448 protein-coding genes, 2 tRNA genes and 3 pseudogenes (2 of these 453 running past the window's edge) are annotated in these 455,905 nt (G+C 68.5%); 221 read left to right on the top strand and 232 right to left on the bottom strand.

Features of this window, described 5'->3' with window-relative positions; all coding sequences use genetic code 11:
• The 7 genes from EV648_RS14490 to ald form a co-directional block, all read right to left on the bottom strand.
• Positions 1-93, bottom strand: partial view of a ScpA family protein gene (locus EV648_RS14490; protein ID WP_132290465.1) — the beginning only. 942 nt of this gene lie to the left of the window's left edge; the window shows 93 of its 1,035 coding nt (coding positions 1-93); it begins with the start codon at positions 91-93; its stop codon lies beyond the left edge, outside the window.
• Between the two features lie 7 nt (positions 94-100).
• Positions 101-499: a hypothetical protein gene (locus EV648_RS14485; RefSeq protein WP_199234598.1), complete on the bottom strand. Its 399-nt coding sequence runs from the start codon at positions 497-499 to the stop codon at positions 101-103.
• Entirely contained in the window at positions 484-1,539 is a 1,056-nt protein-coding gene (locus EV648_RS14480; RefSeq protein ID WP_305000053.1) for a ParA family protein, read from the bottom strand. The genes EV648_RS14485 and EV648_RS14480 overlap by 16 nt, the downstream gene beginning before the upstream one ends.
• 227 nt (positions 1,540-1,766) lie before the next feature.
• Complete coding sequence (locus tag EV648_RS14475) at positions 1,767-2,513, bottom strand: alpha/beta fold hydrolase (protein ID WP_132290462.1); 747 nt, start codon at positions 2,511-2,513, stop codon at positions 1,767-1,769.
• A gap of 3 nt (positions 2,514-2,516) precedes the next feature.
• Positions 2,517-2,708, bottom strand: coding sequence for a hypothetical protein (locus EV648_RS14470; protein WP_132290459.1), 192 nt, complete (start codon positions 2,706-2,708; stop codon positions 2,517-2,519).
• A 13-nt stretch (positions 2,709-2,721) separates the two neighbouring features.
• On the bottom strand, positions 2,722-3,660 hold the full coding sequence (xerD, locus tag EV648_RS14465) for a site-specific tyrosine recombinase XerD (protein ID WP_132290456.1): 939 nt from the start codon (positions 3,658-3,660) through the stop codon (positions 2,722-2,724).
• Entirely contained in the window at positions 3,657-4,772 is a 1,116-nt protein-coding gene (gene ald, locus EV648_RS14460) for an alanine dehydrogenase (protein ID WP_132290453.1), read from the bottom strand. Before ald ends, xerD begins: the two co-directional genes overlap by 4 nt.
• 414 nt (positions 4,773-5,186) lie before the next feature.
• Here ald and EV648_RS14455 point away from each other — a divergent pair, with 414 nt between their 5' ends.
• Together EV648_RS14455 and EV648_RS14450 are read left to right on the top strand one after the other, a co-directional pair.
• Complete coding sequence (locus tag EV648_RS14455) at positions 5,187-5,927, top strand: phosphotransferase (RefSeq protein ID WP_132290450.1); 741 nt, start codon at positions 5,187-5,189, stop codon at positions 5,925-5,927.
• A 195-nt stretch (positions 5,928-6,122) separates the two neighbouring features.
• Positions 6,123-6,953 (top strand): LLM class F420-dependent oxidoreductase, encoded by an 831-nt coding sequence (locus tag EV648_RS14450; protein ID WP_132290447.1) that lies wholly within the window; start codon positions 6,123-6,125, stop codon positions 6,951-6,953.
• 8 nt (positions 6,954-6,961) lie between these two features.
• On the opposite strand, the gene EV648_RS14445 is transcribed toward EV648_RS14450, so the two are convergent.
• Positions 6,962-7,411, bottom strand: coding sequence for a cupin domain-containing protein (locus tag EV648_RS14445; protein ID WP_132290444.1), 450 nt, complete (start codon positions 7,409-7,411; stop codon positions 6,962-6,964).
• A 55-nt stretch (positions 7,412-7,466) separates the two neighbouring features.
• On the opposite strand from EV648_RS14445, the gene EV648_RS14440 reads away from it, so the two are divergent.
• The 4 genes from EV648_RS14440 to EV648_RS14425 all read left to right on the top strand — a co-directional run bounded on the left by EV648_RS14440 (position 7,467) and on the right by EV648_RS14425 (position 10,602).
• Complete coding sequence (locus EV648_RS14440) at positions 7,467-8,078, top strand: hypothetical protein (protein WP_132290441.1); 612 nt, start codon at positions 7,467-7,469, stop codon at positions 8,076-8,078.
• Positions 8,079-8,105: 27 nt separating this feature from the next.
• Positions 8,106-8,456 carry a VOC family protein gene (locus EV648_RS14435; protein WP_132290438.1) on the top strand — a complete coding sequence of 117 codons (351 nt, stop codon included), beginning with the start codon at positions 8,106-8,108 and terminating at the stop codon, positions 8,454-8,456.
• 223 nt (positions 8,457-8,679) lie between these two features.
• Positions 8,680-9,441, top strand: a complete 762-nt coding sequence (locus EV648_RS14430) for a peptidylprolyl isomerase (RefSeq protein ID WP_132290435.1) — start codon at positions 8,680-8,682, stop codon at positions 9,439-9,441.
• 84 nt (positions 9,442-9,525) lie between these two features.
• Positions 9,526-10,602: a serine/threonine-protein kinase gene (locus EV648_RS14425; RefSeq protein ID WP_241995148.1), complete on the top strand. Its 1,077-nt coding sequence runs from the start codon at positions 9,526-9,528 to the stop codon at positions 10,600-10,602.
• A gap of 47 nt (positions 10,603-10,649) precedes the next feature.
• On the opposite strand, the gene EV648_RS14420 is transcribed toward EV648_RS14425, so the two are convergent.
• Positions 10,650-12,728 carry a VWA domain-containing protein gene (locus EV648_RS14420; protein ID WP_241995146.1) on the bottom strand — a complete coding sequence of 693 codons (2,079 nt, stop codon included), beginning with the start codon at positions 12,726-12,728 and terminating at the stop codon, positions 10,650-10,652.
• Between the two features lie 145 nt (positions 12,729-12,873).
• Between EV648_RS14420 and EV648_RS14415 the strand changes: the two genes are divergently transcribed.
• The 6 genes from EV648_RS14415 (at position 12,874) to EV648_RS14390 (ending at position 18,612) form a co-directional block, all read left to right on the top strand.
• The gene (locus tag EV648_RS14415; RefSeq protein WP_132290429.1) at positions 12,874-13,395 is read left to right on the top strand and encodes a DNA-binding protein; all 522 of its coding nucleotides are present in this window, start codon (positions 12,874-12,876) and stop codon (positions 13,393-13,395) included.
• Positions 13,396-13,575: 180 nt separating this feature from the next.
• Positions 13,576-14,448, top strand: coding sequence for an ABC transporter substrate-binding protein (locus EV648_RS14410; RefSeq protein WP_132290426.1), 873 nt, complete (start codon positions 13,576-13,578; stop codon positions 14,446-14,448).
• Positions 14,448-15,200, top strand: a complete 753-nt coding sequence (locus EV648_RS14405; RefSeq protein ID WP_132290423.1) for an amino acid ABC transporter permease — start codon at positions 14,448-14,450, stop codon at positions 15,198-15,200. The genes EV648_RS14410 and EV648_RS14405 overlap by 1 nt, the downstream gene beginning before the upstream one ends.
• Positions 15,184-15,951, top strand: coding sequence for an amino acid ABC transporter ATP-binding protein (locus tag EV648_RS14400; protein ID WP_132290420.1), 768 nt, complete (start codon positions 15,184-15,186; stop codon positions 15,949-15,951). The genes EV648_RS14405 and EV648_RS14400 overlap by 17 nt, the downstream gene beginning before the upstream one ends.
• A gap of 137 nt (positions 15,952-16,088) precedes the next feature.
• A complete protein-coding gene (locus EV648_RS14395; protein ID WP_132290417.1) occupies positions 16,089-16,832 on the top strand; it encodes a polysaccharide deacetylase family protein in 744 nt (247 codons plus the stop codon).
• A 160-nt stretch (positions 16,833-16,992) separates the two neighbouring features.
• On the top strand, positions 16,993-18,612 hold the full coding sequence (locus tag EV648_RS14390) for a DUF222 domain-containing protein (RefSeq protein WP_132290414.1): 1,620 nt from the start codon (positions 16,993-16,995) through the stop codon (positions 18,610-18,612).
• Between the two features lie 13 nt (positions 18,613-18,625).
• On the opposite strand, the gene EV648_RS14385 is transcribed toward EV648_RS14390, so the two are convergent.
• The 8 genes from EV648_RS14385 to EV648_RS14350 form a co-directional block, all read right to left on the bottom strand.
• Positions 18,626-19,417 carry an HAD-IIA family hydrolase gene (locus EV648_RS14385; RefSeq protein ID WP_132290411.1) on the bottom strand — a complete coding sequence of 264 codons (792 nt, stop codon included), beginning with the start codon at positions 19,415-19,417 and terminating at the stop codon, positions 18,626-18,628.
• Positions 19,418-19,497: 80 nt separating this feature from the next.
• On the bottom strand, positions 19,498-20,160 hold the full coding sequence (rpe, locus tag EV648_RS14380; protein ID WP_132290408.1) for a ribulose-phosphate 3-epimerase: 663 nt from the start codon (positions 20,158-20,160) through the stop codon (positions 19,498-19,500).
• 13 nt (positions 20,161-20,173) lie between these two features.
• Positions 20,174-20,905 carry a cobalt-precorrin-6A reductase gene (locus tag EV648_RS14375; RefSeq protein ID WP_132290405.1) on the bottom strand — a complete coding sequence of 244 codons (732 nt, stop codon included), beginning with the start codon at positions 20,903-20,905 and terminating at the stop codon, positions 20,174-20,176.
• Position 20,906: 1 nt separating this feature from the next.
• A complete protein-coding gene (cobM, locus tag EV648_RS14370; RefSeq protein WP_132290402.1) occupies positions 20,907-21,647 on the bottom strand; it encodes a precorrin-4 C(11)-methyltransferase in 741 nt (246 codons plus the stop codon).
• Positions 21,644-22,897 (bottom strand): precorrin-6y C5,15-methyltransferase (decarboxylating) subunit CbiE, encoded by a 1,254-nt coding sequence (cbiE, locus tag EV648_RS14365; protein ID WP_132290399.1) that lies wholly within the window; start codon positions 22,895-22,897, stop codon positions 21,644-21,646. The genes cobM and cbiE overlap by 4 nt, the downstream gene beginning before the upstream one ends.
• A complete protein-coding gene (locus EV648_RS14360; protein ID WP_132290396.1) occupies positions 22,890-23,291 on the bottom strand; it encodes a TIGR03618 family F420-dependent PPOX class oxidoreductase in 402 nt (133 codons plus the stop codon). Before EV648_RS14360 ends, cbiE begins: the two co-directional genes overlap by 8 nt.
• A gap of 114 nt (positions 23,292-23,405) precedes the next feature.
• Positions 23,406-25,004 carry an ABC transporter permease gene (locus EV648_RS14355; RefSeq protein ID WP_132290393.1) on the bottom strand — a complete coding sequence of 533 codons (1,599 nt, stop codon included), beginning with the start codon at positions 25,002-25,004 and terminating at the stop codon, positions 23,406-23,408.
• Complete coding sequence (locus EV648_RS14350) at positions 25,001-25,918, bottom strand: ABC transporter ATP-binding protein (protein WP_132290390.1); 918 nt, start codon at positions 25,916-25,918, stop codon at positions 25,001-25,003. Before EV648_RS14350 ends, EV648_RS14355 begins: the two co-directional genes overlap by 4 nt.
• Before the next feature lie 97 nt (positions 25,919-26,015).
• Between EV648_RS14350 and EV648_RS14345 the strand changes: the two genes are divergently transcribed.
• On the top strand, positions 26,016-26,531 hold the full coding sequence (locus tag EV648_RS14345; protein ID WP_132290387.1) for a GbsR/MarR family transcriptional regulator: 516 nt from the start codon (positions 26,016-26,018) through the stop codon (positions 26,529-26,531).
• A 28-nt stretch (positions 26,532-26,559) separates the two neighbouring features.
• On the opposite strand, the gene EV648_RS14340 is transcribed toward EV648_RS14345, so the two are convergent.
• On the bottom strand, positions 26,560-28,428 hold the full coding sequence (locus EV648_RS14340; protein WP_132290384.1) for an alpha/beta fold hydrolase: 1,869 nt from the start codon (positions 28,426-28,428) through the stop codon (positions 26,560-26,562).
• Positions 28,429-28,531: 103 nt separating this feature from the next.
• On the bottom strand, positions 28,532-29,224 hold the full coding sequence (locus EV648_RS14335) for an NBR1-Ig-like domain-containing protein (RefSeq protein ID WP_132290381.1): 693 nt from the start codon (positions 29,222-29,224) through the stop codon (positions 28,532-28,534).
• A 158-nt stretch (positions 29,225-29,382) separates the two neighbouring features.
• Here EV648_RS14335 and EV648_RS14330 point away from each other — a divergent pair, with 158 nt between their 5' ends.
• Positions 29,383-30,078 (top strand): CHAP domain-containing protein, encoded by a 696-nt coding sequence (locus tag EV648_RS14330; RefSeq protein WP_132290378.1) that lies wholly within the window; start codon positions 29,383-29,385, stop codon positions 30,076-30,078.
• Between the two features lie 62 nt (positions 30,079-30,140).
• On the opposite strand, the gene EV648_RS14325 is transcribed toward EV648_RS14330, so the two are convergent.
• Together EV648_RS14325 and EV648_RS14320 are read right to left on the bottom strand one after the other, a co-directional pair.
• A complete protein-coding gene (locus tag EV648_RS14325) occupies positions 30,141-30,905 on the bottom strand; it encodes an alpha/beta fold hydrolase (RefSeq protein WP_132290375.1) in 765 nt (254 codons plus the stop codon).
• A 14-nt stretch (positions 30,906-30,919) separates the two neighbouring features.
• On the bottom strand, positions 30,920-31,981 hold the full coding sequence (locus tag EV648_RS14320) for a LacI family DNA-binding transcriptional regulator (RefSeq protein WP_241995144.1): 1,062 nt from the start codon (positions 31,979-31,981) through the stop codon (positions 30,920-30,922).
• Between the two features lie 78 nt (positions 31,982-32,059).
• Here EV648_RS14320 and EV648_RS14315 point away from each other — a divergent pair, with 78 nt between their 5' ends.
• Genes EV648_RS14315 through EV648_RS14305 form a run of 3 tightly spaced genes read left to right on the top strand, consistent with a single transcriptional unit; the run spans position 32,060 to position 35,235 of the window.
• On the top strand, positions 32,060-32,995 hold the full coding sequence (locus EV648_RS14315; RefSeq protein WP_199234597.1) for a carbohydrate ABC transporter permease: 936 nt from the start codon (positions 32,060-32,062) through the stop codon (positions 32,993-32,995).
• The gene (locus EV648_RS14310; protein WP_241995142.1) at positions 32,976-33,914 is read left to right on the top strand and encodes a carbohydrate ABC transporter permease; all 939 of its coding nucleotides are present in this window, start codon (positions 32,976-32,978) and stop codon (positions 33,912-33,914) included. The genes EV648_RS14315 and EV648_RS14310 overlap by 20 nt, the downstream gene beginning before the upstream one ends.
• Before the next feature lie 25 nt (positions 33,915-33,939).
• Positions 33,940-35,235: an ABC transporter substrate-binding protein gene (locus EV648_RS14305; protein WP_132290372.1), complete on the top strand. Its 1,296-nt coding sequence runs from the start codon at positions 33,940-33,942 to the stop codon at positions 35,233-35,235.
• A 125-nt stretch (positions 35,236-35,360) separates the two neighbouring features.
• Here EV648_RS14305 and egtD read toward each other — a convergent pair whose 3' ends face one another.
• From egtD to EV648_RS14285, 4 genes are read right to left on the bottom strand one after another with little or no spacing between them, the layout of a single operon-like run.
• A complete protein-coding gene (gene egtD, locus EV648_RS14300; protein WP_241995140.1) occupies positions 35,361-36,338 on the bottom strand; it encodes an L-histidine N(alpha)-methyltransferase in 978 nt (325 codons plus the stop codon).
• Positions 36,335-37,111, bottom strand: a complete 777-nt coding sequence (egtC, locus tag EV648_RS14295) for an ergothioneine biosynthesis protein EgtC (RefSeq protein WP_132290369.1) — start codon at positions 37,109-37,111, stop codon at positions 36,335-36,337. The genes egtD and egtC overlap by 4 nt, the downstream gene beginning before the upstream one ends.
• Positions 37,111-38,445, bottom strand: coding sequence for an ergothioneine biosynthesis protein EgtB (gene egtB, locus EV648_RS14290; RefSeq protein WP_132290366.1), 1,335 nt, complete (start codon positions 38,443-38,445; stop codon positions 37,111-37,113). The genes egtC and egtB overlap by 1 nt, the downstream gene beginning before the upstream one ends.
• Positions 38,442-39,698 (bottom strand): glutamate-cysteine ligase family protein, encoded by a 1,257-nt coding sequence (locus EV648_RS14285; protein ID WP_132290363.1) that lies wholly within the window; start codon positions 39,696-39,698, stop codon positions 38,442-38,444. Before EV648_RS14285 ends, egtB begins: the two co-directional genes overlap by 4 nt.
• A 301-nt stretch (positions 39,699-39,999) precedes the next feature.
• Between EV648_RS14285 and EV648_RS14280 the strand changes: the two genes are divergently transcribed.
• Positions 40,000-41,103 carry an FAD-dependent oxidoreductase gene (locus EV648_RS14280; protein ID WP_132290361.1) on the top strand — a complete coding sequence of 368 codons (1,104 nt, stop codon included), beginning with the start codon at positions 40,000-40,002 and terminating at the stop codon, positions 41,101-41,103.
• Here the strand turns inward: EV648_RS14280 and EV648_RS14275 are convergent.
• Positions 41,046-41,765, bottom strand: coding sequence for a (2Fe-2S)-binding protein (locus tag EV648_RS14275; protein ID WP_132290358.1), 720 nt, complete (start codon positions 41,763-41,765; stop codon positions 41,046-41,048). The genes EV648_RS14280 and EV648_RS14275 overlap by 58 nt on opposite strands.
• 63 nt (positions 41,766-41,828) lie before the next feature.
• On the opposite strand from EV648_RS14275, the gene EV648_RS14270 reads away from it, so the two are divergent.
• On the top strand, positions 41,829-42,485 hold the full coding sequence (locus tag EV648_RS14270; protein WP_132290355.1) for a hypothetical protein: 657 nt from the start codon (positions 41,829-41,831) through the stop codon (positions 42,483-42,485).
• On the opposite strand, the gene EV648_RS14265 is transcribed toward EV648_RS14270, so the two are convergent.
• Genes EV648_RS14265 through folP form a run of 3 tightly spaced genes read right to left on the bottom strand, consistent with a single transcriptional unit; the run spans position 42,482 to position 44,735 of the window.
• Positions 42,482-43,171: a class III extradiol dioxygenase subunit B-like domain-containing protein gene (locus tag EV648_RS14265; protein ID WP_132290352.1), complete on the bottom strand. Its 690-nt coding sequence runs from the start codon at positions 43,169-43,171 to the stop codon at positions 42,482-42,484. The two genes, EV648_RS14270 and EV648_RS14265, sit on opposite strands and share 4 nt — an antisense overlap.
• A 23-nt stretch (positions 43,172-43,194) precedes the next feature.
• Positions 43,195-43,926, bottom strand: a complete 732-nt coding sequence (locus EV648_RS14260; RefSeq protein ID WP_132290349.1) for a pyrimidine reductase family protein — start codon at positions 43,924-43,926, stop codon at positions 43,195-43,197.
• The gene (gene folP, locus EV648_RS14255; protein ID WP_132290658.1) at positions 43,923-44,735 is read right to left on the bottom strand and encodes a dihydropteroate synthase; all 813 of its coding nucleotides are present in this window, start codon (positions 44,733-44,735) and stop codon (positions 43,923-43,925) included. Before folP ends, EV648_RS14260 begins: the two co-directional genes overlap by 4 nt.
• Positions 44,736-44,985: 250 nt before the next feature.
• Between folP and EV648_RS14250 the strand changes: the two genes are divergently transcribed.
• From EV648_RS14250 to EV648_RS14240, 3 genes are read left to right on the top strand one after another with little or no spacing between them, the layout of a single operon-like run.
• Positions 44,986-46,305 carry an L-fuconate dehydratase gene (locus EV648_RS14250; RefSeq protein ID WP_132290346.1) on the top strand — a complete coding sequence of 440 codons (1,320 nt, stop codon included), beginning with the start codon at positions 44,986-44,988 and terminating at the stop codon, positions 46,303-46,305.
• Positions 46,302-47,054 (top strand): SDR family NAD(P)-dependent oxidoreductase, encoded by a 753-nt coding sequence (locus EV648_RS14245; RefSeq protein WP_132290343.1) that lies wholly within the window; start codon positions 46,302-46,304, stop codon positions 47,052-47,054. Before EV648_RS14250 ends, EV648_RS14245 begins: the two co-directional genes overlap by 4 nt.
• The gene (locus EV648_RS14240; RefSeq protein WP_132290340.1) at positions 47,051-48,016 is read left to right on the top strand and encodes an aldo/keto reductase; all 966 of its coding nucleotides are present in this window, start codon (positions 47,051-47,053) and stop codon (positions 48,014-48,016) included. Before EV648_RS14245 ends, EV648_RS14240 begins: the two co-directional genes overlap by 4 nt.
• Positions 48,017-48,491: 475 nt before the next feature.
• Here the strand turns inward: EV648_RS14240 and EV648_RS14235 are convergent, their stop codons facing one another.
• The 5 genes from EV648_RS14235 to EV648_RS14215 form a co-directional block, all read right to left on the bottom strand.
• The gene (locus EV648_RS14235) at positions 48,492-49,169 is read right to left on the bottom strand and encodes an SDR family NAD(P)-dependent oxidoreductase (RefSeq protein WP_132290337.1); all 678 of its coding nucleotides are present in this window, start codon (positions 49,167-49,169) and stop codon (positions 48,492-48,494) included.
• A 356-nt stretch (positions 49,170-49,525) separates the two neighbouring features.
• The gene (locus EV648_RS14230) at positions 49,526-51,106 is read right to left on the bottom strand and encodes an ABC-F family ATP-binding cassette domain-containing protein (protein ID WP_132290334.1); all 1,581 of its coding nucleotides are present in this window, start codon (positions 51,104-51,106) and stop codon (positions 49,526-49,528) included.
• A gap of 167 nt (positions 51,107-51,273) precedes the next feature.
• Positions 51,274-51,504, bottom strand: a complete 231-nt coding sequence (locus tag EV648_RS14225) for a DUF6343 family protein (protein WP_132290331.1) — start codon at positions 51,502-51,504, stop codon at positions 51,274-51,276.
• 24 nt (positions 51,505-51,528) lie between these two features.
• Positions 51,529-52,200 (bottom strand): FadR/GntR family transcriptional regulator, encoded by a 672-nt coding sequence (locus EV648_RS14220; RefSeq protein WP_132290328.1) that lies wholly within the window; start codon positions 52,198-52,200, stop codon positions 51,529-51,531.
• Between the two features lie 125 nt (positions 52,201-52,325).
• A complete protein-coding gene (locus EV648_RS14215; RefSeq protein ID WP_199234594.1) occupies positions 52,326-53,990 on the bottom strand; it encodes a tannase/feruloyl esterase family alpha/beta hydrolase in 1,665 nt (554 codons plus the stop codon).
• 87 nt (positions 53,991-54,077) lie between these two features.
• Between EV648_RS14215 and EV648_RS14210 the strand changes: the two genes are divergently transcribed.
• The 4 genes from EV648_RS14210 (at position 54,078) to EV648_RS14200 (ending at position 59,663) form a co-directional block, all read left to right on the top strand.
• Entirely contained in the window at positions 54,078-54,482 is a 405-nt protein-coding gene (locus EV648_RS14210) for a DUF3052 domain-containing protein (protein WP_132290325.1), read from the top strand.
• Between the two features lie 424 nt (positions 54,483-54,906).
• Complete coding sequence (locus tag EV648_RS14205) at positions 54,907-58,743, top strand: multifunctional oxoglutarate decarboxylase/oxoglutarate dehydrogenase thiamine pyrophosphate-binding subunit/dihydrolipoyllysine-residue succinyltransferase subunit (protein ID WP_199234593.1); 3,837 nt, start codon at positions 54,907-54,909, stop codon at positions 58,741-58,743.
• A gap of 1 nt (position 58,744) precedes the next feature.
• Positions 58,745-58,921, top strand: a complete 177-nt coding sequence (locus EV648_RS43215; protein WP_199234592.1) for a DUF6104 family protein — start codon at positions 58,745-58,747, stop codon at positions 58,919-58,921.
• 25 nt (positions 58,922-58,946) lie between these two features.
• Complete coding sequence (locus EV648_RS14200) at positions 58,947-59,663, top strand: AAA family ATPase (protein ID WP_132290318.1); 717 nt, start codon at positions 58,947-58,949, stop codon at positions 59,661-59,663.
• An 84-nt stretch (positions 59,664-59,747) separates the two neighbouring features.
• Here the strand turns inward: EV648_RS14200 and EV648_RS14195 are convergent, their stop codons facing one another.
• Complete coding sequence (locus tag EV648_RS14195) at positions 59,748-60,110, bottom strand: helix-turn-helix transcriptional regulator (protein ID WP_132290315.1); 363 nt, start codon at positions 60,108-60,110, stop codon at positions 59,748-59,750.
• Positions 60,111-60,226: 116 nt separating this feature from the next.
• On the opposite strand from EV648_RS14195, the gene EV648_RS14190 reads away from it, so the two are divergent.
• Positions 60,227-61,456, top strand: coding sequence for a sodium:proton exchanger (locus tag EV648_RS14190; RefSeq protein ID WP_241995139.1), 1,230 nt, complete (start codon positions 60,227-60,229; stop codon positions 61,454-61,456).
• Positions 61,457-61,552: 96 nt separating this feature from the next.
• Here EV648_RS14190 and EV648_RS14185 read toward each other — a convergent pair whose 3' ends face one another.
• The 5 genes from EV648_RS14185 to EV648_RS14165 form a co-directional block, all read right to left on the bottom strand.
• Entirely contained in the window at positions 61,553-61,849 is a 297-nt protein-coding gene (locus EV648_RS14185) for a WhiB family transcriptional regulator (protein WP_132290312.1), read from the bottom strand.
• Between the two features lie 160 nt (positions 61,850-62,009).
• Positions 62,010-62,522, bottom strand: coding sequence for a GNAT family N-acetyltransferase (locus EV648_RS14180; RefSeq protein ID WP_132290309.1), 513 nt, complete (start codon positions 62,520-62,522; stop codon positions 62,010-62,012).
• 8 nt (positions 62,523-62,530) lie between these two features.
• Positions 62,531-63,499, bottom strand: coding sequence for a zinc-binding dehydrogenase (locus EV648_RS14175; protein ID WP_132290306.1), 969 nt, complete (start codon positions 63,497-63,499; stop codon positions 62,531-62,533).
• A gap of 24 nt (positions 63,500-63,523) precedes the next feature.
• Positions 63,524-64,117, bottom strand: a complete 594-nt coding sequence (locus EV648_RS14170) for a DUF1349 domain-containing protein (RefSeq protein ID WP_132290303.1) — start codon at positions 64,115-64,117, stop codon at positions 63,524-63,526.
• 908 nt (positions 64,118-65,025) lie between these two features.
• Positions 65,026-66,240 carry an NADP-dependent malic enzyme gene (locus EV648_RS14165; protein WP_132290300.1) on the bottom strand — a complete coding sequence of 405 codons (1,215 nt, stop codon included), beginning with the start codon at positions 66,238-66,240 and terminating at the stop codon, positions 65,026-65,028.
• A 357-nt stretch (positions 66,241-66,597) separates the two neighbouring features.
• Here EV648_RS14165 and EV648_RS14160 point away from each other — a divergent pair, with 357 nt between their 5' ends.
• The 5 genes from EV648_RS14160 to EV648_RS14140 all read left to right on the top strand — a co-directional run bounded on the left by EV648_RS14160 (position 66,598) and on the right by EV648_RS14140 (position 70,348).
• On the top strand, positions 66,598-67,446 hold the full coding sequence (locus EV648_RS14160) for an ABC transporter substrate-binding protein (RefSeq protein ID WP_132290297.1): 849 nt from the start codon (positions 66,598-66,600) through the stop codon (positions 67,444-67,446).
• On the top strand, positions 67,443-68,264 hold the full coding sequence (locus tag EV648_RS14155) for an amino acid ABC transporter permease (protein WP_199234591.1): 822 nt from the start codon (positions 67,443-67,445) through the stop codon (positions 68,262-68,264). The genes EV648_RS14160 and EV648_RS14155 overlap by 4 nt, the downstream gene beginning before the upstream one ends.
• On the top strand, positions 68,264-69,016 hold the full coding sequence (locus EV648_RS14150; RefSeq protein WP_132290294.1) for an amino acid ABC transporter ATP-binding protein: 753 nt from the start codon (positions 68,264-68,266) through the stop codon (positions 69,014-69,016). Before EV648_RS14155 ends, EV648_RS14150 begins: the two co-directional genes overlap by 1 nt.
• A 151-nt stretch (positions 69,017-69,167) precedes the next feature.
• Positions 69,168-69,560, top strand: coding sequence for an anti-sigma regulatory factor (locus EV648_RS14145; protein WP_132290291.1), 393 nt, complete (start codon positions 69,168-69,170; stop codon positions 69,558-69,560).
• Positions 69,561-69,631: 71 nt separating this feature from the next.
• The gene (locus EV648_RS14140) at positions 69,632-70,348 is read left to right on the top strand and encodes an RNA polymerase sigma factor SigF (RefSeq protein WP_370452715.1); all 717 of its coding nucleotides are present in this window, start codon (positions 69,632-69,634) and stop codon (positions 70,346-70,348) included.
• A 4-nt stretch (positions 70,349-70,352) separates the two neighbouring features.
• Here the strand turns inward: EV648_RS14140 and EV648_RS14135 are convergent, their stop codons facing one another.
• Entirely contained in the window at positions 70,353-70,763 is a 411-nt protein-coding gene (locus EV648_RS14135; RefSeq protein WP_132290285.1) for a hypothetical protein, read from the bottom strand.
• 506 nt (positions 70,764-71,269) lie between these two features.
• On the opposite strand from EV648_RS14135, the gene EV648_RS14130 reads away from it, so the two are divergent.
• Positions 71,270-71,521 carry a WhiB family transcriptional regulator gene (locus EV648_RS14130; RefSeq protein ID WP_012922773.1) on the top strand — a complete coding sequence of 84 codons (252 nt, stop codon included), beginning with the start codon at positions 71,270-71,272 and terminating at the stop codon, positions 71,519-71,521.
• A gap of 127 nt (positions 71,522-71,648) precedes the next feature.
• Here the strand turns inward: EV648_RS14130 and EV648_RS14125 are convergent, their stop codons facing one another.
• Positions 71,649-73,124 (bottom strand): sensor histidine kinase, encoded by a 1,476-nt coding sequence (locus EV648_RS14125; protein WP_132290282.1) that lies wholly within the window; start codon positions 73,122-73,124, stop codon positions 71,649-71,651.
• 103 nt (positions 73,125-73,227) lie between these two features.
• Here EV648_RS14125 and EV648_RS14120 point away from each other — a divergent pair, with 103 nt between their 5' ends.
• Positions 73,228-74,133 carry a DUF2785 domain-containing protein gene (locus tag EV648_RS14120; RefSeq protein WP_132290279.1) on the top strand — a complete coding sequence of 302 codons (906 nt, stop codon included), beginning with the start codon at positions 73,228-73,230 and terminating at the stop codon, positions 74,131-74,133.
• Positions 74,134-74,142: 9 nt separating this feature from the next.
• On the opposite strand, the gene EV648_RS14115 is transcribed toward EV648_RS14120, so the two are convergent.
• Entirely contained in the window at positions 74,143-75,174 is a 1,032-nt protein-coding gene (locus tag EV648_RS14115) for an endonuclease/exonuclease/phosphatase family protein (RefSeq protein ID WP_132290276.1), read from the bottom strand.
• 95 nt (positions 75,175-75,269) lie between these two features.
• Here EV648_RS14115 and EV648_RS14110 point away from each other — a divergent pair, with 95 nt between their 5' ends.
• The 3 genes from EV648_RS14110 (at position 75,270) to EV648_RS14100 (ending at position 77,923) form a co-directional block, all read left to right on the top strand.
• A complete protein-coding gene (locus EV648_RS14110; RefSeq protein WP_132290273.1) occupies positions 75,270-75,539 on the top strand; it encodes a DUF3311 domain-containing protein in 270 nt (89 codons plus the stop codon).
• Complete coding sequence (gene mctP / locus EV648_RS14105) at positions 75,536-77,188, top strand: monocarboxylate uptake permease MctP (RefSeq protein ID WP_132290270.1); 1,653 nt, start codon at positions 75,536-75,538, stop codon at positions 77,186-77,188. Before EV648_RS14110 ends, mctP begins: the two co-directional genes overlap by 4 nt.
• A 153-nt stretch (positions 77,189-77,341) precedes the next feature.
• A complete protein-coding gene (locus EV648_RS14100; RefSeq protein WP_132290267.1) occupies positions 77,342-77,923 on the top strand; it encodes a DUF5317 family protein in 582 nt (193 codons plus the stop codon).
• On the opposite strand, the gene EV648_RS14095 is transcribed toward EV648_RS14100, so the two are convergent.
• Positions 77,885-79,162 (bottom strand): HD-GYP domain-containing protein, encoded by a 1,278-nt coding sequence (locus tag EV648_RS14095; RefSeq protein ID WP_132290264.1) that lies wholly within the window; start codon positions 79,160-79,162, stop codon positions 77,885-77,887. The genes EV648_RS14100 and EV648_RS14095 overlap by 39 nt on opposite strands.
• Entirely contained in the window at positions 79,162-80,625 is a 1,464-nt protein-coding gene (locus tag EV648_RS14090) for an HD-GYP domain-containing protein (protein WP_241995137.1), read from the bottom strand. The genes EV648_RS14095 and EV648_RS14090 overlap by 1 nt, the downstream gene beginning before the upstream one ends.
• Before the next feature lie 159 nt (positions 80,626-80,784).
• Between EV648_RS14090 and EV648_RS45185 the strand changes: the two genes are divergently transcribed.
• Positions 80,785-80,859 carry a 50S ribosomal protein bL37 gene (locus tag EV648_RS45185; RefSeq protein WP_369759046.1) on the top strand — a complete coding sequence of 25 codons (75 nt, stop codon included), beginning with the start codon at positions 80,785-80,787 and terminating at the stop codon, positions 80,857-80,859.
• A gap of 337 nt (positions 80,860-81,196) precedes the next feature.
• The gene (locus EV648_RS14085) at positions 81,197-83,644 is read left to right on the top strand and encodes a tetratricopeptide repeat protein (protein WP_132290258.1); all 2,448 of its coding nucleotides are present in this window, start codon (positions 81,197-81,199) and stop codon (positions 83,642-83,644) included.
• 307 nt (positions 83,645-83,951) lie between these two features.
• Here EV648_RS14085 and rsrA read toward each other — a convergent pair whose 3' ends face one another.
• The 5 genes from rsrA to EV648_RS14060 all read right to left on the bottom strand — a co-directional run bounded on the left by rsrA (position 83,952) and on the right by EV648_RS14060 (position 87,498).
• Positions 83,952-84,224 (bottom strand): mycothiol system anti-sigma-R factor, encoded by a 273-nt coding sequence (gene rsrA / locus EV648_RS14080; RefSeq protein ID WP_132290255.1) that lies wholly within the window; start codon positions 84,222-84,224, stop codon positions 83,952-83,954.
• Positions 84,221-84,868 carry a sigma-70 family RNA polymerase sigma factor gene (locus EV648_RS14075; protein WP_132290252.1) on the bottom strand — a complete coding sequence of 216 codons (648 nt, stop codon included), beginning with the start codon at positions 84,866-84,868 and terminating at the stop codon, positions 84,221-84,223. Before EV648_RS14075 ends, rsrA begins: the two co-directional genes overlap by 4 nt.
• Before the next feature lie 139 nt (positions 84,869-85,007).
• The gene (locus tag EV648_RS14070; RefSeq protein WP_132290249.1) at positions 85,008-85,649 is read right to left on the bottom strand and encodes an alpha/beta family hydrolase; all 642 of its coding nucleotides are present in this window, start codon (positions 85,647-85,649) and stop codon (positions 85,008-85,010) included.
• Positions 85,650-85,700: 51 nt separating this feature from the next.
• The gene (locus EV648_RS14065; RefSeq protein ID WP_132290246.1) at positions 85,701-86,501 is read right to left on the bottom strand and encodes an SOS response-associated peptidase; all 801 of its coding nucleotides are present in this window, start codon (positions 86,499-86,501) and stop codon (positions 85,701-85,703) included.
• Positions 86,502-86,682: 181 nt separating this feature from the next.
• On the bottom strand, positions 86,683-87,498 hold the full coding sequence (locus EV648_RS14060; RefSeq protein WP_132290243.1) for a hypothetical protein: 816 nt from the start codon (positions 87,496-87,498) through the stop codon (positions 86,683-86,685).
• A gap of 213 nt (positions 87,499-87,711) precedes the next feature.
• Between EV648_RS14060 and EV648_RS44935 the strand changes: the two genes are divergently transcribed.
• The 10 genes from EV648_RS44935 (at position 87,712) to rsgA (ending at position 101,259) form a co-directional block, all read left to right on the top strand.
• On the top strand, positions 87,712-90,021 hold the full coding sequence (locus tag EV648_RS44935) for a sigma-70 family RNA polymerase sigma factor (RefSeq protein WP_132290240.1): 2,310 nt from the start codon (positions 87,712-87,714) through the stop codon (positions 90,019-90,021).
• A gap of 335 nt (positions 90,022-90,356) precedes the next feature.
• Positions 90,357-91,646, top strand: coding sequence for an aspartate--tRNA(Asn) ligase (aspS, locus tag EV648_RS14050; protein ID WP_132290237.1), 1,290 nt, complete (start codon positions 90,357-90,359; stop codon positions 91,644-91,646).
• Between the two features lie 107 nt (positions 91,647-91,753).
• Positions 91,754-93,013, top strand: a complete 1,260-nt coding sequence (locus tag EV648_RS14045; RefSeq protein WP_132290234.1) for an ArgE/DapE family deacylase — start codon at positions 91,754-91,756, stop codon at positions 93,011-93,013.
• Between the two features lie 60 nt (positions 93,014-93,073).
• On the top strand, positions 93,074-95,692 hold the full coding sequence (locus EV648_RS14040; RefSeq protein WP_132290231.1) for an AAA family ATPase: 2,619 nt from the start codon (positions 93,074-93,076) through the stop codon (positions 95,690-95,692).
• Between the two features lie 153 nt (positions 95,693-95,845).
• Positions 95,846-96,571: an alpha/beta fold hydrolase gene (locus EV648_RS14035; protein WP_132290228.1), complete on the top strand. Its 726-nt coding sequence runs from the start codon at positions 95,846-95,848 to the stop codon at positions 96,569-96,571.
• A complete protein-coding gene (locus tag EV648_RS14030; protein ID WP_132290225.1) occupies positions 96,568-97,368 on the top strand; it encodes an alpha/beta fold hydrolase in 801 nt (266 codons plus the stop codon). Before EV648_RS14035 ends, EV648_RS14030 begins: the two co-directional genes overlap by 4 nt.
• 131 nt (positions 97,369-97,499) lie before the next feature.
• Complete coding sequence (locus EV648_RS14025; protein ID WP_132290222.1) at positions 97,500-98,225, top strand: DsbA family protein; 726 nt, start codon at positions 97,500-97,502, stop codon at positions 98,223-98,225.
• A 115-nt stretch (positions 98,226-98,340) separates the two neighbouring features.
• Positions 98,341-98,931: a DoxX family protein gene (locus EV648_RS14020; RefSeq protein ID WP_132290219.1), complete on the top strand. Its 591-nt coding sequence runs from the start codon at positions 98,341-98,343 to the stop codon at positions 98,929-98,931.
• A 64-nt stretch (positions 98,932-98,995) separates the two neighbouring features.
• Positions 98,996-100,267, top strand: a complete 1,272-nt coding sequence (gene aroA, locus EV648_RS14015) for a 3-phosphoshikimate 1-carboxyvinyltransferase (RefSeq protein ID WP_132290216.1) — start codon at positions 98,996-98,998, stop codon at positions 100,265-100,267.
• The gene (gene rsgA / locus EV648_RS14010; protein WP_132193117.1) at positions 100,267-101,259 is read left to right on the top strand and encodes a ribosome small subunit-dependent GTPase A; all 993 of its coding nucleotides are present in this window, start codon (positions 100,267-100,269) and stop codon (positions 101,257-101,259) included. Before aroA ends, rsgA begins: the two co-directional genes overlap by 1 nt.
• 78 nt (positions 101,260-101,337) lie before the next feature.
• On the opposite strand, the gene EV648_RS14005 is transcribed toward rsgA, so the two are convergent.
• Positions 101,338-101,832 (bottom strand): DUF2231 domain-containing protein, encoded by a 495-nt coding sequence (locus tag EV648_RS14005; protein WP_132290213.1) that lies wholly within the window; start codon positions 101,830-101,832, stop codon positions 101,338-101,340.
• Between the two features lie 306 nt (positions 101,833-102,138).
• Here EV648_RS14005 and hisN point away from each other — a divergent pair, with 306 nt between their 5' ends.
• Complete coding sequence (gene hisN, locus EV648_RS14000; protein ID WP_132290210.1) at positions 102,139-102,918, top strand: histidinol-phosphatase; 780 nt, start codon at positions 102,139-102,141, stop codon at positions 102,916-102,918.
• Positions 102,919-103,011: 93 nt separating this feature from the next.
• Here the strand turns inward: hisN and EV648_RS13995 are convergent, their stop codons facing one another.
• On the bottom strand, positions 103,012-103,740 hold the full coding sequence (locus EV648_RS13995) for a hypothetical protein (RefSeq protein WP_132290207.1): 729 nt from the start codon (positions 103,738-103,740) through the stop codon (positions 103,012-103,014).
• Positions 103,741-103,914: 174 nt separating this feature from the next.
• Here EV648_RS13995 and EV648_RS13990 point away from each other — a divergent pair, with 174 nt between their 5' ends.
• A complete protein-coding gene (locus EV648_RS13990; protein ID WP_132290204.1) occupies positions 103,915-104,739 on the top strand; it encodes an SAM-dependent methyltransferase in 825 nt (274 codons plus the stop codon).
• A 183-nt stretch (positions 104,740-104,922) separates the two neighbouring features.
• Here the strand turns inward: EV648_RS13990 and EV648_RS13985 are convergent, their stop codons facing one another.
• The 3 genes from EV648_RS13985 to EV648_RS13975 all read right to left on the bottom strand — a co-directional run bounded on the left by EV648_RS13985 (position 104,923) and on the right by EV648_RS13975 (position 107,583).
• On the bottom strand, positions 104,923-105,132 hold the full coding sequence (locus EV648_RS13985; protein ID WP_132290201.1) for a hypothetical protein: 210 nt from the start codon (positions 105,130-105,132) through the stop codon (positions 104,923-104,925).
• 26 nt (positions 105,133-105,158) lie between these two features.
• Complete coding sequence (gene gap / locus EV648_RS13980) at positions 105,159-106,169, bottom strand: type I glyceraldehyde-3-phosphate dehydrogenase (protein ID WP_132290198.1); 1,011 nt, start codon at positions 106,167-106,169, stop codon at positions 105,159-105,161.
• Positions 106,170-106,368: 199 nt separating this feature from the next.
• On the bottom strand, positions 106,369-107,583 hold the full coding sequence (locus EV648_RS13975) for an MFS transporter (RefSeq protein WP_132290194.1): 1,215 nt from the start codon (positions 107,581-107,583) through the stop codon (positions 106,369-106,371).
• 146 nt (positions 107,584-107,729) lie between these two features.
• Between EV648_RS13975 and EV648_RS13970 the strand changes: the two genes are divergently transcribed.
• Positions 107,730-108,155 carry a CBS domain-containing protein gene (locus tag EV648_RS13970; protein ID WP_132290191.1) on the top strand — a complete coding sequence of 142 codons (426 nt, stop codon included), beginning with the start codon at positions 107,730-107,732 and terminating at the stop codon, positions 108,153-108,155.
• 89 nt (positions 108,156-108,244) lie between these two features.
• Complete coding sequence (locus tag EV648_RS13965; protein ID WP_132290188.1) at positions 108,245-109,126, top strand: DUF4190 domain-containing protein; 882 nt, start codon at positions 108,245-108,247, stop codon at positions 109,124-109,126.
• Between the two features lie 124 nt (positions 109,127-109,250).
• Here the strand turns inward: EV648_RS13965 and EV648_RS13960 are convergent, their stop codons facing one another.
• The 7 genes from EV648_RS13960 to EV648_RS13930 form a co-directional block, all read right to left on the bottom strand.
• Positions 109,251-110,978, bottom strand: a complete 1,728-nt coding sequence (locus tag EV648_RS13960) for a S8 family serine peptidase (RefSeq protein ID WP_199234590.1) — start codon at positions 110,976-110,978, stop codon at positions 109,251-109,253.
• 223 nt (positions 110,979-111,201) lie between these two features.
• Entirely contained in the window at positions 111,202-112,554 is a 1,353-nt protein-coding gene (locus EV648_RS13955) for a pitrilysin family protein (RefSeq protein ID WP_132290185.1), read from the bottom strand.
• The gene (locus tag EV648_RS13950) at positions 112,551-113,915 is read right to left on the bottom strand and encodes a pitrilysin family protein (protein WP_132290182.1); all 1,365 of its coding nucleotides are present in this window, start codon (positions 113,913-113,915) and stop codon (positions 112,551-112,553) included. The genes EV648_RS13955 and EV648_RS13950 overlap by 4 nt, the downstream gene beginning before the upstream one ends.
• An 802-nt stretch (positions 113,916-114,717) precedes the next feature.
• Positions 114,718-115,545: a carbohydrate ABC transporter permease gene (locus EV648_RS13945; RefSeq protein ID WP_132290179.1), complete on the bottom strand. Its 828-nt coding sequence runs from the start codon at positions 115,543-115,545 to the stop codon at positions 114,718-114,720.
• The gene (locus EV648_RS13940; protein WP_241995135.1) at positions 115,542-116,474 is read right to left on the bottom strand and encodes a carbohydrate ABC transporter permease; all 933 of its coding nucleotides are present in this window, start codon (positions 116,472-116,474) and stop codon (positions 115,542-115,544) included. The genes EV648_RS13945 and EV648_RS13940 overlap by 4 nt, the downstream gene beginning before the upstream one ends.
• Before the next feature lie 25 nt (positions 116,475-116,499).
• The gene (locus tag EV648_RS13935) at positions 116,500-117,903 is read right to left on the bottom strand and encodes an extracellular solute-binding protein (protein ID WP_241995133.1); all 1,404 of its coding nucleotides are present in this window, start codon (positions 117,901-117,903) and stop codon (positions 116,500-116,502) included.
• Between the two features lie 180 nt (positions 117,904-118,083).
• Complete coding sequence (locus EV648_RS13930) at positions 118,084-119,097, bottom strand: hypothetical protein (RefSeq protein ID WP_132290173.1); 1,014 nt, start codon at positions 119,095-119,097, stop codon at positions 118,084-118,086.
• 105 nt (positions 119,098-119,202) lie between these two features.
• Between EV648_RS13930 and EV648_RS13925 the strand changes: the two genes are divergently transcribed.
• The 5 genes from EV648_RS13925 to EV648_RS13905 all read left to right on the top strand — a co-directional run bounded on the left by EV648_RS13925 (position 119,203) and on the right by EV648_RS13905 (position 124,384).
• Positions 119,203-119,799, top strand: a complete 597-nt coding sequence (locus EV648_RS13925) for a TetR/AcrR family transcriptional regulator (protein WP_132290170.1) — start codon at positions 119,203-119,205, stop codon at positions 119,797-119,799.
• A gap of 61 nt (positions 119,800-119,860) precedes the next feature.
• Positions 119,861-120,088: a hypothetical protein gene (locus EV648_RS13920; protein ID WP_241995132.1), complete on the top strand. Its 228-nt coding sequence runs from the start codon at positions 119,861-119,863 to the stop codon at positions 120,086-120,088.
• Entirely contained in the window at positions 120,088-120,990 is a 903-nt protein-coding gene (locus EV648_RS13915) for a phosphotransferase family protein (protein ID WP_132290167.1), read from the top strand. Before EV648_RS13920 ends, EV648_RS13915 begins: the two co-directional genes overlap by 1 nt.
• A gap of 92 nt (positions 120,991-121,082) precedes the next feature.
• On the top strand, positions 121,083-121,880 hold the full coding sequence (locus EV648_RS13910; RefSeq protein WP_132290164.1) for an ABC transporter ATP-binding protein: 798 nt from the start codon (positions 121,083-121,085) through the stop codon (positions 121,878-121,880).
• Complete coding sequence (locus EV648_RS13905) at positions 121,877-124,384, top strand: FtsX-like permease family protein (RefSeq protein WP_199234589.1); 2,508 nt, start codon at positions 121,877-121,879, stop codon at positions 124,382-124,384. Before EV648_RS13910 ends, EV648_RS13905 begins: the two co-directional genes overlap by 4 nt.
• Before the next feature lie 110 nt (positions 124,385-124,494).
• On the opposite strand, the gene EV648_RS13900 is transcribed toward EV648_RS13905, so the two are convergent.
• The 3 genes from EV648_RS13900 to EV648_RS13890 form a co-directional block, all read right to left on the bottom strand.
• Entirely contained in the window at positions 124,495-125,520 is a 1,026-nt protein-coding gene (locus EV648_RS13900; protein WP_132290161.1) for an ANTAR domain-containing protein, read from the bottom strand.
• Positions 125,521-125,748: 228 nt separating this feature from the next.
• Positions 125,749-126,363: an NADPH-dependent FMN reductase gene (locus EV648_RS13895; RefSeq protein WP_132290158.1), complete on the bottom strand. Its 615-nt coding sequence runs from the start codon at positions 126,361-126,363 to the stop codon at positions 125,749-125,751.
• 59 nt (positions 126,364-126,422) lie between these two features.
• A complete protein-coding gene (locus EV648_RS13890; protein ID WP_132290155.1) occupies positions 126,423-127,103 on the bottom strand; it encodes a DedA family protein in 681 nt (226 codons plus the stop codon).
• Between the two features lie 132 nt (positions 127,104-127,235).
• On the opposite strand from EV648_RS13890, the gene EV648_RS13885 reads away from it, so the two are divergent.
• Entirely contained in the window at positions 127,236-128,459 is a 1,224-nt protein-coding gene (locus EV648_RS13885; protein WP_132290152.1) for a sensor histidine kinase, read from the top strand.
• A gap of 25 nt (positions 128,460-128,484) precedes the next feature.
• A pseudogene (locus EV648_RS13880) lies at positions 128,485-129,141 on the top strand (LuxR C-terminal-related transcriptional regulator).
• A gap of 25 nt (positions 129,142-129,166) precedes the next feature.
• On the opposite strand, the gene EV648_RS13875 reads toward EV648_RS13880, so the two are convergent.
• On the bottom strand, positions 129,167-129,811 hold the full coding sequence (locus EV648_RS13875; protein ID WP_241995131.1) for a maleylpyruvate isomerase family mycothiol-dependent enzyme: 645 nt from the start codon (positions 129,809-129,811) through the stop codon (positions 129,167-129,169).
• A gap of 82 nt (positions 129,812-129,893) precedes the next feature.
• On the opposite strand from EV648_RS13875, the gene EV648_RS13870 reads away from it, so the two are divergent.
• From EV648_RS13870 to EV648_RS13860, 3 genes are read left to right on the top strand one after another with little or no spacing between them, the layout of a single operon-like run.
• A complete protein-coding gene (locus tag EV648_RS13870; protein WP_132290149.1) occupies positions 129,894-130,328 on the top strand; it encodes a MarR family winged helix-turn-helix transcriptional regulator in 435 nt (144 codons plus the stop codon).
• A gap of 55 nt (positions 130,329-130,383) precedes the next feature.
• Positions 130,384-130,698: a helix-turn-helix transcriptional regulator gene (locus EV648_RS13865; protein ID WP_132290146.1), complete on the top strand. Its 315-nt coding sequence runs from the start codon at positions 130,384-130,386 to the stop codon at positions 130,696-130,698.
• The gene (locus EV648_RS13860) at positions 130,695-131,447 is read left to right on the top strand and encodes a hypothetical protein (protein WP_132290143.1); all 753 of its coding nucleotides are present in this window, start codon (positions 130,695-130,697) and stop codon (positions 131,445-131,447) included. The genes EV648_RS13865 and EV648_RS13860 overlap by 4 nt, the downstream gene beginning before the upstream one ends.
• A 59-nt stretch (positions 131,448-131,506) precedes the next feature.
• Here EV648_RS13860 and EV648_RS13855 read toward each other — a convergent pair whose 3' ends face one another.
• The 3 genes from EV648_RS13855 to EV648_RS13845 all read right to left on the bottom strand — a co-directional run bounded on the left by EV648_RS13855 (position 131,507) and on the right by EV648_RS13845 (position 134,782).
• Positions 131,507-131,857, bottom strand: coding sequence for a VOC family protein (locus tag EV648_RS13855; RefSeq protein WP_132290140.1), 351 nt, complete (start codon positions 131,855-131,857; stop codon positions 131,507-131,509).
• 6 nt (positions 131,858-131,863) lie between these two features.
• Positions 131,864-132,685: a MerR family transcriptional regulator gene (locus EV648_RS13850; RefSeq protein WP_132290137.1), complete on the bottom strand. Its 822-nt coding sequence runs from the start codon at positions 132,683-132,685 to the stop codon at positions 131,864-131,866.
• A 192-nt stretch (positions 132,686-132,877) separates the two neighbouring features.
• Positions 132,878-134,782, bottom strand: coding sequence for a ricin-type beta-trefoil lectin domain protein (locus EV648_RS13845; RefSeq protein WP_132290134.1), 1,905 nt, complete (start codon positions 134,780-134,782; stop codon positions 132,878-132,880).
• Between the two features lie 287 nt (positions 134,783-135,069).
• Here EV648_RS13845 and EV648_RS13840 point away from each other — a divergent pair, with 287 nt between their 5' ends.
• Entirely contained in the window at positions 135,070-136,353 is a 1,284-nt protein-coding gene (locus EV648_RS13840; RefSeq protein WP_132290131.1) for a glycoside hydrolase family 16 protein, read from the top strand.
• Between the two features lie 142 nt (positions 136,354-136,495).
• On the opposite strand, the gene EV648_RS13835 is transcribed toward EV648_RS13840, so the two are convergent.
• Both EV648_RS13835 and EV648_RS13830 read right to left on the bottom strand, forming a co-directional pair.
• Positions 136,496-137,839 carry a GH1 family beta-glucosidase gene (locus tag EV648_RS13835; RefSeq protein WP_132290128.1) on the bottom strand — a complete coding sequence of 448 codons (1,344 nt, stop codon included), beginning with the start codon at positions 137,837-137,839 and terminating at the stop codon, positions 136,496-136,498.
• 112 nt (positions 137,840-137,951) lie between these two features.
• Complete coding sequence (locus EV648_RS13830; RefSeq protein WP_132290125.1) at positions 137,952-139,184, bottom strand: ROK family protein; 1,233 nt, start codon at positions 139,182-139,184, stop codon at positions 137,952-137,954.
• A 300-nt stretch (positions 139,185-139,484) separates the two neighbouring features.
• Here EV648_RS13830 and EV648_RS13825 point away from each other — a divergent pair, with 300 nt between their 5' ends.
• The 8 genes from EV648_RS13825 to EV648_RS13790 all read left to right on the top strand — a co-directional run bounded on the left by EV648_RS13825 (position 139,485) and on the right by EV648_RS13790 (position 149,068).
• Positions 139,485-140,510, top strand: a complete 1,026-nt coding sequence (locus EV648_RS13825; RefSeq protein ID WP_132290122.1) for a LacI family DNA-binding transcriptional regulator — start codon at positions 139,485-139,487, stop codon at positions 140,508-140,510.
• Between the two features lie 197 nt (positions 140,511-140,707).
• Entirely contained in the window at positions 140,708-142,387 is a 1,680-nt protein-coding gene (locus EV648_RS13820; protein WP_132290119.1) for an ABC transporter substrate-binding protein, read from the top strand.
• Between the two features lie 78 nt (positions 142,388-142,465).
• Positions 142,466-143,533, top strand: coding sequence for an ABC transporter ATP-binding protein (locus EV648_RS13815; protein WP_132290116.1), 1,068 nt, complete (start codon positions 142,466-142,468; stop codon positions 143,531-143,533).
• A complete protein-coding gene (locus EV648_RS13810) occupies positions 143,530-144,510 on the top strand; it encodes an ABC transporter permease (protein ID WP_132290113.1) in 981 nt (326 codons plus the stop codon). The genes EV648_RS13815 and EV648_RS13810 overlap by 4 nt, the downstream gene beginning before the upstream one ends.
• A 3-nt stretch (positions 144,511-144,513) precedes the next feature.
• Positions 144,514-145,560, top strand: coding sequence for an ABC transporter permease (locus tag EV648_RS13805; protein WP_132290110.1), 1,047 nt, complete (start codon positions 144,514-144,516; stop codon positions 145,558-145,560).
• Complete coding sequence (locus EV648_RS13800; RefSeq protein ID WP_132290107.1) at positions 145,560-146,582, top strand: ABC transporter ATP-binding protein; 1,023 nt, start codon at positions 145,560-145,562, stop codon at positions 146,580-146,582. Before EV648_RS13805 ends, EV648_RS13800 begins: the two co-directional genes overlap by 1 nt.
• Before the next feature lie 90 nt (positions 146,583-146,672).
• Positions 146,673-148,103, top strand: a complete 1,431-nt coding sequence (locus tag EV648_RS13795; RefSeq protein WP_132290104.1) for a GH1 family beta-glucosidase — start codon at positions 146,673-146,675, stop codon at positions 148,101-148,103.
• A 770-nt stretch (positions 148,104-148,873) separates the two neighbouring features.
• Positions 148,874-149,068 carry a hypothetical protein gene (locus EV648_RS13790; RefSeq protein ID WP_199234588.1) on the top strand — a complete coding sequence of 65 codons (195 nt, stop codon included), beginning with the start codon at positions 148,874-148,876 and terminating at the stop codon, positions 149,066-149,068.
• A gap of 15 nt (positions 149,069-149,083) precedes the next feature.
• Here the strand turns inward: EV648_RS13790 and EV648_RS13785 are convergent, their stop codons facing one another.
• Both EV648_RS13785 and EV648_RS13780 read right to left on the bottom strand, forming a co-directional pair.
• Complete coding sequence (locus EV648_RS13785) at positions 149,084-150,409, bottom strand: FAD-binding oxidoreductase (RefSeq protein WP_132290101.1); 1,326 nt, start codon at positions 150,407-150,409, stop codon at positions 149,084-149,086.
• A gap of 1 nt (position 150,410) precedes the next feature.
• Complete coding sequence (locus EV648_RS13780; protein WP_132290098.1) at positions 150,411-150,827, bottom strand: DoxX family protein; 417 nt, start codon at positions 150,825-150,827, stop codon at positions 150,411-150,413.
• Between the two features lie 123 nt (positions 150,828-150,950).
• Between EV648_RS13780 and EV648_RS13775 the strand changes: the two genes are divergently transcribed.
• Positions 150,951-153,845, top strand: a complete 2,895-nt coding sequence (locus EV648_RS13775) for a LuxR C-terminal-related transcriptional regulator (RefSeq protein WP_132290095.1) — start codon at positions 150,951-150,953, stop codon at positions 153,843-153,845.
• Positions 153,846-153,882: 37 nt separating this feature from the next.
• Positions 153,883-154,653, top strand: a complete 771-nt coding sequence (locus EV648_RS13770; RefSeq protein ID WP_132290092.1) for an alpha/beta fold hydrolase — start codon at positions 153,883-153,885, stop codon at positions 154,651-154,653.
• A 46-nt stretch (positions 154,654-154,699) separates the two neighbouring features.
• On the opposite strand, the gene EV648_RS13765 is transcribed toward EV648_RS13770, so the two are convergent.
• Together EV648_RS13765 and EV648_RS13760 are read right to left on the bottom strand one after the other, a co-directional pair.
• The gene (locus EV648_RS13765) at positions 154,700-155,017 is read right to left on the bottom strand and encodes an AzlD domain-containing protein (protein WP_132290089.1); all 318 of its coding nucleotides are present in this window, start codon (positions 155,015-155,017) and stop codon (positions 154,700-154,702) included.
• Complete coding sequence (locus EV648_RS13760; protein ID WP_158293985.1) at positions 155,014-155,697, bottom strand: AzlC family ABC transporter permease; 684 nt, start codon at positions 155,695-155,697, stop codon at positions 155,014-155,016. Before EV648_RS13760 ends, EV648_RS13765 begins: the two co-directional genes overlap by 4 nt.
• A 159-nt stretch (positions 155,698-155,856) precedes the next feature.
• Between EV648_RS13760 and EV648_RS13755 the strand changes: the two genes are divergently transcribed.
• Both EV648_RS13755 and EV648_RS13750 read left to right on the top strand, forming a co-directional pair.
• Entirely contained in the window at positions 155,857-157,023 is a 1,167-nt protein-coding gene (locus tag EV648_RS13755; RefSeq protein WP_158293984.1) for an NAD(P)/FAD-dependent oxidoreductase, read from the top strand.
• 13 nt (positions 157,024-157,036) lie between these two features.
• A complete protein-coding gene (locus EV648_RS13750; RefSeq protein WP_132193207.1) occupies positions 157,037-157,606 on the top strand; it encodes an OsmC family protein in 570 nt (189 codons plus the stop codon).
• Positions 157,607-157,650: 44 nt separating this feature from the next.
• Here EV648_RS13750 and EV648_RS13745 read toward each other — a convergent pair whose 3' ends face one another.
• Together EV648_RS13745 and EV648_RS43210 are read right to left on the bottom strand one after the other, a co-directional pair.
• Positions 157,651-159,192 carry an alpha/beta fold hydrolase gene (locus EV648_RS13745; RefSeq protein WP_132290080.1) on the bottom strand — a complete coding sequence of 514 codons (1,542 nt, stop codon included), beginning with the start codon at positions 159,190-159,192 and terminating at the stop codon, positions 157,651-157,653.
• Positions 159,193-159,216: 24 nt separating this feature from the next.
• Complete coding sequence (locus EV648_RS43210; protein WP_199234587.1) at positions 159,217-159,432, bottom strand: hypothetical protein; 216 nt, start codon at positions 159,430-159,432, stop codon at positions 159,217-159,219.
• A 591-nt stretch (positions 159,433-160,023) separates the two neighbouring features.
• Here EV648_RS43210 and dgoD point away from each other — a divergent pair.
• From dgoD to EV648_RS13720, 4 genes are all read left to right on the top strand, one after another.
• Positions 160,024-160,830: a galactonate dehydratase gene (dgoD, locus tag EV648_RS13735; RefSeq protein ID WP_241995130.1), complete on the top strand. Its 807-nt coding sequence runs from the start codon at positions 160,024-160,026 to the stop codon at positions 160,828-160,830.
• Complete coding sequence (locus EV648_RS13730; protein WP_132290077.1) at positions 160,830-161,672, top strand: hypothetical protein; 843 nt, start codon at positions 160,830-160,832, stop codon at positions 161,670-161,672. The genes dgoD and EV648_RS13730 overlap by 1 nt, the downstream gene beginning before the upstream one ends.
• Before the next feature lie 122 nt (positions 161,673-161,794).
• Positions 161,795-162,418: a bifunctional 4-hydroxy-2-oxoglutarate aldolase/2-dehydro-3-deoxy-phosphogluconate aldolase gene (locus EV648_RS13725; RefSeq protein ID WP_132290074.1), complete on the top strand. Its 624-nt coding sequence runs from the start codon at positions 161,795-161,797 to the stop codon at positions 162,416-162,418.
• On the top strand, positions 162,411-163,358 hold the full coding sequence (locus EV648_RS13720) for a sugar kinase (RefSeq protein WP_132290071.1): 948 nt from the start codon (positions 162,411-162,413) through the stop codon (positions 163,356-163,358). Before EV648_RS13725 ends, EV648_RS13720 begins: the two co-directional genes overlap by 8 nt.
• A 100-nt stretch (positions 163,359-163,458) precedes the next feature.
• On the opposite strand, the gene EV648_RS13715 is transcribed toward EV648_RS13720, so the two are convergent.
• Both EV648_RS13715 and EV648_RS13710 read right to left on the bottom strand, forming a co-directional pair.
• Complete coding sequence (locus EV648_RS13715; protein ID WP_132290068.1) at positions 163,459-164,913, bottom strand: ATP-binding protein; 1,455 nt, start codon at positions 164,911-164,913, stop codon at positions 163,459-163,461.
• Positions 164,913-166,574: an FAD-dependent oxidoreductase gene (locus tag EV648_RS13710; protein WP_132290065.1), complete on the bottom strand. Its 1,662-nt coding sequence runs from the start codon at positions 166,572-166,574 to the stop codon at positions 164,913-164,915. Before EV648_RS13710 ends, EV648_RS13715 begins: the two co-directional genes overlap by 1 nt.
• A 468-nt stretch (positions 166,575-167,042) precedes the next feature.
• On the opposite strand from EV648_RS13710, the gene EV648_RS13700 reads away from it, so the two are divergent.
• A complete protein-coding gene (locus tag EV648_RS13700; RefSeq protein ID WP_199234586.1) occupies positions 167,043-170,036 on the top strand; it encodes a S8 family peptidase in 2,994 nt (997 codons plus the stop codon).
• Between the two features lie 50 nt (positions 170,037-170,086).
• Here EV648_RS13700 and EV648_RS13695 read toward each other — a convergent pair whose 3' ends face one another.
• Both EV648_RS13695 and EV648_RS43205 read right to left on the bottom strand, forming a co-directional pair.
• A complete protein-coding gene (locus EV648_RS13695; protein ID WP_132290059.1) occupies positions 170,087-170,914 on the bottom strand; it encodes a helix-turn-helix transcriptional regulator in 828 nt (275 codons plus the stop codon).
• 71 nt (positions 170,915-170,985) lie between these two features.
• A complete protein-coding gene (locus tag EV648_RS43205; protein WP_199234585.1) occupies positions 170,986-171,441 on the bottom strand; it encodes a hypothetical protein in 456 nt (151 codons plus the stop codon).
• 229 nt (positions 171,442-171,670) lie between these two features.
• Between EV648_RS43205 and EV648_RS13690 the strand changes: the two genes are divergently transcribed.
• The 3 genes from EV648_RS13690 to ligD (EV648_RS13680) all read left to right on the top strand — a co-directional run bounded on the left by EV648_RS13690 (position 171,671) and on the right by ligD (EV648_RS13680) (position 175,203).
• A complete protein-coding gene (locus EV648_RS13690; RefSeq protein WP_132290056.1) occupies positions 171,671-172,939 on the top strand; it encodes a helix-turn-helix transcriptional regulator in 1,269 nt (422 codons plus the stop codon).
• Between the two features lies 1 nt (position 172,940).
• Positions 172,941-174,086 carry a branched-chain amino acid aminotransferase gene (locus EV648_RS13685; protein WP_132290053.1) on the top strand — a complete coding sequence of 382 codons (1,146 nt, stop codon included), beginning with the start codon at positions 172,941-172,943 and terminating at the stop codon, positions 174,084-174,086.
• Positions 174,087-174,222: 136 nt separating this feature from the next.
• Positions 174,223-175,203 carry a non-homologous end-joining DNA ligase gene (gene ligD / locus EV648_RS13680; RefSeq protein WP_132290050.1) on the top strand — a complete coding sequence of 327 codons (981 nt, stop codon included), beginning with the start codon at positions 174,223-174,225 and terminating at the stop codon, positions 175,201-175,203.
• Between the two features lie 68 nt (positions 175,204-175,271).
• On the opposite strand, the gene EV648_RS13675 is transcribed toward ligD (EV648_RS13680), so the two are convergent.
• Positions 175,272-175,871: a TetR/AcrR family transcriptional regulator gene (locus EV648_RS13675; protein WP_199234584.1), complete on the bottom strand. Its 600-nt coding sequence runs from the start codon at positions 175,869-175,871 to the stop codon at positions 175,272-175,274.
• 87 nt (positions 175,872-175,958) lie between these two features.
• Here EV648_RS13675 and EV648_RS13670 point away from each other — a divergent pair, with 87 nt between their 5' ends.
• On the top strand, positions 175,959-177,332 hold the full coding sequence (locus EV648_RS13670; protein ID WP_132290044.1) for an FAD-dependent monooxygenase: 1,374 nt from the start codon (positions 175,959-175,961) through the stop codon (positions 177,330-177,332).
• A gap of 38 nt (positions 177,333-177,370) precedes the next feature.
• Positions 177,371-178,000 (top strand): nucleoside/nucleotide kinase family protein, encoded by a 630-nt coding sequence (locus tag EV648_RS13665; protein WP_132290042.1) that lies wholly within the window; start codon positions 177,371-177,373, stop codon positions 177,998-178,000.
• Here EV648_RS13665 and EV648_RS13660 read toward each other — a convergent pair.
• Positions 177,997-178,743, bottom strand: a complete 747-nt coding sequence (locus tag EV648_RS13660; RefSeq protein ID WP_132290631.1) for a TetR/AcrR family transcriptional regulator — start codon at positions 178,741-178,743, stop codon at positions 177,997-177,999. The genes EV648_RS13665 and EV648_RS13660 overlap by 4 nt on opposite strands.
• 81 nt (positions 178,744-178,824) lie before the next feature.
• On the opposite strand from EV648_RS13660, the gene EV648_RS13655 reads away from it, so the two are divergent.
• From EV648_RS13655 to EV648_RS13645, 3 genes are all read left to right on the top strand, one after another.
• Positions 178,825-179,724, top strand: coding sequence for an ATP-binding cassette domain-containing protein (locus EV648_RS13655; protein WP_132290039.1), 900 nt, complete (start codon positions 178,825-178,827; stop codon positions 179,722-179,724).
• A gap of 8 nt (positions 179,725-179,732) precedes the next feature.
• The gene (locus EV648_RS13650) at positions 179,733-180,506 is read left to right on the top strand and encodes an ABC transporter permease (RefSeq protein ID WP_132290036.1); all 774 of its coding nucleotides are present in this window, start codon (positions 179,733-179,735) and stop codon (positions 180,504-180,506) included.
• Between the two features lie 302 nt (positions 180,507-180,808).
• On the top strand, positions 180,809-181,003 hold the full coding sequence (locus EV648_RS13645) for a hypothetical protein (protein WP_132290033.1): 195 nt from the start codon (positions 180,809-180,811) through the stop codon (positions 181,001-181,003).
• Between the two features lie 100 nt (positions 181,004-181,103).
• Here the strand turns inward: EV648_RS13645 and EV648_RS13640 are convergent, their stop codons facing one another.
• Entirely contained in the window at positions 181,104-181,919 is an 816-nt protein-coding gene (locus EV648_RS13640; RefSeq protein ID WP_132290030.1) for an alpha/beta hydrolase, read from the bottom strand.
• Positions 181,920-182,031: 112 nt separating this feature from the next.
• Here EV648_RS13640 and EV648_RS13635 point away from each other — a divergent pair, with 112 nt between their 5' ends.
• From EV648_RS13635 to EV648_RS13620, 4 genes are all read left to right on the top strand, one after another.
• Positions 182,032-182,919, top strand: a complete 888-nt coding sequence (locus tag EV648_RS13635; RefSeq protein WP_132290027.1) for a MurR/RpiR family transcriptional regulator — start codon at positions 182,032-182,034, stop codon at positions 182,917-182,919.
• A gap of 78 nt (positions 182,920-182,997) precedes the next feature.
• Positions 182,998-183,822, top strand: a complete 825-nt coding sequence (gene proC, locus EV648_RS13630; protein WP_132290024.1) for a pyrroline-5-carboxylate reductase — start codon at positions 182,998-183,000, stop codon at positions 183,820-183,822.
• The gene (locus EV648_RS13625) at positions 183,822-184,838 is read left to right on the top strand and encodes a proline racemase family protein (RefSeq protein WP_132290021.1); all 1,017 of its coding nucleotides are present in this window, start codon (positions 183,822-183,824) and stop codon (positions 184,836-184,838) included. Before proC ends, EV648_RS13625 begins: the two co-directional genes overlap by 1 nt.
• Positions 184,839-184,966: 128 nt before the next feature.
• On the top strand, positions 184,967-185,293 hold the full coding sequence (locus EV648_RS13620; RefSeq protein WP_132290018.1) for a putative quinol monooxygenase: 327 nt from the start codon (positions 184,967-184,969) through the stop codon (positions 185,291-185,293).
• A 2-nt stretch (positions 185,294-185,295) separates the two neighbouring features.
• On the opposite strand, the gene EV648_RS13615 is transcribed toward EV648_RS13620, so the two are convergent.
• Both EV648_RS13615 and EV648_RS13610 read right to left on the bottom strand, forming a co-directional pair.
• On the bottom strand, positions 185,296-185,715 hold the full coding sequence (locus EV648_RS13615) for an SgcJ/EcaC family oxidoreductase (protein ID WP_241995129.1): 420 nt from the start codon (positions 185,713-185,715) through the stop codon (positions 185,296-185,298).
• A gap of 62 nt (positions 185,716-185,777) precedes the next feature.
• On the bottom strand, positions 185,778-186,572 hold the full coding sequence (locus tag EV648_RS13610) for an NAD(P)-dependent oxidoreductase (RefSeq protein WP_132290015.1): 795 nt from the start codon (positions 186,570-186,572) through the stop codon (positions 185,778-185,780).
• Between the two features lie 57 nt (positions 186,573-186,629).
• Here EV648_RS13610 and EV648_RS13605 point away from each other — a divergent pair, with 57 nt between their 5' ends.
• The 3 genes from EV648_RS13605 (at position 186,630) to EV648_RS13595 (ending at position 188,870) form a co-directional block, all read left to right on the top strand.
• A complete protein-coding gene (locus tag EV648_RS13605) occupies positions 186,630-187,526 on the top strand; it encodes a LysR family transcriptional regulator (RefSeq protein ID WP_199234583.1) in 897 nt (298 codons plus the stop codon).
• A gap of 45 nt (positions 187,527-187,571) precedes the next feature.
• Positions 187,572-187,946, top strand: a complete 375-nt coding sequence (locus tag EV648_RS13600; protein ID WP_132290010.1) for a DUF1304 family protein — start codon at positions 187,572-187,574, stop codon at positions 187,944-187,946.
• Between the two features lie 69 nt (positions 187,947-188,015).
• Positions 188,016-188,870, top strand: coding sequence for a hypothetical protein (locus EV648_RS13595; RefSeq protein WP_132290007.1), 855 nt, complete (start codon positions 188,016-188,018; stop codon positions 188,868-188,870).
• A 96-nt stretch (positions 188,871-188,966) separates the two neighbouring features.
• Here the strand turns inward: EV648_RS13595 and EV648_RS43200 are convergent, their stop codons facing one another.
• The gene (locus EV648_RS43200) at positions 188,967-189,140 is read right to left on the bottom strand and encodes a hypothetical protein (protein ID WP_199234582.1); all 174 of its coding nucleotides are present in this window, start codon (positions 189,138-189,140) and stop codon (positions 188,967-188,969) included.
• A 288-nt stretch (positions 189,141-189,428) separates the two neighbouring features.
• The gene (locus EV648_RS13590; RefSeq protein WP_132290004.1) at positions 189,429-191,744 is read right to left on the bottom strand and encodes a carbohydrate-binding protein; all 2,316 of its coding nucleotides are present in this window, start codon (positions 191,742-191,744) and stop codon (positions 189,429-189,431) included.
• A gap of 443 nt (positions 191,745-192,187) precedes the next feature.
• On the opposite strand from EV648_RS13590, the gene EV648_RS13585 reads away from it, so the two are divergent.
• The 4 genes from EV648_RS13585 (at position 192,188) to EV648_RS13570 (ending at position 195,360) form a co-directional block, all read left to right on the top strand.
• Positions 192,188-192,652 carry a pyridoxamine 5'-phosphate oxidase family protein gene (locus EV648_RS13585; RefSeq protein WP_132290001.1) on the top strand — a complete coding sequence of 155 codons (465 nt, stop codon included), beginning with the start codon at positions 192,188-192,190 and terminating at the stop codon, positions 192,650-192,652.
• 159 nt (positions 192,653-192,811) lie between these two features.
• The gene (locus tag EV648_RS13580) at positions 192,812-193,243 is read left to right on the top strand and encodes a hypothetical protein (RefSeq protein WP_132289998.1); all 432 of its coding nucleotides are present in this window, start codon (positions 192,812-192,814) and stop codon (positions 193,241-193,243) included.
• A 19-nt stretch (positions 193,244-193,262) separates the two neighbouring features.
• On the top strand, positions 193,263-194,000 hold the full coding sequence (locus tag EV648_RS13575; RefSeq protein ID WP_132289995.1) for a hypothetical protein: 738 nt from the start codon (positions 193,263-193,265) through the stop codon (positions 193,998-194,000).
• A complete protein-coding gene (locus EV648_RS13570) occupies positions 193,984-195,360 on the top strand; it encodes a glutamate decarboxylase (protein ID WP_132289992.1) in 1,377 nt (458 codons plus the stop codon). The genes EV648_RS13575 and EV648_RS13570 overlap by 17 nt, the downstream gene beginning before the upstream one ends.
• 200 nt (positions 195,361-195,560) lie before the next feature.
• Here EV648_RS13570 and EV648_RS13565 read toward each other — a convergent pair whose 3' ends face one another.
• The 3 genes from EV648_RS13565 to EV648_RS43690 form a co-directional block, all read right to left on the bottom strand.
• Positions 195,561-197,354 (bottom strand): ABC transporter ATP-binding protein, encoded by a 1,794-nt coding sequence (locus EV648_RS13565; protein WP_132289989.1) that lies wholly within the window; start codon positions 197,352-197,354, stop codon positions 195,561-195,563.
• Positions 197,351-199,096, bottom strand: a complete 1,746-nt coding sequence (locus EV648_RS13560) for an ABC transporter ATP-binding protein (protein ID WP_132289986.1) — start codon at positions 199,094-199,096, stop codon at positions 197,351-197,353. The genes EV648_RS13565 and EV648_RS13560 overlap by 4 nt, the downstream gene beginning before the upstream one ends.
• 277 nt (positions 199,097-199,373) lie before the next feature.
• Positions 199,374-199,574 (bottom strand): hypothetical protein, encoded by a 201-nt coding sequence (locus EV648_RS43690; RefSeq protein ID WP_206751940.1) that lies wholly within the window; start codon positions 199,572-199,574, stop codon positions 199,374-199,376.
• A 55-nt stretch (positions 199,575-199,629) separates the two neighbouring features.
• Here EV648_RS43690 and EV648_RS13555 point away from each other — a divergent pair, with 55 nt between their 5' ends.
• The gene (locus EV648_RS13555; protein WP_370452714.1) at positions 199,630-200,649 is read left to right on the top strand and encodes an alpha/beta fold hydrolase; all 1,020 of its coding nucleotides are present in this window, start codon (positions 199,630-199,632) and stop codon (positions 200,647-200,649) included.
• A gap of 350 nt (positions 200,650-200,999) precedes the next feature.
• Here the strand turns inward: EV648_RS13555 and EV648_RS13550 are convergent.
• Positions 201,000-201,076 (bottom strand) — tRNA-Met (locus EV648_RS13550).
• A gap of 115 nt (positions 201,077-201,191) precedes the next feature.
• Between EV648_RS13550 and EV648_RS13545 the strand changes: the two genes are divergently transcribed.
• Entirely contained in the window at positions 201,192-202,157 is a 966-nt protein-coding gene (locus EV648_RS13545) for a GNAT family N-acetyltransferase (RefSeq protein ID WP_241995128.1), read from the top strand.
• Positions 202,158-202,516: 359 nt separating this feature from the next.
• Positions 202,517-202,921, top strand: a complete 405-nt coding sequence (locus tag EV648_RS13540) for a hypothetical protein (RefSeq protein ID WP_241995127.1) — start codon at positions 202,517-202,519, stop codon at positions 202,919-202,921.
• A gap of 278 nt (positions 202,922-203,199) precedes the next feature.
• Here EV648_RS13540 and EV648_RS13535 read toward each other — a convergent pair whose 3' ends face one another.
• From EV648_RS13535 to EV648_RS13515, 5 genes are read right to left on the bottom strand one after another with little or no spacing between them, the layout of a single operon-like run.
• On the bottom strand, positions 203,200-206,169 hold the full coding sequence (locus EV648_RS13535; protein ID WP_132289976.1) for a UPF0182 family protein: 2,970 nt from the start codon (positions 206,167-206,169) through the stop codon (positions 203,200-203,202).
• Positions 206,166-206,834: a PPA1309 family protein gene (locus EV648_RS13530; protein WP_199234580.1), complete on the bottom strand. Its 669-nt coding sequence runs from the start codon at positions 206,832-206,834 to the stop codon at positions 206,166-206,168. Before EV648_RS13530 ends, EV648_RS13535 begins: the two co-directional genes overlap by 4 nt.
• Positions 206,822-207,859 carry a PDZ domain-containing protein gene (locus EV648_RS13525; RefSeq protein WP_132289973.1) on the bottom strand — a complete coding sequence of 346 codons (1,038 nt, stop codon included), beginning with the start codon at positions 207,857-207,859 and terminating at the stop codon, positions 206,822-206,824. The genes EV648_RS13530 and EV648_RS13525 overlap by 13 nt, the downstream gene beginning before the upstream one ends.
• A complete protein-coding gene (locus EV648_RS13520) occupies positions 207,856-208,095 on the bottom strand; it encodes a hypothetical protein (protein WP_132289970.1) in 240 nt (79 codons plus the stop codon). The genes EV648_RS13525 and EV648_RS13520 overlap by 4 nt, the downstream gene beginning before the upstream one ends.
• A gap of 30 nt (positions 208,096-208,125) precedes the next feature.
• Positions 208,126-208,551, bottom strand: coding sequence for a molybdenum cofactor biosynthesis protein MoaE (locus EV648_RS13515; RefSeq protein ID WP_132289967.1), 426 nt, complete (start codon positions 208,549-208,551; stop codon positions 208,126-208,128).
• A 334-nt stretch (positions 208,552-208,885) separates the two neighbouring features.
• Here EV648_RS13515 and EV648_RS13510 point away from each other — a divergent pair, with 334 nt between their 5' ends.
• The 3 genes from EV648_RS13510 (at position 208,886) to EV648_RS13500 (ending at position 211,645) form a co-directional block, all read left to right on the top strand.
• A complete protein-coding gene (locus EV648_RS13510; protein ID WP_241995126.1) occupies positions 208,886-210,220 on the top strand; it encodes a zinc-dependent metalloprotease in 1,335 nt (444 codons plus the stop codon).
• Complete coding sequence (locus tag EV648_RS13505; protein WP_132289964.1) at positions 210,217-210,759, top strand: NUDIX hydrolase; 543 nt, start codon at positions 210,217-210,219, stop codon at positions 210,757-210,759. Before EV648_RS13510 ends, EV648_RS13505 begins: the two co-directional genes overlap by 4 nt.
• Before the next feature lie 88 nt (positions 210,760-210,847).
• Positions 210,848-211,645 (top strand): ferritin-like domain-containing protein, encoded by a 798-nt coding sequence (locus EV648_RS13500; protein ID WP_132289961.1) that lies wholly within the window; start codon positions 210,848-210,850, stop codon positions 211,643-211,645.
• 397 nt (positions 211,646-212,042) lie between these two features.
• Here the strand turns inward: EV648_RS13500 and EV648_RS13495 are convergent, their stop codons facing one another.
• The 5 genes from EV648_RS13495 to EV648_RS13475 all read right to left on the bottom strand — a co-directional run bounded on the left by EV648_RS13495 (position 212,043) and on the right by EV648_RS13475 (position 216,961).
• Positions 212,043-212,654 carry a DUF2064 domain-containing protein gene (locus tag EV648_RS13495; protein ID WP_199234579.1) on the bottom strand — a complete coding sequence of 204 codons (612 nt, stop codon included), beginning with the start codon at positions 212,652-212,654 and terminating at the stop codon, positions 212,043-212,045.
• A 66-nt stretch (positions 212,655-212,720) separates the two neighbouring features.
• Positions 212,721-212,837 carry a response regulator transcription factor gene (locus EV648_RS44930; protein ID WP_199234578.1) on the bottom strand — a complete coding sequence of 39 codons (117 nt, stop codon included), beginning with the start codon at positions 212,835-212,837 and terminating at the stop codon, positions 212,721-212,723.
• A 181-nt stretch (positions 212,838-213,018) separates the two neighbouring features.
• Positions 213,019-214,800 (bottom strand): helix-turn-helix domain-containing protein, encoded by a 1,782-nt coding sequence (locus EV648_RS13485; RefSeq protein ID WP_132289958.1) that lies wholly within the window; start codon positions 214,798-214,800, stop codon positions 213,019-213,021.
• Positions 214,801-214,894: 94 nt separating this feature from the next.
• The gene (locus tag EV648_RS13480) at positions 214,895-216,199 is read right to left on the bottom strand and encodes an MFS transporter (RefSeq protein WP_132289955.1); all 1,305 of its coding nucleotides are present in this window, start codon (positions 216,197-216,199) and stop codon (positions 214,895-214,897) included.
• A gap of 21 nt (positions 216,200-216,220) precedes the next feature.
• A complete protein-coding gene (locus EV648_RS13475; RefSeq protein ID WP_132289952.1) occupies positions 216,221-216,961 on the bottom strand; it encodes an SDR family NAD(P)-dependent oxidoreductase in 741 nt (246 codons plus the stop codon).
• A 286-nt stretch (positions 216,962-217,247) separates the two neighbouring features.
• Here EV648_RS13475 and EV648_RS13470 point away from each other — a divergent pair, with 286 nt between their 5' ends.
• Positions 217,248-219,503 carry an FdhF/YdeP family oxidoreductase gene (locus tag EV648_RS13470; RefSeq protein WP_132289949.1) on the top strand — a complete coding sequence of 752 codons (2,256 nt, stop codon included), beginning with the start codon at positions 217,248-217,250 and terminating at the stop codon, positions 219,501-219,503.
• Here EV648_RS13470 and EV648_RS13465 read toward each other — a convergent pair.
• Positions 219,496-220,677, bottom strand: a complete 1,182-nt coding sequence (locus EV648_RS13465; RefSeq protein WP_132289946.1) for an MFS transporter — start codon at positions 220,675-220,677, stop codon at positions 219,496-219,498. The two genes, EV648_RS13470 and EV648_RS13465, sit on opposite strands and share 8 nt — an antisense overlap.
• A gap of 88 nt (positions 220,678-220,765) precedes the next feature.
• Between EV648_RS13465 and EV648_RS13460 the strand changes: the two genes are divergently transcribed.
• Positions 220,766-221,344: a CGNR zinc finger domain-containing protein gene (locus EV648_RS13460; protein ID WP_241995124.1), complete on the top strand. Its 579-nt coding sequence runs from the start codon at positions 220,766-220,768 to the stop codon at positions 221,342-221,344.
• A 56-nt stretch (positions 221,345-221,400) separates the two neighbouring features.
• Here EV648_RS13460 and EV648_RS13455 read toward each other — a convergent pair whose 3' ends face one another.
• A complete protein-coding gene (locus EV648_RS13455) occupies positions 221,401-223,587 on the bottom strand; it encodes an MMPL family transporter (protein WP_132289941.1) in 2,187 nt (728 codons plus the stop codon).
• Between the two features lie 351 nt (positions 223,588-223,938).
• Positions 223,939-224,475: a M48 family metallopeptidase gene (locus EV648_RS13450; RefSeq protein ID WP_132289939.1), complete on the bottom strand. Its 537-nt coding sequence runs from the start codon at positions 224,473-224,475 to the stop codon at positions 223,939-223,941.
• Between the two features lie 510 nt (positions 224,476-224,985).
• Between EV648_RS13450 and EV648_RS43190 the strand changes: the two genes are divergently transcribed.
• Positions 224,986-225,144, top strand: coding sequence for a DUF5679 domain-containing protein (locus EV648_RS43190; protein ID WP_012922897.1), 159 nt, complete (start codon positions 224,986-224,988; stop codon positions 225,142-225,144).
• A 118-nt stretch (positions 225,145-225,262) separates the two neighbouring features.
• On the top strand, positions 225,263-226,588 hold the full coding sequence (locus tag EV648_RS13445; RefSeq protein ID WP_199234577.1) for an AarF/ABC1/UbiB kinase family protein: 1,326 nt from the start codon (positions 225,263-225,265) through the stop codon (positions 226,586-226,588).
• 45 nt (positions 226,589-226,633) lie between these two features.
• On the opposite strand, the gene EV648_RS43185 is transcribed toward EV648_RS13445, so the two are convergent.
• The 4 genes from EV648_RS43185 to EV648_RS13430 form a co-directional block, all read right to left on the bottom strand.
• A complete protein-coding gene (locus EV648_RS43185) occupies positions 226,634-226,801 on the bottom strand; it encodes a hypothetical protein (protein WP_199234576.1) in 168 nt (55 codons plus the stop codon).
• Positions 226,802-226,847: 46 nt separating this feature from the next.
• Positions 226,848-228,350, bottom strand: coding sequence for an MFS transporter (locus EV648_RS13440; protein ID WP_132289935.1), 1,503 nt, complete (start codon positions 228,348-228,350; stop codon positions 226,848-226,850).
• A 1,765-nt stretch (positions 228,351-230,115) separates the two neighbouring features.
• Entirely contained in the window at positions 230,116-230,334 is a 219-nt protein-coding gene (locus EV648_RS13435; RefSeq protein ID WP_241995121.1) for a hypothetical protein, read from the bottom strand.
• A gap of 41 nt (positions 230,335-230,375) precedes the next feature.
• The gene (locus EV648_RS13430; RefSeq protein WP_132193680.1) at positions 230,376-230,663 is read right to left on the bottom strand and encodes a WhiB family transcriptional regulator; all 288 of its coding nucleotides are present in this window, start codon (positions 230,661-230,663) and stop codon (positions 230,376-230,378) included.
• 238 nt (positions 230,664-230,901) lie between these two features.
• Between EV648_RS13430 and EV648_RS42575 the strand changes: the two genes are divergently transcribed.
• Positions 230,902-231,039 carry a hypothetical protein gene (locus tag EV648_RS42575; RefSeq protein WP_158292993.1) on the top strand — a complete coding sequence of 46 codons (138 nt, stop codon included), beginning with the start codon at positions 230,902-230,904 and terminating at the stop codon, positions 231,037-231,039.
• 424 nt (positions 231,040-231,463) lie between these two features.
• Here the strand turns inward: EV648_RS42575 and EV648_RS13420 are convergent, their stop codons facing one another.
• Positions 231,464-233,590, bottom strand: coding sequence for an ATP-dependent DNA helicase UvrD2 (locus tag EV648_RS13420; RefSeq protein WP_132289933.1), 2,127 nt, complete (start codon positions 233,588-233,590; stop codon positions 231,464-231,466).
• A 112-nt stretch (positions 233,591-233,702) separates the two neighbouring features.
• Here EV648_RS13420 and EV648_RS13415 point away from each other — a divergent pair, with 112 nt between their 5' ends.
• Positions 233,703-233,942, top strand: coding sequence for a mycoredoxin (locus EV648_RS13415; RefSeq protein ID WP_132289931.1), 240 nt, complete (start codon positions 233,703-233,705; stop codon positions 233,940-233,942).
• Between the two features lie 66 nt (positions 233,943-234,008).
• On the opposite strand, the gene nudC is transcribed toward EV648_RS13415, so the two are convergent.
• On the bottom strand, positions 234,009-234,932 hold the full coding sequence (gene nudC, locus EV648_RS13410; protein WP_132289929.1) for an NAD(+) diphosphatase: 924 nt from the start codon (positions 234,930-234,932) through the stop codon (positions 234,009-234,011).
• An 80-nt stretch (positions 234,933-235,012) separates the two neighbouring features.
• Between nudC and deoD the strand changes: the two genes are divergently transcribed.
• Complete coding sequence (deoD, locus tag EV648_RS13405) at positions 235,013-235,726, top strand: purine-nucleoside phosphorylase (RefSeq protein ID WP_132289927.1); 714 nt, start codon at positions 235,013-235,015, stop codon at positions 235,724-235,726.
• 20 nt (positions 235,727-235,746) lie between these two features.
• The gene (locus EV648_RS13400; protein WP_132289924.1) at positions 235,747-236,292 is read left to right on the top strand and encodes a hypothetical protein; all 546 of its coding nucleotides are present in this window, start codon (positions 235,747-235,749) and stop codon (positions 236,290-236,292) included.
• 37 nt (positions 236,293-236,329) lie between these two features.
• Here EV648_RS13400 and EV648_RS13395 read toward each other — a convergent pair whose 3' ends face one another.
• Positions 236,330-237,010, bottom strand: a complete 681-nt coding sequence (locus EV648_RS13395; protein WP_132289921.1) for a GPP34 family phosphoprotein — start codon at positions 237,008-237,010, stop codon at positions 236,330-236,332.
• 79 nt (positions 237,011-237,089) lie between these two features.
• Positions 237,090-238,019 (bottom strand): sigma-70 family RNA polymerase sigma factor, encoded by a 930-nt coding sequence (locus EV648_RS13390; RefSeq protein ID WP_158293983.1) that lies wholly within the window; start codon positions 238,017-238,019, stop codon positions 237,090-237,092.
• Positions 238,020-238,164: 145 nt separating this feature from the next.
• Between EV648_RS13390 and EV648_RS13385 the strand changes: the two genes are divergently transcribed.
• From EV648_RS13385 to EV648_RS13370, 4 genes are all read left to right on the top strand, one after another.
• Positions 238,165-238,770, top strand: a complete 606-nt coding sequence (locus tag EV648_RS13385; protein WP_132289915.1) for a GNAT family N-acetyltransferase — start codon at positions 238,165-238,167, stop codon at positions 238,768-238,770.
• Between the two features lie 2 nt (positions 238,771-238,772).
• Positions 238,773-240,530: an IucA/IucC family siderophore biosynthesis protein gene (locus EV648_RS13380; RefSeq protein WP_305000052.1), complete on the top strand. Its 1,758-nt coding sequence runs from the start codon at positions 238,773-238,775 to the stop codon at positions 240,528-240,530.
• A 293-nt stretch (positions 240,531-240,823) separates the two neighbouring features.
• Positions 240,824-241,384 carry a Uma2 family endonuclease gene (locus EV648_RS13375; protein ID WP_241995119.1) on the top strand — a complete coding sequence of 187 codons (561 nt, stop codon included), beginning with the start codon at positions 240,824-240,826 and terminating at the stop codon, positions 241,382-241,384.
• A 76-nt stretch (positions 241,385-241,460) separates the two neighbouring features.
• The gene (locus EV648_RS13370) at positions 241,461-242,018 is read left to right on the top strand and encodes a Uma2 family endonuclease (protein ID WP_241995117.1); all 558 of its coding nucleotides are present in this window, start codon (positions 241,461-241,463) and stop codon (positions 242,016-242,018) included.
• On the opposite strand, the gene EV648_RS13365 is transcribed toward EV648_RS13370, so the two are convergent.
• From EV648_RS13365 to EV648_RS13325, 9 genes are all read right to left on the bottom strand, one after another.
• Positions 242,015-245,236, bottom strand: a complete 3,222-nt coding sequence (locus EV648_RS13365; RefSeq protein WP_132289906.1) for an ATP-dependent DNA helicase — start codon at positions 245,234-245,236, stop codon at positions 242,015-242,017. The genes EV648_RS13370 and EV648_RS13365 overlap by 4 nt on opposite strands.
• 67 nt (positions 245,237-245,303) lie before the next feature.
• Positions 245,304-248,453: an ATP-dependent DNA helicase gene (locus EV648_RS13360; RefSeq protein WP_241995115.1), complete on the bottom strand. Its 3,150-nt coding sequence runs from the start codon at positions 248,451-248,453 to the stop codon at positions 245,304-245,306.
• A 209-nt stretch (positions 248,454-248,662) separates the two neighbouring features.
• On the bottom strand, positions 248,663-249,163 hold the full coding sequence (locus tag EV648_RS13355; protein ID WP_132289900.1) for a GNAT family N-acetyltransferase: 501 nt from the start codon (positions 249,161-249,163) through the stop codon (positions 248,663-248,665).
• A gap of 28 nt (positions 249,164-249,191) precedes the next feature.
• Positions 249,192-249,497: an MGMT family protein gene (locus EV648_RS13350; protein WP_132289897.1), complete on the bottom strand. Its 306-nt coding sequence runs from the start codon at positions 249,495-249,497 to the stop codon at positions 249,192-249,194.
• Between the two features lie 60 nt (positions 249,498-249,557).
• Positions 249,558-250,397, bottom strand: coding sequence for a TIGR03560 family F420-dependent LLM class oxidoreductase (locus tag EV648_RS13345; protein WP_132289894.1), 840 nt, complete (start codon positions 250,395-250,397; stop codon positions 249,558-249,560).
• Positions 250,398-250,465: 68 nt separating this feature from the next.
• A complete protein-coding gene (locus EV648_RS13340) occupies positions 250,466-250,792 on the bottom strand; it encodes a hypothetical protein (RefSeq protein WP_132289891.1) in 327 nt (108 codons plus the stop codon).
• A gap of 13 nt (positions 250,793-250,805) precedes the next feature.
• Complete coding sequence (locus tag EV648_RS13335) at positions 250,806-251,072, bottom strand: DUF2277 domain-containing protein (RefSeq protein ID WP_132193617.1); 267 nt, start codon at positions 251,070-251,072, stop codon at positions 250,806-250,808.
• 243 nt (positions 251,073-251,315) lie between these two features.
• Positions 251,316-252,506 (bottom strand): adenylyltransferase/sulfurtransferase MoeZ, encoded by a 1,191-nt coding sequence (moeZ, locus tag EV648_RS13330; RefSeq protein ID WP_132289888.1) that lies wholly within the window; start codon positions 252,504-252,506, stop codon positions 251,316-251,318.
• 609 nt (positions 252,507-253,115) lie between these two features.
• Entirely contained in the window at positions 253,116-254,069 is a 954-nt protein-coding gene (locus tag EV648_RS13325) for an alpha/beta fold hydrolase (protein ID WP_132289885.1), read from the bottom strand.
• 18 nt (positions 254,070-254,087) lie between these two features.
• Between EV648_RS13325 and ligD (EV648_RS13320) the strand changes: the two genes are divergently transcribed.
• From ligD (EV648_RS13320) to EV648_RS13300, 5 genes are all read left to right on the top strand, one after another.
• Positions 254,088-255,014: a non-homologous end-joining DNA ligase gene (gene ligD, locus EV648_RS13320; protein ID WP_132289882.1), complete on the top strand. Its 927-nt coding sequence runs from the start codon at positions 254,088-254,090 to the stop codon at positions 255,012-255,014.
• 47 nt (positions 255,015-255,061) lie between these two features.
• A complete protein-coding gene (locus tag EV648_RS13315) occupies positions 255,062-255,250 on the top strand; it encodes a hypothetical protein (RefSeq protein ID WP_132289879.1) in 189 nt (62 codons plus the stop codon).
• Positions 255,251-255,314: 64 nt separating this feature from the next.
• Positions 255,315-255,944, top strand: a complete 630-nt coding sequence (locus EV648_RS13310) for a TetR/AcrR family transcriptional regulator (RefSeq protein ID WP_132193605.1) — start codon at positions 255,315-255,317, stop codon at positions 255,942-255,944.
• A 112-nt stretch (positions 255,945-256,056) separates the two neighbouring features.
• A complete protein-coding gene (locus tag EV648_RS13305; protein ID WP_132193603.1) occupies positions 256,057-256,284 on the top strand; it encodes a DUF3107 domain-containing protein in 228 nt (75 codons plus the stop codon).
• Positions 256,285-256,448: 164 nt separating this feature from the next.
• Positions 256,449-256,724: a GlsB/YeaQ/YmgE family stress response membrane protein gene (locus EV648_RS13300; protein WP_241995113.1), complete on the top strand. Its 276-nt coding sequence runs from the start codon at positions 256,449-256,451 to the stop codon at positions 256,722-256,724.
• A 112-nt stretch (positions 256,725-256,836) separates the two neighbouring features.
• Here EV648_RS13300 and EV648_RS13295 read toward each other — a convergent pair whose 3' ends face one another.
• Entirely contained in the window at positions 256,837-257,520 is a 684-nt protein-coding gene (locus tag EV648_RS13295; protein ID WP_132193601.1) for a ferritin-like fold-containing protein, read from the bottom strand.
• Between the two features lie 311 nt (positions 257,521-257,831).
• Here EV648_RS13295 and EV648_RS13290 point away from each other — a divergent pair, with 311 nt between their 5' ends.
• Both EV648_RS13290 and EV648_RS13285 read left to right on the top strand, forming a co-directional pair.
• Entirely contained in the window at positions 257,832-259,604 is a 1,773-nt protein-coding gene (locus EV648_RS13290; RefSeq protein WP_241995109.1) for a DEAD/DEAH box helicase, read from the top strand.
• 161 nt (positions 259,605-259,765) lie between these two features.
• Positions 259,766-260,665 carry a DUF4349 domain-containing protein gene (locus tag EV648_RS13285; protein WP_132289876.1) on the top strand — a complete coding sequence of 300 codons (900 nt, stop codon included), beginning with the start codon at positions 259,766-259,768 and terminating at the stop codon, positions 260,663-260,665.
• Position 260,666: 1 nt separating this feature from the next.
• Here EV648_RS13285 and EV648_RS13280 read toward each other — a convergent pair whose 3' ends face one another.
• Complete coding sequence (locus EV648_RS13280) at positions 260,667-261,425, bottom strand: ParA family protein (RefSeq protein ID WP_132289873.1); 759 nt, start codon at positions 261,423-261,425, stop codon at positions 260,667-260,669.
• Positions 261,426-261,502: 77 nt separating this feature from the next.
• Between EV648_RS13280 and EV648_RS13275 the strand changes: the two genes are divergently transcribed.
• From EV648_RS13275 to EV648_RS13270, 3 genes are read left to right on the top strand one after another with little or no spacing between them, the layout of a single operon-like run.
• The gene (locus EV648_RS13275; protein ID WP_241995107.1) at positions 261,503-262,213 is read left to right on the top strand and encodes an MFS transporter; all 711 of its coding nucleotides are present in this window, start codon (positions 261,503-261,505) and stop codon (positions 262,211-262,213) included.
• Positions 262,210-262,464, top strand: a complete 255-nt coding sequence (locus EV648_RS44045) for a hypothetical protein (protein WP_241995106.1) — start codon at positions 262,210-262,212, stop codon at positions 262,462-262,464. Before EV648_RS13275 ends, EV648_RS44045 begins: the two co-directional genes overlap by 4 nt.
• Positions 262,461-263,318 (top strand): alpha/beta fold hydrolase, encoded by an 858-nt coding sequence (locus EV648_RS13270; RefSeq protein WP_132289870.1) that lies wholly within the window; start codon positions 262,461-262,463, stop codon positions 263,316-263,318. Before EV648_RS44045 ends, EV648_RS13270 begins: the two co-directional genes overlap by 4 nt.
• Before the next feature lie 56 nt (positions 263,319-263,374).
• Here EV648_RS13270 and EV648_RS13265 read toward each other — a convergent pair whose 3' ends face one another.
• Together EV648_RS13265 and EV648_RS13260 are read right to left on the bottom strand one after the other, a co-directional pair.
• Positions 263,375-264,424 carry a hypothetical protein gene (locus tag EV648_RS13265; protein ID WP_132289867.1) on the bottom strand — a complete coding sequence of 350 codons (1,050 nt, stop codon included), beginning with the start codon at positions 264,422-264,424 and terminating at the stop codon, positions 263,375-263,377.
• The gene (locus EV648_RS13260) at positions 264,421-264,936 is read right to left on the bottom strand and encodes an RNA polymerase sigma factor (protein ID WP_132289864.1); all 516 of its coding nucleotides are present in this window, start codon (positions 264,934-264,936) and stop codon (positions 264,421-264,423) included. Before EV648_RS13260 ends, EV648_RS13265 begins: the two co-directional genes overlap by 4 nt.
• A gap of 203 nt (positions 264,937-265,139) precedes the next feature.
• On the opposite strand from EV648_RS13260, the gene EV648_RS13255 reads away from it, so the two are divergent.
• The 3 genes from EV648_RS13255 to EV648_RS13245 are packed head-to-tail and all read left to right on the top strand — an operon-like array spanning position 265,140 to position 267,897.
• Positions 265,140-265,958, top strand: coding sequence for a hypothetical protein (locus EV648_RS13255; protein ID WP_132289861.1), 819 nt, complete (start codon positions 265,140-265,142; stop codon positions 265,956-265,958).
• Positions 265,955-266,266 (top strand): hypothetical protein, encoded by a 312-nt coding sequence (locus EV648_RS13250; protein WP_132289858.1) that lies wholly within the window; start codon positions 265,955-265,957, stop codon positions 266,264-266,266. The genes EV648_RS13255 and EV648_RS13250 overlap by 4 nt, the downstream gene beginning before the upstream one ends.
• A gap of 26 nt (positions 266,267-266,292) precedes the next feature.
• A complete protein-coding gene (locus EV648_RS13245; protein WP_132289855.1) occupies positions 266,293-267,897 on the top strand; it encodes a hypothetical protein in 1,605 nt (534 codons plus the stop codon).
• Between the two features lie 23 nt (positions 267,898-267,920).
• Here the strand turns inward: EV648_RS13245 and EV648_RS13240 are convergent, their stop codons facing one another.
• From EV648_RS13240 to EV648_RS13210, 7 genes are all read right to left on the bottom strand, one after another.
• On the bottom strand, positions 267,921-268,883 hold the full coding sequence (locus tag EV648_RS13240; RefSeq protein ID WP_132289852.1) for an ATP-binding cassette domain-containing protein: 963 nt from the start codon (positions 268,881-268,883) through the stop codon (positions 267,921-267,923).
• A 4-nt stretch (positions 268,884-268,887) separates the two neighbouring features.
• Positions 268,888-269,718, bottom strand: coding sequence for an ABC transporter permease (locus tag EV648_RS13235; protein WP_241995105.1), 831 nt, complete (start codon positions 269,716-269,718; stop codon positions 268,888-268,890).
• On the bottom strand, positions 269,711-270,508 hold the full coding sequence (locus tag EV648_RS13230) for an ABC-2 family transporter protein (protein ID WP_199234574.1): 798 nt from the start codon (positions 270,506-270,508) through the stop codon (positions 269,711-269,713). The genes EV648_RS13235 and EV648_RS13230 overlap by 8 nt, the downstream gene beginning before the upstream one ends.
• A 218-nt stretch (positions 270,509-270,726) precedes the next feature.
• On the bottom strand, positions 270,727-271,566 hold the full coding sequence (locus tag EV648_RS13225; RefSeq protein WP_132289849.1) for an alpha/beta fold hydrolase: 840 nt from the start codon (positions 271,564-271,566) through the stop codon (positions 270,727-270,729).
• Positions 271,567-271,655: 89 nt separating this feature from the next.
• The gene (locus EV648_RS13220; protein ID WP_132289846.1) at positions 271,656-272,552 is read right to left on the bottom strand and encodes a PD-(D/E)XK nuclease family protein; all 897 of its coding nucleotides are present in this window, start codon (positions 272,550-272,552) and stop codon (positions 271,656-271,658) included.
• 2 nt (positions 272,553-272,554) lie between these two features.
• Positions 272,555-273,172, bottom strand: a complete 618-nt coding sequence (locus EV648_RS13215; protein ID WP_132289843.1) for a MarC family protein — start codon at positions 273,170-273,172, stop codon at positions 272,555-272,557.
• Positions 273,169-274,050: a PHP domain-containing protein gene (locus tag EV648_RS13210; protein ID WP_132289840.1), complete on the bottom strand. Its 882-nt coding sequence runs from the start codon at positions 274,048-274,050 to the stop codon at positions 273,169-273,171. Before EV648_RS13210 ends, EV648_RS13215 begins: the two co-directional genes overlap by 4 nt.
• Before the next feature lie 80 nt (positions 274,051-274,130).
• Between EV648_RS13210 and EV648_RS13205 the strand changes: the two genes are divergently transcribed.
• Positions 274,131-274,535: an NUDIX domain-containing protein gene (locus EV648_RS13205; RefSeq protein WP_132289837.1), complete on the top strand. Its 405-nt coding sequence runs from the start codon at positions 274,131-274,133 to the stop codon at positions 274,533-274,535.
• Between the two features lie 88 nt (positions 274,536-274,623).
• On the top strand, positions 274,624-275,427 hold the full coding sequence (locus EV648_RS13200) for a GNAT family N-acetyltransferase (RefSeq protein ID WP_132289834.1): 804 nt from the start codon (positions 274,624-274,626) through the stop codon (positions 275,425-275,427).
• On the opposite strand, the gene EV648_RS13195 is transcribed toward EV648_RS13200, so the two are convergent.
• Positions 275,397-275,849: a DUF4267 domain-containing protein gene (locus EV648_RS13195; protein ID WP_132289831.1), complete on the bottom strand. Its 453-nt coding sequence runs from the start codon at positions 275,847-275,849 to the stop codon at positions 275,397-275,399. The two genes, EV648_RS13200 and EV648_RS13195, sit on opposite strands and share 31 nt — an antisense overlap.
• A gap of 89 nt (positions 275,850-275,938) precedes the next feature.
• Between EV648_RS13195 and EV648_RS13190 the strand changes: the two genes are divergently transcribed.
• Positions 275,939-276,538 (top strand): TetR/AcrR family transcriptional regulator, encoded by a 600-nt coding sequence (locus tag EV648_RS13190; RefSeq protein ID WP_132289828.1) that lies wholly within the window; start codon positions 275,939-275,941, stop codon positions 276,536-276,538.
• A gap of 83 nt (positions 276,539-276,621) precedes the next feature.
• Here the strand turns inward: EV648_RS13190 and EV648_RS13185 are convergent, their stop codons facing one another.
• Entirely contained in the window at positions 276,622-277,209 is a 588-nt protein-coding gene (locus EV648_RS13185) for a histidine phosphatase family protein (protein WP_241995104.1), read from the bottom strand.
• A 114-nt stretch (positions 277,210-277,323) separates the two neighbouring features.
• Here EV648_RS13185 and EV648_RS13180 point away from each other — a divergent pair, with 114 nt between their 5' ends.
• Genes EV648_RS13180 through EV648_RS13150 form a run of 7 tightly spaced genes read left to right on the top strand, consistent with a single transcriptional unit; the run spans position 277,324 to position 285,813 of the window.
• Positions 277,324-278,382, top strand: coding sequence for a LacI family DNA-binding transcriptional regulator (locus tag EV648_RS13180; protein WP_132289822.1), 1,059 nt, complete (start codon positions 277,324-277,326; stop codon positions 278,380-278,382).
• Between the two features lie 9 nt (positions 278,383-278,391).
• On the top strand, positions 278,392-279,687 hold the full coding sequence (locus EV648_RS13175; RefSeq protein WP_132289819.1) for a sugar ABC transporter substrate-binding protein: 1,296 nt from the start codon (positions 278,392-278,394) through the stop codon (positions 279,685-279,687).
• 6 nt (positions 279,688-279,693) lie between these two features.
• Positions 279,694-280,644 (top strand): carbohydrate ABC transporter permease, encoded by a 951-nt coding sequence (locus EV648_RS13170; RefSeq protein ID WP_241995103.1) that lies wholly within the window; start codon positions 279,694-279,696, stop codon positions 280,642-280,644.
• Positions 280,644-281,456 (top strand): carbohydrate ABC transporter permease, encoded by an 813-nt coding sequence (locus EV648_RS13165; protein ID WP_132289816.1) that lies wholly within the window; start codon positions 280,644-280,646, stop codon positions 281,454-281,456. Before EV648_RS13170 ends, EV648_RS13165 begins: the two co-directional genes overlap by 1 nt.
• Positions 281,457-281,492: 36 nt before the next feature.
• A complete protein-coding gene (locus EV648_RS13160) occupies positions 281,493-283,085 on the top strand; it encodes a glucoamylase family protein (RefSeq protein WP_132289813.1) in 1,593 nt (530 codons plus the stop codon).
• 41 nt (positions 283,086-283,126) lie between these two features.
• Positions 283,127-284,956, top strand: coding sequence for a xylan 1,4-beta-xylosidase (locus EV648_RS13155; protein ID WP_132289809.1), 1,830 nt, complete (start codon positions 283,127-283,129; stop codon positions 284,954-284,956).
• Positions 284,957-284,994: 38 nt separating this feature from the next.
• Complete coding sequence (locus tag EV648_RS13150; protein WP_132289806.1) at positions 284,995-285,813, top strand: methyltransferase domain-containing protein; 819 nt, start codon at positions 284,995-284,997, stop codon at positions 285,811-285,813.
• Here the strand turns inward: EV648_RS13150 and EV648_RS13145 are convergent, their stop codons facing one another.
• Both EV648_RS13145 and EV648_RS13140 read right to left on the bottom strand, forming a co-directional pair.
• Positions 285,814-286,326 (bottom strand): MaoC family dehydratase, encoded by a 513-nt coding sequence (locus tag EV648_RS13145; protein ID WP_132289803.1) that lies wholly within the window; start codon positions 286,324-286,326, stop codon positions 285,814-285,816.
• Between the two features lie 181 nt (positions 286,327-286,507).
• Positions 286,508-287,023 (bottom strand): general stress protein, encoded by a 516-nt coding sequence (locus EV648_RS13140; RefSeq protein WP_132193545.1) that lies wholly within the window; start codon positions 287,021-287,023, stop codon positions 286,508-286,510.
• Between the two features lie 75 nt (positions 287,024-287,098).
• Between EV648_RS13140 and EV648_RS13135 the strand changes: the two genes are divergently transcribed.
• Entirely contained in the window at positions 287,099-288,208 is a 1,110-nt protein-coding gene (locus EV648_RS13135; RefSeq protein WP_132289800.1) for a magnesium and cobalt transport protein CorA, read from the top strand.
• Between the two features lie 162 nt (positions 288,209-288,370).
• Here EV648_RS13135 and EV648_RS13130 read toward each other — a convergent pair whose 3' ends face one another.
• Together EV648_RS13130 and EV648_RS13125 are read right to left on the bottom strand one after the other, a co-directional pair.
• Complete coding sequence (locus EV648_RS13130) at positions 288,371-289,564, bottom strand: acyl-CoA dehydrogenase family protein (RefSeq protein ID WP_132193541.1); 1,194 nt, start codon at positions 289,562-289,564, stop codon at positions 288,371-288,373.
• Positions 289,565-289,769: 205 nt separating this feature from the next.
• Positions 289,770-291,332 (bottom strand): serine/threonine-protein kinase, encoded by a 1,563-nt coding sequence (locus EV648_RS13125; protein WP_132289797.1) that lies wholly within the window; start codon positions 291,330-291,332, stop codon positions 289,770-289,772.
• 229 nt (positions 291,333-291,561) lie between these two features.
• On the opposite strand from EV648_RS13125, the gene EV648_RS13120 reads away from it, so the two are divergent.
• From EV648_RS13120 to EV648_RS13110, 3 genes are all read left to right on the top strand, one after another.
• Positions 291,562-292,239, top strand: a complete 678-nt coding sequence (locus tag EV648_RS13120; protein WP_132289794.1) for a peptidylprolyl isomerase — start codon at positions 291,562-291,564, stop codon at positions 292,237-292,239.
• A gap of 33 nt (positions 292,240-292,272) precedes the next feature.
• Entirely contained in the window at positions 292,273-292,890 is a 618-nt protein-coding gene (cpt, locus tag EV648_RS13115) for a chloramphenicol phosphotransferase CPT (RefSeq protein ID WP_132289791.1), read from the top strand.
• 63 nt (positions 292,891-292,953) lie between these two features.
• The gene (locus EV648_RS13110; RefSeq protein ID WP_132289788.1) at positions 292,954-293,598 is read left to right on the top strand and encodes a VOC family protein; all 645 of its coding nucleotides are present in this window, start codon (positions 292,954-292,956) and stop codon (positions 293,596-293,598) included.
• A gap of 63 nt (positions 293,599-293,661) precedes the next feature.
• On the opposite strand, the gene EV648_RS13105 is transcribed toward EV648_RS13110, so the two are convergent.
• On the bottom strand, positions 293,662-294,639 hold the full coding sequence (locus tag EV648_RS13105) for a CoA ester lyase (protein WP_132289785.1): 978 nt from the start codon (positions 294,637-294,639) through the stop codon (positions 293,662-293,664).
• 133 nt (positions 294,640-294,772) lie between these two features.
• Here EV648_RS13105 and EV648_RS13100 point away from each other — a divergent pair, with 133 nt between their 5' ends.
• The 5 genes from EV648_RS13100 (at position 294,773) to EV648_RS13080 (ending at position 299,556) form a co-directional block, all read left to right on the top strand.
• Positions 294,773-295,318, top strand: coding sequence for a hypothetical protein (locus EV648_RS13100; protein ID WP_241995102.1), 546 nt, complete (start codon positions 294,773-294,775; stop codon positions 295,316-295,318).
• 85 nt (positions 295,319-295,403) lie between these two features.
• On the top strand, positions 295,404-296,666 hold the full coding sequence (locus EV648_RS13095) for a magnesium transporter MgtE N-terminal domain-containing protein (RefSeq protein WP_132289782.1): 1,263 nt from the start codon (positions 295,404-295,406) through the stop codon (positions 296,664-296,666).
• Complete coding sequence (locus EV648_RS13090; RefSeq protein WP_132289779.1) at positions 296,656-297,189, top strand: DUF1003 domain-containing protein; 534 nt, start codon at positions 296,656-296,658, stop codon at positions 297,187-297,189. The genes EV648_RS13095 and EV648_RS13090 overlap by 11 nt, the downstream gene beginning before the upstream one ends.
• A gap of 87 nt (positions 297,190-297,276) precedes the next feature.
• Positions 297,277-298,422: an Mrp/NBP35 family ATP-binding protein gene (locus tag EV648_RS13085; protein ID WP_132289777.1), complete on the top strand. Its 1,146-nt coding sequence runs from the start codon at positions 297,277-297,279 to the stop codon at positions 298,420-298,422.
• 51 nt (positions 298,423-298,473) lie between these two features.
• Positions 298,474-299,556, top strand: coding sequence for a GNAT family N-acetyltransferase (locus tag EV648_RS13080; protein ID WP_241995101.1), 1,083 nt, complete (start codon positions 298,474-298,476; stop codon positions 299,554-299,556).
• Here the strand turns inward: EV648_RS13080 and EV648_RS13075 are convergent.
• The 9 genes from EV648_RS13075 to EV648_RS13035 all read right to left on the bottom strand — a co-directional run bounded on the left by EV648_RS13075 (position 299,553) and on the right by EV648_RS13035 (position 308,702).
• A complete protein-coding gene (locus EV648_RS13075; RefSeq protein WP_132289774.1) occupies positions 299,553-301,352 on the bottom strand; it encodes an ABC transporter ATP-binding protein in 1,800 nt (599 codons plus the stop codon). The genes EV648_RS13080 and EV648_RS13075 overlap by 4 nt on opposite strands.
• Positions 301,339-303,135 carry an ABC transporter ATP-binding protein gene (locus EV648_RS13070; protein ID WP_132289770.1) on the bottom strand — a complete coding sequence of 599 codons (1,797 nt, stop codon included), beginning with the start codon at positions 303,133-303,135 and terminating at the stop codon, positions 301,339-301,341. Before EV648_RS13070 ends, EV648_RS13075 begins: the two co-directional genes overlap by 14 nt.
• A gap of 80 nt (positions 303,136-303,215) precedes the next feature.
• Positions 303,216-303,563, bottom strand: coding sequence for a sec-independent translocase (locus EV648_RS13065; protein WP_132289767.1), 348 nt, complete (start codon positions 303,561-303,563; stop codon positions 303,216-303,218).
• A gap of 96 nt (positions 303,564-303,659) precedes the next feature.
• Positions 303,660-305,243, bottom strand: a complete 1,584-nt coding sequence (locus EV648_RS13060; RefSeq protein WP_132289764.1) for a S1C family serine protease — start codon at positions 305,241-305,243, stop codon at positions 303,660-303,662.
• A 78-nt stretch (positions 305,244-305,321) separates the two neighbouring features.
• Entirely contained in the window at positions 305,322-306,395 is a 1,074-nt protein-coding gene (locus EV648_RS13055) for a sigma-E factor regulatory protein RseB domain-containing protein (protein ID WP_132289761.1), read from the bottom strand.
• Between the two features lie 3 nt (positions 306,396-306,398).
• Complete coding sequence (locus EV648_RS13050; RefSeq protein ID WP_132289758.1) at positions 306,399-307,010, bottom strand: anti-sigma factor; 612 nt, start codon at positions 307,008-307,010, stop codon at positions 306,399-306,401.
• Positions 307,007-307,741, bottom strand: coding sequence for an RNA polymerase sigma factor SigE (sigE, locus tag EV648_RS13045; RefSeq protein WP_132290598.1), 735 nt, complete (start codon positions 307,739-307,741; stop codon positions 307,007-307,009). Before sigE ends, EV648_RS13050 begins: the two co-directional genes overlap by 4 nt.
• Positions 307,742-307,900: 159 nt before the next feature.
• Complete coding sequence (locus EV648_RS13040) at positions 307,901-308,122, bottom strand: biotin/lipoyl-binding carrier protein (protein WP_112244158.1); 222 nt, start codon at positions 308,120-308,122, stop codon at positions 307,901-307,903.
• 25 nt (positions 308,123-308,147) lie between these two features.
• On the bottom strand, positions 308,148-308,702 hold the full coding sequence (locus EV648_RS13035) for an ABATE domain-containing protein (protein ID WP_132289755.1): 555 nt from the start codon (positions 308,700-308,702) through the stop codon (positions 308,148-308,150).
• 86 nt (positions 308,703-308,788) lie between these two features.
• Here EV648_RS13035 and EV648_RS13030 point away from each other — a divergent pair, with 86 nt between their 5' ends.
• Positions 308,789-309,982: an MFS transporter gene (locus EV648_RS13030; RefSeq protein WP_241995099.1), complete on the top strand. Its 1,194-nt coding sequence runs from the start codon at positions 308,789-308,791 to the stop codon at positions 309,980-309,982.
• Between the two features lie 36 nt (positions 309,983-310,018).
• Here the strand turns inward: EV648_RS13030 and EV648_RS13025 are convergent, their stop codons facing one another.
• The gene (locus tag EV648_RS13025) at positions 310,019-310,900 is read right to left on the bottom strand and encodes an SIS domain-containing protein (protein ID WP_132289752.1); all 882 of its coding nucleotides are present in this window, start codon (positions 310,898-310,900) and stop codon (positions 310,019-310,021) included.
• A 101-nt stretch (positions 310,901-311,001) separates the two neighbouring features.
• Here EV648_RS13025 and EV648_RS13020 point away from each other — a divergent pair, with 101 nt between their 5' ends.
• The 3 genes from EV648_RS13020 (at position 311,002) to EV648_RS13010 (ending at position 313,824) form a co-directional block, all read left to right on the top strand.
• A complete protein-coding gene (locus EV648_RS13020) occupies positions 311,002-311,784 on the top strand; it encodes a DeoR/GlpR family DNA-binding transcription regulator (protein WP_112244167.1) in 783 nt (260 codons plus the stop codon).
• Between the two features lie 144 nt (positions 311,785-311,928).
• Entirely contained in the window at positions 311,929-312,603 is a 675-nt protein-coding gene (locus EV648_RS13015; protein ID WP_132289749.1) for an O-methyltransferase, read from the top strand.
• Between the two features lie 201 nt (positions 312,604-312,804).
• The gene (locus EV648_RS13010; RefSeq protein WP_199234573.1) at positions 312,805-313,824 is read left to right on the top strand and encodes a Fic family protein; all 1,020 of its coding nucleotides are present in this window, start codon (positions 312,805-312,807) and stop codon (positions 313,822-313,824) included.
• Positions 313,825-313,848: 24 nt separating this feature from the next.
• Here EV648_RS13010 and EV648_RS13005 read toward each other — a convergent pair whose 3' ends face one another.
• The 8 genes from EV648_RS13005 to glgC are packed head-to-tail and all read right to left on the bottom strand — an operon-like array spanning position 313,849 to position 321,923.
• A complete protein-coding gene (locus EV648_RS13005; RefSeq protein WP_132289743.1) occupies positions 313,849-314,571 on the bottom strand; it encodes a S9 family peptidase in 723 nt (240 codons plus the stop codon).
• Complete coding sequence (locus EV648_RS13000; protein ID WP_132289740.1) at positions 314,564-315,571, bottom strand: amidohydrolase family protein; 1,008 nt, start codon at positions 315,569-315,571, stop codon at positions 314,564-314,566. The genes EV648_RS13005 and EV648_RS13000 overlap by 8 nt, the downstream gene beginning before the upstream one ends.
• Positions 315,572-315,626: 55 nt before the next feature.
• Entirely contained in the window at positions 315,627-316,145 is a 519-nt protein-coding gene (locus EV648_RS12995; protein WP_132289737.1) for a 3-hydroxyanthranilate 3,4-dioxygenase, read from the bottom strand.
• 4 nt (positions 316,146-316,149) lie between these two features.
• Entirely contained in the window at positions 316,150-316,599 is a 450-nt protein-coding gene (locus EV648_RS12990; protein ID WP_132289734.1) for a RidA family protein, read from the bottom strand.
• Complete coding sequence (locus tag EV648_RS12985) at positions 316,596-318,104, bottom strand: 2-hydroxymuconic semialdehyde dehydrogenase (RefSeq protein ID WP_132289731.1); 1,509 nt, start codon at positions 318,102-318,104, stop codon at positions 316,596-316,598. Before EV648_RS12985 ends, EV648_RS12990 begins: the two co-directional genes overlap by 4 nt.
• The gene (locus tag EV648_RS12980; RefSeq protein ID WP_132289728.1) at positions 318,101-319,411 is read right to left on the bottom strand and encodes an NAD(P)/FAD-dependent oxidoreductase; all 1,311 of its coding nucleotides are present in this window, start codon (positions 319,409-319,411) and stop codon (positions 318,101-318,103) included. The genes EV648_RS12985 and EV648_RS12980 overlap by 4 nt, the downstream gene beginning before the upstream one ends.
• Positions 319,408-320,700 carry a kynureninase gene (gene kynU, locus EV648_RS12975; RefSeq protein ID WP_132289725.1) on the bottom strand — a complete coding sequence of 431 codons (1,293 nt, stop codon included), beginning with the start codon at positions 320,698-320,700 and terminating at the stop codon, positions 319,408-319,410. The genes EV648_RS12980 and kynU overlap by 4 nt, the downstream gene beginning before the upstream one ends.
• Positions 320,697-321,923, bottom strand: coding sequence for a glucose-1-phosphate adenylyltransferase (glgC, locus tag EV648_RS12970; protein WP_132289722.1), 1,227 nt, complete (start codon positions 321,921-321,923; stop codon positions 320,697-320,699). Before glgC ends, kynU begins: the two co-directional genes overlap by 4 nt.
• Positions 321,924-321,988: 65 nt before the next feature.
• On the opposite strand from glgC, the gene EV648_RS12965 reads away from it, so the two are divergent.
• Positions 321,989-322,525 (top strand): GNAT family N-acetyltransferase, encoded by a 537-nt coding sequence (locus EV648_RS12965; protein WP_132289719.1) that lies wholly within the window; start codon positions 321,989-321,991, stop codon positions 322,523-322,525.
• Positions 322,526-322,542: 17 nt separating this feature from the next.
• On the top strand, positions 322,543-323,700 hold the full coding sequence (glgA, locus tag EV648_RS12960) for a glycogen synthase (protein WP_199234572.1): 1,158 nt from the start codon (positions 322,543-322,545) through the stop codon (positions 323,698-323,700).
• A 61-nt stretch (positions 323,701-323,761) separates the two neighbouring features.
• Here the strand turns inward: glgA and EV648_RS12955 are convergent, their stop codons facing one another.
• The 3 genes from EV648_RS12955 to EV648_RS12945 form a co-directional block, all read right to left on the bottom strand.
• A complete protein-coding gene (locus tag EV648_RS12955; RefSeq protein WP_132289716.1) occupies positions 323,762-324,709 on the bottom strand; it encodes a YncE family protein in 948 nt (315 codons plus the stop codon).
• A 139-nt stretch (positions 324,710-324,848) separates the two neighbouring features.
• Entirely contained in the window at positions 324,849-326,369 is a 1,521-nt protein-coding gene (locus EV648_RS12950) for a M17 family metallopeptidase (RefSeq protein ID WP_132289713.1), read from the bottom strand.
• A gap of 133 nt (positions 326,370-326,502) precedes the next feature.
• A complete protein-coding gene (locus tag EV648_RS12945) occupies positions 326,503-326,670 on the bottom strand; it encodes a DUF3117 domain-containing protein (RefSeq protein ID WP_012923066.1) in 168 nt (55 codons plus the stop codon).
• Between the two features lie 178 nt (positions 326,671-326,848).
• Here EV648_RS12945 and EV648_RS12940 point away from each other — a divergent pair, with 178 nt between their 5' ends.
• Both EV648_RS12940 and EV648_RS12935 read left to right on the top strand, forming a co-directional pair.
• The gene (locus EV648_RS12940; RefSeq protein WP_132289710.1) at positions 326,849-327,646 is read left to right on the top strand and encodes a PaaX family transcriptional regulator C-terminal domain-containing protein; all 798 of its coding nucleotides are present in this window, start codon (positions 326,849-326,851) and stop codon (positions 327,644-327,646) included.
• A 33-nt stretch (positions 327,647-327,679) separates the two neighbouring features.
• Positions 327,680-328,471, top strand: a complete 792-nt coding sequence (locus EV648_RS12935; RefSeq protein WP_132289707.1) for an enoyl-CoA hydratase/isomerase family protein — start codon at positions 327,680-327,682, stop codon at positions 328,469-328,471.
• Between the two features lie 333 nt (positions 328,472-328,804).
• Here EV648_RS12935 and EV648_RS12925 read toward each other — a convergent pair whose 3' ends face one another.
• From EV648_RS12925 to EV648_RS12895, 7 genes are all read right to left on the bottom strand, one after another.
• On the bottom strand, positions 328,805-329,365 hold the full coding sequence (locus EV648_RS12925) for a DNA-3-methyladenine glycosylase I (RefSeq protein WP_132289704.1): 561 nt from the start codon (positions 329,363-329,365) through the stop codon (positions 328,805-328,807).
• Positions 329,362-329,814, bottom strand: coding sequence for an SRPBCC family protein (locus EV648_RS12920; RefSeq protein WP_132289701.1), 453 nt, complete (start codon positions 329,812-329,814; stop codon positions 329,362-329,364). Before EV648_RS12920 ends, EV648_RS12925 begins: the two co-directional genes overlap by 4 nt.
• Positions 329,814-331,154, bottom strand: a complete 1,341-nt coding sequence (locus tag EV648_RS43180; RefSeq protein WP_199234608.1) for a DivIVA domain-containing protein — start codon at positions 331,152-331,154, stop codon at positions 329,814-329,816. Before EV648_RS43180 ends, EV648_RS12920 begins: the two co-directional genes overlap by 1 nt.
• Positions 331,155-331,208: 54 nt before the next feature.
• Positions 331,209-332,078 (bottom strand): TIGR00730 family Rossman fold protein, encoded by an 870-nt coding sequence (locus EV648_RS12910; RefSeq protein WP_132289698.1) that lies wholly within the window; start codon positions 332,076-332,078, stop codon positions 331,209-331,211.
• Between the two features lie 53 nt (positions 332,079-332,131).
• Positions 332,132-333,193 (bottom strand): succinyl-diaminopimelate desuccinylase, encoded by a 1,062-nt coding sequence (gene dapE / locus EV648_RS12905; RefSeq protein ID WP_132289695.1) that lies wholly within the window; start codon positions 333,191-333,193, stop codon positions 332,132-332,134.
• Positions 333,193-333,828, bottom strand: a complete 636-nt coding sequence (locus tag EV648_RS12900) for a VOC family protein (RefSeq protein ID WP_241995096.1) — start codon at positions 333,826-333,828, stop codon at positions 333,193-333,195. Before EV648_RS12900 ends, dapE begins: the two co-directional genes overlap by 1 nt.
• A 346-nt stretch (positions 333,829-334,174) precedes the next feature.
• The gene (locus EV648_RS12895) at positions 334,175-334,774 is read right to left on the bottom strand and encodes an ABATE domain-containing protein (RefSeq protein ID WP_132289689.1); all 600 of its coding nucleotides are present in this window, start codon (positions 334,772-334,774) and stop codon (positions 334,175-334,177) included.
• A 95-nt stretch (positions 334,775-334,869) separates the two neighbouring features.
• Here EV648_RS12895 and EV648_RS12890 point away from each other — a divergent pair, with 95 nt between their 5' ends.
• From EV648_RS12890 to EV648_RS12880, 3 genes are all read left to right on the top strand, one after another.
• Positions 334,870-335,544: a maleylpyruvate isomerase family mycothiol-dependent enzyme gene (locus tag EV648_RS12890; RefSeq protein WP_132289686.1), complete on the top strand. Its 675-nt coding sequence runs from the start codon at positions 334,870-334,872 to the stop codon at positions 335,542-335,544.
• A 130-nt stretch (positions 335,545-335,674) separates the two neighbouring features.
• A complete protein-coding gene (locus tag EV648_RS12885; protein ID WP_158293982.1) occupies positions 335,675-336,646 on the top strand; it encodes an ABC transporter ATP-binding protein in 972 nt (323 codons plus the stop codon).
• Positions 336,643-337,368 (top strand): ABC transporter permease, encoded by a 726-nt coding sequence (locus tag EV648_RS12880; RefSeq protein ID WP_132289680.1) that lies wholly within the window; start codon positions 336,643-336,645, stop codon positions 337,366-337,368. Before EV648_RS12885 ends, EV648_RS12880 begins: the two co-directional genes overlap by 4 nt.
• Positions 337,369-337,408: 40 nt before the next feature.
• Here the strand turns inward: EV648_RS12880 and EV648_RS12875 are convergent, their stop codons facing one another.
• The 4 genes from EV648_RS12875 to EV648_RS12860 all read right to left on the bottom strand — a co-directional run bounded on the left by EV648_RS12875 (position 337,409) and on the right by EV648_RS12860 (position 342,604).
• Positions 337,409-339,481, bottom strand: a complete 2,073-nt coding sequence (locus EV648_RS12875) for a DUF4185 domain-containing protein (protein WP_132289677.1) — start codon at positions 339,479-339,481, stop codon at positions 337,409-337,411.
• 15 nt (positions 339,482-339,496) lie between these two features.
• Positions 339,497-340,294 (bottom strand): carbohydrate ABC transporter permease, encoded by a 798-nt coding sequence (locus EV648_RS12870; RefSeq protein WP_132289674.1) that lies wholly within the window; start codon positions 340,292-340,294, stop codon positions 339,497-339,499.
• Positions 340,284-341,171, bottom strand: coding sequence for a carbohydrate ABC transporter permease (locus EV648_RS12865; protein WP_132289671.1), 888 nt, complete (start codon positions 341,169-341,171; stop codon positions 340,284-340,286). The genes EV648_RS12870 and EV648_RS12865 overlap by 11 nt, the downstream gene beginning before the upstream one ends.
• A 68-nt stretch (positions 341,172-341,239) precedes the next feature.
• A complete protein-coding gene (locus EV648_RS12860; protein ID WP_132289668.1) occupies positions 341,240-342,604 on the bottom strand; it encodes a sugar ABC transporter substrate-binding protein in 1,365 nt (454 codons plus the stop codon).
• 247 nt (positions 342,605-342,851) lie between these two features.
• Here EV648_RS12860 and EV648_RS12855 point away from each other — a divergent pair, with 247 nt between their 5' ends.
• The 3 genes from EV648_RS12855 to EV648_RS12845 all read left to right on the top strand — a co-directional run bounded on the left by EV648_RS12855 (position 342,852) and on the right by EV648_RS12845 (position 345,613).
• On the top strand, positions 342,852-343,511 hold the full coding sequence (locus tag EV648_RS12855) for an SIS domain-containing protein (protein ID WP_132289665.1): 660 nt from the start codon (positions 342,852-342,854) through the stop codon (positions 343,509-343,511).
• 76 nt (positions 343,512-343,587) lie between these two features.
• Entirely contained in the window at positions 343,588-344,562 is a 975-nt protein-coding gene (locus EV648_RS12850) for a ribokinase (RefSeq protein ID WP_132289662.1), read from the top strand.
• A gap of 49 nt (positions 344,563-344,611) precedes the next feature.
• Positions 344,612-345,613 (top strand): LacI family DNA-binding transcriptional regulator, encoded by a 1,002-nt coding sequence (locus EV648_RS12845; RefSeq protein ID WP_132289659.1) that lies wholly within the window; start codon positions 344,612-344,614, stop codon positions 345,611-345,613.
• A gap of 414 nt (positions 345,614-346,027) precedes the next feature.
• On the opposite strand, the gene EV648_RS12840 is transcribed toward EV648_RS12845, so the two are convergent.
• The 5 genes from EV648_RS12840 to EV648_RS12820 all read right to left on the bottom strand — a co-directional run bounded on the left by EV648_RS12840 (position 346,028) and on the right by EV648_RS12820 (position 350,658).
• Positions 346,028-347,230 (bottom strand): MFS transporter, encoded by a 1,203-nt coding sequence (locus EV648_RS12840; protein WP_241995094.1) that lies wholly within the window; start codon positions 347,228-347,230, stop codon positions 346,028-346,030.
• A 103-nt stretch (positions 347,231-347,333) separates the two neighbouring features.
• The gene (locus tag EV648_RS12835) at positions 347,334-348,128 is read right to left on the bottom strand and encodes a TipAS antibiotic-recognition domain-containing protein (RefSeq protein WP_199234571.1); all 795 of its coding nucleotides are present in this window, start codon (positions 348,126-348,128) and stop codon (positions 347,334-347,336) included.
• A gap of 43 nt (positions 348,129-348,171) precedes the next feature.
• Complete coding sequence (locus EV648_RS12830) at positions 348,172-349,068, bottom strand: NAD-dependent dehydratase (RefSeq protein WP_132289653.1); 897 nt, start codon at positions 349,066-349,068, stop codon at positions 348,172-348,174.
• Complete coding sequence (locus EV648_RS12825) at positions 349,065-349,967, bottom strand: phosphotransferase (RefSeq protein WP_132289650.1); 903 nt, start codon at positions 349,965-349,967, stop codon at positions 349,065-349,067. Before EV648_RS12825 ends, EV648_RS12830 begins: the two co-directional genes overlap by 4 nt.
• A 28-nt stretch (positions 349,968-349,995) precedes the next feature.
• A complete protein-coding gene (locus EV648_RS12820; RefSeq protein ID WP_241995160.1) occupies positions 349,996-350,658 on the bottom strand; it encodes a nucleoside hydrolase in 663 nt (220 codons plus the stop codon).
• Between the two features lie 99 nt (positions 350,659-350,757).
• Between EV648_RS12820 and dapD the strand changes: the two genes are divergently transcribed.
• On the top strand, positions 350,758-351,696 hold the full coding sequence (gene dapD / locus EV648_RS12815) for a 2,3,4,5-tetrahydropyridine-2,6-dicarboxylate N-succinyltransferase (protein ID WP_132289644.1): 939 nt from the start codon (positions 350,758-350,760) through the stop codon (positions 351,694-351,696).
• 124 nt (positions 351,697-351,820) lie between these two features.
• A complete protein-coding gene (locus tag EV648_RS12810) occupies positions 351,821-352,798 on the top strand; it encodes a hypothetical protein (protein ID WP_132289641.1) in 978 nt (325 codons plus the stop codon).
• Positions 352,799-352,998: 200 nt separating this feature from the next.
• Here EV648_RS12810 and fdxA read toward each other — a convergent pair whose 3' ends face one another.
• On the bottom strand, positions 352,999-353,325 hold the full coding sequence (gene fdxA, locus EV648_RS12805; protein ID WP_012923087.1) for a ferredoxin: 327 nt from the start codon (positions 353,323-353,325) through the stop codon (positions 352,999-353,001).
• A gap of 130 nt (positions 353,326-353,455) precedes the next feature.
• Entirely contained in the window at positions 353,456-353,599 is a 144-nt protein-coding gene (locus EV648_RS44035) for a hypothetical protein (RefSeq protein WP_241995092.1), read from the bottom strand.
• 21 nt (positions 353,600-353,620) lie between these two features.
• Between EV648_RS44035 and EV648_RS12800 the strand changes: the two genes are divergently transcribed.
• On the top strand, positions 353,621-354,400 hold the full coding sequence (locus EV648_RS12800; RefSeq protein WP_241995090.1) for a GNAT family N-acetyltransferase: 780 nt from the start codon (positions 353,621-353,623) through the stop codon (positions 354,398-354,400).
• Here the strand turns inward: EV648_RS12800 and EV648_RS12795 are convergent.
• Entirely contained in the window at positions 354,368-355,774 is a 1,407-nt protein-coding gene (locus EV648_RS12795; RefSeq protein WP_241995088.1) for an MFS transporter, read from the bottom strand. The two genes, EV648_RS12800 and EV648_RS12795, sit on opposite strands and share 33 nt — an antisense overlap.
• 59 nt (positions 355,775-355,833) lie before the next feature.
• Here EV648_RS12795 and EV648_RS12790 point away from each other — a divergent pair, with 59 nt between their 5' ends.
• Positions 355,834-356,265, top strand: coding sequence for a type II toxin-antitoxin system PemK/MazF family toxin (locus EV648_RS12790; protein WP_132289638.1), 432 nt, complete (start codon positions 355,834-355,836; stop codon positions 356,263-356,265).
• 55 nt (positions 356,266-356,320) lie between these two features.
• Here the strand turns inward: EV648_RS12790 and EV648_RS12785 are convergent, their stop codons facing one another.
• From EV648_RS12785 to EV648_RS12770, 4 genes are all read right to left on the bottom strand, one after another.
• Positions 356,321-358,087: a VanW family protein gene (locus EV648_RS12785; protein WP_132289635.1), complete on the bottom strand. Its 1,767-nt coding sequence runs from the start codon at positions 358,085-358,087 to the stop codon at positions 356,321-356,323.
• 64 nt (positions 358,088-358,151) lie between these two features.
• Positions 358,152-358,667, bottom strand: a complete 516-nt coding sequence (locus EV648_RS12780) for a flavin reductase family protein (protein WP_132289632.1) — start codon at positions 358,665-358,667, stop codon at positions 358,152-358,154.
• A gap of 142 nt (positions 358,668-358,809) precedes the next feature.
• Positions 358,810-359,721: an N-acetyl-1-D-myo-inositol-2-amino-2-deoxy-alpha-D-glucopyranoside deacetylase gene (gene mshB / locus EV648_RS12775; RefSeq protein WP_132289629.1), complete on the bottom strand. Its 912-nt coding sequence runs from the start codon at positions 359,719-359,721 to the stop codon at positions 358,810-358,812.
• A gap of 35 nt (positions 359,722-359,756) precedes the next feature.
• On the bottom strand, positions 359,757-360,053 hold the full coding sequence (locus EV648_RS12770) for a response regulator transcription factor (RefSeq protein ID WP_241995086.1): 297 nt from the start codon (positions 360,051-360,053) through the stop codon (positions 359,757-359,759).
• A gap of 119 nt (positions 360,054-360,172) precedes the next feature.
• Between EV648_RS12770 and EV648_RS12765 the strand changes: the two genes are divergently transcribed.
• Positions 360,173-362,542 carry a tetratricopeptide repeat protein gene (locus EV648_RS12765; protein ID WP_132289623.1) on the top strand — a complete coding sequence of 790 codons (2,370 nt, stop codon included), beginning with the start codon at positions 360,173-360,175 and terminating at the stop codon, positions 362,540-362,542.
• A gap of 130 nt (positions 362,543-362,672) precedes the next feature.
• On the opposite strand, the gene EV648_RS12760 is transcribed toward EV648_RS12765, so the two are convergent.
• From EV648_RS12760 to EV648_RS12735, 6 genes are all read right to left on the bottom strand, one after another.
• Entirely contained in the window at positions 362,673-364,379 is a 1,707-nt protein-coding gene (locus tag EV648_RS12760) for an ABC transporter substrate-binding protein (protein WP_158293981.1), read from the bottom strand.
• Between the two features lie 185 nt (positions 364,380-364,564).
• Positions 364,565-365,605, bottom strand: coding sequence for an ABC transporter ATP-binding protein (locus tag EV648_RS12755; protein ID WP_132290580.1), 1,041 nt, complete (start codon positions 365,603-365,605; stop codon positions 364,565-364,567).
• A 34-nt stretch (positions 365,606-365,639) separates the two neighbouring features.
• On the bottom strand, positions 365,640-366,710 hold the full coding sequence (locus tag EV648_RS12750; RefSeq protein ID WP_132289617.1) for an ABC transporter ATP-binding protein: 1,071 nt from the start codon (positions 366,708-366,710) through the stop codon (positions 365,640-365,642).
• A gap of 16 nt (positions 366,711-366,726) precedes the next feature.
• Complete coding sequence (locus EV648_RS12745) at positions 366,727-367,731, bottom strand: ABC transporter permease (protein ID WP_132289614.1); 1,005 nt, start codon at positions 367,729-367,731, stop codon at positions 366,727-366,729.
• Positions 367,732-367,735: 4 nt separating this feature from the next.
• Positions 367,736-368,782, bottom strand: coding sequence for an ABC transporter permease (locus tag EV648_RS12740; protein WP_132289611.1), 1,047 nt, complete (start codon positions 368,780-368,782; stop codon positions 367,736-367,738).
• 127 nt (positions 368,783-368,909) lie between these two features.
• Positions 368,910-369,299 carry a (deoxy)nucleoside triphosphate pyrophosphohydrolase gene (locus EV648_RS12735; RefSeq protein WP_132289608.1) on the bottom strand — a complete coding sequence of 130 codons (390 nt, stop codon included), beginning with the start codon at positions 369,297-369,299 and terminating at the stop codon, positions 368,910-368,912.
• A 61-nt stretch (positions 369,300-369,360) separates the two neighbouring features.
• On the opposite strand from EV648_RS12735, the gene EV648_RS12730 reads away from it, so the two are divergent.
• The 8 genes from EV648_RS12730 to EV648_RS12695 all read left to right on the top strand — a co-directional run bounded on the left by EV648_RS12730 (position 369,361) and on the right by EV648_RS12695 (position 378,609).
• The gene (locus EV648_RS12730) at positions 369,361-370,002 is read left to right on the top strand and encodes a hypothetical protein (protein ID WP_132289605.1); all 642 of its coding nucleotides are present in this window, start codon (positions 369,361-369,363) and stop codon (positions 370,000-370,002) included.
• A 107-nt stretch (positions 370,003-370,109) separates the two neighbouring features.
• Positions 370,110-370,403, top strand: coding sequence for a hypothetical protein (locus tag EV648_RS12725; protein WP_132289602.1), 294 nt, complete (start codon positions 370,110-370,112; stop codon positions 370,401-370,403).
• Positions 370,403-371,203 (top strand): hypothetical protein, encoded by an 801-nt coding sequence (locus tag EV648_RS12720; RefSeq protein WP_132289599.1) that lies wholly within the window; start codon positions 370,403-370,405, stop codon positions 371,201-371,203. The genes EV648_RS12725 and EV648_RS12720 overlap by 1 nt, the downstream gene beginning before the upstream one ends.
• A 30-nt stretch (positions 371,204-371,233) precedes the next feature.
• Complete coding sequence (locus EV648_RS12715) at positions 371,234-373,111, top strand: fumarate reductase/succinate dehydrogenase flavoprotein subunit (RefSeq protein ID WP_132289596.1); 1,878 nt, start codon at positions 371,234-371,236, stop codon at positions 373,109-373,111.
• Entirely contained in the window at positions 373,108-373,860 is a 753-nt protein-coding gene (locus EV648_RS12710; protein ID WP_132289593.1) for a succinate dehydrogenase/fumarate reductase iron-sulfur subunit, read from the top strand. Before EV648_RS12715 ends, EV648_RS12710 begins: the two co-directional genes overlap by 4 nt.
• A 721-nt stretch (positions 373,861-374,581) precedes the next feature.
• Positions 374,582-376,558 carry an AarF/ABC1/UbiB kinase family protein gene (locus EV648_RS12705; RefSeq protein WP_132289590.1) on the top strand — a complete coding sequence of 659 codons (1,977 nt, stop codon included), beginning with the start codon at positions 374,582-374,584 and terminating at the stop codon, positions 376,556-376,558.
• A gap of 304 nt (positions 376,559-376,862) precedes the next feature.
• Positions 376,863-378,254, top strand: coding sequence for an MFS transporter (locus EV648_RS12700; RefSeq protein WP_132289587.1), 1,392 nt, complete (start codon positions 376,863-376,865; stop codon positions 378,252-378,254).
• A 67-nt stretch (positions 378,255-378,321) separates the two neighbouring features.
• A complete protein-coding gene (locus tag EV648_RS12695; RefSeq protein WP_132193403.1) occupies positions 378,322-378,609 on the top strand; it encodes a 4a-hydroxytetrahydrobiopterin dehydratase in 288 nt (95 codons plus the stop codon).
• 48 nt (positions 378,610-378,657) lie between these two features.
• Here the strand turns inward: EV648_RS12695 and EV648_RS12690 are convergent, their stop codons facing one another.
• Complete coding sequence (locus tag EV648_RS12690; RefSeq protein WP_158293980.1) at positions 378,658-379,002, bottom strand: VOC family protein; 345 nt, start codon at positions 379,000-379,002, stop codon at positions 378,658-378,660.
• Between the two features lie 37 nt (positions 379,003-379,039).
• Complete coding sequence (locus EV648_RS12685; RefSeq protein ID WP_132289581.1) at positions 379,040-379,882, bottom strand: AraC family transcriptional regulator; 843 nt, start codon at positions 379,880-379,882, stop codon at positions 379,040-379,042.
• 101 nt (positions 379,883-379,983) lie between these two features.
• Here EV648_RS12685 and EV648_RS12680 point away from each other — a divergent pair, with 101 nt between their 5' ends.
• The 3 genes from EV648_RS12680 to EV648_RS12670 all read left to right on the top strand — a co-directional run bounded on the left by EV648_RS12680 (position 379,984) and on the right by EV648_RS12670 (position 382,698).
• Positions 379,984-381,069 (top strand): hypothetical protein, encoded by a 1,086-nt coding sequence (locus EV648_RS12680; protein ID WP_132289578.1) that lies wholly within the window; start codon positions 379,984-379,986, stop codon positions 381,067-381,069.
• 65 nt (positions 381,070-381,134) lie between these two features.
• Positions 381,135-381,959: an acyltransferase domain-containing protein gene (locus tag EV648_RS12675; RefSeq protein WP_132289575.1), complete on the top strand. Its 825-nt coding sequence runs from the start codon at positions 381,135-381,137 to the stop codon at positions 381,957-381,959.
• Positions 381,960-382,002: 43 nt separating this feature from the next.
• Complete coding sequence (locus EV648_RS12670; protein ID WP_132289572.1) at positions 382,003-382,698, top strand: SDR family oxidoreductase; 696 nt, start codon at positions 382,003-382,005, stop codon at positions 382,696-382,698.
• Between the two features lie 55 nt (positions 382,699-382,753).
• On the opposite strand, the gene EV648_RS12665 is transcribed toward EV648_RS12670, so the two are convergent.
• The 4 genes from EV648_RS12665 to EV648_RS12650 form a co-directional block, all read right to left on the bottom strand.
• Positions 382,754-383,383, bottom strand: coding sequence for a DedA family protein (locus EV648_RS12665; protein ID WP_132289569.1), 630 nt, complete (start codon positions 383,381-383,383; stop codon positions 382,754-382,756).
• Positions 383,384-383,445: 62 nt separating this feature from the next.
• Positions 383,446-384,474 (bottom strand): phosphotransferase, encoded by a 1,029-nt coding sequence (locus EV648_RS12660; RefSeq protein WP_199234569.1) that lies wholly within the window; start codon positions 384,472-384,474, stop codon positions 383,446-383,448.
• Positions 384,471-385,652 (bottom strand): cytochrome P450, encoded by a 1,182-nt coding sequence (locus EV648_RS12655; RefSeq protein WP_132289566.1) that lies wholly within the window; start codon positions 385,650-385,652, stop codon positions 384,471-384,473. The genes EV648_RS12660 and EV648_RS12655 overlap by 4 nt, the downstream gene beginning before the upstream one ends.
• Positions 385,653-385,662: 10 nt before the next feature.
• The gene (locus EV648_RS12650; RefSeq protein ID WP_132289563.1) at positions 385,663-388,407 is read right to left on the bottom strand and encodes an AAA family ATPase; all 2,745 of its coding nucleotides are present in this window, start codon (positions 388,405-388,407) and stop codon (positions 385,663-385,665) included.
• Between the two features lie 106 nt (positions 388,408-388,513).
• Between EV648_RS12650 and EV648_RS12645 the strand changes: the two genes are divergently transcribed.
• From EV648_RS12645 to EV648_RS12630, 4 genes are all read left to right on the top strand, one after another.
• A complete protein-coding gene (locus EV648_RS12645; protein WP_132289560.1) occupies positions 388,514-389,581 on the top strand; it encodes a class I SAM-dependent methyltransferase in 1,068 nt (355 codons plus the stop codon).
• A gap of 33 nt (positions 389,582-389,614) precedes the next feature.
• Positions 389,615-391,723: an alpha/beta hydrolase gene (locus tag EV648_RS12640; protein WP_132289557.1), complete on the top strand. Its 2,109-nt coding sequence runs from the start codon at positions 389,615-389,617 to the stop codon at positions 391,721-391,723.
• Positions 391,724-391,790: 67 nt separating this feature from the next.
• The gene (locus EV648_RS12635) at positions 391,791-392,108 is read left to right on the top strand and encodes a helix-turn-helix transcriptional regulator (RefSeq protein ID WP_132289554.1); all 318 of its coding nucleotides are present in this window, start codon (positions 391,791-391,793) and stop codon (positions 392,106-392,108) included.
• The gene (locus tag EV648_RS12630) at positions 392,098-392,502 is read left to right on the top strand and encodes an SRPBCC domain-containing protein (RefSeq protein WP_132289551.1); all 405 of its coding nucleotides are present in this window, start codon (positions 392,098-392,100) and stop codon (positions 392,500-392,502) included. Before EV648_RS12635 ends, EV648_RS12630 begins: the two co-directional genes overlap by 11 nt.
• 184 nt (positions 392,503-392,686) lie before the next feature.
• On the opposite strand, the gene EV648_RS12625 is transcribed toward EV648_RS12630, so the two are convergent.
• On the bottom strand, positions 392,687-392,866 hold the full coding sequence (locus EV648_RS12625; RefSeq protein ID WP_132193375.1) for a DUF5302 domain-containing protein: 180 nt from the start codon (positions 392,864-392,866) through the stop codon (positions 392,687-392,689).
• A gap of 229 nt (positions 392,867-393,095) precedes the next feature.
• Here EV648_RS12625 and EV648_RS12620 point away from each other — a divergent pair, with 229 nt between their 5' ends.
• Complete coding sequence (locus EV648_RS12620; RefSeq protein ID WP_132289548.1) at positions 393,096-393,740, top strand: LysE family translocator; 645 nt, start codon at positions 393,096-393,098, stop codon at positions 393,738-393,740.
• A 395-nt stretch (positions 393,741-394,135) separates the two neighbouring features.
• Positions 394,136-395,170, top strand: a complete 1,035-nt coding sequence (locus EV648_RS12615; protein WP_132289545.1) for a serine hydrolase — start codon at positions 394,136-394,138, stop codon at positions 395,168-395,170.
• On the opposite strand, the gene EV648_RS12610 is transcribed toward EV648_RS12615, so the two are convergent.
• From EV648_RS12610 to EV648_RS12600, 4 genes and pseudogenes are all read right to left on the bottom strand, one after another.
• A complete protein-coding gene (locus tag EV648_RS12610; RefSeq protein ID WP_132289542.1) occupies positions 395,108-395,884 on the bottom strand; it encodes a bifunctional 2-polyprenyl-6-hydroxyphenol methylase/3-demethylubiquinol 3-O-methyltransferase UbiG in 777 nt (258 codons plus the stop codon). The two genes, EV648_RS12615 and EV648_RS12610, sit on opposite strands and share 63 nt — an antisense overlap.
• Positions 395,885-396,058: 174 nt before the next feature.
• Positions 396,059-396,352: a hypothetical protein gene (locus tag EV648_RS44030; RefSeq protein WP_241995084.1), complete on the bottom strand. Its 294-nt coding sequence runs from the start codon at positions 396,350-396,352 to the stop codon at positions 396,059-396,061.
• A 353-nt stretch (positions 396,353-396,705) separates the two neighbouring features.
• A pseudogene (locus EV648_RS45180) lies at positions 396,706-396,924 on the bottom strand (MBL fold metallo-hydrolase); the annotation flags it as partial.
• A gap of 405 nt (positions 396,925-397,329) precedes the next feature.
• The gene (locus EV648_RS12600) at positions 397,330-398,316 is read right to left on the bottom strand and encodes a hypothetical protein (protein ID WP_132289537.1); all 987 of its coding nucleotides are present in this window, start codon (positions 398,314-398,316) and stop codon (positions 397,330-397,332) included.
• Positions 398,317-398,469: 153 nt separating this feature from the next.
• Between EV648_RS12600 and EV648_RS12595 the strand changes: the two genes are divergently transcribed.
• Positions 398,470-398,748 carry a hypothetical protein gene (locus tag EV648_RS12595; protein ID WP_132289534.1) on the top strand — a complete coding sequence of 93 codons (279 nt, stop codon included), beginning with the start codon at positions 398,470-398,472 and terminating at the stop codon, positions 398,746-398,748.
• Between the two features lie 80 nt (positions 398,749-398,828).
• Positions 398,829-399,227, top strand: coding sequence for a hypothetical protein (locus EV648_RS12590; RefSeq protein WP_132289531.1), 399 nt, complete (start codon positions 398,829-398,831; stop codon positions 399,225-399,227).
• A 1,106-nt stretch (positions 399,228-400,333) separates the two neighbouring features.
• On the opposite strand, the gene EV648_RS12585 is transcribed toward EV648_RS12590, so the two are convergent.
• The 4 genes from EV648_RS12585 to EV648_RS12570 all read right to left on the bottom strand — a co-directional run bounded on the left by EV648_RS12585 (position 400,334) and on the right by EV648_RS12570 (position 403,321).
• Complete coding sequence (locus tag EV648_RS12585) at positions 400,334-400,663, bottom strand: hypothetical protein (protein ID WP_132289528.1); 330 nt, start codon at positions 400,661-400,663, stop codon at positions 400,334-400,336.
• A gap of 113 nt (positions 400,664-400,776) precedes the next feature.
• On the bottom strand, positions 400,777-401,394 hold the full coding sequence (locus EV648_RS12580) for a GNAT family N-acetyltransferase (protein ID WP_199234567.1): 618 nt from the start codon (positions 401,392-401,394) through the stop codon (positions 400,777-400,779).
• A gap of 352 nt (positions 401,395-401,746) precedes the next feature.
• Positions 401,747-402,403, bottom strand: a complete 657-nt coding sequence (locus tag EV648_RS12575; RefSeq protein ID WP_132289525.1) for a hypothetical protein — start codon at positions 402,401-402,403, stop codon at positions 401,747-401,749.
• A 327-nt stretch (positions 402,404-402,730) separates the two neighbouring features.
• A complete protein-coding gene (locus EV648_RS12570; RefSeq protein ID WP_132289522.1) occupies positions 402,731-403,321 on the bottom strand; it encodes a maleylpyruvate isomerase N-terminal domain-containing protein in 591 nt (196 codons plus the stop codon).
• A gap of 230 nt (positions 403,322-403,551) precedes the next feature.
• On the opposite strand from EV648_RS12570, the gene EV648_RS12565 reads away from it, so the two are divergent.
• Entirely contained in the window at positions 403,552-403,779 is a 228-nt protein-coding gene (locus tag EV648_RS12565; RefSeq protein ID WP_132289519.1) for a hypothetical protein, read from the top strand.
• Between the two features lie 15 nt (positions 403,780-403,794).
• On the opposite strand, the gene EV648_RS12560 is transcribed toward EV648_RS12565, so the two are convergent.
• A complete protein-coding gene (locus EV648_RS12560) occupies positions 403,795-404,199 on the bottom strand; it encodes an Imm7 family immunity protein (protein WP_132289516.1) in 405 nt (134 codons plus the stop codon).
• A gap of 124 nt (positions 404,200-404,323) precedes the next feature.
• On the opposite strand from EV648_RS12560, the gene EV648_RS12555 reads away from it, so the two are divergent.
• Positions 404,324-404,659 carry a hypothetical protein gene (locus EV648_RS12555; protein WP_132289514.1) on the top strand — a complete coding sequence of 112 codons (336 nt, stop codon included), beginning with the start codon at positions 404,324-404,326 and terminating at the stop codon, positions 404,657-404,659.
• Positions 404,660-404,907: 248 nt separating this feature from the next.
• Here EV648_RS12555 and EV648_RS42570 read toward each other — a convergent pair whose 3' ends face one another.
• Positions 404,908-405,222: a YciI family protein gene (locus EV648_RS42570; protein ID WP_158293978.1), complete on the bottom strand. Its 315-nt coding sequence runs from the start codon at positions 405,220-405,222 to the stop codon at positions 404,908-404,910.
• Positions 405,223-405,315: 93 nt separating this feature from the next.
• On the opposite strand from EV648_RS42570, the gene EV648_RS12550 reads away from it, so the two are divergent.
• Entirely contained in the window at positions 405,316-406,260 is a 945-nt protein-coding gene (locus EV648_RS12550) for an AraC family transcriptional regulator (RefSeq protein ID WP_158293977.1), read from the top strand.
• Positions 406,261-406,266: 6 nt separating this feature from the next.
• Here EV648_RS12550 and ychF read toward each other — a convergent pair whose 3' ends face one another.
• Positions 406,267-407,343: a redox-regulated ATPase YchF gene (gene ychF, locus EV648_RS12545; protein ID WP_132289508.1), complete on the bottom strand. Its 1,077-nt coding sequence runs from the start codon at positions 407,341-407,343 to the stop codon at positions 406,267-406,269.
• 177 nt (positions 407,344-407,520) lie between these two features.
• Positions 407,521-408,048, bottom strand: coding sequence for a GNAT family N-acetyltransferase (locus EV648_RS12540; RefSeq protein ID WP_132289505.1), 528 nt, complete (start codon positions 408,046-408,048; stop codon positions 407,521-407,523).
• A 109-nt stretch (positions 408,049-408,157) separates the two neighbouring features.
• On the opposite strand from EV648_RS12540, the pseudogene EV648_RS12535 reads away from it, so the two are divergent.
• Positions 408,158-409,036 (top strand): annotated as a pseudogene (locus tag EV648_RS12535) (DUF817 domain-containing protein).
• Between the two features lie 57 nt (positions 409,037-409,093).
• Positions 409,094-409,882, top strand: a complete 789-nt coding sequence (locus EV648_RS12530) for a polysaccharide deacetylase family protein (protein WP_132289502.1) — start codon at positions 409,094-409,096, stop codon at positions 409,880-409,882.
• Positions 409,883-409,934: 52 nt separating this feature from the next.
• Here the strand turns inward: EV648_RS12530 and EV648_RS12525 are convergent, their stop codons facing one another.
• A complete protein-coding gene (locus EV648_RS12525) occupies positions 409,935-410,231 on the bottom strand; it encodes a hypothetical protein (RefSeq protein WP_132289499.1) in 297 nt (98 codons plus the stop codon).
• A 130-nt stretch (positions 410,232-410,361) separates the two neighbouring features.
• On the opposite strand from EV648_RS12525, the gene EV648_RS12520 reads away from it, so the two are divergent.
• From EV648_RS12520 to EV648_RS12500, 5 genes are all read left to right on the top strand, one after another.
• Positions 410,362-411,582 carry a DNA recombination protein RmuC gene (locus tag EV648_RS12520; protein ID WP_132289496.1) on the top strand — a complete coding sequence of 407 codons (1,221 nt, stop codon included), beginning with the start codon at positions 410,362-410,364 and terminating at the stop codon, positions 411,580-411,582.
• A 450-nt stretch (positions 411,583-412,032) separates the two neighbouring features.
• Positions 412,033-413,223 (top strand): glycoside hydrolase family 64 protein, encoded by a 1,191-nt coding sequence (locus EV648_RS12515; RefSeq protein WP_132289493.1) that lies wholly within the window; start codon positions 412,033-412,035, stop codon positions 413,221-413,223.
• A 150-nt stretch (positions 413,224-413,373) separates the two neighbouring features.
• On the top strand, positions 413,374-413,814 hold the full coding sequence (locus EV648_RS12510) for a helix-turn-helix transcriptional regulator (protein WP_199234566.1): 441 nt from the start codon (positions 413,374-413,376) through the stop codon (positions 413,812-413,814).
• Positions 413,811-414,260, top strand: coding sequence for an SRPBCC family protein (locus EV648_RS12505; RefSeq protein ID WP_132289487.1), 450 nt, complete (start codon positions 413,811-413,813; stop codon positions 414,258-414,260). Before EV648_RS12510 ends, EV648_RS12505 begins: the two co-directional genes overlap by 4 nt.
• A 7-nt stretch (positions 414,261-414,267) precedes the next feature.
• Positions 414,268-415,383 (top strand): SRPBCC family protein, encoded by a 1,116-nt coding sequence (locus tag EV648_RS12500; protein ID WP_132289484.1) that lies wholly within the window; start codon positions 414,268-414,270, stop codon positions 415,381-415,383.
• A 149-nt stretch (positions 415,384-415,532) separates the two neighbouring features.
• Here EV648_RS12500 and EV648_RS12490 read toward each other — a convergent pair whose 3' ends face one another.
• Together EV648_RS12490 and EV648_RS12485 are read right to left on the bottom strand one after the other, a co-directional pair.
• Positions 415,533-416,564: a 4-hydroxy-3-methylbut-2-enyl diphosphate reductase gene (locus tag EV648_RS12490; protein ID WP_132289478.1), complete on the bottom strand. Its 1,032-nt coding sequence runs from the start codon at positions 416,562-416,564 to the stop codon at positions 415,533-415,535.
• Between the two features lie 165 nt (positions 416,565-416,729).
• A tRNA-Met gene (locus EV648_RS12485) sits at positions 416,730-416,803 on the bottom strand.
• Positions 416,804-416,934: 131 nt separating this feature from the next.
• Between EV648_RS12485 and EV648_RS12480 the strand changes: the two genes are divergently transcribed.
• The 4 genes from EV648_RS12480 (at position 416,935) to EV648_RS12465 (ending at position 419,316) form a co-directional block, all read left to right on the top strand.
• Complete coding sequence (locus EV648_RS12480) at positions 416,935-417,126, top strand: hypothetical protein (protein ID WP_132289475.1); 192 nt, start codon at positions 416,935-416,937, stop codon at positions 417,124-417,126.
• 119 nt (positions 417,127-417,245) lie between these two features.
• Entirely contained in the window at positions 417,246-418,472 is a 1,227-nt protein-coding gene (gene xseA / locus EV648_RS12475) for an exodeoxyribonuclease VII large subunit (RefSeq protein WP_132289472.1), read from the top strand.
• Entirely contained in the window at positions 418,469-418,684 is a 216-nt protein-coding gene (locus EV648_RS12470) for an exodeoxyribonuclease VII small subunit (protein WP_132289469.1), read from the top strand. Before xseA ends, EV648_RS12470 begins: the two co-directional genes overlap by 4 nt.
• Before the next feature lie 2 nt (positions 418,685-418,686).
• Positions 418,687-419,316: a GNAT family N-acetyltransferase gene (locus EV648_RS12465; RefSeq protein ID WP_132289466.1), complete on the top strand. Its 630-nt coding sequence runs from the start codon at positions 418,687-418,689 to the stop codon at positions 419,314-419,316.
• On the opposite strand, the gene EV648_RS12460 is transcribed toward EV648_RS12465, so the two are convergent.
• Positions 419,257-419,901, bottom strand: coding sequence for a TetR/AcrR family transcriptional regulator (locus EV648_RS12460; protein WP_132289463.1), 645 nt, complete (start codon positions 419,899-419,901; stop codon positions 419,257-419,259). The genes EV648_RS12465 and EV648_RS12460 overlap by 60 nt on opposite strands.
• Before the next feature lie 59 nt (positions 419,902-419,960).
• On the opposite strand from EV648_RS12460, the gene EV648_RS12455 reads away from it, so the two are divergent.
• Together EV648_RS12455 and EV648_RS12450 are read left to right on the top strand one after the other, a co-directional pair.
• Positions 419,961-420,560, top strand: a complete 600-nt coding sequence (locus EV648_RS12455; protein WP_132289460.1) for a flavodoxin family protein — start codon at positions 419,961-419,963, stop codon at positions 420,558-420,560.
• Positions 420,560-420,880, top strand: coding sequence for a multidrug efflux SMR transporter (locus tag EV648_RS12450; protein ID WP_132289457.1), 321 nt, complete (start codon positions 420,560-420,562; stop codon positions 420,878-420,880). The genes EV648_RS12455 and EV648_RS12450 overlap by 1 nt, the downstream gene beginning before the upstream one ends.
• A 4-nt stretch (positions 420,881-420,884) precedes the next feature.
• Here EV648_RS12450 and EV648_RS12445 read toward each other — a convergent pair whose 3' ends face one another.
• Positions 420,885-421,439 carry a TetR/AcrR family transcriptional regulator gene (locus tag EV648_RS12445; RefSeq protein WP_158293976.1) on the bottom strand — a complete coding sequence of 185 codons (555 nt, stop codon included), beginning with the start codon at positions 421,437-421,439 and terminating at the stop codon, positions 420,885-420,887.
• 81 nt (positions 421,440-421,520) lie between these two features.
• Between EV648_RS12445 and EV648_RS12440 the strand changes: the two genes are divergently transcribed.
• Entirely contained in the window at positions 421,521-422,615 is a 1,095-nt protein-coding gene (locus EV648_RS12440) for an alpha/beta hydrolase-fold protein (RefSeq protein WP_132289451.1), read from the top strand.
• A 127-nt stretch (positions 422,616-422,742) separates the two neighbouring features.
• Here the strand turns inward: EV648_RS12440 and EV648_RS12435 are convergent, their stop codons facing one another.
• Both EV648_RS12435 and EV648_RS12430 read right to left on the bottom strand, forming a co-directional pair.
• Positions 422,743-423,417 carry an NTP transferase domain-containing protein gene (locus tag EV648_RS12435; RefSeq protein WP_132289447.1) on the bottom strand — a complete coding sequence of 225 codons (675 nt, stop codon included), beginning with the start codon at positions 423,415-423,417 and terminating at the stop codon, positions 422,743-422,745.
• 119 nt (positions 423,418-423,536) lie between these two features.
• On the bottom strand, positions 423,537-424,121 hold the full coding sequence (locus EV648_RS12430; RefSeq protein ID WP_132289444.1) for a DUF4245 domain-containing protein: 585 nt from the start codon (positions 424,119-424,121) through the stop codon (positions 423,537-423,539).
• A gap of 62 nt (positions 424,122-424,183) precedes the next feature.
• Here EV648_RS12430 and glpX point away from each other — a divergent pair, with 62 nt between their 5' ends.
• The 4 genes from glpX (at position 424,184) to EV648_RS12410 (ending at position 427,230) form a co-directional block, all read left to right on the top strand.
• Positions 424,184-425,218, top strand: a complete 1,035-nt coding sequence (glpX, locus tag EV648_RS12425) for a class II fructose-bisphosphatase (protein ID WP_132289441.1) — start codon at positions 424,184-424,186, stop codon at positions 425,216-425,218.
• On the top strand, positions 425,215-426,174 hold the full coding sequence (locus EV648_RS12420) for a carbohydrate kinase (RefSeq protein WP_132289438.1): 960 nt from the start codon (positions 425,215-425,217) through the stop codon (positions 426,172-426,174). The genes glpX and EV648_RS12420 overlap by 4 nt, the downstream gene beginning before the upstream one ends.
• Before the next feature lie 2 nt (positions 426,175-426,176).
• Positions 426,177-426,677, top strand: coding sequence for a hypothetical protein (locus EV648_RS12415; protein WP_132289435.1), 501 nt, complete (start codon positions 426,177-426,179; stop codon positions 426,675-426,677).
• 112 nt (positions 426,678-426,789) lie between these two features.
• Positions 426,790-427,230 (top strand): hypothetical protein, encoded by a 441-nt coding sequence (locus tag EV648_RS12410; RefSeq protein ID WP_132289432.1) that lies wholly within the window; start codon positions 426,790-426,792, stop codon positions 427,228-427,230.
• Between the two features lie 37 nt (positions 427,231-427,267).
• Here EV648_RS12410 and EV648_RS12405 read toward each other — a convergent pair whose 3' ends face one another.
• Positions 427,268-427,966 carry a DUF1707 domain-containing protein gene (locus EV648_RS12405; RefSeq protein WP_132289429.1) on the bottom strand — a complete coding sequence of 233 codons (699 nt, stop codon included), beginning with the start codon at positions 427,964-427,966 and terminating at the stop codon, positions 427,268-427,270.
• A gap of 193 nt (positions 427,967-428,159) precedes the next feature.
• On the opposite strand from EV648_RS12405, the gene EV648_RS12400 reads away from it, so the two are divergent.
• Together EV648_RS12400 and EV648_RS12395 are read left to right on the top strand one after the other, a co-directional pair.
• Positions 428,160-429,830, top strand: a complete 1,671-nt coding sequence (locus EV648_RS12400; protein WP_132289426.1) for a fumarate hydratase — start codon at positions 428,160-428,162, stop codon at positions 429,828-429,830.
• A gap of 134 nt (positions 429,831-429,964) precedes the next feature.
• Positions 429,965-430,390 (top strand): nitroreductase/quinone reductase family protein, encoded by a 426-nt coding sequence (locus EV648_RS12395; RefSeq protein ID WP_132289423.1) that lies wholly within the window; start codon positions 429,965-429,967, stop codon positions 430,388-430,390.
• A gap of 74 nt (positions 430,391-430,464) precedes the next feature.
• Here EV648_RS12395 and EV648_RS42565 read toward each other — a convergent pair whose 3' ends face one another.
• The 4 genes from EV648_RS42565 to EV648_RS12380 all read right to left on the bottom strand — a co-directional run bounded on the left by EV648_RS42565 (position 430,465) and on the right by EV648_RS12380 (position 433,018).
• Positions 430,465-430,626, bottom strand: coding sequence for a hypothetical protein (locus EV648_RS42565; RefSeq protein ID WP_158293975.1), 162 nt, complete (start codon positions 430,624-430,626; stop codon positions 430,465-430,467).
• 74 nt (positions 430,627-430,700) lie between these two features.
• The gene (locus EV648_RS12390) at positions 430,701-430,907 is read right to left on the bottom strand and encodes a hypothetical protein (protein WP_132289420.1); all 207 of its coding nucleotides are present in this window, start codon (positions 430,905-430,907) and stop codon (positions 430,701-430,703) included.
• 18 nt (positions 430,908-430,925) lie between these two features.
• Positions 430,926-431,618 (bottom strand): DUF402 domain-containing protein, encoded by a 693-nt coding sequence (locus EV648_RS12385; protein ID WP_132289417.1) that lies wholly within the window; start codon positions 431,616-431,618, stop codon positions 430,926-430,928.
• Positions 431,615-433,018, bottom strand: a complete 1,404-nt coding sequence (locus EV648_RS12380; RefSeq protein ID WP_132289414.1) for an aspartate ammonia-lyase — start codon at positions 433,016-433,018, stop codon at positions 431,615-431,617. Before EV648_RS12380 ends, EV648_RS12385 begins: the two co-directional genes overlap by 4 nt.
• 103 nt (positions 433,019-433,121) lie before the next feature.
• Here EV648_RS12380 and EV648_RS12375 point away from each other — a divergent pair, with 103 nt between their 5' ends.
• Positions 433,122-433,514 (top strand): DUF3224 domain-containing protein, encoded by a 393-nt coding sequence (locus tag EV648_RS12375; RefSeq protein WP_132289411.1) that lies wholly within the window; start codon positions 433,122-433,124, stop codon positions 433,512-433,514.
• On the opposite strand, the gene EV648_RS12370 is transcribed toward EV648_RS12375, so the two are convergent.
• The gene (locus EV648_RS12370; protein ID WP_132289408.1) at positions 433,499-434,182 is read right to left on the bottom strand and encodes a hypothetical protein; all 684 of its coding nucleotides are present in this window, start codon (positions 434,180-434,182) and stop codon (positions 433,499-433,501) included. The genes EV648_RS12375 and EV648_RS12370 overlap by 16 nt on opposite strands.
• A 142-nt stretch (positions 434,183-434,324) precedes the next feature.
• On the opposite strand from EV648_RS12370, the gene EV648_RS12365 reads away from it, so the two are divergent.
• Entirely contained in the window at positions 434,325-434,600 is a 276-nt protein-coding gene (locus tag EV648_RS12365) for a hypothetical protein (protein WP_132289405.1), read from the top strand.
• A 32-nt stretch (positions 434,601-434,632) separates the two neighbouring features.
• Here EV648_RS12365 and EV648_RS12360 read toward each other — a convergent pair whose 3' ends face one another.
• The 3 genes from EV648_RS12360 to EV648_RS12345 all read right to left on the bottom strand — a co-directional run bounded on the left by EV648_RS12360 (position 434,633) and on the right by EV648_RS12345 (position 439,062).
• A complete protein-coding gene (locus EV648_RS12360) occupies positions 434,633-435,331 on the bottom strand; it encodes a hypothetical protein (protein WP_132289402.1) in 699 nt (232 codons plus the stop codon).
• A gap of 170 nt (positions 435,332-435,501) precedes the next feature.
• Positions 435,502-436,836: a PhoH family protein gene (locus tag EV648_RS12355; protein WP_132289399.1), complete on the bottom strand. Its 1,335-nt coding sequence runs from the start codon at positions 436,834-436,836 to the stop codon at positions 435,502-435,504.
• Positions 436,837-438,282: 1,446 nt separating this feature from the next.
• Positions 438,283-439,062, bottom strand: a complete 780-nt coding sequence (locus EV648_RS12345) for an isoprenyl transferase (RefSeq protein ID WP_132194519.1) — start codon at positions 439,060-439,062, stop codon at positions 438,283-438,285.
• 215 nt (positions 439,063-439,277) lie between these two features.
• Here EV648_RS12345 and EV648_RS12340 point away from each other — a divergent pair, with 215 nt between their 5' ends.
• Complete coding sequence (locus EV648_RS12340; protein ID WP_199234565.1) at positions 439,278-439,982, top strand: hemolysin III family protein; 705 nt, start codon at positions 439,278-439,280, stop codon at positions 439,980-439,982.
• Between the two features lie 23 nt (positions 439,983-440,005).
• Here the strand turns inward: EV648_RS12340 and EV648_RS12335 are convergent, their stop codons facing one another.
• Positions 440,006-440,491 carry a MarR family winged helix-turn-helix transcriptional regulator gene (locus tag EV648_RS12335; protein ID WP_132289396.1) on the bottom strand — a complete coding sequence of 162 codons (486 nt, stop codon included), beginning with the start codon at positions 440,489-440,491 and terminating at the stop codon, positions 440,006-440,008.
• 139 nt (positions 440,492-440,630) lie between these two features.
• On the opposite strand from EV648_RS12335, the gene EV648_RS12330 reads away from it, so the two are divergent.
• Positions 440,631-441,815 (top strand): phosphotransferase, encoded by a 1,185-nt coding sequence (locus tag EV648_RS12330; protein ID WP_241995080.1) that lies wholly within the window; start codon positions 440,631-440,633, stop codon positions 441,813-441,815.
• Here the strand turns inward: EV648_RS12330 and EV648_RS12325 are convergent.
• Complete coding sequence (locus tag EV648_RS12325) at positions 441,808-442,278, bottom strand: nitroreductase/quinone reductase family protein (protein ID WP_132289393.1); 471 nt, start codon at positions 442,276-442,278, stop codon at positions 441,808-441,810. The genes EV648_RS12330 and EV648_RS12325 overlap by 8 nt on opposite strands.
• Positions 442,279-442,322: 44 nt before the next feature.
• Here EV648_RS12325 and EV648_RS12320 point away from each other — a divergent pair, with 44 nt between their 5' ends.
• On the top strand, positions 442,323-442,838 hold the full coding sequence (locus EV648_RS12320; protein ID WP_241995078.1) for a hypothetical protein: 516 nt from the start codon (positions 442,323-442,325) through the stop codon (positions 442,836-442,838).
• 197 nt (positions 442,839-443,035) lie between these two features.
• Here the strand turns inward: EV648_RS12320 and EV648_RS12315 are convergent, their stop codons facing one another.
• Both EV648_RS12315 and EV648_RS12310 read right to left on the bottom strand, forming a co-directional pair.
• On the bottom strand, positions 443,036-445,108 hold the full coding sequence (locus tag EV648_RS12315) for a M4 family metallopeptidase (RefSeq protein WP_241995076.1): 2,073 nt from the start codon (positions 445,106-445,108) through the stop codon (positions 443,036-443,038).
• Positions 445,109-445,332: 224 nt separating this feature from the next.
• Positions 445,333-447,306: a thioredoxin domain-containing protein gene (locus tag EV648_RS12310; RefSeq protein ID WP_132289390.1), complete on the bottom strand. Its 1,974-nt coding sequence runs from the start codon at positions 447,304-447,306 to the stop codon at positions 445,333-445,335.
• A 185-nt stretch (positions 447,307-447,491) separates the two neighbouring features.
• Here EV648_RS12310 and EV648_RS12305 point away from each other — a divergent pair, with 185 nt between their 5' ends.
• The 5 genes from EV648_RS12305 to EV648_RS12285 all read left to right on the top strand — a co-directional run bounded on the left by EV648_RS12305 (position 447,492) and on the right by EV648_RS12285 (position 453,418).
• A complete protein-coding gene (locus EV648_RS12305) occupies positions 447,492-448,628 on the top strand; it encodes an aminopeptidase P family protein (protein WP_132289387.1) in 1,137 nt (378 codons plus the stop codon).
• Positions 448,629-448,636: 8 nt separating this feature from the next.
• A complete protein-coding gene (locus tag EV648_RS12300; RefSeq protein WP_199234562.1) occupies positions 448,637-449,941 on the top strand; it encodes an APC family permease in 1,305 nt (434 codons plus the stop codon).
• Positions 449,942-450,143: 202 nt separating this feature from the next.
• Positions 450,144-451,607 carry an APC family permease gene (locus EV648_RS12295; RefSeq protein ID WP_132289384.1) on the top strand — a complete coding sequence of 488 codons (1,464 nt, stop codon included), beginning with the start codon at positions 450,144-450,146 and terminating at the stop codon, positions 451,605-451,607.
• Entirely contained in the window at positions 451,604-452,047 is a 444-nt protein-coding gene (locus tag EV648_RS12290) for a hypothetical protein (protein WP_132289381.1), read from the top strand. Before EV648_RS12295 ends, EV648_RS12290 begins: the two co-directional genes overlap by 4 nt.
• Before the next feature lie 6 nt (positions 452,048-452,053).
• Complete coding sequence (locus EV648_RS12285) at positions 452,054-453,418, top strand: dipeptidase (RefSeq protein WP_132289378.1); 1,365 nt, start codon at positions 452,054-452,056, stop codon at positions 453,416-453,418.
• Positions 453,419-453,447: 29 nt separating this feature from the next.
• Here EV648_RS12285 and EV648_RS12280 read toward each other — a convergent pair whose 3' ends face one another.
• The 3 genes from EV648_RS12280 to mca form a co-directional block, all read right to left on the bottom strand.
• Positions 453,448-454,476, bottom strand: a complete 1,029-nt coding sequence (locus EV648_RS12280; RefSeq protein ID WP_132289375.1) for a copper resistance D family protein — start codon at positions 454,474-454,476, stop codon at positions 453,448-453,450.
• 178 nt (positions 454,477-454,654) lie between these two features.
• The gene (locus EV648_RS42560; RefSeq protein ID WP_158293974.1) at positions 454,655-455,029 is read right to left on the bottom strand and encodes a hypothetical protein; all 375 of its coding nucleotides are present in this window, start codon (positions 455,027-455,029) and stop codon (positions 454,655-454,657) included.
• 31 nt (positions 455,030-455,060) lie between these two features.
• Positions 455,061-455,905 carry the 3' portion of a mycothiol conjugate amidase Mca gene (mca, locus tag EV648_RS12270; RefSeq protein WP_132289369.1) on the bottom strand. The gene runs 19 nt beyond the window's last position, so 845 of the gene's 864 nt are visible here — the last part of the coding sequence; its start codon lies off the right edge, out of view — the gene reads right to left on this strand; the stop codon is at positions 455,061-455,063.

Here is a 455,905-nt window from a genome sequence, read left to right as displayed (position 1 = left end):
GCTGAAGCCCTTGCTCTCGGTCGCCACCGGCGACTGCGGGTCAGCGGCGCCCGGCAGGTCGATCGGCAGATCCGAGGTGGGGGCATCGCTCATGGCGAGGTCACTCCGCGGCCCGGAGCCGTTGCACCAGGACCGAGTCCGGCCCGTGGTCGACGAAGTCGGCCAGGAGCACGTCGATCGCCTCGCGGACGATCCGGCCGCGGTCCGCGGTCAGGCCGTGCTCGGCCCGCAACGCGAGTCTCGTCTGTTCCAGTCCGAGCAGCTCTTCCTCCGTCACGTACACGGTGATCTTCGTGTCGTGGCGGATCCGTCCACTGGACTTGCGGTCCTCGACGACGGCCGTGCGCGACCGCCCGTTGGTACCGGGCCGGTCGGCGCTCAGAGCAGTTTTACTCCGGGCCGATCCGTCAGTGGCTGTGCTTGTCTCGGGTCTGGTCTGCTTCGGTGCCGCACCCCCGAACAGCTCGCTGGCACCTGGCAGGCTCACCCGGCGGGACAACGCGCCAGCACCTCCTTGGCAAGGTCGCGGTACTGGGTAGCCGCTTGGGACGATGGCGCGTACGTCGTGATCGGCTCGCCGACGACCGTGGTCTCGGGGAACTTGACGGTACGCCGGATGACGGTGTGGAAGACGCGCTCGTCGAAGGCCTGGACGACCCGGTCGAGCACCTCCCGGGCGTGCGTGGTACGCCCGTCGAACATGGTGCCGAGGATGCCGACGATCTCCAGCTTCGGGTTCAGCCGGTCCTGCACCTTGCCGATCGTGTCGGTCAGCATCGCCAGGCCGCGCAGCGCGAAGAACTCGCACTCCAGCGGTACGACGATGCCGTTCGACGCGGTCAGGGCGTTCACGGTCAGCAGGCCGAGCGACGGCGCGCAGTCGATCAGGATCACGTCGTACAGCGGGATGATCGGCTCCAGCACCCGCTGCAGGGTGTACTCGCGGGCGACCTCCTGGACCAGCTGGACCTCGGCCGCGGACAGGTCGATGTTGGCCGGCAGCAGGTCGAGGTTCTCGACCCGGGTCGCCTGGATCACCTCGGCGGGCGTGATGTCGCGCTGCATCAGCAGGTTGTAGACCGACAGCTCGAGGTCGTGCGGCTGCACCCCCAGGCCGATCGACGCCGAACCCTGCGGGTCGAAGTCGATCAGCAGCACCTTGCGCCCGGTCTCGGCGATCGCGGCGCCCAGGTTGATGGTCGTCGTGGTCTTGCCGACGCCACCCTTCTGGTTGCACATGGCGATCACCTGGGCCGGCCCACGACGGGTGGGCGGCTTCACCTCCGGCAGATCGGGAAGCGGCCGTCCGGTCGGCCCGATCTTGTTCCTCGGGCCGTGCGGGTCATTCACAGGCGCGATGTCCTCCGCGGTCAGCTTGGCCGTCGGCCTCGGCATCTCCGCATAGTTGCTGGGTGGGGTGACGGCCCGTGCTGGTGCGGGGGCAGTCGGGGGCGTGGCGGGCGCCGTTTCAGGTGTCGACGACATCGGTTCCGTCGACGACGACAGGTGCTGGGTGCCCGGGAATGTCGACTCGTTCATGACTCGTCAAACCTTTCAACCGATACGGGCGATCCCAGCGACTGTAAGCGTGCATTCAAGCACTCTCAACCAGCCACTCCGCAGCGGGGTCGGGTGGTTTGTGGTCGGCGTTCCGGACGGGGCCGATCACCCCGCCAGAGTGACCGACCGTGACCAAATGATCGCACACAGCACCCGTCCTGCGCTCCGCCGGGTCCAGCGTGTCACCGGCCAAGGAGAACCCGGCCTCAATGATCCTCCAACCAGTCGAGCAACAGCGGAAGGAACACCCCGGAAGCTTCGTGGTGCACGTCATGACCGACGGCCGGCACCTCGACGAACCGGCCCCGCGGGATCGCCTCAGCAAGCTCCCGGACCACCGGCGCCGGGCAGAACGGATCGGTCGCGCCGGCGATCAGCAGCGCAGGGCAGGCGATCGCTCCGGCTCGCGAGCGGCTGATGTCTCCGCCGTCGAGGACGATCTGCCGCAGAGCCGACGCCCAACTCCGGACCATCGCGCGGGCGTTGTCCGGTCCGTACGCCTCAGCAAGGTAGGCAGCCAACGGCAGCAGCAGCGGAGTCGGCTCGTCCAGCAGGCGCTCCAGCGGACCAAAACCGCCGGCCGGCGCGACCACCTGGCCGGCGACTCCCCAGGTGACCACTGACAGAGCGCGGGCGGGCGCAAGGGCAGCCATCAGCAAGGCTGTCTCGCCGCCATCACTGAAGCCGACCAGGTGGGCCGACTCGATGCCGAGGTGGTCGAGCAATCTCAGGAACGTGCGAGCGTCGTCGGCATAGAAGTCGGCCGTGTAAGAACGAGGCTGAGGCTGCGAACGACCGCAGCCCGGCAGGTCCGCGGCGATCACCCGGAAGCCGGACGCGAGCTCGCCGCGCAGACGATCCAGGTCGGTGATGCTCCCCGCCCACCCGGGCAGCAGCAGGACGGCGTCGCCTTGGCCGTGGTCCTCGTAATAGAGGCCCTGGAGAAAGGGCATGCCTCAGACCATCGCAGGCTCGGGACGCCTGGCGCGTTCGACGAGCCGGTCGTAGGTGGAGAACCAGCCCAGGATCACCCAGGCGAGCAGCGCTCGCGCGGCAGACAGGGCCGCCGCGGCCACCCCAGTCAGGTCGAAGAACAGCTCCAGCCAACTCGCGTGCCGCTCTTCCGCACTCCCCGCTCCATCCGCCACGGGAGCACAGTAGCTAGCCCGACAGCGCTCGCGGGTGAGAAGTCGCGTAGACCTCGCGGAGTTTGTCGACCGTCACCAAGGTGTAGACCTGGGTCGTCGTGACGGAGGCGTGGCCGAGGAGTTCCTGGACCACGCGGACGTCGGCGCCGCCGTCCAGCAGGTGAGTGGCGAACGAGTGGCGCAACGTGTGCGGTGAGATCTCCTTGGCGACTCCCGCACGCTCGGCGGCGCGTCGCAGTACGGTCCAGGCGCTCTGGCGCGACAGGCGTCCGCCGCGAGCGTTGAGGAAAAGGGCCGGAGTACCGCGTCCCCGGCCAACGAGGTCGGGCCGGCCCCGCACCTGGTACGCCGAGATCGCGTCGCGGGCGTAGGAGCCGACGGGCACGACTCTTTCCTTGCTGCCCTTGCCGCGGAGCAGGACGGTCCCCGTCTCGAGGTCGACCTCGTCCACGTCCAGCCCGACGGCCTCAGAGATCCGCGCACCCGTGCCGTAGAGGAACTCCAGCAGCGCGGCATCCCGGGTCGCCAGTACTGCGGGCTCCGCCTCGGCGCCGGCCGCCGCCGACAGAATCCGGGTCACCTCGTCCACGGAAAGGGCCTTCGGCAAGCGTTGCGGCGGCGCGGGTGGTTTCACCGCGGCCGCGGGATCGACCGCCGTCAGGCCTTCGCGCAGCAGGAACTTGTGGAACCCGCGGACCGCGACCACCGTGCGTCCCGCGCTCGACGCGGTCAGTGGCGGGTGGTCCGGATCCCCTTCGCGCAGGCGCATCAGGAAGTCGCTCACCACGGCCTCGGAGATCCGGCCGAGGCTCTGGATGTCCGCCTCGGCCAGGAAGGCGTCGTACCGGCGCAGGTCGCGGCGGTACGACGCCAGGGTGTTGGCGGCCAGCCCTCGCTCGACCGTGAGGTGGTCGAGGTACGAGCTGACCGCCCGACTGATCTCCGTGCTCAGACCAGTACCTCGTCGAGCTTCAGCTGCTGCAGGTCGTGCGCGTCCGCGACCGGGCCGTAGGTGATGTGGCCGTCGTGCGTGTTCAGGCCGAGCGCAAGACTGTGGTCCTGCTTCATCGCCTCACGCCAGCCCAGGTTCGCCAGCTCCACGGCGTACGGCAGCGTCACGTTGGTGAGCGCGTAGGTCGAGGTGTTCGGCACCGCGCCCGGCATGTTCGCGACGCAGTAGAACAGCGAGTTGTGCACCCGGTACACCGGGTCAGCGTGGGTGGTCGGACGCGAGTCCTCGAAGCAGCCGCCCTGGTCGATCGCGATGTCGACGAGCACGCTGCCCGGCCTCATCCGCGAGACGAGCTCGTTGCTGACCAGCTTCGGGGCCTTCGCCCCGGTGACCAGGACCGCACCGATCACCAGATCGGCCTCGAGCACCGCGCGCTCGATCTCGTAGGCGTTCGACGCGACCGTGCGCAGGTGTCCCTGGTAGGTCCGGTCGGCGTCGCGGAGGCGGGCGATGTTGCGGTCGAACAGCTGCACCTCGGCCTGCATGCCGAGCGCGATCGCCGCGGCGTTCATGCCGGCCACGCCGGCGCCGAGCACGACCACCCGGGCCGCGTGCACGCCGGAGACGCCGCCCATCAGGACGCCGCGGCCGCCGCCGTTGGCCATCAGGTGGTAGGAGCCGGCCTGGGGAGCCAGCCGGCCCGCGACCTCGCTCATCGGGGCGAGCAGTGGCAGCGAACCGTCCGGCAGCTGCACCGTCTCGTAGGCGATGGCGGTGATGCCGGACTTGAGCAGCGCGGTCGTGCAGTCGCGGCTGGCCGCGAGGTGCAGGTAGGTGAACAGCACCTGCTCCTTGCGCATCCGGTGGTACTCCTCCTCCACCGGCTCCTTGACCTTCAGCACCAGCTCGGCGTCGGCCCAGACGTCGTCGGCCATGGGGAGAATGCGGGCGCCCGCGGCGACGAACTCGTCATCAGGGAGCAGCGAGCCCGCGCCGGCCCCTTGCTCGATCAGAACCTCGTGCCCGTTGCGCACGAACTCGTGCACGCCGGCCGGGGTGATGGCCACCCGGTACTCGTGGTTCTTGACTTCCTTCGGAACTCCGACCTTCACAACTTGCCCTTCTTCCGTTTCCAGGTGACGACCCCGGACCGGTTGCGTCCGAGTCGCCGGCGGCTCACGTCGTTGTGGTCCGCGGCCCGGGCGTTTCGAGGGGTTGGGAACGCCTGGTCGCTGCCGAGTGTAAGCCCGCCAGGTTCATACCACCCGACTGGATGGTCTTGTCCGGTCCCGACACTCGGAACCGTCCCCTGCGGTACGGTTACACTGTTCGTACGACGCCGTGGCGCCCCGTGAGGTTGGCTCCGCGAAGGCTTGCCCGGCTCGTTCTCCGCAATCTTTGCGCAATCTTTTCCTCCCCCTTCACGCAATCTTTTCGTTCGCGCGATCGGGCACACTTCTGCGCAGCTCGCGCCCTACTCCCAGCTTGCCTGCAGCCCTCAAAAAACCGTCCTGAAAGGTTGAGCAATGAACGAGATCGCCCTCCCCGGAGGCCACGTCGGCGGCGCTGTCCGCGTGGGCGACACGGTGCGCCGCGGGACCGGACCGTGGACCCCGGCTGTGCACGGGCTGCTGAACCACCTGGCCGCCGAGGGCCTGCCCGGCGTACCGCGGGTGCTCGGGTTCGACGACCGGGACCGGGAGATCCTCGACTACCTGCCGGGCGAGGTGTACGGGCCGGAAGTGCCGGACGACGTGCTCGTCGACGCGATGCGCTGGCTGCGCCGGTACCACCAGGTCGTCGCGGCGTACCGGCCCGAGGGTCACCTGGTCTGGCGGACCAGCCAGGGTGAGCTCGGACCGGACGAGATCATCTGCATGCACGACTTCGGCTACTACAACTGGATCGGCACCGACACCGGGTTCAGCGGGGTGATCGACTGGGACATGGCCGGGCCGGGAGTCCCGCTCGACGACATCGCCTTCACCGCGTGGAACACGGCCCCGCTCGCGATGCCCGGCGACCCGGCGTACCAGGCGCGGCGGGTGACACTGATGGCCGAGGCGTACGACGGCGGCATCACGCCGCTGCAGATCCTCGAAGGCGCGCCCCTGCGGGCACTGCGGTCGGCCCGGGTGATCCGCGCCGGCCAGGAGGCGGGCGATCCCGGCATGCTCAACCTCGCCAAGGTCGGCGAACCACAGAACAGCATCACCCGCTCAGCCGACCTCCACCGCCGCATCCCGGAAATCGCCGCCCATCTCTGACCGTCCAGCCCGAGCTGCTTGCGGGCCTGGCAGGGAGGCGGGTTCACTACTTGTCTCCGCAACGATCGTTGACGCCGCGGCATGGGCGTCAGCGATGCTTGCTCCTGTCGCCCGTCCCGGCCGCCCCGGCAGGAATGGGAGGCACTCCGCCCGCAGTTGCCATTTGGTGAGTGGAATCGAGGAGAGGAGTACGACGTGGCGGTCGATCTGGGACGGTTCGGTGTCTGGCACCAGGCGCACAAATGGGGTCCTGAGCTCGCCGCGGGGGTCGAGCAGGCCGGGTACGGCGCGATCTGGCTGGGCGCCTCCCCGACGGCTGACCTGCGCGATGCCGAGGTGCTGCTCGCGTCGACGACCTCGGCCGTGGTCGGCACGAGCATCGTGAACATGTGGAAGGACGACGCGACCGCCGTGGCCGAGTCGTATCATCGGCTGGAGTCGGAGCACCCCGGGCGGTTCGTGCTCGGCGTCGGCATCGGGCACCCCGAACGTAACCGCGAGTACAAGTCGCCGTACGAGACGATCGTCGACTACCTGGACGTGCTCGACGAGGCGAAGGTCCCGACCGATCGGCGGATGCTGGCGGCGCTCGGCCCGCGGGTGCTGAAGTTGTCGGCTGCCCGGACAGCCGGCGCGCTACCGTACCTGACCACCCCGGAGCACACGCGGCAGGCGCGGGAGACGCTGGGTTCGGGTGTGCTGCTCGCGCCGGAGCAGAAGGTGGTGCTCGAGACCGACGAGGAGATCGCCCGCTCGGTGGCGCGCGACTACCTCGCGTCGTACCTGCAGCTGAGCAACTACACGAGCAACCTGAAGCGCCTCGGGTACAGCGACCACGACATCGCGGACGGCGGGAGCGACGACCTGGTCGACGCGCTCGTGCTGCACGGGACCGCGGTCGAGATCGCCGAGGGGCTGAACGCGCACCTCGAGGCCGGCGCCGACCAGGTCGTCATCCAGCAACTCGGCAAGGAAGGGCCGGATCTCCTGCCCGGCTACGAGGCTCTCGCCACGGTCCTCGGCTAGGGCCTCACCTACTGCAAGGTGAAGTCGGCGAAGTCGAAGCCGGGCGAGACGATGCAGGAGACCAGCACCGGCTGATCACCTGCCGGTCGCGCCGCCTGCCAAGCACCCGCCGGTACTACGGCCTGCGGGTGCTGGCCGGCTTCGACGTCCGGCCCGAGGGTGATCGGTTCGGCCTCGTCCGGGTCGTCGCCGGTGCCGCCGAGGTCGAGCGTCAACGGACCACCCGAGTGCCACAGCCAGATCTCGGCCGAGCGCACCCGGTGCCAGCGCGACTCCTCCCCCGGCGCCAGCAGGAAGTAGATCGCCGTCGCGCTCGCCCGCGGTCCGTCGTACCCCTCCGGCTGGAAGCTGACCGGCGACCGCCAGGTCTCGCGGAACCAGCCGCCCTCGGGATGCGGCGCCAGGTCCAGGGCCTGTGCCAGCTTCGGTCGTTCCAACTCGCCTACCGGGTCGCTCATGCCACAAACGGTAATGGCCGTGACAGCGGCCGATCGCATTGGGCAGAGTTCGTGCATGAGCGAACCCGAGAGGCCGTCCGAGTACCACCGCAGACTCCCGTACGGCGAACGCGTGTCAGCCGAGCCTTTGCTGGGCGGGCCGTTCTTCCCCTTCGAGGGCGACCTGCAGGTGGTCCCCCTGGACGAGCCTGTGCTTCCCGAACCGCCGCGTGCCGGTGAGCCCGGCGGCAAACCGTGCTTCACCTGCACCAACCCTGAACTGGACGCGATCTGGGGCGACGACCAGTGGCTGCTGAAGGCCGGCTTCCAGCAGAACGGCCTGCCGATGGTCGCCCTGCTGGTCCCCCGCGAGCACTACCGGCTGGACAATCTCCCGCCCGAACTGACCGCCACCCTCGGCCCGATGATCCAGCGCGTCGCCGGCGCGATCCGCCAGATCGAGGGCGTCGGCCGCACCCACTTCAACCGCTGGGGCGACGGCAGCGAGCACTTCCACGTCTGGTTCCTCGCCCGCCCCCTCGGAATGATGCAACTCCGCGGCGCCATGATCGCCGCCTGGGACGACCTCCTCCCACCCGTCCCGCCCGAAGAGTTCCAAGCCAACGCCCGCACCGTCGCCACCGCCCTCTCGGCACAAGGCGGTGTCGCGCTCGGCCTGGGGAAGTGATCGATCCACCGCCGTTACAGTCGGTGGATGATCAACGGAGCGCACGTCATCATCTACAGCCGGGATGCCGAGGCGGACCGGGCGTTCTTCCGCGACGTGCTGGGCTATCCGCACGTCGACGCCGGCCGCGGCTGGCTGACCTTCAAGCTCCCGCCGGCTGAGGTTGCGGTGCATCCGGTGGGCGAGCGGGAGTCGCACGAGCTGTTCCTGATGTGCGACGACCTGGAGCAGACCGTCGCCGACCTGACCTCGCGTGGCGTCGAGTTCGTCCGCTCGCCCGAGGATCAGGGGTGGGGCATCCTCACGTCGATCCGTCTTCCCGGCGGGGGCGAACTCGGCCTCTACCAGCCGCGGCACCAGACGGCGTACGACCTCTGATGCCCTGACCTCGACCGTCGCCCTGCGGAATCCGCAGCCGGGCCCACCTCGGGCGGCACTGCGACCAAGGAGGGCCTGACGTTCACCTGGCCCGGCGTACCGGCCGGCGCCGTTCGCCTTCCCGGCGGGCAAGACACCCGTTAGCGTGACGCTGCCGAAGAACCGTGACCTGCGGATCTTCGCGCTGGCCCCGGCTGATCCCGAACGCCCCAGAAGGAGAATCATGAGAGCCACTAGCGTCATCGCCTGCGCGACACTGACCGTCGCAGGCCTGCTCGCGACGACCGGTACCGCGCTCGCCCAGCCGACGGCGGATTCGTCGACGGTGGAGTCGTCGACGGTGGAGTCGTCGGCCACCACCAGCGGTCCGTGCGGGTACACCGCGACGCCGGACGACCCGTCGCCGCGCCCGGTCTCGCTGCCGCCCGACCCGACCCCGACGCCGAGCAAGGGCATCGTGAAGGTCATGGTCGCCACGAACCAGGGACCGATGCTGCTGTCGCTGGACCGGGCCAAGGCGCCCTGCACGGTGCAGAGCTTCCTGCACCTGGCGAAGAGCCGCTTCTACGACTTCACCACCTGCCACCGGCTGACGCTCTACCCGACGCTGAAGGTGCTGCAGTGCGGTGACCCGACCGGTACGGGCGAGCGCGGCCCGGGCTACTCGTACAAAGACGAACTGCCGACCGATCTGCCGAACTGGCCGACCGACCCGACCGGCGCGAGCAAGGTCTACGCCCGCGGCACCCTGGCGATGGCCAACGCCGGCCCGGATACCAACGGCAGCCAGTTCTTCCTGGTCTTCGGCGACTCCCGGCTCCGTCCCGACTACACCATCTTCGGCAGTGTGGACCGCCTCGGCCTCAAGGTCCTGGACCGCGTGGCCGCCGCCGGCATCATCCCGACCGCCGACGACCCGGCCCCCGTGGACGGCACCCCGAAGCGCACCACCAACATCCTCATCGCCCGCGCCCTGGGCCACTAGCTCTGTCGAGAACCGCCTGTACTCCGCTGTGCGGGGTGCAGGCGGTTTCTCGTGATGGGACCGCGGGACGGTAGTTTCTGGGCGGTGGAGGCGTTTGCGGGGCGGTACCAGCTGATCGACCTGGTCGGCACCGGTGGCATGGGCTCGGTCTGGCGCGCCTGGGATCTGCGGCGGAAGGCGTACGTCGCCGCCAAGGTCCTCGGGCAGCACGACGCGGCGACGTTGCTGCGGTTCGTCCGGGAGCAATCGCTGCGGATCGACCATCCACACGTGGTCGCGCCGCACGGGTGGGCCGCGGACGACGACAAGGTCGTGTTCGCGATGGACCTCGTGCGCGGCGGCTCCGTCGCCACCCTGCTCGGCGACCACGGTCCACTGCCCGAGTCGTTCGTCGCGGTCCTGCTCGACCAGGTCCTGCACGGGCTGTCCGCGGTACACGCCGCCGGCATCGTGCACCGCGACCTGAAGCCGGCCAACCTGTTGCTCGACGCCACTGGTACCGGGCGGCCGCACCTCCGCCTCTCCGACTTCGGCGTCGCCGGCCTGCTCGACGAGCCACGCATGACCCGTCACAGCTCGGTCCTCGGCACCCCCGGCTACATCGCCCCCGAACAGCTCGCTGGCGCCGACCCCGACCCCCGCCAGGACCTCTACACCGTCGGTGCCGTCGCCGCCGAACTCCTCACTGGAGTACGTCCGGACCTCAACGGGACCCTCCCCACCGGCGAAGGCGCCCTGTGGGATCTCATCCGCACCCTCACCGATCCCTCGCCCACGGCCCGCCCGACCTCCGCCGCCGAAGCCGGCCGCCTCCTCGCCCAAACCACGCTTCTCCCACCCCCGGGTGCGGCCCCCTGGGCCCACCACCCCGATCCCCCCGAGGTCTTCGACCAACTCCCGCCTCTCCCACCCGCCTGGACCCCCACCGGTCCAGCCCCCAAGGCCCCCGCCCCCTCACAGCCACGCCCATCGCAGCCGTCGTCACCGCCATCGCGGCCGTCGTCCCCGCAGCCACTGGCCGGCTCATCCACCGCCCTGGCGACCGCAACCAGCAGCAACCCCAGCCCCAGCCGGAGCAAGCCCCTCCTCTGGACCGCAGTCGGCAGCCTCACCGGCGCCGTCGCGCTCCTTGCTACCGCCACCTGGCTCTTCCTACGCTGACCCGACAACAGCAGGCCCGGACCGCTCAAGGCGATCCGGGCCCTTACTCAACGCGGGGCTGGGCCTTGCTGCGGGTTCTGCGGTGGTCCCTGGTTCGGATAGTTGGGCTGGTTGGGGTGGTTCGGCTGGTTGGGGTGCTGCCATCCGGGCTGCTGGGGGTACGGGCCCGGCTGGGGGTACGAGGCCGGGTGGGCTGTGGCCACGGCTTTCTTGTTCCGAAGGCGGAGGACCGCCCAGGCGCCGAGCAGGGCCAAGAGGACGCCACCGCCGCCAAGACCGGCGATCAGGCCGACGGGAGTGCCATCATCGGAGGAACTGCTGCCGCTGTCCTGAACCGGACCGCCCGCCTCGGTCTTGTCCCCGGAGGGCTTGTCGGACGGCTCGTCGGTCGGAGTCGCACTCGGGGTCACCGAGTCACCCGAGACCGGCGTCGCGCCATCGACGTACTCCGGCTTGCCAGCGCCGGCCGTCCCCTGCAGTCCAACGGTCAGCGTCATCGGCATGGCGAAGGGCTGCGGCGCCTGCGTCTTCTTGCTGAGCGAGACCAGCACGTAGTACTCACCGGGCTGCGACGTCCCCGTGTTGTAGCTGTTGGCGCCGGTGCGGTTGAGGTAGCGGATCTCCTTGCTGACGACTCCGTGGACTGTGCCCCTGCTGGTCAGCGCGACCTTCTTGTACGCGCCGCCGGGCGCGCCCTTCGCGAAGGTCGCGAACACCTCGTCACCGGTCGGCGAGATCAGATTGACGTCGAGGTAACGGATACCGTCGAAGGCCTTCCCCAGTGCCGCCCCCATCTGCGGCACGCTGACCTGGGCCTGCAGTCGCTGCCCCCAGTCGACCTTCACCTTGTAGAGCTGTACCTCGCCAGGCATCAGGGTCGTCCGGTAGCTGCCCGGGCTCAGCAGCGGCGCATCGGGAAAGCTCGAACCAGGCACGATCTCGCGAGGTGTCGAACCCGGCATCGACTTCCAGGTCGGCTCCTCGGCCTCGTCGGGCAGACCGGTCGTGGTGCTGACCGGCGGCTCCTCGTCGATCCGCAGCTCGAACGGTGTGGCCACCAGTTGCTTGTCGCCATGGGACACGGTCAGCACGAGCTGGTCCGCCGTGGCGCACTCGTCCTGCGTCTCCTTCCAGCTCGAAGCCACCCCGGTCGCGAGCCCCTCGTCACTGCCGTAGTTGTGCGGATAGCTCCAGCCACAGTCGTCGCCCTCGATCGTCGAAAGCTGGGTCTTGGACTCGACCACATCGCTACCACCGGCAGGATTCCGGAAGCTGACACCGGCACGCAGGGTCGAGCCGGCGATCGTCCGCTTGACCAGGTAGTACTTCGCGACCTTCTCGGCGCCGAACTTGTCGGAGTAGAGGCCCGGGGCAAGCACCGGGGCACCCTCCTGCTGCGGCCCGCCCTCGACCGGAGTACCGGAGAGGCGGAAGGGGCGGAAGGCGCGGGTGGACAGCCGGTCCAGGCCGGCCTCGAGGTCGATCGTGGAGTCGGCGTCGTAGTAGTCGCCGCGGCCCTCCCGGGCAACGCACTGCAACTGACTACGGGCCTTGGCGCCGACGCGGAATCCGACGACGTCGATCTTCAGGTCGATGCCCTGCTTGGCGATCGACCGGGCCACCTCGCAGGGCTCGGGCGCGCAGGTCGCCTCACCATCGGAGACCAGCACGATGGTGCGCTGGCCGCTCGGACCGAGATCCTTGGCGGCCTGCTGCAGGGAGTATCCGATCGGAGTCTCGCCGTACGGCTTGTACTTGGAGATCGCCGACAGCAACTGCGGGCGGTTGCCGGTACCGATCGGCACGGTCAACTGGGTGTCCGTGCAGGCGCCGGGCTGGCTGCGCTTGAAGACGGTCGCGCCGTAGACGCGGAGACCGACCTGGGAGGCCTCCGGCAACTTGTTCACCACGCGGGTCAGCGCCGTACGGGCCGCGACGATCTTGGTCTGACCGTCACCGGCCGGCTCCTTCATCGACCCGGACGAGTCCAGCACCATCACCAGCTTGCCGTTGTCCCCCGGCTCGGGATCGGCCTGCGCGGGGCCGATCGACAGACCGGCCAGCAGCACGGCGGCAAGCAGCGTCAGGGCCGCGGGGCGGCGGTACCCCTGCGTTCGGATCATCATTTCCTCCAGTGGATTCGCTATCGCAACCTTTGCAGTTTGCTATCGCGAATGTCAAGCAGGTTCGGAGCTGGAATTTGCGGTTCGCACCTGCGAAGATGATCGAGCGGGCGCCGAGGGGGAGCCTGCCACAAGGAGGGTGGCAACCGTGGACCAGACCGAGCACAACCTGCAGCAGCAAACCGAGCTGTACGGCGAGCCGCTGGGGGTCCTGATGCGGCGGATCGGCGGCACCCTGGGGCTGACCCAGGCCCGGCTCGCGGAGGCGATCGGCCTGTCCGCGCCGATGCTGTCGCAACTGATGAGCGCGCAGCGGGTGAAGATCGGCAACCCCGCGGTCGTGCAGCGTCTGCACTCGCTCGACGAACTGGTCGCCCGGGTGGTCGAGGAGGGCCTGGAGGATCTCCAGATCGCCGCCGAGCTCGACGAGATCCGCGGCAGCACCGGCGCCTTCACCAAGTCGGTGCCGACGGCAAGCATCACCCGGCCGGCCGCGCGCGCCGTGGTACGGGAGATCCAGGATCTGTTCCGGTCGGTCGCGTCGGCGGACGAGATCCAGCGGGCCGCGAACCTGATCGTTGCCGACTCCCCCGGTCTGGCCGAGCTGCTGCTCGCTTACGGTGCGGGACGGACCGACGACGCCGTGGCACATTACGAACGCCACCACTGAACCGGGCGTGATCTGAAGCACACAAGGGCATTCGGGCTCTTATATACCACGCTGCGAGTGGACATTGCGGTCTCGTCTCATCCCGCGTGACAGCGGAATGAGCCGCCGCACGACGGCGTTAGCGTCCTCGGGTGGGTCAACCCCACAGCCCCGACATCCCCTGTTCTGAAGGAGACACCCGTGCGCGCCATCAGCGCCTTCCGCCGGTTCGCCGCTCTCGGTACGGCCGTCACCCTGGCCGTCGCCCTCGCGGCCTGCGGCAGCGACGACAAGTCCGCTGCCTCGGGACCCGACCTGGGCCTGATGCAGTCCGGCACCCTGCGGATCGGCACGCTCACCGACGCGCCGCCGAACGTCTACGTCAAGGACGGCAAGTTCACCGGCTTCGACAACGACCTGATCACCGCGGTCGCCGCGAAGCTGAACCTCAAGCCGGAGTTCGTCGGCACCGACTTCTCCGCCCTGCTCTCGCAGGTGAACGGCGGTCAGTACGACCTCGGCAGCTCCTCCATCACCGTCACCGAGGCGCGCAAGAAGACCGTTGCGTTCAGCAACGGCTACGACTTCGGCTACCTCGGTCTGAACACCACCAAGACCTCCGGCATCGCCTCCTTCGACCAGCTGAACGGCAAGCGGGTCGTCGTGGTGCAGGGCACCGTGCAGGACGACTACGCCACCCAGAAGAACCTCGACCCGGTGCGGGTGCCGAACTACAACGCCGCGCTCGGCCAGCTCAAGGCCGGTACCGCGGACGCGTGGGTCTCACCCGCCGAGATCGGCGAGAAGATGGCCAAGGAGCAGGGCGGTGGCACAGTGATCCTGGCCGCCAAGGAGCTCAGCGACGCCCCGATGGCCTTCGCCGTGGCCAAGAACAACGACAAGCTCCGCGAGGCCGTGAACAAGGCGCTCGACGACGTGATCGCCGACGGCACCTGGACCAAGCTGGTCGAGCAGTACTACCCGGGCCGCGCGGTACCGGCGAACTTCAAGCCCGGTAGCGGCTCCGTGAAGTTCACCACCCCGACGGCCCCGGCCACTCCCGCGGCTGGCTGATGGACATCTGGTCCACCCTCTCGGACACCTTTCTCGACTGGGAGTCGATGAAGGCGGTCCTGCCGGAGATGCTCAAGGTAGGACTGGTCAACACCCTCATCCTCGCCGCCGCCTCGGTCGTCCTGGGCACCGTGCTCGGCATGGTCGTGGCGGTGATGGGGCTGTCCCGCCGCCGCTGGCTGCGCTGGCCGGCGAAGATCTACACCGACATCTTCCGCGGCCTGCCGGCGATCCTGACGATCCTCCTGATCGGCCAGGGCCTGTCGCCGATCACCCGGCACTGGTGGGGTCCGAACCCGTACCCGTTGGGCATCCTGGCGCTGTCCCTGATCGCGGCCGCCTACATCGGCGAGATCTTCCGCTCCGGCATCCAGAGCGTGGAGAAGGGCCAGTTGGAGGCCGCGCGGGCACTCGGCTTCACCTACACCTCCGGCATGTGGCTGATCGTCATCCCGCAGGGCGTACGGCGAGTCCTGCCCGCGCTGGTGAATCAATTCATCGCGCTGGTGAAGGAGTCGAGCCTGGTCTACTTCCTCGGGCTGCTCGCCAGCCAGCGGGAGCTGTTCCGGATCGGCCAGGACGCGGCGGCGACGAACGGCAACCTCTCGCCGTTGCTGCTGGCCGGGATCTTCTACCTGATCATCACGGTGCCACTGACGCACCTGGTCAACTACTTCGACAAGCGGCTCCGCGAGGGTCGTCCCACCGCCGAACTCGAGGTCGAGGAGCTCGTCCATGCCGACCATCGCTGACACCGCGCCCGCCGACACCACCTTCCGGGCGGCGAGCCTGGAGCTGTCCGGGATCGAGCTCGCCTTCGGGACCAACAAGGTACTGCGGGGCGTGGACCTCGTCGTACCGGCGGGGAGGACAGCATGCGTGATCGGGCCGTCCGGGTCCGGCAAGTCGACGTTGCTCCGCGCCACCAACCGGCTCCTCGAACCCGACGCGGGCGACATCCGGCTCGGTGGCGAGTCGGTACTGCGAAGCAACCCGGACGAGCTGCGCCGGCGGATCGGCATGGTGTTCCAGCACTTCAACCTGTTCCCGCACAAGACCGTGCTCGAGAACATCACGCTGCCGCTGCGCAAGATCAAGAAGCTGACTCCCGAGGGTGCGGTCGCGGCGGCCCGGATCCAGCTCGAGCTGGTCGGACTCCGCGAGAAGGAGTCGGCGCGGCCCGGCAACCTTTCCGGGGGCCAGCAGCAACGGGTCGCGATCGCCCGGGCGCTGGCGATGAAGCCCGAGGTGATGCTGTTCGACGAGGCCACCTCAGCACTCGACCCCGAACTGGTGAAGGGGGTGCTCAGCCTGATGGCCGATCTCGCCTCCGCCGGGATGACGATGATCGTGGTCACGCACGAGATGGGCTTCGCCCGGCAGGTCGCCGACCAGGTCGCCTTCATGGACCGCGGCGTGGTCGTCGAGGCCGGTGCCCCGGACAAGCTGTTCACCGCCGCCGAGTCCCCGCGGCTCCAGCAGTTCCTCTCCCAGGTGCTGTAGTCCGTCGGAGCTTCGGGGATACCGCTCGTGTCCGGTATCCGAAGTTGTTGACGCGACAGCGGCGCGCTCTCTGGCGTTCGACGTACTTCGCGGCGGATGGTGGGAGGTAGTGAGGTCACCTACGTCCGGGGGGACGCATGGTTCGTCGTTCGCCTGCCCGGGGCCGCCTGCCCGCCCGCCCACTCACCCGGCCGACCGTCCGCCCGACTGTTGCCACCACCGTTCTCGGCCTGATCGCGCTGCTGGGGATCTCCGCGTCCTGCACCCCGCAGACCACGGCCAGCCCGGCGCACGCCGCACCCCAAGCGGCGGCGCCGACGAAGTACGTGCTGCTCACCTTCGATGACGGACCTGATGCGAAGTACACCCCGCAGATCCTCGAGATCCTCAAGTCGTACGACGCCAAGGCGACCTTCTTCGAGGTCGGCCAGAACGTGGTGAAGCACCCCGACCTGACCAAGCAGATCCACGAGCAGGGCCACAGCGTGCAGAACCACACCTGGTCGCACCCGGACCTGCGCAAACTCTCCTCGGCGAGCCTGAGGAATCAGGTGGCGAAGACCGACCAGGCGATCCGCGCCCAGACGGGCTACACCCCACGCTGCCTGCGACCTCCGTACGGCGGGGTGAACAAGGTAGTCACCCAACGCACCGACAGCCTCGACAAGGTGATCCGCCTGTGGACCGTCGACTCGCACGACTGGGAACGACCCGGTACGTCGGTGATCGTGAAGCGGGTGCTCGCCGGGGCGAAGGACGGCTCGATAGTCCTGATGCACGACGGCGGCGGCAACCGCACGCAGACCGTCGCCGCGTTACCGATCATCCTCAAGACCTTGCAGGCGAAGGGCTACGGCTTCGCCGCCACCTGGTGCCGCTAGCCGCTTCCACACGGCATTCCATCCCGTGCTGACTGACTACTGATCGTCAGGCATATCCGTTCTCGGCGGACATCGCCTGTGACGTTTCCCGTTGTGGATAAGGGATTTCGGCACTTTCTCGGTTTGCGTGGGTCTCGTCAATAACGGTACTATCGAACGCATGTTCGCCTGTGATGTGACCGAGCTCAGTGCGGCCGAGACGCTCGCCTCGGCCGCACGGCTGCACGAGCAGCGCAACCGAACCGACGTCGAACTACTCGAACTGGCCCTGCACTTCGCCGACCTGCACCCCGACCCCGCCACCGTCCCCGGCCACGAAACCGTCCCCGGGGGCGAGCGAGGCGTCGTCTATGGCGGACCGGGCTGCCCGGCGGTGGCCGAGTTCGCCGTCGCCGAGTTCGGCGCCGTGATCGGCCGCTCCACCGCCTCGGCGGCCGCGTACCTCGGCCAGGCCCTCGCGCTGCGCCACCGGCTCCCCCGGATCCTCGCCCAGGTCCGCTCCGGGCACGCCACCGCCTGGAAAGCATGCACCATCGCCACCGCCTGCCTCACCCTGTCCGAACAAGCCGCCGCGATCGTCGATCACGAACTCGCCGGCATCGTCGACACCGTCACCCCCCACCGGATCGCCAACATCGTCCGCGCCGCCGTCTGGCGAGCCGACCCCGAAGCCGCCCAGGCCGCAGCCGAAACCAACGCCAAACAACGCGGCGTCTGGCCCGGCCGCACCGACGAACACGGCACCACCACCCTCTACATCAAAGCCGCCACCGGCGACATCATCCGCCTCAACACCACCCTCACCCAACTCGCCGACGCCCTCGCCGACCTCGGCGACACCGACCCCCTCGACCAACGCCGCGCCAAAGCCATCGGCCTCCTCACCGACCCAGACCTGACCCGCGAACTCCTCGCCATAGCCCAACACCTCACCGAACCCCCCACCCCGACACCTCAACCCACGGCCCCTGACCAGGTCTCGCCAGACGAGCCGGGCGCGGACGACGAAGCAGACCGTGACGGGCCGCACCCCAGCGAGCCCGCCTTCGACCTGCTCACCGAACCACCACCAGCGCCCGCCCACCGACCCAACAGCAACACCAACCACCACCACACCGGCCCGGGCGAAGCGCCCAGCGCGGGCGAGGCACCCGGCGCGGGGATGGACGCTGCCGCACGCCGCGAACTCGCCCAGAAACTGGCCGCGCTCAAACAACACGCCCACAGCAACCACACCACCGGCGGCACCGGCACCGGCAGCAGGCCGGCCCGGACGACGCTCTACGTGCACATCACCGACCAGACCCTGCTCACCGGCGGCGGCATCACCCGCGTCGAACGCTTCGGCCCCGTCTACGCCGCCCGACTCCAAGAACTCCTCGGCCACGACCAGATCACCCTCAAGCCCGTCATCGACCTGAACAACAAGATCAGCGTCGACGCCTACGAAATCCCCCGCCGCATCCGCGAACACATCAAACTCACCCACCCCGTCGAACAATTCCCCTACGGCACCGCAGAAACCACCCACAACACCGACCTCGACCACATCCAGCCCTACACCTTCAACACCACCGGACCACCAGACCAAACCAGCACCACCAACCTCACCCCGCTACGGCGCTACAGCCACCGGGTCAAAACCCACGGCCACTGGACCGTCGACCGCCTCAACGACGGCGCACTCCAATGGACCACCAAGCACGGCTACAAATTCCGCGTCGACCACACCGGCACCCACCCATCACCAACCAGCCCTGACGATCTGGAGGTTCGGTGAAATGGTGGTGCGATCAGGTCAGAGTGGTGATCAGGGGGACGACGTCGGCGATGGATTCGACGATCCGGGTCGGGCGGTAGGGGAAGCGCTCGACCTCGTGTTCGCCAGTCGAGCCCGAGAGCACCAGCACAGTGCGCAGGCCCGCCTCGAGGCCGCTGATGATGTCGGTGTCCATCCTGTCGCCGATCATCACGCTGGTCTCGGAGTGTGCCTCGATCCGGTTCAGCGCGCTGCGCATCATCAGCGGGTTCGGCTTGCCCACGAAGTACGGCGCGACCCCGGTGGCGCGGGTGATCAGCGCCGCCACGGATCCGGTGGCCGGCAGTGGTCCCTCGGCGGACGGGCCGGTCGGGTCCGGGTTCGTCGCGAGGAACCGCGCGCCGTCCGTGATCAGCCGGATCGCCTTGGTGATCGCCTCGAACGAGTACGTCCGGGTCTCCCCCAGCACCACGTAGTCCGGGTCCCGCTCGGTCAGCACGTACCCGACCTCGTGCAGCGCTGTGGTCAGACCTGCCTCGCCGATCACGTACGCCGTACCGCCGGGGCGCTGATCGTCGAGGAACTGAGCGGTCGCGAGCGCGGAAGTCCAGATCACCTGCTCCGGCACATCGATGCCCCCGGCAAGCAATCTGGCGCGGAGGTCCCGCGGCGTGAAGATCGAGTTGTTCGTCAGCACCAGGAACTTCTTCCCCGACGTCTGCAGCGTTCCGATGAACTCACTGGCCCCAGGAATAGCCCGCTCCTCGTGCACCAGCACGCCATCCATATCCGTCAGCCAGCTCTCAACCCGCTTGTGCTCGCTCATCACCACAACCCCTCGTCGCCGGGCAGTCCCCTAGATCTTGTCAGACCCTCACCCACCACCCCGGCAGAGGCGCAAGAGGGCTACTTGCCGGCGTTGGTGGCTAGGGTGCGGAGGTTTTCGACCATCGTGTTGGGGTCGTCGGCGTTGTAGACCGCCGAGCCGGCGACGAAGACGTTGGCGCCGGCTTCGGCGCACTGCTCGATGGTGTCGGCGGAGATGCCGCCGTCGATCTCGATCCAGATGTCGAGGCCGTGCTTGGCGACGAGGTCGCGGGTGCGGCGGATCTTGGGGACGCAGACGTCGAGGAACTTCTGGCCGCCGAAGCCCGGCTCGACCGTCATGATCAACACCATGTCGAGCTCGGACAGGATGTCCTCGTAGGGCTCGATCGGGGTGGCCGGCTTGAGCGCCATCGCGGCGCGGGCACCCTTGGCGCGGATCTCGCGGGCGGTGCGGATCGGGGCGCGGCATGCCTCGATGTGGAAGGTGACGCTGCTCGCGCCGGCCTCGACGTATCCGGGGGCCCAGCGGTCCGGGTCCTCGATCATCAGGTGGCAGTCGAGCGGCTGGGCGGCGGCCTTGGCGAGCGACTCGACCACCGGCAGGCCGAGCGTCAGGTTCGGCACGAAGTGGTTGTCCATCACGTCGACGTGCAACCAGTCGGCGTTCGAGACCGCTGCCGCGTCCTCGGCCAGCCTGGCGAAATCGGCGGACAGGATGCTGGGTGCGATCTGGATTCCCATAAGGCCTGGGATTCTACCGATGGTCCCGCAGCCACCCGACGACCTGGTCGGCCGACGCCACCATGCGGACCCCTTCCGGCACCGACGGCCGCCTGATCACCACGACCGGGATCCCGACCTCCCGCGCGGCTTCGAGCTTCGCGGCGGTCAGGTCGCCACCACTGTCCTTGGTCACCAGTACGTCGATCCGGTGTCGCCGCAGCAGGTCCAGCTCACCGGCAAGCTCGTACGGCCCGCGGTCGAGGATCAACTCGCACCAGGCGGGCTCTGGCGTCGGTGCATCCACACAGCGCGCGAGCATCCACACCCCTGCGTCGGCGAATGACCCCAGACCCTGCCGCCCGATCGTAAGGAAGGCCCGAGCGCCAAGGGAACGCAGTACGGCGGCAGCCTCCGCAGCCGAGTCCACCCACACCCAGCGGTCGCCCGGCTGCTCACGCCAACCCGGGCGCCGCAGTACGAGCAGTGGAAGGCCGACAGAAGCAGCAGCAGCTACCGCGTGAGCGGTCATCGTTGCAGCGAACGGGTGAGTCGCGTCGACCACCGCGTCCACTGACTCCGCCCGCAGCCAGTCCACCAGCCCAGGGACGCCACCGAAGCCGCCCTTCCGCACAGCACCCTCAGGTAACTGCGCCTCGAGCGTGCGGCCGGCAAGCGACGACACCACCTCGACACCCGGCTCGGCCACCAGCACCGCGGCCACCTGCCGAGCCTCCGCAGTACCGCCAAGCAGCAGAACCTTCATGTCACCTGGAGCGGGTTGTGGAGTACAGGTGGCTGTCCCGGAAGTTCTCGGCGGCCAGCACCTTGCCGACGATGACTACTGCGGTCCGGAGGATGCCGGCCTCGCGAACCTGGGCAGCGATGTCGGCCAGCGTGCCGCGCAGGATCACCTCGTCGTCACGGCTGGCGCGAGCGACTACCGCCACGGGGCAGTCGGCGCCGTAGTTCGGGGTGAGCTCGTCGACGAGCCGTTCGATGTGCTGGACCGCCAGGTGCAGGACGATCGTGCCGCGGCTCGCGCCGAGCGTCGCCAGGTCCTCCCCCGGCGGCATCGCGGTCGCCTGGGCCGCGATGCGCGTGAGGATCACCGTCTGCCCGACCTCCGGCACGGTCAACTCCCGCTTGAGCGAGGCCGCCGCGGCAGCAAACGCCGGTACTCCGGGCGTGACGTCGTAGGGGATCTCCAGCGCATCCAGGCGCCGCATCTGTTCGGCCATGGCGCTGAACACCGCGGGATCGCCCGAATGCAGTCGCGCGACGTCCAGTCCGGCCTCGGTCGCTTTGACCAGTTCGGCCAGGATCTCGTCCAAGTCCAGCCGAGCGGTGTCGACCTTGCGAGCATCCGGTGGGCAGTGCTCGAGGAGTTCCACCGGCACCAGCGCCCCGGCGTACAGGCAGACCGCCGAAGCGGCGATCAGGTCGCGGCCGCGCACCGTGATGAGGTCGGCCGCGCCGGGTCCCGCGCCGATGAAGTGGACGGTCATTTGGTCACGCTCCAGATCGTCACGGGCATGGCGGGACGCCACCCGGTCATACCGCCGACGGGCGACGCGCGCTGCACCGACAGCCGGACCAGATCGCCGCCGAGCTCGGCGTACCACCGGGCGATCAGGGCTTCGGTCTCCAGGGTCACGCCGTTGACGACCAGCCGTCCGCCGGGCTTGAGCGCTTCCCAACAGGTCTCGATCACGCCCGGGATGGTCGCGCCGCCACCGACGAAGACCGCATCCGGCGCTTCGAGGCCGGCGAGCTCAGCCGGCGCAGCGCCGACGACCGTCCGGACTGAGACGCCGAGCGTGGCCGCGTTCCGATCGAGGCGTTTGGCGCGATCCGGGTCGCGCTCGATCGCGACCGCGCGGCAACTGGGGTGATGCCGCAACCATTCGATCGCGATGCTGCCCGCCCCGCCACCGACGTCCCACAGCAACTGCCCAGGCACCGGCGCCAACCTCGACAGCGTCACCGCCCGTACTTCGCGCTTGGTCAACTGACCGTCGTTCTCGTACGCCGAATCGGGCAACCCGGGCGAGGTGGGCAGCAAGGGCGCGCCCGGATCCGCCTTGCAGAGCACGCCGATCACGTTCAACGCGTCGACCTCGTGGTCCCACTCGTCAGCCCGAGTTCTCCGCACCCGCTGCTGCACCGACCCGAGTTGCTCGAGCACGGTGAACTCGCTCGCGCCATACCCCCGAGCCTTCAGCAACCCAGCCACCTCGCCGGGCGTGTGAGCACCCCAGCTCAGTACTACGAGCCGCCGGCCCGGCTGGATGTGCGGATGGACGAGTTCGAGGGGATGCCCGACCAGGCTGATCACCGCGACCTGGTCCTGCGGCCATCCGAGCCGCGCACACGCCAGCGAGACGCTCGACGGATGCGGAATCACCCGCACAGCATGAGCCCCGAGCAACCGCGTCAACGTGGTCCCGATCCCGTGGAAGGTCGGGTCACCGCTCGCGAGCACACAGATCTGCCGACCCCGATGGGTGGCCAGCAATCCCGGCAACGACTCCGACAACGGAGACGGCCAAGCCACCCGCTCGGCATCGATCTCGGGCATCAGGGCGAGCTGCCGGGCACTCCCCATCAAGACCTCAGCCGACTCCACAACAGCTCGAGCCGCCGGCGCCAACCCGCTCCACCCATCGGCCCCGACGCCCACCACCGTCAGTACCTCGGCAGGCTCGATCTCGGCCTGCGATCCGGAGCCCGGGAGGACGTCTGGGGATTCAGGCATTGCCGAGCACCTTGGTGACGGTGATCTCGATGACCACGCGCTCGGGGTTCTCCCTCGGCTGGCGGTAGCGGTCGGCGTACCGGCGTACTGCGTCGGCCACTCGATCCGGGTTGTCGCTCACCACGGCGCGGCCCTCGAGCGTGGACCACTTCGGGCCGTCGGTCTGGCTGACGGCGACCGCCGCGCCCTCGGCCCCGGCATCGCGGATCTGCCGGGCCTTGTGTGAGTTCCCCGAGCAGATCACCCGCGCGACCCCAGCCGCGAAGTCCACCGTCGCCCCGACCATGACGACGTGCACCGAGCCGTCCTTCCGTACCGTGCTGAGCAGGCACAGATGCCGCTCGGTCCAGAACTGGACGAACTCGCCGGACCGGTCCTTCAGAGGCTGCTGCACCCGACGATGGTAGTCAGCGACCCGCCCGGTGAGATGCCGGGCGGGTCGCTTGGTGGTGTGTCCCGAACCACCACCATGGCGCCGGACCCCTCAGACCGGCGACCGTCAGGATGGTCAGCCGACGTCTCGGCGCCGGAAGCCGGTGAAGCCGGCGGCCAGCAGCAGCGCGGCGATCGCGGAGACCAAGATCACCGGCGTGGCCGAGAAGTCGCCGCCGGGGAGGCGCGGAGTGTGGGCGTACGGCGAGACGTTCATCAACCCCTGCGGGAGGTCGAAGATCGGGCCGAACTGGCCGATCAGGAGGAACGCGCCGAACAGGACCCAGGCGGCGGTGACCAGCTTCGGGGCGAAGCCGAAGAGGATGACCACGAGTCCCGTCACGACCCAGATCGCGGGCAGTTGCACGGCGGCCGCCGCCAGCATGCGCGGCACCTGCCGACCCATGTTGCCGAGCGACGCACCGCTCGAGATGCCTGAGCCGAGACCACCGACGAGCACCAGGACCGCAGTACCGAGGAGCGCCATCAGCACGTGGCTCGCCATCCACTGGACTCGCGTGACACCTGTCGCCAGCAGTGGTTCGGCTCGCAGCGCGGTCTCCTCGGAGCGGAGCCGCAGCGCCGCCTGGATGCCGAAGGCGGAGGCGAGCAGGCCGAGCATCCCCATCTCCGCGGACAGGAACGCGTCGGTGATGCCGTTCACGCCGCCGAGCTTCTCCACCAGTTCCTTGGCGCTGTCGCTGCTGACGAATCCGTCGACGTTACTGGCGATGTTGCCCACGATGAAGCCGAGCAGCAGGAACGCGAATCCCCAGGCATACAGCGATCCCCGCTGCAGCCGCCAAGCCAGCGCGAGCGGCGAGCGCAGCGAGGGCGAAGCCGTGGCAGGACCCGGACGCGGCCGCACGAGACCGGCGCCGACATCCCGCCGCCGCACCAACGCGAAGGCCGCGGCAACGAGAACCACCATCAGCGCAAGCGGAAGCAGTGCCACGATCCAGCGGTCCCCGGCGAACGGGCGGATCTGCTGGGCCCACCCGATCGGCGACAACCACGAGATCCAGCGCGCACCGCCGTCGGACGCGGAGTCACCCAGCGCCCGCAGTACATAGGACACACCGAGCACGACGGCGGTCAGGCCGTTCGCGGTCCGGGCACCCTCGGTGAGCTGGGCGGTCACCGCGCCCACGCCGGCGAAGGTGAGACCGGCCGCGGCCCAGGTCAGACCGAAGGCGAAGGATCCGGAGGCCGGCAGGCCGGTCCCGATCAGGCTCAACGCGGTCAGCAGACCCATCACGATCACCGTGCCGGCCGACACGATCAGCGCGGCGGTCAGCGAGGCGTAGCGGCCGAGCACGCCGGCGCTGAGCAGTTCCAGCCGTCCCGACTCCTCCTCACCGCGGGTGTGGCGGACCACCACGATCGCGGCGAGCAGAGCCACCAGCAGCGCACCGAACGAGGTCAGCTTGAACAGCGAAACCTCACCGAGCGAGGTGGGATCGAAGATCCGGCCATAGAGGGAGACCAGCGCGGGCGACGAGTTCGTCGTGTTGGCGGCCTCCACCCGAGACGCCACGTCCGGGTAGAGGTCGATCGACGCCTTCGCGGAGCCTGCCGCCATCGAGACGAACACAACGATCCATACGGGCAGCATGATCCGGTCGCGGCGCAACGCGAGCCGCACCAGGGTCGCAGTACCGGCGAAGTCCTTCATCGGGTCGCCGCCAGAGGCTCTGCTGCGACCGTGTCGTCCTCGTAGTGCCGCAGGAACAGTTCCTCGAGCGTCGGGGGCTGCGCCACCAGGCTCTTGATGCCGCTGGCGGCCAACTGCTTCATCAGCGCGTCCAGCTGGGCCGTGTCGACCTCGCACCGCACCCGGTTGCCTTCGATTTCGAGGCTGTGGACACCCGGCAGGTTGGCGATGCCGTTCGGAGCAGCGGCGAGCTCGGCCTGAATCGAAGTCCGGGTCAGGTGCCGCAGGTCGGCCAGGGTCCCGGTCTCGACCACCTTGCCGCGACGGATGATGCTGATCCGGTCGCAGAGGGCCTCGACCTCGGACAGGATGTGGCTCGACAACAGCACCGTGCGGTCGCGGTGCCGCTCCTCCTCGATGAACTGCCGGAACACCTCCTCCATCAACGGGTCCAGGCCGGAGGTCGGCTCGTCCAGGATCAGCAGTTCCACATCGGAGGCGAGCGCCGCGACCAGGGCGACCTTCTGCCGGTTGCCCTTGGAGTAGGTGCGGCCCTTCTTCGTCGGGTCGAGGTCGAAGCGACGCAGCAGGTCGTCCCGCTTCTTCGGGTCCAGCCCGCCGCGGAGCCGGCCGAGCAGGTCGATCACCTCGCCGCCGGTCAGATTCGGCCACAGGTTCACGTCACCGGGGACATAGGCCAGCCGGCGGTGCAGCTTGGCCGCGTCCTGCCACGGGTCGCCGCCGAGCAGCGACGCTTCGCCCTCGTCCGCCTTCAGCAGACCGAGCAGGACCCGGATGGTCGTGGACTTCCCGGCACCGTTCGGACCGAGGAATCCGTGCACCTCACCGGTCGCGACCTCCAGGTCGAGACCGTCGAGGGCGTGCGTACTGCCGTACGACTTGTGCAGTCCAGAGACCACGATGGCTGATGTCATGATTCATAACGTACACTTCATTCAGAAGATTGTGAATCTTGCTAACACGATTCTCACACCGCAGGTTTTTCGCTGACGCAGAGGAGATGATGGGGCGGTGAGCGCACCCGGACAACGAGACGACGAGGCGGTCCAGCGGTATGCCGAGCAGTTCGGCAACGTGCTGGCCGAGACCGGCTGGCCGCGGATGTCCGCCCGAGCCTTCGCCGCCATCCTGGCCAGCGAGGAAGGCCGTCTCACCGCCGCCGAGCTCTCCGAGCGGCTGAAGGCCAGCCCGGCCGCCATCTCCGGCGCGGTCAACTACCTGATGCAGCTACGGCTGGCCACCCGGGAACGCGAGCCGGGCAGCCGGCGCGACGTCTACGTGGTGCAGGAGGACTTCTGGCACGAGTCCATGATGAGCCAGGACCGGGGCCTGTCCCGCTGGGAGGACATCCTCCAGCAGATGCTGCTGGTGACCCGCCCCGGTACCGCGTCGGACCGCCGGATCCGGGCCACGATCGGCTTCATCGAGTTCATCCAGGAAGAGGTCGAGGGCCTGAGCGAGCGCTGGGTGAAGCGCAAGGCCGAGATCGACGCCCGGCTGGACGAGGAGGACAGCCGAAGGGCCTGATGGCCCCCCGACTGTCGAGTGGAACTAACTAGCGCAGCGAGGTGGCCGCGACCGTGTCCAGCGCCTGCTGGAGCATCGGGTTCGTCCTGGCGCTGCCCGCCTTGGACTTCGGCAGCGGCACCGCCTTGCCGTCCACCGGGCCCTTGACCGGGTAGACCGACAGTTCCTCCGGCAGCGGCGTGGTCCCGCAGACCTGGTCCTTGCCCGGCAGCTCACCGGTGAAGACGAACCTGTCACCGATCGCCTCGGCGCACGACGACGCCGAGCCGACGTACTGGCCGTGCTGGCCCTCGTCGTCGATCGCGACGAACCGGGTGGCCTGCTTGGTGTCGTTGTGAGTCCGCAGCGATCCCTCGTACGCCGTGGCCGGGTCGAGCTCGCCCTGGATGATCAGCATCCGCGGCGATCCCTTCAGATCCAGCTTCCGGTCCTGCGGGGCGTAGTTCCAGAACGCACACATCGGGACGCCGTTCATGTAGCCGAAGAAGCTGTACTTCTTGGCCATCCGGTCGGCTTCGTCGAGGTAGAAGTTGGGGTCCTTGTTCCAGGCGGTGTCGTTGCAGCGGACCGTGGTACCGATCGCGCCCAGGTTCACCGGCTGGTCGCCCGAGGTGGCCGTGGCCGCCTCGGCCCGGGCATCCGCCATCACGTCCTTCAGCGAGTCCACCTTCGCCGCGGCGACAGTGGCCGGCGACGGGGCAGGCGACGCGGCCGCCGAGACGCCGTACCGGGCGCGCAGCGCGGCCAGCGTGTCGTACGCCTGCAGGTTCGGGGCGAGCCGCGCCCAGGCCCGGTCGACGTGCGCGAGCTCGACCTCGCCCGAGTCCGACGGGTCCTTGGTGAACTCGTCGTGCACCAGGATGTCGAGCGTCGCCCGGATGAACCGGGTGTTGCCGTAGATCGCGCTGTAGATCAGGCCGTCGAGGTTGTCACCGCGGACCGAGCTCTCGCCGGCCTTGACCAGCGTGGTCAGCGACGCGCGGATGCCGTTGTAGCGCGCGGTCACCTGGGCCGGCGTCCCGCCGAGACCGGTGATCTGGTCGGCGTGCCGGGCGATCCAGGGGAACAGTTGGGTGTCGCGGCGGCGCTGGCCGGAGAACGGGTCGAAGTTCACGTTGTCCCACTGGGTGTGGGTCCAGTCCATGTTCGAGTCGAGCACGAACCGGCCGACCTTCGACGGGTAGGTGTCGGCGTACCAGCCGCCGAGCCAGGTGCCGTAGCTGTAGCCGATGAAGTTCAGCTGACGGGCCTTGAAGAGGGCCCGGATGAAGTCCATGTCGTACACGGTCTGCTGGCTGCTGACGAACTGGCCGAACTCGGTCGCGGCGCAGGCGTCGGCCTGCAGCTTGGCCTCGGCCACCTCGACCTTGTGGGTCAGCTTGGTCCGCTCCTTGTAGTCCGGCGTCACCGGCAGCGCGTTGAGCGCCTCGGCGGTGGTGATGCACTGCAGCGGGGTACTGGCGCCGAAACCGCGTGGGTCGAAGCCCACCAGGTCGAAGTCGCTGAACAGCTGCGGCTTGTCCACGGCCAGTGCGGCCGAGAGCGAGAGGCCTGCGCCACCCGGGCCACCCGGGTTGGTGGTCATCAGGCCCTTGGAGGTGCCGGTGGCCTGGCTGTAGGCGATGGCGACCTGGACGTCCGGATGCGCGTCCGGGTTGGCCCAGTCCATCGGCACCTTGACCTTGGCGCAGTTGGTGGTGGGCGCCTGTGGGTAGAGCCGCTTGACCGCGGCATCGAACGAGCAGACCGACCAGGTGATCGGCTGGTCGAGGTACCGCTGCGGGATGGAGGGCGTCGGCGGATCCTTCGGAGCGGCCGCCGAGGCCGTGGTGGCGGCCAGCAAGGGAACTACCAAGGCGAGGGCGGCTGCCATCGCGAGCATGCGAGGTTTCGTCACAGTGCAACCCCTGTGTCATTGCAGGCGGACAGGATGCTGCAACCTATGACGCCGGAAGGATCGGCTTCCAGGCCTCAGGCCGACGTCAAGGGCAAACCCGCGACTACAACTCGTAAACAGTGAAGATGGTGCAGTAGACCGGAGGGGACTCCAGTCCCGGGTAATAGAGCCGCCCCGCGTCGTCAGTGATCTTGAAATAGGCGGTCGAGGCCCCTACCTGGGGCGGCGCCTGCAGCCTCATCCGGACCGTCACCACCTCGCCCGGTACGGCGTCCGGAATCCTCGCGCGAGCCGGCGATCGCAACCAGCCGGGGGCACCGGCCGCGCCCTGCCGGGTCAGCCACCGGCCGTGCCAGGGGCGTTCGCCGCTGTTGCGGAGCTCCCAGGTCTTCTCGAACTCCTGGTCCCGGCACACCTGGGTCCCGTCGGGCATGGTCTCCCCCGCGAGCTCGGCCCGGTCCTCCGGATGGTGGTCTGCCGGCACCGACCCGCCCAGCAGGACGGGGTGATGCACCGGATCCCTCCGGCGCAGGTCGCGCATCGACATGTCCTTGCCCGCTCGCACGGCCGCGTCGAGCTCCACCAGTTGGTTGACCAGGGCACTGCCCGCGCCGAAGGAGTCGTCGTACCACTCGATCAGTTCGCGGCTGGGCTTCGTGTGGCCTCGTTCGACCCGGGACAGATGGCCCTTGTCCCAGCCGGACAGGGCCGCCGCGCGGGTCAGCGGCACCCCCGCAGCCTCGCGTAACTCCCGCATCCGGCAGCCGATCACGTACCGCGCCTGTGCTGGCCTCACGGCGAACTCCCCAGCGTTACTCGTTCACTGAGACTACCTGCTGATGGTTACTCGCTTTCGTTGCCCACTGCGACAACACGATGACCCTCTGATTCTCTGGCGAGTAGTGCCAGATCGCCAAGGACCCGCCCCTCTCCGAGCGAAAAGGAACAGACATCATGCGGACCGCCCTTCTCCGTACCGTCGCCAGACTCACCGCCACCACCCTGCTCGGCGGCCTCGCCGTGGCCGGCGGCGCGGCCCTGCCCGCACACGCCGCCACCGGCACCGTCGTCACCGACAGCGGACTCGGAGTGACCATTCGCTCCGGCAACGCGACCAGTTTCAGCGCCGTCGGCACCCAGCCGAACGGCCCCGTCGAGATCGACTGCCAGCTCTACGGCGAACCCGTCACCGGCAAGTACGGCCGCAGCCTGATCTGGGACCACGTGCCCGGCAAGGGCTTCATCTCCGACTCCTACGTCAACACCGGCAGCAGCGGCCTGGTCGCGCCGCTCTGCACCTCCAACCCGCGCGCCGACAAGGCCATCGCCTGGTACGCCGCCCGCAACGGGTCCACCGCGTTCCAGGGCTACTGCGAGATGGCGGCCGAGAACTCCTACGGCAAGACCGCCATCTGGCCCTCGGCCAAAGCGGACTGGAACGACGCCGTGGCCCGCGGGGTCGCCCACCGCGGCGACCTCAACCCGCCCAAGGGAGCCCTCGTCTTCTGGGACCTCGCCGCGCCGTACGGGCACGTCGGGGTCGCCCGTGGTGACGGCTACTTCTGGGCCACCAGCGTCGGCGGCAAGATCGGCCTGGCCAAACTCCCGTACTTCTCCAGCTACCTCGGCTGGGCCTGGCCGAACTTCTGATCCCCATCAGCCCTAGGCACGGGGGCTGATGAACACAGAAAGCACCCGGGTGCGACCGCCCCTCAAGCGCCCGGGTGCTTTGCCAGCTCCTCCATCCGGTCGAGCCAGTCGGACACCAAGGCCCGATAGAGCGTGTCGTTCTGGATCGGCAGGTCGTGGTCGGCCCGATCCAGTACTGCGTACGTGGCCCGCGGGTAGTCGTCGAGCAGCGGCCACGCATCGGCGTAGCCCGTGATGGTGTCCTGCCGACCGGTAACGATCAGCGTCGGGGCTTCCAACCGCGCGGACGGCTCGACACTCAAGGCATAACCGTTGCGCTGGATCGCGCCGAGGAAGTCGAGGTCGGCCTGTTCCTCGGCCGGCAGGTAGTACCTCTCCTGCTTCTCCCGATGCGCCTCGACAAAGCCATCAGGCATCGGCCTGTACTCCGGAAGCGTGCGCCGATCTCGATCCACGATGACACCGGGCACTCGCAGGAGTAGGCCCAGGATGCGCGACGGGTCGCGGTGGATGATGCCGCGGGCGTGGAGTCCACCGGCCGAAGTACCGGCGAGCGCGAAGGGTTCACCGCCGACCAGGTCGTCGACCACCCGGGCTAGGACGCCGAGCATGTCGTCCTGGTTCTTGATCCGGTCGTGCGAAGGGGTGTTGCCGGTGCCCGGTGGGTCGACGTAGATCCGCCGCCAGTCGGGGTGTGTCTCGAAGACCGGCTCGTGGACGTCGCGTCCTTCGCCGTTCGCGTTCCCCCAGCCGGGCAGGAAGACGATCGGACGGCCTTCGCCGTACGACTCGTAGTACACCGGGAGGTCATCGACGAGGCTGATCACCTGGCCGACGCTACCTACTCCCCCGCCGGCTCAGCTTTGATTCTCTTCCCAGCAGAAGGCGGGCGCTCTCCCGAGCCTCGCTGGATCAGCGCGCACGGAAGCACGATGCGCTGCGGCGGCCGGGTGTCGGTGCCGGAGGTCCGGTCAAGCAGCAGGCGGGCCGCGGTCCGGCCGAGCTCGGCGATGTCGGAGGCAACGACCGTCACCGGGGTCGGGAGCATGTCGGCCAGCCGGAAGTCGTCGAACCCGACCACCGCCGGCTCTGCGTCCACCTCGCGCAGGGCACGCAGTACGCCCTCGGTGAGAAAGTTGGTCGAGGCAAAGAACGCGGTCGGCGGATCGGGGCGGTGCATCAGCTCGCGAGTCGCCTTCTCGGCAGCCTCGGCGTTACCTTCCGGCAGCTGAACGACGAGGCTCTCGTCCACGTCGAGTCCGGCCGAGCGATAAGCCCGGCGATAGCCGCGCAACCGCCGGCCGGTGGTGTAGTACGACGGGGCGAGCAGGATCGCGATGCGCTCATGTCCCTGCTGGAGAAGGTGTTCCGCGGCGAGCCGACCACCGCCTTCGTTGTCGACCATCACGATGTCGGCATCGATCCCGTGCGCGGGCCGGTCCACGAAGACCACCGGCACCCCGGCGCTCGCGAGGAACGAATGGTCCCCCTGGTCCGGCACGATCATCAGGCCGGCCACCTGCCGGCCGACCAGTTCCTGGATCGCGCGCTTCTCCCCTTCGGGATCCTCGTCAACGCTGCCGAGCACCACCGCGAAGCCGACCTGACCGGCCACCTCGAGCGACGACTTCGCGATCGTCGCGAAGAACGGGTTGGTCAGGTCGCCGAGCACCAGCGCCAGGCTGGACGACTTCTTCCCGGGCCGGAGCGCGCGGGCGACCTCGTTGCGCTGGAAGCCCAGCGCGTCGATCGCGGCGCGCACCCGGCTCGCGGTCTCGTCCCGCACACCCGCGCCGCCGTTGACCACCCGGGACACCGTGCCGAGTCCCACTCCGGCGCGCTTGGCCACGTCGATCATCGTCGGGCGGCTGGGCTCCGGCTGTCTTGGAAACGTTTCGGACACAGGGTTGACTTCTCTCTCCCGACACGGCATCGTCACACAACAATAACCCGTTGGAAACGTTACCATCCGGGAGGCAGGATGAATCGTGACGGACCCAGAGGTGGCCGTGGGCTGAGCCGGAACGCGGGCTCGGACGTGAAGGCGGCGTACCTGTTCATCGCGCCCGCGATCATCGGCTTCACGGTGTTCGTGGTGTATCCGCTGATCCGCTCGTTCTACCTCGCGCTGACCAAGTACAACGGCCTGACCGATCCGGTCTTCGTCGGCCTGGCCAACTTCCGCCGGTTGTTCACCGTCGACCCCGCGTTCTGGCCGTCGTTGCGCGCGACCGGGTACCTCGTGGTGCTCTACGTCCCGCTCTCGCTCGCGATCGGACTGGCGCTCGCGATGTTCTGCAACCAGCGCTTCGCCGGCGTCCGGATCGTCAGGACGCTGGCCTACCTGCCGGTGGTGCTGCCCGCGGTCGCGACCATCACGCTCTGGAAGTTCATCCTCAATCCCCAGGTGGGATTGCTGAACACGATCCTGGAGAAGCTGCACCTGCCGACCAGCAACTGGCTGCAGAGTCCGGCGATGTCGATGCCCTCGATCGTGATCGTGATGCTGTGGGGCGTCGGCGGCACGATGATCATCTTCCTGGCCGCGCTGCAGGCCGTGCCGACCGAGCTCTACGAGGCCGCCCGGGTCGACGGCGCGGGGCCGTCCTCGGTGTTCTTCCGGATCACCCTGCCGATGATCAGCCCGATCATGCTGCTGCAGGTGATCCTGCAGACGACGGCCGCGCTGCAGACGTTCAACCAGCCGAAGATCCTCACCAACGGCGGACCCGGTTTCAGCACCAGCGTGCTGATGCTGTCGATCTACAACAACGGATTCTCCAACCTCGGCAGGGTTCCCCAGCTCGGGTACGCCTCCGCCCAGGTGTGGGTGCTGTTCATCCTGATCATCGCCGTGATCGCCCTGACCGCGAAGTTCTCCTCGCTCTGGACCTACAGTGACAACACTCCCGACTGAAACCGCGGAAGCGCCCCGAGCGGCCGAGGCCGCCGCACTCACCGAGACCAGTACCAAGAGCCCGGCTCCCCCGGGCCGGCGACGACCCGTCGGTACGGCGTCGTGGTACGTGATCGCGCTCTTCATCAGTTCGGTGATGGTCGTCCCGCTGCTGTGGATGATCACCATCGGCCTGAAGAGCGGGACCGCGGTGTTCGAGGTGCCGCCGAGGTTGCTGCCGCACGAGTTCAAGTGGAGCAACTTCGTCAACGGCCCGCAGGCGATCCACTTCCCGCGGCTGCTGCTGAACTCCACCATCATCACGGTGCTCAGCGTGCTAGGCGGCGTGATGACCGCGATGATGGCAGGCTACGCGCTCGCCCGGTTGCGGTTCCCCGGCCGCAAGCTCTGGTTCTACCTGTTCGTCGGCAGCATGCTGCTGCCCGGCGTGGTCGGCCTGATCCCGCTGTTCCAGCTGTACAAGAGCATCGGCTGGTACGACACCTGGCTGCCGCTGATCGTGCCGGCCTTCTTCGGCGGCAACCCGCTGTTCATCTTCCTGGCCCGGCAGTACTTCCTGGCCATCCCGTACTCGATCGACGAGGCGGCCAAGATCGACGGCGCCGGGCACTTCCGGATCTTCACCAGCGTGATGCTGCCGCTGACCCGGCCGGCCTGGATCACGATGGCGATCCTGGCGTTCCAGGCGTCCTGGAACGACTTCCTGAATCCGCTGGTCTACCTGTACTCCTCGGAGAAGTGGCCGCTGTCGGTCGGGATGGCGTCGTTCATCTCGCCGTTCGCCGGGCAGACGCCGAACTGGAGCTACTACATGGCCACCAACCTGCTCTACATGCTGCCGCCGCTGATCATCTTCTTCGCCGCGCAGCGCTACTTCATCCAGGGCCTCGGCTCACTGGGCAGCACCACTCAGAAGTAACCCCGACCCCCTGAGGAGCACAGCTGTGAAGAGGATCATCGGTACCACCCTGGCGTGCGCCGGGTTGCTGACGGCAACGGCCTGCGGCGGATCGGACAGCGGCGGCGACGCCGACGGACCGGTCACCGTGACCGTGATGACGTGGGAGTCGCCGGAGACCAACGCCGCCATCAAGAAGGCGCTGGAAGGGTTCAAGGACGACAAGATCACCGTGCAGCTGATCGACACCCCGAGCGGCGGGTACGGCGACAAGCTCGCGTCGCTGACCCAGGCGAAGAAGCTGCCGGACCTGTTCTGGTGCGGCAACGACACCGAGCAGCAGTACACCTCGCAGGGCCTGCTGGTGGACTGGTCGAAGCGGATCGCCGACGGCGACGGCGACTTCAAGGCCGACAAGTTCGTCGCCTCCGCGATGGAGAACTGGAAGACGGCCGACGGTCAGATGGGCGGCCTGCCGTCGCTGATGAACACCTACGGCGTCTGGTACAACGTCGACGCCTTCAAGGCTGCCGGCATCCCCGAGCCCAAGGCCGGCTGGACCTGGGACGACATGTACGCCGCCGCCGGCAAGCTCGCCAACAAGGGCGGCGCGAAGTACGGGCTGGTCGCGGACCAGCTCACCTCCGCCGACGCTCCCTTCACGATGAGCCTGTACTCCGTCTCCGCGGGCGGCGCGCCGTTCACCGACAACGTGAACCACCCGACCAAGGCCGAGGCGGACGACAAGTACACCGAGGGCGTCACCAAGCTCGCCGAGGCGATCAAGTCCGGCGCTGTCGCCCCGCCCGGGTACGACGCGTCGAACGTGCCGGCGCTGTTCTCGGGCGGCAAGGTGCCGATGATGTTCGGCGGCCAGTGGCTCGCGGCCGGCTTCCAGACGGACAAGCCGAAGATCAAGTACGGCTTCGCGCCGTTCCCGCAGGTGACCACCCCGACGACTTTGTACGACTCGGTCGGCATCTGCACCCCGCAGTACACGGCGAACGAGGACTCGACGTACAAGGTGCTGCAGTACCTGAACACCAAGGTGTGGGACGCCGTGCTGCCGGCCGCGCCGGTCGCTCCCCCGGCGTACACCCCGGCGCAGGAGAGCTACTTCAGCGCGCTGACGAAGTCGGACCAGACGACGGTGGTCGACACGGTGAAGGCCGACCTGGCCGCCGAGAAGACCGTCGGCGTCCGCTTCACCACTCAGTGGTCCTCGCAGGTGGGCGACCTGACCACCGCGATGTACCAGCCGATCCTGAGCGGCAAGAAGCCGGTCAGCGACCTGCAGGCCTACGTCGGCAAGATCAACGACCTGATCAAGTCGCAGGGATAGTTGCCGCGGGCGTGATTCTGGTGCGCGGGTCGGCGGACGGTGTCCGCCGGCCCGTGCCGTCTTGGTCGGACAGATGTGCGCTGAAGACTTTACAAGGTTAAGAAAGTCGTCGGATCCTGGGCATTCTAGACGGCCTGCCAGAGGGAGAGGGCGAAGCGGTCCTGCGAGTCGGTCCACCAGGCGCCGGAGGTGAAGCCGGCCTTGTCGAGTTCGGCCTCGACGCCGTGCCGGTGGAACTTCGCGGACACCTCGGTGCTGAGCTCCTCGCCCTCGGCGAAGTCCACCTCGAGCCGGATCTCCGGGATCAGCACCCGCATCGCCCGGTCGGCGCGCAGGTGCATCTCGATCCACTCGTTGTCGGCGTCCCAGATCGCCACGTGGCTGAACGCATCCACGTCGAAGTCCGCGCCGAGCTGCCGGTTCAGCACCCGCAGCACGTTCCGGTTGAACTCGGCCGTCACGCCCGCGCTGTCGTCGTACGCCGCGACCAGGGTGGCCGGGTCCTTCACCAGGTCGGTGCCGAGCAGCAACCACTCCCCCGGCTCCAGCACCTCGCGGACCGACTCGAAGAAGTCGCCGCGCTCATCGGGCAGCAGGTTCCCGATCGTGCCGCCGAGGAACGCGACGATCCGGGGAGCCTCGCCCGGCAGCTTGTCCAGGTGCGCCGTGAAGTCGCCGACCACACCGTGCACGACAACGCTCGGGTAGTCCGCGGTGATCGCCGCGGCCGCGTCTCGCAGCGCCGACTCGGAGACGTCCAGCGGTACGAAGGTGGTCAGCGTGCCGTGGTCCCGCAGGCCGTCGAGCAGCAGCCGGGTCTTCTCCGACGAGCCGGAGCCGAGCTCGACCAGGGTGTGCGCGCCGGTCAGCTCGGCGATCTCGTGCGACCGGGTCTGCAGGATCTCCCGCTCGGCCCGGGTCGGGTAGTACTCCGGCAGCCGGGTGATCTGCTCGAACAGCTCACTGCCGCGGGCGTCGTAGAACCACTTGGGCGCAAGCCACTTCGGCTCCGCGGTCAACCCGGCCCGGGCATCCGCCCGCAGCGCGCGAGCGGCGTAGTCCGGGGTCAGGTGAATATCGATCTCGGGGTCGATCAGGGTCACTGTCGTCCTTCCATCGGAGGCTGCTCCGGTCCGGGAGCGAGAGGTGTGATGGCAACGGTCGTTGCTGTTGCCAAGAGCAATGAATAGTCCGGTACTTGTTCCCAGCCTTCGGTTGTCCAGGGCTCTGAGCTGACTGCTACGGAATCCGTCGTGCGCCGAATCCAGAGTGAGTGTGTCCAAGTAGTGGCCACGAGTTGCTCGCCGTCGGTCAGCAGCACGTTCAGGCGCGAATCGGGCGCGGCCGCGGCGACCTCGCGGACCACCGACGCGACCGCCTCCGCCGCGGGCGATCCGGAGTACAGGCGGTCCTGGATCAGGGCCCAGAGCAACGCCGAGTCCATCAGGGCGTCGAGGGTGAGCAGTTCGGACACGGGCAGTGCCTCGGCGAGCTTGGAGATCGACCCGGGCCAGCCGCTGATCAGCCCGTTGTGGCTGAACAACCACTGGTCCCGCACGAACGGCGCCACCGCCGACTCGGTCAGCGGCGACCCCACCGTCCCGTTCCGTACCGCGGCCAGCACCGCGCCCGACTGGATCGACCGAGCCAGCCCCGGCAACGACTCGTCCGCCCAGATCGGCACCCTCCGCCGATACCGCACAGGAGGAGCAGCCCCGTCGCCGTACCAGCCAAGGCCGAAACCGTCGGCGTTGACCGAGCCGCCGCCGCGCATGTCGGACGGGGCCCAGCTCTGGCGGTAGAGCGAGTGCGGCGCCTCCACCACGAGTGAAGCCAGCGACACCGGCGGGCCGAGGTAGGCCAGGTGACGGCACATCAGGTCAGCTCCTCCGGCCGGGGATCCCGGGCGCAGCGGAAGCCGGCGAAGATCTGCCGGCGGATCGGGTAGTCCCAGTTACGGAAGGTGCCGCGGGCAACCACCTCATCGGTGCCGAAGGATCCGCCGCGCAGCATCTTGTAGTCGCTCCCGAAGAAGACCAGCGAGTACTCGTCGTACGGGAACGCGCGGAACCCCGGGTACGGCTTGAAGTCGCTGCTGGTCCACTCCCAGACGTCACCGATCAGCTGCTCGACACCGAGCGGCGAGGCTCCTGCCGGGTAGGCCCCGATCGGTGCCGGACGGAGATGACGCTGACCGAGGTTCGCGTGCTGCGGGCCCGGGCTCTCGTCGCCCCAGGGGAAGCGCCGCGTCCGTCCGGTCGCCGGGTCGAACCGCGCGGCCATCTCCCACTCCTCCTCGGTCGGCAGCCGCTTACCAGTCCAGCGCGCATACGCCTCGGCCTCGTAGAAGCAGACGTGCATCACTGGCTCGTCGAGCGGCAGCAGCTCGCGATGGCCGAAGCGGGTCCGCAGCCAGTTGCCGTCGACGAGTTCCCAGAAGCGCGGCGCGACCAGCGAGGCCTTCTGCACATGCGCCCAGCCGGCCTCGGACCACCACTGCGCGTCCTGGTAGCCACCGCCGGTCACGAACTTCAGGTAGTCCCCGTTACTCACCGGCGCCGTGTCGATCAGGTATGGAGCGACGTGCACCGCATGCGCGGGTCGCTCGTTGTCGAGCGCCCACGGCTCGATCGACGTGCCCATCTCGAACACCCCGCCCGGCACCAGCACCTCGGACCGGGCCAGCCGTCGCCCGGCGGGTGGAGCCGGAGCGTCGAGCACCGGGGCGCCGGTGCGGAGCTGGTGCGTGGCGAGCATGGTCTCGTCGTGCTGCTGCTCGTGCTGCACGATCATGCCGAACGCGAAGGCGTTGTCGACCAGCTCGCGACCGCCACTGAACTTCACGTGGTCGAGCACGTCGAGCACCTTGTCGCGGACCTCGACGACGTAATCGCGGGTCTCGGTGGGACCGAGCAACGGCAGCGACGGCCGGTCAGCCCGGGCGTGCATGAACGCGTCGTACAGCTCGTCGATGTCCTGGCGGACCGGTTCGCGGCCGCCGACGTCACGGACCAGCCAGAGCTCTTCCTGGTTGCCGATGTGCGCGTAGTCCCAGACCAGCGGCGACATCAGCCGGGAGTGCTGCCGGACCAGGTCGTCGGTGTCGACCGCGTCGGTCAGCTGGACAGTCCGGCCGCGCGAGCGTCCCAGCTGCTCGGCGACGAACGAGCGCAGCTCCTCGGCGGTCAGGTCGGACAACTGGTGGTTCATGATGCTCGCCTTCTGTGGGTGTCGTCGACGATGCAGTGCAGTCGGGTGCCGACCTCGGTGATCAGGTCCTGATCCACGCCGGTGCGGCTCAAAGCCTCGGTCCCCAGCTCGACCACGTCGCGCGCGGTCTGCAGGACCAACTTGTCGTCCAGCCCTTCCCGGGCGGCCGGGAACCAGCGCCCGGCCGACGGCTCGGCCACGGCCAGTGCCTGGTCGATCAGCGCGGGGTCGGACATCAACGCGGTCAGTAGCAGCGTGGGCGCGATCCACCCGTCCCCCTGCTGCGCGTCCAGGTAGCGCACCTCGAGATACCCGCGCGGCCGGACCGGCGGGAACAAGGTGGACAGGTGATACACGAGATCGTCGTACGTCGGTCTGCCGCCGGCCGGATCTCCGACGGCCAGGTCACTGCCGACCAGAGCGCCATCCGCCCAGGCCCCGAAGGTGAGACCGGCAGGGGCGTCCCAGGTGTCGCCACGGCGTAGGCAGAGCACGGGCGCATCCATCGCGGTCCGGGCCCACGCCTCGGCCGGGTCGCCGTCGAGCGGAGGTGGCTCCGTGAAAGGGGCACACGTGCCGAAGGTCGCCTCGGTCCGCGCAGACGCCCAGCCTGTGTCGGAGCCCGCCCGGAGCCGGGAGTTCGCGAACAGAGCGACCAGCGCCGGGCCGAGGTTGTGCAATGCCCGCCAGCGGAGTGCGGTCTGGTGCTTCTCGCCGGCGTCGAGGCAGACCTGCAGGCCGGCCGTGCTGCACATCATCCGCGGGCCGTGCGGGCCGACCTGCTCGAAGGCACGCTCCATCGCGGCATAGCGCGGGACGGTGAGGATGCGACGGGGCGGGCGGAAGGCGTCGAGACCGTGGGCGCCGGGCACCAGGTCTTCGGTGGCGAGAAGGGAGAAGAGTTCCGCGGCATCTGCGGCGGTGTTCTCGATCAGCCTGGGCACGGAGGCCGAGGCGGGGCCGGAGATCTCTACCTGGCCACCCGGCTCCACCGTGACCAGAGCACCCCGGCTCAGTGGCAGCTGCGGGCTGCCCCGGACCAGGGTGGCGGGCGCGTGCACGCCCAGGGCCTTGCTGAGTTGTCCGGCGTCGAGCGGCCGGTGCGGATCGTCCGCATGGTGCACCGTCCACTCCAGCTCGACGCCGTGCAACTGGGGAGGTCCGTGCTTGAAACACACCATCGCGACGTAACCCTCCGCCTCCACGCGGGAGCCGATCGGAGTCGTCGCCGGGAAATCGCCGGGCGCGGTCACGTCAGCGAACCTAACCGCGGCCCTGGGCACGGACAACCGATAGCGGGTTACCCCTCGATGACGTCAGCCACCGGGCGGCGCCCGTCCAACACTGTGTCGAAGTCATGGTCGACATAGTGCCGCCGCCCACCGACAATATTCCGCGCCCGATCTCCTCGGCCGATCCCAGCGGGGTCCGTCCTCAGCGCGGCCCCGGCGGCTGACACGCTCGCCGCCCGGTCGTGCTTTCCGCTCTCAGCGAAATACCGCGCCGAGCCGGCGCCGGTGGCCGGTATCCGGAGCGGCCAGGTAGGAATGACGGATGCAGACCTATGACGTCGTCGTGATCGGCGCCGGGGCGATGGGCTCCGCGGCCGCCCGCGCTCTCGCCGCGGCCGACCGGGAGGTGCTGGTCCTCGAGCAGTACGAGCTCGGGCACAACCGTGGCGGTTCGCACGGTGGCACCAGACTCTTCCGGCTGGCGATCGACGACGAGGCCGAGCTCCTCCGGGCCGAGCAGTCACGAGCCTTGTGGGAGGAGCTGGAGAGCGAGACCGGCGTCCGGATGCTCGATCTCGTCGGCGGCGTCGACCATGGTGTGGACGAGCACCAGGTCCGGGAGTTCGAGGAGCAGTTCAGGCGGCACGGCATCGACCACGAGGTGCTCGATCCTGCGGAGGCGACCGAGCGCTGGCCCGGGATGCGGTTCGAGACGAAGGTGCTCTACCAGCCGAAGTCGGGACGCGCCCTGGCCGACCAGGCGCTGACCGCGATCCGGGAGTCGGCCCGGAACCTCGGAGTGGAGTTCCGCCCGAGCTGCCCGGTCACCGGGCTCAAGCTGGCGGGTGCGGCCGACGGTCTAGTGGACCTGGAGACGCCCGCGGGCCCAGTACGAGCTCGTCAGGTGGTGGTGACTGCCGGGCCGTGGGCGCCGCGGATTCTCGGTGGGCACCTCGAGTTGCCGGCGATCACCGTGTCGCAGGAACAGCCGCGCTTCTTCGCGCCGCTCGACCCGGACAGCGCGTGGCCGGTCTTCGTGCACCGGCGCCGCGGCGGTGGTCCCCTCGACGCGGCCACGGTCTATGGAGTGTTCGAGGAGGGCCATGGGGTGAAGGTCGGCATGCACGCGACCGGCGCGGTGATCGAGCTGGACCAGCGGGACTTCACGGTCGAACCCAAGCGAGACGCCGCGCTGATCGCGTACGTCCGCGACTGGTTCCCCGGAGTGGATGTGACCAGGTCGGAGGCGATCAGCTGCCTCTACGACAACACCGAGCGCGGCGACTTCGTGATCGATCGCCGCGGACCGATCAGCGTGGCGACCGGGTTCCACGGCGAGGGGTTCAAGTTCGTGCCGCTCGTCGCCCGCTATCTCTCGGCGCTGGTCACCGGAACGGGTTCCCCGCCGACCGCCTTCGCACTCTGAGTACTGCGAACCCGGGGGCAACCGGCGCAAGGGTTCACGTTGGGAAGGGCATAGACGAAGCAGCAGGACGTGCGGATCTGCTGGTCGAGCCTGATGTGGAACGCCTCCGCGGCAGCCGCCGCCAGCAGCGATTCCTCGGGCACCCGCATCGCGCCCCGAAGCTCGTCCTCGACAGCACCGAGTCGCTGCCGCGAGCTGAGCTTCACCCCCGGCCGATAGCTATCGGTGAAAGCTCTGGTGTGCGAGTCCACCTGCTCGACCGCCTTGGCCAACGACACAACCTCAGGCGACAGCAGAGCTACGTCTGTCGGGTAGTGGGCGGTCGGGTGCCGCCGGAACGCCAGGGACTCCGGTGACACGTCCGGCGAGACCCCGGTGAGCGCAGTCGACAGACCGGCCACGATGGACGGCACTGAGACGTACCACATCAGCACGAACATGGCGGCCACCTGGACCGGCGCCTCGATGTCGTACTCGCGCCCGTAGTCGTCCTCCAGCGCCTTGCGCCACCCGTACGTCGGGTCGCCGCCGTTCTGCTGGTCCGCGAGGAGCTCGGCGCAGGAGATCCAGTCGGGCCCCGGTAGCGCGGATGCAGTACGGACGGACAGCCAGGACACCTCCCCGTCCAGCATGTCCGCGAGGCGCCCCGCGGTGTACGTCATACGGTCAGCCTACGGTCGGGCCGGCAGGCAACCACCACTGAGCCGCCTGGGTAGGGTCGGGGTATGACGGCTTTGGAGCGCTGGCACGTCGGGCCCTGGACGACGCGTGGGACGCTGCCGGGTGAGCCGCTGGAGCCGGGGCGGAAGCGGACGCCGGACGAGCTGAGCTTCGATGTCGTCGGGCTGGCGCGCATCCTCGGCCGTCGGCTGTCCGGACGCGAGGAGCTCCAGGTCCGCCTCTGGCAGAACGAACTCCGCCCGACCCACACCCGCCGCTGCGGTGTCCACACGCTCGCGGATCCCGACAGCTCGCGCCTGCTCGCCGAGACCGCCCAGGAGGCACTCGCCTGGCTGGCCTCGCGAGCACCTGAGGGCTACGAGTTCACCCTCACTGACGCGGTCTATCTGCGCCCGCTGACGGAGCTGACCGCCGAGACCGTCACGGTCGACGCGATCGTCCAACTCGCCGCCGAGCGCGGAGACGCCCTCCCGGCCGACCGCCTGGCCGCTTCCCACGTACGTCGTTCCTCGGCGGGCGAGTGGTTCGCCGGCGACGCGGTCTGCAACTGGTCCGGCCCGTACCCGACCGCGGAAGAAGCAGCCGACGCGATCCGGGCCGCTCGAGTAGAACTGACCAACCAGTTGACCCAGGTTGGCCACTCCGACCTCGCGGCAACCTTCCCCCGCTGGTCAGACGTTCACGTCGAACCTGCCGCCTAGGTCCAGCTCGCGACGAAGTAGCCGACGCCGTATGGCGCGGTGTGGTGGGTGAGGTTGCCCTGGAGCGGGGTGGTCGCGGTAGCACCGGCCAGGACTTGCCAGGGAGCTCGGCCAACGGCCTGGAGAGTCGTGGCCAGGTCTGGGTCCAGCGCGGACAAGGTGGTGGTGTCGGCCAGGTCCAGGGCGGCGGCGACGGTCGTGTCGAAGATCTCGGCACGAGGGTGAAGGTGGACCGGGGAGTGTTCGCTGCGGCGGGCCGAGCCGTCTCCCATCACCAGCAGGGCCACCCGTTCATTGCCATGGGCAAGCTCTTGTCCCAGCTCCAGACAGGCGGCCGGAGTCTCGTCGGCGGCGACCGTGATCAAGAGCCGCGGAAGACCCGCCGCCTTGCTCTGGTTGACGAGCCACGCGCCCATCGTGAGCGAGAGCGGCAGCACAGGTTCCCCGGAGCCCACCTGTACACCGGGAGCGCCGTACGGGCCGAACGTGCCGCCGGCGGACGCGTCGTACCGGGCGCCGGTGGTGGTCCCGGATCCGACGATCACGAGGGTGTCGGCGTCGGCGAGCTGGTCGATCGCGGCAAGGCAGGCTGCGCGCAGGTCGTCGAGCTCGGCGGCGGCTCCACCGGCGATCTCGGGAACCAGGAGCGGCGGATGCGGGCAGACCGCGGCGCTGACGATGGGCACGACGTCAACCGTAGTCGAGGCGCTCAGTGGGCCCGGAGGTAGCGCATGAAGAGGTACCCGTCGTCCGAGCCGAGCACCGACCTCAACTCCAGCCGCCGGGCGATCGTCGACATGGGGCCGGCCGTGATGCGACCCGCGCCCGGGCCGGCCAGCAGGGGCGCCAGCGACAGGCACATTTCGTCCACCAGGTCCGCGTCGGTGAGCGCACCCAGCAGATGCGGCCCACCTTCCGACAGGATCTGCGGCAGCCCCCGCTCAGCAAGGGCGGCCACAGCCGTCGGGAGATCGACCGACGTCTCGCCACAGACCAGTACGTCGGCCACCTCGGCGAGCGCTTCGTGGCGGTCGGGCGGCGCCGCGGCGTGCGTGATCACGACCGTCCGGATCGGCGCCTGCGCGAACACCGGGTTGATCGGGTTCAGGTCGAGCCGTGACGAGACGATCGCCAGGGTCGGGTTCTCCGGCAGGCCGTTCGCCTGCCGCCACTCCCGACGCTTGGCGCCGAGCCGGAGCGGGTTGTACCCCTCGGCCCGGACGGTCCCGGCTCCGACCAGGATCACGTCGCTGAGCATCCGGAGCTTGCCGAACAACTCCTGGTCCGCCTGGTTCGACAGCGACTTCGACTGCCCGTCGATCTCCACCGCGCCGTCGATGCTGCAGACGAAGTTGCTCCGCAGATGGGGCACCGAGCGATCGTCGACCTGGTACGCCGCGATCACCTCGTCCTCGGTCAGATCGGCCAACTGACGAATCAAGCCAGACTCCTTCGGGTTCCAGCGGGCTGCGCGGCACCCCGCAGTACTGCGACCAGGTCCAGCGCCTGCTGGGCCGCAGGGACATCGTGCACCCGGAAGACCCGAGCGCCCAGCCAGGCGGAGACCGTCAGCGCGGCGAGTGTCCCGGAGCCACGCTGCCCCGGCGGCAGGTCGAGGGTCTCGCCGATGAAATCCTTGTTCGAGACCGCCACCAGCACCGGCCAGCCGGTCGCCGCGAGCTCGTCCAGCCGGCGGGTCAGCTCGAGCGACTGCAGCGTGTTCTTGCCGAAGTCGTGGGTCGGGTCGATGAGGATCCCGTCCCGCCTGACTCCCGCGGCGACGGCCCGTTCGGCGAGGGCCGTGGTCGTGCGAATCACGTCAGCCACCACGTCGTCGTACGCCATCCGGTGCGGGTCGGTCCGCGGGGTTAGCCCGCCGACGTGACTGCACACGAGCCCGGTCCCGTACTCCGCGGCGGCGGCCGGGATCTCGGGATCGGCGCCGGCCCAGGTGTCGTTGATCAGGTCCGCCCCGGCTGCTCCGACCCGGCGGGCGACTCCGCTGCGATAGGTGTCGACGCTGATCACGAGCTCCGGGTGGCGCTCGCGGATTCCCGCCACGAAGTCGACCGTGCGCCGGAGTTCCTCGTCCTCGCTGACGGGCTCGCCGTACCCGGCCTTGACCCCGCCGATGTCGACCAGGTCCGCGCCGTCGGCGACCGCCTGATCGATCGCCTCGTACGCCGCTTCGGTGGCGAAGGTGGCGCCGCGGTCGAAGAAGGAGTCCGGCGTCCGGTTCACGATCGCCATCAGCGCGAACTCCGCCGGTCCGAACGACCGCCGCCCCAACCGCAGTACTCCGGGCTCGTCAGCGTCCTGGTGGTCGGGCACGGTTCGACTCTATCCAGCGGCTCTCGCCCGGTCGGCCCGGGCCGCGTGAACCCGGCGCGGACTTTGTTCCTTGAGCGGATGAACTAACTCGCCGGAGCACTGCCCGAATGACCCCCATATCCTATAGGATCCGGTCTGCCAGATCGGAACACTGCCAGAACGGGTCTTCATGCCACGCTTCACCGAGTTCGAGACGTATGACGTCCGCTTCCCCACCTCGCTGGACCTGGACGGCTCCGACGCGATGAACGCCGACCCGGACTACTCCGCGGCGTACCTGATCCTGCGCACCGACGCCGGCGACGGGCTCGAAGGGCACGGCTTCGCCTTCACCATCGGCCGCGGCAACGACGTCCAGACGGCCGCGATCGAGGCGCTCCGCGACCATGTGATCGGCCTGGACGTGGACGAGACCCTGAACGACCTGGGCGGCTTCTGGAAGTCCCTGGTACACGACTCGCAACTGCGCTGGCTCGGCCCGGAGAAGGGCGTCATGCACATGGCGATCGGGGCGGTGGTGAACGCCGTGTGGGACCTGGCCGCCAAGCGCGCCGGAGTACCGCTGTGGAAGCTGCTGGCCGACCTCTCCCCCGAGCAGATCGTCGACCTGGTCGACTTCCGGTACCTATCGGACGCGCTCACCCGCGAGGAGGCGTTGGAGATCCTGTACGCAGCTGTGCCGGGTCGCGCCGAGCGGGAGAAGTCGCTGCGCGAGCAGGGTTACCCGGCGTACACGACCACGCCCGGTTGGCTCGGGTACGACGACGCCAAACTGGTGCGACTCTGCCACGAGGCGGTGGCCGAGGGGTTCACCCAGATCAAGCTGAAGGTCGGCGCGAACCTCGACGACGACATCCGCCGGATGCGGCTGGCCCGCGAGTCGGTCGGCCCGGACATCCGGATCGCGATCGACGCGAACCAGCGCTGGGACGTGGCCGAGGCGATCTCCTGGATCGAGGCGCTGAAGCCGTACGACGTGTGGTGGGTCGAGGAGCCGACCAGCCCCGACGACATCCTCGGCCACGCGGCGATCGCCCAGGCCGTCGCGCCGGTCCGGGTGGCCACCGGCGAGCACGTGCAGAACCGGGTGGTCTTCAAGCAGATGCTGCAGGCCGGGTCCCTGTCGTTCCTGCAGATCGACTCGGCCCGGGTCGCCGGGGTGAACGAGAACATCGCGATCCTGCTGCTGGCGGCGAAGTTCGGCGTACCGGTGTGTCCGCACGCGGGCGGGGTCGGGCTGTGCGAGCTGGTGCAGCACCTGTCGATGTTCGACCTGGTCGCGGTCAGCGGTTCGACCGAGAACCGGGTGATCGAGTATGTCGACCACCTGCACGAGCACTTCCTGGAACCGGTCGCGATCAAGGACGGGCACTACGTCACACCGACGCAGCCGGGCTTCAGCGCCGAGATGGATGCCGAGACGCTGTGTGACTTCCGGTACCCGACTGGCAAGATCTGGACTGACCTGACGAAGGAGAGCGTGAAGTGACGGATTTCGCCGGCCTGCGGGCCGTGGTGACCGGAGGAGCCTCGGGGATCGGTCTGGCGGCCGCCTCGCTGCTGGCCGCGCGAGGTGCCCAGGTGGTCGTCTTCGATCTGAAGCCGGACGTGCCCGCGCCGCTGACCGGCATCGCCGCGGACGTGAGCGACGACAGCTCCGTCCGGGACGCGGTCTCCGCGGCCGCGCTGCAGCTCGGCGGGATCGACATCCTCGTGAACAATGCCGGGATCGGCGCCCAGGGCACCGTGGCGGGCAACGACGACGAGGAGTGGCACCGCGTCCTCGACGTGAACGTCGTAGGCATCGCGCGCGTCACCCGGGCGACCTTGCCCTACCTGCGTCGCTCGTCAGCAGCCGCGATCGTCAACACCTGCTCGATCGCCGCCGTCGCCGGCCTCCCGAACCGTGCGCTCTACAGCGCCAGCAAGGGCGCAGTACTGGCGCTGACCATGGCGATGGCCGCTGACCACGTCCGCGAAGGCATCCGGGTCAACTGCGTGAATCCGGGAACCGCCGACACCCCCTGGGTCGGCCGGCTGCTCGACGTGGCGTCCGACCCGGCCGCCGAGCGCGCCGCCCTGGAAGCCCGGCAGCCGATGGGCCGGCTCGTCACTGCCCAGGAAGTCGCGGCCGCGATCGTCTACTTGGCAAGCCCGCTATCCGCCTCGACCACCGGTACTGCGCTCGCGGTCGACGGAGGCATGCAGAACCTGCGACTGCCGGCAGCCCGGTCATGAAGCTGTTCTCGGAGGACTCGCGAGTCGGGCTCGGCGGTGCTCCGCTGGCCGGGTTGTTCACGCCGGTCGCTGATGCCGAGGCTGCCGCGACCGTACAGGCCGCGTGGGACGAGGGCTGGCGGTACTTCGACACGGCACCGCACTACGGCCTCGGTCTGGCTGAGGAGCGACTGGGTGCTGGACTCGCCGGGAAGCCCCGCGACGAGTACGTGCTGTCCAGCAAGGTCGGCCGGATCATCTACGAAGCGGACTCCGACGCCACCGACGACGAAGGCTTCGCCGTCACCTCCCGCCGACGCCGCCGCTGGGACTTCAGCCGCGACGGCGTCCTGCAGAGCATCGAGGACTCCCTGCGCCGCATCGGCACCGACCGCCTCGACGTCGTCTTCGTCCACGACCCCGACGACCACTACGCGGAAGCCGTCGCCACCGCCTTCCCGACCCTGATCGAACTCCGCGACCAAGGCGTCATCGGCGCGATCGGCTCCGGCATGAACCAGACCGCGATGCTCACCCGCTTCGTCCGCGAGGTAGACATCGACGCCATCATGCTGGCCGGCCGCTACACCCTCCTGGACCCCGACGGTCTGGACGACGTGATGCCCGCCTGCGTCGAGAACAACGTCCAGGTAGTTGCCGTAGGCATCTTCAACTCCGGTCTGCTGTCCCAACCCCGTCCGGCTGCGGACGCCACCTTCAACTACGCTCCTGCGCCTGCTCCCTTGGTGGACAAGGCCAACCAACTCGCCGACATCTGCGAGTCCCACGGCGTAACCCTGCCGGCGGTCGCCCTCAACTTCCCACTCCACCACCCCGCCGTAGCCGGCATCGCAGTCGGCTGCCGCACCCCCTCCGAAGTCCACACCAACGCGGCCCTCGCACGGGTGGAAATCCCAGACGCCGTCTGGACAGACCTAAAAACCACCGGCCTACTCCGCCCCGACGCCCCAACCCCCACCTAGGACTCCGCCCCACGCCGCTCCTCCGTCGCTCGCCCCCACCGCAGGCCGGTTCGGCGCTCCTGCGTCGCCGCTCAGCGAATGCCAGGTGGTCGCGTTGGAGAGGAGCTGATCGCCGGACGTGCTCGGCGTGGTTATCAGGCCACCGCGGGTTCTCCAGGCCGCTGCGGGTTTGTCGGGCCGACAATTCGAGCCTGCCTGACAAGACACCCCATCCCGGGCTGGTGGTCGGGCACGGCTGTTCCGAACGACAGGTAGATGTCCCTCGCGAGGGCAACCTCCCGACGTACCGAGGGTCTTGATGGGCCGAGAGCAGGCAGTACCTCCTGTCGATCCGTACGCCGCTCGGACCCGCAACTAGGCTTCCGGCGACTTCCCCCACTCCCCCGCCCACAGCGCATTCACCGAGCGGCGACCTAGCGGGTTGGAGCAGGCGACGGAGAACTGCGGGACCGGAGTAGCGCGGCGGAGTACCGGCTTAGTAGGTGGCGCGGCCGCCGCTGATGTCGTAGACGGCGCCGGTGGAGAAGCTGCATTTGTCGGAGGTGAGCCAGGCGACTAGTTCGGCTACTTCTTCGGGGCGGCCGATGCGGTGCATGGGGATCAGGCTGGTGAGGCGGGCCAGTACGTCTGGCGCGGTGGCGGCGTTCATGGGAGTGTCGATCACAGCTGGGGCGATGACGTTGACCAGGACGCCGCTGGTGGCGAGTTCCTTGCCGAGGGACTTGGTCATCGCGATGACGGCTGCCTTGGAGGCGGAGTACGCGGAGAGATTCGCGTTTCCGTCCTTGCCGGCCATGCTTGCGAAGTTCACGATCCGTCCCCAGCCGCGTTCCCGCATGCCGGGGATGACAGCCCGGCACAGCTGGAAGGTGCCGCGGACATTTACTGCGAACGTTTGATCCCAGTCGGCGGTCGAGATCTCCCAGAGCGGCTGGTTCGGGCCAACAATCCCGGCAGAGTTCACCAAGATGTCGATCACGCCCAACTCAGTAACCGCCGACGCGACGGCGACCTCATCGGTGATGTCCAGGACCACATCAGCACCTGCTGTGCGATCGAGGGTGACGACCTCGATCCCATCCGCCCGCAACCGCTCAGCAGTCGCCAGACCGAGCCCACTCACTCCGCCGGTCACGAGCGCACGTCGAGTCACAGCTACCCCTGTCTCGATGGTGGGCTCTCAGTATGTCGGACCCCGGCGACAGGATCCGTCTGCCGCCGGCGCCCCTGGCGACATGCTGACGGCGACCTTGGGCATCAGTTGAGCAGGTCCTCCGCCCGAGAACATTCAACTGGTGCACAAGGTCGGGGCCTCGGACACACCAGGCTGGGACCTAGGACACCAAGCCGGGACCTAGGACACGAAATAGCCTGTCCGCGGCCCCCAGATGGTGTCCGAGGTACCCAGGCCATCCAGCCAACCCGCCAACCACCTGGGGATCACCGACCTGCAACAGAGGAGCGCGCCGAACAACCGGTGGTGGGAGCAAAGCGGCGAACGTCGAAGTACTACAGCGGGTCGATTTCGTGGAGTTCGTTGTCTTCCATGGACAGCCAGCGGGTGATGCCGATCTCGCGGAGGAACGGGAGGTCGTGGCTGGCGACTACCAGGGCTCCGTTGTAGGAGGCCAGGGCTTCTCGGAGTTGGGTGACGCTGGAGAGGTCCAGGTTGTTGGTTGGTTCGTCGAGCATCAGCAACTGGGGCGGGGGTTCGGCCAGGAGCAGAGCGGCGAGGGTTGCTCGGAAGCGTTCGCCGCCGGACAGGGTGCTGACGGGCTGGTCGGCCGCGCGGCCTCGGAAGAGGAAGCGGGCCAGGCGGGCTCGGCGTTCCTGGTTCTCCGCGCTGGGGGCGAGGAGGGCCAGGTTCTCCACCACCGACAGGTCGTCCTGCAGGAGGTCGAGGCGCTGCGGGAGCAACCTCCAAGGGACCAGCGGTGCGTTGTCGGCGGCAACAGCGTGGAGCAGGGTGCTCTTGCCTGCGCCGTTCGGGCCGGTCAGAGCGATGCGTTCGGGGCCGCGGATCTCCAGGTCGGCGTGCAGGCCGGTACGGAGTACGTAGTCCTCCAGGCGCAGCACGATCCGTCCGGCCGGTACGGCGGTCTTCGGCAGGTCGACGCGGATGCTGTCGTCGTCGTGGACCTTCTCCTCCGCCTCGGCCAGCGCGTCCTGGGCGGCGTCAAAGCGGTCGCTGTGCATGCCGAGGTGCTTGCCCGCCGACACCTGCGCTGAGCGTTTGAGGCCGCCGGCAATGATCTTCGGGATGCCGCCCTGCTCGAACGCCCGCTGACCGGCGGCCCGGCGGCGGTCCATCTTCATCCGCGCCTCGATCAGTTCGCGTTTCTGCCGCTTCAGGTCGGACTCGGCCGCGCGGACCATCCGCTCGGCCGCCTCCTGCTCGACCGCGACGGCTTCCTCGTACGCCGTGAGGTTGCCGCCGTACCAGGTGACCTCGCCCTTGCGCAGGTCGCCGATCTGGTCGACCCGGTCGAGCAGTTCGCGGTCGTGGCTGACGATCAGCAGGGCTCCGCGGAATCCCTCGACCGCGTCGTACAGGTGCCGGCGGGCGCGCAGGTCCAGGTTGTTCGTCGGCTCGTCGAGCAGCAGCACGTCGGGCCGGCGGAGCAGTTCGGCGGCCAGGCCGAGCAGGATCGTCTCGCCGCCGGAGAGTTCGCCGACGCTGCGGTCCAGGCCGATCGAGCCGAGGCCGAGCTTGCCGAGCATCGCCTCGGCCCGCTCCTCCACGTCCCAGCCGTCGCCGACGGCCGCGAAGTTGGCGTCCGAGGCGTCGCCCTGCTCGATCGCGGTGATCGCTGCACGGATCTCGGCGATGCCCAGGGCCTGGTCGACGCGCAGGGCGGTGTCGAGGGTGAGGTCCTGCGGCAGGTAGCCGAGTTCGCCGTTGACCCGGATCGACCCGCGTTGCGGTGCGAGTCGTCCGGCGATCAGCCGCAGCAGCGTGGACTTGCCCACGCCGTTGCGGCCGACCAGCCCGGAGCGGACCGGGCCGGCCACGAAGGTCAGCCCGTCGAACAGCACGTCACCGTCGGGCCAGGCGAAGAAGAGGTCGGTACAACTCAGGGAATTACTCATGCGCACACTCCAAAGAGGTCTCTGCCAGACCGCTCGACCGGAACGGGAGCGATCAACTGCTCAGAAGAAAGACCTCGGAGTTACAACGCGGACCCCTGACGCCGGGAATGTGACTGGTCCAGAGTAGACGACCGCCCGACCGGCATCAACCAGATTCCGGACCGGCATCAGTCGGACTTTCCGCGGGAGCGCTGCCGGTTCACCCACTTCCGCCGGCCGATCACGAGCAGATCGAGCGCCGCGACGACCGCGAAGAACTCGGCCGCGATCGCCCACCCGGCCGGCACATCGTTGACGACGAACAGCACCGCGGCCGCGCCGCAGACCACCAGCCCGAAGGAGGCCAGCACGATCCTGAGCGTCAACGCGCTCCGCGGCGGAGGTGGTTCCTGACTCATTCCGATGCCCTCCACATCAACGGTTCAGCGGGCCTTGCGCAACCAATTCTCGACCCCCGCGATGTGCCCGGTCATCCAGGCGCGCGCCGCCTCCGCGTCGCCGATCTCGATGGCGTCCAGGATCGCGCTGTGCTCGGCCAGGGTCCGCTCGACCGCTCCGGCCTGGGTGACCCCGCGCCAGATCCGCGCGCGCTGCGTCGCCCCGGAGACTCCGTCGAGCAATGAGCAGACGACCGCGTTGCCACTCGCCTCGGCGATCCCGCGGTGGAACTTGAGGTCGTTCGCGACGAGGTCGTCCACCCCGGCGCCTGCGGCCAGATCGCTCGTCAGCAAGCGCAACTCGGACAACTGCTCGGTCGTACGCCGGTTCGCCGCCAGCGCGGCAACCCCGGGTTCGAGCAGACGTCGTACCTCGAAGAACTGGAGCACGGAATCGTCCTGATGCAGGTCGACCATGAAGCTCAGCGCGTCGAGCAGATGCGCGGAGTCGAGGCTGGTCACGTAGGTCCCGTCGCCATGCCGCACGTCCAGCACGTTGACCAGCGTCAGCGCCTTCACGGCCTCCCGCAGCGAGTTCCGCGACAGCCCGAGCCGCGCCGCGAGATCAGCCTCCTTGGGCAGCCGGTCTCCCGGCCGCAACTCCCCCGAGGTGATCATCCCTTTGATCTTGACGATCGCCTCATCCGTCAACGCCATCCCGTCAGTATGCCGCCGCAGGCCCCTCCCCGCGCCTTGCCGAACCGAAGACACCCCCGGTACGTCGCAGTCCCCCGCCCCGGAGGAGAGCGAGGGACTGCGAGTCAGCCCTGCAAGGGAGGTGGCTACCCGTGCCGAATGCAGCGGTAGCTGCCGGCAGCGGCCGGATCGCCGTGGCCGAGGTACTGGGAGACCTGGGGGTAGCGGCACAGATTGCTGGTGACGACCTGCCCGTCGGCCCGGGTCATCGAGGCAGGGAGGGTGGCAGGTGCCTTCCCCTCCTCGACCCACTTCACCAGCGCGGCCAGCGGATCGGTCGGCGCCGGCCCGATGCCCGACTGGCAATGCGCGACGCCAGGCGCCAGGAACAGCCGGTAGAAGTCGTCCACCCGCTCGGTCCCACCGAGAACGCGGTCCACGCGCTGCCGGTAGTTGATCGTGCCCTGCGGGAAGATCAGCTGATCGGCGAGCCCGTGCCACGAGAGCAGCTTGCCGCCGGCCTTCCGGAAGCCCGACAGATCCGGGTCGTCAGAGCCGATCAGCGCGGTGTACTCCGCCTCCGACTGCCGGAACAGCTTGGCGAACTCGCTGTAGGTGATCTTCGAGGTGTCGAACGCCGGCTGCTCCTTCAGGAACGTCTGGATCCAGGTGTTCGAGATCGGGAAGGTATAGGCCACGCTGCTCCCGTCCGGCCCGGGAAGGGTGGCGGCCAGACCGCCGAAGTCCGATCCCCTGGTCAGTCCGTACCAGAGCTTCTGACCCGACGGGCTGACCGGACCCTGCCAGATCCTGCGGACGACCGTGGCGTCGGCCGTGGAGATGGTGAGCTCCTTGCCGTCGCAGACGATCTTCTTGCCGATCAGCCGGGCCGGATCCCAGGTGCAGTCCAGCGGGCGCCCGATGATGCCGTCGGCAACACCGTCCAACCGGTCACACGCCTCGACCGCCGCGGCGTTGAAGGCATCGAACTCACACTTGCTGAGAACGTTGTGCTCCTGGTTCATCACGACGTTCGGCCACTGCGCCGCGACCGCCCACTTGGACCAGTTCACGGCCGGTGCGGCGGCCAGGATCCCGTCGAAGTCATCCGGGTAGCGCTGCGCCTCCAGGTATCCCTGCCGGCCGCCCGTGGAGCACCCATTCCAGTACGAATAGGACGCGGCGCGACCGTAGTACGCCTTGGTGACCGCCTTGCCGACAACCGCGAGGTCGTGCACGGATCGGGAGGCGAAGTTCTCGAGCAGTGGCTGGTTGACCCTGCCGTCGGGAGTCAGCGCCCACGCGCTCACGTCGATGAAGGACAAGGTGACCCCGGCGTCGGTCGACCCGACCGCGTAGCCCTTCTTGACGCCCTCGGCCAGCGGGACGCCGAAGTCGCCCGCGGAATAGCCGCTGCCGCCGGCTCCCTGGAAGCGGCCGTTCCAGCCCTCCACCGGAGCCCAGACCTTGACCCGCGCGTGATCGTCCACACCCGGGTGGTTCAGCGTCACCGTGATCTCGCAGTACGCCGGTACGCCGGTGACGGGTGGCGGCGCCGGCAGGGGTGGCTGCGCCGGGAAGGTGAGGGTGCCGCCGGACTGCTGGACCGCTGTCACCGACTCCACCCGCGCACCCGGCGGAGCGGTGATCGGGAGGGTCTGGGAACACGCCGACGGACCGGAGAACCCGGCCGCCGATGCCGCGTTCGCCGAGGAGGCTGCGCCGGACGATGCTGTTGACAGCGGCACCAGAGCGGCCAAGGGCACCGCCGCCGCGAGGAAGAGGACTAGTCGTCTGATTGATCGTTGCACGGCCGCGACGCTAATGAGCCCGGCCGCGTCGCCGCGCCCGTCAGATGACGCAACCCGTGTACGTCATGACCCGCCTACGATCGCTGCATGAGCTCCGGATACTCGGGCAAGCCGCTGGCCGCCAAGCTAGGCATCAAGCCCGAGCACGCCGTCGTCGTCGAGAACGCGCCGGCCGGGTTCGTGATCGAGGGGCTCCCGGACGGGCTCAAGGTGATCAGCCGGCCCGGGCGGGCGGAGTACGACGTGATCCTGACCTTCTGCCCGGATCGGGCGCGGCTGGCGAAGAGGTTGCCGGTCCTGCTCGGGAAGACGGCGAAGGCCGGGATGATCTGGATCGCCTGGCCGAAGCGGTCGTCGGGGCTGGCGACCGACCTGGACGAGAACGGCGTCCGCGACGTGGCCCTGCCGCTCGGGGTGGTGGACGTGAAAGTCTGCGCGGTCGACGACACCTGGTCCGGGCTGAAACTTGTCCGCCGACTGGTCAACCGGTGAGCCACTTCTCGCGAACTGGACTGATCCGGTGCGTGACCTTCACCACACGATTGCGCGGAGCTGACTATCACGGGCTGCAAGTGCGCAGCTGCATACAGTGGCCACTCAGGCGTTCAAGGGGGTCCGCACACCCCTTCCCGCAGGCCCGGAAACCCACCTCTGCAACGGGTCCCGCAGTTCCTCCGGCCGATGGCCGCGTCACCGGGCCCAGGACCGGCCCGCAAATCGCTGGAACACCTGCCATCACGGTGTTTCAGGGGTCGATCGATCAAGGGCCGACGCGCCAACCACTGGATCGACTGGTCCGATGATCCCGGGCTGTAGAAGTGGTGGCCGTGCTATTAGCCTTGCCTCGGGAAGCACCCCATAACTCCAGTGCGCATAACACAGGTATCTGACCCGATCGGAAGAGGCGAACTGCCAAGTGGCCACCGAGCCATCAGAAACTAATCCCCTTGCAGCCTTCGGTGCGAACGAATGGCTGGTCGACGAGATGTACGAGAACTACCTCCAGGACCCCAAGTCTGTGGATCCGGCGTGGTGGGACTTCTTCAAGGGTTACAGCCCGGGTGATGCGAAGCAGGCGAAGCCGGCCGACGCTCCCCGGCCCGATGCGGTGTCAGACAACAAGACCCCCGAGGCGCCGAGCCGCGGTACCGCCGCCGCCGCGCCGTCGTCCAGCCAGCCGGCCGCCCAGGCCGCGGCTGCCGCACCGGCTCCGGCCGCGCCCGCTCCGGCCGCGCCCGCTCCGGCAGCTCCGGCAGCTCCGGCCAAGCAAGCGCAGACAGCAGCATCCACAGCGAAAGCAGCGCCCGCGGCGAGCGGTGCCCCGACCGGAGGCACGGTGAACCAGCCGCCCAAGGCGCAACCCAAGCCCGCACCGGCGACCAGCACGGACGCGAACCGGGTCATCCTGCGCGGAGCACCCGCACGGACCGCGCAGAACATGGAGACCAGCCTCGGGGTCCCCACTGCGACCAGCGTGCGCCAGGTGCCGGTCAAGCTGCTGATCGACAACCGGATCGTCATCAACAACCACCTCAAGCGCGCCCGCGGCGGCAAGATCTCCTTCACCCACCTGGTCGGCTGGGCCCTGGTGAAGGCGCTGAAGACGCTGCCGGAGATGAACGCCTCGTTCGACGAGACCGAGGGCAAGCCGACGCTGGTCCAGCCGGAGCACATCAACCTCGGCCTGGCCATCGACATGCAGAAGCCGGACGGCACCCGGCAGTTGCTGGTGCCGTCGATCAAGGCGACCGAGTCGATGACGTTCGCCGAGTTCTGGATGGCCTACGAGGACATCGTCCGGCGGGCCCGGGACAACAAGCTCGCGCTGCCCGACTTCCAGGGCACCACGATCAGCCTGACCAACCCCGGCACCATCGGCACCCAGCACTCGGTGCCGCGGCTGATGAGCGGCCAGGGCTGCATCATCGGCGTCGGCGCGATGGAGTACCCGACGGAGTACCAGGGTGCGGCCGAGGAGACGATGGCCAAGCTCGCGGTCAGCAAGGTGATGACGCTGACCTCGACCTACGACCACCGGATCATCCAGGGCGCCCAGTCGGGTGAGTTCCTGCGCCGGCTGCACAAGCTGCTGCTCGGCGAGGAGGGCTTCTACGACGAGATCTTCCAGTCGTTGCGGATCCCCTACGAGCCGATCCGCTGGGCCGCCGACCTCCCGCACAGCCACGAGGAGGACATCAGCAAGCAGGCCCGCATCCTCGAGCTGATCCACGCCTACCGGGTGCGCGGCCACATCATGGCCGACACCGACCCGCTGGAGTACAAGCAGCGCAGCCACCCTGACCTCGACGTCGCCACCCACGGCCTGACCCTGTGGGATCTGGACCGCGAGTTCGCGACCGGCTCGTTCGGCGCCCAGGCCGACCGCAAGTTCATGAAGCTGCGGGAGATCCTCGGCATCCTGCGCGACTCGTACTGCCGCACGGTCGGCGTCGAGTACATGCACATCCAGGACCCCGAGCAGCGCAAGTGGCTGCAGGAGCGGATCGAGCGGCCGCACACCAAGCCGCCGCGCGAGGAGCAGCTGCGGATCCTGGCCAAGCTGAACGAGGCCGAGGCCTTCGAGACCTTCCTGCAGACCAAGTACGTCGGCCAGAAGCGGTTCTCCCTCGAGGGCGCGGAGACCACCATCCCGCTGCTCGACGAGATCTGCGAGGAGGCCGCCGGCGCCGGGCTGGACGAGGTCACCATCGGTATGGCGCACCGCGGCCGGCTGAACGTGCTGGCCAACATCGTCGGCAAGTCGTACAGCCAGATCTTCCGCGAGTTCGACGGCAACATCGACCCGCGGACGGTCCAGGGCTCCGGTGACGTGAAGTACCACCTGGGTGCCGAGGGCGAGTTCGTCTCGGAGTTCGGCGACAAGATCAAGGTGTCGGTGGCGGCGAACCCGTCCCACCTGGAGACCGTCGACCCGGTGCTCGAGGGCATCGTCCGGGCCAAGCAGGACCTCCTCGACCGCGGCGCCGCGTTCCCGGTGCTGCCGCTGCTCGTCCACGGCGACGCGGCCTTCGCCGGCCAGGGCGTGGTGGCCGAGACGCTGAACCTGTCCCAGCTGCGCGGCTACCGGACCGGCGGCACGATCCACGTGATCGTGAACAACCAGGTCGGCTTCACCACCTCGCCGGCCTCGTCCCGCTCGTCGATGTACAGCACCGACGTCGCCCGGATGGTGCAGGCGCCGATCTTCCACGTGAACGGCGACGACCCCGAGGCCTGCATCCGGGTCGCGGACCTGGCCTTCGAGTACCGCCAGGCGTTCAACAAGGACGTCGTCATCGACCTGGTCTGCTACCGCCGCCGCGGTCACAACGAGGGCGACGACCCGAGCTTCACCCAGCCGCTGATGTACGACCTGATCGAGCAGAAGCGGTCCGTGCGCAAGCTCTACACCGAGGCCCTGATCGGCCGTGGCGACATCACGGTGGAAGAGGCCGAGCAGGCGATGCGCGACTTCCAGCAACGGCTGGAGCGGGTGTTCACCGAGGTCCGCGAGGCGAAGAGCCAGCCGGACACGCCGGCGCCGTACGTGACCGTCCCGGTCTACCCGGACAAGCCGGACGGGCCGGACGCCACGGCGACCACCCCCGAGGTGCTGAAGAAGATCGCGGACGCGTACACGACGCTGCCGGAGGGCTTCACCGCGCACCCGAAGGTGATGCCGCAGCTGCAGCGCCGGGCTGCTGCGATCACCCAGGGCCCGGTCGACTGGGCCAGCGCGGAGATCACCGCGTTCGGCTCGCTGCTGCTGGCCGGGCGTCCGGTCCGGCTGGCCGGCCAGGACAGCCGCCGCGGCACCTTCGTGCAGCGGTTCGCCGCCGTCATCGACCGGATCAACGGGCAGGACCACGTCCCACTGCAGCACCTGGACGAGGAGCAGGCGAACTTCTACGTCTACGACTCGCTGCTGAGCGAGTACGCCGCACTCGGCTTCGAGTACGGGTACTCCGTGGCGCGGCCGGAGGCGCTGGTCCTCTGGGAGGCCCAGTTCGGCGACTTCGTCAACGGCGCCCAGTCGATCATCGACGAGTACATCTCGGCCGGTGAGGCGAAGTGGGGCCAGAAGTCCGGTGTCGTGCTGCTGCTGCCGCACGGCTACGAAGGGCAGGGCCCGGACCACTCGTCGGCCCGGATCGAGCGGTTCATGCAGCTGTGCGCCGAGAACGCGATGACGGTGGCGCAGCCGTCGACGCCCGCGTCGTACTTCCACCTGCTGCGGCGGCACACGCTGCAGGAGGAGCACAACCCGCTGATCGTCTTCACCCCGAAGCAGCTGCTCCGGCTGAAGGCGGCGGTGTCGCAGCCCGAGGAGCTGACCAGCGGCACGTTCCGCCCGGTCCTGAACGACCCGGAGGCCGAGCAGAACACCGCCGCCGTAGAGCGGGTCATCCTGGCCTCCGGCCGGATCAGCTACGACCTGCTGGCCGAGCGCAAGAAGGCGGAGCCGGACAAGATCAGCACCGTGATCCTGCGGGTCGAGCAGCTCTACCCGCTGCCCGCCGAGGAGATCAAGGCCGAGCTGGCCAAGTACCCGAACCTGCAGGAGATCCGCTGGGTGCAGGACGAGCCGGCGAACCAGGGTCCGTGGCCGTTCATGGCGCTGAACCTGACCGAGCACCTGGGCGGCAAGCCGTTCTACCGGGTGTCCCGGCCGGCCATGTCCGCGCCGTCGGTCGGCTCGCACAACGTGCACGTCACCGAGCTGGCGACGCTGATGAAGCAGGCCTTCAGCTGACGTGTACTTCACCGACCGAGGGATCGAGGAGCTCGAGGGCCGGCGTGGCGAGGAAGACGTCACGCTGGCCTGGATGGCCGAGCGGCTGCGCGAGTTCGTCGACCTGAACCCCGAGTTCGAGACCCCGATCGAGCGCTTCGCCACCTGGCTGGCGCGGCTGGACGACGAGGACGACTGAGCTCGTCCTCGTCTAGCCTGACGAGATGCCCTTCGCCGACCACCCCGTACGCCGGGTTGCCGCGGCGGAGGGCATTCGTCCGTCCGGGACCTGGCCGCACACCATTCCCGCGATCCGCCAACTCCTGACCGACGGCCTGGACCTCGACCCCGGCGTCACCTTCCTGGTCGGCGAGAACGGCACCGGCAAGTCCACCCTGGTCGAGGCGATCGCGATCGCTTTCGGCATGTCACCCGAGGGCGGTTCCACCGGCGCCCGGCTGACCACCCGCGCCTCCGAGTCGCCGTTGTCCGGCGAGCTCCTGTTGACCCGCGGAGCCGGTGCCTCCCGCTGGGGATTCTTCCTGCGCGCCGAGACGATGCACGGCTACTACACGTACCTGGAGAACAACCCAGGACCCTACGACCCGAAGTTCCACGAGCTCAGCCACGGCGAAGGGTTCCTGGAGGTGCTGAGGAGCCGGTTCGACAGCCCCGGGTTGTACTGCCTGGACGAGCCCGAGTCAGCCTTGTCGTTCTCGTCGAGCCTCGCCCTGGTCGGCGTACTGAACGAACTGGCGGCCGGCGGTGCTCAGGTGCTCTGCGCGACCCACTCCCCCGTCGTCTGCTCGCTGCCCGGCGCCGCCATCATCGAGATCGGCGAGTGGGGCATCCGCCCTACCACCTGGGCGGAGCTCGAGCTCGTCCAGAACTGGCAGGCCTACCTGGCAGCCCCCGAGCGCTACCTCCGCCACATCCTCTAACCGGCACAAGTCTCTAGCCGGCCAGCGGTCGGCGCGAGGTCGGCCGGGTGAGGTACAGGGGCCCGGCGACAGGCGGCCGGGTGGCTACTCAGCGCGGGGCGGGCGGCGGCGGAGAGGTGGGTCGGGGGCTAGTGAGCCGTCGGGGGCGATGTGCTCGAAGATCTGGTCGACCAGGTTGAGCACGTGCGGGTCGTCGACGGTGTAGATGTGCCGGCGGCCCTCGCGGCGGGCCGTGATGATGCCGGCCAGTCGCAGCTTGCCGAGGTGCTGGCTCGCGGTGGCGATGCTGACGCCGACCCGCTCGGCCAGCGTGCCCACGTCGTACTCCCCTTGTGCCGCCAGGGAGACGAGGTGCAGGCGGACAGGCGCCGAGAGCATGGCGAACGTGCCGGCGGCGGACACCAGCTGCGCTTTCGTCGGCTCGCGTTCAGGGCGTGACGTGGTCATGGGTGGAGTCATTGTGACGCCTCCGGCGGTCAGCAGGCACGCGGCTGGCCGGAGGCGAGCACGGTCTCATACTTGCGCAATTGCGAAAGTATCAAAATGGTGGCAACCTTGACGGCGTGATCAGAGCTCTCCGCCCCGTGCTTCTCTGCCTCCTCGCGGCAGTGCCGGCCGTCGCCCTGCGACTGGCCGGCGTCGAACTGTCCGCCCCACTCGGCATCGTCGTCTTCGGGCTCGGGGTGGTCGCGGCATCGTTCGTACTGGCCTGGGCCGCCGAGGCCGCCGAGGTCGACATCTCCGGCGGCCTGGCGATCGCGCTGCTGGCGGTCATCGCCGTGCTCCCCGAGTACGCCGTGGACCTCTACTTCGCGCACACCGCCGGCAGCCAGCCTGAGTATGTCGCCTACGCCGCCGCCAACATGACCGGATCCAACCGGCTCCTGCTCGGACTCGGCTGGTCCAGCGTCGTACTGATCAGCCTGTACGTCGCCGGCAAGCGCAGCGGGAAGACCGTGAAGGCGCTGGTGCTGGAGTCTGGGTACCGCCGTGAGCTCGGCTTCCTGGCGGTCGCCAGCGTGGTCGCGTTCATCATCCCGATCACCGGCGAGATCCACCTGCTGCTCGGCATCGCCCTGCTGGCCTTCTTCGCCTACTACCTCTGGCGAGCGGCCGCCTCCGAGCACGACGAGGAGCCCGACCTGGTCGGGCCCGCCAAGCGGATCGGCGGACTCGCGAAGGTCCAGCGGCGGACTGCCGTCATCTCCATGTTCCTGGTCTCGGCCGGGGTGATCCTGCTGTCGGCCGAGCCGTTCGCGGACTCGCTGGTCGAGGGCGGGCACACGCTGGGGATCGACCAGTTCCTGCTGGTGCAGTGGCTGGCTCCGCTGGCCTCCGAGGCGCCCGAGTTCATCGTGGCGATCCTGTTCGCCTGGCGGGGCAAGGGCGCTGCCGCGCTCGGCCTGCTGATCTCCGCCAAGGTGAACCAGTGGACGCTGCTGATCGGAAGCCTGCCGATCGCCTACGGGCTCGGCGGCGGTCCGGCCGCCCTGCAACTCGACGGACGGCAGGTCGAGGAGTTCCTGCTGACGGCGACCCAGACGCTGCTCGGTATCGCGGTGCTGCTGACACTGCGCTTCCCGCGCTGGGCGGCCTGGACGCTGCTCGGGTTGTTCATGGTGCAGTTCGCGATCCCGGGCCAGACCGGACGGTACGTCCTCTCCGGCATCTACCTGGCGCTGGCGATCGTCGCCTTCACCCGCAACCGCCAGTACGTGCTGGCGACCATCACCTCCCCCTTCCGCCGGACCGTGAAGGTCGAGGAGCGGACGGACGAGCTGGTCGGGGTCTGACGTCCACGGTCACGGTCAGCAGACGCCAGCCAGCCTCCCGCAGTACGGAAACTGCCCCCACCAGCTTGGCCGGTGGGGGCAGTTCGCGTCTGGTGACTAGCTGGCCTGCTGCTCCTCGATCGCGGCGGGGCGGCGGCGTTCCTGGGGTCCGGGGCGGCCCCGGCGACGGCCGGAGAGGAACTTCTCGCCGGCGGCGGTACCGGTGAACTTGGTCCGGCGGGCCCACTCGCGGCACTCCTCGATCACCGGGCACGCGGTCAGGCAGATCGCCTGGGCCTTGCGCTGCTCCCACTGGGTGGCGGTCTCGTCGTACGCCGGCGCCTGGCCGATACACGCGGCCCGCATCATCCAACGGTCGGCGGGGTCGGCGATCACCGTCAAGGTCGGCCTCATGGGCACTCCTGCTCCCTCATCGATCGGGCGGATCGAAACCGTGGGGGTTTCCCGCGGTAGGACCAGACTGCGCCAGCCTCGTTGCCCCGGTGCGACGGCAATGTTTCAGCCATGAAACGTCACGCCGGTCCACTGTCACATCAGTGCCGCTGTCACCGGCTCACGGTACGGCGGGCCGGACCATCCTGATCTCCGGTACGCCGAAGAACGGCTCGTCCACCCGTACGCCGTCCTCCGCGAAACCCTGGCGGCGGTAGAACGCCCGGGCCCGCTGGTTGCCCTCCAGCACCCACAGGCTGGCGGGTTCCTTGCCGATGGCAACGTCGAGCAGCCGGTACCCGAGCCCGCTGCCCCACCACTTCTCCCGGACATAGATCGCGTACAGCTCCAGCGGCGTCGGCGCATCCTCATCTCGTGAGGGGCCAGGCGACGAGAACCCGATCACCCGGTCCTCGACCGGGACCGAAGGATCAGGGTCGAGCGCGATCCACCGGACCAGGCCGGCCTCGATCGCCCCGGCCCACTTCTCCGTCCGGCGCCCGACGTCACCTGTCTTCTCGGCCAGCACCGCGGGCTCGACCAGTCCGCCGTACGTCTCGCGCCAGCACAGCAGGTGGCACCACGCGCCGGCCTCGGCGTCGGCCACCTCGGCGCGGCGGATCACAGGTTCCATCGGCGGTGTCAGACCGTGAAGACGATCTTGCCGAACACGTCGCCCTCGTGCATCTTGGCGAATCCCTTGCGGGCGTCGGCCAGCGCCAGCGTGGTGTCGATGTGCGGCTTGATCCCGGCGTTCGCCATGAACCGCACCAACTCCGCGAGCTCGGTCCGGGTGCCCATTGTGGAGCCCTGCACCCGCAGTTGCAGGAAGAAGATCCGGTTGAGCTCGGCCGACTTCGGCGCCTGCCCGCTGGTCGCGCCGGAGATCACCAGCGTGCCGCCCTGCTTGAGCGACTTCAGCGAGTGCGACCAGGTCGCCTGGCCGACGGTCTCCATCACAGCGTCGACGCGCTCGGGCAGCCGCGCCCCGGACTCGAACGCCTCGTGCGCGCCGATCTCGACGGCCTTCGCCCGCTTGCCCTCGTCCCGGCTCGTCGCCCAGACCCGGATGCCCGCGGCCCGGGCCAGCGTGATCAGCGAGGTCGCGACGCCGCCACCGGCACCCTGCACCAGCACGGTGTCACCCGGCTTCAGCCCCGATTGGGTGAACAACATCCGGTACGCCGTGAGCCAGGCCGTCGGCAGGCACGCGGCCTCCTCGAAGCTCAGCCCGGCCGGCTTCGGTACGACGTTGCCGGCGGGCACCACGACCTTCTCGGCCAGCGTGCCCTGGTACCGCTCGCTCAGCAGCGACCGCTTCGGGTCGAGCGTCTCGTCGCCCTTCCACGCCGGGTCCGAGATCACCGCGTGCACGACCACCTCGTTGCCGTCCGGGTCGATCCCCGCGGCGTCGCAGCCCAGGATCATCGGCAGGCTCTTCTCCGCCAGCCCGACGCCCTTCAGCGACCACAGGTCGTGGTGATTCAGCGCGGTCGCCTTGACGTCGATGGTCACCCACCCGTCCGGCGCCACCGGCTCCGGCCGCACCCCCACCTCCAGCGCGGAGACAGGATCCTCGGCGTCGAACCCGGCAACGTAGGCAGCAAGCATGCCCTCCACCCTAGTGCCCTGGGCTCAGTCGAGATGGAGGGCTTCGTCGGGAGTGGTGACGACGAAGGAGGTGAAGCGGACCGTCAGGCCGTGCCGGGTGGGCGCGCAGGTGAACGGTCCGGCGGCAGCCGTCGCCGCGGGATCGAGCGGCGCCACCCGGAACAGTTGCCAGGGTTCGTCCTCGCAGCGCGCCCGCATCGTCAGGGCGTCGCCCGACCGGCTCACCCGGATGGTCACCTCCCGGCCCGCCCAGTCGGCCACCGGCGCGAGTGACCAGTCGGAGCGGCCGTGCGTGACGACGGAGCCGAGGTGCGGAACCCCGTCGGTGAACTCGATCCCGGCCTTGACCCAGGTCTCCTCGTCCACCCGGACCAGCAGCCCGGCCTGGTCGTACAACTCGTCGAACGCGACCACGAACCCGACCTCGAGCGCCGACTCCGGCGGGAAGTCCGTCAGCAGCGCATGCCCGTCGTCGTGCACGAACCCGTAACTGGTGGTCCGCCAGAAGTCGCTGCCCTTCCGCGCCGTGACCAGCAGATTGGTCCCATCGGCCAGCACCGCCTCCGGCGGGTTCAGCCAAGCCGCCTCAGACCACTCGATCGCACGCCTGCTCTCCATCCCCCAGACGCTAGGCGACCCGACGCCCGCAACACCAGTAGGCCGGTACGCCGGTACGCCGGTCACGAGTCGCGCGTATCGGCAGAGGTGCTGGCCGGCCAACAGCAGAGGAGTTCCGCCAGTGGGGCGGAGGTGGTTGCGTCCCCGGGCTGCGTGACCGTGCTGGTCGGGCCGGTGTGCGTCAAGAGCGCTTCGCGTCCCTTCGGGATCGGAACAAGTTCCGACTCTTGACCCACACCACCCCGACCAGGGAAGGAACGCAGCTATCCCGGAGCCGCTGGGAGGTGTGGCGACAACGGCCGGGGAGCTCCTCCACCCAGACGCTCGGGGAGTTGCTTGCCCAGACGTTCGGGGAGCTGCCTCGCCCGGAAGGTCGGGGTGTTCCTTTGCCCGGAGGGGAAGCGGGACCCCCGAAACCGGCACCTTGTGCACCAGCTGAGCAGATCCCCGCGACCCGCACACTCAACCGGCGCACAAAGTGGGTCCCCGGGGCACTCGATAGCAGGTTGTTCGGCCACTGACGCCCAACAAGTCGCCAGCGGTCGTAGAACCCGCCACTGGCACTCGCCGCATCCCACCGCCGCTCACCCAACCCACATCCCGCGCGATTCGAGAGGGTTACCCACTCGTGTTGTGGGTTACCCCTCGAACGCCCGGGGGCACAACCCACAACCCCCGCGGTGAGCCCCCTCGGGCCGGACGGCAGCAGATCGCCGGCGTTTGAGGGGACCACCCCTCAAACGCAGGGTTGCCCGCCCAGAATCTCGGGGGGCTACCCCCACTCCCAGGGGTCAACCCTCGAGGGGCGGCGGGTCCGAGCGCGGGGTTGGTCGGAAGGCGGAGACCAGTACGCCGGTACGTCGGGCGCAGGGGACGCGGCGTACCGGGCGTACTGGTTGCTCTGCGGGTCAGCCGCGGGCTACGCCGTCCTGGCGGGCGGCATCGGCGACGGCGGCGGCCACGGCCGGGGCGACCCGGGGGTCGAACGGCGAGGGGATGACGTAGTCCGGGCGGAGGTCGTCGTCGGAGATCAGCGCGGCGAGGGCTTCGGCGGCGGCGAGCTTCATGCCTTCGGTGATGCGGGAGGCGTTCACGTCGAAGGCGCCGCGGAAGATGCCCGGGAACGCGAGCACGTTGTTGATCTGGTTCGGGAAGTCGGAACGACCGGTGGCGACCACCGCGGCGTGCCGGTGGGCGATGTCCGGGTGGACCTCAGGGTTCGGGTTCGCCAGCGCGAAGATCATCGCCCCGGGCGCCATCCGCGCGACGGCCTCCTCGGGCACTGTGCCGCCGGAGACGCCGAGGAACACATCGGCGCCGTCGAGCGCGTCCACCAGTCGGCCGGACAGACCGCCCGTGTTCGTGTCCTTGGCCAGCGACAGCTTCACCGGGTTGAGATCGGCCCGGTCCTCCGACAGAACACCCTTGCTGTCGACAACGGCCAGGTCGCCGACGCCTGCCTGCAAGAGGATCCGCGCACACGCCACCCCGGCCGCACCCGCGCCCGAGATGACCACCCGGATGTCCTCGATGGCCCTGCTAATTCCATTCTGTCCGGTGAGTCGGAGGGCGTTGCGAAGCGCCGCCAGTACGACGACCGCCGTACCGTGCTGGTCGTCGTGGAAGACCGGGATGTCGAGGCGTTCCTTCAGCTTGCGCTCGATCTCGAAGCAGCGCGGCGCCGAGATGTCCTCCAGGTTGATGCCGCCGAAGGTCGGGGCCAGCCGGACGACGGTCTCGACGAACTCGTCCACGTCGGTGCAGTCCAGCGCGATCGGCACCGAGTCGACGCCGCCGAACTCCTTGAAGAGAAGGGCTTTGCCCTCCATCACCGGCAACGACGCGGCCGGCCCGATGTCGCCGAGTCCGAGTACCGCGGTGCCGTCGGTGACGACGGCGACCACGTTGGACTTCCAGGTGTACTTGCGGACCAGCGACGGGTCCTCGGCGATCGCGGTACAGACCCGGGCGACGCCGGGGGTGTAGGCCATCGACAACTCGTCGGCGTTGGTGACGTGCACCGCCGAGGTGACCTCGATCTTGCCACCGACGTGCAGGTCGAACACCGGATCACCGGCGTACGGGTCGGAGACGGAGTCGGACGGGAAGGCTTCGGCAACCATGGTGACCCTTCGATGAACAGCGGAGCGGAGACAAAAGCAGAGCGGCCCACCACGAAGGGTGGGCAAGCGGTTACAGGGAAGTGGGGGCTGGGGCGGTTCGATCGGGTGCGTCGAGCACCGCCATTGCCACTCGGGGGTCACCCGTGGCTACGAGTAAACCACAGGCGGCACTGGTCTGCTCTGTGAGCACCCCCACAAGGTCTTCACAGGGCCCGCGGATGCGGCGGGACGGTGACGATCGAGTCTCGGCGACCGTTACCAGCCGACAGGCACCTGCCTGCTGTGTCAGGATGCGGTCATTCCGGGCCGGTAACGTCTGGACCGGAGTTCCAGTACAAGTGTCGAGGAGTCCTAGCGATGAACATCGTCCCCACCCTCCGCAAGAGTAAGGTCATGGCCGCCGCCGCGTCGGTCGCCGTGTTCGCTCTCGTCCTTTCCGCGTGCGGCAGCGACGAATCGAGCAGTGGCGGAGGAGGCGAGGACAAGGCCGCGGCGGCCGGCATCACGCTGGTCAAGTCCGGCAAGCTCACCGTCTGCACGCACCTGCCGTACAAGCCGTTCCAGTACAAGGACGGCAACAAGGTCGTCGGCTTCGACGTGGACCTGCTCGACCTGCTCGCCAAGGACCTCGGCCTGGAGCAGGAGGTCGTCAACATCGAGTGGGCCCAGGTCACCTCGGGCGCCGCCTTCCAGGCGAAGAAGTGCGACATGGGCATGGGCGCGATGACGATCACGCCGGCCCGGCAGGCCGCGATCAGCATCACCGCGCCGTACATGGACGCCACCCAGGTGCTGCTGGTGAAGAAGGACGCCCCCTACAAGTCGCTCGAGGACCTGAAGGGCAAGAAGGTCGGGGTCCAGGCCGACACCACCGGTAAGGACTTCGCCGACGAGCAGGCCAAGAAGATCGGCTTCACGGTCGTCGTCTTCAACGACCTCGCGCTGCAGGAGAACAACGTCAAGTCGGGTCGCGTCGACGCCGGCATCAACGACAACGGCGTGCTCTACGACTTCGTCAAGGAGAACCCGGACACCGCCGTCGCGGCCGAGTTCAACACCGGCGAGCAGTACGGCTTCGGCGCGCTCAAGGACGGCAGCGGCCCGAAGTTGGTGGAGAAGTTCAACACGCTGCTCACCTCGGCCCAGTCCGACGGCAAGTACAACGAGATCTACAAGAAGTGGTTCGGGGTTGAGCCTAAGAAGTGAGCGCACCGATCGACACCGTTGAGCGGAAGGGGCTGAGCCCGCGGCAGCGGGCTCAGCGCTCCCGCTGGATCCAGTACGCGATCCTGATTGCACTAGTCCTGGTGGCGGCCTTCACGGCCGACTGGGCTCAGATCGTCAGCGTCTTCTTCAAGCCGCAGTACATCAAGGCCGCCTTCGAGGACGGTCTGATGCAGGCCCTGGTGAAGACGCTGGAGTACACCGCCGGCGCTTTCGTGATCGGCCTGCTCGGCGGCACCCTGCTGGCGCTGATGCGGCTGTCCAGCGTCGGCCCGTACCGGTGGATCGCGACCGCCTACATCGAGTTCTTCCGAGGCCTGCCGGCCATCGTGGTGTTCATCGCGTTCAGCCTGCTGCCGCTGGCGTTCGAGGGTCTGACGATCCCGCTCGACCCGTACGGCGTGGTCTGGCTCGCGCTGGGCATCGTCGCCGCGGCGTACATGGCCGAGGTGATCCGGGCCGGCATCCAGGCGGTTCCGAAGGGGCAGATCGAGGCGGCCCGCTCGCTCGGCATGCCGTTCGGCCTGGCGACCCGGAAGATCGTGCTGCCACAGGCGTTCCGGATCGTGCTGCCGCCGTTGACGAACGACCTGATCCTGCTGGTGAAGGACTCGTCGCTGGTGTTCATCATCGGCACCAGCGCCGAGGCGTACGAGCTGACCGGGTTCGGCCGGGACCTGGCGAACACCTACGCCAACCTGACCCCGCTGGTCACCGCCGGCTTCTGCTACCTGATCATCACCCTGCCGCTGGGCATCCTGGTCCGCCGGCTCGAGGCGAAGGCTGCGAGGGCGCGCTGATGGCACTGGTGGAGATCAAGAACCTGCACAAGTCGTTCGGCACCAACCACGTCCTGCGCGGTATCGACTTCACCGTCGAGCAGCGCGAGGTGGTCTGCGTGATCGGGCCGTCCGGCTCGGGCAAGTCCACGCTGCTGCGCTGCGTCAATCTGCTGGAGGTCCCGGAGGAGGGCCAGGTGATCGTCCGCGGCGAGGACATCACCGACCGGGACTGTCACCTGGACGCCGCCCGCTCCCAGATCGGCATGGTGTTCCAGCAGTTCAACCTGTTCCCACACCTCAACGTGCTGGCCAACTGCACGGTCGCCCAGACGACGGTGCTGAAGCGTGGCTCGGCCGAGGCCGAGAAGATCGCCCGGGCCAATCTGGACCGGGTCGGCCTGAACGACAAGGTGCTCGCCTACCCGATGCAGTTGTCCGGCGGACAGCAGCAGCGGGTCGCGATCGCCCGGGCGCTGTCGATGGACCCGCAGCTGATGCTGTTCGACGAGCCGACCTCGGCGCTCGACCCCGAACTCGTCGGCGATGTCCTGACGGTGATGCGCAAGCTCGCCCTGGACGGGATGACGATGCTCGTGGTCACCCACGAGATGGCCTTCGCCCGCGAGGTCGCGGACCGGGTCGTCTTCATGGACGCCGGCGTCATCGTCGAGCAGGGCCCGCCGGCCGAGGTGATCGGCAACCCGCAGCACAACCGCACCCGCAACTTCCTCGCCCGGGTGCTCAACCCGACCCACGTCGAACCGACGTAGGACGGGCGATTCCTCGAATCCGGGGCCGGTTCCGCTGGGCGGGACCGGCCCCAGCCGTTGTGACTGTGCAGAGAACGGCCGCACGGTGGAAGATGTAGGCGGTGGGCCGACCACAGCCCAGGAGATCAGCCCGCCAGGGAGGCACAGCACTGTGAGCAGCACCGGACGACCCGCCGAGGTTCACCTCAGCATTCCCGCGGACAGCGCCTACATCGCGGTCCCGCGGTCGGTGGTCGGCAATCTCGCGGCCCGCAACGACTTCACCGTGGACGCGATCGACGATCTGCGGATCGCGGTGGACGAGGCTTGCGCGCTGCTGCTCCCGCAGGCCGCCGACGGCGTGCTCGAACTGGTCTTCGCGATCGACCCGCCGCAGCTGACCGTCCGTACGTCGGCCGTCGTGCCGAACGGGTGGAAGCCGGACACCACGTCCTTCGGCTGGACCGTGCTGACCGCACTGGTGGAGTCCGTCGCGGCCGAGACCGTCGACGGGCGGCTCACGATCACCGTGTCGGCGTCCGCCACCGCCTCGGAGAAGGCGTGACCGACGAACGACCCCTGGCCGAGCCCCAGGAACCTGACCTACGCACCCGCACTGCCACACTCTTCCAAGCCATGGCGTCCGCGACCCAGGGCGATCCCGCGCACATCCTGGCCCGCGACGGCCTGGTCTCGCTGCACATGCCGCTGGTGGAACACCTGGCCCGCCGCTTCCGCAACCGCGGCGAGCCGTACGACGACCTCGTCCAGGTCGCCACGATCGGCCTGATCAAGGCGGTCGACCGGTTCGACTCCGACCGCGGGGTGGAGTTCTCCACCTACGCGACCCCGACGATCCTCGGTGAGATCAAGCGGTACTTCCGGGACAAGGGCTGGGCGATCCGGGTCCCCCGCCGGCTGCAGGAGCTCCGGCTCTCGCTGACCGCGGCGACCGCGGAGCTGACCCAGGAACGCGGCCGGGCACCCACCGTCGCCGAGCTGTCCGACCGGCTGGGCCTGTCCCCCGACCTGGTGATCGAGGGCCTGGAGTCCGCGAACGCCTACAACACGCTGTCGCTGGACGCACCGGACCAGAACGAGGCGGACGCCACCACCGTGCTGGACGGGCTCGGCGGCGAGGACGAGGCGCTGGAGAGCGTGGAGTACCGCGAGTCGCTCAAACCCTTGCTTGCCCAGCTGGACACCCGGGAGAAGCGCATCCTGACGCTGCGGTTCTTCCGCGGCATGACGCAGTCCCAGATCGCCGACGAGATCGGCATCTCGCAGATGCACGTGTCCCGCCTGCTCGCCCGCACCCTCACCGAGCTCCGCGCGGGTCTGCTGAAGGAGTAGTCCCTTAGAGGACGGGGTGGTCCTTGGTCGGATCGTCGACCAGGGCCTCCATCGACACCTTCTGGAACAGCGCCACCAGTACGACGACCGCAGCGATCCCAAGTACGACGGAGACGGCGGTGGTGGAACCGCCCCAGAAGCTCCAGGCGACGCCCAGCTGGATCAGCTGGGCGAACACGGCCGGCCCACGGCTCCAGGTGGACGTCCGGAACAGCCCACGAGCCACCAGCAGCAGCGCCCCGCCGTACAGGAGGAGGAAGACGGCGGTGGTCAGTCCGAGAGTGAGCCTCTCGTCGCTGATCGTTATACCTTCGACAATTCCGAGAACGGCGACCACGAGCCCTTCCCCAGCGACCACAGCCGAGGCTAGCTTGAGCGGGCGCGGAGCGGTGGACGGCGTGGATTCGGTCGGCACAACCGCAAGCCTAGTGTCCTGCTCCAGGTATCCGTGCGGGTACCTGGAGCAGGACACGAGCAGTAAGCCGTCCTGGCTGGGTGGGCTCCTTCTCCCCTTGTGTTGAGGGCCATCGGCAGTGGACGGTGGGCGCATGGGGACGACGACCTCTGCCCCCGGCACCCATCAGGGTCGGAGAACTTCAGCCCCACAGGGATTCGAGGTTTTGCGTAACCCCAGGGCCGTTCGATCGGTTACTTGCAGTGAACTGGTGATAGCTGGAAGGTCAGCCCGTCCGTATTGCGGACGCGGTGAACCGCTGTGCACCGGTTCGTAGTGTTAAGGAAGTGTTGTGATCGGATCGACAAGTCCAGAACCCTTGTTTCGCTAACCCGAGATTGGGAACATGGAGACGTTCGTGAAAACGTTCACAACGCTTCGCACCACCCCCGTGCGAGTACAGGCGCGCTGATTGGGCACAGACCACCATCAGCGCAGACAAACTACTGAGAGAGATGGGATCCGCCATGGATTGGCGCCACCGGGCCGTTTGCCTCGATGAGGACCCGGAACTGTTCTTCCCCATCGGTAACACCGGGCCCGCGATCATGCAGATCGAGGAGGCCAAGCAGGTGTGCCGTCGCTGCGACGTGCGTGAGCAGTGCCTTGCCTGGGCACTGGAAGCCGGCCAGGACCACGGTGTCTGGGGTGGCCTGAGCGAGGACGAGCGACGCGCTCTCAAGCGCCGCAACGCCCGCGCTCGCATCCGTACCGCCTGAGCTGACCACGACGCAGGCCCCGCGGGATCCGCGGGGCCTTTCGATTGCCAGTTCGACCCCGGGCACCGCGTTGTATCTGAAGAACTGTGGACAAGGACCCACGGCTGTTCAGGGATAACGACCCGGCTCACTCCTTCACCGGAACGTCGAGCACGACCGTCGTTCCGGGCCCGTCGTGGCGTGGGTGGAACTCCAGCACCCCGTCGAGCTCACCGATCACCAGGGTGCGCACGATCGACAGGCCGAGGTTGCCGGACGTCTCGGAGTCGAAGTTCTCCGGAAGCCCCTTGCCGTCATCGGTGACCACCACCCGCAACCGCCCGACCGAGCGTTGGGCGGCCAGTTCGATCTTGCCCGACGCGTCTCCACCTGCCCGCGTGCTGAACGCGTGCTCGACGGAGTTCTGCATCAGCTCGGTCAGCACCATCGCGAGCGGGGTCGCCACTTCGGAGTCCAGTACGCCGAAGCTGCCGGTCCGGCGGATCTCCACCTGGGTGGACACCGTCGACACGTCGGCCACCATCGCCGCCACCCGGTCCGCCACGTCGTCGAAGTCCACGTGCTCGTCGAAGGACTCGGACAGGGTCTCGTGCACGATGGCGATCGACCCGACCCGGCGGACGGCCTCGGCCAGCGCGGCCTGGGCTTCCGGCACGGTGATCCTCCGGCCCTGCATCCGGAGTAACGCGGCGACGGTCTGCAAGTTGTTCTTGACGCGATGATGAATCTCCCGGATGGTCGCCTCCTTGGTGACCAGTTCCCGCTCCCGGCTCCGCAGCTCCGTCACGTCGCGGAGCAGGATCAGCGCGCCCACGTGTTCGCCGTCGGCCCGCAGCGGGATCGCCCGCAGGAACAAGGTGGCCTCGGGATTCTCGATCTCGAGCTCCTTGGCCGCCCGGCCGGTGAGCACCGAGGCGAGCACGTCGTCCACCTTGCGGCCGCTGTGGATCAGCTCGGCGGTGATCTCCTTCAGCCGGCTGCCGACCAGGTCGGTGACGAGCCCCATCCGGCGGTACGCGGACAGCGCGTTCGGGCTGGCGAACGTCACCATGCCGTGCCGATCGACCCGGATGCAGCCGTCCCCCACCCGGGGAGTCGTCGACAGCAGGCGTTCGCCGCCGTACGGGAAGATGCCGTCGGTGATCATCCGGGCCAGGTCGGTGGCGCTCTGCAGGTAGGCGATCTCGAGCCGGGACGGGGTCCGGACCCCCAGCAGGTTGGTGTTCCTGGCGATCACGGCGATCACCCGGGTGCCCCGGCGTACCGGGATCGTCTCGACCCGGACCGGGACGTCGTCGCGCCACTCGGGGTCGCCCTCGCGGCAGATCCTGCCGCCGTCGTACGCCTGGTCCAGCAGCGGCCGGCGGTCGCGCGGGATGAAGCTGCCGACGATGTCGTCCAGGTACGCCGTGGGTCCCGTGGTCGGGCGCATCTGCGCCCCGGCCCAGAACCCGAGCCCCTCGGTGTCGGGCAACCAGAGCACCAGGTCGGCGAAGGACAGATCGGCCAGCATCTGCCAGTCGGACACCAGCAGTTGCAGCCGGTCCAGGTCTGCCTGGTCCAGCGTCGTGTGGTTCCGCGCCACATCGGTCAAGGACGGCACGAGGTCGAGCCTAGGGCACAGGGCGAGCCCGGTCCGGGCAGCAGGCTCGACAGATCTCGCGGATGGGTGTTGATTGAGCAGGTCCAAGTGAAAGGATGCATCGGTGGAGTCGACGTACTGGCAGGACGTGATGGCCGCGGACTACGCGGTACCGCGCGACCGTGCGCTGACCGACCTCACCGAGGAGCTTGTCCGTGGCCTGGCCAGTACGAACCCGCAGGTGCGGGACGCGCTGGCCTATCCGACGCTCGCCACCTGGCTCGAGCGCGGGATCTACGACGACCTGCTGCCCGGTTTCGGTGACGGTCTCTGCGCCGGACTCGCCTACGGGCTCGGGGAGGACGGCACCGACACGGTGTTCCGCCGCTCCTTCACCGCGCTCACGCTCGCGGAGGTGATCCACCGCGACAACGCCGAGTTCCTGGTGCACGACGAGGTGGTGATGCGCTGGGGCGACCGGCTGGCCACCTGGCTGCTGCGCGAACGCGACCTGCGGGGCTACGTCGCGGACTGCGGCTGGGCCCATGCCGTGGCGCATGGCGCGGACGCGATCGGCGCGCTGGCTCGCTCCCGTCACTGTGATGCCGGCGTACTGCGGGCGCTGCTGGACGTGCTCGCCGACCGGATCGTGAAGGACACGCAGTACCGCTGGGTGCACGAGGAGCACGACCGGGTCGCGCACGCGGTGATGACGATCCTGCACCGCAACATGCTGACAAGCGACGAGCTCGAGCGCTGGCTGAAGCCGATCGCGGCGACCGCGGCGCAGCAGCCGCTGATGCACGAGACGCTGCCGGAGTGGCCGACCCCGTCGGTCTTCAACGCCCGCGGTGTCCTGCACGTGCTGCTGAGCCAGCTCGCGATCGGGGTGAAGGGCTTCCCGATCCCCGGCGACGACGAGCTGTTCGGCCGGCCGATCGAGGCCCGCGCCGACATGCTGCTGATGCTCACCGAGGCCGTCCGGTCCTCCCAGCCGTACATCTACCGCCCGGCGGCCAACCAGACCTAGATCTGTGGGTCACTCGTCCTTGGGCACGGCAACGTTGGCGACCGCGGCCCGGTGGTCGCTGCCCTCGATCTCGTACGTCTTGAACCTGCCCGGGGTGATCCCGTCCGTGACGAGCACGTGGTCGATCTGGGTCCGGAACAACGCCGGGCGATCCGCCGGCCAGGTCCCCTGCAGACCGGCTCCCACCGACGGCGCCACGCTCTTGCAGTCGGCCCCGAGCGCGCTACGGAAGTCTGCGTGATCGGTGGTCGCGTTGAAGTCGCCGGCCACGATCGTCGGCTGACCCGCGGCACACCAGCGCTTCACCACCTGCAGGTCCTGCTTCCAGGTGGTCACCTCGGACGGCAGCGGCGGGTAGCCGTGGTACGCGATCAGCCGGAGCTTGCCGAGACTGCCGCCGCTGACGATCACGTGGCCGAACTGGGTGGTCGTCTGCGCGGTGTCCGTCGTACCGGGCTGCTGCGCGCTGACCCTGCTGGGGTCGAGCGTCTCGGACCGGAACTCGACGTCGCCGAGCGAGTCCGACACCAGCACGCTGGTCGCGCTCTCCACCGCGGAGTTCGCCTGCTGGGTGTAGCCGCGGTAGTGCAGGCCCTGCAGGTGTGACTCGATCTCCTGCCGTACGTCGGCCTGTGCCTCGGGCAACGACACCAGGTCGGGCTGCCGGAGCCGGATGATCTTCGCGACCTCACCGGCATCCGCTCCCCCGCCGAGCACGTTCGCCACCATGATCGTCAGCTCCCGGGTCCCCGGCGGTGGCGGCTTCGGGTCGGAGAGGTTCCTCGGCGCGGTCAGTACTGCACCGGTGACGGCCAGCAGGATGGTCAGCACGGCGGCGATCCGCCAGTTCCAGCGCAACAGCATCCCCAGCCCGACCAGCAGGACGAGCACCAGCACCTGCGGCCGGAATGCGACCAGCTGGGTGAACGGGGTGACCTCGTCCAGCCCGTAGAGCTCGGGATAGAGCGGCAGAGCAACGACCAGCAGGAACAGGACGGATAGGACGACTCGCCGGACTTGCCATGCTCCTGCTGTGTCCATGGCCCACCCTGAAGTTCTAGTCGACGGAGGTCTAGTCGCTGTGCGTGGCTGAGCGGTAGCGTTCACCGTTGCGCCTGTGTCCCGAGGAGGTTGCTGTGTCCAAGCTGTCCGCGGTCAAGCCCGCGTACTGGATAGCCGGTGTTCTGCTGGCGTTGTCGATCGTCGTACCACTTCTAGTCTCCACCTACGCCAAGGACGAACCCCGATTGTGGGGGTTTCCCTTCTTCTACTGGTACCAGCTGTTCTGGGTGTTCATCTCCGCTGCGACGGTGAGCATCTCGTACCGGCTGGTGATGAGCGTGGAACGGAAACGCCGGGCGGCCCAGGGGCTCGACGGCGCTGCGGACAAGGAGGCTGAGCTGTGAACGACGTCGACTGGGTTCAGCTGATCATCGTCATCGTCATCTTCGCCGCGGTCACGGTGATGGGCTTCATGGCCGCTCGCTGGCGCCGCACCGGTGAGCTCGACAGCCTCGACGAGTGGGGTCTGGGTGGCCGGGGCTTCGGCACCTTCGTCACCTGGTTCCTGCTGGGTGGCGACCTCTACACGGCGTACACGTTCGTCGCGGTGCCGGCAGCGATGTACGCAACCGGCGCGATCAGCGGCTTCTTCGCGGTGCCGTACACGATCGTGGTCTACCCGATCATCTTCATCTTCATGTCCCGGCTCTGGTCGGTCTCGCACCGCAACGGCTACGTGACCCCGGCGGACTTCGTCGGCGGCCGTTACGGCAGCCGCGGGCTCTCGCTGGCGGTCGCGGTGACCGGCATCCTGGCGACGATGCCGTACATCGCGCTGCAGCTGGTCGGCATGCAGGCCGTCTTCGAGACGATGGGCCTCGGTGGCGACAACACCCTGGCCAAGGACCTGCCGCTGCTGATCGCGTTCGCCGTCCTGGCGGCGTACACGTACTCGTCCGGTCTGCGCGCGCCCGCGATGATCGCCTTCGTCAAGGACGGGCTGATCTACCTCGTCATCGCGGCCGCGATCCTCTACCTGCCGGGCCAGCTCGGCGGCTGGGACAGCATCTTCGACGCCGCGAAGACGAAGATGGAGACGACCAACCCGGCCACCGGGAAGCCCACCGGGTCGTTCATCCCGGGCGAGGCGGGCTACTCGGCGTACTGGACGCTGGCGCTCGGTTCCGCGCTGGCGCTGTTCATGTACCCGCACTCCGTCACCGCCGTGCTCTCGACGAAGAACCGCAACGTCGTACGGCGGAACGCCGCGATCCTGCCGGCGTACTCGTTGCTGCTCGGGTTGCTCGCGCTGCTCGGCTTCATGGCGATCAAGGCGAACGTCAACGTGAAGGGCCTGGACGGACTGGCGAACCCGCAGCTGGCGATCCCGCGGCTGTTCGACCAGGAGTTCCCGGCCTGGTTCGCCGGCATCGCCTTCGCCGCGATCGCGGTGGGCGCGCTGGTCCCGGCCGCGATCATGTCGATCGCCGCGGCGAACCTGTTCACCCGCAACATCTACCGCGACTTCCTGAAGAAGGACGCCACTCCGGCACAGGAGGCCAAGGTCTCGAAGCTCGCGTCGCTGCTGGTGAAGTTCGGTGCGCTCGTCTTCGTGCTCGGGATGGACAAGACGATCTCGCTCAACCTGCAACTGCTGGGCGGCATCTGGATCCTGCAGACGTTCCCGGCGATCGTGGTCGGTCTGTTCACCCGGTGGTTCCACCGCTGGGCGCTGCTGGCCGGCTGGGCGGTGGCGATGGTGTTCGGCACGATCTCGGCGTACAACGTGATCAACCCGGCGACCAAGAAGCACTTCGGTGGGTCGCTGGCGAACATCCCGTTCACCGAGACCCAGGTCTACATCGGCCTGACCGCGTTCGGGATCAACCTGATCGTGACGATCGTGCTGACGCTGATCCTGCGGGCGCTCAACGTGCCCTCTGGAGAGGATGCGACGCACTCGACGGACTACCTGGCCGACGCGGGCGATCCGGGCGTCAAGGACCTCTCCGAGCTCCTCGACGAGGGTGGTGCGGCTCCGGCCAAGTCCTGACCGCACGGCTTCTCGCGGCCCCTCCCTCCGGTACGCCGGGGAGAGGGGCCGCGGTGCTTTGTCGATCTGCCGCTACGGATTGCGGTTATGTCGACACGCTGGGGAGTTTCGGGATTCGGGGGATGCGGCGATCGGCGCGGCAGAATCGCCAAGATGTTGCTGGTCTTCCTCGTCATGCTGCTCGCCGCCGTCGCGGCGCTGCTGACTGGTGGCCGCTTCACCCGCCTGGCAGCCAACACCCTCACCGGAGTCCACTGGCTCGCCGCGGCCGCCACAGGGCAGCTCCTCGGCTCTGTGACGGGCGGAATCGCCTACCCCGTCGGGCTGCTCGGGTCAGCCCTCTGCATCGGTGTCTTCCTCCGACTCAACATGTTGCGTCCCGGCGTCACGCTGCTGGCCGTGGGCTTCGGCGCCAACGCGCTGGTCGTCGCCCTGAACGGCGCGATGCCCGTGTCGGTAGCGGCTCTGGAACGCGCCGGCCTCGACGGCCTCGTGGAAGACCCGCGCCACGAGCTGTCCGGAGTACAGACCCTGCTCCCCTGGCTCGGCGACGTAGTACCGGTCGTGCTGCCGGGAATCGGTCAGGCGGTCAGCCCGGGCGACGTACTGATCGCCGCGGGCGCCGGCCTGCTCCTCTACGCCGGCATGGGCGGCACCGGCCGGGTCCCGGTGGAAGAACCACCCACCTGGTCCGCCCTAGAAGCGAAAACCGCGCCCGACAACGCGCCGCAGTGACTCGACCACCACAGGGTCGTACTCCGCCCCGATCCCCAGCCCGATGCTCTCCATCGCCTTCCCCGCGCTCTGCCCGCCACCTTCACCGACAAGCTGCTCATACGCCAGCGCCACATTGACGATCCCGCTTTCCACCGGGATGTCGGAGTTGTTGGCCCGGCCCTGCCGGTACGGATCGTTCGAGTGCCGCACGATCTCCGCGACGTGGTCCAGCACCCCGGACCGCTCGATGATCGAGGCCCCTATCTCGGCCGCCTGCTGCCGCTCCTCCCTGTTCCGCAACAGGGAGGCCCCACCAGGACTGGGATCCGCCAACGCCAACTGCCCCACCCCGGACAGCAAGGCCGCATACTCCAACGCCTCCATCCGCGCCGGCGTCAGTCCCAGATCGTTGCCTATGGCAATGGCCAGCTGAGCCGTCCGCGCGTTCTGCCCCGGACTGCTGAACCCGGCGATCTCCGTACTGCGGGCCATCGACCGCACGGTGGCCCGGTAGGTCCGCTGCGCCGACGCGAACCGGCGGAACGCGAACTGCGTCAGCAACAACGGCACAATGATCAGCGGCGGCGCCCACAGGCCGAGCAGCGAGGTGCAAGAGGCCAGCAGCACCCCGCTGATACCCATGCCCAGCCCGATCCGGGCCAGCACCACCAGCTCATCGCGCAGAGCGGCCGGAAATGGTCTGTTGAAAGCCTCGGTCGCCTGCCCCGCGCCGACCAGCGCATCGCTGATCCCGGCGGTGAGCACAGCCAGGAACATCGCGGCGGTGAGCGGCAGCGCGTGGGACCACGTGCCGTCCCACTCCATGTCGTTCGGAATCACCGCGGAGAAGGCGGCTGTGGCGGCGGCCACCGACAGAACCCGGCGGGCCGAGATCACCACCTCCCAGCGAAGTCCCGCCACCACACGAGGAACGAGGCCGGCGATGGTGGCAATGGCGACAACGGCAACCACCTGCGCGACATCGGGCGGTACGCCGACCTCGGGCCCCCGCAGCATCGCGTAGCCGAGCGCGGCGCTGGTGGCGATCGGAGCTCGGTTGCGACTCCGGTCCACCCTGAACTGGACCATCTCGCCGACGGCGATCAGGACGCCGAACGTGATCGCGAAAGACCAGCCGGTGAGGCCGCGCTCGATCGTCAGGATCAGTGCGGCCAGGCCGAGGGTGGCCGCGGCGAGAACGATGGCAACACCGCTACCCGAGACCCTGACCTGGTAGCTCTGGCTGGATTCGTTCATCAAGCGATCGGACCCGCCGCTGAACCAGAGGCGCCGCCACCACTGCCGAGGCTCAGGTCGTCGTGATCGACGTTGGCCTGCACGTTGCCGTCCGGTGCCGGCTGATCGACGGCGGCCTTCCAGCCCTTGGCCCGGATCACCTGCACGAACGCGTCGACCAGCTCAGGATCGAAGTGGGTGTAGCGGTCCTGGACCAGGATCGCCAGGGTCTCGTCCACCTCCCGGGCGGGCCGGTACGAACGGGTCGAGGTCAGACAGTCGAAGGCGTCGACAATGCCGATGATGCGGGCGAAGTACGGGATGTTCTTGCCGGCCAGACCGGCCGGATAGCCAGTGCCGTCGTACTTCTCGTGGTGGTGCAGCACCGCCGACTTCACTTCCTCGAGGAAGGGAATGTTGCCGATCAGCTCGACGCCTCGTGCGGGGTGCAGCCGGATCGCGTCCATCTCCGCGTCGTCCAGGCGCCCCGGCTTGCGGATGATGCTGGTCGGCACGCCCACCTTGCCGACGTCGTGCAGCAGGCCGGCATGCTCGAGCGCGCTCTGCCGCTCGTCGCTGAGCTGGAGCTGGCGGCCCAGCATTCCGACTCCTTCACTGACCCGCTCGGAATGACCGCGGGTGTAAAGATCCTTGGTCTCGATCACCTGGATGAAAGCTCGCATGGTCGCGGCCTGCGCGGTCTTCTCCGCCTCGTACTGCGACAGTGCCCACCGGGCGAGGACCAGCGGGCCGAGGATCAGCACACCCGCGAAGATGTTCAGGCCGCCGAGCCACACCACAGCCATCGACAGGCCCAGCAGACCGTAGCCCAGGACCGGGATCGCGGTGGTGCGCACCACGTGCCGGAAGAACTCCCCGACACCGCCCGGCCCGCGTTCGAGGATGAGGACCATCGATACCAGCAGTGCGTTGACCATCTGCAGCACGATGCTGGCCGCGGTGGTCGCGATGAGCGCGTCGGGTACCCGGTCGAAGACCTCTGTCCCCACCGGGCCGTCCAGCGCCGCATAGGCGACCGCAGCACCGGCAGCGGACAGGACGCGCTGGGCGCTGTTGAAGATGAGTTTGATCTTGGGCGCCGGCGCCTGAATCAGGGAGGCGACTGCCGCGACGATGACGGCTGCCGCCGGGCCCGCGATCACGTACACGGCGACAAGGACCACCGAGACGAGTTCGATCTGTCGCTGGGTGTGGACCGAGCGCAACGAACTCGCGATCAGAGCAACCAGACACAGTCCCGCCACCACGAGACCGTTCTGGACCTCAAACAGGGCGAAGACCAACGTGGCGATGGCAAGGGCTGCTGTCAACGCGACAACAAGCCATAGGGCCCTGGCACGTGGGCGCCACGTCATGTCATGCCCCTCCATGCCAGAAGGATCACCAGTCCCAGACGTCACCGAACATAGTACGTCACCTCCGATCAGCGGTCGCGGTCTTGTGTCCGCCAGGGAAGCGGGCACAGGGGGGCAGACAGCACATCGCTGACTAGAACTAATTTTGCTCATCAGGACTGCGCCGAAACACTGTAAGCCAGACCGTGACTCGCCGCACGATGCTCACGACCCCGTTGTGGTATGAGAGACTGTGACTCTTTGCAGTTGTTACAAGGAGGCTTTCAAATGGGCAAGACCGGCCGCAAGCGTCGCGCACGCAAGAAGAAGGGCGCGAACCACGGCAAGCGCCCCAACGCCTGAGTCAGGCGGCTACGTACAGCGAGGACCCCGGGTAAAAACCGGGGTCCTTGCAATTTGGTCACATGTCACAACAAGGCCAATAATCCTACTGGTTCGTATACCCAGTGCATCAGACTGAGCACTCACCGCTAATCCGTCGAAACGCAATTCGTCAGCGACCGAACACGGATCGACATGAATTGTTCCGCCGGTCTTGTCCCCCGCGGTCCGGCCTTCCAGAGATCCCGCCTGTGGACAACCGCCGCCCGGACCGGGCCTTCGTCCGTACAGTTAGCCGGTGGGATGGGTCTCTGGCTACTGGATCCATCGTCGAGCAGGCAGGACCGGAGGTGAGTCGATGTCGGTGTCGTTCGGTGAGTTGCTGCGCAGCCACCGACGCTCGGCCGGTCTGACCCAAGCCGGGCTGGCTGAACTGGCGAACCTCAGTGAGCAGGCCATCAGCCTCCTCGAGCGCGGCACCCGACGCCGGCCACGGACCGAAACGATTCAGGCACTGGCCGACGCGCTCGGCCTCGATGATCATGCGGTCAGCCTGTTCACCCGTGCTGCGCAGGCCGGCCGCAAGACTCTGGAGCGAGCATCGGGCGCATCGATCCAGGCGCCCAGCTCCGGCGTCATACGCCAACTTCCGCCCGCGTTGTCCGACTTCACCGGTCGTGGCCGGGAGGTCGACCTTCTCGTCCGGACGCTGACCGTCGTCGACGAGCGGCCGGGGACGGTTCAGATGGCCGCGGTGACAGGGATGGGCGGGGTCGGCAAGACGTCGCTGGCGGTGTACGCCGCCCACCTCGCCGCCGACAACTTCCCGGACGGCCAGATCTACCTGGATCTCCGGGGCTACGGCCCGGGTGCTCCGCTCAGGCCCGGGGAGGCGCTCATCCAGTTGCTGCGATCGCTGGGCGTCGACGACAGGACTGTTCCTGAAGGCACCAACGAGGCCGCGGCCGTCTACCGGTCACACCTGGCCGGCCGGCGGCTCCTGATCCTGCTCGACAACGCCAACAGGGCGGGGCAGGTCATCCCGCTGCTTCCAGGCGCGCCGGGCTCGGCGGTCATCGTCACCAGTCGTCGTGCGCTGACGACGCTGCCCGGCTTTCGGCAGGTCAGTCTCTCGCCCCTTTCCGACGCGGATTCTGTTGAACTGCTGTCGAAGATCGCCGGGGATGCGCGGGTCGCAGCCGAAGGTGCCGCGGCCCGCTCCATCGCCGAACTGACCGGCCGGCTGCCACTCGCCGTCCGCCTCATCGGTGCGCGGCTCGCCGCCCGTCCGACCTGGCCGATCGAGCACATGGTGGGCCAACTGCAGGACGAACACCGGCGACTCGACGAGTTCGGCACCGGAGAATCCGGAGTCCGCGCGAACATCGCCGGCTCGGTCGAGTTTCTGGCCGGCAGCGATGAGGATCTGGACATCCGGGCCGCGGCGGCACTTGAGCTGCTCGGCCTGCCGAACGGATCCGACCTGACCACGATCACAGCCGCCCAGCTGCTCGACAGCTCCGAAGCCGCCGCCGAGCGAGTGCTGGAGAGGCTCGTCGACCTCAACCTGCTCGAGTCCGTTGCTCCTGGCCGTTACCGGCTCCACGACCTGATCCGAGCCTATGCGCGCGAACGGGCGAGTCAACACCTCTCCGAGGGCGCGAGGGAGGACGCGTTGGCGCGGGTACTGAAGCTCTACACCGGCGTGGCCTGGCGATGTCAGGAGCTGACCCACCCCGACAGCCGAAGACTCGCCATGGCAGGCAAGCCGAGCCGCTCACTGCCGGCGCTACCCGAGGCCTCGATTGCCCTGACCTGGCTGGACAACGAGCGATCCAACCTTCTCGGTGCGTTCCACCAGGCGCGCCGGTCACCCGGGCTGCGCGGCTATGTTCCGGAGCTCGCCCTGGCCCTGTTCGGCTACTTCATCGTCAATCTGCGTTGGTCCGAGATGCGCGCGATCGACCAGGTGGGCCGAGAAGTGGCGGCCGAGCTCGGCTATCACCGGCTCGCCGCATGGCTCGAGCACGACCTCGCGATTCCTGACGTCGAGCGAGGCGACCTCGGGCCTTCGCAGGCCCACTTCCTCCGAAGCCTGGAACTCTTCCAGGCCATCTCGGACCTGGCCGGCCAGGCACGCTGCTGTACCTCCTTGAGCCACGTCACGGAGCTGATGGGGCGACTCGACGAGGCTGTCGAGTGGGGCGAACGAGCGCTCGCGCTCAGTCTGCGGATCGGCGATCAGAGCGTCGAGGGAATCAGCTACATGGCACTGGGGACTCTGCACGTGCGCCGGGGAGAGCATGAAATGGCCGAGCAGAGATTCGATCTGAGCATCGCGTTGGCCGAGAAGGCAGGAAATCTCCGCTCTCTGTCAAGGCGATACCAATACGTCGGCCAGGCCTATCTGCGCGGTGGCCTGAACGCCCTTGCAGAGCAGGCACTCCTCAAGAGCCTCGAGGTCCTGGTCGAGCTGGACGACCAGAACGCAGCAGCGGAGACGTTGCAACATCTCGCGACCAACCACCTGGCCGTCGGGGATCACACGGCCGCAACCGAACGCGCCCAAGCCGGCCTGCAGGTGGCTCGTACCAATGGCAACAAGCTGCGCGAGGGCCGCCTGCTTATCGTGCTGGGCAAGATCCGTGCCGCCAAGGACGACCTGCCGGCGGCTCGTTCGCTCTGGCAGCAGGCCGCGGATGTACTTCGTCCCCTGTCCCCCAATGACGAGGCCGCCGCCCTCCAACTCCTCACCGACCATGAAGACGGTCGGCGGTACAAACCCTCGGCCTCCGCGGAGAACTGAGGTCAGTCGGTGGTGGCTCTTTCGGATCGGACCTGGCAAGGTCGGCACCAGCGACAACTAGTACAACTACCCGTACAAACAGTCTGTTGAGGAAGAGTCCACGTCCCTTGTGGGAGGGGACCAGGGGGCCACGCCGCTCGGGCGGAGTTAGGCGTGGATCGAATCGCGCACGTCCAACCGGGCCACCTCACAATCGCGCGCAACGCAGCACTGCGTCCCTTGGCGCACGGAGGTCGGGCCTCCGGTTCTTCCTGACATCAGTCCGGCGGCGAAACAGTCCGACCCGCTCCCCGAGGCGGGATGGGTCCTAGTCGGTGGTGGTCATCTCGGCTCGGACCTGGGTGATGCGGAGGAGGATCTTCTGGCGGAGGGCCTCGGGGGCGTGTTCGTCGCCGCAGGACCTGTGGACCAGTTTCTTGACGCAGCGCTCCAGGTCGTACTGGTCGAGGCAGGGTGCGCACTCTTCCAGGTGCTGACGGATCTCGTCATTGCTGGCGTCTTCGAGCTCGTTGTCGATGAAGACGTAAACACGCTGCAGGATCTCGCTGCAGTCCACGTCGTGGTGCTCGCCGCAACTCACGACTCCTCCTCCTCAGCGGTCGCCGCGGACTCGGTCGCGGCTTGGTTGTCCTCGTCCGAGGCGGGGATCAGGCCCCGCTCGCGGGCGTAGTCGGCCAGCAGCTCGCGCAACTGACGCCGGCCGCGGTGCAACCGGGACATCACGGTGCCTACCGGCGTGCCCATGATCTCCGCGATCTCCTTGTAGGCGAAGCCCTCGACATCGGCCAGGTAGACGGCCAGCCGGAAGTCCTCCGGGATCGACTGCAGAGCCGACTTCACGTCGGAGTCCGGCAGGTGCTCGAGAGCCACCGCCTCGGCCGACTTCAGTCCACCGGGAGTGTGCGACTCGGCGGCGGTGAGCTGCCAGTCCTCGATCTCCTCGGTGGGCGACTGCGTGGGCTGACGCTGCCGCTTCCGGTATCCGTTGATGAAGGTGTTCGTCAGGATCCGGTACAGCCACGCCTTCAGGTTGGTGCCAGGCGTGAACTGGTGGAAGGAGCTGTACGCCTTCGCGAACGTGTCCTGGACGAGGTCCTCGGCGTCGGACGGGTTGCGCGTCATCCGCATGGCGGCGGCGTACATCTGGTCAAGGAAAGGCAGGGCCTCGCGCTCGAAGCGCTCGGTCCGCTGCTCGGGTGTCTCGGTGGTCGTCGGAGTCGGCATCGTGATCGAGAATACCGGTGTCTTCCCAGTAGTCCGCGCGGGAGCCACACTCGTTGCCATCATGTTCGTCACAACAAGCTGCCCGGCGGGGTCATTCCCCGTCCCGTGAGCCCATCCGGTCTAGCTCGGTTGGACCGGTTCAGCCGGACACTTCCCGGGTCACCCACTCGAAAACAGCCTCGACCAGCAGCTCGAAGCTCTCGTCCTGGGTGAGCTCCGCCCGCTTCGGCACCTTGAACGAGTGGTCGGCATCCGGGACGACAGCCATCTCCGTGAGCGGCGGGAACTCCTCGGGTGAGCCGAACGGGTCCTTCTCCCCCTGCACGACCAGCGTCGGCAGCCGCGCCGCCTGGAGCTCGTCGACCCGCGTCTTTTCCGGCTTGCCCGGCGGATGCAGCGGGAACGACAGAGCCAGTACGCCGGACGCTCCCAGACCGGCGGCGGTCCGGCAGGCCACCCGGGCTCCGGCGCTCCGTCCTCCCAGCACCAAGGGGGTCCTGATCCGGAGCTGGCCGATGATCGCGATCCAGGCCTCGTCGAGGATCTTCGGCGCCGGCGCGAGCTTCTTCCCGGCGCGGCGCCAGGGCTGCTCGATGAGGAACACGTTCACGTCCTGCTTCGGCAGCCGCGCGGCCAGCGCGGCCAGGTCGCCGGCCTCGATCCCACCCCCGGCCCCGTGACCGAGTGCGAGCGTCGCCACCGGTCGCCGGGCGCGGTATGCCACGATCCGGGCCTCACCGTGCGGCGTCGCCACAATCCGTTCATCGGTCACGGGCCCCATCCTGTCATTCCGGGGCTACCGATCACGTCGCCACGACCACGTGTCCGGCCCTCAGAAGAGGGTGATCTCCTCCGGCTCGTCCGGCTTGTCGATCGGGTCGACACCGTCGGGCGGCAACGGGTCCACCAGATGGGGGCCGTTGTTCTTCACCGAGCTGACTGCCTTGGACACTGCGTAGGCCTCCAGCCGGCCGGGCGCGGCGGGCACCAGCAGGTCGAGCAATTCATCCGGATCCGAGCTGAGGGGATCCAGCCACGCGTTGTAGCGCTCCGGCTCCACCAGTAGCGGCATCCGGTCGTGGATCCGGCCGAGGTCGTCGGTCGCGGTGGTGGTCAGCACGGTGCAGGTCCACAGCCAGGCCTCGTCCAGCTCCGGGTCCGCCACTGCTTTGTTGCGCCAGATCTCGTAGAGCCCGGCCATCGCGAGCACGCCACCGTCGGCCGGGCGGATGAAGTACGGCTGCTTCACGGGCTTGCCGTTGACCTTCTGCTCCGAGGCGTACCACTCGTAGTACCCGTCGGCCGGCAGGATGCAGCGCCGTACCGCGAAGGCCTTCTTGAAGGCCGGCTTCTCGGCGACGGTCTCCATCCGCGCGTTGATCAGCCGGCTGCCGATCGAGACGTCCTTCGCCCAGGACGGCACCAGGCCCCACTTCACCGTGGTGAGCTTGCGGACCACCTCTTCCGGCTGGTCCCGGTTCTTCCGCTCGACGACGGCGATCACCTCGTCGGTGGGCGCGACGTTGTAGTTGTCCGGCAGCTCCTGCACGGACTCCTTCACGTTGCCCGCCTCGATCTCGAACTCGACCACCAGATCGGCCGGATCCCGGCTGGACGCGTATCTGCCACACATAGCTCGCAGCCTAGTGCCCTGCGCCGCCGACAAATTCCCGTACTCCGTGGGCGCCCGGTGGGTCCGCGAGCAAGAGCCAAGGAGAAGGACGGCGACGGCGGATCGCCTACCCCGTGATAGGCGATCCGCCGCCGGTTCGCTGCGCCCGGTCGCCCCCCTGTAGACGGCCGGACGCAAGTCCTCAGGCGGGGCGTGCCAGTTCGTCCAGCACGCGGCCGGCCCACTGCTCGGAGGCCGGCAGGCCCTCGATCCAGATCCGGGCCAGCTGTGGTTCATCGGTGTCCAGCCGCCACTGGGTGATCAGGGCTCGGACCGTCTCGACCTGCTCCGGCAGGTTCGGGTCGCGATCGACGAGCGCCGCCGCGCGGTGTGAGCCGACGCGCCCCAGTACGTCACCGCCGCAGAAGACGATGCGCAGGCACTCCGCGACATCGATGAGCCGGAGCTCGCGGTCCACGGCCGACGTACCCGCCGGATTGAGCGGTTCGACCACCACCAGTGCGTGGGTCGCCGGTACGGAAGTTCCCCGGAGCTCTGCCTCCCGGTAGATCTCGCCGAGCCGGGACCGCAGGTGCGCCAGGCTGGACAGCCCGGTCAGCGGGTCCTCGCAGGACAGCGAGTGCAGATAGATGAGTGACGCCTCGGCCCAGCTGGAACTGAGTGCGCGTACCGCCGCGAAAGCCGGCTCGCCCCCGGCGATCGAGCGGTACAACGCACCCAGCCCATCAAGTGCCTCGAGCAACGAGATCCCGTCTTCCGCCAAACGGCGGCCGACCTCGTCACTCGCAGGCACGACATCGGCACCGTCACGCAGGGCCTCGGCGATCGCGAGATAGGCACTGCGGTCGGTACCAGCTGTGCCGTGCGGCTCCCTCCTTCCGCACGGTTGTTCAGCTGACGACGCTTCCGGCCGGTACCGGGCGAGCGACCCCGCCAGGTTCAGGGACCGGATGGGGCGCAGGTCGAGCCGTCGGCGGATGTCCGCGAACAGCGACATGTGCCCTCCTCAGGTGGTCCCTTCGTCTCCCGACCGGGTGGCCGGAAGCGTCGTTCTGGGAGAGAGACAGCGCCGTGACGCGTTCATGACGCGGATTTCAGGAACTTTTTTCGCGTAACCTCGGCACCGTCGCTGTCGTCATGAAAGGTGCGCGGAAGCGTCCCTCATGGGAACCTTGATCCCGGCAACCAAGTGACAGATGGTGACGACGTAGTGACAGACGCAGGGGGCAGCGCGATGGAGACGCCGGAAGGACCGAGCGACGCGGAACTGATCGCGCGCGTCCGCAACGGCGACCTCGAGGCATACGGCGAGCTCTTCGGCCGCCACCACCACGCCGCCGAGCGGATGGCGCGCCAGCTCGTCCCGCCGAACGACGCCGACGACCTGGCCGGCGACGCCTTCGCCAAGGTGCTCGAGGCCCTGCGCAACGGCGGCGGCCCGGACATCTCCTTCCGGGCGTACCTGCTCACCACCGTCCGCCGGGTCCACGTCGACCGGATCCGCGCGGGCAAGAAGGTCCAGACGACGGACGACATCGCGGCGTACGAGCGGGAGCCGGAGACATTCGACGACCCGACGGTGACCGGGTTCGAGAGCGGTGCCGCAGCCAAGGCGTTCGCCTCGCTGCCGGAGCGCTGGCAGGCCGTTCTCTGGCACACCGAGGTGGAAGGCGAGAAACCGGCGGCCATCGCGCCGATGCTCGGCCTGACCGCCAACGGAGTCTCTGCGCTGGCCTACCGAGCCCGTGAGGGTCTGCGACAGGCCTACCTGCAGCAGCACCTGGCCGATGTCGCAGGGGACCGCTGCCGCTGGACCACCGAGCGTCTGGGTGCCTACGTCCGCGGCGGCCTCACCAAGCGCGAGAACCGTAACGTCCGCGAGCACCTGGACGACTGTGCCAAGTGCACCGCGGTCTACTTGGAGCTCGTCGAGGTCAACAGCGCGCTGCCGGCGCTGCTCGCCCCGGCCCTGCTCGGTACTGCGGGTCTCGGGTACCTGGCCGCCGCCTCCGGCGCCAAGGTCGGCTTCGCCGGATTTCTGGTCGCCGGTTGGAGGAAGGCCACCGAGAACAGCACCCGTACTGCGGTCGGCGCCGGCGCGGTCGTCGTCGTGGCCGTGGCTGCCGTGCTCGCGGCGATGGCGCTTACCGGCAACGAGACTCCGCTGGCGGCGATCGACAAGCCGCAGACCCAGCAGCCAACCCAACCGCCCGGGAACCCGCCCACGGCCAATCCGCCGACAGCCAAGCCACCGACGGTGAAGCCGCCGGTGGTCCCGCCGACACAGCCGGAACCGGAGCCGGAGCCGACTCAAACGACTGAGCCGACCACGGCGCCGTCGACCACCGCGCCCACGAGTGAACCGCCGACGCCGACACCGACACCGACACCGGTTGAGCCGACAACGCCGATCTTCGACGAAGGGTTGCTGACGATCAGCGCGCCGCGTGGAGGTGGAGCACCCGGCGGTGCCGCGCCGGGTGACCGGTCCGTGGGTGCCCGGTCCGTGATGGTGGAATCCGCGGCGGCCGCGCAGTGGCTGATCACCATCAAGGTCCCGGCAAACAACACGAAGCCGGTGACCATCGGGATCAAGTACGGCGGTTTCCTGAGCTGGCCGGTCAGCGGTAACCCGGCCGGGTGGACCTGCGCTCGCGCCGCCGACGGCAGGAGCGGCAAGTGCACGGCGCTGAATCCGAGTGCGCCGGCCACGATGCAGCTGAGCTTCACCGACCCGACCGGAGGATCGGTGGCAGACCGGACGTTCACCGTCTCGGCCAAGGCGGGGCGGCTCTTCGACGACGACTCCGAGACGGTGACGGCACCGGCTCGGACGGACGAGAACCTGCTGACCATCGGCGTCCGCAAGACCGACCCGGATGTTTACTACCGCACCCTCACGGTTGCCCCCGGCACCGACCGGACCGCTGTCACGCTGAAGGTCCAGTACGGCGCGGCATTGTCGTGGCCGATCAAGGGCACCCCGGCCGGCTGGAAGTGCAGCCCGTCGGCGAAGACCTGTACTGCGCTCAACCCGGCGCGCCCGGCTCCCCTGTACGCCGAGTTCGCCGTACCGGACGGGTCTGCCGCGGCGCGCACGTACTCGGTGAGCGCGACGGCCGGGCTGGTCAGCGACACAGATTCCGAGACCCTGCCCGGGATCCGCGCTGACGAGTCCCTGCTGCAGATCGTCACGCCGAGCCCGAAGGAAGACCCGAACCCGTTCGTCTACAACCGCTTCCTGAAGATCAACGGAACCACCGGCCCGGTCACCCTGGAGATCTCCTGGGGCCGCAACCTGAGCATGCTCTCGTCCCTCCACCGAAGCTGGACCTGCTCCCGCTCGATCGACATCCGCCGAGCCACCTGCACCACAGATCACTACACGAAGTCCCTCAACACAGAATGGGCCTCCTGGCCAGGCAGCGGCCCCGCCAACACCGTCACCGTCAAGGCCACCACCCCCTCCCGCTACGACACCGACACCGCCCCCATCCCCCCAGCGTCGTCCCGCCGCTGACCGCTCGGCCCTGACCCCGGGTGGCACAGGCCCGCCAGCAACGCCAAGGGGCGCGGCCTCAGCGCAGTACCGAGAAAGCGTTTTGCTTGGAAAGACGACCACGCCTACCCTGGTGATCGTTCGTGGTGATGGAACCGAGTAGCACCGTTCACCCGTGCAAGAGAGAGTCGCCGGTAGCTGGGAAGGCGACGCACGGACCGGTCGTGAAGACACTCCTGAGCGAATGAAACGCAAGAGGCCGGACCACCAGGTCCGGTGAAGGTGTGGTGGCACCGCGAGATTCCCCTTCGCCCACACCTCCGGGGTTCGAGATGACCAACGGAGGTGAAACAGCGATGCGCATTCTCAACCACGAGATCCCCTCAGCAGTAGGCCAGACCGTCACGGTGGCCGGCTGGATCCATCGAAGACGACGGCTGGCTGCCGTCAGCTTCCTGGTACTGCGGGACCGCTCCGGCCTGAGCCAGATCGTCGTCAAGACGCCGGAGACCCAGGCCCAGCTGGACGAACTCGGCGAGGAGACCGTCGTCCAGGTGACCGGTACGGTCGCCGCCAACCCACAGGCACCGGGTGGAGCCGAGATCGTCGACCCGGTGATCGAGCCGCTCACCGAACCGGCCGAGACCCCGCCGATCGAGCTGTGGCGCCCGACCGTCGGAGCCGGCCTGCCGGTCGTGCTCGACAACGCCCCGGTCGCCCTGCGCCACCCGGCGATCCGGGCGGGCTGGGAGGTCGGCGCGGCCGCCCTGCACGGGTACCGCAAGACGCTCGACGGCCTCGGGTTCACGGAGATCCAGACGCCGAAGATCGTCGGTACCGCGACCGAGTCCGGCGCGAACGTGTTCGCCCTGGACTACTTCGGCGGCCCGGCGTACCTGGCGCAGTCGCCGCAGTTCTACAAGCAGACGATGGTCGGCGTGTTCGAACGCGTCTATGAGGTCGGCCCAGTCTTCCGGGCGGAGCCGCACGACACCGTCCGGCACCTGGCGGAGTACGTCTCGCTCGACGCGGAGTTCGGCTTCATCCAGGACCACCGCGACGTGCTCGCAGTACTGCGGGACGTCATCGCCGGCATGCTCGCAGCAGTGGGCGAGCGTGCTCCGGCCGCGCTGGAGCGGCTGCAGGTGGAGCTGCCGGAGATCCCCACGGAGGTGCCGGTACTGCACTTCAGCGAGGCGCTCAAGCTGGCCGGGGCGGACCCGGACGAGCCGGACCTGTCCCCCGCCGATGAGCGGGCGATCGGCGAGTGGGCGCTGCGCGAGCACGGCAGCGCGCTCGTGGCGGTCGAGGGGTACCCGATGGTGAAGCGGCCGTTCTACACGCATCCGCAGCCGTCGGACCCGCGCTGGTCCAACTCGTTCGACCTGTTGTTCCGCGGCATGGAACTGGTCACGGGTGGGCAGCGGCTGCACCGGTACAGCGACTACGTGGCGGCGCTCGAGGCTCGCGGCGAGTCCCCGGATGCCCCGGCGTACAGCTCGTACCTGCAGGCGTTCAAGCACGGGATGCCGCCACACGGCGGCTTCGCGATCGGCCTCGAGCGCTTCGTCGCCCGGCTCACCGGGGCGGAGAACGTCCGCGAGGTCACGCTGTTCCCGCGCGACCTCCACCGCCTGACGCCGTAGTACAGGCTGCGGTTGTGGTTCCTCCTCGGCGATGATCCTCGCCGAGGAGGAACCAGACGAGCGGCGCCCGTCCGGCAACTCACCGACACAGCAGGGATGATGTGGGCATGCTGAGTGAGTTGGAGGGCGCCGTCCTGGCGGCGGTTGACGACGGCAAGGTCGTGGACGAGCTGCGCGGGTTGGTACAGATCCAGAGCGTGGACGGCACCGCGGGTGAGTCTGTGGCACAGGTTTGGTGCGCTGAGCGGTTGCGCGGGCTGGGGATGGAGGTCGATCACTGGGAGATCGATCTGCCGACCGTCACCGCTGACGCCGACTTCCCCGGGATGGAGGTCGAGCGGACCGAGGCGTGGGGCTGCGTCGGCGTCCTGGGTGGGACCGCCACCCCAGGGCTGGTGCTCAACGGCCACGTGGACGTCGTACCACCCGGCGACCTGGCGCTCTGGCCGGACGGGGATCCGTACTCGGCGCGAGTGAGTGACGGGATCATGTGGGGACGCGGGACCTGCGACATGAAGGGTGGCGTCGCCGCGATCATCGGCGCGGTGGCCGCGATCGTTGCCGCAGGCATCACGTTGCGCAAGCCGCTCGCGGTGCACACGGTGGTCGGCGAGGAGGACGGTGGCGTCGGGGCGTTCGCGACCCTGCAGCGCGGTCACACCGGCGAGGCGTGCCTGATCGCCGAGCCGACGGCCGGACGAATCATCCCCGCCAACGCCGGCTCGCTGACCTTCCGGTTGGAGATCCCTGGGCTCGCGACCCACGGCTCGACCAGGACTCGTGGAGTCAGCGCGATCGAGAAGTTCGAGCTCGTCAACCGGGCACTCGCGGACCTCGAGACCGAGCGCAACCGCGACCCCCATCCTCTGCTCGAGCACCTCGATCTGGCGAACCCACTCTCCGTCGGCACGATCCACGCGGGCGACTGGGCCAGCACCGTCCCCGATCTCCTGATCGCCGAGGGCCGGTACGGCGTACGCCTGGGCGAGCCGGTCTCCGCCGCCCGGCAGGAGTTCGAGCGGGCGATCGCCGACGCGTGCGCCAAGGACGACTGGCTGCGCGATCACCCGGTCAAGGTCACCTGGCCCGGCGGAGTGTTCGCGTCCGGCCTGCTCCCCGAGGGCGATCCGCTGCTCGAGGACACCCTGCGGGCAGCCACCGACGCCGGAGCGAACGCAGATCCGGAGGTGAAGGGTGGGCCGTACGGGTCGGATCTACGCCAGTACGCCGCTGCCGGGGTCCCCACGGTGCAGTACGGCCCAGGTGACGTCCGATACGCCCATGCCACCGACGAACACGTCGTACTCGCCGAAGTCCTCCACTGCGCCCGCGCCTACGCCCTACTAGCCGTACGCCGCTGCGCCTGACCAGCCCGAGCCGCACCCGGAGCGAGGGCTGCCCGAGACCCCCGGTGGTAGAAAGTGCGCATGAATCCGCTGCGTGGGCGTTCGGCCGAGCTGGGCCGGCTCCTGGACGCTCTACGAGCGGCGGAGCATGGGGAAGCGTCCGTGACCGTGGTCACTGGTGAGCCCGGCATCGGCAAGTCCGCGCTCCTCCGGGCGGCCACTGAACAGGCCGGGCGCCACGGCACCCTCGTGGCCACAGCAGCAGCTCACCAGACCGACGACATCAGCCCCCTGGCCTCCCTCGCCCCGGCCCTCCGTGCCGGCCCTGACCCGCTGATCAGCACCGCGCACTTTCTGGAACTGGCTGCCCTCAACGGCCAGCCCCTCTGGCTCGCCGAGCGCCTCGCGGATCTCATCGGCCGTCGCCTCGACGGTGAAGCCGCACTGATCGTCCTGGACGACGCGCAGTGGTCCGACCCCCTCACCGGCTTCGTACTGCGCATCGTCATCGCCCGGCTGGCCAGCGCCAAGATGATGTGGTTGCTGGCGACCCGCCCTGTCCCCGGCGGTATGACCGACCAGCTCATCGACGCCGTCCAGGACCAGGTCCCGGTCCACGCGCTCCACCTGGCTCCCCTCAGCAACGAGGCCGTCCTGGAGCTAGCGGCAGACCGTCTCGACGGTCCGCTCGACCCCGCGCTCTCGGTACGCCTCAGCGGAGTCCAAGGAGTCCCCTTCCTCGCCGAGCAGCTAGTGGCCGGCCTCTACCTGTCAGACCTCCCCGACGGACTCGTCGAAGGCGTCCGCCGCAGAACAGCCAGTACTACGGACCTGTGCCGGGCTCTCCTCAGGACAGCGGCAGTCTTCGGCAGCGAGTTCCGCCTGGAGGATGTCGCCGAGCTCATGGGCGAGCCGATCGCCAAGCTGTCCCCTCCCCTGGACGAGGCGATCCGTGCTGGTCTTCTGGCTGACGGCGGTTCCACCCTCACGTTCCGGCACGAGCTGCTCCGGTCCGCAGTACTGGCCGATGTGCCGCCGTCTGCTCAGCGGGCGCTCCACAGGTCGATAGCCGACCAGCTACTGGCCGGCGGGCGTGGTCCGGCCGCCGCGGCACCCCACATCCTCGCAGTGGCCGCCAGTGGTGATGCCGCAGCCATCAGCACGCTCCGGCAGGCGGCCGAGGAGCTCCTGGCGACCATGTCCATCACCGCCGTCTCGGTGATCCAGCAGGCCTTCGAGCTGACTCCGGTCGACAGCCCTCTACGTGGAGACGTCGGTGAGGACGTTGTGATGGTGCTGCTGGTAGCTCGCCGCTTCGACGACGCCCAGGCCTTCGCCGACGACCTGCTCGGCGAGACCGCCCTGTACCGCGGCCCGGTGACCCCGGACCTCAGGGCCTCGATCCTGCTCCGGCTGGCTCCGCACCAGTGGGCAACCGGTCGGCTCGACCCGAAGGACCTGGCCGTCGAAGGTGCGGCGTCCCACCTGAGCGAGCGGCTCGCGGCGTACCGCGTGCTGGCCGGAGTACAGGAGCCGTTCGAGACGGATGACCCCGTCGCCAATGGTGTCCAACTACTCGCGGCTGGGGAACGGGCGCAGGCGGAGGGCCGGTACGGCGACGCCAGCGGCCTCTACGCGAAGGCGAGAACCGCGACACTGGACGAGGTGGGTAGCCACCCGGCGATCCGGATCGAACTGGCCGAGCTGTTCTGCCTGGCTCGCACAGACGGGCTCGAGGAAGCACGCAACCGGCTGCAGGGGTTGCTGAGCGCGGGCGACTCCTGGGTGGCGCCACAGCTCTCGGTACTGCGAGCCGAGCTCGAACTCGCCGCGGGCAATCTGACCGCTGCAGCCGAAGCCGCGACGACGGGTCTCCGGTGGATGGCTGAAGTCCACGACCACTCCTCGGAGCCGATCGCCCGGCAGGTGCTCGCCCTGGTGGCACTGCAGAAGGGCCACCTCTCGGAAGCCCGTGAGCAGGCGGCAGGCGACGAGCAGATCCGGGCACTCCTGGCGATCGCGGACGGCGATCCGGCAGCCGCCACTCGACTCCTGGACACTCCGCAAGACTTCCCCGAACGGCACGAACAGCTCATCCACGCGGCCACTGCCGCCAAGGATCCCCGAACCGCCCAGAAAGCAGCGACGCTCCTTGGCGAGCAGGCCGCCGCCACGCCTTCGACACACTTCCGAGCGGCCGCGCAGTTGGTTGCCGCTCACAACGAAGCCGATCGCGCAGGTCTGTCGCAGGCCGTCGAGTTGCTGCGCGAAGCGCCCCGGCCGTTGCTGCTGGCAAAGGCCGAGGAGCTCTACGGTCTGGCCGAACTCGAGGACGGAGACCGCGCCACCGCAGTCGCCGCCTTGGAGCACGCGCTCGACTCCTTCACCGAACTCGGCGCGACCGCGCAGGCCGCCCGGGTCCAGGCTGTGCTGCAGGCGGCCGGAGTACGGCGACGTCGCTGGGCCGCCGTGCAAGCTCGGCCCGAGACCGGATGGGAAGCTCTGACCCCGATGGAGCGCCGCGTCGCTCTCCTGGTCGCGGAGGGGCATACGAATCGCTCGGCCGCCGAGGAGCTGGTCGTATCGGCCAGCACGGTCGGCACGCATCTGAGGGCCGCCTTCGGCAAGCTCGGGGTCAACTCCCGCGTCCAGCTCACCCGGCTGGTGCTCGAACGGTTCGCGTCTCCCCCGAACGCATGAGATTTGGGTGCACCTGGCCGGCCGGTCGGCTCTGAGGCAGGTCACAAGATCCGCTGTTCGGTCGATCTGCGCACACACCCTTCCGAGGTCTTCTTGCGGTGTTGAAAAACCGGCACCAAGAACCGGCACCACCAAGAGAACCGAGGAAGAACGATGAGTGAGACAACCCCGACCGTCGTGCTGGTCCACGGCGCGTTCGCCGACGCGTCGAGCTGGTCCGGCGTGATCTCGGATCTGAGGAGCCGCGGCATCCCGGCCATCGCGGTCGCGAACGAGTTGCGCGGACCCGGCCTCGACGGCGCCTGGGTCGCCGCCCAGGTGCGGGAGATCGACGGCCCGGTCGTCCTGGTCGGACACTCGTACGGCGGCGCGATGATCACCGCCGCGGCCAACGAGGCCGACAACGTCACCGGCCTGGTCTTCGTCGCGGCCTTCTCCCCCGACGAAGGGGAGAGCCTGCAGGACCTGCTCGGCAGCTTCCCCGCGAACGACTTCGCCTCCGGCCTGGCTCCGCACGTCCTGCCGACCGGTGACGGTGGCGAAGAGGTCTTCCTGGGCCTCAAACTCGACCTCTTCCACCAGCTGTTCGCCGCCGATGTGACCGCCGAGCAGGCGGAGATCATGGGTCGCACGCAGCGCCCGATCGCGGCGGCCGCGTTCGAGGAGAAGTCCGGTACCGCCAGCTGGAAGCGGCTCCCGTCCTACACGCTGGTCGCAACCGGTGACGAGGCGATCCACCCCGACGTGCAGCGCAAGATGGCCGCCCGCGCCAACGCCACCACGATCGAGGTCGACGGCTCCCACGCGGTCGCCGTCTCCCAGCCGAAGGCCGTCGCCGCCTTCATCGCGAGCGCAGTCGAGGGTGGCGCGACCCGATGAGCACCCGTCGATCCACCCGTAGACACCTCCTTGCCGCGGCCGCCGGCATCGTCCTGCTGGCTACCGGCGCGACCACTGCCACTGCCGCTGTCCAGAACCACAACCACCCGAAGCCGACCGTCGTCCTTGTCCACGGCGCCTTCGCCGACGGCTCCAGCTGGTCCGACGTGACCAGCCGCCTGCAGCGCGACGGGTACAAGGTCGTCGTCCCGGCGGTCCCGCTCCGGGGTATCGCCAGCGACGCGTCGTACCTGTCCGGAGTACTGGCCGGCATCAGCGGACCGAAGGTGCTGGTCGGTCACTCGTATGGCGGTGCGGAGATCACGCAGCTCGCGGACACCACGGGCGTGAACGCGCTCGTCTACGTCAACGCCTTCATCCCGCAGGCCGGCGAGACGCTGGGCGCGCTGAACTCCCAGTTCCCGGGCAGCCAGATCGGACCCGACACGACCGACACCATCACGTACTCCGGTGGCGCCGACCTGGTGATGAAGCCGGATTCGTTCCCCGGGGTGTTCGCCGCGGATCTGCCCGCCAAGGAGGCTGCCTCGCTGGCCGCCTCGCAGCGACCGGTCGCCGCCGCGGTGTTCGGCGAGCCGATCCGGAAGAGCGCGCCCGCCTCGATCCCGAAGTACGCGCTGGTCAGCAGCGGTGACAAGGCGATTCCGCCTGCGGCCGAGCGGTTCATGGCGAAGCGCGCCGGGGCCACCATCGTCGAGGTCAAGGCCTCACACCTGGCGATGCTCTCCGAGCCGGGCACGGTCACCAAGCTGATCGAGAAGGCGGCCGACCGCTGACCGTCTGAAGCCTTCGAGAAGCACCACACGCCGCGCAGTCCCGTACCCCGGGCTGCGCGGCGTGGTGCTGTCCGGAAGTGAGGCGTAGCACTTCGGGAATAAATGCTGCGCGACAGATAGTTGCATTTCGCATGCGTATTGACATCTGGTCCGATGTGGTCTGCCCCTGGTGCTACATCGGCAAGCGACGCCTCGAGCAGGCGCTGGCGGAGTCCGGCGAGCAGGCCGAGATCACCTGGCACAGTTTCCAGCTCGACCCGTCATCGACCAACGACGACCCGCGGGACCTGGCCGAGCGACTCGGTGCGAAGTACGGGCGTGGCCGTGAGTGGGCCGTGCAGGCGAACGAGCACGTGACCTCGGTGGCCGCGGAGGTCGGGCTGGAGTTCAACCTGCAGGACGCGAAGGCGGCCAACACCGTCGACGCGCACCGGTTGATCCACCTGGCTCGCGAGCTGGCGGAGTCCGGGGAGAAGGACCTTCACGGGCTGCTGAAGGAGCGGCTGCTGAAGGCCTACTTCACCGACGGCCTCCCGGTCGGCGACCACGCGACGCTCACCCGCCTCGCGGTCGAGGTCGGCCTGCCAGAGGACCGCGTCACCGAGGTGCTCGCCGGTACGACGTACGAGGCTGAGGTGGCCGCCGACCAGGCGCAGGCCCTCGCGTACGGCGCGAACGGGGTGCCGTTCTTCGTGATCGACGACAAGTACGGCGTCAGCGGCGCCCAGCCGGTCGAGGTGTTCCAGGAGGCCCTCCGCCGGGCCAACGCCGACCGGAAGCCGGTGACCCTGATCACCGCGCCCGGCGCCACGGACCCCTCCGACGCCGCCTGCGGCCCCGACGGCTGCCCGATCTGACCGCCTGTCCGCCCGCCCGGCCGTGGTGTTCCCGAGGGCCGGTTCAGGAGTGGGTACAAGACACACGGGGCACTTGGTGACCCCAAGGCATTGTCGGACCAGGTAAGAAGGAGACATGACTGTCGTGCGCGCACTGGCCAGGCCGTTGTTGTCCGCCATCTTCGTCGTCCAGGGCGCCCAGGCGATCCGGGACCCGGAGCCGCATGTGGCGAAGGCGAAACCCGTCGCGGACCGCCTCGTACCGATGATGAAGAAGGTCGCTCCGGCACAGGTCGGGGACCGTATCCCCGAGAGCACGGTGAACCTGGTCCGCCTGAATGGCGCCGCCCAGGTTCTCGGCGGTCTCGCGCTGGCGAGCGGCAAGGGCCGCCGCGTCGGGGCGGTACTGCTGGCGGGTTCGCTGGTGCCGACCACGCTCGCCGGGCACTCGTTCTGGCAGGAGCCCGACAAGCCCGCACGGGCGGCGCAGAGGATCCAGTTCCTGAAGAACCTCGGCTTGATGGGCGGTCTGCTGCTCGCCGCCGTCGACACCGAGGGTCAGCCTGGCATCGCCTGGCGCGCCACGCACGGCGCGAAGGCGGTGAAGCGGGAGACCAAGCGCAGCGCGAAGCTCGCCAAGCGCGAGACCAAGCGGTTCGCCAAGGCCGCCCGCCGCGAGGCCAAGCTGGCCGCAGCCAGCGCGAAGGCCGAGCTCCCCTTCACCTGACCGGCGCCGCGGGCGTTCCCGCTAGGCTCAGGGCAGAAGTTCGCCCAACGAGCCGAGGAGTGGGATGGGAACGCAGCAGGGCTGGCCGGCACCGCGAGCCGAAGGACCGGTCACCGGCCGGGTCACCGTGCCCGGGTCGAAGTCGATCAGTAACCGTGCGCTCATCCTCGCCGCGATCGCGGACGGCCCGTCGACGCTGACCGGCCTGCTCGCGGCCCGTGACACGTCGCTGATGCGGTCCGCACTGGTCTCCCTCGGCGTCGGCATCACCGAGAAGGACGGCTTGGTCACCGTCACCCCCGGCTCTCTCAAGGGCCTGGCGAGCGTTGACTGTGGACTCGCCGGCACCGTGATGCGGTTCGTGCCCCCGGTCGCCGCGCTGGCCGACGGCGAGGTCGCCTTCGACGGCGATCCGTACGCCCGCGAGCGCCCGATGAACGTGATCCTCGGCGCCCTGCGCACCCTCGGAGTACAGATCGAGGACCAGGGCACCGGACGGATGCCGTACTCCGTGAGCGGGTCCGGCGCGGTCCGCGGCGGCAAGGTGACCCTGGACGCGTCCGGGTCGAGCCAGTTCGTGTCGGCCCTGCTGCTCGCCGGAGCGCGGTACGACGAGGGCGTGGACATCCGCCACGACGGCAAGCCGGTCCCCTCCCAGCCACACCTCGACATGTCGGTCGGGATGCTCCGCGAGCGGGGCGTCCAGGTGGACGACAGCGAGCCGAACCGATGGGTCGTTGCCCCCGGCCCCATCCGGGCCCTGGACACCGCGATCGAGCCGGACCTGTCCAACGCGGCCCCGTTCCTCGCCGCCGCGGTGATCACCGGCGGCTCGGTGACCGTGACCGGCTGGCCGACCGAGACCACCCAGCCGGGCGATCACCTCCGCGAGATCTTCGCCCGGTTCGGCGCCGAGGTGTCCCTGTCCGCGGACGGACTGACCGTGCGAGGGACCGGGCGGATCCAGGGGGTCGACCTGGACCTGAGCCAGGTGGGTGAGCTCTCGCCGGTCATCGCCGCGGTCGCCGCCCTCGCCGACCGCCCGTCGTACCTGCGGGGCATCGCGCATCTGCGCAACCACGAGACCGACCGGCTGGCCGCGCTCGAGACCGAGATCAACGCGCTCGGCGGCGACGTCACGCAGACCGCCGACGGGCTGGAGATCCGGCCGAAACCCTTGCACAGCGGGCTTTTCGGCACGTACCACGACCACCGGATGGCGCACGCCGCCGCCGTACTCGGATTGGCTGTAGACGGCGTCGAGATCGAGAACATCGGAACCACGGCGAAGACCATGCCGGAGTTCCCCGACCTCTGGACGGCGCTGGTCGGCTGATGTCGCGGTACGACGAGGAAGCGAAGTACGACCGGCCGAAGCGCCGGACCCGGCCGCGGACGAAGGACCGGCCGGCGTACGACGATGCTGTCACCGGGTTCGTGATCACCCGGGACCGTGGGCGCTACACCTGCTGGGTCGGCGAGTCGGATCGCGTCGTGACGGCGATGAAGGCCCGGCAGCTCGGCCGCAAGGGTGTGATCGTCGGCGACCTGGTCAAGCTCGACGGCGACGCCACCGGGGACGAGGGGACGCTGGCCCGGATCGTCGAGGTACTCCCCCGCAAGACTCTGCTGCGCCGGTCCGCCGATGACGACGACCCGATCGAGCGGCCGCTGGTGGCCAACGCGGACCAGCTGGTGATCGTGGTCGCGGTGGCGAACCCGGAACCGCGGACCCGGCTGATCGACCGCTTCCTGGTCGCCGCGTACGACGCGGGCATGCGCCCCTTGCTGTGTCTGACGAAGACCGATCTCGCGGATCCGGATCCGCTGCTGTCGATCTACCGGCCGCTCGGGGTGGAGTCCGTCGCCACCCAGCGCGACGGGGATCTCAGCGAACTGGCCGAGCAACTCCGGGACCGGACCAGCGTGATGGTCGGACATTCCGGCGTCGGCAAGTCGACGCTGGTGAACGCGCTGGTGCCGGGCACGAACCGGGCGATCGGGGTGGTGAACGACAACACCGGCCGCGGTCGCCATACCTCGGTCAGCGCGTTGCTGCTGCGGTTGCCCGACGGCGGATGGATCGTCGACACGCCGGGGATCCGGTCGTTCGGGCTGGCGCATGTCCAGCCGGATCAGCTGATCAACGCCTTCGGCGACCTGGCGGACGAGACGCGGGACTGCCCGCGCGGCTGCACCCACTCGGAGAGCGAGCCGAACTGCGCCCTCGACGTAGCGGTCGCCGAGGGCCGGGTCGACGCCGAACGCGTCGCCTCCTTCCGGCGTCTCCTGGCCAGCCGCGAAGGCCGCGACCTGGAAACCACCTGATTCTGGACGAGCCTGGCGCCTTGATCAGTTGCCCAGGTCCCGGATCCGGCGGGTTGCCGTGGGCCCGGACTTCCGGGGTTACTTCTTCGGGAGCTGGCCGTTCCAGACAGCCCTGGCGCCGGCGTCACCGGTGCGGATGGTCTGCCAGATGACCAGGACGCTGATCACGACCAGCGCCGCACTGACGACGAGCTCCAGCGGCCTGCTCTTGGTTGCCTTGGCACCCTTACCGCTGGCCAGCGAGGAGGGACCTCCGAGCACCAGGAACGCCACGACCGCGACCACCGCGAAGATCAGGCAGTACCAGAACAACAGCTTGCCTCGGTTCTCGTGCAGCTGGACGATCGGCTGCAGCTCAGGGCGCGCCGCGAGGAACGCCAGGCCACTCTGGCGAGCGACGTACGCGAGCACCACTGAGCCCAGCCCGAGCAACAGCGTCGGCCAGCGCAGCAACCACCGCCACTTGGGCACAACCGCGAAGACGATCGCGGTCAGCGCGCTGACCGGTAGCACCACTACTGCCGCGTGGATGACCAGCACGTGCAGCGGCAGATCTCCGAAGCGCTCGAACATGAGGCCTCCTGCAGTCGTAGTTGTCTGACACTAACTGCACGTTCAACCACTACCGATGGTTCAACCGCAGCCCGTGACCGACCCGCAACCTTCACCACTTCTACACCACCCGCACCTCGTGTACACCACCCGCGGCCCGGCAGTTCCCCGGCGGTGCCGCGGATCCCCATCACTCATCAACCTCGCACAGAAGCCGTCCGCCGCGGCGATCCACGCCGGACGCCTCGAGCATGCGGCGGGTTGGTGAGTGGTGGCGGTCCGTGGTCCCGGCTCCTCAGCGGGCGGGCGGCAGGTTAGCCTTCCGGCATGCCCTCGCATACCGACGACTTGCGGCTCGCGCACATCCTTGCCGACGACGCCGACTCCACCACCATGGACCGCTACAAGGCGCTCGACCTCCACGTCGCGACCAAGCCGGACCTCAGCCCGGTGAGCGAGTCCGACCGCAAGGTCGAGGACGTGATGCGCAAGACGCTGGCCCGGGCCCGCCCGCGGGACGCGTTCGTCGGCGAGGAGGAGGGCACCACCGGCTGGGGCATCCGCCGCTGGGTGGTCGACCCGATCGACGGCACCAAGAACTACATCCGCGGCGTCCCCGTCTGGGCCACCCTGATCAGCCTGATGATCGAGGACCAGGTCGTCGTCGGCGTCGTCTCCGCCCCCGCGCTCGGCCGCCGCTGGTGGGCGTCGTACGGCGACGGCGCGTGGACCGGCCGCGCCCTGATGTCCGCCCAGCCCTGCCGGGTCAGCGACGTCTCCGACATCGGCGACGCCTCGCTGTCCTACTCGTCCCTCAAAGGCTGGGAGAAGCTCGGCAAGAAGGACCAGTTCGCCGGCCTGATGGACTCGGCCTGGCGCACCCGCGCGTACGGCGACTTCTGGTCCTACATGCTCGTCGCCGAAGGAGCCGTCGACATCGCCGCCGAGCCCGAGCTCAACCTGTACGACATGGCCGCCCTCGCGATCATCGTCGACGAAGCCGGCGGCAAGTTCACCTCCCTCGACGGCACCCCCGGCCCCAACGGCCCCAACGCCGTAGCCACGAACGGGCGGCTCCACGACGAGGTGCTCGAGCGGCTCAGGTAGGCGAACCTCCACGCCATCAAACGCACGCTCTTCCCCGCGCGTCACGCCTGGGCCATCCCACCGCGAAGGTCGATTGATGGCGTGGAGGTTCGCCTACAGCGGAGGTTCCTTATCCATGTGCGCCTCCACCGCCATCTCGAAGTCCCGGCGAGCGGCGGGGAGCGAGTTGTACCAGCCGGCGGAGAGTTGGAGTAGCTGCCAGAGTTCGTGGAGCTCGTTCGGGGTTGTCGTGTAGGGGAACTGGACGTGCTGGAAGGGTGGCATGCGGAGGGCGAAGCGGCCGACTGCCAGCAGTTCGGCGGATTCGCCGTAGAGGCGGACCTGGCCACGGCCTCCCTTGCGGCCGAGCGTAACCACGAAGTCCTGGACGTCGATCGTGGTGACATCCCGATAGCCCTCGAAGCGCATGGGGTCGCTCGGGGCGTCGTACACGAACAGCGCGAGGATGAAGACCGGGTACGTCGGCAGGGACCGGTACGCCGCGACCGCGAGGGACTCGTCAGCGGCGACCGCTCTCGCGAGTTCGGCGCCCTCGGCGTGGGACATGCCGGCGAGTTTCACCAGCATCGTCGGCTCGTCCTCGACCGCGAGCACGAACGGTGTCATCGGCGCGATCGACGGCGCGATGTGCTCGTCGCAGGCGGTGTACGTCCGCACGGTCATCCGCTCGGCCACCACCCGGATCTCCGGCGTCACCTCGACCCGCGGCAGCTCGATCGTGCCGAGATCGAAGTCACCGGTCGCATCCCCGCCGGGGGGCTCGGCGCTCACGGGCTCGGCACCGGGTTTGGCGTTGCGGCGTTTCCTCGAGAACAGTCCCATCCCCCGATCCAACCCCATCGGGGTGAACGGAGTCGCCAGGTTGCACCTTCAGGACACCGTCGTTCCAAGGTGCGGCGAGCGGCGGAACGCAGTACCGACAGGTCGGGTGACCTACAGAACCCCTGATCGCCTAAAGTGACCACTGGCCTACCCCCGATCGGAAGGACTGTCGCGATGGTCGACGGAGGCGCTCAGAGCAGTGGAGACACCGCGGTTCCCGGGGTGGACACCAGCAAGCCGAGCATCGCCCGGACCTACGACTACCTGCTCGGCGGCAAGGACAACTACGCCGTCGACCGTGCGCTCGGCGACAAGTTCATCAACGACCTGCCCGGGTCCCGCGCGATCGCCTTCGACAACCGCGGCGCCCTCACCCGGGCGGTCCGCGAGATCGTGACGAACACGCCGGTCCGGCAGTTCGTCGACCTCGGCAGCGGCCTGCCGACCGCGGACAACGTGCACCAGGTCGCCCAGCGGTACGCGGTCGGCTCGAAGGTCGTCTACGTCGACAACGACCCGGTCGTGCTCGCCCACGGCCGCGCGCTGCTAGCCGAGAACGAGAACACCACCGTCTTCCAGGCCGACCTCCGCGATCCCGAGGCGATCTACGAGAGCAAGGAGACCCGCGCCCTGATCGACTTCGACCAGCCGGTCGCGGTCATCCTCAGCGCGGTCCTGCACCACCTCAACGACGACGAGGACCCGGCCGCGATCGTCCGCTTCTGGCACGAGCGGATCCCCTCCGGCAGCTACGTCTTCATCAGCCACTTCCGCAGCGAGAACGACCCCCGCAGCGCCCACATGCAGGAACTCCTCCAAGGCTCCCTCGGCCGCGGCCGCTGGCGCACCGACGAAGAGATCCTCGCCCTCTTCGGCGACGGCTTCGACGTCCTCCCCCCAGGCCTGGTCCCCGCCGCAGAATGGCGCCCCACCGAACCAGTCGACGACCTGACCGACTGGGAACGCCTGATCGCGGCGGCCCTAGCTGTAAAACCCTGACCCAGTACTCCGACGCCGCGATCCCCCGGCAACCACCTCAGGCCGCTCCACCCAACTCCCTTACGTCAGCGTCGGAAACTCCGGGAGGCCCAGCACCAGGGGATGAAGATCCCGAAGTACATCCTGGCCGCACTCGAGAACGCGATCGCGGCTAGTCGGGCTCGAGCGTGTCGAGGCGGCCGGTCAGGTAGCGCTGCACCGTCGGCGCCATGTCCGCGACTGACGAAGCAAGACCTCTTTGAGGCGCGCCGCCGCCGTCTCGTAGGTCACGGCGGATCGAAGCAGGATCGGGCGCGCGTCGTACTTCGCCTTGCCCTCCCACAGGCCGAGGAAGTGCCGCAGCAGCGCCATCCAGGTGCGATCGGACTTCTTCAGACAAGCTTCGACCGGCACGAAGGATGTTGTGTCAGCCTGAGCCTCTATTCCATGCTCTGGGCAACCAGTTCGGCCACGTCCAGCAGACGGCTGGTGTAGCCCCATTCGTTGTCGTACCAGCCGAAGACCTTGATGATGTTGCCGTTCGCCTGGGTGAGCGGTGCGTCGAAGATGCAGGACGCAGGGTCGCCGACGATGTCGTGCGACACGATCGGATCCTCGTTGTACCGCAGCAGCCCTTTCAGATGGCTCGAAGCCGCCTCGGCGAAGGCCTGGTTGACCTGCGCCACGGTGACAGGTCTGGCCAGCTCGACGACCAGATCCGTGAGCGAACCACACTCGACCGGGACCCGCACCGCGACACCGTCGATCTTGCCGGCCAGCTCCGGGATCACCAGGCCGACCGCCTTGGCCGCGCCCGTGCTCGTCGGGATCAGGTTCACCGCGCCCGAACGTCCACGGCGCAGGTCCTTGTGCGGCGAGTCCAGGAGCACCTGGTCGTTGGTATAGCTGTGGATCGTGGTCATCAGGCCACGCTCGATCCCGAACGCCCGGTGCAGCACGGACACCATCGGCGCGACGCAGTTCGTCGTACAGGAGGCGTTCGAGACGATGTGATGCTCGGCCGGGTCATAGGTCTCGTCGTTCACTCCGAGCACGAGGGTCGCGTCGACGCCCTTGCCGGGCGCGGACAGCAGCACCTTGCGGGCCCCACCGGTCAGGTGCGCGGCGGCAGCCTCCCGGGTGGCGAAGCGGCCCGTCGACTCGATCACGAGGCCGACGCCGGCAGCACGCCAGTCCAGAGCAGCGGGGTCGCGCTGAGCCGTCACCCGGATCGTTGTGCCACCGATCGCGATGCCGTCATCCGTGTGACTCACTCGCTCCCGCAACGGCCCGTACGTCGAGTCGTACTGCAACAGGTTCGCCAGCGTGGCGGTGTCCGTGATGTCGTTGATCGACACCACCTCGATCGTCTCGGTCCCCCGCTCGAGCGCACCCCGCAGGAAGTTCCGCCCGATCCGTCCGAACCCGTTGATCCCTACTCTCACAGTCATCTTTCCCTCCTCAGCAGCGAATTGGGCATTGACGCCCGGGCGTACTACTCCGTTCGCCTACGTCACTCTCCAAACAAAGACCGAGTACGCACCTGGTTTGTGACCCGCGCACTTGCCCTTCAGGACCTAGATCCCGGCGAAGTACTCGGGGTCGCCGCTCGGCGCCACGGCCCGGAGAACGGGCGGCGTGGGCGGAGTACTAGTTGGTGGTGTGGCGTTGGAGGAGCCAGACGGAGGGGACGGCGAGGGTTGCCAGCACAATCAGGATGTGGATGGTGGCGCCGTAGAGTTCGACCGCTGTGATGCTGAGGACTGCCGCGAGGTAGCCGACGGCCAGTTGGCCGATCGGGCTGGCGATGAAGGAGCCGAGCATGTCGTACGACGCGACGCGGGAGATCTTGTCCAGCGGGATGTGCTGACCGAGGGCGGTCTCCCAGCCGATGCCGAACAGCTCGAAGCCGAGGCCGACCAGGAACGCCGCCGCGGCGATCGTCAGCGTGTGCGGCGCCAGTGCCAGGCAGACGAACATCGGTGCCGACACGAGCATGCCGGCCATGCCCAGGCGGAGCGGGTGGCGCGGTTTGAGCCGGATCATCAAGATGCCCCCGGCAATCAATCCGGCGCCGAAGCTGGCACTGACCACGCCCCAGCCGACCCGGCCGAAGGTGTCGTCCGCGATGACCGGGCCGAGTGTGCTGTAGCACGCGGTGAAGATCATGTTCAGGAAGAGGAACGACAGCACGACGACCCAGACCCACTGCCGGGAGATGAACTCCGTCCAGCCCTCTCGCAGGTCGGACAGCATCGACGTCGTCACCCGCTCGATCCGCGGCAGCCTGAGCCGCGCCAGCAGAGCCGCCGCGAGGAGGAAGGTGACCGCGTCCACCAGCAGCCCGGCCGCGGGCCCGGTGAATCCAACGATGACGCCGGCCACCGCACCGCCGCCGATCATCGCGACCGATCGCGCGAACCCGGACACCGCGTTGGCCTGCGGCAGTTCGGCCCGGTCCACGATCGACGGCAGGATCCCGACCATCGCCGGCATCACGAACGCGGCGGCGATCCCGTTCACCGCCTCGATCGCGGCCAGCTGCCAGATCTGCGCGTGCCCGGACAGGATCAGGCCGGCGGCGAGCGCCTGGGTCAGGCCGCTGACGGTGTTCGCTACCACCAGCACCAGACGACGCGGCAGCCGGTCGGCGATGACGCCGCCGATCAGCAGGAACACCACGTTCGGGATGCTCCGGGCCGCCAGCACGATGCCGACCGCGGTCGCCTCGTCCGACACGTCCAGGACGGCGAACACCAGCGCGATCGGGGCGATCGAGGAGCCGAGCAGCGAGACGAACCGGGCGCTGAGGAAGATTCGGACGTCGCGGTGACGCAGTACTGCGAGGTCCTCGCGCCAGGTCAACCAGTCACCGGACGTGACGGGACCGAGCCGTGGCTGCGGCGGGCGGGGCGGGCAACGGTCACCATCCGCATTCTGCCAGACCTGCCGTTCACGGCCGGATCTCGCTACATTTGGGTATTGGGCTCCGTCGAACAGCAGGAGGCTCCGTGAAGATCAACGACGTATTGCGCGGTAAAGGCAACCAGGTCGTCACCATCTCCCCAGAAGCCACCGTCACCGAACTCCTCGCGCTGCTCGCCGAGCACAACGTCGGTGCGGTGGTGGTCAGTCCGGACGGTACGTCCCTGGCGGGCATCGTCTCCGAGCGCGACGTGGTGCGGCTGATGAACGGTACTCCGGACGCGGGCGAGGTCCGGGTCAGCGCGATCATGACCTCCGAGGTGCACACCTGCGGCCCGGACGATCACATCGACAACCTGATGCGGCTGATGACGGACCGTCGGATCCGGCACGTCCCGGTCGTCGTCGACGGCTCCCTGACCGGCATCGTCAGCATCGGCGACGTGGTCAAGACCCGGATCGGCGAGCTCGAGTTCGAGCGCGAGCAACTCTCGAACTACATCTCAGGCTGACCTCACCGCCTTCCATCGGTACGGCGACAACTCGGCCGCGGCCGGGTTGTCCGGCCTGCCGTGCTCCCGGCCGGGTCTAGATTTCCGGCATGGAGCCGACACCACCGCCGACCGGACCGATCGGACCGCCGCCCGGGTCACAAGGCCCGGGCCACCCCGGACCGCCGCAAGGCAGTGGCCCGCCCTACCCGCCCGCCGACCCGAACCAGCCCGCCCAGAGCTACCCACCCCCGGGCCAGAGCTACCCACCGCCGCCCCAGGGCTATCCACCACCCCAGGGCTATCCACCACCCGGCCAGGGCGGCTACGGGCAGGGTGGCTATCCGTCTGGGCCAGGCGGGTACGGGCAGGGTGGTTACCCGCCTGGGCAGGGCTTCCAGCCGTACCCGGGCGGTAACCAGCCGGGGCAGCGGCGCGGTACCAGCACGTTGGCGATCCTGACCTTCATCTTCGGGTTGCTCGCCGCCGTGCCGGTCGCGATCGTGCTCGGCATCATCGCGCTGACGAAGATCGCCAAGACGGGCGAGAAGGGCCGGGGCCTCGCGATCGCCGGTATGACGTTCGCCGGTCTCTGGGTGGCGGGCTTCATCGCCGCGGCCGCCCTGGCCGGTCCGTCCGAGCCGGACCGGGACGCCTCCGGCCAGGTCACCACCACGCAGAACGTGTCGTCGAACAAGCTCCGCGTCGGCGACTGCGTGACGGAGATCAAGGAGGGCGAGGTCCGCGACATCAAGGTGCAGCCTTGCAACCAGCCGAACGGTGGCAAGGTGTACGCGGTGTTCAACCTGCCCGCCGGCAAGTGGCCCGGGCTCACCCAGGTCCAGGCGGCGGCCGAGAAGGGCTGCACCGACCGGTTCAAGACGCTCAAGCAGCCGGCCAACCAGCCGTCGGACATCTGGTACCTGCACCCCACCGAGGACAGTTGGAGCCTCGGCGACCACGGCACAACCTGCCTGGTCGCCCCCAAGTAGCACCGAGCGCCGCGTCCCGCAGTACTACGGGTCGCGGCGCCGGCGTACTGCGAAGCGCGGGTACTGCGAAGGGCGGGGTGCTGCCGGGTCCGGCGTTGCGGGACCGGGCCCGGCAGCACTTCGGTTAGTACCTGGTCACTGCGGCGTAGGCATCGACGATGCCGTTGCCGTAGAACCCGTTGAAGCTCCGGGTGCCCTCACAGAGCGCGTTGAACTCGTCAGGCCGCCCCTCGTTGGTGTAGGTCTGCAGTGGCGGGGTCGGGCAGGGCCGCTCGGCCGCAGTACCGAGCAGGATCTTCGCCACTCGGTCAGGAGCCAGCCCGAACGAGTTGTGCCGTCCCTTCTTGCCGTACTCGCTGACGATCAGCGCGGCGACACCCGTCGTGTGCGGCGACGCCATCGATGTCCCCTGCAGCACGTAGTAGTACCCACAGCGGGTGAAGTCGGTGACCCCGCGCGGGCACTGCTTCTGCGCTCCGGCCGCAAGACCGGTGGCGGTGATGTTGCCGGCCGCGTCGACGAAACCGGCCACTTGCAGCGCGTTGAGCGGATACGTCGACAGGATCAGGTTCGCGTTCGTCCGGTGTGCCGGCGTACCGAAGAAGTCGCGGAACCAGCCACCCGGTGCCGACACCTCGATCTGCTCGAGACCGTAGTTCGAGTAGTCCGCCTTCTTGCCGGACGGCCCGAGCGCGGAGACGCCGATCACGTGCGGCCCCTCGACCGGCAGGTCAACGCAGGTCGCGTTGTCGATCGGCCGCGGGTAGGCGGTCCCGACCGGGAAGTCCGGGCTGCTGATGTCGGTCCGTGGCTTGCCCAGATCCTCGTGGTTGTTGCCGAGCGAGCCGACCAGCGTGACGCCCTTGTTGTGCGCGTAGTTCAGAGCGCGGCGCATGATCTGGATGATGGCCCGCTGTTCCGCCTGGGCTTCCGGACTGTCGGCCGGGTTGCTCACACAGTTGTAGAGCCACGGGTCGACGTAGAAGGACATGTTCACCACGTCCAGGCCGACGTCACCCGCGTAGGTGAGCGCCTCGGTCACCGGGCCGAGGAACACGAACCCGCTGTCCTGCCCGCCGCGGATCTCCACCAGCGTCACGCCGGGCGCGACACCGGAGACACCGGTCCCGTTGGCGGCGGCGCCGATCGTGCCGGCCACGTGCGTGCCGTGACCGCTGTCGTCCCAGCCGACCGGGTCGACACAGCCGCGGAACTCACAGACTCCGTCGATCTCGGGCAGGTCGGGCGCGAAGTTGCGGGACAGCTTCCAGTCGAAGTTCGGCGCGATGTCGGGGTTCCGCGCGTCGATCCCGGAGTCGAGGACGCCCACCTTGACCGCCTTCTTGCCCGGCTGGACCTTGCGGGCCAGATCCGAGCGCACCATCTTCAGGCCCCAGAGCTGCGTGTCCAGCGGATCGAGCTGCCGGCCGTTGTTCTTCTTGGCCGAAGCCTTGCCCTTGGCAGCAGAACTCCTGCCCTTGGCAACCGCACCGAGGTGCTCCTGCTCGACCAGGTTCGGCCGGGCCTGCGGCAGTTTCCCGATCGGACGGCTCCGGGCGGCTCCCTGGATCGCCGACGAGGCCGACACCTGGCCGACGAAGCCGGACGCGGCGGCCCGGACCGTCATCGTTCCGAGGTTGGCGTTCTCCTTCACGACCTGGCCACCCGCCGCCTTGACGGCAGCCAGCGCCTGGGCGTGGTTCGCCCCGGCCTCGAGCAGAACCAGGTACTCGGTGTTGCCCCCAGCCACCGACGTCGTACCGGCTCCGGCGGTGACCGGAACTGCCAGCGTCGCGGCCAGCAGCGCGGTGGCTGCCGCAGCTGCGCACAACGATCTACGGACGTCTCTCACGAGCGGATCCCCTCCCTGAAGTGAGTGTGACCCGCACAAACTAAGCCCGCGCGGCGCGGTCCACCAGGGTCCGGAAAGGGGCCGACGTTGTCAGGATCCGGCAATCAAACGGCTGACCGGATCGGACCGGCTCAGGTCCGCTACGGGTCGGGCTCAGACCTGGCTGAAGGCGAACAGGATGCCCGCGAACAGCCCCCGACCCTGAGCAGAAGGTAGTCAGCCGTCAGCTCAGCTCGGTGATATCGCCCATTCCCAGCCCGGTGAGCTGGTCGCGGACGTCCTTGGCCTCCCCCACGACGACCACCAGCAGCCCGTCGGTTCCGACGTACCGGCGGTAGGCCTCGGTGGCCGTCTCCGCGGTGGTCGCGGCGATCTGGGCGAGGTACGTGTCCGCGAAGTCGAGCGGAACGCCCGCGGCGATGTTGCTGCCGACCTGCTGGGCGATGGAGTCCGCCTGCTCGTACCGCAAGGGCGCGGTACGGATCAGGCTGTCCTGGGCTTCCCGGACCTCGCGCTCGGTGAGGCCGTCGCGGGCCTCGCGCAGGATCCGCAGCGCGTCGGTGATCGCCGCGCCGGTCACCTCCGTACGGACCGAGCCGCCAAGGCTGAAGGTGCCACCCTTGCGCGGCGCGGTGAAGCTGGTCCGCGTGCCGTAGGTGTAACCCTTCTCCTCGCGCAGCACGGTGTCGACGCGGGAGGTGATGGTCCCGCCGACGACGTGGTTCGCGACCGCGGCCGCTCCCCAGATGTCCTCGCGGCGGTCCGGTCCCGGGCAGCCGATCAGCAACTGGCTCTGCACCGAACCCGGCCGGTCCACCAGCACGAGCCGGTCTCCGGTGAGGAACAGCGGCTCAGGAGTCTCGATCGCCGAGGCTGCCTCGGACGTCCACGAGCCGAACGCATCGTCGATGATGCCGGCCACGTCGACGCCGGTGGCGTCACCCGCGAACAGGATCTGCGCTCGCGCCGGACCGATGTTCTCCCGGTAGAACCGGGCCACCTCGACGTTGGTGAGCGGCCGGATGGTGTCCGGAGTACCGGCGGTCGGGCGGGAGCGGCGCGTCTGCGCGTCGAACAGGTGCGCGGAGAACGCCTCGCGCGCCCGGTACCCCGCGTTGGCTCGCTCCTGGTTGATCTCGCCCAGCCGGATCGTCACGTGCCGTCCGACGTCGGCCTGGTTGAAGGCAGGCCGGGTGATCGCCTCGGCGAGCAGCTTCACGGCCGGCGCCAGCTGGGACACCGGCACGGAGATCTCCACGTGCAGCGCGTCCGAGCTGACATCCACCCCGTACGCCGCGCCGTGGCGCTCCAGGGCGGCGGCGAACTCGTTGGCGGACTTCAGCTCGGTGCCCTCGTCGAGCGTGCGCGACATGATCGTCGCGACCCCCTCGAGCTCACGCGGCTCCGCCACCAGCGGCATGGCGATCGTGACCCGCACGGTGGCGACGTACTGCCCCGGCCGGTCGAACACGTGGACCGGCGTCCCGGCCGCGGTCGCCGTACTGGTCGCTGCCGGGAACTTCCACGGCCGCGGCGGCGCGACAGCGGGCGGTGTGGTCAAGGCCTGGCTCGTCATTCCTGCTCCCCTGCTTCCCCGGCACTCGCCGGTACTCCGGCGGTCTCCGGTGCTTCGGCGCTCGCCTGGTCTCCGGCGGTCTCCTGGCCTGCGGTCTCCGGGCGGCGGTAGGTCACCTGGGCGCGGCCGGCGGCGCGGATCCACTGCTGCGCGGCCGCCTGGACCTGCTCGGTGGTCACCGCGCGGATCTGGTCGATCCGAGTGTTGATCCGGTTCGCGTCGCCGAACAGCAACGCGTGGTGCGAGATCTCGTCGGCGCGTCCCGCGCAGGTGGCCAACTGCTCTAGCCAGTCACGCTCCGCCTGGGCCTGCACGGTGAGCAGTTCGTCGGCGGTGATCCCGCCCTCGGCGAGCTTCTCGACCTCCTCGACCAGCGCGTCCTCGACCTTCTGCAGGTCGATGCCGTCCGACGCGATGCCGGTCAGCGTGCCGAACGAGACGCCGCCGATCAACGGCAGCGCACCACCCGACACCGACTGCGCGATCTGCTCGTCGCGGACCAGGCGGCGGTTCAGCCGGCCGCTCTGACCGCCGGCGAGCACGTCGAGCGCGAGCGCCGCCGCGTCCAGCTCTTGCGAGCCGTCCACCGGCAGCCGGAACATCATCGTGATCAGGTCCGACGGGACGTCCTCGACCACGTCGTCGCGGAACACCCCTTCGATCGGGCCGACCGTCCCGTCCGGAGCGGCCGGCGGCTGCGGGATCGCCGGCAGCTGACCGAAGTACCGCTTGGCCGCGTCGAACGCGTCCTCCTCGGACACGTCGCCCACGATCGTCAGGACCGCGTTGTTCGGCCCGTAGTGCCGGCGGAAGAACGCCTGCACGTCCTCCAGGCTCGCGGCGTTCAGGTCCTCCATCGAGCCGATCGTCATGTGCGCGTACGGGTGGCCGTCAGGGAAGGCGAGCCGGACCAGCCGCTCGTACGAGTCGCCGTACGGCCGGTTGTCGTAGCTCTGCCGCTTCTCCTCCTTCACCACGTCGCGCTGGTTGTCGAGGTTCTCCTGGTTCACCGCGTCGAGCAGGTAACCCATCCGGTCGGCCTCGAGCCACAACGCCAGATCAAGCCCGCCGCTGGGCAGCGACTCGAAGTAGTTGGTGCGGTCGAAGAAGGTGCTCGCGTTGAGGCTGGCGCCGGCGTTCTCCAGCAGGCTGAAGTGCTGCCCGGACTCGACGTTGCGCGATCCCTGGAACATCAGATGCTCGAAGAGGTGCGCGAACCCGGTCAGACCCGGCGGCTCGTGGCGCGACCCCACGTCGTACCAGAGATTCACAGCGACGATCGGCACAGCCCGGTCAGAGCTGACGACAACGCGCAACCCGTTGTCCAACGTCTGCTCGGCAAGGGGGTAAGTCAGCGGCATATCGCCACCCTACGTGCTCCCCCACCCCCACCCCCCGACCGTTCGCCACCAGCGCACACCACCCCGGCACCGCGCCACCTGCTCTTCACGGCGGGGGCGCGACCTGCGGCAGCCCGCCACTCGGACTTTGTGATGTCGAGCTGGGCAGGCAGCGCACAGCTCGACTAGCCGCCTCGCCCTGAATCGCGTGGATAGTGAGCCGCGCGTCCAGTAGCCAGATCAAGTCGCGACAGCTCTGCCCCCAATCTCCTGATACTGCGGTTGTACCCACATTTGGGCACACTCGCAGTATCGAGTGTCAGGCGCCCGGAGCTCCGCTTTGATGCGGAGGAGTCTCAATGTCTGTGCCAAGCCGTGGGGTGGGCATGTCCCTGGGTGAGTGGTGCGGTGTTTGAAAGCCGGCGCGCGTGCCTGGCAACTTCCGAGGATGGGTGAGCGGCGTACGAGGGGAAAGGAGGTACTGCGTTCTTTCTGCGCCTCGACCGCCCCGGCACGCGTGGAGGTTGGCGTCGCGAGCGACCACGTCCTGTCGTTCGGTACAGCCCGAGCCGCAGCCTCGCGGTGGATGTCTCGTCAGACGAGCCGGGCCGCGCGACCCCGGGTGGATGGGAGCGGGCGACGTAGGAGCTGCCTGGGCGACTGGTGTCCGAAGCCTGGTGCCTGCGCATCCTGCACGCAGAGTGCCGCGCTGGCTTGGAGCCAGCGCGGCACCAGACCACCCGTTGTTGCTGAGCGGCGACGGAGGAACTGCGGCCCCGGAGGGCGGGAGCAAGGCGACGTAGGAGCCGCGTGGGCCGGAGTACTAGCCCTTGATGGCACCGCCGAGCGCGAAGGCGCCGCCGAGCTTCCTGCTCAGGAGGAGGTAGAGGACCAGGACGGGGAAGGTGTAGATGAGGGAGTAGGCGGCGAGTTGGCCGTAGTTGGGTTCGCCGTACTGGCCGAAGAAGGTGAAGATGCTGACTGAGGCGGGGAGGCGCTCAGGGGAGAGCAGGAGCATGAAGGGGACGAAGAAGTTTCCCCACATGCCGATGAAGGTGAAGATCAGCACGACCGCGATCCCGGGCCACATCAGCGGCAGGACGATGCGGTAGAGGGCCTGCATGCTGCCGGCACCGTCGACCCAGGCTGCTTCCTCGAGCGAGATCGGTACGCCGTCCATGAACGTCTTGGTCAGCCAGATCGCGAACGGGAGCGAGGCTGTCGCCATGAACATGATCGTGCCACCGAGGGTGTCGATCAGGTTCAGCTGGACGAACAGCCCGTACACCGGCACCATCACCGCGGTGATCGGCAGCCCGGTGCAGAACAGCACGGTCAGCAGGAACGGCCGGTTGAACTTCGTCTTGAACCGCGACAGCGGGTAGGCCGCGAGCACCGCGCAGATCATCGTGAGCAGCGCGGCACCGCCACACAGCACGATGCCGTTGAAGACCGGCCGGTACGTCGTGTCGGTGTTCAGCACAGCGCGGAAGTTCTCGAAGGTCGGGCTGGTCGGGAGTTCGACCCGCAGTCCCGCCGTCCGGTTGATCGATGCGAACAGCACCCACAGCAGCGGCAGGACGAACAGCACCCCGATCCCCAGCAGGATCAGGTTCGCGGTCAGCTTGCTGACACGGTCGCGGGCGATCATGCGGCCTCCGAGTTCAGTCCACGTAGGTAGATGAGCGAGAACACCGCGCCGATCGCCAGCATCACCAGCGCGATCGCGGTGCCGTAGCCGATCTGCGAGAAGCTGAACGCCTGTTCGTACATGTAGAGCGGCAGGGTCTGGCTCTTGGTCCCGGGTCCACCGCGTGTCATCGCGTAGATCAGGCCGAAGACGCTCAGCGTCTGGAGCGTGATCAGCATCAGGTTGGTCATGATCGCGCGGGAGATCATCGGCAGCGTCACCCAGAGCAGCCGCCGCCCACCGGAGGCTCCGTCCATCTCGGCGGACTCCTCGATCTCCTTCGGTACCTCGCTCAGCGCCGCGGAGTACACCAGCATCGAGAACGCCGTACCGCGCCAGATGTTCGCCAGCGAGACGGCGATGATCGGTGCCGCGTACAACCAGTCCTGGCCGGGTAGCCCGACCTTGTGCAGGATCACGTTCAGGGTGCCGTCGTCGTTGAAGAACGCGCTGAGCAGGTACGCCGCGACCACCTCGGGCAGCACCCAGGCGCCGATCACCGCGGTACCGACGAAGTTGCGCACCAGCTTCGTCGACCGGCGCATCAGCAGGGAGAGTCCGAGCCCGAGGGTGTTCTGGCCGATGATCGCCGAGACCAGCGTGAAGACCAGGGTGAGCCAGATCGAGTTGGTGAAGGCCGAACTGCCGAAGGCCTTGCGGAAGTTGTCCAGCCCGACGAACCTCACGTTCGCCGCGCCGGTGCCGGTCAGCGCCATGTTCGTGAACGCGGCGTAGATGCAGTACAGGATCGGGCCGGCCAGGAAGACCAGCATCAGCCCGATGGCCGGTGCCAACGGCAACATCTTGACGGTCTTGGCGAAGCGCGGCGGACCGCTCCGTCCGGCTTTCTCGCCGGACGGAACGGACACCGCGGTAGCAGACGTCGTCACAGGGGAATCCCTTCGAAGGCTCTGCTTACTGGCTCTGGCTCTCTGTGGTCGTCTTGTCCTTGCCGACGATGCCTTCGACCGCCTCGTCATAGTTCTTGGCGGCTTCCTCCGGCGACGACTGGCCGGTCATCACGGCCTCCATCGCGGTGATGATCTCGTTGGAGACCTTCGGGTACTCCGGCAGCGCGGGCCGGTACACGGTCACGCCGACCAGGTCGGTGAAGAACTGGGTGCTCTTCGCGGACGACTTGTAGCCGGCGTCGGAGGCGACGTCCTTGCGGACCGCGATCTGCGCGCCGTCGGTGGCGTACTTGGTCGCGTTCTTCTGCGTCTGCAGGGTCTTGATGAAGTTCCACGCGGCGTCCGGGGCCTTCGACTTCGCCGGGATCGCCCAGGTCCAACCACCGGAGAGGCTGACCTTGCCCTTGCCCTCGCCGCCCTGGGTCGGCATCGCGGTCTGGCCGAGGACCTCGGTCCACTGCGGCCACGGCTTGGCGCCGGTCTTCTGCCAGTTGTTGTAGAGCCAGGAGCCGTCGAGCGCGATCGCCAGCTTGCTGTTCGGCAGCAGGTCGCTGCCGACCTTGTTGCCCCAGTTCGGGTCGAGCGACTGCTTCGGCTGCGGGGCCAGGCCTTCGCTGAAGACGGTCTTGACGAAGTTCAGCGAGTCCTTGAAGCCCTGGCTGCCGACGACCCACTTGGACTGGTCGAAGTTGTAGAGGGTGTCCTTGGTGCCGTAGAGCAGCATCTCGAAGCCCTGCATCGCGGACGCCTCACCCATCGGCTTGCCGGAGTAGACGTTCAGCGGGATCACGCCGGGCACCTTGGACTTGATCGTCCGGGCGGTGGTGAGCACGTCGTCCCAGGTCTTCGGCTGCCAGTCGGCCGGCAGCCCGGCCTTGGCGAACAGCTGCTTGTTGTACCACAGCGCCCGCGTGTCGGTGCCGTCCGGTACGCCGTACGTCTTGCCGTCCTGGCCCTTCGCGGCACCCTTCGCGGTGTCCTCGAACTGGGACCAGTCCGACCAGCCCTTGATGTAGTCGTCCAGCGGCTTCAGATACCCCGCGGTGATGTCGGAGTTGATCAGGAAGGTGTCCTCGTAGACGATGTCCGGCGCCGTGTTCGGCGACCGCATCATCAGCTGGAGCTTGGTGTAGTAGTCGTTCTCACTCGCCACGATCGGCAGGATCTCGACCTTCGAGCCGGGGTTGGCGGCCTCGTACTCGGCCTTCGCGCCGGTGAGGAAGTTCTTCATCACCGTGCCGGGCCCCCATTGCTGGTAGGCGATCTTGATGTTCGCCGGACCGGCGCTCTGTGAGCTGCCCGCCTCCGGTGTCTTGGTCGTCGATCCCTGGCTGCAGGCCGAGACCCCCAGCAGGAGCGCGCCGACGGCGAGTACACCCGCCCGCTTGAAACCGTTCTTCATGGCCATTACATCCACCTTCGGGCAATCGTTGTCATCCCGGTCCGACAGCCCGATCTAGCGGGCTTTCCCGTGACGGTAGGAGTCCCAGACCAGTGAAGTCAATGGTTGACAGACAACGTTGTCCCCGTTCAGGCGCTGCTGCGCGGTGACCGGGTCGTAACGATCCGGTCACCGCGCAGTCATCTGTCAGACGGTAACGGGTGACGCCTCGTGACGAGCAGGTACGACGCGCCGGGTGCGGCTGCGCATCGCGCCGAGGCCGCAGAGCACCAGTCCGGCGACGAACCAGCAGGTGAGGACCAGGAACGGCCCGGCGGACCCGGCCCCGTCGAAGAAGCTCACGGAGCGCAACGCAGTACCGGCTGCTCCGGGCGGCAGAAGTTGCCCGAGCGCACCCCAACCGCTCGGAAGCATCTCCGGTGCGCTGGTCAGACCTGAGAGCGGGTTACCGAGCAGCATCATCGTCGCGGCGCCCACGGCCAGACCCACTCGGCCGAACAGCCACTCGAGGCCCAGCAGGGTGAGGCTGATCGCTCCGATCGAGAGCGCGATCACACTCGCGTTGACCCAGTAGTTCCCCTCGAGCGAGCCCAGCCAGTACTGCAGCACGGCGGTCAGCGCCAGTCCCCCCGTGACCGCGAACGTGACCGCTCCGGCCATCCGGCGGCTTCCACCCTTGACCAATTGGGTCAGCCCCGCGGCGGCGATGATGCCGCCGAGCACGAGCGGCAACGCCCCGGCCGCCAGACCGGCACCCCGCGGATCGTCCTGCGGCAGCGGTACGACGTCGGTCACCTTGGGTGCGGCCTCCTGGTTCTGAGCGGCCATCCGCGACGACAGCTGAGTGAGGATCTGCGCGACCGCGGGCCCACCGGCCGAGGCGGTGAGCACCTCGGGGCTCTGCGGGTCGAGCACGACCGCGCCGTACACGTCGCGGTTCTCGATCGCCTTGACGGCGGCAGCGCGATCCTGCACGGCGGTCACCTCGAAACCACCGGGCATCGCCTGCTCCAGCCCGCCCTGCATCTGCGCGACTGCCTGCTGCGGTCCTGCCACGGCGATCGGCAGGTCGCGCGGTTCCGAGCGCGCGGCCGGCCAGGCGAACGCGATCAACAGCACCGTGAGCAGCGCGGTGAGCAGGGTGACGACGGCCACCACCGGGGGCCGGCGGCTCTCCTCGGCGACGGTTGGCTCGGACATCTCGGTCAGCTCCTCAAACAAAAGGAATGAACGTTCTTTATTGGTTCGAGCCTGACGCCGTTCAGCTGACTTGTCAAGAACGGACATTCGTTTTATGTTTTAGCCATGCCCAAGGTCTCCGACGAGCACCGTCTCGCGCGCCGTCAGCAGATCGTCGCCGCGGCCCGGACCTGCGTCGCCGAGCAGGGGTTCCACAAGACGACGATGGCCGACGTGATCCGCGAGTCCGGCCTGTCCGCGGGCGCCGTCTACGGCTACTTCAAGAGCAAGGACGAGATCGTCGCCGCGATCGCCGACGACGCGCTGAGCTCGGTGGACCGGCTGTTCGAGGAGATCCTGGCCCGGGAGGAGCCGCTGACCCCGCTCGCTGCCCTGGAGGCGGCTGTCGAGCACGTCGCCTTCGTCGCCGGTCAAGCGGGTGGCGATGTGACGAAGGTCGGGATCCAGGCCTGGGCGGAGGCGCTGCACAACGAAGCGATCAAGGCGATCGCCAGCGAGAAGTACCGGATGCTCCGCGGCCATTTCGTCGAGGTCGCCCGGCGCGCGCAGGCCGACGGCACGGTCGACCCGGACACCGACCCGGAGTACATCGCCCAGGTCCTCTTCGGGCTGATCCCCGGCTTCATCCTGCAGCGGCTGATCCTGGGCGATGTGACCCCGCAGAGCTACACCGCCGGCCTTGCCGCCCTTCTCCCCCGCTGATCCCCATCATCAACCGGAGCGGGAACACCAGAGCGGCGACAGACGTCGTCCCCCGTAGGAGGTGGGACCGATCGACGGTATCTGGATGCTCTTCGCGGCTCTGGCGGTGGTCGCCGGGTTCCTGGTCCTGCTCGCCCGGGCCGCCGTCCGCGCCCGGCGCCGCGGCATCAGCGGCTCGATGATGGGGCCGTTCGACGAGATGTGGCGGCCCACTGCCGCAGAGTCCCAGGTCGAACTGCAGATCCAGTCCGAACGTAAGAAACCCCTTCCCTCCCCCGAGGACCTTTGATGAGCAACAAGCGGCAACTGGATCGTGCGGGCCTCGACGAACTGCTGGCGGAAGCCGGCGTGGGTCCCGCAGCCTCCTCCGAAGAGCTGACCGAAGGAACCTTCAACACGGTCTACCGGATCGGCCGACCCGACGGAGACCTGATCCTCAAGCTCTCTCCCGACCCGGACGCGCCAGGGCTCACCTACGAGCAGGACCTGATCCACACCGAGGCCGAGTTCTACCGCGCGGCGCTCGGCCAAGCCCCGGTCCCCGAGGTCGTGCACGAAGGCGAGGATTACCTGCTGATGACCGCCCTCCCCGGTACGACGTTGCAGAGCGCGGGGGCGGACGCCGGAGTACGGGGTGAGCTCGGCGGGATCGTGGCGAGCCTGCACGAGGTGACTGGCACCGGCTTCGGCTATCCGCAGAAGGGCCTCGTGCAGCGGTGGAGCGAGGCCTTCCTGTCGATGGTGGACGACGTTCTCGGTGACGCCGAGCGGTACGCCGTACGGCTGCCACGCCCGGCCGAGCAGATCTGGCAGGCGGCCCTCGATCGCAAGGACCTGCTGGACGACGTACGGACGCCGCGGTTGATCCACTTCGATCTGTGGGACGGCAACGTTCTCGTCGAGGACGGGCGGATCACCGGGCTCGTCGACGGTGAGCGGGCGTTCTGGGGCGACCCGGTGGCCGAATTCGTCTCGCTGTCGCTGCTCAGCAGCCTCGACGAGGAGTTGCTGGCCGGCTACGGCTCGGATGTCGACCGAGAGAAGCTCTCGCTGTACCGCGTCTACCTCTACCTGATCATGCTCGTCGAGGGGACGCCCCGCGGTTACACCGGTGCTCGGCACGAGGGCCTGGTGAAGCTGGTCGAGAACCACCTGCTGACCGAGCTGGGCGCCCTCGAACAGGGGAGTTAGCACTACCCCGATCGGCTGCCCAGCTCCCTGGGGAGGCTGCTCGCGCGTCCGTAGCGTCGTGCTCGTCAGTCGGAGCACACAAGGGGTTGGCCATGAGGCGCAAGCAGCGAACCATCAGCAGGACAGGCGATTCGGTCGTTCTGCACGACGTACGCCGGGTCTACGGCCGGGGCAACAACGCCGTCGTCGCGCTCGACGGGACCAGCATCAGCTTCGCCCGCGGCACCTTCACCGCGGTGATGGGACCCTCGGGTTCCGGCAAGAGCACCTTCCTGCACTGCGCCGCGGGGCTGGACCGGCCGACCTCCGGCACGGTGACGATCGACGACCAGCCGCTCGCCGGGCTCAACGAGAAGCAGTTGACCGAGCTCCGCCGCGAGCGGATCGGCTTCGTCTTCCAGTCGTTCAACCTGCTGCCGGCCCTCACGGTCTGGCAGAACGTCACGCTGCCGCAGGAGCTCGACGGCCGCCGTCCGAACCGCGCCGGCGTCCGCGACGTGCTGGAACGCGTCGGCCTCGGCGACAAGCAGAAGAAGCGTCCGGGCGAACTGTCCGGTGGACAGCAGCAGCGCGTCGCGATCGCCCGCGCACTGGTCGCCCGGCCCGCGGTGATCTTCGCCGACGAGCCGACCGGCGCACTGGACACCCAGACCGCGGCCGACGTCCTCGAACTGCTCCGTGAGCCCGTTCGCAGCCAGGGACAGACCGTGGTGATGGTGACGCACGACCCGGTCGCCGCGTCGTACGCCGACCAGGTGGTCTTCCTGGCCGACGGCATGCTCGCGGGCAGCCTGATCGCGCCGACGGCCGAGCAGGTCGCCGACCGGATGACCCACCTCGGCGCCCGCGCCGCCTCGGTCGCATCGCTGGCCAGGGCGGCCGGCCGATGATCCGCCTCGCGCTGCGCACCCTGCGCTACCGCAAGGGCGGTTTCATCGCGACCTTCGTCGCCGTCGTGTTCGGCACCGCGATCGTGCTGGCCTGCGGCGGCCTGATGGAGACCGGCATCCGGTCGAACGTTCCGCCGGAGCGGCTGGCCGGCGCTCCGATCGTTGTCTCTGGCAAGCAAAGCCATCTGCGTCCAGGCGCCGAGGACGCCACTCCGCTGGTCGAGCAGGTCGGCGTCCCCGCGGCTCTCGTGGAAAAGGTCCGCGGGCTCGACGGAGTCACCGACGTGATCGGCGATCTGACCTTCCCTGCACCTGTACTGCGGGGTCCGTCGCCGATGCCGTCCGAGGGTCACAACTGGGACTCCGCCCGGCTCGCGCCCTACACCCTGCAGTCCGGTACTGCGCCCCGCGCGGGCGAGGTGGTTCTCGATGCCACCACCGCCCGGCAGCTCGGTACGCGGGTCGGCGGAAAGGCCCAACTCCTTGCCCAAGGCAAACCAACTTCCTTCAGGGTCAGTGGAATCGCCGCTGGACCGGCGGGTAACACGTTCTTCTCCACGGCCGACGCGACCCGCATCGCCGAGCGTCCGGGCCAGTACTCCGCGCTCGGTGTACTGGTTGCTCCGGGCACCGATCTGAAGGCGCTCCGGAAGAACATCGAGAAGGCCGACGGCAGCGTCTCCGCCCTGTCCGGGATCGATCGCGGACTGGTCGAGCACCCGGACGCCTCTCAGGCCAAGGAGACCCTGATCGCGGTCGCGGGCTCGTTCGGTGGGATCGCGGCGATGACGATGATGTTCGTAGTCGCGTCGACGCTGGCGCTGTCCGCCCAGCACCGGCAACGCGAGTTCGCCCTGCTGCGTGGGATCGGGACCACGCCGGGCCAGGTGCGCCGGATGATCCTGGGCGAGGCGATGGTGGTCTCGCTGCCTGCAGTACTGGTGGGTTGCGTACCTGGTGTGCTGCTCGGGCGGTTCCTGTTCGACCGGCTGGCCGCGAACGGCGTGGCCTCCCCCGAAGTCACCTTCTATCAAGGGCTCATCCCCTTCGCGGCGGGCGCCGGGGCCGCAGTACTGGCTGCTGTCGGCGCGGCGCTGATCGCCGGACGCCGGTCGGCCAAGATCCGCCCGGTCGAGGCGCTGGTCGAGGCTTCGCTGCAACGGAAGTGGTTCAGCTGGGTGCGGTTGCTCTTCGGTCTGCTGTTCCTGGCCGGTGGACTTGCCCTGGTGATCGTCACCGGCGCCGTGATGAGCGGGCCCTTGGCGGGTGCCACTGCGGGACCTGCGGTGCTGTGCTGGGCGATCGGCGTCGCCCTGCTCGGTCCGGTCGCCACGAAGGCCGTCCTCGCCATACTGCGCTGGCCGCTGTACGCGGTGAGCCGGGTGAACGGGCGGCTCGCGATCCTCAACGTGACAGCGCGATCCGTAGCGATGTCGGCCGCGGTGATGCCGGTCATGCTGGCGGTCGGAATCGCCACCGCGAACATCTACATGCAGACCACGCAGGTGGATGCGGCCTCGAAGGCGTTCACCAAGGACCTCCGGGCCGACGCGGTACTCGCCTCCACTGGAGCCGGGCTGTCACCTTCGCTGCTGACCGAGGTGCAGGGCCTGCCTGGCGTGGCCAGCGCGTCCGCCTATGTCACCAGCGTCGGCGTGATCGACGAGCCGCGGAACGCGCCCTTCGACGAGGAAGGCGCCCCACTGCAAGGCATCAGCGCCCAAGGGCCCGATGGTACTGCGCCGGTGCGGCTGACCTCGGGTTCTCTGGCCGGCCTGACCGGCTCGACCGTGGCCTTGCCGGATCGCGTCGCCCTGAAGATCGACCGAGGAGTCGGTACGTCGATCAAGATGACGCTGGGCGACGGTGCCTCCGTGGACTTGCGGGTGGTCGCGACTTTCGCGGCTGAGCGTGGCTACGAGAGTGTCGTACTGCCGGCCGAACTCGTCGCCGCGCACACCACCGACAAGCTGGCGAAGCAGATCCTGATCCGGACCGAACCGGGTACCGACGTGAACGCCTCGCTGGCCAAGCTGGCAGCGACGAATCCGGGTGTGCAGGTGGCCGACCGGGACGCGTTGATCGACGGGAACAACCAGGATCTGCAGACGCAGGCGTGGGTGAATTACCTGCTGGTCGGAATGCTGATCGCGTACACCGCGGTCTCGGTCGTCAACACGATGGTGTCGGCCACGGTCCGTCGGCGCCGGGAGTTCGGTCTGCAGCGGCTCACCGGATCCACCCGCGGCCAGGTCCTCCGCATGCTGACCACTGAAGGTGTCCTGGTCGCCTTGGCCGGAATCACCCTCGGCACCCTGGTAGCTCTAGCCAGCTTGCTTCCCTTCGCCGCCGCGGTCTCGTCCTCGGCGTTCCCGAGCGGCCCGATCTGGATCTACCTGATCATCATCGGCACGGCCTTCTTCCTGACCCTCTTCTCCACCCTCCTCCCAGCCACCACGACCCTTCGAACCCGCCCCGCCGAAGCCGCTGCCCGAACCGACTAACCACCCGACCCCCAGCGCGGGCCGGCACCCCCGGCCCGCGCTCCCCCCTGTCCCGGGCGGCCTCTTGCAGCTGACCTCCTGCTCGGCGTACCGCGTCGGCGTACCGGCTGTCAGAGGTCCAGGTCGCGGTAGAGGCTGCGGTAGTAGTCGGCGACGCGGACGAGGTACTTGCCACGGTCGCCGCGGCAGGGATCCGACGGAGGCGCGGCCTTGATCTCAGCGAGGCTGCAGTCGAGCTGGACGCGGTGTTCGTAGTGGTCGACGTACTGCACGGTCCCGACCGGCAGCGCGATCCGCTGCGCCACCACCCAGGCACTGGTATCGACGATCAGCGCCTGCAGCCCGGCGAACGCCAGGAACCCGTCCACCTCGCCGACCTCGCTCTCAGTGGCCAGAACCGAATAGCCGATCAGCCTCGTCGGCTCGCCGCAACCAACACCCAGCCGGAACTCCCAAGGCTCGAACGGACTCCTCGTCCCAGCTTCCGTTCTCGCGGCATCATGCATCATCCGGTCGATCGTGCGGCGGATCCCGGACGCCGTGACCGTGGCGTTCTTCAGCCGCAGTACGAGCCGCTCGGCGACCAGGTTCAGTTGCATGTTGTACTGCTCGGCGTACCACCTGAGTAGCGCGACCGCGGCGTCCGCGCTCATGCCGTACGCGAGCATCAGCGCACCCTTCGCCTGCTCGATCGCCGCCCGGTTCTCCAGCTCAGCCTGTAGGACCTCGGTCCCGACCGGGAGCGCCTGCGACGGCTGGGCGTCGGTGAGGTCGATCGCGTATCCCTCGACCCTGCTCACCGTCTCCGCGGCGTCACGCGCGGTGGTGCCGATCACCACGATGTTGCGGCTCCGCCCGGACGTGTCGACGATGCGGTGCGGGAAACAGAACGGCTCGCCCTCGCTCAGCACCTTCTCCAGCACCTCGCGCGGCGGGATCAGGTCATCCGGATGCTTGAACGCCAGCAACATCTCGGTAGTGACCCGGGATCCGGCCGGCAGCCCGTGCATGGCGCAGGTCGCCGGCGACAGCCACCAGGTGTCCTCTGCCACCAGATAGCTGAAGGTTCCAACCTGTTCGGCCCCCGTGATCACGCCTCCGGCAAGGGAGGGTGTGCCGGGTTCGATACCGGACATCCCTCAGGCTTACCCCACCCACTCGCCCGAGGGAACCGCCGACCGATCCCCAACCCCCCATCCGTCCGCTCAGCGTTCGCCCGCCACCACGACGCCCCACTCCGCCCGCGCGGCTTCTGCCATTTGGCTGGGACCACTCCCCAGCCGCGTGAACTCTCGCAACCGGACCGGGACCACCTCCAACCACCAGCCGAGGCGTGCTCTTGCCAACAGGGCGGGTCAGCTCGGCTACTGGGCTGGGGTGGGTTCTGCTACTGGCTGGAGGGCGATGGTTGTTGCCTGGACCAGGCCGGCGTTGTTGCGGATCCAGGCCGAGACCGGCAGTTGCAGATCCTCGAAGTCACGCTCCTCCAGCGCCACGGCCGGCGTCGGCACACTCGCACCGAGCTCCGCGAGCACCGGGCGCAGGTGCAGATCCGCGAGCAACTTGTGGCTCGGCGCGGCCGACACAGTCACCGGCACCACGACCGACCCCGCCAGCGCCTGCGGCGGCAGCACATCCAGGAAGCTCTTGAGCAACCCGGTGTAGCTTCCCTTGTACACAGGCGTCGCAAGCACCAGCACCGACGCGGACGACGCCAGTTCGATCGCGCTGTCCAACGCCTCCCGGTTCTCCTCCGAAGCGGCTTCCCCCTGGAAGAACGCCGGCGCGAACGTGACCAGGTCCACCAACTCGTCGATCCGGTACGGCGTACCGAGCTCGGAGGCGAGTAGTTCCGCGACGGCGGCGGCCGCGGCGGCGGTCCGCGACGCCGCTTTGGGGTTTCCCACCACGGTGACGACGGACTGCGGCCAGACGGGCGGGTCCGGCACGATCCGTGGCTCGAAGGCGACTGAGGGCATCGGGACGCATCTCCCAGGGTTCGGCAGTGAGGTCTCGAGCCTAACCAAAGTCGAGCGGGCTACTGGACATTCTCAGATGGTGAACGCCTGGCCCTGAGCTTGACCACGATGAACCACACCACCGCCAGCACAGCCGCCGCCAGGACGACCCACTGCAGCATCCCGACGTAGGACTCGACCACGTTCCACTTCTCGCCCAGCAGGTAGCCGGCGATGATGAGCGCCGAGTTCCACACCAGGCTGCCGATCGCGGTCAACGCCAGGAAGAGCGACAACCGCATCCGCTCCACCCCAGCCGGCACGGAGATGAGGCTGCGCACCACTGGCACCATCCGGCCGATCAGCACCGCCTTCGCGCCGTGCCGGGCGAACCAGGCCTCGGCCTTGTCGACGTCCTCCAGTTTCATCAGTGGGATGCGCGCTGCCAGCGCCCTCGTCCGGTCGCGGCCGAGGATCGCGCCCACGCCGTACAGGGCGAGCGCTCCGACCACAGAACCGAGAGTGGTGAAGATGATGGCACTGACGAGCCCGAGGTCGCCGCGGTTGGCGGCGAAACCGGCCAGCGGCAGGATCACCTCGCTGGGCAGCGGCGGGAACAGGTTCTCCAGCGCCACCGCGAGGCCGGCGCCCGGGGCTCCCAGCCTGTCCATCAGGTCGACAGCCCAGCCGGCCACTCCACCGGTCGGTTCCTGCGTCGCTTGCGCCAGCGCGGTCATCATCACCTGGTTCGTCGAGATCATGGCGTCGACGCTAGGTCTGCGAGCACCGCTCGCACCCTGCGGTCGACCGTAAGATTTCCTCGGCTTTTCCACAGTACAGAACTGTGGAGAACCACAGTCCGCTCTCCATCGGTGCCCACTAACCTTGCCGACATGCGAGAACGGGGAGCACCGCTGCGGCAGAGCCTGAACACCTTGGCGGGTGTCGCGCTCGGTTCCGTACTGGCGATCGCCGAGCTCGCCTTCCTGCTGGTGGCCGGTCTCGGCCTGCTCCCGATCGTTGCCGCGCCTCGCTCACGTGACCGCGTCGTCGGCTACGTCCATCGTTGCTCGCGGCAACTCACCGCCCTCGGGCAACGGCGGCTGGCCCGCTTCCACCAGGTCCGCGACCTCGGCCCGTACTCCGACCGCAGCGCCTTCCGCTATGTCGCCAGGCACTGGCCGGTCGGCATTCTCGGCGGACTCGTGGTGCTGCTGCTCCTTTTCGGCCTGATCGTGGCCGGCTCCATGCTGACCGCCTGGGTCTTCGGCGGCGAGTGGGCCTTCATCGAGGAGGACGGCAACCGGGTGAGCTCCGCGACCGTGCTGGTGGCCGCATTGCCCGGCGCACTGCTGCTCTACCTCAACGTGATGGGCATCGTCGGCGTCGCCGGCCTGGACGAGCGGCTGGCCCGCCGGCACCTCACCCCGTCCGCCGAGGAGGTGCTCTCACGCCGAGTCTCCGAACTGACCCTGAGCCGCGCCGAAGTGGTTCAGGTGGTCAACGACGAGCGTCGCCGGATCGAGCGGGACCTGCACGACGGGGTTCAGCAGCGACTGGTTGCTCTTGGCCTGCTGCTCAGCCGGGCACGCCGTACCGACGACCCCGAGCGCGCCGCCGCGCTGGTCCGGCAGGCGCACGAGGAGTCCGAGCAGGCGCTCGACGATCTCCGCCAGGTCGCCTGGCGGGTCTACCCGACGGTGCTGGACCAATACGGTCTGCGCGACGTCATCGCCGTCCTGGCCGAGCGGTCCAGCATCCCGGTCACCTTGCAGTACGACCTACCGACCCGGCCACCGACCGTGATCGAGACGGTCGCGTACTTCGTTGTCTCCGAGGCGGTCACCAACGCCGCGAAACACTCCAACGCCACCCAGATCGCCATCACTCTCACGCCAACCTCCGAGGCGCCCCTTTCCTCCGGAACCGCCGCGGCGCCGGTCGCCGTGCCTGGTGTGACGGTCACGGTGACGGACGACGGACGAGGTGGAGCGGACCCGACCGGTCGCGGACTCAGCGGCCTGGCGAGTCGAGTCGCGGCCGGCGACGGGACATTCAGCGTCCACAGCCCGATCGGCGGGCCCACCACCATCCGAGCGGAACTGCCGTGCGGATGATCCGGAACCAGAGAGCGGAGTTGCTGTGCGGGTGATCCTGGCCGAGGACTCGACCCTTTTGCGCGTGGGCCTTGCCCGGCTGCTTGTCGAGGAGAACCACGAGGTGCTCGCGGCGGTCGGCGATGGCGATTCCCTGGTGCAGGCTGTCGAATCCGCCGCCGAAGCGGACCTGCCCGACGTCATCGTGGTCGACGTACGGATGCCGCCGACGCACACCGACGAAGGCATCCGCGCCGCGTTGACGATCCGTTCCCGCTGGCCGTCGGTGGGCGTTCTCGTGTTGTCGCAGTACGTCGAGAAGGCGTACGCGACCGAGCTGATCACCTCGGAGCAGGACGGCGTCGGCTATCTGCTGAAGGACCGGGTGATGCGGGTCGAGGAGTTCCTCGCCGCGCTGGAACGCGTCGGCGCGGGTGGTGTCGCCTTCGACCCGGACATGGTCCGCCAACTGCTCGCGCGCACCACTCACACCGATCCGCTCAGCCAGCTCACCAAGCGAGAGCAGGAGGTCCTCGCCGCGATGGCCGAGGGCCACACCAACCCGAGCATCGCCGAGCAACTCTTCATCTCGTAGAGCGCCGTCGAGAAACACATCAACTCGATCTTCGACAAGTTCGCCCTCAACCACGTCACCGGGTACAGCCGCCGAGTCCTGGCCATCCTCCGCTACCTCGGCACCTGACTCCCAACGCCTGACGAAGGCCGGGTCAGGAGTAGGTGGTGGGGTGGAGGGTTGGGAGGCCGGGGCCGGAGAGGTGGGGGTGGGCTGGGGTGGGGCGGTTGGACAGGAGCAGGAGCACGGCGGAGATGGGGCCGCGGATTTCGGGGCCCTGGCCGGCGGTCCAGGGGATGTCGGTGGCGACCAGGCGGACCCCGGCCAGGCGTTTGCGGGCTTTGAAGGGGAAGGACTTTGTCCAGATCCGGTCTGCCGCGGCTCGGGCTGCCTCGGGTGGCATCTCGCGGCGGTAGCCGAGGGGGATGGTTATGTCCTGGCCGTGGATCAGTACGTCGAGCAGGGGATCCGCCGGCGTCGTACCGAGTGGATGGCGGCGCGATCCCGCGTACTGGTGGTACTGCGCGATGATCTGCTCGGGTGAGTGCGTCGCGGCCGCGCGGTGGCCTTCCTCGAGGATGAGCCGGTTGAAGTCGCCCCGGTACCGGATCAGGCCGGCCACCACGGGCCAGGCCCGGGCTTGGGGCGAGGAGATCACGTGCGCGGCGACCGCCTGGACGGTCCAGCCCGAGCACAGGGAGGGCGTCGTCCACTCGGCGGCGCTCAGCCCCGACAGGAATTCGGCGAGACTCGCGCGCTCGGAGTCGACGTACCGCCAGATCTGCTCAACTTCCATCATGGCCCCCGGACATCCGCAACGATCTAGTAAGCCTCTCTGACCATATTAGACAGCTTCTCTGACTACCGGTCAAGATGGGGAGGTGCCGGACGACCTGAATCTCGGATTGCTGCTCTTCATCCCGTACCGCGCGCTGGAGAACCGGGTGTTCGATGCCCTCGCGGCGGCCGGGTTCGACGACTTCACCCCCGCACAGGCGCGGATCTTCCAGCGGATCGGACCAAATGGCACTCGGCTGACCGAGCTCGCCGAACAGGCCCGGGTAACCAAACAGACGGCCGGTTTCCTCGTCGACCAACTCGAGCGCTCCGGCTACGTCCGCCGCGTCCCGGACCCGACCGACGCCCGGGCCCGCCTGGTCCAGATCGCTGAGCGAGGACACCGGACGATGCCCGTCGCCGACGCGGTCGTCGCCGAGGTCGAAGCCGAATGGACCGCCCACCTCGGTACCGCCCAAGCCGCCCAGCTCCGCAAAGCCCTGACCTCCTTGCGAGAGATCACAGACCCGTACGCCTAGGGCGTGTCTGACAGTCCCTGCAGTCGCGAGGAGCTCAGGCGGTTATATTCCTGGTATGGCAACTACGTTCGAGGTGCTCGCCGAGCCGCGGCGGCGGGAGATCCTCGACCTGCTGCGCGGAGGTGAGCGGCCGGTCGGGGAACTGGTCGAGCAACTCCCGCTCAGTCAGCCGGCCGTCTCCAAGCACTTGAAGGTACTGCGCGACGCCGGGCTGGTCGACGTACGCCAGGACGCCCAGCGCCGGTGGTATCGCCTCCGGCCGGCGCCTCTCGTCGAGATCGACGCCTGGCTGGAGCCGTACCGCGACCTGTGGCGCGACCGCCTGGACGCGCTGGAGTCCCACCTCGACCGGATGAGCGACGACCGGTGACTCCTGAAGAACAGCGCGCCCGCCGATGGTGGGTGCGGGGCGGCCGGGTCGGCTCGGTGCAGCGAGCCGGCAAGTTCGTGGAGGACGTCGGCTTCGCGCTGCTCTTCCCGGCACCGCGGCCGATCGGCCCGTCCTTGTGGGAGGCCGTCGCCGGGGAGGACGACGAGCCGTTCGGCACCGGCATGGGCGAGAACGAGCAGAAGGTCTGGGGCTGGAAGGACGAACTCCCCCGCCGCGGACTGGCCTGGTACGGCGCTTACCTCGGCGGGCGTGGCTCATTCCTCTCCCCCGCACTCCTGGCCGTCCTCTATCCAGGAGCGGGTGAACTCGACGACCACGAGGAACTCGAGTTGTCACCGGCAGCGCACGAGATCGCCGAGGCGCTGGCGGTAAAGCCGCTCTCGAGTGCTGCCCTGCGCTCCCTGCTCGGCGACCGCAACAGGTACCAACGAGCGATTGCTGAACTGCAGCGCAACCTGCTGGTCACCACGGCAGGCGTCGAGGAGTCGAGCAACGGGTGGCCCGCCGCGCTCCTGACGTTGACCTGCGAGCAGTTCGACGTCGGCGGCCGCCGCGATCACAGCCAGGCGGCCGCGCAGTACCTCGACACGATGCTCGACACCTCCCCCGCCGAACTGGCCCGGGCCTTCCGCTGGTCCACACCCCAGGCCCGCGAGCTCCTCGACGAACTGGTCGACACCGACCGCGCGACCACCGACGGCCGCCGTTACCAACCGCGCACCGCCTGACGCGCCGGGCCGGAGTGGGGAGCCCGGCGCGTCAGGGAATCAACGGATCGTCAACGGAGTCAGCGGATCTCGGCGAGGTCGAAGACGTTGCCTTCCGGATCGGCGAGGGTGACCCAGTGCGCGCCGTACTCGTCGTACTCACCGACCCGCTTGGCGCCCAGCCCGACGATCCGGTCCACCTCGGCGGCCCAGTCGGCGGTCGCGAGGTCGAGGTGCAGCCGGTTCTTGCCGGCCCGCTCCTCCGGCACCTGGATGAACATCAGCGCCGGCCCGTCGCCCGCCTTGTTCACGGTGGCGAAGAACTCGTTGCCGTCAGCATCGACCTGCTGAGACAGCACCTGGGCCCAGAAGCCGGCCAGTGCGGCGGCGTCGGCGCAGTCGAAGGTGACGTGCTCGAGGGTGATGGGCATGGGGAATCAACCTTTCAGAGTGGGGATCCGCTGGATCGGCCAGCAGATCTCGGTACGGAAGTCGTCGGGGCCGGCGTTGTCGCCCGGGCCCACGACGTACAGCTCGCGGATCGGCCCAGGCGCGATCTCGCAGTACTCCGCGACGTGGCTGCCGAGTGCGCCATAGGTGCGGTCGAAGTCGGTGAACGGCCCTTCGTGCACGGTCACCGCGAAGAACGAGGCCGGCAGGTCGATCAGCCCGACCCGCTCGATCGCCGGGGAGTCCGGCGCCACCGGCAGGAACCCGACCACCTCGCCGACATCCTCGGTGAAGAACTCGTCGCTGTACGTCGCTCCCGCGGTGGCCGTGATCCCGTGCGTGCCGGCGATTTCGCCGAGCAGGCCGAAGGTGGTCTCGCACCACTGGTCGATCCGCGTTCTCTCCACCCGCGCGGACATCGAGTACGCGCGGAAGGCGGGCACGAACCGGTACTCGACGGTGAAGTCCGAGATCGGCAGGGTGAGCATTGACCGGAGCGAGGCGACCACCTCGCGGGTGCGAACGAGTTCCTGCTCCATCTGGTCCAGGTGCTGCCGCAGCGCCTGGTCCCGGGACGCGACGTCCGGCGCCTCGACCACCGAGCGGACCTGGGCCAGCGGCATCTGCAGATCCCGGAGCCGGCGGATCAGCTGCGCGGTCGGGACCTGGGTGGTCTCGTACCGCCGATACCCGGAGGACGGGTCGATCCGGGCCGGCGCGAGCAGGCCGATCTCGTGATAGTGGTGCAGCGTTTTCACGCTCAGATGCGTGAGCCGGGAGAACTCACCGATGGTCACCGACGCGGTCATGACCAAAGCTTCCACCCTCCGGCGACCGGAGGGTCAAACCCCACCCGAAAAGATCCCGCGAGCCCGGAGCACGAACACCCGCGCCCAGCCGCCGTTCGCCGTACCAGGGGTAGAAACGGATCGACCGCCACCGGGGGCGCGGTGACGGTCGATCCGGAGGTGTCCCCGTGCGGACACCCGGTCAGTGGGTGGTCAGGCGTTCCACTTCTGGTTCGCAGCTCCCGTGCAGGACCAGATCTGCAGCGGTGTGCCGTTTGCGGAGTTGTTGCCGGTGACATCGAGACACTTGTTCGCCTGCGGGTTCACCAGATCCCATCCACTCGTATAGGTCCATTGCTGGGCAGCGCTGCCGTTGCACGAATACAGCTGTACCTTGGCGCCGTCGGCGGTCGAACCAGCGCTGACGTCGAGGCACTTGCCGAGCGCGCGGACCGTGCCGTCACCGGGCCGGGTCCACTGCTGGGCCGCAGTACCGTTGCAGTCGTACAGGTCGACCACGGTGCCGTCGGCGGTGTTCGCTCCGGCGACGTCGACGCACTTGCCGGCCAGACCGGTGATCTGGCCCCCGCCGCCTCCGCCGCCACCGCTCTGGGTGCCGGACCAGGTGAAGGTCGCCGAGGTCTTGGTGGGCAGCGTGTAGACGAAGGACTGGTTGCCCCAGTTCACCCGCACCGACTGCGAACCACCGGTGGTGTTGTAGGCGATCAGCGCCTTCGACCCGTCCGGGTTCTTCCAGGCCACGTTCTTCACCGAGTTGTTCGCGTCGGACTGGATCCGCGCCGCACCCGGCTTCACGAACTTGGTCAGGTGTCCCATCGTGTAATACTCGACGGTCTTGTCGACCTGTCCGGCCCGGGCCCCACCGCGCTGGATGGTGACGAGGCCGGTGCACACGTTGCACCCGGCACCGACGTACGGAAGCATGTTCTGGTCCTGGCCGAGGCTCCACTTGACCCAGGACTTGCTCCAGTTCCGGGTGTAGTCGATCAGGTTGTTCATGTCCTCAGTCTGCTGGTTCGCGATCCAGGTGCCGCCGGAGTGCTCGGTCATGTAGTGGTTCACGGCCGGGTACTGGTTGTGCACCGTCGTCTGCAGGTTCACGTCACCGCCGTACCCGTGCCAGGCGATACCGCCGAACAGCGGGTCGTTGCGCAGCCCGGCATCCGCCAGCGGGACAGCGCCGAGGTCGTTGTAGTTGCCCCAGTTGTAGTCGAGGATCAGCACCTTCGTGGTGATGCCGGCCGCCCGGAACGCCGGGATCAGGTGGTTCTTGGTGAAGTTCAGCAGCCCGGCGCCGTTCCAGTTCATCGACGCGTAGCCAGTGTCATCGGTACCGCAGCAGGTCGGCTCGTTCTGCACCGACACGTAGTCGATCTTCAGTCCCTGCGCCGCGTTCTGCTGGACGTACTTCACGAAGTACTGCGCGTAGAGCGGGTAGTACTCCGCCTTGAGCCAGCCGCGGTTGGTGAACTTGTTGTTGTCCTTCATCCAGGCCGGCGCGCTCCACGGCGCGCCCTTGACCTTGAGCGCCGGATTCAACTGCTTCGCCTGCTTGGTCAGCGGGACCACGTCCGCCAGGTCATGGTTGATGCTGAAGTCGTTCAGGTCGCAGCAGGTGTCGTCGTAGGAGTAGTTGAACCGGGCCAGGTCCGAGGCGCCCATCGGGTTGCGGGTGAAGGCCAGGCCGATGCCGTTCACCGGGTCGAACAGGTCCTTCATCACCTGGTCGCGGGTCGCCGCGGTGATCGTGTTGCTGCTGTTCAGCAGCCAGGCGGCGCTGTCGGTGAAGGACGCGCCACCACCCTCGAACGTCTGGTACGTCGTGTTCTCGTTGACGTTGACGGTCTGGTTCGCGCTGCCACCGGCCGGGCCGAAGTTGACCGGCGTCTGCTGCTGCAGCCCGCGCGTCACGTTCCGGCCGCCGGCGTCGTTCGTGGTGGTCAGCCAGACGTTCACCTGCTCACCCGCGGCGTGCGCGGGCTGCGAGGTGCCGATGCTCAGACCGGTCGCGGTCACGCACAGGGTGGCGAGCCCTGCCAGGGCAGGAAGAAGGCGTCGGCGGCGAGTACCGCGGTATGAGGTCCCGTTCGGGGGCATAGCGGAATCTCCCTTTTGCTCAAGGGCTTTCACAGGGCGGATGGGACCCCCGGGTGTCGGCGTCTGCCCGCGCCGCAACAGGTGGTCACCATGAGGTAACCATCGGTACAGGGCGGTGTCAACGCCACGGCGAGACTTTTTTCACGACTTATATTTATGCCTGGTCTTGACGTGGGAGCGTTCTCACACCAAGCTGCGTCCCAGCGATTCCCTGTCTCGTTCCAGTCCCGCCCCCGCCCCCACGGCCGGACTATCGACCGTCCGGCCGAACGAGAAATGAGGCACGCATGAGGTTCCAGCGTCCCCGATTCCGAACCACAGCCCTGCTCGCGGCCGGCGCCGCACTGCTCGGCACCGCTCTGCTCCAATCCTCCGCCACCGCCGGTACCACGGCCCTCGGTACTACGGCCGCCAAATCCGCTCCCGCGGGTGTTCCGATGGCCGCCGCGGCGGTGGGTCCGACCATCTGGGAGGACAACTTCGACGGCCCGTCCGGCCAGGCGCCCGACTCCAGCAAGTGGCGCTACGACATCGGTGGCTCCGGTTGGGGCAACGACGAGCGGCAGTACTACACCAACAGCACCCGCAACGCCGCCAAGGACGGCGCCGGAAACCTGGTGATCACGGCGCGCCAGGAGAGCGGCGGCTTCACCTGCCACTACGGCCCCTGCCAGTACACGTCGGCCCGGTTGCTCACCGCCCAGACCTTCACCCAGACGTACGGACGCTTCGAGGCCCGGATGAAGATCCCCGGGACCCAAGGGGTCTGGCCCGCCTTCTGGATGCTCGGCGGCGGCAACTGGCCGAACGACGGCGAGATCGACATCATGGAGAACATCGGCAGGGAGCCGAACATCGTGCACGGCACCATCCACGGCCCGGGGTACTCCGGCGCCGGCGGGATCGGCGCGGCGTACAACTCGCCCAACGGACAGCCGTTCAGGAACGGGTTCCATACCTACACGGTCGACTGGGAGCCGAACTCGATCACCTGGTACGTCGACGGAGTCCAGTACCAGCGGCGCACTCCGGCCGACCTCGGCGGCAAGACCTGGGTCTACAACCACCCGTTCTTCATGATCATGAACGTGGCGGTGGGCGGCTACTGGCCGGGCTACCCCGACGGCAGCACGCAGATGCCGCAGACGATGACGGTCGACTACGTCCGGGTCAGCAGCCTCAGCGGAGGCGGTGGTGGTGGCGGCCAGATCACGGCGCTCGGCAAGTGCATGGATGTCGCCGCGGCGAACTCGGCCGACGGCACGCCGGTCCAGCTGTACGACTGCAATGGCTCCGGCGCCCAGCAGTGGACCCGTCCGGGTGACGGCACGATCCGCGCCCTCGGCAAGTGCCTGGACGTCGCCGGAGGCGGAACCGCCGACGGCACCAAGCTCCAGATAGCCACCTGCAGTGGCAACCCCGCCCAGCAATGGACCTACACCGGCGCCCACGACCTGGTGAACCCACAGGCGAACAAGTGCCTGGACGTCCCGTCCGGCAACGCCGCCAACGGCAACCGCCTACAGATCTGGACCTGCAACGGCACCCCTGCCCAGAAGTGGACCATCTAGCCCTTCCAACACCCCAACCCGCTCGCCCTCCTCGCGGGGGTTAACCCCTGCGAGGAGGGGTTGCCCCATCAGATTCTGGTGGGGCAACCCGCCCTCTGAGGGGTTGACCCTTCAGAGGGCGGGAGGGCGGGAGGATAGTGGGTCAGGGGGTGCGGTGGCTCTCGATGAGCTTGGTGTAGGTCTTGCCGCTGGTCTTCATGACGCGCTTGCCGGTGGGGTAGTCGACGTACGCGAGGCCGAAGCGGGGCTCGTAACCGTAGGCCCACTCGAAGTTGTCCATCAGGGACCAGGCGAAGTAGCCGGCCAGCGGGGCGCCCTGCTCGACGGCGCGGACGCAGGCGGCCAGGTGGCCTTCCAGGTAGGCTGTCCGATTCGGGTCGTCGACGTTGAAGGACGCGTCGGGTGAGTCGACCCAGGCGGAGCCGTTCTCGGTGATGTAGATCTTCTCGGCGCCGTACTCCTTGGCCAGCCGGAGGATCAGCTCCTCGAGACCGGCCGGGTGGACCTCCCAGTCGAGCATCGTGTGCTCGGGGTTCGGGCCCCCGACCTGGCTGAATCCGAGCACAGGAACGGATTCGTCGGCCTTGATGAGCTGGCGGAAGTAGTAGTTCAGCCCGACGAAGTCCGTCGGCGACGCGATGATCTCCGCGTCACCCGGCTGCTCGGGGAGCTCCACGCCGTACACCTCGGTCATGTCCGCCGGGAAGCCGCGGCCGAACAGCGGGTCGAGCCACCAGCGGTTGATGTGCCCGTCGGCGATCTGCGACGCGCGGATGTCGGCGGCACTGGCGCTGGCCGGCTCGCACGGGCTGAGGTTCACTACGAGCCCGACCGACGGCGGCTCCGGCGCGGACTCGCGCAGCGCGGCGACCCCGAGACCGTGCGCCAGCATCAGGTTGTACGACGCGCGCACCGCGATCGCGGGGTCCTTGATGCCCGGTGCCATCCGCCCTTCCCAGTGGCCGATCCAGGCCGAGCACAACGGCTCGTTCAGGGTCACCCAGTCGTGGACCCGGTCGCCGAGCTTCGCGCCGACGACCCCTGCGTACTCCGCGAACCGGTACGCCGTGTCGCGGTTCTCCCAGCCGCCGAGATCCTGCAGCGCCTGCGGCAGATCCCAGTGGTACAAGGTGACGAAGGGTTTGATGCCCTCGGCAAGCAAATCGTCGACCATCCGGTCGTAGTAGTCCAGGCCGGGCGCGTTCACGGCGCCGGAGCCGGTGGGGATCACCCGCGGCCAGGCGATCGAGAAGCGGTACGCGTCCACCCCGAGCTGCTTCAGCAGGGCGAGATCCTCCGGCCAGCGGTGGTACGAGTCGCACGCGACGTCACCGGTGTCGCCGTTTTCGATCGCGCCGGGCACCCGGCAGAACGTGTCCCAGATCGACGGCAACCGGCCATCGGCGTCGATCGCGCCTTCGATCTGGTACGCCGAGGTGGCGGTACCCCAGACGAAGTCCTGCCGGAGCGGGGAGAGCTCGACCATCGGTGACCCCCATGGGGTAGAGGTAGGTTTTTTCAAAGGATAGTTGAAGTCCTGAACCCGCAGAAGCAGACGGCCGCGTTCCGGAACGAAGCGGCCGTCTTGAGCGGTGGCGTCAGCGGGCTCGGGCGACGAGACCCGGTTCGCGTGGGGTGGCGCCGCCTTCGCGGAGGAGGCGGAGTACCGGCAGGGTGGCGGCGCCCATCGCCACGGCGTCGCGGCCGAGCTCGCACAGCTCGATGGAGACCTGGGCGTACGGCTGGCGAAGCGCGTGCTTGCCGACGGCCTCGCGGAGTTGCGGGAGGTACCGCTCACCCAGCAACAGCCCGGACCAGCCGCCGAGCACGATCCGCTCCGGGTTGAAGAGGTTCACCAGGTTGGCGAAACCCGCGCCGAGGTACCCGATGGTGTCTTCGACGACCTTGGCCGCCACCTCCGACGTACCGACCGAGTCGAGCACGCCGATGAAGGCTGCCTCCTCGTCACCACCCGGTGCGGGCTGTCCGCCGTTGGCGAGCTGGAACCGCTCGAGCACGCCCTCGGCGCCGACGTACGCCTCGAGGCATCCTTCGGCGCCGCACCTGCACTTGCGACCGCCGTACACGATCGTCGTGTGACCCCACTCGCCGGCGCTGCTGCGGGTGCCGCGGTAGCTGGATCCACCGGTGACAAGGGCCGCGCCGACGCCGGAGCCGACCAGCGCCACCACGGCATCGGTCGCACCGCGGCCGGCACCGAACCACATCTCGGCCTGGCCGAGGGTGTTCGCGCCGTTGTCGACCTGGATCGGGATGTCGGTCCCGGCGGCGAGCATCGCGCCCAGCGGTACGGCATCCCAGCCGAGCGTCTGCGCGTGGACGATCGCATCAGCGGGCCCTTCGACAACACCTGCGACGGCGACACCCATGCCGAGGACCTGCCCAGGCGATATCCCGACCTCGCCGATCACCGCGTTGAGGCCTTGCAGCACGTACTTCACGGCCAACTCGGGAGCAGGCTTCGCCGTTTCGATCGGGTAGACCGCGGTCGCGAGCACCTTCATCGCAAGGTCGAAAAGCTCAACCCGGACGCGGGTCTCCCCCACCTCCGCACCGACGACATACCCGAAGGTCGGGGCGACGCGCAGCAGCACGCGCGGCCGGCCGCCGTCGGACTCGACCGACCCGGCCTCCTCGACGACACCCTCGTCCAGCAGTTCGCCGACCAGGTTGCTCACGCTCGCGGCGCTCAATGAGGTCTGGTGGCCCAGCTCGTAGCGGCTGAGCGGGCCGTCGCGGTAGATGCTGGTCAGGATCACGGAGCGGTTGGACCGGCGCATGTCGCGCACAGTGGTCCGACGTACATCCATCTCGTGTGACCCCGCCCTTGAAAGTGCCGCCGACAGCTCGTGCGGACCGCTGAAATCGATCCCGCATCCCGAAGTCCATCATGCACCAGGACCGGACCGGAAGGGCTGGAGCACACCCGCGCGGCGGACTTCCTACAAATCGTGAACTTAGGTCTGTTTCGTTATCTCGCCGTGATTGACGTGACCTGACTCACTCCGCTTCACTCTACGGAACCGCTTCCGAAACCGGTTCCGAACCTCCCGTTCACACACCGGCAACAGAAGTCCCGCCCACGCCCCGACCGCCCGAGGGGAGCTGAAGTGTCGATCACCATCGCCGACGTCGCGGCCCGAGCCGGCGTCAGTAAGACCACCGTCTCGCGCGTCCTCAACGGCAAGGGCGAGCTCGACCTGCGCACCGCCGAGCGGGTCCGCCAGGTGATCGCGGAGCTCGGCTACGTGCCCAGCGCCCGCGCCGTCGGCCTGGCTCGTGGCCGGACGCGGATCGTCGGGATGCTGGTCCCCTCGCTCACCTGGCCCTGGATGGGCGAGGTGCTGCAAGGCGCGGTGGACGTGGTCGAGTCCGAGGGCTACGGCCTGCTGCTGTTCACCTGCAACCGGGGTGAGGAATCCATGCAGCAGTTCGCCTCCCAGGTCTCGGCCCAGTCCTTCGACGGCCTGCTGGTGATCGAGCCGGAAGGCACGCTCGCCTACATCGAACAACTGCACTCCCGCGGCTTGCCCGTCGTACTGATCGACGACCGGGCCAAGCAGCCCCTGTTCCCGTCCGTCGCCACCACCAACCGCGCCGGCGGCGCGGCCGCAGCCCAGCATCTGCTGGAGCTCGGCCGGCACCGGCCGCTGGCGATCACCGGCGTGGGCTGGTTCGGCTGCACCCACGAACGCCTGGACGGTTTCCGCGACACCTATTCGGCGGCCGGCATCGAGCTGGACCCACGGCTCGTCTTCGAAGGCGACTTCACCCACGACTGCGGCCGCCGAGGCGTCCAGCAGGCACTCGACGCAGGCCTGAAGTTCGACTCGATCTTCGCGCACAACGACCTGTCCGCCGGCGGCGCCATCCAGGCCGTCCGCGAGACCGGCCGGAACGTGCCGAACGACGTGTCGGTGGTCGGCTTCGACGACATCCCCTACGCCCAGCACACCGAACCGCCGTTGACCACGGTGCATCAGCCGATGCGCCAGATGGGTCAGGCCGCGGCCCGGATGCTGATGGGCTACTTCGGGGGCCAGCCGCTGCCCGAGGAGCCCAGAGTGCTGCCCACGACGCTGATCGTCCGCAGCTCGACCGCCCCCGCGCCCGCCCGCCCAGCCCAGCACACCTAGGACCCCGGCGGCGGGGTAGCTGCCCCTGCCCCGCCGCTCGGACCAAAGACACCGATACCGATCTGTTAGCGCCGTCGATATTCCCATGAGAGCGCTTTCACGGCACCATGCGAAGGCCCCCCAGGCTCCACCCGACAGTCATCCGACAGTCATCCGACAGTCACCGCCAACCAGTTGGACGAAACACAGGAGGAACGATGCGAGCTCGACGCTCAGTCGCGCTAGCCCTCACGGGCCTGCTCGCGGCAGTCACACTTGCTGCCTGCAGCAACGGGGATGGAAACAACGAAACCGCCGGCTCCGCCAGCACCACCACGGTGCTGAACGTGGGCATGCCAAACGGCCCGCAGACGGAGAACCACAACCCGTTCCTCAACTCGTCGTCGGGCGCGTCGCTGGGCTACCGCTGGATGATCTACGAACCGCTGGTGATGATCAACGGCATCAAGCCCGCCGAGGCCGGCAAGCCGTGGCTGGCCACCGAGTGGAAGTGGGCCGACAACTTCACCAAGCTCTCGCTCACCATCCGCGACGGCGTCAAGTTCTCCGACGGTACGCCGATGACCGCCGACGACGTCGCGTACTCGTTCCAGCTCCGCAAGGACAACGAGGGCCTGAACGGTGACGCGATCCCCTACGGCACCATCACCGCGTCCGGCAACAAGGTGGACCTGACCTTCACCCGGTCGCAGTTCGTGAACCAGAACAAGGTGCTCACCGTCTTCGTGGTGCCGAAGGCCCAGTGGTCCACGCTCAAGGACCCGACCCAGGACACCATCAAGAACCCGATCGGCACCGGGCCGTACAAGCTGAAGTCGTTCACCCCGCAGACCACCACGCTGGAGGTCCGCGACTCGTATTGGCAGGAGCTCCCGAAGGTCAAGGAGCTGCGGTACACGTCGTACAACGACAACAACGCGCAGACCACCGCGCTGGCCAACGGCGCCTCGGAGTGGAGCTTCGTCTTCGTCCCGAACGTCAAGGCCGTGTACCAGGACAAGGACCCGGCGCACCACAAGCTCTGGTTCCCGGCGAACCTCGGTATCCACGGTCTGTGGATCAACACCACCAAGAAGCCCTTCGACAACCCCGCTCTGCGGCGTGCGATGGACAAGGTGATCAACCGCGACGACATCTTCATGCAGGGTGAGGCCGGCTACTTCTACCCGAAGGTCGAGTCCGTCACCGGTATCCCGACCCCGGCCGGTGAGTCCTTCATCGCCCCGGAGTTCAAAGAGAAGAAGCACTCGGTGGACGTGGACGGGGCCAAGGCCGAGCTCGCCTCCGCCGGCTTCAAGCTCGAGGGCGACGTGCTGAAGGACCCGTCCGGCAAGCCGGTCACGATCACGCTGACCGACCCGGCCGGCTGGTCCGACTACGTCACCGACCTCGAGATCATCAAGGACAACCTGTCCACGATCGGGATCAAGGCCACCGTCGACAAGGCGAACCAGGACGCCTGGTTCAAGGCCATCGACGAGGGCAACTTCGACGCCGCGATGCACTGGACCAACGGTGGCTCGACGCCGTACGACATCTACCAGAACATCATGGACGGCAAGATCCTGAAGCCCGTCGGCACCGGCAAGGTCAGCGGCAACTACGGCCGGTTCAGCAACGCCGAGGCGACGAAGGCGCTGGACGAGTACGCCAACGCCACCGACGACTCGGCTCGCACCACCGCGCTGAACACGCTGCAGAAGATCATGGTCGACCAGATGCCCGTCATCCCGACCTCGGCGTCCAACGTCGGCGGCCTCTACAGCACCAAGAACTGGGAAGGCTGGCCGGACGAGCAGAACCAGTACGCTCCGGCCCAGCCGACGCAGCAGAACGCACTCCAGATCGTCCTGAACCTGAAGCCCGCAGGCGCCTAAAGGTCAATCGCGGCCGGGACCCCTCCACCTGGGGGTCCCGGCCGCGGTGCCGCGATCAAGCTAGGAGTTCCGAACGTCATGACGGCGACCCAGACAGACCCGGTGACCACCGGGGACGTGGTACTCGAGGCCGAGGGCCTCACCAAACACTTCCCCGTACGGCGGGGCCTGCGCGACCTGTTCACCAAGGAGCGCAAAGCGGTGCACGCGGTGGACGACATCCGGCTGACGCTCCGCCGGGGCCGGGTCACCGCGCTCGTCGGCGAGTCCGGCTCGGGCAAGTCCACCGTCGCGCGGTTGCTGGCGCAGCTGTACCCCCGCACCGACGGCGACATCCGGCTGCACGGCAAGTCGGTCACCGTGCACGGCGGCCGCAAGTTCCGCGCGTACTGCCGCCAGGTGCAGATGATCTTCCAGGACCCGTTCGCCTCGCTGAACCCGGTCCACACGGTGCGCTACCACCTGACCCGGTCGCTCAAGATCCACGGCCGCGCGGGCAAGACGTCCGCCGAGCTGGAACAGAACCTCAACGACCTGCTGTTGCGCGTGCAGCTCACCCCGCCCGAGCGCTACCTGGACAAGTTCCCGCACGAACTGTCCGGCGGCCAGCGCCAGCGGGTGTCGATCGCCCGCGCGCTCGGCGCCGACCCCGAGGCGCTGCTGGCCGACGAGCCGGTATCGATGCTGGACGTGTCGATCCGCCTCGGCGTGCTGAACCTGCTGCGGGACCTGAAGGAACGGCTCAACCTCGCCATCCTCTACATCACCCACGACATCGCGTCCGCGCGCTACTTCGCCGACGAGACGATGGTGATGTACGCCGGCCGGATGGTCGAGGGCGGCGACTCCGAGACGGTCACGCAGAACCCCGCCCACCCGTACACCCGGCTGCTGATCGAGAGCGCGCCCGATCCCGACCGCTTGGACCGCGTCGGGGATCCGAAGAACGCACCCGAGGACGAGGCTGGTGGTGAGCCGCCGAGCCTGATAGCGCCGCCGACCGGCTGCCGGTTCCACCCGCGCTGCGTGCACGCGATGCCGAAGTGCTCCACCGACCTGCCACCACGCTTCGAGCTCCCGGTGGTCGACTCCGGTACCGCGCACTGGGCGGCCTGCTGGCTCTACGAGGAAGGAGCGGCGAAGTGAAGTTCCTGCTGCAGCGGATCGTGTTCTACCTGTTCACCGCGTGGGCCGCGATCACGATCAACTTCTTCATCCCGCGGATGATCCCGGGTGACCCGGTCACCTCGCTGATCAACAAGTTCCAGGGCCAGATGAGCACCGAGGCGATCAACTCGCTCTACGTGCTCTTCGGCCTGGACGAGAACGCCAGCCTGTGGAGCCAGTACGTCGACTACTGGGGTCAGATCTTCCACGGCGACCTCGGGTTGTCGTTCACCTTCTTCCCCACGCCGGTCTCGGAGATCCTCAAGCAGAGCCTGCCGTGGACGATCGCGCTGGTCGGCATCACCACCTTCGCCAGCTTCATGATCGGTACGTCGCTCGGCGTGCTGGCCGGCTGGCGGCGTGGTTCCTGGCTGGACGGGTTGTTGCCAGTGACAACGTTCCTGTCGTCCATCCCGTACTTCTGGCTCGGGCTGCTCGCCATCACCCTGTTCGCCGGCCCCGACAGCTTCTTCCCGTCCTCGGGCGGTTACGAGCCCGGGCTGGTGCCGTCCTGGGACCGCGAGTTCATCGCCAGCGCGATCCAGCACAGCCTGCTGCCGGCGATCACCATCCTGATCTCCTCGGTCAGCGGCTGGATCCTCAGCATGCGGAACATGATGGTCACGGTGGCATCAGAGGACTACATCACCGTCGCGCACGCCAAGGGCCTGAGCGAGCGCCGGGTGATGGTCAGCTACGCGGCCCGCAACGCGCTGCTGCCGAACGTGTCCGGCTTCGCTCTGTCGCTCGGCTTCATCGTCGGCGGCACCCTGCTGGTCGAGATCGTCTTCTCCTACCCCGGCATCGGCTACAACCTCTTCCAGGCCGTCGGATCCAAGGACTACCCGCTGATGCAGGGCGTCTTCCTGGTCATCACGATGTCGGTCCTGATGGCCAACCTGGTGGCGGATGTCGCGTATCTGCTGCTCGATCCCCGCACTCGCAAGGAGGGCTGACCGATGTCCGCACCAGCCACCACCATCGTCGCGGCCACGCCCGAGGGCCAGGTCGACGCGGCCGCCGCGGCCAAGCGCCGGCGGCTGCGGTTCGTCGCCAACCCGAAGGCCGCGACCGGCCTCGTAGTACTCGGCTTCTTCTGCCTGATCGCGATCATCGGCCCGTGGATCGCGCCGTTCGACCCGTCCGCCCGCAGCAGCGACCTGATCCAGGGGCCGTCGGGCAAGCACTGGTTCGGCACCACCCACCTGGGCCAGGACGTCTTCAGCCAGGTCCTGGTCGGCACCCGCGGGGTGATGTTCGTCGGCCTGCTGGCCGGCGTGATCGCGACCGCGCTGTCGGTCCTGATCGGGGTCAGCTCCGGCTTCCTCGGCGGTGCTGCCGACGAAAGTCTGTCAGCGCTGTCGAACGTCTTCCTGGTGATCCCGGCGCTGCCCCTGATCATCATCGTGGCCTCCACCATCCCCGGCGCCGGTGACCTGATGGTTGCCCTCGTCATCGGCCTGACGTCGTGGGCCTGGGGAGCACGAATCCTGCGAGCCCAGACGCTGTCGCTGCGACGGCGGGACTATGTCGAGGCGGCTCGGGCCACCGGTGAGAGCACCTGGCGGATCATCACCGTCGAGATCCTGCCGAACCTGACCGCGATCATCGCGTCGGGCTTCGTCGGCACGGTGATCTTCGCGGTGATGTCCGAGATCACCCTGGCCTTCATCGGGATCTCGACCATCTCCGAGTGGAACTGGGGCACCATCCTCTTCTGGGCGCAGAGCCAGCAGGCCCTCGCCCAGGGAGCCTGGTGGTGGTTCGTCCCGGCCGGGCTGGCGATCGCGTTCCTCGGCACCGCGCTGTCACTGATCAACTTCGGCATCGACGAGTTCGTCAGCCCGCGGCTGCGCAGCAACGGGCACACCAAGGTGAAGACCACGGACGGCCACACCGTCAAGATGCGGGTCGGCTTCACCCCGGTGCTGAACACCGCCGGCAAGGACGCCCCGGTGACCCCGGTCGTGCGCAAGGCCTCCGAGAAAGCGAAGGGTGCCGCCTGATGCAGACTTCAACTCGAGTCAAGGCTCCTGTCCTGGAGATCAAGAACTTCAACGTGGACTACGGCCTCGGCGACGAGGCGGTCCAGGCGGTCCGTGACGTCACCCTGACCCTGCACCGCGGTGAGGTGCTCGGGCTGGCCGGCGAGTCCGGCAGCGGCAAGTCGACCCTCGCGTACGGCGTCACCCGGCTGCTCCCGCCGCCCGGCGTGATCAGCGGAGGAAGCGTCGTCTACCATCCGCCGACCGGCGATTCGTACGACGTGATGGGGCTGACCAACGCCGAACTGCGCGCGTTCCGCTGGGCCGAGACCTCGATCGTGTTCCAGGGGGCGATGAACTCGCTGAACCCGGTACACAAGGTCTCCACCCAGATGCTCGACGTGATCCGCGCGCACGAGCCGCAACTGAGCCAGGAGGCGCGGGTCGCCCGGGCCAAGGAGATGCTCAAGCTGGTCGGTATCTCGGCGGACCGGATGGACGCCTACCCGCACCAACTGTCCGGCGGTATGCGCCAGCGGGTGATGATCGGGATGGCGCTCGTGCTCGAGCCGCAGGTCGTGATCATGGACGAGCCGACCACGGCGCTCGACGTGGTGATGCAGCGCCAGATCCTGGCCCAGCTGGTCGAACTGCGCGAGCGGCTCGGATTCTCGGTGCTGTTCATCACCCACGACCTGTCACTGCTCGTCGAGTTCTCCGACCGGATCGCGATCATGTACGGCGGTCGCATCGTCGAGGAGGCCCGGTCGGCGGACCTCTACAAGGACTCCCTGCACCCGTACAGCGAGGGGCTGCTCAAGTCCTTCCCCGCCCTGCGTGGCCCGCGCCGGGACCTGTCCGGGATCCCCGGGTCGCCGCCCGACCTGCGCGGCATGCCCAGCGGCTGCGCCTTCCATCCTCGCTGCCCCCATGCTTTCGACCGCTGCTCCACGGAGATTCCCGTCCTCGGTGTTCCCGAGGCCAGGAACGACCCGGACCGCTCGGTGGCCTGCTGGCTGCCCGGTCGCGTCCCGGTCGCCTGACCCTCGTTCTCGCCTCCCCGCCCCTCTGTAGCACCGTCCCGAAGGGAGCCAGTACGGCGTACGCCCACCGGCGCGCGCCGTACGTTCACCATGAACACAACAGCTGTCCCCACCACTTCAACTGTCGCGTTCACCGCACCGACGGCCGAGCAGGAGCTGATCGCCGGCCTGCCGTCGGACTTCCGCTGGGGCGTCGCCACCTCCGCCTACCAGATCGAGGGAGCCGTCGACGTGGACGGCCGGACGCCGTCGATCTGGGACACGTTCTGCCGGGTCCCCGGCGCGATCGACAACGGCGACACCGGAGACATCGCCTGCGAGCACTACACCCGGATGCCTGAGGACGTTGCCCTGATCAAGGACCTCGGCATGGACACGTACCGGTTCTCGGTGTCCTGGCCGCGGGTCCAGCCGCACGGCAAGGGCCTGGCCAACCCGGCCGGCCTCGCCTTCTACGACCGGCTGGTCGATGAACTCCTTGCCCAGGGCATCGACCCGTGGGTGACGCTCTACCACTGGGACCTGCCGCAGGAGCTCGAGGACGCCGGTGGTTGGCCGGCGCGCGACACGGCGTACCGGTTCGCTGACTACTCGATGCTGGTGTTCGACGCACTGAGCGATCGGGTGAACACCTGGACCACGCTGAACGAGCCGTGGTGCTCGGCGATGCTCGGTTACGCGTACGGCGCGCACGCCCCCGGGCGGAAGGAGTACCCCGCGGCCGTGGCGGCGGTACACCACCTGCTGCTCGGGCACGGCCTGGCCACCGAGCGGATGCGCGAGGCGGCTCCGCGCGCGATCGACATCGGGATCACCCTGAACGCGGCGACGGCGTACCCGGCCAGCGACGCCCAGCCCGACCTCGAGGCAGCGCGGCGCGCGGATGGGATGGGCGCACGGCTCTACCTGGACCCGCTGGTGCACGGGCGCTACCCGGCCGACGTGATCGCCGACCTGGCGGCCGAAGGTGTGGAGATCCCTGTGCAGGGAGGGGATCTGGCGACGATCTCCGCGCCGATCGACGTACTCGGGGTCAACTACTACTTCAGCCAGAAGTTCACCGGGTTCGACGAGAACGGCCGCACGGTCGGTGACGACGGGCTCCCGATCAGCCGGACCGTGCCACTCGACAAGCCGCGCACGGCGATGGACTGGGAGATCGTTCCGGAAGGCTTCACCGACCTGCTGGTCCGGATCAGCCGCGACTACCCCGGCCTCCCGATGGTCGTCACCGAGAACGGCGCCGCCTTCGACGACATCCCCGACGCGGCTGGCTATGTGGTCGACGATGGGCGCACGGCCTACTTCTCCTCCCACCTCGCCGCAGTAGCGGCCGCGATCAACCAAGGTGCCGACATCCGCGGCTACCTCGCCTGGTCTCTCCTCGACAACTTCGAATGGGCCTACGGCTACGAGAAGCGCTTCGGCATCGTCCGAGTCGACTACGAAACCCAAGCCCGTATCCCCAAGCAGAGCGCCCTCTACCTAAGAGACGTAGCCCAACAACACCGCAACCGCTAGTCGGCTTGTTCGGCTGCCTGTGGCTCGTGTCCGGGCCTGCTGGCGGGCTGTTCGGCTGCCTGTGGCTCGTGTCCGGGCCCGCTGGCGGGCTGTTCGGCTGCCTGTGGCTCGTGTCCGGGTCCGCTGGCGGGCTGTTCGGCTGCCTGTGGCTCGTGTCCGGGCCCGCTGGCGGGCTGTTCGGCTGCCTGTGGCTCGTGTCCGGGTCCGCTGGCGGGTTGGTCGTCGGCTGGCGGCTTGTTCGGCGCCAGTGGCCGAACAACCCGTCATCGGGACGCCGATCGCCGGCCTGGACCCGGCGGCGTGTGGTGGTGGGGAACGCGGACACCTTGTTGGGGCTGTGGCCGCCGGTGGCGGTGTTGTTGTGGGGACCTGGGACACCTTGTGAGGGGCTGGGACACCTGGTGGGGACGGGGGACAGGTCGTGTGGTGTCCGAGGTCCCGGCTTGGTGTCCGAGGCCCCACCTTGTGCACCAGCTGAGTGTCCGGGGCGCCGGGATCTGCTCGGGTGGTGCACAAAGTGCCGGTCTCGGGGTTCGACTGGCCGCTCCCGCCAAGGCAACTGCCCGAACGATCGGGCGCAGGAACTTCTCGGGCCTTGTCGCCACACCTCTGAGCGGCTCCGGGATACTGCCGTTGCCCACGCGGAGCCCGCTCCCATCCACCCGTGACGCGGGCTCCTGCGTGAGGTGTGGGGTCCTTGAACACCAAACGGAGACCGTGAACAAGCTATTTCGTGTCCGACGTCCCGCTTAGGTGTTCAAGCCCCCACCTTGTGCACCCCTCTCGACTTCCTGGCTGCCAGGCTCGTCGACCACCACCTGCACACCGTGGTGGTCCCGATCCCGCTCGGCCGAGGCGTACGCCGCTGGGACGGGCTGGAGGGCCCCGAGAAGGACTACCAGGTCGAGGCCACCTCCTCGCCCAGTGGAGTCACGCACGTGACGTTCAGCCATGCGGGTGCCTGAAAACCGCCGACGGCATCACGGGTGGATGTTGTGGGTTCGGTGGAAGACGTTGGTGGGGTCGTACTGGCGTTTGACGGTGGTGAGTCGGGTGAGGTCGGGGGTGGAGTAGACGCGGCGGAGGGCATCGGTGCCGTCCTCCGCCAGGGTGTTGACGTAGGTGCCGCTGGCAAATGGTTCGAGGCCGGCGGCGTAGCGGCGGGTGGTCTCGATCCTGGTTTCGTCCTCGGTCGGGTCCGTCCAGCCGGCCGAGGTGGTGAACTCGACCAGTGCGTCGCGGTGGCTGTACGCCGATGCTCCGGGCGGGACGTCCGCGATCGCGCCGAGGTTCATGGCCAGCCGGGCGCCTACTTCGTTGCCCGGAGCAAGGAAGGCGTCGATCGCGGCGTCGGGGAGTTCGCGCAGGTAGTGGCCCTTGCAGTAACGGCGGATGGCGTGCTGCTCGATCTCGTCGTCGCCCATCTGCAGGTCCAGGTAGCTGAGTTCACTGACCTGCTGGGCGACCGGCCGGCCGATTCCGGAGTACGTCGCCAGCAGCTGCCTGCCCTCGTCCGGGTCTCCCACCCAGACGAAGCCGATGCTTGCCATCCGGCGTCCGCCGAACTCTTCCCAGGAGCCGACCCGCGCCATCGGCGTCGCGCGGCGCGGAGTGTCCGGGAGCAGGTCGCGCCAGCCGCGGAGGACCGCCTGCGCCTCTTCCATTTCGTAGTACAGGTCCGCGACGAGAGCCTGAGTACCGACCGGGTGCAGCCGGAACTCGAACTCGGTCACGACCCCGAAGTTCCCGCCTCCACCGCGCAGCGCCCAGAACAGGTCCGGGTGCCCGTTCGCGTCGACCCGCAGTACGTCGCCGTCGGCGGTCACGAGCTGGTACGCGGCGACGTTGTCGCAGGTCAGACCGTGCAACCGGGCCAGCCAGCCGGTCCCGCCGCCGAGGGTCAGCCCGCCGACTCCGGTGTGGGACACGTTGCCGGCCGTCGTCGCCAGTCCGTACCGCTGGGCCGCGAGGTCGAGCGCGCCGAGCAGGGCGCCTCCTCCGACCCAGGCCCGGCGGCTGCCTGGGTCGACCCGGACCGTCGACAATCCCGCCAGGTCGATCAGCAGACCGTCGTCGACGACCGGAAGACCGAGGATGTTGTGACCGCCTCCGCGGACGCCGATCTCCAGCCCGGCCTCTCGCCCGTACCGGAGGGCCGCGACCACGTCGGCTGTGCTCTCGCACCGCGCGATCATCGCGGGCCGCCGGTCGACAACCGCGTTCCAGACGGCCCGGAGGGCGTCGTACCCCTCGTCCTCCGGGCGTACCAGCGCGCCTTCGAAGCCGCGCATCATGAGCTCGGTCATCTCAGCTCGCCACCCGGAGCCGAGACCCGACCAGCTGCCGGATCGCTGCCCGACGGAACCAGGCGATCACCGCGGCCAGGAGCAGGAAGGCGAGCGCGATCACCGGGGAGTATCCGAGGACGAACACGTTGGTGATCACGGCGCCGGTCATGAGTGCCGCCAGGCCGAGCCCGGCCAGACCGCACAGTCGCGGGATCAGCAGGCCGAGTGCCCCGGCGACCTCGAGCGCGCCGACCAGGAACCGTAGCCACTGGCCGGCTCCGATCTCGGTGAACATGTCGACCATCAGCTGGTTGCCGGACAGTTTCATGAGCCCGGCGCTCGCGAACTGGAACGCCAGGAAGAACTGCAGGAGCCACAGAACGGTCGTCCCGGGCCGTACCTTCCACGTCCTTGCCGTCGTACCGATGCTGCTCATCGCAACCTCCTCAGTAGGTTCAGTACGACGACGATCCGCCCGCGGGGGTGAGGTCGGCATCCGTGCTGAGCACGGATCCACCACGGAAAGAGCCACCGAAAGGGCCACCGAAAAGACCCACGGATGGACGATCATGGGCGGATGGTCCCCGGTGGTGAGGTGGAGATCTCGGCCCGCGAGGCCGAGGTGCTGGGCGCGATCGCCGACCACCGATCGAACGCCCAGATCGCCGCCGCCTTCCACATCTCGGTCCGGACTGTCGAGAGCCATGTCTCCTCCCTGCTCCGCAAGTACGGAGTCGCCGACCGCAGGGAACTCGCCGACCTGGTAGCCGAGCCGAAGCCGAGTGCAGCGGGGGGAAAGAGCACAGCCACAGGCGCAGGCGCAGGCGCGGGTACGGGTGCGGGTGTCAGCGGATTGCCGGTGAGCCGGACTACCTTCGTCGGGCGCGAAGCCGAGGCGGGGGCGCTGCGCGACGCGCTGCGGGAAGCCGGGCTGGTGACCCTGCTCGGTCCCGGCGGGATGGGCAAGACCCGGCTGGCTGCCGTGATCGCCGCGGAGTCCCCCGATCCGGGCGCCTTCATCGACCTGGTACCAGTGCGGAGCGGATTGGTACTGCGGGTCGTGGCGGCCGCCCTCGGAGTGACGGAGCGACCACCCCAGCCGCTGGATCAGGCGTTGGTGGAACGGCTACTCCCGGGCCGTTCGCTCCTAGTACTGGACAACTGCGAGCACCTGATCGCGGAAGTCGCCGAACTGGTCGAGCGACTGCTCGCGGCCTGCCCCGACGTGACCGTACTCGCGACCAGCCGCGAGCGCCTCGGCGTACCAGGTGAACGTGTCGTGCAACTGCCACCGCTCCCCTCCGACTCCGACGGCGTCCAGCTGTTCCTGGATCGCGCACAAGCCGTCGACGCCGCCTTCGCTGCCTCCCCCGCCGACGTTTCCCAGCTGTGCGAGCGCCTGGACGGCATGCCCCTCGCGATCGAACTGGCCGCGGCTCGGACCGGCTCTCTCGGTCTGGACGGCCTGCTGGCCCTCGACAATCAGCTGCGGCTGCTCGCCGGTGGGCGCGGATCCGACCCTCGGCATCGCTCACTGAGCGCAGTCATCGGCTGGAGCCATGATCTCCTCGACGACGATGAGCGGCTACTCTTCCGCCGGCTCGGGATCTACGTGGGCGGCGCCGACCTGGACGCCGCCTGCGCCACCAGTCCGGAGTACACGCGTGGTGAGGTCGCCGACCTGATCGGCCGCCTCACCGACAAGAGCCTGCTGGTACGACGTGGCGCCCGCTGGCGTCAGCTGGAAACGGTCCGAGCGTTCGCCCTCGAACAACTGGAAGCCGCAGGAGAGATCGGACCGGCCCGAGAGCGCCATCTCCGTTGGGCCGTTGCCACGGCCGCCAACTTGGAGGCGGCGATCGACGCCGACCAGGAATGGTCACCTGAGCTCGGTGGTAGGGCGTTGGGCGACGGCGGCCGGGCGGCAGACGAGGATGGCTGGCGATCGGTGTCCGGTGAGGTGGTGGACGATCTGCGGGTCGCGCTCGGTGGGACCGCGGCGGCGGCGGATGCGACGGCGCATCGGCTGGCTCGGTCGTTGGGACATCTGGCGTTCGCGAGTCAGGGCTTCGTCGAGTCGGTCGACCACTATCGAGCGGCGGCGGCGCGGGCGGAGGACGGGGTGACCGCGGCCCGCGATCTGCGCTCCGCTGCCGACGCCTCGCTCATCCTCTCCGACGGGCCGGCCACCGTCCGGTTCTTGCTCGAGGCCGCCGACCTGGCAGTTGCCGACGGCAATGTCCGGGCCGCGATGCTCGCGTCGGCGGTGATCGCGATCAACCGCTACCCCGCCGGATCGATGTACGCGCTCCCCCGCGAGCAGAGCGCCGCTCTGCTCGCCGACGCGCAATCGTCCAGTGACGCTTCCGCCGACGACCCGCACGTGGCGGCACTGCTGGCCACGGCCAAGGCCTGGGAGTTCGGCTCTCGACGGATCGGCGCGGACACCGAGCTCGCGAAAGACGCCGTGGGCATCGCCCGGCGTTCCGGCGACCCCGTGCTGATCGCCGGTGCTCTGGATGGACTAACTGTTGCCTTGGGCAACGCTGGACGGTTGCGCGAGGCGCGGAAGTGCGCCCTGGAACGCCTCCAGCTGGTCGCCCCACTGCCCCGTCACGAGCCGTATGCGGCTGCCGAGATCGTCGATGCGTACCACGTGGCCGCCACCACCGCCGTCGCCACCGGTGCGCTGCCGGCGGCGATGCCCGAGTACCAGCAGGTCCCCACGCTGGTAGCCGGCGCCGGACAGGCGGCCGGGGACCTGGTGGCTGGCGACGGTTCGTACCTCTGGCTCCCCCGGCTGATCCGTCTCAGCGGACTGACCGGTCGCTTCGACGAATGCGTTGCGGCGGCCGACACGCTCTGGGCCAGGTGGGAGCGGGCGGGGTCACCGCCGCAGGAATGGATGGCATCTGCTCTTGCCGTGGCGGCGATGGCCCACGGCCTGCGGCGCGACGGCACCTTCGACACCTGGCAGCACCGCGCGATCGAACTCGCCCGCGCCGGACGCACCACCGAAGCACCGGTGTTGAGCGCGGCAGCCGCCTTCGCCGACGCCCGGGTCGCCGTACACAACGGGAAACTGTCCAGGGAACTGGTCGAGAAGGCCTTCGCGGGATTCGCCGAACTCTGGTGGGCGCCGTACGCCCACGCGGCCGGGGCTGAGCTCGCAGTCGTCGCAGATCTGCCCGATGCCGAGAACTGGCTGGCGGCCGCTGCGCCGACCGCCGCCGAGAACGACTGGGCCGAGGCCTGCCTGACTCGCACCGCCGCGCGTTTGTCAGGTGATATCGCCGCCCTGCGCGAGGCCGCCGAAGGGTTCGCCCGGATCGGTGCTCGGTTCGAACACGCCTGCACCCTGCTGCTGATCCCCGACCGCGTCGACGAAGGCCTGGCTGTCTTCTCGGAGCTGCGCGTCCCGCCGGAGCTACTAGCTGAGCCCGGCTTCGGGTAGCTTCCGCCCTAGTACCGTCAACGAGGGGGCGCGGGTCATGGGCGAGTACGTACAGCTGGGGGCCGTGAAGACCTGGTACGCCGAGCACGGCGAAGGTGAGCCGCTGGTGCTGATGCACGGCGGGCTGCTGGACGCGCGGTCCTTCGACGCGAACGTGCCCGCGCTCGCCGAGCACTTCCACGTGTACACGCCGGAGCGCCGCGGTCAGGGGCACACGCCAGACGTCGACGGCCCGATCAGCTACCAGGTGATGGCCGACGACACGATCGCGTTCCTGGAGACCGTGATCGGCGGGCCGGCCGATCTGGTCGGGCACAGCGACGGCGCCATGGTCGCGATGCTGGTGGCGATGCAACGGCCCGACCTGGTGAACCGGTTCGTGTCGATCGGCGGCGGCTTCAACAAGTCCGGCGAGGCGGATCCCGAGTTCGTCTGGGACATTCCGTCGCTGACACAGTTCCTCGGCCCGGCGTACGGCGAGGTCTCGCCCGACGGCGAGGACCACTTCCCGGTGGTGGCGGCCAAGATCGGCGAGATGTTCGCCAAGGAACCCGACCTGCAGGCGTCCGAGCTGTCCGCGATCACCGCCCGGACCCTGATCCTGGTCGCCGACGACGACATCATGACGCTGGCGCACTCGGTCGAGATGTACGACAGCATCCCGAACTCCGAGTTCGCCGTTGTCCCCGGCACCTCGCACTTCCTCACCCAGGAGAAGCCCGGGCTCGTGAATCAGATCGTCGTCGACTTCCTGACCCACGAGCCCGTTGCGACGACGGCGCCGATTCGCCGCGCGCCGGCTAGCTGACCTGAAGCATCCGGGTGAGGGGCGCTGCGGGTGATGACACGCAAGCTCACGCGGTCAGGTAGTGCAGGGCCAGGACGGTGCAGAGGCCTAGCGCGCAGGCGATGGTGACGTTGCGGGTGTGGTAGGCGACTGCGGTGATGATGGCGGCGGCTGCCAGGAGAGCGGTGGCTTGGGTAGGCGAGGCACCGCGGAGCAAGGTCACTAGTTCTACGGCCACGATGGACGCCAGTACGGCGGGCGCGAGGTGGTCGAGGGCGATCTGGAAGCGGGTCGGTAGCCGCTCGGCGGGCAGCAGGGTGATGAAGGCGATGCGGAATAACCAGGAGACCGCGCCGAGGATGAGCATCGACAGTAGTGCGGTCATCGTCGTACTGCCGATCCAGCTATGACGCCTGCGATGGCTCCGCCGACGATGCCGAGTTCCGGGCGGACGAGGCCGATGACGGCGGCCGCCAGTCCTCCCGTGACTGCGGCCACGACGGCCGGGCGGTTCGTCAGGCGGGGCGCCAGCATGCCCAGGAACATGGCGGTGCCGACGAATACGAGGTGAGGCAACTCCGGCAGCGCGGGGCCGGCGACGATGCCGACGGCAATCGACGATGACCAGAGCACCAGGATGAGGAAGCCGAGCCAGCCCCAGTACCGCCGGAACGTGCGCGGGTCGAGATCGGGACGGGCGTTCGACAGCAGGTACGTCTGGTCGATGACGAAGTGCGGGGCCAGCCAGCGGAACCAGGTCGGCTGGTCCCTGAACCGCCGCGACATCGACGCGCCGTACAGCAGCAAGCGCGAGTTCACGATGGCGGCCGACGCGACGACGACTGCGAACGCGGCGCCTTGATGGACGAGCGTCACCGCGGTGAGTTGTGCGCTTCCGCCGTACACCACACCCGCACCGACCAGACCCGGCAAGGTGCCGAAGCCGAGCGCGGAGATCGTCACGCCCAGCGTCATGCCGAACGCGGCCAGGCCCGGTGCGACCGAAGCAACGTCGCGCAGGGCCAACGCTTGGGGCGGCGCTGTCTTGCCGAGAAGGGACCTCATGACGCAACCGTCCTGCTGATCGCGTACGACGGCTTGGCGGCCAGGCGGTGGAAATGTGGAGAAACCGTGGCGACTGGTCCTCCACCCCGTCTCCATGTCGTCTCCAAGCTTCCGACGGCGACCCCGCCGCAGAGTCGTCGAGACGAAATGGGGCGGGAAATGAGCATGTACGACGTTGTGGTGGTCGGAGCACGGTGTGCTGGAGCCGCGACCGCGATGTTGCTGGCCGAGCTGGGCCACAACGTCGTAATGGTGGACAAAGCGCGACTGCCGAGCGACACGCTGTCGACACACGGGATCGCTCGAGGCGGTGTCGTCCAGCTCGCGCGGTGGGGACTGCTCGATCGGATCGGCGCACCGCCGGTCAGGAATGTGGTCTTCGACGTCGAGGGCAACGCGATAACCCGCCCGATCAAGCACCGTGCGGGCGTCGACGCCCTGATCGCCCCGAGACGCCACCTGCTCGACAGCGTCCTCGCTGACGCCGCACAGCAATCCGGCGCCGGCCTTGTCACGGGTCTGACGGCGACCGGCGTACTGCGGTCGAGCGAGGGCAGGGTCACCGGCATCACCGCCCACACCTCGAAGGGCGACCGCCTGGAATTGCCCGCGCGGTTCGTGGTCGGTGCGGACGGACGCCAGTCGCGAATGACCGGTTTCGTGGGCGCCGAGACGCTGGAGCAGTTCACCCCAACCTGCTCGACCTATTACACCTATGTGGCCGGTCTCGGATCGGACAGCTTCGAGTTCCATGTCGCGCCCGGTGCCTACGCCGGGGTCTTCCCGACCCACGACGACCTGGCCTGCGTCTGGCTGATCCAGCCGACCGATGCGCTGGATTCGGTGCGTACGGCGGGTTCCGCGCGCATCCCGGCGTTCCTCCGGGCACTCGAACAGCTGGTGCCCGGCCTCGGGCGTCGCGTGCGCGCCGGTCGGGTGACCGCGCCGGTCCGCGGTGCTGTCGAGCTGCCGAACTACCTTCGCCGACCCTATGGCCCAGGGTGGGCGCTGGTCGGTGACGCCGGCTACCACCGCGACCCGATCACCGGACATGGCATCACCGACGCGTTCCGTGACGCGGAGTTGCTGGCGACCGCCCTCGATCACAGCCTGCGCGACCCCACGGTCGAGCGGGCCGCCATGGCGTCGTACCAGGACGTCCGGGACGCGATGCTGCGCGAGGTCTTCGACCTGACCCGCGCCCTGACCGCCTTCCCACCGATGGACCGCTTCGTCGAGCTGCAGATCCAGCTCGGCGTGGCACTCGACCGCGAGGCCGAACAACTGGCCGGATTCCCCGGCCGCAACCACCTGATCGCTTGTTGAAGGGAACAGAACCATGACCACCACTACGACCGACAACCGCCGCAACGGCGTCGACACCGCGACACTCTTCGCGACGCTCGACGCAGTCAAGGCACAGCCCGAGATCGCCCGGTTCCAGTTCCGCGCCACCAACAGGTGGATCAGCGGCACGCACAACCGCGGCGTGATCAACGGGTACTACGGGGCTGGGCAGGAGAACACCCGCCCGGCGGACTTCACCTTCGACGCCGACCACCCGCCGGTGCTGGTTGGCGGCGACAACGGTCCGACGCCGGCTGAGCACCTGCTGCATGCCTTGGCCGCCTGCCTCACCAGCGGTCTGGCCAACATCGCCGCCGCCCGCGGGATCCACCTCGAGGAGGTCTCGTCGACAGTCGAGGGCGACATCAACCTGCTCGGCATCCTCGGGCTCGACCCGGAGGTTCGCAACGGGTACGAGGGGATCCGCGTCGTCTTCCACGTCAAGGGCGACGCCGACGCCGAGAAGCTGGCGGGCCTGGTCGAGCAGTCCCGTCGGCGCTCAGCGGTGTACGACGTGATCACGCACGGCGTGCCGGTGACGATCGACGTCGCGACCGCCTGATCACCCCCACAGGCCGGTCTGCCCTTCCCCTGGCAGGCCGGCCTTCAGTGCGCGGCGACCGCCAGGAAAGCCTCGAAGCCATCAAGAGGTTCGGTCACGACGCCCGAACCGGCGATCAGATCACACACCGCCGGAGAGAGCCACAACGATCCCGGCGTCGCCAGATCGGCCAGCGTGATCGCGAGCTGAACGCCGTGCGCGTCGAGCTTGGTCTCGTCCCGCGGTACCTCCGCGATCGCGACTCCGAGCTTGTCGCCGCCGCGCAGCTGGGCGAGCCCGGCTCGCACCGCGGTAGCGGGACCATCGAACAGCACCACCTCACGATCCCCGGGACCCCAGCATCGGCGACCGCCGGCCGCGACCAGCCCCGACGTCAGATCGCCGGCCCGCGGTCCAGCCGGCGCAGCCGCCGCAGCGAGCGCTAGTGGGCGGTCCACCGGACCCGGCAGGTCTCGCACGAACCGCTCCATCGCGTCGATGATCTGGTCAGGATTCCCCGACACGAAGTGGTCGTCACCATCGAGCAAGTCCAGCCGTGCGCCGGGAATGCGCTCGGCGATGAACTGCGCACCCCCGACCTCGACGAGAGCATCGCCGACCCGGTGCACCACCAGCGTCGGAACCCGTACCGCGGGCAACGCATCCCGGACATCCACCAGCGAGTTCATGTCCAACAGCGCTCGCACGGTCGACGGCGTCGCGGACGCTCGCATGCGCTGCGCCCACCACCGCTGCATCTGTACGTCAGCCGACGGGCACCGCATCCGCATGTCGGCCTCCCAGTCCCAGCCGTTGACGAGTTGGTCCGTGTAGGCCTCGCGGTCCTTCTGTGTCCGCGCCCACGGGTAGTCCTCGGACCAGACGCGCTTGGCGTAGGTGCCGTACAGCACCAGACCCGCAACCCGCTCCGGATGAGCCGCCGCGCACAGGATCGCCATCGGCCCGCCCTCCGAGTACCCGACGAGTACGGCTCGGCGGGAGCCGACGGCGTCCATGACGGCCAGTACGTCGTGCATCCGCGTCTCGAGATCCGGCAGGCCGGACGGCCGGTCCGACATCCCAGTGCCACGCTTGTCGAACCGGATCAGGCGCCCGTACGACGCCAATCGGTGCAGGAAATGCGCGTGGCGTGGATCCGCCCAGTCCAGCTCTAGGTGCGACAAAAACCCTGAGATCAGCAAGATGTCGAGGTCGCCGCCGCCGGTCACCTGGTATGCGATGTGGAGACCGTCGCTGACGGTGTAACGGATCGGCTCGATCGACCTCAGCTCGGCCCGCGCCTCGACCGGCGCGACGAACCGGTAGCCCCGGCCGTGCAGCGTCCGGATCATCCGCTGACTGTGACCGTCGTCGCCGAGTGCTCGGCGTACCTGCTTGATCCGGCTGGTGACGGCCGTCTCGCTGACGAAACGGCCGCCCCAGACCGCATCCATCAGTTCCTCTTTCGGAACCACCCGATCACGGTGCGAGACGAGATAGGCCAGCACATCGAAGGCCTGCGGCTCCAACGGCACCGCAATCCCACCCCGCCGCACCTCGAACAAGACCGGGTCGAACTCCACATCCCCACCGAACCCAAGCACCACACCTCGACTATGCGCCTTCGATCCTCACGAGGCGAGCGGGCCAGCCTTCTGAGACACCCGAGTGAGGGGTGCGGGCGTCAGCGTCTGGTGGGTCCGGAGGTAGGCGGCGAAGGTTTCGTGGTCGGTGTTGTTGCGGACGGGGTTCGTGTAGCTCTTGAAGGCTGGGTAGCCGTCCGCTCCGATCACCGTGTAGGCCAGCGCGGACCGGGTTGCCGTAGCCGTACGCGTCCCACGACTCACCGAGCAGCACCCGGCCGTCGGTGTCTCCCGGCTTGTTGCTGTTGGCAACCAGGAGGTCGCCGCGCAACGCCGTACTGCCCGTCGCTGGTTTGGCGGCGATGATGCCGAGGTCGGCGGGGCCGTTCTGCCGGGCGGTCCACAGGGCGGTGAGGACTGCGAGCGCTCTGGGGCGGATCAACTGCGCATAAGTGTCTCCTCCCCTCAGCAGCTTTGGTAAGCACTTTCCGACACAAAGGGGGGCGTGCAGGATGGCGCGGATGTCACTACCAAACGGCGAGTCGGCAAACTCGGTAGGAATTTGTCGCGGGGAGCGCTGTGCCCAAAGAGTTGAAGATCTGATCAAATAGACGAAGTGGTGGTCGGTGTTCCCGCGAAGTCACCGACCACCACCTCTAGCCCACCCCCCCCCCCCGCCGCAACTCAGCGCCGGCTGCAGGGACCTTGAACACCAAGCGGGGACCTGGGACAAGGTATTTCCTATCCGAGGTCCCCGCTCGGTGTTCAAGGTCCCGACTAGTCAGAAGCCCGCCAAAGTGTCAGCAGGTGGCCGTCGGTGCGGCCCAGTCGGCGCGGTCGTTGTAGCGGGATCGGGTGCAGGTCTACGCGTGGGTCGGCGGGGATGAGCCGGCCGAGATCGCGGACCAGGTCGCCGCACAGCTCGACGCCGAGATGACCGCCGTGAAGATGAACGCGAGCGGCCGGATCCAGCCCTCGCCATCGCTTGCCGAGATCAACGAGATCGTCTCTCGTCTTGCCGCTGCTCGTTCTGTGCTTGGTGATTCCCGGGATGTGGCGATCGATCTGCACGGCCGAGTCGGGGTTGCCGCGGCTCGGCGGATTTTGCACAGCGTCGAGGAGTTGCACCCGCTGTTCGTCGAGGAGCCGGTGCTGCCGGAGCATCTGCATCACCTGCCTGAGGTGATCAGTAGTTCCACCGTGCCCGTTGCCTTGGGCGAGCGGTTGTACAACCGGTCGGAGTTCGTTCCCGCGTTGGACGCAGGCGTTGCTGTGGTTCAACCCGACGTGTCGCACGCCGGTGGGATCTCGGAGTTACGGCGGATCGCAGTACTGGCCGAGACGCATGGGGCGTTGCTTGCTCCGCATTGTCCGTTGGGGCCGATCTCACTGGCCGCCAGCTTGCAGGTGTCCTTCGCGACGCCGAACTTCCTGATCCAGGAGCAGAGCCGCGGGCTGCATTACAACGGCGAGAGCGACCTGATCTCGTACGTGGCGGACTCGACACCCTTCACCTGGGTGAACGGGCATGCCGAGTGGAATCCCCTTCCTGGGTTGGGAATCACCGTCGACGAGGACGCCGTACGCGCGGCCGACCAGAAGGGGCACAGCTGGCGCAACCCGGTCTGGACCCACGACGACGGGTCGTTCGCCGAATGGTGATGAACCTGCCCGAGAACGAGGTCGTGCTGGACCTCGAGGACGGCGGCCGGTGGACGTCGTTGCGGATGGCCGGCCGGGAGTGGTTGTGGCAAGGCCCCGAACTCACCTCGGGATCTCGCGAGGGCATGACGTCGTACGTCGATGTCGGTGGCCTCGACGAGTGCTTCCCCACCGTGCGGGGTACGCCCGATCACGGCGGTCTGTGGAACCAGCCGTGGTCGCCCGTGGAGGATGACGAGGACTGGGACGCTGTTCAGTACGAGGATGCCGTGCTGCTTCGCCGCTTCAACGGCGGGGACGTGCCGGACAGTACGGAGACGCACACGATCTGGGCGGACTACCGGCTGATCGCCCCGCCCGGCTTTCGCTTCGTCTGGGCAGCTCACGCCCTGCTCGACTGCTCGGTCGGCGCTTTCCTGGACGTCCCGGACGGCACAACTTGTCGCCTGTACCCGGAGGCCGCTTCGCTGCTGGACTGGCCTGAGGGAGCTCCCTGGGTTGAGGCGAGCTGGCCATCGCCTGCCGGGATTGACTTGGCCACCTACGGGCCCTCCGACGGGACCGCCGTCGGGGCTGTGCTGGTGGACTGTCCGACTGCTTCCGTGGTGGACGGCGCTCTTGAGCTCACCTTGTCGTTGAGTTGCCCTGGGCAACCGGTGTCCACCGCGCTGTGGCGGAACCTCGGTGGCTACCCGGCCGACTCGCCGTACCGGAGTCTGGGTGTGGAGCCGATGCTGGGTCGGGTGTTCGACCTGGCCGAGGCAGGACCTGGCGACGCGGCGGTGGTGCCGGAGTCGGGTGAGCTGACCTGGCGGCTCGTGGTGTCCGCCAGAACAGTTTGAGCTGATGCCCCGATTGCCTCGCGCCCTCGGCCAGAACCCCGTCCTATCTCATCGGTCGAGCACCTCCGCGGGGTCGTCCGCGCGCGGTGCAATACGGTGAACCCGTCTCTGAAGGAGTGCACATGGACCTGCTTGCCGACCTCAGCCAGCGCAAGGTGCTCGCGATCATCCGCGCCGACGGACCGGACCGCGCCTTGGAGTGCATCCGCACGCTGGTGACCGCCGGAATCACCATTCTCGAGGTGTCCCTCACGACGCCCGGCGGCGCGGAGGCGATCGCGAAGGCCCGCTCGGAGTTCGAGCCGTCGGTGCTCCTCGGCGCCGGGACCGTCGTCAGTGCGGCCCAGGCCGACGAGGTCGCCGCAGCGGGAGCGGGCTTCGTCGTAACTCCGGCCATCACCCGCGGCGCCCACCGCAGCGTCGAACTCGGCCTCCCACTGCTGTGCGGCGCGCTCACCCCGACCGAGGTCATCGGCGCCCTCGACCTCGGCGCAATCGCGGTCAAGATCTTCCCGGCCAAGTTGTACGGCCCAGGCTACTTCCGCGAACTGCGCGCTCCCCTGCCGAACGCCCCGCTGATCGCCGTCGGCGGGGTCGACGCCGCGTCGGCCCCGGAGTACCTCGCCGCCGGTGCCTTCGCCGTCGGCATCGGCTCTCCCCTCCTCGGTGACGCCGGCACCGGTGGCTCGCAGTCCGCCCTCGCGGCTCGCGCGGGCGACTTCCTCACGGCGGTTGCCGATGCCTGACGTTCTCACCTTCGGCGAGGCGATGGTCTCGATCCGCACCAGGGCACCCATGCGGCTGGGCGGTGAGGCGCACTTGTCGGTGGCCGGTTCGGAGAGCAACGTGGCGATCGGCCTGGCCCGACTCCGCCACCACCCCGCCTGGATTGGTGCTGTTGGCAACGACGAGCCCGGTCGCCTGATCCAGCGGACCCTCCGCGCGGAAGGCGTCGACACCAGCTACCTCCGTTTCTCCGACGACTCCTTCACCGGCTTCATCGCCTTCGACCAGCCGGCCCACGACATCACCCGAGTCAGCTACCACCGCCGCGGCTCGGCCGCCTCCACCCTGACCGCCGACGAATGCGTCATCGCGATCACGGCAACTCCTGGCCAGGCGGCTCCGCGGCTGCTGCACGTCACCGGGATCACGCCGGCCATCTCGGAGTCAGCTCGTGCCGCGACGCTGGCCGCAGTACAGGCTGGCGCTAAGGCCGGGCTTGGGGTGTCTCTGGACGTCAACTACCGCGCTCGGCTGTGGTCTCGCGCGGAAGCAGCCGCCGCGTTGCGTGACCTACTTCCCTACGTGACAACAGTCTTCGCCTCGGACGACGAGCTCGACATCCTCACCGACGCCACCGAGCCGATCGCCGATCTGCTCTCGCGCGGCATCGCGGAGGTCGTCGTGACAGCCGGCGGCAAGGGCGCCTGGTCGCACTCCATCGACGGCGTCATCCACCGCCCAGCACTTCCCGTCACCGTGGTGGACTCCATCGGAGCAGGCGACGCGTTCGTCTCCGGCTACCTCTCCGCCACCCTCGACAACCTCGCCACCGAAGCCCGCCTGGACCGCGCCACCTCCTCCGGCGCCTTCTGCGTAGGAGCCCACGGCGACTGGGAATCCCTCCCCACCCGCGAAGACCTGACCCTCCTCACCCACACCGACGGCACCGCCCTCCGCTGACCGGAACGCGCCGGCAACAGGACAGCGCAGCACGTCGACCCAGCCGTCATCGACGACATCGCCGACTGGGTCGGATGAGGCCGGCTTACTGCAGGTCGGTCTACAGCAGGTCGCCCTGGGCGGCGACCTCGGATTCTGGGTCGATGGGCAGCACGATCTTGAAGCGGGTGTCGCCTGGCTTCGAGTCCACCCGGAGGTCGCCGTGGTGCTTCTTCACCACGATGCGCCAGGAGATGTCGAGGCCCAGGCCGGTGCCTTCGCCGATCGGCTTGGTGGTGAAGAACGGCTCGAATATCCGGTTGCGGATCTCGTCGGGGATGCCCGGTCCGTTGTCGCCGATCTCGACCACGGCATAGGCGCCGTCGCGCTTGGTGCGCAGCGTGAGGGTGCCGGAGCCGCTCATCGCGCCGACCGCGTTGTCGATGATGTTGGTCCAGACCTGGTTCAGCTCGGCCGCGTACGCCGGGATCGGGGGCAGCTCGGGATCGAAGTCCTTCACCACCGTGATGCCGTCCAGCTTGCTCGACATCATCACCAGCGTCGACTTCAGCAGCTCGCGCAGATCCACCACCTGGAAGGGCGCACGGTCGATCTGCGAGTACTGCTTGGCCGCGCCGACCAGGGTGGAGATCCGGGTCACCGAGTCGTCGATCTCGTTCATCAGCGACTCGGTGTCGATCGTGTACATCAGCCAGCGGACCGCACCCTCCAGGTACTCCGGTCCGACGGCGGTCAGCACCTCCTCCATCCACGGCACGTCCAGGCCGACCGCGGCCAGCACCGGCGCGACGTCCCAGCTGTTGCGCACGTCGTGGTCTTCCAGCCAGTCGGTCAGGGAGTCCTCGGCGTCGCTGAGCTCCATCGGGGAGAGCTCCCGCGCCTTCGCCACCCGCTCGACCGCTTCCTCCTGGATCGCGACGAGCTGGTGCAGCTTCGTTGTATCAAGGGTGCCGTCGGCAAGCATCGCCAGCTTGCTGCGCATCCCGGCGACCCGTTGGCGCAAGGTCGCGGCAGCGCGTACGGCGGCAGCGGCAGGGTTGTTGAGCTCGTGCGTGAGTCCGGCCGACAACGAGCCGAGGGCGAGCAACCGCTCGCGCTGCCCCATCGTCTCGTTGGTCCGGCGCATCCCCATCACGAAGCCCTCGATCAGGTGCACCGCCATCGGGAACCAGGTGTTCATCATCGTCGCCATCGTGCCGGCGTCGATCACGAAGAACTCCGACAGCTCGAGCACGTACATCGACGCCGTGTAGGCCTTGCGGTCGTCGGCGCCGAAGAATGCGTTGAACGCACCGGCGTACACGCCGCGCTGAGCGGTCCGGTTGATCTCCACCTCTTCGCCCTGGAGCAGCTTGCACAGCCGGATCGAGCCGGACGTCATGACGTAGCAGCAGGTGGCCTCGTCGCCCTCACGGAACACCCGTCCCTCGTCGACCTTGATGACGTATCCCTCGCGGGCCAGCCAGTCGAGCTGGTCGTCGTTCAGGTGCTCGAACAGGAACAGCGTGCGCAGCTCGTCGCGACTCATCCGGACGGTGTCATCGGTCGTCGTCATCAGAGCATCTCCAGGTATCGGTGTACCAAGGTCACTGCCATCGCGCCGTCGCCCACCGCGGAGGCGACCCGCTTCACCGACTCGGCCCGGACGTCACCGGCCGCGAAGACTCCCGGCATGCTCGTCTCCAGGTGGTACGGATCGCGGTCCAGACTCCAGCCCGGCGGCCGGCCCCGCAGGTCCGGCCCGGTCAGGACGAAGCCCCGGTCGTCGCGCAGCAGGTCACCCGGCAGCCAGTCGGTCCGTGGCGCCGCTCCGATGAACACGAACATCCACTCCGTGTCCACCTCCCGGCTCTCGCCCGTCGCGCTGTTGGTCAGCGTCACCCGCTCCAGGTGGTCGGACCCCTTGCAGGAGACCACCTGGGTGCAGGTGTGCACCTCGATGTTGTCGATGCCGTCGATCTGATCGATCAGGTACGACGACATGGTCGCCTCGAGTGAGGGACCTCTTACCAGCATATGCACGCGTTTCGCGTGTTTCGAGAAATAGACCGCGGCCTGCCCGGCGGAGTTCGCGCCGCCGATGATGTAGACCTCCTGGCCGGCGCAGCTCGGGCCCTCGGTGGTCGCCGAGCCGTAGTAGATCCCACGGCCGCAGAGGTCGTCCACGCCGGGAGCATCCAGGGTCCGGTAGGAGACGCCGGTCGCCAGGATCACCGAGTGCGCGGAGATCTCGCTGCCGTCGGAGAACTCCAGCCGCCGGGCCGACCCGATCGTCTCCAGCCCGACCACCTGCCGGGCCGTGAGCAACTCGGCCCCGAAGCGGATCGCCTGCCGCCGGGCGCGATCGGTCAGCTGAGCCCCCGACACCCCGTCGGGGAATCCGAGGTAGTTCTCGATCCGGCTCGACTGGCCGGCCTGGCCACCGGTCGCGACGGACTCCACCAGTACCGTGCGGAGCCCCTCGCTCGCGCCGTACACCGCGGCTCCGAGCCCGGCAGGACCGCCGCCGACCACGACCAGGTCGTAGAACTCCTCGGCGGGATGGGTCGACAGCCCGACCTTGTCAGCGAGCTCGGCCTCGCTCGGGCGGATCAGCACGGTGCCGTCCGGGGTGATCACCACGGGCAGGGTCGCGCCGTCCACTCCGGCCGCCTCGAGCAGGCGCTTGCTCTCGTCGTCGTCGACGCCCATCCAGCGGTAGGGCACCGCATTGCGGGCCAGGAAGTCCCTCGCCTCGAACGACGGAGCCGACCAGCGGTGACCGATCACCCGGGTCTCGTCGGTGGGCAACTCCGGGGTCGAACGCCAGAGCTCCAGCATCGAGTCGACCACCGGGTAGAGCTTCTCCTCCGGCGGGTTCCACGGCTTCAGCAGGTAGTGGTCGAGGTCGACGACGTTGATCGCCTGGATGGCCGCATCGGTGTCCGCGTACGCCGTGAGGAGGACCCGGCGGGCGAGCGGGAACAGGTCCATCGCGGCCTCGAGGAAGTCGATCCCGGACATCCCGGGCATCCGGTAGTCCGCGAGCAGCAGGGCCACCGGCTCACCCCGCAGCTTGAGCTCGCGGAGGGCCTCGATGGCCTGGTCCGGCGCTTCCGCCCGGACGATCCGGTTCTCCTCGCCGTACCGGCGGCGCAGGTCGCGGGCGATCGAGCGGGAGACCCCCGGGTCGTCGTCCACGGTCAGGATCACCGGGCGGGCAGATGACGTAGGCATGCTCCTTTCATACCAGCGCGGGGCGAATTCCGGAGCACGTTAATCCACAGGCGTAAGCCAACTCCCCGGCAACCGGACGTCACGGCAGCGCCGCGAGGTACGGCGCGTGGCTGTTCCGGAACTCCCAGTTGTAGTACCTGTCCTAGTTGATCGACCACGTCATCAGCCCCCCGGAACGACGGGGAGGCGCCGCCGCGGAGGGTGTAGCCACCGCAGTTCTGGCCCTTCACCGGACAGTCGAGCGCCTGGTGAACGGCTGCGGGGGCGGAAGCCGCCGCGGGCTGGTGGCAGTTTTTCGCCAGCGGCTAGTTGAAGCCAAAAAGGTGAACAAGCGGTTACTTGTGCGGGACGCTCTGAGACGTCCGGGCTCGGGGGCGGGCGACCGGGGCGACAGCCGCGGTCAGGACACGAGGGACGCACATCCGCCCGTCCCTCCAGCACTGGAGGAATCGCGTGAACCATCTGTCCTTGCGTCGGAGGACCGCGTTGATCGCGGCCGCCGTCCTCAGCACCGCCGCCTTCGCGGCACCGGCCGGGAACGCGGTACTGCCCGCGGCTTCGCCGGGCTCTCCGCCACCTGACGACCTCAGCACCTCGATGCGGCTGCCCAAGTTCGCGCCCGGCAAGTACGTCGTGACGCTGGCCGACCAGCCGCTCGCCACTTACACGGGTGGCGTCGCCGGGCTGAAGGCCACCAAGCCCGCCAAGGGCCGCAAGGTCGACACCGCCAGCGCCGACTCGAAGGCCTACCGCGGCTTCCTCGACGGCCGCCACAACCAGGTCGCGGCGAACGTCGGCGCCAAGGCGACCCGGCACTACTCCACGGCGATCAACGCGTTCGCAGCGAACCTGACGAGCACCCAGGTCAGCCGGCTGAGCAAGACGCCGGGTGTCGTCGCGGTGACGCCGGACCAGTTGCACAAGGCCCTGGACGACAAGAATCCCGCGGACTTCCTCAAACTGTCCGGCAAGTCCGGCGTCTGGTCCGCCCTGGGCGGCAACGCCGAGGCCGGCAAGGGCGTCGTCGTCGGCGTCGTGGACACCGGCATCTGGCCGGAGAGCGCGTCGCTGTCGGGCCCGAAGCTCGGGACGACGCCGACCGCGGCGGACCCCTACAAGCCGTACCGCTCCGGTGACACCATCGTCATGCACAAGGCCGACGGGGACGACTTCACCGGCGCCTGCCAGGCCGGCGAGGACTTCACCGCCGACCTGTGCAACACCAAGCTGATCAGCGCCAAGTTCTTCGGCGACGCGTGGCTCGGCGCGACCCCGCCCGAGGCCCGGGAAGACTGGGCCTCGCCGCGTGACGGTGGCGGCCACGGCACGCACACCGCGACGACCGCGGCCGGCCGGGCCGGGGTGGACGTCGCAGAGGGCGGCATCAACTTCGGCACCATCTCCGGCATCGCCCCGGCGGCCAAGATCGCCGTCTACAAGGCGCTGTGGACCGGCAAGAACGACGTCGGCTCGGGCGGCTACACGTCCGACATCCTCGCGGCGATCGACCAGGCCGTCGCGGACGGCGTCGACGTGATCAACTACTCCGTCGGCTCGATCTTCGAGTCCTCGCATACGGACCCGGTCCAGCTCGCCTTCCTGTCCGCCGCTTCGGCCGGCATCTTCGTCTCGGCCGCAGGTGGAAACTCGGGCCCGTACGAATCCACGCTGGACAACACCTCCCCCTGGGTCACCACCGTCGCCGCGAGCACCGTCGCGCCGTACGAGTCGACTGTTGTCCTGGGCAACGGTGAGAAGTACGCCGGCCTCAGCACCAGCGTCGCCAGCTCGGTCAGCAGCAAGCCGCTGGTCACCGGCGCGGCCGCCAGGACCGCCGCCAGCACCGAGTACGACGGCTCCCAGTGCCTGCCGAACACCCTTGACCCGGCCCAGGCGACCGGGAAGATCGTGGTCTGCGACCGCGGCGTCGGCGCTCGCGTCGACAAGTCCGCCGAGGTCAAGCGCGTGGGCGGCGTCGGCATGGTCCTGCTCAACCTCACCGACCAGGACATGGTGGCCGACTCGCACTCCGTCCCGACGGTGCACCTGAACACGCCGGGCTCCCTGTCCGTCAAGACCTACGCCGGTACTGCGGGCGCCACGGCGCAACTGGTTCCGGGCAACCTGACGAGCAAGACCACGCCGTACCCGCAGATCGCGGACTTCTCCTCGCGTGGTCCGTCCCTGTCCAGCAACGGTGACCTGCTCAAGCCGGACCTGGCCGCACCGGGTGTGAACGTCCTGGCCGCGGTCGCGCCGCCGAGCAACGACGGCCACAGCTTCGCCTTCTACTCGGGCACCTCGATGGCGGCTCCGCACATCGCCGGTCTGGCCGCGCTCTACCTGAGCAAGCACCCCGACTGGACTCCGATGATGGTCAAGTCCGCGCTCATGACGACCACCAGCGACGTCAAGACCGCGACCGGTGCTGTCAACGACGACCCGTTCGCTCGCGGGGCCGGCGAGGTCCAGCCGTCGAAGATGCTCACCCCTGGGCTCGTCTACGACTCCGGTGACGCCGACTGGCTCGGCTACCTGGAAGGTACCGGCGTCAACACCGGTACCGGCGTACCGGCGATCGACCCGAGCAACTACAACACCCCGTCGATCGCGATCGGCCAATTGGTCGGCACGCAGACGATCACCCGCCGGGTGACCGCCGTGACCGCGGGGCGCTACCGGGCGACCGTATCCGTGCCCGGGATGAAGGCCGTCGTCACCCCGTCGATCCTGAACCTCCAGGCGGGTCAGACGAAGTCCTTCACCGTCAAGCTCACCCTGGACACCGGGTTGTCCAACGTGAGCACCACCGGTTGGCTGACCTGGCAGGGCGCCGACACGTCGGTCCGCAGCCCGATCGTGGTCAAACCGACCTCCGTGGTCGCACCGACCGCGGTCTCGGGTTCCGGGGCTACCGGTAGCGCTTCCTTCGAGGTCACCGCGGGCAAGGCCGGCGTACCGATCCGGGCGAACGGCGTCGTCTCGGCGCCGCTGGTTCCGGGCTCGGTCCCCGCTGGTGCGGCGGATGCCGACCTGCCGAACTACCCCGTCACCGTGACTGCCTCGACGAAGGCCGTCCAGTGGAACATCAAGACGGTGGACCCGGCGGGCAGCATCTGGCTCGTGCTCTACAAGGTGGTCAACGGTCAGATGCAGGCGCTGTCCTTCGAGGGCGACGGCTCGAACCAGGCATCCGCGACCTTGGCCGCGCCCGAACCCGGCGTCTGGGGTGTCCTCGCGATCACCCTCTCGAACCCGCCGGGCGCCGACACCACGCAGTACACGATGCAGACCAACGTGGTGACCGGTGGCAGCGGGCTGACGGTGACGCCGTCGGTCACGCCCGCGGCAGGCAAGCCCTTCCAGGTCACGGCCTCGTGGTCCGGGCTGCCGACGAACCAGCGCTCCACCGGCTTCGTCGAGTTCCCGAACCGGGCCGGCACGGTCGTGACGATCAACTAGCCGATCAACAAGCACCGCGGAGCTGAACCGCCCTTGGGGCAAAGGGCGGTTCAGATCCAGCGGCGGCGGGCAGCTTGCACGCCGGCCTGGAACCGGGTCTGCGCGCCGAGGGATTCCATCAGCGCGCGGACCCGGCGCTGGGTGGTCCGGGGGCTGATCCGCAGGTGCCGGCTGATCTTGTCGTCGGTCGCTCCGCCGGCGAGCAGGAGCAGGATGTCGCGATCGGCGGGCCGCAGACTCGTGAGGTCGCCACTGAACGGCAGGGCCGGCATCGGGATCGAGAGCGCCCACAGCATCTCGAAGGTCGCGATCAATCCGTCGAGCAAACCCGATGACCGGATTAGCAGGTGGTAGTCGCCGACGGCCCGCTTGGTCAGCCCGATCAAGGCCGTGTCGTCATCACCAACAGCCATCTTCATCGGCACCTGGGCGAGGACGCGGCTCACCTCTCCCGCCGACTGCAACTCCGGCAGCACCCCCATGATGTCCTGGCTCTCGAAGACCTCGGTGCCGTAGATCGCCCGGTAGCAGACCCCGGCCCGCAACCGATCCAGCTCCAACTGCTGCTGGTTCGACGGCGGAGTCACGTACGGCGGCCGATCGAGCACCCGTACTTCGCGCTTCGCCTCCTCCTGCAGCCGCTCGTACGCCCGGAGCAGGGTCGGGCCGTCCTCGATCAGCTCGACCTGGTTCCCGGTCAGCACCGCCTTGCCGCGGGACCCTCGCAGCTCATCCGCCACGCTGCGCAATCTCGACAACTGCGCATCGAGCTCGTCCAGCGGATCCGCGAGAGTCTCTTCGTCCTCCACTACGCGTTCATCCTGCGTCGCCTGGTCGTCGTACACCGCCGGCCTCTTCGTCCGCTCGCCATCACCCACAGAGGGTCAGAGTAGACCGCCTCATGGTGACCTGACACCGTTGTCTCAGCGGGCATGCAGCCCGATCGCCCCTACGGCCCGCAGCTGAGGCACGGCCAGACCCGCCCGCACCGGACGCACAACCCGTCCGCGCCGGCCGCCGGAATCCACAGGGCTCCCTGCGCCGGGACCTGTCGCACGGTCTTTCCGGCGGCAGGAGGAGCAGGAGCGCTGCTGGCGGTCGGGGCTGGGCTTGGGGCCGTGGGTGGGGTTGGGGTTGGGGTTGGGGTTGGGAGCCAGCGGATCGTGGTGTCGCCGGCCCGGCCGTGAGCAGCCAGCACTGCGGTGACACCACCACTCCACACCGACACCGCCGGCCACTGCCCCAGCCACCGCAGCGTCACCGCCCCGTCCGCCCACTCGACCCCCTCAGCCACCGCCTCGAGCACCAGCCCACCTGCGCCGTCTGCTGCAACCCCAGGACCTGGAGCAGGGCGGAGCAGCTGGAAGAGTCTCGGCTCCCGCTGCGGCGTGGTCTGCTGGTTCACCTCTGCAGGCTGACCGGTGCGGGGGCGTGGTCACCAGGTGTGAGCTGTGGGCTGTTCGGACCGCCCACAGGCCGCCACAAGTGCTTGTGGGCTTGCGATGCCGGGCCGGACGCCGCTGCATCGTGTTCTGTCGGTAGGCCCTTGTAGCGTTCCCGGTACGCACCGCAACCACCAGGCGTGACCAGTGGGCCGGCCAGCCCGGCCCGCAGCTCGAGCGGGGGAGGATCCTGTGGCTGAGGCAGCGTTCGGCGTGCAGTTGAGGCGGTCCCGGCAGGCGGCCGCTCTGAGCTTGCGGCAGCTTGCGACCCGGGTGGGCTACGACCACAGCTACCTGTCCCAGGTGGAGCGCGGGCAGCGGCCGGGGTCGGCCCACCTGGCCCGGCTCTGCGACCGTGAGCTGGGAACGGGCGACACCTTGGCGACCGCCTACACACTGGCCCGCCCACTCCCCCAGCCGGCCGGTCCACCGTCGCCTGCCCTGCTCAAGACCCAGACGGCCGGAGTCGACGTGCTGGATACCGTACGGCGCGGCCTGGCCGGCTCGGTGGGCAAGGTGCTCCAGGCCGACGAGTGGAGCGCGGTGACCACAGACCACGCGCGGGACTTCCCGGTGACTCCGCTGGCCGAGCTCCTCCCCGAGCTCACGGGGGACCTCCAGCTCCTCCGCGCCGAAGCAGCGGAGAGGTCGGCTGCGGACGGGTGGACCCCCTCGGAGCTCGCGGTCCCGGCTGCCGAGCTGAGTGTGCTGATCGCGCTGACCCTGACAGGAATCGGCCGGCTCCAGGCGGCGGGGAGATGGTGGCGGACCGCCCGCGCCGCGGCTGACAGCTCCGCCGAGCCGCGAGTGACGAGCCTGGCGCGCGGATGGGAGGCGATCAGCGGACTGTCCGAGCGCCGCCCACTCGCCGACCTCCGGGAGCTGGCCGAGGACGCGCTGACTCTCGCCGACCGCCCCAGCTGCACCGCCCGTGCGCTAGCGGCCCGCGCCCAGATCCTGGCGCAGCTCGACCGGCCAGACGATGCCCGGCGAACCCTCCAGGACCTCCTGGCGGTGACGGACGATCTGCCGGCCAGGCCCGGCGGAGCCACCTCACTGTTCGACTGGTCGGAGTACAAGACTTCTTGGGTGGAGGGTCTCGTGCAGGCGGCGCTTGGCGAGACGGACCCGGCCTATCTGGCGCTGGACCGCGCGCTGGCGTTATGCCCGGCCGGGAGTCTGCGCGAGCGAGCCGAGCTCGAGTTGGTGCTCGCGCGCTGCCTGGTCCTGGACGGCGAGGTTGCTGCCGGGCTGGCTGTGGCGATGCGCGTACTGGTCGAACTGCCGGACCAGTGGCACACCCACTACTTGTACGAGGCCGCCGGGCGTGTGCTGTCCGTAGTACAAGGCAAGGACCTTGGCCGGGCTGCGGTGCGGGACTATCGCGAGCTACTGGTGCGCAGGCCGTACCACAACCGGAGTGTGGGCAGCGGGTCGAGCTCTGGCTGGCCGCAGGGGTAGCGTGCCGAGAGTGACAGTCGAAAATCGGGCAGCGACGGTGTCAGACGCGTGGGACTTCGAGGTCGAGTTGCGGTGCGACCCGGCGACGACGGAGGCGCGTACCGCAGTACTGGACAAGCCGGGCTTCGGCCAGGCCTTCACCGACCACATGGTGCTCGCGTCGTGGACCAGCGACCTCGGCTGGCACGACCAGAAGGTGACGGCCTACGCGCCGCTGCGAGTCAGCCCGGCCGCCGCGGTGCTGCACTACGCGCAGGAGATCTTCGAGGGTCTGAAGGTGTTCCGGCACGTGGACGGCTCGGTCTGGGCGTTCCGGCCCGAGGTGAACGCCGCGCGGTTCAGCAGGAGCGCCCAGCGACTCGCACTGCCTGAGGTGCCGCAGGAGGACTTCGTCGCGGCACTGCGTGCTCTGGTGACCGTCGACGAGGTCTGGGTGCCGCCGGCCGGCAGCGGCGAGACCAGCCTCTACCTCCGGCCCTACATGATCGCCACCGAGGCCGCACTGAGCGTCCGGCCGGCTCGTGAGGTCCTGTTCGGTGTCATCGCGTCACCTGCCGGCCCGTACTTCAACACGGGCCCGAAGCCGGTCTCCATCTGGCTGTCGACGACCTCGATCCGGGCGACGCCGGGTGGCACGGGTGCAGCCAAGTGCGGCGGCAACTACGCCGCCAGCCTCGCCGCGCTGGCCGAGGCAGTAGCCAACGGCTGCGACCAGGTCGTCTACCTCGACGCGGTGGAGCGCCGCTGGATCGAGGAGAGCGGCAGCATGAACGTCTTCTTCGTGTACTCCGACGGCCGGATCGTCACGCCCGAGTTGTCCGGTTCGATCCTGGAGGGCGTTACCCGCGCCTCCGTGCTCGAGTTGGCGGAGGACCTCGGCCACAAGGTCGAGGAGCGCCGCATCTCCGCGGACGAGTGGCGCGACGGGGTGCGCAGCGGCGAGATCACCGAGGCGTTCGCCTCCGGCACGGCCGCGGTGATCACCCCGATCGGCCGGCTCGCCTGGGCCGAGGGCGACCTGACCATCGGCGACCACTCCGTCGACCACGGCGTCGGCCCGGTCACCGCCTCGCTCCGCGCCTCCCTCCTCGACCTCCAGTACGGCCGCGTCCCCGACCCCCGAGGTTGGCTCACCCGCCTCGCCTAGGCGCGGACCTCCAGCACTCACCAACCCCACGTTCGGTGCTCGGTTGCGGCTGAACTGAGCGCGCGCCGTGCGGTTGGTGAGTGCTGCGCGTCCGCGGTTGCTGCCGGATGTCGGCCGGGACGGTTAGGTTGGCGGCATGGCAGAGTCCAAGGCGGCCAAGAAGAAGACGCCGGCGATCGAGATCCAGGTCGGGGAACGCACGGTCCGGATCTCCAATCCCGACCGGGTCTACTTCCCTGCTCGTGGCGAGACGAAGCTCGATCTCGTCAACTACTACCTGTCCGTCGGCGACGGGATCGTCCGCGCGCTGCGCGAGCGCCCGTGCATGATGCACCGGTTCCCCGAGGGCGTCGCCGGGGAGAAGGTGCACCAGAAACGCCTGCCGCACGGCGCACCGCCGTGGATGGAGACGGTGCGCGTGCACTTCCCGCGGTACAACCGGACCGCCGACGAGTTGTGCGTCACCGAACTCGCCCATGTCGCCTGGGCCGTGCAGATGTCCACGGTCGAGTTCCACCCCTGGAACTCCCGCCGCGACGACACCGAGAAGCCCGACGAGTGGCGGATCGACCTCGACCCGATGCCCGACTGCCCCTTCGACCGGGTCCGCCGGGTCGCCCACGTGGCCAGGGAGGTCCTCGACGACCTGGGCGCCACCGGATACCCGAAGACCTCGGGTGGTTCCGGCATCCACATCTACGTGCGGATCAAGCCCGAGCACGGCTTCTCCGACGTACGCCGGGCGGCGCTGGCCTTCGCGCGCGAGGTGGAGCGCCGCGCGCCCGAGGATGTCACCACGACCTGGTGGCGCAAGGACCGCGACCCGAAGAAGTTGTTCGTGGACTACAACCAGAACGCGCGGGACCACACGATCGCCAGCGCGTACTCGGTCCGCGGCAACCCCGAGGGGACGGTGTCGACGCCGATCCACTGGGACGAGATCGACGATGTCGACCCGAAGGCGTTCACCATCGCCACGGTCCCCGCCCGCTTCGCCGAGCTGGGCGACCTGCACTCCACCATCGACGACACCGCCTACTCCCTCGACACCCTGCTCGAGTGGGCCGCCCGCGACGAACGCGAAGGCGCCGAAGAACCCCCACCCCCGGACGAGTGACCCGCCTGTCGCCTTGAACTCCCGCCGCCCCCGGAGCCCGATTTTCACCAGACCGGGTAGCCATTGTCTTAGCGGCCGGTGAAGCCGTGGTGGAGGAGGTTGGTGAGCAGGGAAATGGCTTCGTCGTCGGGGATGGTCTGGCCGGCGGCCGGGTTCACCACCAGCCAGGTGTAGGCGAAGCCCTCCATCAAGGAGTTCATGGCCGAGATCTGTAGCAGCGGATCGGGCTGCGGGCCGGGCAGGTTGGAGAGGTGCTGGACCATGTGGGCTTCGTCGTCGACCATGATCTGCTGGAGTCGGCGGCCCAGCTCGGGGTTGACCATCGCCGCTTGCTTCAGCGCGACCATCTCCGGGATGTGCGCCTGGTAGAACCGCCAGAACGCGGCGACATGCCAGCGGATCGACTCGATCTTGCTGAAGTCCGCGTCATGCGTGGCGTCGACGTGGACGGCCTCGTCGGCTTCGGCGAGCATGTCCTTCAGCAGCGCTTCGAGGATCTCCTCCTTGCCGGCGAAGTGGTTGTAGAACGACCCTGTCGCCCGGCCCGCCGCCGCGGTGATGTCGGTGATCTTGGTGTTCACGTAACCGCGCTCGGCGAACACCTCCCGGGCAGCCTGCTTCAGCGCCGCCTCGGTCCCGGCCGCCTGCTCCCTGCGAGTGGTCGTCACAGCACCTCCTCCTTGACAGAGCACCCTAGCGAGGTTCATCCTGAATTTAGATTCAGTGAATTAAGATTCAGCCAAGAGGAGAACCAGATGAAGGTGCTGATCGCGGGAGCCGGACCGACCGGCCTGACGCTGGCCATCGACCTGGCCCGGCGCGGCGTCGGAGTACGGCTGATCGAGAAGGCGGCCGACTACTTCATCGGCTCGCGAGGTGACGGACTCCAACCGCGCACGCTGGAGGTGTTCGACGACCTCGGCGTGATCGACCAGGTGCTCGAGCAGGGCATGCCGATGCCGGTGATGCGGATCTCGATCGGCGGGAAGTTCGTCGGCGAGCGCCGGATGAGCGAGCCCGCCGACCCGACGCCGGATGTGCCGTACCCGAACGCCTGGATGCTCGGCCAGTCACGCACCGAGGCGATCCTCCGCGCCCGGCTCGAGGAGTTCGGCGTCAAGGTCGAGCTCAACACCGAACTCACCAGCTTCACCCAGACCGACGACGGCGTGACCGCGGGACTCTCCACCGGGGAGACGATCGAGGTCGACTACCTCGTCGGCGCCGACGGCGGCCGCAGCTTTGTCCGCAAGACCCTCGGCATCGCCTTCGAGGGCACCACCGACGAGACGATCCGGATGCTGCTGGGCGACGTCTCCGCCGACGGACTCGACCACGACTACGGCCACTGGTTCGCCGGCCCGGACAACCCGATGGCCGGGATCGCGATGACCCCGCTGTCCGGCGGCGACCAGTTCCAGTTCGGTACGCCGCTCGACGACGACCAGGTGGATCCTTCGCTGGCAACGCTGCAGGAACTCGTCGACCGCTTCGCCGGCGAGGGAGTCGCCAAGCTGCGCAACCTCACCTGGTCCACGATCTGGCGACCCAACGTCCGCCTGGCCGAGCGGTTCCGGGTGGGGCGGGTCTTCATCGCGGGCGACGCCGCGCACGTCCATCCGCCGACGGGTGGCCAGGGCCTCAACACGGGAGTCCAGGACGGCTACAACCTCGGCTGGAAACTCACGGACGGACGCGAGGAGATTCTCGCGACCTATGAGAGCGAGCGCCGCGCCAACGCCGCCCGGGTCCTCGGTATCAGCGAAGACCTGATGCAGAAGCACCGCGACGGGGACGAGCGAGCCATGGAACGCGGCGAACAGACTCGCCAGCTCGACGTCAGCTACCGCGCGGCCGGCGACACCGCCCCGCTTGCCTCCGGCGACCGGGCTCCGGACTCCCCGCTGATCGATGCCCAGGGCAAGCACCTGCGCCTCTTCGACCTGTTCCGCGGCCCGTCGGAAACCCTGCTGCGGTTCTCCCCCAGCACCCCGACGGCCCACCCGCACGCGGTGGCCGTAGTACGCAGTACTCAACCGGCCTCCTACACGTCGCCTGAAGCCTTCGAGTTCTACTGCGCCTCAGCTGGCGACGAGATCCTGATCCGCCCGGACGGCTATCTCGCCTGATCAAGCCGACCTTGCGCAGGCCTGACAAAATCTCCGGGGTGCAGCTGAATCGAGAGACCGCACTGACTCGCGCCGTGGCGCTGGCCACCAGTGGCCACCGCGCGATCCTCGGTATCACCGGCGCACCCGCGGCCGGCAAGTCGACGTACGCCGAACAGCTCACGGCCGACCTGGTTGCCCGAGGCCACCAGGTCGCGCTGGTTCCGATGGACGGGTACCACCTGGCGCAGGCGGCGCTGGAATCACTCGGGCTCGCCCCGGTCAAAGGCGCGCCGCAGACCTTCGACGGGTACGGGTTCGTCGCCCTGCTCAAGCGGCTGAAGGAGGCAGCCGACGAGACGATCTGGGCGCCACGGTTCGATCGCGAGCTCGAGGATTCCATTGCCGCCAGCATCGCCATCCCGCCGGAGGTATCGTTGGTGCTTACCGAGGGCAACTACCTTTTGTTCGACGAGGCCCCCTGGGCAACAGGTCGCGCGCTGCTGGACGAATGCTGGTACATCGATCTCGACGCGGACATCAGGCATGAACGCCTGCAGGCCCGGCACATGCGCTACGGCCGATCCGCCGAGGAGGCCCGGGCGAAAACCTACGGAAGCGATGAGGCGAACGCGTTGCTGATCGCGGCGACGGCCCCCGCCGCGGACGCGATCCTGAAACTCTCCTAGCCGGCGAACCGCGCGATGAAGCCGGCCACCCCGTCCAGGTAGAGCTGCAGCCCGAAATCGAAGTCCGCGTCGGCGTCATCGGTGAACGACGACGCCGAATCGTCGAACACCCCGGCCGCGAGCACAGCGGCGAGTGCCGGAAGCTGGCGCGGATCGACCACCCGCGCCAACGTCGCGCCGTACCGGCTGAAGGCGTCGGGGTTGCCGGCGTACCCGGCGGCGAGGTCCGAGCTGAGGCGCATCTCCCCCTGCACGTACGTCATCAGGCCCATCACCACGCCGACCTTGCCCTCCTCGGTCAGTCCGGTGTCCTTCAGCGCGCCGAGTGCCGAGTCGAACCAGGCGAGGTTGTTCGGCCCGGCGGGCGGCCCGGAGATCGGGAGTTGCGCGTACCAGCGGTGGGCCCGCACCGCGGTCATCACCCCGTGCGACCAGAAGACCAGCCCGGTCCGCCAGTCGATCCCGTCCGGCAGCGGCTGGGGACGCTCGAGCGCGGCATCGGACATCAGCACCAGCAACTCGTCCTTGCTCTTCACGTGCCGGTAGAGCGCCATCGTCGAGTTGCCGAGCCGCTCCGCCACCCGCGCCATCGAGACCGCGCTCAACCCCTCGGCGTCGGCGATCCCGATCGCGGCCCGGGTGATGTTCTCGACCGACAGCGACGGCTTGGGGCCGCGCTTGGTGACGGCCTGCAGCCCCCACATCAGGGCGACATCGGCCGGCAGGTCGGGCTGCTCCTTCATCTCCACCGCCTCAGTCTAGGAACCTGTACTGCGTACCTGCTACGCTAATTAGCGTACCTAATACGCAATGCGGAGGAGAACATGATCGTCGAAGCGGTGGGGCTGCGGAAATCGTTCGGGCCGACCTCGGTCCTGGAGGGCGTCGACCTCGCCGTGCCCGAGGGGTCGGTGCTCGCCCTGCTCGGGCCGAACGGCGCGGGCAAGACCACCATCGTCCGCATCCTGACGACGCTGGCCAGGCCGGACGAAGGGCACGCGACGATCGCCGGGTACGACGTGGTCCGCGAGCCGGCCAAGGTCCGCGGGGTGATCAGCCTGACGGGTCAGCACGCGGCGGTCGACGACAACCAGACCGGCCTCGAGAACCTCGTCATGGTCGGCCGGCTGATGCACCTCGGCCATGGCAGGGCCCGGCAGCGCGCGCAGGAACTGCTCGAACAGTTCGCTCTCACGGGCGCTATGAACCGGCGCGCCAAGACCTATTCGGGCGGGATGAGCCGGCGCCTCGACCTGGCGATGAGCCTGGTCGCGCGCCCGCGGGTGATCTTCCTCGACGAGCCGACCACCGGCCTCGATCCGGCCAGTCGGCTGACCATGTGGGACGCGATCGGCGACCTCGTCCGCGACGGCACCACGATCCTGCTCACCACCCAGTACCTCGAGGAGGCCGACCGCCTGGCCGACCGGATCGTGCTGCTCGACAAGGGCCGGATCACCGCGTCCGGAACAGCCGACGCGCTGAAGACCCAGATCGGCGGCGAACGGATCGAGTTGTACTTCGCCGACGAGGTGGTGGCCCGCAAAGCGGCCGGGCTCCTCGGCGGTCTGGCCGACGGGCCACTACTCAACCTGCCGTCCGACGGGACCGCCGCGCATCTCCACCACGTGCTCGATCAACTTCGCGACGAGGGACTGCTCCCGAGCCGCGTCTCGTCACACCGCCCGACACTCGACGACGTGTTCCTCACCCTCACTGCCTAGGAGTAGCGATGACCCACGACGGATTCGGCGCCGCGGTGAGCGACACGGCGACCATGATCGACCGCAGCATCCGGCTGACCCGGCGCAACGTCGACACCTTGTTCGTGTCGATCCTGCTGCCGCTGCTGATGATGGCGTTGTTCGTCTACGTCTTCGGCGGCGCGATCAGCACCGGGACGGAGTACATCAATTATGTTGTTCCCGGCATCTTGTTGCTGACCACCGGGTACGGCGCCTCGAACACCGCGATGGCGGTCGCCGACGACATGACGACCGGGATGATCGACCGGTTGCGGTCGCTCCCGATCCGCAGCTTCGCCGTCCTCACCGGACACGTGACGGCGAGCGTCGCGCGCAACGCGATCTCCACCGCGATCGTCCTGCTCGCGTCGCTGGCGATGGGCTTCCGCCCGAACGCCGGCCCGCTGGACTGGCTGGGGGCGATCGGCCTGCTGGTACTGTACGTCGTCGCGCTCTCCTGGCTGGCGGCAGCGCTCGGGGTGATCGCCAAGTCGGTCGAGTCGGCGAGCACGCTGAGCTTCTTCATGCTGTTCGTGCCCTACCTGAGCAGCGCCTTCGTCCAGGTCGAGACGATGCCCGCGTTCCTGCGACCGATCAGCCAGCACCAACCGATCACGCCGGTCATCGAGACCGTGCGCGGCTTCCTGACCGGGACTGGTCTGAACGGCACCGGGTGGGTCGCCCTGGCCTGGTGCACTGGTTTATTCCTGTTCTCGTTCACGTTGGCGACAGTCCTCTTCCGGCGTCGCGCAAGGGGCTGAGCGACCATCGGGGCAGGCTTCGAACCGCTCAGCGGACACATTGGTGAGAATCGCCGGTCTCGTTCCGTGCTGACCCTGGCGTAGAGATAAATTTGAGGTCCCCCCACGTGTAGTGGTCCCACTCCCCCCGGGACCCGCACGGGCGAGTGCCCCGGTCATCGACCGGGGCATTCGTTTGCCCGGACCTCATCGGCCGAACGCGCGAGCCGCCAAAAAATCCCAGAAATCTTCGCGACCCGTGTCCAATTCGGTCGACCTGATCCGACGTACCAGTAAGAGCACAACCAAGGGAGAGGGTCAGGATGTTCGAGAACAGCACCAACCAGATGATCGTCACCATGCTGGCCGAGGGGAACCCCGTCTGGTTCGTCGCCGCGATGGTGAACATGCGCAGTCATGACGTCTACATGATCGGCAGAGCCGCCGGCTATCCCGACAAAGCCAAACTCCGCCGAGCCGTCTGGGCCAGCCGCAACCGCACCCGCGTAGCCGCTTGATCCATCGCTTCCGGCTACCTGAACCGCATCGCCTCTCCCTTGGCCCCGGCCAACTGCGGACTTCCAATTCCGCAGCCAGCCGGGGTCGCGGACGTAGTAGCTAGGCCGAGGTGTCGATCAGGCCGGCGAAGTAGCGGGCGACCACCGGGGTGACGGAGCGGCCGGAGTGGGCCACGCCCTCGGCGACATCGAAGGTGACGTCCAGACCGTGGGAGAGGTAGTTGCGCTCCAGCGTCCGCAACCGCTCGATCCGGGTGGTGCCGGTCTTCTCGGCGCCGTCCATCCAGTTCGACTCACCGCGATTCATGATCTCCCAGGTCTCGGTGTCCTCACTGCCGACGACCATCTGGATCGGCACCTTGCGCAGCGCCGGGACATCGATCGACTGGCCGAACCTCTGCTCGAACCCCTTGGTACCGAGCCACCAGTCCAGGCTGTCGTCCAGTTCGGTGATCCGGCCCGGCGCGCCGATCGACAGCCCGGCCAGCCGCTCGGGGTGCAGGTAGAAGAACCGGTGGACGAACTGCCCGCCGCCGGAGAACCCGTGCAGGTAGAACTGCGCGGACTCGACCGGGTACCGCTCGGCTACCTCGTCGATGATCGCGAGCAGCATGTGGTCGAACCGGATGCCCTCGTACTCGATGAACTTGAAGTTGTGCAGGTCGGCCGGGTCCACCAGCCCCGCCGGGAAGATCGGGGTCAGGATGACGACCCCGTGGTCCTCGGAGAACTGCTTCCACTCGTCGCGGTACTTCGTCGCCGATCGGGCGGTGCCGTGCTGGATCACGACCAACGGCGCCTTGTCCTCCGGGGCCACGTTCGCCGGCACGTACAGGCAGTAGTGCAGTCGCGGATCGGCCTGCGACGCGAAGATCGGGGTCGAACCACGCTGGTAGAACGTCGAGGTGTGGGTCATCAATGTCCTTCGGTGAGTGCGGGGGACATACCATCTAGTGCAGAAGTTCCTACTACAGAACTACGAGCCTTGAACTGTTCGTTACAGCTCGATGGGATCGGATGATACACAGATGATCGATGACGTAACAGGGGTTACCAAGAATGCGGCGATCGTCGAGCTGCGATCCCGGATCCGGGAGCACTGGGACGCCTTCACCCCGGCCGCACGTTCGGTGTGCCGGTCCCTTTCGGAGATCTCGCCCGAGCGGCTGCTCTACCTGTCCGCCCAGGACCTCGGCGTGGAGAGCAAGACGAGCAACGCGACCGTGATCCGGACGCTGCAACTACTGGGTTACGCCGGGCTGGCCGAGCTGAAGGACATGGTCGCGGCGCCGTTCACCCAGGCTCATCGCGAGGAGCGCCTGCGCAACCGGATGGAGATGACCGGCGGCGATCCCAAGCACGTCTGGGACAGGGTGATCAGAGAGGCGATCGAGCGGATCGAGTTCCTGGACGAGCACCTGGCGATGGACTCGTACAAGGAAGCGGTCCGGCTGATGCTCGAGGCTCGCGAGATCACCACGTACGGCTTCGGCGCCAACTACGTCGCCGCCGAGCACCTGACGCTGAAGCTCCGCCGACTCGGCCGGCGCAGCCGCTGCATCCAGACCGCGGGCTTCCGGCTGGCCGACGATCTGCTCGCGATCGAGCGCGGCGACGTCGTCATCGTGATCGCGCCGGGCCGCCTGATCATCGACGCCCAGACGGTGATCGACCGGGCCCGCGCCGTCGGCGCCGGCATCATCCTGCTCAGCGAGCAACTGGTCGCCGAGAAGCTGGCGGACGACGTCACCGTCGCCATCCATGTGCCGAACACGGTCACCGGCATCACCCCCGAGGTCCTCACCACCATCGTCGTGACCGACGCCCTCGCCCAGGCTGTCGCCGCGGCCGACACCGAACAGACCCTGGAGTCCGCCCACACCCTGGAGACCATCCGCCAGCAGCTCGGCTTCTGAGTCTCTTGTAGCGTTGAATACGGATCCCCGTAACGGTGTAGTATTCACTACAACCACGCTCTGAGAGGGGACTCCCCGATGGTCTCTGACATCTCGACCACCCTGGCGTTGATCGGCGGAGGCAACATGGGCTCCGCGATGCTCGCGGGCCTCCTGGGCGGCGAGTCTCCGCCGTACACCCCGGACCGGATCCTGGTGGTCGAGGCCTCGCCCGAGCGAGCGGAGTACCTGACCAGCACCTTCGGCGTCGCGACCACCACGCTCGACGAGGCCCCACTGCGGGCGGGGACCATCCTCATCGTCGTCAAGCCGTACCACGTGGCCGGCGTACTCGCCGAGCTCTCCGCGAACCTCACCGACGACCACCTGATCATCTCGGCCGCGGGGGCGATCGGCATCGCGCAGATCGAGGAGTCGCTGGGCGGCAAGAACCCCGTGGTCCGCTGCATGCCGAACACCGCGGCCTCTGTCGGCGAGGGCATGATCGCCATCAGTGCCGGCACTCATGCTCAGCCGGCCGACTTGGACAAAGTCCAGAGCCTGCTGGAATGCGTCGGGCGCGTCGTCCGGGTCCCCGAGAGCCAACTGGACGCGGTCACCGCGCTCTCGGGCAGCGGCCCGGCGTACTTCTTCTACCTGGCCGAAGCGCTGATCGACGCCGGTGTCCTGCTCGGGCTGTCGCGGCCGCTCGCCGTCGAACTGGTGAACCAGACGGCTGTCGGCGCCGGCCTCATGCTGCGGGAAGCGGGCGACGAGGCGGTCCGGCTGCGTGCGGAAGTCAGCAGTCCGGGCGGTATGACTATCGCGGCCATCCGCGCCCTCGAGAGCGGTGCTGTCCGGGCGGCCGTGATGTCAGCCGCGGAGGCAGCTCGCGACCGGTCCGTCGAACAGAGGAGTGCGTGATGCCGGAGCCCGTGACCGTCACCGACTACCACACCGCCGGCGAGCCCTTCCGGATCGTCACCGAGGGCTTCGGGGAGATCTCCGGCTCGACCGTTCCCGAGCGGCGTGAGTTCGCCCGGTCCTCCGCCGAGGTCGATGCGGTCCGGCAGCTACTCGTGAACGAACCCCGCGGGCATGCCGACATGTACGGCGGATTCGTTGTCCCCGGCAACGATGACGGCGCCGACTTCGGCGTGCTCTTCTGGCACAAGGACGGCTACTCGACCGCCTGCGGACACGGCACGATCGCGCTCGGCACCTGGGCGGTGGAGACGGGGCGAGTCCCCGCGTCGGCCGACGGCGACACCGAGGTCGTCGTCGACGTACCCTCCGGCCGGGTCGTTGCCCGGGTCACCTGTTCCGGCGGCCTGGTACAACGCGTTGCCTTCCGCAACATCCCCTCGTACGTCGTAACTCGCGCGGCGAAGGTGATGACGCGATGGGGACTCGTCCTGGCCGACATCAGCTTCGGTGGCGCGTTCTACGCATCGGTCCAGGCTTCATCGGTCGGCCTCGCGGTGACACCCGAGAACTACGCCGACCTGATCGCGCTCGGCCGCGAGGTGAAGTGGGCGCTGAACGAAACCCCTTGGGCTCGCCATCCGAGCGACAGCCGCCTGGACGGCATCTACGGCACCCTCCTGTACGACGACCTGGGCTCCTCTGACGATGGTGGTCCGCACCAACGCAACGTCGCGATCTTCGCCGACGGGGAGGTGGACCGGTCGCCCTGCGGCTCGGGTACCTCCGCCCGGATCGCGCTGCTCGCCGACGAGGGGCGGCTCGGGCCGGGTCAGGTGCTCCGGCACGACTCCATCGTCGGCACCACCTTCCTCGGTCGCGTGGTCGAGGAGGTCGTCGCGGAGGACCGTGCCGCGGTGATCACCGAGGTCGAAGGCAGCGCGTACCGCACCGGCACGGCCACCTTCACCCTCGACCCCAGGGACCCCCTCGGCACTGGTTTCACCCTGCGCTGAGCAGTTCCGGCGTACTGCGGCCGCGTCCGGCGTACCGGAGTACAGAGATGTCTCGAAATGACACATCCGGGGCCTGGAGGACCTCGATAGCATCGCCCTGTCGTGTCCTCGTTCCTGGGAGTCCAGTCATGATCTTCATCACCGCCAAGTTCCGGGTCCTGCCCGAGCACGCCGACAAGTGGCCGGAGATCACGGCCGACTTCACCGCCGCGACCCGGAGCGAGGCGGGCTGCCTGTGGTTCGACTGGTCCCGCAGCCTCGACGACCCGACGGAGTATGTCCTGGTCGAAGCCTTCCGCGACGACGAGGCCGCCGGCGCCCACGTCAACTCCCCCCACTTCAAGGCCGCCCAGCAGTCCCTCCCACCCCACCTCACCGAAACCCCCCGAATCGTCAACTTCAAACTCCCCCAGAACGACTGGTCCGAACTAGGCGAGCTGGCCGTCAACCGCTGACCTCAGTCCGGTACTACGACGGTGTTCTGGGCGGCGGCTATCTGCCAGTGGGCGCCGTCCTTGGCCAGGAAGTAGACCGGGCTGCCATGGTCGTCGGGGGTTTGGCCGTCGCGGTGGAGGTAGGTCTGGTTGACGTTGACCACCGCGATGTCGGGGCGAACGAAGAGCAGGTGGTCCGGTGTGTAGGTCGCGTAGGAGTCCTTGGTCGCACCCGGAAGGACGCGGCGGGTGAACTCGTGGATGGTGTCGCGGCCGTAGAGCCGCTTGCCATGTCCCGTCACCCAGAGCGCGTCCTTCCTGAAGAGCGCGATGAACCCGTCGACGTCCTCCGTCTGCTGCGCCACCTCGACCGCGGCAACCAACGCCAGAATCGCCTCAACGTCACCCTGACTGGGAACCTGTCCCGAGATCTCGATATCCATGCCCGAGATCCTCCAGCCTGAAGCTCACTTGAGGTCAAGCATCTTCGCTGTCGGGAGGGTGCTCAGCTTCTGAAGTACTTGACGATCTGGCCGACGTCCTCGTTGGTGGCGTCGGGGTAGGCGGTGAGGCGGTCGTGGATCGTGCTTGCTATCGGCAACTTGGCTGCCGCTGCCGCAAGCGCAACGTCCTTGGCTGCAAGACGAACCGGGAAGAAGGAGCCCTCGGCAAATGCTCGACCGGCGATGCCCGCCAGCGGTGACGTCGCCATCGCGCGCTTCACCTGCTCCTCCGGCAGCCCGAACGAATCCGCGAGCGCCATCGCCTCCCCGATCAGCGCCACTCCGTTGACGATCCCGTTGATCAGGACGAGCTTCATCGCCGCCCCGGTCCCGGCCGCTCCGGTCCGATTCACCGTGCCGAAGATCTCCAGCAACGGCATCACCTCGTCGGCATCGCCACCGACCATCAGCGACAGCTCGCCGTTCGCCGCCCGGTCGACGCTACCCATCACCGGGGCATCGACGACGTTGACGCCGTCCGGAATCAGCGCGGTCACCTCGGCCAGCGCCGCCGGCCCGATCGTCGAGGCCTCGATCAGCGTCGCGCCCGGCTTGAGCTCAGCGGCCAACGCGCTCACCACGTCGCGAACGGCCGCTGGATCAGCCAGCATCGTCACCACGATATCCGCATCCCGAACCGCCTCCCCCGGCGACGCGGCAACCTTCTCGAATCCCTCCGCCCGTCCGGCCGAGCGGTTCCACACAGTCAACGGATAGCCGGCATCAGCTACTCGCCGCGCCATCGGCGCACCCATCGACCCCAGCCCCAGAAACGCAATCTTGGTGTTCTTGTCCATGCCTCCACGCTAGGCACGCCTGAGCAATGTGAGTAGCGAATGTCTAGCATGGGACCCATGACTGCTCAGCATGACTTCTCGACCTCACTCCTACGGGTCTTCGTCGAGGTCGCCAGGCTCGGCTCCTTCACCGCAGCCGCGCCCGCACTGGGCTACACGCAGTCCGCCGTCTCCCGCCAGATCTCAACCCTGGAAGACGAAGCCGGTACCGCGCTGTTCGACCGCCTACCGCGGGGAGTCCGCCTGACTGAGCCCGGCCGGCGCCTCCTCATTCATGCAGAAGCGGTGCTCGACCGACTCGACGCCGCCCGGCGAGAACTGACCGATCTCCGCGAACTCGCCACCGGCCGCGTCCGAGTAGCCGCCTTCGCCACAGCCGACGCCGCCCTGATCCCCCAAGCCATCGCGACCTTCCAGCACCGCCATCCCGATGTCACCGTGACGCTTCGTGAGGGGTTCACCCCAGACCTGCTGGAACTACTCGGCGCGGGCGATGCGGACGTGGCAGTGGTGAGCTACCCGACGGTCCAGCATCTCGACGGATTCGACCTCCGCAAGATCTGCGACGACTTCATGTACGTCGCTCTGCCGCCCGGCCACCGCCTCGCAGGCAAGCGCCAGCTCCGCCTGACGGACCTTCAGGACGAGGAGTGGATCGCCGGCAGCTCGCGCCCCGAGGACACCCTGATCAGCGCCTGCCTGCGGACCGGGTTCCAGCCGCGGATCGGATTCGTCGCCCGCGACTGGATCGCCAAGCAGGGCTTCGTTGCCGCCGGCATCGGAATCACCCTGATCCCCTCGCTCGCCGTCGACGCCGTACGCCGAGACGTCAGGCTCGCGCTGATCCACCCGGACGACATCCCACCCCGGCAGGTGTACTCGGCCACCACCCGCGGGATCTCCGCCTCCCCCGCCACCCGCGCGTTCCTCGAGGTACTGCACGATCGGGCTTGAAATAGTCAGAGCCTCGTACCATATTGAGAACCCGGGGGTGACCACATGAACACGACAGTCCAGGTACTCGCGGTCATCATCGGCGTGGTCCTCACCGTGGTGTGGGCGCTGGAGATCTTCTTCTACCGCCACCCGCGGCTCTACTTCATGTTCCTGATCAAGCCGGCCGACTACGACGCCGTTCGCCTCTGGCGCATCTCCATCGCCTACTACAACCTCACTACCGCCGCCGCCCTCTTCATCGGCGCCTACCTCGCCGACTCCCACCCCGACGCCGCCACCGCCCTCATCCTCTTCACCGCCTGCCAACACATCTTCCTGGCCGTCGTCATGCTCATAACCCAACCCAAACTCTGGCTGAACAGCATCATGGAAGCCCTCCCCAACCTGATCCTGCTGGTCGTGTACGCCGTGACCTGACCGCCGGGAGGATTCAGCTGCAGGCGGAGGAATCTTCAATTGAGGGGTGACAGACGTACTGTCGGGGGTGTGCCCAACTTTGGAGTCGTTACGCGTGACCATGTCATCAGCACTCTCGACGAGTACGACGAGCGTGGGGCGGACGATTTCCTGAGCGGGTACGGATTCGGGGAGGGGCGGGAGCAGGTGCTCCGGCACGAGGGGCGGAGCTACGACTCGAAGGCGATCCTGGGGGTAGCTCACAGGTACGCGACCGGAACCGTCGCCTCGGATTCGGCGTTCACGGACGGGACCGAGGACGCGGAGAAGATCCTGAGTGCGCTGGGGTTCGACGTGGCCTCCGTGCAGCCCGCGGAGGTTGTCGACCGCCCTGCGACTGGTGAGTGGCGTGAGTCCGCCGAGGTCGGGGTGAGCGAGACACAGGCTGCCTGGGCGACCGCGGCGCGCGAAGTACTGCTGGATGCCGCCAGCCGTTTTCAGGGCGTCGTCACCTACAAGGACCTCTCCCAGGAGGTGCAGTACCGCGCGGGTATCCGTACCAAGCAGCCGATGCGCCACTGGATCGGCGGCGTGCTCGACTTGGTCACCGCAGACTCCGCCAAGCGCGAAGAGCCGCTCCTCTCCTCCCTCTGCGTCAACATCGAAGGCAGTGTCGGTGAGGGGTACGCCGCCGCCGTGGCCGCCGCCACTGGTGAGTCACCCAGCGACCCCGATGCCCACGCCGCCGGTGAACGCCTGGCTTGCTACCGCCACTTCGAGGCCACCGACATCCCGCGGGGCGGCGGCGCCCCCACCCTGATGCCGAAGCTGGCCGCGGCGCGCGAACGAGCCCGCAAGGCCGCCATCGCCGAACGCCCCATCACCAAGTGCCCCAAGTGCAACCTCCAGGTCCCCACCAGCGGCGCCTGCGACTACTGCGACTGATCGCGAATCACCAACCCCGCTTGACGAAGGCCCGGACCATCATGGTCCGGGCCTTGGTCTTGCGAGCGGCATGCACGGCGGCCCGTGCGTCGGTGGTTACCGGCGGCCTCGCCACTTGGTGGAGGCGCCGATACCGGCGAGGTGGAGGGCGATGCAGAGCAGGCCCGCCATCAGCAGGGTCTGGGGTGTGAACGCGTCGCTGACCGTGGCATCCGCCCAATCCAGAATGAGCGCCAACCCAAAGATCACTGCGGCGATGATCGCGAACATCAACATCTCCTATCGGAGTACGGGGAGCGCTCATCTAACTCCCGCCACCCCCACCGCACAAGATCTCACCACCCCTGACCTCCACCGAACTTGAAGGACCCACAGATGCAGCAGGATGCTCAGGTGGCGACACCACCTTCGCCACTCAGACCGAGTGGAAGTCCTACGTCGCCAAGGTCCAAGCCGCAGCCGACCACTTCGCCTGACCTGCGCGACGAACTGGTGGCGACCGAGTAGGCGCGAAGCGGCCGGGGACAGTGGAGTCCCCGGCCGCGGCGCGTGTGCTGACTAGCGGATCGGTTTCCAAGGTCCGTTCGGCGCGCCCGGGGCCTGGTTGCGGGTGTACCACTTGGCCTCGTAGACGTGGCCCTGATAGGTCACTCGGTCGCCGGAGTTGTACACCGTCGAGGGCGTCCAGGCTGCCGGGCTGTTGTCCGGAGGCGTCGGAGCCTGCTCCTCCCACGGACCGTTCGGGTCACCGGGAGCCTGGTTGCGGGTGTACCACTGAGCGCGGAACGTCTTGTCCTTGTACCGGACGATGTCGCCATTGTTGAAGATCCGCGACGCCGTCCAGAGGGTGGCGCCGTCCTCCGTCATGGCCAGCTCCTGCCAAGCGCCAGTCGGATCGCCCGGCTTCTGGTTCTTGCTCGCCCAGGCAGCCAGGTACGGCTTGCCGTTGTAGCTGACCTTGACGCCGGCCTTGTACAGCGGCGCCGAACTCCACGCCGGCGGCAGGTTCACCGTCACCGTGACACTGCCCTGGCCTGCCTCGAGGAGGTCGCTGCCGGAGTACGACGCGGTCAGCGTGTGGCTGCCGGCCGCAAGTCCTACCGGAAGCGAGAGCGTCGCACTACCGCCAGACAGTGTGGTAGAGCCACGGACCGTAGTGCCTTCACGCAACTCGACAGTGCCCGACACCGGTACTGCGCCCGCCGCGACCTTCACAGTCACCTTCGCCGCAGTGCCCCAGTCCACCGGTGCCGAGGTCACGCTCACGGTCGGCTGACCCATGGGAGTGCGGAACACGGCCGGCTGCGCCACCGCAGTACCGTCGTCAGCGCTCTTCGCCGAGACGATCCACGCGTATGACGTGGCCGGTGCGAGGCCGGACCACGTCACCGTGGCCGTGCCGTTCGCCGTCACGCTGTCCGTCCCGATCACACCAGTCGGCACGTACGCCGCCAGCGAATCGGTCGAGAACGACGTCTTTCGCGTGGTGAGGTCGACCGGCAGGGTCAGGTTGTCCTCCGAGCCGTTGTACCGCGGTTTGGACTGACTACCGTCCTGGCGTACGTCGTACTCGGTGGCCCCGAAGTTGCCGAGGAACGGGGAGTACGTGTCGATGTGCATCTCGGCGCGGTCGACGTCGAACTGCAGCAGCCGCAGGAAGCTCGCACCGAACTGCAGTCGGTCGGTGGACTTGTGGTCCGGCGTACCGTCGCCGTTGACGTCGATGTTGCCTTGGGCATCGACCAGCTTGGGCCAGAGCTCGCCGGCGGGCACCGTGTAGAACTGGTAGTCCGCGAGCAGCTCGACGACGTCGTGGGCGACCGTGACGCCGATCTTCGTCTTCAGGTTGGTGCCGACGCCGTGCTCGTGACCGGCCAGGACCAGGAAGACGTTCGGGTTGTTCTCCACGACCTGCTTGTACAGCGGCGAGCCGTCCGGTGCGGAGAAGCCCGCGTCCCGGCCGTCGGGGTTGGCCGACGGCTTGAGGTAGTCATGGGACAGCAGGATCCCGTTGCGGTCCTTGTACCGCTTGAAGATCGAGTCGGCCCACTTGGCCTCCTCCGGCGTCACGCCGTAGGAGAGGCCGACCGCGACGAAGTCCAGACCGCCGGCGGAGTACAGGACGTAGTTGTTCTGGTTGTCCTTGCCCGGCGTCACGCTGCCGTCGGCGTTGGTCCGCTCGTCCCACGCGTGGTACTCGGTACCGGCCGGCCACGACGTAGCCAGCTGGTGGTAGCGGTCGGCACTGAACATCTTGCTGAACCGGGAGTCCGGGCCGGTCTCGGCGCCCAGCTGGTTGTCGTGGTTGCCGGCGATGACCTGGTTCACCACGCCGTTCTTGTCCAGGATCTCCTGGTAGCTCGACGCCAGCGCGAGCTCCTTGTCGACCTCGGCGTTGAGGCCGGGCCGCTGCAGCGAGCCGTCCGGGTTCTTGGCCAGCGGGTCGTAGTAGTCGTTCTCGATGATGTCGCCGGTGTGTGCGGCGTACGCGATCTTGCGGCCCGCCGCGTTGTCGGCGATCCACTGCATCTCGTTGCGGTACGCCGCGGCCCAGATCGCCTGCTCCTCGGCGGTCTCGACGTCCGACGGCTCGTCCTTGCCGTCCCAGTCGTTGTACGTGCCGCCGGCCGCGCCCTCGGTGAGGTACTGCGTGTCGGTGAAGTGCGCGATCGAGAAGTCGTACGAGTTCGGGTCCTCGAAGCGGTCCTTGTCGTTCTGCGCGGACGAGTCGCGCGGCGACAGGTCGTCGGCGAACGGATCCTCGCCGGTGACAAGGACGTGGACGGTGTTGCCGTCGCGGTACTGCGCGTCCAGTGTGCGGTGAGCACGGTGCTGTGCCCGGCCTCGCCGCGGGAACTGGTGAGCGCGACCCACTTCTGTCCGGCCTTGTCCCAGACGCGCAGAGCCACGACCCGAGCCGGGTCGATGCTGCCCTCCCAGCGCAAGGTCGGAGTCTGCGCGGTGGTGCCCAGGCTCAGGTCGTACCGCTGGAAGACCACATCCCGCCCGGACGGCGTATCGATGGTCTTGCCGTCAAGCGGACGCAGCGAGTCGACCACGACCGACGCATCGTGCGCGACGTCAAGCGTGGTCGGTACTGCGCTCGCCTGGCCCTGGTAGCCCGCGGACGCCACTCCGAGAACACCCAGGCTCACCCCAGTGATCGCCAGGAAACGCCCACGTGAACGATTAACTGCACCGCCAACTACCTCCGTGACCTGTCACCGCCGTCGCCGAGCGGTCGCCGGGTAGCACCCCGCGGCGTAACGTGACGAGAGGAGAGGGCGGGCCCTTCGGGTCCGCTTGGGGAGGCAGTCATGAGCACAGCACAAGGGGACGTCGCGCTTCTGCAAGATCCGGTCGCACAAGAGCTCCTCGGATCACGTCAACCGGCGCGACTCGCGTACACGTGGACCGACGGGACCCCACGGGTCGTGCCGATCTGGTTCACCTGGACCGGGCAGGAGATCGTGTTCGGCAGCCCACCGAGAGCACCGAAGCTGAAGGCACTGGCCGCCAACGGCGCCTCCGCGGTCACCATCGACGACGCTTCGGCCTGGCCGTACAAGGCGCTGCTGGTGCGCGGGCACGCCACAGTCGAGTTCCTCGATGACGTCTGCCCGGAATACGCCCAGGCCGCCACCCGCTACTTCGGCTCCGAGCAGGGCAACGCCTGGGTCTCACAACTACGCGGCCAACCAATGGCCCGAGTAGCGCTCCACCCAACCTGGGCAGCCGTCCTGGACTTCGAAACCCGCTACCCCAGCGCCCTGTCCCTCTAATTCACCACCGCGCCTGCGCGCGAGCGGACGTGGATCTCATCCGCAGAGGTTGATGCCGTTCCGCGTCTGACGGCTGACGCTTGAGCTGCTGTAGGTCAGCCGGCCGGCGCCGAACCGCGCTCCGTCCGGTCAGGAAGCAAGCACAAGGAGTGAACGACAGTGACCGATCAGGCAGCATCAGAGTATCGAGCCGCCGGCGAGGCGCAGGAAACCAGCGGCTGGGCGGTCGGATTTATCTTGTTCGCCGGCGTAGTGATGGTCACAGCCGGCATCTTCCAGGCCTTCGACGGCCTGGTGGCGCTGTTCAATGACGAGTTCTTCGTCGCGACCCGCAACTACTTCTTCCAGTTCGACATCACCGCGTGGGGCTGGATCCACCTGCTGATGGGCGTGCTGGTCATGCTGGCAGGCTTCGGGGTGATCGCGGGTCAGACCTGGGCCCGGGTGGTCGGCATCACCATGGCGGTGCTGAGCGCCCTCGCCAACTTCGCTTTCATCCCCTACTACCCGTTCTGGGCACTGACGATCATCGCGCTGGACGTCTTCGTCATCTGGGCCCTGGCCGCTCATGGTCGTGACGTCAGGGTCTGAGGACTGAGGCCGGAGCGCAATGCATCGGGAGTCGGAGGGTTCGCGCGACGGGGCGGTGGCCCGCTCGCTGCTCCACATCAATCTCGTTGCCGCTGTGGCCTTCATGCTTGGCGGCTCCTTCTTCGCTCTGGGCGCCGCCTTCGCCCAGCTCGCGGTCGGCAGCCGGGAAACGGTCAACATCACCTACCTGATCGGAGGCTTCTTCTTCAGTCTCGGCGGATATACGTCGATCCTGCTCGTCGTCAACCTGACCAACCTCGAGCGGGGGGCGACCAGAGCCACTCGGACGCGATGGTGGACTCACCAGCCCCATCAGCTCGGCTGGTCGAGTGCAGTCGTGTTGTTCGTCGGGACACTCCTGTTCGCCATCAGCCTGGTGGCTGCCTTCGCCGCAGGCCTGACGCCGCGCCAGTCGAATGGGTGGGTCTGGCTGCCAGACATCCTCGGATGCGTCTGCTTCCTCGTCTCGGGACACCTCGCAATGCTCGATGTCTGCGGCGGCCACATCGGAATACGTGTCCACAACCTCGGCTGGTGGGTGGTCGCGGTCAACCAGATCGGGTCCATCCTGTTCTTCCTCGCGGGACTCGCGGCGTTCACGCGTCCGGCGACCTCCCGTTCCCTGGACATCGCCCTGGTCAACTGGGGGACCTTTGCGGGTGCTGTCTGTTTCGCGATCGGTGGAGGCCTGCAGATGTTCGACAAGCCCGAGCCGCAAGGAGAGAGGTTCAATGCAATCCATGACGAAGCTCAATGAGGCAGAAGCCGCAACGCTGTTCGGCAACCGGTTCCTGACCGAGATGGCCCCTTCGGCCACGTTCCCCGAGGGCGGGATGCGGTCCCTCGATGCCCTGCGGTTGGTTGGCGAGGAACTCAACATGGAAGGAGATCCGCAGCGTAATCTGGCCACCTTCGTGACGACCTGGATGGAGCCCGAGGCCCAGCGGATCATCGCCGAGAACCTCCACCGCAACTTCATCGACCATGCCGAGTACCCGATCTCGGCAGAGATCGAGCAGCGCTGCGTGCGGATGCTGGCCGACCTGTTCAACGCACCCGGCGAGACCACAGGCTGTCGCACCCAGGGCTCGTCCGAGGCGATCATGCTCGGCGCCCTTTCCTTGAAGTGGAAGTGGAAGGAGCGACGCCAGGCGGAGAAACTCTCGGCTGACAGACCCAACCTCGTGTTCGGCGGAGACGTCCACGTGGTGTGGGAGAAGTTCTGTCGCTACTTCGACGTCGAACCACGGATCGTCCCGCTCTCGGAGAACAAGTACACGATCGGGCCAGAGGACGTGGCGCCGCACCTCGACGAGAACACGATCGGCGTCGCGGCCGTCCTCGGCACCACGTTTACCGGACACATGGACGACATCGTCGGGATCAACGAACTCCTTCTGGACGTCAAGAAGCAACGCGGCCTGGACATCCCGCTCCACGTCGACGGCGCCAGTGGTGGGTTCGTGTGGCCGTTCCTCTATCCCGACTCCAAGTGGGACTTCCGGCTCGAGCAGGTTCGCTCGATCAACGTATCGGGCCACAAGTACGGGCTCGTCTATCCGGGAATCGGCTGGCTGATCTTCCGCGAGACGGACGACCTCGCCAAGGATCTCGTCTTCTATGAGAACTACCTCGGCAAAACCGACGCGACGTTCACGCTGAACTTCTCGACGGGCGCGGCGATGGTGCTCGCGCAGTACTACAACTTCGTCCGGCTCGGACGCGCAGGCTATACCTACGTGATGAGCCAGCTGCAGGAGAATTCCCGGGCGCTCGCGGCCAACCTGCGCGAGAGCGGCCGGTTCGAGGTGATCGGTGACGAACTCGAGCAGCTTCCGCTGGTGGCGTTCCGACTCTCGGGCAAGAACAACGCGTACGACGAGTCCGACATCGCTTGGCAGCTGTCGGCGGAGCGGGGCTGGATGGTGCCGGCGTACACACTTCCCCCCAACGCCGAGAAGGTGAAGATCATGCGCGCGCTGGTCAAGGAGACCATGAATCGCGAACAGGTCGAACGGCTGACGCAGGATATTGCCGACGCCTGCAAGACACTCGACCACAAGGGCGGGGCGACGCAGACCGAGCGCGAGAAGGCGAAGACGGGAACCGGATACTGACGACTAGGTGCTCATCGACCTGACGAACCAGTGCGAAGCAGCTCACGGTCGCCAGGATGAGGAGATCCCTTGCAGACAAGCCCGCAGGTCAGACCGCCAGCTGACAAAACGAAGGCCCGGACCTGTTGGTCCGGGCCTTCTTTGGTAGCGGGGGCAGGATTTGAACCTGCGACCTCTGGGTTATGAGTAGCCGACCAGCGTCATTGTGCTGCTCGGCGGGCCGCGCCCGGCTGTCGTCTCTGGTCCTGTTCGTCGTACCCACCGTGCCAGGAGGCCCACAGACTGGCATAGGGGCCGCCCGCACAGACGAGTTGGTCGTGGGTGCCCAGCTCGACCAATTCGCCTGCCTCGAGCACCGCCACTCGGTCGGCGTCGTGCGCGGTCTGCAGCCGGTGGGCAATTGCGATGACGGTGCGCCCGCGCAGGACCGCCGCCAGCGACTGCTCCGTCTCCCGCGCGGTCGTCGGGTCGAGCAGCGCCGTTGCCTCGTCCAGGATCAGCGTGTGCGGGTCCGCAAGCACGACCCGCGCCAGCGACAGCTGCTGGGCACGCGCACCATCGAGGCTGATAACGGCGCCGACCTCCGTATTCAGGCCCTGCGGCAAGTCGTCGATCCAGCGCGCGCCCAGAGCCTCCAGCGCGCCGCGCAGTTCCTCGTCGGTGGCGTTCGGTTTCACCACCCGCAGGTTGTCGCGCACCGTGTCGTGAAAGACGTGGTGGTCCTGGGTGACCAGCACTACCTGTTCGCGCAGCCGGTCCGGCGGGAGGTCCGCCACCGGCGTCCCTCCCACGGTCACCGACCCGGTGCGGGGTCGGTCGAGGCCCGCCAGCAGCCGGGCCAGCGTGGACTTCCCCGCCCCTGAGGTGCCAATGATGGCCAGCCGCTCGCCGGGCCGCACCACCAGGTCGACTCCACGCAGCACGTCCCGACCGCCGTCGTAGGCGTAGCGGACGCCAGACACCTCGATGCGGTCGTCTGCCGGGGACGCAGCAGGCCTGGGCTCCTCGCGCGGTACCTCCGCAAGCCCCTCGATCCGCGCATAGGACGCGATCGCGCCCTGCAACTGCTCCACCCACAGCGTCAGCGTGTCCAATGGACCCACCAACTGCCGCATGTACACCGTCGCGGCCACCACCACGCCGACGCTGACCAGACCGTTCGCGTGCAGCGCCCCACCCACCAGCAGAACACCGACGGCTGGCAGCGCGCACGAGACGTCGAACGACGGGAACAGCACCGTCCGCAGCCACAGTGTCCGCAGCCGGGCGGCCCTTGCGTGGGCGACTGCTCCGTCCGCGGCCTCTGCGCGTCGGCCTTCCAGTGCGAGCGCCTCAATCGTGCGGGCGCCCTTCGCGGTGCTCGTGACGACGTCGGCGAGCCGCGCGCCAGTGGCCGCCTCGGTCAGGTAGGCCGGACGGGCACGCGGCAGGTACCAGCGCAGCGCGGCGCCCACGCCGAGGAGGCACACCAGCCCGCACAACCCGAGCAGCGGGTTCAGCACAAGCACTACGGCGATCAGGAACACAGCCTGGACTAGGGCCACGAGGACCTCGGGCACCGCCCGCCGCAGCGTCAGCGCCACCACGGAGGCGTCCGTACTACCGCGGGCGATCAGGTCGCCGGCGGGCACATGCTCCGCGACAGACGGCGGCAGCGCGAGGGCACGCGCCAGGAACCGCTCGCGAACCCGACCGGCCGTGCGCTCGCCGAACCGGTAGCCGACTGCGAGCGCCCACCGCCCGAGCAGCATCTGCGCGACGGTGAACACCAGCACGCCGAGCGCCAGGCGATCCACGGTGCCGAGCACGTCGCCGGAGCCCGCCCGGACTGCGTCGACGATCCGGCCGAGCAGCAAGGGCCCGACCAGGCCCGCCGCAGAGGCCATGCCGTTGAGCAGCAGGAGGCCGACTACCGCGCCGCGGTCCGCGCGTAGGTCGCCCCACGCCGCGGCCCGAACCAGGGTTGCCCCTGCCACAGGCAGCGTCGCGCTCATGAGCCCTCCTGCCCATCCTGCACGCGGGAGACCAGGTCCCGATAGGCAGCGTTGTCGCGCAGCAGCTCCTCATGCGTGCCGGACGCCGCGGCGCGGCTGTGGGCCAGGAAGATGACCTCGTCGGCCTGGTCGAGTACCAGCGGCGACGTCGTAGTGACCACCGTCGTGAGGCCGCGCCTGGCTACGCGTAACCGGTCGACCACGGCGGCCTCGGTGAGCGCGTCGACCGCGGAGGTCGGCTCGACAGCCAGCAACACGTCCGGTGCGGCATAGAGGGCGCGCGCCAGGCGGAGCCGCTGCCGCTGCCCACCTGACAATGTGCTGCCGCCCCACGTGACGTGCGCGTCCAGACCGCCGGGCAGCGCCTCCACGACGTCCTCTGCCACGGCGGTCTGCACTGCCGCATGGACCCGCTTGTCGTCGGGCTCGAACCGACCCGCGACGGCGGCGCGTACCGTACCTGCGAACAGCTCGGCGTTGTTGTCAGCGACGACCAACCGCTCCCGCAACTGGTCGGCCGCTACCGCGTCGACCCGCACCCCTGCCCACATCGCGTCGGTGCGGGTGAACCGGCCCAACCTCTCCACCACTGCGATCGCTTCCTCGGGACGCGCGCTCACCAGCGCTGTCAACAGACCGGGCCGCACCAGGACGCCGGACTCCGGGTCGGCCAGCGGCCCGCAGCCGGCTGGGAGGTCGATCACGGCATGGAGGCTGTCGCGCTCGGGCCGCAGATTGAGCAGGTCGACGATGCGCCGGGCGGCTACCCGCGCGCGGGCGATTTCGCCACCACTCTCAATGAAGGACGACACCGGTACAACAAGTACGGCGACGTAGCCGTAGACCGCGACGAGGTCTCCGATGGTGATTTCGCCCTGCGCGGTCATTCGCGCCGCCAGCCACACCACTGCGGCCAGAAACAGCGCGGGCAGCCCGCTCGCCAGAGCGCTCACCCAGCTCGCCGGGCTGCCGACGCGGTAGCCACGCTCCACCAGTTCCCGGGACTGGCGTCGGTAGCGCTCGGCCGCAAACTCCTTGCCTCCGAGGCCATTAAGCACACGCAGACCGCCCAGGATGTCCACCAGCCGCGTGGTCAGCAGGCCCACGTCCACCCGGTAATCGCCGCCGGTGCGCTCGATGCGCCGCAGTAGCGGCCCGACAGTGGCAGCCAGCAGCGGTACCCCGGCAAGCACGACGAAGGCCAGAAGCGGCGACATGGTGAACAGCACCACAGCGACCACCGCGTACGCCACGACCGCGCCGAACCCCGGACCCGTCACGGTCAACGACTGCGCGACGATCTGTACGTCGGTGATACCGATCGTCACCACCTCACCCGTGCCGATCCGCCGGGACAGCGCGGAGCCCAATCGGGCGGTGTGCCGCACGACCGTGCGCACTGTGCGGAACGATGCGTCCATGCGGATCTTCGTCATGGTTCGGTGCCGGGAGATCGCCAGCACGGCGATGAGCACGCTCACCACGACCAGCACCACAGACCATGTGACCAGGGCTGCAGTGTCTCCAGCGACGAGACCATCGTCGACCGCGTGGGACAGCACCCACGGCGGCACGGCCAGGCCGACCATCCAGGAACTCCCCAGCGCCGCGCCTGCCGCGACGCGCCGCGCCTGCGACCGGGCGAGCCAGAGCAGGAAGCGGAAGGGGCCACTCGTGTCGCGGGGCGCGGGAGGGACCCATTCTTCGGCCAACCGATCCGCGGACGCGTGGCTGTTCGGCATCAGGCAACCCTAGCGGTGACGTGCGCATCGGCCCCGCCCGCGGCGAACGCGGCCGGCGCGGACACATGAAGGTGCACGCGATCTGGACACCTCAGCAACTGGGGGCATTCCTGCGGGTCGCGTTCCAAGATCGCTACAGCGGCGTGTGGGTGCTTGCGGCAACTACAGGAATGCGGCGATCCGAGCTGGCCGGCGTCGAGCGCAACGGGGCTGGCCCAGGACGGGGGGCACAACATCAAGACTCTCAGCGAGCGGATCGGCCACGCCGACGTCACGGTCACCGACAAGATCTACACGCACAAGTCGCGGGGTTACGGACCGCGGTTTGGCGCAGGTAGCGGGGCGGCGGGGCCCGGCGAGGGGTACGGATCACCGGGCCGGAGAGGCCGAGCAAGGTGGCCAGTTCCTCGCTGGTCATGCCGTGTTCGCGGGCGCAGGTGAGCAACTGGTTGCCGTAGCCGGCGGCAGGGTCGTTCATCGTGAGGGGGCGAGTTCGGCGAGGGCGGACAGCTCGAGCCCGCGTTGCCGCATCCATGGGGTGGCGTGTCCGCGCTGGTAGGCGCGGCTACGTCGGTATCCCACGTCGGGGATCGGGACGGGGTCGACCGGGTGCAGCACGGCGCCGGACCATCGGTAAATGTCGGCGTTCGGCAGCAGGTAGCCGCTACCGTGCCTCCATGTTGGATGCACACGAGCGATTTGTGGCCTCCGGGCCGCTGCGGATTTGGACTGACCGGGTCGGGGATCCTGGGCTTCCCGCTGTTTTGATGGTTATGGGGTCGGCTGCTCAGGGGGTCCTTTGCCCTGATGCGCTGGTTGGTCGGCTTGTGGAGCGTGGGGTTCAGGTGATCCGGTTCGATCATCGAGACACCGGTCGGTCCAGCGTTGTCGACTTCGACGCTCACCCGTACACGATCGGGGACATGGCTCGCGACTGTCTGGCCGTGCTGGACGGTTATGGATTGGGATCCGCCCATGTGGCTGGGACTTCCCTGGGCGGCATGATCGCGCAGTGGCTGGGTGTGCACGCGCCGGACCGGGTCCGGTCTTTGACGCTGATGTCCAGCTCGCCGATGGGTCATGATCCGAGTCCGGCGTGGGCACGGGCGCAGGCCGGGGAGCCGGCCGACCCGGATGATCTGCCGCCACCGTCGCCGGCGTTTCTCGCGCATCTGGCCGCCGGGCTGCCGCCAGGCGTGGAGTCCGACGTGGCCTTGTTCCGGGTCTTCAACGGGCCGGTTCGGCCGTTCGACGAGCAGGCCGCCCGGTCGATGCTGGAGCTGGCGCTGTCGCGGGCTACCGACCCGGCGGCCGCGGCCAACCACGGCCGGGCCGTGTGGATGGACGCCCCTGACCTGCTCGCCCCGCTGTCGTCGATCACCGCGCCGACCTCGATCGTGCACGGCGATCAGGATCCGGTCTATCCGCTCGGTCACGGGGAGGCCCTGGCGGCCGCGATTCCGGGCGCGGTACTGCACGTCGTGCCCGGGATGGGCCATGTCATGACGTCACCCGGCCTGCCCGAGGAGGTCGCCGACCTGATCCGGCTGTGACCCGCCTTGCGGGGGCGGCGCCGCGCCGATGAAACAGCCGCGCGGTGAACCGCCACTCGATGGTGGCGAGACCTGAGGATCGAGCGGCGGCAGCTCCGCGCGGCTGGCGTTCCTGACTCCGCTGCGGGCGGCTGGCAGAATCGGTCCATCGCCAAATTCCTCGGCGTCAGCCCTGGCACCCTACGGACCCGCTGGTCACAGAGCGCGTCGAAACGGACCCCGATGACGGCGACCCACGATTCGCAGTCGTCGGCTGAAGCTGGCCGCTGATCCGAGCAGTCACGGACAACGCGAAGGTCGGACCCCATATGGCAAAACGAAGGCCCGGACCGTATGGTCCGGGCCTTCTTTGGTAGCGGGGGCAGGATTTGAACCTGCGACCTCTGGGTTATGAGCCCAGCGAGCTACCGAGCTGCTCCACCCCGCGCCGTTGTGTCTTTAGTTTAGAGGATCCGGGCCGTGCAACCAAATCGGCTCCCGGGTGTGGCTGTGGCCGGCGTAAATCCGTGTCACGGGCGGGCTGTCCGGCGTACCGTCCGGGTATGTCTCGCGTCGTCATCCGGCCGTTCGAGACGGCCGATCTGCCCGCTGCCAGCCGGTTGCTTGCCGAGCGGCATGCGCGTCACCGCCTGAAGCATCCGCTGCTGCCGGCGGAGTACGAGGACCCGAAGCTCGCGCTGGTCGAGGTCACTGCCGCCTGGGAGTCCGAGGGCGCGTCTGGTTCGGTGCTGGTCGATGGCGACGAGGTCACCGGCTACTTGCTGGGAGCCCCTAAGTCGTCACCGGTCTGGGGTCCGAACATCTGGGTGGAGCAGGCCGGCCAGGCGGTGCGGGTGCCGGAGTACATGAGGGACCTGTATGGCGCCGCCGCGACCAAGTGGGTGGCGGACGGCCGCACAGCGCAGTACGTGCTGGTGCCGGATGATGCTGAGCTGGTCGACGCTTGGTTCCGGCTGGGCTTCGGCTCGCAGCACGCCCACGCAATAAGGCCTGTACCGGCCGAGCCGCTTGCTGCCCGCCCAGACCTGACCGTACGACGTGCTGGGCGCGGCGACATCGCAGTACTGGCTGAGCTGGATCTGGTGCTGCCGCGGCACCAGGGGTTGTCTCCCGTGTTCTCGGCCGGGGAACTGCCGACGCTGGAGGAGGCGTTGGCTGACTGGGAGGAGTCGATCGACGACCGGGAGTACGCGACTTTCGTTGCCGAGTACAACGGGCAGGTGATCGGCTCGTCCATCGGCTGCTCGATCGAGAAGTCCAGTGCGCACGGCGGGCTCGCACAGCCGGACAACGCGGGCTTCCTCGCCTACGCGGCGGTGCTGCCCGAGTCGCGCGGACTCGGTGCCGGCCGGGCCTTGGGCGAAGCCGTGCTGAACTGGGCCGTCGAAGTGGGCTACACCAGTGTGGTGACGGACTGGCGGGTCACGAACCTGCTGTCTTCGCGGGCTTGGCCGCGGCTTGGCTTCGTCCAGACCTTCCACCGGCTGCATCGGCTCATCGGGTACTGAACTCTGCGCATCCGCGCGATCACTCCTAGCAGATCCGCGTCGTCCACAGGCAGAGAATTCGTCGCCGCGAAAGCGAGGAACCGGTGCAACTTCTCTGGCAAGGAAACAGACGCCTGCAGCAGGGCAGGCGATGCGGATCCGCTCTGGAGGCAGCCATGTCGTGTTCTTCTTCTTGGTCCACCGTCGCGCCGGCGACTCGACGTATCGTGATCGGCAGCGCGATCGGCGTCACCGCGCTGGCCGCCCTGGTGGCGACACCGGCGTCAGCGGTGACGGCATCATCGGCGGCAGGACTCGCTGCGGAGCCGCGGTCCGGGAATCACCGGACTCCCCCATCGACCCAGCAGAGGGCGTGCATCTTGGACGGATTCGTCATCGAGAAACTGCCCGGCGGCATCGGTTCGCCGAGCGACTTCGAGTACGAGTGGGAGGACGTTGTCTTCCACAGCAGGGTCTGGGAGACCGGGCCGGATCCGGAGGGCGCCACCAAGGTGGACCTCACGGTCAAGACGGTCCGGGGCGAGAAGCTGATCGACCTGGAGTCACTGCGCACCTTCCTGACCGAGTACCACGAGAAGGATCCCGAGACGTGGGAGCTCACCGCTGTCGACGTCGGTGGGTACGGCGGCTATGCCGCGGAGGACCAGGTCTTCTTCTTCATCTCACCGGGGATCGCCGCGGAAGTGTCGATCGACCGCAGCCGCTTCACGGAGGAAGACCTGATGACCACAGCCGCAGGCTTCCACCCGGAGGGCTCCGCCTGATCGGCGCCCGCGACCCGAACCCACCTCACCTGTACTGCGCACGGCTGGTCGCCGCGCGCAGGTAGTCCGGCCCGGGGCGCGATAGGTGCTCTGGGCAAGCGAACCGCCGATTGCTCGGCGTGGAGCGGGCTTGGTGGGTGCCACCTGGTCGGCGGTTACTGGGGTATCGCCGATGGTTGGTGCGGTGGCGGGCGCGGGCGAGTGGTGCCCGGGGCGGAATGGCGAACGGGCGGCGACGCCGAGGCTGGTCGGAGTCGCCGCCCGTTCTGTTCAGCCGGTCAGCCTGTTGGTGAGCTGGGTGGGCTCGAGGGTGGTGCGGCCGGTGTCGATGGTGTGCCGGACGGGGTCGGCGTCGGCGTCGGGGTTGCCGCGCCTGCCTTGACGGCCCGGTCGATCGCCGCCTTCATCTTGTTCACCGCGGCCTGGTAGCCGGCGAGGTCGCCACGTTGCAAGGCGGCTTGGGCGTCGCCGTAGGCCGTCTGTGCCTCGGCGAGCGCCTGCTTGATCGTCTGGTTCGCCGGTGGAGTCGTCGGCTTGCTGCCGGGTGGCTCCTCGCCGGTATCGACGTCGGTGTTGAAGACCTTGTTCAGGGCTTCCTGGAGGGTCGCGCCGAAGGCCACACGATCACCAAAACCGACCAGCACGTACCGGAGGACCGGGTAGCTACCTGGACCACTGGTGCGGACCGAGTAGACCGGCTGGACGTAGAGCAGACCACCACCGAGCGGCAGCGTCAGCAGGTTCCCGTACTGCGCTCTGGCGCCGCTGCTGGGCTGGTTGATCGGGAGCAGCGCCGCCCGGATCGCATCATCGGTCTGGAACTTGTTGGCGACTTGTCCCGGACCTGGGATCTGCACGTTGCCGGGCAGTCGAAGAATCCGGAACTGGCCGTAATCCGGTGAGGATGCCTCGGAATCGACGGCCATGAACGCGGTCAGGTTCTCCCGCTCCGCGTTCGGGACGTAGACGGAAGTGAGCGAGAACTTCGGGTCCTGCTGGTCAGGCATCCGCAGCGACAAGTAGAACGGAGGCTGGTTGATGACCGAGGAGTCCGCGTTGGCCGCACCCTGCGTCGGGTCGGCCGGCACCCGCCACAGGTCGCTGTTCTGGTACCAGGTGGTCGAGTCCGTCACGTGGTACTTCGCGAGCAGGTCGCGCTGCACCTTGAACATGTCCTCGGGGTACCGGAGGTGAGACATCAGCGCGGGCGAGATGTCCGAGCGCGGCTTCACCGTGTTCGGGAACGCCTTCATCCAGGTCTTCAGCAGCGGGTCGCTCTCGTCCCACGCGTACAGCTCGACCGAGCCGTCGTAGGCGTTGACGACCGCCTTGACGGAGTTGCGGATGTAGTTGATCTGCTCACTCGGCTGCTGGGCGATGGTGCCCCGGCCCGTGGTGGTGTCGCGGGTGCTGTCGTCGAGCGCGACCTTCTCGGAGTACGGGTAGTTCGCCGAGGTGGTGTAACCGTCGACGATCCAGACGACCTGTCCGTCGACGACCGCCGGATACGGGTCGCCGTCGGGGGTCAGCCACGGGGCGGCCTTCTCGACGCGCTCGCGTGGGTTGCGGTCGTACAGGATCTTCGACTCGTTGTTCACCCGGCTCGAGAGCAGGATGTTCGCGTCGCGGAACTTGGTGGCGTAGAGCAGCCGGTTGCCGAACGAGCCGACCGGGACGCCGCCCTTGCCGGTGTAGGTGTTCAGCGTCGGGTCGCCGCCGTTCTTGCCCTCCGGGGTGTCCAGCTCGACCGCCGAGCCGCCCTTCGGTCCACCGACGATCGAGTAGTCCGGCGACTGCTCGCCGAAGTAGATCCGCGGCTCGTAGTCGCCGAGCTCACCGGTCGGCGGCAGGTCCTTCTCGGACCACACCGGCGAACCGTCCGCGGCACGCTGGTTGCCGTTCGCGGCGACGACTCCGTAGCCGTGGGTGTAGACGGTGTGGTCGTTGTTCCAGTTGCGCTGGCCGGCCGGCAACCGGTCGATCTCGACCTCGCGGACCGCGATCACGGTGTCCTTGACCTGGTCGCCGATCTTGTAGCGGTCGACGTCCAGGTCGGTCGGGAAGGAGTAGAAGCCCCGGACCTGCTGCAACTGCTCGAAGGTCGGGCCGACCACGCTCGGGTCGATCAGCCGGATACCCGGCAGCACCTCGGCGTCCGCCGACAGCTGCCCCGGCGAGGCGGTCGTCTTCGCCTCGTAGTTGATGATCTTCGTCTTCTCCAGACCGTAGGCCTGGCGGGTCGCCTCGATGTTCTTGGTGATGTACGAGGCTTCCTTCACCGGCTCGCTCGGGCGTACCCGGAGCTGCTGGAGGGCCGCCGGCCAGAGCGCGCCGAGGAGGATCGCCGAAAGGACCAGGACGACCGTGCCGACACCCGGCAGCAGCCAGGTCTTGCGGACGACGTTCGCGAAGAAGAGCACGGCACAGAGCACTGCTATGACAGCCAGGATCTCCTTGCTGGGCAGGACTGCGTTGTCGCCCGTATAGGAGATACCGGTGAACAGACGACTGTCAGAGGTGGTCAGCCCGAAGCGATCGAGCCAGTAGCTGAACGCCTTGAGCAGAACGAGCAGACCCAGCAGAACGGAGAACTGCACCTGGGCCGCTCCGGAGGCCTTCTGACCCTTCGCGGACGGGCGGAAGCCGCCGTACAGGTAGTGGGTGATGATTGCGGCGACCAGCGACAGCAGGACGATCGAGTAGCCGAAGCCGAGCAGGACGCGCAGCCACGGATAGTCGAAGACGAAGAACGAGATGTCCTTGTTGAAGTGCTTGTCGGTGACGCCGAACGAAGTGCGGTTCCGCCAGGCGAGGAAGACCTTCCACTCCCCCGACGCGGCCGAACCACCGAAGACCAGCATCAGGCCGGCCAGCACGCCGATGGCGATCTTGCCGCGCTGCTTGAGGAGCTCGCCGTACCGCTCGAAGCCGGGGCTCGGCGACGGTGCGAGCGCGACCCGCGGCCTGGTGCGGAACGCGATGATCACGTTCGCGACCACGGCGCCCGCCATCAGCAGGCCGACCACGAAGAAGAGCAGCACCCGGGTGCCGAGCACGGTGCTGAAGACCGAGCCGAGGTCGACCGAGCGGTACCAGAGCCGTTGGGTCCAGACGTCGGTGAAGACGCTGAACAAGATGAGCAGCACGATCAGGGTGGCGATCGTGGGGAGCAGGGCCCGCGGGCGCTGCCCGGGCGTTCGCCGGGGCCGCCGCGGCTCCTCCGGCATGTCGTAGACGCCGTCGCTCATGGTCGCTTCTCCTTGTTGTCACTCATACCGCGCACTGGGCCGTCATCGAGTGGCCTGTCGTCGAGAGGCCCGTCGTCGAGACCCCGGCCGACGGTGGCTCCGTCGGCTGAAGGCTCGAATGTCAAAGACAGTACTTGGCAGAGGGTAGGGACCAAGTCGATGCCGGTGAGCACCGCGCTGTCCTCGTCGTGGGTCCGCAGCCGGACAGCGCCGAACTGGCCGCCCTCACGGAGTACGCCGGCGACCATCCGGACCTCGTGCCGGCGCGGGTCGCTGCCCGCCATCCGGGCCAGTTCCGCGTCGGAGTCGGCGTCGGACAGACCCGCCTCGGCCGAGGCCGGCAGCACGATCCGCTCGACCGCGACCGCACAGCCGCTCACGCCGTCCGGCCACTCGATCTGGGCCAGCGCGTCGGCCAGGTTCTCGTCGTCCAGGCCGCCGGGCAGCTCGCTCTGCGCGACCGGAGTCAGCGGCTGCGACGCGTCCTCGGCGCCGAGCTCGGCGGCCAGCTGTGGTTCGGCACGAAGCAGGTCCTCGGTCGGGACCAGCGCGAACAACTGCGCGGGCTGGTCCCAGCCCGCGCTGCTGACGTGCCGCTCGATCTCGATCACCGCCTGGCTCAGCGCGTCGGCGGGCGGGGTGCTGTCAGGTCCTACTTGGTGCATGCCGGGACGTCTCCAGTTCCACTGGCCAGTGCGGTCAGTGCGCCGATCGCCTCGTGCAGGGTGGTGATCTTCACCAGGCGGATGTCCTTGACCCCTGAGTGCAGGGCCGCTTCACAGTTCGGTGCCGGAACCAGGAAGACGGTGGCGCCGCTCTCCTTGGCTCCCGCGATCTTCTGCTGGATGCCGCCGATCGCGCCGACCTGGCCGAGGGCGTCGATGGTTCCGGTGCCGGCGACGTGCTTGCCGTCCAGCAACGGCCCAGGCGTCAGCTTGTCGTAGATGGCCAGCGCGAACGCGGTACCGGCGCTCGGGCCGCCGATGTCCTGGCCGAGGTTCACGCTCACCTTGACCGGCGAGTCGACCCCGACGCTGATGCCGACCATCGGGCGGGTCTCCTCGCCGGGCGTCGCCGCGGTCTTCAGTACGACTGTCTGCTCGGTGCCGCCGCGACGGATCACGAAGGTGACGTCGTCGCCGACCTTGTGCTTGCGGACCAGTTCGCCGACCTGCGTGACCTGGGTGGTGGCGACGCCGTCGACCTCGAGGATCACGTCACCGGCCTTGAGCTTGCCGTCGGCCGGGCTGCCCTTGGCGACCATCGAAACCTTCGGGCTGAACGGGACCTTCGCCTCCTGCAGGGCCGCGGCGACCGCGCTGTCCTGCGAGCCGGTCATCTCCGCGCTGTTCTGCTGCTCCACCTCGTCCGCGCTCTGCTCCGGCGGATAGATGATGTCGCGCGGGAACAGGTCGTGGTGCGGGTCGAGCCAGTTCCGCATCGCCTGGGGCAACGTGAGGTCGCGGTCCGGCGAGGTGACCGAGACCGTCGTCAGGTCCAGTTCACCGGTCGTCGGGTACGTCTGGTGGCCGGTGATCTCGATGACCGGCTTGGACTTCGACTCGCCGAGGGTGTTCTTCACCGGCCCCGGGCTGAAGGAGACGAACGGCACCGGGAAGACGGTGACCAGTCCGAGCGAGATGACGAGCACGACGATCGAGGTGACCAGCGTGGCGGTACGACGTGTCACGAACCCTGCCCTGCGATCTTGAGTTTCCGGACGAGACCGCGCAGACCTCCGCGCGGCTCAGGGGAGGACCGGGGACCGGGCGCGGCCATCGCCTCGTTGAAGCGACGGAAGTCCTCCACCGACGCGAAGGCGCCACCGGACCGGCGTGGACCGCGGTTCCGCCCGCGCCAAGCCGCCCAGCACATCGCCAGGGCGGTGGCGACCAGCGGGAACGCCAGCCACGCCAAGACCTTCATCCAGCCACCTTCATGCGCCCAGCGTACGTGTCAACAAGCGCCGACCCACTCGCTCGCACCGTCGGTGAAGTGCTGGTGTTTCCAAATCGGGACCTCCGCCTTGAGGTCGTCGATCAACTGGCGGCACGCGGCGAAGGCCACATCGCGGTGCGCGGCGGCCACGGCGACGATCACGGCGGCGTCGCCGATCTCCAGCACGCCGGTGCGGTGCACCGCGGCGAGGGCGATCACAGCGGGGTTCTCGCACACCCGCTCGGCGACCTTGCGGAGGTGCTGGAGGGCGTCCGGGTGGGCCTCGTAGCTCAGTTCGTCGACCGGGCGGTCGTGGTCGTGGTTGCGCACGGTGCCGATGAACAACGCGGTACCACCGGCCGCCGGGTCGGTGATCGCGGCCAGCACCTCGTCGCTGGACAGCGCGGAATCGCGAATGTCCAGCAGCCTGATCGCCTCAGTCATGCTCATCCCTCGCTCTACCCCGGACCATCCCATTACGGAATACCCCACCACACCACACAAGGTGAAGTCTCCCTAGTCTCCCCGCTCGCTCGTCACCCACCGCACCCACCCCGCTCCACCCGAACCTGACGCCCCGCTCACGCCCGGGTCGTCAGTCATCAGAAACCTCTTCAACATTCAGTCGCCAGGCGCTGAGTTGGTTGGGCAGTCAGGGTGAAGTTAGGGGCTTGCCGGGGATGTCACAGGGGGGTCAGGGATTCGCTGGGGGCGGATTGGGGGCCTGGAACCAGTACGTTGGAGTTGTACGCCCCACCGCACAGGAAGGCCCCCTCCGATGAGCGACGAACCGGACAACCCGTTCAAGGGAACTCCGTTCGAGGCCATGTTCCAGCAGTTCTCCGGTGCGGCCGGCGCGGGCGGCGCCCCCGACCTGAACGCGATCTTCGCGCAGGTCCAGCAGCTGCTCAGCGGTTCGACCGACGGTAAGCCGGTGAACTGGGACCTGGCCAAGGACATCGCCCGCAAGACCGTCTCCGCCGCCGGGGACCGGTCCATCACGCCGACCGACACCGACCGGGTCGCCGACGCGGTCCGGCTCGCGGAGCACTGGCTGGACCCGGTCACGACGTTGCCCGAGGCCTCCACCACTTCAGCGGCCTGGAGCCGGGCGGAATGGGTGGAGAACACCCTGCCGGTCTGGCAGACGGTCGTGGACCCGGTCGCCGAGCACGTGGCCGGCGCGATGGGCAGTGCGCTGCCCGCCGAGGCGCAGCAGCTCGCCGGACCGATGGCCGGGATGCTCCGCCAGCTCGGTGGCTCGATCTTCGGCGCCCAGGTCGGCCAGGCGCTCGGTGAGCTCGCAGGCGAGGTCGTGAGCTCGTCCGACATCGGCCTGCCGCTCGGCCCGGCCGGGCAGGCAGTGCTCGTCCCTGACAACGTGGCGAAGTTCGCGGAGGGCCTCGGCCTGACCGACGAGGATGTCCGGCTGTACCTCGCGCTGCGCGAGTGCGCTCACCAGCGGCTGTTCGCGGGGGTGCCGTGGCTGCGGCAGCACCTGTTCGCCGCGGTGGGCGACTACGCGGCCGGCATCGAGGTCGACACCGGCAAGATCGAGCGCGCCATGTCCGACGTGGACATGCAGAACCCCGAGGCGATGCAGGCGGCTCTGGCCGAGGGCCTGTTCGAGCCGGAGGATTCCGAGCAGCAGAAGGCCGCCCTCGTCCGCCTGGAGACCGCGCTCGCGCTGGTCGAGGGCTGGGTCGACGACGTCGTCCGCGAGGCCACGAAGGACCGGATGCCGGCTGCCGTCCAACTGGCCGAGACCGTACGCCGTCGCCGCGCCGCGGGTGGTCCCGCGGAGCAGACGTTCGCCACCCTGGTCGGACTCCATCTGCGCCCCCGGCGACTCCGGGACGCGGCGAACCTCTGGGCCGCAGTACGGGACGCGCGGGGGGTCGAGGGACGCGACGAGCTGTGGTCGCACCCGGACTTGTTGCCGAACGCCACCGATCTGGACGACCCGATCGGGTTCGCCCAGCACTCCGGCGAGCTGGCCGACATCGACATCACCGACTTCCTGACCGACGAGACCGGCGCCCAGGGCGAGTCCCAGGGTGAGCCGGGCGGACAAGATGACGAGGGCAACGAAAAGGGCACCGACGACAAGTGACGCTGCATGCCGACGCCACTGCCACGCTGACCAACTGGAACCCGCCGGACGCCGAACAGGCGGAGCTCCGCGATCACTATCTCGGCTACCTCGCCACGCATGAGGACGCGATGTGGCGCGGCAGTCGGCCGGAACATCTCACGGCGAGTGCTCTGCTCCTGGACTCCTCCGGGAGCAGCGCACTGCTGACCCTGCACAAGCTCGTCAACACCTGGCTGCAGCTGGGCGGGCACTGTGAGACGGGCGACACCACCCTGGCCGGCGCGGCGCTGCGGGAGGCGACCGAGGAGTCCGGGCTCACCGAACTGACGATCGAGGCGAGCCCGCTCCAGCTGTCCCGGCACAAGATCCTCGCCGGTGGCTGCAAGGACGCGTACCACCTCGACGTTCAGTTCCTGGTCACGGCCACGGCGGGAACGGAGTACGTGGTGAGCGAGGAGTCGCACGATCTGGCCTGGTTCCGGCTGGACGCGCCGCCGGACGACCTCGACGGGACCGTACGGGCTCTGGTGAAGAGGGTGTACCGACCGGTCACTTGATGGCGAAGTGTCGGTGCGAAGCCGTACGCTCGTTGTCATTTGTCGGATCGCGACCCATCCGGTCGCCTGAGTGTGCCGAAGGATCTCCGTGAGCTTCGACATCGATCACTACGCCCAGACTTCGACCCGAATCCGCTGGGACGACCTCGACATGTCCTCGTTCGAGACCAACCCGCTGTCCGAGGACGCACTCCGGTGCCTCAGCTACATGAGTGACGTCGAGACCCACACGGTCTGCTACCTGCGCGACCTGCTCGTCACGCCCTCCCACGCCGACCCCGAGGTCACCGTCTTCCTGACGATGTGGAACCTCGAGGAGTACTGGCACGGCGAGGTGCTCGACGAGGTGCTCGAGCGGCACGGCGTTCCCACCGGACCCGAACACACCCGCGCGGTCCGCACCCGGCTCGGCTGGAAGGACCGGATCGCGCCGATCCGGCAGTCGCTGCTGGCCAACATCATCGGCGAGGACTTCATCGCCACCCACATGGCGTGGGGCGCGATCAACGAGTGGTGCGCGCACTCGGCGTACACCCGGCTGATCGAGGCCGAGAGCCATCCCGTCCTGACGGAGATCCTGAAGCGGATCGCCAAGCAGGAGACCCGGCATGTCGCGTTCTACAACAGCCAGGCGCGCGATCGGCTCGAGCGGAGCCGGAAGGCGCAGAAGATCGCGCGGTTCGCACTGGGCAAGGCCTGGGGGATCGTGGGGTCGACGATCATGCCGGCGCCGGAAGTGAAGCACATGCTCACCTATTTGTACGGCGGGGAGCAGGGGCTGGCCGAGGTGCGGAGGATCGACGCGAAGATCGACGCTCTGCCGGGGCAGCGGGGGCTGCATCTGGTGGAGAAGGAACTGGTGAAGTACGGGGTTATTGCTGCTTGATCGGTTGGTACTTCGGTAGTGGGGGCTGGGGTTGGTGGGGCGCTCTACGTAGCTTCCGTTCGGTACTTTTCGCCCTCGTGCGGGTCGCGAGTCACTGACCGCTGCCTGACGGGCGAAGAGCACCGACCGAAAGGAGAACCCCTTGGGCTCGCGTCGCCGAACAGGTGCCGGTCGGCGCTGGCGGTCTTGGCTTGCCCCGGCGGGCGGCCTCGCCGAGTAGGTGGCGGGTGGCCCGGCTGGCGCCATCGGGTGGGCTCGGGGCGTCGTCGCATCCCCTTGGCTGGGTGTCGGTAGTCGCCCCTGAACGGTACCGGCAGGCCAGTTGCGACGACGACCCGAGTGGTCCCCGTAAAGCCCCGCTGCCTGTGAAACGAGCCGGGATCAAGAAGGTGACGGCTCAAGCACCTCGGAGTATGGATCGGGTGGCGTCCCAGCCCTCGAGGCCTGGATCCAGTCGCGCTATGTCAGCAGGTGAACGCAATCTGTGCCAGCCGGGGCCGATCGCGACCGCGTGGCGGCGGGGCTTGGCGGCCTCCAATGAAGCCAGTGGGGTGTCGAAGGTGGGTGACGCGTCGGCGACCCAAGGAGCGACGGGCAGGCTGACACCGATAGCAGCTAGGGAGCCGTCTTCGGCGGGGCAGACTGCGATATCCGCCGAGGCGAGAGCGCGGAACAGCTTGCCGATCAGTAGGCCGGGCAAGTCGGGCACATCGTGGCTGACGGCGACTACGGCCGCCGCCGGGCCTACCGCAGCGACGGCATCAAGCGCGGAGGACACGGAGTACACCGGCGTCCCGGGCCAAGTAAGGGCGCCAACCTCTCCCAAGGCTGCCTCGTCGCCGTCGACGACCGCCACTGCGACGTCGACGCGATCCAGCGATGCCAGTACTTCGTACGTGTCCTCTGCCAGCGCCAACCGCCAGGCCGAGGGCTCGCGGCCGGGCGGTGCCCAAGTGCCGACGGCCGGAACCACCAGTACTACGACCCGCCGGTCCAGGTGATCATTCACCGGTCGGACACTCCCAAGGACTCGAGATTCGCGAACTCCAGCAGAGAGTAGCCCTCCCGCCCAGAGCTAGGAGAGCAGCTCCAGCTTCAAGGCCGTCATGATCGCCTGGGCGCGGTTGGAGGCGCCCAGCTTCTCGTACAGCCGGGCCACGTACGCCTTGTGGCGGTCGACACGCTCACGCACAGGGAGGTGGCGATCGCCCGGACGGACACCCCCTGCCCGAGCAGTGCCAGCACCTCGGCCTCCCGCGGGCACAAAGCACGAATCACCACACCGGCTCGCAGCGCGGGCGTCGCACCCGCCTCCAACCGACGCGACTGGCCGGTCGGCCGACATTTGTCGGCCAAATGACCGACAAGCTGGGTCAGTCCCTGAGCGTCTGCAGCAGCCTGAGTGCGACCTGTACGTCGAGCGCGTGCTCGGGTTGCTGCCACCCGTCGCCCAGCAACGCGGTGATCCGGTCCAGCCTCTGCTGCACGGTGTTCGGGTGGATGTGCATGGCCTTGGCCGCTCTCGTCGGACTCTGACCGGCCGCGAAGTACTCCTGGAGCGTGCCGATCAGGTCAGTACCGCGCTTTGCGTCGTAGCTGACGACGGCACCGAGTACGTGGTCCACGTGAGCGCGGATGTCGACCTCTGCAGCGCCGACGAGTCCCGCGACGCCCAGGTCGTCCGGAGCGGCCGACTGACCCGCGCGTCCCAGCCGCAGCATCGTGGTGACCAAGCGGGCGGCCTGCTGGTGAGCCTCGACCAGTGCCTGTCCCCAGCAGGCGGGGCCTGTCACTGCGATCGTCACCCGGGTCTGGCGGGCAACCTCGGCCAGAGCTCGTGCACCCGACGCCGCATCAGGCAGAGCCAGCAGCAGCACGAGGTCCCCGGCGTACGGGCCTGCTAGCTGAAGCCGGTCCTCCACCGGAGCCGACAACCGAGCCAGTACTCCGCTGTGGTCGCCGCGGCAGACGGCGACCAGCAGTTGGCCGGGTAGTTCCTTCTGCCGCTTGAGCAGGCGGACTCGATCAGCCAGGGCTCTGGGGTCTGAGTTGCCGCTCAGGGCGTCGGCGAGGATGTCAGCCTGCGCTCGCTGGGACTGCTCGGCTGCCTGGCGGCGGAACAGCAGCACCAACGCCGTGACCACCGCGGCGCGTTCCACGATGCGCTGGTCCGCGCCGGACAGATCCTCGGCGCCACCGATCACGAGTGCGCCGAGCCGCTCACCCTTGGCCGTGGCGGCGACCACCCAGCAGTCGCCCTCGCGAACGAGCCGCCCGGATGCCGAGGACGATCCGGCCGCCTGGGCGATCTGGGTGCGGTCGACCTTGCCGGCCGCGGCAAGCTCGTTGCCAAGAGCATCGACCAGGATGACCCAAACCTCGAGCAGCTCGGCAAGAGCCGCGGCGATGGCGTCCACATCCCCACCGGACAAGACGATCTCGGCGAACCGGTCGTGCGCAGCGGCCGCGTGCTCGACCCCCGCATGTGCCGCCGACAACTGGTCGAGCGCCGCCGCGGTCTCCGCTGCCGCCCGCACCTGCACGATCGTGACCGCGGCCAGCGCCGCCAGCGACCCGAGCAGCGACACCTCCTCACGGCTGAACGGCCTGCGGGTCCGGTTGGAGGCGAACAGCACCCCGACGAACGCGCCGTCCACGATCAACGGCGTACCGCAGATCGCGACCAGGCCTTCCTCGCCGACCGCGCTGTCGATCGGCGAGGTGTGCCGGAACCGGCGGTCGCCGGGATAGTCCGCGGTCCAGTAGGGCTTGTGCGTCTCGGCGACCAGTCCCCCGAGGCCCGCGCCGAGCGGCAGGCGCAACTGCTGGAAGGCGGCCGAGACGGACCCGTCGGTGGCGCGCATGAACGTGTCACCCCGCGCCGCGTCGTACAGGGTCAGGTAGGCGACGTCGGTGCCGATCAGGGTGCGGGCGCGGTGCACGATCGTGTCGAGCACGCCGCCGGGATCGCGGGCGGAGGCGAGTTCACGGGCCACGTCGACGAGGGCGGACAACTCCGCCTCGCGCTTCTTGCTGGCGTCCATCCCGGCCCGGATCCGCAGCGCGAGATCCCGCGCGGCCTGGTCGGACCCGGCCGCCCGGGCCAGTTCGCCACCCGGCGCGTCTTCCGCCAGCAGCCTCAGCAACTCCTCCATCAACTCCACCTCCCTTGCTCGGTCAAAGCCTTGCGTCCGAAGAACCTTGGTCTATAGCCCAAGGTTCTTCGGACGCAAGTGGGGAGGGCGGAGGTCAGAGGGTGGCGAGGTCGCGCTGGCGGGTCTCGCCGTAGCTGGTGACGGCGACGATCGAGATCAGCGAGCAGACCGCGACGTAGATCGAGATGGCGTAGCCGGAGTCGTAGGCCTTCAGCAGCGCGACCGCGATGAACGGAGCCAGGCCGCCCGCGATGATCGAGGCCAACTGGTAGCCGACCGAGACACCGGAGTACCGCACCCTGGTGCCGAACAACTCGGTGAAGAAGGATGCCTGCGGCCCGTACATCGCGCCGTGCAGGATCAGTCCGACGGTGACGGCGAACGCGGCCAGCGCGAAGTTCTTCGTGTCCACCAGCGCGATGAAGACGAAGGCCCAGATGCCGACGCCGATCGCGCCGAGCAGGTAGACCGGTTTGCGGCCGACCCGGTCGGACAGTGCGCCCCACAGGGGGATCGCGCAGAAGTGGATCGCCGCGCCGATCAGTACCGCGTTCAGCGCGAACGACTTGTCCAGCTTGAGGTGTTCCTTGGCGTAGGTGGCGATCACGATGGTGAAGATGTAGTAGCTGACGTTTTCCGCCATTCGCGCGCCCATCGCCGTCAGCACCTCACGCGGGTACTTCGTGATCACCTCGACGAACGGCAGCTTGTCCGTCGGCTCCTGCTTGGCCCGGGCCTGCCGGAACAGCGGCGACTCCTCGATCCGCAGCCGCACCCAGAGCCCGACGAGCACCAGGACCGCCGACAGCAGGAACGGGATCCGCCAGCCCCAGCTGTTGAAGTCCTCGTCGCTCTGGAAGGCGGCCAGGCCGGCCAGTACACCGTTCGCGATCAGCTGACCCGCCGGAGCACCAGCCTGCGGCCAGGACGACCAGAACCCGCGCCGGGCGGGATCACCATGCTCCGACACAATCAGTACTGCGCCACCCCACTCGCCGCCGAGCGCGAAGCCCTGGATAAGCCGCAACACCGTCAGCAGCACCGGGGCGAGCGCACCGACTTGTGCGTAGGTCGGCAGCAACCCGATGGCGAAGGTGGCCAGGCCCATCATCAGCAGGGACAGCACCAGCAGGTTCTTGCGGCCCAGCCGGTCGCCGAAGTGGCCGAACACCACCCCGCCGATCGGCCGGGCGAAGAACCCGACCGCGAAGGTGGCGAAGCTGAGCAGGGTGCCGGTGAGCTCCTCCCCCTTCGGGAAGAAGAGCTCCCCGAACACGACGGACGCGGCGACGCCGTACAGGAAGAAGTCGTACCACTCGACGGTGGTGCCGATCAGGCTGGCCCCGACCACCCTCGCGATCGGGGTCCTGGTCGTGGTCGGCTCTGTTGATGTTGCCATGGGGGGGCTCCTTCTAGGGACTTAGTGGGCGGTCCAGCCGCCGTCGAGGACGAGTGAGCTCCCCGTGAGCGAGGCCGAGGCGGGGCCGCAGAGTAGCGCGACCAGTTCGGCCACCTCGGCCGGTTCGATCAGCCGCTTCACCGCGACCGGTTCGAGCAGCACCTTGTCCAGCACTTCCGCCTCGGTCAGGCCGTGGGTGGCCGCCTGGTCGGCGAGCTGCGCGGTGACGAGCGGGGTCCGGACGTACGCCGGGTTCACGCAATTGCTGGTGACTCCGTGCGCCGCACCTTCGAGCGCGACCACCTTGCTGAGCCCTTCCAGCCCGTGCTTGGCCGCGACGTACGCCGCCTTGAACGGGCTGGCCCGCAGACCGTGCACCGAGGAGATGCTAACCACCCGGCCCCAGCCGCGGCTGTACATGTACGGCAGGGTCTGGCGGATCAGCCGGAACGGCGACTCCAGCATCAGCCGGAGAATGTAGCCGAAGCGCTCCGGCGGGAACTGCTCGATCGGCGCCACCTGCTGCACACCGGCGTTGTTCACCAGGATGTCGACGTCGGACGGCAGGGCGGTGAGCCCGTCAAGGTCGGCGAGGTCCGCGACGACCGGCTCGACATTCTCCAGGCCGTCCAGTACCCGCAGGCCGTCGGCGTCGTAGTCGACCGCGACCACGTGAACGCCGTCCCCGGCGAGCCGCCGGGTGCAGGCCTCGCCGATCCCCGATGCGGCGCCGGTGACGAGGGCGCGACGTGGTGTGGTCATGGCGGAGACCTTAGGAAGCGTCTAACCCCACAAACCATGGGTTGGCGGCACATACTCGTGCCACCAGTCCTGTGGTCTCAGCTCATGTCAGCGCACCAGGGGTACCTTCGCCCAGTCGAGGTCCGAGAGCCAGGTAGAACCCGGTGTACGAGGGCTGGTTGTACGTCGCGTCCTGCCGGGCCAGGTGTCGAGGGATCTGTCCGCAACTGGCCGCCTTCACGTGACTGACACAGAGGTGACGCCTATCAAACCTGCCGGTGCTGATAGCAAGATTTACAGTTGAACCATGGTCGACATCGAACAGCCGAAGAAGAAGGCCGCCGGCGTTCCCGCCGTGCTCTCGTCGTTCAAGTTCGGTTTCCGCGAGATGGGACCGGCCCGGACCGGCAAGGTCTTCCTCAAGATGAACCAGGACGGGGGCTTCGACTGCCCGTCCTGCGCCTGGCCCGATCCGGACAGCAAACGCAAGCACGCCGCGGAGTTCTGCGAGAACGGCGCCAAGGCCGTCGCCTGGGAGGCCACCCGCAAGCGGGTGCCGCGGGAGTTCTTCGCCGGGCACTCGATCGACGAGCTGAACGAGATCTCCGAGTTCGAGCTCGGCAAGCTCGGCCGGATCACCGAGCCGATGCTGCTCCGGGCCGGCAGCGACCACTACGAGCCTGTCGGCTGGGAAGAGGCGTTCCAGGTCGTCGCGCGTCATCTGAAAGCCCTCGTCGATCCGAACGATGCGGTGTTCTACACCTCCGGCCGGACCAGCAACGAGGCCGCCTTCCTCTACCAACTCTTCGTCCGCGCCTACGGCACGAACAACCTGCCCGACTGCTCGAACATGTGCCACGAGTCCTCCGGTACTGCGCTGTCGCGGGTGATCGGCAGCGGCAAGGGCGCGGTGACGCTGGAGATGCTCGAGGAGGCCGAGCTGATCGTCGTCGTCGGCCAGAACCCGGGCACCAACGCGCCCCGGATGCTCAGCCACCTGGAGATCGCGAAGAAGCACGGCGCGGACATCGTCTCGGTGAACCCGCTGCCCGAGCCCGGCCTGATGAACTTCAAGAACCCGCAGCGCCCGTCCGGCTGGGTCGGCAAGGGCACCGCACTGGCAGACCAGCACCTGCAGATCCGGATCGGCGGCGACCAGGCGCTCTTCCTTGCCGTCGGCCACTTGTTGCTGGAGGCCGAGGCGGCCGCGCCCGGCACCGTGCTGGACAAGAGGTTCATCGAGCAGCACACCAGCGGGTACGAGCTCTACTCCAAGCACAACGCCGAGCTGGACTGGCCGGCCGTCGAGCAGGCGTCCGGGCTGACTCGGGCCGAGATCGAGGAGTTCACCCAGCGCTTCATCAAGTCCAAGGCGACGGTGATCTGCTGGGCGATGGGGCTGACGCAACACCGCGAGGCTGTTGCCACCATCACCGAGATCGTAAACGTCCTGCTGCTGCAGGGAAACATCGGCAAGCCCGGCGCCGGACCGTGCCCGGTGCGCGGCCACTCGAACGTGCAGGGCGACCGCAGCATGGGCATCTGGGAGAAGATGCCGGCCGCGTTCCTGGACAGGCTGGACGCGGAGTTCGCCTTCACCTCGCCTCGCGAACACGGCATCGACGCGGCCGAGACGGTGCAGCGACTGCAGCGCGGTGAGGTCCGGGTGTTCTTCGCGATGGGCGGCAACTTCGCGATGGCGACGCCGGACACCGCCGTTGTGCACAAGGGTTTGCGGGAGTGCGACCTGACCGTGCACATCTCGACCAAGCTGAACCGGTCCCACACGGTGACCGGGCGGGAGGCGCTGATCCTGCCGACCTTGGGTCGCACGGACCACGATCAGACCGCCAACGGCCCGCAGTCGGTGACGGTTGAGGACTCCCAGGGCGCTGTGCACCTGTCGACCGGGAACCTGATGCCCCCGGCACCGGAGATCAAGTCGGAGATCGGCATCGTCTGCGGCCTGGCGGCGCTCGTGGTGCCCGAGGTGGGCGAGATCCCCTGGGCCGACTTCGCCGACGACTACAGCCTGATCCGGCATCGGATCGGGCGGGTCGCCGACGGGTACGAGAACATGGAGAACCGCCTTCGGGTCAAGGGCGGCTTCCTGCTCGCGCATGCCGCGCGGGACAAGCGCGAGTTCAAGACCTCCGACGCGAAGGCGCAGTTCAGCGCGAACGACCTGTCCTGGCTGCCGACTTCCGCCGGCCGACTGCTGCTGCAGACGATGCGGAGCCACGATCAGTTCAACACCACGATCTACGGGCTGGAGGACCGGTACCGCGGGGTGCACGGCACGCGCGAGGTTGTCTTCGTGAACCCGGACGACCTGGCCGAGCTCGGACTGAAGGACGGGCAGTACGTCGACATCGTCAGCGAGTTCGCGGGGGTCGAGCGGCGAGCCTCGAAGTTCCGGCTCGTCTCCTATCCGACCGCGCGGGGCTGCGTCGCGGCGTACTACCCGGAGACCAATGTCCTGATGGCTGCCGACGACGTCGCCAAGGGCAGCAACACCCCAGTGGCCAAGGGGTTGACGGTCCGCCTGGAGCCCGTCAGCTGAGCTGGCGGCGGATGGTGGGCTGGAGAGCAGCCAGTACTACGGCCGCCAGCGCGGCGGTCGTCCACAGACCTGCCGGGCCGGTGGTGTCGAGGAGCTGGGTGACGGTCAGCGGCGCCACGGTGGATGCGATACCCCAGCTGATTCCGAAGACGGCAAGGTACCGGCCGCGTGCGTGGTCCGGGGCAATCGCCGAGACGATCGTGTAGTAGCGACCGAGGAGGAGCAGGTCGCCGAGGCTCCAGATGACCGTGGCTGCGAGGAAAACAGGCAGGTTGTGGGCGTGGCCGTTGGCGAACAGGCCGATCGCGAGCAGGACGTAGCCGATCGTCATACAGGTGAAGTCGTCGAGGGTGCGAAGTCTGGTCGTGTGCAGGAGTCTTTGGCCGGCGATGAGGGTCAGGGCCGAGACGGTCAGCAGGATGCCGATGCTCGCCGTCGGCAGGTTGCGCTCGATGAGGGTGAGCGGCAAGCCGAGGATGAGTTGCATGTAGAGGGCAGCGAAGACCGTTCCGCTGAGCAGCAGGATGAGTAGTCGCCGGTCGCGCCAGGCTGCAGTACGCGTCGCCGGTTCTTCGTTGCCTGCGGCCCTTGTGTCAGTGGGGAGGGCGCAGCCGATGAGGATTGCGCAGGCCAGGCAGGTGACGGCGTCGATGGCGAAGAGCCAGCGCAGGTTCCAGTGGCTGAGTGCCGCGGCCAGGACACCGGCGACGACCGCGGCGGCGGCCATTGCCGAGCCGAGCAAGCCGTAGGCGGCTGGGCGATCGGCGGGCTGGGTGACGTCGGCGATCGTCGCCTGGCTCGGTGGCTCGTAGATCTCGAAGACCAGACCTAGCAGGGTGACCGCGAGGACTGCCGACCACAGGCTGCTCGAGAGCGCGATCCAGGTCTGGGCGAGGGCACAGCCGATCAGGCCGAAGACGATCGTGCTTCTGCGTCCCAGCCGGTCGGCGAGGTGACCGCCGAAGATCCGGGACGGGATCGTGGCAAGGCCGAAGAGGGTGAGGATCAGGCCGGTCTGGGCGAGGGTCGCGCCGAGTTCGACGGTCAGGACCACGCCGAGGAAGGGCAGGGTGAAGGCGCCGAGCCGGTTGACGGCGCGGGCTGCCACCAGGATCCAGACCGTCGACGGTAGACCTCGCCAGGGAGAGGTCCGGGACTCCGGCGCGATCGTCATGCGTCTCCCCTTCGCTCGCCGTGACTATCGAAAGCGGTATGGTCAGTCACGTTGGAGGACACTACGGAGAGATGGAGTGACTAGTCAAGTGACGTTTGATAGTCATGTCCTCAGCGTGCTGACGACGTCGGTGGCGCTGGTGAACCGGCTGACCGGGGGCTACTTCGGTGGTGCTCCGCTGGGGGCTCCTCAGGGTGCTTTGCAGGTCGAGGCGACCGCCGAGGCGCTGAGTGCCGATGGTCGGCCGCGCCCCGAGGTGCAGCCGTCGGACGCCGAGCACCTGGCCGCGATGGCGGCGCGGATGAGGGTTGTATTCGAGGCTGCGCACGCCGGTGAGATCGACCGAGCCGCGACCGAGGTCAACGCGATGCTGCTCGATACGCATGCACGGCCGCAATTGGACGGCGGCGGCGACAAGGGTTGGAGTCTGCACTTCCATGCGGCCGACGACACCCTGGCTCACGGGTGGGCCGCTGGATGCGCCGCCGGTCTGGCTCTCGCGCTCGGCAGCGACCTAGCTGGCCGCCTCGGAGTCTGCGCGGCCCCCCAGTGCGACCGCGTCTTCCTCGACACCTCCCGCAACACCAAACGCCGCTTTTGTTCCCCCCAGTGCCAGAGCCGGGTCAAAGCCGCCGCCCATCGAGCCCGCCAACACCCAACCACCTGACCAACCACAGCGCCCCGCCCAGGGATTCCCCGGGCGGGGCGCTGCGTAGTACGGGATCAGCCGACGGGGGTGAGCTCGCGCTCGTCCTCGGGGGCCGCGGTCGGAGCGGCGTGCTTCGGGGTCTTGCCGCGGAGCCACTTCGGGGCCCACCAGTTGGCGTCGCCGAGCAGGGTCATCACGCTGGGCAGGACGACCGCCCGGATGATGGTGGCGTCGATCAGGATCGCCACCGCCAGGCCGACACCCAACTGCTTCATGTCCAGCGTGCTCAGGGTGGCGAACACCGCGAACACGCCGATCATCACGGCGGCCGCGCTCGTCACCACACCGGCCGAACCAGTGATGCCCTCGGCCACGGCCTGCTTGGTCGGCACCCCGCGCAGTACGGCCTCGCGGATCCGACTGACCACGAACACGTGGTAGTCCATCGACAGCCCGAACAGCACCACGAAGAGGAAGAGCGGCAACCAGGAGACGACCGCCCCGTTCGACCGGAAGTCGAGCAGCCCCTCGGCCCAGGTGTTCTGGAACACCGCCGTCACCACTCCGTACGCCGCGCCGGCGCTGAGCAGGTTCAGCCCGATCGCGGTGATCGCGACGACCACGGACCGGAAGGTCACCATCATCACGATCATCGTCAGCAGCAGCACGAACCCGATCACCAGCGGCAACTTCGCCCGGGTGTGGGCGGCGTAGTCCACATCGGCCGCGACGAACCCGCCGACGGCGTACTCCACGCCCGGCACCTTGCCGACCGTCTGGGGCATCAGTTCGTTGCGCAGCTTGGTCAGGGAGTCGCGAGCCTGCTGGCTGCCACCCTCGTACGGCGTGGCGACCTCGAGCACGGTCACTGTGCCGTCCTTGGAGACCTTCGGCTCCTCCAGACCGTCCTGCGCGAACAGGTTGTCGGACTGGGTCCGCTTGACCAGGTCCGCCAGCGCGGCCTGAACCGCGGCCTGCTGATCGGCCGGAGCCCGTACTGCGACCTCGTGGCTGGTGCCGGTGCTCGGGAAGGCCGCCGTCAACCGGTCGTACGCCTTCATCACCGCGGTGTCGCGCGGCAGGTCCTCGGTCCCGGGGAACTTCAGCGTCATGCCCAGTGCGGGGGATGCCACCGCGAGCAACGCGGTCACGGAGACCAGCAGCGTGGCGACCGGGTGCTTCAGCGCGGGCTTCAGCATGGCCGGCCAGAAGCGCGGCTTCGACTTGTTCGCGGTCAGCCGCCACAGCAGCGGGATCCGCGGGCGGTCCACCCAGCGGCCGAGCTTGGCCAGCAGCGCCGGCAGCACGGTCAGCGAGCCCACGACGGCAACTGCGACGACCAGGATCGAGCCGACCGCGAAGGACGAGAACACCGCGTCCCGGGCCAGGAACAGCCCTGCCATCGAGATGATCACCGCTATGCCGGAGACCACGACCGCGTGGCCTGAAGTGGCCGCGGCGATCTCGACCGCGTCGACGTGACCGCGACCCTTCGCCCGTTCCTCACGTTCACGGCGGAGGTAGAAGAGCGAGTAGTCGACGCCTACCGCCATACCGATCAGCAGGATCACGCTGTTCACCGCGTCGACCGCGGGGATCAGTTGTGAAGCTGCGGCCGAGAGCCCGATCGCTGCAGCGACGGCCGACAGCGCCAGCACCAGCGGCACGGCCGCGGCGATCAGAGCGCCGAACGCGATCAAGAGGATCGCCAGCGTCACCGGCAGGCTGAACATCTCCGCCCGCTTGAAGTCCTTGCCCAGGGTCTCGTTCAGCGCCTTCTCGATCGACTGCCCGCCGACCTCCTCGATCCGCAGGCCCGGGTAGTCCTGCTGGACCTTCGCGGTCGTGTCGAGCAGCGGCTGGATCCGCTCGCGGCCGCCGTCCTTCAACGTGACCCGGACGATCAGCGCGTCCTTCTTCGGCGACAGGATGGGCTGGGCGACCTCCGCGACCCCACCGAGGGCGCGCATCCGCTCAGTCACCACACCGGCGACCTTGTTGGCCTCTGGCTGGTCGAGAGCCCCCGAGTGCGGCGTGATCAGCACGCTCTCGACGTCCGGGTCCTCGAAGTTTCCGGACTTGACGATGTTGTCGGCCCGGGTCACCTCGCCGATGTCACCCTCGTTGGTGGACTCCTTCGTTCCCGTCATCGAACCGAGCGCGAAGCATGCGACGACGACAGCCACCCACATCGCGATCGCCCGCCACGGATGGGTGGCGCTCCAGCGTGCCATCCGCACCGTGAGTTGTCCCCTGGCCATGACTCCTACCCCTCTGCGCCGCCTCTGGCGCACCTCCCCAGCCGGCCCGACGCCGTTCGCTGGCTACGGGTAACAGCCTTCGGGAAGTACCCCGTCCGCCACCATGCAGGAAGCCACCGAGTTCACCCTGGTGCCAGCCCCACCCCACCCTGGGGATTGCCACAGGTTCCCCCTGCGATCTCCCACACCCCACCCACTTCCCGTACTCCGTACGACGTACTGAGCGTGGTCGTCCGTGTTCGCTGAGGTGGGGTGAGTGCAGCAGCTCCCCTCGCGCCCGGCTCAGTGGCCGCCGAGTCGATCCTGAGATCCGGCTGAGGGCGACTCCGGGAAACTCTCAGGGTGAGTGACTCAGAAGTCTTCGAGGTCGAGGGAGGCGGCGGCGGAGACGCCCTCCAGATAGCCCTCGGCGCGCTCGGCTCTGGGGTAGCGGTGGACCAGCTTCCAGAACGCTGCGTTGTGGGACGGTTCCACCAGGTGAGCGAGTTCGTGGACCAGGACGTAGTCCACCACCCAGGCCGGCATCGACTGCAGACGGGTGCTCAGGCGGATCGAGCGGTCCGCCGGAGTGCACGATCCCCACCGTCGATTCTGGTTCGAAACCCACCTGACCGACGCAGGTTCGGGCACTTCAGGCAGGTGACGACACGCGAGATCGTGTGCTCTGGCCAACAATTTTTCGTCCGACACGCGGGATTTGCTGCGCTGCTTCTCGAGCCGCTGGAGCATCGTTTCGACCCACCGCGCTTCCTCGGCGGCGGACAGCCGGTCCGGCATCAGCACGACGACGCGCTCGCCGTCGCGGTAGGCGCTGACGGTCCGCTTGCGCCGCTTGCTGCGGCGGATATCCACGTACGACGGGATCGGGCGCGGTGGAGAGTCGGCCATGGGTCAGACCGTACCCCCCAAATCCCCCAACTTTCTTCTGTCCACATCCTGTGTATAGGCGTTTTCCCAGGTCAGAGGGCGGTTCTTGCGGTCGTGCTCACGGGTTGTTCACATCCTGTTCCCCCGCTCGTCCACAGCATCGCCCGGCGCGCCCCACAGCTTGCACACAGGTTTATCCACAGGGGTGGACAACGTGGACTTGTCACCAGGCCGGCCGGCTCCTAGCGTCGTCAGCAGCAGGCTCCCGGACCGCCTCCGGGGCCGCTCGGAGGGGAAGCCGAGCGGTTCCTGAGGCGGATCACCGGGAGCCTGTTCCGTGTCGCCGGGAACTTCGGAAAGGGGTTTCCAGGCGGCGCGCTGACCGGGAGTTGCGCTTGAGCCGCTCCCAGCCTGCCGTAGGGTGAATCCCGACTGGGCCGAACGGCCTACGGCAGGAAGGTCTGCCGTTAGCATCCACGACGGCCGGGGTTATATGCCTCGGCTGGTATTCAAAGCAAGGAGAGGGCCCTCATGGCAGAGACCTGGAGCGGCGAGTTCTACTGCGTCAAGTGCAAGGCCAAGCGCACCGCCGACGGCGAGGTCAAGGTCAACGACAAGGGCACGCGCATGGCCAAGGCCAAGTGCCCCGAGTGCGGTACGAACCTGAACCGGATCCTCGGCAAGGCCTGACGCACCAAGTCGTAGGGGCGGCGGTGCGACCCACCCGGGTCCGCCGCCGCCCCTCCGTCGTTTCTTAACCCGACGCGCGGATGCCCCGGCGAGGCTCCGGCTTGGGTGACCCGACAGAATGGGAAACGTGTCCGACCTCCCCCGCAAGGCGCTCAGCCGCACCGCGAAACTGGCGAGCTTGCCACTAGGTGCCGCCGGGCGTGCGACCGTCGGACTGGGCAAGCGGATCGGCGGTGCTCCGGCCGAGACCGTGATGGCCGAGTTCCAGCGCCGGACCGCCGACCAGCTCTTCTCCGTCCTGGGTGAGCTCAAGGGCGGAGCGATGAAGTTCGGCCAGATGCTGAGTCTGATGGAATCGGCGATGCCCGAGGAGCTCGCAGCGCCGTACCGGGCGACGCTGACCAAGCTGCAGGACTCCGCGCCACCGATGCCGGCCTCGACCGTGGACACGATCCTGTCGCGGGAGCTCGGCAAGCGCTGGCGGGACCGGTTCGAGGAGTTCGACGACCTGCCTGCCGCGGCCGCGTCGATCGGCCAGGTGCATCGCGGCATCCTGAAGGACGGCCGCGAGGTCGCGGTGAAACTCCAGTACCCCGGCGCCGCCGAGGCGTTGCGGGCCGACCTCAAGCAGCTCGGGCGCTTCGCCCGGACCTTCGGGGCGCTCGTTCCCGGCGTGGACATGAAGCCGCTGGTCGCGGAGCTGCAGGAGCGCATCGGCGAGGAGCTCGACTACGACCGCGAGGCGCAGGCGCAGCAGCAGTACGCCGACGCCTTCAAGGGCCACCCCGAGTTCGTCGTGCCCCGGGTGATCAAGCACTCCCCGTCGGTCATCGTGTCCGAGTGGATCGAGGGCAAGCCGCTGTCCGGTGTGATCACCAGCGGCACCAAGACCGAGCGGGACGAGATCGGGCTGAAGTACGTCCGGTTCATGTTCAGCGGACCCAAGCTCGCCGGGCTGCTGCACTCCGACCCGCATCCCGGCAACTTCCGGGTGATGCCGGACGGCCGCCTCGGCGTGGTCGACTTCGGCCTGTGCGCCCGGCTGCCCGACGGTCTGCCGCCCGCGATCGGCCGGCTGCTGAGGATCTCGCTCACCGGCGACGGGGTGGCGGTGCGCGACGGTCTCCGCGCTGAGGGCTTCATCAAGCCGCGGATGGACATCGACCCGGACCAGTTGATGGACTACCTGGCGCCGTTCGCGGAGCCCGCCCGGGCGGAGACGTTCCAGTTCAGCCGGGCCTGGATGCGCGAGCAGGCGAACCGGACCGGCGACTTCCGGTCCCCGAACGCGTCGATGGCGCTCAAGATCAACCTGCCTCCGTCGTACCTGCTCATCCACCGCGTGTGGATCGGCGGCATCGCCGTGCTCTCGCAACTGGAGGCCGAGGCCCCTTTCCGCGCCACCCTGGAGGAGTTCCTCCCCGGCTTCGCCGAGGAGGACTGACCTCAGCCGCCGCGGCTCACCGCCAGTGGCGGCCGACCGCCGGGCTCACCACCAGGCGCTGTCGAGCTTGCTCTCGATGCTGCGGACGTTCTCGCGGGCACAGCGGTCGCAGTACACGAGTCGCCGGCCGTTCTCCATCGACGTCACCCAGGTGAGCGGCAGGTCCTCGCTCTCGGCTTGCTGACCGCACAGCGCACAGGTCGGATTCACCATGGCACCAGTCTGCTGCACCTGGCATCGGTGCCACCTCCGGGGTCGCCTACTGCCCGGCGGCGTTCACCTCGGCCTCGGCGTCGGCAGCCTCGGCGTGACCGCCGAGGACCGGCAGGGGCCGCAGTACGACGGCCAGCAGCACGGCCATGCCGGTGATCACCACAGCGGCGATGGCGGCCGCCACGTGCAACCCACTCGTGAACGCATCCCGCGCCTGATCCAGTACTGCGGACGGCAGGCCGCCGGCAACCGCCGCGGCCAGCGAGTCCCCCGCCTCGGTCGGGGCACCGTGGCGGTAGACCGCGATCACGACGCTGCCGAGTAGTGCGATGCCCAGGGCGTAGCCGAATTCGTTGCCGGTCTGAGCTAGTGCGGCTGCCGAGCCGGCCTTCTCCGGCGGCGCAGACCCGATCACCAGGTTGGTCCCCAGCACTACGAGCGGCGCGACCCCGAGGCACTCCACCGCGAAGGCGATCGCGAGGGTCGTCGCGTTGTCGGCCATGGCCGTCACCACCAGGCCGGCCACGGTGAACAGCAGCGCGCCGGAGATCAGCCGGCCCGGGCGGATCCACCGAGCCAGCAGCGGCGCCACCTGGAAGCTGATGGTCGAGGTGACCATGCCTGGCACGAGCGCGAGTCCGGCCTCCAGAGGCGACAGCCCCTCGACCAGCTGGAAGTACTGCGCGATGAACACCATCACCCCGCCGGAGAGCAGCGAGTACGTCATCATGCTGCCGAGCGTCACGGTGAAGGTCCGCTTGCGGAACAGCGACAGGTCCAGCAGCGGATCAGCGAGAGCCCGCTGCCGCCGCAAGAAGAACCAGCCGACTACGAGCCCGAAGACGACCAGGCACGCCGGTACTGCGGACCACCCGGAGGCGGCGAACTGCTTCAGTCCCTGGATCACCGGCAGGATCGCCGCCAGCGACAGCGCGATGCTCGGCAGATCGATCCGCCCGGCCGCGGGGTCGCGGTACTCGGGGAGCAAGATCGGCCCCGCGATCAACAGCAGCACCATCGCCGGGACGCCGATCAGGAACACCGAGCCCCACCAGAAGTGGTCCAGCAGGACGCCACCGACGACCGGGCCGATCACGGCGCCGACGGTGAAGCAGCCGCCCCAGATGCCGATCGCCGAGGCTTGCTGGCGTGGGTCGCGGAAGAGGTTCATCACCAGGGAGAGCGTGCACGGAGTGATCGCGGCTCCGGCGATGCCCAGGAGCGCGCGGGCGCCGATCAGCATGCCCGGGGTGGTCGAGTAGGCGGCCAGGACGGAGGCCGCGCCGAACACCACAGCCGCGATGAGCAGCAGGCGCCGCCGCCCGATCCGGTCTCCGAGCGACCCCATGGTGATCATGAAGCCGGCCACCATGAATCCGTAGACGTCCATGATCCACAGCTGCTGATTGCTGCTCGCGCCCAGTCCGGCAGCCACCGGTGGGAGTGCCAGCAGCATCACAAAGGTGTCCAGCGACACCAGCAGCGTCGGCAACGCCAGTACTGCGAGCCCGATCCACTCCCGGCGTCCTGCCTTCGGCCCGACGTTCATACTCGATTCCTTCCATCGACCTGCCTTGCCTGATACCCGTGCGTCGTACGGGCCGGCGGCGGATCGACAGGCGGTGTGGGATCTGGTGCGTCGTAGGGTCCTGGGCATGCGTTGGGAGATTCACGGTGAGCGGGAGGTCTGGAGCAGTCCGTGGTCGACGGCGTCGCAAGCCTCGTACTGCGGTGAGCGTTCGCAATCTGGACGTCGAACAGCCGGACGGTGAGCGGGTCAACTACCACGCCGTCCGGTTGGCGGACCTGGCAGCGGCCGTGGTGATGGACGTGGTGACGGATGCCGAGGCGCGGGTGCTGCTCATGTCCCAGCCGCCCGGACGCTCACCTGGTGCCCGAAGCGGGACCTCGGACACCAAGCCGCGACCTCGGACACGCAACAGCATGTCCCTGGCCCCCACAAGGTGTCCTAGGTCCCCGCAACCGCAACGTCCACCGGCACCTCACGCCCCAGAACCTGTCCCCCGGTCCCCCACGACCGCGCACCATCTGCTCCGGGTCCGCCGATCGGCCACCCGATGACGGGTGCCGAGCCCGGACGAGGAGCCGACGCTGATCGACGTACCGGTCGAGCAGCCGCCGGCACTGCGCCCCGCAGTACGGGGTGTTGGTTTACGGCCGCTGCCGCCTTGCACAAGCCGCCATCCGGCCAATAACCCGCCAGCGCCCCCACCGTCTCGGGGCGATCGGCCGCCTGATGGCGGGGTATTCGGCGGCTGGCGGCGTGCAGAGGGCCAGCCGGCGAACAACCTGCCAGCCCCAAGCCCGAGCGCCCCGGAGCTCGGCGCGATCAGCACTCACCCCGGCGAAACCCACCCCCACGGGGACCGTGTTGCGTACCGAAGGACAGATAGTCGTCGCCGAACGGACCACCCCGGCGGACCGCCCGCGCCCGGCGCCTCGGGGATCGGAGCGGTACTGCCTGTCGCTCGGCACACGCCGGCCCTTGAAACCCCGGCGGACCGCCCGCGCCCGGCGCCTCGGGGATCGGAGCGGTACTGCCTGTCGCTCGGTACACGCCGGCCCTTGAAACTCCACCGGACCCGGCTCAGACCTCCCCGCGGGATCCGCGTAGCTGCGTCCTTCCCTGGTCGGGATGGGGTGGGTCAAGAGTCGAAACTTGTTTCGATCCCGAAGGGACGCGGAGCGCTCTTGACGCACACCAGCACGACTAGCACCATCACGCAGCGGAGACCGCGAACCACCCGCACCCCACGCCAAGGCACGACCCGTCCGGGCTACCGGCCTACCGCCGAGGCTTCGGCGTTGGCGGAACCCCCGGCTTGGGCGATGGCGGATCACCCCGCCAAGCCCCCGGATGGCGGGGTGATCGCGGCTCACGCCGGACCGGATCGGGGCTGAGCAGGTTGGTGGCCCAGCGCCGGATGCCGCGGGCAGGGTTGGCGAGCGCGGGCGGCGCCAGTCGGGGCCGGACCGTGCCGAGGCGCGGACCGTGCCGAGGGGCGGACCGTGCCGAGGGCGGACCGTGCCGAGGGGCGGAGCGTGCCGAGGGGCGGCATCCGGTGGATGCCGCCCCCCGGGGGCAGCTTCGGCCAGGTTGTGCGGTCCCCTGATCCGCACTCCATGGTCGGGCTGGGCCGCGGCCGAGCGGGAGGGTTAGGTCCCGTGGTGCTCGGTCGCGGAGTTGTAGCTGCTTGCGGCGTCTGGAGATCGGCTCCTACCGCGGCAGCTGGTGTTTCTGGCTCAAGCCGGCCGGACCGTGCGGTCCGGCCGGTGGCTGAGAGCCGGGTGGATCAGACCAGGCGCGCGAGGGTGAGGCGCGCTTTTGCGCTGGCCCTCTCCGCACGTGCCGTGGCCCGCTCGGCGTGCTTCTGCGCCCGGGCCATCTTGGCCGCGAGGTGGAAGCGCCGGTTCTGCTCTGCGTCCTTCAATTTAGAACGACAATGAGCACGGGCGAGATCTTCTTGAAGTAAATGCATTTCAACTCTCCTGGGTGAAGTCTGGGTCGTCATGGTTTGTAGTCTCGATTCGGGATTCGGTTCGTCGGATCAGTTCAGGCTGCGGTCACGGTGTCGCACTTACGTGGACGCCCTCGGGGCCGCTTGCGCGGAACCACAACACCCTGGACGAACAGTTCGCCTCCCCACACTCCCCACGGCTCGGAACGCTCTAGCGCTCCGGCCAGGCACTCGGCCTTCAGCGGGCAGGTGGTGCAAAGAGACTTGGCATACTCGACGTCCGCCGGCGATTCGGCGAAGAAGAGTTCCGGTGCGTAGGACCGACAGGGCAGGTCCTGCGCAGTTGCCACCTCGGTGAATGCATCGAGGAAGCTAACGCTCATTCCGGTCACCTCCTGAGTGACTGTCTTGCTCTGTTGTCGCGGCGCCGGCCACCCGGTTGGTGACCGGCAAAACTGTGTCGGACAAACAAAAGGGCCGCGGGACCCTTTTCGGGTTCCGCGGCCTTGGAGGTGCCGGCTGACTTTGAGTCAGACCGGTGGACTCCATGCTCGAGAACCCTGACCGCCGTACTTCGCATCGCCGACAGCTGCGCCCCGGAACTGGGCAGAGCTGACAGCCATGAGCACAACGGTCGCGCCGTGCAGACGCGGCGAGGCACCCTGGATCGGGGCGCACGGCAGCGCGCTGACGCCAAACGGCTTCTTCGTGATGTTCGTGATCATGTCCAAGGCACCTCCTCTCGTTGTGGCGAAGTGAGCAGCTAGCTCATCGCTGTGGTTTGAAGTTTTCGGCCAGCCTTCAGCCGCAGAAAGAACAGTACGCCGACCTCGTCGAGGCCTGCAAACTATTTATCGCAAGATTCTGAAGTTGGCCGGAAGTTGCCGCCGGGTGGGCGGAACTTGCTGCCAAACCAGGCTGTTCAGCACGCTCCGACGCGCTTCCGGCACCCTCCGAGATCGTTGCCTAGGTCAACTGATTGTCCCTGGCAAGGACCCGGTGTCTGCCACCAGCAGAATCCTGTCCTTCGAGTGTGCCTCTCGCTCCGCCAACCCTGCAACGGTTTTATCGGCAGTACGCCTCACGCGGTCGTTCGGTTCATGCGGCCGTTCGGTTCATGCGTCCGTTCGGTTCACGCCCAGCCCGAGCCCCTGCAAGCGATACGACCACTCCGGAAGCAGGGTCAGCGGGTGCAGATGGTGATCACGGGCTCGCCGTACTTGCTGACCTTGATGCGGCCGATGCCGGGGATCCGGAGCAGTTCGCGCTCGTCGGCCGGGCGCGTCTCGGCGATCGCGGTGAGCGTTGCATCGGTGAAGATGACGAATGCCGGCAACGACTCCTCAGCGGCCCGCTCGGCCCGCCAGGCGAACAGCGCGTCGTACAGATCCTGGTCCATCGAGGACGGGCAGTCCTCGCAGCGGCCGAGCTTGCGGGCGGCCGGCTCGGTCAGGCCGCGACCGCAGACCCGGCACTTCGGGATCGGCTTGTCCGAGCGCTCCGCCCGCCCGGCTCCGCGCGTCCGCGACGAGGGCTCCCACTCGCTGGTCCGCGAGGTACGGACGCCGATCGGGTCCAGGAAGCGCGTCGGCCCCCTGGTACCCCGGCCGCCTGGCGAGCGCGAGGTCGACCAGCTGATCGAGAGCTGGTCCTTCGCCCGGGTCACCCCGACGTAGAACAGCCGTCGCTCCTCCTCCACCTGCGCGGGCGTCTGGGCGTAGCTGATCGGCAGGGTGCCCTCGTGGGCGCCGACGATGAACACGCAGCCCCACTCCAGGCCCTTCGCCGCGTGCAGCGTGGCCAGCGTGACGCCCTCGGCCAGTGGGGCGTGCTGGATCGAGGCGCGCCGGTCGAGCTCGGCCATCAGGGCGACGATCCCCGCCTCCGGGTTGGCCGCGGCGAAGTCGGACGCCATCGTGACGAGCGCGCTGAGCGACTCCCACCGGTCCCGGACCGCTCCGGTGCCGGCCGGCGGGTCCTCTGTCCACCCGGCGCCGGCCAGGATCCCCTTGATCGTGTCGAGCAGGTCGACGCCCTCGGTGTCGCCCGCCTTGGCCTGCCCCCGGAGCAGTACTGCGGCCTGCCGGATCTCCGCACGCTCGAAGAACCGCTCGGCGCCCTTCAGCATGGCCGGGATCTTCCGCTCGGCCAGAGCCTGCTCGAAGTTCTCGGACTGCGCGTTGGTGCGGAACAGCACGGCGATGTCGCGCAGCGCGGTACCGGAGTCGCGGAGGCGGGCGATCGCGCGGGCGACGGCGTCGGCCTCGGCCACCTCGTCGGAGTACTCGCGGTAGACCGGGGCCGGCCCCGCCTCCCGCTGGGAGCGCAGGGTGACGCGGCCCGGCAGCCCGGACGAGCCCGCGGCGTCGAGGACCTTGTTGGCGACGTCGACGATCTGCGGGGTCGAGCGGTAGTCGCGGACCAGCTTGATCACCGCCGCCGTCGGGTGGCGCTGGGCGAAGCGGACCAGGTTCTCCGGGTCGGCGCCGGCCCACGAGTAGATGGTCTGGGCCGGGTCGCCGACCACGCAGACGTCCTCGCGGCCGCCGAGCCACAGGTCGAGCAGGCTCTGCTGCAGCGGGCTGACGTCCTGGTACTCGTCCACCACGAAGGTCCGGTACTGCCGCCGGATCTCGGCCGCGACCCGCTCGTCCTCGGCGAGCAGGGCGACAGCGCAGAGCAGCACGTCCTCCAGGTCGATCCGGCCGCGCTCCAGCTTCACGTCCTCGTACGCCGCGAAGACGCGGGCGATCGTGGCCGGGTCGAAGGCTGCCAGCGCCCGGGCGGACTGCGGGGCGACGCGCGCGTAGTCGTCGGGGCGGACGTTGCTCACCTTCGCCCACTCGACCTCGCCGGCCAGGTCGCGCAGCGCGGGCGTGTCCACCCGCACCCGGCAGCGCGACGCCGCCTCGGTCAGCAGCGGGAACTTCCGGTCGATGATCGGCGGCAGCTCACCGCCGAACACCTTCGGCCAGAACCACTTGGCCTGGCGCAGCGCCGCGGAGTGGAAGGTCCGGGCCTGGACCCCGTTCGCGCCGAGCTGGGCGAGGCGGCCGCGCATCTCCCCGGCCGCCCGCTGGGTGAAGGTCACCGCGAGCACCCGGGCCGGGTCGTACGTGCCGGTGCGCACGCCGTACGCGATCCGGTGGGTGATGGCGCGGGTCTTGCCGGTGCCCGCGCCGGCCATCACGACGACCGGGCCGTGCAGCGCGGTCGCGACTGCTCGCTGCTCGGGGTCGAGTGCCTCGAGCAGTGCGTCGGCGGACCGGCCGGAAACGGCCTGTGTGATGTCGCTCACGGACTGAGACATGCGGGAACAGCACTCCGACCGACGAGGTTCCAGTACAAGGTAGAGCCACCCTAGACGGGTCGCCGGACAGTTTCCGAGCGCCCGCCCCTGAGCAGAGACGGAGCGAGCCACGATGGCGGCATTCACGATGTACTCGACACCTTGGTGCGGTTACTGCCACCGGTTGAAGGGGCAGTTGAAGCGTGCCGGGATCGAGTTCGCCGAGGTCGACATCGAGCAGGTCCCGGACGCGGCGAAGATCGTCGAGAAGGTCAACAACGGCAACCAGACCGTCCCGACCATCGTCTTCCCCGACGGCACCGCGATGACGAACCCGTCGCTCGCCCAGGTCGCCGAGAAGCTGGCCGCCTGACACCCAGTACTACGAGACGCGGCGCCGCGCCCCTCAGGGCCGGCGCCGCGTCCTGCTGTTCTGGGACTACCAGCTACTGGTCAGTTCTTGGCCGTACCAACCTTCGATCAGGCGGCGGGAGATCGAGATGTTGCCGGGGAGGGCCATGGAGCCGGACTCGATGAGGGCTCGGAGGTCGTCTCGGCTGAACCAGCGGGCGTCGACGATCTCGTCCTGGTCGACGGTGATGTCGTAGCCGGTGGCGGTGGCGTAGAAGCCGAGCATCAGGCTGGAAGGCAGCGGCCACGGCTGGCTGCCGGCGTACTGGATGTCGTCGCCGATCACGACACCCGTCTCCTCGAACACTTCCCGGCGTACTGCGGCCTCCAGTGACTCCCCCGGCTCCACGAAGCCCGCGAGGGTCGAGTAGCGCCCTTCCGGCCAGGCCTCGTTCCGGCCGAGCAGTGCGCGGTCCTGGTCGTCGGTGACGAGCACGATGATCGCCGGGTCGCTCCGGGGGAAGTGGCTGGTCCCGCACACCGGGCAGCGCCGTACGTGGCCCGCGTCGATCACCTCGCTGTGGGCGCCGCAGTTGGCGCAGTGGGTGTGCACGCGATGCCAGTTGGCCAGGCCGACCACGTTGACCGCGATCCCGGCCTCCCTGTCGTTCAGGACGCCACCGATCTCCCGCAGCCCGGCGTACGACTCGTCCGGCTCCTCATCGAGCAGTACTGCGAACACGGCCCGCCCGTCGGCGGTCTGGCCGGCTCCGGCTTCGTGGTCGATCCCCAGGAAGATGCGCAGGCCGTCAGGCGCGGCAGAGGGCGACACCAGCCGCAGGGACGTGCGGTCGGGCTCCACCCCGAGCTTGTCGCCGGCCACGAGCGCGACCTGCGTGTCCGGAGCGGCCCACGCCTTCTCCAGCCACTCCTCGTCCCGCCGTCGGTCGGCGGCTCGGTCGAGAACAGAACGGGACAGTGAAAGGGAACCTGGGGTGATGGAGTAGGCCACGTCCTCAACGTATCTCGATCGGCCGCACGCCCGCACCGGCGTCCCGCGCCCGGCCCACCCCTCGTGAGAGCATCCCGTCCATGAGTATTCACATCGCCGCCGAGAAGGGGCAGATCGCGCCGCGCGTGCTGTTCCCCGGGGATCCGCTGAGGGCCAAGTGGATCGCCGAGACGTACCTGACCGACGTGAGCCTCTACAACGAGGTCCGGAACATGTACGGGTTCACCGGCACCTACAAGGGTGAGCGGGTCTCCGTGCAGGGCTCCGGCATGGGTCAGCCGTCGGCCTCGATCTACGCGAACGAACTGTTCGCTGAGTACGACGTACAGACGCTGATCCGGGTGGGGACCTGCGGGGCGCTGACCGAGAAGGTGAAGCTCCGCGACGTGATCGTGGCGATGTCGGCGAGCACGGACTCGCAGATGAACCGGCTGCGCTTCCACGGCATCGACTATGCGCCCACCGCGGACTACCAGTTGCTCCGCGCGGCTGTGGACAACGCGGAGGCCGCCGGGCTGAACGTGCACGTCGGCCAGGTGTTCTCCGGCGACCTGTTCTACAACGACCGCCCGGACCTGGTGGCGCGGACAGCGGAGTACGGCGTGCTGGGGATCGAGATGGAGGCGTCGGCGCTCTACACGCTGGCTGCGAAGTTCGGCCGCCGCGCGCTCGGCATCATGACCGTGTCGGACCACCTGATCACCAAGGAGGAGACGACCGCCGAGGAGCGGCAGACCACCTTCTCGGAGATGATCACGATCGCCCTGGACGCGGCGATCGAGGTACCGGTCTGAACCGCGTCGCCGTAGCACTGGTGAGCACTGCCCTGCTTGTCGGCTCCACGGCCTGTTCCAGCTCCGACGACAAGTCCGGCGAGACGCCGGCCCCGGCTGGAGGCAGCCCCGCGGCCACGAGCTCGTCAGGTCAACCGACCGACCAGCCGACAGAAGAACTGCTCGCGGACCTCACCGCCGCGAACGTCGTCAAGGCGATGGCCGGCGCGGGTTACCAGTGCGCCAACGACGGCGTCTACGCCATTTGCACCCAGGGGCCGGTGGCGGTCTGGGTACTCACTGGGGACCATGAGCGGCCTCCGGTCGTCTCGCTGCACTCCACCGGCCCGGCAGCGGCCGCGACGGCCAACATCTCCACCGCACTGCCGGCCGTGCTGGAGTACGCGCACATCAACCCGCGCAGGCCGATCACCGAGTGGATGAAGCAGCAGGAAGGCAAGACGACCGGCCAGACGGCGGCCGGTGACTGGCAGGTCGAGTTGTCCGTCGAGGTGGACACCGACGAGCCGGGCGCCCACCTGACCCTGATGGACAAGCTCTGCAAGGCGAACTGCCAGGCGGAATGACGCTGTGACCTGGGGGACCCGTCGATGGGTCCCCAGGTCATGAGCCGCCCGCGGTGGCTGCAGTCGAGCTGGCGACGATGGCGGCGGTGACCGCGGCCTGCATCTCCTGGACCGCCCTGCGGACCGCTTCGGCTGCCCAGTCGGACTCGGAGATCTCCTTGGCCCGGCGCTTCAGCGCCCTCTTGTCGACGGCATCCGTGACCACCTTCGGTACTACGTTCAGCGCGTTGAGCAGTGCGACCAGCGAGGCTGTGCGCTCGTCGGGCTGAGTGCCGAGCTTCAGCACGTTCTCCAGCGCCGCACGGACCTGCGCCTCGTGCTGCGCGTCCTTGGCCGGCCAGCGCGTCACCGGGAACAACCCGAGCACCCTGCCCTTGTCCGCCTCGAGGACACCACGCTCGGCCAACCGCGCGAGCAACTCGTCGCGCAGCTTCTTCGACAGTTTGCCCATCAGGTTCTTCGGCTTCTGCCCGGCCTTGTCCGCGAGCAGGGCCAGCCGTCCGTCGAGCAGCGGGTCCCCGGTCGGCGAGGTGTCGAGCACCTTCAGCCGACCCTGCTTGGTCGCCTCCCCCGCACCGGCGATGTCCACCTTGCCGAGCAGCGTCAACTCGATCAGCGCGGCCCCGGCCAGCCCGTAATCCAGCCCAGGCGACCCGGTGATGGGCTTCCCGCTCTCGTCGTCGTACAGGAGCAACAAGAGATCCTCTGCGATCAACATGCTCTCAACGTAGGACCGCCCGGCCTACGCGTGCATCCGCCTCACGGGCTATCTCCCGCATCCTTCGCAAGACTGTTGCTCAGTAGTGGTGGCCGTTGGTCAGGACCGGTTCGCCAAGGGTGTCGGCCAGTTCGGTGAGGAAGTTCGGGGAGAAGAAGTACCAGCGGATCGAGCGGATCCTGCCGCCCTCCGTGGTGAGGCGCATGAGGTCGTTCACAGCCGAGTTGCCGTCCTGGACCCGGCGGATGACGAGCACTGGCTCGTCCCAGACGGTCTGGACCTGCGCTGTGTAGCGGTACGTCGTGGCCGGGTCGAGGGTGTGCTCGATGGAACCACGGCGGATCTGGTCGGCGCCGTACTCCGTGAGCATGCCGAGGATCTCGCTGTCCGCGTCCTCCAGCAGAAGCGCGGTCAGCCGCGGTACGTCGTACGCGGTGAAGGCGTCGGCGACAGCGTCGAGCAAGCGCCGGTCGGGCTCGGGCCGCGCCGCGAGCAACCTCGCGCGATCCTCGGACTCGAGGCGGCCCCGACCCCGGTGCAGTGCGGCCTTCACCGCGCCGGTGGTGGTCCGCAGTACTTCGGCCACCTCGGCGAGGGTGAACCCGAACAGGTCCTTCAGCGCGAGCGCAGCACGCTCCTGTGGGGGTAGCAGCGTCACCAACTCCCTCCAGGCATCCCGCACCTCCGCCGGATCGGCTGCGGCCGGAGCAGTCTGGTCCGGAAGTTCCGCGGGCACCGGGTGCTGCCGGCGGTAGCTGTCGACGTACGCGTTCGCGGCGACGCGGAACAGCCAGGCCCGGGGGTTCTCGATCGGGCTGTGTGCCTGGGCAGCCTGGTTGAAGGCGCGGGCGAGAGACTCCTGCACCAGGTCCTCGGCGTCGAAGGCGTTGCCGGTCAGCCGGCGGCAGTAGGCGTACAGGTCCTTCCGGAGCGGCTCGAGCCTGTCCAGGAACTCCGTCCGCGCCTGCCGGGCCGCTCTGATCGCGGGCAGATCCAGTGGTTCCGTCACGACTACATCCTGAAGCGTCATACCCGTTCCGACGGGCAGGGACGTCCCCGAGATACGGACCGGACTCGGTGCAGGGTCAGCTATCTACTAAGGTAAGCCTTAGCTAACAGACCTGCCCGACTGTGCAGCCACTGGAGAGTCCGCCATGACCCGTGCACTGCCCGAGCCGAGTTTCCGGCGTTTCGCCGCCGGGGTCGGCACCCTCAGCCTCCGCCCGTTCGACCTGTCCCTGGACGTGACTACCCTGCACAACTGGGTCACCCAGCCGTACGCGCAGTACTGGGGCATGCTGACCGCCTCGCTCGCCGACGTGCGCGCGGAGTACGAGCGGATACTGCAGACCGGCCACCACCAGGCCTTCCTCGGCGAGCACGACGGCCGCCCAGCGTTCCTGATGGAGCGCTACGACCCGGCGTTCGACGCGGTGGGCGGCACCTACACGCCGGCGCCGGGTGACATCGGCATGCACGTCCTGGTCGGCCCTCCCGAACCCGGCCAGCGCGTGCCCGGGTTCACCGGCGCGGTGTTCGAGACGATCCTCGACTACCTGTTCAGTGACCCGCTGGTGGGTCGGGTGGTGGTCGAGCCGGACATCCGCAACACCAAGATCCAGGCCCTGAACGAGCGGATGGGCTTCCGCAAGCACAGCATCGTCGACCTGCCGGGCAAGCAGGCCTGGCTGAGCTTCTGCACCCGCGACCAGTACTCCGACGCCGTCTACGCGACCGTCCCGATGACCGAGGCAGGGTGACCATGACCGACCTGACCGCACATCTCCACCCGGCCGGCTGGGCCGTCGCCAACCGCGCGCTGGTCCGCAAGGCGCTCGCCGAGTTCACCCACGAACGACTCCTCGAGCCAGTTGCCTCGGGCAAGGGCTATCGGGTCGCGGCCGGCCCGAGCGAGTACTACTTCGAGGCCAGGCTCTACCCGCTGAACCACTGGGAGGTAGACGCGGCGAGCATCACCCGCACCGTCGAGGGTGTTGCCGCGGCCGTGGATGCGCTGGACTTCATCACGGAGTTCCACGAGCAGCTGCGCATCGGTGCGGAGATGCTGCCGGTGTACCTCGAGGAGATCAGCAGCACGCTGGCAAGTACGGCGTACAAGCTGTCCAAGCCGGACCTGACCGCCGACGACCTGGCCGGGGCCGACTTCCAGACGATCGAGTCCGCGATGACCGAGGGACACCCGTGCTTCGTCGCGAACAACGGGCGGCTCGGGTTCGGCGTGACGGACTACCGCGCCTTCGCGCCCGAGGCGGGACAACCCGTCTGGCTGGCGTGGCTCGCAGTACGGAAGGACCGCGCGACGGTCTCCCACAGCGAGACGATCACGTACGAGGGCATGCTCCGCGACGAGCTCGGGGCGACGGTGCTGCAGCGCTTCGCCGAGCGGATCCGGGCCGCCGGCGCGGAGCCCGCCGGCTACCACCTGATGCCCGTGCATCCGTGGCAGTGGGAGAACAAGACCTCGATCACGTTCGCCGCGGACATCGCGCAGCGGCACATCATCTACCTCGGCACCAGTGACGACGACTACCGAGCGCAGCAGTCGATCCGGACCTTCTTCAACCGGTCGCACCCGGAGCGGAACTACGTGAAGACCGCACTGTCGGTGCTCAACATGGGCTTCATGCGCGGCCTGTCGCCGACGTACATGGAGAAGACGCCGGCGATCAACGACTGGGTGCACGGCCTGGTAGAGAACGACGTGGTGCTCAAGCGGTACGGGTTCTCGATACTCCGGGAGATCGCCGCCGTCGGCTACCACAACCTGTACTACGAAGCCGCGACGCCCAAGACCTCGCCGTACCGGAAGATGCTCTCGGCGTTGTGGCGAGAGAGCCCGGTGCCTGCGCTCGATGAGGGTGAGCGGCTGGCGACGATGGCCAGTCTCCTGCACGTCGATCGTCACGGGAAGTCGCTCGCCGCCGCGCTGATCCGGTCGTCGGGGTTGGTGCCGGCTGACTGGCTGCGGTTCTACCTCGATGCGTATCTGGTCCCGTTGCTGCACTGCTTCTACGCGTACGAACTGGCGTTCATGCCGCACGGCGAGAACCTGATCCTCGTACTGCGGGACGGCGTGCCGGTGCGGGTGATCATGAAGGACATCGCCGAGGAGACCGCCGTGATGAGCGCGGCGACCGAGATCCCGGAAGACGCGGCGCGGGTGCGGTTTGCCGACGTCCCAGACGACGAGAAGCTGCTGTGCGTCTTCACCGACGTGTTCGACTGCATGTTCCGGTTCCTCTCGCCGCTGCTGGATGCGGAGGGACTGCTGACCGCTTCGGAGTTCTGGTCCGTGGTGGGTTCGGCGGTGCGGGACTACCAGGAGGCGACGCCCGAACTGGCGGAGGCGTTCGCGAAGTACGACATGTTCGCCCCGGAGTTCGCCCTGTCCTGCCTGAACCGCCTCCAACTCCGCAACAACCAGAACATGGTCGACCTCACCGACGTCTCCAACTCCCTCCAGTTCGTCGGCACCCTACAGAACCCGATCGCCGGCTGAACGGTCGCGCACGTGGTGCACCACAGCCCCCGGGCACGAGAAGTTAGGGCGAGCCAGACCTCCCGCGCCACGGGGTGACGGGTGTGCTTCTTGCCCGGGACGCAAGCGTGCACATGTAGGCGACGGGTCTAGCGCAAGAAGTATCAGCCGGCACCTACCTGCATACGCGCACCTACGATCAGCCGGCCCGCAAGGGTTGATCCACAGCAATTGAACCTACGTGCGCCAACCACAACCCTGTCACCTGTGGATAACCTCCGCGGCCCGACGGCCGTTTCCGCGATGCTGGTCAGGTGATCGAAGGACTGATGAACCTCGAGGCCGTGCGGGTGCCGGCAGGTGGTGGGCGTCTGCCGGCAGGTGGTGGGCGGCGACCGGACGGGCGGCGGTACGAGGTGGTTGATGGGCGACTGCTGGTGACAGGGGTCCAGCCGCCTGCGCATCAGGCGGCTGTGGTCGGGTTGATGGTGCGGTTGAAGGAGGCGTGCCCGGCGGACCAGTTGGTTGCCGTCGGCTCCCTCGACTTCCGCCCGACCCGGCGGTTGTCCCTGCGCCCCGACCTCCTCGTCTGCCGCCTCGCCGACGCGGGCCCGCAGTACGTGCAACACGCCTCACTCGCCGTCGAGGTGCTGTCCCCCACCACCCGGATCACCGACGTGGTCCTGAAACGCGACCTCTACGAACAGTCCGGCGTCCCGTCCTACTGGCTCCTCGACCCCACCCACCAAGAACTCACCATCCTCCACCTAACCCCCACCGGCTACACCTGCGAGGCCGTTGTCCAGAGCGACGATGCCTTCACGACAACCCACCCCTTCCCCGTCCGTCTCTGCCCGGCTGAACTGACGGGCTGAATGTCCAAGAGGGGCGGCCAGGGGCAGACACAGATCTGGCCTGGGCCTTCACGAGGACCTACGAAAGCCTTGCCTGGTGAGGACTTGGCAGCAGTACCTTCAGCGGATCGAGACGAACGAGTTCACGCCGGCGGATGTTGATTCCCTTTCGGGCCTAGGGATGCAGTTCGAGCTGATAGATGGCGTGCTGATGGTGACGCCGCCACGCGGACCGGTCCACCACGCGACATCAGCTGCTTGCCTGCGCCTACTCATTCGCAACTGCCCGAGTGAGCACTGGGTCATGGCCGGCTCCTGCGACTACAGACCCTCAGGGCGGCTGTGCCTCCAGCCGGATGGGCTGGTCTGTCGGCGTGAAGACATCGGACCGAATGTCATCGAGCATCCGCTGCTCTTAGCCGTCGAGGTGCTGTCGCCCGCCACTCGAGTGAAAGATCTCGTGCTGAAACGCGCGCTCTACGAGCAGACCGGCGTGGCTTCGTGCTGGATGCTCGAGCCGGACGAAGCCGTGCTGACGGTCCTCGAGCTGGTCGACGGGCGGTACGTCGAGCGGGTAGTCGTTCGAGGTGACGAGGTGTTCGAGGCAAAGCTTCCCTTCCCGGTTCGGGTTGTCCCCTCCGAGTTGGTGGGTTAGCCGTTCAGGAGGGTGATCAACTGTTGGCGGTTGGGGAGGTTTTCGGGGTGGATGATGTCGCCGGTGCGGACGTAGTAGAAGGCGGCGCCTACCTGGTCGACGGGGATGCCCAGGAGTTCGGCCCAGGCGACTCGGTAGATGGCCAGCTGGAGGGGGTCGGCGGTTTCGGAGCGGCTGGTCTTCCAGTCGATCACGTCGTAGCCACGGGAACCGTCGGGGCGGATCACCTTGTAGACGGCGTCGATCCGGCCGCGGACCACCCGGCCGCCGATCGCGAGGGCGAAGGGCGCCTCGATCTCATGCGGTATCTTCTCGCCGTACGGGCCGACCCGGAACGCGTCCATCAGCTCGGTCAGGTCGGTGTCGTCGACGATGCCCTCGTCGGCCGCGCCCGGCAGGTCGTCGGGATCGATCAGGAACTGCTGCCCGAAGTAACTCTCCACCCAGGCGTGGAACCGGGTGCCGAAACGCGCCGCCCGGTTGGGTTTGCGCGGCATCGGTCGGGCCAGGTCGGCCGCCAGCCCGTCCGGGTCCTTCGCCAGCCGCATCACCTGGGTCGCGGACAGCGCGGCCGGCAGCTCGACGTCGTACGCCTTCCGGCTCCGGCTTTCCCTTGCCTCTGACAACAATCGTTCGAGCTCCGAGTCCCAGCGCGCCACCGTCGCCAGTTCGTCCATCAGCAACGACTCCTCGGCCTCGAGCGACGGCCCTTCGGCGCGCGCCTGCTGCACGAGCGCGACCGACTCGAGCCGCCGCTGGTACGCCGCCTGGTCGTACGGCGCGGGCCACGGCGCCAGGGTCTGCTCCGCGAGCTCGGGGTTCTCCTCGTTCAGCTCGGGCTGCGGCGCCCAGTCGATCACCCGGTCACCGGCGTGCTTCTTCAGCACCTCCAGGTACGCCGAGGGGCCGCGCGGACGTTTCTGCGTCGGGCCCCACCAGTGGCCGGTGGCGACCAGGATCTCCTTCGCCCGAGTGAACGCGACGTATCCGAGCCGGCGTTCCTCCAGCGCGTTCACGTCCTTGCACTCGTCGGCGAACGCCTTGAGCCCGGCGTTCGACAGGTCGTGGAAGTCCGGCAGCGTGTCCGCGTCGCCCCGCAACGGCCAGGGCAGCACCTTCGCGTTGGTGGTCCACTTGTCCCGGCCGCGATCCGACGGGAACACCTTGTTCACCAGGGTCGGCACGAACACGACCGGCCACTCCAGGCCCTTCGACCGGTGGGTAGTGAGCAGCTTCACCGAGTCCGCCTCACTCGGTACGGCGAGGTCGAGGCCGGCCGCGTACTCCTCCTCGGCCGCCAAGTACGCCAGCAACCCGTCGAGCGATCCGTCCGACTCGGTGGAGACGAAGTTGCCGACGGCATCCAGGAAAGCAGCAAGGTGATCGCGCCGGCCGGAGTCGACGTGATCCGGTGTCGCCGTGAGCTCCACGTCGAGGCCGATCGTGCTGATCACCCGGCGTACCAGGTCCAACAGGGGCTCCCCCGCATGGGTGCGCAAGTCCCGCAGTTCGGTGGACAGCTCCTTGAACCGCTCGAGCGCCTCGGGCGAGTAACCCCACCCGGCAGGACCCGGATCGTCGACCGCTTCGGCGAGTGAGATCACCTCGGTGGAGTCCATGCCGGCGACGGCCGCGTCCAGCGCCGCGACCAGGTCATCGGCTGCCGGGCGATCACCGGCGTCGGCCAGGATGCGGGAGCGGTTGGCCAGCAGGGCCAGGTCGCGGTGACCGATCCGGTAGCGCGGGCCGGTCAGGATCCGCAGCATCGCCGCGTTCGCGGTCAGGTCGTTGACCGCCTGCAGCGTCGCCACCACGTCGACCACTTCGGGCAGCGCGAGCAGGCCGCCGAGGCCGACCACCTCGACCGGGACCTTACGGGCGATCAGCGCCTCGTGCACCGCGCTGAGGTCGACGTTCGTCCGCATCAGGATGCCGATGTCCTTCCACCGGCGGTTCGGGGTCTTGTGGGCGGCGACGATCGCGTCCGCGACCCACTCGATCTCCTTCGTGCGCGTCTCGAACAACCCGACGGTGATCGCTCCCTCAGGCGCCTCGGGCGGCGCCTCCAGCGGGATCACGCCCGGGTGCTGCTCGTACAACTCGGCGGCGTGCTGGTTCGCCGCGGCCAGGATCTTGCTGCCGCAGCGACGGTTCACGCTCAGCACGTACCGCGTGGCCGGCGTACCGTCCGCGTTCTTGAAGTGCTCGGGGAACTCGTCCAGGTTCGCGACGGACGCGCCGCGCCAGCCGTAGATCGCCTGGCACGGGTCGCCCACCGCGGTGACCGGATGGCCGTGCTCGCCGAAGAGCGCCGTGAGCATCCGTCGCTGCGACACGGAGGTGTCCTGGTACTCGTCGAGCAGGACGACCTTGTATCGCGCGCGCTCGATCACCGGGACCTCGGGACACTCCTCCGCCAACCGCGCGCCGAGCGCCATCTGGTCCGCGAAGTCGACGACGCCACGCTCGGTCTTGTAAGCCTGGTACTCCTCGACCAACTGCAGGATCTCGCCCCGCTTGAGCGCGGTTTCGGCGAGCTTCCTCACCTCCACGGTCTGCTTCCGCGCCGCGGCCACCTCAGCTCGCACGGCCTCGTCATGAGCCCGTACTTCGTCCGCCCTGAGCAGGTGGTCCGCGAGCTCACCGTCCAGCGAGAGCAGGGAGTTCACCAGGGTGGGCACGTGGTGCGACGCGAACCGGATCGGCCCGTTGGACCGCCGTACGACGCGGCCGGCGAGCTGGAACCTGGTGGCGTCGGCGAGCACGCGCACGTCCGGTTCGAGGCCGAGGCGGAGTCCGTGCTCGGCGATCAAGGTGCCGGCGAACGCGTGGTACGTCGAGACGACGGGCTCGCCTGGTTCCTCGGGCTCCCAGTTCGGGATGTTGCTGCGCAGGTGGGCCGCCAGGATCGGGTGCTGGTCGCGCGGCAAGGTGGAACCGAGCACGCCCGCCTTGGTGAGGTCGTCGCGGATCCGGACGTCGAGCTCGTTCGCCGCCTTCTTGGTGAAGGTGAGTCCGAGCACCTCCTCCGGCTGCACCTGTCCCGTGCAGATCAGCCAGACCACCCGCGCGGCCATAGCCGTCGTCTTGCCTGACCCGGCGCCCGCCACGATGACTCCAGGCGCCAACGGAGCCGTGATCGCCTGCAGTTGCTGGTCGCTGAACGGGATCTCCAGCAACTCACACAGCTCAGCCGTGGTAGTCAGCTGCGCCCGCATCAGACGACCCTCCTGGAAGCTGAGGGTCGTCGGTGGAGATCGCTGGGGATGGTTGCGGTGGTGGGCATCAGACGATTTCCCGGCCTTCGGGTTGGATGGGGCACAGGCCACGGACGTCGCAGCGGTCACAGCCGGAGTTGCGTTTGGCGACGAACTCCTCGGAGCGGACCATGGCCTCGGCGTCCTCGACGGCCTCGTCCAGCCAGGTACGGCCTTCCTCGTCGGCTTCGAGGGGTGCCTGGCCCTGGACCTTGGGGAGGCCGGAGTCGTCGTGGCGGAGCTGGACCAGCTCGGCGCCACCGCTGCGGGGATCGTCGCCGAGCTTCTTCATCTGGCGGGACTCGATCGCCCGTTGGTAGATCGCCAACTGGACGTGCCGCTCGAGCGCGGGCTTGGTCGGCACCGTGCGGCCGGTCTTCAGGTCGACCACCCGGACCGCGCCGTCGCCGTCCTGCTCGAGCCGGTCCATCCTGCCCTTGACCCGCACTCCGGGCTTGTCCGTGTCGGGCAGCAGTACGTCGAACTCCAGCTCGGTGCCGAGCAACGTGCGATCCGGGCGGCCCTTGTGCCAGGCGACGAACCGGCGCAGCGCCTGCTCCGCCTCGACCCGCTCGCGGTCGGAAATCCACGACGACTCGAACTCGAGCTGCGTCCACACCTTGTCGAGCCACCCGTTCAGCTCGTCCGTGTCCGGCGGCAGCGTGCCGGTGGCAACCGCGTCCGCCAACGTGTGAAGAACCATGCCGAACCCGATGGCCGACGTACTGGGTGTCTCGCCGCCGGCGCGACGTTGCAGGAACCAGCGCAGCGGGCAGTCCACGATCGTCGTCAGCGCGCTCCCCGACAACGGCACCGGCAGATCCGGGTCCGTGACCGGGCGCTCCGACTTCGTACGCTCCCGGACACCCCACCAACGCTGGGGATCCGCGGTCGGGACCAACGGATACTCGCGATCGTCGACGGCGTCCGCGAGCTGCGCCAGCCGATCGGCGGCGACCCGCTTCAGCGCCGGTGAGGATGCGGGATCGGCAAGTACACACCGAAGATCGGCGACCAGGCCGTGCAACGACAGGGGGCGTCGCGGCCGTCCGGCCACCAGTTTCAAAGGAATGTCGAGCTCGGCCAGCAACCGCGACGGCTGATCTCCGTCAGCCTCCGGCGCCTGCACCGCTGTCACGATCAACCGCTCTCGCGCTCTTGTGATCGCCACATAGAAAAGACGTCTCTCCTCCGCCAGCAACGCACCCGCCGACAGTGGATCCACCAGACCATCCGGTCCGAGCCGGTCGGGCTCGAGCAACGACCCCCGGCGCCGGAGATCCGGCCATTGGCCTTCCTGGACGCTCGCCACGACAACCAGCCGCCACTGCAGACCCTTGGACCGGTGCGCGGTCATCAGCTGAACCCCGGCCTCGCGGTACGTCCCGTCGAACCGGTTGTCGCCGGCGATGTCCAACTGCTCCAGCTCGCTGAGGAAGGCGGACACGCCCTTGAAGCCGACCTGCTCCTCGGCCCGGCTCGCCGCGTCGAACAACGCGCACAGGGAATCAAGATCACGATTCGCTGTGCGCGCCACCTCGCCGCCGCTGTTCGCCTGGCCGCGGAGTCTCCGCAACCACGGCGATTCGGACCACAGCGACCACATCACCTCGTCCGGCGCCGCCCCGGCGGTCACGATGTTTCTTGCCTTGAGCAACCTCTCGCCGAGCGCCACGAACCGCGCCTCCGCCGGGGAAGCCTGTTCGTCGAGGAGCAACGGGTTCATCAGCGCTTCGCGGAGCAACTCGTCGGACGAGCGCGGCAGCCGCTGACCACCCGCGGCCTCGCGATCGCGCTTCCGCAGTACGCGGGCCAGGCGGCGCAGCTGCCCGGCGTCCATCGCACCCAACGGGGACAACGCCAGCGCCTTGACCACCTCGACCGTCAGCGTGACCGGATCCGCGACCGCCCGCAGCGCAAGCAACATCGGCCGCACCGCGGGTTCGCGGGACAGCGGGAGCTCGTCGCCGGCCACGTCGACCGGGATGCCCGCGGCCGCGAGAGCACGGCGCAAGGGCGGGATCGACCTACTGCCGGATCGGACCAGCACCGCCATCTCTTGCCAGCCGACGCCGTCCTGGACGTGGGCGCGTCGGAGAAGGTCCGCGATGTGCTCGAGCTCGGCTCCGCTGGTGGAGTAGAGGTTCGCCTCGACCTTGCCGTTGCCGTAGACGCAGGAGCTTGCGTCGGGATTGCGGAACCGCTCGAAGGTGTCGCGGTCGAGCGTTCCTGGCACGCCCAGGCGGTTCACCACGTTCCGGGAGACGCGCTGCAGCGTGGTACCGAATCGGCGGGTCGTCGCGAGGGCGATCTGCGCGGCCTCGGCGCCGTCCGCGGAACGGAACTCGTCGGTGAAGCGCAGCAGGCCGCGCACGTCGGCGCCGCGGAACGTGTAGATCGACTGGTCCGGGTCTCCGACCACGACGAGGTCGCGGCCGTCGCCGGCGATCGCCTGAAGCAGCTTGGTCTGACCGGGATCGGTGTCCTGGTACTCGTCGACGAAGACGACCTTGAACTCCTCGCGGAGCTTGGCCTGGACGTGCGGCTGCTGGGCGAGGATGACCGCGCGGTGGATCAGCTCGGAGTAGTCCAGCACCTGCTCGTGGTCGAGGATCTGCAGGTACTCCTCGAAGAAGTCGCCGACCGCGACCCACTCGGCCCGGCTGGCGGAATGCCCGATCGCGGATAGGTCCTCTGGGTCCAGCCCGAGCTGGCGCGCCTTGCCGATCACGGCCTGCACCTCGTCGGTGAACCCGCGCGTCTTCAGAGCGGGATGCAGGCTGCCGGGCCAGTGCACGACGCCGACCTCGCGACTCCCGGCGAGCGCCTCGCTCAACCGCACCGACTGCTCGGGTCCGGAAGGCAACCGCAGCGGTACGTCGAACGCGTCGGCCGGGGTGAACCTCCGCAGCAACGCATAACAGAACGAGTGGAACGTCATCGACGGCATCACGCGCGTCGTCCGGCCGAGGCGTGCGGTGATCCGGTCCCGGAGCTCGGTCGCCGCCTTCCGTCCGAAGGTCAGCACGAGCACCTCGTCGGGGCTCAACCCACGGTTGGCGACCCGATCGACGACGGCCTCGACCAGCGTCGTCGTCTTCCCCGTCCCCGGCCCGGCGAGCACGAGCAGAGGCCCGCCCGGGTGATCCACCACAGCCTGCTGATCAGCATCCAGCACCGGTGCCTGAGTGACCCTGGCTTCCCGCTCGTCACCCCGCACCAACCGATACCTGGACCCTGTTCGACTGACCACCGCCACATCCCATCAGACCCCACCGACAATCCCCTCCCGCACTCGCCGCAACCCCCGAACCGCCCGCACTGCGGACACCCCGAACGCCAACTGACAAAGACCTTTGAGCTCAAGGTCTGTCGGCGTGGGCGGGATCACACGAGGGGTTTGGAGTACCAGATCTCGGCGTACTTGTCTTGTTTGTAGGCGGGGATCTCGTGGTAGCCGGTCCTGGTGTAGAGGGTTCGGGCTTCGGTGAGGTCCAGGCGGGTGTCGAGGATGATGCGGGTGGCGCCGAGGTTGCGGGCTGTCTGGTCGACGGCGGCCAGGAGCGCACGGCCGCCGCCCGTACCGCGGAAGGCCGGGCGGACGAAGACGCGGGTGAGTTCGACCGTGCGGTTCTCCTCGAGCCGTAGGCCGGCGCACCCCGCGAGCTGGGCGTCGTGCCAACCGAGAAGGAAGACGCCTGTCGGTGGCGCGAGGTCGGCACTGGGGGAATCAACGAGCGCGGTCTCGATCTCCTCGGTAGTCGCCCGGCGGCCGTCGTGCAGCAGGAAGTACCGGTCGGCGACGTCGACGAAGTACTCCCGCAGGAGTCCGAGGGCTTCCGGGGAGTTCACCGAAGCGAGCTCAACGGTCCACTGGTCGCTGGTCACATCCGGCAGTCTGTCAACCAACGCGCACCTAGTCCCCTGGATTTTCGGGATCCCAGCGCACCACGCGCAGATCCACCTTGCCGTTCGTGACCCGGACGCCGTCGCCGCGCAACAGCTGGAGTTGCTCGTCGCCGACCTCGTCCGCGGGCACTCCGCTGGCCCGGATCACCCGCCACCACGGCACTCCCCCGCCGTACTCGCGCATGATCGCACCGACCTGCCGCGGCCCGCCCTGCCCGACGTACGCCGCGATGTCCCCGTACGTCGCGACGCTGCCCGGCGGGATCGACTCGACCGCCAGCAACACGGCCTCGACATACTCCTCCCGATCCACGGCGCTCACGCTATCCGCCCGCGCCGACAGTTCTCCGACGGGATCAGTGCCTCGACGGGATCAGGCGAGCGGCGCCAAAGCCTTCGCCAGGGGTTCGAGGACGGAGGGCGGGGCGTCGAGGGGGAGGTTCATGATGGCGAGGTCGACGCCTGCTTCGCTGTACGCCGCGGCGTTGGCGACGGCCTGGTCCAGCGGCTGGTCCGGGTCGATGCGGACGTTGACCGAGCAGGTGATCTCGGCCGGGTCGCGGCCGAGGTCCTCGCAGTGGCCGACCAGGATCTCCTTGAGCGGCTTCCACTCCTCGGGGCTCTGCACGATCACGTTCCACTGCTGCGCCCAGCGCGCCACCGCTCGCAGAGTGCGCTTGGGGCCCTTGCCGCCGATGGTGATCGGCGGGTGCGGGGTCTGCACGCCCTTCGGCTCGCAGTACGCGTCGGTGAGCTTGACGTACTGGCCGTCGAAGTTCGCGACCGGCTCGGTGAGCAGCGCGATCATCGCCTGCATGCCCTCGTCGAAGCGGTCGAAGCGCTCCTTCAGCGGCGGCAGGTCGATGCCGTACGCGTCGCACTCCATCTGGTTCCAGCCGGCGCCGACGCCGAGTTCGAGCCGGCCGCCGGAGATGATGTCGGTGGTCGCCGCCATGTTCGCGAGCACGGCCGGGTGGCGATAGATCATCCCCGTCACCTGGCAGCCGACCCGGATCCGCTTGGTCGCCTGCGCGAGCGCCGCCAGCGACGTCCAGGCCTCCAGGTTCGGGCCGGTCATGTCGCCGCTCAACGGGTAGAAGTGGTCCCAGTGCCAGGCGGACTCGAAGATCTCGAACTCGTCCGCCGCGATCCAGACGTCGCGCAACTGCTGCCAAGTGGTGTGCTCGGGCCGGGTCTTGATCGCGAACCGCATTCTCCGCCTCCTCGGTAAGGGTTTTCCACCTGGCAACCTACCGCCCCGACTCCCCGCTGCCCAGCGTTTCAGCCGCAGTCGGGGCGGGCTTCGAGGATCGCCGTGATCAGCACGAAGACCTCGAAGACGACGCCGGCCGCGGCAGTGATGAAGAGAACCACGGCGATCGCGTGCGGACCACGGGTGAACCAGCGGGCGAGCAGCACGAGAGCGACCAGGCCGATGAGCAGGGCGATGACGCCGACCACGTAGGTGGCCGGCGGCAGCACGGCGGCGCACTCGTCCGCGCGGCGGCGGACCGTGTTCACGCACAGCAGCGCGAGGATCATGCCGGCGATCATCAGGGCGAAGACGAACCCCTGGCGTCGCCGGTCGTCCACCACGATGTGCCTCACATCAGGCAGTCTGTCAGTCCAGACCGAGACGAGCCCGTACTTCGGGCCGGCGCAGCGGTGGCACCGTCTGCGGCGGCACCCGTCGCTCCGGCATCTCCTCGAGCAATGCCTCGGTGATCCGGGCGACCTCGGCGGCCGCTCGCTCGATCGGGCCACGGGTGGTCGCGCTGAGCGAGCCGACGCCCGTCACCTTGCGCACGTACTGCAAGGCCGCCGCATAGATCTCTTCCGAGGTCGCCGACGGCTCCAGTCCCCGGAGAACGGTGATGTTTCTGCACATGCTCCGACAGTACGTGCCCGAGGGGACAACGGCCGGATCACCGGACAACACAGCGGGACCTCGGACACCACAGCGGGACCTCGCACAAGGAATAGCCTGTCCGAGGTCCCGATGAAGTGTCCCCACCCACCAGAGTCACCGCTGCCACTGCGCCCGCGGCGAGCATCTCCGGGTCCGGGGCCATGCCTTGAAGACGACAGCCCCGCCGCGTACCGGAGTACGGGCGGGGCTGTTGTCGGGTGATCAGTAGGAGGGCTGCGACGGGTCGATCTGGTCGACCCAGGCGACTACTCCGCCGCCCACGTGGACGGCGTCGGAGAAGCCGGCGCCCTTGGCGATGGCGAGGACCTCGGCGGAGCGGACGCCGGACTTGCAGTGGAAGACCAGCTGCTTGTCCTGCGGGAGCTTCTCCAGGGCGACGCCGGTCTGGAAGTCGGCCTTCGGGATCAGCACCGAGCCCGGGATCCTGTTGATCTCGTACTCGTTGGGCTCGCGGACGTCGATCAGCACGAAGTCCTTCTCGCCGTTGTCCTTCAGCTTGATCCACTCGCTCAGCTGCTTCACCGAGATGGTGGAACCAACGGCCGCGTCGGCCGCCTCCTCGGTGATCGCGCCGCAGAAGCTCTCGTAGTCGATCAGCTCGGTGACGGTCGGGTTCTCACCGCAGATCGCGCAGTTCGGGTCCTTGCGGACCTTCAGCGCGCGCCAGTTCAAGTCGAGCGCCTCGTAGATGTTCAGCCGGCCCAGCGACGGGTCGCCAATCCCGGTGAGCAGCTTGATCGCCTCGGTCACCTGCGCGGCGCCGATCGACGCGCACAGCACACCGAGCACACCACCCTCGGCGCAGGACGGGACCATGCCGGGCGGCGGCGGCTCGGGGTACAGGCAGCGGTAGCACGGGCCGTGCTCGGCCCAGAAGACGCTGACCTGGCCGTCGAAGCGGAAGATCGAGCCCCAGACGTACGGCTTGCCGAGCAGCACCGCGGCGTCGTTCACCAGGTACCGGGTGGCGAAGTTGTCGGTGCCGTCGACGATCAGGTCGTACTGCTCGAAGATCTCGAACACGTTGTCGTTGTCCAGCCGGGTCTCGTGCAGGACGACGTTCGTGTACGGGTTCGCCTCGAGGATCGACTCCTTGGCCGACTGGGCCTTGGACTTCCCGATGTCGGACTGGCCGTGGATGATCTGGCGCTGCAGGTTCGACTCGTCGACGGTGTCGAACTCGACGATGCCGAGGGTGCCGACACCGGCCGCGGCCAGGTAGAGCAGCGCGGGGCTGCCGAGGCCGCCGGCGCCGATCACCAGCACCTTGGCGTTCTTCAGCCGCTTCTGACCGGCCATCCCGACCTCGGGGATGATCAGGTGCCGTGAATACCGGCGGACCTCGTCGATGGTCAGCTCGTCGGCCGGTTCGACCAGCGGGGGCAGTGACACTTGTCGCTCCTCGTCAGCGGGAAAATGGCGGATCTCCGGGTTTCAACCATCCATCCGCTCTCCATGTTCCCGCACCACACCAGCCCGACCCCGCCAGGTCCGCATCCCGGGACGTTCGTCTCACTTGTACGGCGCCGGGTCGGCGCCCCTGGAGGTGTGTCTCACGACTGGCCGCGGTGCCTGGCGCCGGCAGAGATAAGACCAGGCCGCCTCGGATGCAGCCGGGGGCGCCTGGTGTCTGGGGGTGGTCAGTCGTTGTCGTGGATGGTGGCTGTGAGGGTGACGGGGAGCTTCAGGAGGGCGCCGTCCAGGTGCTGGATCTCGGCGGTGAAGGTCGAGTGTCAGCCGGTAGCCCCCGGCCACCGGTCCCACCCGCCAATCCTTGCCTTTGGCAACTGGCTGGTCCGTGAGCGCGGCCTGCGCCTGTCCCGCGGACCAGAGCAGTCACCGAGCAGCGCGACCACCAGCCCCAGTCTTCCGAATACCCGCACAGTGGTCCTTTCGTCAGCAGACAGATCATCCGTCTGACTCCAGAGACACGCAGGTGGTTGTCGGGTCAACGAATCCGGCGCAGGATCATCCCGGAGATGACACCGCGCCCGGCGACTGCTACCGAAGTCGGGTACCGCGTTCCTCCTGCCGCTGCTGGCGAATCAGCTGACGGAACGCCTGCTCGACTTCCTGCGGGTGTTCCATCTGGGCCACGTGGCCGGAGTTCGGCAGGTAGAGCAGGCGCGCATCGGGGAAGGTGCTCTGCGCCTTGGTGCGGATCCTGGCGTCGACCAGCCGGTCGCGACCGCCGTACACCAACAGGACGGGGCAACGAACCTGCGCCGCCGCAGCCCACAACGACCTGCGCGGCGGGGTGAGGTACGCCCGCAGGATGCTGCGCGCGCCTTCCACCGTCGCCTGCGGGTACCAGGCCTCGGCGTCGCGCCGGCGCAGTTCGGCGGCGTGGGCTTCGAGCGTCTCCGGCGCCAGAGCTGCCGGATCGCCGTAGACCATCATCAGCGACGCCCGGAGCCGTCGGTCGAACGGGAGCCGCCGCGACCGGTCCAGCACGACCTCACCCAGGCGCGGGGTCGCGAGCGCGAGGAACCACAGCGCGACGGCGGAGGCGCGCGGGTGCGGCAGCGCGGGAGAGATCAGGGTCAGCGACTTCACCCGGTCCGGCCGGCGCGCGGCGAAGGCGACCGCGGCGGCTCCACCCATCGAGTTGCCGAACAGATGCACCGGTTCGTCGATCTCGCGGTCCATCAACTCATCGAGGACGTCCACCTGGCGGGTGAGACCCCCGAGGCCGGGCAAGGGCGGCGTACGCCCGAAGCCGGGCAGGTCGGGCGCGATACCGCGCACGGTGTCGCTCAGGAGCAGCCCGATCGTCGTCCAGTTCAGCGACGACCCGCCCAGCCCGTGCACGAACAGCGCAGGCGGCAGGTCCTTGCTCGCTCCAGGCACGTCCCTCACCAGCAGGTCGACACCCGAGACCGGCACGGTCCGGGCCGGCCATTCCTGCGCCCCCAACGGCACCGAAGCGCCGGTTACTGCCCCGTAACTCTCCACTAGGCCATGCTAGGTGGCATGGCAGCGGGACCGAAGCAGCTGACGACTGAAGTTGATGGGCAGACGATGAAGCTCACCAACCTCGGCAAGGTGCTCTATCCAGAGGTGGGCTTCACCAAGGCCGAGGTGATCGACTACTACCTGCAGGTCGCTCCGCAGTTGCTGCCGCACCTGTCCGACCGGCCGCTCACCCGCAAGCGGTGGCCCGACGGCACCGGCGCGGCGTACTTCTTCGAGAAGAACGCACCCCGCGGTACGCCGGACTGGGTGCGCACGGTGACCCTGCCGACGCCGGGGAGCTCCACCGGCCGGGACGAGGCGGACTTCGTGATCGCCGACGACATCCAAACGATCGTATGGCTCGCCAACCTCGCTGCGCTGGAACTGCACGTCCCGCAGTGGCGGATCGGGCTGTCCGACACCGGGAAGACCCCTCACGCCGACCTCGTCGTGTTCGACCTGGACCCGGGGCCGGGAGCCACCGTCGTGGACTGCTGCGACGTCGCCCTCGCCCTGCGGGAGTTGCTGAGCCACTATGGGATGGAGGGCTGGCCGAAGACCTCCGGCAACAAAGGCATGCACCTCTACGTGCCGATCGAGCCGGCCCCGTCCCGCGACGCCAGTGCCTTCGCCAAGCAGCTGGCCGAGCAACTGGCCGAGGCGTTGCCGGAGAACGTCACGGCGAACATGACGAAGGCGCTCCGCCCCGGCAAGGTCTTCATCGACTGGAGCCAGAACGCCAGCGCCAAGACCACCCTGGCGCCGTACTCGCTGCGGGGAGCGGAGGAGCCCAGGGTGTCCACACCGATCGACTGGGACGAGGTGGCCGCCGCCACCGATCCCGCCGAGCTGACCTTCCTGCCCGCCGACGTGCTCGCCCGGATCGAGGAGTACGGCGACGTGCTGGAGGGGCTGTATGACGACCCGAAACCGCTGCCTTCATAACCGCCACGACTCTGGGTACCGGAGGGTGGCCGCCCGAGAGGAGCGCGATGACCAGCAACGTGGAACTGCCCGACGAGGCCCCCGAGGCCGACGTGGTGGACCAGCGCCTGCATTCGGCTGGCTACGACCCCGAGCCGGACGACGAGAGCCCGGACGTACCGCTCGAAGCCGACCCCGCCGATGTCGGGGAGCAGCGCCGCGCGGTCGGCGGGTCCGACGAGGATGACTACCGCTAGGTAGGATTCGGTTCAACTACCGCCTGCCACAGGCAGCCGGTGCCGCACCACCGAAGGAGCCGACGTGTCGACGACACCGGAGACTGCGCCCAAGCGCGGCAGCCGCCTGCCGCGTCTGGCCCGCCGCGCGCAACTGCTCGAGGCGGCCCAGGAGGTCTTCGTCGCGAACGGCTACCACGCCGCCGCGATGGACGACATCGCCGATCGCGCCGGCGTCTCGAAGCCCGTGCTCTACCAGCACTTCCCGGGCAAGCTCGAGCTGTACCTCGCGCTGCTGGACACCTCCTGCGAGGCGATCGTGGCGTCGGTGCGGGACGCGCTGCGCTCGACCGAGGACAACAAGGAGCGGGTCGGAGCGACAATCCACGCCTTCTACGAGTACGTGGCGAACGCCCAGGGCGCCTTCCGGCTGGTGTTCGAGTCGGACCTGACCAACGAGCCGGCCGTCCGCGAGCGGGTCGACCGGGTCACCCACGCGTGCGCCGAGGCCTGTTCCGAGGTGATCAGCGCGGACGCCGGGCTGAGCAAGGAGCAGTCGATGGTGCTCGCGGTCAGCCTGGTCGGGATGGCCCAGGTGAGCGCGCGGTACTGGCTCAGCTCGGAGAACTCCTCCCTCGAGCAGCAGCAGGCCGCCGACCTGGTCGCGAGCCTCGCCTGGCGTGGCATCCGCGGCTTCCCCCGCACCGAGAGCTGAGCACCGGAGGTTCTGCTGTGGGCGGACGGGTGAGAACCCCGGGCCCGCAACGGATAGGCTCGAATCGGGTACCGGCGAGAGCCGCCGGTCGGAACGTGCCCGGGAGGGTTTCGTGGAGGTCAAGATCGGCGTACAGCACGCCAATCGCGAGTTGGTGCTCGAGAGCGAGCAGAGCCCCGAAGAGGTCGAGCAGGCCGTCGCGGACGCTCTCGCCGGCAAGTCCGGTCTGTTGCAGCTGACGGACGAGAAGGGCCGCAAGGTGCTCGTCCCGGCCGACCGGCTCGCCTACGTGGAGATCGGTGAGGTCTCGATCCGCAAGGTCGGTTTCGGCGCCATCTGACCCGGTTTCCGGGCTGGGTCGAGCATCGGTCCGGCAACTGTCGCGTGTCCTGGTTGCGGAGTGCGACGAAGCGAGGACCATGAGGGATAGACCTGCATGTTCGGTGGTCTGTTCGACGCTGGGCACCAGATCGCCGCAGGTCAGTCATCCCTCAAGGAGGAATCGTGGGTTTCTGGATCTGGATGATCATCGTCAGCCTCATCGCCGGAGTCATCTTCGGGCCGCTGGCCCGGCTGGTGCTCCCGGGCAAGCAGAACATCAGCCTCGGCTGGACCATCCTGGGCGGTGGCATCGGTGCCTTCCTCGGTGGCCTGATCGCCTACTTCCTGGGCGTCAAGGACACGTCAGGCCCGGACTGGATCCAGTACCTGATCCAGATCATCTGCGCCGCGATCGTGGTCGGGTTCATCTCCTCGCGCAACAGCAAGGCAAAAGTCTGAGCAGCACCACCACAGCGGCCGCCACCCCGATCGGGGCAGGCGGCCGCTCTGCTTTCCTCAACGTCCGAAGAACCGCGGTGACGCCTCTCGGGTTCTTCGAACGCAAGGTTTTTCAGGCCTGCAGGCCGAGGGCGTTCATCCGGGCGGTGTGAGCCTCGGTCAGGCGGGTGAACATCCGGCCGATCGCGGCCAGGTCGAGGCCGGGGCGGTCCACACTGCCGGCCAGCAGCGCCGCCAGTGGATCGCGGTCCGCGGCGATCCGCTGTGCCTGGCTGAGCGCCTCGCCGACCAGCCGGCGGCCCCACAGCGCGAGCCGGCCACCGAGCTTCGGGTCTTCCTCGATCGCGGCCCGGACCCGGTCCACCACGAACTCGGCCTGGCCGGAATCCGCGAACACCTCGAGCACCAGGGCCCGGGTCTCCGCGTCGACGTACGCCGCGACCTCGCGGTAGAAGTCGTTCGCCAATCCGTCGCCCACGTACGCCTTCACCAGACCTTCTAGCCAGTCCGACGGCGCGGTGTGGTCGTGGAACGCGTCCAGCGGAGTGACGAACGGCTGCATCGCGTCCATCGGGTCCACCCCGAGCGCGACCAGGCGGTCCCGCAACTGCACGAAATGGCCGAACTCGGTGGTCGCGAGCTGGGCCAGCTGGGCCTTGTCATCGAGGGTCGGGGCGAGCTTGGCGTCCTCGGCGATCCGCTCGAACGCGGTCAGTTCGCCGTACGCGAGAACTCCCAGCAGATCCACCGCCGCGGCCCGGTAGGCGGGGTCGTCGAAGGCCGTTGTCTCCGTCATGGAGCGCACACTATCTGCACCGGGAAGCCAGGGGCCGAATGCGACGAGGCGGTCGTGGCGCACGTTCCGGCTACACTGGACGGTGTTTCGCCGGTGACGCGCCCAGATGGGCAGCTGGTGCGAGCCGCTTGCACAGTGTCCCGCGCCGTGAAAAGTAGGGCAGCCACGCCCACCCGGCCACTGTTGCAACTGTCCGCACAAGCATGTGAGAGGCGATCAGCCTGACCACCTTCCGAGAGCTCGGGGTCCTGCCCGAGATCTGCGACGCGCTCGATCGCGTCAACATCATCGAGCCTTTCCCGATCCAGGAGATGACGCTTCCCGTCGCGCTGATGGGGACCGACCTGATCGGCCAGGCCCGTACCGGTACCGGTAAGACCCTCGGGTTCGGTATCCCGCTGCTGCAGCGCACCATCTCCCCCGGCGAGGCCGACTACGAGGAGCTGGCCGCGCCCGGCAAGCCGCAAGCCCTGGTCGTCACCCCGACCCGCGAGCTCACCATCCAGGTCGCCAAGGACCTCGAGACCGCCTCCACCGTGCGCACCGTGCGGATCCTGACCATCTACGGCGGGGTCGCCTACGAGCCGCAGCTCGACGCCCTCAAGACCGGTGTCGACGTCGTCGTCGGTACGCCGGGCCGGCTGCTGGACCTGGCCAACCGCGGCGTGCTCGACCTCAGCCACATCAAGGTGCTGGTGCTCGACGAGGCCGACGAGATGCTGGACCTCGGCTTCCTGCCCGACGTCGAGCGGATCCTGCGCAAGACGCCCGAGCTGCGCCAGACCATGTTGTTCTCGGCAACCATGCCGTCGGCCGTGATCGGCCTGGCCCGCACCCACATGCGGCACCCGCTGAACATCCGGGCGGAGTCCCACGAGGACACCGAGATGGTGCCGACGACGGCGCAGTTCGTCTACCGGGCACACGATCTGGACAAGCCCGAGGTGGTGGCCCGGATCCTGCAGGCCGACGACCGCGGCCGGGTGATGATCTTCTGCCGCACCAAGCGGGAGGCGTCCCGGCTCACCGACGACCTGATCGACCGGGGCTTCAAGGCCGCCGCGATCCACGGCGACCTGAACCAGCAGGCCCGCGAGCGGGCGCTGACCCGGTTCCGCGGCGACAAGATCGACGTGCTGATCTGTACCGACGTGGCCGCCCGCGGCATCGACGTCGAGGGTGTCACGCACGTCATCAACAACACCTGCCCTGAGGACGAGAAGGCCTACATCCACCGGATCGGCCGGACCGGCCGCGCGGGTGCGAGCGGCATCGCCGTCACCTTCGTCGACTGGCCGGACCTGGTCCGCTGGAAGACGATCAACAAGGCGCTCGACCTGCCCTACGACGAGCCGCAGGAGATCTACTCGACCTCCCCCGAGCTCTATCACGACCTCGGCATCCCGACCGGCGCGAAGGGCCGGATCAAGCCGGCCCGCGAGCCGGAGGACAAGCCCGCCCGCGACAGGCCGGCCCGGCGTACCCGGTCCGGCGAAGGCGAGGCCAAGTCCACCACCGGAACCACTGCCGGGTCCGACGGCGAGTCCGGTGAGCGCAGCGAGCGTCCGGCCCGGAAGCGGCCCAACCGCAGCCGGCGGCGGCTGCGGGCCGGCCAGCCGGTCGAGGGCGGCAGCGAGTCAGGCGAGGGCGGTGGGACGGTCGAGCAGAAGTCCGACGCCGACGTGACCGCCAAGACCGCGGTACCGCCGACGGCCGAGTCGTCGACCGAGGCAGCGGAGGCACCGGCGGAGCGCAAGCCTCGGCAGCGCACCCGTCGCCGCCGCACCGAGGGCACCACGGAGCAGCAGACGGACGTGTCCGTCAGCCAGCCCGCCGAGGCCCCGGTGGTTGAGAAGTCAGCCGAGCCGACGGCCGCCGTCGAGACGGCGACCGAGGAGAAGGCGCCGGCGAAGCGGCCGGCCCGCAAGCGGACGTCGAGGGCGAAGGCTTCGGAAGAGGCCGCACCGCAGTCCGCGGAGAAGGCTGACGAGAAGACCGCAGCGAAGGCCGCTGAGCAGGCCGCGAGCAACGAGCCGCAGCAGGCTCCGAGCGCGGTCATGCCGACGTTCACCGCGCCGGAATGAACGGCGCGTAGCCGGCGCGTCACCGTCCGGGAGCTCCACGGATGGGCGAGACCAGTTCGTCGCCCGTCCGTGCCTCAACGGTGACCGTCGGCCCGCAACACCCACCACCGCCGACCCGTCCTAGCCACGACGAAAACCATCGTGGAGGGAAGGGTGTGGCGATGACGACGAAACGTATCTCGGCCGCGGCAGCAGGAGTGATCCTGGCCGCGGCCGTTCTGCTGTCCGGCTGCAGCGGTTCCGGCAGCAGCGGCGAGTCCAGTACTGCGGCCGACGGCGCGGCGGCCCCTCGGCAGGCCGACTCGGGCGGGTCCGAGGGCTCCGCCGACAAGGACAGCAAGGCAGCACCCGCGGCGCAGCCGACGGTCACCCGCGCGATCATCAAAACGGGCTCCCTCAGCGTCGAGGCCGAGGACGTGAACTCCACCCGGCAGAAGGCGATCGGCATCATCACCGGCCTGCGCGGCCAGGTGGCTTCCGAGGACACCGGCAGCAACTCCGAAGGCCGGATCACCCAGGCGAACCTCGTCCTCAAGGTGCCCACCGCGTCGTACGAGACCGCCATCGACAGGTTGTCCGGTCTGGGGACGCGGACCGCGATCCACCAGGAGTCGAGCGACGTCACCGAGCAGGTGGTGGACGTCGAAAGCCGCATCTCCTCGCAGCGGGCGAGCCTGGAACGGATGCGGACGCTGCTGGCCAAGGCGAACACGATCGGCGAGGTCGTCTCGGTGGAAACCGAACTGACCCGGCGCGAGGCCGATCTCGAGTCGCTGCTGGCGAAGCAGAAGAACCTGTCGCTACAGACCGAACTCGCGACGCTGAGCCTGACTGTGGCAGAGAAGGGCAAGACTCCCGTGGTGGAGAAGGAGGATCGCGGCTTCCTGGCCGGTCTGCGCGGCGGGTGGGACGCCTTCACCGCGACGTTCTTCGCGCTGTCTGCCGTGCTGGGCGCCCTGCTGCCCTTCCTGATCGTGCTCGCGCTGATCGGCATCCCACTGTGGAAGTTCCGCGGCCGCCTCCGCCGTACGCCGGCCGCCGTGCCGCCCGACCAGGGGTGAGTCAGCGCGTTTCGAGGAGGCCCGCAGCCAACGCGCGGTAGGCGTTGGCTCCGGTCGAACGGGGTGCCGTGCTCAGGATGGTCTGCCCGATCGCGGGGGCCTCGGCGAACCGGATGGACTTCGGGATCGCCGGGGCGAGCACGGTCAGCGCGTAGGTGTCGGCGATCGTCTCGAGCACCGCCCGCGCGTGGTTGGTGCGCCCGTCGTACAGGGTCGGGAGGACGCCGAGCACCTCCAGTCCGGGGTTGGTCAGGCGCTGGACATCGTGGATGGTGTCCAGCAACTGACCGACGCCGCGGTGCGCGAGAGTCTCGCACTGCAAGGGAATCAGGACCTCCGAGGCCGCCGACAACCCGTTCACCGTGAGCAGCCCCAGGGTGGGCGGGCAGTCGATCAGGATCCAGTCGTACTGCGACGCCACCGGCCGCAGGGCGCTTCGGACCAGATGCTCGGGACCACTCTCGGCCGCGAGGTTGACCTCCGCGGTGGACAGGTCGATGGTGGCCGGCACCAGGTCGGGGCCCTCCTCGGACGGCACGATCACGTCCTGCACCTTCACCCCGCCGAGCAGCACGTGGTGGATCGACTTGTCGAGGTCTTCGGGGTCGATGCCGACGGAGAAGGTCAGGCACGCCTGTGGGTCCAGGTCGACCAGCAGCACCCGCTGACCGAGCTCGACCAGGGCAGCGCCGAGCGAGGCAACCGTGGTCGTCTTGGCCACGCCGCCCTTCTGGTTGGCAACCGCGAGTGTGCGAGGCACGAGCACATTGTGCCGCACCGCGGCACAATGACCCCACCGGGGCGAGCTTTGACTTCAAGTGTCGTTGAAGTTGGAGGATGTCCGGCAAGGACACCGACGCACAGCTCCCGCCACCGCGGGCAGGCCGCCGCGAGTGGCTCGGCCTGGCGGTGCTGGCCCTGCCGACCATCCTGCTCGGACTCGACATGACCGTGCTGCACCTGGCAGCACCGGTGCTCAGCGCCGATCTGGCGCCGAGCAGCTCGCAGCTGCTCTGGATCGTCGACGTCTACGGCTTCGTGGTCGCGGGTCTGCTGATCACGATGGGCACGGTCGGCGACCGGATCGGCCGCCGGCGGCTGCTGATGATCGGCGCCACCGGGTTCGCGCTGGCCTCGGTGCTCGCCGCGTTCTCGACCAGCCCGGAGCTGCTGATCGCGGCCCGGGTGCTGCTCGGCATGGCCGGTCCGCTGATCGGCGGCGTGCTGCTCGAGCACTTCTGGTGGGGATCGGTCTTCCTGATCGGCGTTCCGCCGTTGCTGATCCTGCTGGCGACCGCCCGCGCGCTGCTGCCCGAGTTCCGCACCCCCGGCGCCGGGCGGATCGACCTGGCCAGCGTCGCACTGTCGACCGGCGCGATCGTGGCCGTCGTCTACGGCCTGAAGGAGATCGCCAAGGACGGCCCGCACCACCGCCTGAGCGTGCCGGTGTCGCTTCGGGCATGGGCGAGACCGGTACGGAGCTCGGGATGGCGTTGGGAGTCGCAGTGGCGGGCAGCCTGGTCACTGCGATCTACCGCGGCCAGGTGACCGAGCAGAGCCTGCCCGCCGGTGTCCCAGGTGAGGCCCGGGACACGCTGGGCAGTGCGGTCGCCGTCGCCGAGCACCTGCCCGGTCCCCTCGCGCGGGAGCTGCTGGAACTCACTCGTGGCGCGTACACGGACGGAGTACAGGCTGCTGCTCTGGTCAGTGCTGCGATCCTTGCGGTGCTGGCTGTGACCACCGCAACGCTGCTCCGGAACCCGAAGCGGGCCGAGGTACCCGTTACCGTGGACTCGTGAGTACGCCGCGCACGTTGACGCTGCCAGACGGGGTCCACCCCGTGACACTCGAGACCGATCGTGGCTCCTTCGCCACCCTGCAGGCCAAGCCGGACATCGGTACGCCGCTGGGCACGGTCCTGCTGGTCCCGGGCTGGACCGGCAGCAAGGAGGACTTCACCCCGCTGGTGGACCACCTCGCGCGGTACGGCTGGATCGCCGTCGCGGTGGACCAGCGGGGCCAGTACGAGACGCCCGGCCCGGCCGACCCCGCGGCGTACACGCTGCCGGAGCTCGCGTCGGACGTGGTGGCGATGAGTAAGGCGCTCGGCGGCTACAGCCAGCTGGTCGGGCACTCGTTCGGCGGGCTGGTCGCGCGCGAGGCGGTGCTGGCCGACCCGGGCGTGTTCTCCACCATCACCTTGATGTGCTCGGGACCCGGCGCCTTCAGCGACGAGGCGAAGCGGCAGGGTCTGCAGATGCTCGCCTTCGGGCTGGACAACCTGCCGATCGAGCAGGTGTACGACCTCAAGCTCGAGCACGACAGCAAGGAACCCCGGTACGTCGCGCCGGCCGAGGACATCGCCGCCTTCCTGCGCAAGCGGTTCACCGGGAACGTACCGGCCGGCCTGGCCGCGATCACCCGGCGGCTGATGGACGCCGAGGACCGCACCGAACACCTGGCCAAGTCGGGCGTGCGGGCCCAGGTGATGTACGGCGAGACCGACGACGGCTGGCCGATCCCGATCCAGGACAAGATGGCGGACATCCTCGGCGTGAACGCCCAGATGGTCGCCGACGCGGGCCACTCCCCCGCGATCGACCAGCCCGCCGCGACCGCCCGGATGCTGGTCGACTTCTTCCACGACCGCTGAGCTTGCGTCCGAGGAACCGAGCGCTATAGCCCTCAGTTCTTCGGACGTTCGGGCAGTCAGCGCAGGGGTTTGACGGCCGGGTTGAGGGCGAGCTTGTCCAGGCCGACCGGGGCGAGGGCGGCGCGGGTCTTCTCGTCGAGCACCAGCAGGCTCACGTGGACCTTGTCGCCGCCTTCCAGACCCGGGCCGGAGGAACCGGTGATGCCGAGCTTCTGCTGGTGCAGCGGCGAGAGCGCGTTCTGGATGTTCTCGACGTCCTTCTGGCTGAACGTCGCCCGCACCACGCAGAGGTTGCCCTCGTACACCTTCTCGAACTCCCGCCGGAACTTCTCCACGTCGCCGTGCGCGACGCCGATCCTGACCACCATCGGCTTCGTCCGGCTGGCTCCCTCCGGATACAGCAGTGCCGGATTGTCGATCTGGTCGGCCCGGGCCGCGAGCCACTGGCTCACCTCCGGGCGGTCGATGTTGCTCGCGATCAACGGCCAGCCGCCGGACGGCGTCGGACACGGCACCGCGTCCTTGCGCGGGCTCGGCGTCACCGTCACCACCGTCGGGGCGGTCTGCTCCTGGACGGTGACGGTCCGGTCCTGCCAGATGCCGACCAGCCGGGCCTGTCCGCTCCGCACTCCCTTGATCGTCGACGCGTCGGTGAGCCGGTCGAGGTCGACACCGATCAGCTTGACCGAGATGTCGGCCGAGCAGGTCGGCGCCGGTTCCTTGCCCGGTGGATAGCCGATCGCGACTTCCGCGTGCGGGGCGCAGTAGATCGGCGACTTCCCCGGCGCCGCGATCACCTCACCGGACATCTCCACCCGGTCGCCGTTGCGGACCAGCAGCGAGTCCGGGTCACTGCCGTTGCCTTGGGCAACGGATGGCTTCTCGGTGGACGGCGCCACCGAGGGCTCGCTGCCGCCCGGCAGCACGGTCAGTGCCGCCGTGGCGATCGCGGCGACACTCGCGGCCGCCAGTGCCGGTACCCACCGGCGGGGCCTGTTGTGGTGCAGCATCCGGTCGAGATCCGGCTCCGGCGCGGACGGCTGGTCCGCGCGCCACTGCGCGCCGGCCTTCACCAGCAGGTCGTCGACCTTGTCGGTCGGGTTCATTCGCTGACCTCCAGCAAGGAGCGCAGGCGGGCCCGCGCATCGGAAAGAGTTGACTTGACGGTGCCCTCGGAGCAGCCCATCACCGCCGCGGTGTCGGCGATCGACAGGTCGGCGAAGTAGTAGCAGTCCACCGCGAGCCGCTGCCGCGCCGACAACGCGGTGAGCGCCTGATCCACGTCCACCCGGGCCTCGACGTCGGACCGGGCGTCCGCGGCGTCGTGCTCGTCCAGCTCGGCGACCGGCCGCAACCGCCTGGTCGCCTTCCGGGCCTGATCCGCGGTGATCGCCAGCAGCCACGCGGACGCCGTACCGCGTTTGCCGTCGTACTGGCGGCGCTTCATCCAGGCGCGCACGAGGGACTCCTGCACGACATCGTCCCGGTCGACCCCGACCGCGAGCCGCGCCGCCAACCGGGCCATCGCCGGCAAGTGCGGTCGCACCCACTCCACGAAACCCGCCCCGTCACCGGGCGGCGCCGTCGCAGGCATCGGCTCCCCGATCATCGTCGACATACCTTGTCTACCCTCCGAACGCCCATCCGGTTGGCCCCTTCCCGCGACTCAACGACCTCAACCCCCCGACGTCACACCCCCACCACCCCCACAATCCGGTCACAATCCCGTGGCCCCCACTTATCCACAGATCCACCAAACCGACCCCACGACCCCCACTCCCCTGACTACGGTCGAAGAACCCAACGCCCCAGGGGGACCGCATGCCACCGCCCGACCAAGAGCAGCTGCCCGCCCCCTCCGAGCTGCACGCCCGCTTCTCGACCCGGTATGCGCCGGTCCACTGGGAGCGGCTGCCCTCCGCCGCTGAGATCGCCCAGCTGTACGGCGCCAAAGCCACCGCAAGGGGTCTGCGACTGCTCGAGCGGACGATCAGCACCGAGCCAAGGATCACTGCCCAGTTCCTGGCGGCGATGCCACCAAACGCCTCCGCCTACCGGCTGGAACGCAGGATCAAGTCGCCAGAGTCGCTAGCTCGGAAGCTTCATGACATGCAACGGTCGAAGCAGCGGCATCCACCGGACGATCTGCTGCGGTACACCGCTCTCACGGAGGTCTCCGACACTCTCGTCGACGCTGCCCGTGAGACCTGCGAAGAGTTGAGTCGAGCCGGCTGGCAGATCCGGTATGCCAAGCAGTCCTACGCCGAAGGATCGCGCTACAAGGGAATCCACGGCTACTTCGTGACACCGTCCGACGATCGGGTCGAGGTCCAGTTCCACTCCGTCGCGTCGGTGCACGTCAAGGAAGCCACCACACCGTGGTACGAGATCGAGCGCGACGCCCGGACGTCTCCTGAGGAGAGGACGGCAGCGCGGCGGGAATGTGTCCGGCTCTCGGCCACCTTGCAGAAGCCTCACGGCATCGACACCCTCACCCAACTGGGCGGCCTCCGGGTCGCCGTTAGCAACTACAGTGACCACCGCGAGCCAGCCAATGCTCCGTCCGGCGTCCGGAGCTCAGACAGTCGGGGCGCGCTGCCGGCACCGACGCCCACGAGAAGCGACGGGATCGGCCGATGAAGCTCTATCTGGTCAAGGAGGACGAGCAGGTTGTCTGGGTGGCGGCGCTGGCCCACGAGACGATGTACGGGTATGTCCCCAACACCGGCAAGTTCCACGACAACAATGCCTTGCGCAACGACTTCTACCTGGAACGCCACTTCACCTACCAGGAAATCGGTAGCGCCGAGGCACGCAGGCTGATCGCGGACGGCATCGAGCCCTTCGACGAGACCGAGGCCGACGAAGCCCTGGCCGAGTGGCACGCCGACAACAAGGCCCTGGATCCCGCCGAGGTGTTGTCCATGGCGGCCGGGTTCAATCCCTGATCTCCCCGACAAGGGTGCTAACTCACTTGTCAGCCCACGAGTCGTTGCGTTTCCCCTTGTGGATAAGGAGATCCGCATGCTTCGCGGTTTGCACTCCAGTTGTCTTTCACGATAGTATCGAACACATGTTCGAGTGTGATGTCGATGAGCTCAGCGCGGCCGAGACGCTGGCCTCGGCCGCGCGGTTGCACGCGATGAAGCTCGAGATCGAGGTCGATCTGCTCCGGCTTGCGCAGCGCTTCGCCGATCTGCATCCCGATCCGGCGATGATCTCGGGTCGCGAGACCGTTCCGGGTGGCGAACGTGGCCTTGTGTACGGCGGGCCGGGGTGTCCGGGGGTGGCGGAGTTCGCGCCGGCGGAGTTCGGGGCGGTGATCGGCCGATCGAAGGGGTCCGCGGCGGCGTTGATGGGTCAAGCGCTGGCGTTGCGGCATCGGTTGCCGCGGATCTGGGCTCAGGTCGAGTCCCAGCACGCGACAGCTTGGAAGGCCTGCACCATCGCCACTGCCTGTCTTCACCTGTCGGTGGAGGCTGCCGCGATCGTGGACCGGAAAGTGGCCGGGATCGTCGACTCGATCCCGCCGCTGCGACTGTCCAACATCGTCAGGGCCGCGCTGTGGCAGGCCGACCCCGAAGCCGCCCGCGCGGCCGCGGAGACGAAGGCCAAGGAACGGGGCGTGTGGGCCGGCCGCACCGATGAACACGGCACCACCACCGTGTTCGTGAAGGCCGCCACCGGTGACGTGATCCACTTCAACGCCACCGTCCGCCAGATCGCCGACGCCCTCGCCGAACTCGGCGACACCGACACCCTGGACCAGCGCCGCGCGAAGGCGATCGGCATCATCGCCGACCCCGAACTGACCTGGGAACTCCTCGCCGTCGCTCAACACCTCACCAACACCGGCCGGTCCAGCCAGCCCACCGACGTCGCCGCCACACCGCCCACTGGAACCCGGCCTGCGGCCCCGGCCGACTTCGACGACGAAGCCGACCGCGACCGGCCTCACCCCAGCGACGCCCAGCCTGGGCGCGGGATGGACGAGGCGGCACGGCGCAAGCTGGCCGGCAGGCTGGCCGCGATCAAACAGGCCGCCTACAACACCGACAAGATCGGGGCAACCAGGCGGAAGCCTGCCCAGACGACGCTGTACGTGCACGTCACCGACGAGACCCTGCTCGCCGGGGGAGGCGTCACCCGCGTCGAACGCTTCGGCCCCGTCTACGCCGCCCGCCTGCAAGAACTCCTCAGCCACGACCAGATCATCGTCAAGCCCGTCATCGATCTGAACGACAAGATCAACGTCGACGCCTACGAGATCCCGCGACGGATCCGCGAACGCGTCAAGCTCACCCACCCGGTCGAGCAGTTCGTCTACGGCACCGCCGAAACCACTGACAGCACCGACCTCGACCACATCCGACCCTTCGACTTCAGAAGCACCGGACCACCGGGCCAGACCAGCACCACCAACCTCACTCCGCTGCGGCGCTACAGCCACCGGGTGAAGACGCATGGCGGTTGGAGGGTTCGCCGCTTGGATGACGGCGCCCTGGAATGGACCACCAGGTACGGCTTCAAGTTCCGCGTCGACCACACCGGAACTCAGCCCCTCGGCGACCGACCATGAGGTCCTCGCCAAGGGCGCCGGCTTCAATCCGTGACGGGGGCTGGATTCGCATAGATACGGGCTATGACCGATTCGATGGTGGGTTCGGCGATGGTCAGGTCCTGGAGGGGGTAGGTGGCGGCTATCTGGGCGACCAGGGGTGCTGCGCTGGTGGTGGTGGGGAAGGTGAGGTACTGGCGGGGGCCGTCGACTTTGGTGACGGTGGCTCCGTCGATGGTGATGGGTGGGAGGGAGGCGGCCAGGTCGACGACAAGGGTTCGGGGGGCCGACTGGCTGGAGCGGAGGCCGGTGAGGGTGCCGTCGTAGACCTTGTGGCCGTGGTCGATCACCATCACCCGGGAGCAGAGTGCCTCGATGTCGTCCAGGTCGTGGGTGGTCAGGATGATCGTGGTCTGCCGGTCCTTGTTGACCTGGGCAAGGAACTCCCGCAGCCGGGCCTTGCTGATGATGTCGAGGCCGATCGTCGGCTCGTCCAGGTAGACGATCTCCGGGTCGTGCAGCAGCGCAGCCGCGATGTCGCCGCGCATCCGCTGGCCGAGCGACAACTGCCGCACCGGTACGTCGAGCAGATCCCCCAGGTCCAGCAGTTCCACGAAGGTGGCGAGGTTCTCGGCATGCCGCGCCCGCGATACGCCGTACATCTTCTGCAGGACGGCGAAGGAGTCCTTCAGCGGCAGGTCCCACCACAGCGTGGTGCGCTGGCCGAAGACGACGCCGATCCGCTTGGCCAGCTTCATCCGGTTCCGCGACGGGTCGACGCCGGCCACCCGGATCGAGCCGCCGGACGGGACCAGGATGCCGGTGAGCATCTTGATCGTGGTGGACTTGCCCGCGCCATTCGGGCCGATGTAGCCGACCACCTCGCCGCGGCCGACGGTGAAGGACAGGTTGTCGACGGCGCGCACCTCCCGCTTGGTACGCCGCAGGCCGGTGCGGCTCGTCACGGTGAAGGCGCGCGACACGTTCTCCAGTTGGATGACGCTCATCTGCTCAACTCCCTGTACTGCGGTAACGACGGAGACCGCCCCGCCAGGCCACCGACGCCAGCGCGATCATCGCGACGGCGACCGCCGGAGCCAACAGGCCGATCCAGGACGGCAGCCCCAGCGGGGCGGGTTTACCCAGCACGAAGAGGACCGGGTAGTAGTTCACGAAGGCCAGCGGGACGATGAAGGTGACGGCGCGGACGATGTCCTTGCCGAAGATGGACAGCGGGTACTGCGTGAGCTGCTGCCCGCCGTAGGTGAACGAGTTGGCCAGCTCGGCCGAGTCGATCGAGATGAACTGGAAGGCGGCGCCGAGCACGAAGATCGCGCCGAAGATGATCGAGCCGGTCAGCATGGACACCACCAGGACGATGCCCTTGGCAACGGTCCAGTCCAGCTCGATGTGGCCGAGGGCGATCACCAGCACGAGACCGGCCTGGAACGGACGACCCAGCCGGCGCAGAGCGAAGTTGTCCGCGACCGCCTGGATGAAGGCCGGCACCGGGCGGATCAGCCAGACGTCCAGCTCGCCGGTCCGGATCCGCTGGCCGATCCGCTCGATCGACCCGGTGGCCAGATCCGCGAGTCCCAGCGTCATCGATGCGGTGCCGTAGAGCAGCCCCATCTCCCCCAGGCTGAAACCGCCGAACGACTCGATGTGGCTGAACATCAGCACCACCGCGACGAAGTCGGTCCCGGTGATCAGCATCGTGCTCACCAGCGTCAACGCGAACGACGCCGGGTAGGCCAGCGACGACCGGATCCACATCATCACCAGCATCCGGTACTGCCCGGGCCAGGCCATTGCCCTGCGCAACGAAGTGGACTCAGCCACCCTGGATCACCACCTTCCGGGTCGCGAGCACGGTGGCCATCCGCCCAGCCAGCCCGAGAACGACGATCCAGACCAGCTGGAACGCCAGCGCCGACCCCACCCCGCCCGGGTTCCGCCCGAGCCAGACATCGATCGGCACCTGCAGCGTCGCCGCCCAGGGAGTCGCCCGAGCGACCTCGCCGATCCACCCCGGGAACACCACCAGCGGCAGGATCGCGCCGGAGAAGAATAGCGACAGCACCAGCGCCATGCTCTCCACCCCGCGCGAGTCGGTGATCCAGAACCCCGACAGCGCCACGAGGTACCGGATGCCGAAGCTGACCAGGATGCCGAGCGCCACAGCGACGGCAACCGCCAGCCACTGCATGGGCGAGGAGGGGAAGTTCAGGTCGAACACCAGCGCGCCGACGATCAGGGGAGCACCGCCGCGCGCGAGCAACTGGAAGACGGCCCGGCCGGCGTCCACCGACAACCACCAGAGCATCAGGTGGGTCGGCCGGTAGAGATCGACCGCGATTTCCCCGGTGCGGACGCGTTCGCCCAGCTCGACGGTCGTGGTCGCGCCGAAGATGCCGACCGGCGCGAGCAACCCCTGCTGCAGCCAGACGAAGGTGAGTGCGTCGGACACGTCGTACCCGCCGAGGCCGGGCCGGGTGTGCCACAGCGTCAGGTAGACGCCGCAGAAGATAAAGCCGAACACTGTGTTGGTGAACGCGCCGGACAAGGTGGCGATCCGGTACGTCGAGAACCGGCGGAACGAACGCACTGCGATCGCCCAGTACACCTCCACCGCTACCTCCTTCGCACACTCGAGGTGGTGTCCGAAGGTCGTCGCGCCGGTCGTGGCGCACGCAGAACTACCCCGGATCCGTCAGGACCCGGGGGTTCGGACACCACTGTGGCGGCACGATGAACGTGCCGTTGTCAAGGGAAGGAGACGGACAGTACGCCGGTCCGCGGCCGGGCGTCAACCGCAATACCGCCACGGCCGCCGCGCAACGGCAGAGCTCAGCTGATCTCGGCCTCGAGGACCCGGGCGAGCAAGGTGGCGAACCGGACCGGGTGGCTCGCGTAGCCGCCGTGGCCGCCGGGGAAGCTGACCACCGGCCAGCCGAGGTAGTCGGCGATCACGCTGATCGGCTGCGCCGGCAGGTGCGCCGCGGCGTCCACCCCAGCGGCCGGCACGATCTTGTGCGCGACCCGCTCCAGCGCGAGCAGATCCGGCTGGTACCGGGTGAACGGCAACAGTTTGTGCGTGAAGTAGACCCCTGCGTTAGCGTCCATCCGCGCCATCACCTCGCGGAACTCCGGCCGCAGGTCCTCCGGCGCCGGCAGGTCGTCCTCGTCCAGCCCGGTGCCGATCTCGTACAGCCGCTGAGCCGTCTCCACCCCGTCCGCGGCGCTGGTGGCGTGCACGTCCTCGAAGAACGCGCGGGGCGTCTCCGCGTCCGGCAGCACCTCCACACACGGCGGCTCGTGCGCGACGAGCATCCGCACCCGGTCGGGATGCCGGGTGATGAGCTCCAGCCCGGCGATCGCCCCGGTCCCGCTCCCGAACACGTACGCCGGCTCGTCCCCCGCCACCTCGTCGAGCAGGATCAGCGCGTCCTCCGCGGCACGATCCACCCGCTCGTCGACGGGCGCACCGTCGTACGGGCTCCGTGAGTTGCCGCGGGGATCGTACGAGACCACGGTGTACTCCGCGGCTAGCTGGCCGACGATCCCCTCGAACACTCCGCAGTCGGCATACCCGTCGGCGATCAGCAGCAGCACGGGACCGGATCCGGTCACCTCGTAGTGCAGCGTCGCGTCCGGCACGGCCAGTTTGTTCACGGTCTTCGCGGTCATCGGTCACCCCTGGTCCTCAAACGTCGTTCGGTGACCTCAGCTTCGTCTCCCCCGCTGGTACGCCGCGCACATACCGCTGGTACGCCCGGTCAGCCGGCCTCGGCGACGTCGGGGGTGGTGACGGCCTCGGGGTCTTCGAGGGCGGCCCAGGGGTCGCGAGGCGGTGCGACCCGGCGGCCTTGCGGGCAGATCCGGGCGAAGTCGCACCAGCCGCACAGCGCGGACGGCTCCGGCGGGAAGACCTCGTCGGCCTCAGCCGGGGTGAGCCCCTCGCGCCAGCGGGTCTCGGCGGCGGCCGCGTCGTCCGCGATCGACTCGGCCCGGCGCTGGTGCCGCGCCAGGGAGGCGTCGTCGTGGTCGGCGGCGGCGATGGTGTTGGTGGGCAGGTGGTGCAGCTCGACCCGGGTGCATGGCCGGTGCAGCACCCGACGAGCACCGAGCACGTAGAGCGCCATCGCGAGCGACGACCGAGCGTCCGTGCTGGTCAGCGGTCGCCGCCCGGTCTTGTAGTCGACGATCGCCAGCTCGGTCCCGCCGTTGCCGTCCCGGGCCGGGCGCTCGTCGATCCGATCCACCCGGCCGCGCAGGCTGGCCCGTTCGGTGGTGAACGCGACCGTGCGCTCCACCCCGCGCGGTTCGAAGTACGGGTCGATCTGGTGCAGGTAGGTGCTCAGCATCTCGACCGAGCGCTCCCGCCAGTCGAGTGACTGCCGCTCGTCGCGGAATCCCTCGTGCCGCCAGCTCGTGCGCAGCTTGCCGACCGCCTCGACCGTCGTACGCCGAGAGGCCGGCCAACGCCAGAACTCGGCCAGCGACTCGTGCAGCACGGCGCCGACCGTGTTGTGCGCCCACGGCGGGCCCTTCGGCGGCCGCGGGGTCTCCAGGTAGGTGTAGCGGTACTTGCGCTTGCAGTCGGCGAAGTTGAGCAGCTTCGTCGGTGTCGCGACGAACAACCTCGTCGGCATCCCGGGCAGCATGTCGTTCATTCTCAACTCGCCTCGATGAAGTCCGTGACCGCATCCGCGACCAGCTGTACGGCGATCGCGCTCAGCAGCAGACCGGCGATCCGGGTGACCAGGAGCACGCCGTTCTCCCCAAGTATGCGCATGATCACGCCGGAGAAGCGCAGCGTCAGCCACATCACCAGGTGGATCAGCACGATGCCGAGGGAGATCGCGACCACGTCCGGCAGCGAGCCGTCCGCGCGCTGCACGAACACCATGGTGGCGACGATCGCACCCGGGCCGGCCAGCAGCGGAGTACCGAGCGGGACGAAGGCGATGTTCACGTTCTTCGTCTGGACCGGGTCCTCGGCGGTATCGGTCAGCAGCTGCAAAGCGATCAGCAGGAGCAGCAGACCACCCGCTGCCTGCAGGGCGGGCAGGGTGATGCCGAGGTGGCTCAGGATCTGCTGGCCGAAGGCGGCGAACACCACGATCACGCCGAACGCGACCAGCACCGCCTGCCAGGCGGCCTTCTTCCGGACCGCCCGGGACTGCCCGGCCGTCAGCGAGATGAACACCGGCACGGTGCCCGGCGGGTCCATGATCACGAACAGTGTGACGAAGACCGAGCTGAGCAGCGACAGGTTGATGACGTCGTTCACGGCAGGTAGGCCTCGGGCACGTTCGCCGAGCTGGCCGCGGCATTGAGCTTCGCGACCTCGAGGAGGCGGGCGAACTGCTCGGGCTCGGTGGTGTTCACACCGAGGTCGTGGTCGATCTTGCCGATCCCGTGGTGGTCGCTGGAGCCGGTGTAGATGATGCCGAGCTCGTTGGCGATCCCACGCAGCGTGACCCGGGACTCCGGCGAGTGGTCCTGGTGGTCGACCTCGATCCCGGCCAGGCCGTGCTCGGCGACCAGCCGGGCGATCATCTCCTCCGTCATCACCTTGTAGCTGGAGCGGCCCCACGGGTGCGCGATCACCGGGACTCCCCCAGCTGCGCGGACGATGTCGATCGCCCGGCCCGGCTCGATCGCGTAGTGCGAGACGTGCCCGGGGCGGCCGTCGGCCAGGAACCGGTCGAACGCCTCGCCGCGGTTCGCGACCGTGCCGTTGGCGACCAGCGCATCGGCGACATGCGGGCGGCCGACCGACGGTGTCCCCGTGGCCTGCGCCAGCACCTCGTCGACGGTCAGGGCGACGCCCATGCCGTTCAGCCGGGCCACGATCGACGGGATCCGGTCGGTGCGGCCGTCGCGGACGGTGGCCAGCTCGGCGGCGAGCGGCTGGTAGGACGGATCGAGGAGGTAGCCGAGCAGGTGCACGCTGATGCCGTTCAGCTTGCAGGAGATCTCGATCCCGGGCACGAAGCCGATCCCGAGATCCTCGGCGGCTCGCCGACCCTCGCCCCAGCCGTCGGCGGTGTCGTGATCGGTGAGCGCGATCACGTCCAGGCCGTCCCGCTTCGCGTGCGCGATCAGGACGTCGACCGGGTCGGTGCCGTCCGAGCGGTTGGAGTGGGTGTGCAGGTCGATGAGCACGAGTGATCGGGATCCCTTCTCTGGACAACTGTCAGCGCTGATGCTATCCGTGCGCACCTCCGGTCCTTATCGTTCTCCACATGGATGTGGACCGCGTCGACTGTGTCGGAGCTCTCGTGTACGACGAACAGCACAGGCTGCTGGTCGTCCAGCGGGCCAACGAGCCGGGTCGTGGGCTCTGGTCGCTGCCGGGCGGCCGGGTCGAGCCGGGCGAGGACGATCCGACCGCGGTGGCCCGCGAAGTGGCGGAGGAGACCGGGCTCGAGGTGATGGTCGGGCGCTTCGTCGGCGAGGTCGAGCGCGACGGCCCGAACGGCAAGCTCTACGTGATCCGCGACTACCAGGCGGCCCAGGTCGGCGGCATCCTCGCAGCCGGTGACGACGCCTCCGACGCCCGCTTCGTCAACCGCGACGAGTTCAACAACCTCCCCACCGCCACCCTCCTCGCCTCCACCCTCGCCCAGTGGAACGCCCTACCCGGCTGAGCATGAATGCCCTGCCCGGGTGAGCAAATGAGTCGTGCGGGTGAGCAAATGAGTCGTGCGGGCACCGGGTAGGCGGGAGACTGCGGGGATGGACGAGGCTGAACTGGTGCGGGCGATCGAGCAGAACGCGGCCGAACTGCTGATGGCGATGGGCGCGGCGGGCGGTGGACGGCAACGGGACGATGCAGGGGTCCGTTGGACGATCGGCGGGTCGCCGATCGACTACCACAACGCCGTGGTCGCGGCTGATCTCACCGCTCGGACAGCGGACGCGGTCATCGCCGAATCGCTGCAGGAACTCAAGGACCACGACGTCCCCGGCAGCTGGCACGTCGGCCCGTCGATGCGCCCGGCGGATCTCGGCGAGCGTTTGCTCGCGGCCGGCTTCACCCACGGCGGCAGCGAGCCAGGCATGGCCGTCGACCTCGCCGAACTCGCCGATCCCGCCCGTACGACGGGCCTGCGGGTCGATCGGGTACGGACGGAGGAGGATCTCGGGGTCTGGGTGGAGACGTTGGGTCGGGGCTTCGGGGAAGGGGTCAAAGAGGCCCGCTGGGTTGGTGAGGTCTATCGGCGCCTCGGTCTCGGGGATCCGTGGCGGCACTACCTCGGCTGGCTCGACGGAGAACCGGTGGCGACGACCACGATCTACCTCGCCGCCGGAGTCGCCGGCGTCTACTTCGTGATGACCGTCCCCGAGGCGCGGCGACGCGGGATCGGCACCGCGATCACCCGCACCGCCCTGCAGGACGCCCGCAACACCCGCGACACCGGCGTTCGGTACGGCGTACTGGGGTCGTCGCCGGCAGGACGCTCCGTGTACGCCGGGCTCGGGTTCCGCGAGTACTGCACGATCGACCTCTACGAGTGGTCCCCGACTCGGACCGACTGATCGGCGGGCGCGACCGGGACCGGCTGTGCGGCGGGGGTGGCCTGGCGCTCGCGCAGTAGGACGACCGCGGCGATGGCGACGACCACCGCGGTGAGGCCGTGGATGCCCAGGGCCGTGGCTACCGAGCCGCCGTGGGTGAGCACGGCGACCATGTCGACGACCGGGATGATTGCGGCGAGGCCCATCACCACGCCGGTCGCGCGGCGCTGCCCCAGTGCCAGCAGGACCAGGATGTTGAGGCCGCAGACGATGTCGCGGACGGCCTTGACGATGAAGTAGCCGGCCTCGTTGCCGGTCGGCCAGGGGTCGATGCCGAAACCGCTCGCGGCGCCGTGCGGATCCAGCAGGAACCGCAGGCCGAAGGAGATCGGCGCGAGGCCGATGATGACGGTGAAGACGGTGGTCAGGCGGCGCTTGTTCATCAACTGCTCCAATTTCTAGCGTTGCTAGGCTTTTTAGCGACGCTAGCATTGTCGACGCTAGAATGTCTAGCAGTGCTAGAGTGAGAGCTATGCCAGTGCAGGAGCGGAAACAGAAGGCTCGTGAGCAGCGCAGCCAGTTGATCGTCAGCGCGGCCCGCGAACTCGCCGAAGCCGAGGGCTGGGACGCGGTGACGACCCGCAAGCTCGCCGACCGGGTCGAGTACAGCCAGCCCGTCCTCTACAGCCACTTCAAGAACATGGACGCCATCGCCGCCGCGGTCGCGCTTGAAGGCTTCGGAGAGTTGACGACTGCCCTGACGGAGGCCCGGGCGGCTGCCAAAGCCGCGGCTAGGGCTGGAGAGAAGTCAGCTTCGGAGGGGCTGCGCGCTGTGGCTGAGGCCTACCTGGACTTCGCGGGCGAGCACCCCGCGCTCTATCAGGCGATGTTCGTGCGACCGACCCAACTGACCTTCGCCACCGGAGAGATCCCCGCCAGCCTGCGGGAGGCGTTCGCCGCGTTCCGCGAAGCAGTCGAGCCCTTCGCCCGGCCCGGCACAGACGGCGAGAGCCTCACCGAGCTGTTCTGGAGTTCACTCCACGGCCTGGCGACCCTGCAGGCAGGAGCGCGTCTCCGGCAGACCCACCAGCAGGAGCGCGTGGAGGTCTTGGTAGGCCTGATCGCGGGTTAGCAACCCCACAGTTCCCCATACCTACGCCTCGCGGCCGAGGCAGCGCGGGAGCGGCGGGAGTTCTTGATGGGGCTGGTCGTGGGTCAGCTGTTCCACTTGAGGATTGCTGGGGAGCCTCGTTCCCAGCCGAGGGTGGAGATGGTGGCTGTGTTGAGGACGAAGTGGCGGCCTTCGGTAACTTCTAGCTCCAGCCAGCGGGCGGTGAGGCTGCGGAGGGCGTGGGAGTGGCCGAAGACCAGGACGTCGCCGTCGACGGCCGCGATCCGCGCGACGACGCGGTCGAGGCGGGTGGTCACCTTGGCGGGGGTTTCGCCGTTGGGCACTGGGAAGTCCCAAACAGTCCAGCCGGGCACCGTCTCGCGGATCTCCGCTGTCGTCACGCCTTCGTAGTCGCCGTAGTTCCACTCGACCAGGTCGTCGTCGACGACAGCGTCCGGGAAGCCGGCCAGCTCGGCAGTCCGGCGCGCCCGCTGGCGGGGGCTGGTGAGCACCAGGTCGAAGTGGTTGTCGGTCAGCCGTTCCTTCAACGACGCGGCGGTCCGCTCACCGTCCCCGGTCAGCGGCAGATCGGTCCAGGAGGTATGCCTGCCGGACTTGCTCCACTCGGTCTCGCCGTGGCGGACCAGCCAGAGCTGGTCCTCGCGTTCCGCTGACTGTCCGTGGGTGGTCACGGTTTCATCGTCGCAGATCGTGGCCGAACGTGCGCGAGCCCTTGACCGATCGGGTCCGGACAAGGCAGGGTCGCAAACTGTAAGCGCTTCCATTTTGACGGGAAGGACCGCCCGATGCCCTCCGGACCGACCGGCAGGCCCGCGACGATCTACGACGTCGCGGCGCTGGCGAAGCTGTCGATCGCGACGGTTTCGCGTGTCCTGCAAGGGACCGGTCCGGTGTCGGCGAAGGCACGAGCCCGGGTCGACCAGGCGGCGCACGAGCTGAACTACGTGCCACTGCGAGCCGCCCGAAGCCTCGCGGTGCAACGTCACGAGGCGCACGGGCTCGTGCTCCCAGACCTGGCCGGCCCGTTCTACGGCGATCTGCTGATGGGGTACGAGCGCTGGGCCGGTGAGCACGGCCAGAGCGTGATCCTGACCGTCACGCACGGGAACCCGGAGCCCCAGCGGAGCCTGCGCGACCTGGCCGGCCGGGTCGACGGGATCGTTGTCCATGGCAACGCTCTGGACCTGCCCACGGTGCTCGACCTGCGCCGCGCGAACGTCCCGGTGGTGCTGGTCGCCCATCCCCCGGTGACCGGCTGTGACTCGATCCGCAGCGAGAGCGCCACCAGCGCGGAGCAACTCACCAGCAGGTTGCTCGACCACGGGCGGACCAACCTGCTCTTCGTCGGCGACCCCGCCAGCTCGTACGACGTCTCCGAGCGCTACGCCGGCTTCTCGGCCGCCGTGAAGGCGCACAAGCTCAAGGTGCCGGAGCCCGAGCGGGTCCCGCTGACCGAGGAAGCTGGAGCAGCCTTCGCCACAAAGTTGCTAGACGCAACCAAGGTCGGGGGGAAAGTTCGACCGGATGGGCTGGTTTGTGCCAATGACGAGTTGGCGTTGGCGGTGTTGAAGGCGTTGGCGAGCGGGGGCGTCGACGTACCGGGGGACATCGTGGTGACGGGGTGGGATGACGTGATGGCGGCGCGGTATGTGTCGCCGGGACTCACCACAGTGCGGCAGCCGATGGCCGAGCTCGGCCGGCTGGCCGCCCAGAGACTGCACGAACGCATTACCGGGGAACGCACCCGGGCCAGGAACGACGTTCTGGCGACACAGCTTGTGCTGCGCGAGAGCTGCGGCACAGGACCGGGGGAAGCAGAGACAACGGCAACAAGAACCGGTTGAGGAGAAAGCATGATCACCCAGACCACCCGACGACGCCGACTGGTGATCGGCGGCTCGGCCGTCCTGGCCACCGCGCTCGCACTGAGCGGCTGCGGCCGCTCGGAGGATTCCCCCGACGCGGCGCCGCAGGCCTCCACCAGCGTCGACACCGGCCCGGCGACCGGCGAGATCACCGTCTGGGCGATGGGCACCGAGGGCGAGAACCTGCCCAAGCTGACCAAGGAGTTCGAGCAGGCCAACCCCGGCGTCACGGTGAAGATCACCCCGATCCCGTGGGACGCCGCGCACAACAAGTTCACCACCGCGATCACGGCCCAGTCGACGCCCGACGCGGCGATGGTCGGCACGACCTGGATGGGTGAGTTCGCCGACCTCGGCGCGCTCGACCCGACCCCGTCCGGGATCGACACGTCCGGCTTCTTCGAGGGCGCGAACGAGACCACCAAGGTGGGCAACACCAACTACGGCGTCCCCTGGTACGTCGAGACGCGGCTGGTGTACTACCGCAAGGACCTGGCCGCCAAGGCCGGGATCACCACGCCCCCGACCGACTGGGACGGCCTGAAGGCGATGGCCAAGGCGATGCAGGACAAGGCCGGCGCACAGTACGGGATCAATCTGCAGCCGGGTGGCACGGGCTCCTGGCAGACCGTGATGCCATTCTCCTGGTCCGCCGGCGCCGCGATCACCGGTGAGGACCAGAAGGAGTTCACCTTCGACACCCCGGAGATGCAGGAGGGGCTGAAGTACTACCAGAGCTTCTTCACCGACAAGTTGGCCGGCACCGACCTGCCGCCGAACCAGACCGAGGCGCAGTTCGTCAGCGGCAAGGTGCCGATGTTCATCTCCGGTCCGTGGATGGCGGGCTCGATCGCCAAGCTCGGCGGCGAGAAGATCAAGCCGAACATCGGCGTCTTCCAGCTGCCGAAGAACAAGACCGCGACCTCCTTCGTCGGCGGCAGCAACTTCGTCGTGTTCAAGGACAGCAAGAACAAGGACAGCGCCTGGAAGCTGGTCAAGTGGCTGTCCGACGCGAAGACCCAGGCCAGCTGGTTCAAGCTGTCCACCGACCTGCCCGCGGTGAAGAGCGCGTGGGAGGACCCGAGCATCGCCTCGGACCCGCTGCTGCCGGTCTTCGGCAAGCAGCTCGAGGATGCCAAGGCGCCGCCCGCGATCGTGAACTGGGAGCAGGTCGCGACCGCCTTCGACGCCGAGGTGGAGAAGATGGTCAAGGCCGGCCAGTCCCCCGCCGACACCGCGAAGGCGATCCAGACCAAGGCCACGTCGATCGGGACCGGCGGCTGATCGTCGATGTCGTCCGCCACTCTGCAGGAACCGGCCGGGCGCACTCGCCCGGCCGGTCCCCCGGCTCCGCGGTCGCGCAGTCGCTCGGTCAACCGCCAGACCGCCGCGGCCTGGCTGCTGGCCCTGCCGTTCGTCGCGCTTTTCCTCGCCTTCACCGCCGGGCCGGTGCTCGGTTCGCTCGCGATGAGCTTCACCGACATGAAGCAGCGCGATCTGCGCACCCCGTTCGCGGTGAATGGGGTCGGGATCGACAACTACGTGAAGGCGCTGTCCGACGAGACCTTCCGCAAGGCCGCGTTCAACACGGCGTACTTCGTGATCGTCGGGGTGCCGCTGACTCTGGTCGCGGCGCTGGCGGCGGCGGTCCTGCTGGACCGGGGCGTGAAGAAGTTCCAGAGCCTGTTCAAGGTCGCGTACTACCTGCCGGTGATCACCTCGATCGTCGCGATCGCGGTGATCTGGCGGTTCGTGCTGGCGCCTGACTCCGGGCTGCTGAACACGGTGCTGTCCTGGGTCGGCATCGACGGGCCGAACTGGCTGGCGTCGAAGACCTGGGCGATGCCGTCGCTGATCGTGATGGCGACGTGGCGCAACTTCGGCGCCGCGATGATCATCTTCCTGGCCGGGCTGCAGGGCATCCCGCACACCGTCGAGGAGGCCGGCCAGATCGACGGCGCGAGCTCCTGGCAGCGGTTCCGGTACCTGATCCTGCCGCTGCTGCGACCGACCATCCTGTTCACCAGCGTCACCACCGGGATCGGCTACCTGCAGTTCTTCGAGGAGCCGCTGGTGATGACGCAGGGCGGTCCGCTGAACTCGACCATCTCGGTGTCGATGTACACGTACCAGCAGTTCGGCTTCGGCAACTACGGGCTGGCCACCTCGATGAGCTACATCCTGTTCGTCGTCATCGCCGTGGTCACCTTCATCCAGTTCCGGCTGCTGAGGGAGAAGTGATGCGCCGCACCTGGTGGATCTACCTGATCGCCGTCCTCGGCCTGATCGCCGTGGCGGCACCGTTCGCCTGGATGTTCCTCGGCAGCTTCAAGACCCAGGGTGAGCTGCTCCGGGTCCCGCCGACGTGGTTGCCCGAGGCACCTACCAACCAGAACTACGCCGATCTGCTCAGCAAGGCGAACTTCCCGCAGTACTTCCTCAACTCGGCGATCGTCGCGATCGCGGTGACCGCGGGCAACCTGATCTTCTGCTCGATGGTCGGCTACTCGCTGGCCAAGTTGCGGTTCCGCGGCCGGAACGCGCTGTTCGTGCTGGTGCTGGCCACCCTGATGATCCCGGGCGTCGTCACGTTCGTGCCGCTGTTCGTGCTCGTCACCAACGCCGGGCTGGCGAACAGCTACCCGGGCCTGATCCTGCCGTTCCTGGTGTCGCCGTTCGGCGTCTTCCTGATGCGGCAGTTCTTCGCCGGCCTGCCGGACGACCTGATGGACGCCGGCCGGGTGGACGGCACCAGCGAGCTCGGCATCTTCGCCCGGATCATGCTCCCGCTGACCAAGCCCGCCCTGGCCACTCTCGGCATCCTCACCTTCCTCGGCTCCTGGAACAACTTCCTCTGGCCGCTGGTGATCGCCCAGACCGAGGAGATGTACACCCTGCCCGTCGCCCTGGCGCTGTACTCGACCGGACAGAACGCGCAGAACTACGGCCTGTTGATGGCCGGCGCGGTTGTGGTCGTCGTACCGGTGCTGGTGATCTTCCTGGTCTTCCAGCGCCACGTCACGCGAGGCATCGCCATCACCGGACTCAAGTAGCCGGTACTCAAGCAAAGCCACACATTGGAGGCTCAGATGACCGCCAACATCAGCCGACGCACGCTCTTAGCCGCAACCGGATCCGCCGCCCTGATCGGTACCACGACCGCCGCCACCGCCTCGTACGCCGGATCGCCCGATCCGGGGGTTCTGCTGAAGGGCGGGTGGAAGCCGAGCCGGCAGGAGAAGGCGCTGGTCGGCCGCTGGGCCCGGGACACCTGGCGCAGCCTGGTCGCGATGACGGACGAGCACACCGGCCTGCCCGCCGACAACATCGGGGAGTCCGTCACGAACCCGGTGCGCAGCAAGTACACCTCGCCGACCAACATCGGCGGCTACCTGTGGAGCACGGTGGTCGCCCGCCGGCTCGGCATCATCTCGCCGCAGGATTCGCTGCGCCGGATCACCCAGACGCTTACCACGATGTCCCGGGTGGACCACCACGACCCGAGCGGCATGTACTTCAACTGGTACGACGAGGCCACTGGTGAGGTCCTCAAGGTCGACCCGGACGGCACCAGGGCGATCACCCCGTTCGTCTCCAGCGTCGACAACGGGTGGTTCGCGGCCGCTCTGATGGTGGTCCGCAACGCCGAGCCGCGGGCCCGCCACCTGGCCGACTCGCTGCTGGACAAGATGAACTTCGCCTACTACTACAACCCCGACGCCCGGCCCGGGGTCGGCGCGGGACTGATGCGCGGCGGTTTCTTCGAGACCCCGCCGCCGGACGAGGAGACCGACAAGGGCAACCACGCCGGTACCGGGCCGGACGTGTACTACCGCAAGTTCCACTACGACACCTGCAACACCGAGGCCCGGATCGCGCCGTACATCGGCATCTCCCGCGGCGAGGTCCCACGGGAGCAGTACTTCGCCACCTACCGGACCTTCCCGGAGACCTGCGACTGGTCCTGGGTGGAGCAGAAGCCCGTCGGCGTGCACCGGACCTACCTGGGCATCGACGTGTTCGAGGGCGCCTACTCCTACCGCGGGATGCGGATGGTGCCGTCGTGGGGTGGCGACATGTTCGAGTCGCTGATGCCCGACCTGTTCATCCCGGAGTCGAGCTGGGCTCCCCGGAGCTGGGGAATCAACCACCCGCTCACCGTGCGCGCGCACATCGAGCACGGGCTGGACGACGCGAAGTACGGGTACTGGGGCTTCTCCCCCGCGAGCAACCCGCGCGGCGGGTACTCCGTGTACGGCGTCGACGCGATCGGGATGGACCCGGGTGGTTACCCCTCCGACCTGGAGGCGACCAACTACGACATCGGCTTCGAGGGCTGCCGCGAGGGCACCAACCCGAACCCGACCTTCGGCGACGGGGTGGTCACGCCGCACGCGGCCTTCCTGGCCATGCAGTACGCCCCGCGGCAGGCGATCCAGAACCTGGCCGGGATCGAGTCGAAGTTGCACGCGTATGGCGGTGGCGGGTTCTTCGACTCGGTGGCGGTGAAGTCCGGGTTGATCGCCCGGCGCTACCTGTCGCTGGACCAGGCGATGGTGATGGGCGCCATCGGCAACGTCTTCGGCGACGACGTGATCCGGCGCAACTTCAGCGTCGGCGACGTCGCCCGGCACGTCCGCCCGCTGATCGCGATGGAGCAGTTCTCCGCCGGCCTCGACTGATCCCCCTCAAATCCCGTTGCAACCGACCTGGAGCCTCCTGTATGCAGAGCGACGCCAAGACCGACTGGGACGATCGGATCTCGGTCCGCAGCGACGAGACCCGTGAGCTGCGGTTCCCGGACCTCGATCCGCCGGCGGAGGTGACGGCCGTCGGCGGGGTCGGGCAGGTGACGATCGACTGGACCCCGGTCCGGGGAGCCGTGGGGTACCTGATCCTACGCGGTACGGATGACGCGTCGCTCGAGCCGGTGGACCACCACAGCGGGGACGTCCTGTCGGTCCCGGCGCCGCCGTACGTCGACACCACCGGCACGCCCGGAACGGAGTACCGGTATGCGGTGGCGAGCGTTCCTGAGGTGACCACGCACGGCCGTCCCAGTGCTTCGGTGGCCGCCAAGGCGTTGGTTGCTGACGGCAAAGTGCCGCACGTGCGGGTGGTGGTCGATGCCGTTGCCGAGGGCACCGAGCTGCACCGGCCGTGGGCGCCGATGATCGGCAGCGAACGGCTCAGTCAGCTGCTCTGCGAGGAGCTCAGCGGCGGCCGGGAGATCGGCGTCGAGCTCGAGCAGGCGTTGCGCCGGATGCACGACGAGATCGGCGTCCGGACGGTTCGCGCGCACGCGATCTTCCACGACGACACCCTGGTCTACACCGAACGCGACGGCGAACCCGTCTACGACTTCACCGTGGTGGACGCGATCTACGACAAGCTGCTCGGGATCGGGCTGCGGCCGGTGGTCGAGCTCGGGTTCATGCCGCGGGACCTGGCGTCCGACCCGAAGAAGACCGTCTTCGAGTACGGCGCGATCATCTCGCCGCCGCACTCCTGGGACCGCTGGGGCGAGCTGGTCCACCGGCTCGTCTCGCACCTGGTGGACCGCTACGGCCTCGACGAGGTGCTCGACTGGGACTTCGAGGTGTGGAACGAGGCCAACCTCGAGGTCTTCTGGTCCGGCACGAAGGCCGAGTGGATGCGCCTGTACGACGTGACCGCCGCCGCGGTGAAGGCCGTCGATCGCCGGCTGGCCGTGGGTGGGCCGTCCTCCGCGGCGGCCGGGTGGGTCGACGATCTGCTCGCGCACGCCGCTGCCGTCGGATCACCGGTGGACTTCGTCTCCACCCACACCTACGGCAGCCCGCCGCTCGACGTACAGGCGTCGCTGGATCGGTACGGGTTCGGTGACGCGCGGATCCTGTGGACGGAGTGGGGCGTCACCCCGACGCACTTCAACCCGATCAACGACTCGGTCTTCTCAGGTGTCTTCCTGCTGCGCGGGATGCGCTCGGCGGCCGGGCGGGTGGACGCCCTCGCGTACTGGGTCGCCTCCGACCATTTCGAGGAACTCGGCCGACCGCCTCGCCTGCTGCACGGCGGCTTCGGTCTGCAGACCGTGGGCGGACTCCCCAAGCCCCGGTTTCATGCCCTCTCGCTGCTCAACCGCCTCGGGTCGGACGAGCTCCCGGTGTCCATCGAGGGTGATGGCGGCGGCAGCCTGATCGAGGCCTGGGCATCCCGCGACCGCGACCGGATCGCCGTGCTCCTGTGGAACCTGACCCTCGACCAGACCAAGGTGGACGGATCCGCCGACCTCACCCGCAAGGTGAAGCTGGCGCTCCCCAGCGTGGACCCGAGCTGGCAGGTGACAGCCACCTCTTTGACGCCTGGCCTCCGCGCTGACGAAGGCTCGGGTGATCTGGCAGCGGAAGCGGCCGCCCTCGAGGTCGGCGACTGGCCGACCGCGGAGCAGTGGGTGGAACTGGCCGAGCTCAGCAAGCTCAGGACGGAGCCACTGGCTCGTGACGGCGACGAAGTCACCTTGACGCTGAGGATGCCGTCCGCAGTACTGATCGAGGTGCGGCCTGCCCGCTGACGGTGCCTTGAGCGCACCCGGAGGTCTACCCTCGACGCGTGAGCGGTGCGCGCGACATGTACTCGCACATCACCGAGCTGGACGGCCCTGCGGTGGCGGCGATCGCCGAGCGACTCGACATCCGTGCCGCGGATCCCAGCCAGCGCAGGCTCCGGGACGAGTACCTGGCCAGACCTTCGTACGCCGCAGGTTCGGTCGTGCTGGAGGTCGGCTCGGGCACGGGTGCCGTCACCGGGCAGATCGCCGGACTGCCCGGCGTCGTCCGCGTGGTCGGCGTCGATCCCAGCCCGTACTTCGTCGACCTGGCCACCAGCCGGTATCCGGAGCTGCGGTTCGAGGTGGGCGACGGGCGTGCGTTGCCGTTCGAGGCCGAGTCGTTCGACGGGATCGTGTTCGCCACGACGCTCTGCCACATCCCCGGCCCGGAGCAGGCGCTCGCCGAGGCGTTCCGGGTCCTCAAGCCGGGCGGCTCCCTGCTGATCTTCGACGGCGACTACACCACCGTCACGGTCGCGGTCGCGCCGAACGATCCGCTGCAGCCCTGTGTCGACGCGACAGTCAACCAACTGGTCCACGATCCGTGGATCATGCGGCGCCTGGGGCGACTCGTTTCCGCGGCCGGGTTCGAGCCGGGCGACCTGCGCAGTCACGGGCACGTCGAGCTGGACTCGCCCACCTACATGCTGGCCCTGGTGTCGACCGGTGCCGACGCACTCGCCGAGGCCGGCACCATCACCGCCGTGACGGCGAGCGCACTTCGCGCCGAGGCTCGTGATCGGGCCGCAACTGGCCGGTTCTTCGGCCACATCGCCTACGCCAGTCTGCTGGCCGGCAAACCGCTCGGCGGGGCCGTCTGATCAATCGGCGGACTCGGCCGGGGTGGGGCGGCCCGGCTGGTCGCCGCCGCGCGCCTCGAGGTACGAGTTCTTCGGGACCATCACCTTGCGCTTGAAGAGGCAGACGACGGTGCCGTCCTGCTTGTAGCCCTTGGTCTCCACGCAGACGACGCCCCGGTCGTCCTTGGACTTCGACTCCCACTTGTCCAGCACGGTGGTCTCGCCGTAGATGGTGTCACCGTGGAAGGTGGGGGCGATGTGGCGCAGCGACTCGACCTCCAGGTTGGCGATCGCCTTGCCGCTCACGTCGGGGACCGACATGCCGAGCAGGATCGAGTAGATGTAGTTGCCGACCACAACGTTCTTGCCGAACTGGGTGGTCTGCTCGGCGTAGTTCGCGTCCAGGTGCAGTGGATGGTGGTTCATGGTGAGCAGGCAGAACAGGTGGTCGTCCGACTCGGTGACCGTCTTGCCGGGCCAGTGCTTGTAGACGGCACCGACCTCGAACTCCTCGTAGCTGCGCCCGAACTGCATCCCGGCTCCTTCCGATCCGCCCCGTCCGGGCCCATGCTGCCGAATCCGGGGCCGTCACGGCAGTACCTCGCCGCGTGGCCTACCTCTCAACCGCCCAGCAGGCACCGCGGGGCGAGACGCACGTCACCCGGAGGTGCCACCGCCGAGGTGGGGCAACTCCGGGAGTTCATCGGCCGCGCCGCTAGTTGGACTGCTCCGGCAGGCGCGGGGCGACCTCGCCCTTGAGGGCCAGCTTGGCCAGGTGGTTCCGGGCCTCCTCGGCGAACTTGAAGTCGCACAGTACGTCGTACGTGGTGGCCACGACCGAGGTCCGCGAGGTGAAGTCGCGGCTGCCGCGCAGCTGGCCGTAGCCGATCGCGCCGAACGCCATCCCGAACAGTCCGCCCAGCACCAGGCCGGTCAGCAGGGCGGCCAGCCAACCGCCGTCGGGGGCGAAGATGCCGAGCAGTACGCCGACGAACAGGCCGAACCAGGCGCCGCTGGCCAGGCCGGCGGTGAGCGCCCGCCCCCAGGTCAGCCGGCCGGTGATCTTCTCGACCTGGCGAAGGTTGTTGCCGACGATGGTCGTGTGCTCGACCGGGAACTTCTCGTCCGAGAGGTAGTCGACCGCTCGCTGTGCCTCCCGGTACGTGTCGTAGGTCCCGATCGTCAGACCGGTCGGCCGGGGGTCCATCGAGGGCATGCCCTGGGTGGTCATCGTCGTTCCTCTCCGCTTGCTTCCAACCCCATCATTGCCGACGGCTGGTGACGGCACATTGATAGCCTCGCCGTGATGGCCGGGCGGAGGTGGGACATGGGCGCGACACGCCGGGTCGGACGTGTCTTCGCCCGGCGTTCCCAGAGCGGTCCGGCGCCGGTCGATCTGGTCGGCAGCGGCAAGCTCGACGGCAGTCTGATCGACTGGGCCTACTACCGCGACGGCCACCGCGACCACCAGATCGGCTCGTACGTCGAGGCGCTGCAGCGGGCCCGCCGGGGCGAGGGCTTCGTCTGGATCGGCCTGTTCGAGCCGAACGCGTTGCAACTGGAGCTGATCGGCCGGCAGTTCGGCCTGCACCCGCTGGCCGTCGAGGACGCCACCGAGGCCCACCAGCGGCCGAAGCTGGAGAGGTACGGCGACGACAGCCTGTTCGCCGTGCTCAAGACCGTCCGGTACGTCCCGCACGACGACCTGACCGCCACCAGCGAGGTGGTGGAGTCCGGCGAGGTGATGGTCTTCTGCGGCCCGGGGTTCGTGATCACCGTGCGGCACGGCGACCACGGCGAGCTGTCCGGCCTGCGGCAACAGCTCGAGCAGCATGCGAAGCGGCTCAGGTCCGGGCCGGGTGGTGTGCTGCACGCGATCGCCGACCACGTGGTGGACAGCTACCTGGAGGTCGCGCAGGCGGTCCAGAACGACATCGACCAGATCGAGATCGAGATCTTCAGCCCGCGCGGCTGGCGCAACATCGAGCGGGTCTACCAGCTCAAGCGCGAGGTGCTGGAACTGAAGCGGGCGGTGGCTCCGCTGACCGGGCCGATGCGGGCCCTGTCCACCCAGGAGCACCCGCTGATCAACGAGGAGACCAGGAACTACTTCCGCGACGTCGACGACCATCTGCTGCGGGTGAAGGAGCAGGTGATCTCGTTCGACGAGCTGCTCAGCTCCATCCTGCAGGCCGGACTGGCCCAGGTGCAGGTGTCGGAGAACGAGGACATGCGGCGGATCTCGGCCTGGGTCGCGATCATCGCCGTGCCGACCCTGATCGCCGGGATCTACGGGATGAACTTCGAGAACATGCCCGAGACGAAGTGGAAGTACGGCTACTTCATCGTGCTCGGGGTGATGGCGCTGGCCTGCAGCGGCCTCTACCGGCTGTTCAAGCGCAACCGCTGGCTCTGACTTCCCCCGGGCGACCCGAACGGTTGTGCCGCGTCCGAGCCGACTGGTTCAATGCCACCATCGCGTACGGTCAGCGGTCCGCCACAGGCTGCGACCGACGGTAATCGGAATGTCGTGACGGCTCCGGCGGCTCCCGCCAGAGCACCCGGCCGACCGTGCCGATCAGCTGAGCTTGTAGTCCTCGAGGAGGCGGCGGCCGATGATCATCCGCTGGATGTCGGCCGTGCCCTCGCCGATCAGCAGCATCGGGGCCTCGCGGTAGAGGCGCTCGATCTCGTACTCCTTGGAGAAGCCGTAGCCGCCGTGGATCCGGAACGAGTCCTCGACCACCTGTGAGCAGTACTCGCTGGCCAGGTACTTCGCGACGCCGGCCTCGAAGTCGTTGCGGGAACCGGCGTCCTTCTTCCGGGCCGCCTTCACCATCAGCTCGTGCGCGGCCTCGACCTTGACCGCCATGTCGGCCAGCCGGAACAGCACCGCCTGGTGGTCGGCGATCTTCTTGCCGAAGGTCTCGCGCTGCTGGGCGTAGGAGATGCCGAGCTCGAACGCGCGCCGGGCCACCCCGCAGCCGCGCGCGGCCACGTTCACCCGACCGACCTCGACGCCGTCCATCATCTGGTAGAAACCCTTGCCCGGTTGGCCGCCGAGAATCTGGCCGGCATCGATCCGATAGCCGTCGAAGATCAGCTCGGTGGTGTCGACGCCCTTGTAGCCCATCTTCTCGATCTTGCCGGGCACAGTCAGGCCCTTGTCGACCTCGCCGAAACCCGGCTCCTTCTCGACCAGGAAGGTGGTCATGTTCTTGTAGACCGAGTCGTTGCCCTCGTCGGTCTTCACCAGTACCGCGACCAGGTTGGCCGTGCCACCGTTCGTCAGCCACATCTTCTGGCCATTGATGGTGTAGCTGTCACCATCCTTCACGGCCTTGGTCTTGATCGCGGCGACGTCGGAGCCGCAACCGGGCTCGGACATCGAGAACGCGCCGCGCACCTCGCCGGTCGCCATCCGCGGCAGGTACCGCTGCTTCTGCTCGTCGGTGCCGTGCTGCAACAGCATGTACGCGACGATGAAGTGGGTGTTGATGATGCCGGACACGCTCATCCAGCCGCGGGCGATCTCCTCGACGCAGAGCGCGTAGGTGAGCAGCGACTCCCCCAGCCCGCCGTACTCCTCCGGGATCATCAGGCCGAACAGCCCGAGCTCCTTGAGGCCCTCGACGATCTCGGTCGGGTACTCGTCCTTGTGCTCCAGCTCGGTGGCGACCGGCAGGATCTCGGACTCGACGAAGGAGCGGACCGTCTTCAGGATCTCCTCCTGGATGTCGGTGAGTCCCTCGGTCTGCTGCAACCTGCTCATCTGCGGTGCTCCTTCCGTCGCCCACGACGCTTACTCGTGAGTATCGCGGGTCCCAGCATCGCGGTACCGACCCGACACCCGCTGTGACACCGGCCACCCCCACACCGTCGCCTGTCCCACACCGCAGCCTGTACTGCGCTGCGGCGCCGGTACTCCGTCGGCCGGCGGCCGCTCCGGGGGGCCCGCGACGCTCGTCTCGGCGGGCTTATTCGTTCGAGTTGCGGTTGTCGCCGTCGCCCGTGGGCAGGGTGCGGCCGATGCTCGCGAACAGGGCGGCGATCTGCGGAGTGCCCTGCCAGCGGTGCTGCCGCTCGGCCGCAGTCAGGCGCATCCGGGCCGACTGGAACTGCCTGACGGCTTCCTGCTCGTGTCCCTCGGCCAGTGCGTCCGCCGCCTGGTCGAGATCCTTCGCCGCCTCCTTCACGGTCCGGCTCCCTCGGCCGTCCTGCGCACTCTCGCGCACCAGCCGGGCGAGCGTGCGCAGAGACTGCGGGCTGGCGGTCTGCGGTTCGGACGGCTTCTTGGTGGGGGTCGGCTTCGGAGTGAGCTTCTTCGACGGGGTCTTGCTCGGCGTCGGAGTCGGCTTCGGCTTGACCACCGGCTTCACCGTGGCCGACGGCGTCGTTGCCGGCGGGCCGGCCTCGGCCGTGTCGTTGGAGACCCCCTGGCGGAGCAGGGCCGCGATCACCACACCGGCAAGCAGTACTGCGGCCGCCAAGAGCACCTTGGGGAAGGGGAAACCCTTGGTGGCGCGTCGGTGCGAGGCCGGCTCGGGCGCGACCTCGTACTCGTCGTCGTCAGCCGGCTCGAACCCGAGCCGCGCCAGCCCGTCGCCAGGCTCCCCGCCGTCCGCCGACTCGGCGGCTCCGGGGCTCGTCCCGGCAGTAGCTCCGGCAGCGGCTTCGGCGGCCGGCAGGAGCGGCAGCACCCGAGTGCCGTGATCCATCGGCGCAACCATCGTCGGCTGGCTGTTGAGGAGTTCCGTCACGGCGGCGACCGATGCCGGCCGGGCCGCGGGGTCCTTGGCGAGCAGCCGCATCACCAGCTCCGCGAGTCCCTCGGGCACATCGGGACGCCGTACGGCGATCGGTACCGGGGTGGCCTCCAGGTGCTGGCGCAGCACGCTCTCCACGTCGTCGGCGACGAACGGCGGCCGGCCCCCGAGCAGTTCGTACAGGACACAGCCGAGCGCGTACCAGTCGCTGGCAGGCGTGGCTGTCTGGCCCCGGACCTGCTCGGGCGCGACATACGAAGCAGTGCCGAGCAGTACTGTGCTGCCGGGTCCTTCGAGGCCTGCTGCCTCGGCAATGCCGAAGTCGGTGATCTTGAGCGTGCCGTCAGGCGCCAGCAGGAGGTTGCCCGGCTTCACGTCCCGGTGCACGATCCCCGCGGCATGGGCGGCGTCCAGCGCCCGAGCACCCTGCAGAGCGATATCGCCCACCAGCTTGCTGGACGGGAGGCCCTGGCTGCGGAGCAACTGCGCGAGGTCGGGGCCGTTCACCAGTTCCATCACCAGGAACACCTGGCCCGCCGCGGTGCCCACGTCGTACGTGCCGACCACGTTCGGGTGGGTCAGCCGGGCCGCCGCACGAGCCTCCGTGCGGAAGCGCTCGGCGGCGTCCATCGGGTCGCCTTCCATCCGGCGCAGCAGTTTCACCGCCACCGGCCGGGCCAGGACCTGGTCCTCGGCCCGCCACACCTCGCCCGCTCCGCCGTGCCCCAGTGGGGACAGCAACCGGTAGCGCCCTGCGAGTACCTCGCCGTTCACACCAACACCCCACTACGCCTCAGCTACGGCCGGATCGCCGCCGCTACCTTAGGCGGCCACGCCGAGGAGAGCGAGTGCGCGCGGAATTCCTTCAGCCTCCGCTGAGGCAACGACCCCGCTGGGCGTGCACAACGTCCGCTATCCGAATGCCGCGGTCGCCGTACCCGTGCTGATCCGGAGTACGTACATTTGCCGTGCTCATGAGCACGCGGAGTACTAGCGTGAGCGCATGATGCGATCACTCAGGTCCACAACCGCCCTGGTCGCGGCCACGCTGCTCGCCGCGACACTCACGACAACCACCGCGGCGGCCGCGCCCGAAGTGCAGGCCGGCAAGTCCAAGCCCGTGGTCCGGTGCGAGTTCACCCCGACACCGGAGAACCCGGCCGCGAAGCCCGTCCGGATCCCCTCCCCGATAGCGAAGGCGAAGGGCACGGTCGACGTGTACTTCGTGACGAACTACGGGCCGTTCGTGGTCCGGATGGACCGGGCGAACGCGCCGTGCGGCGTGCACAACTTCGTGCACCTGACGAAGAGCCGGTTCTACGACTGGACCCAGTGCTTCCGGCTGACGAACTCGGCCCGGCTCGGCGTGCTCCAGTGCGGTGACATCTACCGCCAGGAGGAGGGCGGCCCGGGGTACAAGTTCCCGGACGAGGTCACCGGCCAGGAGACCTACCCGCGCGGCACGGTTGCCATGGGCAACCAAGGGCCCGGGACCAACGGCAGTGAGTTCTTCGTGGTGCACTCGTTCGCGAACATCCCGCCGAACTACACCGTGCTCGGCCACGTCATCTACGGCATGAGCACGTTCGACCGGATGGTTGCGGCCGGCATCGCCGACCCCGACCAGGACGGCCCGCCGGTGCACCCGATCCGGTTGCTGAAGGTCTTCACCCTCGGCTGACCACAACTCTGTCCTGAAAGGCGAACCGATCAAGTGACAATCCAGCTGATCGTACTGAACGGTGGCTCGAGCTCCGGCAAGACCGGCATCGCCCGCTGCCTGCAGGCGATCCTGCCGCGACCGTGGCTCAGCCTCAGCGTGGACGACTTCGTCGACGCGCTGCCGCCCTCGCTGGTGGACTCGGGCGTGGACTCGGGCTCGGGTTCAGACTCGGGCTCGGGTTCAGACTCGGGCTCGGGCGCGGGCATCGCGTTCGGGCAGCAGGGCGAGGTCATCGTCGGCGAAGGCTTCCGCGAGTTGGAGGCCGCCTGGATGGCTGGGATCGCCGCGATGGTCCGCGCCGGGGCACGGGTCATCGTCGACGACGTGTTCCTGGGCGGCGCCGCCTCCCAGGAGCGCACCCGGGCGCAACTGGAGGGTCTCGAGGTGCTGTGGGTCGGCGTGCGTTGCGACGCCGCGATCGTGGCCGGCCGGGAGCTCACCCGGGGCGACCGGGCGGTCGGGATGGCCGCGTCGCAGGCGGAGATCGTGCACAAGGGCGTCGTCTACGACGTCGAGGTCGACACCGGCCACGCCGAATCCCTGGACTGCGCCCGCACCATCGCGGCGTACGTCAAGGACAGTATCGCGGCGTACGTCAAGGACAGTTGAGCCTCCCCTCGAGAGCCCCTCGAGGGGAGGGTAATTCGGCGGTGCCGGGGCTAGCGTGAGGTCGTGAGCAGCAAGCGCGGCCGGCCGCGGCACCCCGACGTACTGACTCCTGCCGAGTGGCGGGTGGTGGACGCGGTCCGGCACGGGATGTCGAACCGGCAGATCGCCACCCGCCGGGACATCAGCGTCGACGCGGTGAAGTTCCACGTCGCGAACGCGTTGCTGAAACTCGGCCTGGAACGCCGCGCCGACCTGCGCACCTGGCGCGGCGTACCGGCCGACAGCGCCCTGCGAACCCTTCGACAAGGAGTCCCCGCGATGACCAGTACATCCGTGCAACTCGGCGCCATCGGCCAGATCTCCCGGCCGGTCCGCGACATCGCCACCGCCGTGGAGTGGTACGGCAAGGTGCTGGGCCTGCCGCACCTCTACACCTTCGGCGACCTGGCCTTCTTCGACTGCGGCGGCACCAGGTTGTTCCTCAGTGCCACCGAGAAGTCGCAGGCGAACGCCGAACCGTCGGTCCTCTACTTCCGCGTGGACGATATCCAGACCGCGTACGACGATCTGCGCGCCCGCGGCGTCGAGTTCGAGAACGCGCCGCATCTGATCCACAAGCACGAGTCCGGCGTGGAGGAGTGGATGGCCTTCTTCCCCGACCCGGACGGCCACCTGCTCGCGATCATGGCCCAGGTGCCACCTGAATGACCCCTTGCGTCCGAAGAAGTGCGGACCCGTCCCCGCGGTTCTTCGGACGCAAGGTCAGTGGAATCACTCGGACGGTGGTTGCCAGACGTCGGTGCGGGTCATGCCGGCGGCGCGGCCCTTGGCGGAGATGACCAGCGCCATCTTGCGGGACGCCTCGTCGATCATCTCGTCGCCGAGCATCACCGCGCCCCGGGCGCCACCGGCCGCGGAGGTGTAGTGGTCGTAGGCGTCGAGGATGTTCTCGGAGTGGTCGTAGTCCTCCTGCCGCGGCGAGTAGACCTCGTTGGCAGCGGCGATCTGGTCCGGGTGCAGCACCCACTTGCCGTCGAAGCCGAGCGCCGCCGACCGGCCCGCCACCCGGCGGAACCCGTCGAGCTCCTTGATCTGCAGGTAGGGACCGTCGATCGCCTGCTTCCCGTGCGCCCGCGCCGCCATCAGGATCTGCATCAGGATGTAGTGGTAGGCGTCGCCGACGTCGTAACCGGGCGGCTGCTCGCCGACCACCAGCGACTTCATGTTGATCGACGCCATGAAGTCGGCCGGGCCGAAGATGATCGTCTCCACCCGCGGCGACGCCTGAGCGATCGCGTTCACGTTGGTCAGGCCGAGGGCGTTCTCGATCTGCGCCTCGATGCCGAGCCGGCCGATCTCCAGGCCGTGCACCTTCTCCAACTGGGTCAGCAGCAGGTCGAGGGCGACCACCTGCTCGGCGGTCTGCACCTTCGGCAGCATGATGCAGTCGAGGTTCGCGCCGGCGCCGGAGACGACCTCGATCACGTCGGCGTACGTCCACTCGGTGGTCCAGTCGTTCACCCGGACCACCCGGGTCTTCGACCCCCAGCCGCCCTCGTTCAGCGCGGCGACGATGTTCTTGCGGGCGTCCACCTTGGCGATCGGCGCGACCGAGTCCTCCAGATCGAGGAACACCTGGTCGGCGTCCAGACCCTTGGCCTTCTCCAGGAACCGCGGGTTCGAGCCCGGCGTCGCCAGGCACGAACGCCTGCTGCGGAAGGCCTTGCCGGTGGTCGTCTCGTCAGCCATCTTCGCGATCCTTAGCCTCGGTTACCCGTCGGTCACTCGCAGCGTACGGCGAAAGCGCCCGCCGCAGCCCGGTGACATCCCTCACTCCCGCTGGAGTTGTGGCGGGCGTCACCGGACCTCCACAGGTCCGGGTGTGTGGGACGCTGAGGCGGTGATGACGGAGCAGGCTGTTGCGGAGATCGCCGGGGTGATGAAGAAGGCGGGGCTCGTCTGGCTGTCCTGGGGTGGCGGACGCCCGGCACCGGCGTGGTTCGCGACCGTCGACGGCTCGTACGTCGTGCTCGCGGACAGGTCGGGCAGCGCGGAGCAGCCCCTGCCCGGACTGGCCGACGCCGGCGCGGCCCAGGTCGTAGTACCGGCGAAGCCTGCAACCACCCGCCTGGCCGGCTGGACCGCGCGGGTACGCCGCCTCGAGCCCGGCAGCGAGGAGTGGACAACGGCAGCCCACGTACTGCGGACCGAGCGGCTGAACGCGTCCGGCCTGGACACTCAGCTGGATCGCTGGCAGACGGAGGCCGATCTGCTCGTCCTGGAACCCACCGGGGAGATCACCGAGAACGCGGGCAACTATGACGACACCTCGCGGCTGGAGTCCCCGGCAGCTACTCCGGCGACCACCCGGGGAGCGCGGCCGATCACCTTGCACCGGCGGTCCAAGCGGCGCCCGAAGCTGACCTGATCACCTCGCCGGTCCGGCGAGACCGCCGCCTGCCGGGCCATGTCCTGCGCCGGGTGAGCGTGACAAGGGCACTAACCTTCGAGTTATGAGCGGATCACCGTCGCGCGTCTACGTCGCCCGGCTGGCCGGTCTCCCGGTGTACGACCCGAACGGAGACCAGGTCGGCAAGGTTCGCGACGTCGTGGTGATGCTCCGGCAGGGAACGCAGCCGCCCCGGGTGCTCGGGCTGGTGGTCGAGGTGTTCACCCGGCGGCGGATCTTCCTGCCGATGACCCGGGTCACCTCGGTGGACGTCGGGCACGTGATCACCACCGGTCTGGTGAACATGCGGCGGTTCGAGCAGCGCCCGACCGAGGTGCTCGTGCTCGGCGAACTGCTCGACCGGACCGTCACGATCCTCGAGACCGGCACCTCCGCCGTCGTCTTCGACCTGGCGATGGAGCAGTGGCGGACCCGCGACTGGGTGCTCTCGAAGGTCGCGGTGCGGGAAGGCGGCAAGCGGTTCCGGCGTCGCGGGCAGACGCACGTGCTCGACTGGACCGATGTCAGCGGCTTCGCGCAGATGGAGGAGGGGCAGGGGGCGACGCACATCCTGGCCGCGTTCGAATCGATGAAGGCCGCGGACCTGGCCGGCGTGCTGCACGACCTCTCGCCCAAGCGGCGTAAGGAGATCGCCGCGGCGCTGGACGACGAGCGGCTCGCGGACGTGCTGGAGGAACTGCCCGAGGACGACCAGGTGGAGATCCTGGCCGGCCTGGACACCGAACGCGCCGCGGACGTGCTCGAGGAGATGTCCCCCGACGACGCGGCCGACCTGATCGCCGAGCTCCCCACCGAGACCGCCGAGGCGCTGCTGACGCTGATGGAGCCGGACGAGGCCGAGGACGTCCGGCGGCTGCTGACGTACGAGGAACACACCGCCGGTGGCCTGATGACCTCGGAGCCGGTGATCCTGCCCGCGGACGCCACCGTCGCCGATGCCCTGGCCCATGTTCGCAACGCCGAACTGAGCCCGGCCCTGGCCGCGATGATCTATGTCTGCCGGCCGCCGCTGGAGACCCCGACCGGGCGGTTCATCGGGATCGGCCACATCCAGCGGCTGCTCCGCGAACCACCGTCCGCGCTCGTCTCCGGCGCACTGGACACCGACCTGGACGGGTTGCGGCCGGACGACAGCCTGCACACCGTGAGCAAATACCTCGCCACCTACAACCTGGTCGCGGCGCCCGTGCTCGACGACGAGGGCCGCCTGCTCGGCGCGGTCACCGTCGACGACGTGCTCGACCACCTGCTGCCCGACGACTGGCGCGACCCCGAACCTGAGGAGGTGGACCGCCATGCCCCGTGACGACCGCGGCACCGAGGAGCGCCGGCTGACCCGGCCCGCCGCCCGGCTGGACATCCCCCGCGAACTGCGCCGCACCATCGTCCGCCGCCGCGCGTACGACGCGGACGCGTTCGGGCGGCTCTCGGAGCGGATCGCCCGGTTCCTCGGCACCGGGCAGTTCCTCGTCTACATGACCGCGACGATCGTGTTCTGGGTGGTCTGGAACATCTTCGCGCCGCAGAACCTGCGCTGGGACGAGTACCCGTTCATCTTCCTGACGCTGGCGCTCAGCCTGCAGGCGTCCTACGCGGCGCCCCTGATCCTTCTCGCACAGAACCGGCAGGAGTCGCGCGACCGGGTCCAGTACGAGCGGGACCGCGACGTGGACGCCCGGACCAGGGCCGACATGGAGTTCCTGGCTCGCGAGATGGCCTCGCTGCGGATGTCGGTCGGCGAGGTCGCCACCCGCGACTTCCTCCGCTCCGAACTGCGCTCCCTGCTGGCCGACCTCGAGCTCAAGGACCGCGAGGACGACCGCGTCTGACCACCGGTGGGTAAGGAGAGCCTTGCCGGGCCTACGTCACAGTGGACTGCGGTCGGGCGGTAGACGGCGAGCACGTAGCCTGGTGTTATGGCCCCCACTGCTGATCAGGTGACCGCTGCGCTCGGTGGCGTGATTGACCCCGAGATCAAGAAGCCGATCACCGAGCTCGGAATGGTCGAGTCCGTCGTCGTCCGCGATGACGGTGTCGTCCACGTCCGGATCCTGCTGACCGTCGCCGGCTGTCCGATGAAGGACACGCTGCGGCGTGACACCAATGCCGCCGTGAGCGCGCTGGACGGGGTCACCGGGGTGGAGATCGACCTGGGCGTGATGTCTCCCGAGCAGCGGGCGGCGCTGCAGACCCAGCTCCGCGGTGGCGTGGCCGAGAAGGAGATCCCGTTCTCCCGGCCGGACTCGCTCACCAAGGTGTTCGCGATCGCCTCCGGCAAGGGTGGCGTCGGCAAGTCCTCGGTGACGGTGAACCTGGCCGTCGCGATGGCTGCCAAGGGCCTGTCGGTCGGCGTTCTCGACGCCGACATCTACGGTCACTCGATCCCGGCCATGTTCGGGGTCGCGGACGAGCGTCCGACCGCGGTCGACGACATGATCATGCCGGTGCCCGCGCACGGCGTGAAGGTGATCTCGATCGGCATGCTGAAGCCCAAGCGCGACCAGGTGGTCGCCTGGCGCGGCCCGATCCTGGACCGCGCCCTGGTGCAGATGCTCGCCGACGTCTACTGGGGCGACCTCGACGTACTGCTGCTCGACCTGCCGCCCGGCACCGGTGACATCGCGATCTCGGTCGGCCAGCGGGTGACCAGCGCCGAGGTCATCGTGGTGACCACGCCGCAGGAGGCCGCCGCCGAGGTGGCCGAGCGGGCCGGCACGATGGCGCAGATGGTGCACCAGCGGGTGGCCGGCGTGATCGAGAACATGTCGTTCCTGCCGTGCCCGCACTGCGGTCCCGAGCACCGGATCGAGATCTTCGGCTCGGGTGGTGGCGCGCGGGTGGCCGCGACCCTGTCCCAGCGCCTCGGGTACGACATCCCCCTGCTCGGCGAGGTCCCGCTGGACGAGCGCCTGCGCAGCGGCGGCGACGTCGGTCAGCCGCTGGCGCTGTCCGACCCCGAGACCCCGGCGGCCCAGGTCCTGAGCGAGATCGCCGAACGCCTCGGCGGGAAGCCCCGCGGCCTCCTCGGCCGCCAGCTAGGCCTCTCCCCCGTCGGCCGCTAGTCCCCGGCGGCGGCCAAGCTGTTGGCCGCTTGCTGCGGTTGAATGGGCAGGGTGCCTTTCCCTGCCGAGACGCCTGTTCTGACCGACGGTGTGGTGACGCTGCGCGCGCCTCGCCCCGAGGACCTGCCTGGCGCGATCGAACGCAACACCGAGGACCCGGACAGCACGTTCGACGCCGACGACGCGCGGCGGTGGATGAGCTACGGGATCCCCGAGGCGTGGTCCGCCGGCACCCGGCTGGTCTTCGTCATCGAGCACCAGGGCCGGTACGCCGGCACGGTTGGACTGGCGCCTGACGCCAACGGGAACGCGAGCGTGCACTACGGACTCGGCAGCTGGGCCCGAGGTGCGGGGATCGCGTCCCGGGCGGTGCGGCTGGCTCTGGAATTCGGGTTCACTGTCTGCGGGTTCCACGTCATCCACTGGTGGGCCCGGGTCGGGAACTGGCCTTCTCGCCGGGTGGCCTGGGCGACCGGGTTCCGCCTGGGGCCGACGATTCCCGCGCTGGCGGAGGACCAGGGCCGTCGTACCGATGCCTGGACCGGGTGGATGGGGCCGGATGACCCGCGGTCGCCCCGGCAGCCGTGGTTCGTGAACCCAGTGCTCGAGACCTCCCGCCTGCGGCTGCGGTCCTGGCGTGACGACGAGGTTGACCGGATCACCACCGCCCGGACGAACCAGGCGACGGCTCATTTCCTGCCGTTCCTCCCCCAGCCTTTCACCGCCGAGGATGCGCGGTTCTGGCTGAAGGACATGGCCGAGCAGGCCGCCGCCGGGCTCCGGTTCAACTGGTGCGTCGCCGATCGGAGCACAGATGTTGCCCTGGGCAACATCACGCTCTACAACCTGGCCACCCGGATCGACAGTGAACTGGGATACTGGGCCCACCCCGACGCGCAGGGCCGCGGTGTCATGGCGGAGGCCCTCCGCCGGGTCGCCGACTGGTACTTCTCCCCGGCCGGGTTCGGCGGCCGTCGCCTGGTCATCCGCACTGCCGCCAGCAACAAAGCAGCCCGCCGGGCCGCCGAGTCAGCCGGCTACCAGCTCAGAGGCCTCGACCGCGCCGCCTTCGCCCTGGGCGACAAGACCGTCGACGACCGAGCCGTCTACGACCTCCTCCCCACGGACGATTAGTTGTAGGCGTCGGCCTGGATGCGGTAGAGGGCGGCGTACTGGCCGTTGCGGGCCAGCAGGTCCTCGTGGCTGCCGGACTCGGCCAGCCGTGATCCGTCCAGGACGACGATCAGGTCGGCCATCCGGACGGTGGAGAACCGGTGCGAGACCAGGATCGTGATGCGGCCGTCCGTGTTGTCGCGCGCCGTCTGCGCATAGCGCTCGAACAGTTCGTGCTCGGTCTCGGCATCCAGAGCGGCCGTGGGCTCGTCCAGGACCAGCAGCAACGGACGGTCCCGCATGAATCCACGAGCGAGCGCCAGCTTCTGCCACTGGCCGAAGCTGACCTCGGCTCCGTCCGGCCAGGTAGGACCGAGTTGCGTCTCCAGCCCGTCCGGCAGCCGATCGACGACATCCTCCGCTCCGGCACGGCCAACCGCGGTGGAGACCGCTGACTCCTGGTCGAAGCGAGGCAGATCGCCGACCCCGACGCTGTGCCGGGCGCGGAACTCGAACCGGAAGAAGTCCTGGAACGCTCCCGCCAGCCGATCCCGCCAGTTGTCGGTTCGCATCCGCGACAGCGGCCGGCCGTCCACCAGGACGCGCCCGGAGGTCGGCTCGTACATCTTGGCCAGCAGCTTCACCAAGGTCGACTTGCCCGCGCCGTTCTCACCGACGACCGCGATCACCCGGCCGGCAGGCAGGTGCACCGAGACGTCCTCGAGCACCAGGCGATCCGTGCCCGGGTAGGCGAAGGACACGTGCTCCAACCGGATCCCGTCGTCCAGCCGCTCCGGTACTTCGACGTCGGCCTGCGCGTTGAACGCCTCGGCGTAGTTCTCCAGCCAGACAAGCCGGCGGGAACCGTCGAGCCAGATCCCGCGAAGGAAACCGATCTCCCCCACGGTCGCTCCGACGTACGCCGACAGCCTCGCCCCGGCCGCGAGGATCAGCAGGACGTCGCCGACCGAGCCGTCGAGGCCGACAGCCACCAGCACCACAGCACCGACGTACGCGGCGCTGAAGATCGCCCAGGCGAGGGCGTGCCAGGCGGCACTGATCCAGCGGACCTTGGCGATCGGGCGGTACCAGCGCTCCCACTCGCTCCGTCGCCGGCTGACCAGGTCCGGGCCGATCCCCGTCACCCGGACCTCCTTGCCGGCCGCGGCTGTGGTCGCAGTACGGAACAAGTGATCCGCCAGCCTGCTGTACGACGCGTGGCGTTCCTCGGTGACCCGCTCGATCCCCGGGCGCCAGGCGGACGTCAGCACGGTCGGCAGGGCGAAGACGACGAGCAACGCCAGGATCGGGTCGATGGAGACGAGCAGGGCGATGGTGACGCCCAGCCGGAGGATCCAGCCGCAGGTCGAGAACAGCGACATGTACATGTGGTCGAGCACGAACACCTGCTTGCGCAGGACCGACAGCCGGTCCAGGTAGTCGCGTCGCTCGTGGTGCTCGATGGTGGACACGGAGGCCTGCAGCCGGGCGACGTGCGCCTCCAGCGCGATCGTCACGCGGTCACGGAACCGCCGGGACACGCGGGTGCTGACGGTGCGGAGCAACCAGGTCGCGGTCACCGAGGTCGCCATACCGGCAGTGGCCAGGATGACCTTGGAGCGATCCTCCTCCAGCAGGCCGTCGGCGAGGATCTTCAGGAGGAGGGCGAGCAAGGCATCGGGGATCGCGGCCAGCAGGGTCATCGTGAAGGCGAACACCAGCAAGCCGGGCTCGTGCTGGTAGCCGAGCTTGCACAACCGCCACATCGCCGGCAACGCCTTCGGCATCGTGTCGGGGTCCGGCTCAGAGGACGTCATAGGTCAGTCCTTCCTCGTCGGTCTCGGCCGTGAACCGTCTGGCCTGCAGGTCGAACATCGTCCGGTAGCGGCCGTCCAGCGCCATCAGTTCGTCGTGGCTGCCGAGCTCGATCACCCGGCCCTGCTCCAGGACGCAGATCCGATCGGCGTGCCGGACGGTGGAGAACCGGTGCGAGATCAGGATCGTGGTCACCCCTCGCGTCGCGGCCAGGATCCGGTCGAAGACCGTCGCCTCCCCGCGGACATCGAGCTGAGCGGTCGGCTCGTCGAGCAGCACCAGGCCCGCGCCCTCCCGCACCGCGCACAGTGCCCTCGCCAGCGCCACCCGCTGCCACTGCCCGCCCGAGAGGTCGGTGCCGCCGTCATAACCCTTGGCCAGTGGAGTGCTGAGCTCCGCGAGCCCATCGGCACCGGCATCCCTCAAGGCAGCAAGGATGTCTTCGTCCTTCGCCCCCGCCGGCGCGACGTTGTCCCGCAGCGGCAACTCGAACCGGATGAAGTCCTGGAACACCGCGGTGACCTGCTCTCGCCAGGCCGTCACGGACAGGTCGCGCAGGTCCTTGCCGTCGACCTCGATCGAGCCGCTGTCCGGGTCATACAGGCGGCACAGGAGCTTGGCCAGGGTCGTCTTGCCGGCGCCGTTGCGCCCGACCACCGCGAGCGAAGTACCGGCGGGGATCGTCAGGTCGAGGCCGTCGAACACCTTCCGCGTCGCGCCCGGGTAGGCGAAGGTCAGGTCGCGGATGCGGAGGTCGCCGGGGACGGCTGCGACTGGCGAGGGGTTCATGACGAGAGCGCCCCTCGGTGCCATCGCCGGCCGCAGACGCTGCACTGCCGCCACCGGCGCCGACGCGCCGTCCAGCGACCAGTTCAGGCCGCCGAACGCGACCATGGAGACGCCGATGGCCAGTTGCGCATTGGTGATCAGCGCGTCCAGGCCGATCCGCCCGTCGAGCGCTGCCGACGCCAGCGCCCAGAACACCAGGCCGTTCCCGACAGCGACGATGAGCAGACTCCAGGCCAGTGGTTGCTCCCGTAGCCGGGTCGCTTCGTACTGCAGGCTGAACAACCGGCGTCGCCGCTCGGTGAACCGCTCGACCGCCCAGTCGGCCAGCCCGAACAGCCGCAACTCCTTCGCCGGCTCGGGGTCGACGGCCAGCTGATAGGCGTACGACGCGTGCCGCTGGGCCGAGCGGACCTCGTCGGTGTTGCGGTCGCGCCAGACCCCACTCTCGCGCAGCAGCCAGTGAGTCGAGCCCCAGGCCACTACCAACAAGATCGGCGCCCACCAGGTGAACTTGAACAGCACGACCGCGCAGGCGATCCCGCCGAACAGTTCCACCAGGCTGCCGGCGATGAAGTCGACGTTCAGGTACATCGGCGGTCCGGTCTGGCCGCGGTCGAACTCGCGGGCGACCTCCAGATCCTCGGCCAGGCCCGGGTCCTCGAGATGGCCGATGCCCGGCGGGTCGACGCAGGCGCCGGCCAGTTCGTCGTTGAGCCAGGCGGCGACCCGGCTGCCGAGATTGGAGCTGACTGCCTGGTGGATCGGCATCAGCACCTGCATCAACACGAAGGTGATACCGACTCTGGTGAGCGGCGCGGCCAGTTCCCCGCTGTGCTGGACGGTCCCGACCAGCTGGCCCATGGCGAGCGCGAAGAGAGCGGGGAGGGCGCCGCGGGTGAGCAGCAGCAACCACCAGAGCGCGGCCAGTGGCGCACTCGCACGGGGCAGGACGGTGAAGAACTGCCACTCCGGGCGACTGCGGACACGGGCTATCATGCCGACAGCGTGACAGAGACAGCCGACGCTTTTCTTGACGATTTGCCGGATCGCTCCGGCTCAGGCGATGCCTGAGGAGATCAGGTGGCTTCGGGGTCGAAGGGGGCACGGACACCGGCGGGGAGGCGCTGCGGGGTGTCCATCGCGTCCATCGACGAGACCGGCTTGTCCGCGTCGAACTCGTCGTCCATGCCGTCCAGCAGGTGCTTGCGGACGAAGCTGCGCGGGTTCAGGTCGCGGACGTCGAGGTCGGCGAACTCAGGGCCGAGCTCGTTGCGCAGATCGTTCTGGGCGTTGTTCACCATCTGGCGGACCTGGCGGAGCAGCCGCCCGGCGGTCCGGGCGAACTCCGGCAACCGGTCGGGGCCGAAAACGAGCACCGCGACGATCGCGATCACCCCGAGCTCGAGTGGCCCGATGCCGAACATGTCCCCACCTCTCCGAACGTGGATCCAACACCGCGGGACAGCGTAGCCCGCCCCTGGTCAGCCCGCGTTTCGGGCCGACCGTTCAACCTGTGGCGGTCAGCCGGTCTGCGTGCCGAGTGTCACCGTGATCTCGCGAGGCTTGCCCGCACGCTCGAACTCCAGCCGCACGCTCTCGCCCGGCTGGTGCGCCCGGATCGCCACGATCAGCGCCTCGGCGGTCTCCACCACCTGCTTGTTGATCGAGGTGATCACGTCTCCGGTCCGCAGCCCGGCACGCTGCGCCGGCGAGCCTGCCGTCACCTCGCTGACCCGCGCACCGCCCTCGAACTGCATGTCGACGTTCGCGCCGATCACCGGGTACGACGCCTTGCCGGACGCGATCAGTTGCTGCGCGGTACGGCGGGCCTGGTCGATCGGGATCGCGAAACCGAGGCCGATGTTGCCGCTGGTGCCCTCCTGGGCGCCGCGCACGGTCGCGATCGCGGAGTTCACCCCGATCACCCGGGCGTTCATGTCGACCAGCGGACCACCGGAGTTGCCGGGGTTGATCGCGGCGTCGGTCTGGAGTGCGTTGATGTAGGAGATCTCGCCCTCGCCGCCTGCCGTGACCGGTCGGTTCTTGGCCGAGATGATGCCGGAGGTGACCGTGCCGGCCAGTCCCAGCGGCGAGCCGATCGCCACCACGTCCTGCCCGACGACCGCGACCTCCGACTTGCCGAACTGCACCGACGGGGCGTCCAGCCCGAGCACCTGGACGACGGCCAGGTCGTACGCCGGCGAGCGGCCGACCAGCCGCGCGGTGGCGGTCTTGCCCTTCTGGGTCACCACCTGGATCGCGCCGCCGGTCGCCGCGGCGGCGACCACGTGGTTGTTCGTCAGGATGTGCCCGGAGCCGTCGATCACGAAGCCGGAGCCGGTCGCGTTGGAGTCGTCCGCGCCCTCGACCTTCAACTGGACCACGCTCGGCAGCAGCGTCTCCGCCACGGACGAGACGGACCCGCTGCGGACCTTGGGGTCGGCGACACCGATCGGCGGGCCGGACTGGTCGTCGATCGTGCCGCTGTGGTCCAGCGCGACGACGGTCGCGGCCGCACCGGCACCGGCGAGCAATCCGACGATCAGTGCCACGATTGCGGCGATGCCGATCAGCCGGCCACTTTTCGGCGGCGGGGCCGGGGTGTACGCGCGGGCCTGCTGCTGGTGCCAATCGAGCGGCGGGGGCGGCGTGTACGTCGGCTGGTAGGTCGGCCAGGCCTGCCCTGGATAGACCGGCCGGAAGAGCGGATCCTGCGGCTCGGGCTTCCCGAAGCTCCGCTGGCTGGTGGAACGCATCGGACCCTGCTGCCGGTACTGCGCGTCGCCCCCGGGCAGCGGAATCGGAGCAGCCCCGACACCAGCCGTCGGCGGCGTCAACGAGGCCAACGCGGGATTCCCCGGCGCAGCCCCATTCGAAGCAGCGCCATTCGAAGTGGGACCACCCGCACCCGGCCCCGGCATACCGGGTGCACCTGCGCCCGCAGTACCGGCGGTGGCTGCTGCGCTGGATTGCGCGATCGTCGGGTCGGTCGGGGGGACTACTGGTCCGGCGGTCAGGGGGTCCTTGGGGAGCTCACGGGTGGGTTCCGGGTCCGCGGGATCCCGCGGCGTCCGCACTGTCGGCTCGGCGTCATCCCAGCTCACGGTGCCCCGCCTCACGTCGTCGTTGTCTCGTGGTCGGAGTGCCCCGCCGGGATCGCCGGGAGGTACTCCCACACTTGATTATCCCAGCTTGTGGGAGAGAGCACCCATCGGAGTGAGCCAAGACGCGATTTTGGCCAGTCCCGTGCCCATTCTCTGGACAGCCGTGACTCTCGGTGGCGGCACGTGCGGGAAAGCCGCCACCACCTGGCCGAGAACGTCGTACGGCAGGTCGCCGACCAGCGTGTAGACGATCCCTCCGGACGACCAGACCGCGTACGACGGCATGCCGTAGCGCTGGTAGACCCGGGCGCCCTCTGGCGTCGTAGTGGCCGTGTAGCCCGCCACGGCGGCCGGGTCGAGCTGCCCGCGCTGCTCGAAGAGGGAGACGTTGAAGAGGCCGTCGGAGTACGAGAACTGCAGGGACTTGGTCGCGCTGTCCTGGTGCACGTCGTACAGCTGCAGGGACGCGGGCAGCGCGGCCGAGCAGGTCCAGCCCTGGGAGCGGAGGTTGTCGACCTTGCTCATGCCGACCGACTCCACTCCACCCGGCGCCATCGGCGGCAGGTGCCCGAGGAACTCGGAGTCCTCGATCTCCAGCTCGGTGAACACGGTGGCCCGCACCATCGTCTTGCCGTCGGCATTGAACAACTGCCGCTGCAGCAGCAGCCCAGTCGTCTTGTCGATCCAGAAGCGCGCGGCGAGGGTCTGGTCGTCCCGCAGCGCCTCGATCATCACGGCGGCCCGCCCGATGGTGTCCGTGCAGCACTTGTAGACCAGCTGGTACGTCGCCTGCAGCAATGCGAGGGGTCCGCCGTCGATGGTCGGGCCGACAGCATGGTTGGCCCGCTGCACGAACGCCTTGGCGCCCGGTGACGCCGAGGAGCCGAGCACGCTGATCTCGGTCCCTTGCGAGGCGGCGTGCACGATGTCGAGCATCGCCGAGCTGGAACCCTGCGGTCCCCAGGAGGTGATGATCTGGGTGCCGTGGAAGGAGACGAGGTCCGGAGCGGCCGCGGCGCGCTCCAGCCAGGTGACGGCGGACGGCGAGTCCTCACGCTGGCCGGAGGGCGCAGGCGTGGCTGCTGCGGGCAGGGGCAGGCCGAAGCCGATCAGCGCGGTGCCGACCAGGACGGCGAGCCGGGAGAGGCTCACTGCTCAGCGCCCCGTCAGAGCCACCGGCTGCAGCGTGGGGCTCAGCCCGGCGTAGCCAGCCCCGTTGAAGGAGTTCAGCAGGGCCACCGGATCCGCGAACGGGGTTCCGTTCGTGGCGGCGGCGTGGTCGGAGGAGAAGCTCGCCACGGGCGGCTGCAGCACCGGCGGCTGCTCCTGCCGCGCCGGGTCACCCAGCACGAACGCAGTACCGAGCAGTGACGCGACGGCGGCAGCCGAACCGGCTGCACCAAGTACTCCGGTACGCCGACGCGAGCGGGTTGCCGCACGGGTGCCAGGACGGGTGGCTCCGGTCCGGGCGGCGGGGAACGCGGAGCGCTGCGGGCTGAGCGAGATCGCCGGTGTGAGCACCGGACGGACCTCCTCGCGCGGCTCCGGGGAGAACGACGGAACGCCGAGCAGCCGCTGCATCAGGTCGGTCGAGGGCTCCGGGTCCGGCGTGGCCGCCAGGCGGGTCTTCAGCCGGCGCTGGGCGTCCACCTCCGACCGGCAGGCGTCGCAGCCGACCAGGTGGCTCAGGACCTTGTCGCGGGAATCGTGGTCGAGCTCACCGTCGACAACGGCGCTCAGCTTGTCCAGGGGGTGTTGCAGCGTCACCGGTCGTCACCTCCGGCACCGAACGGCCCGTCGGCGGGCGGGCCACTGACACGGGTCTGGCCGGACCGCGGCGCACGGTGCTCGAGGTGCTTGCGCAGCATCGAGCGGCCGCGGTGGATCCGGCTGCGCACGGTGCCCAGCTTCACGTCGAGCACGTCCGCGATCTCGTCGTACGTCATGCCCTCGATGTCGCAGAGCACCACGGCCGCCCGGAAGTCCTCCGGCAGCGCGTCCAGCGCGTCCTGCACATCGTGGTCGAACAGGTCGTGGTCGAGCTTCTCCGCCGGGCCCGAGCCCTTGGACGGCAGCCGGTCGTGCGCGTCGTCGGGCAGGCCGTCGAAGCGGATCCGCTGCCGGCGGCGGGCGCCGTCCAGGAAGAGGTTGGTGGTGATCCGGTAGAGCCAGCCCTCGAAGGTGCCCGGCGTGTAGGACGACAACGACCGGAAGACCCGGACGAAGACCTCCTGGGTCAGGTCCTCGGCGTCGTGCTTGTTGCCGGTCAGGCGGTAGGCCAGCCGGTAGACGCGGGCCGAGTGGGTCCGGACGATCTCGTCCCAGGACGGCAGCACCTCGGCGTCGGCCTCGGCCTGGACCTTGGACTCGGCCTCGGCGGGGGTCTGCTGGGGTGCGAACGCAGGCGCCACGGAGATGTCGACCGGCTTCACGGCAACGCCTCCCTGGGTACCCGTCCTGCGATCCGCACTCTGCGGGGCAACGAGCGTGACCACCATGGTGCCGCGTTCACCGTCCTCTGCGCACGTCGGGGACACCCGGGTTGAACCCTGAGATGCCGGTACGACGGGTCAACGGCCTCCGTGACCGGGAAGTTCCCCGGCCCGGTGATCGCACTCGTAGCACTGGACGCGCGAGCTGACATCAACGTTTGACTTCTACTTCTCTTCGATCACGGCGATGGGATCCCCGTCCCGGACGACCTCGCCCTCGGACACCTTCATCTCGGTGATGGTGCCCGCCACCTCGGCGAGCACCGGGATCTCCATCTTCATCGACTCCAGGATGACCAGGGTGTCCTCCGGGCCCACCGTGTCCCCGGCCTTGGCGGTGACCTTCTGGACGTTCGCCACCAGCTCTGCCACCACGGTGTGACTCAACGTGCACTCCTCTGCTCCTGGATCCTCAGTCGATCCTAGTGCCGTCGCCAGCTGCTCTGCGGGCCCGGTACGACGCTACGCGGGTGCGGCTGGAACACGTAGGCGTGCAGAAGCGGCGGGGGCGTCGCTCGGCCGGGTTCACGAACACCCGCTCGCAGTCCTCGGCGGCGCACGAGTCGATCGCGGCGAACCCGTGCCCGGCGGCGAACCCCGCCAGGCCGAGCGCAGTACCGGCGGCAAGCCACTCGGCCCAGGTCGCCTCCGGTCGCGCCACATGAAGGTGCCACGGGGCGCCGTCGTGGTCGGACAGATAGGGCCGTACCGCGTACTCGGCGAGCAGGTCGTTCAGGATCATCGCGGCGTCGCGGGGCTCGGCGTGGAAGACCGGGCGGATCCGCTCACGGACCGCCTTCACCTGGTCGAGGTCGTCCTCGTCGACGTCCGCGGTGGGCTCGCCATGGTCGAGCAGGAACCTGTCGAGCGCCTCGGGTGAGGTCAGCTTCTCCGGGTCCAGCGACTTGGTGTTCACCAGGTCCACCGCGAGCCGGATCAGCCGGTCCGGTGTCTGCAGGGTCTCCACGCGAACTTCCTTTCCGGTGGCGGCATCGTAACGGCTTTGTTAGCGTAACGCGTAACGACTGCTTATGCGTTACAGGAGGCCAGGTGATGTCCGAGCGGCTGCCGGCGAGCTACTACCTCGCCGCGACGCTGGCCCGGGTCGGGGACGAGATGGTGGCGTTCACGCTCGTGCTGCTCGTGCTGGAGCGCATGGACAGCCCGGCGCTGGCTGGTCTTACCGGAGCCGCCTACGCCCTCCCCGCGGTCATCACCGGCCCGCTGCTCGGCACCTGGCTCGACCGCACGCCATACCGGCGTACTGCGCTCGGCCTCAACCAGGCTGTCCTGGGCGCGGTGATGCTGGCGATGCTCGCCGTAGTCGGTCACACCGCTCATTGGGTCACGCCGGCCCTGGCCGCTCTCGCCGGTACGACGCTGCCGCTCGTGAGCGGGGGTTTCACCAGCATGCTGCCGAGCCTGGTCCCCCAGCCGCTGCTGGCGCGGGCGAACTCACTGGAGGCAGCGAGCTTCGGTGCGGCCACGATTACCGGTCCGGCGGCGGCTGCCACGATCGCTGCTGCTGTCTCGGTCGAAGCTGCCGCAGCGGTCATTGCCGTCACCGCGACGCTCAGCATCTTCGCGATCATGCGGCTGCCCGCACTACCTGCCGCGATCGACGTCGCTGACCGAGAGCCCTTCCTGGGCTCGGTAGTGGCCGGCCTGGCACACCTGGCCCGTACTCCGCGGCTGCGGGCCTCCACTGTCACGACCACGCTGCTCATGGGGGTCATGGGCGTCCTGCTGATCACGCTGCCGCTGCACATGGAGTCGCTGGGCGCTCCGAGGTCCGCCGCGGGGTACCTGTGGACTGCTCTGGAGATCGGGAGCGTGGCGACAGCCCTGCTGCTCGGGCGTTGGCAGACCCGCTGGCGCCCCGAGCACGTAGTGATGGTGTCGGTGGCGCTCTACGGCTTGGCCTTCACCACCTGGCCGCTCGCATCGAGCCTTGCCGTCCTCCTGGTGCTCGCCACTGCCACCGGTCTTCTGGAGGGGCCGATGTTGCCGGCGATGTTCTCCGCGCGTCAGCAGTACAGCTCTGTTGAACTGCAGGGCCGCGTGAGCACCACAGCCGCCAGCCTGCGCGTCGGCGCGGCCGCCCTGGGCCAGGCCGCCGGCGGACTCCTGGTGCCGGTTGTCGGCACCCACACTGCGCTCCTGGCCGTGGGAGCAGCACTCCTCGCCGCCTCGGCTCTTGGCTACCTCTCGACTCTCGGCCGGGCCGTCACCCCGGCCCGGCTCTGAGCCTCGCGCAGCAGCCGCAGCGGCGTGGGCAGGGTGTCAGTCGAGGATGACCGAGCGGGTGAGGCTGCGGGGCTGGTCCGGGTTGAGGCCCAGGGCGAGGGACTTGGCGACCGCCACCCGCTGGGCCACCACCAGGGAGGCCATCGGGTCGAGGTCGGGGTGGTGGACGATCGTCGCGCCGGTCGCCGCCACGTCCTGCAGCAGGCCCTCGGGCGGAGTACCGAAGATCCAGACGCCGCGGCCGGGCTGGGCGATGGCGATCGGGCCGTGCCGGTAGTCCATCGCCGGGTACGCCTCGGTCCACGCCGACGCCGCCTCGCGCTGCTTCAGGCCGGCCTCGTGCGCCAGGCCGACGGTCCACCTGGTGCCGAGGTAGGTGACCTGCTCCAGCTTCGCCAGTTCGTCCACGTCGACCGTGAGCGCCGTCTCGGCATCGGCCGCGGCCTGGGTCAGGTCCTCCCCCAGCGACGCCCGGAGCAAGGCCAGCGTCGTGGTGGCGAACCGGGTCTGTACGACGGACTGCTCGTCGGCGAAGTCCAGCAGGATCGTCTGGTCGGCCAGGTCGACGATCGGTGACCCCGGCGTCGCGGTGATCGCGATCGTCGGGAGGCTGGTCTGCCGGATCAGCTCGAGCACCTCGGTCGTCGTACCGGACCGGCTGATCACCACCACCGCGTCGTACTCGCGACCGGCCGGGAACTCAGACCCCGCGAACGCGTCGGTCAGGCCCTGGCCGAGGTCCTCCCGCAGCGCGGCGTACGCCATCGCCATGAACCAGGAGGTGCCGCAGCCGACGGCTGCAACCCGTTGACCGGGAGTGGGCAATGCGCCACCGTACTGCGCGAAACCGGTCGACACCTGCCGCCAGAGGTCGGGCTGAGTGGCGATCTCAGTGCTCACGAATGGCGTGTCGGTCATGTCGTCTCCGGAGATGTAATGGTCGAAACTGCTCGAACGTGATCGAATGGTGCCAACCGGCAGCCGTCCGGCTGACCGATTGTGTGAAGGAGGACCCCCGGGTGAAACGTTATGAACGTCTGAACACGTTGCTCGAGTCGCTCGCGGAGAAGGGCGCGATCGATGTCGACGAGCTCGCCGAGCAGTTGCACGTGTCCGCGGCGACGATCCGGCGCGACCTGGACCACCTGGGAAAACAGCAACTCCTGACCCGTACCCGCGGCGGCGCGGTGGCCAACGCGGTCTCGTACGACCTGCCGCTGCGCTACAAGACTGCGCGTTTCGCGTCGGAGAAGCAGCGGATCGCGCAGGCCGCCGCCACGCTGGTCCGCCGCGGCATGGTGATCGGCATGAACGGCGGCACCACGATCTCCGAGGTGGCCCGGACGCTGGCCACCCGGCCGGAGCTGTCCGCCGAGCACGGTGAGCCGGCCTTCACCCTCGTCACCAACGCGCTGAACATCGCCAACGAGCTGATCGTCCGGCCGCACGTCAAGATGGTGCTCACCGGCGGCGTCGCCCGGCCGCAGTCGTACGAGATGATCGGCCCGCTGTCGCACCGGATCCTGGCCGACCTGTCGCTGGACATCGCCTTCATCGGCGTCGACGGGATCGACGAGACCGGCGCCACCGCCCACCACGAGGGCGAGGCGAACATCAACCAGCTGATCGTCAGCCGCGCGGCCAAGGTGGTCGTGGTGGCCGACTCCAGCAAGCTCGGCCAGCGGGCCTTCGCCCGGATCTGCGAGCTCAGCGAGATCGACACCCTCGTCACCGACGCCCAGGCGGACGAGTCCCAGCTGGCCGTCTTCAAGGAAGCCGGCATCGACGTCATTCGGTCCTGACATCGCCCGCACCTCCTTCAAGGGTGGTCTCTGACCTGTCAGCACGATCATATCTGCTCAAGGGCCGAAGTTACGAGCAAGAGTGCGCAGCCTCCGCGCGGGAGACGCTGGCTGAGCGCCCCGGGACGCTAGGCTTCGGCCTAGATGAGTACCGCAGCGGCATCGATCAGGGAGGGCATCATCGCCACGGGCATCGACCCCACGTCCTGGGCCTACGCCGAGGACTACACCGGTGAGGACGAGGTCGTCACCGGTGCACGGGCGAGCGCCGAGGACAGCGGCATCTCCGCGATCGGCCCGGGCGCGGCGTCCGCGCTGAGCATGCTGGCCGCCGCGGTGGGCGCCAAGGCGGTCGTCGAGATCGGCACCGGCACCGGCGTCTCCGGGCTCGCGCTGCTGCGCGGGATGCGCACCGACGGCACGCTGACCACAGTCGACATCGACGCCGAGAACCAGCGCCTCGCCCGCAAGACGTTCCTGGACGCGGGCGTCCCCTCGAACCGCTTCCGGCTGATCGCCGGCTCCGCGCTGGACGTGGTCACCCGCCTCACCGACGGCCACTACGACCTAGTCTTCTGCGACGCCGACAAGCGCGAGTACACGGCGTACCTGCACGAAGCCCTCCGCCTGCTTCGCCCAGGCGGCCTCGTCGCCTTCGACAACGCCCTCTGGGAAGGCCGCGTCGCCGACCCCTCCCACCGCGACCCCGACACGAACGCCATCCGCGACCTCATCCGCGCGATCCGCGAGAACGACGACCTGGTCTCCGCCCTCCTCCCAGCAGGCGACGGCCTCCTCGCCGCCGTCAAGCGCGCCTGAATCCCACTTCCCCTTCGTCACCTACTGCGCATAACAGTTGCAGAGAGTGAGGAAGGATGTGGTAGAACTACCCAACAAAACCGACATTGGCGCTAATCGGCGTCCCGATTAGTATGATTGTCGGTTGTTGTTAGGGGGTTCTGCATGCGCTCGTTCGCCGAGCTCGACCGACTCATAGGCCGGGTGCCTTCACAGGTTGTGATGCGTCTCCGGGACATCGACACCGGCCGAGGAAGCGAAGCGCTTTACCGGCATCAACTGCCGGCCCTGCTGACCGAACTCGCGAGTCGTGCCCGGGTCCAGAGCATCACCGCGTCGTCGGCGATCGAAGGTGTGGTCGTTCCCGACACGCGCAGGGCCCAGCGGATCATCAACGGCGACGCCGGAGTACTGCGTAACCGCAGTGAGCAGGAACTCGCGGGCTACCGCAAGACGCTCGACTACCTGTTCCAGGAGGACTGGCATCCGCTGAACGTCGGTCTGATCCTGCACCTGCACCGGCTGCTGTGGTCGGAGACCGCCCTGGACGGCGGTCGACTCAAGACCGACGACAACCTCGTGGTGGACCGCTCGCCCGACGGCAGCGTGACGGTGCGTTTCGTACCCGTCGCCGCGGCGAAGACGGAGAGCTACCTCGCCGATCTGCTCGAGCGCTACCAGGCCGCGCAGGCGGCATCGCGCCACCATCCGATCCTCTTGGTCGGCCTGGCGATCCTCGACCTGCTGGTCATCCACCCCTTCGCTGATGGCAACGGTCGAGTTGCCAGGGCACTGACCAACGCGTTGCTCATCGACGCCGGGTATGAAGTCTGCCGGTGGGTGTCGCTGGAACAGTCCATCGCCGATACCGCCGACGAGTACTACGACACGCTGCTCCGCTCGACCTCCGATTGGCATGAGGACAAGGCCGATCCGTGGCCGTGGCTCAGCTACTTCGTCGCCACTCTCGCATCCGCGTACGACACCTTTGCTCGCAGGGCAGCGGCAGACCGGTCCGGCAGCACCAAGCAGGAGCGAGTCCGCACTCACGTGCTCAAGCACGCCGCGCCCGTCTTCAAACTGGCGGACATTCGGGAGGCGTTGCCCGGGATCAGCGACCAGACCATCAGGCTGGTTCTCGATCAGCTCAAGGCAGACAAGTTGGTGATGCCCGACGGCACCGGCCGGGCCGCGCGCTGGCGGCGGATCGCACCCATCAGATCGAGCGGCTCACCCGCCTAGCAAGTCGCTCAGGCGGATATGAGATCAGCTGGAGTGTCTGGTTAGTTCGGCGGTTACCTGGTGCCACGCGTCGGTTTGGGGGTCTATGACGTCGTAGTGGCCGGCGCCCTGGACGGGGATCAGGCGGGCGGTGGGGTGGGCGGAGACATAGGAGTCGGCGATGGTGATGGGGACGCGGGTGTCGCCGGTGCCGTGGACGATCGAGACCGGGGTGATCGGCGCCGGGAGGCGGACCGGGTCCAGGTCGTTGCGGACGCCGCTGCCGATGAAGTCCTGTACCGCGCCGTCGTCGAGGCCGAGGCGGTCTGCCATCAGCAGGTCGGCCACCGGGGCCAGGGCGACGGTGCCGCGCAGTCGGACCGGATTCATGGTTGCCGCGGCCCACAACGCCAGCTGGCCGCCCGCCGAGTGGCCGGCGAGGACGAAGCCCGCATGGAGGTCCATCAGGTCCGGCAGCCTGTCCAGAGCGGCCCGTACGTCGTCCATGGTGGCGTCGGGGGTCCCCGGCTCCCGGCGGTACTCGATGGACGCTACAGACCACCCCTCGGCGGTCAGGGCCTCCCCCAGCGGCCGGGCGTGCACCCGGTCGTACTCCGGCCGCCAGAACCCGCCGTGGATGAACACGATCGCGGGCCGGTACTCCTTGGCGTGCCAGACGTCGATCACCTGGTCCTCGTGGTCGCCGTACCGGAGCAGTTCGTCCGGGTCGGCGGCCTCGCGGGACAGGACAGAGCGGTTCTCACTCATCTGACCTCCCTAGGAAACGCAGGGCGTTGTCAGACAGCAGCTTGACCTGCTGCACCTCGGAGAGCCAGTCGGCCCGCCGGACAACCTCCCCGACGGGACGTTCACCGAGCGGGTACGGGTAGTCACTGCCGACCATCACCCGATCCTCGCCGAGGGTGTCAACCAGTAACCGCAACGCCGCCTGCTCGAACACCACGGTGTCGACCGAGAACCGGTCCAGGTAGTGGCTGGGCGGATGCTGCGACCGCCCCCGTACGACGTCGCCGCGCCGGTGCCAGGCGTTCTCCACCCGGCCCAGCCAGAACGCGAAACTCCCGCCACCGTGGGCGAAACACAGCCGCAGCGACGGCGGCAGTTCGTCGAAGGCACCGCCCAGGATCATCGCCAGCAGCGACAGATGCGTCTCCGCGGGCATCCCGGTCAGCCAGCGGGCCATCCAGCGATCCAGCCGCGGCCCACCCGGCATGTCCCACGGGTGCACCAGTACCGGCGCACCCACCTCGGCGCAGTGTTTGAGGAAGGCAACGATCCCGGCGTCGTCGAGATCCTTGTCGCCGACGTGGTTGCCGATCTCCACCCCGACGTGTCCGGCGGCCAGGCAACGATCCAGCTCGGCGCAGGCCGCCTCCGGATCCTGCAGCGGCACCTGGCAGAACGGGACCAGGCTGTCGTCGCCGGCCAGCGTCTCGAGGGTCAGGTCGTTGAAGATCCGGGACACCTTCACCGCCTGGTCGGCGGGCCGGTCGTAGGCGAAGAACACCGGCGTCGGCGACACCACCTGCAGGTCGACGCCGTCGGCCGCCATGTCCTGGTGCCGCACCGCCGGGTCCCAGGTCTGCGGCCCGATCGGGCGGAACTCGTTCTCCCCCACCATGATCATCGCGGCCCGCTCGGAGTCGATCCGCAACCACGGCCAGCCCTCCCCGCCACAAGCCTGGGCCAGGTCAGGCCAGCCCTTCGGGACGAGGTGGGTGTGGACGTCGACGGTCCGCGCCGTCACGCGGACTCCGCCGCGAGAACCGCACGCTGCCGCCGAAGCTGCCCGCTCTCCCGCATCAGCCCTTGCCTGGGTGGACCGTGCCGCAGTTCGGGCAGGTGCGGGCGTCCTCGCTGTCGTAGAACGCCTTGAACACCGGCGGCAGGTCCTCGACGATGTCGTTGACCTGCAGTTCCGCCTCGTGCACGATGCCGTTGCAGTTGGCGCAGTACCAGCGGAACTTCTCCAGCGTGCCCTGCTCCCGGACCCTCTCGATCACCAGGCCGATCGAGTCCGCGTCGCGCTGCGGCGAGTGCGGCATGTTGCGCGGCAGCACCCACATCTCGCCCTCGTTGATGTCGACCCGGCCCGGCCCGTCGTCCGTCATCACGTCGACGTGCATGGTGCCCTTGATCTGGTAGAAGAACTCCTCGTACGGGTCGACGTGGAAGTCGGTGCGCTGGTTCGGCCCGCCGACCACCATGGTGATGAAGTCGTCGCCGGTGGGGAACATCTGCTTGTTGCCGACCGGCGGCTTCAGCAGGTGCTTGTTGTTCTCGATCCAGTCCGGGAAGTTCGTCGACTCCAGGTTGACCATCACGTCACCTCTCCAGTGTCTGCTGCGGGCTGCGTCGATCAGCCGGAATGGCCGCAACGGCTTGGATCTCGATCAGTAGTTGAGGATGGGGCAGCTGATGTACTGCGACCGTGGTGCGGGCCGGCCCGTCCTCGTCGAAGAACTCGCCGTACACCTCGTTGTAGCCACCGAAGTCGTTCATCGACACCAGGTACGTCGTGACGCTGACCAGGTCGCTCAGGTCGGCATCGACGGCCTTCAGGATGTCCCGGATGTTCTCCAGCACCGCCCGGGTCTGCACGCGGATGTCCAGCGTCGTCGTGCCGAACTCGTCGACCGAGGCGCCCGCGATCGTGTTGTCCGGCAACCGGCTCGACGTCCCCGACACATAGGCGAACCCATTCGCCACCTTCACGTGCGGGAACCGCCCGCGCGGTGTCGCCTTCCCCGCCACCAGTTTCGCGTCGGAGCTCATGACAACTCCACGCAGACGTTGGTGAGCTCGGAGTAGAAGTGCAGCGAGTGGTTGCCGCCCTCGCGGCCGATCCCGGACAGCTTGACGCCGCCGAAGGGAGTCCGCAGGTCGCGGAGGAACCAGGTGTTGACCCAGACGATGCCGACCTCGAGCGCCGCGCCCGCACGGTGTGCCCGGCCGACGTCGCGGGTCCAGACGGTTGCCGCCAGCCCGTACTTGCTGTTGTTGGCCAGGGCGAACGCCTCCTCCTCGGTGTCGAAGGGGGCGATGTGACAGATCGGGCCGAAGATCTCCTCGGTGTTCGTCCGGGCGTCCGCCGGCAGTCCGGTGACCACCGTCGGTTGGACGTAGCAACCGTTGTCGCGGGCATCCCCGAAGGTCGGGACGCCGCCGCCCGCGAGGAACTTGGCTCCCTCCGACCGCGCCAGCTCGTAGTACCCGAGGACCTTCTCGCGGTGCTGCTGCGAGATCAGCGGCATGTTCACTGTCGCCTCGTCCGATGGCCAGCCGAACGTGAGCTCACTCGCCCGCGCGGCCAGCCGCGAGCAGAACTCCTCGTACACAGGGCGTTCGACGTAGAGGCGTTCGGTGCACAGGCAGACCTGGCCGCCGTTGGTGAAGACCGAGCGGACGGATCCCTCGACAGCCGCATCGAGGTCGGCATCCGCGAAGATCAGGCCCGCGTTCTTGCCACCCAGCTCGAACGACGTCGCCTTGACCCCGTCTGCCGCCGCCTTGGCGATCGCGCTGCCGGTCGCGGATTCCCCGGTGAAGGTGATCGCGTCGACCCCCGGATGCTTGGTCAGGAACTCCCCGGCCGAGGACGGACCGAAGCCGTGCACGAGGTTGAAGACACCAGCCGGTACTCCGGCCTCCGCCATCACCTCGGCGAGAACGGTGGCCGAGGACGGGGTCTCCTCCGAAGGCTTCACGACCACAGTGTTGCCGCAGGCAAGCGCCGGGGCCACCTTCCAGGTCAGCAGCAGCAACGGGAGGTTCCACGGCACGATGATCGCGACCACTCCGACGGGCTTGCGGACCGCGTAGTTCAGCGCCCGGCGGCCGTCGGCGAGGGTGGTCGTGAACGACTCGGTGGACGCGGTGGTCGCAAAGTCGGCGAAGGCGCGGAAGTTCGCCGCGCCGCGCGGGATGTCGAGCGTGCGGGCCTGGCTGATCGACTTCCCGGTGTCGCCCACCTCGGCGGCCACCAGGTCGTCGAAGCGGCGCTCCAACTCGTCGGCGACCCGCCGGAGGATCACCGACCGCTCCTGCTCGCTCATCGTCCCCCACGGGCCCCTCAACGCAGCCCGGGCCGCGGTCACGGCGGCATCCACCGTCGCGGCGTCCGCCTCGCAGACATCGAAGATCTTCTGCCCGGTCACGGGGCTGAGCTTGGCGAAAGTCGACCCGCTGGAGACGAAAGCGCCGTCGACGAAGTTCCGCAGCAGCCCCGCCTCACTCGGCTCCCCGGTCAACAGTTCCGACCGCCACAACGTCGCGTTCATCGTCGTCTCCTGCCCGCGCGGGCCGCGGCGCCGAGCACCGCGGCTCCGGCGAGGACCGCGGCGGCGAGGTACTGGTGCTGGCGGTGGACGCGGTCGCGGACATCGGCGTACGGGGCGGTGGAGAAGGAGACGAGTTCGTAGCGGGAGACGTAGCGGCCCGGGAGGAAGCGTTCGAGGGCGTGCTCTATGCGCTTGCCGAGGCGGAACACCGGGGAGGCGACCTTGTCCCGCATCTCGACGAAGTTCGCCAGCGCCATCTCGGCGATCGCCTCGGTGTTCTCCCGCCGCCGGTGCTCGTACAACGGCAGCGCCCGCGCCCAGGATCCACCGGTGTCACCGAGGCAGCGGTCCAGCTCGACCACATCTTCGAAGGCACAGTTCGCGCCCTGCCCGTAGAACGGCACGATCGCGTGCGCCGCGTCCCCGACCAGTGCCGTCCGCCCGTGCGCCTGCCATGGCTGGGTGTGCACGGTGCCCAGTACGCCGACCGGGTTGTGCCGGTAGTCGTCGACCAACTCAGGGGCCAACGGCAACAAATCCGGGTAGTGCGTGCGGAAGTGCTCCTCGATAGCCGCGGAGGTGTTCAGCGCGTCGAAGCTGCCCGTCGGCCAGAACAACGTGCAGGTGAAGGACCGATCAGGGTTCGGCAGAGCGATCATCATCGACGTCCCGCGCGGCCAGATGTGCAGTGCTCCCGGGTCCAGCGCGAACTCGCCGCCGGCCGCCGGGATGCTCAGCTCCTTGTACCCGTAGTCGAGGAAGTCAACCTCCTCGCTCAAAGCCCCCTCAGCCAGCAACTGCCCCCGTACTGCGGACCCGGCCCCGTCCGCACCCAGTACTACGTCCGCATGCGCCTCGACCTTGCCCGCGGGTGTCTCGAAGATCAGCTTCCCGGCCTGCGAGTCGAGCTCGAGCAGCCGGTGCTCGAAGCGGATCTCCACCCCGGGAGCAGCCTCGGCGGCGTCGAGCAGGGCGTTGTTCAGCGCACCCCGGCTGATCGAGTTGATCGCCCGCTCACCGCTCGCGCTGTACTGCTGGAAGTCCAGTGGCCCTTCCACCGGGTGGATCATCCGCCCCTTCATCGGCAGCGCGTCGGCCATCACCTGGTCGACCAGGTCGATCCGGCGCAACGCGTCCAGGCCGCGCTCCGAGATCGCCAGGTTTATCGACCGCCCGCGCTCGGCCTGGCCGCCGCGCGGATCCGGCCGCCGCTCGTACAGGGTGACGTTCAGACCCCGCCGCGCCAGGAAGCACGCCAGCAGGCTCCCCGCCAGCCCAGCACCGACGATGCCAACACGCTCACTCATGCATTCTCCGGAACTGTCTCGGCCAGCGCTTGTGCCGCGCGCCAGCAATCGTGGTACGTCGAGTAGAGCGGCACCGGCGCGAGGCGCAGTACGTCGGGCTCGCGGGCGTCGGCGATCACCCCGAACTCGAAGCGGAGCACCTTCGCCAGCTCCCCCGCAGTACGGGCGCCGCCGATCCGCAGCGAGAGCTGGGCGCCGCGGCTAGCCGGGTCGGTCGGCGTGATCACCTGCAGCGGCCGGCCCGGCGTGACGCCGGCGAGCAACCTCTCCAGGTACGCCGTGAGGCGGACGCTGCGCTCGCGGAGAGTCCCAATGCCGACCTTGTCGAACAGCTCGAGGGACGTCCGGACCGGGCTCATCGAGAAGATCGGCGGGTTCGACACCTGCCAGGCGTCCACCGAGGCGGGGGGACGCGACACCGCGGCCATCTCGAACCGGCTGGCCGCGTCCGTGCTCCACCACCCCTCGAACCGCTGCAGCGACGGGTCACCCAGATGGCGCTCGTGCACGAAGGCTCCGGCGAGTGCTCCCGGGCCGGAGTTCAGGTACTTGTACGAGCACCAGGCGGCGAAGTCCACGTCCCAGTCGTGCAGGGTGAGCGGGACGTTCCCGGCCGCGTGCGCGAGATCCCACCCGACCACCGCACCGGCGGCGTGACCCGCGACGGTGATCGCCGGAATGTCCATCAGCTCGCCGGTCAGGTAGTTCACGCCGCCCAGGAGGACCAGGGCCACATCGGATCCCAGCCGCTCGACGACGTCCGCAGTACGGAGGCAGTCCTCGCCTTCGCGTGGGCGGAGTCGGACAACCACGTCGTCTGGGTCGAAGCCGTGGAAGCGCGCCTGCGAGCGGACCGCGTAGCTGTCCGAGGGGAACGCCGAGTCCTCGATCACGATCCGGAAGCGCTCGGGCGTCGGCCGGTAGAACGACACCATCAGCAGGTGCAGGTTGACCGTCAGCGAGTTCATCACCACGGTCTCGCTCGGGAGCGCCCCGACCAGGCGGGAGGCCGGGCCGGTGAGCAGTTCGTGGTACGGCAACCACGGCCTGGCGGCGTCCAGGTGGCCCTCGACGCCCAGTGCCGCCCAGGAGTCGAGATCCTCGAGCAACTCGGTCCGGGTCGCCTTGGGCCGCAGACCGAGGGAGTTGCCGGCGAAGTACGCCACGTCCGGGTAGGGGCCGCCGTCCGCCCGCGGGATGTCGAACAGCTCCCGGTGGCCCGGGTCGGCTGCGTCCAGCGACCGGGCCCCGGATTCGGACTCGGCCTCGGCGGCTGCTGCGGCGCTCACGCCTCGATGACCGTGCCCTTCCCGATCGCCGTCACGCCGCCCTTGCTGACCGTGAAGCCGCGCTCGCGGTCCAGGTCGGGGTCGACGCCGATCTTCACCCCTTCCGGCACGATCACGTTCTTGTCCAGGATGACGTTCTTCAGCACCGCGTTGGCGCCGATCTTGCAGTTGTCCATGATGACCGCGTGGTCGATCTTCGCGCCCGCGCTGACGATCACGTTGGCGCCCAGCACGGAGTGGTCCACGATCGCGCCGGAGATGATCGAGCCGGCACAGACGATCGATTCGCCGACGGTCGCGTTGTCGGTGAACTTGGCGCCCGGCAGTTGCGGGTGCGAGGTGAAGATCGGCCAGTCGTGGTTGTAGAGGTTGAACACCGGCTGGATCGAGACCAGGTCCATGTGCGCCTCGTGGTAGGAGTCCAGCGAACCGACGTCGCGCCAGTACGAGTGGTCCCGCTCCAGCGCGCCCGGGATGTCGTTGTCCTTGAAGTCGTAGACCCCGGCCTTGCCCTCGGCAACCAGCATCGGGACGATGTCGCCGCCCATGTCGTGCCGCGAGGCCGGGTTCGCCGCGTCCTTGCGCAGCGCCTCGACCAGCACGTCCGCGGTGAACACGTAGTTGCCCATCGAGGCGAACGTCTCGTCCGGCGAGTCCGGCAGCCCGGGCGGGTCGGCCGGCTTCTCCAGGAACTCCGCGATCGTGTGCCCGTCGTCGCCGGTCTTGATCACGCCGAACTCCGACGCCTCGATCCGCGGTACCCGGATGCCGGCCACGGTGACGCCGTTGCCGCGCTCGACGTGCGCCGCCACCATCTGCGAGGCGTCCATCCGGTACACGTGGTCCGCGCCGAAGACGACGATGATGTCAGGCTGATGGTCGTTGATCAGGTTCATCGACTGGTAGATCGCATCGGCGCTGCCCTGGTACCACTGCGGGCCGAGCCGCTGCTGGGCCGGCACGCAGGTGACGAAGTTGCCCAGCAGGGTCGACATCCGCCAGGTGAGCGTGACGTGCCGGTCCAGCGAGTGCGACTTGTACTGCGTCAGCACGCACAGGTTGCGGTAGCCCGCGTTGACCAGGTTGGACAGCACGAAGTCGATCAGGCGATAACTGCCGCCGAACGGCACGGCCGGTTTGGCCCGGTCCGCCGTCAGCGGCATCAGCCGCTTCCCCTCGCCGCCGGCCAGCACGATTCCGAGAACTCTGGGTGCCTTCGCCATGTCCGCACCTTAGCTTCGCTCGGCCCTTCGCAATAGACGGTTGCGAGTGTCGCCACACTAGGACCATGCCAACCCTCGTCGAGCCGACTGTTGCCGTTCACTGTTCGTTCCTCGAGGCGTGGGACGAGTTGGAGCCGCACGAGGAGCGCTGGATGGGGGCCGCGGGGCTGAACGACCAGTGGACCCGGGCCGAGGCGGAGGATCCCGAGCAGTTCGCCCAGCTGATCGACGCGATCCTGGCGGAGGCGGACGAGGAGACCGAGATGCCCTCCGAACTCGTGCACCAGACCGTGCTGTGGTTCGTCGAGGCGGACCAGTGGCTAGGCCGGCTCTCCATCCGGCACCGGCTCACCCCCGCCCTGCTGGAGCTCGGCGGCCACATCGGGTACGTCGTACGGCCGTCTGCCCGCCGCAAGGGGTACGGCACCCAGATGCTGGTCCAGTCGCTGCCGTTCGCGGCCCGGCTCGGCATCGATCCCGCGCTCGTAACCTGCGACAGCGACAACGAACCGTCCCGCAAAGTCATCCAGGCGGCCGGCGGCGAACTCGAGGACGAACGCCACGGAAAGCTCCGTTTCTGGGTCCCCACCCGCGTGTCCTGATGCCCTATGGTCGGGGGATGAAGATCGCGATCCTGACGCGTGAGTTCCCTCCGGACGTGTACGGCGGGGCGGGGGTGCACGTGGACTTCCTGGTCCGCGAACTGCGCCGCAAGCTCGACGTCGAGGTGCACTGCATGGGCGAACCACGGCTCGGCGCGATCGCGCACTCCGAGGACGACCCGCGGATCCCGCAGGCGAACGCGGCACTGCGGATCCTGTCCACCGACCTGACCATGACCGCGGCCGTCGGCTCGGCCGAACTGGTGCACTCCCACACCTGGTACGCGAACATGGCCGGCCACTGGGCCAAGCTCCTGTACGGCGTACCGCACGTGGTGACGGCGCACTCGCTGGAGCCCCGGCGACCCTGGAAGGCGGAGCAACTGGGCGGCGGTTATCGACTGTCCAGCTGGGCCGAGCGGACGGCGTACGAGGCCGCGGACGCGGTGGTCGCGGTGAGCCGGGGGATGCGGGACGACGTCCTCGACTGCTACCCCGCGATCGACCCGGCCAAGGTCCAGGTGATCTCGAACGGCATCGACGCGGGCTTCTACCACCCGGACCCGGCGACCAACGTGCTCGAGCGGCTCGGGGTGGACCTGAGTCGCCCGTACGTCACCTTCGTCGGGCGGATCACCCGGCAGAAGGGCGTCCCGCACCTGCTCCGCGCCGGCCTCCAGCTGGACCCGTCGGTGCAACTCGTCCTGCTGGCCGGCGCGGCCGACACGGCTGACCTCAAGGCGGAGACCGACGCGCTGATCGACGAACTGAAGGCCGCCCGCGACGGAGTCTTCGTCGTCTCCGAGATGCTCCCCCGCGAGGATGTCCGCCAGGTCCTCACCCACGCCCTGGCCTTCTGCTGCCCCTCGGTCTACGAGCCGCTCGGCATCGTCAACCTGGAAGCCATGGCCTGCGAAACGGCCGTCGTCGCCAGCGCCGTCGGCGGCATCCCCGAGGTCGTCGACGACGGCGTCACCGGCACCCTCGTCCCGTACGACGAGAACGACATCCCAACCTTCGAACGCCAACTGGCCGAAGGCATCAACGACCTGGTCGCCAACCCGTCCAAAGCCGAGTCGATGGGCAAGGCCGGGCGCGCCCGAGCCGTCTCCGAGTTCGGCTGGGACGCGGTCGCCGACCGCACGATCACCCTGTACCAGTCGCTCCTCCAGTAGGTGGCGTCCGGCGCCCCGAGGGCGCGCCACGGAGTACAGCGGTGGTTGCGGTTTGCTTGAGCTACTTGTGGAGGACCACCAGGTTGTAGTCGGTGCCTGGCGGTACTCCCGTGCCGAGCGGCGGCGGGAGGCCGACGTCGAAGCGGGCGTTGACGAGGGCGAGCTTGCCGTTCTGCTCGGCGACCGCGGTCGGGATGCGGAAGGCGCCCTTCACGTCCGCGTCGGTGACCGTCGCGACGATCCGCGCGGTGCGGAGGTCATGGCTGAGCTTGAGCGTCACCAGTCTCTCGGTGAAGTTCTCGACGACGTACAGCTTCTTACCGCGCAGCAGGATGCCGTCCAGCGAGCCCGCGCTGAGCGCGCCGCCGGTGACCGCGATCTCGCGGCTGGAGCCGGTTCTGGGGTTGATCGTCATCAGCTTGCCGAGGTCGGTGTGGTCGACGATGAGCCTGCCGTTCGCAGCCGCGATCCCGTTAAGGTTGAAGCCGCCGGGAACGATCGTCGCTGCCGGTCCACTCAGAGCAATCGCTCGCGCGCTGCCGATCGTGCCGTGGTGGCCGATCCGGACCTTGTAGATCACCGGGTTGAACGAGTCGGTGAAGTAGGCGGCGTCCTTCGTCAATGCCACGTCATTGATCAGTGAGGCACCGGCCGTTCCGAGGGCGAGGTCGGCGAGCGGCTTGCCGTTGCGAGTGTCGTAGACGTAGGCGTGCCCGGTGGGACCGCCGGCGACCCACAGCCGGTGATGGGCCCGCTCGAACTTCATCCCGCCCGCGACCCTGCCCGCGGGCGCATCGATGAACGTCGCCCCCTTGCCGGTGCGCAGATCCGCCCGATAGATGTCCCCGTCCCGCAGCGACCCGACGTACACGGTCCTTCCGGTGCCTGCCGCGATGCCCTCCGGCGAGAAATCGTCCGGCAGTGGCACGGACCGCACCGACGGCGCGGCCATTCCCATCGTCAAGACAATCGCCGGCACGACAGCCAGCAGCCTGCTGATTCTGCGCACGATGCCCTCCCTGAACAGTGCCTCCCCTCTTTCGAAGCTAGGCCTGCATCGCGCACCGGTCCAGGCTCAGGCATCAGCCATCACCCACCGCCAGCCACCGCTCCCCCAGCGTGGTCAGCCGTCGGCGGGCCTGAATCGCCTAGCTGATGCCGGCGGTCGGGTTGTCTGTGGTGAGCCAGGTGGTGAGGAGGCGAGCACCCGCACCCGTCGCGCCCAGGGAGTACTCATATTCGTCGCGCTGGGACTCCGCGATGCTCGACAGGTCGAGGTGCGCCCACGGGAGCCCGCCGGAGAACGCCTTCAGGAAGAGGGCCGCGGTGATGGAGCCCGGGCCCTTCGAGCTGTTCACCGAGTCGGCGATCGGGGTCGAGATCAGATCGGTGTACACGTCCGGCAACGGCATCCGCCACAGCCGCTCCCCGGCGGCATCACCCGCGCCGGCCAGGTTGTCGGCCAACGCGTCGTCCGTGGCGAAGAGCCCGCCGTACAGCATCGAGCCGAGGGACACCTTGATCGCCCCGGTCAGCGTGGCGATGTCGACGAGTGCGTCGGGCTTCAGCTCGTTCACGGCGTACGCGAGTCCGTCGGCGAGCACCAGGCGCCCTTCGGCGTCGGTGTTCTTGACCTCGGTGGTGCGCCCGCCGTAGTGCCGGATCACGTCGTCCGGCCGGTACGCCGTGCCCGACGGCATGTTCTCGGCCGAGCAGATCAGGCCGGTGACCTTGATCTTGGCGCCGAGCTCGCGCAGGGCGGACATCGTCGCGATCACCGAGCCGCCGCCGGTCATGTCGCGCTTCATCGACACCATGCTCTCGCGCGGCTTGAGCGACAGCCCGCCGGTGTCGTAGGTGATCCCCTTGCCCACCAGGACGACGTACGGCGTGTTCTTGTTCGCGCCCTCGGGGACGTAGTCGAGGCGGATGAACCGCGGCGGCCGGGTGGAACCCTGGCCGACCGCGAGGATGCCGCCGAAGCCGTCGGCGGCGAGCTGCTTTTCGTCCCAGACGCGGACGTCGAGGCCGGTGACGCCGGCGAGCTCGGTCGCGCGGGCGGCGAGCCAGGCCGGGTCCTTCTCGTTCGACGGCGTGGTGGCGAGCTCACGGGCCAGCCAGCCGGTCCGGCCGATCACCAGGCCCCGGTCGAGTACGGCGGTCCGGTCGTTGCTGGTGCCGTCCGTCAGGCTGATCCGCTCGACGGCCGGCTTGCCCGGGTCGACGGTCTTGCGGTGGAAGGTGAAGGACCCGAGCGCGATCCCCTCGGCGAACGCCTGCAGCGCCCCATCCTCGATGCCTTCGGCAACGACCGTGGTCAGCTCGTCCTTGCCGCGGCCGAACCGGGCGATCGCCGCACCGGCGTGTCGCAGGTCCGCGGCCGAACCGTCACCCGCGCCGACGAGCAGCACCTCGGCCACCTCGCCGGCCAACAGCGGGTACGCCGCCGTAGCGCCGGCGGTCGGACTGAAGCCGGTCGACTGCTGCACCTCCAGCAGCCGGTCCAGGTCGACGCCCAGTCGCTTACCAGCCTCCTTGGCGGCAGTGGGCAGACCGGCTTCGCCGACCACGATCACCCAGGTGTGGGAGCCGTGGACAGGGAGCCCGGGCTGCCAGGTCAGAGCCGGCAGGGTGGGAAAGACGTTGCGCGCAGCGGTTCGGCGAGCCACCAGGGGTCCTCACTCTTTGATCAAATGTGTCGGGCCAACCGTAACGACCCCGGTCGGTGCCTCAAAAGGCACCCACCGGGGTCGTGGAGATGTCGCAGGTGCGCTCTGGGTCGAGCACCCCGCGGAGATCGTCTCAGCCGACGACGGCCTTGAGTGCGTTCCCGAGTTCGGTTGCCTCGTCGGCGTTCAGCTCGACGACGAGCCGACCGCCGCCCTCGAGCGGAACCCGCATCACGATCCCGCGGCCCTCCTTGGTGACCTCGAGCGGACCATCGCCCGTCCGCGGCTTCATCGCCGCCATGCGCGCACCCCTTCCCTCATTGGAACAGCCCTCTTCGGTATTGAGCGACGACACCGCACAGAAACCGTCGCCGGCTCTATGCGGTGATGCGCCGTCGGCGCGTATCGCAGTGTGTGTCGCAACCCATTATCCCCGATCGCAGGCCAGAGCCGTGCACCATACGGCAGACTCCTGTCTTGTGCACGCCCGTTCAGCGCTCTTCGACCTGTACGGCGACCACCTGCGCGCGCGTGGAGCGCGTGCACCGGTGGCCGCCCTGGTCCGCCTGCTCGCACCGCTGGGCGTGCAACCACCGGCCGTCCGGACCGCCGTGTCGCGGATGGTCCGGCAGGGCTGGCTCGAGCCGGTGCGCATCGACGGACAGCCCGGATATGTACTGACCGCCCGGGCGCGTCGCCGCCTCGACGACGCCGCTGCCCGGATCTACCGCACCGAGACCGACGGCAACGGCCGCGGCAGCTGGGACCGACACTGGCATCTCGGCATCCTCCGGGAGGTGCCGAACGCGCGCCGCCGCGAGCAGCTGGCGAGCCAACTCGCCTTCCTGGGTTGGGCTCCGCTGTCCGACGCGGCCTGGGTCGGACTGCGCAACGACGCCGAGGTGGACCAGATCCTCGGCATGGAAGGGATCGCCGCGGACCGGTTCCGCGCGCCCGTTGACGAGGGTGCCGTCGAGTTCGCCCGGCGGGTCTGGCGACTCGACGAGCTCGGCGCGTCGTACGACACCTGGCTGAACGAGGCGAAGGCGCTGGCCGAGAGTGCCGGTGACGACGCCACCGACGAGCAGGCGTTCGCGGTCCGGTCGAACCTGGTGCACGAATGGCGCAAGTTCCTGTTCCTCGATCCGGGCCTGCCGGCCGAGCTGCTGCCGGACGACTGGGCCGGCACCCGGGCCGCCGCTTTCTTCGATTTCCACGCGACACGGCTGGGCCACGCGGCCGGGCGTTTCGTCGACAACTGCCTGACCATTCACTGACTTTTTCTCACCGACTGTTGGGAGCCTGCCACGATGAGTGACTCTGTCGCGTACGACGTGTCCGAGGGGGTCGCGACGATCACCCTGAACCGTCCGGAGGCGATGAACGCCCTCGACACCCCCACCAAGGTGTTGCTGCGGGACACGGTTCTGGCGGCCGCCGAGGACGAGGCGGTCCGGTGTGTCGTGCTCACCGGGACCGGCCGCGCGTTCTGCGTCGGCCAGGACCTGAAGGAGCACATCGGCCTGCTCGAGGCGAACGACATGGACGCGCTCTGGAACACCGTGCCCGTGCATTTCGCCCCGATCGCACTGGCGCTGGCCGAGATGCCGAAGCCGGTGATCGCCTCGCTGAACGGCGTGGCCGCCGGCGCCGGCGCGTCGATGGCCTTCGCCTGCGACTTCCGAGTGGTCGCCGACACGGCCGGCTTCAACCTCGCCTTCACCGGTATCGCCCTGTCCTGCGACACCGGCATCTCCTGGACCCTCCCCCGCCTGGTCGGTCACGCCCGCGCGACGGAACTCCTGTACTTCGGCCGCACGATCCCCGCCGCTGAGGCCCTGACGCTCGGCCTGGCGACGAGCGTCGTACCGGCCGACGAGCTGGCGGCGGCGACAGCCGAACTGGCAGGCCGGCTCGCGAACGGACCTACCGTCGCCTACGGATCTGTGCGGCAGTCACTCGGGTACTCCGCCTCGCACACGCTGGCCGAAGCCCTCGAGTTCGAGGCCGACAAGATGCGCCTGACCGGCGACACCGAAGACCACCGCAACGCGGTCGCCTCCTTCGTCGCCAAGCAAAAGCCCACCTTCCACGGCAAGTAGCTCGAGCTCTGGACCAGCCTCACGTTGGTCACCGACGAGTTCCAGATCTGGGTGGAACGCGAGATCTGGCTGGCGAAGCTGGGGGCGTTGACGCGGTACCGGACGGTGATCGCGGCGAGCTTGTTGCCGCTCTTGGCGGAGAGCGATCAGTGGACCACGGATCGCTGCTGATCTGGAAGTGACAGCAAGCTTTGACCTGTTCCGCACCAGGCCGGGAAATAACCGAGGGTATTCATGCGCGCACGCTGGGCGCACCCCACCCGGCCGCCGGGTAATCCCGACGTTTAGTTCCGGTCGTGACCGCCCTCGACACGGCCGGGCGCGGGGGGCCGGCTAGCGGGCGATGCAGCCGGCGAGGTGGTCGTTGACGATGCCGGTGGCCTGCATCAGGGCGTAGGCGGTGGTCGGGCCGACGAAGACGAAGCCCTTCTTTTTCAGGGCTTTGGACATCGCGACAGACTCGGGCGTGGTCGCCGGGACGTCGGCGTTCGTCCTGGGCGCCGGACGATCGAACGGCTGGAACGACCAGAGGACCTCGGTCAGCTCGCCGTCCGCCAGCTCCAGGAGAGCCCGGGCGTTGGAGATCGTGGCGTTGACCTTGAGCCGGTTGCGGACGATGCCGGGGTCGGCCATCAGCCGGTCGAAATCCTCCGGCCCGTACGCCGCGATCAGCCGCGGGTCGAAGTTGTCGAACGCCTTCCGGAAGTTGTCCCGCTTGCGCAGGATGGTGATCCAGGACAGGCCGGACTGGAACCCCTCCAGCGTCATCCGCTCGAACAGGCCGTGGTCGTCGCGGATCTCCCGGCCCCACTCCTCGTCGTGGTACCGGATGTACTCCGGGGCCGACGTCGCCCAGCTGCACCGCGGCTGACCGTCGGGGCCGACCACGGTCACCGGGTGACCTTGTTCTCGAGGCGCTTGAGGGACGTCCGCATCATCAGCTCGAAGCCAGGCCGGACCACCGCCCAGCCGATGCGCCCGAGTTGCCCGAGCGGCGGGATGACGTCCTCGGACCAGGTGAAGGTGCTGCCGCCGGAAGCAGGGGTGACAGCGAAGGTGCCGGTACCGCGGACGATGGTGCCGAGGTGCTTCACCGTGCACTCGCGCGGCGGATCCCAGTGTGTGATGACCATGTCGTCAGTGAACCCGAGCGGACCGACACTTGTGCGCGCCGCGACTCCACCGCCGAGGCCGCGGCCCTGGTTCTCGGTCGCCCAGACTCGGGTCAGCACCATCCACTCCGACTGGGCGTCCCAGTTGACCACCGCATCCCAGGCTGCCTGCGGGTCCAGCGGCAGGTCGATCGACGCCTCGGCGTGGCAGGTCGACTCGTCGGCGGTCATCAGTTCGGCCGCTGCGGGACGTTGACGTCAGGCGCCGCAGAGTGCCGACCCCGAGACGTCTCGTCGCCGTTCACTCCCGGCTCGTCCTCAGCTGCGACCGGCGTCTGCACGCTGGTGTGGTCCGGCGGCGGCTCCTTGGCCTGGAACCACGGCTCCGGCTCGGGCTTGTCGTCGTAGTTCGTGTGCACCAGTTCCTGCAACAACGGCGGCAACGGAACCTGAGCCGGTGGCTCCGGCTGATCATCCAGAGCCGACCGTACGTCGTGCTGCTCCCGCTCGCCCTGCTGTTCCCGCTCGCCGGCAACCGGCCGCGGCTCGCTCTCGCCGCCAGCCTGCTGGACTGGAGCGGCGGCCTGGTCCGGTCCGGCAACAGGCACAGAGGCCATCTCTGCCGCGCCGACCTCGCCCACCGGTACCACGGGCGCCGCGCTCGCCGGTGCGGTCTCTGCGGGAGCCGCGCTCGCCGGTGTGGAGTCTGCGGGAGTCGCGCTCGCCGGTGCGATGTCTGCGGCAACGCCGGTCGCCGGTGCGGTGTCTGCGTCAGCCGCGCTCGCCTGCGCAGGTTCTGCAGCAGCGGTGTCCGCTGGTACCGCGGGCTGGTCGACTGCCGTGATCTCGGCCGTGGCGGGCTCGAGTGAAGTCGACTCGGGCGAATTCAGGTCGGCTCCGGGTGCATCTGCCCGGGCAGGCTCGGCCGGGACGCCTTGGGCGGCGGCAGGCTCGGTTGCAACCGCTTCACTCTGAGCAGGCGCGGACTCGGCAGCGGCGGGTTGGACTGCGGCGGCCTCGGGCGAGGCTGCCTCTGCCGGGGCGCGCTCTGCAGCCGGCTCGACGGCCAGCGCCTCGGCCTGAGCCGACCCGGGCTGGGCGGGGTCGGGTGAGGTGGGCTCGGCGGCGGCAGGCTCGGCAGCGGGCGACTCGGGTGAGGCTGCTTCTGCCGGGGTGGGTTCGGGGAAGTCGCCGCCTACGAGGATGGGCTTCTGGAAGCCGGTGTCGTCGAAGTCGGCGGCGGAGTACTCGGAGCGGGAGGTGAAGCCCGCGCCTTCCGGGCCGTGCAGGATCGGGGTGACCGCGCGCTCGAGGTCGGCGATCCGGCGGTCGCGCTCGGCGACCTCCCGGGCGACCCGTTCGAGCAGCGTGTCGACCTCGTCCATCCGGTAGCCGCGCAGCCCGACGCCGAACCTGGCCGTCTCGAGATCAGCCGCGGTGAGCGCTTGCCGGGCGGGCACGGACATGTCGGGCCGGTCGTCGTACGCAGTACTCATGCCGCCCCACCGCCCTGAGGCGACGACGGCAACCGCTCCGATCAGGAGCACGACAATGAGCCCGAAGAACCACATCACGTGACCGATCGTGCCATGTCGGTGGACCTCACCGCACAACCGCTACAGGAATCAACTGCCATCCGAGCCCAGCCGGTGCGCCTCACGCCGCTCGCGGGCCTCCGGGCTGTCGGCCTCCGCCACGTCCCGGGCCGCGGCCGCGGCGGCCTCCTCGGCGGCGGCGTCGGCCATCTCGCCGGCCTTGACGATGTAGCTGATCGCCTCGTCCACGTCGTCGGTGATCGTGAACATCTCCAGGTCTGCCGCGGAAATCTTGCCGTCGGCAAGCATCGTCTCGCGCAGCCAGTCGGCCAGCCCGCCCCAGTACGACGTACCGAAGAGCACCACCGGGAACGAGGTGACCTTGCGGGTCTGGGCCAGGGTGAGCGCCTCGAACAGCTCGTCCAGGGTGCCGAACCCGCCCGGCATCACCACGAAACCCTGTGCGTACTTGACGAACATCGTCTTGCGGGTGAAGAAGTAGCGGAAGTTCATCCCGATGTCGACCCACTCGTTCAGGCCGTTCTCGAAGGGCAGTTCGATGCCGAGCCCGACGGACACGCCGCCCGCCTCGGAGGCGCCCTTGTTCGCCGCCTCCATCACACCCGGCCCACCGCCGGTGATCACCGCGTACCCGGCGGCGACCAGCTTGTGGCCGAGCTCCTCCGCCGCGCGGTACATCTTGTCGTCAGGTTTGGTCCGGGCCGAGCCGAACACGCTGATGGCTGACCCGAGCTCGGCGAGCATGCCGAAGCCCTCGATGAACTCCGACTGGATACGCAGTACGCGCCAGGGGTCGGTATGCACCCAGTCCGACGGGCCACGGCTGTCCAGCAGCCGCTGCTCCGACGTCGACTGCTGCACCTGGTTGCGCCGCATCACCACCGGGCCGCGCTGCTGCGAGCCCGGGGGACGGTCGGGGTGGATCGATGGTTCTTCCATACCCCCAGATTAGTGGGCGGACCCGGTACGGACGTGCTGGAACCGGGCGCGCCCTACGCCGTCAACCAAGTCCTCAACCGCTGTTCACACTGCTCGATCTCCGCCTCCGGCACGTACTCCTCCTGCTTGTGCGCGAGCAGCGGGTCACCCGGCCCGTAGTTCACCGCGGGGACCCCCAGCAGGGTGAACCGGGCGACGTCCGTCCAGCCGAACTTCGGCCGCGGCTCACCGCCGACCACCCGCAGGAACGCCGCCGCCGCGGGCCGCTCCAGCCCCGGCAGCCCGCCCGGCGCGGTATCCGTGAAGGCGAGCTCGAACCCCTCGAACACCTCCCGCAGGTGCGCCTCGGCCTCCGCCTCCGACCGGCTCGGCGCGAACCGGTAGTTGACCGTCACCGTGCACAGATCCGGTACTACGTTGCCCGCGACGCCGCCGCTGATGGCGACCGCGTTCAGCCCCTCGCGGTACTCGAGGCCGTCGATCGGCACCCGCCGCGGCTCGTACGCCGCCAGCCGGGCGAGGACCTCCCCCGCGGCGTGGATCGCGTTCTTCCCCATCCAGGAGCGGGCGGAATGCGCTCGCTCGCCGCGAGTGGTCACCTCGACGCGCATGGTGCCCTGGCAGCCGGCCTCGACCACCGCGTTCGACGGCTCCATCACCACGGCGAACACGCCCTGCAGCAACTCGGGGTGCGTCTGGGTCAGCTTGAACAGGCCGTTCCGCTCCGCCTCGATCTCCTCGCAGTCGTAGAAGACGTAAGTGATGTCGCGGTTCGGCTCGGTCAGCGTGGCAGCCAGCCGGAGCGCCACCGCGACGCCGCCCTTCATGTCGCAGGCGCCGAGGCCGTGGATCAGCCCGTCCGCGCGGCGGGACGGCAGGTTGTGGTTCAGCGGCACCGTGTCCAGGTGCCCCGCGATCACGATCCGCTCGTCCCGGCCGAGGTCGGTCCGGGCGACGACGGTGTTGCCGTGCCGCGAGACGGTCAGGTGCGCGAAGGCCGACAGCGCCGCCTCGACCGCATCCGCGAGCTCCTCCTCGGTGCCGCTCACCGAAGGGATGTCGACCAGCGCCTGGGTGAGGTCCGGTCCGGAGACGGTGAGATCGAGCTTGGCCATCAGTCTTCCTCTGCAGCTGGGGGCAGGAACACGCAGAACTCGTTGCCCTCCGGATCGGCGCACACCTGCCAGCCGATCTCGTCGTCCTTGCGCCGCAGCAGTGTCGCACCCGCGTCGAGCACCGGTTCCAGGTCGTCCGCCGTCACGTCCCAGTGGATCCGGTTCTTCACCGTCTTCGGCTCGGGCACCGGCACGAACACCCAGTACGGGAACGGCAATCCGGGCACGTTCTCCAGCCAGTACCACGGCTTGCCCGAGTTGTTCGCGACCTCAACGCCGAGCACGCCCGCCCACCACCGCGCCTGCGCCTCAGGATCCGCCGAGTCGACCACGAGTTCCATCAGCTTGTACGCCGGAACCTTGTCCCGCACGAATCCGCAGAACTCCCCGCCCTCCGGGTCCTCCATCACCGCCCAGTGCTGCTCGTCGGTGATCGGGCTCTGCACCTTCGCCCCGAGCCGCTCGAGTTCCTCGATCGAACTGGTGTGCAGGTCGAGGTGAACCCGCTGCTTCACCGTCCGCGGCTCGGTCACCTTGTTGATCCAGATCGTCTTCTCCGGCCGATCCCCGACCAACACCTCCGGATTGTCCGCAGGCGACGTCAACCCGAGGGCCTGCCCCCAGAAAGACGTCATCGCACTGGGACAAGCGACGTCCACACACAAATCCTTGAACCGGGCCAGAGCCATACCGCAAGGCTAGTAGCCGCCCCGGAAAGACCGATCACCCCGATCACCCACCGCGAGTCGTCACTCCCTGGCCACGCCCCTTTGAGCGGTCAACCCCTCAGAAGGCGGGTTGCACAGTCAGATTCTGGCGAGGCAACCCTGCCTGCGAGTGGTTGACCCCTCAGAGGGCGGGCCGGTACCACGGTGGGTCGCGCGCGGCGGGTGGGCGCGCGCGGCGGGTGGGCGTGCGCGGCGGGTGGGCGTGCGCGGCGGGGGCGTGCGCGGCGGGGGTCGTGGGCGGCGGGTGAGGTGGTCAGGCGCTGTGTTTGCGGTGGTAGTGGCGGTTTACTCGTTCTCGGTTACCGCAGGTCGGGGAGCACCAGGTTTGGCGGGGGTCGTCCTGGAGGAAGTACTTGACGCAGCGGGCGGCTGGGCAGGCTCGGAGGCGGGGGCGGTCGGGGCCGGTGAGGAAATCGATGCCGGAGCGGCCGATCGCGCCCAGGAGGAGTGGGAGCGGGTCCGAGGCTCTGGGCGACCAGTGGGTGATCGGGTCGCTGTCGTCGGGCCAGGCGAGGTGGGCGGTGCCGAGTTCGTCGGCGGCCTTGTTGAGGAGGCCGAGGGCTGTCGCGGGAGCGAGCAGGCTGTTCGCGTCGGCGCGGCTGGGTGGTGCCGGGCTGACGGCTCGGGCGAAGAGGGACCTGACGGCTCGGCGGATCTCCTCGAGCGGCAGGCGGAGCGCGTCACCCGCGGGCAGCGCGCCAGGGTCGAACGGTCGGCCGATCACGTTCTCGACGAGTGGCGTGTTGTGGTGGACCCACTCCCGTACGCCGGCGTCCGTTTCCAGGCTGTCCGCGATTCCGCCGTGTCCGTCGTGGCGGATCGTGGCGGCGAGTTCGAAGGCCAGCGCGCTCATGGCGGCGAGTCTAATGGGAAAGCCTCTTGCTGCCATATGAGTTTGCCGTCTAGGGTCTCTAACGGAATCAGCTCGATCTACCGTTAGGAGCAGCTGTGAGCCCTGAGCCGGCCGTAATCCCCGAGGTAAGAGGTGCCGTCGAGCGGCTGGACGCAGTACTGGTCGAGGTCGACGACTCCGCAGTACGGGCGCCATCGGGGCTGCCGGGGTGGTCGCGGGGGCACGTGCTGACGCACATCGCGAACTTCAGCGAGGCGATGACGCGCCAGGTCGAGGAGGCGCTCGCGGGCCGGCTGATCGAGATGTACGACGGCGGCCGGCCGGCGCGGGTGGCCGCGATCGAAGCCGGCGCGGGGAGATCGGCCGAGGAGCTCAAGCAGCACGTCAGCCGGGCGACCAAGGGGTTGATCGCCGCCTGGGATCGCGTGGACGACTGGAGCCGCCCAGTCCTCCATCGGGACGGCACTCTCGCGGACACGGTCTACACGGGCTGGCGCGAGATCGAGATCCACACTGTCGACCTGGCCCTGGAGCCGACCAGCGACCAGTGGTCGACGGAGTTCTGCCTTCACCTGCTCGACTTCCTCCGCCCACGCACCCCCGAAGGCACTCACCTGATCCTCCAAGCCGGCGAAACCCGCTGGGAACACGGCGAAGGCACTCCCGTCCTCCTCACCGGCACTCTCCCCGACCTCACAGCCTGGTTCGCCGGCCGCACCCCCGTCAACACCCTCACCGGCTCCACCCCAGCTCTACTCCCCTGGCCCTGACCACCCAGCGTGAACCGGCTGCCCCCACGTGGCTCACGGGTCGGTGGTGAACCGACAGTGGATTGCCCGGCACAGGTCTAAGGTTGTCGGCGGCGGACCACATCCATTGCGCCTGCGAGGTGAGGGCTTCGTGAGCTCGGGGAGATTGTTGTCAGCTGATCGCTCGCCGGCGCTTTCCGTCCGTGGGCTGGGCAAGCACTTCGGAGAGCGGGTCGCGTTCCAGGATGTGTTCTTCGAGGTTGGGTACGGCGAGGTCTTCGGCTTCCTGGGTCCGAACGGTGCGGGAAAGACGACGACCGTGCGGACGCTCGGCACTCTCATCGCACCGACTTCGGGCTCGGCGACTGTTGCCGGAATCCCGCTGACGGCTGAGAACGGGGTGGAGATCCGCCGGCGGATCGCAATCGTGCCTGAGTCACCGGGCCTGTATCTCCGCCTGAGCGTGACCGAGAACCTCGAATGCTTTGGAGACCTCTACGAGACGCCGGGCTTGAAAGATCGCATCCAAGATGCCCTGCGGGCCGTCGATATGACCGACCGAGCCGGCGACGCCTGCGGCACCTTGTCCAAAGGACTACGCCAGCGGGTCGCCCTGGCGAGGGCGCTGCTCAGCGACCCGGAGGTTTTGTTTCTCGACGAGCCGACGTCCGGGCTCGATCCAGTCGGCGCCCGCGATGTCCACGAGCTGATCGACGGGCTTCGGAATCGCGGCGTGACGATCTTCCTCACCACGCATCGGCTCGAAGAGGCCGAACGCCTCTGCGACCGCGTCGCGATCCTGAACACGACCTTGCGAACGATCGGCTGGCCGGCTGACCTCCGCGAACAGCTGTTCGCCAAGACGCTGGTCGTCCGGACGCTCGTCCCGCTCCCCGAGCCGGGGCGCGTCTTTGACGGCCTCCCGGCTGTCGACGGCTGGCACGAGAGAGATTCCGGTGCGTACGTCGTCTCCGTGTCCGACTCCGCGATCGCCGCGCCGGCGGTCACCCGCGCGCTCGTGGCTGCCGGCGCGGACGTGCTGTCGATCAGCGAGTCCTACCACTCCCTCGAAGACATCTACCTCGAGCTCATCGACGAGGACAACGAGGTAGGCCGGCGATGAGCGTGAGCAGGAGGAGGGTCAGGGCTGTCTTCCGCAAGGAGCTCCGCGAGTACCGGCGCAACACCTCGATCGTCGCGGCGATGGCCGTCCTCCCCTTGATCTTCGCCATCAACCCGCTGATCGCCGTCTTCGCCCTGCCGGCGTCATCCGCGGACTCACTCGCGCAGGGCAACACTCTGCTGTACCTGCTGGGAATACCGGCCGTCGTGCCCGCATTGATCGCCGCGTACTCGGTGGTCGGCGAGCGTCAGCAGGGCACGCTCGAGCCTGTGCTCACGACGCCGATCCGTGGCGAGGAGTTTCTACTGGGCAAGGCGCTGGCGTCCTTCGTTCCGTCAGTCGCGATCTCATTCGCGGTCTACGCGCTTGTCCTCGCCTGCGTCGGGGTGTTCGCAGCTCCGGGTGTGGCATCGGCGCTGTTCAAAGGCCGGGAACTCGTCGCCCAGGTGCTCTTCACTCCACTGCTCGCCGGCTGGTCGATCTGGGTCGGCATCGCCATCTCGGCGCGATCGAGCGATGTCAGGGTCGCGCAGCAGCTCGGCATGCTCGCGAGTCTCCCGTCGGTCGCGGTGTCGACACTCGTGGCGTACGACGTCATCCATGCCAGCCTCGGACTTGGTATCGGCCTCGCGGTGCTGCTCCTGGTGCTCGACGTTCTCGGCTGGCGGATCGTGTCAGCGATGTTCGACCGCGAACGCCTCATCACGGGCTCCAAGTCCTGAGGTGCAGCCACCTCAGGGCCCGATGCGACAGCCGGATGCTCTACGAGACGGTGAAGTCGTCGACCTGGATGAACGTGTCGAGGCCGGGAGCGGTGAAGGCGGCATAGACAGTGACCTCGTGGACTCCCGCCGGGATGGTGACGGAGACCTCGTGGTGCACGTAGCCGGTGGAGGCGCCGAAGGTCTTTTCGCCCATGACCTGACTGCCGTCAGCGCCTAGCCGTACTCCGAAGCGGCCGTCGCCTGCGGGCAGGTTGGCTGAGGCGTTGATCCAGGAGCCGAAGGTGTACTTCGTTCCCGGGGTGACCGGGACCGTCTGGGTCAGGGCGCTCCAGCCGGTGCCCGACGTGCGGATCCAGCCGTTGTTGGCGCCGGAGTGGGCGAAGCCTAGGCCTCGGTCGACTCCGTTGAAGGCCGATCCCTCGAAGCTCCAGGCGGCCTTGCCACCGCCTGTGCCTTCGAATCCGCCGTCAGCCAGTTGAGCGGCGTACCGGATGGCGACCTCGGAGACCGTGGTGAAACCACGGGTCCCACCAGGCAGACCGATCACGCGGACGCCGTCGGTCTCGACCGGCGGGAAGGTCAACGTGAACGTCGTGTTGGCCCCGGCCGACGCGTCACCCGGGTAAGCAGGTGACACGGTCTGGGCGCCGACCTCGATCCACGAGCCGTTCTGCTTGACCTGGACCCGCGGCCGCCCCGTGAACCAGCCACCTTGGGCGGAGACTGCGCCCGAGGTGAAGTCGACCCGGTTCACCTTGTGCTTGGCCGGCCACGTGTAGCCCCACCACGAGGAGCCCTTGACCTCGTCATCGAAGTCGCTCTCGCTACCGGTGGTCGCGCCGTCGTTCAGCAACGCCGGGCTGCCGGACTGCGACGACTTGGAGATCGCGACAGCGCCCGTCGTCGGCGCCGCCAGGTTGGTATCCGACGGCAGGTCGGTCGCCGGTGCCGAGGACGAAGGCGTCAGCACCATCTTGCGCAGGTTGAAGTTGTAGACCGAGGTACCGATCCCGCCGCCACCGCACGGGCAGACGTTCGCCTGGAGATAAACGGTCTTCCCGTCCGGCTGCAGGAACTTGGACGGGATCGTCACCCCGTACCCGCCGTACTTCGAGGTCGTCCATGGGTAGCCGCCGAAGTCCTTGCTGAGGAAGTGCTTCCACGGACCCCAAGGCGTCGGCGATTCGTAGAACTCGAAGGTGTACTCCGTCCACGACGTGTAGACGTACCGCTTCTGCTGCGGCAGGTAGGTGACGCCGCCCTGCGAGATCACGCTGAGGTTGCTCGCGTTCGTGCCGTAGGTCTGGGGGTAGAGGCGGCGCTGGTCCGTGAGCACCGGCTTCCGGTCCGCCACCTTGCCCGACCACGAGGGCTTGCCGCGGTCGTTGCTCCCGGTATAGAACTCCCAGCCCGTGCGGTCCTGGACCTTCGCCTTCGGCACCCGGGCCATGAACACGTCCTGCGGATCGGCGACCGTGTCGTCGAAGGAGTCCCGCCAGTTCCCGTCCAGCCCGTAGGCGTAGACGTACCCGTCGGGGGCCGCAGCGCCGCCCTTGCCGAAGTCGGCGAACCAGATGGTGGTGAACACGTGGTCCGAGAACATCGGCTTGCGCTTGTCCCAGGTCCAGGTGCGCCCGTGGTCGGTGGACTTCGCGATCGTCGCCGCCGGTACGTCGTTGAAGTCGAGCGCGAGATCCTGCACCGCGAGGTACAGCGTGTCCCCGACGCAGACCATGCCGGTGGGCTTGCGGTTGTACCCGGCGCCGCTCCAGATGGAGCCCACCTGGTCGCCGCGGGCGATCGTCGTACCGGAGAGGCTGCCGACGTCACCCTTGATCTCGTTCACCGCGATGTCGGCGAAGTCCTGGTCCAGGCTGAACCCCTTGCCGTCGCCGTTGGTGGCGTAGACGTTACCGTTGCCGGCCCAGCAGGACGGCCAGAGGTCGCCGTCGCTCTTGCTCGGCATCCCCGTCGTCCCGACCGTCGCAGTACCGACGTAGGTGCTGGGGGCCACCGGTCCGGCCGGCGCACCACCCGCGGACGAGTCGGTGAGAATCGCGGCCGTACCGAAGACCAGCGGCAGTACGGCGAGTAGGGCCCCATGCTTCATGACTTGCCTTTCCGGCTACTTGAGACCGGTGGTCTTCATCGCGTCGACCAGGCGCTTCTGGCCGGCGACGAACACCACGACGGTCGGGATCGCCGCGATCACCGCGGCCGCGAGGATGAGGTTCCAGGCCGAGGCGTACTGGCCCTGCATGCCGGAGATGCCGAGCTGGATCACTCGCAGGTCCGGGTTGCGGGTGATGGTCAGCGGCCAGAGGAACGCGTTCCAGTTGGCCAGGAAGAACAGCACCGACAGGGACGCGAGCACCGGCCGGCTCAGCGGCAGGATGACGCTCCAGTACCGCCGCCAGTACCCGCAGCCGTCCAGGTCGGCCGCCTCCTCCAGCTCGCGCGGGATGTTCAGGTAGTACTGCCGGAGCAGGAAGATGCCGAAGGCATGGAAGATGCTCGGCACGATCAGCCCGGCGTAGCTGTCCAGCAGACCGAGTTGCTTGGCCACCAGGAACAGCGGCACCAGGATCACCGGCAGCGACACGAGCAGCGTCGACATGATGCCGGAGAAGATGATCCCGCGGCCGGGGAACCGCAGTCGGGCCAGCGCGTACGCCGCCATCGAGTGGAAGAACAACGCCACCACCGTGACGACCACGGAGACGATCGCGCTGTTCATCAGGAAGGTCGGCAACGGGATCTTCAGCAGCACGTACTGCAGGTTGTCGAGGGTCCAGGTCGACGGCCACCCGAAGGAGAACACGTCCTCGGCCGGCTTCAACGCGCTGATCAGGATCCACAGCAGCGGCGCCACCGCAATGATCGCCAGCACGTGCGCCAGGATCGGGAAGAACCTAGTCCTCATCGAAGCGACCTCCTCGCGTGAAGGCGAACATCAGGCCGGTGCAGAGCACGAGGATTCCGACGACGACCGTTGTCAGCGCGGCGGCGTAGCCCATGTTGTTGAAGGTGAACGCCTGCTCGTAGATGTAGAGCACGACCGTACTGGTGGCCCGGGCGGGACCGCCCTTGGTGAGTACGTAGACCAGGTCGAACGCCTGCAGACCGGTCACCGCGCCGATGGTCGAGTTCACCACGATGAAGAAGCTGGTCGGCCGCAGCAACGGCCAGATCACGTACCGGAACCGCTGCCAGGCGCTCGCGCCGTCGATCTCGGCCGCGTCCTCGAGCTCCTTCGGGACGTCCTTCAGCCCGGCCAGGAAGACCAGCATCTGGTAGCCCATCAGGAACCAGACGCTGATCACGACATAGGTGCCGAGCGCGAGGGACGGCGTACCGAGGAAGGACACGTCGCCCAGGCCGAGCGGTGCCAGCAGGTTCGAGATCGCGCCGCGCTTGTCGACCAGCAGGAACTGCCAGATCAGGCCGACCACGACCAGGCTGACGACGTTCGGCAGGAAGAACGCGGACCTGACCCAGCCGATCCCCTTGAAATGGTTCCGGACCAGCATCGCCAGCGCGAAGCTCACCACGAAGGCGATCGGCACGAAGGCGACCACGTAGATGCCGGTGATCTTCAGCGACGCCCAGAGCTGGTCGTCGGAGCCCATCAGCTTGTAGTTGGCCAGGCCGACGTACTGGTAGTTGCCGAAGCCATCGACCTTGAAGAACGCGACACCGAAGGCCAGCACCATCGGTACGGCGACGAAGATCAGCAGGCCGAGGACGTCCGGCGCGAGGAAGGCGTACGCCGCCAGCGCCTCGCGCCGCTTCTTCGTCATCGGCGTCTTCTCGCGGGCCGTCCGAGCCAACACCTGCGGCCGGGACGGTGGTGCGCTGGTAGTCGCTGTCATGTGATGGGCGCGCCCTGGTAGGTCTTCAGGAAGGTGTCGATCTTCTGCGCCGCGTCAGCCGCCGCCTTGCCGGGATCGGCGCCGTTCAGCTGGCAGGCCTGGATCGCGTCGGCGATCGGCTGGTACACCTCCGGTGGGAACCGCGGCTCCGGCTTGCCGGTCGGGGCGATCTCGCTGACGAACTTCTTCAGCGCGCCCTCGGCGAAGGCGCCCTTGGCGTCCGCGGCCTGCTGGACCGACTTGCGCGGCGGCACGTTGGTCTTCACCACGGTGTTCCACTGCCGCTGCCGCTCGATGCCCTCGGCATCGGTCGAGCCGAGCGCCCAGGTGATGAACTTGGCCGCGGCCTCGGGGTTCTTGCCCTTCGAGTTCGCCACGAAGGCCCAGCCGCCGAGGTCGGTGGCCGGCTTCCCACCGTCGGGAGTCGGGTGCGGAATGATCCCGTACTTGAAGTTCTTGGCCTTGGTCCGCAGGTCCGAGACGGCCCAGATGCCGCTCTGCTGCATCGCGACCGCGCCCGAGCCCAAGTTGGACACGACGTCGCCGCCGCCGTCACCGAGCGCCTTGCGCGGAGCCACCTTGTTCTTGATCGTGTCCTGCCAGAACTTCAGCGCCTGTACCGCGGCCGGCGAGTCGAAGGCGACCTTGCCGTCCTTGATCGGGGTGCCGTCGCCCTGCCAGAGGAACGGGTACCAGGTGAAGTTCTGGTAGTAGCCCGGCAGCGTCTCGAACATGACGCCGTTGCGCTTGTCACCGGTCAGCTTCTGGGCGACGGCCAGCGTCTGGTCCCAGGTCTTCGGCAGATCGGCCTCAGACAGGCCGGCCTTCTCGAACGCGGCCTCGCTGTAGTACATCGCGAGCGGCTCGATCTCCATCGGCAGGCCGTAGATCTTGCCGTCGACGCTGCGCGCTTCCAGCAGACCAGGCAGGTAGTCCGCCTTCGACTCGGCCGGCAGCGCGGACGACAGGTCCTGCAGCACACCGCCGTTGTAGTAGCGCAGGAAGTCGCCCGGGCTGATCAGGAAGATGTCCGGGCCCTGCCCCGACTGGAACGCCGTCTGCAGCGTGGTGCCGCTGAGGTAGTCCTTGCCGGGGATGTAGCGCAGCTTGACCTTCACGTCGTTGTTCGCGTTCCACTGCTCCGCGAGCGAGACGAACCACTTGCTCTGCGGACCGTTGTCGTCGGCCGGTCCGTAGAAGTTCCAGAACGACATCTCCTTGCCGTTCCCACCACCGGCGTCGTCGCCACCGCAGGCGGTCAGCAGGGGTCCCGCGACGGCCGAGGCGGCCAGCGCGCCGAGACCGCCGCGCAGCACGGATCGCCGGCTGACTTGCCTCGCGGGGAAGGGGGTTGCGGACATCACGGGCTCCAGGAGGTCTCGTCCGGCCCAGACGGGCAATCGATTTCTCGCAATCTACGAGTGCCGCCCGGAGCGGTCAAGACTTACGGCCGGACGAATTTGACCAGGGATCGCGATCCGCCTTATTTGGAACAGACTCACCGCGTTTCGACCAAGGTGCAGACGTTGACACTCGCTCGCTTGGCTGCCTAGTCTTCGGAAATCGATTTCTGACGATTGACCGGAAAGCGGGTCGAGGATGCCAGTTGTGCCGAACCGTGCGAACGCCCAGCGCACGGCCGACGAGCTGCCGCGGGACCTGGTCACCCGGGGGCTCGACGCCGCCCGGAACGCGATCGAGACCGAGGCCGCCGCCGTCTCGGCGCTGGCGGATCGGCTCGACGGAGTCTTCCTGGACGTGCTCACCGCGGTCGCCGCCTGCGAGGGACACCTGGTCGTCACCGGCCTCGGCAAGTCCGGACTCGTCGGGCGTAAGATCGCCGCCACACTCGCGTCGACCGGGACGCCGGCGACGTTCATCCACTCCGGCGACGCGCTGCACGGCGACTCCGGCGCGGTCACCTCGCGGGACTTGGTGCTCGCGCTGTCCGCGTCGGGCGAGACGGCCGAGGTGTGCGCGTTCGCCCGGATGCTCACCGAGCGGGACATTCCGGTGATCGCGATGACCGGCGCCGAGGAGTCGACCCTTGCCGAGCTGGCGACGTACACGCTCGACACGATGGTGCTGCGCGAGGCCGACCCGCTGAACCTCGCCCCCACCGCGTCGACCACCGCCGCCCTGGTGATGGGCGACGCCCTCGCCTGCGCTCTCGTAGTACTGCGGGAGTTCACCCACCACGATTTCGCGCGGTTCCATCCGTCCGGGGCGCTCGGCCGCAAGCTGCTCGGCCTCGGGGAGGACGCATGAACGAGCGGAGCGAGTTCATCATCAAGTGCAGCGCGTGTTGTGCCTCATCCGCGCGCGGAGCGAAGCGAGGACGCGGATGAGCAAGTACGACGTCTGCGTGCTCGGATCGTTCATGAAGGACCTGGTGGCCAGCGCGGACCGCCGGCCGTTGCCCGGGGAGACCTTGCACGGCACCGGGTTCGCGGAGTTCCTCGGCGGCAAGGGTGTGAACCAGGCGATCGCCGCGGCCCGGATGGGAGCCCGTACTGCGATCGTCGGCACCATCGGCGACGACCGGTACGGCGAGGAGTTCCTGGACCTGCTGAAAGCCGACGGGGTCGACACGGACTGGGTCGTCCGGCATCCGGAACTCGGCACCGGCGTGGGCCTTCCGCTGGTGCTCCCGGATGGCAGCAACTCGATCATCATCGTGTCCCGCGCGAACTCGGCGATCACCCCGGCCGATGTCGAGGCAGCCGCCGACCTCCTGACGTCCAGCGCGGTACTCAGTGTGCAACTGGAACTCCCGGTCGAGGCGAGCAGAGCCGCCCTCCAGCTCGCCTCGACCGCGGGCGTCACCACGATCCTGACCCCGGCTCCGGTCGGGCCGGTCGATCCGTCGCTGGCGTCCTTCGTCGACATCCTGGTGCCGAACGAGGTGGAGGCGGCCGCACTCACCGGGCTCGACTGCGACGACGAGTCCCAGGTGCCGGCGATCGCGAAACGGCTGGCCGGCGAGTGGAACCTGCGTGGTTGCGTGATCACGCTCGGCTCACGAGGCGCCTACGTGCTCGACCTGGTCGCCGGTATCGAGGCGCGGGTGCCCGCGCATCGGGTGGCGACCGTGGACACGGTCGGCGCGGGCGACGCCTTCTGCGGATCACTCGCGGCATCACTCGCCGCGGGGGCGACGCTTTCGGACGCAGTACGGCTGGCCAACGCCGCCGGGGCGCTCTCCACAACAGTGAATGGCGCGGCCGCTTCAGCTCCCGACCGGTCGACCGCCCAGGCGCTTCTCGACGCGCAACCTTTTGATCAGTCGCCTTTCCCGGTCGGACAGCCGCCGCCGTGAGATCCTAGTGCCGTCAAGGCGGCAGACAGGCCTCAAGCGGGGAGCGAGCATGACGACGATCTACGACGTCGCGCGTAGATCTGGCGTATCGCCGGCCACCGTCTCGCGGGTGCTGAGCGGCCGTCGCAACGTCGACCCGGAGTTGTCGGAGAAGGTCCGGGCTGCGGTCGCCGAGCTCGGCTACCGGCCGAACGGGGTGGCGCGGAACCTGCGCCGGGCGAGCACGAACCTGTGGGCCGTGGTCATTTCCGACATCGAGAACCCGTTCTTCACCTCGCTGGTCCGCGGTCTCGAGGACGTCGCCCAGACCGAGGGCTACCACGTGGTGCTGTGCAACTCCGACGAGGACCCGGCCAAGGAGGCGGCGTACGCGTCGGCGGTGCTGACCGAGCAGATGGCCGGCGTGGTGATCTCCCCGACCTCGACCGCCGAGGGTGTCCAGCTGCTCGATGGGGCCAAGACCCCGATGGTGCTGATCGACCGCCGGGTCGAAGGCGTCGAGGCCGACACCGTGCTGGTCGACAACGAGCACGGCGCTTTCGAAGGCGTCAACCACCTGATCGACGGCGGCTACCGCGGGATCGCCTGTATCACTGGCCCGCGCCGCGTCAGTACCGCGATGGACCGGCTCGCGGGATACCGCTCGGCCCTCCGCGCGGGCGGGATCCGCTACCAGAAGGACCTGGTCCGGCACGCCGACTTCCGCGAGGCCGGTGGCTACGCCGCGATGGAGAGCCTGCTCGACCTGCCCGAACCACCGGAAGCCCTCTTCGTCACCAACAACCTGATGACCGTCGGCGCGCTGGAGTGCCTGGCCAAACGAGGCATCCGCGCCCCCGACGACATCGCCATCGTCGGCTTCGACGACATCCCCTGGGCCGACCTCGTCGTCCCCTCCCTCACCACCGTCGCCCAGCCGACGTACGAGCTGGGCCGCACCGCCGGCCTCCTCCTGAAGGACCGCATAGCCTCCCCCGGCCGCCCCCCATCCACAGTCACCCTCCGCACCGAACTCCACATCCGAGCCACCTCAGCCCCGAAGAAGTCCTAGCCGAAACCGCGGCCGAGGATCTGCTCGCAACTGCTAGGCTGAGGTCCACGAGGCCTTCGATGGCCGCGGAGAGAACGCCAGGTCTGCTGCCAGACCCTTCCGGCTCGGTTCGGTTGCGGCGCTCCGGACCATCGAAGGCCTCGTTCTATTTCAGAGCCCCTCCACCGGCCACCACGGATACGCCTCCATCGTTCCCGGCAATGCCAGAACCTTGAATCCGTGGCCCAGGCTCTCCCCTCGCGGTGGTACCGCGGTCGCCTGTCTCGTCAACGTAGGCACGGACCAGGGGCCGCTCGAAGTACATGTGACGGACTCTATGCAGAACAATTCCCTGTGAGGCCCGCCAAGCAACATCTGTGGATATCTGCCCCGAAATGCCCCGGCCTGGCCGGTGATCTGCCCCGAAGCAGCAGATCAGCCAGCTGCAACGCGCTGGGGTTCCACTGTCCGGCGGGGGTCGTAGTGCGGGACCCAGCGTGCTAGCCAGGCGGTGCCGGTGATTGTGAGGGCGCCTAGGGCGAGGCTGGCTGCGGCTAGTGGGGCGATGAAGGTGATGGCGCTGATCAGGATCGGGCCGATGACGCTGCCGAATTCGGCGCAGAAGGTCCAGCCGCCGAGGAACTGGGCGCGCAGGGTGGGTGGGGAGGCGTCGGCGCCGAGGGTCTTGACGATGCCGGAGCCGAGGCCGTTGCCGATGGCCATGAAGATGCCGACCGCGAGGACGCCGATCATTGCCGTGGACAACGGCAACGCCAGCATGCCGAGGCCGAGCAGGAGGGTTGACGGTACGGCGATCCAGACGCGGCCGAGGCGGTCCATCACCAGGCCGGCCGGGTAGAACAGCAGCATCTCGATGCCGTTGGTGATGCCGAAGATGATCGACGTGTCGGCGGCGGAAAGGCCCAGATGCTCGCCCCACAAGGGGATCAGGCTGGTCCGGGCCGCCCGGGCGACGGCGATCACGAAGACGCCGGCGCCCAGCGTGAGGAACGTCCGGCGGTTGTCCCAGAGCACCTTCTTGATCGGCTGGTGTTCGGGCTGGACCGGGTCGCTCAGATCCCGCGGCTCGCCGGCCGTCAGCAGCACGATCGCGGCCGCTGCCGAGCCGGCGATCCCGACGCCGTAAGCGCCGGAGATGCCCCAGAGGTGACCGGCGAGCGCGCCGAGGAAAGGGCCGACGAACAGGCCGATCCGGCTGACTCCGCCCAGCGTCGACAGTGCCCGTGCCCGAAGTTCCACTGGGACGACCTCGGTGACGTAAGACTGTCTCGCCAGGCTGAACACCGCACCCGCGAGCCCGGCGACCAGCAAGGCGAGGCCGAGCAGCCACGGAGTACGGATCAGCATCGCCGCAGTCCAGGCGACCATGCTCACCAGCGCCGCGACCAACAGCGCCCGCCGCTCACCGATCCGTACCACGAGCGCGCCCGCCGGCAGCGACCCCGCGAACTGCCCGATCCCCAGCACGCCAACCAGGAAGGCGGCGAACCCCACCGAGGCCCCAAGGTCCAGCGCAGACAGCGCGACCACCGGAAGAACCGCCCCCTGCCCGACCGCATTCAACACAGTCGGCCCGAACGCCGGCACCGCAATCCGCCACAAACTGAACTCCGCCACGCACCCTCCAGCCATTTATCTCGACATCAAGATACATGACCTGAAGAGACCTCGGGCATGGTGTTCTCGGGTGACGGGATGTCGGACTACCGGGTGGGTTGTCCTACTCGGCGAGGTGGTTGTCGGCGTAGGCGTTCATGGCTGCTTGCATGAATTCGACCAGTGAGTCGTCGCCGTTGCCGATTGTCTGGCGGAAGCGGTCGTCGTCTGCGTACAGCTGGCCCAGACCCTTGTATGCCTCGCGGGTCGGGGTCCAGAACAGGCAGGTGACCTCGTAGTGCAGCTGGATCAGGTCCTGCACGCTCATGTCGAGCACGTCGGCTCCTTCCGCCTTCAGGGTCGCGAGCCCTTCGTGGACGCGGGTGTAGCCGGTCCGGGCCTTCTCGGCGTCGGCCTCGGTCCAGCCCTGCATCCGCTCGTTGCTCGCGTCGACGGCCTCGTCGCCCCAGCGTTCCCGGGCCTCGGCCTCGTACGGGTTGTGCTCGAATCCTTCGAATACCTTGCGTGGCTCCATCTCTCCTCCTTTCCTCAGGTTCTCGATGGTCGAGTCGACGGTCCGGATCAGTTGCCCGAGGCGCAGTTGTTCGCGCAGCAGCCACTCCTTGTGCCGCCCGAGCACCTGGATCGTGCTGGCGTTGCTCTGCTTCGCCAGCACTTCGGCGACCACGTCCAGGCTGAGCCCGAGTTCCCGCAGCAGCAGGATCTGCTGGAGCCGGAGGAGCTGTTCCTCTTCGTAGTACCGCCGCCCGCTGCTCGCAGTACGGGCTGGGACCAGCAGACCGATCGCGTGATAGTGCCGCAGGGTCCGCGACGTGACACCCGAGTCGCGAGCCACCTCGGCGATCGACCAGGCCACGGCCGCACCGTCCTTCCACTCGTGCCCGGACTTTCCGGCCACACCTAGGACGGTAGATGTTGTCGCTACGTCAACTTCAAGGTGATTAGTGCGGCGGCGGAGGCGGCGTGTTGCCGGCTTTGATCCACTCGACGCACGCCCGGGCCGATTCCTCCGCCGACCGGACCCGGAGCCCGGCCGCCACAACGCGAGCGTTGGACAACTGGAAGGTGCCGTCGTTCGAGCCGTCGTGCGGCAGGTGGAAGCGGTCCACAGCGGGATCCCAGTCGATGGGCAGAGCAGCCGGTACTGCGGAACGCCAGGCATCGGCGAGTTCCGACATCGTCGTTGTCGAGCTGACCGCGTTGAAGGCGCCGCCGGGCCCGTCGATGGTCAGGCGGAGGAGGAACGCGGCGAGATCGCGGGCGTCGAGGTACTGGATCGGCTGCTCGGGGCGAGCCGCGCACTCCGGAGCGTTGCCGGTGGCCAGCGCTTCGCCCCAGTTGCCGAAGTCCGGGTTGTAGGGGCCGACGACGAAGCCCGAGCGGACCGAGGCAGCGCGCGCTCCGTACACCTCAGCCAGGACGCGCTCGGCTCGCACCTTGTGGGGGCCGTAGAGGTCCATCGTGAACTCGTCGTCGCTGGCGCCTCGGGGCCATGAGAGGAGATCAGCGTCCTCGGTCATCCCGGGCTGGGTCTTGCATGCGTAGACGGCGATGGAGGACATGAAGGTGTACCGCGCGACGCGGTGCTGCAGGAGTTCGGCGGTACGGCGTACGTCGCCGACCAGGAAGCCGGACAGGTCGATCACGCCGTCCCATTCGCCCACCTCGAGCGCGTCGGGAGTGGCTCGGTCGCCGATCAACTGCTCGGCCCCGGGGAAGAGTCCCGGGTTGGTCAGCCCACGGTTGAACAGGGTGATCTCGTGGCCGTCGCGCAGAGCCGCCTCCACGACGTGACGGCCGAGGTTCTTCGTACCGCCGAGGATCAGCAGCCTGGTCACAGCTCGTCCGTGAGGTCGTCCAGCGCATCCGAGCGGTCGTCCAGTTCGTCCGCGAGGTCGGCCAGCTCGGCCAGTAGCGGCCCGATCCAGTCCTTCGATTCAGGCACGGTGCGGTGGCCTTCCTCGACGATCCAGCCGAGCGCGATCGTGATGAAGCAGATGCCGCCGACCGTCAGTTGCCGGCTCACCAGGTCTTTGTCTGCGCCGGCGGCATCGAGGTAGTGGGCGACGATCGGCTCCGACTGGTGGCCGTAGGCAACGGCATCGCGGACCAGCGTGTACAGGTCGCTCAGGTGCGGCGCGCAGTACGACAAGGGCCAGTCGACTGCGGTCCACCGCGTGCCGTCCGTAACGAGATTCTTCGGCACGAAGTCGCCGTGGATCACGGCCAGCGGCGCCTGACGATGCAGGTCGCCTAGTGCCGCAACAGCCTTCACCAGCAGGTGTTCCCGCAGATCCGGTTCCATCGGCTCGATCCGTTCCACCAGGTCGACGAGGCGCTCCTGGGTGAACCCGCTCGGCTCCTCCACCGGTTTGGCGCGCATCGACGCCAGCAACTCCGCCGCGGCGAGGAACCCCTCGATGGTCGGCTCCTGCTCCAGATTCACCCGCCCGACATCGGCAAGCACCAGCAGTACTGCGTCGTCCGCGCGGGCAGACCGGATCAGCTCCGGGGCGGGTAGACCGAGTGGGACGACCAGCCGCTCGTATACCTCGGCCTCACCGCTCTGGGCGTCGCTGCCTCGCTTGACGATCACGCTGCGAAGCCCGTACGACAGCCGCCAGACCTCGGAAGAGCCCCACTCCCGCAGCAGCTCCCCCTTCAGCGCGTCGACGTCGGGCGCCTGGGTGGCCTCGAGCACGGCATCGGCGACAGGTTCCAGCCAGACGGGACGCATGCGGAAAACCCTTTCACAGGATGCGGGCTCAGCCCGACTGCTTTTCGCAGGCGGCGAGGATGCGTGCCACGATCCGCCTGGCGACCTCCGCGGGGTCGAAGTCGGTGACGATCCGATGTGGGCCGCTCTCAGCGGCGGTGAAGCGGGTGAATCCATCGCTATCCACCTCCACCAGACCGGCGCCGAAGGTGAACAGGTCCGGCTCGACCAGCATCAGCACCGCGGCGGGATCGTGCGGGACGTTCGAGTCCTGGTCACTGAACTTCCAGAACTGCCGCATCTCCGCGGCCAGCAGCCGTCCGAGCGCCCCGGCCTGCTCGATCTGCGCCACCACCGCTCCGCCCAGACGGATCCGCTGGGTCTGCTCGATCCCGATCGCCGTGATCGGCAGATCGGAGGCGAAGACCGCCGCGGCCGCGTCCACATCGCACTTGATGTTGTGCTCGACCTTCTCCTGCGAGAAGTTCCCGCCCATCAGATACAACGCCCCGATCGCCCGACCAGGACGGTCGACCGCCTCCGCGACATTGGTGAGCGGCCCGACGGCGACCACCGTCGACGACCCGGCGAGCAACCCGATCGGGTCGACGTCCTCGCTCACCTGCTCCCCCTCCAAGTCCGGCAGCAGCGCGCCCTCGTGGCCCGCCCACCAGACCTCTCGCCCGGATCGCGGCTCGCTCCGACCCGGCACGACCGGCCCGACCTCGCACCCCGCGTGCGGATCCGGCACCGGCGCTGTCCGCGAGACGCCGAGGTGAACAGGTCACCGGTCGTCTGGCAGGCTTTGGGCATGACTGAGAACGCCACCCGCGCCTGGGGCTTCGGCCTCGCCACCGTCACCGCTTCGGGCACCGTGCTGGACGTCTGGTACCCGGCCCCGGACCTGGGTGTCGCTCCCGATGGCGCGAAGGCGCCGGCCGAGCTGATCGCTGCCGAGGGCAACGACGACCTGCGCCAGGTACGCCGGTCCGTGGTGCTCGCCGAGATCGTGCTGGACGACGCTCCGGCCGATACCGCGGACGCGTACCTGCGGCTGCACCTGCTGTCCCACCGGCTGGTCCGCCCGCACGGCATCAACCTGGACGGCATCTTCGCCGCCCTGCCGAACAACGCCTGGACCTCGCACGGCCCGGTTCCGGTCGAGCAGGTCGAGCAGGTCCGGCTCAGGGCCCGCGCGGCCGGGTTGCACCTGAGCGTGACGAGCGTCGACAAGTTCCCGCGGATGACGGACTACGTCGTACCGAGCGGTGTCCGGATCGGCGACGCGGACCGGGTCCGGCTGGGCGCGCACCTGGCCGAGGGCACCACGGTGATGCACGAGGGCTTCGTGAACTTCAACGCCGGAACGCTCGGCACCTCCATGGTCGAAGGCCGGATCGTGGCCGGTGTGGTGGTCGGCGACGGCAGCGACATCGGCGCGGGGGCCTCGATCATGGGCACCCTCTCCGGCGGCGGCAAGGCTGTCATCTCGATCGGCAAGCGCTGCCTGCTCGGCGCCAACGGCGGGATCGGCATCTCGCTCGGCGACGACTGCGTGGTCGAGGCGGGGCTCTACGTGACCGCCGGCACCAAGGTCACCCTGCCGGACGGCAGCGTGGTGAAGGCGCGCGACCTGTCCGGTCAGCCGGGTCTGCTGTACCTGCGCAACTCCGTCACCGGTGCCGTCGAGGCGCGGCCCCGGCAGGGTGAAGGCATCACCCTCAACGAGGCCCTGCACGCCAACGCGTGACCAAAGCCCTCTGCGTGACCAAAGCCCCAGGGCGCCGCGCGAACCAACGTGACGCCCAGCACGTCAACCACTTCGTGACCCGACTGACGGAACCCGCCTGCCGGTACCGCGCGTTGAGACCGGTATGCCGATGAAACGGGGCGCGGTCGTCGCCATAGGCGCGGTGGGCGCGCTCGCGCTTGCCGTCGGCGCGGGGATCTCCTGGATCGGCGGCAAGGAGTTCGGCCCGTTGCTGCCGCCCCGCGAACAGTGCGAGGCCACCGTCGGCGGCGCCTCGGTCGTGGTCGACCTGGAGCAGGCGGAGTCGGCCGCGATCATCGCCGGAGTCGCCGTACGCCGCGGGCTGCCTCCGCGGGCGGCGACGATCGCCCTCGCGACGGCGTACCAGGAGTCCGGGCTGCGCAACCTCGCCCACGGGGATCGGGACTCGCTCGGGTTGTTCCAGCAGCGGCCCTCGATGGGCTGGGGTACCGCGACGCAGGTGCGAGACCCCCACTACGCAGCGTCGAAGTTCTATGACGCGCTGGTGAAGGTGAAGAACTACCAGAACCTCGCGGTGACGGTCGCGGCCGACCGGGTCCAGCGCAGCGCCTTCCCCAACGCCTATGCCGATCACGAGGACGACGCCCGCATCCTGGCGTCGGCCCTGACGGGTCAGTCGAAGGCCGCGTTCAGTTGCACGGTCAACACGGCGTCGCTGCCGGCGGAGACCATGGGTAAGAGCGGTCTGACGCCGCGCGCCGAGGCCGTGCGCAAGGATCTCCTGGCAACCTTCGGAACACTGTCGACCGGCGGCTATCAACCTGGCGGTCTGAGCACCGGGCACATGGAAGGCTCCGCGCACTACGAGGGACGCGCGGTCGACATCTTCGTCAAGCCCATCTCGGCCCCGAACACCACCAAAGGCTGGGCTCTGGCGCAGTATCTGGTCGCCCGCGCCGAGCACCTCGGCATCAAGACGGTCATCTTCAGCGACCGCATCTGGACCGCCGGAGGCCGCTCCGACAGCGGCTGGCGCGACTACCAGGCCCCGGACCGCCCCGGCAACAAAGCGACCCTCCGCCACCTGGACCACGTCCACGTAGACGTCATCGAGCAGTAGTCCCCACGGGGCTCCTCCGTCGCCCGGCTCCCACCCGCCCCGGTTCGCCGCTGCCTCCGTCGCGTTCCGGAGGATCTGCCGGGCGACGGCGGATGCGCGTGGGGGGACGCAAACACCCGGGCGACCGTGGGTCACCCGGGTGATGGAGCCACTCGGTTCTTTCGAGCCGCGACCTAGGAGCGGCGAACCAGGGGCAAGGTTTACTCGTCGTGCTCCTGTGGGGGGAGGGCGGCGATGAAGGGGTGGTCCTTGTCGATCTTGCCGAGCTTGGAGGCGCCGCCGGGGGAACCCAGGTCGTTGAAGAAGTCGACGTTCGCGGTGTAGTAGTCCTTCCACTGCTCCGGAGTGTCGTCCTCGTAGTAGATCGCCTCGACGGGGCAGACCGGCTCGCAGGCTCCGCAGTCGACGCACTCGTCGGGGTGGATGTAAAGCATCCGGTTGCCCTCGTAGATGCAGTCGACGGGGCATTCCTCGACACACGCGAGGTCCTTCAGGTCAACACACGGCTGCGCGATGACGTACGTCACTGGTACTCCTCCTATGGCCAGCAGTCGCAGCGGACTGGTGCTGCGTGCGGTATTCCTGATGCTCGAAGTTGCTGCGGCTACCTAGTATCACGGTAGTACCAGCCCCACTCTGCCAGGAGTCCGCATCGTGTCAGGCCTCAGTGCCCGTGATATCGGCCACCGTGTCGTAGTTCGCCACCGGCTGCCGGGCGGCCAGCTGACCGATGTGCTCGGGGTGCTGCAGTCGATCGACTCCGCCACCCTGGTTGTCCGGCATGCTGACAGTACGCTTCATCCGATCCGTTGGGAGGATGTGGTGGCCGCCAAACCGATCCCCCCGCTCCCCCTCCGGCCGGTGGACGTGGAGCAACTCTTCCTCACCACCGCGCTCGGCAGACCCGCTGTGGAGACCTCGTACGTAGGGCAGTGGCTGCTGCGGGCGTCGTCAGGGTGGACCGGCCGGGCGAATTCCCTCCTGCCCGCAGGCGATCCGGGCATGTCCCTCAGCGACGCCCTCAAGCACGCGGAGGACTTCTATGAGGAGCGAGGCCTGCCCGCGCTGGCCCTGGTACGCCTGAACAGCCCCGAGGCCAATGAGCTCCAGGAGCACGGCTGGAAGGACGCCCGCCCCTGGCAGGCCGACGTACTGGTCATGCACACCTCGCTGGACCTGGTGAACGCCGCTCCGGAGTACGAGGTGACTGTGAGCCCTCAGCCGGACGCAGCGTGGTACGAGACGGCCTTTGAAGGGCCTGTACCGGCTCCCGCGCCGGCAGTGATGGAGGGAGCGCCTCACGCGGCCTTCGCCTCGGTCTCGCTGGACGGGCGGGTCGTGGCGGTCGGCCGAGGCTCCATGACCGGCCACTGGCTCGGAGTGGACGCCGTGCGGGTCGACCCGCAGTACCGGCGCCGCGGGCTCGCAACGGCGGTCCTGCAGGGCCTCACACGCTGGGCAGGGCCTCTTGGCGGCCGCCGCAGCTACCTGGAGGTGGTCGAGGACAACATCCCCGCCATGACCACCTACACGAACCTCGGGTACGCAGAGGCCTACCGCTACCGGTACCTAGCCGGCCCGGGGCACCAGCCGGAGAGCTGACCCCGCCCCAATCAAGGCAAGCCCAGCAAACCCCGCCAGCACTGCGCTCAGCGCGCCCGCCGGCGAGGTAGAACCACTAACCAGCGCGGCGTAGATGGAGCCGGCCACCGCCACCCCGAGCGCCCCGGACAGCTGCGCATTCGTGGCGACGACCCCGGACAGATCAGACGCGTACTGCGTGGGCATGGCTGAGGTGATCGCCCCGATGAGCGTGTTCGAGCTGAACCCAAGCCCCAGGCCGCCGATCCCCAGCAGAGCGAACAACAACGGGCCAGAGCGTCCACCGAGCACCAGATAGGCCAGCACGGCGAGGTAACCCACCACCAGCAGCGAACACCCGATCACCGGCATCCAGCCGAACCGCTCGGGCAGCCGCGGCAGGATCGGCCCGGCGAGCCCGAACGCTGCCACCCACACCACCATCGCGAACCCCGAGTACGCCGGGCCCTTGCCGAGTCCCTGCTGCAGGTAGAGCGCCAGGACGAAGAGCAGCGCGAAGTACCCGGCTGTGGTGACACCGTGGGCGAGCAGACCCGCCCGCACCGCGGACGACCGCAGTACCTGCCGGGCGATCAGCGGGCGGCCACCTGCCGCAGCCGCGCGGCGCTCGCCCTGTTCGAACAGCACGATCATCGGGACGCTCAGAGCCAGGCAGATCCAGGCCCAGGCCGGCCAGCCGCGCTCCGAACCGAGCAGCAACGGCACGATCACCAGCAGGACGGCCGCGGACAAGCTGACCACGCCACGGAGGTCGATCGACTGCCGCTCGTCGTGGACCCCATCGGCCGGCAGGCGCCGCAGCGCGACCAGGGTGAGCCCGATCCCGATCGGCACGTTGATCAGGAAGATCGGCCGCCAGGCGGTGCCGAACAGGTCAGCCGAGATCAGCAGACCGCCGAGCACCTGTCCGGCGACGGCTCCCCCGGACAACGCGATCGAGAAGAATCCGAGCGCCTTCACCCGCTCCCGCCCGGCGAAGTGCAACTGGATGCCGCTCAGCACCTGCGGCACCATCAGCGCGGCTCCGGCGCCTTGGACGAACCGGGCCACCGTCAGCGAGTAGACCTCCGGGGCGATCCCGCAGACCAGCGAAGCCGCCGTGAACACCTGTAGCCCGAGCAGGAAGACCCGGCGGTACCCGAGCGACGACCCGAGCCGGGCCCCGGTGATCAGCAGCACCGCGAAGGCGACGACGTAGCCGGAGACGACCAGGGCGACCTGGCCCTCCGAGGCTCCGAGGGTCGCGCCGATCGACGGCGCAGCGGTGTTCGCGACCGCGGTGTCCACGTTCGCCATGAACTGCCCGGTCAGCAGGATGGCGAGGATCGCGGTACGGCCTGTTGCGGGTCTGGTGTCAGCAGTCGTTGTCCACACGCGGGTTGAACGCGCCGTGGGTGCCGGGTGTGAGGGATGGGGATCGGTAAGGTCGGCGCATGGCAGAGGTGGCGCGGCCGGAGTACGCAGGCGACTACGAGGGCACGGTGCACGTCGAGTACACGCCGCACCCGGACGACGGGGTGGCCGATCCGGGCGAGATCGTCTGGACCTGGGTGCCGTTCGAGGAGGACCACCACCGGGGCAAGGACCGCCCGGTGCTGGTGGTCGGCTCGGACGGGCCGTGGCTGCTCGCGTTGATCCTGACCAGCAAGGACCACGACCGCGACGCGGCCGACGAGGCCCGCTGGGGACGCGTCTGGCTGGACATCGGCAACGGCGCCTGGGACAAGGAAGGCCGCAACAGCGAAGTACGGCTCGATCGCGTACTGCGGGTCGACCCGCGGCAGGTCCGGCGCGAGGGCGCGGTGATCGGCGAGACCATGTTCAACACGGTCGCCGACCACCTGCACGAACTCCACCGCGCCTGAGACCTACGAACGACAAAGGCCGCTCCCCAGCAGGGAGCGGCCTCGATCGGGTGATTCAGCTCGGCGGACGAGTCGTCGGCGAGGGCTTCGACGTCCCCGGCGTGGGCGGGGTGTTCGGCGGCGGGGTGCCCGGCTTCGGGCCGCAGCGGATGTCGTCGGCCGCGTTGTACTTCGTCACGAAGGACTCGGTCTTGACCCGCTGCCCGTTCTTCGCGAAGTACCGGTAGATCCTGATGTCGAAGCCGCCGGTCGGCGCCTGCGGCCGGCAGTCGGCCGCGGTGTTGTAGACCAGGCCCGGCGCGCGGGGGTTGGTCCGCGCGGAGGCGCCGGCGGTGACGTCCCAGACCTTGGTGCCCCAGATCTTCACCGTGATGCTGCCCTGGCTGCCCGGCGTGGACGCGGTGAACAGGGTCTGCACGAGGACGCCGTGGCCGGAGTCGTTCAGGAACTTCAGGTCGACCGACGGCCAGGCCACGGTCGCCTCGCGACCGACCGGGTAGCGGCTGATGTAGACGCTGTGGGCCTTGTGCTCGACATCCTTCAGGCCGGCGAAGAAGGCCGCGTTGAAGGTGGTGGTGGCCGACTGCGAGACGCCGCCGCCCAGGTCGAGGACGAACTTGCCGCCGTTGATGATGTTGCCCTCGGTGAAGCCGTTCTCCTTGGTGCGCTCACCGACGATCTTGTTCAGGCTGAACGTCTCGCCCGGCTTCAGCAGCGTGCCGTTGATCTTGCGCGCCGCGGTGCCGATGTTCACGTTGCGGTAGGCGGCGTGCGGGAACTTCGTGGTGAACTCCCCCATCACCTCCTTGATGCCGAGCGCGGTGGCCGCCTCGGTGGTGACCTCGGCCTTGGATTTGGACAGGCCGACCGCGGCCCTGCGCTCACCCTCGGGCTTCGGCAGCACGCCCAGGATGGCCGGAACCACCTTGTCGCGGGCGACGACCATGCCGTCGACCGCCGGGACCACCTTCGGCCTGCCGGCCACGATCGCCACCGACGCGTCCTTCGGCGGCGTCTCCAGCTCCTTGAACCGCTCGGCGAACAACGGCTCGAGCATTTTCGCGTTCAGGCTCGGCGTGAAAGAGCCGTCCTTGGCGACCAGCTTCAGCGCGGGCGCGAGCTCGCGCGGCTTCAGCTCCACGCCCTTGTCCCCGACGGTCAGCCGGATCGGCCCGGACATCGCCGGTACGGCGTACTCGGCCATCGCCTTGTCGATGGCGTCGGTCCCGGCCTTCGGCTTGGTGACGCCGACCGCCAGATCCTTCGGGTTGCCGTCGGACGGGAAGCCCGAGACGACCGTCTCGGTGGCCTTGGCGTTGTCGAGCTGCAGGCCGTCCGCGGACGGGTGCTGCACCGCCTTCGCGTTCTCGAAGGTGATGGTGCCCTCGGTCGCGGGCCGGTTCACCTGGGTGGCGAGCTTGTCGATCGCCGCCTTGAGCTTGGCGTCGTTCTTCTTCACCACCGGGTCGACAGCGTCGCCGCCGGTCATCGCGTTCCAGATCCGCGCCGGGTTCAGGCTCCGCCCGGCCCCCGCGTCGGCGACGGTCGCGTCGACGTCAAGGCTGAGCCCCGCCTCGACCGGCTTCACCTGGAACGTCGAACCGCCGGCCTTGACCTTGATCGGCAGCACCAGGCGATCCTTCAGCCCGGCCTCCAGCTTGGCCTTGGCATCCTTCTCGGACAGTCCACCGAGGGGAATCCCCAGTACTGTCGTGTCCCCCGGAACCTTGTCTCCGGTCAGCGCGAACGCCAGACCGTACCCGAGCACGAGCACCCCGAGTCCCGCCGCGGCGATGATCCCCGCGAGCTGATTTCTCCCCACCGGACAGAGTCCTCCTGCTCGAACCAAGTGACAGCAACGGCACATACTACGGGACGGGCAGGTGTCAGCTGCCCCCGAGTTCCCGGTACTGCCCCGCGTAGTAGATCAGGGGACCGGGGTCAGTCGCCTCGTTCGCGGCCAGACTGATCACCTCGCCGACCACGATCGTGTGGTCGCCGCCGTCGTAGGTCGCCCAGGTCCGGCACTCCAGCCAGGAGAGCGCTCCCTCGATCAGCGGGCAACCCGTCTTCGGCCCCGCCGCAGTGGCAACGCCGTCGAACTGGCTGAGCAGGTTCCGGCCCGAGTGGGCGAAGCGTTCCGCGAGGTCACGGTGACTCTCCGCGATCACCGAGACGGCCCAGTACCCGCAGTCGAGTACCGCGTCGTGCATCCGGACGCCCTTGTCGACGCAGACCAGCACCAGCGGAGGGTCCAGCGAGACCGAGGTGAAGGCGCTCGCCGTCATCGCATGAGCGACGCCACTCTGCAGCGTGCTCATGATCGTGATCCCCGACGGGAACCGGCCCAGCGCAGTACGGAAGTCCCTGGGCGCGATGCTGCCACTGGGATCCGACGTCACCACTGCAGCCTAGAGGCCCTCACTGGTTGATGCCTCAACAGTGGGTGTGGGGACTGTCACTTGCCTTCTGCAGGCAACTCGGTAGCGAGGGAGGGCTTAGCACCGCCCTCGCTACCGGTCAGCAGGCCCGCGGCTCAGCGAATCACAGGCCGGCGAAGAGGTCGTGTTCGAGGCCGTCCGGGCCCGGTGCGGCGGTGCCCTTCACCAGGCGGTAGGCCTCGCTGCCCCAGATCTCGTTGCCGTTGTTGTTGGAGAGGGCGAAGAACGGGCCGTCCACGGTGATCTGGGTGGCGTGCGCCTTCATCGCGTTCATCTTGCGGTCGATGTAGCCGTTGGCCTGAATCACGCAGTCGAGGAAGCGGTCCGGGGTGATGAACGGGCCGAGCGGTCCCTCCGGGTCCAGCCCCTCGAAGGTCGTGGTGTCGCCCGACTCACGCAACTTGCGCAGGCTCTCCCGCATGCTCGACTCCGCCATCGCCATCCAGTAGATCTTGGCGATGTCCCAGGCGGGCCCGAGGTCCTCCCGGTACGACGGGGCGGCGGCCAGGGCGGCCGCGTAGGTGGCGACCCGGTGAGCCTTCACGTGGTCGGGGTGTCCGTAGTTGCCGTACTGGTCGTACGTCACCAGCACCTGCGGGCGGAGCTCGCGGATGACCGGGACCAGGTCGTTCGCCGCGGTCAGCAGGTCGGCCTGCCAGAAGCTGTCCGGCCGGGTCTCCGGCGGGACGGCCGCGTTGCCGTCGTCGTCGTAGATCATCCCAGTGTCGCGGTACTTGCCCGGGCTGCCGAGGAACCGGTGGTCCGTGACCCCGAGCTCCTCCATCGCGGCGGCCAGCTCGCCGATCCGGTGCCCGCCGAGCTGGTCGGTCTGGTCCGCGGCCAGGTGGGCCAGCTCGGGCACCAGCACCTCGCCCTCCTCGCCGAGGGTGCAGGTCACCAGCGTGACCTGGGCGCCCTCGGCCACATAGCGCGCCATCGTGACGCCGTTGTTGATCGTCTCGTCGTCAGGATGTGCGTGCACCAACAGCAGCCGGCGGTCTGGAAGCTCACTCATGGCGCCAGCGTACGTTGGCGCGGGGACAGTCCCGCTCAGCCGAAGCGGCGGACCAGCAGGCAGCCGGCCTGGAAGCGCGAACGCGCTCCGAGTCCCTCGATCAGGGCGCTGATCTCGGCCCGGACGGTGCGCAGCGAGAGACCGAGCTGCCGTGCGATCGCGGCGTCCTTGGCGCCGGTCGCCATCAGCCGGCCGATCGTCACCTGGCGGCTGGTCAGTTGCTTCGCGGCAGCCGGGGTCCGGCGCCGCGAGCCCAGCTCGTAGACCTCACAGACGACCTCCGGTGCGAAATCCTCGCGTCGCACCGCAGGAACAGCCTGGTAAACCGACATCCACATCTCCTCCCCAGTTGTCGTGCGGGGTCAATTCTGGACTGGTACAGACCGCTCCACCAGGTACAACCCATACAGTTCACCCATACAACTGCGGATTTTCCTGGAGGTGTCAGCGGGTGGATTCGCAGTTCGCGGCGCTCCTCCGCAGACACCGGACCGCCGCCGGCCTGACCCAGGACGAGCTGTCGGTCGGCTCAGGCGTGAGCGTGCAGGCGATCAGCACCCTCGAACGCGGCACCCGGCGCTACCCCCAGCTGAGCACCGTCTCCGCCCTGGCCGAAGCGCTCCATCTGGACGCCGACCAGCGGGCCTCTCTGGAAGCCGCAGCCTCGCGCCGCGGCAAGACCACCTCACCGGACAAGCAGCGCCCCAAGCCCCCGATCAGCGCCTCTCCCCGGCAACTGCCGTTCGCTACCGGCGACTTCACCGGCCGGGTACGAGAGCTGGACATACTCACCCGCCACTTGATCGCTGCCAGGGGTGCCAGCGTCACGGCGATCACCGGCATGGGCGGGATCGGCAAGACCACCCTGGCCGTGCATGCTGCGCACCAGGTGGCTGACTACTTCCCCGACGGCCAGCTGTACCTGGACCTCCGCGGCTTCGGCATCGGCCCGCCACTGGAGCCGCTGGAGGCCCTGACCTATCTGTTGGAGGACCTGGGCGTGACGACGCCACCCGACCTGGCCACGGCCTCAGCACGGTTCCGTACTGCGCTCGCCGGGCGGCGGCTGGTCCTTCTCCTCGACAACGCCTCCGACAAGGAGCAGCTCCGCCCCCTCCTGCCCGGCGCGGGTGGCTGCGCCGTCCTGGTGACGAGTCGCCGGAGCATGGCCGGCCTTGGTGGCCGCCAGTTCCAGCTGGGCGAACCACCGCTGGAGGAGTGCATCGAGATGCTCCGCCGCATCTCGGAGCGACCGGACGCCCCGGAGGACGAGTGCGCCGAGGTGGTCCGGCAGTGCGGTGGCCTGCCGCTGGCGATCCGGATGGCCGGGGCCCGGCTGGCCTCCCGCCCGACCTGGCCGGTCGCACACCTGGCCGAGCGCCTGGAGAACGGCCGCCGCAGGCTGGACGAGCTTCAGCTGGACGACTCCGGCGTACGGGCGACGCTGGTGCTGTCCATCGAGCAACTCGCGGGCAGCGACGACCCGATCGACGTACAGGCCGTCACGATGTTCGCGCTGCTCGGGTTGTCGGACTGTATGGAGCTCACGTCGGCCCTGGCAGCTGCTCTTTCGGACAGCCCTGAGCCAGAGGCTGTCGTCGTACTGGAGCGGCTGGTGGACGTGCACTTGCTCACGACGCCCAGCCCAGGGCGGTACAGGCTGCATGACCTCGTACGGGTCGCCGCCCGCGAGCTTGCCGACCAGATGCTGTCGGAGCAGGACAGGGCGGCGGCGACCAGCCGCTGGGTTCGACGGGTGTCGGCTGTCGTCTGGAAGGCCAGCGAGTACGCCGGGCACGGTGCTACGCGCGAGACGTGGCTCGACAAGGAGTGGCTGGCCGCTGCCGACGACCTCTCCGGCCAGGAGGAGATCGTTGCCTGGTTGGACGTCGAGCGGCCCGGACTCCCCGCGATCCTGCAGCAGGCGACCCAGGAGCACCCGCAGCTCGCAGTACAGCTGGCTGTCGGGCTGAACGCCTACTACACGCTTCGGCGGGCGTGGATCGAGTGGCTACAGGCCAACGAGGCCGTACTGCGCCTCGTCAGCGGTCAGCCCGATCGAACGGCAGAGGGCCTCGTGCTCCACGACCTGGGCGCGGCTCACGCCGAACTCGGCCAGTACGAGCAGGCCGTGGCCCCCCTGCGGCACGCGATCGACGCGGCCGAGGCGGCGGGAGACGGCAACCTGCAGGCACTCTGCCTGAGCAGCCTCAGCCACGTCCTGGAACGCACCGGCAGGACAACCGACGGCATCCCGTACGCCGAGCGCGCCCGGGAGATCGGCCTGAGCCTCGGGATCCCGCAGCGAGCCGCCTGGGCATGCCTCGCGCTCGGCATGCTCTACCTGAAGACGGGCGCGGCCGAGACAGCTCAATGGCACTTCAACGAGGCACTGGACCTCCTGGTCGAGCCGGGGATGGAGCGCCACCGCGGTCAGGTCGCGCAGAACGTCGGAGTCGCCTACCGCGAAGCCGGCCAGTACTCCGTGGCCAGCGACGCCCTGCACGAGAGCCTGGACCTCTACCGCAAGGCGGGCGCGGCCACCCGGCAGGCCGAAGTACTGAACGAGCTCGGCCGCCTACGGATGGCGGAAGGACGCTACGACGAGGCAATCGCCCACCAGAGCGAGGGATTGGCCATCGCCGGCCAGTACGGCGACTGGCTCTGCGAGGCGGACATCCGCAAGAGCCTCGGCGAGCTCCACCGAGCCCAGGACCGCCTCCCCGAAGCCCGCCGGGAATGGCGAATAGCCCTGTCCATCCACGAAAAACACAACGCCCACGGCGCCACCGACCTCGAGCAACTCCTCCGCTCCACCTGAAAAGCAAAGGCAAAGCGGGGGCGACGGAAGGCTATGGCGCGGGCGAAAGGGGCGGCGGGAGGCGAAGGGGCGGTTCCCCGAAGGGAACCGCCCCTGTATCGCTTTTGGTGCTATGGGCCCTGCTACTGACTCAGTTGGCCTTCTTCAGCCCGATCTGGGTCAGGTCCGGGATACCACCCGTGTTCGGGTCTGCCACTGCGTTGTCGATGTTGGAGCCGACGACGTACACGTTGAGGTCCTGAACGGTCGGCACCAACGGCGCGGTCTTCATGATCTCGGTGTACAGGTTGGCCAGGCCATCCTTCAGCTTGGTCTTGTCGGTCTCCTTCTCGAGCGTGGCCATCTGGTCCCAGCCGGCCTGGCTGCGACCGTAGTTGTTCTGCGCGGCCTTCCCCGGGGCGGTGGTGTCCGGCCCGAGCACCGGCGGCACGATGGTCGCCAGCGTCGCCCAGTCGTAGCACCAGCCGGCCGTGATCAGATCGGTCGCCGACGCGTCCTGCTGCTGCGTCGAGTAGTAGTTGTCACCCGGGATCTTCCGGATGTCGACGTTCACGCCGATCGCCTTCCAGGACGCCTGAGCGGCCTCGGCCGCCTTGACGGCCAGACCCGAGTCAGCGGTGCCCAGGACCAGCTTCTCGCCCTTGTAACCGGCCTCGGTCAGCAACTGCTTCGCCTTCGCCGGGTCACCCTCGGGCGGAGCCTTGAAGGTCTCCTCCGGCTGGTACCCGTCCAGGTCCTGCGGAATGATCGAATCGACCACCGCTGCGAGCCGCTCGCCGCCGCGCCCGTCGCGGTAGCTGGTCCGGTCGAGGCCGTAGTACAACGCCTCACGCAGCTTCTGGTTCTTCAGCAGCGGCTTCTGCTGGTTGAACGCGATGTAGCGACGGCAGATGTCGGTGCCCTGGACCACGCGGTCCTTGACGTTCGCCTGGTTCGTCTTGGCGATGTTCTCCGGCTGGACACCGGCGAAGCTCACCGAGCTCTTGTCAGCCGTGCCGTCGGCGAACAGCCGCTGGTCGACGGTCGCCTCAGCGTCACCGAACTTGAAGATGAACTTGTCCGGCAGCGCGGTGCGCAGCGGGTCGGACTTCGCGTCCCACTGGTCGTTGCGGACCAGCACGAGCTGCTTCTTGCGGCTGTAGGACTCGATCTTGTACGGGCCTGTAGCCACCGGGTGGTTGTCATACGCGGTCTTGGTGTCCTTGGCGACCGGTACCGGCGACCACACCTTCATGCTCGCGGTGCCCTCGAAGGTCGGGACCGGACGGTTCAGCTTGAAGACGATCGTCTTGTCGTCCGGCACCTCGATCGCGGTGCAGCCCTTGCCGCCGTTGTTGCCGGCCACGTACGGGCCCTTGTAGCCGGGGCAGTCGAGGTACTCGTGCGCGTACGGCGCACCCTCCTGCATGTCGGCGGAGAAGGAGCGCTCGGCTCCGTACTTGATGTCGGCCGCCTTGATCGGCGTGCCGTCCTCGTACTTCAGCCCGTCCTTCAGCTTGAAGGTCCAGGTCTTGAAGTCCGGCGTCGACTCGTAACTGTCTGCCAGGTCGTTCTCCAGGATGATCTTCTTCGCCTTGGCGTCGTAGCGGTAGTCCGTCAGCGTCCGGGTGATCAGCTTGCCGATCATTCCGGAGTCGGTGACGAAGTTGCGCTGCGGGTCGAGGTGTTCCACGTCGTTCACGTGGTAAACGGTGACGGTGCCCCCCTTGGCCCCGGCCGTGCCCTGGGTAGTGGACGTGCCTCCTGCGTCGTCGCTGCTGCCGCCGCAAGCGGCGGCCATCAGGGTCAGAGTGACCCCGGCGGCGATCGCCTGTCCTACTCGTTTGGCGTGATTCATAGCCAGTAATTCCTTCCTTGTCATGACGTTCCACGCCGGGTCGCGGCGGCCTGAGAGGTCATCTCCGTCATTTCGCGGTCATCAACTCACGTATTCACAAGCAGCGCAACGAGTGTGGATCCCGTTCACCAGATCGTGATCGCTTCAATGCTTTCGCTAGATCTTGCAGCTACTCTCCGCAGTCGTCAGATCACATCGCGCTCCTCCGGGAAGTGACAGGCAGCCTTGTGGCCGGGTGCCCCGATCTGGAGCAACGGCGGCTCCTGCTCGGCGCAGATGTCCTCTGCTTTCCAGCACCGCGTCCGGAACCGGCAGCCCGACGGCGGGTTCAGCGGGCTCGGCACGTCACCGGTCAGCCGGATCCGCTCACGTTGCCCGGTCGCGTCCGGGTCGGCCTCGGGAACCGCGGACAGCAGCGCGTGCGTGTACGGGTGCCGAGCGTGGTTGTAGAGCTCGTCCCGGTCGGCTATCTCGACCACCTTGCCGAGGTACATCACGGCGACCCGATCGGAGATGTGACGGATCACCGACAGGTCATGGGCGATGAACAGGTACGCGAGGTTGAACTCGTCCTGCAGGTCGTCCAGCAGGTTCACGATCTGCGCCTGGATGGAGACGTCGAGCGCCGACACCGGCTCGTCACAGACGATCAGCTTCGGTCGCAGCGCCAGCGCCCGGGCGACGCCGATCCGCTGCCGCTGACCGCCGGAGAACTCGTGCGGGTAGCGGTTGTAGTGCTCGGGGTTCAGCCCGACCCTTTCCATCAGCGTCTGGACGGCCTTCTTCGTGCCGCCCTCGGTCTTCACCTTCTGGATGTCGAACGGCGCCGCGATGATCGTGCCGACCGTCTGCCGCGGGTTCAGCGAGGAGAACGGGTCCTGGAAGATCATCTGGATCTCGCGCCGGAACGGCCGCATCTTGGCCCGGCTCAGGTGGGTGATGTCCGAGCCCTCGAACCGGATCGTGCCGGCGGTGGGCTCGTCCAGCCTGGTCACCAGCCGGCCGGTGGTCGTCTTCCCGCAGCCCGACTCGCCGACGACGCCGAGCGTCTCGCCGGTGTGAATGCTCAGGTCGATGCCGTCGACCGCCTTCACCGCTCCGGTCTGCTTCTGGAGGATGATGCCCTGGGTGATCGGGAAATAGCGCTGCAGCCCCTCGACCTCGAGCAGCAGCTCCCCCTGCCCGGGCCGCAGGGTCCGGCCAGCCTCTTCGACCGACGTCGACATGCTCACGATCGCTCCTCGTGCTTCGGGGCCGGCATCACAGGTTCGGCTTGATCTGCTCGGCGAACAGCCGGCTGCGCTGCTCGGACTCGATGTGACAGCGGACCCTGTGCCCGCCGGTGCCGATCTGCAGCAGCTCGGGAACTTCAGCGACGCAGGAGTGTCCCTCGACGTACTGCTGGTAGTCGCAGCGTGGCTGGAACGGGCAGCCATTGGGCAGGTTGATCAGCGACGGCGGAGTGCCCCGGATCGACTTGAGCCGGTGGTCGCCGCCACGGTTCACCCGTGGGATCGACCCGAGCAGCCCCCAGGTGTACGGCATCTCCGGCCGGTAGAAGATGTCCCGGACCGGTCCGGACTCCACCACCCGGCCGCCGTACATCACCACTACGTCCTGTGCCATCTGGGCGACCACACCGAGGTCGTGGGTGATGATGACGATCGCGGAGTTGAACTCCTTCTGCAGATCCATCATCAGGTCGAGGATCTGGGCCTGCACGGTTACGTCCAGGGCGGTGGTCGGCTCGTCCGCGATCAGCAGCTGCGGGTCGCACATCAGCGCCATCGCGATCATCGCCCGCTGCCGCATACCGCCGGAGAACTGGTGCGGGTAGTCGTCGAACCGCTTGCTGGGGGACGGGATGCCCACCCGGTCGAGCAGCTCGATGGCGCGCTTCTTCGCCACCGACTTCGGCGCGTTGTTATGCACCAGGTAGGCCTCGACGAGCTGGTCGCCGATCTTGTAGAACGGGTGCATCGCCGACAGCGGGTCCTGGAAGATCATCGCGACCTGCTGGCCGCGCAGCCGGCGGATCTCGGGCACCGACATCGACACCAGCTCAGCGCCGTCCAGCCAGATCTCACCGCTCACCTGCGCCTGGGTACCCTTCTGCAGGCCCATGATGGCCAGGCTGGAAACGCTCTTGCCGGAACCGGACTCGCCCACGATGCCGAGGGTCTTGCCTCGCTCCAGGGTGAAGCTCAGGCCGTTGACCGCCTTCACCAGGCCGTCGTCGGTCGGGAAGTGCACCTGCAGGTCCTTGAGCTCCAGGAACGGCCGGCCGGTCCCGGTGCCCGCGGTCGCCGTCGTTGTCACAGACTCGGTCATTGGTCTCCTCGTCGGGTCAGGACAACCGCACGCGCGGGTCGATGAAGGCGTACAGAATGTCGACGATGATGTTCGCGACGACCACGAAGACCGCGGCGAACAGGACCACGCCCATGATCGCCGGCAGGTCGTTGCTGAGCACCGAGTCGATCGAGAGCTTGCCCAGGCCGGTGATGCTGAAGATCTGCTCGGTGATCACCGCACCGCCGAGCAGGCCACCCAGGTCCAGACCGAAGATGGTGACGATCGGTGTCAGCGCGGCACGCAGTCCGTGCTTGAACACGACGGTCCCCTCACCGAGGCCCTTGGCCCGGGCGGTGCGGATGTAGTCCTCGTTCATCGTGTCGATCATGTTGGCCCGGGTGAGCCGGGTGTAGAGCGCCGCGAACACCAGCGCCAGCGTGATCCACGGCAGGATGTAGAACTGCAGCCACTTCGCCGGACCGACGGTGAACAAGGCGGCGTTGGCCGTGTCGGGGAACGGTATCCAGTTGAGTTTGACGATGAAGGTGAACAGCAGCAGATAGCCGAACACGATGGTCGGGAACGAGACGCCGAACAGGGCGATCCCGACGCTCAGCTTGTCCAGCCACTTGCCCTTGCGCAACGCCGCCAGCAAACCGAGCAGCACGCCGAAGAACAGCCAGAGGACCGCGGCCCCGGTGGCGAGCCAGAAGGTCGCGGGGAAGGCTTCGGAGATCGAGTCCCAGACCGGGACGCCGTTCTGGTACGACTCGCCGAAGCAGGGCCACGGGCACTTGCGCTCGCTGCCCTCGGTGCCGATCATCCGGCCGCCCGGGTTCACCAGGCCCTTCATGTATGTGCCGTACTGGACGATCAGCGGGTCGTCGAAACCGTAGGTCGCGTTGACCTGGGCAATCGTCTCGGTGTTGCAGTTCTTGCCGCAGATCAGCAAAGCCGGGTTCGCCGGGGTGACCCAGAAGAGAAAGAACGTGATGGCGCTGATCACCCAGAGGATGAGCACCGTCTGCAGCAGCCGGCGGATCAGGTAACGGCCCATCGGGTCAGCTCCTCCCGGCTCGCGGGTCGAGGGCGTCGCGCACGGAGTCGCCGAGCAGGTTGAACGCCAGCACGGTGATGAACAGCGCCGTGCCCGGGAAGAAGAGGTAGAGCGGGTTGCTCTCGATCCAGTCCGACGCGTCGTCGATCATCCGGCCCCACGAGGCGGTGGGCTCCTTGATACCGACACCCAGGAAGGACAACGCGGCCTCCGCGGTGATGTAGCTCGGGATCAGCAGGGTGGTGTAGACCAGCAGGGTCGGGATCAGGTTCGGCAGGATCTGCCGGAAGATCACGTACGCCGGGCCCGCGCCGAGCGATCTGGCCGCTTCGACGAACTCCCGCTCGCGAAGGGACAGTACCTGGCCGCGAACGATCCGGGCCAGGTACGCCCAGCCGAAGAAGCCGAGAACGAACATCAGCACACCCATCCGCAGCGTGTTGTTGTCCGGGATGCCGAACAGGTCCTGGCCGCGGTCGGCGATCACCGGCGTCAGGGCCATCACGAAGAGCAGATACGGGAAGCTCAGAATGATGTCCATCAGCCGGCTGAGCAGCGTGTCGACCGTGCCGCGGAAGTAGCCCGACACCATCCCGATCACGGTGCCGAGCACGATCGCGATGATGGTGCCGCCTAGCGCGACCAGCAGCGAGACCCGGGTGCCGTAGACCAGCCGGGAGAAGACGTCGCGGCCGTTCTGCGGCTCGACGCCGAGCCAGTGCTCGCTGCTCATGCCGCTGCCCCACAGGCCACCGATCGGAATACCGCCGTCACGGGTATTGAGCAGCGGGTCGCCGTTGGCGTCGACCTTGTTGAACTGGTCCGGCGGGAAGCCGTTGATCTTCACGATCAGCGGCGCGAAGATCGCCACCCCGATGATGATCAGGATCACGATCGCGCTCGCGACCGCGATCTTGTCCTTCTTCAGCCGCGCCCAGGCGATCTGGCCCAGGGAACGACCCTCGATCTGCTTGGCCTCGGCGGTGTCGGCGAGATGATCAGCCGGCAGACCGCCCTCTGGAGACTGGGCCTCCGATACCCCCAGCGTCATCGCTGTCGCCCGCCCTTCCGGTTAGTGCGCGCCGCCGCCACCCCTGACGGCCGAGTTGCCGGAACCCTACGTATCTCGCAGTGTGGACGCCATGCAAGGGACCCCGTCGTCTCCGAATCGTGACGGATCAGATGCCGTCGCGGAGCGCCTCGCGCAGCGCCGGGAGGAACGGCCGGTCCGCCGGCAACCAGCCCAAGGCGTCCAGTTGCCGCGCGCTCACCCAGCGTGTCTCGCTGTGTTCATGGAGAACTGGTTCACCCGCCAGGAGCTCGGCCAGATACACCCGCAGCAGGTACCGCTCGTCAATCGCCTGCCCCACCCCGAGCGCCGCACCCACCTTGACCTCGAGGGCAAGCTCCTCCCGCAACTCTCGGACCGCCGCTGCTTCTTCCGTTTCTCCCGGCTCCACCTTTCCGCCGGGAAACTCCCAGCCGCCGTCGGGCCCGGACCGCAGCGCCGCCAGCACCTCGCCATCTCTGACCACAGCCACGCCCACGACAACCTGCCTGTCTCCCATGGCCCACGACTGTGCCAGAAAACGGCCGGAAACTGTCCGTGCGCCAGGAGAGGATGGTGGGGTGCCGTTGCAGAACAGAGTGCTGCCCACCCAGGAGATCGTGGCCGAATCCGGCCGCGGGCTGCTGATGGGCAATCGCGGCACCTTGCACGGACCGGACCGGCAACTGGGGACCACGCGGTGGCGGTCGAAGGCCTGGATCTGCTGCGTGCTCGACTGGAAGGGCGTTCAGCGCGACCCGATGCCACCCGGCCGCTGGACCGCGCTGTTCTTCTTCGACGAGGCCGTCGCGCTGGCCGCCGGTCACCGCCCGTGCGCCTACTGCCGCCGCCGCGACTTCCTCCTGTACGCCGGAGCGTGGGCCGGCGGACGTGGTCTGACCGAGCGCCCCCGGGCCGCCGCGATGGACGCACAGCTCCACCTGGAGCGGGTCGAACCGCGCACCCGGCAGCAGCGCACCACGATCGCCGACCTGGACGATCTCCCCGACGGCGCGATGATCCGGTACGACGGACGCCCGGCGCTGGTGCTCGGCGGACCCGACGGTGACAGGTTGGTGCTCGGCTGGTCGTGGGAGGGATACGCCACACCGGCGCGACCACCCGGGCTGCGGCAGGTCGCAGTACTCACTCCGCCGGCGAATCTCGTTGTTCTGAAGGCCGGATTCGCGCCCATACTCCACCCGAGCGCCTTCGGCAACTGAGGTAGACCTAACTAGAAACACGCCGTACCGAGGGGTCTTCCGTTGTGCGCCTCGCGGAGGCACAGTGTGCCCATACTTACAGCGACAAAACCATTACTGGAGTCGGTATGGGTGACGGCAACAGCACCGTGGCAGCGGTGCAGCGTGCTCTCGAGGTGTTGCACACCACAGTCGGCAAGCTCAGCCAGGAGTACGGTGACACCCTCGGCATTCGCCGGTTGGTGTCCGACGTGGCCAGGCTGAGTGACGACCTGGCAGAACTCGGCCCTCCCGACCCGCAACACAGACCCGGACCCGTTCCGGAGGAACTCGAGGAGATCCCCGACGTGGAATACGACGCGTCCATGTGGACCGACGCGGAGCACGAAGGCTTCGGCGCGCCCGACAGGCACGCCCCCTGATGGCAACGGGCGTTAGCGCACCCGGTCGCGCGCAGATCGGGCAAAAGACACTACGAACTGATCGCTGGTGGCTGGCGCCGCTGCGGATCGGTGTGATCCTGGTCTTCTTCATCGTCTACGCGACGATCCGGATCTTCATGAACAAGTGGTACTGGGTTGACGCCTACCACTACCTCACACCGCTCTATTCGCCGTGCGTCACCGAGTCGTGCGTCCAGGGGTCCAGTCACCTCGGCACCTGGTTCCCGAAGTTCCCGGTGTTCATCCCTTTCAGCATCATCACCTTCGCGGTGCTGGCCGGCTTCCGCGGCACCTGTTACTACTACCGCAAGGCGGGCTACCGGTCTCTGTTCTTCGCGCCGACCGCCTGCGCGGTCCCGGAGCCGCACAAGAAGTACACCGGTGAGAGCAAGTTCCCGCTGATCGTGCTGAACCTGCACCGCTACTTCTTCTACGGCGCGCTGGTCTTCGGACTGCTCAACGTGTACGACGGCATCCAGGCCTTCCACGGCAAGGACGGCGGCTTCGGCATCGGCCTCGGCACGGTGATCATCTGGATCAACCTGGTGATGCTGTGGCTGTACACGCTGTCCTGCCACGCCTGCCGGCACATCGTCGGCGGCCGGCTGAAGAACTTCTCCAAGCACCCGCTGCGCTACCGGTACTGGACCTTCGTGTCCAAACTGAACCCGAAGCACGGTACCTACGCGATGATCTCGCTGTTCACCGTGATCCTCACCGATGCGTACATCATGTCGCTGTCGGCGGGCTGGTTCTCCGACCTGCGCTTCTTCAACTGATCTCGACACTGATACGGACGTCTGACTTCTATGACTGAGCTGGAACGACACTCCTACGACGTCGTCGTGATCGGGGCCGGCGGCGCCGGTCTGCGCGCGGCGATCGAGGCCCGCGAGCAGGGCAAGCGCACCGCGATCGTGTGCAAGTCCCTGTTCGGCAAGGCCCACACCGTGATGGCCGAGGGTGGCTGCGCGGCCGCGATGGGCAACGCGAACTCGAACGACAACTGGCAGGTGCACTACCGCGACACGATGCGCGGCGGGAAGTTCCTGAACAACTGGCGGATGGCCGAACTGCACGCGCAGGAAGCCCCCGACCGGGTCTGGGAACTGGAGTCGTACGGCGCGCTGTTCGACCGTACGCCGGACGGCCGGATCAGCCAGCGCAACTTCGGCGGTCACACCTACCCGCGGCTCGCGCACGTCGGCGACCGCACCGGCCTGGAGCTGATCCGCACCCTGCAGCAGAAGATCGTGTCGCTGCAGCAGGAGGACTTCGAGGCCACCGGCGACTACGAGGCCAACCTCAAGGTGTACGCCGAGTGCACGGTGACCGAGCTGCTGAAGGACGGCGACGCGATCTCCGGCGCCTTCGGCTACTGGCGCGAGTCCGGCCGGTTCATCCTGTTCGACGCTCCCGCGGTCATCCTGGCCACCGGCGGCGTCGGCAAGTCGTTCAAGGTCACCTCGAACTCCTGGGAGTACACGGGTGACGGGCACGCGCTGGCGATGCGGGCCGGCGCGACGCTGATCAACATGGAGTTCATCCAGTTCCACCCGACCGGCATGGTCTGGCCGCCGTCGGTGAAGGGGATCCTGGTCACCGAGTCGGTCCGTGGTGACGGCGGGGTGCTGAAGAACTCCGAGGGCAAGCGGTTCATGTTCGACTACGTGCCGGACGTGTTCCGCGCGCAGTACGCGGAGACCGAGGAAGAGGCCGACCGCTGGTACAAGGACGCCGACAACAACCGGCGCCCACCGGAGCTGCTGCCCCGCGACGAGGTCGCCCGGGCGATCAACTCCGAGGTCAAGGCCGGGCGCGGTACGCCGCACGGTGGCGTCTTCCTGGACGTGTCCTCCCGGCTCCCGGCCGAGGAGATCAAGCGCCGGCTGCCGTCGATGTACCACCAGTTCAAGGAGCTCGCGGACGTCGACATCACCGCCGAGCCGATGGAGGTCGGCCCGACCTGTCACTACGTGATGGGTGGCGTCGAGGTGGACCCCGACACCGCGCAGTCCGTCGTACCGGGGCTGTTCGCGGCCGGTGAGGTCGCGGGCGGCATGCACGGCTCGAACCGGCTCGGCGGCAACTCGCTGTCCGACCTGCTCGTGTTCGGCCGGCGCGCCGGAATGGGCGCCGCGACGTACCTCGACCAGCTGGGCACCGAGCGGCCGAAGATCGCCGAGGCCGACATCGACGCCGCTGCCGCCGAGGCGCTGGCTCCGTTCGAGCTCGAGGGCGGGGAGAACCCGTACACGATCCACCAGGAACTGCAGCAGTCGATGAACGACCTGGTCGGCATCATCCGCAAGGCCGACGAGATCGAGCAGGCGCTCGGCCGGCTCGCCGAGTTCCGCGGCCGGATCGCGAAGATGACGGTCGAGGGGCACCGGCAGTTCAACCCAGGCTGGCACCTCGCACTGGACCTGCGCAACATGCTGGCCGTCTCCGAATGTGTCGCGAAGGCGGCGCTGGAGCGGCAGGAGTCCCGCGGCGGTCACACCCGCGACGACTTCCCCGGGATGAACGCGGAGTGGCGCAAGCTCCTGCTGGTGTGCGCGCTGCAGGCCGACGGCAGCGTCAGCGTGGTCCGCAAGGACCAGATCCCGATGCGCGACGACCTGCTGGAACTGTTCGAGCTGGACGAGCTGAAGAAGTACATGACTGAGGAGGAGCTGCCGGCATGAGTTATAAGGGCAAGTTCCGGGTCTGGCGTGGTGACGCCGACGGCGGTGACCTCCAGGACTACGAGGTCGAGGTGAACGAGGGCGAGGTCGTCCTAGACGTCATCCACCGGCTGCAGGCGACCCAGACACCGGATCTCGCGGTCCGCTGGAACTGCAAGGCCGGCAAGTGCGGCTCCTGCAGCGCCGAGATCAACGGCATGCCGAAGCTGATGTGCATGTGCCGGATGAACACCTTCGAAGAGGGCGAGACCGTCACGGTCACCCCGATGCGGACCTTCCCGGTGATCCGGGACCTGGTCACGGACGTCTCGTTCAACTACGAGAAGGCTCGCCAGATCCCCGCGTTCACGCCACCGGCCGACCTGAAGCCCGGCGAGTACCGGATGCAGCAGGTCGACGTGGAGCGCTCGCAGGAGTTCCGCAAGTGCATCGAGTGCTTCCTGTGCCAGGACACCTGCCACGTGATCCGCGACCACGAGGAGAACAAGGAGTCCTTCTCCGGCCCGCGCTTCCTGATGCGGATCGCCGAGCTGGACATGCACCCGCTCGATGCCGCCGACCGGCAGAAGGCGGCCCAGGAGCAGCACGGCCTCGGCTTCTGCAACATCACCAAGTGCTGCACCGAGGTCTGCCCCGAGAACATCAAGATCACCGACAACGCCCTCATCCCGATGAAGGAACGAGTCGCCGACCGCAAGTACGACCCCATCGTCTGGCTGGGCAACAAAATCCGCCGCCGCCCAGCCTGACCGCACTCCCTCTTGCGAAGGCCGCCCCAGCTCACAGCTGGGGCGGCCTTCGCCTTCCCGGCAGAGGGAGAGGGGAAGGGAGGGACAGCAACAAACAAGAAGGGCAAGCACAGAACGGAAAGACAGAGAGAGGTGAGAGAGCTGCCGCCTGCTACGCCCTTGGAAGCGGGGGCCCGCAGCGGCTTGGCAGATCGGTTGATCTGTTTCTGTGGATAGACCTGTCCTCATCCTTCCGGACAGCGACAGCGCCCAGGCGTGTCCGTGGACAAACTTGACCACCACCCGGCCACAACTCCCTGGCCGGTGGCGGCAACCAACCGAACACCAGCCCCGCGCGGCATTTCATCTGGCCTGTAGCGCGTGCACAGGACTGCGGTGGCAGGTGGTTGATGTGGACCTCAGATCGCCTGCGAGCTTGCTGGCGATCTCAGCGCTCGCCTGGCTGAGGTAGTTCAGAGGCCTGCGGCAGCGCTGTCACCTGTCTGGCCTTCTCTGGCTTCCGTCGGTCAGCTTGAGGTGACGGCTCCCCGACCGCTAGCTCATCACCGTCACTCTCAGGACCTCCTGCGAGCTTGCTCGCGAGCTCAGCGCCAGTCTGGCTGAGGCTGCGCTGCGGCTGCGGCTGCACTCTCCTCCGCTCTTCTCTTGCTGTTCTGGTGGGGGAGGCGTATCCCTCGCGTGGGTGAGTTCTGGTGGGTGGGTGAGCGCCTAGGGTCTGGGCATGGACGTGGTTGTGGTCGGCCTGGTGAATGTTGCTGTGTTCATGGTGATTTTCGTGCCGGTGTCGCAGCGGTTGCTCGGGGTGCGGTTCGGGTTCGGGCGGTTGGCCGTGGGCGCGGGGCTGACGTTGGCCGTGTTCAGTCCGTTGCTGAATGCGCTGGCCGGGCCGTTGCCGTGGACTGGGTCGACCGGGGCTGCGGTCGCGTTTCTGGCGTTGACTGCGCTGTGCTCGATGCTTGCCGGGCTCATCTTTCTCGTGTTGTCCGAGGCGCTGGTGCCCACCGGGTCGTTGCCCAGGGCCCGGGATCTGCGGCGGGATCTGAGCGGGCGGATCGCCCGGACGCGCAGGTATCTGCAGATTCTGCGGATCGCCGTCCGGCACGGGCTCGGGCCGTATCTTCGCGGTCGCCGTCGCCCGGGCCGGGAGAACGCGGCCGGCCAGGCGGATCTCGCCCGTTCGCTTCGGCTCGCCCTGGACGAGGCCGGCGTCACCTTCGTCAAGCTCGGCCAGGTGCTCTCCACCCGCAGCGACGTGATCCCCGCGGCGGTCGCGCTCGAGCTCAGCCGTCTGCAGGACCAGGTCTCTCCCGCGCCCTGGCCGCAGATCGAGGACGTCCTTACCGAGGAACTGGGCGCACCACCTCGTCAGGTCTTCACCGACTTCGCCGCCGAACCACTCGCCGCCGCTTCCGTCGCTCAGGTGTACGCCGCAGACCTCGACGGAGTACAGGTGGTCGTCAAGGTGCAGCGGCCGGGGATCTCATCAGTCGTCGACCGGGATCTGGACATCGTGCAGCGGCTGGCCAGGATGCTCGAGCGGAACACCGACTGGGGTCGATCGATGGGTGTCCGCGCGCTCGCCGAGGGGTTCGCCGACGCGATGCGCGAGGAGCTCGACTTCACGGTCGAGGCAGGCAACATGGCCAGCGTCTCGGCCGGCCGATCAGTTGCCGGGAACAACGACGTGGTGGTGCCGGCACTCTTCCCGCGGTACTCGACCGGTCGTGTGCTCACGATGCAACGGCTCGACGGCGTCGGCCTCGGTACTGCGGCCGGCACGATCGCCGAGCGCGGCCTGGACGCCGCTCGGCTCGCGCGGGTGCTGTTCGACTGCCTGCTCGGCCAGGTGGCGATCGACGGCGTCTTCCACGCGGATCCGCACCCCGGCAACTTCCTGCTGCTCACCGACGGCCGGATCGGGATGCTCGACCTCGGCTCGGTCGGGCGGCTCGATCCGTCCACCCGAGAGGCCCTGCAGCGGTTCCTGCTGGCGGTCGACCACGGTGATCCGGTAGCCGCCACCGACGCGCTGCTGGAGATCGTGTACCGCCCGGACGTGATCGACGAGCAGAGCCTGGAGCGCGCGGTCGGGCAGTTCATGGCCCGCCACCTCGGCGCCGGCGCGGCTCTCGGCCCGGCCATGTTCAACGACCTGTTCAAGATCATCACCGCGCACGATCTCGGCGTACCGCCGGAGGTGGCCGCGGTGTTCCGGGCGCTGGCGACGATCGAGGGCACGATCTCGCGGATCTCCCCCGACTTCGATCTGGTCGCCGCCTCGCGCCAGTTCGCCGCCGCGCATGTGACGGACCGCCTCGCCCCCGAGGCACTGCGCCGTACCGCGACCGAGGAACTGGCGACGCTGCTGCCGATGCTGCGGCGACTCCCCCGCCGGATCGACCGGATCGCCGCGGCCGCCGAGAGCGGACGGCTCGGGCTGAACGTCCGCCTGTTCGCCGACGAACGCGACCGTCGCCATTTCACCGGCCTTCTCCACCAGGCTCTGCTGGCGATCCTCGGCGCCACGGCGGGCCTGATGGCGGTCCTCCTGCTCGGTACGCCGGGCGGCCCGAAGGTGACCGAATCCGTCAGCCTCTACCAGCTGTTCGCTTACAACCTGCTGGTCATCTGCGCCGTCCTCGTCCTGCGGGTCCTGGTGCTGGTCTTCCGCCTCCCCGACAGCCGATCCCGCGTCTAGGGGTACTCGGGTCGGGGCGTTGGTAACACTTGAGGCTGGAGCGCGGGGTTGGATGGTGCAGCGGACGGCCACCCACCGGCCATCACGCCCGTCCAGGTGTCTTCTCGAGCACCGGTGGCGAATCCCGAACACCCTGCCGGGACCTCGGACAAGAAATGGGGAGCCTCCGAGGTCCCGTTTTGGTGTCCACCCCCACAACTACCGCTGGCACCGCTCGGCCGGGAGCGGCACCAACCTGGCCGGCTACAGCTGGACCAGGCCCCGGCTTGACTTGAAGTCAGGTTGAACTTCGAGGATGGCGGGCATGTCGTCGACTGAGGTGTCCTCCCGCGCGCGGTTGTTCCATGGTGCGCATCTGCCGTTGGTGCTCGGGGTTGTGTCGTTGGTGACCCTCGGAGCGTTCGAGAACCGGGCGGTGGGGACGGCGCTCCCGACCATGGTCCGGGAGTTCGACGCGCTCGGGAGCTTCGGGCTGGCGAATGCGGCGCCGAACGCCGGATACCTGGTTTCGCTCGCTGTTGCCGGCTTGTGGGCTGATCGGCGTGGACCGATTCCTGCGCTGCGAGCGGGAGCGATCACCTTCGGACTTGCTCAGCTCCTGGTCGGGACGGCGCAAGAGATGCCGATGGTGGTAGCCGGACGGCTGCTGAGCGGACTGGCCGAGGGCTTGCTCGACGTCGCGTTGATGGTGCTCGTGGCCAGGGCTCTTCCCGCCGTACTGCGACCGAGGATGTTCTCCCTGTTCGCGGCGATGTGGATCCTGCCGTCGGTGCTCGGACCTCTGTTGACCGGCGTGATCACCGAGCAGTTCGGCTGGCGGTGGGTGTTCCTGGGTGCGTTGGCACTCCTGGTCCCGAGTTGGCTGCTGCTGCAACCGGCGATGCGGCAGTCGGCAAGCACACCAGCGCCCGAGCGCAGCCCCGAGGACGCTGCCGAGCTGGTTGCGTGGCGAGCTGCCTTGCCCTGGGCATTCGGTGCCTCCGTCGCGCTGTTCACGATGACGCTGGCCGGCGATCAGCTCGAGACGCATCCCCTGATCGCCGGACTGGCGATTCCCGTCAGCCTGGCGGTGCTGGCCGCGGCCGCGGTACGGGTGATGCCTCGCGGGACCTTCACCGCGCGGCGTGGCTTCCCGGCCGTGGTGGCGGTGCGCGGCCTCGGCGGGGCGGCCTTCGCGGGCGCCGGCGCCTACTTGCCGTTGCTGCTGACGCTGCAGCACGACTTCAGCCCGTCGCGCGCGGGTGTCACCCTCTCGATCACGGGGGTGAGCTGGGCGTTCGGCTCTTGGCTGCAGGGCCGCGACCACGGCATGCCGCGGACCTCCGTACTGCGTATCGGCCTGACGCTGATGACCGTCGGCCTGGCAGGCACCTCGTTGCTCGCCTGGACCGACACGACGACCTGGGCCGGGTTGGCGGGGTGGACCGTCGCGGGGATCGGGATGGGACTCAGCACGTCGAGCCTGTCCGTGCTCACCCTCGACCTGTCCGACGCGAGCAACTCCGGCCGCAACAGCAGCGCGGCCCAGATGGCCAGCACCATGAGCATCGCCACCGCCCTGGCCGTCAGCGGCACGCTGCTCGCACTGAACGCCGCTCATCCCACCCGCTGGGTCTTCGGCACGATCATCACCGCCAGCGCCGCCCTAGCCCTCGCCGGCCTCCTCACCTCCGCCCGAGTCCGCCCAGCCGACTGAATCGCCTGAGTGCTTCGGCCTCTGCTCGCGGTCCGGGGAGAGGGTGCGGGGCACTAGAATGTCGCCTATGGCTGAGCTGCTGACGGATGACCAGATCGATCTCGCGATTCGCGACCACCTGCCGGAGTGGAAAGTGGTCGACAACGAACTGGTGCGCAGCGTCAAGAAGCCGACGTTCATGGACGGGATCCGGCTCGTCGCGACCGTCGCCCAGCTGGCCGAATCGATGAACCACCACCCGGACATCGACATCCGCTGGACCACGATCACCTTCCGGCTCGCCACGCACGACGCCGGTGGCATTACCGACAACGACTTGGTCCTGGCTCGTCACATCGACACCGCCGCCGGCTGACCAAGGCCGCCCAGCGCTAACGCCAGGCCCAGCGAGAGGCCGAGCCGGCTACTGGCGGAGGCCGAGGAGGGTGCCTTCGGGGTCGCGGACGTAGGCGAGCCGCCCGACGCCCGGAAGCTCCTGTACTTCGCCCGCCCTGGCGCCGCCTGCCTTCACGACGGCGTCGAGCGTGGCGTCAAGGTCGTCCACTTCGATCCACGCGATCGTCGTCTGCTGCTGGTAGTCGCGACTCATGATGGCGCCGTCGATCCCCGCGCCCTCGCCGGTCTGCGCGACCAGGTAACCCTCGATGAAGGGCGACGGCTCGGGCTGCCAGCCCAAGGCCTCGGCATAGAAGGTGGCCGCCCGGCCGAGATCGGCGGCGGTCAGTTCGACATGGATGATCCGTCCCACGATGCCTGCTTCCGTTCCGGTGATGAGAGCACCAGCATCACCCGGCACCCGGCGCCGCGTCTTGGACGGATCTTCCATGCATCAACGCGGCGATCCCGTTCTGCACAGCCCGGAACGAGGTCGCACTGACTCCCGTGAACCGCTTGAAGTCCCGCGCCGCGTGCGCCTGGTCGTAGTACCCGTGCAGGGCGGCGAGTGTGGATGCCGCGTCGGCAGGTCCACCCAGCAGCCCGCCGACGAAATTGAAGTACCTCACGATCTCGGCGAACTGCTTCGGCCCCACACCTGTCAGGCCGGTGAATATCCGGTACAGGCTGCTGTACGAGACGCCGACCGCGCCGGCCACCTCGGCGACGGACACAGCTCCCCGGGCCTCCTCAATCACCTTCACGGCGCGATCCACCACGTCCACGGCCCGTACGTCGCGCAGCCTCGACCCGACGAACTCCGCGAGCCTGTCCGCGCGCGGTTGCCCGAACTCGAGCCCGACGAGCTCACCCGCCAGGCGTTCCGCAGTACCAGGGTCTGTCCAGCGGGCCAGAGGTAGAACGGCGTCGACCAGGCGGTCGGGTAGGCCGAGGGCGGCGATTCCCCAAGGCTTGAACTCCGCGCCCACGTAGCTCGACATCCCCGTCTGGGTCAGCACGTGCGGGCGAGTCATGATCCCGAACAATGAGGCGTCGTTCGTCCAGGCGTGCCCGGTCACCGCATCGTGCCGGACGCCCGGCTCGGCGAGCGCAATGGCAAGACCCGGTCGGCCGTTCGGGATCAGGATCTCCCGCTTGACCTCCGACGGCGATCCCGGCGCCTCCACCATCCAGTAGTGCTCGACGAAGTCGCGCTGCTCAGCAGGCGGAGGAACCCGCAGATAAGAGACCACGAGACAGCATCCTCCCCGAAGCGTGGCTGGTATACGTCATGGCGGGCGTCGGCCAGGGTGACTCCTGGTGGCGCGCCGGACCGGCCATCTACACATGGCACATGACCTCACACCGCCTCCGAGCCGGCGTCGCTCTGCTGGCCTCCGCCCTGACCATCACCCTCGCCTCCCCCGCCAACGCCGGCACCTTGGATGAGCCCGGCTGGTTCTGGAACACCCCGCAGTGCGACACCGTGTACGGCGACGGCTCCGTCACCATCACGTACTCCGACGGCGCCGACCTGATCCCGACCAAGGGACAACTGCGGCCGGTGACGTACGCCAAGGTGGCCACGCTCGAGGAGCCGAACACGTTGATCGCGATCGGCCGCCAGTCGATCCAGCGCTCCAGCGACGCCGGTTGCAGTTGGCAACAGCTCGACAAGTCGCCGGACGACCTCGCGACGTACGACGTGGCGCCGGGCCCGGGTGAGACGGCGTACATCTACAGCGTGAACGACCAGCCGATCCACCGGGTGAAGGGCAACCAGGTGAGCACAGTGGCGGGTCCGGTCGCGGGCAGCGGGCTGTCGGCCTTCGTGGCCCTGCGGGACGAGCTTCGGGTGGTGGCAGGTGACGGGCAGATCTACGACTCCATCGACGACGGCGTGACCTGGCACCGGACGGGCATCCTCCCGGCCAAGGATCTCTTCGTCTACAACGCGGTGATCGACCCGCGGGATCCGGACCACCTCGTGCTCGGCGTGATGTCCGACGGCACCTACGCCACCTTCGACGGCGGCCGCAGCTGGCACCGATCCGCCGCGGTCACCCGCGTGAACGCGTTCAGCCTGGCGATCTCCCCGGCGAACCCGCAGGTCGTCTGGATGGAGGGCTACGAGCGTGACGAGGCGACGCGGTACATCTGGCAGTCGGACGACGGCGGCCTCAAGTTCCGGCCGGTGCTCGACCAGTCCCGGGCGACGCTCTACAACGGCAACCAGATGTGGGCCAGCCCGGTCGACCCGGACCTGCTCTATTTCTCCTACGGCACGTCCTTCGCGAACTACGGCGCCGATCTCTATCGCTTCCGCCCCTCCACCGGTGAGCTGAGCAAGCAGCACAACCACTACGACGGCATCCCGTCGCTGGCGTTCAGCCCCGCGGACCCGACCGTCCTCTACCTCGGTCTGGCCGAGGAGCGCTGACCCGTGGAGCTTAGGTCCGGAAGGCGGATGCGGGGTCGTAAGTATCTGACAGCTACGGTTGGCGGGTGACGACTGCTGACGAGTACCGCCTGCTGGGATTCACTGATGCCGACCGGGAGGACGCCGAGAAGCTCGACGTCGACCGCCAAGCGGTGACGGAGTTCGCCGCGCAACTCTGCCGGGTGATCGGCACCTTCCCGGCCGAGGGTGACCTGACCGCTCCGGACGACCCGCTGGTCTCGCTCGCGGCGTTCCTGGAGACGCTGCCGGACATCCGTCGCTACCACCGGGAACTCGGGATCAGCGACGAGGTCAGTTGGGCCACGCTCGCCGATCTCGGCAAGCAACTGGAGGTGAGCCGCCGGACCAACGGCGAGTTCGGCCTGGAGACGCACTGGTGGATGACGATCCACTGGACCGGGACGATCTACGCGCTCGGCCGGCTGCAGTTCCTGCTACACCAGGTGCCCGACTCGCACCCGGTGCCGGGGACCGAGCCCGGCGAGTGGGTGATCGGCGTACACATCCCGGAGACGGGTTCGCTCACGCCGGAGTTGGTGGACGACAGCTTCGACCGGGCCCGGGAGTTCTTCCCGCGGGTGTTCCCGGAGCAAACGGTGAAGACGGCGACGCTCGGCTCCTGGCTGATCGACCCGTACCTGCTCGACAACCTCCCGCAGGACTCGAACATGGTCCGCTTCGGCCGCCGCTTCACGCCGTACGGCGAACCGGTGGACAGCCAGGACAGCGCGATCTTCTTCACCTTCCGCAGCCACGACCTGACGAACCTGGCGCAGTACCCGCGCGACACCCGGCTGCAGCGCATCGTGCTGGAGCGGATCGAGAACGGCGGCACCTGGCAGACCGCGTTCGGGTATCTGCGCCTCTGACCCCTTGACCTAGAGCCGACTCTAGAACCTAGCGTCGGTGAGCATGCCAGTCACCTTGATCACCGGAGGCTCCAGCGGTATCGGCGCCGCGGCCGCCCGCCAACTGCTGGACCTCGGTCACAGCGTCACCGTCACTGGACGCAACGCCGATCGGCTGGACTCGTTCGCCGCCTCGGTGGGGCGGCCGGCCGAGCTGCTGACGATCGCCGGCGACGCGTCCAACCCGGCCGCGGTCCAGGATACGGTCGACGCGACGCTGAAGACCTTCGGGCAGCTGGACAACGCCGTCGCCAACGCGGGCTTCGCCACCCACGACTCGCTCGACGACGGTGATCCCGAGGGCTGGCGGTCGATGATCCTGACCAACGTGCTCGGTCCGGCGTTGCTGATCCGGGCCGCGCTCCCGGCACTCAAGGTCAGCCGCGGCCGGATCGTCCTGGTCGGCAGTGTCGCCGGCCACGTGCACACCCCGGGCAACATCTACGGCGCGACCAAGTTCGCCGTCACCGGTCTCGCCGAGAACACCCGGCAAATGGTCACCGGTGACGGCATCGGCGTCACGCTCGTCTCCCCCGGCGCGGTCGAGACGCACTTCTCCGACCCGGTCGGCGGCCTCGCCCCCGGCCGCGAGCGGATCAGCGCCGACCAACTAGCCGCCTCGATCGTCTGGGCCCTCACCCAGCCGGCCGGCGTCGACATCAACACCCTGATCGTCCGGCCCATCGGCAGCCCGCGCTAAGGCCCGACCGAAGGCCCGCTCACGCAGCGTCCCCTCGCGCCGCGGTGAGTGATCGTTACCCCGCTGTGACCTTCGCGGCCTTGCGGCGGTTCACGATGCGGCGGGAGGTCTCGATCACGACACCGATCAGCCCGGCCAGGCCGAGGCTGAACGCCAGCGCCTTCAGCGAGTCGTGCGCGAACGCATCGCCGCCCAGGTAGCCGAGCAGCGCGACGTACGTGTAAGCGACCGTCACGCCGGCGATGGTGAAGACCAGGAACTTCCGGAACGAGTACGCCGTGGCGCCTGCGGTCAGGGTGGCGATCATCCGCGCACCCGGGATGTAGCGGACGGTCATCAGGATCAGGCCGCCGCGGGAATGCAGGGCCAGCGACACTTTCTCGAACATCGCCTGCCGGGCGTCTCGTCGGCGCATCCAGCGGTGCAACGCGGGGCCGGAACCACGGCCGAGGAAGTAGCAGACGGACTCGCCGATCACCGAGCCGACCATCGCGACGACGATCACGAGCAGCAGGTTCTGGTGACCCGCCGCGGCGGCCATGCCCGCGGTGACGATCAGTCCCTCGCTCGGCACCACCGGGAAGACGGCATCGATGGCGGCAGCCAGGAAGAGCACCAGCAGGAGCCAGTGGGAAGCCATGGCGATGCTGAGGATGTGCCTAGCGGCTTCCATCAAGTCTGTCATCGCGGCCAAGCATGCCATCTGGGACCTAGGGGAACCCAATCGAACAAAACCGCTCAGGCTGGTCAGAGCCAGGAATTCATCCTCAGTGAGCCCAGAGTTTCCAATGGGGCGCGAGCGAACTCCCCGGGGTCGCCGTGCAGTGCGCGATCCCACACCACGGCCCGGGCGACCTTGCCGATCCAGCAGGCCAGATCGAGCTCGGCGACCAGGTCGGCCGGGGTGCCGAATACCTCCAGGTAAGAGTCCCGCACCCGCAGTACGAGCGGGTCGTCGGGGGCCACCTCGAGCTTGCGGGTCAGGGAACCGAGCGTGACGAGCAGGCTGGAGAACGGGTGGGCCAGCACGCTGTCGCCCCAGTCGTAGAAGCGCACCTGGTCCGACGGACCGCCGAGGATGTTGTTCGAGTGCAGGTCGTTGTGATCGAGGCTGACCCGGTCGGGCAGTTCGCGACAACGCGCCGCGAAGTCTTCCCGCCGGCTCGCGACCCAGGCATGGATCTCCCGAGCCTCGGCGTCACCGCTCGACTCGACGTACCGCCCGGTCGTCTCGAGCGCTTCCTCCAGCCGCTGCGGCATCACCGCCGGCCGCATGTCGGCGACACCCGCCGCGAGCAGGTCCTCGGTGTGCGGCAGCAGATCCACCTGCAGTTGCGCGTACTGCGGGAGCACGTTCACCAGCGCGTCGGACAGACTCCGCTCACCCAGCACCTCGCGCAGGGTGGGACCGCCGTCCGGCAACAGCACCCAGCCGCGGGTGACGTCCACGGCGATCGGGTCCAGGACCCACTTCGGGGCGACAGTGGCCAGCACCCGATAGAGCGGGACCTCGAACACCGTCTCCGGGCCTGGTGCCTTCAGCCAGACCGGACCGTGACTGGTGTCGACGCGCAGCAATGTCCCCCACGGCCTCACCCGCGGTTGAGTCACCTCGCCAAGTCGTTCGACGCGCGCCGCAGCCAGCTGCTCGTCGATCCACGCCTCGGCCTCGGCTCGCCACTCCCTCGAGGTCCAGAGCGCGGTGAAGCTGTTCCCGGCGTACTGAGCGCCAGCCGGATCCCCGGCCTGCTGCAAGCCCTGCTGATGATCGTTCACAGGCGGACCGGTAGCTCGGTGATGGCGTTCATCAGCAGACCCTGGCTGCGGACGGGGTCCTGCGAGGGCTCCGCGAGCGCCAGGTCCGGGAACCGCGCGAGCAGCATGCCGAGCGCGATCCGCCCCTCCAGCCGGGCCAGCGGCGCGCCGAGACAGTGGTGGATGCCATGCCCGAAAGCGATGTGCGAGCTCTCGGCGCGAGTGATGTCGAGCTGATCCGGCTTCGCGAACTTGTCGCCGTCGCGATTGGCCGCCAGCAGCGCGAACACGACCACCTCACCCGCGCCGATGGTGGTGCCCCCGACCTCGACAGGCGCCTTCGTGATGTACGGGATCGCCGCCTGAAGCGGTCCGTCGTACCGGAGCAGTTCCTCGACCGTGGCGGGCAGTCGCTCCGGCTCGGCCTTCAGCAGGGCGAGTTGGTCCGGATGCCGCAGCAACGCGTGGACGCCGTTGGTGATCAGGCTGACGGTGGTCTCGTGCCCGGCCGCGAGCAGCAGGTAGACCATCGAGGTGAGCTCGTCCGGGCTGAGCCGGTCGCCGCCGTCACGGACCCCGATCAGGTCGGAGAGCAGATCGCCCGACGGCGCCACCCGCTTGTCCTCGATCAGCTCGCGGATGAAGTCGACCATTGCCAGCGCGGCCTCGACGTACACGTCGGCCGGGTACACCGATGCGTTCACCACGATCGAGGACCAGCGCCGGAAGTCGTCGCGCCGGATCGCCGGGATGCCGATCAGCTCCGAGATCACCGTGATCGGCAGTGGGTAGCTGTAGGAGTCGACCAGGTCCACGCGGTCCCCCGCGGCCGCCATCTCGTCGAGCAGGTCCGCGGCGATCTCACGGATCCGCGGTTCGAGCAGCTCGATCCGGCGCCGGGTGAAGGCGGCCGAGACCAGCTTGCGCAACCTGGTGTGGTCCGGCGGGTTGACGTTGAGCATGTGCTGGTCCAGCGCCGAGACCAGGTCGTCCGTCACCGTGTCCCGGTGCGGTCCCTCCAACGACGACCTCACCACGTCCGGATGCGCGAGCAACTCGCGCGTCTCCGGGTAGCCCGTCACCAGCCACACCGGCACCCCGGTGAACAGCATCATGCGGTGCAACGCCCCCGCCGCACCGATCTCGGCGAGGCTCGCGTGCCGGGCGATCCCGCTGGTCTCTGTAAACGGGGAAGTCACGCCGACCACATTACGTTCGCCCCGGACCACCGTCTTCCAGCCGCGAGACCAGCTCCGCCCGAGAGTGGATGCCGAGCTTCGTGTAGACCTTGCGCAGGTGATACTCGACGGTCTTCGGGCTCAGGAACAACCTGGCTGCGGCTCCCCGAATGCTCTGCCCGTCCGCGAGCAGCAACGCGATCTGCCGCTCCTGCGGAGTCAGCTCGTCCGCAGTACTGGGCTCGCGCCGGCGAGCGGTCTCCCCCGTCGCCTTCAGCTCGGCCGCGGCGAGATCGGCCCAGCCCGGAGCACCCAGCTGATCGAACGACTCGACGGCAAGGCGCAGCTGGACCCGGGCATCCACTCGTCGCCGCGCGCGCCGCAACCAGCCTCCGTAGGCCAGGCGGGTCCGCGCCGTCTCGAACACGTCGAGCGTCCTCCCGTGCTCGCCGAGCGCCTCCTCGAACCAAGCATCGTCGTCCTCGATCAACCCGGTCACCCGAGCCGCCCGGGCCAGCGCCCACGGCTGCCCTTTCTCCTTCGCCCGTACTGCGTACGTCCGCGCCGCCGCGGCCGCCTGCTCGTTCCGCCCGAGGCGGAGGTACACCTCGACAAGCTCCGGCGCGGGTGACAGATCCGGATCCAGCACCCCCAGCGTCGAAAGCAACTCCACCAGCCGTTCGTACTGCGGCAACGCGTCGGCCGGATTACCCCGGCCCAGCTCGAGATCACCGAGCGCGAACAACGACCAGACCACGGCGAGGTGGATCTCCCGCTCGGTGCCGATCCGCGTTGCCTCGGCCGTGAACCCCCGGCACTCCAGCTCACGCCCCCGATGCGCCGCCAGCCACCCCTGCCCGGCCAGGGTGATCGCGAGCTCGGTCGTCTGCCCCGTCTCCCGGGACAGCCGGATGCCTTCGTCGTACGACGCGACCGCGTTCGCCCAGCGGTCGGTCGTCGCATCATCGCGGCCGAGGTGGAACAACAGGCCGGGCAACATCCCCACCGCCACCTGGTCCCGGCGCTCTCCCATGGCCTCCTCGACCAGCGCACGACCTGTCCCGGACTCCCGCAGGAACATCGGGGCCAGCACCATCCAGGTCTGCCGCCGGTCGCGCTCCATCGCCACCGAAGGGGTCAGCGCGATCGCTTCCCGGATCTGGTCGGTCCCCGGACGCCCGGCCAGGATCTTCGCCATTCCACTCGACAGCAACCCGAGGATCCGCGCCGGCGACCGCCCGACCCGATCGAGCCGCTCGTCGATCTCCCCGGCAGCCGTCAACGCGCCGGCCGCATCCCCCAGCCGGAAAGAGGCATTGACCACGTCCGCCGACAACCCGATCATCAGCTCGTCGAGCTTGTCTTCCGCACCCGCGAGTTCGGCGATCGCGGTGAGCAGGATGTCGCGAGCTCTGGCGGGCGATCCGCATTTCACCGCGATGTCCGCCCGCAGCTCGTTCGCCTGGGTGCGCACCAGCAAGGGCGGTTCGAGCTTCAGCGCCTCGGCCAGCAGGCCGTCCGCGCGATCAGCCAGGCCCGCGAACCAGGCTGCCTGTCCCGCCGCGACCAAGCGGAGCGCTCGCGCCTGCACACTCTCAGTCAGGCGCGCTGACCGCTCGAAGGCCGTCGCCGCCACTGCCTGCGCGCCCCGCTCGACCGCATGCCTGCCAGCAACCTCGAGCCCTGCGGCGACTTCGTCGTCAGTGCCGAGCACGGTCTCCGACAGGTGCCAGGCTCGCCGGTCCGCGTCGTGCACGGCTCCTGCCATCGCCCGATGGACCGTACGTCGCTCAGCCGGCTCCGCGCTCGCGTAGATCGCCGAGCGAACCAGTGGATGCCGGAACTCCACCCGTCCGTCCGCGATCGTCACCAGCGACGCCTGCTCGGCTTCACCCAACGCTGCGACCTCAACGCCCAGCTCGTTGCAAGCACGAGCCATAGCGCCCAGGTCACCGTCCTCTACCGAGGCGACCAGCAGCGCGGTCTGCGCTGCTGTACTGAGCCGCTTGGCCCTTGCGGCGAAGGCCTCGGCCAACAGGGCGGGCACTGGCACAGGTACGCCCGGTGGAAGTCGCTGCAATTGCTCAGGGTCGCCGGCAAGCTCCAGCAACGCCAGCGGATTGCCCGCCACCGTGCGGTGCAGCGCGGCCACCAGATCGACCGGCAGACCGGCTAACAGCCGATGCGCCGCTTCCAACCCGACTCCGCCGACCCGGAGTTGCGGCAGGTCGGCTTCCGCCAACGGATGCGACTCGCCTTCCCGGGCTGCGATGACCAGCGCGATCGGATCCGCGACCAGCCGCCGGGCCGCGAACAACAGGGCTTCGGCCGACGGTCGATCCAGCAGATGCGCATCGTCCACCAGGACCGCCACCGGCTTCACCTCGGCGTAGCGGCAGATCAGACTCAACGTGGCTGCCCCCACCGCGAACCGGTCCACCCCCAACCGCCCGACCTCCCCCGCGCTCTCGGCCGGAGTACTGAGGGCCAGGGCCGCCGCGAGGGCTTCGCGTTGCGGCGCTGGAATGCGGCCGAGGTCGGCAAGGGCAGGGCGGAGCAGTTGGAGCAGGCCGCCGAAGGGGATCTCGCGCTCGGCCTCAGTCCCCCGGGCCCGGAGGACACGCAGGCCCACGGCGAGTGCCGCTGCCTCGTCGACGAGAGCGGTTTTGCCGATTCCCGGTTCCCCGGTGATCAGCAGCACCCCGCTGGTACCCACCCGCGCCCCCGCGACCAGCCCTTCGATCACCCGCCGTTCGGCGTCCCGCCCGATCAGCATGTCTGGCAGTACACCATCTCTTGACCAGGTGGGTCACCTGATGCGACCGGTCAGTCCGCAGTCCTACGGTCACGAACAGCTAAGCAACCCTGGGAGGGGACCTGAAATGACTACCGTTGCAGTGGACACCGACAAACTGATGGCTTTCGTCGGCCAGGCCGTGGGAGAGGTCGGCGCGACCTTGAACGCCGGACTGGTGGTGATGGGCGACAAGCTCGGCTACTACCGCGCACTCGCGGGCGCCGGCCCGACCACGCCGGCCGAACTGGCCGAGCGGACCGGCACCAGCGAGCACTACGCCCGCGAGTGGCTGAACGCGCAGGCCGCCGGCGGTTTCGTCGAGTACGACCCGGCGACCGCCACCTACGTCCTGCCGCCCGAGCAGGCCGTCGCCCTGACGGACGAGAGCAGCCCGGCGTTCCTGCCCGGGTTCTTCCAGATCGCGCTCGGCACCGTCGACCACACCAACCAGACGATCGAGGCGGCCCGCAGCGGCGCCGGGATCGGCTGGCATGAGCACAACTCCGACGTGCACCTCGGCTGCGAGCGGTTCTTCCGCCCGGGCTACAACGCGAACCTGGTGGCGGGCTGGCTTCCCGCGCTGGAAGGCGTCGTGCAGAAACTGCAGGATGGGGTCCGCGTCGCGGACATCGGCTGCGGCCACGGCTCCTCGACGATCCTGATGGCCCAGGCCTTCCCGCGCTCGACCTTCACCGGTTCGGACTACCACCCGGAGTCGATCGAGACCGCCCGCCGGCGCGCGGAGGAAGCCGGTGTCGCGGATCGCGTCAGCTTCGAGGTCGCCCCGGCGACGGCATACAGCGGCTCGGGGTTCGAACTGGTGACGACCTTCGACGCCCTGCACGATATGGGTGACCCGGTCGGCGCCGCCCGGCACGTCCGCGAGTCGCTCACCCCCGACGGCACCTGGATGGTGGTCGAACCGATGGCCGGCGACAAGGTCGAGGACAACCTGAACCCGGTCGGCCGCGCCTACTACGGCTTCTCGACGCTGCTGTGTACTCCGGGTTCGCTGTCCCAGGACGTCGGCCTCGCGCTCGGCACCCAGGCCGGTCCCGCGCGGATCCGCGACGTCACCAAGGCAGCCGGCTTCTCCCGGTTCCGCACGGCCGCCGAGACGCCGTTCAACCTGGTGTTCGAAGCACGGCCCTGAGACAGTCGATCGGAGGGGTGGGGGGCGACTCGGATGACTGACGAACGACCGGCGCGGACGGCCGATCAGGCGGGCACGATCGAGCGCGATGGCGTGACGATCGCCTACCAGGTGTACGGCGACGACGGGCCGACGGTGGTCCTGCTGCCGACCTGGTCGATCGTGCCGTCCCGCGTCTGGAAGGCCCAGGTTCCTTACCTCGCTCGCCATTTCCGGGTCGTCACCTTCGACGGCCGGGGCTCGGGGGCCTCGGCCAAACCCGTCGGTGCGACCGCCTACGCCGATGCCGAGTACGTCGCGGACACCCTGGCCGTCCTGGACGCCACCGGTACTGCGAACTGCGTGCTGGTGGGATTTTCGCGGGGGTGTCCGTGGGCCCTGCAGACCGCGTCCGACCAGCCCGGCCGGGTTCTCGGGGTGGTCTGCATCGGCGCGGCGGCCGGGATGGTCCCGGCGCGGGCGGAGCAGGAACGCGAGGCCTGGAACGCGCGGTATCCCACCCACGACGGCTCGGCGAAGTACAACCGTCACTACTGGCTGGAAGGCGGCTACGAGGACTTCCTGCGGTACTTCTTCGAGAACATGTTCCGCGAGCCGCACTCCAGCAAGCAGCTCGAGGACTGCATCGAGTGGGGCCGGCAGATCGGCCCGGAACGACTTGTCGACACGGAGGCCGCCCGCCACGCCAGGCAGGCCGGGGTGCTGCCTGACGTACGGTGCCCGGTGCTGGTGGTCCATGGCGACAGCGACGCGATCCGGGCTTACGCGGAAGGTGTTCAGCTCGCCGGGCTCACCGGCGGCTCACTCGTCACGATCGCGGGCGGCGGGCACGGCCCGCCCGCCCGCGAACCGGTGAAGGTGAACCACCTGCTCAAGGAGTTCGTGGACCAGGTCGCACCCCGCCCGGTACGCCGTACTTGGGTGCGGGCCGCGAACCGGCCGCGGCGGGCGCTCTACCTGTCGTCGCCGATCGGGCTCGGGCACGCGAAGCGGGACCTGGCGATCGCGCGGGAGTTGCGGCAGCACCACCCGGCCCTGGAGATCGACTGGCTCGCGCAGCATCCGGTCACCCGGGTGCTCGAAGACGCCGGCGAGAGCGTGCATCCGGCCTCGGCCTGGTTGTGTAACGAGTCGGAACACATCGAGTTCGAGGCCGACGAGCACGATCTGCACGCGTTCCAGGCGATCCGGCGGATGGACGAGATCCTGGTCAACAACTTCATGGTCTTCAACGATGTGGTGGACGCGCAGTACTACGACCTGGTGATCGGCGACGAGGCCTGGGAGGTGGACCACTTCCTGCACGAGAACCCGGAACTGAAGAGGTTCGCCTACGCCTGGCTGACGGACTTCGTCGGCTGGCTGCCGATGCCGGACGGCGGCTCCCGCGAGGCCCGGCTGACCGCGGAGTACAACGCGGAGATGCTCGAACAACGCGCCCGCTACGCCCGGCTCCGCGACCGGTCGATCTTCGTCGGCGACCCGGACGATATCGTCGACGCCAGCTTCGGTCCCGGACTGCCGACTATTCGCGACTGGACCGAGCAGAACTTCGATTTCGCGGGCTACGTGACCGGCTTCGATCCGGCCGAGACCGCAGACCGCGCGGCTCTTCGAGAGCGCCTCGGCTATGCCCGGGACGAACTGCTCTGCGTCGTGACGGTCGGCGGGTCGGGGGTTGGTTCTTCCTTGCTCCGCAGGGTTCTCGACGCCGTTCCGCTGGCTCGACGGCTGGTCCCCGACCTGCAGTTCGTGATCGTGACCGGTCCTCGTATCGATCCGGCGTCCCTGCCGTCGCTGCCGGGGGTGACCGTGCACGGGTATCTGGCAAACCTGCATCATCACCTCGCGGCGGCCGACCTCGCGATCACCCAGGGCGGCCTCACCACCTGCATGGAACTGACCGCCCAGCGAGTGCCGTTCATCTACGTGCCGCTGCGCCATCACTTCGAGCAGAACTTCCACGTCCGAGCCCGCCTCGACCGCTACGAGGCCGGGCACCACCTCTCCTACGAGGAAGCCTCCGACCCGGACGCATTTGCCGGAGCCATCGCCAAACAACTCACCTCCACGCCCACCTTCCGCCCGGTCGCCACCACCGGCGCCACCCGAGCCGCCTCCCTCCTAGCCCCACTCCTCTGACCGCCACGCTCTTCCCGAGGAGGTCTCGTGGTTGACAAACACTTCACCGTTTGGTGAAGTTTTTCTCGTGCTGACCATCACCTTCGCCGCGCTGGCCGATCCGACCCGGCTGGCGATCGTGACCCGGTTGAGCCGGGGCGAGGCGACGATGGGGGAACTGGCCGCACCGCACCAGGTGACCGCGCCGGCGATGACGAAACACGTCGGCGTGCTCGTCGACGCGGGGGTCGTCACCCGCCGCAAGGTTGGCCGCACGGTGGTGTGCACCCTGCGGCCGGACGCGCTGACCGAAGTACAGGCCTGGCTCGGCGACCTCACGGCGTACTGGAACAGCACCATCGACCGGCTGGAAGACCTCTTGCAAGGGAGCAAGGATGAGCACTGACGTCCGGATCGAACGGATGCTGACGGCAACTATCGAGCGGGTATACGCGGCGTGGACCGAGCCCGGCCTGCTGACTCGGTGGTACTGCCCGAACCCCACGCTGGACCTGACCGTCGAGGCAGACGTCCGGGTCGGCGGCGAGTACCTGGTCAAGATGGGCCCGTACGTCGTCCGGGGTCGCTACACGGAGGTGGACCCGCCGAGTCTCCTCGCGTTCACCTGGCAGTGGGACCACGAGGACGGGCCGTCCGAGGTCCGCGTCGAGCTCACCGAGGTGGACGCCGGCACCCGCCTCCTCCTCACCCAGACCGGTCTGACCCCCGAAGACGCCACCGGCCACCTCCAGGGCTGGGAACTCCAACTCCCCCGCCTCGCCGACCTCCTCGCCCCCTGACCCACCTGCACGGCGTACCGGAGTACGGGCGGTCGCCTGTACGGCGCACCGGGGTGCGGGCGGTCGCCTGCACGGCGCACCGGGGTGCGGGCGGTCGCGCAGCCGTCGGGCGGGCGCCGAGTAGGGCAAAGGTAGAGCCCCGGGCGGCGACCCGGGGCTCGGAATGGATGGATGGGCGGCGGAATCAGCTGCCGGACTTGCGCCGGAACTGGCGCTTCTGCTTGTCGTTGTGCGCCTCGCCGACACCTTCGTGCCGCGGCCCGCTACCGGGGTGCGACTCGTGATGCGCGTTCTTCTTGGCGAGCGCCTCGCGGAACTTCTTCTGCAGTTCGTCCTGCGCCGGCTCGCTGGGCTTGTCGCTCATACCGTCTCCTTCACAAACCGTCAGGCGTATGGGCTTAGCTAACCAATTGTGAACGCCCCACCGCCAGCCATTAACCCGGGGTGTCCGATCCGCCCCTCCCAGCCGCCACCTGGCCACTCGCCTCGACCATCTCAGTCTGAGAAAAACCTCTGAGCCACCGGAGTGACGGCTGTTAACGTCGCTGAGGCGGCAGGCGACGGCGATGGACGGGCGGAGGGGATGTGCGGTGGTGATCAGCACTGAGGCGGTGATCGGGATCGCGCTGGTCGAGCTCGGGCTGGTGGTGATTCCCGGGCCGAACATGATCTACCTGGTGTCGCGGTCGGTGGCGCAGGGACGACGGGCCGGGTTGACCTCGCTCGCGGGGGTCGGCGTCGGGTTCCTCGTGTATTTGCTGGCGGCAACCGCGGGCCTGGCGACGCTGTTCGCCCTGGTGCCGGAGATCTACGTCACGCTCAAGCTGGCCGGCGCGGCGTACCTGCTCTGGCTGGCCTGGAACGCACTCCGGCCGGGAGGCAGCTCCGCGTTCACGCCGAACGAGCTCGAGCCCGACCGTCCGCGGAAGCTGTTCGGGATGGGCCTGCTGACCTGCCTGCTCAATCCGAAGATCGCGATCCTCTACATCTCCCTGCTGCCTCAGTTCGTAGACCCGTCCCGCGGCCATGTCGGCACCCAGAGCCTGCTCCTCGGACTCACCCAGCTGGCCGTCGGCGTCCTGGTGAACGCCGTCTTCGTGATCACCGCCGGCTCGGTCGCCCTCTTCTTCAGCCGCAAGCCCCTCTGGATGCGAGTCCACCGTTATCTAACTGGTACCGCGCTCGCCGTCTTCGCCGTCCGCCTCGCCACCGACCAGGCCCGCCCCGCTACGCCCTGACCGGCTTCCGACTCGCGCGATTCGGCAGGGCCCGGACGCCCACCACTCACCAACCGTTCGACTTCCGCCACGCTTCGCATCCACCGAGCCGGGATCCCTTGTATATCAAGCGTTTGACGCCCCTTGGTGTGTGATGCGCGCCCCCTTGGCCGTTTGGTACTCACCAGTACATTTACTTCTACGGCCCCCGGCCCCAAAGGCACCAGGCGCGACAACCCCACTCGAGAGCGGCAGTCGCCCACCCGCCACCGCACCACCCCGTCCGATGCGCCGTACCCACCGCACCCCGCGGTACCCCCTGACAGGTCAGGGTGTCGGGTGAGCCCCACTCCCCTGCCCCGGCACCCTGGCCGCTCCACCATCCCTCGCACCGCCCCAGCTAGTTAACTGGGGCGGTGCGAAGCCGGATCGAGTGGGAGATCGAGCACGGAATCGGGGCCGGATGGCACACCGGGGCGCAGGTTTACGCCTCGGTGGGCGGGACGCCCTGGGTTGATGTCGCGCTTGGCGAGGCGCAGCCCGGAGTACCGATGGCGCGAGAGACCATCGTCGAGTGGGCGTCCGCCACCAAGCCGATCACGTGTGTCGCGTTGGCGGTTCTTTGGGAGCGCGGGGCCCTGGACATTGATGATCCGGTGCACCATCACCTGCCTGAGTTCGCGGCGTCGGGCAAGGAGCGGGTGAGCGTCAAGCATCTGCTGACTCACACTGCTGGACTGACTACGAGCATCACCAAGCAGGCGTCTGCAGCTGAGCTGGTTGCTGACATCTGTGCTTCGCCACTGCGGCCCGACTGGGTGCCTGGGCAACGATGTGGTTACAACTCGATTGCGATGTGGATCGTCGCTGAGCTCGTGACTCGCCTCGATGGACGCCCTTTCGACCAGTTCGTTCGCGAGGAGATCTTCGAGGTTGCCGGCCTGGACGACTGCTGGCTCGCGATGGCGCCCGAGATCTACGAGCGGAACCAGGCCCGCATCGCGCGCATCCCCGGGATCGCCCGCTCCGGTACGGCGTACTGGGTGACCTGGGGACGTCCCACCGGCGGCATCCACGGACCGATCAGCCAGCTCGGCCGCTTCTACGAGTCCCTCGGGTGCATCCTGTCGCCGGACACGCTCCGGGAGATGACCTCGCACCACCTCACCGACGTGTACGACGAGGTGCTGGACGCGCGGCTGGATCGTGGACTCGGCTTCGTGCTGGGATCAGCCGCTCCGCAGTACGGCTTCGGTGATCGCGCCTCGTCCGGCACCTACGGTCATGGCGGGCAAACCTGGAGCACCGCCTTCGCCGACCCGGCCCGCGACCTGGTTGTCGCCGTCTACTTGAACGGCGCAGCGACCGCCGCTATCCACGCCGACCGCCTACCGCGCCTCCTGAACGCCCTGTACGCCGACCTCGCCGACCTCGACGACCTCGACGGCTGAGGTGACGAACACGAACTCCAGGCCAGGCCGGTCAGGAGCATCGCGGACCTCGTCAACCGCGAAACCGGCGGCGGCCAGGGATTGCTCCAGTTCCTCGCGAGTGCGGAAGCGGAGGGTCGAGTCCGAGGTGAGCGTCGCACCGTCGGACTCGAAGTAATAGGTCCCGCGGAAGGTGACGAGCGAGCCGCTCACGTCCAGCAGATCAGTCCAGTTCCTGACCACGCCTACGCCCGGGATATCGGCCTCGTTGTACGTCTGCTCGCGATTCCACCCCAGCCACGCCTTGCGCTCGGGATCCCTTGTCTCGAAGACGAACCGCCCACCCGGAGCCAGCGCCCGCCGTACCCCACCCAACGTCGCCGCCCAATCCTCATCCGTCACGAACACCTGAGCCACGTTCCCCGTCATCACTGCCAGATCCACCTGCAGCTCCGGCAATGACGTGGCGTCGCCCACAACCCATCGCACCCGCTCCGCCCCAGGCTTCCTCCGCGCCAGCTCCAACGAGGCACGTGCTGGATCCACCCCGACGACCTCAACCCCACGCGACGCCAGCAAACACGCGAACGTCCCCGTCCCGCACCCCACATCCAGCACCTGCCGGGCGCCGAATTCTTCGATCATCGCGGCATAGGCCTCGAGATCAGGCCGCTCGGCTTCCAGCGAGTCATAAATCCCCACCAACCGCGGCACCGCAAACAACGCATCAGGCATCCCCCGACCCTAGACATCGCCCCACCCACGCCGCGACCGAATTCCCCAACCGTCCCGGTCCGGCGCGCGGGGACCAGGGTCCGACTGCTCGGGATCTCTCAAGGTCTGGCCGCTCGGGATCTCTCAGGGCCCGGCCGCTCGGGATCTCTCGACGTCCGGGAGCTTGGGGATCTCTCAGCTCGCGGTGAGCGGATAGCGGGTCCCGACGACGCTCGGGGCGAAGCCGGCTGGGCTGAAGGCGTCGGCAAGTGCGGCGGCGGCCCGCCAGCCGGTGCAGTGACCAGGCGCGACGATCCGCGGCGCGACCAACTCCGCGAGGTCCCGCACCGTGGGACCGATGCGATCCTCGACGGCGGCTCCGGCCAGGTGGTACCCGCCCAGCAAGAGATCGACCGGCTGCTCCGGGAACAGCCGGCGCGCCTCGAGGCCGACATTGACGATTCCCGCATGCGAGCACGCGGAGAACACGGTCGTACCGCGGCCGCGGACGGACGCCGCGAGGAAGCGTTCGTCGTGGATCTCCAGGTCCTGGCCTGGCCATCCCGCCAGGTGTGATGCCCCGGCAACCCCGCCTCGTAGCTCGTAGTACGCGGGATATCGCCGCTCCCCACGAAGAGCCCCGCGACCGGGTGCACCTCCGCATGCACCGCGATCTCCCCGCCCGCAGCCACGATCGCCTCGAGCGTGGGCTCTCCCGCCAACATCGCGAACTTCCCAAGAGGAGTCAGCAACCCACGCTGATCCGGCCGATCCGGATGAACATCGACAACAGGTGGCGGCCGTCCCACCCGACTCCGCTCGCCCGCGATGGCGGCAACCACAGTCGGTATCCCACCCGAGTGATCCCAATGCCAATGCGACAGGAACAGCACGTCAATCCCCGCCAGCTCAAGGACCAACCGCTCAGCGTTAGCAAGCCAGACGTCTCCGTAGGGCCCGACATCGAACAACACCGTGGCGCTCTCATCCCCCCGTCGCGCCGTAGCCAGCGCCGAGAACCCATGACAAGCAACGCAAAGATGGTCGAACGTAACCACCATCTCGTGCCCCTCATGCACCCCGATCGACTGGCCCCCGAGCAACCGCACAACCTCCGGCACCTGCGGAATCCCAGCACCGACAGACGACAACGTGTCAGTCGCATTATCAACAACGACCGTGACGGCAAGCTCGTCAAGCTCAACTACCCCAACCGCGGGTGACGACGTCATCCCAACAACATCCCCCGCCCCACCCACCCCACACAAGACCTCATCCCCGGGCGCCCTGCGCCGCGACATCGACATGACGTGCTACCTGCGCGATGCAATTGTCGTTGTCATGGCGCCCACTACAGAGGGCGGCGATGGCCGAGTTGCATTGCCCTGTCATGCCGAGTTGAGTGCGTCGGGTGTCCTCTACGGTAACGCGGTCCGACCCCGACGAATGCTCGCACTCCTTGAAGGTTAGAAGTGGGCTGGCTTCCACTTCCGCCCGGCGATCTTGGGTGCCTCGCTGATGGAGGGCTGGATCGCATGCCAGGTCGCGGCCCATGTCCGGGGTGCGTGCGACAAGGTGTGGCACACGTAGCGAGCGAGCTCCAGCGGAGTGCGATCTTCCCACGGAAAGTCGATGAAGACCTGGTAGTCGTCGCCGATCTGAAGGGCTACCCGGAACACCGCTGCGTTCCGGCGGTCATTGGCGACCCAGCTGGGCACTAGCCTGTAGGCGAGAAGTGCTTGACGATCGACGTCACGCAGGATCAGCCTCCCTGCTGTCCGGTCGGGCGTTTCCCACCCGTGGCTGGAGCCCAGGCGATCGACTTCATTGTCGTAGTCTGCCGCGGGGAAGGTTGCTCCGCGGTTCATGGGGGCTTCGAGGAGCCAGTCCCAGTGGACCAAATCGCCATCTCTCACGATCGTGACGTCGGTTGAACCGCAGCCGTACACGCCGCACTCGCAGCGGGCGATCGGGATCTTGTGGGCCTCGGCGGTGGCCACGAGCAGGTTGTTGGGAACGAGCACGTCGTAGGGATCCATGCCGAGCCCAGCTCCAGCGGCCGTCATCTCGGCGCCGTTGACGTAGACGAGTAGCTGGAATCCACCGCCCGACTCATCGGGCGCTTCGGCGACCTCGAACTGAATCATGTCAGTTCCGAGGCGCCGCGTGGTCCCGCCTCCGCGAGCAATGACGTGACCCTGCCGTAGGGTCCCCGGCTGCGCGATCTTGAGTTCGTCGAGCGTGTTGTCGACCATCTCCTTGAGGTCGAACATGGAGTCCTTAGGCGATGCTCCGCCGAGGTCGCGCAGTGATGGCGAGTCGAGTCCTTCGCTGAGAGCGAGGCAGGCTGCGTCGATCAGATCGGTAGTGCCGTAGCCGGTTTCTGCGTTCCACTGCGCAACCGCATCGAAGAGCCGCTGCTCGGCAGGGACCTGATCCTGGTCGTCGTTCACGACAGCATCATCGGCCAAGAGCCGTCCGGAAGCGCACTGAATTGTGCCGAGGGCTAGGTTGGATCCTCCCGCGACGACACCTGCGAGTGCGGGACTGCCGCTGTCAGCGCGGTCATGCCGATGAGCGCGCGTCGACGTTCTACGCTGCTGTGTGTGGCGAACTTCCTGGCGAAAGAGATGCGCCTCCACATGGCCGAGCCCTTCCCCGACTCCGTGGAGAAGGGCCTGGACTACGGGGAAGTGGATGCCGTCATGATCGGTGCCGACATCTACCGCTGGGCAACCAGGGCCGGTTCGCTCTCCGAACTGGACCGGTCTCGCTTGTTGCAGGCCGCCGACGAACTCCAGCGCTCCATCCAGGCAGTTCCGCCAGACGCGCAGCCGTACTACGAGCGCATCCTCCGGATCGCCCGCCTGGCACTCGCCGTCTGACCGAACGCACGCTCATGCCGCCATCCGCGTCACCTTGCCCGGGAGCGGGCACATACGAGGGTCGAGAGGAGAATGCCTGGGTGGACACCATCGAGTGGGTTGACGAACCGCACTGGAGCGAGGCCGGCGACGTAGTCATGGCGTCGATCGCGCTGTCCCCACTCATTCGGCCGCCGGCGAAGGATGGCGACCCCCGGCTCACCGTCGAGATCCATGGAGACCGAGCCGACGCTCGCGTCGCGGAGACCTCGGGGGCCCTCAGATCGCTCATCCCACAGCTACCAGTGCTCGCTGCGGACGCCTTGAGCGCGGCGCCGCCAGGTTGGCATCGCAGCTATCCTCACGCGGACCTTTGGCTAGACGGCATCGAGTTCCATGCGGACGGCCGAGTGCGTCTGCTGTACGACTTCGGTGACCTGGACCTGCTCGTTCTTGAATTGCACGGCAACGGCGCCAAAGACGTTTCGATCGAGCCCTAGCACCGGGGTCGCCGCTCGCTCATGGCGCGAACCGCGCGCTCAAATGCCGATGTGCGCTCGCCTCCGCAGCCGACTTGGGCCGGACACCTAGGTGTTGATCACGGTCTCCCGAATGGGCGGGCCAGATCGATCCAGACGTGACCCTGAGATGACGAGCAATGTTCCGTCATCTGCAAACGCGTACTCCTGGGCGGTCGCGGACCAGTCGCTCCGGAGAATTGGTCGGCGAACCAGCTTGTCGAACCAGTTAGCAGCGCGAACTACCTGCTCTGAGATCGTGCCGCCGAACGTGGATGGGGGCACTCGCGGGTCGTCGCGTTGCAAGTCGAATAACTGACTGTGGAGGCTTCCGACTGTCGTCACCACACCGTTGTAGTAGGCCCCTACCGTCAGCATCACGCAGTTGTCCGCGCTGAGATCCACCCAAGCTAAACACCGTCCATCCGCGGACTCGACATCCATGCCCGCGTACCAATCATCAGGCGCCGTCGATGGGATCCACCCGTGCCGCTTCATCTGAGCCCGAAGCAACACGACGTAATTGGACTCAGACTCCGTGAGAGACGGAGGGCAGTCATCAGCGTCGTTGGTCGGCATGGGCAACAGACCTCCCCTTGGTTGAGGCGCTCACGCGAGTCGGCGCATGGATCAGACCCACCGAACGACGTTCTTGACCCTACGCGCAAGGCGGTCCCGCCAAGTAGCGTCCTTGCGCCACGCGACCCTCGCGATCGAGCGACGATCGAGTGACCCGCGACCCTCCGGTCCATCTGCCGGTTCGAGGTGTTCACAAGCGATGAGCCACCCGACGGACAGCACTGTCACGCCGAGTGTTTGAGCAGCATCCAGCTGGCTCACCCATTTTCTGCCGAGACCTCCGATGGCGCATTCGACCAGCCACGCATGACCCGCGGATACCTGCGCTTCTTCGCGTCGACCAATACGCACCTCGCTTCGACTGACACTCGCCACCAACAGTGTGGTCCATGGACACCAACATGCGCCCCGTAAACGTCCGGATCTGCCGCTCTGCGCGCGAGGCCCGGTCTTGATCAGAGGATTAGAAGCAGGTCAACTATTGACCCTCGAAGTGACTGGCCGCCAGTTCACGCTGCCCAGACAATGGTGTTGTGGCCGCGCACACCAGCGAACAAGAGGGCATCTCGACGCGCCCGGCGGCCGAGCCGGGCCTTAGATTGATAAGTGACGAGGACGAGATCATGCACCTCGTTTGTTGTCGTGACACCACTTGGGCTGTCGCGTTGTGCGGCGAGCCGAGCGACCACATCAACCTCGCCGGAACGGTGGTCTGCACGATGTGTGTCGATGTGGCTGAACAGCTCAGACCGGGTTGTCTGTCCCAGGATCCGCTTATCTGCCCCAAAGACGGGAAGCCTTGTCCCGACGAGCACGAGATCGACCTTCGGATACTCCACGAAGTGACGCAATAGCTACTCTCCGCGATGGCGACACATGCCTTGCTCGGCGAGCGCATATGCCGCTGATCGCGCGGTCGTGCCGAAATCCGGTTGTTGTCTGTGGACCCAGGTCAGGCTGGAGCGATCGTACGGATCATCACGCAGTTCTTCTGTCCCTTCGACCGCTGGTAGGTGAAACCGGCCTCCTCATACATCCTGCGGGTGCCGTTGTAGAGGAAGGAGGACGACATCTTCTTGCCTTCGGGCTGCTTCGACATGTCGTGCGGGTATCCCTCGACCACCCCGCCACCCGCCTGGGAGATCAGGTCCAGAGCTCCTCGGAGCGCCAGCGCCGCGACGCCGCCGCGCCGTAGCGTCGGTCCACGAAGATGCAGGTGATCCGGTAGTCGGGCGCCGTAACGAGTCCCGCCTCGTACTCCTGCCGATGTTTCATGTTGGGCAGCCCTCCCGGTGGCCCGTACTCCGCCCAGGCCACCGCCTCGTCGCCGTCGAAGACCAGCGCGGCGTGTGCACGCCCGTCCTCGACCAGCTGGCACTTTCAGATCACGATTGCTCTCGTAGGTGCGGTCCTTGTCCTTGTCCTTGTCGCGGGACAGCGTGTGGAACCACGTGCACCAGCACCCGCCGAACACGCCGTTGTGCCGCTCGACAAGGTCGGAGAAGGCACGCCAGGTGTCGGACGCGAGCGGCCGGATGGCGAGGTCGTCCGTCGAGCGATCGGCAGGCATGTGGACAGCCTAGAACGCATTGCGGACGATTTTCGTCCGGTGATCCGGCGACGGCTCGCAACCCTCGGGGCAACGTCCGCATCTGCCGCATTGCGCGCGCTCGCAGACGCACGCTTCTGCCGCAGATGGGTCCGTCGATGGTCAGGCGTGCTGGATCGTAGGTGTGCCTGTGTTCGGTGTCGGTTTCCCGGAGTTCCTCGCCTTCGTTGCTCTGGTTGCGCTCCTGGTGTGGATGCTCGCCCGATGCAAGACTCGCTGACCATCCGGTCATGCCGCTGGTGGTGGGCGGTTCTACCGATGCCCGGTCTCCCGCGGAAGCTCACCGGCTGGTGGTCCGAGACGAGGCGCCGCTTCAAGCTGGCCGGGACAGGATGCTCCGGGCTCGCTTGAGCGGCTCGTCGGTGCCCAGCTCGTCGCGAGCCGCGGAGCTCGTCGAGTACAGCCAAACCATCTCCTGGAACGGCAGCGGCGGCAGGTGACGCCGGGGCAGCGCGATGGCATCGTCGCGGACGAGACCACGGCGTCCTAGGAGGGGCGGCAGGTGGTGGACCGGCACGACGGGGCGGGTGGTTTCGATGATGAAGTCCGTCCGGGTCGTGACCAAGCCGCGGACATCCTCCCAGTCGACGAAGACCTCCGACCCGGCGTAGAGCTGGTGGATGCCTTCGGGAGTCAGGGTCACGGTGCCGTCGCCGGCCCGTCCGGTCAACCGGCACCAGCCGAGATAGGCCATGAGCAGCCCGCTACCCACAAAGAATGCAGCGGCGTAGTAGTTGGACGAACCGATCTCCCACAGCCCCATGAGCACGATCAGCCCGATGATCAGCCCGCCCATGGCCTGAGTGGTCCAGTGGCCGCGCCACGGATGAACGGCCAGCCCCGACCTTCCCCGTGCCGTGCCGAGCGTGACGACCACGTCCGGCGGGCGGCGTCTCGCCCCCAGCGCGAGGGACACCGCCATCAGGCCGAACAGGGAGAGGATGCCGGCGCCGAGAACGCTGTCACTCACAGGTTCCGCCCTTCGGCTCACGTGCCTGCGCCTACCTTCGCTGTCGCGAAGGTGCCCCAACCCCGCTCCGGAGGAAACATCCGGTCATGCCGCCGAGAGGGAAGCGCGACCATGCCGATGTGAGGACGTCCGCTCATCCGGGGGATGCCAGCGATTCCTCGGACATGCCGGCGTGCCGTTGTCGGCGGCGAGGCGCTCGGCCAACCCGACGATCATCACGTCTGGCGAGACGAGCGAGCGTCAGGCTGCGCTGGTCAGCCGGCGACGACTGTCGCTTCGACGGCCTGCGTCAACGAACTTCAGACGCGGGACACTCATCCGGGTTTCTCAGCCTGTACGCCGCCGGCCCGCGCCGGAAAGCAGGTCGGACCACGGATCACCGGTCTCCGGCGGTTCGCTCCAACCGGGTGTGCTCCAGTGCGGCCACCCGCGGGTGTGGTCCCGAAGCCGACCGCACAACCCGGCGGGTGGTTCGAACCCGATCCCCAGCCCGGCGCAGACGTCGTGTCCGTGCAGGATCAGCTCGAGCGCGCCACGGGCCGCGAAGTCGGCGGCGGGCCGGGTCTCGACCTGTGGCCGCCGCCAGATCACCGCACGCGCCTCGGGCTCTGCCATGGCGATCACGGCCGACAGGATCCGGGACACGGTCGCGAGCGCCTCGACCAGGTCGCCGGGACGCGGATCCGCACCCATCGTTAACTCGCCCCAGCCCCAGTCCGGATAGCCGTCCTGCTTGCGCGAGGCCAGGAACACCGCCACCGCGAGCACCGCGTCGACCGTGTGGTCGGCGGTCTTGGCACAGGACCATCTCAGCGTGCCGGCCGGTGCGGTCCAGTCGCGGTCGAGGCCGGTACGCCAGGACGACCCGACGAGGCCGGCCACCTCGTCCAGGTCGTCGCGCGTGAACGGTTCGGTCACGAGCGGAGATCGTACTGGTGTCGGTGCGGTGGGACAGACTGTGCTCATATTGCTCACCGATCTCGTCGAGACGTCGGCCGCGGTGGCGGCGACCCGCTCGCGGCGTACCAAGGCCGACCTGATCGCGGCGCTGCTGTCCCGGACGGCGACCCCGGACGAGACCCAGATCGTGGTCAGCTACCTGTCCGGCGAGCTGCGGCAGCGCCGCACGGGTCCGGTGGCGGTCGCTGATGGAGGTGCCGGACCCGGCCGCGGAGCCGTCCCTGGACGTGACCGAGGTGGGCACGGCCTTCGCGGAGGTGGCCGAGATCTCGGGCACCGGTTCGCAGGCCAGGCGCCGGGCAGTGATGGACGGGCTGTTCGGCCGGGCGACGGCGGACGAGCAGCGGTTCCTGCGGTTCCTGGTCGGGGGCGAGACGCACGGATCTGCCGCGATGCGCGCACTCATGCCGAGTTGAGGAGATGCCAAAGGTTCACCGGTTGTACGGGTCTTCAACCATTCCAACGTGGGGCGACAGGCTGGCGTCGACCTCGCTGTTGACGCTGCCGCGACGCATCACCCAGCGCTCCCAGGTATCGGTGAGATCATCGTCGAAGACATACATCACGCCATACGATCCAGGCGCGATCCTCGCGACTGATCGGAACAAGTCGATGACTGCCTCAGCCCTATGGTTGTGGGAACCTGCCAACCACAGGTGGAGGCTGCCGTTGGCATGACGCAGGTCTGCCGTCTCATTGACGACGCCCCGCCCCTTGGCGCTGGCGACGGCTTGCGCAACCCGAGCCTCGACACCGCGCTGACGCCCATCTGCCTCCGCGTCCTCCTCCGCTTCTGAACTCGCGACGATGGTCGCCCATCCGTGCCACTCGAACATGTGACAGAGGTTCTCATGATCCGCGACCCCGGCGTACCGTGTGTGACGCCATCCAGGTGGCGATGGCCAAATCCCAGTGCGCGGTCATGTCGTGTCGAGTGTGTTCGGCGGTAGCGTTCGACAAGTGCCGCCAACTGTCGACGTGTACATCCTGGTCAGAACCAATGAGAGAGCTGCCGTGCTCTCGCGCTTCGTCGACCGATACGTCAACGGCGGTGACCCTCGTTTCGACGCCTTCCTCCGTACGTTCGTCTCTCAGAACCCCGCTCCAGGAGACGATGGGGCTCTCGCGGACCTTCGCCGCGATGAGTCCGCAGTCGCGGCCTTCTCGCTGTACCTGCGAGCCAAGGCATACGAGGGAGCCATCATCACCATCACCGAGGAGGGCGATCTCGTCCTCGGCCTGAGTCTTGATGATCCGGAGACTCACCCGAGACGTTGCAGCAGGCTGCGGCCCTGATGGCGTCTCTCAGAACGGAGTTCGGCGCCGACGGCGCGGTAGCCGGTGTCGAGTTGGCGCCTCCCCAGGCCGCGTCCGAGTGGTCCAACAGTGAGTTGGTTCTCCTGCGAGATGGCAACGTCTAACGTCCGCACGGACGGCGATCCAGGCGCGTGGTTGGCCTTGAGGCTTCTTCGGGTCAGACGTTGAAGCGGAATTCCACCCCGTCGCGTCGTCGATCAACCTCAGCCTGCAAGGTCACGCCAGGCTCAAGCAGGCGAGATGGCCTGGCTCACCTGAAGTGCCCCGCCCCGCCCGACGAACGGATGGTCGCGCAGCAACTCGGCCGCGGCAGCCAGGTCGTCGGCCTCGAGGATCGAGTAGCCCCCGGCCGGACCGTCGGCGACGCCGTCCGCGACACCCTCGCTCGACACGACAGCAGAGCTGCCGAGCGGGGCACCGGGATCAACCAGGGCGGAGCCGACCTGGTTGACCCAGGCTATGAACGCGGCCATCGCCTGCTCCTGCTCCTCCGCGTTCCGAGGGGCACCGGCACCGTGGTAGGTCACAAGGAATTTCGCCATAACGACGACGCTACGGGCGTTCACGGGCGATCTGAATGTCCTGTAGGACAAGCAATATGTCCGATCGTCCACGCCTTGTTTTACGGTTGCACTGTGAGCCGAATCAGCCCTCTGTCAGACGACCTTGCCGAGGTGCTCAAGGCCATCAACGTCCGGAGCACGATCCTTTGTCGCTCGCACTTCACCGCCCCGTGGGGCTTCCGCGTCGACGGCTCGGATCTCGCCAAGTTCCACATCGTGCTCGACGGCGCGGCGTGGCTGGACCTCGAGAGTCCGGCCGAGTCCCATCGGCTCGAGGCCGGCGTCATTGTCGTACTTCCGCGCGGTACCGGTCACGTCGTGCGCGATGACCCGCGCACGCCGGTGCGCCTCCTCGACGCGATCCTCACGGATCACCCACCCGACTCTGCGGGGCGCCTGACGTACGGCGGTGAAGGCGCGAGCACGACCGTGCTGTGCGGTGCGTTCGAAGGCGCCCTCCTGCCCGACGACATGACCGACCTCCTGCCGCGGATTCTCGTGCTCGACCAGGACGGAAACAGCCGGGTGACCCGCTGGCTGCAGCCGATCGCCGACCTGTTGGCGTCGGACAGCACCGCCCCGGGCGACGCCGCGGTTCTGGCGAAGGTTGCCGACGTGTTCCTCACCGAGTTCCTCCGGCAATACCTGGCGCAGCAGGAGGCTGCCCTGGTGCATCTGCCGGCCCAGGAGGGCGAGGGCGCGCCGATCGCTGCCGCCCTGCGACTCATGCGACGCGATCCTCGGGCGCGATGGACGGTCGAGGGCCTCGCGAGACAGGTCGGCATGTCCCGTACGGCGTTCGCCATGCAGTTCCGCGATTCCGTCGGTGAGCCACCTCTCAGCTACCTGACCCGCGTCCGGCTCAGTCAGGGCGCCGGCTACCTGGCGACGACCTCACGCACCATCGGCGCCATCGCGAGGGACGTCGGCTACGACAACGAGTCGTCGTTCTCGAAGGCGTTCAAGCGGATATACAGGTGCTCACCCGGCGCCTTCCGGACCGAGTGGTCCGCGTGACGCGGATCAAACATTGAACCTGAATTCGACTACGTCGCCGTCGGACATGATGTAGTCCTTGCCTTCCATGCGGACTTTGCCGGCGGCTTTGGCGGCGGCCATGGAGCCGGCTTCGACGAGGTCGTCGTAGGAGACGATCTCGGCCTTGATGAAGCCGCGCTGGAAGTCGGTGTGGATGACGCCGGCTGCCTCGGGGGCGGTCGCGCCCTTGCGGATGGTCCAGGCGCGGGATTCCTTGGGGCCGGCGGTCAGGTACGTCTGCAGGCCGAGGGTCTCGAAGCCGACACGCGCGAGCACGTCCAGGCCGGGCTCGTCGACGCCCATCTCGGCGAGCATCTCGCGGGCCTCGTCCTCGTCGCCGAGCTCGACCAGCTCGGCCTCGAACTTGGCGTCCAGGAAGATCGCCTCGGCCGGCGCGACCAGGTCCCGCATCTGCTGCTTCAGCGGCTCGTCGGCGAGCTCGTCCGCGTCGCAGTTGAAGACGAACAGGTACGGCTTGGCCGTCATCAGCATCAGTTCGCGGATCGCGTCCCGGTCGACCGAGGTCGCGATGATCGGCGTACCGGCCTCGAGGTGCTTCTGCGCCTCCCGCACGGCCTCCAGCACGACGGCGCTCTCCTTCTTCAGGCGCGCCTCCTTCTCCAGCCGCGGGATCGCCTTCTCGACGGTCTGCAGGTCGGCCAGGATCAGCTCGGTCTGGATCGTGGAGATGTCGTCTGCGGGCGAGACCTTGCCGTCGACGTGGGTGACGTCGTCGTCGCGGAACACCCTGGTGACCTGGCAGATCGCGTCGGACTCGCGGATGTGGCTGAGGAACTTGTTGCCCAGCCCCTCACCCTCGGAGGCGCCGCGCACGATGCCGGCGATGTCGACGAACTGCACGGTCGCGGGCAGTTGCTTGGCCGATCCGAAGATCTCGGCGAGCTTGCCCAGCCGCGCGTCCGGCACGCCGACCACTCCGACGTTGGGCTCGATCGTCGCGAACGGGTAGTTCGCCGCGAGCACGTTGTTCTTGGTCAGCGCGTTGAAGAGCGTGGACTTGCCCGCATTGGGGAGCCCGACGATTCCGATGGTGAGTGCCACGGGGGTCAAGGGTACGCGGCCCAACCCGCCCGACCCCAATCCGAGCACCCCAACCCCCGTACTGCGAACCCGCCGCCCCGGTACTGCGAACCGCCCGCGGGCCCAGCGAACCGCCCACCCAGTACGACGAACAACCCGAGCCCGGGCACTACGCAGTACAGGAGGTCCAGCGGCAGGTCAGATCACGAAGGACTCGAGTTCCGCGCCGTACCAGCGGTCCGTCCGGCCGAGCGGGTGCATCCCCAGCCGGCGGCAGACCGCGAGCGACGGGTGGTTGTCCGGGCGGACCACCGCGTAGATCTCGCCGAGCCCGCCCCGGAAGCCGTGCGCGATCGCCGCCCGCGCGGACTCCGTCGCCAGCCCGCGCCCCCACGCGTCCGGGTGGAAGTGCCAGCCCACCTCGACCTCGCCCTTTCCCCTCCCGTCGGCCGGTTCGGGCAACGGCACCAGGAGCACCGTCCCCGCCACGATTCCGGTGGACTTCTCCTCGACCGCCCACACGCCGTACAGCGGGTCCTTGTTGCGCTCGTTCCAGCGTTCGATCACGCGGGACGCGGCGTCGCGGTCGCTCATCACCTTCGGGTCGGCGCCGAGCCAGCGCGACACCTCCCAGCGACGGTAGATGTCGAACACCCGGTCCCCGTCGGCCTCAGCCCAGTCGCGCACCACCAGCCGGTCGGTCTGGAAGACCACTTTGGGATCCATGACGCGCTCCCTCACCCATCGCCCTGAGCCAAGAGGTCTACCCAGCGCGGGCCACCCGCCGCAAGCGAACCGGCCAAGCTGTGACCGCACGGAAAGCTAAGGTCCTGCCATGAGTGGGCAGGCGTCACGCATCGTGTTCGGATGCGTGCAGTTGCTGCGGTTCGGCGGCCTGCAACTGGTGTCCTGCCTCTTCCCGGCCGCCCTGTTCGCCGGGCTCGCGGTCTCGAAGTACGTCGACCTCCCGATCGCCCGGTACGACGCTCTGCTGGTCTACTGCCTGCTCCTCACCTTCGGGTTCTGGGTGGTCCGGCTCGAGACGTGGCGCGAGATCGCGGTGATCTTCGGGTTCCACCTGGTGGGGCTCGCGCTCGAACTCTTCAAGGTCCAGGTGGGCTCCTGGCAGTACCCGGGCGACGCTGTGACGAAGTTCGCCGGAGTGCCGCTATTCGCGGGGTTCATGTACGCCGCGGTCGGCAGCTACATCTGCCAGGCGTGGCGGCGGTTCGACCTGCGGGTGAGCGGATACCGGCCGCTGCTGACCACTGTGCTCGCGGTACCGATCTACGCGAACTTCTAGACCCACCACTGGATCGTGGACCTGCGGATCCCGGTCGCGCTACTGCTGCTCGTCGTACTGCGGCGCACGTGGGTGTTCTACACCGTCGGCGTACGGCGGTACCGGATGCCGCTGGCACTGTCGTTCCTGCTGATCGGGTTCTTCCTCTGGATCGCGGTGAACGCGGGCACGTTCCTGGACGCGTGGAACTACCCCGACCAGGTGGACGTCTGGCGGCTCGTCCACCCGGCGAAGTTCGGCGCGTGGGCGTTGCTGGTGAGCATGAGCTTCGTCCTCGTCGCCAGCGTGAAGTCCTTGGAGGGCAGGCTTTACCACCGCGGCACCCTCGCCACAGTCGCGACTCCGAAGGCGACCGAGATCTCCCCGCAACACAGCAACGCCAACCAGGTCAGGACTCCGGGCGTCTCCTAAGTGGGGCTCCTGAGCGGGGAGCGACTGGGGAACTATCCGCCTGATCGAGGGAGCGTCATGTCCCGAAAGCTTGCTGCCGTCATCGCGACCAGCACCGCCGCGGTCCTGGTGTTCGGCTCGCTGATCGCCTTGGCCGTGGGACGTTCGAACCCGCCGCAGCCGACTGTCGCGTCCAACGTCACGCCGATGTCGCCCACCCCGACTCCCACGCCCACGGGGGGCGATACCGGGCCTGGCAAAGGCGGCGCCGATCCTGACAAGAGCCCTGGTACGCCGGTCGGCAACCCGACCGCGGCCGCTGCCGCAGGCAACAAAAAGGTGCTCTTCTTCAGCTTCGACGACGGGCCCGACCCGGTCTGGACGCCGAGGATCCTGCAGGTGCTGGCGAAGCACGGCGCCCACGCGACCTTCTTCGAGCTCGGCAAGATGCAGGCCGAGCACCCCGGACTACGTGAGCAGATCCTTGCCGCAGGCAACACCATCGGCAGCCACTCGATCACGCACCCGCAGCTGACCGCGATCCCGGCGGCGAAACGGCACCACGAGATCTTCGACGGCCCGACGTCCAAGTGCTTCCGCCCGCCGTACGGCGCGTCGAACCCGAAGGTGCGCGCCGACATCAAAGCGGCCGGCATGGTCCAGGTGCTCTGGGACGTCGACCCACGCGACTGGGCCCGCCCCGGCACCCAGGCGATCGTGAACAACATCCTCCACCACGCCCACCGCCGCAACATCATCCTGATGCACGATGGCGGCGGCGAACGCAGCCAAACGGTAGCGGCCCTGGACAAGGTCCTCCGCATCCTCAAGTCCCAGGGCTACACCTTCCCAGCGATGAACTGCTGAGAGTTCGCGTGCGGCCGCCAGCGCCCCGGAGTACAGACTGTCAGTGGGGAACTCAGCTGCCGGTCGGGCTGGAGCCGTCCTTGGTGGAGTTCTCTTCCTCGCCCTCTGAAACCAGCCCCATCGCCCCACCGAGCGCCGCGGCGGTACCGACGATCAGCAGCACGATCGCGATGCCCTCCCGGTCGTGCCGCCGGGCATCGCATTCCGTCGCCGCCGGACCAGGGCGCAGATCATCAGCGCGGTTGAGACTCGAGCCGCACGACACACTCCCGACGTTGATAGGACCGAACCCAGCCCCTGCGCCGACCACCATCATCAGCGCTCCGACCACGGCGAGTGCCTTGAACATGTCCCCAGCTCCTTGACGTCCTACCTCGCTCGCAAGCTAGTCGACTCCACCTCGCCCCGACACCCCATCCGGCGCGCCCACACCGGACCGTGACCAGAAATTGTCGGTGGGGTCTGCCACTGTCTGTGACATGACCGGTACGACGGTGTTGTTGCTGCTCGTTTTCCTCCTGGTCGGGCTGTTGCTCGGCGCGGTGTTCGGCGTGCTCTGGTCCCGCGGAAAGGATGGGGCGCAGCTGGCCCGGATCACAGCTGAGCGGGATGCTGCCGAGGACCGGGTGGTCGAGCTGACCCAGGAGCGGCAGTCCGTCGGTCAGCAGATGTCGGGGCAGGCGGTCGTGAAGGAAGCCCTCGACCGGTTGCACGCCGAGCTGAGTCAACTGGAGAAGGGTCGCGCCGCGTGGCAGAGCCAACTGCACCAGCAGGTGAACGAGGTGCGGATGAGTGGCGAGGCGCTGCGCCGGGAGACCGCGTCGCTGTCCACCGCGTTGCGGAAACCGCAGGTGCGTGGCCGCTGGGGTGAGCTCCACCTGCGCCGTACGGTCGAGCTGGCAGGCATGGTGGCGCACTGCGACTTCACCGAGCAGACGACCACCACGACCGACGACGGGATGCTGCGGCCCGACATGGTGGTGAGGCTTGCCGAGGGCAAGAATCTGGTCGTCGACTCGAAGGTCCCGCTCGCCGCCTTCCTCGAAGCCGCCGAGAGTGAGGACGCCGACTTCCGCGAGGAGCGACTGCGAGCTCATGCGCGGCATCTGCGCACGCACGTCGATCAACTTTCCGCGAAGGCCTACTGGTCGCGGCTGCCGTCGACACCCGAGTTCGTCATCCTGTTCGTGCCTGGCGAGTCGTTCCTCTCGGCCGCGCTGGACGTCGAGCCCTCCTTACTCGAGTACGCCGCCGAGCGCCGGGTGATCCTCGCGACGCCGACCACCCTGATCGCGACGTTGCGCGCAGCCGCCTACGCCTGGAACCAGTCCGCGTTGACCGAATCAGCCCAACAGGTCTTCGAACTCGGCCGCGAACTCTATGAACGCCTCAGCACGATGGGCGACCACCTCGGCCGAGTCGGCCGGTCCCTCACCTCAGCAGTCGACGCCTACAACAGCACCGTCGGCTCCTTCGAACGCCGAGTCTTCACCAGCGCCCGCAAACTCCGCGACCTCCACGTAACCGAAGCCGAACTAGCCGCCATAGAAACCATCGAAGCCTCAGTCCGCCCCCTGACAGCCCCCGAACTCCTCCCCCTGGACGACCCCACACCTCCCACCCACCGCTGGATCCCCCTAATCGACAAAACCCACCGCGACCCGCCATCCCTCCCCGGCATAGACACCCAAACCGGCTAACACCCCAAACGGCCACGTGCCCAGGGTGACTCCGAAGCCGTGCGCGCGGGGCCCGCGGGCAGGTGCTGAGCGGGCGGCGGTGACGTGGGCAGGTGCTGAGCGGGCACGGCATTCGTGGGCAGGGGCGCGGGGTCCGCGGGCGGTCAGCTGCATGCGTGGGTTAGCGATAGCCGGGCAGCCGTGCCGCGTTCGGCAAACCGCACCGGGGCGTCGGAAAACCGACAGGGGTGAGGTGTTGACATCGGTGTCGGGAGGTCGGAAGGATGAGAGCGCTCTCACTCGTCCGGTGGTCTACCGTCCCTCATCGGATGAGCCGTGGGCATCGGACTCATCCGGCCCGCGAAGCCTGCCCTTCGCGGGACCTCGGAGCTTGCTGCGACCTGGTAACGCGGCGACTTCCACCCCGGTGCTCCGCCTTCCTCTCGCATGGGACAAACCTGAGGAGGAGTTGTGCGCGTCAAACACAAACTGCTGGCGGTCCTCGCCGCAGCGGCCACTGTCGCCGCCGGGCTCACCGCGATCATCGCGGTCCCGGCCGAGGCTGTGCCGAACACCATTCCGCTGAAGATCACCAACAACTCGGGCCGCGGAGACCCGGTCTACATCTATAACCTCGGCACCAACCTCGCGACCGGCCAGCAGGGCTGGGCCGACGGCGGAGGCACCTTCCACGCCTGGCCGGCCGGCGGCAACCCGCCGACGCCGGCGCCGGACGCGTCGATCGCCGGACCCGGGAACGGCCAGTCGATCACCATCCAGATGCCGAAGTTCTCCGGCCGGGTCTACTTCTCGTACGGCCAGAAGCTGGTCTTCAAGCTGACCACCGGCGGCCTGGTGCAGCCCGCGGTCCAGAACCCGAGCGACCCGAACCGCGACATCCTGTTCAACTGGACCGAGTACACGCTGAACGACTCCGGCCTGTGGATCAACAGCACCCAGGTGGACATGTTCTCCGCCCCGTACGCCGTCGGCGTGCAGGCCGGCGACGGTTCCACCAAGACCACCGGGCATCTCAAACCGGGCGGCTACAACGGGTTCTTCGACGCACTCCGTGGTCAGCCGGGCGGCTGGGCGGACCTGATCCAGACAGCACCCGACGGCTCGGTACTGCGCGCGCTGGCCCCGACGTACGGCGTCGAGACCGGGTTGTTGCCGGCGAATGTGATGGACGACTACGTGAACCGGGTCTGGTCGAAGTACAGCTCCGAGACGCTGACGGTGACGCCGTTCACCGACCAGCCGAGCACGAAGTACTTCGGTCGCGTGTCCGGCAACGTCATGAACTTCACCAACAGCTCGGGCGCGGTCGTCACGTCGTTCCAGAAGCCGAACACACCCAGCATCTTCGGTTGCGCCGGGCTCCTCGACGCCCCGAACGACCTGGTCCGCGGGCCGATCTCGCGGACGCTCTGCGCCGGGTTCAACCGCTCCACCCTGCTGGTCAACCCGAACCAGCCGGACAGCAGCAACGCGAACTTCTACCAGGACGTGGTGACCAACCACTACGCCCGGAAGATCCACGCGCAGATGGCAGACGGCAAGGCGTACGCGTTCGCCTTCGACGACGTCGGCGCGCACGAGTCGCTCGTCCACGACGGCAACCCGCAGGAGGCCTCCATCACCCTCCACCCCTTCAACTGACCCCGGGGCCGCGGGCGGCTCCGGCACCCAGCGAACCCCGCCCGCCGACCCACCAGCCACCCCGGGTCCCCGCCAGCTGCCCGGCGGGGACCCGGGGTTTCTTCCGGCCAGACCTTGACTCCCGCTTTGGTTAGTGGCAGCTTACCGTTCGTGGGGACTTACCAAGTAGGAACTGTGCTCGACGCGCTGGGCGATCCGACCCGGCGAGCGATCCTGGACACCCTGCGGCGGCAGGGGCCGAGCTCCGTAGCGGTGCTGGCCGATCGGGTGCCGGTCAGCCGGCCGGCGATCTCGCAGCATCTGAAGGTGCTCGGCCTCGCCGGTCTGGTGGATCACGAGCCGCAGGGCACCCGGAACATCTACCGGATCGACCGGAGCGGACTCGCCGAGGTGCGGGACTGGCTCGACCAGTTCTGGGGCGACGCGCTGGACGCCTTCGCGGAGCACGTACGCCGCATCGAGGGGACCACGGAAACCGAGGGCACCCGCAGTACCGAAGACCGCGGCACCCGCAGTACCGAAGACGGCGGCACCCGCAGTACCGAAGACGGCGGCGGGCGGAGTACGAGAGAGAGCGAGGAAGGGCGATGAGCATCAATCAGGAGATCGCGCCGCTGGTGAAGACGGTGGTGGTGCCGGCGTCGCCGGAGCGGGCGTTCGAGCTGTTCACGGCGGAGATGGCGGCGTGGTGGCCGCTCGTCACCCACTCGGTCGGCCTCGAGAAAGCGACGGACGTACGGCTGGAAGGCGCGGTCGGCGGCCGGATCGTGGAGTACGACAAGGACGGCCCAACCTGCTACTGGGGCACCGTGTCGGACTGGGACCCGCCCCAGACGGTCAGCTTCACCTGGCACCCCGGCAACGACCCGAAGCAGGCCGGCCACGTCACCGTCACCTTCCGGCCCGTCGACGAGGGCACCGAGGTCGTCCTGACGCACCGCGGCTGGGAGCGCCGTCCGGACGGTGTACAGGCGCGCGCCGGCTACGACTCCGGTTGGGACTACGTGCTCGACTTCTATGTGACCAGCACCGGATAGTGACTGGATGGCGAACGCACCGGTCGACCCCACCGCCCTGGCAGCCTCACTCCGCCCGCACGGCGAGTCCGTCATGCTGCCGCAAGCGGCGTACACGGACCCGGCCGTGCTCGCCTGGGAACGCCGCAACTTCTTCGCTGCCACCTGGACCTGCCTCGGCCGCGCCGACGAACTGGCCGCCGGTACGACGTACCGCGCGACGGTGGTCGGCGACGTCGGGGTGATCCTGACCTTCGGGGATCGCCCGCGCGCGTTCGCCAACACCTGCAGGCATCGCGGCCACGAACTCCTCGGTCAGGGCGGTACGAGTGACCGCCGCTCGGTGGTCTGCCCGTACCACGGCTGGTCGTACGAACTGGACGGCGCGGTGAAGGCGGCGCCGCGGATGGGCGACACGTTCGACCCCGCGCCGTACGGGCTGACCGAACTCCCGTCCGAGGTCTGGCACGGGTGGCTCTTCGTCAACGCGCTCGGCACGGCGGCGCCGTTCTCCGAGCACCTCGGCGGGATAACCGACCTTGTCGCGCCGTACCGGCCGGAGGCGCTGTCGCTGAAGGCGCGACACAACTACGACGTGGCGTCGAACTGGAAGACGATCGTGGAGAACTACCACGAGTGCTACCACTGTCCGCTGATCCACCCGGAACTGTGCAAGGTGTCCCCGCCGACTTCCGGCGACAACTGGAACCTCCCTGGCGCCTGGGTCGGTGGGCTGATGGATCTTCGGCCGGGAGTCGAGACGATGTCGCTCGACGGGGGGTCCCGCGGGATCCCGCTACCTGGTGTAGACCCGCGGACGGTGAACTACCTCGGGCTGTTCCCGAACCTGCTGATCTCGCTGCACCCCGACTACGTGATGACGCACCGGCTCGAGCCGCGCTCGCCGGGAGTCACCGCGATCGAGTGCTCGTGGTACTTCCCGGACGAGGTGGACGACCCCTCGTACGCGGTCGAGTTCTGGGACGTCACCAACCGCGAGGACTGGGCCGCCTGCGAGTCGGTGCAGCGGGGCGCGGAGTCACCGCACTTCCGCCCCGGCCCGCTCGCCCCCGCCGAGGACGCCGTCTACCAGTGGGTGACGATGATCGCCCGCGGCTACCTCGGCAAGAGCCTCACCCAGTAGCCGTCCGCAGTACCGAGCGATCGCACACCTACGCCACGCCAGGCGCCTACACCTTCACCGACAAGATCCAGTACTGCGGGCCGAACGGCGTGCAGGAGGTCGTCAGGACGGCGAAGCTGAAGATCGTGAAGACGACGACGCCCTAACCGTCAGGCGTGGTCGGAGGTGCCGGTGGTCGCCATACCGGCGGCCTTCAGGTCGGTGCGGAGCTCGCGGGGCAGGGAGAACACCAGGCTCTCCTCCGCGGTGGTGACTTCCTGCACCTCGGCGTAGCCGCGCTCGGCCAGCCAGCTGAGCACGTCGCGTACCAGCAACTCCGGCACGCTCGCACCGCTGGTGACGCCGACCGAGTCGACACCCTCCAGCCAGGCCTCGTCGATCTCGGCCGCGTAGTCGACCAGGTAGCCCGCCTTGGCGCCGTGCTCGACGGCGACCTCGACCAGGCGGACCGAGTTCGAGGAGTTGCGCGAACCGACCACGATCATCAGGTCCGCGTCGGGAGCCAGCTTCTTCACCGCCGCCTGGCGGTTCTGGGTGGCGTAGCAGATGTCGTCGCTCGGCGGGTCCTGCAGCGCGGGGAACCGCTCGCGCAGCCGGCGTACGGTCTCCATCGTCTCGTCCACCGAGAGCGTGGTCTGGGACAGCCAGACAACCTTCTCGGGGTCGCGGACGACGACGTTCGGGACGTCGCCGGGGCCGTCCACCAGATGGATGTGGTCCGGGGCCTCGCCGCTGGTGCCGATGACCTCTTCGTGGCCTTCGTGACCGATCAGCAGGATGTCGAAGTCGGTTGCGGCGAACCGCTTCGCCTCGTGGTGCACCTTCGTCACCAGCGGGCAGGTCGCGTCGATCGTCTTCAACTGCCGCGCGGCCGCCTCCTGGTGCACCACCGGCGCCACGCCGTGCGCGGAGAAGATCACCGTCTCGCCCTCCGGCACCTCGACGGTCTCGTCCACGAAGATCGCGCCGCGCGCCTGCAGCGTCTGCACGACGTGCTTGTTGTGCACGATCTCCTTGCGCACGTAGACCGGCGGCCCGTACAGGTCGAGCGCCTTCTCGACGGCGACGACCGCCCGGTCCACGCCCGCGCAGTACCCGCGTGGGGCCGCGAGCAGCACCCGCTTCGTCTTGAGCGCGGTCGGCGTACCGGAGTCTTCAGGCTGGACAGTCACGGCTCCCATGGTACGGGCCCTGCCGGACGCCCTCCCAGTCGTGGCGGACATCACCAGCCACAGCGCACCGTGCGCCGAGAACCAGCCGCCGTCCTTCACCGTGCTGTGACCCACCTCACCAGCCGCCGCCTCACCGGCAAGCTTGAGGTGTTGAGGGCATGACTGGATGACGCGTACCAGGGGCCGGGATCGAACCGGCGACCTCACCCTTATGAGGGGTGCGCGCTAGCCAGCTGCGCCACCCTGGCGCGTGAACTGTTGTCACTGGGAACGCGGTTGCTGTTGGCAACTAACAGGAGAGTCGGGAGCCGCCCGCCCTGTCCGGGCGGCTCCTTCCCAGGAGGTGTTCACTGCCTCAAGGATGCAGCCGGATCCCCTGGTGCGCAAAGGGTTTTCAGGCCTTGCGGTAGGTCAGTACGGCGACGCCCCCGGCCTCTCCGGCGACCCCCTACTCCTCTACTTCGCCATCGGCGGCCCGATGCTCGAACACCTGACCCTCCCCGCCGTCCTCGACCCCGAATCCATCGACACCCTCACAGAACAAGTCGTCACCCGCCTGCTCAGCAGGTGAGGTCCGCGGTCGCCGCCTATCAGCACGTGAGCTTCGACGCCGTCCATCACAGGACCTGTCCGGCGCGCCATCCACAGGGGCTGGGAGGGATTGTCGGCGGGTGGCCGTAGAGTCGCCGGGTGGCTTTGGAAACCTCGCCGGATGCGCCTGCAGCCGTTCGCACGATCGCGAACGGCATTGCCGGCTGGATCAACCAGCTCGGCGCCGTCTGGGTCGAGGGGCAACTGACGGACGTGTCGGCGGGGCGTGGCATGTCGACGGTGTTCGGCACGTTGCGCGACACCGACGCGGACATCTCGCTGCGCTTCACCTGCAACCGGCGGATCTTCGACGCGGTCGATCCACCCGTCACCGACGGCTCCCGGGTCGTGGTGAACGCCAAGCCCAACTTCTTCGCCAAACGCGGCACGCTCGCCCTGGCGGTCAGCGAGATCCGGCACGTCGGCATCGGTGAACTCCTCGCCCGGATCGAGCGCCTGAAGCAACTACTCGCTGCCGAGGGACTCTTCGCGGCGTACCGCAAGAAGGCGTTGCCGTTCCTGCCGCACACGATCGGGCTGATCTGCGGCCGCGACTCGGCGGCGGAGCGCGACGTCCTGGAGAACGCGAAGCGCCGCTGGCCCGCGGTCGCCTTCCGCGTCGAGTACGCGTCGGTTCAGGGGCCGTCCGCGGCCGGCGAGGTGATGACCGCGCTGCGCCGCTTGGACGCGGACGAGTCCGTCGAGGTGATCGTCATCGCCCGCGGCGGCGGCTCGCTGGAAGACCTGCTGCCGTTCTCGGACGAAGGCCTGATCCGCGCCGTCTCCCAGGCCCGTACGCCGATCGTCAGCGCGATCGGCCACGAGCCTGATTCCCCGCTGCTCGACCTGGTCGCCGACCTGCGCGCGTCGACGCCGACCGATGCCGCCAAACGGATCGTGCCGGACGTGCGCGAGGAGCTGGACGGGGTTCGCCTGCTGCGCGAGCGCGCCAACCGCGCCGTGCGGGGCTGGCTCGAGCGGGAGATCCACGCGCTGGCCGCGATTCGGAGCCGCCCGGCGCTGGCCGCCCCGACGACCGACCTGCAGCGGCGTTCCGACGAGATCGTCGCGCTGGTGGAGCGCAATCGCCGGACCCTGACCCACCGGCTCGACCGTGCCGGCGACGACCTGGCCCACCGGCTGGCGAGTGTGCGCGCCCTGTCCCCCAAGGCGACCCTCGACCGCGGGTACTCCGTGCTCCAGCTCGCCGACGGCACCGCAGTACGGGAGGTCGGGCAGGTGTCGGCGGGTGATCTGCTGAACGCACGGGTCAGCGATGGCCGATTCGATGTGGAAGTGACCTCGAGCTCGAAGGAGAGCAAGTGACCGCCGATCGACCCGAGATTTCCTACGAGCAGGCCCGCGAGGAGCTCGTCGAGGTGGTCCGCAAACTGGAGGCCGGCGGCACCTCACTGGAGGAGTCCCTCGCGCTCTGGGAGCGCGGCGAGGAGCTGGCCGCGACCTGCCAGCAGTGGCTCGACGGCGCCCGCAAACGACTCGCCGAAGCCCAAGCCGCCCACCAGGAGAAATCCGACTGACCTTGCCTGACCACCCCGCCCCCACCGACGCCCGAACCACCGACGACCGTCGGCTCGACGTACGGCCCGGCGACGTACGGGTCAGCACCGCGTTCGACGTACGGGCTGCTCGTCCGGACGATCTGTACGGCGCGGCGGTCGCGCGGGTGGCGAGCTGGCACGCCGCGTTCACCGGCCTGGTACCGCAGGACTTCCTCGACGCCATGGATCCCGCCAAGATCGCCGCTTCCTGGGCCGATAGCATCACCGCCGGACGCTCCCGCATGTACGTCGCGGCTGCGGTCGCGGGCGGCGAGATCGTGGGGTATGCGGGCGTCGGCCCCGAGCGGGACGCCGATGCACCCGAGCACGTCGGCGAGTTGTACGCGCTGTTCGTTCACCCGGACTGGTGGGGCTCGGGGGCCGCACGTGTCCTGACTGACGCCGCGGTCACCGACCTCAGAGCCGCGGGATGCGACCAGGTCTGGCTCTGGGTGCTCGAAGCCAACACCCGCGCCCACGCCTTCTACCGCCGCTACGGCTTCACCGAGACACCGGATCGCACTCACTCCAGCCTGAACGACCTCCAGGAACTACGCCTCCGCCTGCAGTTGCGGCCCGAGGACGGCGGCGGCGACCGCGCGCATACCTGACTGCATCCGGGCGAGGTCGAACCCCTCGGTGCGGAGAGCGTTGTGGAGATCGGCAGCCAGCGGCGCGAGGATCACGTGGGCGGTGTAGTCGGCGTCGAGCTCGGGCCGCGCCTCCTCGACCAGTATCGCGATGTGCCGGTGCCACAGGCGGTATGACCCGATGCGGTAGCGCGCGCCGTCCGACGCGTTCTCGCTGTCCATGAACAGCTCCACATGCCGGTCCAGCAGGTCCAGGTAGGCGTCGAGGAACGCTGTCACCCGCTCGACGGCCGGTGCACCCGGACCGAGCGGCGGCGGCCCGGTCAGGATCTTCGCCTGCAACTCCTGCTCCCGCTCGTCCAGCAACGCCACCGCGAGCCCGGCCCGGTCGCCGAACCGCCGGAACACGGTGCCCTTCCCGACTCCCGCAGCGGCCGCGATCGCGTCCAGCGAGACGTTCTTCACGCCCAGCTCGGCGAACAGCCGGTCCGCGGCCTCCAACACCTTCAGCCGGTTCCGGCGCGCGTCGGCACGTTCGGGACGTGGCTCACCCAGGACGGGCAAACCCTGTTGTGAAACGGACTGCGGTCCGGTACGGTCGTTCATAAGACGGACTGTAGTCCGCTCGGCCCCTCGAGGCCACCTACCACCAGGAGGAATGCACCATGAGCAACACCACCGCCCGGATCGCGGTCGCGTACCACTCCGGCTACGGTCACACCGCGAAACAGGCCGAGGCGGTCGCCGCCGGCGCGGCCGGAGTACCGGGGGCTGTCGCCGACCTGGTTCCGCTGGACGAACTCACCGATGAGGTGTGGGAGCGGCTCGCGCAGGCGGACGCGATCATCTTCGGCGCGCCGACGTACATGGGCAGCCCGAGTGCGGTCTTCAAGGCGTTCGCCGAGGCGAGCGCGGCGGTCTGGGCCGACAACCTCGGCTGGCGGGACAAGATCGCCGCCGGATTCACCAACTCGAAGGCGATGTCCGGCGACAAGCTCAACAGCCTGGTCGACTTCGCCGTCCTCGCCGCTCAGCACGGAATGATCTGGGTCGGCCTGGACCTCTATCCGGGCTGGGCGACGTCGACCGCGAGCATCGAGGACCTCAACCGGCTCGGCAGTTGGCTGGGCGCGATGGCGCAGTCCGACGCCGACCTTTCGGCTGAGAAGGTGCCGCCGGAGACCGACCTGCGTACCGCGGCCGCGCTGGGCGCCCGGGTCGCCACGGTGACCATCCGCCACCTCCGCGGTTCGCTGGCGGCCTGATGGCCTGGTGGGTGCTGATCGCCGCGGCAGCCTGCGAGATCGCCTTCGCACTGAGCCTCAAGCCCAGCGACGGCTTCAGCCGCTTCTGGCCGACCGCCGGCGTCCTCGTCTTCGGCGTCATCTCGGTGTACCTGCTCTCGAAGACCCTCGACCACCTGCCCGTCGGTACTGCGTACGCCGTCTGGACCGGTCTGGGTTCCGTCGGGGTGGTCATGCTCGGCGTCGTCTTCTTCGACGAACCGCTCACGCCCGTCCGCATCGCCTGCATCAGCCTCATCGTCGCCGGCGTCCTGGGCCTCCGCCTGGCCGGCAGCCATTGAGGTCCTACCGATCGCCCGAAGCGAGAAGGTCGACGAGGTAGTCGGCCGTGCTGGCGGCGGTCCAGCCGTAAGGGCCATGGAAGGCGCGGAGGTGAACGTAGGTGAGGAGGGTCAGGTTGGTGAGGGCCACGACGTACCGTTCGCGGTCCTCGGGTGGATGGAGGGTGGTGTCGGCGGCGCCGGCTTCGAGGATGCGGAGCCAGGGGCCGAAGAAGTCGAGTTGCTCGCCGACGCCGTCCAGGTCGGGACCGTGGAACGCCTCCTCCGTATGCGCGAGCAGCGGAAGGTTGCGTTCGGCGACGGCGCAGAGGGCGTGCAGGGCGGCGGTCAGGCGGTCCCGGCCGCTGCCGTCCATCGTCAGCGGCGCCCACATCAGTTCGCGATAGTCCGCCACCAGTCGCCGGCGGAGCAGGGCTTCGACCGAGGCTCGGGTCAGGCCATGGCGCCAGACGGTCGCGCGGGACACACCTGCACGCTCGGCGATCCGGTCCAGGCTCAGGGCCGGCCAGCCCTCCTCGTCGAGCAGTTCGACGGCGACCGCCACCAACTTCTGGTCCACGACGGCTCCTGGCGATGGATGAAACAACCAGTCTCATGGTACGACGACGGCAGTTTCACCGACCGCCCGGAGGAGTAGCCGATGCTGATCACGACCGACCCCGACCCCGCCTTCTGCCTCGTCACCTTCAGCTGGGCTGAGCCGGCTGGTCCCCCGGTCGACGACGTGCTCGTGCGGTTGATCGCGTTGACCGATCACGCGCAGGACGACGGGCGGTTGGAACCGTTCCTGCTCGACCGGCAGCCCGACGGCGTGTGGAGCGGAACACTCCGGCTCCCGGCGGACCTGCGTACGTCGTACCAGCTGTGTCCGGTGCGGCACGGTTCACTGCGCGAAGGGCCGATCGACGACGAGCGATGGAGCGCCGTGATGACTGCGGGCCTGGCCGATCCGGCCAATCCGGCGATCCTCCCGGCCGGCTGCACCTTCGGGAACCAAGGGCCGGCTTCTGTACTCGAACTGCCTGCCGCACCGCCCCAACCAGGCTGGCACCGCCGACCCGGTACGCCAACGGACAGGGTGACACGTCATGCACTGGGCAGCTCGTCGGTGCACGTCTACCAGGCACGCGGCGCCGAAGGGGACGCACCGCTCGTGGTGCTCTTCGACGGTGTCCAGTGGCTCAGCCTCGACGTCACGACGATGCTCGACAACCTCGTCGCGGACGGGCTGCTCGAACCGCTCGTGGTGGTGCTGGTCGACTCCATCGGCGGCGCCCGCCGGTACCACGGGCTCACGCGGCCCCGGCTCTTCAGACCACTGGTGAACGACCTGATTCCCTTCGTGGAGGACGGTTGGAAGGTGACCCGGGACCCGGCGAGGACGGTCGTCGCCGGGCAGAGCCTGGGCGGGTTGCTCTCGACGCACCTCGCGCGGACCCGTCCCGAACGCTTCGGCGCAGTCCTCGGCCAGTCCTGCTCGTTCTGGTGGCCTGGCGCCGAGGAGGTTGGCGAGCTGAGCGGTGAAGCGGAGATCGAGGCCGTCGCCGCAGGTCCGCGGACCCGATTCCATCTCACCGCCGGCCTCCACGAACGCGACCTGTTGACCGGCAACCGCAGAATGCGCGATGCCCTGTCCGCCCACGACCTCACCTACCGCGAGTACCAAGGCGGCCACGACTTCGCCTGCTGGCGAGGAGACCTTGCCGACGGTCTCCTCACCTTGCTCCCGAAGTAGACCCCGCTCGGGGCATCGTGGGGCCTCGTGTGATTGACGATCTCGCCGAGCACGTCCGCGCGGATCTGTTCCGGCGTACCTGCGAGACCGCCTGAGGGAGCGGCAGCAGCGCAGGTCTTGGTGGGGGTCAGACCTTGGGGCGGCGGGAGCGGCGACGGGCCAGGCGGCCTCGGGTGGGGACCGCGGCGGGTGGGACGACGGGGACCTCCTCCTCCTCGATGTCGGGGAGGGCGACGAGGGTCTGGTAGTCCTCCCAGGTCTCGACCCGGAGCGGGATGTTGCCGGCGGCATCTACCTCGGTGATCGGGTGGCGCCCGGCCCGGATCAGGCCCCAGACGTCCAGGTCGCTACGGAGCTGCCGCAACTCGCCGAAGAGCTCGCGGCCGAACCAGCACGGGTGTCCCGGGCCGTCGTCGTAGCGGCTCACCCCGATCGGCGTGGCAGGCCCCGCGACCTCCGCGACCAGGGACCAGACAGTGGCCGAAGTCACGCCCGGTTGGTCGCCCAGCATCACCACGATGCCGTCCGTACGCCGGTCGACCACGTCCAGCGCAGGCACGATCGACGAGCTACCGGTATCCGCGTGGGGTGAATCCACGACCCAGGTGCCGTCCAGGTCGACCCGTTCGCGGACCTGCTCCGACGCCGTCCCCAGCGTGACGATCAACTGGTCGAAGCCGCACTCGCGGGCGGTGTCCAGCGATGCCCCGAGCAGGGTCTCGCCCTGGTAGGACAGCAACTCTTTGGGCACGCCGAGCCGCGGCGACCCATCGGCGGCAAGCACCAGTCCGGTGACGAACACGCCGCATCAACCCCCGACCTGGTTTTCAGACCGCACGCCAGGCTCCTTCGTCGATGCCGATCAGTTGATCGAACCCCGAGCCGCCTCAACGTGTCAACGTCTGAATAAGTGCGCGGCAATCAACGCAAAGTAGCCGCAAACGTTTCAAGCGCGGGATACCCGGCATTTCCGACCACGATCGTGGTGACACCCGAGCCGATCAGGACGAGCGCATGCTCGTTCTCCCGGTCCAGCAGGGTTTTCCGCTGCCAGACCACCCCGGACACGGTCGTCGTACCGTCGTCCTCAGTCTTGCCCAGCTCGTCGGACTGGAAACCCCTGTTGGTGACATTGGACTGTTCCAGGCCGACGTATTTCTTATCGGTGGTGACAATTCCCAGGTGCCAGGTGATCGGGCTTTGCTCGGGCGCACGGAATTCCACGCTGGTCGCGGTCCAGCCGTCCGGCATCGGCGCCGGGCCGCGGACCCACGGCGCCACCTTCTTCGCGTCCTCCAGCTGAGCCGTGTACTCGACCGCGTTGATCTTCTCCGACTTCGGCCGCCACGTCACCACCGCGAGGAACGCCACCACGATGAAGCAGGCCAGCAGCGCCCAGAACATGTTGGTCAGGGTTCGGGCCTTCGCCCGGTCCACCTTGTTCTGCGCACGGTAGGCCTCGGCCTCCGCGCGGGCCCTCGCCTGCTCCTCACTCGTCGAGCTCATGTCACCAGTGTCCCCCGAGACCGATCTCGGCCGGACACCGACCGTTGGCTACGATCCGTGGCATGAACGACCCGTCCACGCCACCTGCCCATCTCGAGGTCGACGAGCACGCGCCCGACCGCAACCTGGCCCTCGAGCTGGTCCGGGTCACCGAGGCGGCCGCGATGGCCGCCGGCCGGTGGGTCGGCCGGGGCGACAAGAACGGCGCCGACGGCGCGGCGGTGAACGCGATGCGCACGCTGATCGGCACCGTCGGGATGAACGGCGTGGTGGTGATCGGCGAGGGCGAGAAGGACAACGCCCCGATGCTCTACAACGGCGAGCAGGTCGGTTCCGGCGACGGCCCGGAGTGCGACGTCGCCGTCGACCCGGTCGACGGGACCACGCTGGTCGCCAAGGGAATGGCGAACGGCATCGCCGTGATGGCGGTGGCGCCGCGCAACACGATGTACGACCCGTCCGCGGTGTTCTACATGGAAAAGCTGGTGGTCGGGCCCGAGGCCGCCGACGTGGTGGACATCCGGCTGCCGGTCGGGGAGAACATCCGCCGGGTGGCGAAGGCGAAGGGCTCCACGGCCGACGACGTCACGGTCGTCCTGCTGGACCGCCCGCGCCACGAGGACCTGGCGGCGCAGATCCGGGCCACCGGGGCGCGGATCAAGTTCATCAGCGACGGCGACGTGGCCGGCGCGGTGGAGGCGGCCCGGCCGGACACCGGCCTGGACATGCTGGTCGGCATCGGCGGTACTCCGGAGGGCATCATCGCGGCCTGCGCGATGAAGTGCATGGGCGGCCTGATCCAGGGCAAGCTCTGGCCGCGTGACGATGAGGAGCGGCAGAAGGCGCTCGACGCCGGCCACGACCTCGACCGGGTGCTCTCCACCGACGACCTGGTCAGCGGTGACGACTGCTTCTTCGTCGCCACCGGCATCACCGACGGCGAACTGCTCCGCGGCGTCCGCTACCGCAGCTCGATCGCCCGCACCCACTCGCTGGTGATGCGCTCGCGCAGCGGCACCATCCGCAGCATCGAGAGCGAGCACCAGCTCTCCAAGCTGCGCGCCTACTCGGCCATCGACTTCGAGCACGCCCGATGACCGCACCCGTCCTCGTCATCGGCGAGGCGCTCGTGGACATCGTCGGCGCCGGCGGTCGCTCCAACGGCAGCGGATCCGGCCGCAACGGCAGGCACGGGACCAAGGCGACCCCCGGCGGCTCCCCCGCCAACGTCGCCGTCGGACTGGCCCGCCTCGGCCTGCCGACCGAGCTGGTCACTCGCTTCGGCACCGACCCGTACGGCGACCAGCTCGGCGCGCACCTGTTCGGCAACGGCGTCCAGCTCGCTCCCGGCTCGGTCGACCCGCACTTCCGCACCAGTACCGCGACCGCGACCCTCGACGGAGACGGGGTCGCGTCGTACCAGTTCGACATCACCTGGGAGCCTCCGGCGCTCTCCCTGTCGCGCGGCTGCCCGGCGGTCCACACGGGCTCGATCGCGACCGTGCTCGAACCAGGCGCCGAGGCGATCCGTCGCTTCCTCGGCTCCCTCGCGGAACAACCCGTCACGGTCACGCTGGACCCGAACGCCCGCCCGACGATCACCCCGGACGCGGAGAGCACCTGGGCCGCAGTACGGGGTCTTGCTGCGTTGGCCGATCTGGTGAAGCTCAGTGACGAGGACTGCGAGTTCCTGCGGCCCGGGGCTACGCCGGACGAGATCGCGGCCGAGTTGCTGGCTGTCGACCGGACCAGGTGCGTGGTGATCACCCGGGGCGGCGAGGGCGCGATCGGGATGAGCCGGACCGCGCGGGTCGAGGTTGCCGCGCCCGCGATCAAGGTGATCGACACGGTCGGTGCGGGCGACTCGTTCATGTCCGCGCTGATCGCCGGACTCCATACCCGCGGCCTGCTGGGCGAAGTACGGCTCGAGGGCCTGGACGAGGAGAACCTGTCCGCTGTCGTTGACTACGCGGTTAAGGCGGCCGCGATCACCTGCACGCGGCACGGCGCGGATCCGCCGACCGCGGCCGAGCACAAGTCCACCTGGGGTTGAGGATGAGCACCGCAGCTACGTGGACCAGCGAGTACGAGACCACCGGCCGGGTGGTGTTCCCCCAGCGCCGCAGCCGCCTGCTGATCCGTCTGGCCTTCTTCGCCCTGCTGATGGCCGCGTCGCTGGTGAGCAACGTCCAGCACCTCCGCGCGGGCGACGTCTCCGGCACCCTTGGCGTACTGCGGCTCACGGCGCTCGCGGGATTCGTCTGTGTCGTCGGACTCACCGTGTGGCAACTGATCACCCGCCTGCCCGTGGTCACCGTCGACCGGGTCGGCATCACCTCGGGCAAGGACGGAGCCAAGGGTCTGGTCCCCTGGGAAGGAATCGCCCGCATCGACGCCCCGTCCGGCTTCCCCGGCCTCCGCACCGTCCAGGTCCAGCCGCTCGACCAGCACAGCTCCCCCGCGGTCGGTATCCCCCAGGACAACGTCCAGGACCTGGCCGAACTCACCGACTGGCTTCGCACCCTCCTAGCCCAACGCCAGACCACCACGGACTGAGCCGTTTGCCCTTACAGTGACGGTCCACAGTGACTTGGGGGAAGCGCACATGCCGTCGATGGGCGACGCAGGTCCTGACACCTGGTCGGACGAGCTTGAGAGAACCGGTCAGGTGGTGTTCCCTCAGCGCAGGCGACGGGCGGCGATCCGGCTGGGGATCATGGTGCTGTTCGCCCTGAACCTCGTGCTGTCCGACGCTCGGCGCGCCCTCGACCAGGATGGGGTCGGCTGGACGCTCCTCGCCGCACTGTTGTGCGCGATCTCCCTCGTCTTCGTCGCAGGCAGCCTTTGGCCGGTGATCACCCTTCGACCGGTGCTCACAGTCGACCAGGCCGGCATCCGCCTCGGCAGACATGAGCTCGTGTGGGACGAGGTCGGGGCGGTCGGCGTGATCACCGGCTGGCAGGTTCTTCGCTCCCTACCCGTCATCCCTCGGGACGTCTGGGCGAAATCGCTGAGCGTGCCGCTGGACAACGTGAAGGATCTGGAAGTCTTCGCCGGCTGGCTCGGCGAGCTGCTCGCTCAGCAGCACCAGAACGACGTACAGAGCTGACCGCCTGACGTTCTCGGGCAGCTGGGCCGGCGCCGGGTCAGCTGAGGCCGAGGCGTTTGGTCAGGCGGGGGCCTCGTTTGATCTTGATCTCGCCGAGGATGGCGGTGCCGCGGATGTGGAAGACCTTCGGGGCGGCGGTGTTCGGTTGGGTGGTGCCGCCGCCGAGGCCGGACTCCTGCTCCGTGACGGAGCCGAGGATCGGGTTGCTGTCCAGGTGCACGATGGCGTTCTGCGGGACCCGGATCTTCACGTCCGCGAGGATCGACTTCACGTCGACGAAGACCTCGTCGTACGGCAACTGGGCCTCGGTGTAGTCGAGCGTCACGTCGCCGAGGACCGCGTTCACCTCCTGGCGCTGCGGGGCGATCCAGCCGCCGGTCCGCTTGCCCTCGGAGAGGAACACGTTCATCACCGGCGCGTAGTGCGTGACACCTTGCTGACCGGCCGCCGCCACGGGCTGCACGTCCGAGGAGGCCGGCACGGCCAGGCCGTTCGGCAGATCCGCGGTGATCTGGACGAGCTCGCCGTACGTCTTAGAGGCGTACAGCGTCTCCAGCCGGTCCTCGAGCTCCGGGTAGCTCAGTCGACCCTCGCCGGCGGCCTCTCGGAGCACGTCGGCGACCTCCTCGCGTTCGAGGTCGGAGACCCGCCGGCGCAGCGCCAGCTCATCACCGGTCGGCTGAGCGGGCGTCTTCGGCTGGGGAGTCTCGTCCTGGGGAATCTCGTCCTGGGCCACGACAAGACCTTACGCGCGCGAAGGCCTGTTCGCAGATGAGTTATGCCCCCTATTCACCCCTGACCACGACCCTGACCCTGAGTCCGATCGCAGCGCGTGATCCGGCGGAAGTGTGCGGCCCGTCGCAGCGACCTGGGCGGCTCCGATCTAGGCTTGGGGCAAATCTCAGACCACTTGCCTGGAGGTACGCCTGGTGTCCGCCGACTTCTCCTACTCCGACCTGCTCCCGCTGGGGGCCGACGACACGGAGTACCGGCTCCTCACCACCGAGGGAGTGAGCACCTTCACGGCCGGCGGCCGCACGTTCCTGCAGGTCGAGCCGTCCGTGTTGCAGGCGCTCACGGCCGAGGCGATGCACGACATCTCGCACTACCTGCGTACTGCGCACCTCGCCCAGCTGCGGCGGATCATCGACGACCCGGCGGCGTCCGGGAACGACCGGTTCGTCGCGCTCGACCTGCTGAAGAACGCGAACATCTCGGCCGGTGGCGTGCTGCCGATGTGCCAGGACACCGGTACGGCGATCGTGATGGGCAAGAAGTCCGAGGGCGTTCTCACCGGCGCCGTTGACGAGGAGTGGATCAGCCGCGGCGTGTATGACGCGTACACGAAGCTCAACCTGCGCTACTCCCAGATGGCGCCGCTGAACATGTGGGATGAGAAGAACACCGGGTCCAACCTCCCGGCCCAGATCGAGCTCTACTCCACTCCCGGCGGCGGGACGGCCGACCCGGCGTACAAGTTCCTCTTCATGGCCAAAGGCGGCGGCTCAGCGAACAAGTCATTCCTGTTCCAGGAGACCAAGGCGGTGCTCAACCCGGCCGGGATGATGAAGTTCCTGGACGAGAAGATCCGCTCACTCGGTACTGCGGCCTGCCCGCCGTACCACCTGGCGATCGTGGTCGGCGGCACCTCCGCGGAGTACGCGCTGAAGACCGCGAAGTACGCGTCCGCCCACTACCTGGACTCGCTGCCGACGACGGGATCGCCGCTCGGGCACGGGTTCCGCGACGTCGAGCTGGAGCAGCAGGTGTTCGAGCTGACCCAGGAGTTCGGGATCGGCGCGCAGTTCGGCGGCAAATACTTCTGCCACGACGTCCGGGTGATTCGCCTGCCCCGCCACGGGGCGTCCTGCCCGGTCGCCATCGCGGTGTCTTGCTCGGCCGACCGGCAGGCGCTCGCGAAGATCACCCCCGAGGGCGTCTTCCTGGAGCAACTCGAGCGCGACCCCGCGCGGTTCCTGCCGGACACCACCGACGAACACCTCGCCGACGACACCAACGTGGTCCGGATCGATCTGAACCGGCCGATGAGCGAGATCCGCGCCGAGCTGTCGAAGCTGCCGGTGAAGACCCGGCTGTCGCTGAGCGGCCCGCTGGTCGTGGCGCGCGACATCGCACACGCGAAGATCAAGGAACGCCTCGACGCCGGCGAACCGATGCCGCAGTACCTGAAGGACCACGCCGTGTACTACGCAGGCCCGGCCAAGACGCCCGAGGGCTACGCCTCCGGCTCGTTCGGCCCGACCACGGCCGGCCGGATGGACGCGTACGTCGACCAGTTCCAGGCCGCCGGCGGCTCCTTCGTCATGCTTGCCAAGGGCAACCGTTCGGCCAAGGTGACGGCCGCGTGCAAGGAGCACGGAGGGTTCTACCTCGGCTCGATCGGCGGACCCGCGGCGCGGCTCGCGCAGGACTGCATCAAGTCGGTGAACGTGCTCGAGTACGCCGAGCTCGGGATGGAAGCGGTCTGGAAGATCGAGGTCGAGGACTTCCCGGCCTTCGTCGTGGTCGACGACAAGGGCAACGACTTCTTCACCGACACCCGCAAGCCCGTCCCCCTCACCGTCCGACCCCGCAGCTGAGGGGTTCTGCCCGCAGCTTCGTCTGACCCTCGGCTGAGGCGTTGAGCCGCGGTGCGGCACCCGCAGTACGGCGTACTGCGGGTGCTTGACGGTCCCGGGCGATCGCAGGACGCTCTGTGCAGGGGTGGTGTGGGATGAACCGCGGAATGGCCCGGATCGGGAATCACATCGGCGTCTGGATGTACCGCACGCTGAACGGGCGACTCGCGAGCACCAAGAACGCGCACGTCCTGCTGCTCACCGTCCGCGGCCGGCGGACCGGCCTGCCGCGATCCGCCTGCGTGCGTTATCTCGCGACCACGGACGGTTTCCTCGTCTGGGGCACGGCGTCAGGGGCGCCGCACGACCCCGACTGGTTCCGCAATCTCCGGTCGACGGCGACCGCGGAGGTCCAGATCGACGCACGGCACCTGCAGGTGCGGGCCCGCGAACTGACCGGCAAGGAGCGCGACGCCGCCTGGACCGACGTCATCCTGGCGGCAGCCCCCACCGTCGCCCGCTACGCCGCCAAGGCCAAGCGCACCATCCCAGTAGCCCTACTGACACCCCTCCAGGACTAGGCGCGCCCGTCGAGAGCAAGCGGGGACTCGTACGCCTCCAGGCGTACGGTCTGCTCACTCTCCTCTGTACGGGGTCAGCTGGCAGCCGCCGCGGCGGCCGGATCGGGGAGCTTGATCATCAGGTGCTTCGCCCCACGGAGCACGTCGGCCTCATTGTGCCCGAACGCCTGAAGGTACGACCCCAGAGCGGATCGCAGTAACCGCAGCTCCTCGTCATCAAGTTCGATTGTGTACATATTTCCAAGGTAGATCCGTCCGAGGCAGAAAGCGCCACCCCGTGACCCACCCGTTGTCACGACCTCATCCCCGATCAGCCGTCCTCCCCCGACATCCACCCGGCCATGACCAGAATCTCGGCAGCAACTTCCCCCAGCGGCCGATCGTTGCGGACGGTGAAATCCTCGAAGTGTGCGAGCGTCTCGTGACCCTTCAGAGCCGCCTGGAGGCACCGGCGGCGGGCTGAGGCCAGGTGGCGGCGGACCGGGTTCGGGTGAGGGCCTGAACTGAGAGAGATCATCCAGGTCGACCAACGGGGTTAGCCGAGGAGGTGTTGGGTTATGTGGGTGACCTCGTAGCCGGTGGGCGCCTCGGGGAGGCGCAGGTGGGGGTCGGGGATGAAGGTCTGCCAGTTGTCGGCGAAGGGGGTGGTCCAGGCTTTGATGTCGCGTACTGCGGCGTGGCCGTCGGCCGTGATGCGGTCGGCTTCGGCCTGGGTGAAGCGGCCGGCGGCGACTGCCCCTTCGAGTTCGTCCTCGTCTTTCCACTCGATGGTGCGGTCCGGGTTGATCCAGAGGTCGAGCACGTAGTCGACCGTGGAGGTACGACGGGCGTCGGGGTCGCGGCGGTGCTCGGCCTCGAGGTTCACGTACCAGCCGCGGAAGGTGCCGTCCTCGCCCCAGAAGTGCCACACCGACCAGGGCTTGCCGGTCGGGGAGACCTTCAGGATGCCGGTACCGTGCCAGATGTCGAGCTTGAGCACCCGGTCCTCGGTGAACATGCGCTCGGGACCGGCGTGCCGGGTCTCGCGGCCGTCGACGAGCACCGGCTTGATCAGGGGTGTCCCCGGCGCGAGCCAGGCGACCAGGCCGTCCGCGTCGTCGCGGATCACCGTCATCGGCCGCACGTTCGGCAGCTCGCGATGCCGGCCGGTACCTTCGTAGACCCACTCGATCGTGGTGCCCGGCTCCCAGAACTCGCTGACGCGGGTCTCCGCCTCGGCCGCCGTCACGGCTGGGCCGGACGGGTCATGGAGAGGACGTCGAGGGCGGCGTCGAGCTGCTCCTCGGTCAGGTCGCCCTTCTCGACGTGACCGTTCTCGATCACGACCTCGCGGATCGTCTTGCCCTGCTTGAGCGCGCTCTTCGCCACGGCGGCCGCGCTCTCGTAGCCGATGTAGCGGTTGAGCGGTGTCACGATCGACGGCGACGACTCGGCCAGCGCGCGGGCGTGGTCCACGTTCGCGGTGATGCCGTCGACGCAGCGGTCGGCGAGTAGCCGCGAGGTGTTGGTGAGCAGCTGGATCGACTCGAGCAGGTTGCGGGCGATCACCGGGAGCATCACGTTCAGCTCGAAGTTGCCTCCGGCACCGGCCACGGTGATGGTGGTGTCGTTGCCGATCACCTGGGCGGCAACCATCAGGGTCGCCTCGCAGATCACCGGGTTCACCTTGCCGGGCATGATGCTCGACCCCGGCTGCAGGTCGGGCAGGGCGATCTCGCCGAGCCCGGCGCGCGGGCCGGATCCCATCCACCGTAGGTCGTTGCAGATCTTGGTCAGGCTCACGGCGATCGTCTTCAGCTGGCCCGACAGCTCCACCAGCGCGTCCCGGGCACCCTGCGCCTCGAAGTGGTCTGCGGCCTCGCTCAGCTCCAGGCCGGTCCGCCGGTTCAGCTCGGTGATCACCTTGGCGGCGAACCCGGGCGGTGTGTTGATGCCGGTGCCGACCGCCGTGCCGCCCAGCGGCAGCTCGGTGACGCGGGGCAGCGTCGCCCGCACCCGGTCGGCGCCGCGGCGGATCTGGGTGGCATAGCCGGTGAACTCCTGGCCCAGCGTCACCGGGGTCGCGTCCATCAGGTGGGTGCGGCCGGACTTCACCACCTCGGCGAACTCCGATCCCTTGCGGGACAGGGATTCCGCCAGGTGCTCGAGCGCCGGCAGCAGGTCCTGGACGACGCCCGCCGTGGCCGCGACGTGGATCGCGGACGGGAAGGTGTCGTTGCTCGACTGGCTCGCGTTGACGTGATCGTTCGGGTGCACCTCGGACCCGAGCTCGCGGGTGGCGACAGTGGCGAGCACCTCGTTCACGTTCATGTTCGTCGACGTACCCGAGCCGGTCTGGAAGACGTCGATCGGGAACTCGGCGTCGAACTCGCCGCCGGCCACCCGGTCGGCGGCCGCGACGATGCCGTCGGCAAGCTTCGCCTCGACCACGCCGAGCTCCGCGTTCACCACGGCGGCGGACGCCTTGATCTGCGCGAGCGCGTGCACCAGCGCCGGCGCCAGCGGCTGGCCGGAGATCGGGAAGTTCTCCACCGCACGCTGGGTCTGCGCCCGCCACAACGCCTCGCGGGGCACCTTGACCTCGCCCATCGTGTCGTGCTCGATCCTGAATTCCACGTTGTCACCCATACCTGCAGCGTACGTCGATCCGCGCTGTCCGCCCGGACTGGTAGAACCGTTGTGGACAACCCCACATGGGACAGGGATCACGGACAAACCCGAGGGAGTACGGATGCGCTTCACCCAGGCTTTCGAGATCACCAAGTGGGACCAGTCGACCTACGACGACTCCGGCGACCTGGAGCTCGGCCGGGCGAGCGTCGCCAAGAACTTCACCGCCGGGGACGAGGAGGGTGGCGGCCTCGAAGGCTTCAGTTCGGCGGAGCTGCTGATGGTGGGCACCAGCGCCGGGCCGGCGGCGTACACGGCGGTGGAGCGCTTCACGGGCACGCTGGGCGGCCGCGACGGGTCGTTCGTGATGGTGCACGGCGCGAGCGCGGACCAGACGTCCTCACCGGGCAAGATCGTGGCCGCGGTCGGCGACCTCACCGGCCTGACCGGGACAGTCCTCTTCGAGCACGACGACAAGGGCCCCCGCCTCACCCTCGACTACGACCTCCCCTGACCGGCAGCGCCCTCAGCCAAGCGACCCTGATAGACGTAATAGGTCTCCGCCCGTCCCTGCAGCTCCACCGGAACGGGCCGTACTGCGCACGCCCCGAACGTGTCCCGCACAGCCCCGGCCAGCGTGTCCGACGCGGAAGACGACCACACAGTCAGTACTCCGGACGCCCGCAGCCGCCGCCTGCACTCGACCAGGAAGCCCACCTGGTAGATCGCCGAATTCTCGTTGTAAACAAGGAAATCCGGCCCATTGTCCACATCCAGCAGGATCCCGTCGAGCGAGCCGGCTGGTTGCCCCATCACCACATCCCGGACGTCCCCGACCTGGACCCGGACCCGCGGATCGTCCAGCACCGACGGCACGACCCCATCCCGCATCCACCGCACCACATCAGGCTCGATCTCCGCCACGACCACCTCGCGCACCCGCTCATCCGCGAGCAACGCGCGCACCGTGTACCCGAGCCCCAGCCCGCCAACGAGCACGCGCGACGGTCGCAGTACGGCGTCCAGCGCGGCGGAGGCGAGCAACTCCTCGCTGGAGGTCTCCCGGTCGTCCATCACGAACACCCCGTTGACCCTCAGTTCCAGCGCGCCGTCACCCCGCCGCCGCAGTACCAGTTCTCCCCGCTCGCTGACCGCGCGTGCCACCTCGTCCACACGCTCCATCCTCCCGCACACCCCTTGCGTCCGAAGAACTGAGGAGACATGTCCGCACTTCTTCGGACGCAAGGGCCCACTGCCGGAGAGTTGTCCACAGGGTGGGCCGGGGTGGTGGCGGGTGGGGGAGGATTTTGGGGATGCTCGGGCGGTGGAGAAGCGACGCCGTCGACGGCGGAAGCCGGCCCGAGTCGCCCGCGAACAGTACGGCCTGACCGTGGAGATCGACGGGATCCAGCACACGAACGCACCGGCCGTAATCGCCGACGCCTTGCGACAGAACGACCTCACCAACGGACGATCCGTCGTACTCCGGCTGCCGGTGCTGGGTCTTCGCTCGGAGCCGACGCGATTCCTGGCCCAGGTGCGGAACGCTCTGCCCTCCCTGGGGTGGCAACCACCAGGTGCTGCGTCCGTAGAAGCGTAGAGACGTCTCCGCAGTTCTTCGGACGTGAGGGGTCAGTACCAGCCCTTGGCCTTCGAGTGGGACCAGGCGCCGCACGGCGAGCCGTAGGTGTTCTCGATGTAGTCCAGGCCCCACTTGATCTGGGTGACCGGGTTGGTGCGCCAGTCGGAGCCGTAGGCGGCCATCCGGTTGCCGGGGAGCGCCTGGGGGATGCCGTACGCGCTCGACGTCGGGTTGTCCGCGCTGACCTTCCAGCGGGACTCCTTGGTCCACAGGCTGTCGAGGCAGGAGAACTGGCTCTCCTTCCAGCCGTGGTCCGCGAGCAGGTTCATCGCGATCTCCCTCGGCGTACCGGAGATCTTCTTGCGCTCGGCGTCGCGGCTGGCGCGCTCCTCGCGGGAGTTCTCGTCGGTCTTCTGCAGCGCCTTGTACCTCGCGAGGGCGGTGTTCTTCGCCTTCTGGCGCAGGTCGGCCTTGTTCTGCAGGGCGATTCGGGCGGCCTCGACGGCCTCGATCTGGTTGCGCAGCCGGGTGACCTCCTCGGCCTGCTCCTGGGCGCTGAGCGGCTTCGGCGACGGCGACTTGGCCTTCTGCGCCTTCTCGCTGTTCAGCACGGCCAGCTCGGCCCGGCCGGAGACCGGATCGGAGGCGGCGCTGCTCCCTGGGGAGCTGAAGAGATCAAGTCCTGCGACAACGGAGACGACGGCGATCCCACTGACTGCGAGGACCGCGACGGAGCGCTTCGCTTTCATCTGTCCTTCCGAGATACCCGACCCCCGTCGGCTGCAACAGGAACATACTCTGGACTAAACGGACCGTGATCACAAGCAGGTCACAACGAACGGTGCGGCCACATGGCGTGTGGCCGCACCGGGTAGCGCGAAAGTCTTACTTTTGTTTTACAGAAGCACCTACTGGCGAGTCACAACTGCACATCCTCCAGCATCTCGGTGACCAGCGCGGCGATCGGCGAGCGCTCCGAACGGGTCAGCGTGACGTGCGCGAACAGTGGGTGACCCTTCAGCTTCTCGACCACCGCGACGACCCCGTCGTGCCGGCCGACGCGCAGGTTGTCCCGCTGCGCCACGTCGTGCGTGAGCACCACCCGCGAGTTGGCGCCGATCCGCGAGAGCACGGTGAGCAGCACGTTGCGCTCCAGCGACTGGGCCTCGTCCACGATCACGAACGCGTCGTGCAGCGAGCGGCCGCGGATGTGGGTCAGCGGCAGCACCTCGAGCATGCCGCGGTCCAACACCTCGTCGATCACGTCACCGCTGGTCAGCGCGCCGAGCGTGTCGTGCACGGCCTGGGCCCAGGGCGCCATCTTCTCCGACTCCGAGCCGGGCAGGTATCCGAGCTCCTGGCCGCCGACGGCGAACAGCGGCCGGAACACGACCACCTTCTTGTGCTGCCGGCGCTCCATCACGGCCTCGAGTCCGGCGCACAGCGCCAGCGCCGACTTACCGGTACCGGCGCGGCCGCCGAGCGAGATGATCCCGACGTCCGGGTCCAGCAGCAGGTCCAGCGCGACCCGCTGCTCCGCGGAGCGGCCGCGGATGCCGAAGGCCTCCCGGTCGCCACGGACCAGCCGGATCCGCTTGTCCGGCATCACCCGGCCGAGCGCGCTGCCCCGCTCCGAGAGGAGCACCAGACCCGTGTGGGTCGGGAAGTCCCGGCCCTCCGGGATGTCCAGCACGCCGTCCTCGTACAGGGAGTCGACGTCGCTGGTGGGAACCTCCAGCTCGTCCATCCCGGTCCAGCCGGAGTTCAACGCGAGCTCGGCGCGGTACTCCTCGGCGTCCAGGCCGCATGCCGAGGCCTTGACCCGCATCGGCAGATCCTTCGAGACCAGCGTGACGTCGCGGCCCTCGGCCTGGAAGTTGCAGGCCACCGCGAGGATGCGGCTGTCGTTGTCGCCGAGCCGGAAACCGGCCGGCAGGCTCTCGGGGTCGGTGTGATTGAGCTCGACCCGGAGAGTTCCACCCTTCTCCCCCACTGGCAGAGGTGCGTCCAATCGTCCGTGCTGGATCCGGAGCTCGTCCATCAAGCGCAACGCGGTGCGGGCGAAGTAGCCGAGCTCAGGGTGGTGCCGTTTTGCCTCCAGTTCGGTGACGACGACGACCGGGATGACGACCTCGTGCTCGTCGAACCGCACCATCGCATGCGGATCGGACAGGAGCACGGAGGTGTCCAGCACGAAAGTGCGCTGGTCCGGCGTGGATGAGGTGTTTGACGCCTTGGCGTGGGTGGCAGCCATGTCGCACGTCCTCTCGGACCGCAGCGTGCACCACGCCCGGTCCACCAGTGGTTAGGTGTTGGACCGGGTCCGGGCCCGGAGGTCTGGTGCAGACCCCCTCCGCCACGCAGCACGCGCGTAACCGGAAATCAGCGAGGATGAGACCGAGGGTCTCGGGCACTCCGTTCGGCCCCTCATGGGGCTACCGGCGAGCAGTTACGTCTCATCTGATCGGGCCTCCCGGACAGCCGGCTTCCCCTCCGACTGTCACTTAGGACTGTAGATCTGCACCGCAAACGCCGCAGCCCGACACGCCCGGCCACGGGGTTAACGGCGTGTTACACCTTCCCTCCACCGGGGGACGGCGTTCGCCCACCAGGGTGAGCCCGTACTGCGGCCCGCCGGCTGAGGCTGGATCCATGCGGAAGAACTGGCCGGCCTGGTCCGGATATGCGGCAGCCATCTGGTCCCTCGCGTACGGCATGCTGGGGATCTTCTGGGCGGCGGGTGGCGCCGGCTACCCGTTCGCCAAGGTGGATGAGGACCATTCGACGGGATCCCTGCTGGAGGGGGCGCCCGTGGACATCGTGGCTCCGGTGATGGCGGTGCTGGGGCTGACGGGAGCGGTCGTCGCGGTGGTGATGACGAGACGGCAGCCGCGGGGGTGGCTCCTGCAGGCGTTCGCCGGAGTGCTGGCGGTCGGCCTGGCCCTGGTGATCCCCGACTACACGCTGTTAGCGATCGTCGCCCTGTCCCCTGCGCTGGTGGTGTTCGCCTTCACCGGCATACCAGGTGACCAGGGCGGGGTCGGCGACATCCTGTACTGGCACCGGGTGAACCTGGTGCTCATGTTCGTCGGCGGCCTCCTCTGGGCCGCTACGGCGCTCGCGTACCACCGCAGAGCCCGCCAGGCCTGTATCAGCTGCGGGCGGAGCGAGCAGCCCGACAGAGCCTGGACAACCCCGTCTGCGGCCTTGCGGTGGGGTCGCTGGGCAGTGGCGGCCGCAGTGGTCGCCAACCTCCCCTACGAGTTCACCCGAGTCGCCTGGTACTTCGGCTGGCCGCTGGGCATCACCGACGACTTCCACCAGATGATGGCGGACACACCCGGCATGCTCGAGATCGGGCTGGCAATGGCGTTGATGGGCGTCGGAGGCAGCGTCCTCACCCATGGTCTGGTGCATCGCTGGGGCGAGGTCTACCCCCGCTGGATCTGGTTCAAGGCGGGGCAGCGGGTGCCCCCGTCGCGCGCGATCGTGCCGGCCTCCGTGGTGGCGCTGGTGCTGATCCCAGCCGGCTTGATGAACCTGCGCATGCCGTTCGAACCAGACAACTGGGCGTTGACCGCACCCGGTGCCTTGGCGATCGTCTGGGGCGCCGCATTGGGCGCGGCCACCTACGCCTACTACCTGCGCCGCCGTACGACGTGTCGCCGGTGCGGGCGTGGCTCCGCACCGGGCAGCGTGCTCACGTCCCGAAGCGGCGCTCCCGCTGGGCGTAGTTCCGGATCGCGCGCAGGAAGTCCACGTGCCGGAAGTCCGGCCACAGCGCCTCGCAGAAGTAGAACTCGCTCAGCGCGCTCTGCCAGAGCAGGAACCCGCCCAGCCGCTGCTCCCCCGACGTCCGGATGACCAGATCCGGGTCCGGCTGGCCCTTCGTGTAGAGGTGCTCGGCGATGTGCTCGACGTCGACCCGCTCCGCGAGCTCCTCGATCGAGATGCCCTTGGCGGCCTCCTCGAGCAGCAGCGAGCGGACCGCGTCGGCCAGCTCGCGGCGGCCGCCGTACCCGACCGCCACGTTGACCACCATGCCGTCCACGGTCTGGGTGGCGGCCTCGGCGCCCTTCAGCACCTCGGCGGTCGCACCGGGCAGCAGGTCGAGGGCGCCGACCGGGTGGACCCGCCAGCGGCCGATCGAGGCGAGCTCCTCGACCGTCTGCTCGATGATCCGCAGCAGCGGCTCCAGCTCTTCGGCCGGCCGGGTCAGGTTGTCGGTGGACAGCATCCACACCGTGACGACCTTGACACCGATCTCGTCGCACCAGTCCAGGAACTCCGAGATCTTCGTCGCGCCGGCTTCGTGACCGCGCGACACCGGGTCGCCGACAGCCCGGGCCCACCGCCTGTTGCCGTCGATGATCACGCCGATGTGGCGCGGCATCCGGTCCGGCGACAGAGATCGCGCCAGCCGGCGCTCATACAGTCCGTAGACCGCGTTGCGCAGCCTTGCCTTGCCAGGTGTCCGCACAGATGCTCTCCTCGATGAATCCCGCCTACGAGGCTAGCGGAGTTTTCGGGTCCGGGAGGCGTTCGAACTTTTGACCTGGTCCGCGCATCAGACACTCCGGGGGACTGTTCGTCGCGGTGATCTCGCCTACATTTCATCCGTACGTACCATTGAACCTACGGTTCCGTAGGTTACGGTTGCGTAAGTCTGAACCCCGAGAGCTCGAAAGGACGGCGATGACGGCCAACACCGCAACCAGCGATCAGACCCACGAAGTCGGGCACCGCCTGACCGGTGTGCTCGCCCCGCTCAAGCCCAAGCTCCGGGGCTGGCTGCATGCCGGCACCTTCCCGCTCGCCACCGCCGCAGGCATCGTGCTGATCTGCCTGGCCCCGAGCGCGAGCGCCCGCTGGGCCGCCGCCGTCTACACCCTCGGCTCGATCCTGCTGTTCGGCATCTCCGCGCTCTACCACCGGTTCTACTGGGGCCCGACCGGCGAGGCCGTACTGCGCCGGCTCGACCACAGCAACATCTTCCTGCTGATCGCCGGCACCTACACCCCACTGGGGATGGTGCTGCTGCGCGGCGACGACCGGGTCCTGCTGCTCAGCATGGTCTGGGGCGGCGCCCTGCTGGGCATCCTGTTCCGGATCTTCTGGGTCCACGCCCCGCGCTGGCTCTACACGCCGATCTACCTGGCGCTCGGCTGGGTCGCGATCTTCTGGATGAACGACTTCTACCACCTGGGCGGTGCGGCCGTGGTCACGCTGCTCGCCATCGGCGGCGGCCTGTACTCGATCGGCGCGGTCATCTACGCCACCAAGCGGCCGAACCCGTCACCGACCTGGTTCGGCTTCCACGAGATCTTCCATGCCTGCACGGTGGCCGCCTTCATCTGCCACTACATCGCCGTCAGCATCGCCACCTACCGCGCGGGCTGACCGAACCGGCCCCGGGCCGAGGCTCAGGTCTTCTGCAGCCAGCGCAGCTCGTCGACGAGCGGTCCGCTCAGCTCGAGCAGAGCCTCGCGGACCAGTTCGTACCGCTCCTGGCCGAGTTGTTCCCGCCAGTGCTGCTCGACCCGTCCGATCGCCGCCTGGCTGAACACCACCGCCTCGTCCCCCTTGGCCGTACGCCGGACCAGGCGGACCCGGCGATCCTCAGGCAACCTCTCGGACTCCGTGTAGCCACGCTCCTGCAGGTAGTCCACGTGCTGCCCGAGACCCTGTTTCGTCATTCCGGCGATCTCGGCCAGATCGGTGATCCGGGCGCCGCTCGCGGGCATCAGTTCCAGCAGCCGGAAGTGCGACACCCGCAACCCTGGGAACCCGGCCTCGGAGTCTTCGAGGATCTCCGCCCGCAGCCGTTTCAGTGCGAGCCCGAGCAGACCGGCGATGTGCAGCCCGCGCGAGCCCGCTGAACTGCCCGAAAGGGCGTTGACGGAAGTCATAAGGCAACTTTACTATCTCGATGGTAAGGCTGCTTTACTTCTTCGGCCGGGATCGCCGGGGGGATCGGCATCGATCTGAAGGTGAGCTGAAGGTTCGGCAGCAGCATCGGAGGCACGACCACAAACTCCGGGGGGAACCATGATCAGCACCATCGCCGCCGAGGCGCTCGCCTCGCTCGGCCGGGACGCACCCGACGAGCAGACGCTGGCCGGCCTGGTCCGGACCATCACCGGGCAACCCGGGGCCGAGCCCGTCAGCGCGCGGGTCGATCCGGTCGACTACCCGATCGGTACGCCGAGCACCGAGGCGCTGCTCCGGGTCTTCGGCACTGCCGAACTGCCCGACGGGACGTTCGTCGACTGGTCCTGCTTCGTCAAGAAGCTCCAGTCGGTCCGGCACTCACCGATCATCCAGTTCGTGCCCGAGCCGTTGCGCGAGAACTTCATCCAGAACATGCCGTGGCAACTCGAGGTCGCCGTGCACCGCAGCGACGTCGCGTCGGTGCTCCCCGACGGCCTGCGACTGCCGGCGCTCTACTCGATCAACGAGCACGACGACGATCGGGCGACCCTCTGGATGGAGAACGTGGTGCAGGCTCCCGGCTGCTGGCAGCTGGAGAGGTTCGAGCGGGCAGCGAACCTGCTCGGCAGGTTGTCCGCCCGGCGTCAGCCGCACCTCGTCACGCCGTTCCTGCCGCGGAACGACAGCTCCACTCCGGGGATCGGGCTGCGGTACTACACCAACGGGCGGGTGATGATGGCCGCCCTGCCCGCGCTCGCGGACGACCAGACCTGGAAGCACCCGATGCTCGCCGCGGCCGTCTGCAACGCGGGCGACCACAGCCTGCGAGACGAACTGCTCGACCTCGGTCAGCGGCTGCCCGCAGTACTGGATGCGCTGGATGCCTTGCCGCAGTGCTATCAACACGGCGACGCGAGTCCGCAGAACCTGCTGGTCCCGGTCGGCAAGCAGGACGAGTTCGTGGTGATCGACTGGGGGTTCGACGGCCCGCAGGCCGTCGGCTTCGACCTCGGCCAACTGCTGATCGGCCTTGCCCATGCCGGCGAGCTGGAGGCGGAGGAGCTGCCGGCGATCCACGAGGTGATTCTTTCGGCGTTCATGGAGGGATTGGCCGCCGAAGGAATGGTCGTACCGGAGGAACAGGTGCGCTACGGCTACCTGGGGTCCCTGCTGGCTCGTGCCACCTTCACTGCCTTGCCACTCGAGCAACTCGGCAAGGTGAGTGAGAGTGACCTGGAGCTGTTCGAGCAACGGGTGCGGCTCACCCGCACTCTGGTGAACCTGGTCTCGACGATCAACTAGGAGTCAGTACGAAGACGCGGATCGCCCGGCCGCTGCGTTCGACGTACGTGTCGTAGGCGGGCCAGACCTGGAGGACGAGAGGCCAGACCCGGTCCCGCTCCGCCCCTTCTGCCAGGGTGGCGCGGACCGGGAGTTCTCTACCGCCGGACAACGCCACGGTGGCGTCCGGGCAGGCGAGCAGGTTGCCGGACCACGCAGGGTGGTGTTGCTGGCCCCAGTTCGACGCCGTGACGACGAACGCGTCGCCGTCGGGCGCGTAGATGAGCGGGACGGTCCGCGGCTGGCCGGACTTCCTGCCCTGGGTGGTGAGAAGCAAAGTGGGCAAGGCAGAACGGCCGAGGATGGTCACCCGGCCACCGGTCGTCCGTTGCAGCCAGCGATCGACCGGTACCACTGTGCGACCGACGGCCGAGAACCAGGGATGGTGCCCTAACGACCGGATGACATTCGTGTACCAGCCCATGCACGAAGTCTGCCGTCACCCCGCAGGCGGGTATGCATGAGGGTGTGAAGAGCATCCGGTACGCAGTTCTGGCAGCCGCCGCCGGCCTGGTCCTGACCGGGTGTGGCGACGAATCGACTCCCGACGCGGGGAGCAGTCCCTCGGCGCCCGCCACGAGTACGCCCGCCCCCAGCACGCCCATCACCAACACCCCGACAACGGGCGCGGGTCTCCCCCTGACGGTGACCAGGACCGGCGGTTTCGCCGGGTTCAACGACAAGGTCTTCATCGACACCGACGGAGTCGCCAGCGTCAGCACCCGGGGCAAGGCTCCCGTGCGCTGCAAGCTGGACGCAGGCTTCCTCGGCACCATCACCGACGCGGTGAAGCAGGTCGACTGGGCCGACGTCGGCATCACCAAGCCGAGCGTCCGGCACCCCGACGACATGATCATCGCCGTCTCGACCAGCGGTGGTCTGGCCCGGCTGGAGGACCCGAAGCTGAAGCCGATGGTGGCCCCGGTGAGCAAGCTGCTCACCGAGGCCGCCGTACCGCCGGGCAAACTCTGCAAGCCGGTCTGACCTAGCTGGCCGTCAGAGCCAGGGCGGCACCGACCACGCCGTACAGGGATTTCTTCAACGGGGACTGGGCATTGGAACTCCTTTGCCTCACAAAGGGATGTCACAAAAGGCAGCCGGGGCGCACGGCCTGGGCGGAGGCCGTACGCCCCGGACTGGTCACAGCGGGACTTGCGGTGTTACAGCGAACTGCGGGTGATTCAGCTCGCGGTCAGCGAGGTGTCGTCGATGACGAAGCTGGTCTGCAGGGAGGAGTCCTCCTGGCCGAGGAACTTCACCGTCACCGTCTTGCCCTTGTACGCCGTCACGTTGAACGTCTTCTGGACGTACGTCGTGTTCTTGTTGAGGTTGGAGTACGTCGCCAGCGTGGTGGTGGTTCCACCGTCGACGATCTGGATCTTGGCGGTGTCGTAGACCGTGGAGCTGGTGGTCTCGGCGGTGTCGATGCGGATCCAGAACGACAGGCTGGCCGAGGTCGCCGACGCCGGGATGGCGACGGACTGGCCGACGTTCTCCGTGGTGGTCCGGCCGTTGCCCTGCAGCCACAGCTTCCAGGTGCCGGTCCGGGCCGGACGCCCGGTGTTGTTGGTGATCGGGCCCGCGGTGCCGGTCCAGTTCACCGCGCCGGACTCGAAGCCCGGGTTGAGCAGCAGGTTGTCGCCGGTCGGCGGCTCGGGGTCGCCGGTGCAGGCGGCCGCGCCGGCCGGGACGGAGATGGCGGTGAAGGCAGCCTGGATGCCCTTGCACTGGGTGGAGTCGGCGCCATACAGCTCCTTGGCGGAGTTGATCGCCCCTTCACGGGCGTCCTTGTAGGTGCTGCCGGAGGTGAGCTTGGTGCTCAGCGTGCGGTACCAGACCTTGGCGGCCACGTCGCGGCCGACGCCGGTGACGGTCGAGCCGTCGCAGGCGGTGCTGCTGTGGGTGACGCCACCGATCACCTTGCTGCCGGTGCCCTCGGAGGCCAGGTAGAACCAGTGGTTCAGCGGGCCGGAGGAGTAGTGCGGGTCGAGACCGCCGACGCTGGTGCTCCAGCAGTCCCGGCTGGCCCCGTCCTTGGACGGCTTGTCCATGTAGCGCAGCGGGGTGCCGTTGCCGTTGATGTTGATCTTCTCGCCGATCAGGTAGTCACCCGGGTCGGACGAGTTGTTCGCCGAGAACTCCACCGAGGTACCGAAGATGTCCGAGGTGGACTCGTTCAGACCGCCCGCGTCGCCGAAGTAGTTCAGGTTCGCGGTCGCCTCGGTGACACCGTGGCTCATCTCGTGGCCGGCCACGTCGATGGCGGTCAGCGGCCGGGCGTTGCCCGAGCCGTCGCCGTACGTCATCTGGGTGCCGTCCCAGAACGCGTTCACGTAGGCGTTGCCGTAGTGCACGCGGGACCGCGCACCCTGGCCGTTGTTGAAGATGCCGTTGCGGGCGTGGACGTTCTTGTAGTAGTCCCAGGTGAGCTGGGCGCCGTAGTGAGCGTCGACACCGGCGGTCTGCCGGCTCGAGGTGCTGCCGTTGCCCCAGGTGTCGTCGGGGTCGGTGAAGGTGGTGCCGTTGCCGGAGGTCGCGCCGTTCAGGTCGGTGGTGAAGTTGCCACCGCGGCTCGGGTCGGTCATGGAGAAGCTGCCGGACGTGCCGATGCTGACCGTGCCGGAGTACATCGAGTTGCCGGTACCGGTCTTGATCTCGTCGTCCTGGGCGAGGACGGCGCCGGACTTGGCGTCGACGAACGTGTGCAGCACGGACGGCGTCTGGTCGGCCTTGACGCCCGAGGTGACGACCTCGTACGCCAGCACCGGCTTGCCGGTGGCCGCGAAGACGACCAGCGTCCCCTTGTTGCTGGTGGCCTTGAAGTCCGCCGACTTCGAGCCCTTGGCCAGCGCGGCAGCCTGCGACAGCGTCGGCTTGGTGGACGGGACACCCACCTTGCTCGCGCCGCGGTTATAGATCACGCTCTTGATCGCGTTGCTCTTGCGCTCCACGATCAGGTCGCCGCCGACGACCTTCAGACCGTTGTAGGTGCGGTCGTAGCGGACGTGTTCGGTGCCGTCGGCATCCTTGATGACGTCGCGGACCTTGAGCACCTCACCGCCGCCCAGGCCGAGGGCTGCGGCCGTCTGCGCGGTCAGCGCCTGCTCGGCCTGGACAGCGGCCAGCTGGTTGAACCCGCTGGCCGGAAGTGGGGCCGTACGGTTGGCGGCTCCTGCGGGCGACCCTGTGAAAGCTCCGGCCAATCCCGCTGTTGCGACGATGGCCACCGCCCCTGCTGATGTCAGTCGTTTCAAGACAACATCTCCTCACGGTGTGGTCGCTGTTTGGGCGCAGCGACCAATTCAAATGGGGACGCCGGATGATCTGGCGCAACAGTGCCACTGCTCACTTGTGACACTGCGTGTCAGGACATGCGAGTTCTGTTACATCCGACTGAGGGAGGACTCTGTCCCTCGCGAGGCCGCGAGTCAAGGGAAAATACTGAAACGACAGGGAAAACCCGCACTGGCGCGCGTTGTCAGCGGGCGGGTGTCAACTCACGTCGAAGGTCTTCCGGCAACACGACCGGAAGCCGGCAGGTGAACTTCTGACACACGTACGCCGCGGCCCGTCCGCCGACCAGGTCCCGGCCGGCCATCAGCGGTACGTCGAGGCCGGGCTCGCCGTGCACCACGGCCGTCCCCCAGGGCGAGTCCTTGACCGCGACCCGGAGGAGTTCGTCCGACTCCCCCGCGATGGCGATCTCCAGCGGCCCGGCGGCCACCGTCTCCGCGACCGCGAGTCCCCGGCCGGCGAACCGCGGCGCCCGCGCGGCCAGCGTCGCCGAGGCGTTGATCGCCTGCGTGGCCGCGGCGTCGTACCGGCCCGATCCGGTCAGCGAGGCCGCCGTGGTCAATGCTTCGGCCGCCAGGGACACACCGGCCGGACTTGCGTTGTCGGTCGGATCCTGCGGCCGCCAGACCAGCGACTCCGCGTCCGCGGCCGTGTCATAGAAGGTGCCCTCAGCAACGAATTGATCGAGAACCCTGTCCAGCAAGGACTCCGCGAGCCGCAACCAGTCGGCATCACCGGTGACGCCGAGCAATGTGAGGCACCCCTGGGCGTAGGCAGCGTAGTCCTCGAGCACGCCGTGCGCTGTACCGACCTTGCCGTCGCGCGAGGTCCGGTGGAGTCGGCCCGACGCCTCGAGGTGGACGTCCCGGACCAATCCGGCCGCGGTCACCGCCGCCTCGACATACTCCGGCTTGTCCAGTACTACGCCCGCACGCGCGAGCGCGGTGATCGCCAGACCGTTCCAGGCGGCAACCACCTTGTCGTCGCGGCCCGGGTAGGTCCTGGTGCTCCGGGCGTCGCGCAGTACGGCCTGGACTTTCTGCCAGCGGGCGAGGTCATCGGGGTCGCGGCGGAGTTGCAGGACGGAGGTGCCGTGCTCGAAGGTGCCGGTCATGCTGCAGAGGTCGATCACCCAATCTGCGTCCTCGCCGAGGAGTTGGTGGAGCTCCTCGGGCGACCAGACGTAGTACCGACCCTCCTCGCCCTCGGTGTCCGCGTCGAGCGCCGAGGCGAAGCCGCCTTCGGGAGTGCGGAGCTCGGCGAGCAGGAAGTCGGCCGTCTCGGTGGCGATCCGCCGTGCCAGCGGATCCTCGGTGATCGCCCACCAGTGCGTGTAGACGTCCAGCAGCAGCGCGTTGTCGTACAGCATCTTCTCGAAGTGCGGGATGACCCACTGCCCGTCCACGCTGTACCGCGCGAAGCCGCCGGCGAGCTGGTCGTACATACCGCCGCGGGCCATTCGCTCGCAGGTGTGCGCCACCATCGCCAGCGCGTCCTCGGAACCGGTCCGGCGGTGATGCCGGAGCAGGAAGTCGAGCACCATCGACGGCGGGAACTTCGGCGCCGACCCGAAGCCGCCGTCCACCGGGTCGAAGTCCACCTTGAGCAGCGCGACCGCCCGCTCCAGCGTCTGCTCGTCGATCGAACCCTGCGCCGCCGTCGTTCTGGCGCCGAGCTGGGACACCACCTGGGTGCCGATCCCGTCGATCTGCTCGCGTTTGGTCCGCCAGGCCTCGACCAGGGACTCGAGCACCTGGCGGAAGGTGGCCATCCCCGCGCGCGGTTGCGACGGGAAGTAGGTGCCGCAGAAGAACGGCTCGGCGGCCGGGGTCAGGAACACCGTCATCGGCCAGCCGCCCTGGCCTGTCATCGCGACCGTCGCCGCCATGTAGATCGCATCCACGTCGGGCCGCTCTTCGCGATCCACCTTCACGCAGACGAAGTGCTCGTTCAGGTAGGCGGCGGTCTCCTCGTCCTCGAACGACTCGTGCGCCATCACGTGACACCAGTGGCAGGCCGAGTACCCGATCGACAGCAGGATCGGCTTGCCGTCGCGCTTGGCCGCCTCGAACGCGCCCGGTCCCCACTCGTACCAGTCGACCGGGTTGTCCTTGTGCTGCAGGAGATACGGCGATGTCGCGTTTGACAAACGGTTCACCACTGCGGCTGTCTCCCATCACACGTGCGGGGGTTCCACGCCATGATCAACTACAACACACTCACTACAGCCCCACCCACCCGGGACGAACAAACACGGGGGCAGCGCACTGCCGGAATCATCCGTTCCGGATGATTCCGGCCGCGACCGGGTAGCCCTAGCGTGGTTACCCGGGAGGCAGCGAAATGACAACGGCCACGCAGCGGACACCCAACCCGTTCACCCAGAACGACTACGCCGCTCGAATGAGTCGAGTCGTGGACGAAGCCGTCGGAGCGGGACTCACCGGCGTCATCGTCGCGCCCGGACCGGACCTGGTGTGGCTGACCGGCTACCAGCCGACGGCCATCACGGAGCGGCTCACGCTGCTGGTGCTCACTGCCGATCGAGAACCCACGCTGGTGGTGCCGACGCTCGAGCGGCCCGATGCGGAGTCGGCGGAAGGCGCCGGCGCCGTCACCATGATCGACTGGGCCGACGGATCCGACCCCTACCCGTTGGCCGGAAGCCTGCTGCGAGCTGACGGCCGGTTCGGGATCTCGGACTCGGCCTGGGCCATGCACCTGCTCGGGCTGCAACAGGCGAGACCGGCGACGAGCTACCACGCGTTGAGCCAGGGCATGCCCATGATGCGTGCGGTCAAGGACGCCGACGAACTGGCGCGGCTGGCCATAGCAGGCGAGGCCGCCGACTCGACGTACCTGGAGATCATCCACCTGCGCTTCGCCGGCCGGCGCGAGACCGAGGTCGCGGCCGATCTGGCCAGGCTGCTCCGGGAGTTCGGCCATGAACAGGTCGACTTCACCGTCGTCGGATCCGGCCCCAACGGCGCCAACCCGCACCATGAGGCAGGAGAGCGGGTCATCCAACCCGGCGACGCGGTCGTGCTCGACTTCGGCGGCCTGATGCACGGGTACGGGTCCGACACCACGCGCACGGTCTGCGTCGGCGAGCCGAGCGCCGAGGTGCAGAAGGTGCACGACATCGTCAGGGCGGCGCAACAGGCGGCGTTCGAGGCCGTCCAGCCGGGCGTGCCGTGCCAGGAGATCGACCGCACTGCCCGGGCAGTCATCACCGACGCCGGCTACGGCGACCAGTTCATCCATCGCACCGGCCACGGGATCGGTGTGACCACCCACGAACCGCCTTACATGGTGGAGGGCGAGGAGCAGCCGCTCGAGCCCGGCATGTGCTTCTCCATCGAGCCCGGTATCTACCTGGCCGGCCGCTTCGGGGTCAGGATCGAGGACATCGTCACGGTCACCGAGAACGCCGGACGACGGTTCAACAACACGGACCACCACCTCCGCGTCGTCGAGTAGGAGCGGCCGTGGCCACTTCCCCGCAGGACGGCACGACGAGGGGTATGACCGTACGCGGCGCGGCGTTCCTCGGCATCGGGTCGATGGTCGGCGCGGGGATCTTCGCACTGCTCGGCGAGGCGGGCGCGGTCGCCGGCTCCGCTGTCTGGCTGTCCTTCCTCATCGCGGGCGTAGTGGCCGCCCTGCAGGGATACGCCGTGGCCAAGCTGGGCGCGCGGTACCCGTCGTCGGGAGGGATCGTCACGTTCCTGCTCCAGGGGTACGGTCGCGGGCACATCACCGCGGTGACCTCGTGGCTGCTCTACTTCGCCGCCCTCATCGTCACCGCGATGGTGGCGGTCTCGTTCGGGAGCTACGGATCGGCGCTCTTCTTCGACGACTCGACCGGCTGGGCCACGATCCTGACCATCGTGGTGGTGCTGGCCGTCGCGGTCATCAACATCGCCGGCGCGAGGTTCATCGACCGGGTGCAGAGCCTGATCGTCCTTGTCCTGTTGGCCGTTTTCGCGGTCTTCATCGTCGTCACGCTGGCGCAGCTCGACCCGGATCTGCTTGCCCCGTCGACCTATCCGCCGACGACGGACATCTTCTCCAGCGTCGCGCTGACCTTCTTCGCCTACCTGGGCTTCACGGTCATCAGCTTCACCGGCTCCGACCTGCCGCACCCGGAACGCAACCTGCCCCGGGCCATGTACCTCGCGCTGGGCGTCACCACCGCGCTCTACATCCTCATCTCGCTCGGCGTCTTCGGGACCCTCACGGTCCAGGAGGTCGTCGACAACGGCGAAACAGCCCTCGCGCTGGCCGCCAAGCCGGCACTCGGCGACGCCGGCTTCGCCATGATGGCCCTCGCTGCTCTGCTGGCCACCTCATCGTCAGTCAACGCCAACATCTACGCCGCCGCCGGCTCCACCGCGAAGCTGGCCGAGTCCGAGATGTTCCCGCCGGTCTTCGGCCAGCGCGCCCGGGTGGGCGGGACCCGCGGGCTGCTGATCTCAGTGGCGCTGATCCTGCTGCTGGGGATCTTCGTCGACCTGACCGCCATCGCGTCCCTGGGCAGCGTCGTGGCCCTGGGCATCTTCCTGGTGACCTCCGTCGCGGCCCACCGCCTCCGTGCGGAGACGGGATCCCGGGCGTGGGTCCTCATCGCCGGCATCACGCTGACGGCTCTGGTCCTCCTCGTCTTCGCCGTGCAGACCCTTCGGACCGCCCCCGAGACCTTCACCGCCATGATCGGCATCCTCGCGCTCGCCATCGGTCTCGACGCGGTCTGGAGCCGGATGCGGAGCCGTCGCAACCCGGTTCACGAGTGAGGTGACCGGGTGTCACCCTTTCATCCGCTGTGGATGATCCGCGTCCGACCGAAGATTCCTAGCCTGAGGCCACTAACCAGCGCTACATCGTGGCCAAGGGGGCGATGATGGTGTCGGAACTTGGAAGCACTCCTCTATCTTGTGGCTGGCCGCCCGGCCAGGGAGTCAGGACCGGTAGCAACTCCCTCAGAGTGTGGTTGCGATGAGCTCGGCAGACGTACCCGTCGAGCCACCTGCTGTGGCCACGGCCGCCAGGACCAAGGTCCCCGCCACCGCGTGGATCTCCTGGGTCGCGCTGGCGATGATGACGACCAGCTCGGTGGCCAGCCTCCGGGCGGCGCCGACGATGGCGGTCTACGGACTGGCCTGCGTCTTCTTGTACCTGCTCCCGGCCGTCGTGTTCCTGCTGCCCACCTCGCTTGTTTCCGCGGAGTTGGCGTCGGGTTGGGCGGGCGGGATCTACAACTGGGTCTCGGAAGGCATCTCGAAGCCGATGGGCTTTCTGGCGGTGTGGTGCCAGTTCGCGATGACGATCTTCTACTACCCGAGTCTCCTGGGGTTCGTGGCCAGCACCCTCGCGTACGTGTTCAATCCCGAGCTGGCCACTAGTGGTGTGTGGACCGCGGCGGTCATCATCGTCGTCTACTGGTCCGGTGTCTGGGTCTCCTCGCGCGGCACCAAGGGCGTGGCCGGCCTGGCCAGCGGCGGCCTGATCATCGGCACGCTGATCCCCGGCGTCGTGCTGGTCACCCTCGGCGTCGTCTTCCTCGGCCAGGGCAACCCGTCGGCCGCACCGATGACCGCGGACAACATTTTCCCTGTCTGGGCAGGGCTCTCGAGCCTCGTGCTCATCGTCAACAACTTCCTGTCCTACTCCGGCATGGAGATGAACGCGGTCCACGTGTCGTCGCTGAAGAACCCGGGCAAGGAGTTCCCGAAGTCGATATTCCTGGCCATGGGCCTGGTGCTGGCGATCTTCATCCTCCCCGCCTTGGCGATCAGCTGGATCGTCCCCGCCGAAGAGCTCTCCCTCACCGCCGGGGTGATGCAGGCCTTCGACGCCGTCTTCGCCAACTTCGGCTGGCAGTGGCTGACCCCGATCGTCGGGATCATGCTGGTCACGGCCTCTGTCGCCGGCATGCTGACCTGGCTGGCCGGCCCGTCCAAGGGCCTGCTGCTCATCTCCCGCCAGGAGGGCTACCTCCCGCCGTACCTGCAGCGCCTGAACAAGAACGGCGTCCAGCAGAACATCCTGGTCGTCCAAGGCCTGCTCACCACCGTGATCGGCCTCGCCTACGCGTTCATACCGGATGTGTCGAGCGCCTACTGGATCTTCTCGGTGATCACCACGCAGGTGTATCTGATCATGTACCTGCTGATGTTCGTCGCCGCGGTCCAGCTGCGCCGCAAACACCCGGACCACGCCCGTGGCTACCGCGCACCGATGCTCGTCGGAATGTGCGGCGTCGGGTTCGCGGCCTCGCTGGCGGCGTTGCTGGTCGGGTTCATCCCGCCCTCGCAGTTCTCCTCCGGCAACTCCGGCGTGTACTTCGCGATCGTCGCCGGCGGCGCCCTCGGCCTCGGCCTGCTCGTGCCTTTCCTGTTCTACCGGTTCCGCAAGGATTCATGGAAGCAGCCTGAGCCGGCGGGGGTGACGGAGTCATGAGCACGCCTGTCGAGACACAGACCGGTCACGAGCGCAGGACCATCTACATCGTCGTTGCAGTGGTCGTGGTGATCCTGCTGATCATCGGCCTGATCGCCTTCAGCTCCGCGAAGTCCACCCAGCAGGCCGAGCAGAAGGCTGACCAGTTCATCGCGGCCCTCCAGGCCGAGGGGGCGAGAACACCGACGCGCGACCAGGTCGTCAGGGTTCTGGGCGACGACGGAGGCGCGACCTGCGACAATCCGAACGACGCCCTCAGCCGCGGAATCCTGCTGTCGCTGCTGTCCAACGGCGCCGCCGGGCCGGGGATGCGCCCCGTGATCGCGGACAGCCGGGTCGTCAAAGGCCAGCTGTTGATCATCAAGATCTACTGCCCGGACGAACTGCAGGACTTCCAGAAGTTCGTCGACGACCTCAAGACCGACGACGTCGCGGGGTGAGTGGAGATGGAACTGCGCACCCGGATCGCGGAGCTGATGCCGCAGGCTCGGGACGAGCTCACCGAGCTCGTCGCGATCAAGTCCGTGGCGGATCCCCGCCAGTTCCCTGCTGAGGAATGCGAGCGCGCCGCGACCTGGGTGCTGGACAAGTTCAAGGAGCTGGGATTCTCCGACGCGAACCTGCAGGAGACGGCGGACGGCAGTCGCGCCGTCGTCGGGTCGCGGCCGTGCTCGGATCCCAGCGCTCCCACGGTGCTGCTTTACGCCCACTACGACGTCCAGCCACCACTCGACGACGACGCCTGGCGCACGCCGCCGTTCGAGCTCACCGAGGTGGACGGTCGCTGGTACGGCCGCGGAACCGCCGACTGCAAAGGCAACATCGTCATGCATCTCACGGCGCTGCGTGCGCTCGGTGAGCAGGTGCCGGTGAACCTGAAACTCGTGGTCGAAGGTTCCGAGGAGCAGGGGACCGGCGGGCTCGAGGCGTTCGTGCCTGACCACGCCGAGCTGCTCCGCGCGGACACGATCCTTGTCTGTGACACCGGCAATGCGGCCGTCGGCCACCCGGCGGCCACGGTGAGCCTGCGCGGAATGGTGAATGTGGTCGTGACTGTCGAGGCGCTCGGCTCCGAGGTCCACTCCGGCATGTTCGGCGGCCCTGCCCCGGACGCACTCGCGGCCCTGGTCGCGATGCTTGCCAGTCTGCGCGACGAGCAGGGCAACACCACGATCAAAGGGCTGGACAACACCCAGACCTGGTCGGGCGAGCCCTATCCGCCCGACCAGTTCCGCCGCGACGCGACGGTGGTGGAGGGCGTCTCCTTGTCGGGGGACGGCAGCGTCTCGGACATGCTGTGGGCGCGGCCGGCGGTGACCATCCTGGGCATCGACTGCCCTCCGGTGGTCGGGTCGGCGGCGGCCATCGTGCCGAGGGCGGCGGCGCGGCTGAACCTGCGCATCCCGCCGGGCGTCAACCCGGATCGGGCCGGGACCAGCCTGATCGACCAACTTCAGGCGGCTGCTCCCTGGGGCGTCCGGGTCAGCACGAAGATCGAGGCGGCCGGAGCGCCGTTCAAGGCCGAGATCAACGGGCCCGCCTATGCAGCCATGGCGACGGCGATGCAAGAGGCATACGGCACACCGATGACCACGCTGGGACAGGGCGGATCCATCCCGCTGTGCAACGTGTTCGCGGACACCTACCCCGGGACCGAGCTCATCCTGATCGGCGTGGAGGAACCGCAGGCACTCATCCACGCGCCGAACGAAAGCGTCGACCCGAACGAGCTCGAAGCCATGGCACTGACCGAAGCCCTCTTCCTCCAGCGCTACGCGACCATGGGCCCTGCGAGCAAGGCTGACGACTAGGAGGTCCTCCGCGGAGGCTCTACCCCGCCTCAGGTGGTCTGCGAGAGGGCCACCGACAGGCCGATCGCGAGCGCCATCACCACGAGTTCGCCGATGACGAGTTGCCAGAACCGGGGGCCGGGTTCGATCAGGTTGACGACTACCTGTCGGCGGTGGATCCAGCCGCCGATGATCAGCACGACGAACGCGACCGTCTTGGCGAGCAGCAGCCCGCCGTACGCGTCGGAGGTGAGGACGTCGAGCACCGTGTCGTAGCCGCCACCCTTGGCCGCGAGGCGACCGGCCGCGCTGATCACCCCGCTGAGCAGTACTGCGATCGACGATGCGAGGGCAACTTGGCTGTAGCGCTCCAGCACGAGAGGCAATCCGTTGCGGCTGGCCCGCCCGTACCGGACCAGGCCGGCCAGTCCCCCGACCCAGGTGGTCGCCGCGATGACGTGGATGACCAGAGCGGCGCCGGCGAGTACGACGTACGACTCGTTGCGGGGGTAGGCGGTCAGGGCCGGTGGGATCAGCGCGGCGATGGCCACCAGTACTCCGAGGCCGGCGGCCGAGGAGGTCTGCACGCGGCGGATGCCGATCGCCAGCGCGACCACCAGGATGCCGGTGATCAGCAGCGCCTTCACCTCGGGCACACCGAGCGCGTCGTCCAGCCGGAGCCGGAGCAGAGTGACGGGGGTGTCGAGCAGGATCGCCGCCGTCACGATCGCCCCCGCGAACGCGGAGACGGCCCAGATGATCGCGGAGTTGCTCGCGTCGCGGATCGCCCGGCGGCCTTGCAGCCCGAGCGGACCACCGTCAGTGCGCAGCAGCACCACCGCGGCCAGCAGGGCGCCGGCGCAACCGACCGTCGCCATCGTGGAGAGCAGCCGGAAGAACGGCAACAGCCAGTCGATGAAGACGCCCGGCCCACCGATCGCCAGCGGGTCCGCCTGCGGTTCGCTGCCGGCCGCGTACAGGCCGACGACCAGCGCCACCGCGGCCACCAGCACCGCGCTCGCGCCACCCGCGACCAGACGTCCGGGCATCCGGTGCCGGGCGGCGCGGGTGGCGGTCACAGAGCGATCCCGCCCTCGGCACCTTCGTTGAACACGCGCACACTATAGGTGAGCTATCTAACAGTGTCCCGCCACGACACCATCTCGTGACCCTGGTGTCGCAAACGGTTGCTTCGGCGTGACTTTCGGCAATCGCGGCGGGCAGGCTGTTGCCCCCGGCACCGACCTGGTTCGGGCCTTATTTCGGCTGCGATGCGCCGTTCTCGGCCTCGGTCTTCGCCTCGGCCTCGGGTTGCGCGTCGGCTTGGGCCTGGTCAGTCGTCGGCGCCTGACCGGGGCGGTGGGGTGGGGTCGGCATCTGCACAGCAGCGCCAGCCTGGTCCGCTGAGCTGTCCGTGGTCGGCGGGGCGTCGGACGGTGCTTGGTCGCGCGCACCAGCGTCCGGGTCGAAGTCGATCTTCTTCAACTGCTTGCCCATGTTGCGCCACAGCAGCACCGTGGCGGCACCGAGCGCCAGCACGATCAGCAGCGCGACCCAGCCCGGCTTGACCGAGTTCGGGTCGATCTCTGTCGCCGGCAGCTTGATGCTCAGAAGATGGGTCGTCGCTTTCACCACGCCAGTGTCTCACCGTCCCGCCCCGCCGTCAGCGCAGCCCCGCGAAGAGGTCGTCCTCAGGCAGTTCCGACTCCACCAGACTCCGGGCCAGCTCGTAGTCCTCGGTCGGCCAGGCCGCCTGGTGCACCTCCAGCGGTACGGCGAACCACGCGCCCTCCGGGTCGATCTGGGTCGCGTGCGCGAGCAGCGCCCGGTCCCGCACCGCGAAGTACTCCGAGCACTCCACCCGGGTGGTGATCCGGCGCTCGTTGTCCGGGTCGGGCTTCCAGTCCTTCAGCCGGTCGGCGTACGGCGACTCCAGGCCGCGGGCCAGCATCGCGTCGTTCAGCGCCTTCATCCGCTCGCGGTGGAAGGTGTGGTGGTAGTACAGCTTCAGCGGCTGGTACGGCTCCCCGAGCTCCGGGTACGCGTCCGGGTCCCCGGCCGCCTCGAACGCTGCCACGGTGATCTGGTGGCACATCACGTGATCCGGGTGCGGGTAGCCCCCGTTCTCGTCGTACGTCGTGACGACCTGCGGGCGGAACTCGCGGATCAGCTTCACCAGCGGGGCGGCGGCGTCCTCGACCTTGAGCGAGGCGAACGAGCCTTCCGGCAGCGGCGGCAGCGGGTCACCCTCGGGGAAGCCCGAGTCGACCCAGCCGAGCCACTCCTGCCGGATGCCGAGGATCTCCCGGGCGGCGTCCATCTCCTGGCGGCGGATCTCGCTGATGTTGGCCAGCACGTCCGGGCGATCCATGTTCGGGTTCAGGATCGAGCCGCGTTCTCCACCGGTACAGGTGGCGACCATCACATCGACGCCCTCGGCGACGTACTTGGCGGTCGACGCGGCGCCCTTGCTGGACTCGTCGTCGGGGTGAGCATGGACATGCAGCA

Source organism: Kribbella sp. VKM Ac-2568 (assembly GCF_004345365.1).
GTDB classification, from domain to species: Bacteria; Actinomycetota; Actinomycetes; order Propionibacteriales; family Kribbellaceae; genus Kribbella; species Kribbella orskensis.
The sequence above is the reverse complement of the archived record's forward strand: the minus strand, read 5'-3'. Positions and strand labels throughout refer to the sequence as shown.

Coding starts and splice junctions, on each gene's coding strand:
- EV648_RS14170 (WP_132290303.1), bottom strand. CDS start 64,117: ATGGAGAGCAGGCGTGCGATCGAGTGGTCTGAGGCGGCTTGGCTGAAC.
- EV648_RS14390 (WP_132290414.1), top strand. CDS start 16,993: ATGTTCGCCTGTGATGTGACCGAGCTCAGTGCGGCCGAGACGCTCGCC.
- EV648_RS13765 (WP_132290089.1), bottom strand. CDS start 155,017: ATGACCGCACTACTGTCGATGCTCATCCTCGGCGCGGTCTCCTGGTTA.
- EV648_RS13560 (WP_132289986.1), bottom strand. CDS start 199,096: ATGCCGAACAGCCACGCGTCCGCGGATCGGTTGGCCGAAGAATGGGTC.
- EV648_RS14220 (WP_132290328.1), bottom strand. CDS start 52,200: ATGGCGTTGACGGATGAGGCGATCGTCAAGATCAAAGGGATGATCACC.
- EV648_RS14385 (WP_132290411.1), bottom strand. CDS start 19,417: ATGAGCGAGCACAAGCGGGTTGAGAGCTGGCTGACGGATATGGATGGC.
- EV648_RS13120 (WP_132289794.1), top strand. CDS start 291,562: ATGATGCGATCACTCAGGTCCACAACCGCCCTGGTCGCGGCCACGCTG.
- EV648_RS13600 (WP_132290010.1), top strand. CDS start 187,572: ATGAACACGACAGTCCAGGTACTCGCGGTCATCATCGGCGTGGTCCTC.
- EV648_RS14225 (WP_132290331.1), bottom strand. CDS start 51,504: ATGAGTCAGGAACCACCTCCGCCGCGGAGCGCGTTGACGCTCAGGATC.
- EV648_RS13965 (WP_132290188.1), top strand. CDS start 108,245: ATGGAGCCGACACCACCGCCGACCGGACCGATCGGACCGCCGCCCGGG.
- dapD (WP_132289644.1), top strand. CDS start 350,758: ATGACTGAGAACGCCACCCGCGCCTGGGGCTTCGGCCTCGCCACCGTC.
- EV648_RS14195 (WP_132290315.1), bottom strand. CDS start 60,110: ATGACCACGTCACGCCCTGAACGCGAGCCGACGAAAGCGCAGCTGGTG.
- aspS (WP_132290237.1), top strand. CDS start 90,357: ATGCGCATTCTCAACCACGAGATCCCCTCAGCAGTAGGCCAGACCGTC.
- EV648_RS14405 (WP_132290423.1), top strand. CDS start 14,448: ATGGACATCTGGTCCACCCTCTCGGACACCTTTCTCGACTGGGAGTCG.
- EV648_RS12395 (WP_132289423.1), top strand. CDS start 429,965: ATGAACCGCGGAATGGCCCGGATCGGGAATCACATCGGCGTCTGGATG.
- EV648_RS13930 (WP_132290173.1), bottom strand. CDS start 119,097: ATGTCCGAGCCAACCGTCGCCGAGGAGAGCCGCCGGCCCCCGGTGGTG.
- EV648_RS43185 (WP_199234576.1), bottom strand. CDS start 226,801: ATGGTGAATCCGACCTGTGCGCTGTGCGGTCAGCAAGCCGAGAGCGAG.
- EV648_RS14480 (WP_305000053.1), bottom strand. CDS start 1,539: ATGAACGAGTCGACATTCCCGGGCACCCAGCACCTGTCGTCGTCGACG.
- EV648_RS13155 (WP_132289809.1), top strand. CDS start 283,127: ATGCAGAGCGACGCCAAGACCGACTGGGACGATCGGATCTCGGTCCGC.
- EV648_RS13650 (WP_132290036.1), top strand. CDS start 179,733: ATGACCCACGACGGATTCGGCGCCGCGGTGAGCGACACGGCGACCATG.
- EV648_RS13615 (WP_241995129.1), bottom strand. CDS start 185,715: ATGGATATCGAGATCTCGGGACAGGTTCCCAGTCAGGGTGACGTTGAG.
- EV648_RS12670 (WP_132289572.1), top strand. CDS start 382,003: ATGCCAGTCACCTTGATCACCGGAGGCTCCAGCGGTATCGGCGCCGCG.
- EV648_RS13415 (WP_132289931.1), top strand. CDS start 233,703: ATGGCGGCATTCACGATGTACTCGACACCTTGGTGCGGTTACTGCCAC.
- EV648_RS12340 (WP_199234565.1), top strand. CDS start 439,278: ATGACGGCCAACACCGCAACCAGCGATCAGACCCACGAAGTCGGGCAC.
- EV648_RS13515 (WP_132289967.1), bottom strand. CDS start 208,551: ATGACTGAGGCGATCAGGCTGCTGGACATTCGCGATTCCGCGCTGTCC.
- EV648_RS14065 (WP_132290246.1), bottom strand. CDS start 86,501: ATGTGTGGCAGATACGCGTCCAGCCGGGATCCGGCCGATCTGGTGGTC.
- EV648_RS12530 (WP_132289502.1), top strand. CDS start 409,094: ATGTCCCGAAAGCTTGCTGCCGTCATCGCGACCAGCACCGCCGCGGTC.
- EV648_RS13760 (WP_158293985.1), bottom strand. CDS start 155,697: ATGAGGTCCCTTCTCGGCAAGACAGCGCCGCCCCAAGCGTTGGCCCTG.
- EV648_RS13365 (WP_132289906.1), bottom strand. CDS start 245,236: ATGCGGGCGCAGCTGACTACCACGGCTGAGCTGTGTGAGTTGCTGGAG.
- EV648_RS13835 (WP_132290128.1), bottom strand. CDS start 137,839: ATGGTCGAGCTCTCCCCGCTCCGGCAGGACTTCGTCTGGGGTACCGCC.
- EV648_RS13345 (WP_132289894.1), bottom strand. CDS start 250,397: ATGCGGTTCGCGATCAAGACCCGGCCCGAGCACACCACTTGGCAGCAG.
- EV648_RS13135 (WP_132289800.1), top strand. CDS start 287,099: ATGGCCGGGCGGAGGTGGGACATGGGCGCGACACGCCGGGTCGGACGT.
- EV648_RS14275 (WP_132290358.1), bottom strand. CDS start 41,765: ATGACGTACACCGCGGGGCGCCTCGCGGACATGCTGGACGGGGAGGTG.
- EV648_RS13450 (WP_132289939.1), bottom strand. CDS start 224,475: ATGGCCGACTCTCCACCGCGCCCGATCCCGTCGTACGTGGATATCCGC.
- EV648_RS12755 (WP_132290580.1), bottom strand. CDS start 365,605: ATGTCGACGTCGGTCGAAGAGGCTGGCCGGACCCTGCGGCCCGGGCAG.
- EV648_RS14200 (WP_132290318.1), top strand. CDS start 58,947: ATGCCCTTCGCCGACCACCCCGTACGCCGGGTTGCCGCGGCGGAGGGC.
- EV648_RS13670 (WP_132290044.1), top strand. CDS start 175,959: ATGAAGGTGCTGATCGCGGGAGCCGGACCGACCGGCCTGACGCTGGCC.
- EV648_RS13780 (WP_132290098.1), bottom strand. CDS start 150,827: ATGAGCAGCATCGGTACGACGGCAAGGACGTGGAAGGTACGGCCCGGG.
- EV648_RS12290 (WP_132289381.1), top strand. CDS start 451,604: ATGAGCACGCCTGTCGAGACACAGACCGGTCACGAGCGCAGGACCATC.
- glgC (WP_132289722.1), bottom strand. CDS start 321,923: ATGGCGAAGGCACCCAGAGTTCTCGGAATCGTGCTGGCCGGCGGCGAG.
- dapE (WP_132289695.1), bottom strand. CDS start 333,193: ATGGCCAAGCTCGATCTCACCGTCTCCGGACCGGACCTCACCCAGGCG.
- EV648_RS12520 (WP_132289496.1), top strand. CDS start 410,362: ATGACCGGTACGACGGTGTTGTTGCTGCTCGTTTTCCTCCTGGTCGGG.
- EV648_RS14435 (WP_132290438.1), top strand. CDS start 8,106: ATGATCAACGGAGCGCACGTCATCATCTACAGCCGGGATGCCGAGGCG.
- EV648_RS12560 (WP_132289516.1), bottom strand. CDS start 404,199: ATGTTCGAGTGGCACGGATGGGCGACCATCGTCGCGAGTTCAGAAGCG.
- EV648_RS14085 (WP_132290258.1), top strand. CDS start 81,197: ATGTCGGTGTCGTTCGGTGAGTTGCTGCGCAGCCACCGACGCTCGGCC.
- EV648_RS14140 (WP_370452715.1), top strand. CDS start 69,632: ATGGCGTCCGCGACCCAGGGCGATCCCGCGCACATCCTGGCCCGCGAC.
- EV648_RS13660 (WP_132290631.1), bottom strand. CDS start 178,743: ATGAAGGAGCAGCCCGACCTGCCGGCCGATGTCGCCCTGATGTGGGGG.
- EV648_RS14420 (WP_241995146.1), bottom strand. CDS start 12,728: ATGATGATCCGAACGCAGGGGTACCGCCGCCCCGCGGCCCTGACGCTG.
- EV648_RS12665 (WP_132289569.1), bottom strand. CDS start 383,383: ATGACAGACTTGATGGAAGCCGCTAGGCACATCCTCAGCATCGCCATG.
- ligD (WP_132289882.1), top strand. CDS start 254,088: ATGGCAGCGGGACCGAAGCAGCTGACGACTGAAGTTGATGGGCAGACG.
- EV648_RS13775 (WP_132290095.1), top strand. CDS start 150,951: ATGGACGATCATGGGCGGATGGTCCCCGGTGGTGAGGTGGAGATCTCG.
- EV648_RS13890 (WP_132290155.1), bottom strand. CDS start 127,103: ATGATCTCGACGAACCAGGTGATGATGACCGCGCTGGCGCAAGCGACG.
- EV648_RS13395 (WP_132289921.1), bottom strand. CDS start 237,010: ATGTTGATCGCAGAGGATCTCTTGTTGCTCCTGTACGACGACGAGAGC.
- EV648_RS13730 (WP_132290077.1), top strand. CDS start 160,830: ATGAACCTGCCCGAGAACGAGGTCGTGCTGGACCTCGAGGACGGCGGC.
- EV648_RS13850 (WP_132290137.1), bottom strand. CDS start 132,685: ATGACCGCGTCGGTGACCATCGGTGAGTTCTCCCGGCTCACGCATCTG.
- EV648_RS42575 (WP_158292993.1), top strand. CDS start 230,902: ATGAGCACAACGGTCGCGCCGTGCAGACGCGGCGAGGCACCCTGGATC.
- EV648_RS12990 (WP_132289734.1), bottom strand. CDS start 316,599: ATGAGCTCCGACGCGAAACTGGTGGCGGGGAAGGCGACACCGCGCGGG.
- EV648_RS12845 (WP_132289659.1), top strand. CDS start 344,612: ATGACGACGATCTACGACGTCGCGCGTAGATCTGGCGTATCGCCGGCC.
- EV648_RS13845 (WP_132290134.1), bottom strand. CDS start 134,782: ATGCCCCCGAACGGGACCTCATACCGCGGTACTCGCCGCCGACGCCTT.
- EV648_RS13545 (WP_241995128.1), top strand. CDS start 201,192: ATGTCTCGCGTCGTCATCCGGCCGTTCGAGACGGCCGATCTGCCCGCT.
- EV648_RS13885 (WP_132290152.1), top strand. CDS start 127,236: ATGCGAGAACGGGGAGCACCGCTGCGGCAGAGCCTGAACACCTTGGCG.
- EV648_RS13130 (WP_132193541.1), bottom strand. CDS start 289,564: ATGAGCAGGTTGCAGCAGACCGAGGGACTCACCGACATCCAGGAGGAG.
- EV648_RS14330 (WP_132290378.1), top strand. CDS start 29,383: ATGCGGACCGCCCTTCTCCGTACCGTCGCCAGACTCACCGCCACCACC.
- EV648_RS13240 (WP_132289852.1), bottom strand. CDS start 268,883: ATGAGCGTCATCCAACTGGAGAACGTGTCGCGCGCCTTCACCGTGACG.
- EV648_RS14035 (WP_132290228.1), top strand. CDS start 95,846: ATGAGTGAGACAACCCCGACCGTCGTGCTGGTCCACGGCGCGTTCGCC.
- EV648_RS13785 (WP_132290101.1), bottom strand. CDS start 150,409: ATGACCGAGCTCATGATGCGCGGCTTCGAAGGCGCGCTGGTACGCCCG.
- EV648_RS13255 (WP_132289861.1), top strand. CDS start 265,140: ATGCCACCGCCCGACCAAGAGCAGCTGCCCGCCCCCTCCGAGCTGCAC.
- EV648_RS14355 (WP_132290393.1), bottom strand. CDS start 25,004: ATGAAGGACTTCGCCGGTACTGCGACCCTGGTGCGGCTCGCGTTGCGC.
- EV648_RS14280 (WP_132290361.1), top strand. CDS start 40,000: ATGCAGACCTATGACGTCGTCGTGATCGGCGCCGGGGCGATGGGCTCC.
- EV648_RS12375 (WP_132289411.1), top strand. CDS start 433,122: ATGCGCTTCACCCAGGCTTTCGAGATCACCAAGTGGGACCAGTCGACC.
- EV648_RS13190 (WP_132289828.1), top strand. CDS start 275,939: ATGCCAGTGCAGGAGCGGAAACAGAAGGCTCGTGAGCAGCGCAGCCAG.
- EV648_RS14040 (WP_132290231.1), top strand. CDS start 93,074: ATGAATCCGCTGCGTGGGCGTTCGGCCGAGCTGGGCCGGCTCCTGGAC.
- EV648_RS12860 (WP_132289668.1), bottom strand. CDS start 342,604: ATGTCCGCAACCCCCTTCCCCGCGAGGCAAGTCAGCCGGCGATCCGTG.
- proC (WP_132290024.1), top strand. CDS start 182,998: ATGGTCTCTGACATCTCGACCACCCTGGCGTTGATCGGCGGAGGCAAC.
- EV648_RS13720 (WP_132290071.1), top strand. CDS start 162,411: ATGCCTGACGTTCTCACCTTCGGCGAGGCGATGGTCTCGATCCGCACC.
- EV648_RS13710 (WP_132290065.1), bottom strand. CDS start 166,574: ATGCCTACGTCATCTGCCCGCCCGGTGATCCTGACCGTGGACGACGAC.
- EV648_RS13380 (WP_305000052.1), top strand. CDS start 238,773: ATGACCGACCTGACCGCACATCTCCACCCGGCCGGCTGGGCCGTCGCC.
- EV648_RS13205 (WP_132289837.1), top strand. CDS start 274,131: ATGGATGTGGACCGCGTCGACTGTGTCGGAGCTCTCGTGTACGACGAA.
- EV648_RS12625 (WP_132193375.1), bottom strand. CDS start 392,866: ATGAGCGACAAGCCCAGCGAGCCGGCGCAGGACGAACTGCAGAAGAAG.
- EV648_RS12630 (WP_132289551.1), top strand. CDS start 392,098: ATGAGCACTGACGTCCGGATCGAACGGATGCTGACGGCAACTATCGAG.
- EV648_RS13935 (WP_241995133.1), bottom strand. CDS start 117,903: ATGGCCATGAAGAACGGTTTCAAGCGGGCGGGTGTACTCGCCGTCGGC.
- EV648_RS13480 (WP_132289955.1), bottom strand. CDS start 216,199: ATGGCAACATCAACAGAGCCGACCACGACCAGGACCCCGATCGCGAGG.
- EV648_RS14020 (WP_132290219.1), top strand. CDS start 98,341: ATGACTGTCGTGCGCGCACTGGCCAGGCCGTTGTTGTCCGCCATCTTC.
- EV648_RS14030 (WP_132290225.1), top strand. CDS start 96,568: ATGAGCACCCGTCGATCCACCCGTAGACACCTCCTTGCCGCGGCCGCC.
- EV648_RS12440 (WP_132289451.1), top strand. CDS start 421,521: ATGCTGATCACGACCGACCCCGACCCCGCCTTCTGCCTCGTCACCTTC.
- sigE (WP_132290598.1), bottom strand. CDS start 307,741: ATGGTGGTCACGCTCGTTGCCCCGCAGAGTGCGGATCGCAGGACGGGT.
- EV648_RS13290 (WP_241995109.1), top strand. CDS start 257,832: ATGACGCTTCCCGTCGCGCTGATGGGGACCGACCTGATCGGCCAGGCC.
- EV648_RS14070 (WP_132290249.1), bottom strand. CDS start 85,649: ATGGGGCCCGTGACCGATGAACGGATTGTGGCGACGCCGCACGGTGAG.
- EV648_RS13865 (WP_132290146.1), top strand. CDS start 130,384: ATGGCAACTACGTTCGAGGTGCTCGCCGAGCCGCGGCGGCGGGAGATC.
- EV648_RS13285 (WP_132289876.1), top strand. CDS start 259,766: ATGACGACGAAACGTATCTCGGCCGCGGCAGCAGGAGTGATCCTGGCC.
- EV648_RS12750 (WP_132289617.1), bottom strand. CDS start 366,710: ATGACCGAGTCTGTGACAACGACGGCGACCGCGGGCACCGGGACCGGC.
- EV648_RS14165 (WP_132290300.1), bottom strand. CDS start 66,240: ATGGTTGCCGAAGCCTTCCCGTCCGACTCCGTCTCCGACCCGTACGCC.
- EV648_RS12695 (WP_132193403.1), top strand. CDS start 378,322: ATGGCTGAGCTGCTGACGGATGACCAGATCGATCTCGCGATTCGCGAC.
- EV648_RS13260 (WP_132289864.1), bottom strand. CDS start 264,936: ATGTCGACGATGATCGGGGAGCCGATGCCTGCGACGGCGCCGCCCGGT.
- rpe (WP_132290408.1), bottom strand. CDS start 20,160: ATGGGAATCCAGATCGCACCCAGCATCCTGTCCGCCGATTTCGCCAGG.
- EV648_RS12745 (WP_132289614.1), bottom strand. CDS start 367,731: ATGGGCCGTTACCTGATCCGCCGGCTGCTGCAGACGGTGCTCATCCTC.
- EV648_RS14175 (WP_132290306.1), bottom strand. CDS start 63,499: ATGCTTGCTGCCTACGTTGCCGGGTTCGACGCCGAGGATCCTGTCTCC.
- EV648_RS13265 (WP_132289867.1), bottom strand. CDS start 264,424: ATGAACCCGACCGACAAGGTCGACGACCTGCTGGTGAAGGCCGGCGCG.
- EV648_RS14180 (WP_132290309.1), bottom strand. CDS start 62,522: ATGGAACCTGTGATCCGCCGCGCCGAGGTGGCCGACGCCGAGGCCGGC.
- EV648_RS14130 (WP_012922773.1), top strand. CDS start 71,270: ATGGATTGGCGCCACCGGGCCGTTTGCCTCGATGAGGACCCGGAACTG.
- EV648_RS13555 (WP_370452714.1), top strand. CDS start 199,630: ATGGGGTGGCGTGTCCGCGCTGGTAGGCGCGGCTACGTCGGTATCCCA.
- EV648_RS13875 (WP_241995131.1), bottom strand. CDS start 129,811: ATGATGGAAGTTGAGCAGATCTGGCGGTACGTCGACTCCGAGCGCGCG.
- EV648_RS12810 (WP_132289641.1), top strand. CDS start 351,821: ATGCCGATGAAACGGGGCGCGGTCGTCGCCATAGGCGCGGTGGGCGCG.
- EV648_RS14185 (WP_132290312.1), bottom strand. CDS start 61,849: ATGAGGCCGACCTTGACGGTGATCGCCGACCCCGCCGACCGTTGGATG.
- EV648_RS13895 (WP_132290158.1), bottom strand. CDS start 126,363: ATGCCCTCAGTCGCCTTCGAGCCACGGATCGTGCCGGACCCGCCCGTC.
- EV648_RS13440 (WP_132289935.1), bottom strand. CDS start 228,350: ATGAACGTCGGGCCGAAGGCAGGACGCCGGGAGTGGATCGGGCTCGCA.
- EV648_RS12305 (WP_132289387.1), top strand. CDS start 447,492: ATGACAACGGCCACGCAGCGGACACCCAACCCGTTCACCCAGAACGAC.
- EV648_RS12900 (WP_241995096.1), bottom strand. CDS start 333,828: ATGACGTCTTTCTGGGGGCAGGCCCTCGGGTTGACGTCGCCTGCGGAC.
- EV648_RS14395 (WP_132290417.1), top strand. CDS start 16,089: ATGGTTCGTCGTTCGCCTGCCCGGGGCCGCCTGCCCGCCCGCCCACTC.
- EV648_RS13795 (WP_132290104.1), top strand. CDS start 146,673: ATGAACACAACAGCTGTCCCCACCACTTCAACTGTCGCGTTCACCGCA.
- EV648_RS14210 (WP_132290325.1), top strand. CDS start 54,078: ATGAGCTCCGGATACTCGGGCAAGCCGCTGGCCGCCAAGCTAGGCATC.
- EV648_RS13915 (WP_132290167.1), top strand. CDS start 120,088: ATGAGCAACAAGCGGCAACTGGATCGTGCGGGCCTCGACGAACTGCTG.
- EV648_RS12700 (WP_132289587.1), top strand. CDS start 376,863: ATGTCGTCGACTGAGGTGTCCTCCCGCGCGCGGTTGTTCCATGGTGCG.
- EV648_RS14350 (WP_132290390.1), bottom strand. CDS start 25,918: ATGACATCAGCCATCGTGGTCTCTGGACTGCACAAGTCGTACGGCAGT.
- EV648_RS14240 (WP_132290340.1), top strand. CDS start 47,051: ATGAAGCTGTTCTCGGAGGACTCGCGAGTCGGGCTCGGCGGTGCTCCG.
- EV648_RS14150 (WP_132290294.1), top strand. CDS start 68,264: ATGGCACTGGTGGAGATCAAGAACCTGCACAAGTCGTTCGGCACCAAC.
- EV648_RS13855 (WP_132290140.1), bottom strand. CDS start 131,857: ATGCCCATCACCCTCGAGCACGTCACCTTCGACTGCGCCGACGCCGCC.
- EV648_RS14100 (WP_132290267.1), top strand. CDS start 77,342: ATGTTGCTGGTCTTCCTCGTCATGCTGCTCGCCGCCGTCGCGGCGCTG.
- EV648_RS43690 (WP_206751940.1), bottom strand. CDS start 199,574: ATGAACGACCCTGCCGCCGGCTACGGCAACCAGTTGCTCACCTGCGCC.
- EV648_RS12645 (WP_132289560.1), top strand. CDS start 388,514: ATGACTACCGTTGCAGTGGACACCGACAAACTGATGGCTTTCGTCGGC.
- EV648_RS13315 (WP_132289879.1), top strand. CDS start 255,062: ATGACCAGCAACGTGGAACTGCCCGACGAGGCCCCCGAGGCCGACGTG.
- EV648_RS12580 (WP_199234567.1), bottom strand. CDS start 401,394: ATGCCTGCCGATCGCTCGACGGACGACCTCGCCATCCGGCCGCTCGCG.
- EV648_RS12825 (WP_132289650.1), bottom strand. CDS start 349,967: ATGCGTCCCGTCTGGCTGGAACCTGTCGCCGATGCCGTGCTCGAGGCC.
- EV648_RS13610 (WP_132290015.1), bottom strand. CDS start 186,572: ATGGACAAGAACACCAAGATTGCGTTTCTGGGGCTGGGGTCGATGGGT.
- rsgA (WP_132193117.1), top strand. CDS start 100,267: ATGTCGCGGTACGACGAGGAAGCGAAGTACGACCGGCCGAAGCGCCGG.
- EV648_RS13200 (WP_132289834.1), top strand. CDS start 274,624: ATGGACGAGGCTGAACTGGTGCGGGCGATCGAGCAGAACGCGGCCGAA.
- egtC (WP_132290369.1), bottom strand. CDS start 37,111: ATGTGCCGTCACCTGGCCTACCTCGGCCCGCCGGTGTCGCTGGCTTCA.
- EV648_RS13430 (WP_132193680.1), bottom strand. CDS start 230,663: ATGAGCGTTAGCTTCCTCGATGCATTCACCGAGGTGGCAACTGCGCAG.
- hisN (WP_132290210.1), top strand. CDS start 102,139: ATGCCCTCGCATACCGACGACTTGCGGCTCGCGCACATCCTTGCCGAC.
- EV648_RS13030 (WP_241995099.1), top strand. CDS start 308,789: ATGTCCGAGCGGCTGCCGGCGAGCTACTACCTCGCCGCGACGCTGGCC.
- EV648_RS12725 (WP_132289602.1), top strand. CDS start 370,110: ATGGGTGACGGCAACAGCACCGTGGCAGCGGTGCAGCGTGCTCTCGAG.
- EV648_RS13420 (WP_132289933.1), bottom strand. CDS start 233,590: ATGTCTCAGTCCGTGAGCGACATCACACAGGCCGTTTCCGGCCGGTCC.
- EV648_RS13640 (WP_132290030.1), bottom strand. CDS start 181,919: ATGACCCACACCTCGACGTTCTACCAGCGTGGTTCGACCCCGATCTTC.
- EV648_RS12525 (WP_132289499.1), bottom strand. CDS start 410,231: ATGTTCAAGGCACTCGCCGTGGTCGGAGCGCTGATGATGGTGGTCGGC.
- EV648_RS13805 (WP_132290110.1), top strand. CDS start 144,514: ATGTCCGCACCAGCCACCACCATCGTCGCGGCCACGCCCGAGGGCCAG.
- EV648_RS13950 (WP_132290182.1), bottom strand. CDS start 113,915: ATGCCGCTGACTTACCCCCTTGCCGAGCAGACGTTGGACAACGGGTTG.
- EV648_RS12935 (WP_132289707.1), top strand. CDS start 327,680: ATGAGTGACTCTGTCGCGTACGACGTGTCCGAGGGGGTCGCGACGATC.
- EV648_RS12295 (WP_132289384.1), top strand. CDS start 450,144: ATGAGCTCGGCAGACGTACCCGTCGAGCCACCTGCTGTGGCCACGGCC.
- EV648_RS13530 (WP_199234580.1), bottom strand. CDS start 206,834: ATGCACCAAGTAGGACCTGACAGCACCCCGCCCGCCGACGCGCTGAGC.
- EV648_RS13335 (WP_132193617.1), bottom strand. CDS start 251,072: ATGTGCAGAAACATCACCGTTCTCCGGGGACTGGAGCCGTCGGCGACC.
- EV648_RS14270 (WP_132290355.1), top strand. CDS start 41,829: ATGACGGCTTTGGAGCGCTGGCACGTCGGGCCCTGGACGACGCGTGGG.
- EV648_RS13385 (WP_132289915.1), top strand. CDS start 238,165: ATGACCCGTGCACTGCCCGAGCCGAGTTTCCGGCGTTTCGCCGCCGGG.
- EV648_RS13645 (WP_132290033.1), top strand. CDS start 180,809: ATGTTCGAGAACAGCACCAACCAGATGATCGTCACCATGCTGGCCGAG.
- EV648_RS12995 (WP_132289737.1), bottom strand. CDS start 316,145: ATGGTCAACCTGGAGTCGACGAACTTCCCGGACTGGATCGAGAACAAC.
- EV648_RS13995 (WP_132290207.1), bottom strand. CDS start 103,740: ATGGGACTGTTCTCGAGGAAACGCCGCAACGCCAAACCCGGTGCCGAG.
- EV648_RS12735 (WP_132289608.1), bottom strand. CDS start 369,299: ATGGGAGACAGGCAGGTTGTCGTGGGCGTGGCTGTGGTCAGAGATGGC.
- EV648_RS12705 (WP_132289590.1), top strand. CDS start 374,582: ATGGACGTGGTTGTGGTCGGCCTGGTGAATGTTGCTGTGTTCATGGTG.
- EV648_RS42565 (WP_158293975.1), bottom strand. CDS start 430,626: ATGTACACAATCGAACTTGATGACGAGGAGCTGCGGTTACTGCGATCC.
- EV648_RS12500 (WP_132289484.1), top strand. CDS start 414,268: ATGGCGAACGCACCGGTCGACCCCACCGCCCTGGCAGCCTCACTCCGC.
- EV648_RS12985 (WP_132289731.1), bottom strand. CDS start 318,104: ATGAACGCGACGTTGTGGCGGTCGGAACTGTTGACCGGGGAGCCGAGT.
- EV648_RS13575 (WP_132289995.1), top strand. CDS start 193,263: ATGCATCGGGAGTCGGAGGGTTCGCGCGACGGGGCGGTGGCCCGCTCG.
- EV648_RS12370 (WP_132289408.1), bottom strand. CDS start 434,182: ATGGAGCGTGTGGACGAGGTGGCACGCGCGGTCAGCGAGCGGGGAGAA.
- EV648_RS13085 (WP_132289777.1), top strand. CDS start 297,277: ATGGCCCCCACTGCTGATCAGGTGACCGCTGCGCTCGGTGGCGTGATT.
- EV648_RS12770 (WP_241995086.1), bottom strand. CDS start 360,053: ATGTCGGTTTACCAGGCTGTTCCTGCGGTGCGACGCGAGGATTTCGCA.
- EV648_RS12505 (WP_132289487.1), top strand. CDS start 413,811: ATGAGCATCAATCAGGAGATCGCGCCGCTGGTGAAGACGGTGGTGGTG.
- EV648_RS12715 (WP_132289596.1), top strand. CDS start 371,234: ATGACTGAGCTGGAACGACACTCCTACGACGTCGTCGTGATCGGGGCC.
- EV648_RS13070 (WP_132289770.1), bottom strand. CDS start 303,135: ATGATAGCCCGTGTCCGCAGTCGCCCGGAGTGGCAGTTCTTCACCGTC.
- EV648_RS12980 (WP_132289728.1), bottom strand. CDS start 319,411: ATGAGTGAGCGTGTTGGCATCGTCGGTGCTGGGCTGGCGGGGAGCCTG.
- EV648_RS12540 (WP_132289505.1), bottom strand. CDS start 408,048: ATGGATCCCAAAGTGGTCTTCCAGACCGACCGGCTGGTGGTGCGCGAC.
- EV648_RS43200 (WP_199234582.1), bottom strand. CDS start 189,140: ATGTTCGCGATCATCGCCGCAGTGATCTTTGGGTTGGCGCTCATTCTG.
- EV648_RS12965 (WP_132289719.1), top strand. CDS start 321,989: ATGCCAACCCTCGTCGAGCCGACTGTTGCCGTTCACTGTTCGTTCCTC.
- EV648_RS14475 (WP_132290462.1), bottom strand. CDS start 2,513: ATGCCCTTTCTCCAGGGCCTCTATTACGAGGACCACGGCCAAGGCGAC.
- EV648_RS13005 (WP_132289743.1), bottom strand. CDS start 314,571: ATGAGTGAGAACCGCTCTGTCCTGTCCCGCGAGGCCGCCGACCCGGAC.
- EV648_RS12490 (WP_132289478.1), bottom strand. CDS start 416,564: ATGGGAGCCGTGACTGTCCAGCCTGAAGACTCCGGTACGCCGACCGCG.
- EV648_RS12360 (WP_132289402.1), bottom strand. CDS start 435,331: ATGAAAGCGAAGCGCTCCGTCGCGGTCCTCGCAGTCAGTGGGATCGCC.
- EV648_RS12680 (WP_132289578.1), top strand. CDS start 379,984: ATGACCTCACACCGCCTCCGAGCCGGCGTCGCTCTGCTGGCCTCCGCC.
- egtB (WP_132290366.1), bottom strand. CDS start 38,445: ATGAACCACCAGTTGTCCGACCTGACCGCCGAGGAGCTGCGCTCGTTC.
- EV648_RS12920 (WP_132289701.1), bottom strand. CDS start 329,814: ATGACCGCCGACGAGTCGACCTGCCACGCCGAGGCGTCGATCGACCTG.
- EV648_RS13510 (WP_241995126.1), top strand. CDS start 208,886: ATGAGCGACGAACCGGACAACCCGTTCAAGGGAACTCCGTTCGAGGCC.
- EV648_RS14095 (WP_132290264.1), bottom strand. CDS start 79,162: ATGAACGAATCCAGCCAGAGCTACCAGGTCAGGGTCTCGGGTAGCGGT.
- cobM (WP_132290402.1), bottom strand. CDS start 21,647: ATGACCGTCCACTTCATCGGCGCGGGACCCGGCGCGGCCGACCTCATC.
- gap (WP_132290198.1), bottom strand. CDS start 106,169: ATGACTGTGAGAGTAGGGATCAACGGGTTCGGACGGATCGGGCGGAAC.
- EV648_RS12415 (WP_132289435.1), top strand. CDS start 426,177: ATGAGCACCGCAGCTACGTGGACCAGCGAGTACGAGACCACCGGCCGG.
- EV648_RS14075 (WP_132290252.1), bottom strand. CDS start 84,868: ATGCCGACTCCGACGACCACCGAGACACCCGAGCAGCGGACCGAGCGC.
- EV648_RS13770 (WP_132290092.1), top strand. CDS start 153,883: ATGGGCGAGTACGTACAGCTGGGGGCCGTGAAGACCTGGTACGCCGAG.
- EV648_RS13535 (WP_132289976.1), bottom strand. CDS start 206,169: ATGAGCGACGGCGTCTACGACATGCCGGAGGAGCCGCGGCGGCCCCGG.
- EV648_RS14230 (WP_132290334.1), bottom strand. CDS start 51,106: ATGAGTAATTCCCTGAGTTGTACCGACCTCTTCTTCGCCTGGCCCGAC.
- EV648_RS13295 (WP_132193601.1), bottom strand. CDS start 257,520: ATGACGGAGACAACGGCCTTCGACGACCCCGCCTACCGGGCCGCGGCG.
- EV648_RS14045 (WP_132290234.1), top strand. CDS start 91,754: ATGCTGAGTGAGTTGGAGGGCGCCGTCCTGGCGGCGGTTGACGACGGC.
- EV648_RS14430 (WP_132290435.1), top strand. CDS start 8,680: ATGAGAGCCACTAGCGTCATCGCCTGCGCGACACTGACCGTCGCAGGC.
- EV648_RS14160 (WP_132290297.1), top strand. CDS start 66,598: ATGAACATCGTCCCCACCCTCCGCAAGAGTAAGGTCATGGCCGCCGCC.
- EV648_RS13815 (WP_132290116.1), top strand. CDS start 142,466: ATGACGGCGACCCAGACAGACCCGGTGACCACCGGGGACGTGGTACTC.
- EV648_RS13170 (WP_241995103.1), top strand. CDS start 279,694: ATGTCGTCCGCCACTCTGCAGGAACCGGCCGGGCGCACTCGCCCGGCC.
- EV648_RS13605 (WP_199234583.1), top strand. CDS start 186,630: ATGACTGCTCAGCATGACTTCTCGACCTCACTCCTACGGGTCTTCGTC.
- EV648_RS12380 (WP_132289414.1), bottom strand. CDS start 433,018: ATGGGTGACAACGTGGAATTCAGGATCGAGCACGACACGATGGGCGAG.
- EV648_RS14060 (WP_132290243.1), bottom strand. CDS start 87,498: ATGTCGCTGTTCGCGGACATCCGCCGACGGCTCGACCTGCGCCCCATC.
- EV648_RS13465 (WP_132289946.1), bottom strand. CDS start 220,677: ATGACGATCGCGCCGGAGTCCCGGACCTCTCCCTGGCGAGGTCTACCG.
- EV648_RS13635 (WP_132290027.1), top strand. CDS start 182,032: ATGATCGATGACGTAACAGGGGTTACCAAGAATGCGGCGATCGTCGAG.
- EV648_RS12285 (WP_132289378.1), top strand. CDS start 452,054: ATGGAACTGCGCACCCGGATCGCGGAGCTGATGCCGCAGGCTCGGGAC.
- EV648_RS13905 (WP_199234589.1), top strand. CDS start 121,877: ATGATCCGCCTCGCGCTGCGCACCCTGCGCTACCGCAAGGGCGGTTTC.
- EV648_RS14445 (WP_132290444.1), bottom strand. CDS start 7,411: ATGAGCGACCCGGTAGGCGAGTTGGAACGACCGAAGCTGGCACAGGCC.
- EV648_RS12325 (WP_132289393.1), bottom strand. CDS start 442,278: ATGGGCTGGTACACGAATGTCATCCGGTCGTTAGGGCACCATCCCTGG.
- EV648_RS13520 (WP_132289970.1), bottom strand. CDS start 208,095: ATGAAGGTCTTGGCGTGGCTGGCGTTCCCGCTGGTCGCCACCGCCCTG.
- EV648_RS12740 (WP_132289611.1), bottom strand. CDS start 368,782: ATGACGCTGGGGGTATCGGAGGCCCAGTCTCCAGAGGGCGGTCTGCCG.
- EV648_RS13945 (WP_132290179.1), bottom strand. CDS start 115,545: ATGATCGCCCGCGACCGTGTCAGCAAGCTGACCGCGAACCTGATCCTG.
- EV648_RS14315 (WP_199234597.1), top strand. CDS start 32,060: ATGAATCGTGACGGACCCAGAGGTGGCCGTGGGCTGAGCCGGAACGCG.
- deoD (WP_132289927.1), top strand. CDS start 235,013: ATGAGTATTCACATCGCCGCCGAGAAGGGGCAGATCGCGCCGCGCGTG.
- EV648_RS12450 (WP_132289457.1), top strand. CDS start 420,560: ATGGCCTGGTGGGTGCTGATCGCCGCGGCAGCCTGCGAGATCGCCTTC.
- EV648_RS12710 (WP_132289593.1), top strand. CDS start 373,108: ATGAGTTATAAGGGCAAGTTCCGGGTCTGGCGTGGTGACGCCGACGGC.
- EV648_RS13565 (WP_132289989.1), bottom strand. CDS start 197,354: ATGAGCGCGACGCTGCCTGTGGCAGGGGCAACCCTGGTTCGGGCCGCG.
- EV648_RS14375 (WP_132290405.1), bottom strand. CDS start 20,905: ATGAAGGTTCTGCTGCTTGGCGGTACTGCGGAGGCTCGGCAGGTGGCC.
- EV648_RS13990 (WP_132290204.1), top strand. CDS start 103,915: ATGGTCGACGGAGGCGCTCAGAGCAGTGGAGACACCGCGGTTCCCGGG.
- EV648_RS12390 (WP_132289420.1), bottom strand. CDS start 430,907: ATGATCTCTCTCAGTTCAGGCCCTCACCCGAACCCGGTCCGCCGCCAC.
- EV648_RS14400 (WP_132290420.1), top strand. CDS start 15,184: ATGCCGACCATCGCTGACACCGCGCCCGCCGACACCACCTTCCGGGCG.
- EV648_RS12430 (WP_132289444.1), bottom strand. CDS start 424,121: ATGAGCTCGACGAGTGAGGAGCAGGCGAGGGCCCGCGCGGAGGCCGAG.
- glpX (WP_132289441.1), top strand. CDS start 424,184: ATGAACGACCCGTCCACGCCACCTGCCCATCTCGAGGTCGACGAGCAC.
- EV648_RS14115 (WP_132290276.1), bottom strand. CDS start 75,174: ATGGACACAGCAGGAGCATGGCAAGTCCGGCGAGTCGTCCTATCCGTC.
- EV648_RS13165 (WP_132289816.1), top strand. CDS start 280,644: ATGCGCCGCACCTGGTGGATCTACCTGATCGCCGTCCTCGGCCTGATC.
- EV648_RS14440 (WP_132290441.1), top strand. CDS start 7,467: ATGAGCGAACCCGAGAGGCCGTCCGAGTACCACCGCAGACTCCCGTAC.
- EV648_RS13725 (WP_132290074.1), top strand. CDS start 161,795: ATGGACCTGCTTGCCGACCTCAGCCAGCGCAAGGTGCTCGCGATCATC.
- EV648_RS13225 (WP_132289849.1), bottom strand. CDS start 271,566: ATGACCGCGAAGACCGTGAACAAACTGGCCGTGCCGGACGCGACGCTG.
- EV648_RS13570 (WP_132289992.1), top strand. CDS start 193,984: ATGACGAAGCTCAATGAGGCAGAAGCCGCAACGCTGTTCGGCAACCGG.
- EV648_RS12850 (WP_132289662.1), top strand. CDS start 343,588: ATGAGCAAGTACGACGTCTGCGTGCTCGGATCGTTCATGAAGGACCTG.
- EV648_RS13025 (WP_132289752.1), bottom strand. CDS start 310,900: ATGACCGACACGCCATTCGTGAGCACTGAGATCGCCACTCAGCCCGAC.
- ligD (WP_132290050.1), top strand. CDS start 174,223: ATGGCAGAGTCCAAGGCGGCCAAGAAGAAGACGCCGGCGATCGAGATC.
- EV648_RS12455 (WP_132289460.1), top strand. CDS start 419,961: ATGAGCAACACCACCGCCCGGATCGCGGTCGCGTACCACTCCGGCTAC.
- cbiE (WP_132290399.1), bottom strand. CDS start 22,897: ATGCCTGAATCCCCAGACGTCCTCCCGGGCTCCGGATCGCAGGCCGAG.
- EV648_RS43180 (WP_199234608.1), bottom strand. CDS start 331,154: ATGTGGTTCTTCGGGCTCATTGTCGTGCTCCTGATCGGAGCGGTTGCC.
- EV648_RS13435 (WP_241995121.1), bottom strand. CDS start 230,334: ATGACGACCCAGACTTCACCCAGGAGAGTTGAAATGCATTTACTTCAA.
- EV648_RS13445 (WP_199234577.1), top strand. CDS start 225,263: ATGGGAAACGTGTCCGACCTCCCCCGCAAGGCGCTCAGCCGCACCGCG.
- EV648_RS13585 (WP_132290001.1), top strand. CDS start 192,188: ATGAGCACAGCACAAGGGGACGTCGCGCTTCTGCAAGATCCGGTCGCA.
- mshB (WP_132289629.1), bottom strand. CDS start 359,721: ATGAGTGAGCTTCCAGACCGCCGGCTGCTGTTGGTGCACGCACATCCT.
- EV648_RS13015 (WP_132289749.1), top strand. CDS start 311,929: ATGAGTACCGCAGCGGCATCGATCAGGGAGGGCATCATCGCCACGGGC.
- EV648_RS12945 (WP_012923066.1), bottom strand. CDS start 326,670: ATGGCGGCGATGAAGCCGCGGACGGGCGATGGTCCGCTCGAGGTCACC.
- EV648_RS13655 (WP_132290039.1), top strand. CDS start 178,825: ATGATCGTCGAAGCGGTGGGGCTGCGGAAATCGTTCGGGCCGACCTCG.
- EV648_RS13195 (WP_132289831.1), bottom strand. CDS start 275,849: ATGAACAAGCGCCGCCTGACCACCGTCTTCACCGTCATCATCGGCCTC.
- EV648_RS13620 (WP_132290018.1), top strand. CDS start 184,967: ATGATCTTCATCACCGCCAAGTTCCGGGTCCTGCCCGAGCACGCCGAC.
- EV648_RS12610 (WP_132289542.1), bottom strand. CDS start 395,884: ATGCCTGATGCGTTGTTTGCGGTGCCGCGGTTGGTGGGGATTTATGAC.
- aroA (WP_132290216.1), top strand. CDS start 98,996: ATGGGAACGCAGCAGGGCTGGCCGGCACCGCGAGCCGAAGGACCGGTC.
- EV648_RS13755 (WP_158293984.1), top strand. CDS start 155,857: ATGAGCATGTACGACGTTGTGGTGGTCGGAGCACGGTGTGCTGGAGCC.
- EV648_RS13105 (WP_132289785.1), bottom strand. CDS start 294,639: ATGGCTGACGAGACGACCACCGGCAAGGCCTTCCGCAGCAGGCGTTCG.
- EV648_RS13900 (WP_132290161.1), bottom strand. CDS start 125,520: ATGTCCGGTATCGAACCCGGCACACCCTCCCTTGCCGGAGGCGTGATC.
- EV648_RS12875 (WP_132289677.1), bottom strand. CDS start 339,481: ATGAAGCATGGGGCCCTACTCGCCGTACTGCCGCTGGTCTTCGGTACG.
- EV648_RS13095 (WP_132289782.1), top strand. CDS start 295,404: ATGAGCGGATCACCGTCGCGCGTCTACGTCGCCCGGCTGGCCGGTCTC.
- EV648_RS12720 (WP_132289599.1), top strand. CDS start 370,403: ATGGCAACGGGCGTTAGCGCACCCGGTCGCGCGCAGATCGGGCAAAAG.
- EV648_RS43190 (WP_012922897.1), top strand. CDS start 224,986: ATGGCAGAGACCTGGAGCGGCGAGTTCTACTGCGTCAAGTGCAAGGCC.
- EV648_RS13075 (WP_132289774.1), bottom strand. CDS start 301,352: ATGACGTCCTCTGAGCCGGACCCCGACACGATGCCGAAGGCGTTGCCG.
- EV648_RS12895 (WP_132289689.1), bottom strand. CDS start 334,774: ATGAGCGCGCTGGCCTTCGAACTCGCCGCCACGATCCGCCACGACGGA.
- EV648_RS12790 (WP_132289638.1), top strand. CDS start 355,834: ATGGCAGAGGTGGCGCGGCCGGAGTACGCAGGCGACTACGAGGGCACG.
- EV648_RS13625 (WP_132290021.1), top strand. CDS start 183,822: ATGCCGGAGCCCGTGACCGTCACCGACTACCACACCGCCGGCGAGCCC.
- EV648_RS13955 (WP_132290185.1), bottom strand. CDS start 112,554: ATGACGAGCCAGGCCTTGACCACACCGCCCGCTGTCGCGCCGCCGCGG.
- EV648_RS13455 (WP_132289941.1), bottom strand. CDS start 223,587: ATGGCCAGGGGACAACTCACGGTGCGGATGGCACGCTGGAGCGCCACC.
- EV648_RS13175 (WP_132289819.1), top strand. CDS start 278,392: ATGATCACCCAGACCACCCGACGACGCCGACTGGTGATCGGCGGCTCG.
- EV648_RS14005 (WP_132290213.1), bottom strand. CDS start 101,832: ATGTTCGAGCGCTTCGGAGATCTGCCGCTGCACGTGCTGGTCATCCAC.
- EV648_RS13750 (WP_132193207.1), top strand. CDS start 157,037: ATGACCACCACTACGACCGACAACCGCCGCAACGGCGTCGACACCGCG.
- EV648_RS12565 (WP_132289519.1), top strand. CDS start 403,552: ATGGAGGTGCCGGACCCGGCCGCGGAGCCGTCCCTGGACGTGACCGAG.
- EV648_RS13010 (WP_199234573.1), top strand. CDS start 312,805: ATGCGTCTCCGGGACATCGACACCGGCCGAGGAAGCGAAGCGCTTTAC.
- EV648_RS13145 (WP_132289803.1), bottom strand. CDS start 286,326: ATGCAGTTCGGGCGCAGCTACGAGGAGTTCGAGGTCGGTGCCGTCTAC.
- EV648_RS13840 (WP_132290131.1), top strand. CDS start 135,070: ATGAGGTTCCAGCGTCCCCGATTCCGAACCACAGCCCTGCTCGCGGCC.
- EV648_RS12650 (WP_132289563.1), bottom strand. CDS start 388,407: ATGCTGATCGGGCGGGACGCCGAACGGCGGGTGATCGAAGGGCTGGTC.
- EV648_RS42570 (WP_158293978.1), bottom strand. CDS start 405,222: ATGGCGAAATTCCTTGTGACCTACCACGGTGCCGGTGCCCCTCGGAAC.
- EV648_RS44035 (WP_241995092.1), bottom strand. CDS start 353,599: ATGAAGCGTACTGTCAGCATGCCGGACAACCAGGGTGGCGGAGTCGAT.
- EV648_RS13065 (WP_132289767.1), bottom strand. CDS start 303,563: ATGTTCGGCATCGGGCCACTCGAGCTCGGGGTGATCGCGATCGTCGCG.
- EV648_RS13800 (WP_132290107.1), top strand. CDS start 145,560: ATGCAGACTTCAACTCGAGTCAAGGCTCCTGTCCTGGAGATCAAGAAC.
- EV648_RS13250 (WP_132289858.1), top strand. CDS start 265,955: ATGAAGCTCTATCTGGTCAAGGAGGACGAGCAGGTTGTCTGGGTGGCG.
- EV648_RS12640 (WP_132289557.1), top strand. CDS start 389,615: ATGACTGACGAACGACCGGCGCGGACGGCCGATCAGGCGGGCACGATC.
- EV648_RS12330 (WP_241995080.1), top strand. CDS start 440,631: ATGATCAGCACCATCGCCGCCGAGGCGCTCGCCTCGCTCGGCCGGGAC.
- EV648_RS12865 (WP_132289671.1), bottom strand. CDS start 341,171: ATGACGAAGAAGCGGCGCGAGGCGCTGGCGGCGTACGCCTTCCTCGCG.
- EV648_RS12760 (WP_158293981.1), bottom strand. CDS start 364,379: ATGAATCACGCCAAACGAGTAGGACAGGCGATCGCCGCCGGGGTCACT.
- EV648_RS13180 (WP_132289822.1), top strand. CDS start 277,324: ATGCCCTCCGGACCGACCGGCAGGCCCGCGACGATCTACGACGTCGCG.
- EV648_RS12910 (WP_132289698.1), bottom strand. CDS start 332,078: ATGGAAGAACCATCGATCCACCCCGACCGTCCCCCGGGCTCGCAGCAG.
- EV648_RS12880 (WP_132289680.1), top strand. CDS start 336,643: ATGAGCGTGAGCAGGAGGAGGGTCAGGGCTGTCTTCCGCAAGGAGCTC.
- EV648_RS12420 (WP_132289438.1), top strand. CDS start 425,215: ATGACCGCACCCGTCCTCGTCATCGGCGAGGCGCTCGTGGACATCGTC.
- EV648_RS14025 (WP_132290222.1), top strand. CDS start 97,500: ATGCGTATTGACATCTGGTCCGATGTGGTCTGCCCCTGGTGCTACATC.
- EV648_RS14250 (WP_132290346.1), top strand. CDS start 44,986: ATGCCACGCTTCACCGAGTTCGAGACGTATGACGTCCGCTTCCCCACC.
- EV648_RS12870 (WP_132289674.1), bottom strand. CDS start 340,294: ATGAGGACTAGGTTCTTCCCGATCCTGGCGCACGTGCTGGCGATCATT.
- EV648_RS13830 (WP_132290125.1), bottom strand. CDS start 139,184: ATGGATGTACGTCGGACCACTGTGCGCGACATGCGCCGGTCCAACCGC.
- EV648_RS13910 (WP_132290164.1), top strand. CDS start 121,083: ATGAGGCGCAAGCAGCGAACCATCAGCAGGACAGGCGATTCGGTCGTT.
- EV648_RS13140 (WP_132193545.1), bottom strand. CDS start 287,023: ATGACCACCCAGGGCATGCCCTCGATGGACCCCCGGCCGACCGGTCTG.
- EV648_RS13275 (WP_241995107.1), top strand. CDS start 261,503: ATGTCCGGCAAGGACACCGACGCACAGCTCCCGCCACCGCGGGCAGGC.
- EV648_RS13470 (WP_132289949.1), top strand. CDS start 217,248: ATGGTCGACATCGAACAGCCGAAGAAGAAGGCCGCCGGCGTTCCCGCC.
- EV648_RS12355 (WP_132289399.1), bottom strand. CDS start 436,836: ATGGCTGCCACCCACGCCAAGGCGTCAAACACCTCATCCACGCCGGAC.
- EV648_RS13220 (WP_132289846.1), bottom strand. CDS start 272,552: ATGAACGACATGCTGCCCGGGATGCCGACGAGGTTGTTCGTCGCGACA.
- EV648_RS13090 (WP_132289779.1), top strand. CDS start 296,656: ATGCCCCGTGACGACCGCGGCACCGAGGAGCGCCGGCTGACCCGGCCC.
- EV648_RS13160 (WP_132289813.1), top strand. CDS start 281,493: ATGACCGCCAACATCAGCCGACGCACGCTCTTAGCCGCAACCGGATCC.
- EV648_RS12460 (WP_132289463.1), bottom strand. CDS start 419,901: ATGAACGACCGTACCGGACCGCAGTCCGTTTCACAACAGGGTTTGCCC.
- folP (WP_132290658.1), bottom strand. CDS start 44,735: ATGGCGATCGTGAACCGGACGCCGGACTCCTTCTTCGACCGCGGCGCC.
- EV648_RS13820 (WP_132290119.1), top strand. CDS start 140,708: ATGCGAGCTCGACGCTCAGTCGCGCTAGCCCTCACGGGCCTGCTCGCG.
- EV648_RS13925 (WP_132290170.1), top strand. CDS start 119,203: ATGCCCAAGGTCTCCGACGAGCACCGTCTCGCGCGCCGTCAGCAGATC.
- EV648_RS13475 (WP_132289952.1), bottom strand. CDS start 216,961: ATGACCACACCACGTCGCGCCCTCGTCACCGGCGCCGCATCGGGGATC.
- glgA (WP_199234572.1), top strand. CDS start 322,543: ATGAAGATCGCGATCCTGACGCGTGAGTTCCCTCCGGACGTGTACGGC.
- EV648_RS13485 (WP_132289958.1), bottom strand. CDS start 214,800: ATGGAGGAGTTGCTGAGGCTGCTGGCGGAAGACGCGCCGGGTGGCGAA.
- EV648_RS13715 (WP_132290068.1), bottom strand. CDS start 164,913: ATGACGACGACCGATGACACCGTCCGGATGAGTCGCGACGAGCTGCGC.
- EV648_RS14455 (WP_132290450.1), top strand. CDS start 5,187: ATGAACGAGATCGCCCTCCCCGGAGGCCACGTCGGCGGCGCTGTCCGC.
- EV648_RS12335 (WP_132289396.1), bottom strand. CDS start 440,491: ATGACTTCCGTCAACGCCCTTTCGGGCAGTTCAGCGGGCTCGCGCGGG.